339 protein-coding genes, 4 tRNA genes and 3 pseudogenes (1 of these 346 only partly in view) are annotated in these 342,975 nt (G+C 65.3%); 176 read left to right on the top strand and 170 right to left on the bottom strand.

Features of this window, described 5'->3' with window-relative positions; genetic code table 11:
* Positions 1–127 precede the first annotated feature (127 nt).
* The 3 genes from nudC to JI743_RS12935 are packed head-to-tail and all read right to left on the bottom strand — an operon-like array spanning position 128 to position 3,317.
* Positions 128–997, bottom strand: a complete 870-nt coding sequence (gene nudC / locus JI743_RS12945; RefSeq protein ID WP_201928698.1) for an NAD(+) diphosphatase — start codon at positions 995–997, stop codon at positions 128–130.
* Positions 997–2,280 (bottom strand): serine hydrolase domain-containing protein, encoded by a 1,284-nt coding sequence (locus JI743_RS12940; RefSeq protein WP_201928697.1) that lies wholly within the window; start codon positions 2,278–2,280, stop codon positions 997–999. Before JI743_RS12940 ends, nudC begins: the two co-directional genes overlap by 1 nt.
* Positions 2,277–3,317 carry an A/G-specific adenine glycosylase gene (locus JI743_RS12935; protein WP_201928696.1) on the bottom strand — a complete coding sequence of 347 codons (1,041 nt, stop codon included), beginning with the start codon at positions 3,315–3,317 and terminating at the stop codon, positions 2,277–2,279. The genes JI743_RS12940 and JI743_RS12935 overlap by 4 nt, the downstream gene beginning before the upstream one ends.
* Positions 3,318–3,331: 14 nt before the next feature.
* On the opposite strand from JI743_RS12935, the gene JI743_RS12930 reads away from it, so the two are divergent.
* From JI743_RS12930 to smc, 4 genes are all read left to right on the top strand, one after another.
* Positions 3,332–3,910 carry a DUF721 domain-containing protein gene (locus JI743_RS12930; protein ID WP_390881122.1) on the top strand — a complete coding sequence of 193 codons (579 nt, stop codon included), beginning with the start codon at positions 3,332–3,334 and terminating at the stop codon, positions 3,908–3,910.
* A 15-nt stretch (positions 3,911–3,925) separates the two neighbouring features.
* Positions 3,926–4,642 carry a DsbA family protein gene (locus tag JI743_RS12925; RefSeq protein WP_201928695.1) on the top strand — a complete coding sequence of 239 codons (717 nt, stop codon included), beginning with the start codon at positions 3,926–3,928 and terminating at the stop codon, positions 4,640–4,642.
* Positions 4,643–4,680: 38 nt separating this feature from the next.
* Positions 4,681–5,427 carry a thioredoxin domain-containing protein gene (locus tag JI743_RS12920; RefSeq protein WP_201928694.1) on the top strand — a complete coding sequence of 249 codons (747 nt, stop codon included), beginning with the start codon at positions 4,681–4,683 and terminating at the stop codon, positions 5,425–5,427.
* A 135-nt stretch (positions 5,428–5,562) separates the two neighbouring features.
* Positions 5,563–9,006, top strand: coding sequence for a chromosome segregation protein SMC (smc, locus tag JI743_RS12915; protein ID WP_201928693.1), 3,444 nt, complete (start codon positions 5,563–5,565; stop codon positions 9,004–9,006).
* A gap of 3 nt (positions 9,007–9,009) precedes the next feature.
* Here the strand turns inward: smc and ubiA are convergent, their stop codons facing one another.
* From ubiA to JI743_RS12895, 4 genes are all read right to left on the bottom strand, one after another.
* A complete protein-coding gene (gene ubiA, locus JI743_RS12910; protein WP_201928692.1) occupies positions 9,010–9,918 on the bottom strand; it encodes a 4-hydroxybenzoate octaprenyltransferase in 909 nt (302 codons plus the stop codon).
* A gap of 63 nt (positions 9,919–9,981) precedes the next feature.
* Positions 9,982–10,656 (bottom strand): TadE/TadG family type IV pilus assembly protein, encoded by a 675-nt coding sequence (locus JI743_RS12905; protein ID WP_236659894.1) that lies wholly within the window; start codon positions 10,654–10,656, stop codon positions 9,982–9,984.
* Positions 10,656–11,252, bottom strand: a complete 597-nt coding sequence (locus JI743_RS12900) for a TadE/TadG family type IV pilus assembly protein (protein ID WP_201928691.1) — start codon at positions 11,250–11,252, stop codon at positions 10,656–10,658. The genes JI743_RS12905 and JI743_RS12900 overlap by 1 nt, the downstream gene beginning before the upstream one ends.
* A complete protein-coding gene (locus JI743_RS12895; protein WP_236659893.1) occupies positions 11,249–13,114 on the bottom strand; it encodes a VWA domain-containing protein in 1,866 nt (621 codons plus the stop codon). Before JI743_RS12895 ends, JI743_RS12900 begins: the two co-directional genes overlap by 4 nt.
* 275 nt (positions 13,115–13,389) lie before the next feature.
* On the opposite strand from JI743_RS12895, the gene JI743_RS12890 reads away from it, so the two are divergent.
* From JI743_RS12890 to JI743_RS12880, 3 genes are all read left to right on the top strand, one after another.
* A complete protein-coding gene (locus tag JI743_RS12890) occupies positions 13,390–14,151 on the top strand; it encodes a 16S rRNA (uracil(1498)-N(3))-methyltransferase (RefSeq protein ID WP_201928689.1) in 762 nt (253 codons plus the stop codon).
* A 249-nt stretch (positions 14,152–14,400) separates the two neighbouring features.
* Positions 14,401–15,774, top strand: a complete 1,374-nt coding sequence (locus tag JI743_RS12885) for a glutamate--cysteine ligase (protein WP_201928688.1) — start codon at positions 14,401–14,403, stop codon at positions 15,772–15,774.
* A 158-nt stretch (positions 15,775–15,932) separates the two neighbouring features.
* Positions 15,933–18,263 carry a TonB-dependent receptor gene (locus JI743_RS12880; RefSeq protein ID WP_236659891.1) on the top strand — a complete coding sequence of 777 codons (2,331 nt, stop codon included), beginning with the start codon at positions 15,933–15,935 and terminating at the stop codon, positions 18,261–18,263.
* 42 nt (positions 18,264–18,305) lie between these two features.
* Here JI743_RS12880 and JI743_RS12875 read toward each other — a convergent pair whose 3' ends face one another.
* Positions 18,306–19,691, bottom strand: a complete 1,386-nt coding sequence (locus JI743_RS12875) for a methyltransferase family protein (protein WP_201928772.1) — start codon at positions 19,689–19,691, stop codon at positions 18,306–18,308.
* A 377-nt stretch (positions 19,692–20,068) separates the two neighbouring features.
* On the opposite strand from JI743_RS12875, the gene JI743_RS12870 reads away from it, so the two are divergent.
* Together JI743_RS12870 and JI743_RS12865 are read left to right on the top strand one after the other, a co-directional pair.
* Entirely contained in the window at positions 20,069–21,133 is a 1,065-nt protein-coding gene (locus JI743_RS12870) for a M23 family metallopeptidase (RefSeq protein WP_236659889.1), read from the top strand.
* Positions 21,063–21,539, top strand: a complete 477-nt coding sequence (locus JI743_RS12865) for a bactofilin family protein (protein ID WP_236659888.1) — start codon at positions 21,063–21,065, stop codon at positions 21,537–21,539. Before JI743_RS12870 ends, JI743_RS12865 begins: the two co-directional genes overlap by 71 nt.
* A 238-nt stretch (positions 21,540–21,777) precedes the next feature.
* On the opposite strand, the gene JI743_RS12860 is transcribed toward JI743_RS12865, so the two are convergent.
* Complete coding sequence (locus JI743_RS12860; protein ID WP_201928685.1) at positions 21,778–23,100, bottom strand: hemolysin family protein; 1,323 nt, start codon at positions 23,098–23,100, stop codon at positions 21,778–21,780.
* Positions 23,101–23,316: 216 nt separating this feature from the next.
* On the opposite strand from JI743_RS12860, the gene JI743_RS12855 reads away from it, so the two are divergent.
* Positions 23,317–24,006 (top strand): YiaD family glycine zipper/OmpA-like lipoprotein, encoded by a 690-nt coding sequence (locus tag JI743_RS12855; RefSeq protein ID WP_314817358.1) that lies wholly within the window; start codon positions 23,317–23,319, stop codon positions 24,004–24,006.
* A 147-nt stretch (positions 24,007–24,153) separates the two neighbouring features.
* Here JI743_RS12855 and JI743_RS12850 read toward each other — a convergent pair whose 3' ends face one another.
* Genes JI743_RS12850 through JI743_RS12820 form a run of 7 tightly spaced genes read right to left on the bottom strand, consistent with a single transcriptional unit; the run spans position 24,154 to position 30,255 of the window.
* Positions 24,154–24,783, bottom strand: a complete 630-nt coding sequence (locus tag JI743_RS12850) for a MarC family protein (protein ID WP_201928684.1) — start codon at positions 24,781–24,783, stop codon at positions 24,154–24,156.
* Complete coding sequence (locus tag JI743_RS12845) at positions 24,780–25,451, bottom strand: hypothetical protein (RefSeq protein WP_201928683.1); 672 nt, start codon at positions 25,449–25,451, stop codon at positions 24,780–24,782. The genes JI743_RS12850 and JI743_RS12845 overlap by 4 nt, the downstream gene beginning before the upstream one ends.
* Positions 25,451–26,362 carry a bifunctional methylenetetrahydrofolate dehydrogenase/methenyltetrahydrofolate cyclohydrolase FolD gene (folD, locus tag JI743_RS12840; RefSeq protein WP_201928682.1) on the bottom strand — a complete coding sequence of 304 codons (912 nt, stop codon included), beginning with the start codon at positions 26,360–26,362 and terminating at the stop codon, positions 25,451–25,453. Before folD ends, JI743_RS12845 begins: the two co-directional genes overlap by 1 nt.
* Before the next feature lie 2 nt (positions 26,363–26,364).
* The gene (locus tag JI743_RS12835; RefSeq protein WP_201928681.1) at positions 26,365–26,664 is read right to left on the bottom strand and encodes a YggT family protein; all 300 of its coding nucleotides are present in this window, start codon (positions 26,662–26,664) and stop codon (positions 26,365–26,367) included.
* A 45-nt stretch (positions 26,665–26,709) separates the two neighbouring features.
* The gene (argB, locus tag JI743_RS12830; RefSeq protein ID WP_201928680.1) at positions 26,710–27,618 is read right to left on the bottom strand and encodes an acetylglutamate kinase; all 909 of its coding nucleotides are present in this window, start codon (positions 27,616–27,618) and stop codon (positions 26,710–26,712) included.
* On the bottom strand, positions 27,615–28,292 hold the full coding sequence (locus JI743_RS12825; protein WP_201928679.1) for a queuosine precursor transporter: 678 nt from the start codon (positions 28,290–28,292) through the stop codon (positions 27,615–27,617). Before JI743_RS12825 ends, argB begins: the two co-directional genes overlap by 4 nt.
* Positions 28,293–28,335: 43 nt before the next feature.
* Positions 28,336–30,255 carry an alpha/beta hydrolase family protein gene (locus JI743_RS12820; RefSeq protein WP_201928678.1) on the bottom strand — a complete coding sequence of 640 codons (1,920 nt, stop codon included), beginning with the start codon at positions 30,253–30,255 and terminating at the stop codon, positions 28,336–28,338.
* Positions 30,256–30,419: 164 nt separating this feature from the next.
* On the opposite strand from JI743_RS12820, the gene JI743_RS12815 reads away from it, so the two are divergent.
* A complete protein-coding gene (locus JI743_RS12815; RefSeq protein WP_201928677.1) occupies positions 30,420–31,661 on the top strand; it encodes a NupC/NupG family nucleoside CNT transporter in 1,242 nt (413 codons plus the stop codon).
* A 23-nt stretch (positions 31,662–31,684) separates the two neighbouring features.
* Here the strand turns inward: JI743_RS12815 and JI743_RS12810 are convergent, their stop codons facing one another.
* From JI743_RS12810 to gluQRS, 7 genes are all read right to left on the bottom strand, one after another.
* The gene (locus JI743_RS12810; protein WP_201928676.1) at positions 31,685–32,173 is read right to left on the bottom strand and encodes a hypothetical protein; all 489 of its coding nucleotides are present in this window, start codon (positions 32,171–32,173) and stop codon (positions 31,685–31,687) included.
* A gap of 64 nt (positions 32,174–32,237) precedes the next feature.
* Entirely contained in the window at positions 32,238–33,104 is an 867-nt protein-coding gene (locus JI743_RS12805) for a 3-hydroxyacyl-CoA dehydrogenase NAD-binding domain-containing protein (protein ID WP_201928675.1), read from the bottom strand.
* A 93-nt stretch (positions 33,105–33,197) separates the two neighbouring features.
* Positions 33,198–34,184, bottom strand: a complete 987-nt coding sequence (gene egtD, locus JI743_RS12800; RefSeq protein WP_201928674.1) for an L-histidine N(alpha)-methyltransferase — start codon at positions 34,182–34,184, stop codon at positions 33,198–33,200.
* Position 34,185: 1 nt separating this feature from the next.
* The gene (gene egtB / locus JI743_RS12795) at positions 34,186–35,454 is read right to left on the bottom strand and encodes an ergothioneine biosynthesis protein EgtB (RefSeq protein ID WP_201928673.1); all 1,269 of its coding nucleotides are present in this window, start codon (positions 35,452–35,454) and stop codon (positions 34,186–34,188) included.
* 93 nt (positions 35,455–35,547) lie between these two features.
* Positions 35,548–36,129 (bottom strand): cob(I)yrinic acid a,c-diamide adenosyltransferase, encoded by a 582-nt coding sequence (locus JI743_RS12790; RefSeq protein WP_201928672.1) that lies wholly within the window; start codon positions 36,127–36,129, stop codon positions 35,548–35,550.
* Between the two features lie 13 nt (positions 36,130–36,142).
* A complete protein-coding gene (locus JI743_RS12785) occupies positions 36,143–36,367 on the bottom strand; it encodes an HIG1 domain-containing protein (protein WP_201928671.1) in 225 nt (74 codons plus the stop codon).
* A gap of 9 nt (positions 36,368–36,376) precedes the next feature.
* The gene (gene gluQRS, locus JI743_RS12780; RefSeq protein WP_201928670.1) at positions 36,377–37,228 is read right to left on the bottom strand and encodes a tRNA glutamyl-Q(34) synthetase GluQRS; all 852 of its coding nucleotides are present in this window, start codon (positions 37,226–37,228) and stop codon (positions 36,377–36,379) included.
* 170 nt (positions 37,229–37,398) lie between these two features.
* On the opposite strand from gluQRS, the gene JI743_RS12775 reads away from it, so the two are divergent.
* Together JI743_RS12775 and ppc are read left to right on the top strand one after the other, a co-directional pair.
* Positions 37,399–37,965, top strand: coding sequence for an HNH endonuclease (locus JI743_RS12775; protein ID WP_201928669.1), 567 nt, complete (start codon positions 37,399–37,401; stop codon positions 37,963–37,965).
* A gap of 143 nt (positions 37,966–38,108) precedes the next feature.
* Positions 38,109–40,787 (top strand): phosphoenolpyruvate carboxylase, encoded by a 2,679-nt coding sequence (gene ppc / locus JI743_RS12770; RefSeq protein WP_201928668.1) that lies wholly within the window; start codon positions 38,109–38,111, stop codon positions 40,785–40,787.
* A 46-nt stretch (positions 40,788–40,833) separates the two neighbouring features.
* On the opposite strand, the gene JI743_RS12765 is transcribed toward ppc, so the two are convergent.
* From JI743_RS12765 to JI743_RS12750, 4 genes are all read right to left on the bottom strand, one after another.
* Positions 40,834–41,358: a hypothetical protein gene (locus JI743_RS12765; protein WP_201928667.1), complete on the bottom strand. Its 525-nt coding sequence runs from the start codon at positions 41,356–41,358 to the stop codon at positions 40,834–40,836.
* Positions 41,359–41,531: 173 nt separating this feature from the next.
* Positions 41,532–42,335, bottom strand: coding sequence for an SDR family oxidoreductase (locus JI743_RS12760; RefSeq protein WP_201928666.1), 804 nt, complete (start codon positions 42,333–42,335; stop codon positions 41,532–41,534).
* 155 nt (positions 42,336–42,490) lie between these two features.
* Complete coding sequence (locus JI743_RS12755) at positions 42,491–43,609, bottom strand: acyl-CoA dehydrogenase family protein (RefSeq protein ID WP_201928665.1); 1,119 nt, start codon at positions 43,607–43,609, stop codon at positions 42,491–42,493.
* 47 nt (positions 43,610–43,656) lie between these two features.
* Positions 43,657–44,853 (bottom strand): acyl-CoA dehydrogenase family protein, encoded by a 1,197-nt coding sequence (locus tag JI743_RS12750; RefSeq protein ID WP_201928664.1) that lies wholly within the window; start codon positions 44,851–44,853, stop codon positions 43,657–43,659.
* 172 nt (positions 44,854–45,025) lie between these two features.
* Here JI743_RS12750 and JI743_RS12745 point away from each other — a divergent pair, with 172 nt between their 5' ends.
* From JI743_RS12745 to JI743_RS12705, 9 genes are all read left to right on the top strand, one after another.
* Positions 45,026–45,883 (top strand): SDR family NAD(P)-dependent oxidoreductase, encoded by an 858-nt coding sequence (locus JI743_RS12745; protein ID WP_201928663.1) that lies wholly within the window; start codon positions 45,026–45,028, stop codon positions 45,881–45,883.
* Positions 45,880–47,340, top strand: a complete 1,461-nt coding sequence (locus JI743_RS12740) for an MFS transporter (protein WP_201928662.1) — start codon at positions 45,880–45,882, stop codon at positions 47,338–47,340. The genes JI743_RS12745 and JI743_RS12740 overlap by 4 nt, the downstream gene beginning before the upstream one ends.
* Positions 47,341–47,453: 113 nt before the next feature.
* A complete protein-coding gene (locus JI743_RS12735; protein WP_201928770.1) occupies positions 47,454–48,743 on the top strand; it encodes an acyl-CoA dehydrogenase family protein in 1,290 nt (429 codons plus the stop codon).
* Between the two features lie 117 nt (positions 48,744–48,860).
* Positions 48,861–49,952 (top strand): Zn-dependent alcohol dehydrogenase, encoded by a 1,092-nt coding sequence (locus JI743_RS12730; protein WP_201928661.1) that lies wholly within the window; start codon positions 48,861–48,863, stop codon positions 49,950–49,952.
* A 148-nt stretch (positions 49,953–50,100) separates the two neighbouring features.
* Positions 50,101–51,168, top strand: coding sequence for a phosphotransferase family protein (locus tag JI743_RS12725; RefSeq protein ID WP_201928660.1), 1,068 nt, complete (start codon positions 50,101–50,103; stop codon positions 51,166–51,168).
* On the top strand, positions 51,165–51,941 hold the full coding sequence (locus JI743_RS12720) for an SDR family NAD(P)-dependent oxidoreductase (protein ID WP_201928659.1): 777 nt from the start codon (positions 51,165–51,167) through the stop codon (positions 51,939–51,941). The genes JI743_RS12725 and JI743_RS12720 overlap by 4 nt, the downstream gene beginning before the upstream one ends.
* Positions 51,941–52,744 carry an SDR family NAD(P)-dependent oxidoreductase gene (locus JI743_RS12715; RefSeq protein WP_201928769.1) on the top strand — a complete coding sequence of 268 codons (804 nt, stop codon included), beginning with the start codon at positions 51,941–51,943 and terminating at the stop codon, positions 52,742–52,744. The genes JI743_RS12720 and JI743_RS12715 overlap by 1 nt, the downstream gene beginning before the upstream one ends.
* 10 nt (positions 52,745–52,754) lie before the next feature.
* On the top strand, positions 52,755–53,957 hold the full coding sequence (locus tag JI743_RS12710; RefSeq protein WP_201928658.1) for a serine hydrolase domain-containing protein: 1,203 nt from the start codon (positions 52,755–52,757) through the stop codon (positions 53,955–53,957).
* Positions 53,958–54,076: 119 nt separating this feature from the next.
* On the top strand, positions 54,077–56,110 hold the full coding sequence (locus tag JI743_RS12705; protein WP_201928657.1) for a 3-hydroxyacyl-CoA dehydrogenase NAD-binding domain-containing protein: 2,034 nt from the start codon (positions 54,077–54,079) through the stop codon (positions 56,108–56,110).
* 168 nt (positions 56,111–56,278) lie between these two features.
* Here JI743_RS12705 and mmsB read toward each other — a convergent pair whose 3' ends face one another.
* The 9 genes from mmsB to JI743_RS12660 all read right to left on the bottom strand — a co-directional run bounded on the left by mmsB (position 56,279) and on the right by JI743_RS12660 (position 63,293).
* Positions 56,279–57,154: a 3-hydroxyisobutyrate dehydrogenase gene (mmsB, locus tag JI743_RS12700; RefSeq protein ID WP_201928656.1), complete on the bottom strand. Its 876-nt coding sequence runs from the start codon at positions 57,152–57,154 to the stop codon at positions 56,279–56,281.
* Positions 57,155–57,165: 11 nt separating this feature from the next.
* Positions 57,166–57,366, bottom strand: a complete 201-nt coding sequence (locus tag JI743_RS12695; protein WP_222136488.1) for a hypothetical protein — start codon at positions 57,364–57,366, stop codon at positions 57,166–57,168.
* Between the two features lie 41 nt (positions 57,367–57,407).
* The gene (locus JI743_RS12690) at positions 57,408–58,190 is read right to left on the bottom strand and encodes an enoyl-CoA hydratase-related protein (RefSeq protein WP_201928654.1); all 783 of its coding nucleotides are present in this window, start codon (positions 58,188–58,190) and stop codon (positions 57,408–57,410) included.
* A 93-nt stretch (positions 58,191–58,283) separates the two neighbouring features.
* Positions 58,284–59,330: an enoyl-CoA hydratase/isomerase family protein gene (locus JI743_RS12685; protein ID WP_201928653.1), complete on the bottom strand. Its 1,047-nt coding sequence runs from the start codon at positions 59,328–59,330 to the stop codon at positions 58,284–58,286.
* Positions 59,327–60,472, bottom strand: a complete 1,146-nt coding sequence (locus tag JI743_RS12680) for an acyl-CoA dehydrogenase family protein (protein WP_201928652.1) — start codon at positions 60,470–60,472, stop codon at positions 59,327–59,329. The genes JI743_RS12685 and JI743_RS12680 overlap by 4 nt, the downstream gene beginning before the upstream one ends.
* Entirely contained in the window at positions 60,469–60,885 is a 417-nt protein-coding gene (locus tag JI743_RS12675; RefSeq protein WP_438870687.1) for a RidA family protein, read from the bottom strand. Before JI743_RS12675 ends, JI743_RS12680 begins: the two co-directional genes overlap by 4 nt.
* Entirely contained in the window at positions 60,878–61,183 is a 306-nt protein-coding gene (locus JI743_RS12670; RefSeq protein WP_201928651.1) for an I78 family peptidase inhibitor, read from the bottom strand. The genes JI743_RS12675 and JI743_RS12670 overlap by 8 nt, the downstream gene beginning before the upstream one ends.
* Before the next feature lie 32 nt (positions 61,184–61,215).
* A complete protein-coding gene (locus JI743_RS12665) occupies positions 61,216–61,740 on the bottom strand; it encodes a hypothetical protein (protein WP_201928650.1) in 525 nt (174 codons plus the stop codon).
* A gap of 53 nt (positions 61,741–61,793) precedes the next feature.
* Positions 61,794–63,293 (bottom strand): CoA-acylating methylmalonate-semialdehyde dehydrogenase, encoded by a 1,500-nt coding sequence (locus JI743_RS12660; protein WP_201928649.1) that lies wholly within the window; start codon positions 63,291–63,293, stop codon positions 61,794–61,796.
* Between the two features lie 99 nt (positions 63,294–63,392).
* Between JI743_RS12660 and JI743_RS12655 the strand changes: the two genes are divergently transcribed.
* Positions 63,393–64,277, top strand: coding sequence for a LysR family transcriptional regulator (locus JI743_RS12655; RefSeq protein ID WP_201928767.1), 885 nt, complete (start codon positions 63,393–63,395; stop codon positions 64,275–64,277).
* A 79-nt stretch (positions 64,278–64,356) separates the two neighbouring features.
* Here the strand turns inward: JI743_RS12655 and JI743_RS12650 are convergent, their stop codons facing one another.
* The 4 genes from JI743_RS12650 to JI743_RS12635 are packed head-to-tail and all read right to left on the bottom strand — an operon-like array spanning position 64,357 to position 69,211.
* Entirely contained in the window at positions 64,357–65,685 is a 1,329-nt protein-coding gene (locus tag JI743_RS12650) for a mannitol dehydrogenase family protein (protein WP_330902753.1), read from the bottom strand.
* The gene (uxaC, locus tag JI743_RS12645; protein WP_201928648.1) at positions 65,682–67,094 is read right to left on the bottom strand and encodes a glucuronate isomerase; all 1,413 of its coding nucleotides are present in this window, start codon (positions 67,092–67,094) and stop codon (positions 65,682–65,684) included. The genes JI743_RS12650 and uxaC overlap by 4 nt, the downstream gene beginning before the upstream one ends.
* Before the next feature lie 7 nt (positions 67,095–67,101).
* Positions 67,102–68,403, bottom strand: a complete 1,302-nt coding sequence (locus JI743_RS12640; protein ID WP_201928647.1) for an MFS transporter — start codon at positions 68,401–68,403, stop codon at positions 67,102–67,104.
* A gap of 19 nt (positions 68,404–68,422) precedes the next feature.
* Complete coding sequence (locus JI743_RS12635; protein WP_201928646.1) at positions 68,423–69,211, bottom strand: 2-keto-4-pentenoate hydratase; 789 nt, start codon at positions 69,209–69,211, stop codon at positions 68,423–68,425.
* 172 nt (positions 69,212–69,383) lie between these two features.
* On the opposite strand from JI743_RS12635, the gene JI743_RS12630 reads away from it, so the two are divergent.
* A complete protein-coding gene (locus tag JI743_RS12630) occupies positions 69,384–70,874 on the top strand; it encodes a UxaA family hydrolase (protein WP_201928645.1) in 1,491 nt (496 codons plus the stop codon).
* On the opposite strand, the gene JI743_RS12625 is transcribed toward JI743_RS12630, so the two are convergent.
* Both JI743_RS12625 and JI743_RS12620 read right to left on the bottom strand, forming a co-directional pair.
* Positions 70,871–72,415 carry a family 43 glycosylhydrolase gene (locus JI743_RS12625; protein WP_201928765.1) on the bottom strand — a complete coding sequence of 515 codons (1,545 nt, stop codon included), beginning with the start codon at positions 72,413–72,415 and terminating at the stop codon, positions 70,871–70,873. The two genes, JI743_RS12630 and JI743_RS12625, sit on opposite strands and share 4 nt — an antisense overlap.
* 160 nt (positions 72,416–72,575) lie before the next feature.
* A complete protein-coding gene (locus JI743_RS12620) occupies positions 72,576–75,371 on the bottom strand; it encodes a TonB-dependent receptor (protein WP_201928644.1) in 2,796 nt (931 codons plus the stop codon).
* 258 nt (positions 75,372–75,629) lie between these two features.
* On the opposite strand from JI743_RS12620, the gene JI743_RS12615 reads away from it, so the two are divergent.
* The 3 genes from JI743_RS12615 to JI743_RS12605 are packed head-to-tail and all read left to right on the top strand — an operon-like array spanning position 75,630 to position 78,381.
* Positions 75,630–77,015, top strand: a complete 1,386-nt coding sequence (locus JI743_RS12615) for a pectate lyase family protein (RefSeq protein ID WP_201928643.1) — start codon at positions 75,630–75,632, stop codon at positions 77,013–77,015.
* Positions 77,012–77,413 carry a cupin domain-containing protein gene (locus JI743_RS12610; RefSeq protein WP_201928642.1) on the top strand — a complete coding sequence of 134 codons (402 nt, stop codon included), beginning with the start codon at positions 77,012–77,014 and terminating at the stop codon, positions 77,411–77,413. Before JI743_RS12615 ends, JI743_RS12610 begins: the two co-directional genes overlap by 4 nt.
* Entirely contained in the window at positions 77,410–78,381 is a 972-nt protein-coding gene (locus JI743_RS12605) for an alpha/beta hydrolase (RefSeq protein ID WP_201928641.1), read from the top strand. Before JI743_RS12610 ends, JI743_RS12605 begins: the two co-directional genes overlap by 4 nt.
* Positions 78,382–78,499: 118 nt before the next feature.
* On the opposite strand, the gene JI743_RS12600 is transcribed toward JI743_RS12605, so the two are convergent.
* From JI743_RS12600 to JI743_RS12585, 4 genes are all read right to left on the bottom strand, one after another.
* The gene (locus JI743_RS12600; protein ID WP_201928640.1) at positions 78,500–79,930 is read right to left on the bottom strand and encodes a carboxylesterase/lipase family protein; all 1,431 of its coding nucleotides are present in this window, start codon (positions 79,928–79,930) and stop codon (positions 78,500–78,502) included.
* Positions 79,917–80,924 (bottom strand): sugar kinase, encoded by a 1,008-nt coding sequence (locus JI743_RS12595; protein WP_201928639.1) that lies wholly within the window; start codon positions 80,922–80,924, stop codon positions 79,917–79,919. Before JI743_RS12595 ends, JI743_RS12600 begins: the two co-directional genes overlap by 14 nt.
* Before the next feature lie 66 nt (positions 80,925–80,990).
* On the bottom strand, positions 80,991–81,746 hold the full coding sequence (kduD, locus tag JI743_RS12590; RefSeq protein ID WP_201928638.1) for a 2-dehydro-3-deoxy-D-gluconate 5-dehydrogenase KduD: 756 nt from the start codon (positions 81,744–81,746) through the stop codon (positions 80,991–80,993).
* 1 nt (position 81,747) lies between these two features.
* Positions 81,748–82,401: an RpiB/LacA/LacB family sugar-phosphate isomerase gene (locus JI743_RS12585; protein ID WP_201928637.1), complete on the bottom strand. Its 654-nt coding sequence runs from the start codon at positions 82,399–82,401 to the stop codon at positions 81,748–81,750.
* 220 nt (positions 82,402–82,621) lie between these two features.
* Between JI743_RS12585 and JI743_RS12580 the strand changes: the two genes are divergently transcribed.
* The 4 genes from JI743_RS12580 (at position 82,622) to JI743_RS12565 (ending at position 89,311) form a co-directional block, all read left to right on the top strand.
* Positions 82,622–83,680, top strand: a complete 1,059-nt coding sequence (locus JI743_RS12580) for a LacI family DNA-binding transcriptional regulator (RefSeq protein ID WP_201928636.1) — start codon at positions 82,622–82,624, stop codon at positions 83,678–83,680.
* 102 nt (positions 83,681–83,782) lie between these two features.
* Positions 83,783–84,571 (top strand): ImuA family protein, encoded by a 789-nt coding sequence (locus JI743_RS12575; protein WP_201928635.1) that lies wholly within the window; start codon positions 83,783–83,785, stop codon positions 84,569–84,571.
* Positions 84,474–86,024, top strand: a complete 1,551-nt coding sequence (locus JI743_RS12570; RefSeq protein ID WP_201928634.1) for a Y-family DNA polymerase — start codon at positions 84,474–84,476, stop codon at positions 86,022–86,024. Before JI743_RS12575 ends, JI743_RS12570 begins: the two co-directional genes overlap by 98 nt.
* Complete coding sequence (locus JI743_RS12565; RefSeq protein WP_201928633.1) at positions 86,021–89,311, top strand: error-prone DNA polymerase; 3,291 nt, start codon at positions 86,021–86,023, stop codon at positions 89,309–89,311. Before JI743_RS12570 ends, JI743_RS12565 begins: the two co-directional genes overlap by 4 nt.
* A 144-nt stretch (positions 89,312–89,455) precedes the next feature.
* Here JI743_RS12565 and JI743_RS12560 read toward each other — a convergent pair whose 3' ends face one another.
* The gene (locus JI743_RS12560; protein ID WP_201928632.1) at positions 89,456–90,274 is read right to left on the bottom strand and encodes a flagellin N-terminal helical domain-containing protein; all 819 of its coding nucleotides are present in this window, start codon (positions 90,272–90,274) and stop codon (positions 89,456–89,458) included.
* A 245-nt stretch (positions 90,275–90,519) separates the two neighbouring features.
* Between JI743_RS12560 and fliE the strand changes: the two genes are divergently transcribed.
* From fliE to JI743_RS12475, 17 genes are read left to right on the top strand one after another with little or no spacing between them, the layout of a single operon-like run.
* Positions 90,520–90,861 carry a flagellar hook-basal body complex protein FliE gene (gene fliE / locus JI743_RS12555; RefSeq protein ID WP_201928631.1) on the top strand — a complete coding sequence of 114 codons (342 nt, stop codon included), beginning with the start codon at positions 90,520–90,522 and terminating at the stop codon, positions 90,859–90,861.
* Between the two features lie 3 nt (positions 90,862–90,864).
* The gene (gene fliF, locus JI743_RS12550; protein ID WP_201928630.1) at positions 90,865–92,520 is read left to right on the top strand and encodes a flagellar basal-body MS-ring/collar protein FliF; all 1,656 of its coding nucleotides are present in this window, start codon (positions 90,865–90,867) and stop codon (positions 92,518–92,520) included.
* Positions 92,513–93,550, top strand: a complete 1,038-nt coding sequence (locus JI743_RS15345) for a flagellar motor switch protein FliG (protein WP_227340071.1) — start codon at positions 92,513–92,515, stop codon at positions 93,548–93,550. The genes fliF and JI743_RS15345 overlap by 8 nt, the downstream gene beginning before the upstream one ends.
* On the top strand, positions 93,537–94,145 hold the full coding sequence (locus JI743_RS12540) for a FliH/SctL family protein (protein WP_236659887.1): 609 nt from the start codon (positions 93,537–93,539) through the stop codon (positions 94,143–94,145). The genes JI743_RS15345 and JI743_RS12540 overlap by 14 nt, the downstream gene beginning before the upstream one ends.
* The gene (locus JI743_RS12535; RefSeq protein ID WP_201928629.1) at positions 94,142–95,473 is read left to right on the top strand and encodes a FliI/YscN family ATPase; all 1,332 of its coding nucleotides are present in this window, start codon (positions 94,142–94,144) and stop codon (positions 95,471–95,473) included. The genes JI743_RS12540 and JI743_RS12535 overlap by 4 nt, the downstream gene beginning before the upstream one ends.
* Positions 95,470–95,913, top strand: coding sequence for a hypothetical protein (locus tag JI743_RS12530; protein WP_201928628.1), 444 nt, complete (start codon positions 95,470–95,472; stop codon positions 95,911–95,913). Before JI743_RS12535 ends, JI743_RS12530 begins: the two co-directional genes overlap by 4 nt.
* Entirely contained in the window at positions 95,910–97,280 is a 1,371-nt protein-coding gene (locus tag JI743_RS12525) for a flagellar hook-length control protein FliK (protein ID WP_201928627.1), read from the top strand. The genes JI743_RS12530 and JI743_RS12525 overlap by 4 nt, the downstream gene beginning before the upstream one ends.
* 17 nt (positions 97,281–97,297) lie before the next feature.
* A complete protein-coding gene (locus JI743_RS12520) occupies positions 97,298–97,903 on the top strand; it encodes a flagellar basal body-associated FliL family protein (protein ID WP_201928626.1) in 606 nt (201 codons plus the stop codon).
* A complete protein-coding gene (locus tag JI743_RS12515) occupies positions 97,900–98,841 on the top strand; it encodes a flagellar motor switch protein FliM (protein ID WP_201928625.1) in 942 nt (313 codons plus the stop codon). Before JI743_RS12520 ends, JI743_RS12515 begins: the two co-directional genes overlap by 4 nt.
* Positions 98,834–99,172, top strand: coding sequence for a flagellar motor switch protein FliN (gene fliN / locus JI743_RS12510; RefSeq protein WP_201928624.1), 339 nt, complete (start codon positions 98,834–98,836; stop codon positions 99,170–99,172). Before JI743_RS12515 ends, fliN begins: the two co-directional genes overlap by 8 nt.
* Positions 99,172–99,450: a flagellar biosynthetic protein FliO gene (locus JI743_RS12505; protein WP_201928623.1), complete on the top strand. Its 279-nt coding sequence runs from the start codon at positions 99,172–99,174 to the stop codon at positions 99,448–99,450. Before fliN ends, JI743_RS12505 begins: the two co-directional genes overlap by 1 nt.
* The gene (gene fliP, locus JI743_RS12500) at positions 99,440–100,210 is read left to right on the top strand and encodes a flagellar type III secretion system pore protein FliP (RefSeq protein ID WP_201928622.1); all 771 of its coding nucleotides are present in this window, start codon (positions 99,440–99,442) and stop codon (positions 100,208–100,210) included. The genes JI743_RS12505 and fliP overlap by 11 nt, the downstream gene beginning before the upstream one ends.
* Before the next feature lie 4 nt (positions 100,211–100,214).
* Positions 100,215–100,484, top strand: a complete 270-nt coding sequence (locus tag JI743_RS12495; protein WP_201928621.1) for a flagellar biosynthetic protein FliQ — start codon at positions 100,215–100,217, stop codon at positions 100,482–100,484.
* A 7-nt stretch (positions 100,485–100,491) separates the two neighbouring features.
* The gene (gene fliR / locus JI743_RS12490) at positions 100,492–101,271 is read left to right on the top strand and encodes a flagellar biosynthetic protein FliR (RefSeq protein ID WP_201928620.1); all 780 of its coding nucleotides are present in this window, start codon (positions 100,492–100,494) and stop codon (positions 101,269–101,271) included.
* A 3-nt stretch (positions 101,272–101,274) separates the two neighbouring features.
* The gene (gene flhB, locus JI743_RS12485) at positions 101,275–102,414 is read left to right on the top strand and encodes a flagellar type III secretion system protein FlhB (protein ID WP_201928619.1); all 1,140 of its coding nucleotides are present in this window, start codon (positions 101,275–101,277) and stop codon (positions 102,412–102,414) included.
* Between the two features lie 58 nt (positions 102,415–102,472).
* Entirely contained in the window at positions 102,473–103,849 is a 1,377-nt protein-coding gene (fliD, locus tag JI743_RS12480; protein ID WP_201928618.1) for a flagellar filament capping protein FliD, read from the top strand.
* An 11-nt stretch (positions 103,850–103,860) separates the two neighbouring features.
* Entirely contained in the window at positions 103,861–104,250 is a 390-nt protein-coding gene (locus JI743_RS12475) for a flagellar export chaperone FliS (protein ID WP_201928617.1), read from the top strand.
* Between the two features lie 134 nt (positions 104,251–104,384).
* Here the strand turns inward: JI743_RS12475 and JI743_RS12470 are convergent, their stop codons facing one another.
* From JI743_RS12470 to JI743_RS12405, 14 genes are all read right to left on the bottom strand, one after another.
* Positions 104,385–105,461 (bottom strand): sigma-54 interaction domain-containing protein, encoded by a 1,077-nt coding sequence (locus tag JI743_RS12470; RefSeq protein ID WP_201928616.1) that lies wholly within the window; start codon positions 105,459–105,461, stop codon positions 104,385–104,387.
* Positions 105,462–105,644: 183 nt separating this feature from the next.
* Complete coding sequence (locus JI743_RS12465) at positions 105,645–106,505, bottom strand: flagellar motor protein MotB (RefSeq protein ID WP_201928615.1); 861 nt, start codon at positions 106,503–106,505, stop codon at positions 105,645–105,647.
* Complete coding sequence (gene motA, locus JI743_RS12460) at positions 106,505–107,368, bottom strand: flagellar motor stator protein MotA (RefSeq protein ID WP_201928614.1); 864 nt, start codon at positions 107,366–107,368, stop codon at positions 106,505–106,507. The genes JI743_RS12465 and motA overlap by 1 nt, the downstream gene beginning before the upstream one ends.
* 90 nt (positions 107,369–107,458) lie before the next feature.
* Positions 107,459–108,289 carry a flagellin N-terminal helical domain-containing protein gene (locus JI743_RS12455; protein WP_201928613.1) on the bottom strand — a complete coding sequence of 277 codons (831 nt, stop codon included), beginning with the start codon at positions 108,287–108,289 and terminating at the stop codon, positions 107,459–107,461.
* Between the two features lie 12 nt (positions 108,290–108,301).
* A complete protein-coding gene (gene flgK, locus JI743_RS12450) occupies positions 108,302–109,627 on the bottom strand; it encodes a flagellar hook-associated protein FlgK (RefSeq protein ID WP_201928612.1) in 1,326 nt (441 codons plus the stop codon).
* Entirely contained in the window at positions 109,624–109,929 is a 306-nt protein-coding gene (locus tag JI743_RS12445; RefSeq protein ID WP_201928611.1) for a rod-binding protein, read from the bottom strand. The genes flgK and JI743_RS12445 overlap by 4 nt, the downstream gene beginning before the upstream one ends.
* Complete coding sequence (locus tag JI743_RS12440) at positions 109,926–111,041, bottom strand: flagellar basal body P-ring protein FlgI (protein ID WP_201928610.1); 1,116 nt, start codon at positions 111,039–111,041, stop codon at positions 109,926–109,928. The genes JI743_RS12445 and JI743_RS12440 overlap by 4 nt, the downstream gene beginning before the upstream one ends.
* A 7-nt stretch (positions 111,042–111,048) precedes the next feature.
* A complete protein-coding gene (locus tag JI743_RS12435; protein WP_201928609.1) occupies positions 111,049–111,708 on the bottom strand; it encodes a flagellar basal body L-ring protein FlgH in 660 nt (219 codons plus the stop codon).
* Positions 111,689–112,477: a flagellar basal-body rod protein FlgG gene (gene flgG, locus JI743_RS12430; RefSeq protein ID WP_201928608.1), complete on the bottom strand. Its 789-nt coding sequence runs from the start codon at positions 112,475–112,477 to the stop codon at positions 111,689–111,691. Before flgG ends, JI743_RS12435 begins: the two co-directional genes overlap by 20 nt.
* Positions 112,478–112,489: 12 nt before the next feature.
* Positions 112,490–113,233 (bottom strand): flagellar basal body rod protein FlgF, encoded by a 744-nt coding sequence (locus JI743_RS12425; protein WP_201928607.1) that lies wholly within the window; start codon positions 113,231–113,233, stop codon positions 112,490–112,492.
* 35 nt (positions 113,234–113,268) lie between these two features.
* Positions 113,269–114,096, bottom strand: coding sequence for a flagellar hook-basal body complex protein (locus JI743_RS12420; RefSeq protein WP_201928606.1), 828 nt, complete (start codon positions 114,094–114,096; stop codon positions 113,269–113,271).
* Between the two features lie 4 nt (positions 114,097–114,100).
* The gene (locus JI743_RS12415; RefSeq protein ID WP_201928605.1) at positions 114,101–114,412 is read right to left on the bottom strand and encodes a flagellar hook assembly protein FlgD; all 312 of its coding nucleotides are present in this window, start codon (positions 114,410–114,412) and stop codon (positions 114,101–114,103) included.
* A gap of 1 nt (position 114,413) precedes the next feature.
* A complete protein-coding gene (gene flgC / locus JI743_RS12410; RefSeq protein ID WP_201928604.1) occupies positions 114,414–114,818 on the bottom strand; it encodes a flagellar basal body rod protein FlgC in 405 nt (134 codons plus the stop codon).
* A 2-nt stretch (positions 114,819–114,820) separates the two neighbouring features.
* Complete coding sequence (locus JI743_RS12405; RefSeq protein WP_201928603.1) at positions 114,821–115,159, bottom strand: flagellar basal body rod protein FlgB; 339 nt, start codon at positions 115,157–115,159, stop codon at positions 114,821–114,823.
* Positions 115,160–115,430: 271 nt separating this feature from the next.
* Here JI743_RS12405 and JI743_RS12400 point away from each other — a divergent pair, with 271 nt between their 5' ends.
* The 6 genes from JI743_RS12400 (at position 115,431) to JI743_RS12375 (ending at position 120,477) form a co-directional block, all read left to right on the top strand.
* Positions 115,431–115,934 carry a flagella basal body P-ring formation protein FlgA gene (locus tag JI743_RS12400; protein ID WP_201928602.1) on the top strand — a complete coding sequence of 168 codons (504 nt, stop codon included), beginning with the start codon at positions 115,431–115,433 and terminating at the stop codon, positions 115,932–115,934.
* Positions 115,935–116,103: 169 nt separating this feature from the next.
* Positions 116,104–116,409, top strand: coding sequence for a flagellar biosynthesis anti-sigma factor FlgM (flgM, locus tag JI743_RS12395; protein ID WP_201928601.1), 306 nt, complete (start codon positions 116,104–116,106; stop codon positions 116,407–116,409).
* On the top strand, positions 116,409–116,714 hold the full coding sequence (locus JI743_RS12390) for a hypothetical protein (RefSeq protein WP_201928600.1): 306 nt from the start codon (positions 116,409–116,411) through the stop codon (positions 116,712–116,714). The genes flgM and JI743_RS12390 overlap by 1 nt, the downstream gene beginning before the upstream one ends.
* Positions 116,715–116,793: 79 nt before the next feature.
* Positions 116,794–117,621, top strand: a complete 828-nt coding sequence (locus JI743_RS12385) for a transglycosylase SLT domain-containing protein (RefSeq protein WP_201928599.1) — start codon at positions 116,794–116,796, stop codon at positions 117,619–117,621.
* A complete protein-coding gene (gene flhA, locus JI743_RS12380) occupies positions 117,618–119,741 on the top strand; it encodes a flagellar biosynthesis protein FlhA (RefSeq protein WP_201928598.1) in 2,124 nt (707 codons plus the stop codon). The genes JI743_RS12385 and flhA overlap by 4 nt, the downstream gene beginning before the upstream one ends.
* Positions 119,731–120,477: a sigma-70 family RNA polymerase sigma factor gene (locus tag JI743_RS12375; protein ID WP_201928597.1), complete on the top strand. Its 747-nt coding sequence runs from the start codon at positions 119,731–119,733 to the stop codon at positions 120,475–120,477. The genes flhA and JI743_RS12375 overlap by 11 nt, the downstream gene beginning before the upstream one ends.
* 50 nt (positions 120,478–120,527) lie before the next feature.
* Here the strand turns inward: JI743_RS12375 and JI743_RS12370 are convergent, their stop codons facing one another.
* From JI743_RS12370 to JI743_RS12275, 20 genes are all read right to left on the bottom strand, one after another.
* Positions 120,528–121,028, bottom strand: a complete 501-nt coding sequence (locus tag JI743_RS12370; RefSeq protein ID WP_201928596.1) for a winged helix DNA-binding protein — start codon at positions 121,026–121,028, stop codon at positions 120,528–120,530.
* Positions 121,029–121,054: 26 nt separating this feature from the next.
* The gene (locus JI743_RS12365) at positions 121,055–121,534 is read right to left on the bottom strand and encodes a hypothetical protein (RefSeq protein WP_236659886.1); all 480 of its coding nucleotides are present in this window, start codon (positions 121,532–121,534) and stop codon (positions 121,055–121,057) included.
* Positions 121,491–121,859, bottom strand: a complete 369-nt coding sequence (locus JI743_RS12360; RefSeq protein ID WP_201928594.1) for a hypothetical protein — start codon at positions 121,857–121,859, stop codon at positions 121,491–121,493. The genes JI743_RS12365 and JI743_RS12360 overlap by 44 nt, the downstream gene beginning before the upstream one ends.
* A 60-nt stretch (positions 121,860–121,919) precedes the next feature.
* Complete coding sequence (locus JI743_RS12355; protein ID WP_236659985.1) at positions 121,920–122,417, bottom strand: response regulator transcription factor; 498 nt, start codon at positions 122,415–122,417, stop codon at positions 121,920–121,922.
* Between the two features lie 176 nt (positions 122,418–122,593).
* Positions 122,594–123,805: a D-mannonate dehydratase ManD gene (manD, locus tag JI743_RS12350; protein ID WP_201928592.1), complete on the bottom strand. Its 1,212-nt coding sequence runs from the start codon at positions 123,803–123,805 to the stop codon at positions 122,594–122,596.
* 101 nt (positions 123,806–123,906) lie between these two features.
* Positions 123,907–124,281 carry a glycine zipper 2TM domain-containing protein gene (locus JI743_RS12345; RefSeq protein WP_201928591.1) on the bottom strand — a complete coding sequence of 125 codons (375 nt, stop codon included), beginning with the start codon at positions 124,279–124,281 and terminating at the stop codon, positions 123,907–123,909.
* 104 nt (positions 124,282–124,385) lie between these two features.
* Positions 124,386–124,868, bottom strand: coding sequence for an A24 family peptidase (locus JI743_RS12340; RefSeq protein ID WP_201928590.1), 483 nt, complete (start codon positions 124,866–124,868; stop codon positions 124,386–124,388).
* Positions 124,861–125,649 (bottom strand): tetratricopeptide repeat protein, encoded by a 789-nt coding sequence (locus tag JI743_RS12335; RefSeq protein WP_201928589.1) that lies wholly within the window; start codon positions 125,647–125,649, stop codon positions 124,861–124,863. The genes JI743_RS12340 and JI743_RS12335 overlap by 8 nt, the downstream gene beginning before the upstream one ends.
* 80 nt (positions 125,650–125,729) lie before the next feature.
* Positions 125,730–126,659, bottom strand: coding sequence for a tetratricopeptide repeat protein (locus JI743_RS12330; RefSeq protein ID WP_201928588.1), 930 nt, complete (start codon positions 126,657–126,659; stop codon positions 125,730–125,732).
* Between the two features lies 1 nt (position 126,660).
* Positions 126,661–127,641, bottom strand: a complete 981-nt coding sequence (locus tag JI743_RS12325) for a type II secretion system F family protein (RefSeq protein WP_201928587.1) — start codon at positions 127,639–127,641, stop codon at positions 126,661–126,663.
* Between the two features lies 1 nt (position 127,642).
* Positions 127,643–128,644 (bottom strand): type II secretion system F family protein, encoded by a 1,002-nt coding sequence (locus JI743_RS12320; protein WP_201928586.1) that lies wholly within the window; start codon positions 128,642–128,644, stop codon positions 127,643–127,645.
* 1 nt (position 128,645) lies between these two features.
* On the bottom strand, positions 128,646–130,022 hold the full coding sequence (locus tag JI743_RS12315; protein WP_201928585.1) for a TadA family conjugal transfer-associated ATPase: 1,377 nt from the start codon (positions 130,020–130,022) through the stop codon (positions 128,646–128,648).
* A 7-nt stretch (positions 130,023–130,029) separates the two neighbouring features.
* On the bottom strand, positions 130,030–131,175 hold the full coding sequence (locus JI743_RS12310; RefSeq protein ID WP_201928584.1) for a CpaE/TadZ family protein: 1,146 nt from the start codon (positions 131,173–131,175) through the stop codon (positions 130,030–130,032).
* A gap of 63 nt (positions 131,176–131,238) precedes the next feature.
* Complete coding sequence (locus tag JI743_RS12305) at positions 131,239–131,847, bottom strand: TadE/TadG family type IV pilus assembly protein (RefSeq protein ID WP_201928583.1); 609 nt, start codon at positions 131,845–131,847, stop codon at positions 131,239–131,241.
* Entirely contained in the window at positions 131,844–132,356 is a 513-nt protein-coding gene (locus tag JI743_RS12300; RefSeq protein ID WP_201928582.1) for a TadE/TadG family type IV pilus assembly protein, read from the bottom strand. Before JI743_RS12300 ends, JI743_RS12305 begins: the two co-directional genes overlap by 4 nt.
* Before the next feature lies 1 nt (position 132,357).
* Positions 132,358–133,902: a pilus assembly protein TadG-related protein gene (locus JI743_RS12295; protein WP_201928581.1), complete on the bottom strand. Its 1,545-nt coding sequence runs from the start codon at positions 133,900–133,902 to the stop codon at positions 132,358–132,360.
* Between the two features lie 40 nt (positions 133,903–133,942).
* On the bottom strand, positions 133,943–134,209 hold the full coding sequence (locus JI743_RS12290) for a hypothetical protein (RefSeq protein ID WP_236659885.1): 267 nt from the start codon (positions 134,207–134,209) through the stop codon (positions 133,943–133,945).
* Positions 134,199–135,686, bottom strand: a complete 1,488-nt coding sequence (locus JI743_RS12285) for a type II and III secretion system protein family protein (protein ID WP_201928580.1) — start codon at positions 135,684–135,686, stop codon at positions 134,199–134,201. The genes JI743_RS12290 and JI743_RS12285 overlap by 11 nt, the downstream gene beginning before the upstream one ends.
* Positions 135,676–136,620 carry a Flp pilus assembly protein CpaB gene (cpaB, locus tag JI743_RS12280; protein WP_201928579.1) on the bottom strand — a complete coding sequence of 315 codons (945 nt, stop codon included), beginning with the start codon at positions 136,618–136,620 and terminating at the stop codon, positions 135,676–135,678. Before cpaB ends, JI743_RS12285 begins: the two co-directional genes overlap by 11 nt.
* A 93-nt stretch (positions 136,621–136,713) precedes the next feature.
* Entirely contained in the window at positions 136,714–136,908 is a 195-nt protein-coding gene (locus JI743_RS12275; RefSeq protein ID WP_201928578.1) for a Flp family type IVb pilin, read from the bottom strand.
* A 613-nt stretch (positions 136,909–137,521) separates the two neighbouring features.
* On the opposite strand from JI743_RS12275, the gene JI743_RS12270 reads away from it, so the two are divergent.
* The 7 genes from JI743_RS12270 (at position 137,522) to JI743_RS12240 (ending at position 155,670) form a co-directional block, all read left to right on the top strand.
* On the top strand, positions 137,522–138,310 hold the full coding sequence (locus JI743_RS12270; RefSeq protein ID WP_201928577.1) for a DUF2569 domain-containing protein: 789 nt from the start codon (positions 137,522–137,524) through the stop codon (positions 138,308–138,310).
* A gap of 433 nt (positions 138,311–138,743) precedes the next feature.
* Positions 138,744–148,970: a beta strand repeat-containing protein gene (locus JI743_RS12265; protein WP_201928576.1), complete on the top strand. Its 10,227-nt coding sequence runs from the start codon at positions 138,744–138,746 to the stop codon at positions 148,968–148,970.
* Between the two features lie 48 nt (positions 148,971–149,018).
* A complete protein-coding gene (locus JI743_RS12260) occupies positions 149,019–149,735 on the top strand; it encodes an OmpA family protein (RefSeq protein ID WP_201928575.1) in 717 nt (238 codons plus the stop codon).
* Positions 149,735–151,129, top strand: a complete 1,395-nt coding sequence (locus tag JI743_RS12255) for a TolC family protein (protein WP_201928574.1) — start codon at positions 149,735–149,737, stop codon at positions 151,127–151,129. The genes JI743_RS12260 and JI743_RS12255 overlap by 1 nt, the downstream gene beginning before the upstream one ends.
* A gap of 57 nt (positions 151,130–151,186) precedes the next feature.
* Positions 151,187–153,316: a type I secretion system permease/ATPase gene (locus JI743_RS12250; protein ID WP_201928573.1), complete on the top strand. Its 2,130-nt coding sequence runs from the start codon at positions 151,187–151,189 to the stop codon at positions 153,314–153,316.
* Positions 153,313–154,407 carry a cell wall hydrolase gene (locus JI743_RS12245; RefSeq protein ID WP_236659884.1) on the top strand — a complete coding sequence of 365 codons (1,095 nt, stop codon included), beginning with the start codon at positions 153,313–153,315 and terminating at the stop codon, positions 154,405–154,407. The genes JI743_RS12250 and JI743_RS12245 overlap by 4 nt, the downstream gene beginning before the upstream one ends.
* A gap of 12 nt (positions 154,408–154,419) precedes the next feature.
* Positions 154,420–155,670 (top strand): HlyD family type I secretion periplasmic adaptor subunit, encoded by a 1,251-nt coding sequence (locus JI743_RS12240; protein WP_201928572.1) that lies wholly within the window; start codon positions 154,420–154,422, stop codon positions 155,668–155,670.
* Here the strand turns inward: JI743_RS12240 and JI743_RS12235 are convergent.
* Positions 155,616–156,689, bottom strand: coding sequence for a transglutaminase-like cysteine peptidase (locus JI743_RS12235; RefSeq protein WP_201928571.1), 1,074 nt, complete (start codon positions 156,687–156,689; stop codon positions 155,616–155,618). The two genes, JI743_RS12240 and JI743_RS12235, sit on opposite strands and share 55 nt — an antisense overlap.
* Before the next feature lie 322 nt (positions 156,690–157,011).
* On the opposite strand from JI743_RS12235, the gene JI743_RS12230 reads away from it, so the two are divergent.
* The 4 genes from JI743_RS12230 (at position 157,012) to JI743_RS12215 (ending at position 159,940) form a co-directional block, all read left to right on the top strand.
* On the top strand, positions 157,012–158,172 hold the full coding sequence (locus JI743_RS12230; RefSeq protein WP_201928570.1) for a tyrosine-type recombinase/integrase: 1,161 nt from the start codon (positions 157,012–157,014) through the stop codon (positions 158,170–158,172).
* Positions 158,173–158,256: 84 nt separating this feature from the next.
* A complete protein-coding gene (locus JI743_RS12225) occupies positions 158,257–158,934 on the top strand; it encodes a hypothetical protein (protein ID WP_201928569.1) in 678 nt (225 codons plus the stop codon).
* Positions 158,935–159,007: 73 nt separating this feature from the next.
* Complete coding sequence (locus tag JI743_RS15380) at positions 159,008–159,187, top strand: helix-turn-helix domain-containing protein (RefSeq protein WP_201928568.1); 180 nt, start codon at positions 159,008–159,010, stop codon at positions 159,185–159,187.
* A gap of 372 nt (positions 159,188–159,559) precedes the next feature.
* On the top strand, positions 159,560–159,940 hold the full coding sequence (locus JI743_RS12215; RefSeq protein WP_201928567.1) for a hypothetical protein: 381 nt from the start codon (positions 159,560–159,562) through the stop codon (positions 159,938–159,940).
* Positions 159,941–160,121: 181 nt separating this feature from the next.
* Here the strand turns inward: JI743_RS12215 and JI743_RS15210 are convergent, their stop codons facing one another.
* The gene (locus JI743_RS15210) at positions 160,122–160,328 is read right to left on the bottom strand and encodes a hypothetical protein (RefSeq protein ID WP_236659882.1); all 207 of its coding nucleotides are present in this window, start codon (positions 160,326–160,328) and stop codon (positions 160,122–160,124) included.
* Between JI743_RS15210 and JI743_RS12210 the strand changes: the two genes are divergently transcribed.
* Positions 160,327–161,499 (top strand): DNA-methyltransferase, encoded by a 1,173-nt coding sequence (locus tag JI743_RS12210; RefSeq protein WP_236659881.1) that lies wholly within the window; start codon positions 160,327–160,329, stop codon positions 161,497–161,499. The genes JI743_RS15210 and JI743_RS12210 overlap by 2 nt on opposite strands.
* Here JI743_RS12210 and JI743_RS12205 read toward each other — a convergent pair.
* Both JI743_RS12205 and JI743_RS12200 read right to left on the bottom strand, forming a co-directional pair.
* Positions 161,438–162,676, bottom strand: a complete 1,239-nt coding sequence (locus JI743_RS12205; protein ID WP_201928565.1) for a hypothetical protein — start codon at positions 162,674–162,676, stop codon at positions 161,438–161,440. The genes JI743_RS12210 and JI743_RS12205 overlap by 62 nt on opposite strands.
* On the bottom strand, positions 162,676–164,433 hold the full coding sequence (locus JI743_RS12200) for an AAA family ATPase (RefSeq protein ID WP_201928564.1): 1,758 nt from the start codon (positions 164,431–164,433) through the stop codon (positions 162,676–162,678). Before JI743_RS12200 ends, JI743_RS12205 begins: the two co-directional genes overlap by 1 nt.
* A gap of 271 nt (positions 164,434–164,704) precedes the next feature.
* On the opposite strand from JI743_RS12200, the gene JI743_RS12195 reads away from it, so the two are divergent.
* Positions 164,705–165,511, top strand: a complete 807-nt coding sequence (locus JI743_RS12195; RefSeq protein ID WP_201928563.1) for a DUF3800 domain-containing protein — start codon at positions 164,705–164,707, stop codon at positions 165,509–165,511.
* Positions 165,512–165,837: 326 nt separating this feature from the next.
* On the opposite strand, the gene JI743_RS12190 is transcribed toward JI743_RS12195, so the two are convergent.
* A tRNA-Arg gene (locus tag JI743_RS12190) sits at positions 165,838–165,914 on the bottom strand.
* Positions 165,915–166,036: 122 nt separating this feature from the next.
* Here JI743_RS12190 and JI743_RS12185 point away from each other — a divergent pair.
* A complete protein-coding gene (locus tag JI743_RS12185) occupies positions 166,037–167,071 on the top strand; it encodes a YeiH family protein (RefSeq protein WP_236659880.1) in 1,035 nt (344 codons plus the stop codon).
* Between the two features lie 31 nt (positions 167,072–167,102).
* Here JI743_RS12185 and JI743_RS12180 read toward each other — a convergent pair whose 3' ends face one another.
* Entirely contained in the window at positions 167,103–167,873 is a 771-nt protein-coding gene (locus JI743_RS12180) for a zinc-ribbon domain-containing protein (protein ID WP_201928561.1), read from the bottom strand.
* A gap of 103 nt (positions 167,874–167,976) precedes the next feature.
* On the opposite strand from JI743_RS12180, the gene ftsE reads away from it, so the two are divergent.
* From ftsE to JI743_RS12160, 4 genes are read left to right on the top strand one after another with little or no spacing between them, the layout of a single operon-like run.
* The gene (ftsE, locus tag JI743_RS12175) at positions 167,977–168,702 is read left to right on the top strand and encodes a cell division ATP-binding protein FtsE (RefSeq protein WP_201928560.1); all 726 of its coding nucleotides are present in this window, start codon (positions 167,977–167,979) and stop codon (positions 168,700–168,702) included.
* Between the two features lie 9 nt (positions 168,703–168,711).
* Positions 168,712–169,617 carry a cell division protein FtsX gene (locus JI743_RS12170; protein ID WP_201928559.1) on the top strand — a complete coding sequence of 302 codons (906 nt, stop codon included), beginning with the start codon at positions 168,712–168,714 and terminating at the stop codon, positions 169,615–169,617.
* Entirely contained in the window at positions 169,614–170,144 is a 531-nt protein-coding gene (locus tag JI743_RS12165; protein WP_201928558.1) for a YdcF family protein, read from the top strand. Before JI743_RS12170 ends, JI743_RS12165 begins: the two co-directional genes overlap by 4 nt.
* A gap of 10 nt (positions 170,145–170,154) precedes the next feature.
* A complete protein-coding gene (locus tag JI743_RS12160) occupies positions 170,155–170,874 on the top strand; it encodes a lysophospholipid acyltransferase family protein (RefSeq protein ID WP_201928557.1) in 720 nt (239 codons plus the stop codon).
* Position 170,875: 1 nt separating this feature from the next.
* Here the strand turns inward: JI743_RS12160 and JI743_RS12155 are convergent, their stop codons facing one another.
* Both JI743_RS12155 and hisC read right to left on the bottom strand, forming a co-directional pair.
* Positions 170,876–171,784 (bottom strand): prephenate/arogenate dehydrogenase family protein, encoded by a 909-nt coding sequence (locus JI743_RS12155; protein ID WP_201928556.1) that lies wholly within the window; start codon positions 171,782–171,784, stop codon positions 170,876–170,878.
* Positions 171,785–171,788: 4 nt separating this feature from the next.
* Positions 171,789–172,895, bottom strand: coding sequence for a histidinol-phosphate transaminase (hisC, locus tag JI743_RS12150; RefSeq protein WP_201928555.1), 1,107 nt, complete (start codon positions 172,893–172,895; stop codon positions 171,789–171,791).
* 79 nt (positions 172,896–172,974) lie between these two features.
* On the opposite strand from hisC, the gene metX reads away from it, so the two are divergent.
* From metX to metW, 3 genes are read left to right on the top strand one after another with little or no spacing between them, the layout of a single operon-like run.
* A complete protein-coding gene (metX, locus tag JI743_RS12145; protein ID WP_201928554.1) occupies positions 172,975–174,099 on the top strand; it encodes a homoserine O-acetyltransferase MetX in 1,125 nt (374 codons plus the stop codon).
* Complete coding sequence (locus JI743_RS12140; protein ID WP_201928553.1) at positions 174,096–174,533, top strand: GNAT family N-acetyltransferase; 438 nt, start codon at positions 174,096–174,098, stop codon at positions 174,531–174,533. Before metX ends, JI743_RS12140 begins: the two co-directional genes overlap by 4 nt.
* A complete protein-coding gene (gene metW / locus JI743_RS12135; protein WP_201928552.1) occupies positions 174,530–175,120 on the top strand; it encodes a methionine biosynthesis protein MetW in 591 nt (196 codons plus the stop codon). The genes JI743_RS12140 and metW overlap by 4 nt, the downstream gene beginning before the upstream one ends.
* Here the strand turns inward: metW and JI743_RS12130 are convergent.
* Positions 175,117–175,749, bottom strand: coding sequence for a TetR/AcrR family transcriptional regulator (locus tag JI743_RS12130; RefSeq protein WP_201928551.1), 633 nt, complete (start codon positions 175,747–175,749; stop codon positions 175,117–175,119). The two genes, metW and JI743_RS12130, sit on opposite strands and share 4 nt — an antisense overlap.
* A 199-nt stretch (positions 175,750–175,948) precedes the next feature.
* Here JI743_RS12130 and JI743_RS12125 point away from each other — a divergent pair, with 199 nt between their 5' ends.
* Complete coding sequence (locus tag JI743_RS12125) at positions 175,949–178,285, top strand: TonB-dependent receptor (protein ID WP_201928550.1); 2,337 nt, start codon at positions 175,949–175,951, stop codon at positions 178,283–178,285.
* Positions 178,286–178,344: 59 nt separating this feature from the next.
* On the opposite strand, the gene JI743_RS12120 is transcribed toward JI743_RS12125, so the two are convergent.
* Genes JI743_RS12120 through hemC form a run of 5 tightly spaced genes read right to left on the bottom strand, consistent with a single transcriptional unit; the run spans position 178,345 to position 183,284 of the window.
* On the bottom strand, positions 178,345–179,484 hold the full coding sequence (locus tag JI743_RS12120; RefSeq protein ID WP_201928549.1) for a CaiB/BaiF CoA transferase family protein: 1,140 nt from the start codon (positions 179,482–179,484) through the stop codon (positions 178,345–178,347).
* Positions 179,477–180,679: an acyl-CoA dehydrogenase gene (locus JI743_RS12115; RefSeq protein ID WP_201928548.1), complete on the bottom strand. Its 1,203-nt coding sequence runs from the start codon at positions 180,677–180,679 to the stop codon at positions 179,477–179,479. Before JI743_RS12115 ends, JI743_RS12120 begins: the two co-directional genes overlap by 8 nt.
* Positions 180,680–180,725: 46 nt before the next feature.
* Positions 180,726–181,631, bottom strand: coding sequence for a mitofilin family membrane protein (locus JI743_RS12110; protein WP_201928547.1), 906 nt, complete (start codon positions 181,629–181,631; stop codon positions 180,726–180,728).
* A gap of 22 nt (positions 181,632–181,653) precedes the next feature.
* Positions 181,654–182,340 carry a uroporphyrinogen-III synthase gene (locus JI743_RS12105; protein ID WP_201928546.1) on the bottom strand — a complete coding sequence of 229 codons (687 nt, stop codon included), beginning with the start codon at positions 182,338–182,340 and terminating at the stop codon, positions 181,654–181,656.
* Positions 182,337–183,284: a hydroxymethylbilane synthase gene (gene hemC, locus JI743_RS12100; protein ID WP_201928545.1), complete on the bottom strand. Its 948-nt coding sequence runs from the start codon at positions 183,282–183,284 to the stop codon at positions 182,337–182,339. Before hemC ends, JI743_RS12105 begins: the two co-directional genes overlap by 4 nt.
* A 63-nt stretch (positions 183,285–183,347) precedes the next feature.
* Between hemC and tsaD the strand changes: the two genes are divergently transcribed.
* From tsaD to JI743_RS12085, 3 genes are all read left to right on the top strand, one after another.
* Positions 183,348–184,382: a tRNA (adenosine(37)-N6)-threonylcarbamoyltransferase complex transferase subunit TsaD gene (gene tsaD / locus JI743_RS12095; protein ID WP_201928544.1), complete on the top strand. Its 1,035-nt coding sequence runs from the start codon at positions 183,348–183,350 to the stop codon at positions 184,380–184,382.
* Positions 184,379–185,389 (top strand): NAD(P)H-dependent glycerol-3-phosphate dehydrogenase, encoded by a 1,011-nt coding sequence (locus tag JI743_RS12090; protein WP_201928543.1) that lies wholly within the window; start codon positions 184,379–184,381, stop codon positions 185,387–185,389. Before tsaD ends, JI743_RS12090 begins: the two co-directional genes overlap by 4 nt.
* Before the next feature lie 76 nt (positions 185,390–185,465).
* Positions 185,466–187,013, top strand: a complete 1,548-nt coding sequence (locus JI743_RS12085) for a lipopolysaccharide biosynthesis protein (RefSeq protein WP_413541443.1) — start codon at positions 185,466–185,468, stop codon at positions 187,011–187,013.
* Here the strand turns inward: JI743_RS12085 and JI743_RS12080 are convergent.
* Positions 187,010–187,273 carry a hypothetical protein gene (locus tag JI743_RS12080; protein ID WP_201928542.1) on the bottom strand — a complete coding sequence of 88 codons (264 nt, stop codon included), beginning with the start codon at positions 187,271–187,273 and terminating at the stop codon, positions 187,010–187,012. The two genes, JI743_RS12085 and JI743_RS12080, sit on opposite strands and share 4 nt — an antisense overlap.
* Before the next feature lie 55 nt (positions 187,274–187,328).
* Complete coding sequence (locus JI743_RS12075; RefSeq protein WP_201928541.1) at positions 187,329–188,327, bottom strand: adenosine kinase; 999 nt, start codon at positions 188,325–188,327, stop codon at positions 187,329–187,331.
* A 109-nt stretch (positions 188,328–188,436) separates the two neighbouring features.
* On the opposite strand from JI743_RS12075, the gene JI743_RS12070 reads away from it, so the two are divergent.
* Positions 188,437–189,129: an EI24 domain-containing protein gene (locus JI743_RS12070; RefSeq protein ID WP_201928540.1), complete on the top strand. Its 693-nt coding sequence runs from the start codon at positions 188,437–188,439 to the stop codon at positions 189,127–189,129.
* The gene (locus JI743_RS12065) at positions 189,126–189,494 is read left to right on the top strand and encodes a hypothetical protein (protein ID WP_201928539.1); all 369 of its coding nucleotides are present in this window, start codon (positions 189,126–189,128) and stop codon (positions 189,492–189,494) included. Before JI743_RS12070 ends, JI743_RS12065 begins: the two co-directional genes overlap by 4 nt.
* A 7-nt stretch (positions 189,495–189,501) precedes the next feature.
* Here the strand turns inward: JI743_RS12065 and queG are convergent, their stop codons facing one another.
* On the bottom strand, positions 189,502–190,554 hold the full coding sequence (queG, locus tag JI743_RS12060) for a tRNA epoxyqueuosine(34) reductase QueG (protein ID WP_201928538.1): 1,053 nt from the start codon (positions 190,552–190,554) through the stop codon (positions 189,502–189,504).
* A gap of 67 nt (positions 190,555–190,621) precedes the next feature.
* Between queG and JI743_RS12055 the strand changes: the two genes are divergently transcribed.
* From JI743_RS12055 to JI743_RS12035, 5 genes are all read left to right on the top strand, one after another.
* Positions 190,622–191,578, top strand: coding sequence for an ABC transporter ATP-binding protein (locus JI743_RS12055; protein WP_201928537.1), 957 nt, complete (start codon positions 190,622–190,624; stop codon positions 191,576–191,578).
* Positions 191,575–192,849, top strand: coding sequence for an ABC transporter permease (locus JI743_RS12050; protein WP_201928536.1), 1,275 nt, complete (start codon positions 191,575–191,577; stop codon positions 192,847–192,849). The genes JI743_RS12055 and JI743_RS12050 overlap by 4 nt, the downstream gene beginning before the upstream one ends.
* Positions 192,850–192,918: 69 nt before the next feature.
* Positions 192,919–194,178: a cytochrome P450 gene (locus JI743_RS12045; protein WP_201928535.1), complete on the top strand. Its 1,260-nt coding sequence runs from the start codon at positions 192,919–192,921 to the stop codon at positions 194,176–194,178.
* A gap of 58 nt (positions 194,179–194,236) precedes the next feature.
* A complete protein-coding gene (gene msrB, locus JI743_RS12040; RefSeq protein WP_201928759.1) occupies positions 194,237–194,725 on the top strand; it encodes a peptide-methionine (R)-S-oxide reductase MsrB in 489 nt (162 codons plus the stop codon).
* 122 nt (positions 194,726–194,847) lie between these two features.
* On the top strand, positions 194,848–195,612 hold the full coding sequence (locus JI743_RS12035; protein ID WP_201928534.1) for a hypothetical protein: 765 nt from the start codon (positions 194,848–194,850) through the stop codon (positions 195,610–195,612).
* Positions 195,613–195,658: 46 nt separating this feature from the next.
* Here JI743_RS12035 and JI743_RS12030 read toward each other — a convergent pair whose 3' ends face one another.
* The 6 genes from JI743_RS12030 to JI743_RS12005 all read right to left on the bottom strand — a co-directional run bounded on the left by JI743_RS12030 (position 195,659) and on the right by JI743_RS12005 (position 201,840).
* A complete protein-coding gene (locus tag JI743_RS12030; protein ID WP_201928533.1) occupies positions 195,659–196,606 on the bottom strand; it encodes a ParB/RepB/Spo0J family partition protein in 948 nt (315 codons plus the stop codon).
* Positions 196,607–197,389, bottom strand: a complete 783-nt coding sequence (locus JI743_RS12025; protein WP_201928532.1) for a ParA family protein — start codon at positions 197,387–197,389, stop codon at positions 196,607–196,609. It abuts the gene before it with no gap.
* Complete coding sequence (gene rsmG, locus JI743_RS12020) at positions 197,386–198,027, bottom strand: 16S rRNA (guanine(527)-N(7))-methyltransferase RsmG (protein ID WP_236659878.1); 642 nt, start codon at positions 198,025–198,027, stop codon at positions 197,386–197,388. Before rsmG ends, JI743_RS12025 begins: the two co-directional genes overlap by 4 nt.
* A 255-nt stretch (positions 198,028–198,282) precedes the next feature.
* Positions 198,283–200,145, bottom strand: a complete 1,863-nt coding sequence (mnmG, locus tag JI743_RS12015; RefSeq protein ID WP_201928530.1) for a tRNA uridine-5-carboxymethylaminomethyl(34) synthesis enzyme MnmG — start codon at positions 200,143–200,145, stop codon at positions 198,283–198,285.
* A 76-nt stretch (positions 200,146–200,221) separates the two neighbouring features.
* A complete protein-coding gene (gene mnmE / locus JI743_RS12010; protein WP_330902797.1) occupies positions 200,222–201,526 on the bottom strand; it encodes a tRNA uridine-5-carboxymethylaminomethyl(34) synthesis GTPase MnmE in 1,305 nt (434 codons plus the stop codon).
* 23 nt (positions 201,527–201,549) lie between these two features.
* Positions 201,550–201,840, bottom strand: coding sequence for a DUF6489 family protein (locus JI743_RS12005; RefSeq protein ID WP_201928528.1), 291 nt, complete (start codon positions 201,838–201,840; stop codon positions 201,550–201,552).
* A 102-nt stretch (positions 201,841–201,942) separates the two neighbouring features.
* On the opposite strand from JI743_RS12005, the gene JI743_RS12000 reads away from it, so the two are divergent.
* Positions 201,943–202,641, top strand: coding sequence for a dienelactone hydrolase family protein (locus JI743_RS12000; RefSeq protein ID WP_201928527.1), 699 nt, complete (start codon positions 201,943–201,945; stop codon positions 202,639–202,641).
* A complete protein-coding gene (locus tag JI743_RS11995; protein WP_201928526.1) occupies positions 202,638–203,054 on the top strand; it encodes a nuclear transport factor 2 family protein in 417 nt (138 codons plus the stop codon). Before JI743_RS12000 ends, JI743_RS11995 begins: the two co-directional genes overlap by 4 nt.
* Here the strand turns inward: JI743_RS11995 and JI743_RS11990 are convergent.
* The 8 genes from JI743_RS11990 to hemE form a co-directional block, all read right to left on the bottom strand.
* Complete coding sequence (locus JI743_RS11990; RefSeq protein WP_201928525.1) at positions 203,041–203,442, bottom strand: DUF1489 domain-containing protein; 402 nt, start codon at positions 203,440–203,442, stop codon at positions 203,041–203,043. The two genes, JI743_RS11995 and JI743_RS11990, sit on opposite strands and share 14 nt — an antisense overlap.
* 31 nt (positions 203,443–203,473) lie before the next feature.
* The gene (locus tag JI743_RS11985; protein ID WP_201928524.1) at positions 203,474–203,908 is read right to left on the bottom strand and encodes a hypothetical protein; all 435 of its coding nucleotides are present in this window, start codon (positions 203,906–203,908) and stop codon (positions 203,474–203,476) included.
* 77 nt (positions 203,909–203,985) lie between these two features.
* Positions 203,986–204,324, bottom strand: a complete 339-nt coding sequence (locus JI743_RS11980; RefSeq protein ID WP_201928523.1) for a c-type cytochrome — start codon at positions 204,322–204,324, stop codon at positions 203,986–203,988.
* A 53-nt stretch (positions 204,325–204,377) separates the two neighbouring features.
* A complete protein-coding gene (locus tag JI743_RS11975; RefSeq protein WP_201928522.1) occupies positions 204,378–205,364 on the bottom strand; it encodes a Vgb family protein in 987 nt (328 codons plus the stop codon).
* A gap of 73 nt (positions 205,365–205,437) precedes the next feature.
* Positions 205,438–206,160, bottom strand: coding sequence for a TerC family protein (locus tag JI743_RS11970; protein ID WP_201928521.1), 723 nt, complete (start codon positions 206,158–206,160; stop codon positions 205,438–205,440).
* Between the two features lie 22 nt (positions 206,161–206,182).
* Positions 206,183–207,439 carry a transcription termination factor Rho gene (rho, locus tag JI743_RS11965; protein WP_201928520.1) on the bottom strand — a complete coding sequence of 419 codons (1,257 nt, stop codon included), beginning with the start codon at positions 207,437–207,439 and terminating at the stop codon, positions 206,183–206,185.
* 193 nt (positions 207,440–207,632) lie between these two features.
* Positions 207,633–208,073 (bottom strand): CopD family protein, encoded by a 441-nt coding sequence (locus JI743_RS11960; protein WP_201928519.1) that lies wholly within the window; start codon positions 208,071–208,073, stop codon positions 207,633–207,635.
* Between the two features lie 9 nt (positions 208,074–208,082).
* On the bottom strand, positions 208,083–209,108 hold the full coding sequence (gene hemE, locus JI743_RS11955) for a uroporphyrinogen decarboxylase (RefSeq protein WP_201928518.1): 1,026 nt from the start codon (positions 209,106–209,108) through the stop codon (positions 208,083–208,085).
* Between the two features lie 336 nt (positions 209,109–209,444).
* Between hemE and JI743_RS11950 the strand changes: the two genes are divergently transcribed.
* From JI743_RS11950 to JI743_RS11895, 12 genes are all read left to right on the top strand, one after another.
* Positions 209,445–210,263, top strand: coding sequence for a pyruvate, water dikinase regulatory protein (locus JI743_RS11950; protein WP_201928517.1), 819 nt, complete (start codon positions 209,445–209,447; stop codon positions 210,261–210,263).
* The gene (locus JI743_RS11945) at positions 210,260–210,859 is read left to right on the top strand and encodes a Maf family protein (RefSeq protein WP_201928516.1); all 600 of its coding nucleotides are present in this window, start codon (positions 210,260–210,262) and stop codon (positions 210,857–210,859) included. Before JI743_RS11950 ends, JI743_RS11945 begins: the two co-directional genes overlap by 4 nt.
* The gene (gene aroE / locus JI743_RS11940) at positions 210,856–211,674 is read left to right on the top strand and encodes a shikimate dehydrogenase (protein ID WP_201928515.1); all 819 of its coding nucleotides are present in this window, start codon (positions 210,856–210,858) and stop codon (positions 211,672–211,674) included. Before JI743_RS11945 ends, aroE begins: the two co-directional genes overlap by 4 nt.
* A complete protein-coding gene (coaE, locus tag JI743_RS11935; RefSeq protein WP_201928514.1) occupies positions 211,671–212,294 on the top strand; it encodes a dephospho-CoA kinase in 624 nt (207 codons plus the stop codon). The genes aroE and coaE overlap by 4 nt, the downstream gene beginning before the upstream one ends.
* 20 nt (positions 212,295–212,314) lie before the next feature.
* Complete coding sequence (gene dnaQ / locus JI743_RS11930; RefSeq protein ID WP_201928513.1) at positions 212,315–213,016, top strand: DNA polymerase III subunit epsilon; 702 nt, start codon at positions 212,315–212,317, stop codon at positions 213,014–213,016.
* Positions 213,017–213,063: 47 nt separating this feature from the next.
* Positions 213,064–213,636 (top strand): ribosome hibernation-promoting factor, HPF/YfiA family, encoded by a 573-nt coding sequence (hpf, locus tag JI743_RS11925; protein ID WP_201928512.1) that lies wholly within the window; start codon positions 213,064–213,066, stop codon positions 213,634–213,636.
* A 146-nt stretch (positions 213,637–213,782) separates the two neighbouring features.
* Positions 213,783–214,247 (top strand): PTS sugar transporter subunit IIA, encoded by a 465-nt coding sequence (locus JI743_RS11920; RefSeq protein WP_201928511.1) that lies wholly within the window; start codon positions 213,783–213,785, stop codon positions 214,245–214,247.
* A gap of 18 nt (positions 214,248–214,265) precedes the next feature.
* On the top strand, positions 214,266–214,604 hold the full coding sequence (locus JI743_RS11915) for a DUF1491 family protein (RefSeq protein WP_201928510.1): 339 nt from the start codon (positions 214,266–214,268) through the stop codon (positions 214,602–214,604).
* A 235-nt stretch (positions 214,605–214,839) separates the two neighbouring features.
* Positions 214,840–215,463: a cell wall hydrolase gene (locus tag JI743_RS11910; protein WP_236659876.1), complete on the top strand. Its 624-nt coding sequence runs from the start codon at positions 214,840–214,842 to the stop codon at positions 215,461–215,463.
* 73 nt (positions 215,464–215,536) lie between these two features.
* Positions 215,537–216,163, top strand: coding sequence for a DUF4136 domain-containing protein (locus tag JI743_RS11905; protein ID WP_201928508.1), 627 nt, complete (start codon positions 215,537–215,539; stop codon positions 216,161–216,163).
* The gene (locus JI743_RS11900; protein ID WP_201928507.1) at positions 216,160–217,275 is read left to right on the top strand and encodes a M14 family metallopeptidase; all 1,116 of its coding nucleotides are present in this window, start codon (positions 216,160–216,162) and stop codon (positions 217,273–217,275) included. Before JI743_RS11905 ends, JI743_RS11900 begins: the two co-directional genes overlap by 4 nt.
* The gene (locus JI743_RS11895; RefSeq protein WP_227340091.1) at positions 217,272–217,754 is read left to right on the top strand and encodes a GNAT family N-acetyltransferase; all 483 of its coding nucleotides are present in this window, start codon (positions 217,272–217,274) and stop codon (positions 217,752–217,754) included. Before JI743_RS11900 ends, JI743_RS11895 begins: the two co-directional genes overlap by 4 nt.
* 59 nt (positions 217,755–217,813) lie before the next feature.
* On the opposite strand, the gene JI743_RS11890 is transcribed toward JI743_RS11895, so the two are convergent.
* Positions 217,814–218,272: an Hsp20 family protein gene (locus JI743_RS11890; protein WP_201928506.1), complete on the bottom strand. Its 459-nt coding sequence runs from the start codon at positions 218,270–218,272 to the stop codon at positions 217,814–217,816.
* 201 nt (positions 218,273–218,473) lie between these two features.
* Here JI743_RS11890 and gpmA point away from each other — a divergent pair, with 201 nt between their 5' ends.
* Entirely contained in the window at positions 218,474–219,160 is a 687-nt protein-coding gene (gpmA, locus tag JI743_RS11885) for a 2,3-diphosphoglycerate-dependent phosphoglycerate mutase (RefSeq protein ID WP_201928505.1), read from the top strand.
* A gap of 6 nt (positions 219,161–219,166) precedes the next feature.
* On the opposite strand, the gene dapD is transcribed toward gpmA, so the two are convergent.
* A complete protein-coding gene (dapD, locus tag JI743_RS11880) occupies positions 219,167–220,009 on the bottom strand; it encodes a 2,3,4,5-tetrahydropyridine-2,6-dicarboxylate N-succinyltransferase (protein WP_201928504.1) in 843 nt (280 codons plus the stop codon).
* On the bottom strand, positions 220,006–220,683 hold the full coding sequence (locus JI743_RS11875) for a pyrimidine 5'-nucleotidase (protein WP_201928503.1): 678 nt from the start codon (positions 220,681–220,683) through the stop codon (positions 220,006–220,008). The genes dapD and JI743_RS11875 overlap by 4 nt, the downstream gene beginning before the upstream one ends.
* A gap of 133 nt (positions 220,684–220,816) precedes the next feature.
* Here JI743_RS11875 and JI743_RS11870 point away from each other — a divergent pair, with 133 nt between their 5' ends.
* Positions 220,817–223,216, top strand: coding sequence for a S8 family peptidase (locus tag JI743_RS11870; protein WP_201928502.1), 2,400 nt, complete (start codon positions 220,817–220,819; stop codon positions 223,214–223,216).
* 46 nt (positions 223,217–223,262) lie between these two features.
* Positions 223,263–224,564: an amidohydrolase family protein gene (locus tag JI743_RS11865; protein ID WP_201928501.1), complete on the top strand. Its 1,302-nt coding sequence runs from the start codon at positions 223,263–223,265 to the stop codon at positions 224,562–224,564.
* A 139-nt stretch (positions 224,565–224,703) separates the two neighbouring features.
* On the opposite strand, the gene JI743_RS11860 is transcribed toward JI743_RS11865, so the two are convergent.
* Complete coding sequence (locus JI743_RS11860; RefSeq protein ID WP_201928500.1) at positions 224,704–225,207, bottom strand: DNA-deoxyinosine glycosylase; 504 nt, start codon at positions 225,205–225,207, stop codon at positions 224,704–224,706.
* 291 nt (positions 225,208–225,498) lie between these two features.
* On the opposite strand from JI743_RS11860, the gene rpsL reads away from it, so the two are divergent.
* The 29 genes from rpsL to JI743_RS11715 all read left to right on the top strand — a co-directional run bounded on the left by rpsL (position 225,499) and on the right by JI743_RS11715 (position 243,435).
* The gene (gene rpsL / locus JI743_RS11855; RefSeq protein ID WP_067108793.1) at positions 225,499–225,870 is read left to right on the top strand and encodes a 30S ribosomal protein S12; all 372 of its coding nucleotides are present in this window, start codon (positions 225,499–225,501) and stop codon (positions 225,868–225,870) included.
* A 130-nt stretch (positions 225,871–226,000) separates the two neighbouring features.
* Positions 226,001–226,471, top strand: a complete 471-nt coding sequence (rpsG, locus tag JI743_RS11850) for a 30S ribosomal protein S7 (protein WP_033074359.1) — start codon at positions 226,001–226,003, stop codon at positions 226,469–226,471.
* Between the two features lie 122 nt (positions 226,472–226,593).
* Positions 226,594–228,687 (top strand): elongation factor G, encoded by a 2,094-nt coding sequence (gene fusA / locus JI743_RS11845; RefSeq protein WP_201928499.1) that lies wholly within the window; start codon positions 226,594–226,596, stop codon positions 228,685–228,687.
* A gap of 118 nt (positions 228,688–228,805) precedes the next feature.
* Complete coding sequence (gene tuf, locus JI743_RS11840) at positions 228,806–229,996, top strand: elongation factor Tu (protein WP_201928498.1); 1,191 nt, start codon at positions 228,806–228,808, stop codon at positions 229,994–229,996.
* A 147-nt stretch (positions 229,997–230,143) separates the two neighbouring features.
* Complete coding sequence (gene rpsJ / locus JI743_RS11835) at positions 230,144–230,455, top strand: 30S ribosomal protein S10 (RefSeq protein ID WP_011543089.1); 312 nt, start codon at positions 230,144–230,146, stop codon at positions 230,453–230,455.
* 308 nt (positions 230,456–230,763) lie between these two features.
* On the top strand, positions 230,764–231,537 hold the full coding sequence (gene rplC / locus JI743_RS11830) for a 50S ribosomal protein L3 (protein ID WP_201928497.1): 774 nt from the start codon (positions 230,764–230,766) through the stop codon (positions 231,535–231,537).
* Positions 231,538–231,539: 2 nt separating this feature from the next.
* Entirely contained in the window at positions 231,540–232,166 is a 627-nt protein-coding gene (gene rplD, locus JI743_RS11825; protein WP_201928496.1) for a 50S ribosomal protein L4, read from the top strand.
* On the top strand, positions 232,159–232,467 hold the full coding sequence (locus JI743_RS11820) for a 50S ribosomal protein L23 (RefSeq protein WP_201928495.1): 309 nt from the start codon (positions 232,159–232,161) through the stop codon (positions 232,465–232,467). Before rplD ends, JI743_RS11820 begins: the two co-directional genes overlap by 8 nt.
* A gap of 22 nt (positions 232,468–232,489) precedes the next feature.
* Positions 232,490–233,326 carry a 50S ribosomal protein L2 gene (gene rplB / locus JI743_RS11815; protein WP_201928494.1) on the top strand — a complete coding sequence of 279 codons (837 nt, stop codon included), beginning with the start codon at positions 232,490–232,492 and terminating at the stop codon, positions 233,324–233,326.
* Positions 233,327–233,329: 3 nt separating this feature from the next.
* Complete coding sequence (rpsS, locus tag JI743_RS11810; RefSeq protein ID WP_201928493.1) at positions 233,330–233,605, top strand: 30S ribosomal protein S19; 276 nt, start codon at positions 233,330–233,332, stop codon at positions 233,603–233,605.
* Positions 233,605–233,985 carry a 50S ribosomal protein L22 gene (gene rplV / locus JI743_RS11805; RefSeq protein ID WP_194953100.1) on the top strand — a complete coding sequence of 127 codons (381 nt, stop codon included), beginning with the start codon at positions 233,605–233,607 and terminating at the stop codon, positions 233,983–233,985. The genes rpsS and rplV overlap by 1 nt, the downstream gene beginning before the upstream one ends.
* Position 233,986: 1 nt before the next feature.
* Positions 233,987–234,694 carry a 30S ribosomal protein S3 gene (rpsC, locus tag JI743_RS11800; protein WP_201928492.1) on the top strand — a complete coding sequence of 236 codons (708 nt, stop codon included), beginning with the start codon at positions 233,987–233,989 and terminating at the stop codon, positions 234,692–234,694.
* Between the two features lie 11 nt (positions 234,695–234,705).
* Complete coding sequence (rplP, locus tag JI743_RS11795; protein WP_120221711.1) at positions 234,706–235,137, top strand: 50S ribosomal protein L16; 432 nt, start codon at positions 234,706–234,708, stop codon at positions 235,135–235,137.
* Positions 235,138–235,142: 5 nt separating this feature from the next.
* Positions 235,143–235,346 (top strand): 50S ribosomal protein L29, encoded by a 204-nt coding sequence (rpmC, locus tag JI743_RS11790; protein WP_201928491.1) that lies wholly within the window; start codon positions 235,143–235,145, stop codon positions 235,344–235,346.
* A gap of 10 nt (positions 235,347–235,356) precedes the next feature.
* A complete protein-coding gene (gene rpsQ, locus JI743_RS11785) occupies positions 235,357–235,638 on the top strand; it encodes a 30S ribosomal protein S17 (RefSeq protein ID WP_201928490.1) in 282 nt (93 codons plus the stop codon).
* Positions 235,639–235,696: 58 nt separating this feature from the next.
* Positions 235,697–236,065, top strand: coding sequence for a 50S ribosomal protein L14 (gene rplN, locus JI743_RS11780; RefSeq protein WP_201928489.1), 369 nt, complete (start codon positions 235,697–235,699; stop codon positions 236,063–236,065).
* 2 nt (positions 236,066–236,067) lie between these two features.
* Positions 236,068–236,388 carry a 50S ribosomal protein L24 gene (gene rplX, locus JI743_RS11775; protein WP_201928488.1) on the top strand — a complete coding sequence of 107 codons (321 nt, stop codon included), beginning with the start codon at positions 236,068–236,070 and terminating at the stop codon, positions 236,386–236,388.
* A complete protein-coding gene (gene rplE / locus JI743_RS11770) occupies positions 236,381–236,959 on the top strand; it encodes a 50S ribosomal protein L5 (RefSeq protein WP_201928487.1) in 579 nt (192 codons plus the stop codon). Before rplX ends, rplE begins: the two co-directional genes overlap by 8 nt.
* Before the next feature lie 53 nt (positions 236,960–237,012).
* A complete protein-coding gene (gene rpsN, locus JI743_RS11765) occupies positions 237,013–237,318 on the top strand; it encodes a 30S ribosomal protein S14 (RefSeq protein ID WP_201928486.1) in 306 nt (101 codons plus the stop codon).
* Between the two features lie 12 nt (positions 237,319–237,330).
* Complete coding sequence (gene rpsH, locus JI743_RS11760) at positions 237,331–237,735, top strand: 30S ribosomal protein S8 (RefSeq protein ID WP_201928485.1); 405 nt, start codon at positions 237,331–237,333, stop codon at positions 237,733–237,735.
* On the top strand, positions 237,735–238,268 hold the full coding sequence (gene rplF / locus JI743_RS11755; RefSeq protein ID WP_201928484.1) for a 50S ribosomal protein L6: 534 nt from the start codon (positions 237,735–237,737) through the stop codon (positions 238,266–238,268). Before rpsH ends, rplF begins: the two co-directional genes overlap by 1 nt.
* 3 nt (positions 238,269–238,271) lie before the next feature.
* The gene (gene rplR, locus JI743_RS11750; protein ID WP_201928483.1) at positions 238,272–238,625 is read left to right on the top strand and encodes a 50S ribosomal protein L18; all 354 of its coding nucleotides are present in this window, start codon (positions 238,272–238,274) and stop codon (positions 238,623–238,625) included.
* Between the two features lie 2 nt (positions 238,626–238,627).
* Positions 238,628–239,353 (top strand): 30S ribosomal protein S5, encoded by a 726-nt coding sequence (rpsE, locus tag JI743_RS11745; protein WP_227340097.1) that lies wholly within the window; start codon positions 238,628–238,630, stop codon positions 239,351–239,353.
* 4 nt (positions 239,354–239,357) lie between these two features.
* Positions 239,358–239,543, top strand: coding sequence for a 50S ribosomal protein L30 (gene rpmD, locus JI743_RS11740; protein ID WP_201928482.1), 186 nt, complete (start codon positions 239,358–239,360; stop codon positions 239,541–239,543).
* Positions 239,544–239,750, top strand: coding sequence for a DUF1737 domain-containing protein (locus JI743_RS11735; protein WP_037556386.1), 207 nt, complete (start codon positions 239,544–239,546; stop codon positions 239,748–239,750).
* Between the two features lie 51 nt (positions 239,751–239,801).
* A complete protein-coding gene (rplO, locus tag JI743_RS11730; RefSeq protein ID WP_201928481.1) occupies positions 239,802–240,326 on the top strand; it encodes a 50S ribosomal protein L15 in 525 nt (174 codons plus the stop codon).
* Positions 240,327–240,598: 272 nt separating this feature from the next.
* Positions 240,599–241,972 carry a preprotein translocase subunit SecY gene (gene secY / locus JI743_RS11725; protein WP_201928480.1) on the top strand — a complete coding sequence of 458 codons (1,374 nt, stop codon included), beginning with the start codon at positions 240,599–240,601 and terminating at the stop codon, positions 241,970–241,972.
* Between the two features lie 54 nt (positions 241,973–242,026).
* Positions 242,027–242,680, top strand: a complete 654-nt coding sequence (locus JI743_RS11720; protein ID WP_201928756.1) for an adenylate kinase — start codon at positions 242,027–242,029, stop codon at positions 242,678–242,680.
* Positions 242,681–242,736: 56 nt separating this feature from the next.
* A complete protein-coding gene (locus tag JI743_RS11715; protein ID WP_201928479.1) occupies positions 242,737–243,435 on the top strand; it encodes an SRPBCC family protein in 699 nt (232 codons plus the stop codon).
* 24 nt (positions 243,436–243,459) lie between these two features.
* Here JI743_RS11715 and JI743_RS11710 read toward each other — a convergent pair whose 3' ends face one another.
* Positions 243,460–243,987, bottom strand: coding sequence for a YceD family protein (locus JI743_RS11710; protein WP_201928478.1), 528 nt, complete (start codon positions 243,985–243,987; stop codon positions 243,460–243,462).
* On the bottom strand, positions 243,984–244,505 hold the full coding sequence (locus tag JI743_RS11705) for a ubiquinol-cytochrome C chaperone family protein (RefSeq protein ID WP_201928477.1): 522 nt from the start codon (positions 244,503–244,505) through the stop codon (positions 243,984–243,986). The genes JI743_RS11710 and JI743_RS11705 overlap by 4 nt, the downstream gene beginning before the upstream one ends.
* Before the next feature lie 181 nt (positions 244,506–244,686).
* On the opposite strand from JI743_RS11705, the gene JI743_RS11700 reads away from it, so the two are divergent.
* A complete protein-coding gene (locus tag JI743_RS11700) occupies positions 244,687–245,169 on the top strand; it encodes an outer membrane protein assembly factor BamE (protein WP_201928476.1) in 483 nt (160 codons plus the stop codon).
* Positions 245,170–245,227: 58 nt separating this feature from the next.
* Here the strand turns inward: JI743_RS11700 and JI743_RS11695 are convergent, their stop codons facing one another.
* Positions 245,228–247,492, bottom strand: coding sequence for an NADP-dependent malic enzyme (locus JI743_RS11695; protein ID WP_201928475.1), 2,265 nt, complete (start codon positions 247,490–247,492; stop codon positions 245,228–245,230).
* Positions 247,493–247,855: 363 nt separating this feature from the next.
* On the opposite strand from JI743_RS11695, the gene mutS reads away from it, so the two are divergent.
* From mutS to JI743_RS11680, 3 genes are all read left to right on the top strand, one after another.
* Complete coding sequence (mutS, locus tag JI743_RS11690) at positions 247,856–250,459, top strand: DNA mismatch repair protein MutS (RefSeq protein ID WP_201928755.1); 2,604 nt, start codon at positions 247,856–247,858, stop codon at positions 250,457–250,459.
* On the top strand, positions 250,456–253,212 hold the full coding sequence (locus JI743_RS11685) for a [protein-PII] uridylyltransferase (RefSeq protein ID WP_201928474.1): 2,757 nt from the start codon (positions 250,456–250,458) through the stop codon (positions 253,210–253,212). The genes mutS and JI743_RS11685 overlap by 4 nt, the downstream gene beginning before the upstream one ends.
* Positions 253,213–253,317: 105 nt before the next feature.
* On the top strand, positions 253,318–255,573 hold the full coding sequence (locus tag JI743_RS11680; RefSeq protein ID WP_201928473.1) for a PAS domain S-box protein: 2,256 nt from the start codon (positions 253,318–253,320) through the stop codon (positions 255,571–255,573).
* A gap of 21 nt (positions 255,574–255,594) precedes the next feature.
* Here the strand turns inward: JI743_RS11680 and JI743_RS11675 are convergent, their stop codons facing one another.
* The 7 genes from JI743_RS11675 to JI743_RS11645 form a co-directional block, all read right to left on the bottom strand.
* Positions 255,595–256,149: a manganese efflux pump MntP gene (locus JI743_RS11675; RefSeq protein WP_201928472.1), complete on the bottom strand. Its 555-nt coding sequence runs from the start codon at positions 256,147–256,149 to the stop codon at positions 255,595–255,597.
* Positions 256,150–256,268: 119 nt separating this feature from the next.
* A complete protein-coding gene (locus JI743_RS15340) occupies positions 256,269–256,580 on the bottom strand; it encodes a DUF1272 domain-containing protein (protein ID WP_201928471.1) in 312 nt (103 codons plus the stop codon).
* Between the two features lie 104 nt (positions 256,581–256,684).
* Positions 256,685–259,069 (bottom strand): phenylalanine--tRNA ligase subunit beta, encoded by a 2,385-nt coding sequence (pheT, locus tag JI743_RS11665; RefSeq protein WP_201928470.1) that lies wholly within the window; start codon positions 259,067–259,069, stop codon positions 256,685–256,687.
* Positions 259,066–260,163 (bottom strand): phenylalanine--tRNA ligase subunit alpha, encoded by a 1,098-nt coding sequence (pheS, locus tag JI743_RS11660; protein ID WP_201928469.1) that lies wholly within the window; start codon positions 260,161–260,163, stop codon positions 259,066–259,068. The genes pheT and pheS overlap by 4 nt, the downstream gene beginning before the upstream one ends.
* 208 nt (positions 260,164–260,371) lie before the next feature.
* Positions 260,372–260,737 carry a 50S ribosomal protein L20 gene (rplT, locus tag JI743_RS11655; RefSeq protein ID WP_201928468.1) on the bottom strand — a complete coding sequence of 122 codons (366 nt, stop codon included), beginning with the start codon at positions 260,735–260,737 and terminating at the stop codon, positions 260,372–260,374.
* A gap of 13 nt (positions 260,738–260,750) precedes the next feature.
* Positions 260,751–260,954 (bottom strand): 50S ribosomal protein L35, encoded by a 204-nt coding sequence (rpmI, locus tag JI743_RS11650; RefSeq protein WP_201928467.1) that lies wholly within the window; start codon positions 260,952–260,954, stop codon positions 260,751–260,753.
* A 118-nt stretch (positions 260,955–261,072) separates the two neighbouring features.
* Positions 261,073–261,855, bottom strand: a complete 783-nt coding sequence (locus JI743_RS11645; protein WP_201928466.1) for an inositol monophosphatase family protein — start codon at positions 261,853–261,855, stop codon at positions 261,073–261,075.
* A gap of 134 nt (positions 261,856–261,989) precedes the next feature.
* Here JI743_RS11645 and JI743_RS11640 point away from each other — a divergent pair, with 134 nt between their 5' ends.
* Positions 261,990–262,532 (top strand): TetR/AcrR family transcriptional regulator, encoded by a 543-nt coding sequence (locus JI743_RS11640; RefSeq protein ID WP_201928465.1) that lies wholly within the window; start codon positions 261,990–261,992, stop codon positions 262,530–262,532.
* Between the two features lie 5 nt (positions 262,533–262,537).
* Here the strand turns inward: JI743_RS11640 and JI743_RS11635 are convergent, their stop codons facing one another.
* The gene (locus tag JI743_RS11635) at positions 262,538–262,933 is read right to left on the bottom strand and encodes a cupin domain-containing protein (protein ID WP_201928464.1); all 396 of its coding nucleotides are present in this window, start codon (positions 262,931–262,933) and stop codon (positions 262,538–262,540) included.
* A gap of 11 nt (positions 262,934–262,944) precedes the next feature.
* Entirely contained in the window at positions 262,945–263,880 is a 936-nt protein-coding gene (locus JI743_RS11630; RefSeq protein WP_201928463.1) for a ribose-phosphate pyrophosphokinase, read from the bottom strand.
* 124 nt (positions 263,881–264,004) lie between these two features.
* Here JI743_RS11630 and JI743_RS11625 point away from each other — a divergent pair, with 124 nt between their 5' ends.
* The 5 genes from JI743_RS11625 (at position 264,005) to rpmG (ending at position 268,480) form a co-directional block, all read left to right on the top strand.
* Positions 264,005–265,678, top strand: a complete 1,674-nt coding sequence (locus tag JI743_RS11625; protein WP_201928462.1) for an NAD+ synthase — start codon at positions 264,005–264,007, stop codon at positions 265,676–265,678.
* Positions 265,679–265,685: 7 nt separating this feature from the next.
* Complete coding sequence (locus JI743_RS11620; protein ID WP_201928461.1) at positions 265,686–265,898, top strand: hypothetical protein; 213 nt, start codon at positions 265,686–265,688, stop codon at positions 265,896–265,898.
* Between the two features lie 33 nt (positions 265,899–265,931).
* Complete coding sequence (gene gltX / locus JI743_RS11615) at positions 265,932–267,242, top strand: glutamate--tRNA ligase (RefSeq protein WP_201928460.1); 1,311 nt, start codon at positions 265,932–265,934, stop codon at positions 267,240–267,242.
* A 133-nt stretch (positions 267,243–267,375) separates the two neighbouring features.
* Entirely contained in the window at positions 267,376–268,104 is a 729-nt protein-coding gene (locus tag JI743_RS11610; protein ID WP_201928459.1) for an energy transducer TonB, read from the top strand.
* A 208-nt stretch (positions 268,105–268,312) separates the two neighbouring features.
* A complete protein-coding gene (rpmG, locus tag JI743_RS11605; RefSeq protein WP_003042331.1) occupies positions 268,313–268,480 on the top strand; it encodes a 50S ribosomal protein L33 in 168 nt (55 codons plus the stop codon).
* Between the two features lie 279 nt (positions 268,481–268,759).
* Here rpmG and JI743_RS11600 read toward each other — a convergent pair whose 3' ends face one another.
* Positions 268,760–269,122, bottom strand: a complete 363-nt coding sequence (locus JI743_RS11600; protein WP_201928458.1) for a response regulator — start codon at positions 269,120–269,122, stop codon at positions 268,760–268,762.
* Positions 269,123–269,211: 89 nt separating this feature from the next.
* Here JI743_RS11600 and JI743_RS11595 point away from each other — a divergent pair, with 89 nt between their 5' ends.
* From JI743_RS11595 to JI743_RS11580, 4 genes are read left to right on the top strand one after another with little or no spacing between them, the layout of a single operon-like run.
* A complete protein-coding gene (locus JI743_RS11595; protein WP_201928457.1) occupies positions 269,212–269,484 on the top strand; it encodes a DUF3572 domain-containing protein in 273 nt (90 codons plus the stop codon).
* Positions 269,481–270,122 carry an HAD family hydrolase gene (locus JI743_RS11590; RefSeq protein ID WP_201928456.1) on the top strand — a complete coding sequence of 214 codons (642 nt, stop codon included), beginning with the start codon at positions 269,481–269,483 and terminating at the stop codon, positions 270,120–270,122. Before JI743_RS11595 ends, JI743_RS11590 begins: the two co-directional genes overlap by 4 nt.
* Positions 270,123–270,140: 18 nt before the next feature.
* Complete coding sequence (locus JI743_RS11585; protein ID WP_201928455.1) at positions 270,141–270,605, top strand: RidA family protein; 465 nt, start codon at positions 270,141–270,143, stop codon at positions 270,603–270,605.
* Positions 270,606–270,610: 5 nt separating this feature from the next.
* The gene (locus JI743_RS11580; RefSeq protein ID WP_201928454.1) at positions 270,611–271,759 is read left to right on the top strand and encodes a GNAT family N-acetyltransferase; all 1,149 of its coding nucleotides are present in this window, start codon (positions 270,611–270,613) and stop codon (positions 271,757–271,759) included.
* Here JI743_RS11580 and JI743_RS11575 read toward each other — a convergent pair.
* Both JI743_RS11575 and panC read right to left on the bottom strand, forming a co-directional pair.
* Positions 271,756–272,070, bottom strand: a complete 315-nt coding sequence (locus tag JI743_RS11575; protein WP_201928453.1) for an SEL1-like repeat protein — start codon at positions 272,068–272,070, stop codon at positions 271,756–271,758. The genes JI743_RS11580 and JI743_RS11575 overlap by 4 nt on opposite strands.
* Positions 272,071–272,209: 139 nt before the next feature.
* The gene (panC, locus tag JI743_RS11570; protein ID WP_201928754.1) at positions 272,210–273,049 is read right to left on the bottom strand and encodes a pantoate--beta-alanine ligase; all 840 of its coding nucleotides are present in this window, start codon (positions 273,047–273,049) and stop codon (positions 272,210–272,212) included.
* Positions 273,050–273,134: 85 nt separating this feature from the next.
* Here panC and JI743_RS11565 point away from each other — a divergent pair, with 85 nt between their 5' ends.
* The 7 genes from JI743_RS11565 (at position 273,135) to JI743_RS11535 (ending at position 279,768) form a co-directional block, all read left to right on the top strand.
* Positions 273,135–273,944 (top strand): division plane positioning ATPase MipZ, encoded by an 810-nt coding sequence (locus JI743_RS11565; protein WP_201928452.1) that lies wholly within the window; start codon positions 273,135–273,137, stop codon positions 273,942–273,944.
* 23 nt (positions 273,945–273,967) lie between these two features.
* Positions 273,968–275,350: a phosphoglucomutase/phosphomannomutase PgmG gene (gene pgmG, locus JI743_RS11560; protein WP_201928451.1), complete on the top strand. Its 1,383-nt coding sequence runs from the start codon at positions 273,968–273,970 to the stop codon at positions 275,348–275,350.
* Between the two features lie 95 nt (positions 275,351–275,445).
* Positions 275,446–276,258: an LPS export ABC transporter ATP-binding protein gene (lptB, locus tag JI743_RS11555; RefSeq protein ID WP_201928450.1), complete on the top strand. Its 813-nt coding sequence runs from the start codon at positions 275,446–275,448 to the stop codon at positions 276,256–276,258.
* Positions 276,259–276,282: 24 nt separating this feature from the next.
* Positions 276,283–277,740 (top strand): RNA polymerase factor sigma-54, encoded by a 1,458-nt coding sequence (gene rpoN, locus JI743_RS11550; RefSeq protein WP_201928449.1) that lies wholly within the window; start codon positions 276,283–276,285, stop codon positions 277,738–277,740.
* Positions 277,741–277,813: 73 nt separating this feature from the next.
* Positions 277,814–278,845 (top strand): UDP-glucose 4-epimerase GalE, encoded by a 1,032-nt coding sequence (gene galE / locus JI743_RS11545; RefSeq protein ID WP_201928448.1) that lies wholly within the window; start codon positions 277,814–277,816, stop codon positions 278,843–278,845.
* Positions 278,846–278,935: 90 nt separating this feature from the next.
* Positions 278,936–279,061, top strand: a complete 126-nt coding sequence (gene ykgO / locus JI743_RS11540; protein ID WP_003046794.1) for a type B 50S ribosomal protein L36 — start codon at positions 278,936–278,938, stop codon at positions 279,059–279,061.
* 95 nt (positions 279,062–279,156) lie between these two features.
* Entirely contained in the window at positions 279,157–279,768 is a 612-nt protein-coding gene (locus tag JI743_RS11535) for an HAD family hydrolase (protein ID WP_201928447.1), read from the top strand.
* Positions 279,769–279,807: 39 nt separating this feature from the next.
* Here the strand turns inward: JI743_RS11535 and JI743_RS11530 are convergent, their stop codons facing one another.
* Positions 279,808–281,970, bottom strand: coding sequence for a S9 family peptidase (locus JI743_RS11530; protein WP_227340106.1), 2,163 nt, complete (start codon positions 281,968–281,970; stop codon positions 279,808–279,810).
* Between the two features lie 67 nt (positions 281,971–282,037).
* Here JI743_RS11530 and JI743_RS11525 point away from each other — a divergent pair, with 67 nt between their 5' ends.
* The 5 genes from JI743_RS11525 (at position 282,038) to JI743_RS11505 (ending at position 286,658) form a co-directional block, all read left to right on the top strand.
* Complete coding sequence (locus JI743_RS11525) at positions 282,038–283,876, top strand: aminopeptidase P family protein (protein WP_201928446.1); 1,839 nt, start codon at positions 282,038–282,040, stop codon at positions 283,874–283,876.
* A gap of 7 nt (positions 283,877–283,883) precedes the next feature.
* The gene (locus tag JI743_RS11520; RefSeq protein ID WP_201928445.1) at positions 283,884–284,348 is read left to right on the top strand and encodes an acyl-CoA thioesterase; all 465 of its coding nucleotides are present in this window, start codon (positions 283,884–283,886) and stop codon (positions 284,346–284,348) included.
* A 246-nt stretch (positions 284,349–284,594) separates the two neighbouring features.
* The gene (locus JI743_RS11515) at positions 284,595–285,059 is read left to right on the top strand and encodes a hypothetical protein (protein ID WP_201928444.1); all 465 of its coding nucleotides are present in this window, start codon (positions 284,595–284,597) and stop codon (positions 285,057–285,059) included.
* A gap of 29 nt (positions 285,060–285,088) precedes the next feature.
* The gene (gene ribD / locus JI743_RS11510) at positions 285,089–286,033 is read left to right on the top strand and encodes a bifunctional diaminohydroxyphosphoribosylaminopyrimidine deaminase/5-amino-6-(5-phosphoribosylamino)uracil reductase RibD (protein WP_201928443.1); all 945 of its coding nucleotides are present in this window, start codon (positions 285,089–285,091) and stop codon (positions 286,031–286,033) included.
* A 7-nt stretch (positions 286,034–286,040) separates the two neighbouring features.
* Positions 286,041–286,658: a riboflavin synthase gene (locus tag JI743_RS11505; RefSeq protein ID WP_201928442.1), complete on the top strand. Its 618-nt coding sequence runs from the start codon at positions 286,041–286,043 to the stop codon at positions 286,656–286,658.
* A gap of 266 nt (positions 286,659–286,924) precedes the next feature.
* On the opposite strand, the gene JI743_RS11500 is transcribed toward JI743_RS11505, so the two are convergent.
* Genes JI743_RS11500 through JI743_RS11475 form a run of 6 tightly spaced genes read right to left on the bottom strand, consistent with a single transcriptional unit; the run spans position 286,925 to position 291,715 of the window.
* The gene (locus tag JI743_RS11500; protein WP_201928441.1) at positions 286,925–287,395 is read right to left on the bottom strand and encodes an MmcB family DNA repair protein; all 471 of its coding nucleotides are present in this window, start codon (positions 287,393–287,395) and stop codon (positions 286,925–286,927) included.
* Positions 287,396–287,406: 11 nt separating this feature from the next.
* Positions 287,407–287,928 (bottom strand): single-stranded DNA-binding protein, encoded by a 522-nt coding sequence (gene ssb, locus JI743_RS11495; RefSeq protein ID WP_201928440.1) that lies wholly within the window; start codon positions 287,926–287,928, stop codon positions 287,407–287,409.
* A 33-nt stretch (positions 287,929–287,961) separates the two neighbouring features.
* Complete coding sequence (gene feoB / locus JI743_RS11490) at positions 287,962–289,833, bottom strand: ferrous iron transporter B (RefSeq protein ID WP_201928439.1); 1,872 nt, start codon at positions 289,831–289,833, stop codon at positions 287,962–287,964.
* Positions 289,830–290,084, bottom strand: a complete 255-nt coding sequence (locus JI743_RS11485; RefSeq protein WP_201928438.1) for a FeoA family protein — start codon at positions 290,082–290,084, stop codon at positions 289,830–289,832. The genes feoB and JI743_RS11485 overlap by 4 nt, the downstream gene beginning before the upstream one ends.
* A 51-nt stretch (positions 290,085–290,135) precedes the next feature.
* On the bottom strand, positions 290,136–290,801 hold the full coding sequence (locus JI743_RS11480; RefSeq protein WP_201928437.1) for a COQ9 family protein: 666 nt from the start codon (positions 290,799–290,801) through the stop codon (positions 290,136–290,138).
* A complete protein-coding gene (locus JI743_RS11475; protein ID WP_201928436.1) occupies positions 290,801–291,715 on the bottom strand; it encodes a DMT family transporter in 915 nt (304 codons plus the stop codon). The genes JI743_RS11480 and JI743_RS11475 overlap by 1 nt, the downstream gene beginning before the upstream one ends.
* A gap of 113 nt (positions 291,716–291,828) precedes the next feature.
* Here JI743_RS11475 and JI743_RS11470 point away from each other — a divergent pair, with 113 nt between their 5' ends.
* On the top strand, positions 291,829–292,920 hold the full coding sequence (locus JI743_RS11470; protein ID WP_201928435.1) for an alkene reductase: 1,092 nt from the start codon (positions 291,829–291,831) through the stop codon (positions 292,918–292,920).
* 58 nt (positions 292,921–292,978) lie between these two features.
* On the opposite strand, the gene JI743_RS11465 is transcribed toward JI743_RS11470, so the two are convergent.
* From JI743_RS11465 to JI743_RS11450, 4 genes are read right to left on the bottom strand one after another with little or no spacing between them, the layout of a single operon-like run.
* Positions 292,979–293,647, bottom strand: a complete 669-nt coding sequence (locus JI743_RS11465; RefSeq protein WP_201928434.1) for a hypothetical protein — start codon at positions 293,645–293,647, stop codon at positions 292,979–292,981.
* The gene (gene ribH / locus JI743_RS11460) at positions 293,640–294,065 is read right to left on the bottom strand and encodes a 6,7-dimethyl-8-ribityllumazine synthase (RefSeq protein WP_201928433.1); all 426 of its coding nucleotides are present in this window, start codon (positions 294,063–294,065) and stop codon (positions 293,640–293,642) included. The genes JI743_RS11465 and ribH overlap by 8 nt, the downstream gene beginning before the upstream one ends.
* Entirely contained in the window at positions 294,065–295,339 is a 1,275-nt protein-coding gene (gene ribB / locus JI743_RS11455) for a 3,4-dihydroxy-2-butanone-4-phosphate synthase (RefSeq protein WP_201928432.1), read from the bottom strand. The genes ribH and ribB overlap by 1 nt, the downstream gene beginning before the upstream one ends.
* Before the next feature lie 57 nt (positions 295,340–295,396).
* On the bottom strand, positions 295,397–296,020 hold the full coding sequence (locus JI743_RS11450) for an ankyrin repeat domain-containing protein (RefSeq protein ID WP_201928431.1): 624 nt from the start codon (positions 296,018–296,020) through the stop codon (positions 295,397–295,399).
* A gap of 80 nt (positions 296,021–296,100) precedes the next feature.
* Between JI743_RS11450 and JI743_RS11445 the strand changes: the two genes are divergently transcribed.
* Genes JI743_RS11445 through JI743_RS11435 form a run of 3 tightly spaced genes read left to right on the top strand, consistent with a single transcriptional unit; the run spans position 296,101 to position 297,900 of the window.
* Complete coding sequence (locus tag JI743_RS11445; protein ID WP_201928430.1) at positions 296,101–296,745, top strand: SCO family protein; 645 nt, start codon at positions 296,101–296,103, stop codon at positions 296,743–296,745.
* A complete protein-coding gene (locus JI743_RS11440) occupies positions 296,733–297,188 on the top strand; it encodes a YcgN family cysteine cluster protein (RefSeq protein WP_201928429.1) in 456 nt (151 codons plus the stop codon). Before JI743_RS11445 ends, JI743_RS11440 begins: the two co-directional genes overlap by 13 nt.
* Positions 297,169–297,900, top strand: coding sequence for a M48 family metallopeptidase (locus JI743_RS11435; RefSeq protein ID WP_236659871.1), 732 nt, complete (start codon positions 297,169–297,171; stop codon positions 297,898–297,900). The genes JI743_RS11440 and JI743_RS11435 overlap by 20 nt, the downstream gene beginning before the upstream one ends.
* Here the strand turns inward: JI743_RS11435 and JI743_RS11430 are convergent.
* The 3 genes from JI743_RS11430 to JI743_RS11420 all read right to left on the bottom strand — a co-directional run bounded on the left by JI743_RS11430 (position 297,897) and on the right by JI743_RS11420 (position 301,513).
* On the bottom strand, positions 297,897–300,101 hold the full coding sequence (locus tag JI743_RS11430; protein WP_201928427.1) for a transglycosylase domain-containing protein: 2,205 nt from the start codon (positions 300,099–300,101) through the stop codon (positions 297,897–297,899). The two genes, JI743_RS11435 and JI743_RS11430, sit on opposite strands and share 4 nt — an antisense overlap.
* 54 nt (positions 300,102–300,155) lie before the next feature.
* Positions 300,156–300,563, bottom strand: coding sequence for a peptide-methionine (R)-S-oxide reductase MsrB (msrB, locus tag JI743_RS11425; protein ID WP_201928426.1), 408 nt, complete (start codon positions 300,561–300,563; stop codon positions 300,156–300,158).
* A 287-nt stretch (positions 300,564–300,850) separates the two neighbouring features.
* The gene (locus JI743_RS11420) at positions 300,851–301,513 is read right to left on the bottom strand and encodes a YggS family pyridoxal phosphate-dependent enzyme (RefSeq protein WP_201928425.1); all 663 of its coding nucleotides are present in this window, start codon (positions 301,511–301,513) and stop codon (positions 300,851–300,853) included.
* 59 nt (positions 301,514–301,572) lie between these two features.
* Between JI743_RS11420 and JI743_RS11415 the strand changes: the two genes are divergently transcribed.
* A complete protein-coding gene (locus JI743_RS11415) occupies positions 301,573–302,208 on the top strand; it encodes a thiamine phosphate synthase (RefSeq protein ID WP_201928424.1) in 636 nt (211 codons plus the stop codon).
* Here JI743_RS11415 and JI743_RS11410 read toward each other — a convergent pair.
* The gene (locus tag JI743_RS11410) at positions 302,181–302,897 is read right to left on the bottom strand and encodes a hypothetical protein (RefSeq protein ID WP_201928423.1); all 717 of its coding nucleotides are present in this window, start codon (positions 302,895–302,897) and stop codon (positions 302,181–302,183) included. The genes JI743_RS11415 and JI743_RS11410 overlap by 28 nt on opposite strands.
* 285 nt (positions 302,898–303,182) lie before the next feature.
* Here JI743_RS11410 and JI743_RS11405 point away from each other — a divergent pair, with 285 nt between their 5' ends.
* From JI743_RS11405 to holA, 4 genes are all read left to right on the top strand, one after another.
* Positions 303,183–303,644 carry a DUF3576 domain-containing protein gene (locus JI743_RS11405; RefSeq protein WP_201928422.1) on the top strand — a complete coding sequence of 154 codons (462 nt, stop codon included), beginning with the start codon at positions 303,183–303,185 and terminating at the stop codon, positions 303,642–303,644.
* A gap of 123 nt (positions 303,645–303,767) precedes the next feature.
* Positions 303,768–306,317 (top strand): leucine--tRNA ligase, encoded by a 2,550-nt coding sequence (leuS, locus tag JI743_RS11400; RefSeq protein WP_201928421.1) that lies wholly within the window; start codon positions 303,768–303,770, stop codon positions 306,315–306,317.
* A 129-nt stretch (positions 306,318–306,446) separates the two neighbouring features.
* The gene (lptE, locus tag JI743_RS11395) at positions 306,447–306,974 is read left to right on the top strand and encodes an LPS assembly lipoprotein LptE (RefSeq protein ID WP_201928420.1); all 528 of its coding nucleotides are present in this window, start codon (positions 306,447–306,449) and stop codon (positions 306,972–306,974) included.
* Between the two features lie 16 nt (positions 306,975–306,990).
* A complete protein-coding gene (gene holA, locus JI743_RS11390; RefSeq protein WP_201928419.1) occupies positions 306,991–308,022 on the top strand; it encodes a DNA polymerase III subunit delta in 1,032 nt (343 codons plus the stop codon).
* Positions 308,023–308,026: 4 nt separating this feature from the next.
* On the opposite strand, the gene JI743_RS11385 is transcribed toward holA, so the two are convergent.
* The 5 genes from JI743_RS11385 to JI743_RS11365 form a co-directional block, all read right to left on the bottom strand.
* A complete protein-coding gene (locus tag JI743_RS11385; RefSeq protein ID WP_201928418.1) occupies positions 308,027–309,841 on the bottom strand; it encodes a cation:proton antiporter in 1,815 nt (604 codons plus the stop codon).
* Positions 309,842–309,936: 95 nt separating this feature from the next.
* The gene (locus tag JI743_RS11380; RefSeq protein WP_201928417.1) at positions 309,937–312,690 is read right to left on the bottom strand and encodes a TonB-dependent receptor; all 2,754 of its coding nucleotides are present in this window, start codon (positions 312,688–312,690) and stop codon (positions 309,937–309,939) included.
* 154 nt (positions 312,691–312,844) lie between these two features.
* Positions 312,845–313,555: a ligase-associated DNA damage response endonuclease PdeM gene (pdeM, locus tag JI743_RS11375; protein ID WP_201928416.1), complete on the bottom strand. Its 711-nt coding sequence runs from the start codon at positions 313,553–313,555 to the stop codon at positions 312,845–312,847.
* A gap of 41 nt (positions 313,556–313,596) precedes the next feature.
* A complete protein-coding gene (locus JI743_RS11370) occupies positions 313,597–314,643 on the bottom strand; it encodes a retroviral-like aspartic protease family protein (protein WP_201928415.1) in 1,047 nt (348 codons plus the stop codon).
* A 58-nt stretch (positions 314,644–314,701) separates the two neighbouring features.
* The gene (locus JI743_RS11365; protein WP_201928414.1) at positions 314,702–317,116 is read right to left on the bottom strand and encodes a ligase-associated DNA damage response DEXH box helicase; all 2,415 of its coding nucleotides are present in this window, start codon (positions 317,114–317,116) and stop codon (positions 314,702–314,704) included.
* A gap of 73 nt (positions 317,117–317,189) precedes the next feature.
* Between JI743_RS11365 and JI743_RS11360 the strand changes: the two genes are divergently transcribed.
* Complete coding sequence (locus JI743_RS11360) at positions 317,190–318,116, top strand: glutaminase (protein WP_201928413.1); 927 nt, start codon at positions 317,190–317,192, stop codon at positions 318,114–318,116.
* A 46-nt stretch (positions 318,117–318,162) separates the two neighbouring features.
* On the opposite strand, the gene JI743_RS11355 is transcribed toward JI743_RS11360, so the two are convergent.
* A complete protein-coding gene (locus JI743_RS11355; protein WP_201928412.1) occupies positions 318,163–318,567 on the bottom strand; it encodes a septal ring lytic transglycosylase RlpA family protein in 405 nt (134 codons plus the stop codon).
* A gap of 101 nt (positions 318,568–318,668) precedes the next feature.
* The gene (gyrB, locus tag JI743_RS11350) at positions 318,669–321,209 is read right to left on the bottom strand and encodes a DNA topoisomerase (ATP-hydrolyzing) subunit B (protein ID WP_201928411.1); all 2,541 of its coding nucleotides are present in this window, start codon (positions 321,207–321,209) and stop codon (positions 318,669–318,671) included.
* A gap of 107 nt (positions 321,210–321,316) precedes the next feature.
* On the opposite strand from gyrB, the gene JI743_RS11345 reads away from it, so the two are divergent.
* Entirely contained in the window at positions 321,317–321,751 is a 435-nt protein-coding gene (locus JI743_RS11345; RefSeq protein WP_201928410.1) for a hypothetical protein, read from the top strand.
* Positions 321,752–322,202: 451 nt separating this feature from the next.
* Here the strand turns inward: JI743_RS11345 and JI743_RS11340 are convergent, their stop codons facing one another.
* Genes JI743_RS11340 through JI743_RS11305 form a run of 8 tightly spaced genes read right to left on the bottom strand, consistent with a single transcriptional unit; the run spans position 322,203 to position 329,522 of the window.
* Positions 322,203–322,733, bottom strand: a complete 531-nt coding sequence (locus JI743_RS11340; RefSeq protein ID WP_201928409.1) for a hypothetical protein — start codon at positions 322,731–322,733, stop codon at positions 322,203–322,205.
* A gap of 2 nt (positions 322,734–322,735) precedes the next feature.
* Positions 322,736–323,437, bottom strand: coding sequence for a nitroreductase (locus tag JI743_RS11335; protein WP_201928408.1), 702 nt, complete (start codon positions 323,435–323,437; stop codon positions 322,736–322,738).
* Positions 323,424–324,299: an RDD family protein gene (locus JI743_RS11330; protein ID WP_201928407.1), complete on the bottom strand. Its 876-nt coding sequence runs from the start codon at positions 324,297–324,299 to the stop codon at positions 323,424–323,426. Before JI743_RS11330 ends, JI743_RS11335 begins: the two co-directional genes overlap by 14 nt.
* Entirely contained in the window at positions 324,296–325,321 is a 1,026-nt protein-coding gene (locus tag JI743_RS11325) for a stage II sporulation protein M (protein ID WP_201928406.1), read from the bottom strand. Before JI743_RS11325 ends, JI743_RS11330 begins: the two co-directional genes overlap by 4 nt.
* Before the next feature lie 8 nt (positions 325,322–325,329).
* On the bottom strand, positions 325,330–326,646 hold the full coding sequence (locus JI743_RS11320) for a DUF58 domain-containing protein (RefSeq protein WP_201928405.1): 1,317 nt from the start codon (positions 326,644–326,646) through the stop codon (positions 325,330–325,332).
* Positions 326,643–327,632, bottom strand: a complete 990-nt coding sequence (locus JI743_RS11315) for an AAA family ATPase (protein WP_201928404.1) — start codon at positions 327,630–327,632, stop codon at positions 326,643–326,645. Before JI743_RS11315 ends, JI743_RS11320 begins: the two co-directional genes overlap by 4 nt.
* Complete coding sequence (locus tag JI743_RS11310; protein WP_201928403.1) at positions 327,598–328,833, bottom strand: DUF4350 domain-containing protein; 1,236 nt, start codon at positions 328,831–328,833, stop codon at positions 327,598–327,600. The genes JI743_RS11315 and JI743_RS11310 overlap by 35 nt, the downstream gene beginning before the upstream one ends.
* A complete protein-coding gene (locus JI743_RS11305) occupies positions 328,830–329,522 on the bottom strand; it encodes a DUF4129 domain-containing protein (protein ID WP_201928402.1) in 693 nt (230 codons plus the stop codon). Before JI743_RS11305 ends, JI743_RS11310 begins: the two co-directional genes overlap by 4 nt.
* Before the next feature lie 165 nt (positions 329,523–329,687).
* Between JI743_RS11305 and JI743_RS11300 the strand changes: the two genes are divergently transcribed.
* The 3 genes from JI743_RS11300 (at position 329,688) to JI743_RS11290 (ending at position 333,667) form a co-directional block, all read left to right on the top strand.
* On the top strand, positions 329,688–331,889 hold the full coding sequence (locus JI743_RS11300; RefSeq protein WP_201928401.1) for a dehydrogenase E1 component subunit alpha/beta: 2,202 nt from the start codon (positions 329,688–329,690) through the stop codon (positions 331,887–331,889).
* Positions 331,886–332,932: an ACP S-malonyltransferase gene (locus JI743_RS11295; RefSeq protein ID WP_201928400.1), complete on the top strand. Its 1,047-nt coding sequence runs from the start codon at positions 331,886–331,888 to the stop codon at positions 332,930–332,932. Before JI743_RS11300 ends, JI743_RS11295 begins: the two co-directional genes overlap by 4 nt.
* 189 nt (positions 332,933–333,121) lie before the next feature.
* Positions 333,122–333,667 carry a hypothetical protein gene (locus JI743_RS11290; RefSeq protein WP_201928399.1) on the top strand — a complete coding sequence of 182 codons (546 nt, stop codon included), beginning with the start codon at positions 333,122–333,124 and terminating at the stop codon, positions 333,665–333,667.
* 499 nt (positions 333,668–334,166) lie between these two features.
* Here the strand turns inward: JI743_RS11290 and JI743_RS11285 are convergent, their stop codons facing one another.
* On the bottom strand, positions 334,167–334,832 hold the full coding sequence (locus tag JI743_RS11285; RefSeq protein WP_201928398.1) for a transposase: 666 nt from the start codon (positions 334,830–334,832) through the stop codon (positions 334,167–334,169).
* A gap of 782 nt (positions 334,833–335,614) precedes the next feature.
* Between JI743_RS11285 and JI743_RS15195 the strand changes: the two genes are divergently transcribed.
* Entirely contained in the window at positions 335,615–336,826 is a 1,212-nt protein-coding gene (locus tag JI743_RS15195) for an RHS repeat-associated core domain-containing protein (RefSeq protein WP_498370473.1), read from the top strand.
* A 206-nt stretch (positions 336,827–337,032) separates the two neighbouring features.
* Here JI743_RS15195 and JI743_RS11275 read toward each other — a convergent pair.
* Positions 337,033–337,106, bottom strand: a tRNA-Cys gene (locus JI743_RS11275).
* Positions 337,107–337,368: 262 nt separating this feature from the next.
* Between JI743_RS11275 and JI743_RS11270 the strand changes: the two genes are divergently transcribed.
* The 3 genes from JI743_RS11270 (at position 337,369) to JI743_RS11260 (ending at position 340,050) form a co-directional block, all read left to right on the top strand.
* Positions 337,369–338,031, top strand: a complete 663-nt coding sequence (locus JI743_RS11270; RefSeq protein ID WP_201928397.1) for a protein-L-isoaspartate O-methyltransferase family protein — start codon at positions 337,369–337,371, stop codon at positions 338,029–338,031.
* Positions 338,032–338,116: 85 nt separating this feature from the next.
* Positions 338,117–339,550 (top strand): TolC family outer membrane protein, encoded by a 1,434-nt coding sequence (locus JI743_RS11265; RefSeq protein WP_201928396.1) that lies wholly within the window; start codon positions 338,117–338,119, stop codon positions 339,548–339,550.
* 74 nt (positions 339,551–339,624) lie between these two features.
* Positions 339,625–340,050: a DUF2497 domain-containing protein gene (locus JI743_RS11260; RefSeq protein ID WP_201928395.1), complete on the top strand. Its 426-nt coding sequence runs from the start codon at positions 339,625–339,627 to the stop codon at positions 340,048–340,050.
* Between the two features lie 27 nt (positions 340,051–340,077).
* On the opposite strand, the pseudogene JI743_RS11255 reads toward JI743_RS11260, so the two are convergent.
* From JI743_RS11255 to recJ, 7 genes and pseudogenes are all read right to left on the bottom strand, one after another.
* Positions 340,078–340,850, bottom strand: a pseudogene (locus JI743_RS11255) (IS5 family transposase).
* 102 nt (positions 340,851–340,952) lie between these two features.
* A pseudogene (locus tag JI743_RS15290) lies at positions 340,953–341,204 on the bottom strand (tyrosine-type recombinase/integrase); the annotation flags it as partial.
* 197 nt (positions 341,205–341,401) lie between these two features.
* Positions 341,402–341,476, bottom strand: a pseudogene (locus JI743_RS15400) (phage integrase central domain-containing protein); the annotation flags it as partial.
* A gap of 72 nt (positions 341,477–341,548) precedes the next feature.
* Positions 341,549–341,926: an Arm DNA-binding domain-containing protein gene (locus JI743_RS15185; RefSeq protein WP_227340111.1), complete on the bottom strand. Its 378-nt coding sequence runs from the start codon at positions 341,924–341,926 to the stop codon at positions 341,549–341,551.
* Between the two features lie 161 nt (positions 341,927–342,087).
* A tRNA-Glu gene (locus JI743_RS11245) sits at positions 342,088–342,162 on the bottom strand.
* A gap of 51 nt (positions 342,163–342,213) precedes the next feature.
* Positions 342,214–342,289 (bottom strand) — tRNA-Glu (locus JI743_RS11240).
* 92 nt (positions 342,290–342,381) lie between these two features.
* Positions 342,382–342,975, bottom strand: the 3' portion of a protein-coding gene (recJ, locus tag JI743_RS11235) for a single-stranded-DNA-specific exonuclease RecJ (protein ID WP_201928394.1). It continues 1,176 nt past the right edge of the window; 594 of the gene's 1,770 nt are visible here — the last part of the coding sequence; the start codon falls outside the window, past its right edge; the stop codon is at positions 342,382–342,384.

Raw genomic sequence — 342,975 nt, 5'->3', positions numbered from 1 at the left:
CGGCCAGCGGCCCCTGAAAGCGCCGCAATCTAGGCCTGACAGAAGACCGCACTCGATCACCAGTTCAAAAGGTCAGAAACCCTCTTGCATCACGGGCGGCAACCACAGAAGTCCTGACCCTAGCTGCTCACTCCGCCCAAAGTTCGAGCAGATGCCGCGCAATCGCCAATGGCGGCGGCACCATGAAAGGTGCACCCATATCGCCCGCGAGGGCCGCGCGCACCTCGGCGCGATCGACCCACATCGCCGCCTCAATCTCGGTCGTGTCGAGCGTCAGCGCGGCATCCTCTGCCGTCGCACGGCAGCCGATCATCAGCGACGAGGGGAAGGGCCAGGGCTGGCTGGCGACATAGGTCACGTCGCGCACGCGGATTCCCGCCTCTTCCCATAGCTCGCGCGCTACCGCCTCCTCGATCGATTCGCCCGGCTCGAGAAATCCGGCGAGCGCAGAAAAGAAACCGGGAGGAAAGCCGGGTTGCCGCCCGACGAGCACGCGCCCGTCATGCTCGGCGAGCATAATCACCACCGGATCGACGCGCGGGAAATGTTCGGCGCCGCACGCGTCGCACCGCCGCCCCCAGCCGCCGCGAAACAGTGTCGAGGGGGCGCCACAAACGGCGCAGAAACGGTGCCGCGCATGCCAGTCGACAAGGCTGCGCGCGCCGCCGTAAAGCGCCAGTTCTTCGCCCGAGAGCAGCGGGATGAGCCGCATCACGGTGCGCGACCGCGCATCGATCCGGGTACCGGAAGGCGCTTCGCGCACGAAACGCGGCGTGCCGTCTTCGTCGATCCCGAGCAGCATCAGGGCATGCCCGTCCGCGGAATCGAGCGGCTCCCAAACCAGCCCGCCGCCCTCGCCAGCCGCAAAGTCGATACCGTCGAGCCGCAGGCATAGCGCGCGCGGGTGCGCGACCGCTGCGGAAAACGCGTCGGGATCGACGCGCACCTGGTCGGCGCGGTCGAGCCGGTTCCCCGTAAAGCCGAGCGGCCGCAACATCAGGCCATCACATCCTTGAAAAAGGCCGGACCGAAGCCGCTCTGGAACGGCAGCGCCTCGGCAGGCATATATTGGGCATAGCCGCCCGCGCGATAACCGCGCTTGCGATCGACGAAGCCGATCGTTCCGGCAGCGCCGCCCCATCCGAAAATGCCTTCACCCGTCGGCGAGCTGGCGAGCGAAACACGCCCACCCGCGCCAAAGCCTTCGCCGGCGACAAAGCTGCCCCTTGTGTCGGCGCCTTCGGGGAGCAGGTTCGACATCGCGAGCCGGGCGGTTTCGGGTGACATGATGCGTACGCCGCCGGTCGCGCCTTCGCCAAGGAGCATCGCGAGGAATCGGTCGTAATCGCGCGCGCTCGACACCAGTCCGCCCCCGCCATAGGGCATCGGCGGCGGGTCGAGGTAGATCGAGCTTCGGGCCGGATCGATCGGCAGCAGCACACCGCCGAGCGGCGCATAGTTGGTCGTCAACCGGCCGACATCCGCTTCGGCGACGCGAAATCCCGTGCTTTTCATGCCGAGCGGATCGAATATCCGTTGCTTCAGAAAGGCATCGAACGGCTGACCCGATGCAACCTCGATGACCCGTCCCATCAGGTCGAGCCCGATCGAATAGCTCCAACGGGTTCCAGGCTCATAGACAAGCGGCAGGGTCGCGAGCCGGTCGGCAAAGGCCGTCAGGCTCGGCGCGGGCGTTATCGGCGGAAAGCCCGGAATCGGGAGCCGACTCACCTGCCCCCCGACTAGCCCCGCCTTGTTATAGGCGTCGCGCAGCGGTCCCTTCTGGATGATATTATAGCCCAGCCCCGCCGTGTGGGTGAGGAGGTGGCGCACCGTGATCAGCGTCTTCGCCGGCCGGAGATCGGCAAGCGATCCGTCGGGCGTATTCTGCACCTTCATGTTGGCGAACGCGGGCAAAAGATCGGCGATCGGCTGGTCGAGCCGCAACTTGCCTTCGTCGACCAGCAGCATTGCGGCGATTCCGGTGATGGGCTTGGTCATCGAATAGAGGCGCCACACCGTATCCGGGCCTACCGGCGTGGCCGAGTCCATCGCCTGCGTCCCCGCGCCAAAGAAGGTCGCGGCCTCCTGCCCCTTGCCGATAGCGGCGAGCGTCCCGGCAAGCTCGCGCCGGGCGACGAACCCATTGATGAAAGTGTGCGTCGCGGGATAGGCAGCCGCATCGGAACGCCAGGCAAGCGCAACGCCCGGAAGCATCGCCGCGCCGCCGCCGAACACCAATCCTCCCAACAGCGCGCGGCGCGAAACCATCATGTTCATCCATCACTCTCCCGCATTCGGTCGACCAGCTTGCGATAGAGCGTCGGCAGTCCTGCCGCGTCAAGCTCCGCAATCGGCCACCATTCGCCTTCCGCTGCGGCATCGGGGCTTTCGCGCGCGACAAGTTTCAGCGTCAGGTCGAAATGGGTGAAGCTGTGGCGCACTTCGGCAATAGCCGACTCGCGCGGCGGGGCGTCGGTCCATTCGCTCCCCGGCAAGGCGCGCATCCCGCCGAGCATTGCGCGCGGGGCACGACGCTCGAGCCAGACGTTATCGTCCGACCGTATCCAGTGAGCGACACCATGACGGTGCGGCTTGGCTTTTCTGGGAGGCTTGACCGGCAGGCGTACCGCATCGCTGGTTCCTCGCACCCGGCAATCGTCGGCAATCGGGCAATGCGCGCAATCGGGTGCCCGCGGCGTGCAAATGCGGGCACCGAGATCCATCAGCGCCTGAGCGAAATCGCCCGGCCGCGCCGCAGGAACAAACGGAGCGAGCGCCGCGCGGATTGCGCGCTTCGCTGCCGGAAGCGGCACCTCGATGCGCCGGTGGCGCGCGACTACCCGCTCAATGTTGGCATCGACGACCACGGCAGGGCGACCGAAGGCGATAGCAGCGACAGCGGCAGCGGTATAATCGCCAATTCCCGGCAGCGCGCGCAGCCCGGCCTCGTCATCGGGAAAGTGCCCGCCGTGATCGGCGACGACAGCGCGCGCGCAGGCGAGCAAGTTGCGCGCGCGGGCATAATAGCCGAGCCCCGCCCACGCTGCCATGACGTCGGCATCATCCGCCGCGGCAAGGTCGGCGAGCGTCGGCCAGAGCGCGGTGAAACCCGTAAAATATCCGGTGACGGCGGCAACGGTCGTCTGTTGCAGCATGATTTCGGCAAGCCACACGCGATAGGGGTCGGGCACGGCGCGGCTCCCCGGCGGGACGCGCCACGGCAGCGTGCGCGCCTCGCGGTCGTACCAGTCGAGCAGGCGGTTCGCGAAATCACCCGTAGCGGCGGTAGTTGTTGTGGATGGCTGGACGCTCACCCCCCGCCTATGGCATGGCGGCAGCCATGGCGAAAGACGCGGGCAAGGACAAAACGGTCGGAAAGGCCAAGGGAACGACGAAGGCCGGAAAGCCCGCCGCGCGTGCCTATGAGCGTCCGCGCGGCGGCGCCGCGCGCGCGATTTCGGACCTCGTCCCCGAAATCGGCCGCACTGCTTTTCGCAAATTCGGTTTCATCCAGAGCTCGGTCGTCAGCCGCTGGCGCGAAATCGTCGGCGACCGGCTGGCCGACGTCACCCAGCCCGCGATGATCCGCTTTCCCGCCGGGCAAAAGGCGGGCGGCACGCTGCACCTGACGATCAGCGGCGCGCACGCTCCGATGCTCCAGCATGTCGCGCCCGACATCATCGCCGTGGTCAACCGCTTCTTCGGCTATGCCGCGATTGCGCAGGTGCGGATGACGCATGGCGAGGTCGCCCCCGCGGCGCCTGTGCGCGAGCCTGCCATTCTCAAACCGGTCCCCGCCGAACTCGGCGACAGCCTGCGCGACATCGGCGATCCCGAACTGCGCACTGTGCTCGAGCGCATGGCCGCAGGTCTGGCGTCGACACCCAAACTGCCCAAAATTGGTTGAAAGGTTAGTGAATCGATGACCGCCAGAACGCACCGTATTGCGCGTCGCGCGGCACTCGCGCTTTTTTCCGGCGGCGCTCTCGCCCTCCTCACCGCCGTCACCCCTGCCAAGCCGCTAAACTGGTCGGCGACCGTATCGGTGAGCCCGATCGGCGCGCATATCGTCGGAAACCCCGCCGCGAAGGTACGGCTGGTCGAATATCTAAGCTATACATGCGGCACCTGCGGCGAATTCGAACGCGCCGGAGGCGCGCCGCTCAAGGCACAATATGTCGACCCCGGACTCGTTGCGGTCGAGTACCGCAACTTTGTGCGCGACCCGGTCGACATGACTGCCGCGCTGCTCGGGCGGTGCGGCGGCCCGAAGGCGTTTGCCGGCAATCACCGCGCCATCCTCGCCGCGCAACCCGATTGGCTCGCAAAAGTCCAGAAGGCGACTGATGCGCAGGTACAGAGCTGGTATCAAGGCAGCGTCAGCGCGCGAGCGCGCAAGATATCGGCCGACACCGGACTGCGCGCGCTGATCGCGGCGCGCGGATTGAGCCCCGCGCAAATCGACGCCTGCCTCGACAGTGAAGTGGCGCAGGCCGAACTCGCCGGAATGACCAATGTCGGCCGAAACGCCGACCATGTCCACGGAACGCCTACCTTTTTCATTAACGGGCGCGAAGCGGGGGTGGTCGACTGGCCAAGCCTCAAAACGCGGCTCGACGCCGCGCTCAATGGCTCCTAAAAGCTCAATCAAAGACAACTTCCGGAGAAATACCGACCATGACCCCTTCGCTGCGCATCGCCCTGCTGTCCTCGCTCGGTGCCCTCGCCCTCGCCGGTTGCGGCGACAGCAAGACCGATCCCGCCAAGGAGCAGGACGTCATCGCCAAGATCGCAGCGCCCGAGGGCAAGAGCTGGTCCGAGGTCGTGAGCTTCGACGCTGATGGCAGCGCTGTCATGGGCAACCCCGAAGCGCCGATCAAGATTCAGGAATATGGCGCCTTCACCTGCGGCCACTGCGCCAGTTTCGCCCAGGAATCGCACGAGGAATTGAAGCGCGATTTCATCGACACCGGCCGCGTGTCGTTCAAGCTGACGCCTTTCATGCTCCATCCGATCGACGCGGTCGCGGGCGCGATCGTCAAATGCGCGGGACCCGAGCGCTATTTCCCGCTCGCCGATGCGACCTTCCTCGAACATGAGAATTTCATCGCCGGCGCACAGGCCGCGCCGGCGCCGCAGATCGAGAGCGCGATGGGGTTGCCCCCCGCCGAGCGGTTCAACGCAATGGCGGCAGCATGGAAGATCGACCAATTCTATCAGGCGCGCGGCGTTCCCGCGGACACGGTGAAGCAGTGCCTCGCCAACGTCGAGAATGTGACCGCGATCGAAAAGGGCACGAACGACGGCCAGAAAAAATATAATATCACCGGGACGCCGACCTTCATCATCAACGGGCAGGTCGCCGAAGGCATCACGACGTGGGGCCCGATGCGCGACCGGCTGCGCACGATGGGCGCGCGCTGATCGGAATTTACCGCCAATCCGGCCGTTCAACCCCCCTTGCGACTCCCCAGCCCGCGCGGCATGACGGAGCCAAGGGGGATTTGTGACGCAAAGGTTGCACGGCCTGCGATTCGGTAATCGGCACGAGGTGGCTTCGTGCAGATAAAGCGGCTGCGCCTCACCGGTTTCAAAAGTTTCGTCGAACCCACCGAACTGCGCATCGAGCCCGGACTGACCGGCGTCGTCGGGCCGAACGGCTGCGGCAAGTCGAACCTGCTCGAAGCGATCCGCTGGGTGATGGGCGAATCGTCACCCAAATCGATGCGCGGCGGCGGGATGGAAGATGTCATCTTCGCGGGCACATCGACGCGGCCCGCGCGCGATTTTGCCGAAGTCGCGATTCATTGCGACACCGAAGGCGCGGTCGTCGCAGGGCTTGCCGACGCGAGCGACGGGCATGAGCTGGAAATCATCCGCCGCATCGAACGCGGCGCGGGCAGCGCCTATCGCGCCAATGGCCGCGACGTCCGCGCCAAGGATGTCGCGCTAATCTTTGCCGACGCCGCGACCGGCGCGCACAGCCCCGCACTCGTCAGCCAGGGCAAGATCGCAAACGTCATCGCCGCCAAACCCGCCGACCGCCGCGCGATGCTGGAGGAGGCGGCGGGGATCGCCGGACTTCACGTCCGCCGTAAGGACGCCGAGCAAAAGCTGCGCGCGACCGAAACCAATTTGAACCGCCTGTCCGAAATCGTCGCCGACATGGAGGTGCGCGCCAATGCGCTGCGCCGCCAGGCACGCGCCGCCGAACGCTATAAGCGGCTGTCGGACGAAATTCGCGTCGCCGAAGGGCGGTTGATCTATGCGCGCTGGCGCGATGCCGCCGCCGCGGCAGACCAGGCGCGGCGCGATGCCGATGCGGCGGAAGCGGCCGTCAAGGCTGCGCAGGCCGAGCTCGAAACCATTACCGCCGCGCAAACCGCTGTTGCCACACGCGTCGCCGAGGCACGCCGCGAGGCACAGGCGCAGCGCGATGCGCTTGCCGAAGCGAGCGCGGCGCAGGCACGACTTCAGGGCGAAGAGCGCGCCGCGCGGCAGCGGCTCGACGATCTCGCTGCGCAACAAGAGCGGCTTGCCGCCGACCGCGAGCGCGAGGGGGACCTTGCACGCGAAGCGCACGCCGCACTGACCGCGCTCGATGCCGAGGGGCGCACGCTCGCAAAGAAAGTTGCGGACCAAGCGACGGGCAAGGCGGCGCTGGTCGAAGCCGACCAAGCGGCGCAGGCGCGGCTACGCGATGCCGAGGTCGCGCTCGCGCAGGCGCGCGCCAAGGCGGCGAGCGAAGCCGCCGACCGCCGCATCGCCGTGTCGGCGCGCGACAGCGCAGCCACAGCGCTACGACGGCTCGAAGAGGACAAGCGCCGCGTCGACGCCGAGGTCGCGGCGCTTGGCGACGGCGACGCGCTCGCAGCGCGGCTCGACGAGAGCCGGACCGCCGCCGCCGCATCGGAACAGGCGATCGCAGACGCCGAGCGCGCGCTCGACGAGGCTGAGGCCGACCGCACGGCCTGTGCGACCGACGCCGGCGAAATCGAAGCCGCGCTCGCCGAAGCGCGCGCGGCGCTCGCCTCGCTCGACGGCGAAGCGGCGACGCTTGAGCGCGCACTCGCGGCGGCGCGCAGCGACGCGAACCGTATCCTCGACCAGATCCGCGTCGCGCCCGGTTACGAGACCGCGCTCGCGGCGGCGCTGGGCGACGATCTCGATGCGGGAACCAAACGCGATGCGGCGCGCAGTTGGCTCGGCACCGAGCGCGCCGATGGCGATCCTGCGCTCCCCGCCGGGACCGAGGCACTCGCCGCGCACGTCACCGCACCCCGCGCGCTTGCGCGCCGCCTCGCGCAGGTCGCGGTGGCCGATGATGACAGTGGCCAACCGCTTGCCGTGGGGCAGCGGCTTGTCACGGCCGACGGCATGATGCGGCGCTGGGACGGCTTCGTCTCGCGCGGCGACGGCGCGACCGCGAGCGAGCGGCTGATGCGCCAGAACCGCCTCGACGCGCTCGCCGCACAGCGCCCGCAGGTCGAGCTGGGAGTGCAGGAACTGCGCGACCGCCGCGACCGGACTGCGGCGCGCCTCGCCGAGCTGGTCGAGGCCGTGGCAACCGCGCGCAAGCGGCTCGCGCAGGCCGACGAGGAACGCCGCGCCGCGCTGCGCGCTGCCGATCAGGCGCAAGCCGCGCTCGACCGTCACCGCGATGCGGCGGCGCTGTTCGACCGGCGGATTGGCGAACTATCGGCGGCGCTGGACGAGGCGAAGGCAGCGCTCGCCACGCAAGAGGCAGCGCTTGCCGCGCTCCCCGACGACAGCCTCGCGCGCGCCGCGCTCGACGCAGAGGAGCGCGCCGCCGACCGCGCGCGCGCCGACGCGGCGAACGCACGCGATGCGCTCGCAGCGCATGAACGCACGGTCAGCGCACTGAGCGAGCGGCAAGCTGTCGTCGCCGCCGAGATCAAGAGCTGGAAGGCGCGGGCGGGCGAGGCGGCGCGGCGTGTCACCGACATGGACAAACGCGCCGACGCACTGGGCGCGGAGGCTGCTAAGCTTGCCGATATCCCCGGCCAGCTCGCACAGCAACGCGCCGAAGCCGAAGCCCGGCAGGCGACGCTGCGCGAGCAGCTTGCCGAGGTCGAGGCGCAGGAGCGCACCGCCGAAGCCGCGCTGCGCGAGGCCGAAGCAGCGCTGTCGGCGATCCGCGAGCGCGTCGCCACCGCGCGCGAGGCGCGCGCGGGCGCCGTCGCGCGCTCCGAAAATGCCGAGATGCGGCGGATCGAAATGGGGCGCCTGTCGGGCGAGCGCTTCGAATGCCCGCCGCCCCTGCTTCCGCAAAAAGCAGGGTTCGACAGCGCGTCCGTCGGCGATGCCGCCGCCGAATCGGCCGCGCACGATCGGCTGATTGCAGACCGCGAGCGGTTGGGTCCGGTCAATCTGGTTGCCGCCGACGAGCTTGCCGAGCTCGATACCGAGCGCGAAAAGAGCGCCGCCGAGATCGAGGAGCTGCAACAGGCGGTCAATCGGCTGCGCGGATCGATCGGCAACCTCAACCGCGAGGGCCGCGTCCGCCTGCTCGCCGCCTTCGAAGCAGTGAACGGACATTTCCAGCGCCTGTTCACAACCTTGTTCAACGGCGGCCAGGCACATCTCGAGCTTGTCGACTCGGACGACCCGCTCGAGGCGGGCCTCGAAATCATGGCGCAGCCGCCGGGCAAGCGGCTCGGCACGCTCACCTTGCTGTCAGGCGGCGAACAGGCGCTGACTGCGGTCGCGCTGATATTCGGCCTGTTCCTCACCAACCCCGCCCCGATCTGCGTCCTCGACGAGGTCGACGCGCCGCTCGACGACGCGAATATCGAGCGTTTCTGCGATCTGCTCGACCGGATGACGCGCGAAACGAAAACGCGCTATCTGATCGTGACGCACAATGCGGTGACGATGGCGCGGATGCACCGTCTGTTCGGGGTAACGATGATCGAGCGCGGCGTCAGCCGTCTCGTCTCGGTCGATCTGGGCAGCGCCGAGGAATTGCTCGCCGCCGAATAGGCCTCAGGGCGCGCTGCCAACCACGAGCATCGCCGCGAAGACGAGCAACCCCGCAAAGCGGTTACTGCGAAACTTGGCGAGCGCGTCCTCCCCGCTTTTCGGGTCGAGCGTCACCACCTGCCCCGCAAAATGGAGTGTCGCGGGGACGAGCGCGACGAAGACGAGCGGGTCGGGCCGGACCGACCACAGCGCCCCCGCCCAGCAACCTATCGCCGTCGCATAGCACAGCGCGACGCCGCCGCGGACCCGTCCGCCAAGCGCGCGCGCGCTCGATTTGACGCCGACGAGCATGTCGTCCTCGATATCCTGCAGCGCATAGATGGTGTCATATCCGATCACCCAGGCGATGCAGCCCGCATAGAGCAGCGGCAGCGCAAGCCCCTGCGCGCCGCCGACCGCGACCCAGCCAACGAGCGCGCCCCAGCTGAACACCAGCCCGAGCCACGCCTGCGGCCACCAGGTAATCCGCTTCATGAACGGATAGGCGGCGACGAGAATCAGGCTCGCGAGGGCGACGATCTGCGCCTTGAGCGGGAGCTGCAGAAGCACGACGAGTCCGACGAGTGCCAATATCGCCGTCCAGATGGCGGCAGCGCGCACCGACACGGCGCCGCTCGCGACCGGCCGCGACGCCGTTCGCGCGACTTTCGCATCAAGATTGCGATCGACGATATCATTATAGACGCACCCCGCGCCGCGCATTGCGATTGCGCCGACGAGCATCCACAGGAGTAGCGGCCAATACGGACGTGCACCGCCCGCAAGCGCGATCCCGAAGGCGCAGGGCCAGAAAAGCAGCCACCAGCCGATCGGACGGTCGAACCGCGCGAGCAGCGCATAGGGACGAAGCGCGGCGGGAAGGAGCGCGACAAGTCCCTTGAGCTGGCTGTCGGGAGGATGGGCTGCAGTCATCGGCCTGCGGGCGATAGCAGCAGCCGTGCCTGCAATAAATGGTCGATTCGCCGATCGGTTCGATCAGTCGCAGGTCGACGGCGTCACGCCGTTGGACGGATATATCTGCGACAAGTCGCGCCCTTCGCGAATATTGAACGCAGCGGTCGACCGGATTGTCCGCGGCCCCATCCAGCTTCCATAGGCAAGCGGCTTGTACTGATAGACGATTTCGACGAACATCACGGCCGATCCCAATGGCGCGGTCACTTCGCGGGAAGGCGGACCCATTCCGGGAAAATCGGTTCCGGTCTCTCCGTCGCCCTCCTTGCCAAATGAGGACTCGACGCCCAGATTGCCGTAGCAACGCTGCCAGTGGATCCACTGGCCACCGTCGCTGTTGCGTTCGAGGCTCGACAGGATGATGCGCCCGCGCGCACCAAGATCGAGACCGCTGCCTTGCTGTTCGGCACCCGTGAAAACTTCATTCACGTCGACTTCGCGGACGCGCGGCAACGACAGGTTGCTGCCGACGGCGATACGCGATGCGTTGTCGGCCGCGCTCAGGCCGATCTGGCTGATCCGCGTATGCGAAAGCGTGAGCCACGCCATTTCCATCCCACCGATCCCCAGAAGGACGAGCAGCGGGATGCAGAATGCCATTTCGATCATGACGGTCGCGCGCCGGTCGCGAAGCAGCCGCACGCGGCGCATGGCGCGAGCCGCCGCGATGCGGCAGCGGCGAGACGAAAGTTTCATCATTTGCATATGACCTCGCTTGTCGACGAGTCGGCGGCATAAGGCTGGTTGCGAAGGACGGTCGACGACGTCAGCGTCATCTCCTGCGGCTGGCCAAGCATGTTCCACACCGGCAATACCCGGTCGAAGGTCATCGACACGCGATAGAGCACGACGTCGTCGGCGCCACCGTTGCCGCTGGCGCCGCGGTCGGCTTCCCAGCTGCCGGAACCGTTCAGATCCTCGAAGCATTCGCCCGGATCCCAGACGCCATTGCCATTATTGTCGCTCAGCGGCTCAGGCTTGCCGACATCGCTGAAACTTTCATAGGCAAGGCGTTCAAATTCGACGTCGGCGTGACCGAAAACCTCGAGCACCCGCGCCTCGACGCGCGCGTCGAGCGCCGTCTGGTCGTCGGCATAGCTTTCGAGCGTCGACAGGCGTGCTGCCTGACTGACAGCCCCCTGGAGCACCTGCTTGGCATAGAGCTGCCAGCAATAGTCGAAGACGCCCATCAGGAGCAGCAGGAACACCGGTGCCGTCAGGGCGAACTCGATCAACGCGGTCCCGCGCTTGTTGCGGCGAAGGCGGCGGATGAAAGACAGGCGCCGGGTCATTGCGACAGCCTCAACTTGGAAATTTCGCGCGCAATTGCCTGGAAGTTATCGTTGAGCTGTTGGGCATTATTGGCCTGATATGCCTTGCCCGGGGTCGCGCAATTTTGGAGCCTTGTGGTCAACGAGGTCCCGAAGCTGACGACCCAGACAGTGATATTCTTTGCCTTTGCGCGCTCGCAAAGCTGGCTGAAGCGGTTGTTGTGGCGATTGACGGCATCGCTGTCGCTTGTGGCGCCGATGCGCGCGATGACCTGTTCGAGCCCCTGATGCGAATAGTTGGACCGCGGCGTATTCATGTCGCCGTCGGTCATATAGAGAATGTGGCGCGCGATAGGACGGTTGTTGGGCGCCGTGGCGTTTTCGCTGGCGAAAAGCCCTGTCGGCGAGATCATCCGCGCACCCCAGACCATCCCCGAATCATGATAGGTATAGCCGTGCGCCTTCAACTGCCCGATATAGTCGACGAACACTGACCGGTCGGCCGCTTTGAGCGGCGTTAGCTTCATAACCGGCACGGGGCAGGCCCCAAGGTCACCCTTGACCGCCTTGTCCTCGAAACTGTCGACATGGCTCGTGCTGCTCGATGTCGTAGTCGCCGATGAATTTCGGCTGTAGGCAAAATCGGGCAGAAACAGCTTCCATTTGGTCGCGTCGTCTGACGTCGGGACCATGTCGATGTCCATGTCATAGGCGCTGCTCGGCGCCGTTGTCGAAGAATTGAAGGCTGTCGTTTGCCGCTCCATCACGCAGCCGTCCCAATTGGCTGTAACATCAACGCCCTTGGTCCCCGTGTCGAGCGTCAGCGCTCCTCCGGACTTGACCGCAGAAACATCGACATCGACCCGGTTCTGGTAGGTGAAGTATGAGAACACCATCACGGGCGGCTCTTTGAGCGTTCCCGGCGTTGAGCGCACATACTCCATCGTCCGCGACTGCAACTGGCATTTGTTGCTTGCCCAATTGTACCGATATTGTTTGTACCGATAGGCTTGGTTTTCGTCGAAGTTCGTAATGCGATTCTGCTCGCCGTCGATATATTGTCCGGTCTGCGTCGACGTCGCGGACCCCGAAGGTGAGGCCGGATCGTCGGGTGGAGGCGTGAGCGCGGAACAGGCTGCGCTGTTGTTCGCATAGCTTTTCCCGCCCTCGTTCGACCATCCGGTAATCGCGCTTACGGGGCCATTTGCAGGGGAGCCATAGGTGGTCGTCCCGCCATTATAGCCGGGAGTGAATGTGGGGACGCGCGACGGAATCGTAACCTTGTCCGACAGCCAACTGGGGTCAGCCGAGTAAAGGACCGATCCGACGTTGACCGTAGCGCTGTAGGGAACAACGCCGAATCGCAGGCGGCCGTCACCGAGCTCAGCCGTGGTCAGCGTGTCAAAAAAGTCGATCGACGCTTCTTTCAGCGCCTCGAGCCGCGAAACCGAGTCGCCCGAATTGACCGTGTCCATCGACCCCGTCACGTCGAGCACGAGCATGACGTCGGCATTCGAGATTTCGAGCTTGGCGGCGCAATTGGCCGTCAGGTCGAAATTTTCGAAACCAAATACATGCATCATCGACGTCGGAAGACGGGCGGTCGCCGTTCCGACGACGTCGGAGGTTCCTTGCGGCTGCGATTCAAAGGTCACGCCCTCGCTGCCATAGACGCTCGCGGGATAGTTGAAGTCGAACATCTTGGCCGCTTCGGCCTTGGCGTCTTCGGTATAGGTCGATGCGCCCATGTAGCGGCGACCCGCGAGCACACCCGCGTCGCAGGCCTGTTGCAGGCGCAATTGCGCCATATAGGCGCGGCCGATGTCGATGCCCGATCCGACGATGCCGACCACAGGTACGATAGCCGCTGCAGTCAGCATCATGGCGTTGCCGCCCGAATCGCGAACCAGTTTCGCTGTCCCTTGCCGCAAGCGGCTGATCCAGGTCCCTCGCATGGTCTAACACCCCTCTTGGGCCAGACGCGCGCCCCACTAGATGCGTGACTGGTATCCGGCACGTAGGGAGAAACTGCTTACCAAAATGCTAATCGGCGAGCGCGAGAACCGCGCAAATCCGCGATTCTGCTTCGATTTGGGACAAGGCCGATCAGTCCATAGCGGTTGATGCACAAAATAGCGCAAGCTGCTATCGGACCTCCATGCCCGCCACTCCCGCATGGCCGCCCGCCAGCACACCCCGCCTGTTCATGGATTCGCCGTTGGCGCCTATGGCCACGCCGGTCGTCGAAGGGGCCGCGGCCCATTATCTGCTGAACGTCATGCGGATGAAGCCGGGCGATCCCATATTGCTGTTCGACAATCGCAGCGGCGAATGGCTCGGTACTGTCGCCGAAGCCGCAAAACGCGCGCTTACTATCCGGATCGAACGGCAGGTGCGCGCAATCGAAGCCGTCCCTGACCTGTGGCTCTGCTTCGCCCCGGTCAAGAAGGCGCGGCTCGACTGGATTATCGAAAAAGCGACCGAACTCGGCGTCGCACGCCTGCAACCCGTGGTTACCGAACGCACGATCGTCGAGCGGGTGAAGCGCGAACGGATCGCGGCGCAGATTGTCGAGGCCTGCGAACAATGCGGCCGCACAGCCCTTCCCGAACTTGCCGATCCGGTAAAGCTTCCCGCGCTCCTGAAGCACTGGCCTGCCGATCGCGCACTGCTTTTCGCCGACGAGGCAGGCGGGGTCGCGATCGCCGACCTCGACGCACCAGCCCCCGCCGCGATTCTGACCGGGCCGGAGGGTGGCTTCACCGACCGCGAGCGCGACGCCCTGCTGTCGACTGCCGCCACCCGCCGATTGTCGCTGGGCCCGCGGATCCTGCGCGCCGAAACCGCTGCGATTGCGGCGATAAGCCTGTGGATGGCACAGTACGGCGACTGGAACGGAGCCCCCGAGCCGCTTCGTTAGCATGGATCAGGCATGTTCGCGCCAAAGCGCACGCATGATAGGTCGGGGTTAGGGCGATGTCGCTTGCGCGGGGGCGAGCGGTGCCGGCAAAAGCCCCCCCTGGGGCGGGGTCTTTGCAGGCGGCACCCTTTTCTCACCCACCGCGCCGCTGGCCCCGACACCCACGATGGCGATCGCCTTTACCGTCACCGTCGACTGAACACCAACGGCCCCGATTGAATTTTATACCGAACCGTCTAAATGCGCGAAATGAGCACGCGCACCGTTTCGGACAGCAACGATCCTATCATCGAGAATCGCGACCAGCTCGCGGCCCCCATGGCAAAGGGCGAAAAGCCCCGCGAACAATGGCGCATCGGCACCGAGCATGAAAAATTCGTCTATCGGGTCAGCGATCACCGCGCGCCCGGCTATGACGAGCCCGGCGGCATCCACGATCTGTTGATGGCGCTCACGCGCTTCGGCTGGGAGCCGGTAGTCGAGGGCGGCAAGGTCATCGCACTGTCGGGCAGCGACGGCACGGTCAGCCTCGAACCGGCGGGCCAGCTCGAACTGTCGGGGGCACCGCTCGAAAATCTCCACCAGACCTGCGCCGAAACCGGTCGCCATCTGAAGCAGGTGAAAGAAGTTGGCGCCGAGCTTGGCCTCGGCTTCCTCGGGCTCGGCATGTGGCCCGACAAGGCGCGCGCCGACCTGCCGATCATGCCCAAGGGTCGCTACAAGATCATGCTCGCCCATATGCCGCGCGTCGGCAGTCTTGGACTCGACATGATGCTGCGCACCTGCACCATCCAGACCAACCTCGACTATGCAAGCGAGGCGGACATGGCGCAGAAATTTCGCGTCAGCCTGGCCTTGCAGCCGCTCGCGACCGCGCTCTTTGCCTCCTCGCCCTTCACCGAGGGCAGACCCAACGGATTCATGTCGTATCGCAGCCACATCTGGACCGACACCGACCCTGCCCGCACCGGGATGCTCCCCTTCGTGTTCGAGGAAGGCTTCGGCTATGACCGCTATGTCGACTATATGCTCGACGTGCCGATGTATTTCGTCTTCCGCGACGGCAAATATATCGATGCTGCGGGGCAAAGTTTTCGCGATTTCCTGAAGGGCGAGCTTCCCGCGCTGCCCGGCGAGCTGCCGCGACAATCCGACTGGACCGATCATCTGTCCACGGCGTTCCCCGAAGTGCGCCTCAAAAGCTTCCTCGAAATGCGCGGCGCCGATGGGGGACCGTGGAACCGCATTTGCGCGCTTCCCGCGCTGTGGGTGGGCTTGCTCTACGATCAGGGCGCACTCGATGCCGCGTGGGATCTGGTCAAGGGGTGGAGCATCGAGGAACAGCAGGCACTGCGCGACGCGGTCCCACGCGAGGGACTATGCGCCCCCGCGCCGGGTGGCGGAACGCTGGGCGACCTCGCCCACCGCGTACTCGACATCGCCGCCGCCGGCCTCGCCGCGCGCGGCGAGGTCAACTCGATGGGCGATAATGAGGTCGGCTTCCTCGAGCCGCTTCGCCGGATTGCCAAGACGGGCAATTCGCCCGCGCACGACCTGCTCGATCGCTTCGACGGCGAATGGGCGGGCGATCTATCGCGCATCTACGACGAGCTCAACTTCTGACGGACGTAACCATTCGCCAAAGTGCAGCAATTTCGCAACACTGTTGACATGAATGTCGGCCGGGAACGCGCGAGCGGTTGACGCTGCCCGTTTCGGCGGCCACGCATTGCGCGTTTTTTTACCTCTCCCACCGTCCCATCTTTGTCAGGAAGCTTGCCATGCGCCACTTTCCTTCCGCTATCGCTATATCCGTCGCCCTCGCCTCTGCCGGCTGGGTAGCCCCTGCCGTCGCGCAGGACGCACCTGCCGTTGATCAGGGCGGGCTTGGCGAGATCATCGTCACCGCACAGCGCCGTGAGGAAAATCTGCAGGACGTGCCGATTTCGATCACGACCGTGTCGGGCGACAAGCTTGACGCGATTGGCGCGGGCGGTCAGGACGTGCGCGCGCTTTCGGCTCGCGTCCCCAGCCTCGTCGTCGAATCCTCGTTTGGCCGCACTTTCCCGCGCTTTTACATCCGCGGGCTCGGCAACACCGATTTCGACTTCAACGCATCGCAGCCAGTCAGCCTCGTCTATGACGATGTTGTCCTCGAAAACCCGATCCTGAAAGGCTTTCCGGTGTTCGACGTCGACCGCGTCGAAGTGCTGCGCGGGCCGCAGGGCACCCTTTTCGGCCGCAACACGCCGGCAGGGATCGTGAAGTTCGACTCGGCCAAGCCGACAGACTATCTCAGCGGCTACGGCCGCGTCTCCTATGGTCGATTCAACGCGGTCAACGCGCAGGGCGCAGTCAGCGGCCCGCTCGGCGAAAAGGTCGATGTCCGCCTGTCGGCGCTTTATCAGCGTCAGGACGATTATGTCGACAATGTGCTCCCCGGTGGCACCCAGGAGAACGCGCTTGAGGGCTTCGACGAATTTGCGCTCCGTTTTCAGGGGCTCGTCAAGCCGACCGACAATCTCGACATCTTGCTGACGGGCCAGCTTCGCCGCCTCAACGGCACTGCGCGCGTGTTCCGCGCCAATGTCTTCACGCGGGGCGAAAAGGGACTCAACGAAAATTTCGATCGCTTCCGCGTATCAACCGACGGCCAGAACGAACAGCGCGTGCGCACCGGCAACGCTTCGGCACGCATCACATGGGATCTCGGCCCCGTCTCGCTGATCTCGGTCACCAGCCTGTGGAAGGGCCACGCCACCTCAGTCGGCGACGTCGACGGCGGCTTTGGCGCCAACTTCCTGCCGCCGAACCTCTATGGTCCCGGCGAAATCCCCTTCACTGCCGAAACGCGCGACAGCGTTCCGCACCTGTCGCAATTCACGCAGGAGGTCCGGATCGCGAGCAACGGCAACACGCCGGTGAGCTATCAGGCCGGCTTCTTCTATTTCGACGAAGACCTCGACATTGTCAGTGAAAATTATTCGACGCTCGGCGATCCGCTCAACGCGCCCGGCGGCGTCAACATTGTCGTCAGCCAGATGCAGCGCAGCAAGGCCTATGGCCTGTTCGGCTCGCTGACCTGGCAGGCGACCGATCAGCTCAGCATCACCGGCGGCATCCGTTACAATGACGACAAGCGGCGGTACGAGGTTGTGCGCAGCCACGACTCGCAATTCCCGGTCTTCCTGCAGAACCCCCTCGGCACGGTGACCCGCCGCGTCAGCGACAATAATGTCACTTGGGACGCGAACATCACCTATGCCGCGACCGACGACATCAACCTCTATGCCCGCGTCGCGCGCGGCTATCGCGCGCCGAGCATCCAGGGTCGCATCCTCTTCCCGCCCGCGACCGCTACGCCGCTCGAATCGGGCGTGACGATCGGCGATTCGGAAACGATCACCTCCTATGAAGCCGGGCTCAAGTCGACGTTGCTCGACGGCCGCGCGCGCTTCAACCTGTCGGGCTTTCTCTATGACCTCAACGATGCGCAGCTCACCGCGGTCGGCGGCGGGGTCAATGCGAACCGCCTGATCAACGCGAAGAATGTCCGCGGCTATGGCATCGAGGCCGACCTCGAACTTGCTCCCGTAGACGGCATGCTTCTGACGGCAGGGCTCAGCTACAACCATACCGAGATTCGCGATCCGAACCTGACTACCGCCGCATGTGGTGCGACGCGCGTCGACACCTTCCCCAATGTGTCGCTGTGCACGATCCTCGACCCGATCGTCACGCCCGCCGCGCCTTTCGCGCCTGCGATCGTCAACATCGACGGCAACAGCCTGCCGCAGGCGCCGCGCTGGATCGCGAACTGGACCGCCAAATATGGCGTGCCGATGGGCGACGGCGAGCTCTATGCCTTCACCGACTGGTCCTATCGTTCGAAGATCAACTTCTTCCTCTATGAATCGGTCGAGTTTCAGGACGGCCACCAGCTCGAGGGCGGCGTACGCGTCGGGTACAAGACCGACAGCTTCGACGTTGCGGCCTTTGTCCGCAACCTGACGAACGATAAGTCTGCGGTCGGGGCGATCGACTTCAACAACCTGACCGGCTTCGTCAACGAGCCCCGTATCTGGGGCGTCGAGGCGGGCTTCAAATTCTGATGATCTGATTGTCGGGCGGGCGCTCGCGGGCGCCCGCCTGCATCAGGCGACCGGTCCGACGCGAGGATCGGGTTTCAGCGTTACCAGCGGGCGTGAACGGCCCGACAGCCGCGCGACGAGGCGCGGCAGCGGCGCGTGCTTCTGCGCCCAGTTCCAATAGGCGACATAGGCGGGATCGGCGAGGAGATGCTTCTCCTCTGTCTTTGCGCGCCAATAATAGACGCCCGAGACGCAGCCGAGCAGGATCACGTTGCGCGCCGCCTCGACCCAGCCGCCCGCGGTGACGAGAAAGGGCAGCGACCCGATCCACCAGGTCAGATTCTTGGACACATAGGCAGGGTGGCGCGTGAGGGCATAAGGCCCGTGCGTGATGATCCCGCGATGCGTGAGGTTCGAAAAGCGGATGCCGAAGGCCATCGTCGCCCAGCTATAGACTGCGGTCAGCGCGGCGAGGACGACCGCCCACACCATGAGCAGCGTCTCGTGCCCCGCCAGCCAATGCCCCCAATCGGCACCGCTTACCTGATAGTCAAGCGGCCCACCGTTCATCAGGATGAAGGGCGGATAGCAGACGAGCGCCGCGACCCACGCCATGCCATAGGGATTGGCGGTGCGGATGTGCGAATCGAGCGGCTTCAGCGTCAAGATATAGCCGACCGTCGCGATGTGGACGTCGACGAGATAGAGGAGGTTGATCGTCCAGATCCCCGTCAGATAGGGGTTGGCGAGCACCTCGGTCATAGGCACCGTGACCAGCGCCGAAAAATTGCCGGGCACGATCGACAACATGAAGGCCGTGAAAAAGCCCTTCACCGCCCATGCACGCAGATGGTGGCCGATCGCGCGAGTATCGACCGGCTGTCCAGGCGCGATCAGCCAGCGCCCAAAGGCGTAGCAGCCGTCGCGCGGCTCGATCGCGCGGCGGTCGAGCCACAGCATATAGGGCACCGAAACGAGCAGCAGCCACGGAGCGGCGTACGTCAGAAGGTCCATCGCAAAGGCGTAATTGCCCGTCCAATAATAGCGCATCGTCGCATAGATGAGCGCGATGAGCCCCCAAGTCGCCCAGAGTCCGGCCAATTTCGTGAGACTGATGTCGAGCGTTTCGCGCCACGGTCGTCGCCGCGACCAGTCGATTCCGGTCGACGGGTTGCGGTGCACCTTGTCGACGAAAACCGACCACAGCACCATCGGGATACCGCAAGCCAGCACGCTCGCAAGCGCCGACGCGGGACCGCTGAGCGGGCCGCGGTCTGCCCAGTCGACGCCGAACACTGCGGCAACCTGAGGCGCATAGCGGGCAAGCAACAAATAGGTGAACAGACCGGCAAGCCCCGCAAAACCGACTCCGGCGCTCACCGCCGACTGCGGACGGCGCGCGGGCAGTTCGGCCGAATCGGCGTCGGCCGAAGGGGCAAGAGTGGTGATCTGGTTCACCGCGCCGACCTAGCCAAAAATGGTAAGCAAGCCGTCAATGATGTTCGGCGATTCGCGGCTATTGTCACTTCGAATGTCAGTATTTTTTCCGGTTTGACACCGTTCACCCCATCACGGTTTCGATTCGCCGCGAGTCGGGGGTCAAAGATTCGCCTGCCGCGATTTGGGCTGTTAGGTCGCTGTCCTGTCGGGGCGGAGGGCTCCATCAAAAAATAAGACGGGGTCGTAGCTTGTCTTCGAAATCGACGGGTCTGCGCCAGTGGCGCCAGCGCTTTTCCGCGCTATTTCAGGACCATGAAATATTTGTTCGTACGCGGGGGCACGTTCGTTTTCTGCGTGTCAGTGCGCTTTGGCAGAAACGCGTCGCGTTGATCGGCGGCCTTGTGCTGGTGGCATGGGCCGGCATTACCGCTGCCGTGTTCATCAACCAGCTGCTCACCGCGAACGAGCGTGCAGAGGTTGCGGCGCAGCAGGCCGCTGCCGCCGCCTCGGAAGCACGCATCGCCCAGTATCGCGACCGGGTGGGCGAAATTGCCGCCGACCTTGACGAGCGCCAGGCGCAGCTTGAGGATTGGCAACGCAGTTATTTCGGCGCCGACGCCGTGCCGGGCGGGGCTGGCGAGGCGGCTCCGCAAGCCGATGCCGCGCAACCCGCGGTCGAAACGAGCGCGATCGATCCGCGCCTGCCCCCCGAAGCCCAGATTCTCGCGCGCATCGCGGCGCGGCAGGAAGCGCTGTCGGCGCGTTTGCTTGCGGCGGTAAACGAGCGCGCGGCCAAGGCCGAAACCGCCGTCGCGGCGCTCGGCCTCGACCCCAAGACGCTTGTTCGCAACGCCGCGAGCGGTCGCGGTGGTCCGTTCATTCCGGTGCGCGACCGCGACGCGCGCGGCAAGGCGCTCGGCCCGGCATTTGCCGCGCTCGAAGGCGCGCTGTTTCGCATGGAAGTGCTTGAACGCACGCTCGTCGCCGCCCCGTCGGGCAATCCGGCAAATGTGCTGATGATGTCGTCGGGCTTCGGACATCGCCGTGACCCCTTCACCGGCGCGAGCGCGATGCACGCCGGACTCGATTTCCGCGGCCCCGTCGGCACGCCGATCCTCGCCGCCGCCCCCGGCCGCGTCAGCTTCGTCGGCCGCAAGGCCGGCTATGGCAATGTGATCGAGGTCGATCACGGCCAGGGCATGATGACCCGCTACGCCCACTTGTCGGGTTTCACGACCAAGGTCGGTACGCAGGTCACCGCGGGCCAGCAGATCGCCAAAATGGGCTCGACCGGCCGTTCGACCGGCAGCCACTTGCATTTCGAAGTCCGTCTTAACGGCGTCGCGGTCAATCCGCGCCGCTTTCTGGAGGCCAAAGCCGATGTTCTCGAAGTCAAAAACGACGCCCGACAGCGTGTCGGCGCCCTCGCAGCCCACCGCGGTGCCCGCTAAGATGGCGACCGGCGCGCGTCACACGACCTTTTCGATCCTGGGGTCGGACGTCGTCGTTACCGGCAATGTCGCCGCGAGCGTCGACCTGCACGTCGACGGCAAGATCGAAGGCGACCTTAAGTGCGCCAATCTGGTGCAGGGCGAATCGAGCGAGATCAAGGGCGCGGTCGTCGCCGACACCGCGAAGGTCGCAGGACTGATCGACGGGTCGATCGAAGCGAAGACGCTGATCGTCCATGCCACCGCGCGCATCACCGGCGATGTGACGTACGAGAATATCACCATCGAAAATGGCGGCAAGGTCGACGGCAAGCTCAGCCACCGCCGCGCCGGCGCCGCGGGCTTCGCCAAATCGCCGCCACCGCTTGAGGTTGTGGAGAACAAGTCGGCGACGCTCGGGGCTTGAGGGCGCTGTAAGCCGGCAATTCGCTCCATCGGTCATCCCCGCGAAAGCGGGGGGACCGGAGCGAGCTTGAGCTGACCCCGCCCCGGCTTCCCGCTTTGGCGGGAATGCAGGAGCGCTTTATCTGCGCGACGAGGCGATAGGCTCGGTGGGACAGGCGGTGCCGCCCGCGCGGCTCAAGGCGACAGCGAGCCAATCCGACGTCGCACGTCCGCATATTCTGTCGTTCTAGAGCAAGCGCCTATTCGGCTTCGTCGATGGCGGGCTTGCCGATCTCGGTGACGAGCAGCTTGTCGATCTTGCGCCCGTCCATATCGACGATCTCGAACTTCCAGCCGCGGTCGACGAAGCTTTCGCCTTCCTTGGGCAAATGCTTGAGGATCGCGAGCGCGTGGCCCGCGGCGGTCGCATAGTCGCGGTCATCGTCGAGTTCGATCCCCAGCCGGTCGGCCATCTGGTCGGCGGGCATCGACCCCGCGATGAGCAGGCTGCCGTCGTCGCGCTCGACCACAAATGGTTCGCTGCCGATATCCTGATCCGACGCAAACTCGCCCGCGATCGCCGACAACAGGTCGGCGGGGGTCACAATGCCTTCGAAATGGCCATATTCGTCGTGGACGAGCAGCATCGGCACATCGGCGGCGCGCAGATTTTCGAGCGCGTCCATCGCGTCGACCTGGTCGTGGATGATCTTTGCGGGGCGGGTCAGCCGGTCCAGGTCGATCGATTCGCTGCGGAACAGCGCGGTCGCAATGTCGCGCGCCTGTACGACGCCGACAATATCGTCGACCGAGCCGCGCGCGACCGGAAGCCGCGTGTGCGGGCTGGCGAGCAATTTGGCGCGCACCGCGTCGGCGTCGGCACCGACATCGATCCAGTCGACTTCGGTGCGCGGCGTCATCACCTCGCGCACCGGCCGGTCGGCGAGGCGCACGACGCCCGAAATGATCGCGCGCTCGCTTTCCTCGATCACCCCCGATTTCGACGCTTCGGCGACGATCAGGTGAAGCTCTTCGGCGGTTACGCGATCTTCCGATTCGCGGTTGAGGCGCAGCAGCCGAAAGACGAGCGCCGAACTGTTGTCGAGCAACCAGACGAGCGGCGCCGCGATGCGCGACAGCCATTGCATCGGGAGCGCCATGACAATCGCGATACGTTCGGGCGCGCGCAGCGCGAACTGCTTGGGCACAAGCTCGCCCGCGATCAGCGAGAAATAGGTGGTGATAACGATGACGGTGGCAAACCCTGCGGTCAGCGCAGTGTCGGGATCGAGCCCGAACCAGCGTTCCAGCCGCTCGCCAACCGGCCCGCCGAGGCTCGCGCCCGAATAGGCGCCCGCGAGAATGCCGATCAAGGAAATCCCGACCTGCACCGTCGAGAGGAAGCGTCCCGGGTCCGCCCCAAGCTCACGCGCGATCCGCGCACCGCTGCTGCCGCGTTTTTCCGCCGCCTGCAGCCGCGGCCCGCGCGCCGACACGATCGCGAGTTCGGACATGGCGAACAGGCCGTTGAGGAGGATCAGCACCGCGATGATCGCGACGTCGGACCAGGGAAAAGGGGTCATCGGGCGGCCCGTCGGCGTTTCGGCGCCCGGCCCCTGTCAGCTTCGGTCATCGCGCTCCTATAGGCGAAGTCGACCGCGATGCAAAACCACCAATCGACAGCGCCCGTCAGCCAAGGTTCAGCCTTGTTTTGGAACCAGTTGCCCGCGCAGTATGTTATCGGATTGTCATGACGCGGGTGCAGGACCGATCCCGCCGTCAGAAAAGGGAGCGACAAGATGAAAAGCAGTATGATCAAGCTCACGATGATTGCCGCAGCCAGCGGCCTGACGCTCGCCGGTTGCGTCACCGATCCCGAAACTGGGCAAAAGCGTATTTCCAACACCGCGATCGGCGGTATCGGCGGCGCACTGGGCGGCTATCTGCTCGGCGACCTGATCGGCGGGCGCAGCGACCGGACCGAAAAGATCGTCGGCGCGGGCATCGGCGCAGTCGCGGGTGCGGGCGTCGGCTATTATATGGACCAGCAGGAAAAGAAGCTGCGCGAACGCACGGCAGGCACCGGCATCGACGTCGATCGTCAGGGCGACGAACTTGTCCTGAACATGCCGGGCGACGTCACCTTCGATTACAACAGCGCGGTCGTGAAGGGCCAGTTCCGCGGCGCACTCGACAATGTTGCCTCGACCCTCGCCGAATTCCCCAGCACCTATATCGACGTCTATGGCCACACCGATTCGACCGGCAGCGACGCCTATAACCAGGGATTGTCCGAACGCCGCGCGGCATCGGTCGCCGACTATCTGGCGGGCCGCGGCATCCAGCGCGCGCGCATGGCGACGATCGGCTATGGCGAAACCCAGCTCAAATGCACGCCCGAGCGGACAGAGGCCGATTATCAGTGCAACCGTCGCGTCGAAATCCGCATCGCGCCGGTGACGCAGAACGACGTCAACGCCGCCCGATAATCAAAAAGCAAATCCCTCCCCTTCAGGGGGAGGGTAGTGAGACCTGGCAGCTGGCTGCCTCGTCGCAGCGGGTGGGGGCCATCGGCCTTGCGCAAGGCCGATGGCCCCGACCCCCAACCCCTCCCCTGAAGGGGAGGTGCTTAATGGTCACCCCAGACTCGGAAAACTTGCCTTCAACCCGTCGATCACGAATTGCGCGGCGAGCGCGGCGAGCAAGACGCCGAGCAGCCGCGTAATCACCGCCTCGCCCTTGTTGCCGATCAGCCGCATCAGCGGTCCGGCAGCGAGCAGCGCAGCGAGCGTCAGCAGGAGGACGAGCAGGAGCGCGCCGAAGATCACCATCGACGCTTCGATCCCGCTGTTCTGCGCGACGAGAAGCATCACCGATGCAATCGACCCCGGCCCCGCGAGCATCGGCATCGCCATCGGAAAGACCGAGACGTCCTCGATCTCTGGCGTCGCGATGACCTTCTCGGCACGTTGCTCGCGGCGTTCGGTCCGCTTTTCGAAGACCATGTCGATCGCGATGATGAACAGCATGATGCCGCCCGCGATGCGGAAACTGTCGAGGTCGATGTGAAGGAAGGCGAGCAGCGCCTCGCCGAACATCGCGAAAAAGATCAGGATGGCGCCCGCGATCAAGGTCGCGCGAATCGCCATCGACCGCCGCTGCGCCGCGCTCGCGCCGCTCGTCAGGCTGGCATAGATGGGCGCACAGCCCGGCGGGTCGATCACGACGAAGAGCGTGACGAAGGCCGAGATGAAAAGGTCGATCACGGCTGCTTCGGCGCCGCCACGCGGTCATCGATGACCGTTTCCATTGCGCTGCCGTTCCAAAGCTCGACGCTTACGCGCCGCGCCATGTCGGCGGAAACGGTCGAGGTCCAGCTGAGCGTCTGGTCGGGCGACAGGCCGACCGCCATGTCGGCGCCTTCGCCCGCGGTCGTAATCGCCGCGCCGGGGCGCGAACCGCACACCGCCTGCTTCGTCTCGATGAACTCGGGCGCCGGACGCGGACTTGCCAGCGTGTCGCCATGGTCGAGCACCCAGCGCGTCTCGCCACTCTTCGGGTCGCGCAGCCACACGGTCGTGAAATAGCCGTTCGCCGGACCCTTCTGCCACGCCCCCGTCGTCGCCGCGGCATTGCCGTCGCAGCTGACGTAAACGGCGTGCGGCTGCCATTTGACCGCCTCGGCGGGGTCCTTTTGCGTCTTGAGCCAGTCGCGCGCCCGGACGCGCTGCGGCACGAACATCACGGCATCGGGGTGCGAGGTTTCGCGGAACGCCGTCCATTGCCCCTTTTCCTGCGCGAGCCGCGCAAAGGCGAGTTCGGCGGCGACGAAGCCGCTCGGATTGGCGGCAAGCGGGCGGCGGTAGAGGTCGCCTTGCGGCGCGCATCCCGCAAGCAGAGCGAACGCCGTCGTCGCCAGAGCCCATCGACGCATCACAAACCCTCCGGATCGGCAAGCCCCGCGCGGCGATGCGCGGCGACGAGCGTGTTGCGGAGCAGGCAGGCGATGGTCATCGGCCCGACACCGCCGGGGACCGGCGTGATCGCGTCGGCCACGACCGACACCTCTGCATAATCGACATCGCCGACAAGCCGTCCCTTCGCTTCGCCCGCCGCGGGCGGCAGGCGGTTGATGCCGACGTCGATCACGACGGCGCCCGGCTTGATCCAGTCGCCCTTGACCATTTCGGCGCGCCCGACCGCCGCGACCACAATGTCGGCGCGGCGCACGCGTTCCGGAAGATCGCGCGTCCGGCTGTGCGCCATCGTCACCGTGCAATTGGCGCCGAGCAGAAGCTGCGCCATCGGCTTGCCGACGAGGATCGAGCGGCCAACGACGATCGCCTCCTTGCCCGACAGGTCGCCGAGCCGGTCCTCGAGCAGCAGCAGGCAGCCATAGGGGGTGCAGGGCACCATGCCGGGAATCCCCAGCGCGAGCCGCCCGGCGCTCACCGGCGTCAGGCCGTCGACATCCTTGTCGGGGTCGATTGTCGCGACCGCGCGCTGCTCGCCGAGATGAGCGGGGAGCGGCAGTTGCAGCAGGATACCGTCGACGGCATCGTCGGCGTTGAGCGTCGCGAGCAGCGCCTCGACCGCGTCCTGCGTCGCGCTGGCTGGCAGGCGATGCTCGAAGCTCGCCATACCGGCGGCCAGCGTCGCCTTGCCCTTCGACCCGACATAGACCGCGCTCGCCGGATCGTCGCCGACAAGCACGACCGCCAGCCCCGGGACGCGCCCGGTCGCGGCGCGAAAGGCGGGGACGGCCTCGGCGATCCGCGCGCGCAGCCCCGCGGCAAAGGCCTTGCCGTCGATCACGTGCGCGGCAGTCGCGACGTCACCCGCCATCGTCAGGCGAGCCCCGCCTGCATGCCAAGCTGGTAGAGGTAGTTCATCACCGGCCCCTGCAGGATGATGAGCAGGATCAGCACGACCATCGGCGTCAGGTCGATGCCGCCGAAATCGGGCATGATCCGCCGGAAGGGACGATAGAGCGGCTCGGTAATCCGGTCGAGCACGTGCCAGAGCTGGCCGACGAAATCATTGTGGGTGTTGATGACATTGAAGGCGATCAGCCACGACATCACCGCCTGGACGATGATGATCCACCAAAGGATGTTGAGCAGAATCGCCAGGATCTGGAGGAACATGAGATACAAGGATGGTCTCCGGCCGAATGGTCGATAGCCCGCTTCTTAGCGGTGAATGAGCGTGCCCGCACCCCTTGCGGTGAAAATTTCGAGCAGCATCGCGTGCGGGATGCGCCCGTCGAGGATGACCGCGGCGTCGACCCCGGCGTCGACGGCGGCGACGCAGGTGTCGACCTTGGGTATCATGCCGCCGGTGATCGTGCCGTCGCCCTTGAGCGCATCGACACCCGCGCGGTCGAGATCGGTGAGCAGCGCGCCGCCCTTGTCGAGCACGCCCGCGACATCGGTGAGCAGGAAGAATCGCCGCGCGCCCAAGGCGCCAGCTATCGCGCCCGCCATCGTGTCGGCGTTGATATTATAGGTCGCGCCATCGGCGCCGAGCGCGACGGGCGCGACGACGGGGATGAAATTGTCGTTCGCCAGATTCTTGAGGATCGTCGGGTCGACCGCGACAGGCTCGCCGACAAAACCCAGGTCGACGTGGCGCTCGATCCCCGAATTGGGGTCGGCCTCGGTGCGCTTGACCTTTTCAGCGAGGACGAGGTTGGCATCCTTGCCCGAAATGCCGACCGCACGGCCGCCGAGCCCCGCGATCCAGCCGACGATTTCCTTGTTGATCTTGCCGGCGAGCACCATTTCGGCGACCTCCGCGGTCGGGGCGTCGGTAACGCGCAGCCCGCCGACGAAGGTCGATTCGATCCCGAGCTGTTTGAGCATCGCGCCGATCTGCGGCCCGCCGCCATGGACGACGACGGGATTGATGCCGACGGCCTTCAAAAGCACGACATCCTCGGCAAAGTCGCGCTGCGCCTCGGGGTCGCCCATAGCGTGGCCGCCATATTTGATCACGAAAGTCTCGCCGGCGTAGCGCTGCAGATAGGGCAGCGCCTCGACGAGCGTTTCGGCCTTGGCGAGCAGGTCGGGCATTTTCGAAGGATCGGTCACGGTCATCATCCGGGGTTCCTGGTGTCAAGGCTGCGGCCGAGGGCGACAAGGCCGGTAATCACGAACGGAATCACCGTGATCGACAGCGCGACCTTTGCCAGCATCTGTCCGCCCATCAGGTTGGCGATCGGGAAGACGCCGTAAAAGGCGATCGTCACGAACAGCAGCGTGTCGACGATCTGGCTGAGCGCGCTCGCAATCGCACCGCGGATCGCGAGCCAGGTCGAGGTTCCGGCACTGTCGGTGCGGCCGCGAAGCTTGGAGAAGATCGTGACGTTGAGGAATTGCGACGTACCATAGGCGACGATCCCGGCGGCCATCAGACGCGGGCTTTGGCCGAGTATCATGTCGAACGAGGCCAGCCTTTCGGGCTGCATCTCTGGGGAAGCCGGAAGCGCGAGCACGAGCGCGGTCAGCAGGATCGACAGGATGAGCGGGACGAACCCCCAGAGCACGATGCGGTTCGCGGTCGGCTGGCCGTGGAGTTCGGACACGCTGCTCGACAGCGCAACGAGCATCAGGAAGGGAAAGATTCCTGCCTCGACCGCGAGCCAGTCGCCGAGCGCGACCTGCTTGTTGCCAAGCACGCCCGCAAGCACGACCATCCCGCCATAGACGATCGCAAACAGGAAGAGCGAAGGAGAAAGCGTGCGCGGCAGCGCCGCCGAAGTGGTGTCGGTCATGCCGCCCGATAGTCGCTTTTTCGAGCGCTGGAAAGATGCGGGGTCAATCGGGCGGGTTGTGCCGCGCCAGGAAGCTTTCGATCGCGGCAAGCAGCGTCGACCGGTCGGCCTCGCGCGAAAAATAATGGTCCGCGAGCGGGATGGACACGAACTCGACAGCTTTGCCTTGCCGGCGCATCGCAGCGTACATTTTTTCCGACTGGATATGGTCGACGGTGACGTCTTTCTTGCCGTGAACGAGCAGAAGCGGCGTCTTGATCCGGTCGATGGCGTTGATCGGCGACACCGCGGCAAAATCGGGCGTCATCTTCTGCCACTGGCTGCGATAGAGGCGTTCGCGCATATGTCCGCCGAAATCATTGACCTCGCGCCGCAGATTGGCGACCCCGGCGATCGAGATGGCGCAGCGATACTGGTCGGGATCCTTGGCGATTCCCCACATCGCCGCATAGCCGCCATAGGATGCGCCGACGATGCACACGCGCCTGGCGTCCGCGAGCCCTTCCTTGACGGCCCAGCGCACCCCGTCGCTGATGTCGTCCTGCATCGCAAAGCCCATCTGCCCCTGCCCCGCCAGCTCAAAAGCCTTACCGTAGCCGGTCGAACCACGAAAATTGGGCTGCAGGACGCCATAGCCACGCTCGGCAAGGAACTGCACCCAATAATCATAAGCGAGTTCGTCATGGGCCCACGGGCCACCGTGCGGCATGACGATGAACGGCAGGTCCGCTGCCTCGCGGCGGCGGGGAAGCGTCAATACCGCCTCGATTTCCAGCCCGTCGCGTGCCCGGTAACGTATCATTTTCGACCGCGACAGGCGCTTGGTCCCGATCGCTTCATTGACTTCGGCAAGCGGCGTCAATTGTCTTGCCGCGGCGTCGTACAGAAACAGCAGCCCCGGATTGTCGGCTGTTCCGAAATGCACGAGCATTTTCTTGAGGTCGAAGCTGTAGCTGATAATCCGCACCTTCGACGCGGGCGAAGCCGCCTCTAACCACACCTGATGGCTCGCCATCTCCTCGTCGATCCAGTGCGTCGGCCGGTCGCGGTCGCTGGTACGAACGCCAAGCAGCCTCATCCTGTCGGGCGACAAGACCACGCCTTCGACATTGGCGTCGGCCGCAGCATAGACAGTCCGGATATCGGCACCCGTCGCCAGATCGACCTCGATCAGCGCCGCGCGGCCATTTTCCGCCTCTCTGATGACATGGCCGCGATCGCTGCGCGGGCCAAAGAAATAAGGGATCGTCAACCCCTCGTCATCGCGAAGCCGGGCGCGCTCGATCGCCTTGAACCCGCCTTCGCCGCCCGCGCGGTAAAGCAGCGCCGTCTTGGTCGAATCGTCGTGATAATTGATCCCGTAACGGACATTGCCGAAATTGTCCGCGCCCCAGTCGACCACGCTCGAGCGCCCGCGCTCGACGACGCGCTTCTTGCCCGTCGCGACGTCGACGCGATAGACGGTCGGCCAGAAATCGGGTGTATTGCTATAAACCGAGTTCTGGCCGGCAGCCAGAATCTCCGTGCTGCCGTCCGACGGCACCCAAAGCACGTCGGCGCCATTCTGTCCGTTCAGCTCCCAAAGGAGCTTCGTCAGTTTCCCGGTCTTGCGGCCAAGGCCGACGAGCCGCGAAATATACCAATTCTCCCCCTCGACGGGACGCAACGCATAGGTCGACAGGATGATGTCGTCGTTGCCGACCCATTGCAGCCAGCCGATCTCGGTCTGGTCGGGGACCTGGACCGTCACATTCTTGCTGATGTCGTCGGAGAGCGGAACGATGACGATGCGCTGCTCGCCCCCGACAGCGAACAACCCCGCCAAATGCGTGCCGTCCGGCGAAAGCGTAGCCTTTTCGACAAAGGGCAGTCGCGCGAACGCAGCGACCGGTAATGGACCGGCATCGGACCGCGCCGCCGGTGTCGCGGTCGCAGTGGAATCATTTTCGGCATCATGAGCCAACGCCAAGGCCGGACCAGCCAATAACGACAGCGCAATCAACAAACGCAGCATGGCACCCCCAAAGCGCCGACTTTCCATAGAATACTTGTCTTGCCTAGCCCTCTTGCTCCGTCGCCAAACACGTTTAGACAGGCGCATTATCTTTGCGGGGGACGCACGAAAATATGGAACGCCTGATCGGTTTGCTCGGCATCGTCGCATTGCTCGCGATCGCCGTGGCTTTTTCGTCGAACCGGCGCTGGATCCGCCTGCGCGTCGTCGTTCCCGCCTTTCTGTTACAAGCCGGATTCGCGCTGCTTGTCCTCGGAACGCCATGGGGGCGCAATGTCATCCAGGCGATGTCGAACGGCGTAACCAACCTGCTCGGCTATGCCAAGGCGGGCACCGATTTCATCTTCGGGCCGCTCGCTTCGCCCGAAATGGGCGCGAACAGCTTTGCGATCGCGGCGCTCCCCGTGATCATCTTCTTCGCCTCGCTCATCTCTATCCTCTATTATCTCGGCATCATGCAGCTGGTGATCAAATGGGTCGGCGGCGCGATCCAGAAGATTACGGGGATCACCAAGGTCGAAAGCCTGGGCGCGGCGGCGAATATCTTTGTCGGCCAGTCCGAAAGCCCGCTCGTCATCCGCCCCTATCTCGCCGGCCTCACGCCCTCGCAGCTTTTCACGATCATGAGCGTCGGCATGGCGGGGGTCGCGGGGACGATCCTGGGCGCCTATGCCAGCATGATCGGCGCGCACCTGCTGCCCTATCTGCTCGCCGCGAGTTTCATGTCGGCGCCGGGCGGCATCCTGATGGCCAAGATCATGATGCCCGACGATCCCAAGGACCTCGGCGTCGAACCCGTGATCATGCCCGAGGCAAGCCATGACGAGGAAAAGCCCGCGAACATCATCATGGCCGCGGCGCAAGGCGCGCAGACCGGCGTCAAGCTGGCGGTGGCGGTCGGCGCGATGGTGCTCGCCTTCGTCGCGCTCGTCGCGCTCGCCAACGGTTTGCTCGCGGGGGTCGGCAGTTGGTTCGGCTATCCAGACCTGTCGTTCCAGGCCGTGATCGGCGCGATCTTCCGCCCCGTCATGTGGCTGATGGGCGTGCCGTGGGAAGAAAGCGCAATTGTCGGCGGGCTTTTCGGGACCAAGGTGGTGCTCAACGAATTTGTCGCCTTCATCGACCTGGGGCAGGTCCAGCAGGGACTTTCGCCCGCGGGAATTGCTATCGCGACCTTCGCGCTGTGCGGCTTCGCCAACTTCAGCTCGATCGCGATCCAGATGGCCGTGACCGGGGGCCTCGCACCGAACCAGCGGCCGATGATCGCGAAGCTGGGGCTGAAGGCGCTGCTGGCGGGCAGCATGTCGAACCTGATGTCGGCTGCGCTCGCGGGATTGATGCTGGGGCTTGTCTAGGGTCGGGCCCCAGGGTCAGGACACTAGGGGCGAGCGGGCGCCTTGCACCGGCGTTCGAGCCCCACCCCTTTCAGGAAACCGCGCCGAACCGTCCCGGCATAGACTGCGACGGCATAGCGCTTGCGCTCGGCATTGGCACCGGTGATCTCGCCAATCAGGCCGCCGAAGGGAATGAACGAACCCGCCACCGTGCCCGCGACACGGCCCGCCGTTTGCTCGCGCTTTTTCGCGCGGCTTTTTTCGACCTGGGCGTTGACGTCAGGACCGAGGACGGCGTCGAGTTCCTCGATCTCGCGAATGATCGCCGAACAACGCGCCAGCCCGTCGAGCGAATAGGGATCGTCCTGAATGGCGAGCAGCTTGGGCGGCACCTCCTTGCCGTCGAAGGGCTCGGTCACCGAATTGGCGGTGTCCTTGATAACCGGGTCTTCGGGTGCGCCCTGTTGCGCGGCGGCCGGAAGGGCCAGCGCAATCGCTGCGATGCAACCGCTGAAGGCAATCAAGATGCGCATGGCCGGTCTCCGTGGCTGGAGATATGATCTTACGCCTCACAGTCCGCGATACAAGGGTGGCGCGTTACCGCGTCGGAACGGGCGCCTCGCCGGTCCAGTCGTAAAAGCCGCGCCCGGCCTTTCGGCCGACCCAGCCCGCCTCGACATATTGGACGAGCAGCGGCGCGGGGCGGAATTTGGGGTCGCCGGTGCCGCTGTGCAGCACCCGGATGATTTCGAGGCAGGTGTCGAGCCCGATGAAATCGGCAAGCGTCAGCGGCCCCATCGGGTGATTGAGGCCGAGGCGGCAGCCGGTGTCGATATCCTGCATCGTTGCGACGCCTTCACCCAGCGCGAATACCGCTTCGTTGATCATCGGCATCAGCACGCGGTTGACGATGAAGCCCGGCGCGTCGTTCGCATGGACGATCTCCTTGCCGAGCCCCCGCCCGAACGCCTCGACCGCGGCGAGCGTTTCGTCGCTCGTCGCGAGGCCGCGGATCAGCTCGATGAGCCCCATCACCGGGACGGGGTTGAAGAAATGCACCCCGATGAAGCGCGCCGCATCGGGCGCTGCCTGCGCGAGGCGGGTGATGGGAATCGAGCTGGTGTTCGAGGCGAGGATCGCGCTGTCCGACAGATGCTGCCCGACACTCGCAAAGATCGCGCGCTTGACTTCCTCGCGCTCGGTCGCCGCCTCGATGACGAGGTCGGCAGGGGCAAAGGCGGCATGGTCGGCCACCGGCGTGATGCGCGCGAGCAGCGCCTCGGCGGCCGCCCCGGTCATTTTTTCCTTTGCGACGAGGCGGTCCAGCGCCTTGGCGATCCCCGCCTTGCCCGCTTCGGCGCGCGCAAGGTCGATGTCGGAGAGCAGCACATCATGTCCGGCGCCCGCCGATACCTGCGCAATCCCCGCGCCCATTTGCCCCGCACCGATGACGCCGACGATCATTTTGCCCTCCGGAAATATATGCCCATCCACGTCATCCCGGCGCAGGCCGCGATGACGAAACGAAAGGCTGCCCTAGGTGATCGCTCGCCCTCGTCAAGGGGCCGAACGGAACTCGGTCGCCTCGGCAAGGATCAGCGCGAAGGCGGGATCGACATCGTCCCAGCTCGCAAGCGGCGTCCAGCCGCCCGCGCGGAGCAGCAGGCTGGCGTCGCGCGGACCGTATTTGTGGCTGTTCTCACTGTGAATCGTTTCGTCCTTCACCATCGCATAGCGGCGCCCGTCGACGCCGAATTCGACGTCGCAATCGGCGACAAGGTGCATTTCGATCCGCGCATGGACGTCATTCCAAACCGCGCGGTGCGAGAAATTCTCGACCGGGATGTCGCCGCCCAGCTCGCGGTTGATGCGTTCGAGCAGATTGAGGTTGAACGCCGCGGTGACACCGGCCGGGTCGTCGTAGGCGCGTTCGAGCAATGCGACATCCTTGATGCGGTCGACCCCGATCAGCATCAGCGCGCCGTCGCCGAGCGTAGCGCGCCAGTTGCGCAGCAGGTCGACCGCGGTGCGCGCGACCATATTGCCGATCGTGCTGCCGGGAAAGAAGCCGAGCTTGGGCAGCGGACAAATCTCGCGCGGCAGTTCGACGCGCTGGGTGAAATCGGCCTCGACCGCATAGACGGGGAGACCGGGGAAGCGGGACGCAAGCCCGGCCGCGCTGTCGCGCAGGAAATCGCCCGAAATGTCGACGGGAACATAGGCCGAGGGCGCAATGGCTTCGAGCAGCAGCGGCGTCTTGGTCGAGCTGCCCGAGCCGAGTTCGACGACGGCGCGCCCCGCACCGATCGCCTCGGCAAGTTCGGCCGCGTGGCGGCGCAGCAATTCGGCCTCGCTGCGCGTCGGATAATATTCGGGAAGCGCGGTGATATCCTCGAACAGCGCCGAGCCGGTGGTGTCGTAGAACCAGCGCGCGGGGATCGCCTTTGGCCGTTGCGACAGGCCCGCATGCACGTCGGCGCGAAAGGCGACGTCGACCCCTGCATCGTCGGCCGATACCTGGCGGAGATTGCGCACGACGCCCATGTCACAGATCCTTTGCGAGCCGCAGGCCGGTGAACTGCCAGCGCTGGTGAGGGTAGAAGAAGTTGCGATAGGTCGCGCGCATATGGCCGCGCGGTGTCGCGCAGCTGCCGCCGCGGAGCACGAACTGGCCGCTCATGAACTTGCCATTATATTCGCCGACCGCGCCCGGCGCGGCGCGAAAGCCCGGAAAGGGGCGATAGGCGCTGCCCGTCCATTCCCACACGCTGCCGAACATTTGTTGCAGCCCGGTGTCGCCGACAGCAGCAGCCGGCTGCACTGGCGCGGCATCGTCGAGTTGGTCACCGCCCAGCGGGTCGAGTGCCGCCGCCGCGGCTTCCCATTCAAATTCGGTCGGCAGCCGCGCGCCCGCCCAGCTTGCGAAGGCATCGGCCTCGAAAAAGCTGATATGCGTCGCCGGCGCCGCGGGATCGATGTCGCGCCAGCCCGACAGCGTGAAATATTGGCCGTCGCGCCAATAGGCGGGGGCATCGACCGCTTCGGACTGCACCCACGCCCAGCCGTCGCTGAGCCAGAGCGACGGCGTTTCATAGCCGCCGTCGTCGATGAACTGCTGCCACTCGCCGTTGGTCACGGGGCGGCTCGCGAGCGCGTGCGGCGTCAGAAGCACCTCGTGGCGCGGGCCTTCGCAGTCGAAGGCAAAGCCGTCGCCGCCATGGCCGAGGGAGATGACGCCTGCCGCGCCCTCGATCCATTCCATGGCGGAAAACTGCGCAACTTCACACGCGATCGGCGTTTCCCACACCGCCGGACCGAGCGGATTTTGCGCGAAGAGATGCTTGATGTCGGTGAGCAGCAATTCCTGATGCTGCTGTTCGTGGTGGATACCGAGCTCGACGAGCGCGAGCGCCGCGGGTGACAGGCCCGGAAGCGCGCGGCCCAGCGCCGCATCGACATGCGCGCGCCATTCGCGCACCGCGTCGAGCGACGGGCGCGTCAAAAGCCCGCGGTGCGGGCGCGCGTGGCGCGGCCCCTCGGCCTCATAATAGCTGTTGAAGAGATAGGGAAAGCGCTCGTCGAAGAGGCGATAGCCCGCGACATGATCGCGAAGGACAAAGGTTTCGAAAAACCATGTCGTGTGCGCGAGGTGCCATTTGGCGGGCGAGGCGTCGTCCATCGACTGCGCGCTCGCATCGGCGTCGGACAAGGGCGCCACAAGATCGAGCGACAGCCGCCGCGTCGTGGCAAGCCGCCGCGCCAACGCCCCGTCTTCGAGCGCTGTTCGGGACTTTGCATCGGTCTTGCTGGCCATGGTCGAATAATCCCCCGAGGAGCGATTCGGTTTCGTTACGCGGCCCGACTATGGTTACACGGCATTCCGATGTCTAGAACAAACAAAGAACATTTAGCGCGTCGCGCCGGGCTTCCACAAAATGTCGCCGCTTCCTGCGGCGTTGACGTGCCGCGCCATCACGAAAAGATGGTCGGACAGGCGGTTGAGATAGGTGAGCGCAGCCGGGTTGAGCGTGCGACTTTCGGCAGCGGCGACCGCGGCGCGTTCGGCACGCCGGGCGGCCGCGCGCGCGACATGCAGCCGCGCCGCAGCCTCGCTTCCGCCTGGCAGGATAAAGCTTTTGAGCGGTTCGAGCGCGCCGTTCATCGCGTCGATCTCCTCTTCGAGCCGCGCGATCTGGCTGTCGACGATCCGCAGCGCCATGTCGTGCGCCCCGAAGCCCAGCGCGGGATCGGGCGGCGTCGCGAGGTCGGCGCCGAGGTCGAACATCTCGTTCTGGATACGCACCAGCATCGCGTGATGCCCGCCGTCGAACGCCAGCGCGGCGGCGGCAAGGCCGATCAGGCTGTTCGCTTCGTCGACGTCGCCGATTGCCGCCATCAACGCCGCCGATTTGGCGATGCGCGACCCGTCGGCGAGCCCGGTCGTCCCGTCGTCGCCGGTGCGCGTGTATATCTTGTTGAGCTTGACCACGCGGTCGCTTGGCTCAGCTGCTCGCGGCAGTAACGCCGATGATGACGAGCAGGATGATCGTGATCGCCTGCCATTTGACGCGCGCCATCATCATGCGATTTTGCGCGACCTGATTTTCGTGGACGGTGCCGTCCATCGCGGCGCGATGCCCCTGTGCGAAATGGAAGAGTCCGCGCGCGAGCGCGAAGAGGACGAGGCCGGCCGCGACAACGACCGCGAGGACGAGCAGGATTTGCATGCCCCCTATCTAGGGCATTTGCAGCGAATATCCAGTGGGAAGCCGTGCGGCGAGAATATCGGCGGCGAGCGCGATGCCGTCGGCGCCGCCGTCGCGCAGCGATGCGAGCGATGCCGCCGCGTCGCGCTTGGCGAGCCTTTTGCCGTCGGGACCGATGATCAAGCCATGGTGACGATAGACAGGCGTCGGAAGCCCGAACAGCGCCTGGAGCAGCCGGTGGACGTCGGTCGAGGCGACAAGGTCGGCACCGCGGACGACATGCGTGACGCCCATTGCGGCATCGTCGAGCGTGCTCGCGAGGTGATAGCTTGCGGGCGCGTCCTTGCGCGCGAGGACGATATCGCCGTGCGCGCACGGATCGGCGCGGCGCATCCCCTGCCCCTCCTCTTCCCAAGCAAGGTCGCCCGCGACCGCTGCGGCATGCGCCATGTCGAGCCGCCAGCAATGCGGCTCGTCGGCGAGGCGCAATTCGCGCGCGTGCGCGCCGAGCATCCGGCAGGTGCCGGGATAGACGGCCCCGGCGGGGCCGTGCGGCGCCGCGACGCTCGCGGCGATGTCGGCGCGCGTGCAGAAACAGGGGTAAACGAGCCCGCGCGCGCGCAAATCGTCGAGCGCCGCGGCATAATCGCCGAGCTGCGCCGATTGGCGCAGCGGCGCGCCGTCCCAGTCGATCCCGAGCCAGGCGAGGTCGCGCAGCCCCGCCTCGACATATTCCTCGCGCGAGCGCGCGCCGTCGATGTCGTCGATGCGGAGGCGGAAAATCCCGCCCGCACGGCGCGCCGCATCATGCGCGAGCAGCGCGCTATAGGCGTGGCCCAAATGCAGCTCACCGGTCGGGCTGGGCGCGAAACGCGTCAGCATGAGTCGCCGCCCGACTCCAGATACTGTGGCATCAACGCCACAATCATTCCATATGTTGAGGCAGATGCCCCCTTGACGCGCGAGTCAGATACGTCATGTAATGATGCTGTCACTCGGGAACGGCAGTGGCGCGCCATCCCGCGCAGCATAGGGGGCAGCGTCCAAAAGCCATGTTCCATCCCGATCTCGCCCGGCATCCCGATTCCTGTCCGGCCCTCGTTCTCAACGCCGACTATACGCCGCTCAGCTATTATCCCTTGAGCCTGTGGCCGTGGCAGACGGCGGTCAAGGCGGTTTTCCTCGACCGCGTCACCATCGTCGAAAATTACGAGCGCGAAATCCATTCGCCGACGCGCACGATGCCGATCCCCAGCGTGATCGCGCTGCGCCAGTATGTGAAGCCGTCGCAGCATCCGGCGTTCACGCGCTTCAACCTGTTCCTGCGCGACCGTTTCGCGTGCCAATATTGCGGGTCGGGCAGGGACCTGACCTTCGACCATGTCGTTCCGCGCCGGCTGGGCGGCCGTACGACGTGGGAAAATGTCACCACCGCCTGCGCGCCGTGCAACCTCAAGAAAGGCGGGCGCACCCCGGCGCAGGCGCATATGCCGATCTATCGCCAGCCGTGGCGCCCGACGAGCTGGCAGCTGCAGGACAATGGCCGCGCCTTTCCGCCGGGTTACCTCCACGAAAGCTGGATCGACTGGCTCTATTGGGATGTCGAACTGGAGGGGTAGCAGGCCGCGCGATATAATGGACCAAGGCGCGATGCCGGCGCATAATCGAGGCCGTGAGCAAGCCGCCAGGCGCGCACAAAAGCTGCGCGCATAGCTATGCGCCGCTTGACCCTGTGCCTTCGCAGGTGCAGCAAAGACGCATTATGGGCCCACCTATCCAGATTTCGCAGAATCCCGACATTCGTTATCTCGGGCGAATCCTCGGCGACGTCATTCGCGCCTATGGCGGCGACAAGCTGTTCCGTCAGACCGAATATATCCGTTCGTCGAGCGTCGACCGGCATCGCGGCATCGCGGGGGCCGAGGCGATCGACCCGGGGCTCGATGCACTCAGCCTCGACGACACCATCGCTTTCGTCCGCGGCTTCATGCTTTTTTCGATGCTCGCCAATCTTGCCGAGGACCGGCAGGGCGTCGCTGCCGAGCCCGAGGCGACCGTCGCCGCCGCGCTCGACAAGCTGAAGGCCGACGGGATCGACAGCGAAGCGGTCGCCGCGCTGCTCGGCGCCGGGTTGATCGCGCCGGTGCTCACCGCGCATCCGACCGAGGTGCGCCGCAAGTCGATGCTCGACCACAAGAACCGCATTGCCGAGCTGATGCGGATGCGCGACGCAGGCGCCGACGAGACGCCCGAAGGCGATGTGATCGAGGATGCGATCCGGCGGCAGGTCGTGCTGTTGTGGCAGACGCGCCCGCTGCGCACCGAAAAATTGTTCGTCGCCGACGAGATCGACAATGCGCTGACCTATTTGCGCGACGTCTTCCTGCCGGTCGTGCCGAAGCTTTACGCGCGCTGGGAAAAGGAGCTGGGGCAGCGCCCCGCGAGCTTCCTGCGCGTCGGAAGCTGGATCGGCGGCGACCGCGACGGCAATCCCTTTGTCACCGCCGAGACACTGAAGCTCGCGACGAGCCGCAATGCCGCGGCGGTGATCGGCCATTATATCGACGCGGTCCACGCGCTCGGCGCCGAGCTGTCGGTATCGGCGAGCCTCGCGCCCGTCCCCGACGCGGTGATCGCGCTCGCCGAAGCGAGCGGCGACACTGCGCCGAGCCGCAGCGACGAGCCCTATCGGCGTGCGATTTCGGGCATCTACGCGCGGCTGTGCGCGACCTATTCCGCGATCGTCGGCAAGGCGCCGCCGCGGCCGTCGGCGCTCGCGGGCGATGCCTATGCCGCGCCGGGCGATTTCCGCCGCGACCTCGTCACCATCGCGAACGGCCTGACGGCGAGCGGCGAAGGCCAGCTCGGCGGCATCGGCGCACTCGGGAGGCTTATCCGTGCGGTCGAGGTCTTCGGCTTCCACCTCGCGACGCTCGACATGCGGCAGAACAGCGCGGTCCACGAACGCGTGCTCGCCGAACTGCTCAAGGTCGCGGGGGTGTGCGACGATTATCTGGCGCTGGACGAAGCGGCGCGCGTCGCGCTGCTCACCGCCGAGCTGCAGAGCGACCGGCCGCTCGCCGCGCAATGGCACGAATGGAGCGAGGAGACCGCGGGCGAACTCGCGATCGTCCACGCCGCCGCCGAAGTGCGCGCGCGGCTGGGCCAGGATGCGATCTGCCAGTGGATCATCTCGATGGCGCAGGACCTGTCCGACCTGCTCGAGGTGCATGTCCTCGCACGCGAAGGCGGGCTGTGGCGGAGCGGCACCGACGCCGGCGCGGGCAACCTGATGGTCGTGCCCTTGTTCGAGACGATCGACGATTTGAGCCGCGCGCCCGACATCATGCGCCGCTATTTCGCGATGCCCGAGGTCGGCCCGCAGGTCGGGGTGCGCGGTCATCAGGAAGTGATGATCGGCTATTCCGATTCGAACAAGGACGGCGGCTATTTCACCTCGACCTGGGGGCTGCATCAGGCGTCGCAGGCGCTGACCCCGGTGTTCGAGGAAGCCGACACCGCGATGCAGCTGTTCCACGGCCGCGGCGGCGCGGTCGGGCGCGGCGGCGGCAGCGCCTTTGCCGCGATCCGCGCGCAGCCCGCGGGCACGGTGCAGGGACGCATCCGCATCACCGAACAGGGCGAGGTCATCGCCGCCAAATATGGCACCGTCGACAGCGCCGCGACGAACCTGGAGGCGATGGTGTCGGCGAGCCTGCTCGCGAGCCTCGAGCCCGAGAGTCTTGGCGGCGATGCGAGCGAGACCTTTACGGCCGCGATGGACGCTTTGTCGGACACAGCCTTCGCCGCCTATCGCGACCTTGTCTATGGCACCCCGGCGTTCAAGGATTTCTTCCGCGCGATGACGCCGATCGCCGAGATCGCGACGCTCAAGATCGGATCGCGCCCGTCGAGCCGCAAGAAGAGCACGGCAATCGAGGATCTGCGCGCTATCCCCTGGGTGTTCAGCTGGGCGCAGGCGCGCACGATGCTGCCCGGCTGGTACGGCACGGGCGAGGCGTTCGCGGCGTTCGACGATCAGGCGCTGCTTGCCGACATGGCGCAAAGCTCGCCCTTCTTTGCCGCGCTGCTCGGAAACATGGAGATGGTGCTCGCCAAGTCCGACATGGGTATCGCGGCGCGCTATGCCGAGCTCGCGGGCGAGGTCGACGGACATGATGCGATCTTCGCGCGCATCCGCGACGGCTGGCACCGCGCGCACGACGGGCTGCTCAAGATCACCGGCCAGTCGCGGCTGCTCGAAAAGAACCCGGCGCTCGAAGCGTCGATCCGGCTACGACTTCCCTATATCGAACCGCTCAACCTTTTGCAGATCGAGCTGATGAAGCGTCACCGCGCGGGCGAAACCGACCCGCGCATCGCCGAGGGCATCCAGCTGACGATCAACGCGATCGCGACGGCGCTGCGGAACAGCGGGTAGAGAATTCCTCTTCCGTCATCCCGGCGAAGGTGTGTGGGCGCTCCGGCTATTTCGAGATGATCCGCACCTCGCCCTTTGACGCCGCGCCGTCGGGGCGGAAGTCGATGGTGAAGGCGTCGCCATCCTCGTCGGTGCCCGACAGGCTGTTGCCGCTGCGCGTCACGGTCTTGCCCTTTTTGGCGAATTCGGCGGCCATCCAGTCGGCCGCGACCGCAGGCGTCGCCGGCGAGGTGAAGCCGAGCGTCACCGTCGCCTTTGCACCGTCCTTCCGGTCGCGGGCGTTGACGTCGACCTTGGTCACCTTGCTGTCGGGGTAGAGCGAAACGCCGTCGATATCGAAATCGCCCTCGACATCGAGGTCGACGAAATCGGGTATATCGATGTTGATCGCAACCTTGTCGCCGCCGATGCGAACCTTGCCGCCGTCCTTGCCCGAGGTGATCTCGACATTGCCGCCATCGCCACCCGCGTTGATAGAGACGTCGGGGATGTCGCCCTTTGCTTCGGATTTCTCCTCCTGCCCGCACGCGGCGAGGAGGAGCGTCGGGACAATCAGATAAGCGAAGCGCATGGCGGGTCTCCTTGGTGAGTTAGTTAAATAATACACCAAGGAGCGAGGGAGTCAATTGCGCCGCACACCGTCATTGCGAACCCGGCAACGCCGGGTGAAGCAATCTACAGCGGGCAGCGCAACAATCGGTTAGCTGGAGATTGCTTCGCTTCGCTCGCAATGACGTGATCGCCTCAGGCGTCTATGCTCGTCCGCACATCGCCATGCACGAGTCCGCCGTCGACGGTGATCGTGTCGCCAACGACGTAATCGCCCGCCTTTGACGCGAGGAAGATGGCCGCGCCGGCCATGTCCTCGGGCACACCGATGCGCTTCGTCGGGATCGCTTTCGCGACCGCATCGCCATGGTCGCGCGCGGCCTTGTTCATGTCCGACTGGAAGGCGCCGGGGGCGATGGCGGTGACGAGGATATGATCCTGCACGAGCCGCGCCGCCATGCGCTTGGTCAAATAGAGGATCGCCGCCTTCGACGCATGATAGCTGTACGTCTCCCACGGATTGAGGCGCATGCCGTCGATCGAGCCGATGTTGATGACCTTTGCCGGACGATCGTGGGTACCGCCCGCCTTGAGCAATCCGTGGAGCGCCTGCGTCAGGAAGAAGGGCGATTTGACATTGATGTCCATCACCTTGTCCCAGCCCGCCTCGGGAAAGCCCTCGAACGGCTCGCCCCATGCTGCGCCGGCATTGTTGACGAGGATGTCGAGCCTTTGCTCGCGCGCCTCCAGCTCCTTGGCGAGCGCGCGACAGCCTTCGACGGTCGAGAGGTCGACAGGGAGGCCGACGACCTTGCCCGGATAGCGCGTTTCGAAGTCGGCGACGGCTTCCTCGATCTGCGCGCTCTTGCGCGCCGAGATGTAAACGCGCGCGCAGCCTGCGGCGAGATAGCCCTCGACGATCATCTTGCCGATGCCGCGCGAGCCGCCGGTGACGAGAGCGATGCGGCCGTCGAGGCCGAACATGTCCTGGAGGTTCATAAGCTGGGCTCCTTTGAAGCCCCTCCCCTTGAGGGGAGGGGTTGGGGTGAGAGTCGCGGCGTGGTGCAAGGCCTCTGGCCCCCCACCCGCTGTGACTAGGCAGCAAGCTGCCAAGTCTCGCTGCCCTCCCCTGAAGGGGAGGGGCTTTCGATCGCTCAGTAGCCGTTCATCCGTGCGACCTGGTCGATGTGATAATGCACGTCGCCCATATATTCGGCGAGCGCGCGGTCGCGCTTCATATAGAGGCCGATGTCATATTCGTCGGTCATGCCGATGCCGCCGTGCATCTGGACGCCCTCGCGGACGGCAAGGTTCGCGGCGCGACCGGCCTTGGCCTTGGCGACCGAGACCATCAGCCTTGCGCCCTCGCTGCCCTCGTCGAGCAGTTGCTGCGCCTTCATGACGGTCGCGCGCGCGACTTCCATCTCGCCATAAAGATGCGCGGCGCGGTGCTGGAGGCCCTGGAACTCGCCGATCAGCTTGCCGAACTGCTTGCGCTCCTTGAGGTAGGTGACGGTCATGTCCATCGCGCCCTGCCCGACGCCCACCATTTCGGCGGCGGCGCCGGTGCGCGTCGCGGCGAGCAAGGCGTCGAGGATGTCGCCGCCCGCATCGACCTCGCCGATGACCGCGTCGGCATCAACTTCGACGCCGTCGAGGGTGACGTGGCTCGCGAGGCTGGAGTCGACGAGGCGGCGCGGATCGGCGGTCATGCCCTTGGCATCCTTGGGCACCGCGAACAGCGTGATGCCGCCGTCGGTCTTCGCCGCGACGATGCTCATGTCGGCAACATGGCCGTGGAGGACGAAGCTCTTCTTGCCGTTGAGGCGGAAGCCGTTGCCGCTGCGCGTCGCGGTCGTCGCGATGCGGTCGGGGCGGTGCTTGGCGCCCTCGTCGATCGCGAGCGCAACGATCGCCTCGCCGCCCGCAATCGCGGGAAGCCAGCGGCCCGCCTGCGTGCCGCCTGCCTTGGCGAGCGCGGCGACTGCGCCGACGCTGGTCGAAAGGAAGGGCGAGGGGGTGAGGTTGCGGCCGATTTCCTCGAGCACGATACCCGCCTCCAAATGCCCCATGCCGAGGCCGCCATGCTCCTCGGGAACGAGCATGCCCGGCAGGCCCATTTCGGTGAACTGCGCCCAGAGGTCGCGCGAGAAGCCGGTGGCGTCGGAACTGTCGCGGAGCTTGCGAAGGTGCGACACCGGTGCCTGTTCGGCCACGAAAGGCGCAACGCTGTCCTTGAGCATCGCCTGGTCGTCATTGTGATAGAGCGGCATGTCTTGTCTCCTAAGCCCCTCCCCTGAAGGAGAGGGCTTGATTCCTTCTACGCCCCCGGCAGGTCGAGGATACGCTTGGCGATGACGTTGAGCATGACCTCGCTCGTCCCGCCTTCGATCGAATTGGCCTTGGTGCGCAGCCAGGACCGCGCACGCGCGCCGCCCTTGCTTTCGTCGCTGTCCCATTCGAGCGCGTCGGCGCCGCCGCCTGCCATGACGAGTTCGTGACGGCGCTTGTTGAGCTCGGTCCCCACATATTTCATCATGTTCGAACTGGCGGGATGCGCGCGGCCGGTTTTCCACATGTCCATGAAGCGCTCGCCCATCGCGCGATAGGCAAAGACGTCGGTGTCGAACGCCGCCATTTCGGCGCGCAGGATCGGGTCGTCGAGTTCGCCATTGGCGTTAAGCCCGAGCGATTTGGCGAACAGCGCGCCGACGCTGATCATGTCGCCGCCCGCGCCGCCGCCCGAGATCATCTCGCGCTCGTGGCCGAGCAGATATTTGGCGACGTCCCAGCCGCGATTGACCTCGCCGACGAACTGGTCCTTTGGCACCTTCACATCGTCGAAGAAAGTTTCGCAGAACGGGCTGTTGCCCGAAATCAGCAGGATCGGCTTGGTCGACACGCCTTCGCTTTCCATGTCGAAAAGCATGAAGGTGATGCCCTGATATTTGTTCGTCTTGTCGGTGCGGACGAGGCAGAAGATCCAGTCGGCCTTGTCGGCATAGCTCGTCCAGATCTTCGAGCCGTTGACGACCCAATGGTCGCCCCCCACTGGATCGGTAACTTCTTCGCCAAAGGTCTGCAGGGAGACGAGGTCGCTCCCCGCGCCGGGCTCCGAATAGCCTTGGCACCAGCGGATTTCGCCGCGCGCAATCTGGCCCAGATAATGGACCTTCTGTTCCTCGGTGCCGAATTTGAGGAGCGCGGGGCCGAGCATCCAGATGCCGAAGCTTTGCAGCGGCGGACGCGCCTTGATCCGCGCCATTTCCTGTTTGAAGACCTTCGTCTGTTCGGGGGTGAGCCCCGCGCCGCCATAGGCCGTCGGCCAGTCGGGGACGGTATAGCCCTTTTCGACGCAGCGCTCGAGCCACTGCTTTTGCGCCGCGTTCTTGAACTCGAACTTGCGTCCGCCCCAGCAGATGTCATCCTCGTCGCGAACCGGTTCGCGCATTTCGGGGGGGCAATTGGCTTCCAGCCAGGCGCGCACTTCGGCGCGGAAAGCGTCAAGATTGCTCATCGCAAAGGCTCCTCTTCCTTTCGCCAGACTAAGGCGTCACCGCCACTTTACGCAAGCGTCAACTTGGCCCGAGTCGCGGCCGTTACGGCGCCGTAACGTCAATTCGCGGGGCGTTGACGCGCCCCGCTTCGCCCCTAAGCTAGGTGGCAAAAGAAAACGGGAGAGCAGGTCCATGCGATTCGCAGGCAAGGTCGCCGTCGTCACCGGCGCGGCATCGGGTATCGGCAAGGCCGCGGTGCTGAAGCTCGCGGGCGAAGGCGCGCATGTCTTCGCCGCCGACATCGACGAAGCGGGTGGCCGCGCGCTCGCCGAAACGTCGAACGGCAAGATCGAGTTCGTCCGCTGCGACGTCATGGTCCCCTCGGACATCGAGGCGCTGATGAACGCCGCCGCGGCGAAGGTGGGCGGGATCGACATCGTCTTCAACAATGCCGCCGCGGGCGGCGACCGCGCGCCGATCGACGAAATCACGCCCGAGGGCTGGGATGCGACGATGAACCTCGTGCTCAAGTCGGTTGCGATGGGCATCCGCTATGCGAGCCCGCACATGAAGGGGCGCAAGGGCGCAGCAATCATCAACACGGCGAGCGTTGCGGCGCTCGGCGCCGGCTATTCGCCGACCGCCTATGCAGTGGCAAAAGCGGGCGTACTCCACCTGACCAAGGTCGCCGCGACCGATCTTGCTCAATATGGTATCCGCGTGAACGCGATCTGCCCCGGCTTCATCAACACCAATATCTTTACTGCATCGCTCGACGTACCCGGCGCGATGAAGGACCAGGCCGATGCGGTGATCGCCGAGATGAGCGCGAACGCGCAGCCGGTCGCGCGCGGCGGCCAGCCCGACGATATCGCCAACGCCGTCGCCTATCTAGCGAGCGAGGAATCCTCCTTCATGACCGGTACGCACATGCTCGTCGACGGCGGGCTGACGATCGGCCAGCGCCATGCGTGGGACAAGGAAACGCCGGGCATGTTCGACGCGCTGATCGCGATGGAGGAAGCGGCGAAGGCCGGGGCGCCCGCGTGAACGCCGCCGCGCCGCGCGTCCCCGTTGCCGAGCGCCTGCCGGTGCGGCTGAAGGTGATGCACGGGCTCGGCAGCCTTGCCTATGGCGTCAAGGAGAATGGCTTTTCGACCTTCCTCCTGCTGTTCTACAATCAGGTGATCGGGCTCGACGCGAGCCTTGTCGGCGCGGCGATCATGGTCGCACTGATTTTCGACGCCTTTGTCGATCCCGTCATCGGCGAACTCACCGACCGGACGCGCAGCCGCTGGGGCCGGCGCCTGCCGTGGCTCTATGCCGCACCGCTGCCGCTCGCCATCGCGTGGATGCTGCTGTGGAGCCCGCCCGAAATGAGCGACGCGGCAACCGTCGCCTGGCTCATCGCGCTGGCGATCGTCGTGCGCACGCTCGTGTCGATGTGCGAGGTGCCGTCGGTCGCGATCGTCCCCGAACTCACCGCCGATTATGACGAGCGCACGCTGGTGATGCGCTATCGCTTCCTGTTCGGATGGGGCGGCGGGCTGGTCATCCTCATCCTTGCCTACGGCGTCTTTTTCGGCGGCGAGAAGGGGCTCGTCGATCCGGCGGGCTATTTCCCTTATGCGCTCACCGGCGCGCTGATCATGCTTGGTGCGGTGGTGCTGTCGGCGCTCGGCCAGCACAAGCGTATCGCGGTGTCGAACCGCGATCAGGTCGTGCCGAAGGCCAGCCTGTCGCACATTGTCCGCGACATGCGCGCGACCTTGTCGAACCGCGCCTTTCTGTGGCTGGTGTTCGCGGCGCTGTTCGGCTTCGTCAATCAGGGCGTGACCTTTTCGCTGACCAACTATCTGCTCGGCTTCTTCTGGCAGCTCGATCAGGGCGAACTCGTCGCTTATGTGCTGCTGCTGTTCGGGACGATGATCGCAGCCTTCCTGCTCGTCGCGCCTCTCGCGGCGCGGCTGGGCAAGCGCGACGCGGCGATCCTTGCGGGTGCGATAGCGCTGACGCTGAACAGCGGCCTTTACCTCTCCTATATCCAAGGCATCTTTCCCGGCCTGCCCGGCAAGCCGAGCATCGCCGCGATGTTCGCCTTTGTCTTTTTCGGGAACACATTTTCGATCATCCTGATGATCCTGTCGTCGTCGATGATGGCCGATGTCGTCGAGGCGTCGCAGAGCGAGACCGGGCGACGCTCCGAAGGGCTGTTCTTTGCCGGATATTTCTTCATGCAGAAATGCGCGACGGGGATCGGCATCGGGGTCGCGGGGTTGATCCTCTCGCTCGCCGGTTTTCCGGCGGCGGCGCGGCCGGGCGAAGTCGGCGACGCTGTGCTCGATAATCTGGCGCTCGGCTATATGCTCGCGACCCTGCTGATCGGTGTCACCGGGCTGCTCGTGATGCGGCGTTTCCCGATTTCGCGCGCCGACCACGAGGCGCGGATCGCGCTGCTCGACGATGCTGCTCGCGCCGAACCCGACGCGACCGCCGCGCATCCGTAGCGGAAAAATGTCGGCGCCAAATGGCCTGGCGCAATTTTCGGGCGGCAGGGGTTGGCAAAGGGGGGCGAATCGGTCCAAAAGCTTACGTGAACGTAAAGGGAAAGGAAGCGACGATGGATTTCGACCTCACCGAACGGCAGAAGCATTGGCAGGGCCGTGTGCGCGAATTCATCGAGCGCAAGGTTCGCCCCGCGGTGCCGACCTATTATGAACAGGATGCCCAGGGCGGCCGCTGGAAGGTGATCCAGGTCGTCGAGGATCTGAAGGCCGAAGCGAAGGCGGCGGGCATCTGGAATCTGTTCATGCCGCCGCGCAGCGCCGCGCACCACCATGTCGACGAGACGTTCGAGTTCGAGGGTCCCGGTCTCACCAACCTCGAATATGCGCTGTGCGCAGAGGAAATGGGGCGCATCGGCTTTGCGAGCGAAGTGTTCAACTGCTCGGCGCCCGACACCGGCAATATGGAAGTGTTCCACCGCTATGGCACGCGCGCGCAGAAGGACAAATATCTGAAGCCGCTGATGGAGGGCGAGATTCGTTCGGCCTTCCTGATGACCGAGCCGCAGGTCGCCTCGTCCGACGCGACCAATATCGAGACGCGGATAGAGCGCGACGGCGACGATTATGTCATCAACGGCACCAAATGGTGGTCGTCGGGCGCGGGCGATCCGCGCTGCAAGGTCGCGATCGTGATGGGCAAGACCGATTTCGGCGCCAAGCGCCACCAGCAGCAGTCGATGCTGGTCGTGCCGCTCGACGCGCCGGGGATTACCATCAAGCGCCACCTGCCCGTCTTTGGTTATGACGACGCGCCGCACGGCCATATGGAAATCGAACTCAAGGACGTGCGCGTCAATGCCGAGGAGGCGATGCTGCTCGGCGAAGGGCGCGGGTTCGAGATCGCCCAAGGCCGCCTCGGCCCCGGCCGCATCCACCATTGCATGCGCACGATCGGCGTCGCCGAAGAGGCGCTCGCGAAAATGTGCAAGCGGCTGCAATCGCGCGTCGCCTTTGGCAAGACGATCGCCGAACACAGCATCTGGGAACAGCGCATCGCGCGTGCGCGCATCGACATCGAGATGACGCGCCTGCTCTGCCTGAAGGCCGCCGACATGATGGACAGGATCGGCAACAAGGCCGCCGCCGCCGAAATCGCGGCGATCAAGGTGCAGGCGCCCAATATGGCGCTGCAAATCATCGACGATGCGATCCAGGCGCATGGCGCGGGCGGCGTCAGCGAGGATTTCGGCCTCGCCAAGGCCTATGCCCACCAGCGCACGCTGCGCATCGCCGACGGCCCCGACGAGGTCCACGCGCGCGCGATCGCCCGCATCGAATTTGCGAAGCATTCGCCCGCGGCCGACCCCGGTTTTTCGTCGGGCGACATCGGGGTTTCGCGGTAAGATCGCAGACTGAAGCAGAAATATCGTCATTGCGAGCCCGGCTTTCGCCGGGGTCGCAATGACGGGAATGGTTAAGCGGGCTTAGCTCCGCGCAAATGGGAAAGGTTGCAGTTCCACATGACCAAAGCCGCAATCCTGATCGAACCCGGCAAGCCGCTGTCGGTCGAAGACATTGTCGTCGACAAGCCCGGCCCGCACGAGGTCCGCATCCGCACCGCCGCCTGCGGCCTCTGTCATTCGGACCTGCATTTCATCGACGGCGCCTACCCCCACCCCCTGCCCGCGATCCCCGGCCATGAGGCGGCAGGGATAGTCGAGGCAGTGGGAAGCGAGGTACGGACGGTGAAGCCCGGCGACGCCGTCGTCACCTGCCTGTCCGCCTTTTGTGGGCACTGCGAATTTTGCGTCACCGGGCGCATGTCGCTGTGCATGGGCGGCGACACGCGGCGTCCCGCAGGCGCAAGCCCGCGCATCACGCGGCCCGACGGATCGCCGGTCAATCAGATGCTCAACCTGTCGGCCTTTGCCGAGGTGATGCTCGTCCACGAACATGCCTGCGTCGCGATCGACCCCGACATGCCGCTCGACCGCGCGGCGGTGATCGGCTGCGCGGTGACGACGGGCGCGGGAACGATCTTCAACGCGTGCAAGGTGACGCCGGGCGAGACCGTCGCGGTCGTCGGCTGCGGTGGTGTCGGCCTCGCGACGATCAACGCCGCAAAGATCGCGGGCGCGGGGCGCATCATCGCCGCCGACCCGGTTCCCGAAAAGCGCGAACTCGCCAGAAAGCTGGGGGCAACCGACGTGGTCGATGCCCTCGCCGACGATGCCGCGAAGCAGATCGTGGAACTCACCAAAGGCGGCGTTGACCACGCCATCGAAGCCGTTGGCCGCCCCGCCTCGGCCAGCCTCGCGGTTGCCTCGCTGCGCCGCGGCGGCACCGCGACGATCCTCGGCATGATGCCGCTCACCGAAAGGGTCGGCCTGAGCGCGATGGACCTGCTTTCCGGCAAGAAATTGCAGGGTGCGATCATGGGCGGCAACCGCTTCCCTGTCGACATCCCGCGGCTCGTCGATTTCTACCTGCGCGGGCTGCTCGACCTCGACAGCATCGTCGCCGAGACGATCCCGCTCGAGAAGATCAACGAGGGCTTCGACAAGATGAAGAAAGGCGACGCCGCACGGTCGGTGATCGTGTTCGACCAGTGATGCAGGCGACCATCATTCACGCCCTCTCCTTCAGGGGAGGGCGGCGAGACTTGGCAGCTTGCTGCCTAGTCGCAGCGGGTGGGGTCCATCGCCCTTGCGCAAGGCCGATGGACCCCACCCCAACCCCTCCCCTGAAGGGGAGGGGCTTATGACGCTCGACGCGCAAAAGGCGTTCAGCGGCACCGTCGCGCCCGAAGGGGCGGACGTGCTCGACGAGGCAAAGCTCACCGCGTGGATGGAAGCCAATGTCGAGGGCTTCAAAGGCCCGTTGACGCAGCGCAAGTTCGCGGGCGGCCAGTCGAATCCGACGTACAAGATTTCGGCTCCGTCGGGCGATTATGTGCTCCGCCGCAAGCCATTCGGCAAGTTGCTCCCCTCGGCGCATGCGGTCGATCGCGAATATAAGGTGCAGGCGGGGCTCCATAGGATGGGCTTTCCCGTCGCGCGCCAATATGGGCTGTGCACCGACGAGGATGTCGTCGGCAGCTGGTTCTATGTGATGGCCATGGTCGACGGGCACACCATCTGGGACGGTGCGATGCCGGGGTCGACCCCCGAAAACCGCCGCGCCACCTATGAGGCGATGATCGACACGCTCGCCGCGCTCCACAATGTCGACGTCGAGGCGGCGGGCCTTGCCGACTATGGCAAGCCCGGCAATTATTTCGGGCGCCAGGTCGAACGCTGGACCAAACAATATAAGCTCGCCGAGACCGAGACGATGGACGAGATGGAACAGCTCATCGCGTTCCTGCCCGCCAGCTTGCCCGAACAGACGCGCACCAGCGTCGTCCACGGCGACTATCGCATCGACAATATGATCTTTGCGCACGACCGGCCGGAGGTGGTCGCGGTGCTCGACTGGGAGCTGTCGACATTGGGCGATCCGCTCGCCGATTTCACCTATGTCGCAATGGCATGGGTGACCGAAAATGGCGGGCGGTCGGGGGTGATGGACGTCGACCGCGCGAGCCTCGGCATTCCTGAACTGGACGAAATGGTCGAGCGCTATTGCGCGGCGACGGGACGCGACGGCGTTCCCGACATGAACTGGTATTTCGCCTATAATTTCTTCCGCCTCGCGGGGATCATCCAGGGCATCAAGAAGCGGGTGATCGACGGCACCGCCTCGTCGCAGCATGCGAAGGACATGTCCGAACGCGTCCGCCCGCTCGCCGAGCGGGCTTGGGAATTTGCACGAAAGGCAGGAGCATGAGCCTGTTCGACATGCGCGGCGAAGTCGCGCTGATCACCGGATCGTCGCGCGGCATCGGCAAGGCAACCGCCGAGGCGATGGCCGAGCAGGGCGCGAAGGTCGTGATTTCGAGCCGCAAGCAGGATGCGTGCGATGCGACCGCGACAGAGATCAACGCGCGCTTTGGCGAAGGCACGGCGATTGCGGTCGCCGCGAACATCTCGTCGAAGGATGCCCTGCAGAATCTGGTGAACGAAACGCGCGCCGCCTTCGGCAAGATCACCGCGCTGGTCTGCAACGCCGCGTCCAATCCCTATTATGGCCCCGGCCTCGGCATCGCCGACGAGCAGTTTCGCAAGATCATGGACAATAATATCCTGTCCAACCACTGGCTTATTTCGATGGTCGCGCCCGAAATGCTCGAACGCGGCGCGGGGTCGATCACGATCGTCAGCTCGATCGGCGGGCTCAAGGGATCGCCGATCATCGGTGCCTATTGCATTTCCAAGGCCGCCGACATGCAGATGGCGCGCAATTATTCGGTCGAATTCGGCCCGCAGGGTGTGCGCGTCAATTGCGTCGCGCCGGGCTTGATCCGCACCGACATGGCGCGCGCGCTGTGGGAGAACCCGGAAAATCTGAAGCGGTCGACCGCCGCCTCGACGCTCAAGCGCATCGGCGAGCCGCACGAGATCGCGGGCGCCGCGGTCTTCCTTGCCAGCAAGGCGGGCGCATTCACCACCGGCCAGACCATCGTGTGCGATGGCGGGGCGACAATTTCGGGAGGCGCATGATGGGCGCATTGGACGGCAAGATCGCGATCATCACCGGCGCCGGTTCGGGAATTGGCCGCGCGAGCGCGCTGCGCTTCGCCGCCGAGGGTGCGAAGCTCGTGCTCGGCGACAAGACGACGGCGGTGCATGAAACGGCGCAGGCGGTGACGGAGGCTGGCGGGACGGTCGTGGCGCTCGAAATCGATGCGGGCGTCGAGGCCGATGTCGCCAAGCTCGTGGCGACCGCCAGGGACAGCTATGGCGGGCTCGACATCGCCTTCGCCAACGCCGGGATCATCGGCGACATGGGCGGGATTTTCGAATTCGATCCCGCCGCCTGGGCCGAGACTTTGCGCGTCAACCTGATCGGCCCCGCGCTGATGGTGAAGCATGCCGGGAAAGCGATGGTCGATCAGGGGCGTGGCGGCGCGATCGTGCTGACCGCGAGCGTTGCGGGGCTCAACTCGGGCGCCGGCCCCGCGGCCTATTCGGCGTCGAAGGCGGGCGTCGTCAATCTCGCCAAGACCGCCGCACAGCAGCTCACCACCAGCGGCGTGCGCGTCAACGCCATCTGTCCCGGACTGACCGAAACGGGGATGACCAAACCGACGTTCGATTATGCCAAGGACAAGGGCGTCACGCACAAGCTGGGCCAATTGAACCCGCTCAAGCGCGCGGCGCAGCCCGAGGAGCTCGCCAATGTCGCGCTTTTCCTCGCGAGCGACCAGGCAAGCTATGTCAACGGGCAGGCGATCGCAGTTGACGGCGGGCTGTCGAGCTCGCACCCCGTGACGCGGCAACTGCTTGGCCAGACGTCGCATTGACAGGAGTATCATGACCCAAGGTTTCGACCCCGCGCGGCTCGACCGCATCCCGGCTTTCCTCCAGGCCAAATATGTCGACTCCGGCCGCCTGCCGCACGCCGCGACCTTGGTATCGCGGCGCGGCGAGATCGCGCATCTGTCGTGCATCGGCGACGCGCGGCCGGGCGCGGCGCTGAAGGAGGATGCGATTTTCCGTATCGCCAGCATGACCAAGCCGATCACCAGCATCGCCTTCATGATGCTGCTCGAAGAAGGCAAGGTGGCGTTGTCGGACCCGCTGGTCAAATTTTGCCCCGAATTCAAGAACACCGGGGTTTTCGTCGCGGGGGGCGGCAATATCCCCTTTGTCACGCGCCCGCCAGCAGCGCCGATCCGCATGCTCGACCTGCTGCGCCACACGTCGGGGCTGACCTATGGCTTTCAGGAGCGTACCCCGGTCGACGCCGCCTATCGCAAGGCGCGGATCGACGATTTCGACGCCCATTATACGATGGACAGTTTCATCGCGGAGCTCGCGAAATTTCCGCTCCAGTTCGACCCGGGCGCGCACTGGAATTACTCGATGGCGACCGACGTGCTCGGCGCGGTGATCGAGCGGATCGAGGGCAAGCCCTTTGCCGACGTGCTCCACGAGCGCATCTTTGCGCCGCTCGGCATGGTCGACACGGGGTTTCAGGTTCCCGCCGAACAGCAGCATCGGCTGACCGATTGCTATGCTTTCGACCCCAAGGACAAGAAGCAGCTGTTCGATAGCAGCGACCGTAGTCGCTGGGCAAAGTCACGCAGCTTTCATTCGGGTGGCGGCGGGCTCGTCTCGACGCTCCACGACTATCACCGCTTCTGCCTGATGCTGCTTCGCGGGGGCAAGCTGGGAGACACCAGGATCATCGGCCGCAAGACGTTCGACCTGATGACCGCGAACCATCTGCCGGGCGGCGGCGACCTGACGCAGCACAGCGTCGGCGTCTTTTCCGAGGACGAAAATGCCGGCATCGGTTTCGGGCTCGGCTTTGCGACGACGATCGACCCCGCGCGCGCGGGCCTGCCCGCGTCGGTCGGCGATTTTTATTGGGGCGGCATGTTCTCGACCGGTTTCTTCGTCGATCCGGTCGAGGAGATCTGCATGGTCTTCATGACGCAGCTGATGCCCTCTTCCACCTATCCCGTGCGGCGCGAGGTCAAGACCCTCGTCCACGCCGCGCTCGATGACTGAAATGACAACCCCTCTCTCCGCTCGTGTCGAGCGAAGTCGAGACACCGCCAGGGTGTGTGCCAACGATAGGCATATCGACGTCGCTCGAGGCGAACGGGGTCAAGACCAAGGAGCCTGAAATGTCCGACGAAACCCCCGTGTCCGTCACGATGGAGAAGGACGGCGACATCGCCGTCATCATCGTCAACAATCCGCCCGTCAACGCGCTGAGCTGGCACGTCCGCCAAGGGCTGGAAGATAACATCAAGGCGGCGATCGCCGACGACGGCGTGAAAGCGATCGTCCTGCGCTGCGACGGCGGCACCTTTATCGCGGGCGCCGACATCAGCGAGTTTGGCAAACCGCCGCGCGGTCCCGATTTCAACGCGGTGCTCAACGGCATCGAAGCGGCGCCGAAACCGGTGGTCGCGGCGATCCACGGCACCGCGCTCGGCGGCGGGCTGGAGACGGCGCTCGTCTGCCACTATCGCGTCGCGGTGCCCTCGGCGAAGCTCGGCGTTCCCGAGGTCAAACTCGGCTTGCTCCCCGGTGCGGGCGGTACGCAGCGCCTGCCGCGCGTCGTCGGTGTTGAGGCGGCCGCCGAAATGACCTCGACCGGCAACCCTGTCCCCGCCCCCAAGGCGAAGGAGATGGGTCTCGTCGACAAACTCGCGGGCGAGGACAGTCTTGCCGCCGACGCGATCGCTTTTGCCCGCGCCAAGATCGCCGACGGCCCCCGCCCGACGCGCGAGCGTGCGGTGTTCGGCGATGTGGGCGCGATCGAGGAGCTCAAGAAAAAGAACGCCAGGCGCTGGCGCGGGTTCGAGGCGCCCTACGCCAACCTCGCCTGCGTCGAGGCGGCAACGCGCCTGCCTTTTGAAGAGGGCCTCGCCTATGAGCGCGAGCAGTTCATGAAGCTGATGTTCGGCAGCCAGTCGGCGGCGCAGCGCCACATCTTCTTCGCCGAACGCCAGGCAGCGAAGATCGACGGCCTGCCCAAGGACACCAAGCTGCGCGACGTCAAAAAGGTCGGCATCATCGGCGCCGGGACGATGGGCGGCGGCATCATGATGAACTTCCTGCAAAAGGGCATCCCCTGCACCATCGTCGAGATGCAGCAGGAAGCGCTCGACCGCGGGCTGGGCGTGGTGCGCAAAAATTATGACGCCAGCGCCGCCAAGGGCCGTTTCAAGCCCGAACAGGTTGATCAGATGATGGGGCTTATCACCCCGACGCTCAACCTTGAGGATCTCGCCGACTGCGATCTGATCATCGAGGCGGTCTATGAGAATATGGACGTCAAGAAGGAGATTTTCGCCAAGCTCGACAAGATTGCGAAGCCCGGCGCGATCCTCGCGTCGAACACATCCTATCTCGACATCGACGAAATCGCGACCGCGACGAGCCGCCCCGGCGACGTGCTCGGCATGCACTTTTTCTCGCCCGCCAATGTGATGAAGCTGCTCGAGGTCGTGCGCGGCGACAAGACTGCGCCCGACGCGCTCGCGACCGCGATGGCGATCGGCAAGAAGATCGGCAAGGTCGCGGTGGTCGCGGGCGTGTGCGACGGCTTTATCGGCAACCGCATGCTCAAACCCCGCCAGATGGAAGCGATGAAGCTGCTGATGGAAGGCGCCACCCCGGCGCAGGTCGACAAGGTGCATGTCGAATTCGGCATGCCGATGGGCCCGTTCCAGATGAGCGACCTTGCCGGCGTCGACATCGGCTGGCACCGCGACCCCAATCGCATCGAAAGCATCCGCGACGCGCTGTGCGCCGAGGGCCGTTGGGGCCAGAAGAAACAGGCGGGCTTTTACGATTATGACGAGAAGCGCCAGCCGTCGGAAAGCGCGCGCGTAGCCGAGATCATCGAGGAGTTCCGCAGCAAGGCAGGCGTCGAGAAGCGCGAGATTACCGATCAGGAAATCATCGAGCGCACGCTCTATCCGATGGTCAACGAAGGCGCGCTGATCCTGGCAGAAGGCAAGGCACAGCGCGCAAGCGACATCGATGTCGTGTGGATCTATGGCTATGGCTGGCCCGTCTATCGCGGCGGCCCGATGTTCTGGGCAGGGCTCGAAGGCACCGACAAGATCGTCGCGGCGCTGGAAAAGCACGGCTTCGAGGTCGCGCCGCTGCTGAAGGAAAAGGCGGAAGCGAAATCGGGCTTCTAAAAGCCCCGATGCGCTGACATGAAAGGCCGCCTGATCCCGGTGGGGCAGGCGGCCTTTTATTTGTCATCCGATGATCGTTATCCCGGACTTGATCCGGGGCCCCACTTCTTCGAGGCCGGGGCAATGGACCCCGGGTCAAGCCCGGAGTGACGAACGGAGGGGCGGGCCTTATCCCTGCAGGGTCTTGATGATCGCAGAAAAGTCGCGCCCTTCCTTGTCGGATTCGACAAAGGCTTCATAAAGGTCGCGCGCGCGGCTGCCCATCGGCACATCGGCGTCGACGCTCGCCGCGGCTTCCATCGCGAGGCGCAAATCCTTGAGCATAAGCGCGGCGGCGAAGCCGCCTTTATAATCGTTGTCGGCAGGCGTCGTCGGCCCGACACCCGGAAGCGGCGCATAGCTTGTAAGCGACCAGCATTGCCCCGACGACACGCTGGCGATGTCGAAGAATTTCTGCGGATTGAGCCCGAGCTTCTGCGCGAGCGCGAGCGTTTCGCAAGTCGCAATCATCGAGGCGCCAAGCAGCATATTGTTGCAGATTTTCGCCGCCTGCCCCGCGCCCGCATCGCCCGCATGGATCACCGCCTTGCCCATCTTCGCGAGGATCGGCTCGGCGCGTGCAAAGCCCTCTTCGGTGCCGCCGACCATGAAGGTCAGCGTCCCCGCGTTGGCGGCGGCGATTCCGCCCGACACCGGCGCGTCGACCGCGACGAGGCCCTTGGCGGTTGCGGCTTCGATGTTCGAGCGTGCGGTCGCTACGTCGATCGTCGAGCAGTCGAGGAGCAGCGTGCCCGGCCCGGCGTTGGGATAGACATCGCCTTCATAGACGCCTGCGACATGTTTGCCCGCAGGCAGCATTGTGACGACGGCTTCGGCGCCGGTCACCGCTTCGGCGGCGGAGGCGGCGCGGGTGCAGCCCGCCTCGACCGCGCGGGCCAGCGCCTCTTCGCTGAGGTCGAAAGCTCGGACCTCATGCCCCGCGTTCGCGAGATTTGCGGCCATGCCCCCGCCCATGTTGCCGAGTCCGATAAATGCGATTCTCATGTTCACTCCAATCAGACGAATAAGATCACAAGACCAAGAAAGATCATGACAAGTCCGAATATCAGCATCAGGACCGGTTGTGCGTAGGCCATGCCACGGTCCCAGCGGTTGCGCGGCAGTGGATCGGCATCGGCCAGCTTCAGAATCGCTGCTTCGACAATGTTTATGCGTTCTTCCCGGCGATGCCTCCAACCGGAAACGCCGAGCCACACGAATAGCAGCCCGACGAATAGCAACCCAACGCCTTTGAGGATTATCGACCCTTCCACACGCCCTCGCGTTTCTCGATAAACGCCGCCATGCCTTCGGCCTTGTCCTCGGTCGCGGCGAGGATCTGGAACAGGCGGCGTTCGTAGATCAGCCCCTGGTCGAGCGTCGTTTCGAAAGCGGCGTTGACCATGTCCTTGTTCACCATCGCGGCCATCGGCGGCATGCTTGCGATCATGGTCGCGGTCTTCACCGCTTCGTCGACCAGCGTCGCATGTTCGACGACGCGCGCGACGAGGCCCGAGCGCTCGGCCTCTTCGGCGTCCATCATCCGGCCGGTGAGGCACATTTCCATCGCCTTTGCCTTGCCCACCGCGCGCGTCAGCCGCTGCGAGCCGCCCATGCCCGGGGCGACGCCGAGCTTGATCTCGGGCTGGCCGAATTTGGCCTTGTCGCTGGCGATGATGAAGTCGGCCATCATCGCAAGCTCGCAGCCGCCGCCGAGCGCGAAACCGCCCACCGCCGCGATCCACGGCTTGCGTATCTTTTTCACAAAGTCGCTCGTCCATTTCGAGAAAAAATCCTCGAGATAGAAATCGGCCGCAGGCTTGTCGGCCATTTCCTTGATGTCGGCGCCTGCGGCGAAGGCCTTGTCGCCCGAGCCGGTGAGGACCGCGCAGCGCTGGCTGTCGTCGGCCTCGAACGCGGCGAAGGCGGCGATCAGCTCGTCGAGCACCTGGCTGTTGAGCGCGTTGAGCGCCTGCGGGCGGTTGAGCGTGACGAGCGTCACCGCGCCGCGCTGCTCGACGAGGAGGGTTTCATAGGTCATTCGTATATCTCCATGATCGTCATGCCGGACTTGATCCGGTATCCATTCCGACGCCGCGTGAATGGACCCCGGATCAAGTCCGGGGTGACGAAGTTAAATGAGCGGGGTCCATTTCTCGTTTTCGGGCAGCGGCGCAAAAATCGCGTCGATCCAGTCTTCGGTGACGGCCTCGGGCGTGGCCGGATCCCATTTCGGGCTGTTGTCCTTGTCGACGATCAGCGCGCGCACGCCTTCGAGGAAATCGTGCATCGTGACGACGCGCGCGCCGATCGCATATTCCTGCGCCATTTCGGCGGCGAAGTCGGGCATCGCCGCGCCTTCCTTGAGCTGCCGCAATGCAACCTTGCACGTCTGCGGCGATTTGGTGCCGAGCGTGTCGCGTTCCTTCTCTGCCCACTCCGAGCCGTCGGCTTCGAGCGCGGCGAGAATGTCCTCATATCGGTCGCTCGCGAACAGGCGGTTGATCTTGTCGAGATAATCCATCACCGCCGCGTGCGGCGCGGTCGCCGACAGTTCGCCCAAAATGCCGCCGATGCGGTCGGGATGCGCGGCGATGCGCGCCTTTGCCTCGGCGAGTTTTTCGGACGGCAGGTAGTGCGTCGCAAGGCCGAGCGCCAGACACTCGGCCCCGTCGAGCCGCGCACCGGTGAGCGCGAGATACTGACCAACGCGCCCTTCGAGCCGCGGCAGATACCAGCCGCCGCCGACATCGGGGAACAGGCCGATCCCCGTTTCGGGCATGGCGAAGCGTGTATGCTCTGTCGCGACGCGATATTTGGTCGGCTGCGAAATACCGACGCCGCCACCCATGGTGATGCCGTCCATGAAGGCGACGACGGGCTTGGCATAGGTGAAGAGCAGGTGGTTGAGCCGATATTCGGTGTGGAAGAAGGCGCGCGCCTCCGTGCCGTCCTTCGCGCCGCTTTCCGCGAGCATGCGAATGTCGCCGCCTGCGCAGAAGCCACGGCCTTCGCTATGTTCGATGATGACCGCTTCGATAGCCTCGTCGGTCCGCCATGCGACGAGCGCGTCGATCATCGCCTTGCACATCGCGAGGTTGAGCGCGTGGATCGCGCGCGGACGATTGAGCGCGATGCGGCCAATGCGGCCGTCGGTCGAGATCAGAACATCTTCGGTCATTGGCGCAGCAGGTCCCTTCCGACGATCATCCGCATCACCTGGTTCGTTCCTTCGAGGATCGAATGGACGCGCAGGTCGCGCCAGAAACGCTCGATCGGATAATCGCGCAGATAGCCGTAGCCGCCGAACAACTGGAGCGCGTCATTGACGATCTTGCTGCCGCTGTCGGTCGCGAGCCGCTTCGCCATCGCCGAAAAGCGCGTCTTGTCGGGCGCGTTCGCGCTGACCTTGGCCGCGGCGAGATAGAGCAGCGCGCGGGCGGCTTCGAGCTCGGTCGCCATGTCGGCGAGCATGAACTGGGTGTTCTGGAAATCGGCAATCGGCTGGCCGAACTGCTGGCGATCCTTCACATAGGCAAGCGCCTCGTCGAGGCAGCGCTGCGCCCCGCCCAGCGAGCAAGCGCCGATATTGAGACGGCCGCCGTCGAGCCCCGCCATCGCGAAACGGAAGCCGTCGCCTTCGGCGCCGACGCGGTTCTCGACGGGCACATGCACGTTGTCGAACATCACCTGCGCGGTCGGCGAGGCGTTCCAGCCGAGTTTCTTTTCCTTGGCGCCGAAGCTGACACCCGCCATGTCCTTTTCGATGACGAGGCACGAAATCCCCTTTGGTCCCGGCTGCCCTGTCCGCACCATCGTCACATAAAGGTCGTTGACTCCAGCGCCCGAGATGAACTGCTTGGTGCCATTGACGACATAATGGTCGCCTTCGAGCTTTGCGGTCGTCTTGAGCGCCGCGGCGTCGGAACCCGAGCCCGGCTCGGTGAGGCAATAGCTCGCCATCTGGTCCATCGTGACGAGCGAAGGCAGGAATTTCGCCTTCACCGCATCGCCGCCGAAGCGGTCGATCATCCAGCTCGCCATATTATGGATCGAGATGAAGGCGCTCGTCGCGGGGCAGCCATAGGACATTGCCTCCATTATCAGCGCGGCTTCGAGCCGGCCAAGCCCGATGCCGCCCGATTCCTCGCTGACATAGATGGAAGCAAAGCCGAGCTCGGCCGCCGCCTTGATCGTGTCGCGCGGGAAATGCGCCTTTTCGTCCCATTCAGCGGCATGCGGCGTGATCGCATCGGCGGTGAACTTGCGCGCCATATCCTGAATGGCGAGCTGGTCGTCGGTAAGCTGGAACTGATCGGTCATGCGGTCTTCTCTAAAATGGCCTCGGCCTCGATTTCGACTTTCCATTCGGAGCGCAGCAGTCCCGCGACGACGACCATCGTCGCTGCGGGCCGCAAGTTCCCGAACATCGCGCCATGCGCGCGGCCGACGAGGTCGGCGTCGGCCGCGTCGGTAATATACATGCGGGTACGCACGACGTCGGCGGGCGAGCCGCCGAGCGTTGCAAGCGCATTGGCGATGATCTCCAGACAGCGCGCCGCCTGCACCCCCGCGTCACCGACGGTCGACGAGCCGTCGGGCTCGATCGGCGCGGTGCCCGCGACCTCGATCCGGTCGCCGACACGAACCGCGCGGCTAAAGCCGTAGAGCGGTTCGAACGGCGAAGCCGACGCGAGACGATTGCGCTCCAATGTCGGTGCGGCGCCGTCAGCCACAGCTGACCTGCGTGACCTTTGACGCGTCGTCGTACATGATGTTCAGCCGGTCTTCGCGGTAATCCATCGTCATCGCCGAGCGCGGCGGACCCCAGCGCAGGGTGCGCGCGCCGCTGGCCCTGAGCGCCGCGGCACCGAGTTCGGCCGATACCGATTGCCCGACATAGCTTTGCACGGCATCGGCATTGCAGACCATGTCGGCGGGGGGCGGTGGCCCCATATCGCCGCCGCCGCCATAAGCCCCCGCGCAAGCGGTGAGCGGCAGCACTGCGGCAATTGCGATCCAGCGAATATCCATCCCTCTATCTCCCTTTCTTCCGAGTCTGCCGCTCAGGCGGCGCAGCGGGTATAGCGCAGCGCTTCGCCCGTCGCACCCTCGCCATGGTCGCGGCGCACAAGCGTCCGCCCGCCATCGCGAAGGTCGAGTTCGACGCGCTGCCGCCACGTCTCGCCCTCTCCGCTGAAACGGTAATCAGCGACAAGACGGTCCGCCGCGCTTTCGCGAATGCGCGCGAGTTCGCCGTGCGATTCATAGAAGCGCAGACTGGCGGCATCGATCGTGAGTGCGGTGAGGTCGGTGCCCTTGCGCGCCGTGCAGTGCGCGACATCGAGCGCCCAGCGTCCACGGATCGCGCGCGGGATCGCATTCGCGCCCCCGACATCGGCGCCGCTGCCTTCCGCCCGCTTTTCGGTCGGGGCAGGCACGGCCGGTTCCGGCGCCTCTACAGGCTCCGGACGCTCGGCCTTTTTCAGCGGGCCGAAATCTGCTGTCGCCTCGGGACCCGACTCCTCATCCTTGCCGCTGCTGCACGCCGCGAGCAGCAGCACAGCCAGAGGAGTTATCCATCGCTTCATCGTCCTTCTCCTTCGGCAGGAGAAATGGTCGAGCACCGCACAGGGTTGCCCCGTCAGCCCATCGTCGGGATGACGAAGGCGTTGCCGCCATCAGGCGAACCGTCGGGCCAGCGCGCGGTGATCGTCTTGACCTTGGTCCAGAATTTGACGCCTTCCATGCCGTGCTGGTTGGTGTCGCCGAACGCCGAGCGCTTCCAGCCGCCAAATGTGTGATAGGCGACGGGGACCGGGATCGGCACGTTGATGCCGACCATGCCGACATTGACCCGCGCGGCAAATTCGCGCGCGGCATGGCCGTTGCGGGTGAAGATGGCGACGCCATTGCCGTACTGATGCTTCGAGGGCAGTTCGAGCGCGGTTTCGAAATCGGGCGCGCGGACAATCTGCAGCACGGGCCCGAATATTTCTTCCCTGTAGCTTTCCATATCGGGGGTGACGTGGTCGAACAGCGTCGGGCCGACGAAGAAGCCGTCCTCATGCCCCTGAAGCGTGAAGCCGCGTCCATCGATGACCAGCTCGGCGCCCTCGTCGGCGCATTTCTGGATCCAGCCTTCGACCTTCTGCTTGTGCGCCGCCGTGACCACGGGGCCGTAATGCGCCTCGGCATCGGTCGACACGCCGACGCGCAGCGCCTCGATCGCGGGGACGAGCTTTTCGCGCAGGCGCGTCGCCGTATCCTCACCGACGGGAACGACGACAGGGAGCGCCATGCAGCGTTCGCCCGCCGAGCCGAAGGCGGCGCCGGTGAGGTCGTTCACCACCTGGTCGAGGTCGGCGTCGGGCATGACGATACCGTGATTCTTCGCGCCGCCCATCGCCTGCACACGCTTGCCGTTCGAAACGCCGCGGTTGTAGACATAATGGGCGATATCCGACGATCCGACGAAGCTGATCGCGCCGATGTCGGGATGGTCGAGGATCGCATCGACCATCTCCTTGTCGCCGTGCACGGTCTGGAAAATCCCCTCGGGCATTCCGGCTTCGAGGAAGAGTTCCGACAGGCGGACGGGCACCGACGGGTCGCGCTCGCTGGGTTTCAGGATGAAGGCGTTGCCGACCGCGGTCGCGACGCCGCCCATCCATAGCGGGATCATCGCGGGGAAGTTGAACGGGGTGATGCCCGCGCCGATGCCGACCGGCTGGCGCATCGAATAGACGTCGATGCCGGGGCCGGCGCCCTGCGTATATTCGCCCTTCAGCACATGCGGGATGCCGCAACAGAATTCGATGACCTCCAGCCCGCGTTGAATGTCGCCCTTCGAATCGGCAATCACCTTGCCATGTTCGGCCGAGAGCATTTCGGCGAGCTGGTTCATGTTCGCTTCGACGAGACGCTTGAATTCGAACATCACGCGCGCGCGGCGCTGCGGGTTGGTGGCGGCCCAGGCGGGCTGCGCCTTTTTTGCCGCCGCGACGGCGCGGTCGAGGAGCGCGCGGTCGCCGAGCGCGACCTCGGCCTGCACCGCGCCATTGTTGGGGTCGAAGATCGTGCCTTTGCGCGCGCCCCCGAGTCCCCCGGCGCCGCCGGCAATATGGTGGTCGATCTGTCGCATGGCCTCTGGTCTCCCTTATCTGATTGCAGTCGAATGAGACCAACAGAGAATGAATTGCAAGGGATAGACTTGCAGTCCGAACCTGCATAATTGCAGCTCATGGATTGGGACGGGCTGCAATATTTCCTGATGGTCGCGCGCCACGGCACGCTCGCGCGCGCGGCGCAGGCGCTGCACGTCGACCCGACGACGGTCAGCCGCCGCGTCGGCGCGCTCGAAAAGGCGCTCGACCAGACCTTGTTCGAGCGCGTGCCCGCGGGCTTCACCCTGACCGCTGCCGGGCGCGCGCTCGTCCCGCACGCCGAGGCGATGGCGGCGGCGGCGGCGCGTGTCCACGCCGGCGAAGGCCGCGCGGCGCTGTCGGGGCAGCTTCGCATCAGCGTTTCCGAAGGTTTTGGCAACAGCTTCATCGCACCGCGCCTCGGCGCCTTTGCGGCGGCGCATCCCGAACTCGAGATTGACCTTGTCGCCTCGTCGGGCTTCCTCAATCCTTCGCGGCGTGAGGCCGACATGGCGATCCTGCTCGCGCGGCCGCGCAAGGGACCGCTGATCACGCGCAAACTCGCCGACTACAGCCTTGGCCTTTACGCCCCTGCGGAACGGCAGGACTGGACGGAAGCCGTCGAAACCGCGCCGTTGTCGCGCGCCGCCATTCCGGTGATCGGCTATATCCCCGACATTCTCTATGCGCCCGAACTCGATTATCTGGGCGAGATCGAACCCGGACTGCGCGCGACCATCCGCTCCTCGTCGATCCTCGCGCAGCGGCGGATGATCGCGGGCGGCTCCGGCGTCGGCGTGCTGCCCTGCTTCCTCGCCGAAGGGGATCCAGCGCTGATGCGCGTACGGCGCACACAGACAATCGCGCGCAGCTTCTGGCTCGCGCTCCATCGCGATGTCGCGCAGCAGCCGCGGATCCGGGCCTTCATCGACTGGCTGGATAGCGAGGTGAAAGAAGCGCGGGGCTTGCTGGCGCCATCCTAGCCGTCATCCCGGCGAAGGACGGGATGACGCCGGAGCCTCATACCTCAACGATGCGATCCCGGCCTTCGCCTGGACGGGATTAGACGTTGGGTTCGGGCCGCCAGTCCGACGCGATCAGCCCGCCCTTGCCGAACAGCCGTTCCATTGCGTCTGGGGCCGCCGCCGCGTCGCGCAGCTTGTCCGCGAGCGGATCGTCGATCGGATGGTCGCTCCGCAGGAAGGCGATCCACGCCGCGACCGCAGCCCCCAGCGAAGCGCAGCGCTGCCCGCGCCTCTGGTGCCACGCCAGCGTGTCGAGCCAGCGCTGCGGGATCTTCTGGCTACCGTCCATCGCGATCTGGATCAACCGGTGGTCGAGTGCGGGATTGGCGAAGCGACCCATCAGCGCGTCGGCATAGGCGGAAAGGTCCTGCCCCGGCGCGGCGTCGATCGTGGGGGCCGCCTCTTCGCGCATCAGCCGTTCGATCAGGGGGTGGATGCCCGGGTCGGCGACCGCCTGATGGACATAGAGGTGACCACGACCGAGCCCGATATAGGCGAGCGCCGAATGCGCGCCGTTGAGCATCCTCAGCTTTGCCGTTTCATAGGGCGCAACGTCGGCGACGAGCTCGGCGCCGACATCCTCCCAGCGCGGGCGCGGGCCGGCAAAATCATCCTCGATCACCCACTGGCTGAAAGCTTCGGTGACCACCGCACCCTCGTCGCGCGCACCAAGCACCGCTTTGACCGCAGTGCGGTCGGCGTCGGTGGTCGCGGGGACGATGCGATCGATCATCGTCGCGGGGCAGCGGCATTCGCGGTCGAACCAGTCAAGAAGGTCCGGCTGCGCGGCGGCAAGATAGTCGCGCATCAGCGCGCGCAGCACCGCGCCATTATTCGCAAGATTGTCGCAGCTGAGCAGCGTCAGACCGGGGAGCCCCGCCGCGCGGCGCGCCGCGAGTCCCGCGCCGACAAAGCGATAAAGGCTCGATGCCCCGCGCGCCGCCGCGAGGTCGAGCGAACCGTCGGCTGCGCGCAAATAGCCCTTCTCGGTAACGGTGAAGCTGACAATATGCGTCGCGGGCGAAGCGATCGCGTCGATGACATCTTGCGCCGCTTCGCCCGCGACGAGCACCCGCTGCACGGCACCGATGAGACGCAGGTCGGTTCCGGCTGCGCTGCGGGTGCTGACGGTGTAGAGGCCGTCCTGCGGATTAAGCTGCGCCGCGACATCGCCCGAGCGTAACGACACGCCGGTGATCCCCCAGTCGCCGTCCCCTGCGCCCATCGCATCGTCGGTGTAGACCGCCTGATGCGCGCGGTGGAATGCGCCGATGCCGATATGGACGATACCCGCCGCCTGCGCGCTGCGGTCATAATCCGGCGTCCGCACCGACGCCGGGATCGGGGTCTTCGCCGACAGCCTCACAGCCTATATGCCGCCTTGGCGAGATTATAGCTGAGGTCGACCGCGAGTTCCGCCGCCTCCCATTCCTCCAGCCGATGTTCGGCGACGAGCTGCGCAAGGAAGCCGCAGTCGATACGCCGCGCAACGTCGTGCCGCGCCGGGATCGACAGGAAGGCGCGCGTGTCGTCGTTGAAGCCGACGGTGTTGTAGAAGCCCGCGGTCTCGGTCACCTGGCTGCGGAAGCGCCGCATCCCTTCGGGGCTGTCGTGGAACCACCAGGCGGGGCCGAGCTTCAGCGCCGGATAATGGCCCGCGAGCGGCGCAAGTTCGCGCGCATAGCTCGTCTCGTCGAGCGTGAATAGGATGATCGTCAGCCGCGCTTCATTGCCATAGCGAGCGAGCAGCGGGCGCAGCGCGTGGACATAGTCGGTCGCCGTGGGGATGTCGGCGCCCTTGTCACGGCCATAGCGGTCGAACAGCCATGGGTTATGGTTGCGGAAGCTGCCCGGATGAATCTGCATGACGAGCCCGTCGTCGAGGCTCATTCCGGCCATCACCGTGAGCATATGCGCGCGGAACAGCTCGGCATCGGCGGGCGACACATCCGCCCCGGTGACGCGCGCGAACAGCGCCTCGGCCTCTGCATCCGACAGGTCGGCGGTCGCGGCGGTCGGATGGCCGTGGTCGGTCGATGTCGCACCCATTTCTGCGAAAAAGGCGCGGCGGTTGCGGTGCGCGGCGAGGTAACCGGCATAAGAAAAGGCGTCTTCGCCCGACAGGTCCGAAAGCCTCCCGAGATTTTCGCGGAACGCTTCGAATTCGGGATCGACCACCGGATCGGGGCGATAGGCGGTGATGACGCGCCCACCCCATTCACCGCTGGCGTTCGCGTCTTTGACGACCTGATGATGCTCGAGCGTGTCGATGGGGCTTTCGGTCGTTGCGATCACTTCGATCCGAAAGCGGTCGAAGAGTGCGCGCGGGCGAAAGGCATCGGTCGCGAGCGCTTCGGTGATGCGGTCGTAGTAAAGGTCGGCGGTGGCAGCCTCGAACTGGACGTCGATACCAAAGGCTTCGGCGAAGACCCAGTCCATCCACATTCGTGTCGGGGTGCCGCGAAACAGATGATAATTTTGCGCGAACAGCCGCCAGCTTTCGCGGGGGTCGGCCGCACGGTTGCGAATCCCCAGCGCGTCGAGCGACACGCCCTGCGAATAGAGCATCCGAAAAACATAATGATCGGGGTGCAGCAGCAGTTCGGCGGCGTTGCCGAAATTGGCGTTGGTCGCGAACCATGCCGGATCGGTGTGCCCATGCGGGCTGACGATCGGCAGGTCCGCGACATCGGCGTATAGACGACGCGCAATGTCGCGCTGCCCCGCATCGGACGGAAAGAGGCGGTCGGGATGCAGGGTCAGCGGACGCGTCATTATTTGCTCAATTGCCTTCGACACTCACCGGCGCAAGGCGCGGGCTGAGAAGGTGGATCGCCAGCACGGCGAGGAAATAAACGGTCGTGCAGGCCGCAAAGATCAACGTGTAATTGCCGTCGGTCGCGTCGAGGACAAGCCCTGTCGACTTGGCCATGATCATGCCGCCGACGCCGCCCATGAAACCGCCGAGGCCGATGACCGACCCGACCGCTTTCTTGGGGAACATGTCCGGCGGGATCGAAAGGATGTTCGACGAAAAGGACTGATGCCCCGCAAGCGCAATGCCGATGAGCACGACCGCGATCCACATATTGTCGAGCCCGGTGACGAACAGCAGCGGAAGCACGCAGCAGCCCGAGAGCAGCATCGTGATCTTGCGCGCGAAATTGACGCTGTGTCCCTTCTGGATCAGCTTTGACGACATCCAGCCGCCCGCGATGCTGCCGACGTCGGAAAGCAAATACATGATGATCATCGGGAGCAGCACGATCTTGAGGTCGACGTCATAGGTCGTGCTGAAATATTTGGGCAACCAGAAGAGCATCAGAAACCAGACCGGGTCGGTCAGGAACTTGCCGATCGCAAAGGCCCAGGCTTCGCGCTTGCGGACGATGCGACTCCAGCCGATGCGCTCGATCTTTTCGGGCGGGTCATGCTCGATCCACGCGAGTTCGGCGTCGCTCACCTTCCCGCTTTCGCGCGGATTGCTGTAGAGCCAGAGCCAGAGCAGCAGCAGCGCGATGCCGAAAAGACCGGTGTAGATAAAGGTTTCGCGCCAGTCGAAACCGAGCACGACCATGAAGAGCGCGATCGTCGGCGCGGTCAGGATGACGCCGATCGTCGTCGCGCTGTTGACCCAGCCGATCGCATAGGCGCGTTCCTTTTGCGGAAACCATTCGCTCGATGCGCGGACGACCGACGGGAAATGCCCCGCTTCACCGACGCCGAGGATGACGCGCGCCGCCATGAAGGAGACGACCGACGAGGCAAAGCCATGCGCGACATGGCCTATCGTCCAGATCGAGATTGCAATGGCATAGCCGATTTTCGGGCCGAAACGGTCGATCAGCCAGCCCATGATGAGGAAGCCGAAGGCATAGGCAGCCTGAAAGGCGGTGACGATGTTGCCATAGTCATTCTCGCTCCAGCCCATCTCTTCGCCGAGGACGGGCGCGAGCAGGCCCAGCATCGTGCGGTCGATATAATTGACCGTCGTCGCGACGAAAAGCAGCGCGATGATCAGCCACCGGTATCGTCCCGCGCGGGGAACGGGCTGCGCCGCTCCGGCTGCGATTGCCTCTGCCATTTTCCTCTCCCGTTTGTTCTTAGATGCTCCTTATGGAGCAGTTGACGCGGATGTCATGATTGAACACCGCATGGGCCGTCTGGCCCGCCTTCACCTCGTGGATTCCAGTAATCGCGCCCGCCGAAACCCAGGTCCCCGGCGGAATCGCGATGCCGCGCGCACGCAGGGTACGGATCAGGAAAAGCGCCGAACCGAACGGTCCGTCGAGCATGGCTTCCATCGTCGCAGCGCCGACGCATTGGCCGTCGACGAACATTTCGACGGGCATCCGTATCAGTTCGGCGTCGCGCCAACCGGGAATGGCGGGGCCGAGAATCAGCCCCTTGTTGTTGCCATAATCCGACGCAGTCACCGCCGGACCGTGAAGATTGATTTCAGGAAAGGGCGAACTCGCGATTTCGATCCCCGTCCGCACCTGCGCGATGCAATCTTTGACCGAATCGATGTCGTAATCGCGCGCGCCCACCTCACCGAAGCACAGCAGCACTTCGGCTTCAGCCGCGGCGAAACCGGGCGAATAGACGGGCATAGAGGGCGCCGAGCCCGCGCTGCCGTCGAAAATTTCATCGTCGAAAATCGGGCCGGTCAGGCGATTCTCGCCAAAGCGCTCGACCAGCGCATCGGGAATCCGACCGACCTTCCAGCCGCCGATGCGGCGCCCGTCGAGGGCGATCGCCGCATCCTGGATCGCATAGGCCTCGGCCATCGTCTGCGGCATCGGCCCCGGATACAAGGTAAGCGGTGTCTTTAGCGCACGCGCGTCGATCAGCGCGCCCGCGATTTTGTCGATTTCCAAGGTCTCTGCCATGTTTGTCATTTCCCTCTACCGAAAAAGTCTTTAAGAGACACCGGTGTCAAACGCAAGTGAATAGCGGACGTCCGAAGCGATTGATCGCCCATTCAGGTGGACGGGCGTATATCCGGGCTTGCGGTGAACCAGCCAAAGCAAGTCCGCATCGGTCCGAGCTGCGAGCCATGATATGAAGAAAGCCGTCCACATCGTTTCGACCGATAATGTCGCCACCGCGGTTGGCGACCTCGGCGCGGACGAAGACATCATCGTTGATGGAGTCCCGGTGCGGCTCGCTACGCCGATTGGGCGCGGTCATAAATTTGCGGTCGCGCCGATTGCGCAGGGGGCAGCCGTCGTCAAATTCGGCTTTCCGATCGGAATAGCAAGCGCCGCCATCGCCGCGGGCGAGCATGTCCACAGCCACAATCTTGTGACTGCTCTCGACGGCAGCGACGCCTTTCGCTTTCAAGGTGCCGACGCGCCGTGTCGCGAGCATAGCCCGGCGATCGCCGCCCAGGGATTTCAGGGCTATCTGCGCGCCGACGGACGCGTCGGGACACGCAACGAGATATGGATCATTCCGACCGTCGGCTGCGTCGGCAACCTCGCCGCGCGCGTTGCGCGAATTGCCGGCGCACGCCATGCCGGACGCGTCGACGGCGTGCATGCCTTCAAGCACCCCTTCGGCTGCTCGCAACTCGGCGACGACCTCGGCCATACGCGCGCGCTGCTCGCGGCGCTCGCGCAGCATCCCAACGCAGGCGGCGTGCTGATCGTCGGGCTGGGGTGCGAGAGCAACCAGCTCGGCGCGCTGCTCGACCTGATCCCAATGGAGCGCCGCGAACATATCCACACGCTCTCGGCACAGGCGGTCGAGGATGACGAGGCGGCGTGCCTCGCGCTCGTTGACGAGCTGGTGGCGGCGTGCGCCGATACGCCGCGCAGCGAACGCCCGCTCTCCGACCTCGTGCTCGGGGTCAAATGCGGCGGGTCGGACGGCTTGTCGGGGCTGACCGCAAACCCCCTCGTCGGGCGCATGGCCGATGCCGTCGCCGCTGCAGGCGGCAAGGTGCTGCTGACCGAAATTCCGGAAATCTTTGGCGCCGAGCAGATTTTGATGGATCGCGCAGCGTCGCGAGCGGTGTTCGACGATGCAGTCGCACTGGTGCGCGATTTCAAGGACTATTTCATCCGTAACGGCGAGCCGGTGAGCGAAAATCCGTCGCCGGGAAATATCGCGGGCGGCATCACGACGCTCGAGGAAAAGTCCCTGGGCGCGGTGCAGAAAGGCGGCAGGGTGCCACTCGTCGATGTTCAGCGTTACGGCGGCGTGGCGACACGGCCAGGACTGACTTTGCTCGAAGCGCCGGGGAACGACGCCGTATCGTCGACCGCGCTCACCGCCGCGGGGGCGACGATCATCCTCTTCACCACCGGACGCGGCACCCCGCTCGGCTTTCCCGCCCCCACGCTCAAGATCGCGTCGAACAGCGCGCTTGCCGAGCGCAAGCAGGGCTGGATCGATTTCGATGCCGGCCAGGTGCTCGACGCCGGTTTCGATGCGGCGTCGAACACGCTGCTGAACCTGATAAGCGCCACGGCATCGGGCGCCCCCAGTTGCGCCGAGCGCAACGAGGAACGCGACATCGCGATCTGGAAATCGGGCGTTACGCTTTAGTCCAGCGCCTCGAAGCGGAAATTGCGAAAACGCGCCTCGCCCGCTCCCGCCGAATAGAGCCCCGGACGCAGCATCAGGAAACCGCCGCGGACATTATGGTGGTATCCCGACACCTCCATCCCGCGGTCGAAGCGTTGCCATGTCTTGCCGCCGTCGCCGCTCGTGTCATAGGTCACGATGTGCCGGTCGTTGGTGACGCGCATCCGCATCCGCCGGCCGTGCGGGTTGGCGGGACGCGCGCGCTCGATGCCATATTGATGCGTGACGAAACGCTCGCCATCAAAGCCGAGCCCGCAATAGAGCTTGTCGTCATAGAAGAGGATCAGCCCCGCGGTGCCGCCGGGCGCAATTTCGATGTCGCACTCGAAACGATAGGCCTGGTCGCCCGCGATGAGCAGCAGCGGCGACGAATCGACTGGCGCCTTGCCGCGCGCCTTCAGGACGAGCGCGCCTTCTTCGACCTGCGCGCGGGCGGCCTCGTCGGGCGCCGGGCGGAAAAAATTCCATTTCGCGCCAAGCGCAAGCGTCGAAAAATCGTCCGACAGCGCCATGCCGTGCGGCCCCGCGACCGTCCCGCCGCGCGGTTTCGCGATCGGCTGCGACAGGTCCCCGCCCTTCATCCGGAACCAGCCGTCGGGGGTCCATTCGATGGGGTCGAGCAGCGCCTGCCGCCCGAGCGTCCAATAGCCGTTTTCATAGCCGTGATAGACGCTCCACCAGTCGCCCGCGGGCCCCTCCACCAAAGTCGCATGGCCGCGCGACCACCATTTTTCGGATATGGAGGTCGTGCGAACGAGCGGATTATGCAGGCAATTTTCCCAAGGGCCGTGGATCGACTTCGACCGCGCGGCGATGACCATATGCCCCGTGGGCGGCCCGGCGGTCCCGCCGACCGCGGTGATCATGTAGAAATAGTCGCCGTGGCGGGTAATCTTTGGTCCCTCGGGCGCGAATCCCTCGACGACCCAATCGGACGGATAGCGCCACGGATCATAAACATGTTCGGGTTCACCGATGCGCGACAGGCCGTCGTCGGAGAGGCGCACGCGGTCGCCGCCCGACAGGAACAGCCAGCGCGACCCATCCTCGCCGACCGCATGGCCGGGATCGATATGGTTGGGAAGGTTGAGGTCGACGGGGTCGCTCCACGGCCCCTCGATCCGGTCGGCCCAGATCACCCAGCTGGTGTTCGGTCCTTTGGTCGGGATGTAGAGATAATAACGCCCCCGGTGCTTGCAAAGCTCGGGCGCCCAGACCGCACCGATATTGCGCGTGAGCGCCGGACCGACGGGGCGCCAATTCACCAGATCGCGCGAGTGCCAGATGACCAGTCCCGGATAGGAATCGAAGGTCGAGAAGGTCATATAATAGTCGTCGCCATCCTTGAGGATCGACGGATCGGGATGGTCGCCGGCCATGATCGGATTGAGGAAGCGCCCGTCGCCAAGGTCGGCCTTGCGCTGCCCATCGAAGCCGCGCGCCCAGGCAGGAGCGGGGCCAGCGGGGTCGCTTGCGGTCGACACCGAACCGCCCGGCGCCATTGCGAGCGCGGTGCCCGCCCCTCCAACGCCCGCGGCAAACAGGCCGCCGCCCGCCAGTTTCAGAACATCGCGTCGATCGGTCACCGTCGTTCCTTCTCGCAAAAGAAAGGCCCGGCCCTCGCGGACGAAGACCGGGCCTTTCCTGGGACTATCGTCAAACTCAGATCTTGAAGCGCGCTCCGAACAGGAAGGTGCGCCCATAATGGTTGTTCTCGTAGTTCCGGTTCGCTTCGAGGTCGGTGAAGCGATAGCGGTAGTCGTCGGTCAGGTTCGTGCCCTCGATCGACAGTTCGATATTGTCGGTCAGCTGGTAGCGGATCGACGCGTCGACGTTGAACGAGCTGCCATAGCCTTCGAAGACATTGTTGTTGCCGCTCGTGCTGTCGTTGAACGCGCTACGCCATGCGGCCGAGGTTCGGACGGAGAATTTGCCATCGTCATAATAGATGGTCGCATTCCACGCCCGCTTCGCGAGGCCGAGCAGCGGCTGCGTATAGGTGCCGTTGGGCTGCGCCTCGAGCCGGTTTGTGACCGGGTTATAGGCGAGCGGCCCAGCGATGCTGTAATCGACGTCGCTCTTCACGAACGTCGCGTTGCCGAGCACGCCGAAATGGCGCAGCGAGTCCGAGAAGACCGAGAAGGGCAGTTGCAGCGAGAATTCCACGCCCTTCAGATTCGCACCCGGACCGTTGCCCGTCGTGCGGAATTCGAACTGACGGTTGGGGTCGGCGCCAACGACGACGGCCGTGTGCGCGGGCGTTCCCGGCGTCAGCAAGGATGTCGGAAGGCCGCTCGACGCATAGGTACCCTGCAGCGAGGTCGAGATCGGGAAGCTCTCCACATCCTTTGCGAACAACGCCACCGAAGCCAGCGCGCCCGGCGCGAAATACCATTCGGCCGCGAGGTCGAATGTCGTTGCGCGATAGGGTTCGAGGAACGGGTTGCCCGACGTGATGCGGAAGTTGAACTGGTCGACCGCACCGCCCGGAGTCAGACTGCCGAGCGTCGGCCGCGTGATGACCTTTGCGATTGCGCCGCGCAGAATCACGTTCTCCGTCGGGTGCAGGTTGATATTGAACGACGGGAGCCAGTCGTCATAGGTCCGGTCGACCGTCACGAACGTCCCGCTGGTGAAGCCCGACGAGCTCTGATCGGTCTTCACATAGCGCACACCGGCATTGCCCGTCATCCGCATGCCGAGAATGTCGGTTTCGAATTCGGTCATGAACCAGCCGCCATAGGTCTTTTCGGTGACCTCGCGCTGTTCGCCCTGCTGAAGGACGGCCGGGCGGTTGTAGAGGTCGATGAGCGCCGTACCCGCGGCAAGATCGGGGACGATCCAAGCGTTGGTGTTGCCCGACGGCTGTCCCGCCTTGCCGAGCTGGAACAGCTCGGCGATGTCGGCCGTGACCGGCAGGCCGCTGGTGCCGGGAGCGCAGGGGAATGCTGCGCAATAGGTGCTGTCGCGGCGGAAGCCGACCGTTTCGAAATCGAACTGGCGATAAAAGCCGCCGCCGAGCAGCTGGAAGCTGTCGGAGACGTCGAGTTCGAAATCGCCGGCAAAAGTCTTGAACTTGTTGGTCAGAAAGGACGGACGATCGCGGAACTCAGCGAGCACGAACGAACCCGGATTTTCGATCCCCGCACCAAAGGTCAGCAGCGGGAACTTCATATCGCTATAGTCGTAGCGATAGCCGGTCGCATCGGTGTCGTCGAACGCGAGCGTCGTTTCGACGGGGATGTCGGCGTCCGAGCGCGAGAAGCCGCCGAGCAGCTTCACGCGGAACGTGTCGCTCAAGGCCTGCTCGATACGGCCCGACAACTGATAGAATTCGGTCTCGCTCTCGCGCGAATAACGCTCGGTGCGGACATAGACATTGTCGAGATCGGCCGAGATCAGATTATTGTTGGCGTCGATGACATAGTTGGAGACGTCGATGTTGCGCTCGTTGCTGCGCAGAAGCACTTCGCCCCAATATTCGTCGCGCGTTTCCTTGAACTTCGAATAAAGCCCGTCGATCGAGATTTTCGTGTTCTCCGACGGCTCGAACTGGATCGACGCGGTCGCACCAAGGCGTTCGCGGTCGTGCGCGACGAGGCCATAGCGCGGGATGCGCGGGTGGAAGGCTTCGGCGACGTCGATGCAGGCCTGCGACGGGTTGGCGACGAAATTCGAGCCCGACATGCAGGTCACGCCGTTGACGCTGCGGAACGGCGCCTGCGCCCAGCGGACGCTGTTGTTGCCGAGCTCGTGCGTCGTGTAGTCGGACCAGGCGACCGATGCCGAAACCCCGAAAGTGCGGTCGACATTCGTCCAGGCGATCAGCCCCGCGACACGCGGGTCAACGTCCTTCGTCAGATCGTTGTAACGCGCCTGCGCCGATGCAACGACGGTCAAGCCTTCCTTGCCGCCGAGCGGGTTGCCCGTGTTGAGATCGACGACTGCGCCGAGCGAGCCTTCGTCGAGCGATGCCGACGCCGTCTTGTGAACAACGAGCGAAGTGAAAAGCTCGGACGCAAAGACGTTGAAATCGAACGCGCGGTCACGGTTCGCCGAGGCGCCGTCGGTCGAGGTCGCGATTGTTTCCATGCCATTGAGGCGAACGCGCGTAAATTGCGCGCCAAGACCGCGAACGGTGATCGCGCGACCTTCGCCCGCGTCACGCTGGATCGAGATGCCGGGAATACGCTGCAGCGATTCGGCGAGGTTCTGGTCGGGGAATTTGGCGATGTCTTCGGCGACGATCACATCGATCGCTGCGGTCGAGTTGCGCTTCTGATCGAGCGCCTTGTCGAGCGATGCGCGGAAACCGGTGACGACAATCTCGTCCTCTCCCGCGGGTGCATCATCGATCGCATTCTGCGCCCATGCCGGCGACACCGCCATAGCGGCGAGCGACGCGCCGCATGCAAGCCGGGTCAATATACGCGTGCCTCGCGCCGTGTGATTAGACATTATCATCCTCCCTTATCGCCCCGCGCCCTTGCCCATGCAAGAAATGACACCGGTTACTTTGCCAATCGCAAACGAATCGAACGATTCGTCCTGTTCATATTTTCCGAAGAGTGACGTCGGCGGCCTGCATCGTGCGGCCAGCCGGGGCAATCGCTCTCCCACCGACAATTTTCTCGTTGACCGATTGGGGTAACCGGTGTCAGAAAGATTGCGGATTGTCACACACTTGTCAATACCCAAAGAAAAAGGATGGACAGGATGCTCAAAAAACCTTGGCTGGCCGCGCTTTTCCTCGCGTGCGTTGTGCCCTCTGGCGCAGCCCAGACAGCCGCAGCCGATGTCGCCGCGACAGCCTTCCCCGGTGCGGTCGGCCCCGCCGCCACCACTCCCGGCGGACGGGGCGGGCAGATCATCCGGGTGACGACGCTCGCGCCCGACGGCCCGGGATCGCTCAAGGCCGCGATCGATACGCCCGGACCGCGCATCGTGGTGTTCGAGGTTGGCGGCGTCATCGACATGGGCCGCGAATCGCTCGAGATCAAACATCCCTATCTGACGATCGCCGGACAGACTGCACCCGGACCCGGCATCACACTGATCCGCACCGGCATCGACGTCAGAACGCACGATGTCATCCTGCGCCACCTGCGCGTCTATACCGGGGTCGATGGTCAGCCGAAGCGCAGCGGGTGGGAGGCCGACGCCTTTTCGACGGTCGCCGCGCACAATGTCATCGTCGACCATTGCACCTTCCTGTGGGCGATCGACGAAAATATGTCGGCGTCGGGTCCGCGCTTCACCGGCAATACTGTCGATGAATGGCGCAAGGGCACGAGCCACAACATCACTTTTTCGAACAACCTTGCCGCCGAAGGCCTCGCCGATGCGAGCCATCCGAAGGGCGAGCACAGCAAGGGATCGCTGATTCACGACAATGCGACGGGTATCGTCTTTTACCGCAACGTCTGGGCGCATAATGTCGAGCGCAACCCGCTGATCAAGGGCGGCGGCCAGGCGCTGATGATCAACAACCTCATCTACAACCCGCAGCACCGAGCGGTGCAGTACAACCTGATGAATCTCGAATGGGTCGGGCACGACTATGTGACGGGGCAGATCACCGCGGTCGGCAATGTGATGCGCGGTGGCAACGACACCGACGAGGGGCTGCCCTTCCTGATGCTCGGCGGCGACGGCGACCTCGAATATTATGGCAAGGACAATCTCCACGTTGATCGCCACGGCAAGCCGCTGCCCGAATTCGGGCGCTACGGAGAAACCGAGGCAAAGCTGATCCGCGCCAAGGCGCCGCTCGCGCCAACCACGGGCTATCGTATCCTGCCGTCGCGCGCGGTCGAAACCTCGGTGCTCGCAACCGCCGGCGCGCGGCCTTGGGCACGCGACCCTGAAGAGATCCGCGTGTTGTTCTTCGTCGCCGAAGGGCGCGGCAAGGTGATCGACGACGAACGCGAAGTCAGCGCCTATCCTGAGGTCAAGGAGCCGGTCCGCGCGCCCTTCGTCGAGGCCGAATGGGATCTCGCGACGATGGAACCGAAATCGGGACGCTATCCGGCGCAGACCGCACCGCTGCCGCAGGAGCATCTGTCGGCGCGCGACCGCGCCTCGCGCGGGCAGGCGCAATGAGCGCGCTCGCCGCCTTGCTGCTCGGCGCTGTGGGCGCCCCGGCGATGGTGGTGATCGACGAAGGCGAAACGGTGCGGCAAGAGGCCCCGCCGCATGGCGCGATCGGCATGTCGACCGCATGGCGGATCAGCGACCATGTGCCGGCGCCGCGCAGCTTCGAATTTCGCAAGCGTGCGCTGCACGTCGGCGCTGCAATCGGCATCCACCCGATTTCGCACGACGAAATCTATTATGTCGTGTCGGGGACCGGCATCGTCCACTCCGACGGCGAGGAGGCCGAACTGAAAGGCGGGATGGCGGCGTGGCTCTACAAGGGCGCCAATGTCGGCATTCGCCAGACCGGAAGCGAGCCGCTGGTTCTGATCATTGCCTATCCGAACGAAAAGCCTGCGCCATGACGGTCGGGCGCCGCGCGCTGCTCGCGGGCAGCCTCGCCCTGCCTTTCGCCAGCGCCGCGGCGCGCGAGGCCTGGACCCGGCCTGCCGGGCTCACGCCCGATGCGAGCATCGCCCTATGGCCCGACGGGCATCTGACGCCGCCCGCGGGGCTTGTCGAACGGACCGTCCAGCGCAGCGACGACCCGCAAGCAAGCGACCGCATGCTCGAGCATATCACGCGCCCGCGGCTCGACATTTTCCGCCCGGCAAAGCCCAATGGCGCGGCGGTCATCCTCGCGCCCGGCGGCGGCTATCGCTATGTCGTTGTCGACAAGGAAGGGTATGAGCTTGCCCGCTGGCTGACCGCGCGCGGGGTCACGGTTTACGTTCTTTTCTATCGACTGCCCGGCGATGGCTGGGCGAACGGATCCGACGTCCCGCTCGCCGACGCACAGCGCGCGGTGCGGCTGGCGCGCAGCCGCGCACAAACCGACGGGATCGACCCGGCGCGCGTCGCCTTCGGCGGCTTTTCGGCGGGCGGCCATGTCGCGACGAGCCTGCTCACGCGGTTCGATGCGGCGGTTTATGAGGCGGTGGACGCCGCCGACGGTCTTTCCGCGCGCCCCGATACGCTCGCCGCCATCTATCCGGTCGTGTCGATGGATGCGGAGGTCGCGCACCCCGGAAGCCGCGAGAAGCTACTCGGCCCCGCGCCCGATGCCGCGCGCACGCGCCTTTATTCGCCCGACCGCAATGCGCGCGCCGACCAGCCGCCGCTGTGGTTGCTCCACGCCGAGGACGACAGCGTGGTGAAGATCGAGAACAGCCTGCGATTGCATCAGGCAACGCGCGCGGTCGGCGCATCGGTCGAGGCGCACTGGTTTGCGCGCGGCGAACATGGCTTTGGCCTGATGAAGACCGCGGGGCTACCGGTCGCCACCTGGCCCGAATTGCTGTGGAACTGGTTGGGGTCGCAGGGGGTCGTCTAGGCGTTGTCATTGCGATCCCGGCGAAAGCCGGGGGGAGTAATCTCCAGTTATCGATCTCGCACAAGGCCGATGGCTGGAGATTGCTTCGTCGCCTTCGGCTCCTCGCAATGACGGCCTTTTACGTTCCCGGCTGGATATAGGGCACGCGCGCGAACAATTCGCGCTCCCAGCGGCGCGGGTCGCTTTCGACGCGGCTGACCGTATCGAAGATCATCGTCGCGCGCCGGTCCAGCTCATAGGCGGGCCAGCCCGGATCGCCCGTACGCGCGAAACGGACAAAGGCGTCCATCATCCGGTCGCTCATCGCCCGCTGCGCGGGGCTCGCATCGGGGGTGGTCCCGAAAGCGAAACCGATATCGTCGGTGTGCTTCGCATCCTCGAAATCGAGCTGATAGACGAAAGCGGGCACGCCAGCCTGGGCCCGCGCCTCGGCCTCCTCGACCTGCCCGCGCCAGCTTCGCGCGGCGGTGACGATGCGGTGAAAGAGTTCGGGCGGCGGCGAATCGGGATAGCGCGCCCGAAATTGCTTCACCACCCACTCGGGATGAATGTCGATGCGCATCTCGGGCGCGATCCGCTCGGCGAGATTGGCAAAGTCCAGCCCCGCAAGCTGCTTTCCGTCGGGGGCATAGAAGGCGCGCGTTTCCAGCACCGTATTGCCGAGCAGCATCGGGATGGCGCGCGACTGCGGCGCGGCGTCGGGCCAGAAGGGGTGGCGCATGAGGTGCTTCATATCGAGTACCGGGCCCATATAGACGCCCCCGCCGAGCACCGGATCGGTGGCGTCGAGCGCGTCGACGAGCGCCTCGACGGGAGCCGTCGCGGGATCGACGCCCGCGCCCAGCCTTGCAAGGAAGGCCTCGGCGCGCTTCGCTGCGTTGAGCGGCCCCGACGCCGTCACCTGCTGCCCGCTCATCGTGATCGCCTTGTGGAACAGCCCTTCGGCGGCAGGCATCGCCATCAGGGTCGCGATTTTCGCGCCGCCGCCCGACTGGCCGAAGACGGTGACATTGGCCGGATCGCCGCCATAGGCCGCGATATTGCGCTGCACCCATTGGAGCGCGGCGATCAGGTCGAGCTGCCCGGCATTGCCGCTGTCGGGGTAGCGGCCGAGCAAATAGAGATAACCCAGCGCGTTCAGCCGGTGGTTGACCGTGACGACGACGACATCGCCGCGCGCCGCGAGCGCCGCACCGTCGTTGATCGGATCGGTCACGCTGCCGGCCGAATAGGCGCCGCCGTGGAAATAGACCATGACGGGACGCCTGGCGCGTGCCTCGGTCGACGGCGTCCAGATGTTGAGGAAAAGACAGTCTTCCGACTGCGGCTGATACTGGCCCCCGCGCTGCGGGCAGGCGGGACCGAAGGCGCCGAGCGCCTTGCGGTTGTCGAGCAGCGCGACCGGCGCCGCAAAGCGTTCGGCGGTTGCGTAGCGAATGCCCTTAAACGCCGCGACCCGCGGCGCCGTGCGAGCGAATAGCGGCGGGGCAAACGCGGCCACGGCCCCAGCCGCGAGCAGCGCGCGGCGCGTCGGCCTAGCGCCGGACATCGAGCCCGCCACCGTGAAAGGCGTCGATATCGCCCTGTCCGAAGCGGCTGGCATCGCCGGGAAGCGAATGTTTGAGGCAGGTGAGCGCAAGCCCGCTTTTCGCCATCGCCTCGGCGTCGCCGCCCGCAAGATGCGCGTGGAGCACGCCCGCGGCGAAGGCGTCGCCCGCGCCAATGCGGTCGACGATGCCGGTGACATCGATCTCGCCCGTCTGATGCGCGCTGTCCCTCAGGTCGACGCGTGCCGCGATGCGGTGATGGTCGGCGGTCACCGTATGACGCGCGGTCGAAGCGATGAGCCGCAGCGACGGGAAAGCGGCAAAGCCCGCCTCCGCCGCCTCGCGCCGCCGGTCCTCGCCGTCGCCGCTGAATTCCTGGCCCAGCACGAGCGACAGGTCGCGGTGGTTGCCGAACAATATGTCGGCGCTGCCGATGAGTTCGGACAGGATGGCGCGCGGGTCGCTGTCCCACGCCTCCCACAGCATCGCGCGGTAATTGCCGTCGAAGCTGACCGGCACGCCCAGACGCTTTGCCGCGCGTGCCGCCGCCAGTGCCGCATCGGCCGAGCGCGGCCCGAGCGCCGGGGTGATCCCCGACAGGTGCAGCAGCCCTGCGCCAGAGAGCAGTGTTTCCCAGTCATAATCCCCGGCCCCGCTCGCCGCGAAGCTCGACCCTGCGCGGTCATAGACGATTTCGGAGGAACGAAGGCCGGCGCCAACGCTGAGGAAATAGAGCCCCATGCGCCCGGGGCCAGTAGTGACGGCGGTGCAATCGACGCCTGCGCCGCGCACCGCCGCCGCTGCTCCGCGACCCAGAGCATTGGAAGGAACCTTGCCGACCATCGCGCAGTCATGGCCGAGATGCGCGAGGCCGATCGCGACATTCGCCTCGGCCCCGCCGACATGCAGGTCGAGCACGGGCGACTGCATCAGCAATTCATTGCCGGGCGCGGTCAAGCGGATCAGCAATTCGCCGAAAAAGACCAGCCTGCCCATCCCAACTCCCGTTTGCCGACGCGGTCGGCCCTTTATTGTTCTGCTGTAGCGCCGAGCCGGTCGATGCTAGCGCGCGAGCCAACCGCCGTCGACCGCGAGGATATGGCCCTGCACATAATCGGACGCCTTCGACGCGAGGAAGACCGCCGCGCCGCCGATGTCGGCAGGATCGCCCCAGCGCCCCGCCGGGATACGCTCCATGATCTGGCGGTTGCGTGTTTCGTCGGCCTGCAGCGCGGCAGTGTTGTTCGTCGCGATATAACCCGGCGCGATCGCGTTGACCTGAATGCCCTTCGCCGCCCATTCGTTGGCGAGCAGCTTGGTCAGTCCGCCGACGCCCGACTTCGACGCCGTATAGCTCGGCACGCGGATGCCGCCCTGAAAGGTGAGCATCGATGCGATGTTGATGATCTTGCCGCTTCCCCGCGAAATCATGTGGCGCCCGACCGACTGGCAAAGGAAGAAAAGCGTCTTGAGATTGGTGTCCATCACCGCATCCCAATCTTCCTCGGTGAAATCGACCGCGTCGGCGCGGCGGATGATGCCGGCATTGTTGACGAGGATGTCGATGCGCCCGAATTCGGCGATTACCGCGTCGACGAGCGGCTGCACCGCCGCGACGCCCGACAGGTCGGCCTTGAAATTCTCGGCCTTGCGGCCGAGTGCGCGGACCTTGTCCACCGTCTCGGTCGCGGGCGAACGGCCCGCGGCGGCGACATCGGCCCCCGCCGCTGCAAGCGCGAGCGCGATGCCCTGACCGATGCCGGTGTTGGCGCCGGTGACGAGCGCGACGCGGCCCGTAAGATCGAAGGGAATCGTCATATCAGGCGAGCGCCGCCTCCGCCGACACGCTCTTCAGATAGTCGCTGATCGCTTCGTCCTGCGAATTGGCGTAGAAATAGTCGGCGAAGCGCTCGCCCGCGATCGCGGCGCGAAGCAGGTCCTGATCGACATTCTTGAGCACGTTCAGCATGTCGTTGCACGATGCGGCCTTCAGATCCTTCAGGATGCCGCGGTTCTTGCGCATGATTTCAGCGCGCTCTTTCGGATAGCCAAGGCCCGATTCGCCGTCGAACAACTTGCGATAGCAATCCTGAAGGTTGAGCTCGGCGGCCCAGCCGAAACCCTTGGCATAGGGCATCGAAATCGCGTTGCCGTCGTTGATCTGGGCAAAGAGGAAGGCGTCGGTCGGATCGATCACGAGGCCGCAGAAGACGCCGGGCATCGAATTGCAGGCGAGCATCGATCCCATGCCGGTGCCGCAGCCGGTGACGACGAAGTCCGCCGCCTTCGAATTGAGCAGGATGCCGGTGAGCAGGCCGTTCATCACATAGGTCAGCGATGCGCTGTCCTCGGCCGAATACATGCCATAGTTGAACACTTCATGGCCCAGCGGTTCGGCGACCGCGGTCAGGGCTTCGTGGATGACGCTGTTCTTGGCGGCCTGGCTGTTCTCGGTGATCAGCGCAATTTTCATGATCCGGTTCCTTTGATGGGTTTTGCGGCAAATTAGTCATTTTGGTAACCGGTGTCAATAATCTTGGTCGCCTTGATGCGGCGCGCGGCCCCCGACACCGGTATCAAATATCGCCGGACAGGGAATGGTCGCGGTTGATTTCGCCGCGCCGAGCGCCCATCACAGGCGCAACAGGGGCTTGGGCACAATAATCCTGGCCTCAAAAAGGGAAGATGCGTTTATGGCGGCACAGGGCAAGGGGCCGGGGGGCAAACAGCCGACAATCAACGATGTGGCGGCGCTCGCGGGAGTGTCGAAAAAGACTGTCAGCCGCGTCATCAACCGGTCCGAGTTTCTGACCGAAAAGACGCGCCGCGCGGTCGAGCAGGCGATCGAGCAATTGGGCTTCGTTCCCAATCCGCAGGCGCGCGCGCTCGCCTTTCGCCGCAACTTCCTGATCGCACTGCTCCACGACAATCCGAATGCGCAGACCGTGCTCAATTTTCAGCAGGGCGTGCTCGACGCGATCAAGGACAGCGATCTTGCGCTGCTCGTTCGCCCGGTCGATCGCGGGTCGGACAAGATGCTCGACGATGTCCGCGTCTTCCTTGAAAAGCAGCGGCCGATCGGCGCGATGCTGTTGCCGCCGATCTCGGAAAATGACGATCTTGCCGCGCTCTGCGAAAATCTGGGCGTCCGCTATGTCCGCGTCGGTTCGGCGCTGCTCGACGATGCGCGCCATTGCGTGTCGTCGAACGACCGCGAGGTGGTTGCCGAAGCGGTGCGCGGGCTGATCGCGCGCGGGCATCGCCGTATCGGTTTCGTGCGCGGTCCTGCGGGCTTCCGCTCGGCCGCCGAGCGCGAAAAGGGGTTCATGGAGGCGCTGGCCGAGGCGGGGCTCGAACTTCCCGACGCCTATCATGCGCGCGGCAATTATCGTTATGCCTCGGGGGTCGAGGCGGGCGAAGCGCTGCTCGCACTCGCGTCGCCGCCGACCGCCATTTTCTGCTCGAACGACGAAATGGCCGCCGGGGTGATGGGCATCGCGCACGGCAAGGGCATCGCGGTGCCCGGCCAATTATCGATCATTGGTTTCGACGACAGCCCGACCGCGACGCATATCTGGCCCGCACTGACGACGGTGCGCTGGCCGATCCGCGAAATGGGATCGCGCGCGGCACGCACGCTGGTGCCCGATTTCCTCGGTTTCGGCGCGAAGGTCGCGAGTGACGAAAGCCCGGTGTTGCCGTCGATTCTCGTCGAACGCCAGTCGGTCGCCGCTGCTCCAGCCGACACCTGAGGCAGCGGCCGGCAAAGCTGCGCCGCAGCATCTTCGTTTCTCCTGACTCCGCTTGACAAGCGACGCCCTTGGCGCGCTTATAGAACATATCAGGAACAAATGATGCGCGAGTCGTCCCCTTCTCTCGCCGGGCTGCGGAAACGTGTCGCCCGGCTGGCCGCCAGCGGCGGTCCCGCGAGCCTCCCGGCCGAAGCCCGGCTGACGAGCGGCCATGCGGGATTCGACGCCGCGCTCGGGGGCGGGCTGGCAAAGGGCAAGACGCATGAATTTTTTGCCGCCGACGCGCTCGATGCGACGAGCGCCGCGGCCTTCGCCGCGCTGCTCGCGCTGCGAAGCGACGCGCACGCACCGCTCATCTGGCTGCGCACTGCCGACGCCGCGCGCCGCATCGGGCACATCTATGCGCCGGGGATCGCCGAGCTTGGCGGCAGCCCCGACCGGCTGCTGATCGTCGAGGTTCCCGATGCCAAGATGCTGCTCGCCTGCGCGAACGATGCCGCGCGCTGCACCGGATCGGCGGCGGTCATCGTCGAAAGCTGGGGGCGCTTCCCGCTGCTCGACCTGACCGCAGGACGGCGCCTCGCGCTCGGCGCACGCGATGCGGGTACCACTTTGTTGATGCTGCGCCTCAATGCCCTTCCCGCACCGAGCATCGCCGAAACGCGCTGGAGCGTCGCCGCCGCACCGTCGCGCGCGCTCGCGGCCGATGCCCCCGGCGCGCCCGCCTTCGACCTCGAACTCTTGCGCTGGCGCGCCGGCCCTGCGGGCGGACGCTGGCGACTGGACTGGAAACATGACGAACATGCCTTCGGGGAGCCGGCGCTATCTCGCGCTGTTCTTCCCCTACCTGCCCGCCGAGCGGCTCGTCCGCACGGCGCCGCAGCCGCCTGACGCTCCGCTCGTCTTTGTCGAGAAGATACGCGGCGCGCTGCGCATCGCGCACATCGACGCAGCCGCGCAGGCAGCCGGGCTGGCTGTCGGCATGCCGCTCGCCAACGCGCGCGCGCGCGTTCCCGAACTGCTCACCGTCGCCCACGACCCGATTGCCGATCATGCCTGGCTCGACCGGCTCGCATTAGGCTGCAACCGCTACACGCCGCTCGTCGCGCTCGATGCCCCCGACGGGCTGATCCTCGACATTGCAGGGGCTGAACATCTTTTCGGGGACGAAGCCGGTCTCGTCGCCGATGCCGAGATGCGACTGGCGCGGCTCGGCATGAGCGTGCGCCACGCCTTCGGCCCGACCGCCGACGCGGCGCGCGCGCTCGCACGCTACCAGACGCGCCCGGCGCCCGACGAAGCGGCGGCGGTTCGCCGCCTGCCCGTCGCCGCGCTCGAACTCGCCCCCGAAGCGACGACCGCGCTCGTCCGCGCGGGACTGAAAAGCATCGGCGACCTTGCCGGTCGCCCGATGGCGAATATCGCAGCGCGCTTCGGAGGCGATGCGACGACGGCGCTCCGGCGCATCCTCGGCGACGCGCCGAGCCCGCTCGATCCGCGCATCGCCTTACCCCCGATCGCGGTCGAGCGCCGCTTCGCCGAGCCGCTCGGCAGCACCGCGCATGCGACCAAGGTCCTCGCCGAGCTTGCCGCCGAAGCCATTGAAGAGCTCGGCGAGCGCGGCAAGGGCGGGCGGCATTTCCGCGCGACCTTCTTTCGCAGCGACGGCCTTGCGCGAAGCATCGATGTCGAGACGGGCCATCCGACGCGCGACGCGGGGCTGGTGATGCGCCTCTTTGCCGAGCGGATGGACAGCCTGACCGACCCGCTCGATCCCGGCTTCGGTTTCGACATGATCCGCTTTGCCGTCCCGCGCCTCGACCCGCTCGGCGCGACGCAATTGAAGCTCGAGGGGGGCGAAGTGCGCAAGTCGATCGAGGACGGGGCGATGAACGAGCTGGTCGACCGGATGACGACGCGGCTGGGGCGCAGGCGCGTGCAGCGACTACGCGCCGAGGATACGCATATCCCCGAGCAGGCGCAGCTCGCGCTCCCCGCGATCACCGCGCCGCCGCCGATGCCCTGGCCCGCGCCCGAGCCCGGCGAACCGCCGGCGCGCCCCTTCCACCTCTTTGACCCGCCGCAACCGATCGAGGTGATCGCCGAAGTCCCCGACGGCCCGCCGCACCGTTTCCGCTGGCGCCGTGCGATGCACGCGGTGCGCCGTTACGAAGGCCCCGAGCGCATCGCCGCCGAATGGTGGCGCCGCCGCGACAATGCGGGCCTGACGCGCGACTATTACCGCGTCGAGGACGCGCAGGGCCGCCGCTTCTGGCTCTTCCGTCACGGCCTTTATGACGAGAAGCCCGACCCGCGCTGGTATATCCACGGGCTGTTCGCATGAGCGGGGAAGACGCCCCCCTTTTTGCCGAGCTGGTCGCGGCGACCAACTACAGCTTTCTGCGCGGCGCCTCGCACCCTGCCGACATGGTGGCACAGGCGATGGCGCTCGGCATGGCAGGCATCGGCATCGCCGACCGCAACAGCGTCGCGGGGGTGGTGCGCGCCTTGATCGGGTTGCGTAAGTTGCGCAAGAAGGCCGCCGAAAGCGGGATCGAGCTACCGCCCTTCAAACTCGTCGTCGGCGCGCGGCTGGTGTTCGACGACGGCACCCCCGACATCATCGCCTATCCGGCGACGCGGCGCGGCTGGGGTCGGCTGACGCGCATGCTGACCCTCGGCAACCGCCGGACGACCAAGGGCAATTGCGTGATGAAGCTCAAGAATCTGCTCGTTCATTGCGAGGATTTGCTGCTCGTCGCGATGGCCGGCGCGGCGGACGAAGCGGTCCTGCACCGCCTCGCCGCCGCCGCGCCGGGGGCGCTTTGGCTTGGCGCAACGATGCCGCGAAGCGGAAGCGACCGCCGCCGCCTCGCCGGGCTGCAAGCGCTGGCGGACCGGGTCGGCATTCCGCTGCTCGCGACCAACGATGCGCTCTATGCGACGCGCGCGCAGCGCCCGCTGCACGATGTCGTCACCTGCATCCGCGAAGGCACCAATCTGGGCGATGCAGGGCGCCTGCTCCGCGCCAATGGCGAGCGTCATTTGAAATCGCCGCAGGAAATGCGGCGCCTGTTCCGCGACCGCCCCGAAGCGGTCGATGAAAGCCTGAAAATCCTCGACCGCATCTCCTTCGCGCTCACCGATCTTGCCTATGAATATCCGCACGAGCCGGTTCCCGCGGGCTGGGACCCGCAGGGCTGGCTCGAACATATGGTGATGGAGGCGGCAAAGAAGCTGCATCCGGACGGATTGCCGCGGCGCTGGCGCGAGGTGCTCGACGAGGAACTGACGCTCATCCGCAAATGCAATTTCGCCTGCTATTTCCTGACCGTCCACGACATCGTCAATTTCGCGCGAACACAGGACCCGCCCATCCTCTGTCAGGGGCGCGGCTCGGCCGCCAATTCGCTCGTCTGCTACCTGCTCGAAATCACCTCGATCGACCCGGTCGCGAACAATCTGCTGTTCACGCGCTTCCTGTCCGAACAGCGGCGCGAGCCGCCCGATATCGACGTCGATTTCGAGCATGAGCGGCGCGAGGAGGTGATGCAATATATCTATCGCCGCTACACGCGGCGGCGCGCGGGAATCGCCGCGACGGTGATCCATTACCGGCCGCGCAGCGCGGTGCGCGAGGTCGGCAAGGCGCTCGGCTTCAGCGAGGATGTGACCGCGCGGCTCGCCGACACGAGCTGGGGAAGCTGGGGCAGCGAGATGCCGATCGAGCGTTTCGTCGAAGCGGGGCTCGACCCCGCGCAGCATGACATTGCGCGGCTGCAATGGATCGTCAGCCAATTGCTGACCTTCCCCCGCCACCTGTCGCAGCATGTCGGCGGCTATGTTCTGACCGAAGACCGGCTCGACGAGACGGTACCGATCCACAATGCCGCGATGGAGAACCGGACCTTCATCGAATGGGACAAGGACGATATCGACGCGCTGAAACTGATGAAGGTCGATGTCCTCGCGCTCGGAATGCTGACCTGCATCCGCAAATGTTTCGACCTGATGCGCCTGCACAATCTGGGCGATCACGATCTGAAATCGATCCCGCCGGAAGATCCGGTCGTTTACGACATGCTGTGCGAAGGCGACAGCATCGGTGTGTTCCAGGTCGAAAGCCGCGCGCAGATCAACATGCTGCCGCGCCTCAGGCCGCGCGAATTTTATGATCTTGTGATTCAGGTCGCGATCGTCCGTCCCGGGCCGATCGAAGGGGACATGGTTCATCCCTATCTCCGCCGCCGCAACAAGGAGGAAGAGGCTGAACTCCCCTTACGTTCGGGAGGCGGAGCCAATGAGCTGGAAGATATTCTCGGCAAGACATTCGGGGTGCCGCTGTTTCAGGAACAGGCGATGAAACTTGCCATTACGGCAGCGGGCTTTTCTCCCGATGAAGCAAATGGGCTTCGACGAGCGATGGCGACTTTTCGGAACGTCGGGACAATCCCCGAATATCAAGACAAGATGATCGAAGGGATGGTCGGGCGGGGCTATGAGCGCGCTTTCGCCGAACGTTGCTACAATCAAATCAAGGGGTTCGGCAGCTATGGTTTTCCCGAAAGCCATGCCCAGTCCTTTGCCAAGCTCGTCTATGTTTCCTCGTGGCTGAAATGCCATCACTCCGCGGTCTTCACCTGCGGCTTGCTCAATTCGCAGCCGATGGGCTTCTATGCCCCCGCCCAGCTTGTCCGCGACGCGCGCGAGCATGGCGTCGAGGTGCGCGCGGTCGATGTCAACGCCAGCACATGGGACAACAGCCTCGAGCGGCGCGAGGACGGCCGCCTCGCGCTGCGGCTCGGCTTTCGGCAGATCGACGGCTTTCGCGAGGCTTGGGCCGACGCGATCGTACTTGCGCGCACGACAAACTTTGCCTCGGTCGAGGAACTTGCGCGGCGCGCCGACCTGCCGTCGCGTGCGCTGCGTCTGCTCGCCGATGCCGATGCGTGCCGGTCGATGGGGCTCGACCGCCGCCCCGCGCTCTGGGACGCGCGGCGCGTGCGGCAAGGCGTGCTGCCGCTGTTCGGTGCGGCGGGGGCGGACGAGCTGGGGGCCGAGGAGGATGCGGCGCTGCCGCCGACGCCAGCGGTCGAGCAGGTGCTCACCGACTATCAGACGACGCGGCTGTCGTTGAAGGGACATCCGATGACGTTTCTGCGGCGCGATTTCAAACGCGAAGGCGTGCTGAGCGCCGCCGAAGTCGCGGCAGCGAAAAACGGCTCGATCGTCCGCACCGCGGGCGTCGTGCTGATCCGCCAGCGGCCGGGCAAGGGCAATGCGATCTTCATCACGATCGAGGACGAGGGCGGGATCGTCAACATCCTCTTATGGGCGCGCCATTTCGAACGCTATCGCCGCGCCGTAATGGCGTCGCGGCTGATGCTCGCCGAGGGCGAGGTGCAGCGGAGCAAGGAGGGCGTCATCCACCTGATGGCGTCGCGGATCGTCGACCGCACCGCGATGCTCGACGCGCTCGGCAGCGACCGCCGCTTCGACCCCGACCTTTGCCGCGCCGACGAGGTCAAACACCCGCAACCGCCGCGCGGACGTTCGGAAGGCGAATATGCGCAGCGCCACGGCCACCCCCGCAACGTCCGCATCCTGCCCAAGTCGCGGGATTTTCATTGAGGGTTTGTTTTCCAGCTTACGCAGGAGGCTGCTCCAGCCAGCCCCCCCCCCGCAAAAAGAAGACGCCCCGGCTGCGGGGGCCGGGGCGTCGGATCAGGCTATTAAAGGGACCAACCAATATAGCCCCAATTTTATACCCTGCGCTTAGCGGAGCAGGTTCATCACGCCCTGCTGGCTCTGGTTCGCCTGGGCAAGCATCGCGGTCGAGGCCTGCGACAGGATGCCGGCCGCAGCAAGCTTCGTCGATTCAGCCGAGAAATCGGCGTCTTCGATGCGCGACTTCGATTCCGACAGATTGGTGACAGTCGACGTCAAATTGTCGACAGCCGCATCGAGACGGCTCTGCTGGGCACCGAGGTTGGCGCGCTGCGTCGCAACCGTCTGGATCGCCGTGTCGAGCGTGGCAAGCGCGCCCGAAGCGCCGCCGGCGGTCGAAATGTCGAGCGCGTTGACGCCGAGTGCCGTCGCCTGGAGGTCGGCGATGGCGATGTTCACGACCTGGCCCGAACCGGTTCCGGTCTGGATGTCGAAGCCCGCGGCAACGCTGCCGTTGAGCAGGACGTTGCCGTTGAACGTCGTGCGGGTCGCAATGTCGCCGATCTGGGCGATCAGCGCGGTAACTTCGGTCTGCATCGCAGCACGGTCGGTCGTGCCGTTCGTGCCGTTGGCCGACTGCACAGCCAGTTCACGCATACGGACGAGAATGTCCGAAATGCCGCTCATCGCGCCTTCGGCGGTCTGCGCAAGCGAGATGCCGTCGTTGGCGTTGCGGATGGCCTGGTTCAAGCCACGGACCGTTGCGTCCATGCGGGTGGCGATGGCGAGGCCGGCAGCGTCGTCCTTCGCGCTGTTGATGCGCTTGCCGCTCGACAGGCGTTCCATCGCCTGCGACTGCATTTGGCTCGCCACGCGCGAGCTGTTCTGGGCGCGGAGCGCGCTCACATTGGTGTTGATGACAGTCATGTTGTTCCTTTCCGGCCCAGAGGCCATTCCCGTGATGTGATGGGCTCGGCGAGCTTCACGCAGCCAGTAACGGCGGGCGGCGACGCGGTTTAAGCACCGGGCGTCAAAAAAACGCCGGAAGCGCTCCACGCGCGCCACGTTACCGATATAAGTATATGTTTTTCCGATGTTTATAATGTTGGCATGACCTTTGCATTCCTGTTTGGCGTGCGGCGCATGGCCGCGCAAAGGACGGATGAAAGCCAATGAGCACGATCGATACGAGCCGACTGATGCAGATGCGCAGTTCGATCCTCAATCAGAACCAGGCGCTGCAACGCGCCGCGGGTCGCGGCGGCGTGGGCGGCGCAGAAGGCGCAGAAGGCACGGCCGATTTCGGAGCGGCGATTTCCTCCGCGCTCCAGCAGGTCAACGCCCAGCAGACCAAGGCAAGCGAGCTTAGCGAAGCCTATGAGCGCGGCGACACGCACGACATCGTCAGCGTGATGATCGAGCGCCAGAAAGCATCGCTCGGTTTCGAAACGACGCTGCAAGTCCGCAACAAGCTTTTGTCCGCCTATCGCGACATCATGAACATGCCGGTGTAATCCATGGCCGAAACCCAAGCCCTCAGCCCGATCGATCCTTCGACCGCGAACCGCCTGCCCGCCCCCGCGCTGGGCGACCGCTTCGCGCCGTTCGCCCAGTTCGCCCGTCAGCCGGCGGTCCAGCGCGCGCTGCCCGCCATCGCCACCTCGACCGCAATCGGCATCGCGGCGCTCGCCTGGTTCATGACGCAGTCGGCGCCGCAGACCCAGCTGTTTGCAGGGCTCGAGGACAGCGACAAGGCCGCCGTCGCCGACGCGCTGCAGGGCGCCGGAATTGCGCACAGCATCGACCCCGCCACCGGCGCGCTGACCGTCGATGCCGACAAGCTCCACCAGGCACGCATCGCGCTGGCCGGTCAGGGCCTTCCCAAGGCGCAGCCGAGCGGCGACAGCCTGATCGCGGCGCTGCCGATGGGTTCGAGCCGCGCGATCGAGGGCGAAACGCTGCGCTCGGCGCGCGAGGCCGATCTCTCGCGCACGATCGAAACGATCGACGCCGTCAGAAATGCCCGCGTCCACATCGCCGCCGCCGAACCGAGCCTGTTCGTCCGCGAGGACAAGCCGGCGACCGCGTCGGTCATGCTCACGCTGATGAACGGCCGCAGCCTGTCCGACGGTCAGGTGCAGGCCATCCGCTTTCTTGTCGCCTCGTCGGTGCCGGGAATGAATGCCGATCAGGTGTCGGTGATCGATCAGCGCGGCGCCTTGCTCTCCGACACCGCGACGAGCAGCGACATGAAGGCGTTCCAGCTCCAGACGCAAGTCGAGGACCGCTTCCGCCGCGCGCTCGACACCTTGCTCGGCCCGATGCTCGGCGCCGGCAATTATACGGTCGAGGTCCACGCCGACGTCGACATGTCCGAAAGCCAGGCGACGCGCGAAAGCTTCCCCGAGAACGATCGCGCGCTGCGCAGCGAGGAAATTTCGCGCCAGATCAGCGGTCAGGGCACCCCGCCCGCGGTCGGAATTCCCGGCGCGCTCGCAAACCAGCCGCCGCAGGCAACCACGATCGCCGCCGCCGCGCCCGAACCGGCCGCGGCCGCGGTCGCGACCGAGACGCAAAGCAATGAGAATTCGGCGCGCGCCTATGAAGTCGGCCGCGAGATTTCGGTCACCCACCAGCCGCAGGGCCGGCTTCGCCGTGTTTCGGTCGCAGTCGCGCTCAATCAGGGCAAGAAGGCGCTGACGCAAGCCGACATGACCAAGATCGACGGGCTGGTGAAAGGCGCGATCGGTTTCGATGCCGCACGCGGCGACATGGTCGCGATCAGCCAACGCCCCTTTGTGAAGATCGAAGAGGAAGCCCCCGCCATCTATGACGAACCTTGGTTCATGCCGGTCGTCACGCAGGCGGGCGCGATCCTCGCCGCCCTGCTAGCCTTCCTGTTCATCGGTCGCCCGCTGATCCGCGCTGCCAAGAACCGCGCGGCCGAACGTGCCGAGCGCAACGCCGAACTTGAAGAATCGCTTCTCGCCGCGACCGAGGCGCGCCCCGCGCTCGGGTCCGATGCCGCAAACGGAGCGATCACGCTCGAGATGATCGAAGCCGCGCCAAGCTATGAGGACCGGGCCAATCTGGTGCGCGCCTTCGTCCGCCAGGATTCGGCGCGCGCCGCGCTTGTCGTCCGCCAGCTGATGCAGGAGGGTGCCCGTGGCTGACGCCGTCGACAACGCCCCGCCGCCCGTCCACATCAAGCCGCCGATCGACGGCTCTGCCGCCGCAGCCATCCTGCTGATGCTGCTCGACGAAAGCGAAGCGGCGACGATCCTGAAGCATCTTGATCCCGAAGAGGTGCGCAGCCTTGCCAAGTCGATGTTCGACACGGCCAATGCCAGCGAGCATCAGATCGGTCAGGCCCTCGACCAGTTCGTGCTCAGCAGCCGCAATGTCAGCGCGCTCGCCATTGGAGCCGACACGCGCATCCGCACGGTGATCAACCAGGCGGTCGGCAATGTCCGCGCCGACAATATCCTCGCCGCCGTCGCGCCGCAGTCGAGCGCTGCGTCGCTCGAAATGCTGCGCTGGATGGACGTCGATGCGATCAGCGCGCTGCTCGAAAGCGAGCATCCGCAGGTCGGCGCGCTGATCCTGTCGGTCCTCGTCCCCGATATCGCCGCGCGCGCCATCGAAACGCTCGACGAGGTGAAGCAGGCCGACCTGGTGCTGCGCGCCGCGCAGCTGACGTCGGTTCCGGCAGCCGCGATCGAAGATCTGGAGGCGGTGCTCAGCAGCGCCAATGCCGATGGCCAGCGCGTCGCCAAGCAGGCGATCGGCGGCCCGAGCGATGTCGCCAAGATCATGAAGATGATGCCGAAGCAATTGTCCGAACGCACGATCCGCGCGCTCAAAAAGCACGACAAGGCGCTCGCCCAGATCATCGAGGAAGAGATGTTCATCTTCGAAAATCTGCGCGATCTCGACAAGAAGAGCCTCGGCACCGTGCTGCGCGCCGTCGATGCGGCGCAGCTCGCGATCGCCCTCAAGGGCACCGAGGAAGATATGGTCGACCTCTGCCTGTCGACGATGTCGCAGCGCGCGTCCGAAACGATCCGCGACGAAATGGCCGAAATGACGATGGTCAAGCGCGTCGATGTCGATGAAGCGCAAAAGGCGATCATGCAGATCGTCCGCCAGATGGCCGCGTCGGGCGAGATCATGATCGCGGGGGCCGGCGATGATTATATCTGACCGCGCCTCCGAAGCCGGATATTCGACGGTGACGCTTGCCGACGCGATGGCGCGGACCGGCGGATTTCGTCCGCTCCATTTCGCACGCCCCGTCGGCGAAGCGCCGCCCATGCCGATCGAGCCGGACATCGACGAAGGCGACGATCCCTTCGCGCGTGGCCTGGCCGAAGGGCAACGCATCGCCGAAGCCGCCTTTTCGGTCGAACGCCACCAACTGCTCGCATTGCTCGCCAGCGCCGAAGCGCTGCAGGACGAGCCGAGCGAAGAGCTCGCGCAGCTGATCGCCGAAACGGTCGAACGGCTGGTCCGCCAGATCGTCGAAACGGCGCCGATCGATGCCGCGTGGCTCAAGGAACAGGCCGACGTCGCCGCCGCGCTGGTTGCAGATGCCGACAAGGCGCGCACCTTGTGGGTCCATCCCGAGGACGCCGCGCTGCTCGTCGATTGCGCCCTCTCGCTGCCGGTGCAGGTCGACCCCGCGATGATGCGCGGAACGGTACGGATCGAAACCTCCGCAGGCTGGATCGAACATGGCCGCGCCGTTTATCTCGGCGAATTGCGCGCGGCGCTCGGCAGCGAAGGAATGGGCGCATGACCCGCCGCCTTGCCATGACCGCCCAGCAACTGCTCGGCCCCATCGAGCTGACGCACGCCTCGCCGCGACGGATCGGTACGCTCGTCGCGCACGAGGGCATCATGCTCGAAGTGTCGGGCTTTCCGCAGCCGCTCGGCAGCAATGTCCGGATCAAGTCGGCCGACAATGACTATGTTTATGGCGAGGTCGTCGGCTTTCGCGGTCACCGGAGCCTTGTCCTGCCCTTCGACACCAACAAGCCGCTCGTCACCGGCGCGCCGGTCGAGCCGCACGGCGCGAGCAGCATGGTCGCGGTCGGCAAGGCGCTGCTCGGACGGATCATCGACGCGCAGGGAAATCCGCTCGACGGGCGCCCGCCGGTCAAGTCGCAGTTCCAATGGCCGCTCGCCGGCCGCAAGGTCAATCCGCTGCGCCGCGGCCGTGTGACAAAGCCGCTCAACATGGGCGTGCGCGCGATCAACGGCCTGCTCACCGTCGGGGAGGGCCAGCGCGTCGCGATCATCGCGGGCTCGGGCGTCGGCAAGTCGGTACTGATGGGCCAGATGATCGCCGGAACCGAATGCGATGTCATCGTCGTCGGGCTGATCGGCGAGCGCAGCCGCGAAGTAAGCGATTTCGTCGAAACCAAGCTGCCGCCCGCCGTCCGCAAGAAATCGGTCGTCGTCGCGGTGCCTGCCGACCACCCACCGCTGCTGCGGCTGCGCGCCGCAATGCGCGCGACCGCCATCGCCGAAGCCTTCCGGCAGGAAGGCAAGAAGGTGCTGCTGCTGATCGACAGCCTGACGCGCGTCGCGCATGCGCAGCGCGAAATCGGGCTGACGCTGGGCGAGCCGCCGACGATGAAGGGCTATCCGCCGTCGGTCTTCGCGCTCATTCCTTCGCTCGTCGAGCGCGCGGGCAACGACAATGCCACCGGCGGGTCGATCACCGCGCTATATACCGTGCTCGCCGATGGCGGCGACATCGACGACCCCGTCGTCGACAGCGCGCGCGCGATTGTCGACGGCCATATTATCCTCTCGCGCCAGCTTGCCGAACAGGGCGTCTATCCCGCGATCGACGTCGCGCGCTCGCTTTCGCGCACGATGGCCGATTCGGTCGATCCCGAGCATGCCGCCGCCGCCGCGAACTTTCGTCGACTCTGGTCGGCCTATGAAGAGAACCGCGACCTCATGCTGATGGGTGCCTATGTCGCAGGGGGCGATCCCGTCCTCGACACTGCCATCGGGCGCCACACCGACCAGCTCGCATTCGTGACCCAGCCCGCCGGGGCGCAGGTCGATTTCGCAACCTCCCGCCAATCGCTTATCGAAGGATATTCCGCATGAACGCCCGCACCGCACGCCGCAAACGCATCATCCGCGTGCGATCCGTCGAACATCAGATGGCGGAAGCCAATTTTGCGCGCGCCAACGGCGAGCTTGCGAACCTCGTCGAGCTGGGCAAGCGGCTCGAAGCGCTGCGCGTCGACCTGGCGGTTGCAAAAGGCGCCGTCGCCGGTCGCGCGCTCAACTCGGTCGGCGAGCTCGGGATGCGGCTCGACCTTGCGCAGGAGAATCTCAGCGCGCCGCTCCACAGCGCGAGCGAGCGCCGCGACCAGATGGGGGCGCTCGCCCAGTCGGCGATGATCAAGGAAGAATCGGCGGTTCGCCTTTACGAGCGCAGCCGCAAGTCGGCCGAAGCCGAGCATGAACGACGCAATGACGCCAACCGCCCGCACCGCCGCCGCGCGATGAGCCTGCGCCTGATCGACGGGGGCGCGGCATGATGGCGAATTCCAACCCGCTTTCGGGACAGCGGCCGGGTGCGCAGGGAATTGCCGCGCTCCTCGGCGGCGCCTTTCCTGTTGCGGCAGGCGGCGAAGCGCAGGGCGGCTTCGACCGCCTGCTCGCAGCGTTGCCCGTCGCGGGCCTTCCCGCCAATGGCGCATCCGCTCTGCCAGCGGCTCTGCCTACCGCGCTTGCGGCCGCGCCCGTTTCAGCTCCGGCTGGCGAACCCCAGTTCGAGGGCTCAGCCCCGGCAATCGTCGATATCGAAGTCGACTTCGATCGGGGTGCCGACGAGGTCGGCGTTCCCGCAGCCCCCTTACCGGATGGCACGCCTGCGCCCGCCATTGCACCCGGCGCTGCCGCGACAAAGGCGGTCGAAAACCTGCTGAAGGCCCATGCCGGCAAGGCGACGAAAAACGCGACCGGCATCGACGCCGACGGCACGGTCGCGAAGGGCCAGCAGCTTGCAGGCGACGCGGTGTCGCCGACGGACGGCGAGGCAATCGAAACGCCCCCCGTCGCTTCCGCTCCCGATGTCGATGCGGAAGTCGCGCCTGATAGGGCAGACGTTCCCCTCACGATTGCGGCAACGACCAACGGCGCGACCAAAGCGAACGAAGCAGCCCCCGCAAAAACGAAGGATGTCGCGACGAGCGGCACGCAGCTGCCGGCGCCCGCCGGTGCGCGCACGCCGGCGAAGGGTGCCACGGCCGACGAAGCGCGTGCGGCCAACCGCCAGAATGCCACGCCGGTGCTTCCGGCGAGCGCCAAGGCTGCCGATCATGCGTCGCCGATGTCCGCCGTGTTGGCGGCCGCCAGCGACCGCAGCCGCCCCGCGCCGCAAGTCAACGACGCCCCGTCGATGGCCGTGCTGCTGCACCGTCCCGAAGCGGCGCCGGTTCCAGGCGCGCCGAACAATGTCGCCGCCGGCCCCGTCGCCGACCGCATCCTCGACATGACGAGCGACGATGTCTGGATCGAGCAGCTCGCGCGCGACATCGTCGCGACCAAGTCGGACGAAGGCGACATCAGCTTTCGCCTGATGCCGCGCCACCTCGGCCGCCTTGACGTCGCGATGCGGATGGAGGGCGACGGGGTATCGCTCAAGCTCGAAACCCAGCATGAAGCCACCGCGACCATCGTAACCGCCGCGCAAGGCCGGCTGGTCGAAGACCTGCGCCAGCAGGGCGTTCGCGTGACCGGTGCCGATGTCACTTGCACCCATGGCGACGCCGGACGCCAGTCGCAGCAGGGACAGGGCCGCGCCGCGACCGCCGATCCCGCCCATCTAATCGAAACCGCCACCGATCGCGCCGAAGCGCGCGACGACAAGCGCGCCGCGGACCGCCGCGGACGCTTTGCCTGAACCGGAAGGACCCGATCATGAGCAAGGAAAAGACCGAAGTCGCACCCAAGAAGGGCGGGAAAATGAAAAAGCTGCTGGTCATCGGCCTCGGCGCCATCGTCCTGATCGGCGCGGGTGCGGGTGCGGGCGTCTATTTCGGCGCGCTATCGGCGCATGAAGCCAAGCCCGAGGATCATTTCCCGAAGCTCGTCCTGCGCAGCACCAAGGCCGAAGAACCCGCCGCCGCAAGCGACGACAAGGACGTGCCGCTGAAGGTCGGAACGGTGTCGGTGCCCAACGACCGCTTCAAGGTCGATCCGCGCAAATATGAAATCACCTATTACCCGATGGGCGACAGCTTCACGACGAATCTGGCCGACGGTTCGGGCTTTCTGCAGATCGGAATCAGCCTTTCGACATTTTATGACGGCAAGGTCATCAACAATATCAAACGACAGGCTGTGCCGATCCGTTCGGTTGTGCTTATGGTGCTCGCCGAACAGGACCCGGCGCTTCTCGCCACATCGCAAGGAAAGCAACGGCTGCAGCGTCAGCTGACCGCCGCGATCAACGATGTGCTGCGCGAGAAGGAGGGATTTGGGGGTATCGACAATGTTTATTTCACGAACCTGGTGATCCAGTGACGACCGACACAAAATCCCTGAAGGCGGTCAAAGCTGGCGCGCCGAAGGCAGCCGGTACGGCCGAAAGTGACGCCAAGGCGTCGCTGCTGCTGCGCCGTGCCGAGGGCAATTATGCCTTTCCGGCGCTCGACGCGGTGGCGACGCAATTCGCGCGCAGCCTGCGCGACCTTGTGCGTGCGCTCGGCGCGCCGAGCGTGCAGGTCGAGCGCGCGGGCACCGACCAGGTGGAATTTTCGGACTGGAGCAAGGATGCGGCGCCGGCAATCTTCTGGCGCTATCACGCGCCGCCGCTGAAAGGCCCTGTCCTGCTCGCCATGGCGCGCCCGACGATCCTGCAACTCGTCGACATATTCTATGGCGGCAAGGGCAAACTCGCGGCCGAACGCGAGGAATTGACCGATGCCGAGGAGCGCTTTGCGGCACGGCTCGGCCGCGACATGGGGTTGCAACTGGCCGCAGCGTGGCGCGACAAGCTGTTTCTCGAGCCCGAACTCGACTGCGTCACCGGCAACCCCGCCAAGCTGGCGGCGGTCCGCGGCGACGACGAAATGATCGTCCAGCGCTTCACGCTGCGCGGCGCCCCCTTCGACAATCGCACGATCACCTGCGCCTATCCGCTCGCGGCGCTGCGCGGTATCGCGGGCGCCGAGCCCGTCCCGACCGCGCCCGAAAGCGCGGTCGATCCTGTATGGAGCGCAACGCTGAACCGCGCATTGCGCGGCGTGCGCCTGCCGGTACGATCGGTGCTTGCCCGCCCGGAAATCAGCCTCGTCAAGCTGCTCGCACTCGAAGTCGGTGACATCATCCCGCTCTCGATGCCGCGCAACGTACCGGTGACCGTCGCCGGGCGCCGTTTCGCCACCGGCAGCATCGGCGAGGCCAACGGCAACGCCGCCATCATGATCGACCATATCGAAGAAGGACCGGACCATGACTGACATGAGTGAAGCCCCCGCGGCGGTCCGCCGCGATCGCCGCGACAACAAGGATATTGCCGCGTCGCCCAATTTCGACCTGCTCGCCGGCGTTTCGCTGCGCGTATCGGTCGAGGTCGGATCGACGTCGATGACGCTCGCGGAACTGCTCGCGCTCGGCGAGGGCAGCGTCGTCGAGCTCGATCGCGCGGCGACCGACCTGCTCGACATCTATGCCAATGGCACGCTGATCGCGAAGGGCGAGATCGTCAGCGTTGACGGCCGCTATGGCATTCAGGTTGCCGAAGTCGTCGCGCCCGATCGCGGCTTCGCCGGGCTCGAGCGGAGGGGTTGATGCTCGAATATTTCCTGCGCCTCCTGATCCTGCTGCCGCTCGTCGGCGCGCTCGCATGGGGCAGCCTGTGGCTGTGGAAGCGTGTCCAGATGGGCGTGCCGCTGGGCGGCGCCACCAAGCAGGGACGCCCGGTCGAGATGATCGGCGTGCTGCCGCTCGGTCCGGGATCCAAGCTCGCGGTCGTCGAATTTGCGGGGCAGCAGATTCTGCTCGCGGTGTCGCGCAACGGCATCACGCGCCTCGCCGACAATAGCGAGGGCGACTTCCATGTCGATTGACGTCAAGACGGCGATCCGCGGCACCGCGCTCGTCGGCGCCGCCGCACTGCTGCTCGCGGCGCCCGCCGCCTATGCACAGACGGCCGACGGCCTCAATCGCGCGGTCGCCGACATCGGCGGCGACGGTCGGCCGCTGAGCCTGTCGCTCCAGATCCTCGTCCTGATGAGCCTGTTGACGGTGCTGCCGTCGCTGCTCCTCATGATGACGAGCTTCACGCGTATCATCATCGTGCTCTCGATCCTGCGCCACGCGCTCGGGCTGCAACAGACGCCGCCGAACCAGGTTCTCGTCGGGCTCAGCCTGTTCCTGTCGCTGTTCATCATGCAGCCGGTGATCAGCGAGGTGAACCGCGTCGCGATCGAACCCTATGGTCAGGAACAGATCGACATCGGCGAAGCGGTGACGCGGTCGGGCGATGCGCTCCACGGCTTCATGATGAAACAGACGCGCAAGACCGACCTGATGATGTTCGCCAAGATCGCCAAGGCGCCAAGCTATGCCAATCCCGCCGACGTGCCCTTTTCGATCCTGCTTCCGGCGTTCGTGACGAGCGAACTCAAGACCGCATTCCAGATCGGCTTTCTGATATTCCTGCCTTTCCTCGTCATCGACCTGATCGTCGCGTCGGCGCTGATGTCGCTCGGCATGATGATGCTGTCGCCGACGATTATCTCGATGCCCTTCAAGCTGCTGCTCTTCGTCCTCGTCGACGGCTGGGCGCTGACGATGGGGTCGCTCGCCTCCTCCTTTATAGGATAGCGCGATGGAAGCGGATTATTTCATAGGCGTTGCGCAGCAATCGCTGTGGATCCTGGCTCTCGCAACCGCGCCAATCCTGCTCCCCGTACTGGCGATCGGCGTGCTGCTCGGCATGGTGCAGGCAGCGACTTCGATCAACGAACAGACGTTGACCTTCATTCCGAAGCTGATCGTCGCGGCGATTTGCCTCGCGATTTTCGGTGGCAGCATCCTCGTGCTGCTCACCGATTTCACGCGCGATCTTTACGCGCAAATCCCGGGGCTGGTGCGCTAGAAGCCTTATGGTTCCTGCCGATATCCCCAATGTCGAGGCAATGCTCCAGTTGTGGATGCTGGGGATGATCCGGCCGGGCGCTGCCTTTCTGGCCGCGCCCGTCTTCGGTGCGGCCAATGTGCCGATCCAGCTGCGGCTGGTGATCGCGCTCGCTGTAGGAGTGCCAGCGGTCGCCGCGGCGGGCCTGACCCTGCCGCCCGAGGGGATCGTGTCTTTCCCCGGCCTCGTGCTGATCCTGGGCGAAGTCGTGATCGGGCTTGGCATCGGCTTCGTCCTCCAGATGGGGCTCGCCGCGGCCTTGCTGGCGGGCGAGACGATCAGCAATGCGATGGGGCTCGGCTTCGCATCGATGGTCGATCCGCTGAGCGGGACCGCAAGTTCGGCTATCGGGCAATTTCTTTCGATGCTCGCGACGGCGCTTTTCCTCGCGGCCGACGGACATCTGCTGCTGATCGGCATCATCGTCGACAGCTATTCGGCGCTGCCCCCCGGCGCGGCTTTCCCGTCGTTCGGCGCGATCGAAGGCATTTTGCGCTTTGCGAGCCTGATGTTCGTCGCGGGGCTTTCGATTGCCCTCCCCGTCGGCTTCGTCCTGATCCTCGTCCAGATCATCATGGGCGTCATCGGCCGCTCGGCCCCCGCGCTCAACCTGTTCGCGGTCGGCATTCCCGCGACGCTGCTCGCGGGCGTTGTCCTGCTCGGCATCGCGACGCCGGTGATGGCCGAAGCGATCGCGCGCATCCTGTCCGACGCGGTCGACACTGCCCGCCTGCTCGCCGGAGGCTGAGGCATGGCGAGTCAGCCCGACAAGGACCAGAAAACCGAACAGCCAACGCCCAAGAAACGCGCCGATTCGGCGCGCGAGGGCGACGTGCTGATGTCGCGCGAACTCGCCACCGCGCTGATGATGCTGGCGGCAGCGGGGTGGATCGTTGCGGCGGGGGGCTGGTTCGTCGAATCGGCGAGCAATCTGGTCCGCCGCGGGCTCACGCTGTCGGCTGCCGACATCACCCATTTCGCGCCCGGAGAGGCGCTGTTCCGCAACGGCGTCGACATATTGCTGCCGCTCGCAAGCCTGTTCGCGCTAGCCGTCGGTGCCGCGTTTGCAGGCCCCGCGCTGCTCGGCTCGTTCGGCTGGCGAAGCAAGGCGCTCGCATTCAAAGGCAACCGCATCAACCCGCTCAACGGCCTCAAGCGCATGTTCGGGCTGCAGGGCGCGACCGAGCTGGGCAAGGCGCTCGCCAAGGTGCTGCTGCTCGGCACCATCGGCTATTGGCTCGTCGCGCAAAGCCTGCCCGCGATCATGACGATGGCGTCGACCGACCTTGGCGGGGCCGTCGGGCAAGCCGGGAAAGCGGTCGGCCACGCGATGCTCGCGATGGCGGGCGGGCTCGTCGTCATCGCACTCGTCGACGTGCCGGTGCAGATGTTCCAGCGCAACAAGCGGCTGATGATGAGCAAGCAGGAAATAAAGGAAGAGATGCGCCAGACCGACGGCGCGCCCGAACTCAAGCAGGCGCAGCGCCAGCGCCAGCACGAGATTTTGAGCGGGTCGGCGCGCAAGGCGGTGTCCGACGCGACGGTCATCCTCACCAACCCGACGCATTTCTCGGTCGCGCTGCGCTATCGCCCCGGAGTCGATGCGGCGCCCGTTGTCGTCGCGCGCGGGCGCGGCGATGTCGCCCTGTCGATCCGCGAGCTTGCGCGCGGCGCCAACGTTCCGATCCTCGAATATCCGCAGCTGACGCGCGCGATCTATTTCACTGCGCGTGCCGGACGCACGATTCCCGAGGAATTGTTCGTCGCGGTCGCCACCGTCCTCGCCTTTGTCTTCCAGCTCGAACGCGCCGCTGCCGAGGGCCAGATGCCGCCGCCGGTCGATATTCCGCCGACCCACCGGTTTGACCCTGAAGGCCGCCGACAAAACTGACAATTTCGGCTTAATCCGGCGTGTGCGCGGCCGTTAAAGGGTTCGAAGGACATTTGCCATGGTCACGTCTATCGCCAACAGCCTCGGCTTCGGGTCGGGGATCGACATCAAACAGCTCGTCACCGACCTGTCGAACGCGTCGCGCGAGCCAAAGGTCACGCGCATCGCCAGCCTCGCGCAGCAGAACCAGGCACGGATCAGCGCGGTGGCGCAAGCGCGCGCCGACCTTGACGGTTTTGCCAATTCGCTCGAGCAGATGGTGTCCGACGGCGTCCTGCGCAGCACGCCCAGCGTGTCCGACGAGAGCGTCCTGTCCGTAACCGCGCGTTCCGGGCTGCAGGCCGACAGCTTTGCGGCGTCGATCGTCGTCAACAGCCTCGCCCGCGCCCAGACGGCCTATTCGGCTGTCGTTGCCGACCGGAGCGCCGCGATCGGCACGGGCAGCATGACGTTGACGATCGGGGGTGCGAGCCACACCATCACGATCGATGCGTCCAACGACAGTCTCGATGGACTGGCCACCGCAATCAACGGCAGCGGCAGCGGCGTCACGGCCTCTATCGTCGCGGATGAAGGTGGGCATCGCTTGATCCTGAAGGGTCCGACGGGTGCTGCCAACAGCTTCACCCTGACGGCGGACGCCGGCGCCGATCCGGGTCTTTCGAACTTCGCCTATGGAACGGGCGGCGTGATGACGCTCGGGCAATCGGCGGCCAATGCCGAATTCACACTCGACGGCGTCGCATTCAGCCGCGCGTCCAACACCATCGACGATGTCATACCGGGAATGTCGCTGTCGCTCAAAAAGGCGTCCCCCGGCCAGACCGTCGACATCGGCGCGACGCGGCCGCTCGACATGATCCGCCAGACGGTCACCGATTTTGTGGCGGTGTTCAACCAGCTCAAGAAGAGCGTGAAGGCGGCCGCCTCCATGTCGGGGTCCACAAACTCGCTCCGGCAGCTCGAGCGCGATCTCAACGGGCTCGTCAATACCGTCCTGACCAGCGAAAGCGGCATTTCGAAACTGTCCGACATCGGCATTTCGACGACCAAGGAAGGGCTGCTCGCAGTCGATAGCGCCAAGCTCGACGCGGCGCTCGAAACCAATGCGGGTGCGGTCGAAGCCTTGTTCAATCCAAGACGCGATGCGACACACGATGCGACGACGGATCCCGGCATCGCCGGCATTCTCGATGCACTGCGCGATCAGGCAGTCGGAACCGACGGGGTCCTCGACCGTGTTTCCAAGTCGCTTGAAGCGCGCAAGGAAGAGCTGCTCGACAAGCTCGAAAAGGTCGAGGAGCGCGAGGATGCGTATCGTACGCGGCTCGAGAAGAAATATAGCTCGCTCGATGCGCGCCTCGCCGCCTTCAAGGCAACCCAATCCTATCTCGAACAACAGATCGAGATGTGGAACAACCAATATAGTCGCTGAGGAACGGGTTCGTGGCCGCTACCGCTTCGACCGTCCGCGCGACGGGGCTCTATCGTCGTATGCAGCAGGAAAGCCGCGTTGCCGCGGCCGACCCCGTCGAGCTTGTCACGATCCTGTACGACGAACTGGAGACTGCCGTCGGCGTCCTTGCCGCGATGGTCCGACAAGGACAGCGTGTATCGGCGACCGAGCCGGCACACCGTGCACGCGCCATCCTCATCGGACTCGACACCGGGCTCGACCGCGATGCGGGCGGCGACGTCGCGACCGCGCTGTCGCGCGTCTATCGCAGCATGCGGCGCAAGCTCGACGATGCGGTGGCCGCGAACAGCGAGGCCGATCTGTCCGAACTTCTCGACGGCATCAAGACCATCAGCGCCGCCTGGCGACAGCTCCGCTAATTGCGACCGGAACCCGCGCACCCGTCCGGAACTAAGGGAAAGCCCGGCCGCCCGGGTGGGGATGGGCGACCGGGCCGGGTAAGGAGGCGGACCAGAGCCTCCCCATTCAGCATTTTCTGAAACTTGTTGCGTCGTCAGGCGGCCTGTTGCTGGACCCCATATTTGCGCATTTTCTCGATGAGCGTCGTGCGCTTGAGCGTCAGCAGGCGCGCCGCTTCGGAAATGATGCCGTCGGCCATGTCGAGCGCGACGTGGATCTGTTCGAGTTCGATCGTTTCGATCTCGCGCTTCAGGTCGATCGGGCGGCCGGGCGCCGGCGTCTTGGGAAAGAGCGCCGCATTGCCGGGAACGTCGATTTCGATCGCAGTGTCCGGTGATGGGGCGGGGCTGCTGGAGATAGCGCGCCACGCAGCCGGTGCTGCGGTGGGGTTCAGGAGCATGGCGACATCGTCGGCACCGAGCGTCTCACCGCCGTGCAGCACGCTGGCGCGCTCGACGAAATTGCGCAGCTCGCGAATGTTGCCCGGCCAGCCATGATGCATGAGCGTCGCAAGCGCGGCGTTGTCATAGCGGCATTTGACATCTGCAGGCATCTTGCGCTGGAAATGCCGGATCAGCGCCGGAATGTCTTCGGCGCGGCTCGCGAGGCTCGGCACCTGCAGGACAACGACGCCGAGGCGGAAGAACAAGTCTTCGCGGAATCGGCCTTCGCCGATCGCTTCGTCGAGATTCTGGTGTGTCGCCGAAATGATGCGAACATCGACGGCGCGCGGTTCGCTGCTTCCGACGCGAACGATGGTGCGATCCTCTAGCACGCGGAGCAGCTTGACCTGCATGTCGAAGCGCATGTCGCCGATTTCGTCGAGGAAGAGCGTACCGCCTTCGCTCGCTTCGAAATGGCCGATGCGGCGGGCATGGGCGCCGGTAAAGCTGCCCTTTTCATGCCCGAAAAGTTCGGATTCGATGAGGTCGCCGGGGATGGCGCCGCAGTTGATCGCGGTGAACGCCTTGCCCGATCGCATGCCTTCGTCATGGATGGCGCGCGCGACGAGTTCCTTGCCCGACCCCGAAGGGCCGCACAGCATTACCGAAGCATTCGAGCGGGCCACACGGCGGATCATTTCGCGCAGATGCTGCGCCGCGGGGCTTGCCCCGATAATCAAAGTTTCAAGAGCAGCCTGGTCGCTGTCGAATTGCCCCACCACGGTCATTTTCACCTCCACCGCGCGCGCCGAAATCCGGCGCCTTTCCGATGGCCATGAAATTGACGAAAATGGTAAACAAATGATTATCCGGAATGGCATCTGCCTGCCAAAACAGGAAAATAATTCGATATTGGCACCGATAATGTCGATTGTTTGTCGTTGGCGGCCCTTTTTGCCGCCAGATTGAATTCAACCTCCTTCGCCGCTGCGCCAGCCGAGCGTGATCGCGATGCGGCGATTGCGGGGGTCGAGGACATCGGTGGGCACATAGGGTTCGCGATCGGCGACGCCTTCGATTCGGGCGAAACGACCCGCGGCGACGCCGCGGAAGGCGAAATATTGGCGCGTCACCTCGGCACGCTCGACCGACAGCCGCCAATTGTTGGTTCCCGCGCCGGCCGACCAGGGCGCTGCGTCGGTGTGACCGCGGATCAAAAGCTGGTTGGGCAGGTCGGTCAGCAATCCGGCGATCTCGCCGAAAAGCCGCGCGCCCTGCGGGGTGAGCTGGCTCGACCCCATGGCGAACATCGAGAAATCGGCATCGTCGATGACGTCGATGCGCAGCCCTTCGGCGGTTTCGGTGAAGCGGAGGTTGCGCGCCAGCATGCGCAGTTCGGCCTTTTGCTGGACGCGTTCACGGAGCGATTTGGCGACCTGCTGGAACTTCTGCCGTTCGCGTTCACGCCCCGATGCCTCTTTCGGTCCGCCGACCACGTCGCGCGGGATGGTGAGCGAGCGCGACCCCGTCTGCGCGGCGCGGTGCGGATATTGGTCGGCCGACACGATCGAATCGCCGCCGAACACACCATCGCCCCCGGCAGTCTCCTGCTTCGATGGAACCAGCGTCGGCGCGAAATAGTCGGCGAGCGCCTTGCGCTGCTTCTCGGTCGTCGCGCCGAGTAGCCACATCAAAAGGAAAAAGGCCATCATCGCGGTGACGAAGTCGGCATAGGCGACCTTCCACGCACCACCGTGGTGGCCCGCGTGACCGGCCTCGACCACCTTTTTGACGATGATCGGGCGCGGGGGCGTGTTGGGACGTGCAGCCATCAGCGGCCCCGCATCCCGTCGAACACTTCGGCGAAGCTCGGCTGGTTGGCGTGATCGACGCCCGAGCGCGCGGCCTCGATGACCAGCGGCTGCGGATGCCCGTGCAGCGACGCGATGATGAGCTGTTTCACCGTATGATAGATGGCGGCGTCGCTTTCGATCACCGTCCGTGCGCGCGTCGCGAACGGACCCACGAACCCATAAGCGAGCAACACGCCAAGGAACGTCCCGACGAGCGCCGAACCGATCATCCCGCCGAGCACCTCGGGCGGCTTGTCGATCGAGCCCATCGTCTTGACGACGCCGAGCACCGCCGCGACGATCCCGAGCGCGGGCAGTGCGTCCGCCAGGCTCTGCAAGCCGTCAGCCGGTTTGATCGCGTGGTGGTGGTGGCTCTTGACCGCATTGTCCATCACCTCTTCGACCGCGTGCGGGTCGAGCGTCCCCGACGACACGACGACAAGGCGCAACGTATCGCAGATCAAATGGATGAGCGTGTCGTCCTTGAGCAGCTTGGGATATTGCTGAAAGATCGGCGAGTTTCCCGGATCCTCGATATGCGGCTCGACCGCGACCGGACCCTCGGTCCGCATCATCTTCATCAATGTCGAGACGAGCAGGATGCAATCGAGATAGTCGGCCTTCTGATAGGTCGCACCCTTGAACACCTTGCCCATGCCGCCGGCGAGCGCCTTTAGATCCCGGCCCGAATTGCCGATGATGAGCGATCCGAGTGCTGCGCCGCCGATAATGAGCATTTCGTGCGGAAGCGCGGCCATCACCGGCGCCAGATTGCCCCCTGCAAGCGCGAATCCTCCGAATACCAGCAGGATCAGTACGAAAATGCCGATAGCGGGAAACATGCAGCACAAACTCCATCCGGACCGTCGCGGGTCCGGCAAAAAGGGACGTTATGGTGATTAACGGCAGCGGGCGCCGCAGATTGAGGGCGGTCAGTTCAAAATATCGAACAAGGTCTGCCGGTTGATCTTGGCAAAGGCCGCCTGCGCGGCTCCAAGCGTGAGATCCTGCGCGCTCAGCAGCGCGATCGCGAGCGACAGGTCGGTGCTTTCACTGTCCGAGCGTTCTTCGGTCAGCGTAATGTCGCGGCTCTTGAGCGCGTCGCCGAGGCGATCGAGCCGCCCGCCCGAAAGACCGATGGCGGCGTTGCGGTCGGCGACATGACCGATGGCGGTCGCCAGCGCGTCGAGCGATGCGCCCATTCCGGGCTTGTCGCCCGCGGCGACCGCGGTCGCGGCATCGCGCACCCAGGTTGCGATGCTGTTGCCGCCGACGACGAAAGTGTCGGCGGCCGAAGGGACGGGGGCAAAGCTGACGTCCGAATCGAAGCGCATGACGCGCGCGGCGCCCGTCGAAAAGAGCGGGTCGCCGTTCGAATCCCGCGTCGCTGCAAGGGCATCGAGTTCATCGGCAATCGCGACAAGTTCGGCCGCCATGACGGCGCGGTCGGCGGGATTGGTCGAATCGCTCGACGCGGCGAGCGCAAGCTCCTTGGCCCGGATCAGCAGGTCCGACGCCGACACGAGGACATTGTCGGCCTGCGACACCAGCGCCTGCGCCGAGGTGATATTGGCGTTCCAGCTTTCCAGGCTGGCCTGCGCCTTGCCGATCGTCGCGATACGCCGAGCGGCCACCGGATCGTCGGACATGCGCTGCAGGCGCTTGCCGCTCGAAATCTGGACCTGCGTGCGTTCGATCTGCTCGGCGAGCTTTTGGTGGCGCGCGATTTCGCGCGTCATGCGATTGCCAACGGCGTTAATCATCCTGAGACCCCTTTAGATCGAGCTGAGCAGCGTCTGCATCGTTTCGCGCGCGACCTGAATGGTCCGCGCGGCCGCCGAATAGGCCTGCTGAAAGCGCAGCAGGTCGGCCGCCTCGCGGTCGAGGTCGACCTCGCTGACGGAATCGCGCGCCGCGGCCGCGGCGTCGGCACGCGTCGCCGCCGCCGCATCCTGCGCGCGCGCCGAGGCAGTGGCCTGTGCCTGCGAAGCAAGATGGCCCGACCAGCGCGCTTCGGGATCGCCCGCGCCGCGCATCGCGCCGATCGCCAGCATATTGCCGTTGCTGCCCGACGCATTCGCCGCGGCGACCTGGCCGGTCGTCAGCGGTGCGGCGGTGAGGCCGGCCGCGCCCGTTCCGGTGAACAGCGGCGCGCCCGGATTGCCGTTCGCGTCGGTTCCGGCCTGATGCGCGGCATTGAGCTGCGCGGCAAAATCATTCGCGAAGGTGTCGAGCGCCGCGCGCTGGTCGGCGACATGGTTCGCGGCCTCCGACAGACCGGCAAGCGATCCGGTGGTCATCGCGAGCGGCGCGCCGCCGATGCTGAAGCCGAGCCGTCCGTCCGCCGCCGTCGTCACCGCAATCGGGGTGACGGTCCCGCCGCCGACGAGCAGTTCGCCCGAGCCGGTAACCCGCAAAGTCGCCGCGCCGCGGTCGTCGAAGGTCGCGGTGACACCGGCCTGTGCCGACAATTGATCGATCAACCGGTCGCGCTCGTCGAGCAGGCTCGCCTCGTTCGTCGAGCCCGGCCGCGCCTTGCGAAGCCCGATATTGATCTGTTCGAGCGCGTCCAAATTGGTGTTGAAGCGGTCGACCTCGGTCGTTGCCGCCCCGGAAATCCCGTCCGCCATGCCGGAAAGCTGGCCCGAGGCCGAACGGAACCCCGACGCGACATCGTCGACCGAATCGAGGAATTGCGCGCGCAGCGTCGCATTCGACGGGTCGGCGGTGAGCAGGTCGGCGGTCGTAAAGAGCTTGGTCAGCCCCGACGAAATTCCGTTATTGTCGTTGCTGAGCGCGCCTTCGACCTTTTCGAGCCAGCCGAGCCGCGTCGACGCGCGCTCCGCGTCGCTCGACGAAATGCGCGAATCGGCGATCAGCCATGCGTCGACCGACCGGTCGATTCCGCGAATATCGACGCCGCCGGGGCGCACGCTGCCGCGATAAAAGACCGAGTTTCCACCGCCGACCGCCTCCATCAGGTCAAGCCGGCGCCGCGCGTAGCCCGGCGTCTGGGCGTTGGCGATATTGTCGCCGACGGTCGCCATCGCGCGCGAATAGGCGCGCAGGCCGCTATAGCCGATGCCGAGCAGGTCGGTCACTGCACGCCTCCCCCGCCTGCGCCGAGCTGGCTGCGAAACTGGCGCTCGACCATGTCGGCGATGCCGAACTGGCGCATCGCGGCGATGCTGTCGGCGGTTTTCGCGTCGGCCATTTCGCGGAAATTGTCGGTCGCGCTCGATCCGAAAATATCCTCGCCGAGTTTTGCCTGGCGCATCGACGCCATCAACTGGCGCAGAATCACCGCCTCGAAGGCTTCGGCCGCCTTGCGAAGGCCGCCGTCGCCGCCCCCGGCCGCAGCCGGAGCGGGGGTCGAACCGATAGGGGAAATGGGCGTCGTCATATGATCACCAGTTCCGCTGTGAGCGCGCCGGCCTGGCTCAGCGCCTCGAGGATGGCGACAAGGTCGCCGGGGGGAACGCCCATGCGATTGATCGCATCGACGAGTTCGGAAAGCGATGCCGTCGGATTCACCATCATCACCGGGCGATATTCCTCTTCGACGCTGATCTCGCTCGACGGCTCGATCGCGGTCTGCCCGCGGCTGAAAGGTGCTGGCTGCACCACCGTCGGCGATTCCTTGATCGAGACGGTCAGCTTGCCCTGCGTCACCGCCGCGGTCCCGACGCGGACCGCGCCGTTGATGACAACCGTTCCGGTGCGCGCATTGACAATGACTTTTGCAGGCGGTTCGGCGCGGTTTACCGTCAGATTCTCGATCTGCGACATCAGCCGCATGCGTTCGTCGCCGTTTCCGGCGGTGCGAATGGCGATGCTCGCGCCGTCGATCATCGAAGCGCTACCCGGGATTGCGGCGTTGATCGCGTCGGTGACGCGCTTGGCGTTGGTTGCGTCGAACTGGTGAAGGTTGAAGGTCAGCCAGTCGCTCGTGGCAAAGCCGGTGTCGACCGCGCGCTCGACCGTCGCACCGCCGGCGATGCGCCCGCTCGATGGCACGTTGACCGTGAGTTTCGATCCGTCGGCAGCGCCGACGCCGAGGCCGCCGATGACGAGATTGCCCTGCACCATCGCATAGATCTGGCCGTCGGCGCCATAAAGCGGCGCAAGGACGAGCGTGCCGCCGCGCAGGCTTTTCGCCTTGCCGATCGCCGACACGGTGACGTCGAGCCGCTGGCCCGGCTTGGCGAAAGGCGGAAGCTCTGCCGTAATCATCACCGCCGCGGCATTCTTGAGCGCGGGATTGACTCCCGGCGGCAAGGTCAAGCCAAAGCGCGACACCGCACCCTTCATCCCCAACGTCGAATAGTCGAGGCTGTCGTCGCCCGTGCCCGCAAGCCCGACGACGATGCCATAGCCGGTAAGCTGGTTCGCGCGCAGGCCCTGGAACTGGCCCATATCCTTGATCCGCTCGGCGGATGCGGGTGCGGCAAAGCCAAGGCTGGCGAGCAGCAAGGCCAGGAGTGCGAAGAGGGCGGGACGTTTGGTCACGGTCATATCCTCGTCAGAAGGGACTGATGATCGAGAAGAAGCGCTGCAGCCAGCCCTGCTTGCTCGCGCGGGCGATCTCGCCCTTGCCGGTGTAGCGAATGTTGGCATTGGCGACGCGCGTCGACAGGACGCGATTGTCGGGGCCGATATCGATCGCGCGAACGATACCCGAAATCTGGACGCGCTCGTCGCCGCGGTTAAGCGTCAGCAGCTTCTCGCCTTTCACCAGCATCGTGCCGTTCGGATAGACTTCGGCGATCGTCACGCTGACCTCGCCCGAGAGGGCGTTCGATTGCGACGCGCTGCCCTTGCCGGCAAATTTTTGCCCACCGCCCATCGCGATGTCGCTCGGGTCGAACAGCGACAGCGGCCCGGTCGACGGCGGCGTCAGGCCGACGCTGCCGTCGCGCTGCGTGCCCGCCGCCGTGCTTTTGGTCGCGGTGGTGCGCTCGACAAGCTGGATCGTGATGATGTCGCCGACCTGCCCCGCGCGCCCGCCCGAAGTGAGCGGAACATAGCCGCTCTGGAATATCGAGCCATTGGCGGGCGGCGCCGGCGGCGGAGCCGGCAGCGAGACCGCAAAGGCGTCGGGCGGCAGCTTGTCCTTCGCGAGCGCCGAAAGCGGCGCGCACGCAAGGGCGAGCAGCAGCAGGTTACATGGTCTGTGCAGCATTTTTCATCATCTCGTCGGTGGCCGAGATCATCTTGGAATTGACCTCGTAAGCGCGCTGCGTCTCGATCATGTCGACGAGTTCCTCGACGACATTGACGTTCGATCCTTCGAGCATTCCGCCGCGAAGAAAGCCGCGGCCTTCCTCGCCCGCGGCGCCGACCTGCGGCGCACCCGAGGCGGCGGTTTCGACAAGCAGATTGTTGCCGACCGCCTGCAGCCCCGCGGGGTTGGCGAAGCGCGCCAGTTCGAGCCGCCCGAGCTCGACGACATCGGCCTGCCCCGGAACGCTCGCCGAAACGGTTCCGTCCGCGCCGATCGTGACGCCGGTGGCATCCTCGGGAACCTGGATCTGCGGCTGGACCGGCTTGCCGTCCGACGTCACGATCGTGCCGTCGGGCGCGCGACCGAAATTGCCCGCGCGGGTATAGCCGATGCGCCCGTCGGGCATTTCGACCTGAAAATAGCCGGGACCGTCGATCGCGACGTCGAGGCCGTTGCCCGTCGTCGAGAAATTGCCCTGCGTATCGATGCGCGCGGTCCCCGACAGCGCGACGCCGGTGCCGAGGTTGAGCCCGGTGGCGTATCGATTGTCGGCGGCCGACGGCGCGCCGGGCGCGGTCATCATCTGGTAGCTCAACGTCTCGAAGCTGGCGCGGTCGCGCTTGAAGCCCGTCGTGTTGACGTTGGCGAGGTTGTTCGCGATCACCTGCATCCGGAAGCCCTGGGCATCCAGACCGGTTCGTGCGACGTGCAAGGCACCGAAGCTCATCTCATATTCTCCTTATCGGGGCAGCTGCATCAAATTGGCGGTCGCGCTGTCCATGTCGCGCGCGTCGCCGATCATCTTGAGCTGGGTATCCCAGCTCCGGCTCGCCTCGATCATCTCGACGAGCGCGGTGGTGGCCGACACATTCGATCCCTCGATCGAGCGTGTTATCAACCGCGCCTCGGGGTCGTCGGGCAGAATGCCGCCGCCCTTCACGCGGAACAGGCCGTCGAGTCCCTTGACGATGTCCGACCCGGCGGGGGTTGCCAGCCGCAGCCGGTCGACCTCCTGCGGATTTTCGGGATCGCCGCCGGCGGGGACGACCCACACGCGGCCCTCGGCATCGATGCTGATCCGGTCGGCCGGCGGGATCGTGACCGGCCCCTGTCCGCCCTGAACGGGGCGGCCGTCGCCGGTCGTGAGGAGTCCGCTCGACGAGAGCTGCAGGTCGCCGCGCCGCGTATAGGCTTCCTCGCCATTCACGGCCTGCACGACGAGCATTGCATCGCCCGCCATCGCAACGTCGAGGTCGCGCCCCGTCGCCGTGACCGTTCCGGCGCGCATGTCGGCGCCGATCACCTCTTCGGATGCCATCGCGCGCGTTCCGTGACCGCCGCCGTCGAGCCACAGCGTCTGCGCCTCCGCCATGTCGGCGCGAAAGCCGGGCGTCTGCGCATTCGCCAGATTGTTGGCGATTGCCGTCTGCCGGGCCATGCTGCCCCGCATCGCGGTAAGGCTGGTATAGATGAGACGGTCCATGCTGGATCTCCCGGCAATCGGTCAGTCGCGTGGCATCAACGCATGTTGATGATGGTTTGCGAGATTTGCGACGCGCCTTCGATCGCCTTGGCGTTGGCCTGGAAGTTGCGCTGCGCACCGATCAGCATCACCAGTTCCTCGGTGATATCGACGTTCGAGCGTTCGAGCGCGCCCGAGCGGATGGCGCCCATCGGTCCGTTGGTAGCGGCATCGATGGTCGGCGGGCCGCTTTCGCCCGTCGACTGCCAATGCGCGTCGCCAACGGGGCGCAAACCTTCCATTGCGGGAAAGGTCGCCATCGCGATCTTGCCCAGAATCGTATCGCTGCCGTCGGTGAACGTCGCGGTGACAAGGCCATCGAGACCGATCGAGACATTGACGAGTTCGGCCGTCGGATCGCTCGGCGACGCCGCGGGAATGACGAAATCGAAAGCGCCGGCAAGCGTGTTGTCGGTGACATTGCCGTTGGCATCGACCGGAAGCAGCTGCAGCTTGGCGCCGGTCGAATCGACGACCTGGTTGTCCGGACGCTTTGTGAAAGATCCGTTGCGCGTATAGGCGACCTGCTCGCGCGGCGGCTCGCCGCGAACGACGAACATGCCTTCGCCGACGATCGCCATGTCGAGCGTTTTCTCGCTCGATTCATACGAACCCTGCGTGAACTGCTGGGTGATGCCGTTGAGGCGCGTGCCCTGGCCGGCGATCATCTTGGTCGACTGGGTCGGCGACGATGCGAAAATGTCGCCGAACTGCGCCTTGCTGCGCTTGAAGCCGATCGACCCGGCGTTCGAAATATTGTTCGAGATGACCGACATGTCGGTCTGGGCGGCCTTGAGGCCCGAAAGCGACGTATAGAATGACATGGATTTATCCTTCCTGCGGGTTGGTCTGGGGTGCCGGCTGCGGGTTCGCGGCCTTTAATTCCTTGAGAAGCTCGGTCTGGGCAGCAAGCTGCTCCGAAATCTGCTGGAGTGTGACGTTGGTCTCGCTGATCCCGGCAAGGCTCGAAAATTGCGCCATCTGCGCAACCATCTCCTGGTTATCGACCGGGTTGAACGGGTCCTGCTGCGAAAGCTGCGCCGTCATCAGGCGCAGAAAATCGCTCTGGCCCAGCATCTGCGGCTTGGTGGTCGTGGTGGTCGTGGTCGGGCTTTGCCCGGAAATGGCGCTCACGCTCATATTATTGTCCCATCCTGAGAGTTTCGTTGATCAAGCCCTTCGCGGTTTCGAGGACCTGGACATTGTTCTGATACTGGCGGGCGGTCTCGACCATCTCGACGAGCTCGGCGGCGCTATCGACCGCGGCCTCCCACACATTGCCGTCGGCGTCGGCGAGCGGATTTGCCGGATCGTGGCGTTTCGACGGCGCCATTTTCGACGTCGTCACCTGGTCGACCTGGACCGTCGCGCGGCCGTGCGCATCCATCACGCTGCGGAACACCGGTTTCAGCGAGCGATAGGCACCGCCCTCGCTGCCCGACACCGTGCCCGCATTGGCGAGGTTCGACGCGGTGGTGTTCAATCGGACGAGCTGCGCCGACATCGCGCGCCCGCTGATGTCAAAGACGGAGAAGTTGCCGTTCATCGTCACTCTCCCTTGATCGCGCGCGTCAAAGTGTTGACGCGGCCCGAGAGGAAGGCGAGGCTCGACCGATAGGCGAGCGCGTTTTCGGCAAAGGCGGTCTGCTCGGTCGCCATTTCGACGGTGTTGCCGTCGAGCGAAGGCTGGACTGGGACGCGATAGCGCATCGCGCCTTCGGTCGAGCCGCCCTGCTGCGCCAGATCGAGCGCCTTGGCGAAATCGAGGTCGCGCGCCTTGTAACCCGGCGTTGCGGCATTGGCGATGTTCGACGCGAGCATCATCATGCGCTGGCTGCGCAGCTGGAGCGCGGTCGCATGCATGCCAAACAGCTTTTCGGTTGCCATCCTCTTGTCCTTCTTTCACCGCCGATTGGCCCGAACGGCCACAGCGCGGAAAAACACGCAAGGATAGATGCAATCACCGTGCCAAACTGATTTATATGTTGTTTTTCAATAATTTGATCTAGTTTCCAATAGCCCTGCCCCGGCGCCCGCCATGCGCTCGTCAAAAATCCGACGCGCGCGCCTGGTTCCGCGGATCCGTCGGCGGAAAACAGGGCTTGGCACGCATCGTGCACAATTGGTTGCAATGGATTTTGGATCGAAGGAGAGAGTCATGATCCGCAGCATGATTGTCCTTGGCGCGACATTCGCTGCCATCGGCGCAACCGCGCAGGCCCAACAGGCGACGCAGGATTGGCAGACGGTGGATATGCTGACGCAGGCGGTCGCTGGCGCAATGGGCCGCACCGCAACGCCCGTCGACCGACGCATCAAGCTCGCGCGATGCCCCGAACAGGTTGCCGTGACGGCGAGCGACGCGCAGACGCTTGCCGTGCGTTGCGCGTCGCTCGGCTGGCGCCTGCGCGTCGCGATGACCGGACCCGCTGGCGCAGCGCCGGTGTCGGCCGCCTTCGCGCGGCCGGCGCAGAGCGCCCCCGTTATCCGCCGCGGCGACAATGTCCGCGTCACCATCGACGCCGCCAATTATTCGATCAGCTACGCCGCCGTCGCGACCGAGGACGGCCGGGTCGGCGAAACCATCGCGCTGCGCGGCAGCGACGCCAAGTCGATGCTCAGCGCCATCGTCGTCGGCCCCGGAATCGCGCGCATGCCCTGACGCACACGCCGACAGTCTGGTTGCACCCCGGCCCGGCGGCCGTCGAATTTCCGACGCCGCCGGGCTTTTTTATCTTTTTTCGCCCGCCGCCTTAATCGCGGACTGCGCCAACCGTTAAAGCTCTCTGAACAAGGCCGTCACTTTTCCGACGGCATGGATGGAGGCAAAGATGGCAGGTGACGACAAACTCAACCTGCAAGTCAGCAGCATCAGCCGGATCGCCCCGGCGCGCCGGGTTGCGAACGGCAGCGAGAGCCCGTCGGTCGCGACGGCACGCGCGGTCGGCAATGCGCCGGCATCGGTGCCCGTGACGCGGCTGACCAGCCTGGCGAAGGAGCTCGGCGAGCAGGGACCGCCGGTCGATCATGCGCGCATTGCGATGCTGCGCGACGCGATCGCGAGCGGTGCCTATACCGTCGATGCCACCCTGATTGCCAATGCCGCCGTCCGCTTTCACCAAGGCAGCTCTAACTGATGCACAGCGAACTCGACGATATGCAGGCAAAGCTCGACGCGCTCACCCATGCGCTCGACGGCCACGATGCTGGCGAAATCATCGCCGCGACCGAGGCGCTCGCCACCGCCGCCATCCTCGTGCGCAGCGCGGCGGTCGTCCCGGGACAGGAGGCGCGCGCGCGCAGCCTGATCGGCAAGACGCTTGCGCAGCTCGAAGCGGCGGCGATCCGGGTCAACGTCCTGAAAAACTGGACGCGTCAGAGGATTGACAGAAATCACGAGATCCGCGGGATGACGCCTCGAGGGCCCGCGCTGACCTACTGATATACGGACCTTTTCCGACACTTTTTACCGAATGGCACGATGATTGCTTTTGGTTCGCTGAACAGCGGAACCAGAGCTTATGAACGCCATAAACAATCCTGCCAGCGCGATGCGCGTCGCCGCCCCCGTCCTCGACGCGGTGCAGAGCGCGTCGGCGCGCACCGGGATCGACTTTGACTATCTGGTCGATGTCGCGCGCGTCGAAAGCCGTTTCGATCCGACCGCAAAGGCCCCGACTTCGTCGGCGCGCGGACTGTATCAGTTCACCAAGCAGACCTGGCTCGCGACATTGCGGCGCCACGGCGCCGACCACGGCCTCGGCTGGGCGGCAGCCGCAATCGCCCCCGACGCGGCGGGACGCATGCACGTTGCCGACCCGATGCTGCGCGAACAGATATTGGGACTTCGCGACGACCCCGCCGCCGCCGCCACGATGGCGGGCGCGCTGACCGCCGACAATCGCGATCATCTGGAAAGCCGCATCGGCCGTGCCGCCGAACCGGTCGACCTTTATCTCGCGCATTTTCTCGGCAGCGGCGGCGCGGCGAACTTCCTCGCCGCGATGAACGCCGATCCCGACCAGCCGGGCGCACCGCTGATGCCCGAGGCGGCCGCGGCAAACCGATCGGTTTTTTATGCCGAAGGCGGCCGCATGCGCAGCCTGTCCGAAATCCGCGAACGCTTCCGGGCCAAACTCGAAGAGGGCGGCAAGGACGTGAACTTCAAGTCGCTGCCGACATCGCAGTGGCACGCCGCGGCGAGCAGCCGGAACGGCATTGCCGGAAACGGCAGCGGCCGCCCGCCCCTCCAGATGATGGAATTTCAACCCATGCCCAGGAAATTGTCGATGGGATTCGCCGCCGACGCCTATCGCCGCCTCGCCGCCGCTTCGGGTGAACGCGCATGACCGCCGGTGTGAACCTGCGCAGCATCGCCGCGATCGCCGGCGCGGCCGCTTTGCCGGTCGCGATGCTCGTGGTCGTCGCGCTGATGGTGATCCCCGTATCGCCGCTCGTGCTCGACATCAGCTTCGTTCTGAACATCATGATCAGCCTCGCGATCCTGATGGTCGCGTTGCAGGCCTCGAAGCCGCTCGATTTTTCGGCCTTTCCGACGGTGCTCCTGCTCGCGACGCTCTTCCGCCTTGCGCTGAACGTCGCCTCGACGCGCGTCGTGCTCGTCCGGGGGCACGAGGGTACGCACGCCGCAGGCAACGTCATCGAGGCCTTTGGCCAGGTGCTGATCGGCGGCGATTATGTCGTCGGCCTGTTCGTTTTCGTCGTCCTGTTGATCATCAACCTCGTCGTCATCACAAAGGGCGCCGGCCGCGTGTCCGAAGTGTCGGCGCGATTCACGCTCGACGCGCTCCCCGGCAAGCAGATGGCGATCGACGCCGACCTCAACGCCGGCCTGCTGACCCCTGAAGAAGCCAAGGCCCGGCGCCAGGAAGTCGCGACCGAGGCCGACTTTTACGGCTCGATGGACGGTGCATCGAAATTCGTGAAAGGCGACGCGATCGCGGGCTTGCTGATCTTGTTCGTCAATATCATCGGCGGCCTCATCCTCGGTGTTTTCACCCACGGGCTCAGCTTCTCCGAAGCGGGCGGGACCTATGTCACGCTCGCGATCGGCGACGCGCTCGTCGCCCAGATCCCGGCGCTGCTGCTGTCGATCGCCGCGGCGGCCATCGTCACGCGCGTCGCGTCGCCATTCGACCTTTCGGGCCAGATCGGCAGCCAGTTTGCCTCGCCCGCAATCTGGATGGCGGTGGGCGGCATCCTCTTCATCCTCGGCCTCGTCCCCGCGATGCCGCAGATGCTGATCCTGCCGGCAGCGGCGCTGTCCTTTACCATCGGATGGCAGATGAAGCGCGCGGCAGCAGCCGCGGCGGCGGTCCCGCCGCCCGCCCCGCCGGCGCCCGACCCGCACCTGATCGAATGGTCCGACGTCAGCGACTCGAGCGCGTGTCAGCTCGAAATCGGCTACGCGCTCGTCGCGCTCGTCGACGACCGCAAGGGCGCGCCGCTGATGGGCCGCATCACCGGGATCCGCAAACAATTGTCGAAGGAACTCGGCTTCATCGTTCCGCCTGTGAAGGTGAGCGACGATCTGTCGCTCCCAGGCAACGCCTATCGCATCGCGATAGCCGGCGTGATCGTCGGCGAGGACGAGGTCTATCCCCACGAAATGCTTGCGCTCGATTCGGGCGATCTGGTCACCAAGGTCGCCGGTCGGCCGTGCAAGGATCCGACCTTCGGGCTCGATGCGCTGTGGATTCCGAAAGCGTCGCAGAACGACGCGATCGCCGCGGGCTATACCGTCGTCGACCCCGCCACGGTCGTCGCGACGCATCTCAACAACAGCGTCATCGCGTCGGCGCACGAATTGTTCGGCATCGACGACACACAGGCGTTGATCGACAATCTGAAGGCGCATTATCCGCAGCTCGCCCAGAATCTGTCGCCCGGCGGCTATACGCTGCCGCGCGTCGCGGCGCTGTGCAAGGCGCTGCTCGTCGAGCGCATCCCCTTGCGCGACTTCCGCAAGATTGCCGAGGCGATGGTCGCGCTGTCGGCGCAACAGCTCACCGATTCCGACCTTGTCGAAGCGGTGCGCCAGCGCATCGGCGCGCTGATCGTCCAGACGATCGTCCCCAGCCGGATGCCGCTGCCCGTCGTTACCTTCAGCCCCGAGATCGAGGTGCTGCTCAACCAGGCGGTGCGCGCGAACCCCGGCGCCGAATGGCCGTTCGAACATGGAATGGCGATGAAGATCGTCGAACAGATCGGCGAGGCCGTGGAGCCGTTGCTGCTCCAGACGCGCAGCTTTGCGCTCGTCGCCTCTCCCATCTGCCGGTCGGCGCTGTCGCGGCTCGTCCGCGCGACTTTCCCCGACGTCGCCGTCATCTCTTACCTCGAAATTCCCGCGAACAAGGCGACCGAGATCGTCGCGACGATCGGCGCCGAGCGTCCGCGTCTCGCGCTCGGACCGGACGCCCAAATGGAGGATCAGCCGCATGAATATTGAGCCCGCCGAGCATTTCTCCGGCGCGACCGGGACCGCCTTGCGTCCGCACGGCTATGCAGCCAATGTCGAGCGGTTGATCGAGGAATATGCGCCGCTAGTGCGCAAGATTGCGTGGCAGGTGTTTTCGCGCATTTCGCGCACGGGCGAGCTCGACGACCTCATTCAGGCAGGGTTGATCGCGCTGATCGAAGCCGACCGCCACTATGAGGAGCGCGGTTTCGCCTTCGCCACCTATGCGACGACGCGAATCCGCGGCGCGATGATCGACCAGCTTCGTCGCGAGGCCGATGTCGGACGTTCGGCGATGGTCGCGGCACGCCAGCTCAATGCGACGCGCGCGCAGCTCGAACAGCAATTGCGCCGCGCGCCCAGCCCCGCCGAAATGGCTGCGGCGCTCGACCTGTCGGCCGACGATTATTTCGCGCTCGAACGCAACGCGACGCACGGACGTTCGACCTCTCTGGACGAAATGATGGAGAGCGGCACCTTCCTGCTCGCCGACGAACGCCTCGGTGCCGCCGATGCGTGCGAGCAGAGCGACCTGCTCGACGCGCTGCGCCAATGCATCGAGCGGCTCGCGGAGCGCGAGCAGCTCGTGCTCCAGCTCTATTTCTTCGAGGAACTGAACCTGCAGGAAATCGGCCTCGCGCTTGACGTCAGCGCCGCGCGGGTATGCCAGATCAAGCGCGATGCAATGGCCAAAATTGACAGCATGATGCGCGAGATGACCGAATAGGAGTGGCCGGGACGGCGACCGACCAGCTGGCCGCCGCCCCTGCCATAGGATCAGGCCGCCAGATTGCTGCTGTTGCGCAGCGCGACGCCAATCTTTTCGAAATAGCTCGTCATGCGTTCGGTTCCGTGGTCGGTCAGCCGGACGATCGTCCGTCGCCGGTCGCGCTCGTCGGTCGAGCGGCGTACAAAGCCCATCGTCTCGAGCGAACCGATCATGCGGAGGCCCGACGAGAGCGGGACGCCTGCACCGGTTGCCAGGTCGCTGGCGCTGAGAATGCGGCCATTTGAGGCGGCGAGCATCAGGTCTAGCAGCATGTCCCAGACCGGACCCGAAACCTGCGGGCTGCCGAAATGATGTCGGCGCAAACGCCGAATCTGGATGTTGAAAGCCAACTGGTTCACCAGCACGGCGCGCGACGCGCCGGGGTCAGTTGCAACTCCGCCATCGCCGACCGTCGGCACGGCGGTGCCGCTCCGGCCCGCGAGTAATTCGTGGATCTCGTCGATCCGCGACCTGAGTTCGACAATTTCGTTGTTCGAGAATTGTTGCATTTTCTCATCCATCCGGGAGACGCCCGTCAGGTCGCAACATCGCCTTTCCGCCTGGTCGAACCCGCCGCGTAGAGGATCAGCAGCAGGATCGGATAGGAGATATAGATGGAAAGCAGCGAATAGGGCCGCGCCAATATCTCCGAAAACATCATCTTCTGGATATGGGCAAAAATGGAAATCAATTGCCAACCGGTAATCCAGTAAGGCCAGAATCGCTGCGTCTTCAAGGCAATGAACCAGAAGCTGAGCAGCACCAGCACGTCGATGATGAAGATATTGGTTTCTATATCCGTCCAGGTCGGAAAAGGAGCGAGGACCGAAGTGAGAATCGAAGCGATCAACGCCGTATAGGCTGCCCACCTTTCAAGGGGACCGCCGCGCTTCGCAGCGACGGCCACCGTGACGAGCAACACCGTATAATAGATCGCGATCGACCACATTGGACTTGATTGATCCAGCTTGTCAGGAAGCCTTGGCGAAGGGCACGACTGCACCATCTGCGCCATCGTCCGTCAGCGTCGCACTGGCCGGGGCCGGTTTCACGCCGGCACCGAACATCCGCGTGCCGAGGCCCACTTCCTTCTGGGTCACGGTCAGCGAGAGATGCGCATCGGTCAGAAGCTGGCGCACTTCGCCGGCAGCCGCGAGCGCATGAGCGACTTTGGCCATCGCTTCCTGGCCGACAATTGCCGACATGTTGGTTTCGCGGCGAACCGTCGGAAGCGTCGCGGCGAGTTGCGCGATGCAGATCATCGTTTCGTCGATCGCATCTTCGGCCTGGTGCAGTTCCGCAGCGATCTTTTTCGCCGCCGAAAGTCGTTCGTTGAGCATCATCTTATTCCTTGCAAGAGAATGCCACCGGTTCCCCCCCGCAGCATTCGGTTCGGACAGTCAGATCATTGCCCGGCCCAGACCGACAAGGATTGAATAGAGAGCGGAGAACGCCAAAATCGTCGCAAAGGCGATCAAGATTGGCCAGATTATCCTTTCCATCAACCCGTGCCGGTTGGCCGGCTGGGACGCGGTAGGAAATGGCGTTCCGATATCGAAAAGCCGCCGAAACGAACCGTGCCCTGCATCGGCATCGGCATCCGGGGGGTCGTCGCCTAGGTCGATCGATTGATATGTCAACGATTGATAGGGGGTAACTTGATCAAAGGCGCCGTTAAGCGCCAAGATCCGAGCTGCTTCTATTCTGTTGGAAACATTCAGTTTTTTCAATGCCTGTCGAACGCGTTCGTCGACAGTGTGCGGCGAGACCCCCATGACGCGGGCGATCTGTTTCGAATTTTTATGTTCGTAAACGTAGCGTAACGTTTCGATCTGCGCCGCCGAAAGCAGGCCGAGATAATTGTCAGGGTCGCCTTGCACGCCCCCGGCATAGAGCATCACGAATCGAAATCAAGTTGCGCAGCGCGGCGATTCGCGCTGTCGGGGACGCCGACAAGTGCGGCTTTGTCACAAAAACCCTTATGTGCAGAAAGCGGCGAATGCGGCGTGCCATAACGAGCCAATGGAAGAGACGGTCGACGATTATCGTGCGGGCGGCGTCAAAGCACGCGACGCTACCAGCTCCACATCGTCCCGTCTTCCAGCCGGTTCACGGGCAGATAGGCACGCCGGTATGGATGGGCAGCCGCGAGCCTTTCGTCAATGTCGACGCCGAGCCCTGGCGCGTCGCCGGGATGGAGCATGCCATCGGCAAAACGGTATCCATGCGGGAACACCGCGTCGGTGTCGTCACTGTGACGCATATATTCCTGGATACCGAAATTGGGAATCGCAAGCCCGAGGTGAAGCGCCGCCGCCATCGTCACCGGCGACAGGTCGGTCGCACCATGACAGCCGGTGCGGACGTGATAGAGGTCGGCAAGCGACGCGATCTGCCGCATATGCGTAATCCCGCCGGCGTGCAGCACGGTGGCGCGGATATAATCGATCAGTCGGTTTTCAATCAGCGCCTTGCAATCCCAGATCGACGAAAAAATCTCTCCGACCGCAAGCGGCGTCGTCGTATGCTGGCGGATCAGCCGAAAAGCCTCCTGATCCTCGGCCGGCGTCGCATCCTCGATCCAGAAGGGGCGATAAGGCTCCAGATCCTTTCCGAGCCGCGCCGCCTCGATCGGGGTCAACCGGTGGTGGACATCGTGAAGGAGGTGGACGTCCCAGCCCAGCGCCTCACGCGCCGCCGCAAAGAGTTCGGGGACGACGCGCAGATATTTGGCGGTCGACCAGAGATTTTCGGTCGGAAGCTCCGCATCCGCGGGCTCATAGAAATATTTGTCCTTCGACACGCCATAGGTCGAGGCCATTCCGGGAACGCCGCACTGGAGGCGGATCGCCTTATACCCCTGCCCCTGGTAATCGAGCGCCGCCGCAATCGTGTCGGCGATCGTCTCGCCATTGGCGTGACCATAGACCATGCAACCCGCGCGCGACGCGCCGCCGAGCAACTGATAGACGGGAAGGCCTGCAACCTTCCCCTTGATATCCCAAAGTGCCATATCGACAGCGGCGATCGCCGCCATCGTTACCGGCCCACGCCGCCAATAGGCGCCCTTGTAGAGATATTGCCAGATATCCTCGATCCGGTGCGCGTCGCGCCCGATAAGGCACGGCACGACATGGTCCGCCAGATAGCTCGCGACCGCAAGCTCGCGACCGTTGAGGGTCGCGTCGCCGACGCCGGTAGTCCCGTCGTCGCATACGACCTTGAGCGTCACGAAGTTGCGCCCCGGCGATGTGACGATCACCCGGGCCGATGCGATTTTCGGCATGTCATATCCTGCAAATGGCTCGATGCCGTCAGATAGTTTTTGCCGCGCGAATGCAACCGCCAATTGCGGCCCAGGCGCACGCCACCGTCCGCGTCAGATAATCATCGGCACTTCAAGTCGCCGCGGTCGATCGCGCGCCCCAGCAAGCCGCCACCCGCCGCGCCGATGATCGTGCCGACCGTCCTGTCGCGACCCGAATCGAGCTCGCGCCCGACCAGCGCGCCGACCGCAGCGCCGATAATCAGCCCCGTCGTGCCGTTGTCACGGCGGCAATAATAGCGGCCGTCGCTCCCCCGCCAGATGCGATCGCCGCGCGACAGCCTGCGCGGTTCGAGGTAGCGCCCTTGGCTATCATATCGAATTTGCTCGTTCGCGCGCTTTCCGTGCGCCGGCGCCCACGGCGGCGGGTCGGCGAGCGCGGCGGCAGGGGGCATCAAGAGCGCCGCGACAAAAGCCGGAATGAGAATTTTGCGCATCGTGGCTGCTCCTTTGACGCTCGCTCCGACCTGTATCCTCTGACGACAACGCTGAAAGCGACAGAAGGTTTCCGGCAGCAATTCCGAACCGCGCGCGCCAGCGATCAGGGATAAACCCGGAAAATCGCCGCTATCCCGCCCGCCGCAATTGCAAGACCATAGGCGATCTTTCGGTCGAACAGGCGGGTCCTGGATGCTTCGCCCGACCCGAACCATGTCCGCGCGATGTGCCACAGCATCCGCACGACGACAATCAAGGCGCCGACGAGCGTTGTGACCAGAAGCAGAAGCCAAGCCTGTCCAAGTGCGAACCACAGCGCGATCGCCGCATAGAGTTTCGCATCGCCGCCGCCGAACCAACCGAAGCGGAACAACATCATCCCCGCGACGAGCGCGATCGCAAAATGCGCGCCGTGCGACCAGAACGGTGCAGCGAAAGCAAAGCCCGAGAACCAAGCCGCGACGAACAAGGAGGCAATGATCGCCGGATAGACGTTCGGAATCCGGAACCGGCGCATATCGGACCAGGCAGCGAGGATCAGAACGACCGAAAACGCTGCCTTGAACGCCATATTCACGTCAATCATGTCGCTGAGAAACCTTTGCATATTGGCGCCACAGGTCGGTGTCGTAGCGCGGACGCGCAACGAGTGCCTGGGCGTACAGCGCCTCGGCGAGCGCGGCGCGTCCACTACGCTGCGCGCCACCTCCGGCGGCCTCCAGGCGGCGGCTCCACAACGCATCGTCGTCCGCGCGGCCACGGACCGGCATGACGCCCATCATGCCCTTCGCATGATCGAGGTTGAGCGCGACATCGACGCGACCTGGCGCGACCTTGAGGATATTCGCCAACAATTCGGCCGCGCCTGCCGCGTCGTCGCTTTCGATGAGAGCGACCGCCAAATCGTTGCGAATCTCGACATCGGCTGGCGCGATCGCAACCGCCGACTGCAGCGACTGACGCGCCCGATCGGCGCGACCGCTCGTCAGCTCGGCCTGTCCGCGGAGGCGCCAATACACGCTTTGGGCGCCGCATTCCCGCTCGAGCGGGTCGAGGATCCGACTGGCACGATCCGGCGCCTCCAACTGCAAATAGGTCGATGCCCGCGCAGTGGCCACGCGGCAGGCCAAAGGTGACTCAGCGGGAATAGCGGCCAGCAGGCGAAGCGCTTCGGCGCTATGGTCCCCCTGCAACAGCAAGAGTTCGGCGCGCAGAAGCGCTGCGATGGGTTCGTCCTCTATCGCGATGTCGGACGGCAAGCGATCGAGCAGCGCCTCGGCCTCGATCAGCCGACGGCCCTGAAGCGCACGATCGGCGGCCTGAAGGAGTTCGGACTGTGCGATTGTCGACGCTGGGTCGGCAGCCATTGCGCCGCCTGCCGTCGCCAAGATCGACAGCATCGCACCGACCGCCCCCCAGAGTTTCCCTCGCGTTCGCACATCGGCCCTCAGGCGATTCCGTCGGCCCCGAAGGCTGCACGCCACAGGGCGGCAACCTCGCTCGGCGCGACGCTCTTGTTGAGGTGATCGAGATAGGCCGCGACGAGTCCGAGATACTCCTTGTTGCTCACGGCCGGCGATGGTTCTTCGCCCGCCGCGGGTTCATCGACGCGGCAAAGCGAACCGGCGGGACGCGCTGCAATAAAGACTTCGCCGACACTGATGCGAAACATCGCCATCGGCGCCCCCGCAGGTACCGCCGTTTGCGTCCGCGGTTCGCCTGAGCAAACAATCGAGACCTCGTCACGCACGGCAGCCGGTGCAAGAACGGGGCGCGGCGACACATCGAGCCCGGCCTGCACGCGGAGCGGTCGCAGCGCTGCACCGAGCGGGCTGATCGCCGCAAACACCGGCTGCGGGCGAACAGGGTCGGACTCGGATACGTCCCCATCGCGCGCGGCGGGGGCCTCGTCGGCCTCGTCGGCCTCGACGAGCGCCCGCGTCGGCGCCGAAGCGACGGGCGGGGCCGTCGCCAGCAACACGCGCCGCTTTTCGGCCTGCCCCGACGATTGATAGAAGCTGGCAAGGTTGCGCTGCGTCCGCTCGTCGCCGGGACGCGCCGCAAGCGCTTCCTGAAAATACCGCTCGGCAAGGTCGCGGCGACCGATGCCGTCATAAGCGATGGCCAGTCCGTTCAGCGCGTCCGCCGCCAGTTCCGTATCCTGTTTGGCGGCTTTGAACAGCTCTATGGCGAGGCCATATTGGCGTGCTGACAGGAATGTGCGCGCACGCGCGAGCGAATCGTGCGCCGACAGATTGGCCAGAACGGGCGCGTCGCGGGTCTGCGCAACGCGCGGTTCGAACTTCGGGCCCGTGGCGCAAGCGGAAAGCGCAGCGCCAGAAATCGCAATGATGGCACCTGTCCTGAATTTGGTCATGTCAACCTCCCCCCGCAAGCGCCGGCGCGACTTCGCGAATGACGCGGATGACCGCCGGCAGCATGAGCACCCCGATCATCACCGGCAACATGCAGGCAACGAGCGGGATTGACAGCAGCACCGGCAGGCGATGCGCTTTTTCCTCGGCGCGCATCCGGCGCTTCTCGCGCATTTCGGACGCATAGATGCGCAATGTCGTCGCGATACTCGATCCGAGCTTGTCCGACTGGATCAACAAGGTCGCAAATGCGCGAATTTCGTCGACTGCGGTACGGTCGGCCATATGGCGAAGCGCTTCCTCGCGTCCGGCCCCTGCACGCAGCTCGAGCGTCGTCATCGAAATCTGTTCGGCGACGAGGGGATGCGACGTCACCATCTCGCGACCGACCCGGTCGAGCGCCGCCTCGAGCCCCATTCCGGCCTCGACGCAGACGAGCATGAGGTCGAGACAGTCGGGAAACCCGTTCAGGATTTCCTGCCGCCGCCGGTCGGCCTTGGCCGTCAGGAACAGGCTGGGGACGAACAGCCCCATCGCGGCGAAGAAGGCGCCCTGCAAATAGAGGCTGAACAAGGACTTCGGCTCATCGGACATCATCTGCGGCAGCACGACCAGCGACGGGATGACGAAAATGAGCAGGATGCGAACGAGCGTATAGACTTTGGGCGCATGTGGCGAGCGATAGCCGGCGGCGATCATCTTGCGCCGCAAGCCCGGCGCGTCCGAATCGACCAGCGACAAGCCGCTCCGCTCGATCCTTGCGGCGAGCCGCGCCCACGCGCTGTCGGTCACGTCGGATGTCCGCAGCCCGTCGCCTCCTCCGGCGGCTCCCGTCAGCACCGTGTCCGATTCCAGCCGGCCGAGCACCTGCTGCCGGTTGACGATCGAGCGCGCGACGATGAACACCAGCGACGAGACGACGGCAAACAGGATGACGAGGAAAGCGATCCGGAGATAAGGCGACGAGGCGAGAATTTCTGCCATTTTATACCTTCAGGTCGACCATGCGGCGGATCGAGATGAATCCGATGAGATAGAGCAGCACCAGCCCGACAAAGCCGATCGTGAAGATTGGGTCGGTCGCAACGTCGAGATAGAATCCGGGGTTCGTCAGGAAGAGCCCGACAAAGGCAAGGATCGGCAGCGCGGTCAGGATGATTGCCGTCATCCGGCCTTCGGAGCTCAATGCGCGCACCTTCATGAACATGCTCGCGCGGTCGCGAATGACCCGGCTGAGATTTTCGAGAATCTCCGCAAGATTGCCGCCGGTTTCCATCTGTACCGACACCGACACGACGAACATGTGCATGTCCGGCAGCCCCCAGCGTTCGGCCATGCGCGCCAGCGCCTCGCGAAGGTCGAGACCAAAGGCGATTTCGTCGCTGACGATACCGAACTCGGTCCCGATCGGGTCCTCCATTTCCTCGGTCAGCAGATGCAGCGCGGAGGGAATCGGGTGGCCCGAACGCAGACCCCGCACAAAGATATCGAGCGCGATCGGAAACTGACTTTCCATACGCCGCCGCCGCGCATCGGCCATGCGCGACAAGATCATCCAGGGAATCAGGAAAGCGACCGTGATGCCAAGCGCGGCGGCAAGCTGGGCAACCCCCGCGGTGATCGGAAAGCCCGACAGTCCTGCCCCGACCAGAATGAGGAAAGCGATCGTGACCGCGCCAACCGTCATATAGGCGATGACTTGCAGCTCCGACGCCTGGACATTGGCAGCGTTGAGCGTGCGGCGCACCGACTTCAACAGCTCGGACAACCAGGGCGGCGCCCCTGCCAGCCCGCGCGGGACTTCCTTGCGGAGCGCGGACGTCACCACCTCTCGGTCCACCCCGGCCTCGATCATCTGCAGGCGGCGATTGACCGCGCGGCTCTTGCTTTGGCGTTCGACGAAGGTGCCGACAGCAAATTGGGCCACCAGAACGACCAGCGCGAAAAGCGCCAGCATGGTCATGAAACGGAGGACGGTGTCGCTCATATCAATCGATCTTCCGGTCCGGACGGAACAGGTCGCTGGGCAGGTCGACACCATGCGTCGAAAGCGTTTCCAGGAATTTGGGACGGATGCCCGTCGCCTCGAAATGCCCGATGACCCGGTTGTCGGCATCGCGTCCCGACATGCGGAACTGGAAAATATCCTGCATGGTGACGACGTCGCCCTCCATGCCGGTGATCTCGGACAGGCTCAGCAGGCGGCGCCGGCCGTCGGACAGGCGGCCGATCTGGACGACGACGTTGATCGCGGACGCGATTTGCGCGCGCGCTGCACGCGCAGGCATGTCGATGCCGCTCATCCCGATCATCTGCTCGATACGCGATAGCGCATCGCGCGCCGTATTGGCGTGGACCGTCGTCATCGAACCGTCGTGCCCGGTGTTCATGGCCTGCAGCATGTCGAAGGCTTCGCCGGCACGCACTTCGCCAACGATGATGCGATCGGGACGCATGCGCAGCGCATTCTTCACGAGGTCGCGCTGCGAGATTTCGCCCTTGCCTTCGATGTTCGCCGGCCGCGTTTCGAGCCGCGCGACATGCTCCTGCTGCAACTGGAGTTCGGCCGAATCCTCGATGGTCACAATACGTTCGCGTTCGTCGATATAGGAGGAGACGGCGTTGAGCAGCGTCGTCTTGCCCGAACCGGTACCCCCCGAAATGAGTACATTCCGCCGCGCTTTTACGATGCCCGCAAGCACCTCTGCGACCGCCGACGGAACGCTTCCCAATTCGATGAGCCGTGTCATGTCGATCGGAATGCGCGCAAATTTGCGGATCGAGAGCAGCGAACCGTCGATCGCCAGCGGCGGCACGATCGCATTGACGCGCGACCCGTCGGCGAGGCGCGCGTCGACGAACGGCGACGATTCATCGATCCGCCGTCCGACCGCGCTCGCGATCTTCTGGATGATCCGAAACAGGTGCTTCTCGTCCTTGAAGCGCGTCTCGGCGCGCTCGAGCAACCCGCGGCGTTCGACGAAGACGATGTCGTGACCATTGACAAGAATGTCGGTTATCGTTTCGTCCTGAAGCAGCGGCTCGAGCGGCCCCAGCCCCAGCAATTCGTCGAGAACGTCGCTCACCATCGCGCGGCGTTCGGTCGCGTTGAGCGCCATCTGGTGGCGGTTGAGAATATCGGAAATCACCACGCCCGCTTCGGATTCGACCTGCGCGCGCGACATTTTTTCGAGCTGCGCCAGATTGATCTCGTCGAGCAGTTCGCGGTGGATCTGCACCTTCAGCGACAAAAGGTCCGCATGCCGGTCGTCGCGCCGATCGCCCGCGGCGGCGGCCGCGTCGGACAGCGTGATGCCCGACGCGGCGTCCGCCTTTTCATTCTTCTGTTTCTGAACCTGCCACATCGCGCGATCAATCCTTGTCGAGTTCGTCGCCGATCAGTTCGGCAAGCGCGGCCAAATCGGTCGCGACCCGATTTTTCCTTGCGATGCTGCCCACCAGCACCCCCTGGTCCTGCGCCGACTGCACGACGGCATAATCGCTGTTGACGGTCGCAAGGATCGGATAGCGCAGCGCCTCGGCCGCATCCTGAACGCCGATCGTCTTGAACAACCGCTTTTCGACGCGATTGGCGACGATGCGGATACGCGACCGGTCGATCCCCGTCTGTTCGAACAGGTTGAGCCGCCGCCGCGCCTGTCGCAGGCTGCCGACCGACAGGTCGATCACCAGCACGATCAGGTCGGCCTTGTCGATCGCCGACAGCGTCCAGTTCGCCCAATTCCCCGGCAGGTCGAGCACGACATGGTCATATTCCTCGCGCACCAGCTGAAGCACCCGGAGGAGTTGGTCGGCATCGACCGACTCGATCGGCGCGATATGCTCGGGTGCAGCAATCACCGCGACGCCTTCGCTGCCGTGCGCGGCGACCGACTGGATGAGTTGCCCGTCGACGCGCCGTCCGGCGGCGAGCAGGTCCTCCATCGTCAGCGTCGCATTGGCGCCCAGATAGGACGCCGCATTGCCGAACTGGAGGTCGAGATCGACGAGGCACACCCCGTGCGGCCCGCTGCGCGCGTGCAGATAATGGGCAAGGTGCGTGGCAACGGTGGTCGCGCCGATCCCGCCGACGCTCTGCGCCACCGCAACGACGGGGGCGAGGCGGGCATTGGCCGCAGCCTCCGAGCGGGTGACTTCGGCGAGCAGGTTGTTGACGACATCGCTGAATTCAGCGCGCTGCAGCGGCAGCGAGATGAGGTCGCCGACGCCCTGCCGGATCAGCGCGCGCGTCGTAGCAAGATCGGCGTCGCGCATCGCCACGACCAGCGGCAAGGTCGGCCGCCGCGCACGCAGCCCCGTCAGCCGCTGCATCGACCGCGGATCGTCGCCGCGCAGTTCGACGACAACGAGTTCGGCATCGCCGATCGCATCGAGCGGAATCGGGTCGCCGGGGTCGACATGGACAAGCGCAAAGGGAAGGTCGGGACTGTCGTTATGCGCGAGTGACGAACGCGCAAATTCCGCCTCCGAAATGAAAAGCTTGATCTTGCAGTTCAAGTTCAGGGATCCATCTGTGACTGGAGAGCCGATATATTCTTTCTTTCCCACATCCCGCTCCTGTCAGTTCGACCAGCTGCCCGCGCCGTCTTCCATCGTCAGCGAATAACTGAAGTCGGGAAGCGCGAAGCTGCCGTTGAAGATTGCCGTTGTGAGCGGCGTGAATTGCATGCCTTGAAGCCGCACGTTGATGATCGGCGCGACGTCGGGTCCATTGGGGTCGCCCGCAAAGCCGAGCCCCGAATTGCGATATTCGACGACGACATTCGCCCCCGTGATGTCGGGCTTTATGTCGTTCATCCGCTCGACCAGCGCGTCGAAGGCGGTGGTGTTGGCGGCAGTCGAGAAGTTGCACGTCCCCGCGCAGGTGCAATTTGCCGCATTGGTGCAGGTGACGCCCTGAAAGGCGCTCGTCGGCACCGGTGTTCCCGCCGGGATTTGCTCGGTGCCCGTCGCAAAGCTGTAGTTCGCGAGCCCGCTGGGGATGATCGCGGTCGCGGCGGCCCAGCGCGCGCCCGTTTGCGTCGCCTTTTCGGCGCGGTTGAATTCCCACGCAAAGCGGCCGACGTCGATGATGCCGAAAAGGAACAGGATGATCAGCGGCAGCACGAGCGCAAATTCGGCCGCCGGGCCGCCGCGCGTGTCGCGGACAAGATTGCGGAGCGCGCTCATGTCCCCATCACCGCGGCGTTCGAGCTCGCGCGCACGACCGCGCCCGTCGTGTCGAACCCCAACGTCCCGAACAACGAGGGGTAGTTGACCGTCGTCGACACGGTGACGTGCATCGCGCCCGTTGCCTCGGTGGCATAGACGCCGCCCGAGGTGTAGCTGTTGGGGGCCGACGCCTGGCACGCGACGGTGACGGCAACATCGGCGTCGGTCCACCCCGAAACCTTGGCGGTGCCGCCCGACAATTGCCCCGTGCGCGTCAGGTTGCGAATATTGTCGAGCGTGGTTCCGGTTGGCGCGTTGCAGCCGCTATAGGCGGTGAACGGCTGCCGCGCGGCAAAGCGCGCGCCGTCGCGCACTCCCTTCACCACCTTGTGCTCGGTCCAGAAATAGGCGCCCGCCTCGAACCCGCCGAACAGGATGACGAGGAGCAGCGGCGTGATGAGCGCCATCTCTGCCGCCGCCGCGCCGCGGGTGCATCCGAATATCGAGAAGGGCCGACGCATCGTCATGTCATTCGATCAGATATGGCGTATTGCGCTGAACGACCTGCCCTGCGGTCTGGCCCGCCGACGCGCTGCCCGTTTCGCCGATGATTTCGACATAGACGTCGGTCGCCTCGGTCACCACGGTGCTGCCGCGGCGGCGCTGGTACGACGGCTCGACAAGGAAAAGATCGACCCATTTGAGCACCGGGACGCCGCTTTCGTGCCCGTTGAGCCCCAGCCCGACGCAGTTGATGACCGCCGCCGAGATGCGGCGACGGTCGACGTTGGTACCCCCCGGCGTAATCCCCGCGCCGCGGCAGACGGGATAGGAGAAGCCGTCCTTGCTGCCCTGCGTCGTCTGTTGCATATCCGACGTGCCGGTATTGGCGAGTTCCCAATTATAGACGTCGTAGCGCGTCGCCGTCGGGCCGAGCCCGGTCTGCGACTGCCATGTCGCGCTGTTCCAGCCATAGTTCACAAGGAAATATGCGTCGCGGTCCCACGCCTTGTTGCCGATGCGCCCGCCCCCGAGCGTGCAGCCCGCCGCCGCGCTGTCGGACAGGCTGTTGGTGAAGGCGTGGCACAGGTCGCGCGGGTGTCCCATGATGTCGGGATAGCCCGAGGTCAGGTTGGCCGGCGTCGTCGGGCGATAGGGGTTGGCCGATTCCTGCCACCCCTGGTTGCCCGAGGTGCCGCAGCCATTGCCCTTGACCAGATCCTTGCGGACATTGCGCGACGGCGAGCAGGTGCCGCCCGACGGGCAGGTCGTCGACCCGTTGGTGTCGAGGTCGAAGCGCGTGTTGAGCGCGTCCATCACCGATGCGTTGAGTCCGGGCTTGGTTTCGACGCCGTCGATCGGCAGGCAGTCGCCCGGCGGCGAATTATAGCCGAGCGCGCGCGCCAGATTCTGCGCGCCGCTGCCGAATCCCGATTCGAGGAATCCGAAATTGCCCGGCGCGGTCGCATTGCCGGTGATCAGCTTCATCCCCGCACCCTTCAGCGCACTGGCGTCGAAATCCTGGTGCGTCGGCGTTTCAAAGGGGTTGCAGAACATCACCGGCGGGACGCGGCAGATCGCCGACCCCATTCCCGCAAGCGCCGCGGCGCCGAGGTTGCCGCTGATCGCGCCCGCAAGCGGGGTGAAGGCATAGTTGGCGGTCCGCGCCGCGATTTCGACCTCGATGAAATTGGCGTTGGCGTCGTTGGTCGCCGGCGTCTTCGCCAAGTCCTGATAAAACCGGATATTCCCCACCGCGTCGCAATCGGGTTCGGCGGCGATCGTCACCGCCGTCCCGCCGCCGTCGTTGGCGAGCAAGGTCATATTGGCAACCAGCGTCGTCGCGGCGGCGGAGGCGCGCATGCAGGTGCCCGTCCGGCCGTCGAGCTGCGACGCACCCGCGAGCGCGGCCTGGTCGGCGGCGTTCTGAAGCTCGCTGTCCATCCCGGCGAGGCGGGCATAGTCGAAACCCAGTCCGCCGATGGCGACGAGCGCAAAGAGCGAAAGGCCGAATACCGCGGCGGTCGCGCCGCTCTGGTCGGTCAGGAAGCGATGGGGCGGGTGCCGCACCATGATATTTGAACTCCTCTTTCCTTCGCGACCCGCCTGCCCCCTAGCGGGGCGTGCCGCCGCCCTCGCCCGATGTCGTTCGTATCGTGTCGGGCTTTTTGACGCGATCGGTGCGATAGCGGTCGACCGCGGCGGCGGCCTTGGCCGCGTCGGTGGTCGGTATCGCATCGTCATAGACGGGTTCGGGGTTGACGACCTGCGCCGCCATCGTCGTGCGCACGGCATTGCCGAGCGTCGCGTCGGTGGGGGTGCATCCCGCCGCCAGCGCGGCGGCGGCGGTCATGACGATGATGCGCGCATCAATATTCATAGCCGTCTCCTGCGGTCGAACTGGCCGGTGGCGCCGCCTTGGGCGGCATCTGTTGCTGCACCGGCGGGATTGCCGGGACGGCATTGTCGGTGCGGCCGAGTAGGAAGAGGTCGAGCTCGGTCGGGTCGCCGACGCGTTCGGTCGGCAGCGCGACCTGGTTCGGCTTGATCGGCTGGACGAGCCGCGGCGTGACGACGATCAGCAGCTCGGTCTCGCCGCGCTTGAAGCCCGACGAGCGGAACAGGGAGCCGATGATCGGGATCGAGCCGAGCAGCGGCACCTGCCGCACGGTGGTCGAGAAATCCTGCCGGATCAGCCCCGCGATGGCAAAGCTTTCGCCGTCGCGCAGCTCGAGCACGGTCGACGCGCGCCGCGTCTGCAGCCCCGGAATGGTGATGTCGTTCAAGACGATCGACGCGGTCGGGTCGATCGAGCTGACCTCGGGCTCGACGACCAGGTTGATCACCCCGTCGGCAAGGATCGTCGGGGTAAAGCCCAGGCTGACGCCGAAGGGTTTGAATTCGATCGTGATCCCCTGTCCGGTGCCGTCGGCGCCGCCGGTGCCGCCGCTGCTCTGGATGACGGGGATCGGGAATTCGCCGCCGGCAAGGAAGCTGGCCTTTTCGCCCGACAGCGCGACGAGCGTCGGTTCGGCGAGCGTTTTCGCCATCCCCTTGCTTTCGAGGCTGTCGAGCATCCCCAAAATGCTGACCCCGCCGATGTTGAAGCTGTGGCGGACGATGCCGATGCTGTCGGTGATCGCGGGCAGTTTCAAAATCCCCTCGCCCGTGTCGGGATCGGGAACGAGGCTGGCGCCGTCGCCCAGCGCGCCGTCCCAGCTTCCCGAACGGTTGCGGAAGAAACTGCGAACGCCGATGTCCTTGCCCGACTGGCGGTTGATTTCGGAAAAGCGCACCTCCAGCATCACCTGCTGGCTCGCGCCGATGCCCATCATGTTGACGACCTTGTCGCCCGCATAGGTTCCGGCGATCTGCACCGCATTCTGCGCGGCGGCGGCGCTGCTGACGACGCCCGACAGCACGACCGCCTCGTTCGAGATGCGCGCGCTGATATTCTCGCCGGGCATCAGCTCGCCGAGCTGGCGGCGCAGCGTGACGACGTCGGGGCCGACCGCGACGTCGACGATGGTGATGACGCGCCCGCCCTTGTCATAGACGGTCAGGCTGGTCGTCCCCATTTTCTTGCCGAGCACATAGATCGAGCGGTCGGAGATGGGGAGGATGTCCGCAATCTCTTCGGAGCCGATCATCGCGCGGCCGAACGGGCGGTCGAGCGTCACCGTCTGGCTTTTGTTGAGCGGGACGTCGAGCTGCCCGGCATGGACCCCGCCCGTGCCATATTGGGCAAGGGCGGCGGGCGCGGCGGACAATGCCAGCACAGGGGCCAGCACGGGGGCCAGCACGGCGGCGAGCGGCGCGGCGAGGGTGCGCGCGGCGCGGGTGATGTTACGAGCCATGGCGCTTGACCTCATAGGTTTGGGTTTCGGTGCCGCGGACGATTTCGACCGAGGGGCCGGACGGGCGGCGCGGCGGCGCGGGCGATTGGCCCGTCGGCGCGCGCTGCATCACCGCAGGGGTTTCGGAATAAAAGCCCGGCGGCATCCCCGCGAGGCCGGGCGACGCCGCGCGGCGCGCGGGCGCCGAACGCCAGCCGCCGCCGAGGTCGCTTTGCGTGATCGTCATGTTCGCGCCGTCCTCGATGCTCGTGACGTTGCGCAGCGCGAGCGAGAGCGCGCCGACGCGCTGTGCGAGCGCAAGTTTCTGCGCGCCGACGGGGTCGACCTCCAGCGTCGCGGTCTTGGCGACCGCGGGTTCGGTCTTGTTCTCGTCGGCGACCTGGTCGATCGCGATGACGCGGATTTTTTCGAGGATGATGTCGGTCATCTGGTCGTTGTTGCCCGCGCCGTCGCCCGAAAGCTGGCGCGTCAGCAGCACGTCGACGATATCGCCCGGGGCGATCATTCCGCCGACGCCCGCGACATCGTCGATGCGCACCGCGGCGGCGCGCATTCCTTCGGGAAGCAGCGCGGAGATCGAGGCGCGGCCGTCGTCGCCCGAAATCTTCGACGCGAGGATCGGTTCGCCGACCGCGATCGGGCGCAGCGCGACGCGCGGCCCGCGCGCATTGTCGGTGACGCCGATGCTCGTCTTGAACGCGCCCTCGGGAACCGAGTTGGCGGGCCAGCCGACAAGCTTGGTGTTCTGTGGGGTGAGGGTGGATCCGAAGGCCAGTGGCTGCGATGCCACGAGGACTTGCACCAGGCTGAGTTCATCGGCTCTGCGCTGCTCGCGTTCCTCAATTCCGCTGAAATATGCGTTAGCGAGAAAGACAACGATCAGGCCCAAGAAGACCGCCGCTATAAGAATGACATTTGTGCGTGATATCGCCATATCCGCCCCCCGCGGTAAAGGCTGACAAACCGAAGCCTGTATCCTGAAATCCCCGCTGGAACGTAACGTTCCAGCGGGGTGTATCACGGCAAGTTAGCAGTTGGGTGTAGTCGTCCCGCCCGCGCTGTCGATGCAGGTCTTGGCCGTGGTCATCGCGCCGCTGATCGACCCGCCGAGAGCGAATGCTGCGGCGGCAATGCCGGTACCAACGATCGCGAGGATCAGGGCATATTCGGCGGCCGAAGCGCCGCTGTCGTCACGGATAAAATCTTTCAGAAAGCTTTTCATGTCTGGACTCCTGTCAAGCCACCGCACGAGGAGCGGTGTATGTCTGCCCTCCCCCCCCATGGAGGCGGTCAGACATTCCTGCCGAAGGAGTGCAAATGGAACCGACGCGACCCGGTGATGAAACTCCGGCAGACGCCGGTTCAACCTGTCAATGCGGTCCCTCAGCAAGGAACCCCCTGATTCAACGCCTTTTGTGCCCTAGCGTCAACACAAAATTAACTTGTTTTAACAATGGCTTAACATTGAAAATATGTTAACCATTTTTGCGTTTCATGCCAGATTGGCGGCTTTCGGCGCAGCATATGGTCGCGATTCGCCCCCGATTCGCAGCATCATTTCCTAAGGCTTGATTCGCTTGGTTAATTTCCGTGCGCGGAAAGGCCGTGGCGGCGATTCATCCCCTGGGCCAGAAACGGGTGATCCCCGGCGAAAGCCGGGGCCCATTCCGGGGCAGCGCCGCGCCGCGTGGACCCCGGCGTTCGCCGGGGATCGCCTGCCGGCGGAACCGGACGATGGGCGATGGCCGGGGGCGCGGCCCCGTCCTTTGCAAATGAGGAAATATTAACCATATCGGCTTTACATCCGAACCCCGGTACGGAAGGATGATCGCACGATGACCAAGGCCCTGCACCGCCTGTCCACCCGGCTCCACGACCAGAGCGTCCGCTTTGTCGCGCCGCTGGAGGATCGCGTGCGGTCGCTGTTGCTGGGCTGGACGATCGTCGTCGCGCTGATCTGTCTGGCGCGCGTCCTGTTTCCCGTCACCCCCGCCGACAGCGTGGCGTCGACGCTGGTGCTGTTCGTGCCGCACGCGATGATCCTCGCCAGCCCCTTTTTTGCTTACTGGACCGCGAATGCGCTGTTCCCGCGCGGCGTCGCCTTTGCCCAGCCCGACATCCGCCTCGCCCTCTATGGCAAGTGGCGCGCGCTCGACGCGCTGTCGGTGCGCCGCCACCCCGCCTTCGGCCCCGTCGGGATCATGGCGTCGCTGCTGCTCGGCATGTTGCTCAACGTTCCCGTGCGCACCGCCGAATTCATGGCGGCGGTTCCCGCGATGACCGGATCGGCGCCCGTATGGGGCCAGATGATCTATCTCGCGATGGCGGCCGACCTCGTCGCGATGAATTTCCTCTACACGCTCTGTTTCTTCATGGCGCTGCGCGGCATGCCCTTTTTCCCGCGGCTGCTGCTCCTCACCTGGGGCGTCGACCTGGTGTCGCAGCTGATCCTCGCCGACTATCTGTCGGGCGCGCCGCACCTGCCGCAGGCGGTCGCCGCGGCGATCGCGCCGCTGCTCGACAGCAATATCAAGAAAGTGTGCATCAGCGCGCTCGTCTGGCTGCCCTATCTGATCCTGTCCGAACGGGTGAACGTCACCTATCGCTGGCGCCAGCCGGCGTAAGCTGCCGCCGGACCCGCGCCGCCGCGCGCCTTTGCGGCGGGCCGCGCGCGACGGCAAAGTCGCGGGTTGCATCGCCCGCGAGGCCGCTGGCCGCCTGACTCCCCACCCTCCATTTCGCCGGCTCACCCCCGACCTGCCCCGATCAGGGACAGACGCGCGCGCCGGGTCGGCCGCGTTACCGGCACGCCGCGACGCCAAGCCCCTGTAAAATTTAACTTAGGCGCCTTTCGGGGACAATCGGCGCAAATCCGCGCTCTGCGCCGGTCATCGATATTAAAAATATGTTAACGCGCTTGCAGAGTCGGTTAAGTCTGTGTTTCCTAGGGCTTCTGGGAGGTGCCCGAGTCGTCGGGCCGAGGGTCGCGCTGAAATTGACAGATATTTCGCCTGCGCCGTTTGCGGCGCGGGGCGCGATGGATCGAGGGAAACGAACATGGACGCATTCGACAACCCCGCTCGCGGTGCCAACGGCCTTTCGCGGGCGGACGGCGACGTCACCGGAACCGCCACGGCGAGCGGCGAAGCCCGCGCCATCGCGCCGACCGCGCTGGCCGACGCGGCCGCCGGGATCACCGCGGCGGCATCGGCAATCCCGCTGGCGATCCAGGCGGTGCTCGTTCCCGACGCGCAGGGCCGCATCACGCTGCCCGCCGGCGTGTCGATCGACGACATCAGCGTATCCGGCCCCGACCTCATCATCACCCTGCCCGACGGACAGGTGATCGTCGTTCCCAACGGGGCGGTCGCCATTCCCGCGATCGTCGTCGACGGCAACACCGTGCCCGCGAGCACGGTCGCGCAGCTTCTCGAGGGGCTCGACGAGTTCAACCCCGAGGCGGGGCTGCGCAGCTCGGGCGGCAATTTCGCCGACCCCGAAGGCGCGATCCAGGACGCCTATGACCTCGGCGACCTGCTCCCCTATACCGAACTTGCCTTTCCGGCGCCGCGCGACGAGGAGCTGATCCCCGACCGGCTGATCCCCGACGAGGATGCGACCGTCGTCATCCAGACGCCCGACCAGCCCGCCGGATCGACCGACGCGACGTCGAGCGTCGACGAAGCGGGGCTTCCCGCGCGCGGCAGCGAACCCGCGGGCAGCAACAGCGCCGCGACCAGCGAAACGACCAGCGGCACGATCGTCATCGACGCGCCCGACGGGCTGGCTTCGGTGACGATCAACGGCACCGCGGTCACCAGCGTCGGCCAGACGATCGCCACGCCGCTCGGCACGCTGACGATCACCAGCATCGCGCCCGGCGCCATCGGCTACAGCTATACGCTCGCCGACAATACCGACGCCAATGCGAACCCGACCGATGTCTTCACCGTCGTCGTCACCGACACCGACGGCGACACCGCGAGCGCGAACCTGACCATCTCGGTCATCGACGACGTGCCGACCGCGCGCGCCGATACCGACGCGGTCGCGCCCGCCACCTACACCGCCGAAACGGGCAATGTGATCAGCGGCGCGGGGACGACGAGCGGCGCCGCGGGCGCCGACACGCAGGGCGCCGACGGCGCGACGCTGACCGGCATCGTCGCGGGCACGGGCACCGCCTTTGTCGCGCCGGGCACCGCGATCGCGGGGCAATATGGCACGCTGACGATCAACGGCGACGGCAGCTATTCCTATGTCCGCGCGCCGGACACGCCCGGCGGGGTCAACGACGTCTTCACCTATCGCCTCGCCGACGGCGACGGCGACACCTCGACCGCGACGCTGACGATTTCGATCGGCGACAGCCCGGCGATCATCACCTTTGTCCCGACGCAGGGCGCGGGGACGCTGGTCGACGAATCGCAGCTTCCGCCGCGCCCCGACGAAACGCCCGGCTCCGAATTCGACGGCGACGATGAATCGACGACCGGCACCATCACCTTCACCTCGCCCGACGGGGTGCAGAGCGTGACGATCAACGGCGTCGCGGTGACGCCGGGCGCGCTGCCGCAGACGATCTTTACCGACGCGACGGGGACGCTGGTCGTCAACAGCTATGCCTATGACCCCGTAACGGGGCAGGGTTCGATCACCTATACCTATACGCTCGCCGACAATACCGCCGATCCCGACGGCACGACGGTCAGCTTCGACGTCGTCGTCACCGACCTCGACGGCGACAGCGCGCCCGCGGTGCTCAACATCGACATCGTCGACGACGTGCCGATCGCTAGAGACGATGCCGACAGCGTAACCGAAGACGGCCCGCTCGTCGCCGACGGCAATCTGCTGACCGGTACGGGCGGCAGCGACGCCAACGCAACCGACGGCGTCGCCGACACGCAGGGCGCCGACGGCGCGAGCGTCACCGCGATCGCGGGCGGCAGCGTCGGCACGCCCTTCGCCACCGCCTATGGCACGCTCACCGTCAACGCCGACGGCAGCTACACCTATGCGCTCAACAATGCGCTCCAGCCCGTCCAGGGCCTGTCGGCGGGCGAGACGCTGAGCGAAAGCTTCGTCTATACGATCACCGATGGCGACGGCGACACGTCGACCGCGACGCTGACGATCACGATCAACGGCGCCGACGACGGCGTCACCATCACCGGGCTCGACGCCGACGGCGGCGAGCTGACGGTCGACGAGGACGATCTTCCGAACGGTTCGTCGCCCGACGACGCCGCGCTGACGCAGGGCGGCAGCTTCTCGATCTCGACCCCCGACGGGCTCGGCAATGTGAGCGTCGGCGGGACGCAGGTCGTCACCAACGGCGTCTTCACCGCCGGCAGCGCGACGAGTCCGCTCGGCACGGTGAACATCACCGGCTTCACGCCCGTCATCGGCGCCGACGGATCGGTGATCGGCGGCAGCTTCACCTATGAATATGTCTTGTCGGCGAACACGCTGACGCACGGCAGCGCGGGCGAGGATTCGGTCACCGACAGCTTCGCCGTGACGGTGACCGACAGCGACGGTTCGGTCGGAACGGCCAGCCTCGACGTCAACATCGTCGACGACGTGCCGACCGCTAGAGACGATGCCGACAACGTAACCGAAGACGGCCCGCTCGTCGCCGACGGCAATCTGCTGACCGGTACGGGCGGCAGCGACGCCAACGCAACCGACGGCGTCGCCGACACGCAGGGTGCCGACGGCGCAAGCGTCACCGCGATCGCAGGCGGCAGCGTCGGCACGCCCTTCGCCACCGCCTATGGCACGCTCACCGTCAACGCCGACGGCAGCTACACCTATGCGCTCAACAATGCGCTCCAGCCCGTCCAGGGCCTGTCGGCGGGCGAGACGCTGAGCGAAAGCTTCGTCTATACGATCACCGATGGCGACGGCGACACATCGACTGCGACGCTGACGATCACGATCAACGGCGCCGACGACGGCGTCACCATCACCGGGCTCGACGGCGCGGGTGCCGAACTGGCCTTTGACGAGGACGACCTTCCGGCGCGTCCCAATGAAGCGGCGGGGTCGGACACGACGCCCGAACCGGTCACCGATGGCGGCAACTTCTCGGTATCGACGCCCGACGGCATGGGCAATGTTGTGCTCGACAGCTTCAACGGCTCGCCGATCGGGCCGCTGACGCTGGTTACCGCCGACGGCAGCTTTACGCCGCAAATGGTTGTAACGGCCTATGGCACGCTCAGCATCACGGGCTTCACACCGGTAATCGGAGCCGACGGATCGGTCATCGGCGGCAGCTTTACCTATAGCTACACGCTTTCGGACAATCGGACCGACCATGGCGCGGCCGGCGAGGACAATGTCGCCGACAGCATCGGCGTCACCGTGACCGACATCGACGGCAGCAACGCAAGCGCCACGATCGACATCCAGATCACCGACGACGTACCGACCGCGATCGACGATTTCCTGCTGCAGCCGGTCGAAAATGCGCCCGTCACCATCGACGTGCTCGCGAACGACGTCCAGGGCGCCGACAGCGTCCAGTCGGGCACTGTGGCGCTTGTCGACGGCACGCTCACGGGCAGCGGCACGCTGGTCAACAACGGCGACGGCAGCTTCACCTATACGCAGGCGCCCGGTGAAGTCGGCGAGATCAGCTTTCAATACCAGATCACCGACGGCGACGGCGACACGTCGACCGCGACGGCAACGATCATGCTTGTCGCCGATTCAACGCCGCAGATCCGCAGCGCCGACAATGTCACGGTCGACGAGGACGGGCTGCCGCTGGCGAACGCCGACGACGGCCTTCCCGGCGAGGTGACCTCGACGGGCAGCACGAGCGCCAATGGCACGATCGTCGTCGATTTCGGCGGCGACGTACCTGCGGTGCTCGCGGGATCGATTGTCCTCGACGACAGTGCCGCGCTCGACACGCAACTGACGGTGGGCGGCGTCCCGGTAACCTTTGCCAAGGACGGCGCCGACCTGGTCGGCTCGGTGGGTGCGACCGAAGTGATCCGCATCGCGCTGACGACGGCGACCTCGGGTCCCGGTGCCAATGAAGTGACCTATGGTTATACGGTCACCCTGTCGGCGGCGATCGACCAGTCGGCGCCGGGCAGCGAGGATAGCGACATGCTGTCGGGGATCGGCTTCACCGTGACCGACAATGACGGATCGACCGCGAGCGGGAGTTTCGTGGTCACGATTGTCGACGATATTCCCACGCTCGCCGTGTCCGACACGCCGACGAACGCAACCGAGGGCGGCCCTGCCGTCAACGGGACCTGGACCCTCGATGCGGGGGCCGACGGCGTGACGTCGGTGACCGTGACCTTCGGGGCCGGCAGCGACACGCTGTCGCTGGCGCCCGGAAACAGCGTCGTGATCGTGCAGCCCACGGGCACGCTGACGGTCAATTCGGACGGCACCTTCAGCTTCCTCGCCGCGGGTGACCAGAATAACAACCCCAACCCGTCGGCAACCTTCACCCTGTCGGCGGTCGATCGCGACGGCGACCCGACGTCGGACAGCCTGACGATCACGATCGACGACGGCGCCGACCCGACGGGCGGCGGGACGCTGACGCTGACCGTCGACGAAGCCGCGATCGACGGCATCGGACGCACGCCGGCGAGCGATGCCGAAACCGATAGCGGCATGCTGAGCTTCACGGCCGGATCGGATACGCTGTCGAACTTCATGTTTGACGGGACCGCAGGCCTTGTGGCCAACCTCGACGGGGCCGGTACCGACCTCTTCTGGTCGATCTCGCCCGACGGGCAGACGATCACCGGCTCGCTCACCGATGGCGGCCCGGCGGCGATCACGATCAGCCTCAGCGCGCCGGCAAGCCTTGCGCCGGGCATGACGGGCAATGCGACGGTGACCGTCACGATTGCCGACAATCTGCCGCATGCACTGGCGATGGCTGCGCAGACCCAGTCGCTCGGAACGGTGACCGTCAAAGCGACCGACACCGACGGCGACATGGCGACCGGCACGGTGACGATCAACGTCACCGACGATATTCCGACCGTTTCGGCGGTCGACGGGTCAGCCAACGCGCTGATCGTCGACGACAGCGACCTTGCGACCGACGCGTCGGCCGATTTCGGCTTCGGCCAGCCGGGCAGCCTGTTCAATGTCGCGTTCAATGCCGACGGGCCAGCCGCGACCGACTCGGTCACTTATGCGCTGGGCGTCAAGTCGCCCGGCGTGGCGTCGGGCCTTGTCGACACGGCGACCAACGAGGCCGTGGTGCTCACGCTCGAATCGGGGGCGGTCGTCGGCCGCACCAGCGGGACGAACGACATCGTGTTCGTTCTCTCGGTCGACGCCAATGGGACGGTGACGCTCGACCAGCAGCGCGCCGTCTTCCATTCGCCTGACAGCGGGCCCGACCAATCGGCTTTCCTGAGCGCAGCGGACCTTGTGACGCTGACGGCGACGGTGACCGACAGCGACGGCGACCAGGCCAGCGCCACCGCGAATATCGGCGGCGCGCTGACGTTCAAGGACGATGGCGTCAGCATCGACATCAACGTCACGGGCGAGGCGGCGGTCGTGCTGACGACGCAGGATGCCGCCACGATCGGCGCGGCCAGCGACAGCGATGTATCGACCGCCAATTTCGGCAGCGTCTTCTCCTTTGCCAATGCCGATTTCGGCGCCGACGGCCCCGGAGCGATCAGCTGGTCCTATGCGCTGACGCTGTTCGGCGCGAACGGTACCGATTCGGGGCTCGACAGCAATGGCGCGTCGATCAACCTGTTCAACGACGGCGGCACCATCGTGGGATCGACGGCGGCCAGCCTTGGCGACATCGATCCCGGCAACACGATCTTCACGATCAGCGTCAATGCCGGCGACGGCACCGTCACGCTGACGCAGTTCGCCCAGATCGATCATGAACTGCCGGGTGTCGGCAGCAATTTCGACAGCCAGATTGCGACGCTGGCCGACGAGCTGGTCCGCCTGACCGGCACGGTGACGATCACCGACAAGGATGGCGACAGCGACAGCGACAGCCAGTCGATCGACCTTGGCCACAACATCCGGTTTGCCGACGACGGGCCCGACATCGACGTCACGCTGAAGGCGGGCGCCGAACTGCGGATCGACGAAACCGACGGCGTGACCGCGGCGGGGACAGAAGTCGATCCGGTCGGCGGCAACCTCGGCAGCGCGACGATCGCGGCGACCGACCTGTTCACCGTCACGCTGGACGCCGGGGCGGATACGCCCGCAAGCTATAGCTATGCCTTCGTTCTCGGTGGCGTAAACCCCGACAGCGGTTATCGCATTTCGTCGGATGACGAGGTGATCCGTCTTTACCAGACCGCGCCGGGCACGGTCGAGGGCCGCGGCGAAACGTCAGGCGACGTCGCCTTCACCTTCACCGTTGCGGCCGACGGCACGGTCACGATGACGCAGTTTATCGCGATCGAGCACGGGGATACGGGCAGTCACGACGAAAGCTCGCCCGGAATGAACGCCGGCGCGCTTCTGCTCGAGGTCAAGGCGACCGATTTCGACGGGGATTTCGATACCGACACCGTCGACCTGGGCAGCATCACCCGCATCGAGGACGATGGTCCGTCGATCAGCAACGTAGGCGGCAGCGGCAGCGTGACGCTCGACGAAACCGGCGGACTCGACGTCAACGTGACGTCGCTGGCCGCGGTCATTACGGCAACGCTCGCGTTCGGCGCCGACGGCCCTGCGGCCGCAAACAGCACCGTCTATGGTCTCGCGCTCAGCGGGGGTGCCGCATCGGGCATTGCGACGGCGGTCGGCGATTTCCCGATCACCCTCGTCGCAACGTCGCCCACGACGATCACCGGGCGCTATACCGACGGCGGCGGCATCGTGCAGGACGCCTTCACGGTGACGATCAACACCGATGGCACGATCACCGTATCGCAGTTCGTTGCGCTCGAGCATCTGCAGGATGGCGACACGCCGCTGCACAATGATGCACTGACGCTCGACGGTCTGATCACGGCGTCGATCCGCATCACCGACAGCGACGGCGACAGCGTCGACGCGACGAAGGAAATCGGCGGCCAAATCAGCTTCCTCGACGACGGACCGTCGGTCAGCGCGACCGCGGCAGGCGCGGTGCTGGTTCAGAACGACGAAAGCGCGACGAACAGCATGGTCGCGCAACTTGACACGGGCAGCATCGCGACCGGCAACGATCCCGACGTGGCTGGCGCGGGCGCAATCAGCCGCGCGACGTCGAGCGGTGCGGTCGTCAATGCAACGCCGCTTTACGGAACCGACGGCGCCGCAGCGACGGGTGCGCTCAGCTATTCGCTGACCGTCATCAACGCCGTCTCGGGCCTGTCGGTCACCGACGGCTCGCCGATCAACCTTGTCGTCCAGGGCAATGTCATCGTCGGCCAGGTGAGCGGGGGCGCATTCGATGGCCTCGCGGCCTTCGCAATCGCGATCGATCCCGCGACGGGCGTCGTGACGGTCGAACAATATCTGTCGCTCGACCATCCCGATACCGCGAACCCCGACGACGCCGTGCAGCTGGTCGCCAATTCGCTGGGCGTGGTCGTCACCGCGACCGATAGCGACGGCGACTTCGCGCTTTCGGACACCGTCGACATCTCGGCGCAGATCCGTTTCGATGACGACGGGCCGCAGGCGATGGTGAGCGCCGCGGGCCTTTCGCTCGCGCACGACGAAACGCCGGGGATCGATGGCGACGCACAGGATGTCTCCGGGCCGCTGTCGATCTTTGACGGTGTCGCGAACAAGGGCGACGACCCGGACGTGGCCGGCACGGTTATCGGCTTTGCCCGCGACGCGGGCGCGCTGTCGAGCGCCGGATCGACCACGGGATCCGACGGCGGAACGATCAGCTTTGGTCTCTCCCTGTCATCGAGCGGGGTCGATTCGGGCCTCGACACCACCGACGGCCAGAACATCCTGCTCTACCTCGAAGCGGGGATTGTCGTCGGGCGCGTCGGCGGACCGGCGGGTGCCGCCGCTTTTGCGATCGCCGTCGAAGCGGACGGCAGCGTCAACCTGGTTCAATATCTGTCAATCAAGCATCCGACGCCGGGCGCTAGCCACGACGAATCGCTGTCGATCGTCAATGGCGCCGTGCTGGCGACCGTCACGGTCACCGACGGCGACGGCGACACGTCCAGCGCTTCGACGCCGATCGGCGGTCTGATCTCGTTCCAGGACGACGGACCGGAGCTCGGCGCCTTTGTCGGCGTCACGGTCGTCAACATGGCCAATGTCGTCGGCAGCGGAACCTTCGCTTATGATCCCGGCGCGGACGGGCACGGGTCATTCACCATCACGGGACCGACGCTGCCCGGCATTACCTATTCGACGACGCAGAACGCCAATGGCGCGCTGTTGACCGCAACCGCCGATCCTGACGGGCCCGGCGGATCGCCTCCGGTCACCGTTTTCACCCTGCAGGTGAACAAGGACGGCACCTATGACTTCACGCTGGTGACACCGCAGGCGGCGACGACCGAAACGGTGTCGTTGCTCGGCCTTTCGGCTGGCGGGCCTTCGCCCTTCGTTCAAACGGCAGACGGGCGCGTCGAATTCACGGGCAGCGGCAACGGTGTCAATTCGTCGACACAGGGTTTTGGTATCGACAATCAGTTCGTCGGGAACGGCGAGAGCTTTACGATCGAGTTCCATGACCCGGGGCAGCCGGGCAACCAGGATCCGTTGACCAACCCTGAAATGGTCAGCTCGATCGTCCTGCGCAATGACAACATCAACGGCTCGTTGCAGATCAAGGTCACGGTATTCAACGATGTGCTGGGAACGTCGGAGGTCGTCTATACGAACTTCAACGTGACGGGCACGACGACACTGATCGACCCCGTGATGTCCGAATTCAACCGCGTGCTCGTCGAGGGCGTCGGCGGAAGCGGTCAGGGCGTGCGCTTTGTCTCGCTCGACATCAGCAAGACGATCCTTCCGTCGGACTATGATCTCGAGTTTGCGATCACCGCGCTCGACGGCGATGGCGACGTCACCTCGACGTCGCAACTACTGGTCTCGGTCGACGCTTCGGCCCCGCCGATCGCGCTTGATCTCGACGGCGACGGCGTCGCCTTTCTGTCCAAAGATGCCGGTGTCGCTTTCGACTATTTCGGCAACGGCGCCCCGGTCAGCACGGCATGGGTCGGTCCCGACGACGGGCTGCTGGCGTTCGATGCGAACGGCAACGGCCGCGTCGATAACGGAAGCGAAATCGTCTTCGGTGGCAATGGCCTGACCGACCTTCAGGGTCTTGCAGCCAAATATGACAGCAACGGCGACGGGCTGCTCACCAGCGCCGATGCGGGCTGGGCTGGCTTCGGCGTATGGCGCGATGCGAACAGCAACGGCGTCTCCGACGACGGCGAGTTCCAGTCGCTGGACGATGCGGGGATCGTGTCGATCAACCTGCAGTCGGACGGACAGCCTTATTCGGCGGCGGACGGCGACGTCCACGTCTTCGGCGAAACGAGCTATCAGCTCGCCGACGGCACGGTACGGACCGCGGCCGACGCGGCCTTTGCCTATGGCAAGGCGGGCGGCACCAGCACGGTCCGGACGCAGGATCGTCCGGCGTCGGCCGTTCCGTTGTCTGACGCACTGGTCGCCGCGTCGCTGGTTGCGATGGTTCATGCCGTCCAGCCCGAACGTGCCGATGCGGCCAGCTTTGCAGACAGCGAGGTTGCCGGCGTGATCGGCGGATCCGGTGCCGCGCACAGCGTCGATACCGGAACGGCTCACGCGACCAAGATGATGGCCGATGACCCGCTGCTCGGTTCCGCCGAGCCGCGAGCGGACGAACCGGCAAGCCGCAACCTTGGCGGCGGCGACGACAGCAGCTCGGCGAGCAGCGTCACCGGTCACGGGGCCGATGCATCGTATCAGCATGCGGCCTCCGGTCCGGAATGGTCCGGTTCAGAAGCATTGTTCGACCACTTCGCTCCCGCGGCGAACGACGGGGCGATGTCAATGGACGGCCTGCTGTCGCTGGGCCTCGCGGCCATCGATGCGCGGATCGCAGCACGCGATGTTGCGGCCGACGACCCTGCCGCAGCGCGCGTCCTGGCCGAGGCGATCGATGGCGGCGAAAGCGTCGATCGCCTGATCGACGCGGTGACGGGCGCCGCCGCGGTTCCGGACGGACATGCAGCGCCGGTCGACCTTGCGCGGATGCTCGACGCCCATGTTGTCGGCGGCGAAATGGCGGGAATTTTCCACCCGCCTGCCGATTTCGACCTGCAACAGATCGCCGCAGCATAGCTGAGACCTCAAAAAGACCAGTGGATTGAAAAAGGGGGTACGAGGAACATGCGATATTCAACGGCAAAATGGATGGCGGGGGCGTGCGTCGCGCTCGCCCTGTCCCAACCGGGTAACCTGTTTGCCCAGTCGCTGACCGATATGTCGGTCGACCAACTGCGCGGCGAGGTGCGAACACGTTACGATGCCGCGCTCGCGACGAGCGCCGATCCGGCAGTGGTTTCGGCGAACAACAACATCCACACCTGGGCGTCGGAGGCCAAGGTGCAGTGCGGCATCGCGCTCGGTTTCCTGAAATCGAACACGCGCGACCAGGACAGCCTGCGCCGCTGCGACTTTGCCTATAACCAGATGACCCGGACGCCGCCGCCACCGCCACCGCTCGTGCCGCCGCCGCCACCGGTCAACAATTGCCCGCCCGAGGTCGCGTCGACCTTCTTCTTCGACTGGGATTCGACCGTCGCGCCGGCCGAAGCGCCGCAGTCGGTCGCGTTCATGGCCGAAAACCAGGCGCGGTGCGGCTGGTCGGCGTTCACCGTCGTCGGTCACACCGACCGGTCGGGATCGGACGCTTATAACGAAGGCCTCGCGATGCGGCGCGCGCGCGTGATTGCCGACATGATGATCGCGGCGGGAATCCCGACCGGTACCATTGCGGTGTCGGGCATGGGCGAACGCCAGCCGCGCGTCCAGACGATGGACGGTGAACGCACGCCAGAGAACCGGCGCGTCGAAGTCGAGGTCAATGGGACTGGGGAACGCTGATGACACCGAAGCACAAACTCGCCGGCCTTGCGTCGGCACTCGCCTTGGCCATCGTCGCCGCGCCGGCCTTTGCCGAACCGGTTTCGATGCAGAATGCGATGGCCGTCGCCATCGATTCGAACCCGCAGATCAACCAGGCCGAAATGAACAAGCAGGCCATCGAATTCGAGCTGGAGCAGGCCAAGGGTCTGTACCTGCCGCGCCTGACGCTCGAAATGTCGGCGGGGGTCCGGCGGCTCGAAAACGCAACGCGGCGCGCGCTCGGAATCGCGAACGAGGAGCTTTATCCGCTCGAGGCGCAGCTGCGCGCCGAACAGACGCTCATCGACTTCGGCCGGCGGCGCGGCGAAAAGCTGCGACAGGCGGCGCGCGTCGATGGCGCGGCGCTCCGCGTGCTTGAGCGGTCGGAATTTGTCGCGCTCCAGACAGCGCGCCAATATCTCGACATCCTGCTGCAACAGCGCGTCGTCGCGGCGGCCGAGGATAATCTGACCTTTCACAATAGCCTGGTATCCGACCTGTCGAGCGGCGTGACCGCGGGGTCGATCAGCGTCGCCGACCTGCAACAGGCGCAGGAACGCGCCAAGGCGGCGAGCGTCCGGGTGTCTGAAGCCAAAGAGGCGCTGACCAACGCCAAGATCGAACTGATGGCGCTGAGCGGGCTCGAGGTCGACGAGGTGCAAATGCCGCCCGCGATGCTCGAAAAGCTGCCGACCAGCCTCAGCGAAGCAGTCGGGATGACGCGCGTGCGCCATCCGAAGGTACTTGAGGCGATGGCCGACGTCGACGCCGCGAACGCCGATGCGAAAAAGGCCAAGGGCGATTTCTATCCGACGGTGGGGATCGAACTGTCCGGCCGGATCGGCGACGACATCGACGCGTTTCGCGGCGAAACCAACGACCTGTTGGCGCGCGCCGTGCTGCGCTGGGACATCTTCGACGGCGGGATCAATCGCGCCAAATATCAGGAGATGGTCCGCCGCGCGAGCGAGGCGCGCTTCCGCATGCACCAGGTGACGCGCGACGCCGAAGCCGATGTGCGACGGGCGTGGAACAGCAAGGAAACGCAGACCGCGGTGTTCCGCGATCTCAGCGACCAGAGCCGCGCCACCGATGAATTGCTGCTGTCGTACCGCGAGCAATTTTCGGTCGGACGGCGGTCGCTGCTCGACGTGCTCGACGCGCAGAACACGCGCTTCAACGTTCAGGTCCGCGCCGAAACCGCGCGCTTCTCCGAAATCTTTGCCGGCTATCAGGTGCTGGCATCGACGAACGAGTTGCTCGAGGCATTCGGACTCAGCGCCCCCGAATCGCGCCGCGTCTATGCGCGCGAGCAGGTGGGCTATGGACCGCCCGCACCCGCCGAGCTGCAACGCCGACGCTATCCGCAGTGACCGGCGGAGGGTCGATTCTGACGTGAAGACTGGATGATGACGCAGGATCGATCCTCGTTGACGGACAATGGCAAGGTGGAAACAGGCGACCCGCTGATCGCCTGCATCCACTTTGTCGCGACGCATTTCGGGCAGAATTTCCAGCGCGCGGCGCTGTCGGCGCTGGCGCGCGACGAACGCGGGCGCCTGCCCTTCCATCAGGCAGAAGCGGCGCTCGACCTCTGTTTCATCAACAATGAACGGCTTGCCGCGCGCAAGCTGCGCCAGGTGGCGCGGCAATTGCCCGCAATCATCCGGTGCGTCGACGGCGGCAGCGCGGTCCTTCTCGACAGCCGCGAGGACCAATATCTGCTGTGGGAGCCGTCGGCCGCGGAGCCGGTGTGGACCGATGCCGATGCCGTCGAGACGCGTTATGGCGGCGAGGCGATCGCGGTCGCCGCCGATCCGACCTCGATCCGCGCCGACGAGCGGCCATGGGACGAGACGGCGAAGCGCCATTGGTTCTGGGGCGAAGTCCGCCGCATGCGCCGCGAATTCCGTCCGGTGCTCGGCGCAGCGCTGATGATCAACCTGCTCGGCCTCGCGCTGCCGCTTTTCACGATGAACGTGTATGACCGCGTGATCCCGAACAAGGCGGTCGCGAGCCTTTGGGTGCTCGCGATCGGGGCGTTGCTCGCCTTTGCGGTTGAATTCACGCTGCGCCTTGCGCGCGCGACGCTGCTCGACGACCTCGGGCGCAACCTCGACGTCAAATTGTCGGAGAAGATTTTCTCGAAGGTGCTCAACATCCCGCTCGCCGACCGGCGCGGCAGCACGGGGATGCTCGCGCGGCGTGTGTCCGAATTCGAGCTCGTGCGCGAATTTTTTGCGTCGACGACGGTGGTGCTGATCGTCGACGTCGCCTTTCTTTTCCTCTTCATCCTGATGATCGCGCTGCTCGCCGGCTGGCTCGCGCTCGTGCCGCTCGCGATCATCGTCGCCATCGGCGTCGCGGGATTCTTCCTGCAACGGCGAATGGTCGACGCGACGCTAGACAACCAGGCCGACGCGAGCATCCAGCATTCGATGCTCGTCGAAGCGATCGGCGGCGCCGAAACGGTCAAGAGCTGTGCGGCCGAGGGACAGATACTCGGACGCTGGCGCCAGATGGTCGACGCCAATGCGCGGACGCAGGCGAGCATGCGGCGGACGGGGGCAACCGCGATCAACATCGCCTCGCTCGGCCAGCAATTCTCCAGCCTCGCGCTGATCGTCGGCGGCTTTTACCTCTTCGATGCGGGCACGATTTCGATGGGCGCGATCATCGCCATCGTCATGCTCGCGGGGCGGTCGATGGCGCCGGTCGGACAGCTCGCCTTCCTGATGACGCGCGGCCGCCAGGCGTGGACCACGATGGCGAGCATCCAGCAGATGATCGAGGCCGAGGACGAGCGGCGCATGGGGAGCAGCGCGCTCGACCTGACGATCGGCGAAGGCCAGATCCATGTCGAGGATCTGGGTTTCACCTATCCCGACGCTGCGGCCCCGTCGCTCAGCGACATCAACCTGACGATCAACCCGGGCGAGAAGATTGCGGTCATCGGCCGCGTGGCGTCGGGCAAATCGACCCTCGGCCGCCTGCTGTGCGGTCTCTATCAGCCGAGCACCGGCAATATCTTCATCGACGGGCTCGACAGCCGGCAATATTCGCCAATCTACCTGCGCTCGCAACTGCGCTTCGTCGGGCAGGATTCGGTGCTGTTCAGCGGCTCGATCAAGCAGAATCTCCAACTCTGCGCGCCCGCGGCATCGGATGCCGAGTTGCTGCGCGTGCTCCAGGCGATCGGCGCCGACCGCTTCATGGGGCGCGACGAGACGGGCCTCGACCGCGTGACCGGTGAACGCGGCAACCAGCTGTCGGGCGGTCAGCGCAGCTTCCTCGCCATCGCGCGCGCGCTTGCCTCGCCGTCGCGGCTGCTGTTCCTCGACGAGCCGACAGGCAATATGGACACGCAAAGCGAGCGCCATTTCGTCAACCTGCTCGAAGCCAATGTCGGCAAGGCACAGACGGTGGTGATCGCAACCCACCGCGAATCGGTGCTGAGGATTTGCGACCGGATCATCGTGATCGAGGGCGGGCGCATCGTCGCCAACGGCCCGCGCGACGAGATATTGGCGATGACGACGCAAAGGGAGGCGGCGCAATGATCCCGCAGCTCGACATCCAGCGCGGCAGCGCGGCACGCACCCGACTGGACGACGCCGACCTGACCGCGTTCGACGCGTCCGCGCCGCGCCGCATCGGCTGGTGGCTGGCAGCGATGGCGCTGGCGGCGGCCCTGATTGTCGCCGCCGCAACAAACGACCGCATTTCGCGGGCGCTGTCCGAACTCGCGGCAGGCTGGACCGACGACCCCGAAGTGACCGCCGCGGCCGAACGCAAAGAAGCGATCGCCCGGCTGATCGCCGAAACCGAAACCGAGATTGCGGAACCCGCGCTCGAGGGCGAAAGCGCGATCGCACGCAATGCCGAACTGCCCGTTTCGACGCTCCCGATCGAAGCGGCGCGGCCCTTTTTCCTTCCGACGCTATCGGCGGTGCAAACGGGCAATGCGCAGCGCTGCCTGACGCAGGCGATCTATTATGAAGCGGCGACCGAATCGGACGCGGGCAAGGCTGCCGTCGCGCAGGTCATCCTCAACCGGATGCGCCACCCCGCCTATCCGAACACGGTGTGCGGCGTCATCTATCAGGGCAGCAGCCGTCCGGGGTGCCAGTTCAGCTTTGCCTGCGACGGTTCGATGCGGCGCGCGCCTGTGCCTGCGCTCTGGCGCCGCGCGGGCGAGATCGCGCGCGCCGCGCTCGCGGGCCATGTCGAGCGCAGCGTCGGCATGGCGACCCATTATCACGCCAATTATGTCCTGCCTTACTGGGCGCCGCGGCTGACCAAGATCGAGCAGATCGACACGCATATCTTCTACCGCTGGCCCGGCGGCTGGGGCCGCCCGGCGGCCTTTGCCAACGGCTATTCGGGAAGCGAATCGATCCCGGCTTTCGAGCAGCTTTATCAGGGCTTCACGCGCGACGCGGCGGACGAAGAGAACGAAGCGCTGGCGGTGGCGGGCGCTCCGCCGCGCGATCCGACCGACCGGCGCGCCGACAATGACGTCGGCGGGCGGATCGACGTTACCAAGGGCTGGACGCCGAACATTCCCGACCCGACGCAAACCAAGTCGCGCTTCGACGCGCTTACCAGCAAGCAGGGTCCGGCGTCCGTCGCGGCGGCCGCGAGCGAATAGGGGCGGCAGGCGATGCTGAATTACTGGAACCGCCTTCGCGGCAGCGAACAGATCATCGTCGGGGTGGCGGCGGGCTTCGTCCTCTTCCTGCTCTGGGCGAGCATCGCGCGCGTCGACGAGATCACGCGCGGGCAAGGGCGCGTCATCCCGACCTCGCGCGTCCAGATCATCCAGTCCGCCGAACCGTCGACGATCAAGGAAATCCTCGTGCGATCGGGACAGACGGTGAACAAGGGGCAATTGCTCGTCCGCCTCGACAACACATCGTCGCAATCGGAGCTCGGCCAGCTCGAAACCGAAAACGAGCGGCTCGCGCAGCGCGCGGCACGGCTGGCCAGCGAGACCGGCGGGCCGGGCTGCACCGGCGAAACCTGCGGCGACGAGGCGCGGCTGCTCGAAGCGCGACGCTCGTCGCTCCAGAGCCAGCTCGCCGCGCTGTCGGCGGCGGTCGACCAGCGTTCGCGCGACCTTGGCGAAGCGCGGGCGACTGCCTCGTCGCTCGAATCGAGCCTGCGCCTCGCGCGCGAGCAGGTCGCGATGCTCGAACCGCTCGCCGCGAAATCGGTCGTCCCGCAAACCGAGTTGCTGACCGCGCAACGCGAGGTTGTCGACATCCAGGGCCGCCTCGCCGCGGCACGCCAGGCGATCTCGCGCTCCGAAGCCGCGGTGCGCGAGGCGCGCGCCGAAGTTGCGCGCGCGCGCTTTGACTTTCAGCAGGAGGCGCTCAACGAGCGCAGCCAGCTCACGACCAAGATGGCGGTCAACGAAGAGACGATCCGCGGCGCCGAAGGCCGCCTCGCACGGTCCGAAATCCGTTCGCCGGCGCGCGGCGTCGTCAACGACCTGCTCGTCAACACCGTCGGCGGCTTCGTCAATGCCGGCGAACAGATCATGCAGATCGTCCCCCTCGGTGAGAAACTACTCGTCGAAACGCGCGTCACGCCCCGCGACATCGCCTTCATCAAGGTCGGCGATCCCGCGAATGTGAAAGTCACCGCCTATGATTTTTCGGTCTATGGCGGGCTGAAGGGCAAGGTGGTGCGCGTGTCGGCCGACAGCATTTATGACGAGGTCGAACGCGAGGCCTATTTCACCGTCGTCGTCGAAACGAGCAACGCCTTCCTCGTGTCGAACGGAAAGCGGCTACCGATCACGCCGGGGATGATGTGCGATGTCGAAATCCTGACCGGCAAAAAGTCGGTGCTGACCTATTTGCTCAAGCCGGTCTTGAAGGTCAGCGGATCGGCGCTCACCGAACGCTGATTGTTGATCGCCACGGCAAAAGTCCGGCGCGCCGCCGGGCGCGCGATCAGATCCTGCGCGGGCTCGACGCCGCGATAGGCATGGACCCAGCGGCGATTCTCGCTGAACGACAGCACCGGGCGCACCGATTGCGCCCGATGGCCGTCGTAAAGACGGTCGGTGAGGTTATCGAGCACGAGCTTTCCCTCGGCCGTATCGACAAGCAGGAAGGCATGGTCGGCGTTCGCCGCTAGGTCGCGCAGCAGCACGAGCTTCATCCGCTTCGGATCGACCCCGGCGGCGCGCAGCATGTGCATCTTGAGGATCGCGAAATCCTCGCAATCGCCCTTGCCGCGCGCGATCGTCTGTCCGGCGGTCGCCCACAGGTCGCGCTGGCCATAGTTGCGGTCGTCGGCAACATAGGCGATCTGCGCGTTGACGAAATTGTTGACGCGTTGAAGCTTGTCGCGCTCGCCAAGCCCCGAATGCACCTGCGCCCGCGCGAGCTGCGTGTGCATCAGCGACGCCGGCGGCGCCTGACGCACGCGATTCCACCGATCGTCGAAGCGCGTACGCTGCACGGCGATCGGCTGCGTGCCGAGTTCGGCATCGGGGTCGAGTTCGGCGGCCAATGCTCCGAAGTCGGGTGCGGTGAAGCCGGCGGCAGCCTTGACCGATCGCGCGCCGGCAGGACAGGGGAGGATGCTGTCCCCGCTTGGGGTCCGGGCGTCGGCGACGTAACGGCTTGCAGGCTCGATCGGCCTTCGCGTCGCCGCGACGAACAGCGGCACGGCAGGTTGCGGCGCCGTTTTATCCATAACGCTGCCCGAACCGTCGCTCTGACTGGCGCGGATTGCATCGAGCGCACTGGGAGCGCCACCAAGGATCGACTGCGCCAGGCTCACAGACACGGCGGGGCGGCACGGCGCGCCGAGCGCCGGGACGATTCGGTCATTTTCGATCTTGGAGCTCGCATAGGCCTCGACAGGCGCCAGCGCGGCAAGCGCGACGAAGGCCGGAAGCCAGCGCGACTCGCGCATGAATGAACGGCTCGCATTCCCCATGCCGCTTCAATTGAAGGAACGGGATGAGGATAAGCTTCATGGCAATGGTTAAGGCGCCATTGGCCATGATTGACCTCGCGCGGCGCGGGGAGCGATGTCGCTATATCGAGAAATGGCGCACCCGAAGGGATTCGAACCCCTGGCCTCTGCCTTCGGAGGGCACAGAAACGGCACATCCGGGGACGGTCATTGAGATAAAAATGACGTCGGATCAGAGATTTGAGATGCCCCCTTGTTCCGATATGTCCCCCAATGTATTTCATACACATTCCATACGGAGACCGAGGGGCAAGCTGGCATGGCTTTAGATCTCAGCAAAGTTGGCGCCCGCGAGCGGCTTAAGGTGCAGCGCGAACCACATTGGCAGCGACTTCGAGCAGGATGCTTTTTGGGATTCCGACCATCGAAACAGGGCGGGAAGGGGACATGGATCGCCCGCATTTATGATGAAGACTCGGGCAAATATCAGGTCAAGTCCCTAGGTGACCTCGGCGGATTGGCGGGAAATCAGATGTTCGCCGTAGCGAAGAGGGAGGCCGAGAAGCTTGCCGATCTGGTCGAAGCCGGAGGCGAGGTCCGCACGAAGATCGAAACGGTGGAAGACGCCTGCCGCGATTATGCTCAGAACCGGCCCGAGGCTGAGCAAAGGTTCAAACGCTACGTGTATGACGATCCGATAGCTAAGGTGAAGTTGAGCAAACTGCGTCGTCGTCACGTATCCGAATGGCGCGAACGAATGGTGGCTCTCCCCGCGCTCGTTAGCCGTCGGAAGCAGGGAGAGCCAATCCATCGAAAGCGTGCACCTTCGACGGTCAATAGAGACATGGTGGTTTTGAGAGCGGCGCTAGGAAAGGTGCTGTCTCCTGGCGCGCCGAACACCGAGGCTGCTTGGCAGGAAGGCTTAAAGGCCATCCCAAACGCCAGCAAACGACGAACTCTCTATCTCGACCGGAGCCAGCGTCGCAAGCTGGTGGAGAAAACTAGCCCAGAAGCAAAGCCCTTCCTCCGCGCGCTATGTCTATTGCCGTTGCGGCCCGGAGCATTAGCAGCGTTGACCGCCGGCGACTTTGACAAGCGGACGGCAGAACTCACGATCGGCAAGGATAAGACCGGTAAGCCCCGTCGCATCCAGCTTCCCCCCGAGACGAGCAAACTGTTGGCGGCACAGCTAAAAAACAAGCTTCCGAGTGCACCCCTCTTTATGCGCGCAAATGGCAAGGCATGGGATCGAAATAGTTGGAAGGCGCCAATCGCGGAAGCTGTTGCCGCCTCTGGCTTACCAGCAGGTGCCACGGCATACACTTTGCGCCACAGCACGATCACCGATCTCGTGAGTGCTGGTTTGCCACTGCTTACGATCGCTCAAATTTCCGGCACCAGTGCGGAAATGATCGAGCGTCATTATGGGCACTTAACGAGTGATGCTGCCTTGAAGGCACTAGGCGAACTCGCTCTGTGAACAAGGCAACGAAAGTGGTGCTTGATCTCGGGAGCATCGCCCATGCGCCGATCTAGAACTCGTCCTCGATACGAAGCTTTCGGCATGGCGCGAAAGCAGGTGGAAAAGGACTATCCTGACTTCGTGAGCAGCGGTTGGGTGGGGTCGGCCGAAGACGAGGGGAAGGAGGTTCTGCACACGCTTGCTGAATTGGGATTCACTCTCGAGCCTCGGTCCGGCTGGGCCGAAATTGGGTATGAGGTTCGATTGATCGAACTCTCGATGACAGGGCTATGGCCGGAAGCTAAAGGCCACGCGCAATTGGCCCGCGAAAGCCGCAAGTTGGCCAGGACCATTCGCAAGTCCACTAAATCGGTAGCGGAACTAAGTCGCTGGCAGGCCGTCAGCGTGGCCTCGATGTTCACCAGATCGCCGATCACCGACCACATCTCCGAATTTCTAAACACTGCTAGGTGGTTGGAAACCGTCGCAGACTTCTTGGAGATCGACAAACAGCCAACGAAATGGGCGTCGTCTAGGAGGAGAGAGGCGCGGTTGGTATTGGCGTGCAAACTGGCGCCATTATTTGAATCAGAGTTTGGCAAGCCTGCCAGGCCCCGGGGTGGCTCCGAGATGCTTCCCGACATTCGCGATGAAGCAGATTGGACGAAGTTCTACCAAGGCGTCGCAAAATTGGTTCTCGGCGAGGCGGAAACGCCCGATAGGCAGGACATTCTTTGGGAAGCGGCCAAGCCGTCGGAAATTCCCCCTGACTTCGAGTAAGCATTCGCTGACAGTCGAGGGGTTTTACTCGCACTAAGCCCCTAGCACCCCCCACAGACATCAGGAGGTGCACATGGAAAAGCTTCTAACGATCAGAGAATTTTGCGAAGGTAATGGCGTCGGAAGATCGACCGTCTATCGTGAGAATGCGGCGGGTCGCCTGCCCTTTCGCAAGATCGGACGAGCCACGAGGATTGCGCAGAGCGATGCGCAAAAGTGGCAGCAGGAATTGTCCGTTTCCGGGCGTGCCTAACCGTCCCTTTGAAACTTGCAGCAGAATGCCCCTCGCTGTGCGCGCCGCACCAATCGAAGCCCTTTGGGTTCAGTGGTTTGCCTGGCGGGGGGTAGTGCCGCATATATATAGGACCGGACTTCGGTGCCCCCCGGAAAGCTCAAGCGCGGCGGCGCGCGCAATAGCGCCAACCGCCGTAGCTGGCATCTGCGAGAGTGCGATTGCTTGAAACTGGTCGATGCGAGCCTAGTCGCTTGGAGAGCCGGATTTCCCTTCAACAGATTCATCACAATCGCTTGGGGTCGTGGCGGCATTCCAGCAGATCAGGCTGTAAGGACGACTGGTCGGTTCATGGGTCAAGCTAGGAACTGGCTCCGACAGCGAGGATATTCGATGCCGTGGGCATGGGTGCAGGAAGGCAGCAGTCGGTTCGGTCAGCACGTCCACATCCTTCTTCACGTGCCACCCCTTCTTGATCCGCTGTTCCGGTCAATGCCGCTTCGCTGGACCAAGGCTAACTTGCCGGGACCTTATGTCGCTGGTGTTCTCCAAACCCAGCGCCTTAAGTTCTCGGGCGGGGTAAATAGCCACGCATACAAGGCCGAACTGCTCGGCAAGTTGCATTATATGCTTAAGACCGCCCCGGCCGAACTGGAGTCAATCGTCGGACTGGCTGGCCACGGCCATAAGCAATGGGGGCAGTCTTGCCTCGTGATCGGCAAACGCGTTGGCGTCTGGCAGCATCGGAAGAGCGTTGCCGCCAAGGCCACATGAGCCGCATAGCGCCGGTTTCCCTCCATGGAGGACAGTCTTGCGCGCGCGCGCGCGCGAGGGCAGCCATTTGACCTCCCTCGACCAGTGTCTCGGCAACGGGATTAAAGCGGCCCAGCGACAAGCGGGGAGCCTACCTGCCCAGCCGATAATCGCCTTGGCCATAGGCTTACAGCCGTAAGCGTCAAATCCGCGGCATCAGTTTTTGTAAGACACAAAAGCTCTCTTCGTTCTTGTCATACGAAAACACCTCATCTAGGCCGTGCACACAGTCGGAATGAAAGAGGAACATCATGGGTCGGCCGAAGTCTAATTCACCGCGTTCGGCAGTCACGAATGTCCGCTTAACTGAAGACGAGAGGGCCTCGGTCGAGGCGATGGCCGAAAGCATGGGCTTCGCCAACGTGAGCGAATATGTCCGCTTCCTTCACAACCAGGTGCTCTCGAACCAGCAAGTCGCCGACGCTGATGCTCCAGAGAATTTCAGCGCCCGCTTTCCCAAGAAGCTGATAAGGCCCTTTCACAAAACCGCCTTCGGCGAAATGTTGTGGGGCGACTCCCGCGCTTTCCTCTTCAACGGAACAAAAGCTGAGAGCGTTGACCTGATAATGACCAGTCCGCCTTTTGGACTGGTTCGAAAGAAGAGCTACGGCAACGAGGACGCCGACGAATATTGCAACTGGTTCCGACCCTTCGCCGAAGGCTTCAAGCGCGTCTTAAAGGACGAGGGCAGCCTTGTAATCGACATCGGAGGGGCTTGGGTGCCAGGGCAGCCAACCCGCAGCCTTTACCATTTCAAGCTGTTGGTGATGCTGGTCGAAGAATATGGCTTTCACCTGTGCCAAGAGCACTATTGGTGGAATCCGGCCAAGTTGCCCACGCCTGCTGAATGGGTGAACGTCCGGCGAGTGCGCGTGAAAGACGCGGTGAATACAGTTTGGTGGCTCTCCAAGACCCCGTTCCCCAAGGCAAACAACCGGCGAATTTTGGCGCCTTACAGCAAGTCTATGAAGGACCTCCTGCGAAATGGCTACGTCGCCAAGCTCCGCCCATCGGGGCACGACATTTCCAGCAAATTTCAGAAGGATAACGGCGGCTCCGTGCCACCTAACCTACTTGCCATTGCCAACACGGAGTCGACCAGCCGCTATCAGGAACACTGTCGCGACAACAATATCCCTATCCACCCGGCGCGCTTCCCTCCGCAGTTGCCTGAATATTTCATCCGCTTCCTGACAGACAAGGGTGACACCGTGCTGGATCCGTTTGGAGGCTCTTGCGTCACAGGCGCTGTAGCCGAGGCCTTGGAGCGGAATTGGGTGTGCTGTGAAATGTCGGAAGAATACCTGAATGGTGCACTGGCGCGATTCACGCCAAGGCCAGCGCCTCTGCTCAAAGATCGCCCTACCAACTACGAGATTGCGCCCCCCTGTGCCGTGCCAGTGGACGAGGACGCGGTGCCTTTGTTCGCCGATGGTGGCGCAAAGCGCCCGACGCTGACTAGGGAACCGGATGTCCAGCTACAGCCGCAGCCCAAGCGTCGAGTCCGTGCGGGCGGCTGATCGCTTCAAAATTAGCAAAAAAGGGTGCCGCTGCGGCGTGTCCTGTGCGCTCCTGCGCACCGCTCGATAATGCCACAAGCGAACGCTCCAGAAGGGGGGCAGTCCCGCCCGGAGGCGCGTAACTGCGGCCGTAGCGCACGACTTGGGCGACTGCCTCGCGGAAACGCGTTGTTGCCGTGTCGCCCGCTATGTATTTGACCTCGACTACGGCAGCGACCGCATCGGCCAGGCGATCCACAACGATCAAATCGGGTCGTTCCGTTCCGGCTGCGATCCCGTAATCGGCCAATGCGTCTCGAATAGCTATTTCCGAGGGTTCGAGCGGGGCGGGCGTGTGGTATTTCGTGATCTGCTGCCAGTAAACTGCGAAGCGCCCAGCCGTGAGCATCGGACCCGACGAATCTGAGCCAAGAAGGTGAAGTTGGAGCGGACCCCCATCTACGCGGGACAAGGCCTCTCCCACTCCAAGTCCCACCGCAAGTTCGAACCGCCGCCAATCTTCTAAAGGCGCAATCAACGCCGATCGTGCCACGCGCTCTATCGCGTCCGCATTGCCATGCTCTAGGCCCTGTAGGAGCCGATAGGCTTCGGCGGCTTTGCGGTAGAGGGGACGACGTGCTCGCGATGAATCCCGCACTGCACCCCCATTGGGACGTTGCCCTAGCGAGACGGCTTTGAGCGGTTCGCGTAGCGCCTCGATTTTTTGAACTTGGCGCATCTGGGTCTGGGCCAGTTCCAGCATTGGCAGGTAGGGAGAGTTGCTACCCTGCCATGACACCAGTCGAGCGGTATAGGTCGCGGCTTCGCGTAAGACCCATGCCAGCAGCATATTCGGCCCGGTATTGAAGCTGCGGACTGGCTCATGCGTGACGAGGGCCGAAGGTAGCCCTGTCTGCTGGCGATAAAGCCACGTCTTGCGAGCATCGATCCGGCCGCGCGCCACCGCGTCGTCGACCCGTTCCCGATAGGCCAGCAGCGCCTGCGTCTCGTGCGGACGTTCCAGCAAGTGATTGACCAAGGCGCGCACGGGTTTCGACACCGCCCAGTGGCCCTTGAGAACCTCGATGTCGCGGCGTTTATCTAAGCGTGGAACGTCGCCCTCTATCAGCGCGCCCCCCCTAAAATATCGCAAGAGCAACCCCGCCGAGTAATCGACGATGGCGGCATCTATGCTCATCAGATCGCCACCGTTTCCAGCCTGCTTTTGACGTGTGCTGACTGCTCGGGAGTCAACTCAAATGCAACCGACGTCGCATCTGCGATGTTCATTGCGTCTTGCAGCATAATGCCGTCGAGCATGGGTAGGAGCACCATGTCGATCGCGTCGAGAATGGCGCTCCGCATCTCATCGGTTGGAGCACCAAAGAAGCCCTCGTCAGGTGCAAGCTCCTTGATCGCTACCATTGCGTCGATGATCGGGGCTGAGCCGATGACGCGTGCTTTGTTGATCGCCGCCCATACATCGGCCAGCGGACAAACGTCGCCTGCAGAAGGAACGGGGAGATTGGGGAACTTCCTCGCCGCGAAAGCTGCGATAAATCCACGCAGATCGGATGGCGCATCGACGTAGACCCAGCCGAAGCGGCGCGCCAGGGCATAGGACATCTGGTAGAGCGATGCTTTGTCGATAGAATTGATCGTCGCGATCAAGCGCCACGCCTTGCCCGGTGCGAATTCATGTGCACCCGCGTCTGATTTCGGTTGCGGCAAAATCACATAAGGCTGGCTGTTCTTGTCCGCGAGGTCGGTGCGATAGGGTAGAGTGGTTTGCTGACCCGAAAGCACCGTGAATAGCGGACCGATCACCTTGTCGATGTCGCAGCGATTGAGTTCATCGATGATCAGCGGGTGGTCGAAATCGCGCAGTAGAATGCCCGGAACAAAGTCCACATCTCCGCCGCCGACCGGCTGGTAGCCCCCGATAATATCCTGCGAACTCCAATCCGACGAACCTGTTACAAGAGTCCAATCGTTGCCGGGCAAATTGTCGGCAATCCACCGCGCCAGCGTCGTCTTACCCGTCCCTGGCGGACCATAGAGCATGATATGCTGCTTGCCGGATCTGAGGAGCGCGTTGATCTGACGATAAACCGAAGGGTCGACGCCGAGGAGGTCGGGGTTTTCCGGCACATCGAGATCAGCGAGGTCAAACTCGAGCGCACTGCCGTCGTCGACCGCCTGCTGCACTGTCAAATTGGCTTGCGGCGGAGGGCCAGCGGAGTTCCACGCTGCTTCCAAATCAACTTTGAGCCTTTGCAGTTCGGCATCATCGCTTAGGTCATAAGCCTGAATTGACGTCGCACCCGCGCCTTGTGGGTGGACGGTGATTGCGGCGCGGAGGGCATCCACAACCTCACCATAGCTCACACTGCGCGGAGCGCCGCCGATCGTGACTTGCTTGGTGTCAGTGAGGGGGCGGGACCCTAGAAGGGCTGCAAATATGTATGGCGCCGCCACCCGCGTGCCTGACAGGACTCGCTTCAAAGCACCGCTGGCAAGATCGAGGCTGATGGAATCAGAGGAGGAACCTTCCTTCAGCCCACCATGGAAAACGAAGAGCGCCGTCACCTCGAAGTCGTCGGCCGGCTCAAAAGTGGTTGGAGCGGTTTTAAGTAGTGGCAGGATGCGAAGGGCCATGCTCGCTGTGGGCCGTGCGGCGGTGGTTGTTATGTGCCCGATGTTCTGCTCTTGAACGCCTCCAGGGTGTCGGGCCACGATAGGCGTTGCCAATAGATCAATTTGAAAAAGCCAGCGTGGTGGCTTGTTATTGGAGTGCGCAACATTTCCCCAATTGCCCGTCGCTACGTCAATCGAGTGCGTGCCCAGTCCGTTTGCGTTTCCGGTCCCAACTCTCGCAAGCTGTAAATTGTGATCGCGGAGAAAGGTGTTGAGCCAACTTAACGCTGTCTTCTTGTTGACTTCCCCGGTCGCCATTTGTGCCCCACTTTCCCTCGCTATGCCGGAGCCTTAGCAAAAAGATCGGAGATTGGTATTCCCCAATCGTTGGACAGCTTGCGCGGCCGACGCGGCCAAAAGTGCGAACAAGACCAAGAACAAACATATCCGGCGGTTCCGGCAGACGCGGACCCGGTTCGCGGTATTTGACGCGCAAGTCACAAATTCGGGGCGGAGCATTCAGAAAAGGTGAGCGGCGAGAACGGGTGGGGCGGTGGTTTTCAAAGTCACCCTAGCCTATGGCTGATCTATGGCTGAAATGACCTTTTACATGGACGAAACCGGAAACCGTCAGCCGGATAAGAACAAGGACAGGTCGCGGGAGGGGCGAGACTGGTTCGCGCTCGGGGGGTTCCTGATCAACCGCGAAGATGAGGAGGCGACGAAGTGGCGCCGTGACGAAGTCGCACGCGAACTCGGAGCGCGCCGCCCGTTCCACATCACGGATATGCTCGCTGAAACCAAGGGGTTTTCATGGCTGGGCCGGCTGACTGAACGAGATCGTCGAGCGTTCTGGATTGCCTATCAGGAGTTCCTTTGCGACATTCCGGTCGTAGGCTTTGCGTGTGTCATCGACCGTCCTGGATATGGCGCTCGCGGCTATATTGAAAAGCACGGTGATCAAAAATGGCTGCTCTGTCGCAGCGCATTTGACATCGCAGTTGAGCGAGCCGTCAAATATGCCCGGCTCGAAAGGAGGAAACTCCGGATTGTCTTCGAGAGCGATCCACCGTTCGACCCGATCATGAAGGGCTATTTCGCGAAGCTCAAAGAGGAGGGGCTGGAGTTCGATGCTGGCAGGTCAGGAAAATATCAGCCGCTGAGCGCCGCAGATTTTAGGGAGACGCTCACCACTGTGGAGGCTCGTCCGAAGTCCAACCGGCTGCTCCAACTTGCCGATAGTTACATCTACGCGATCGCGCGAGGTAGGTATGAGAGGAAATTCAGCATCTGGCGCGATCTCTGCGACCATCGGAAAATCGCCAATTTTGCCGTAGGCGGCGATGCCGACAAGATCAGAGCGATGGGGATCAAATACTATTGTTTCGATTCCTGAGGCCCAGACGCAGAAAAGCCGGGGAAATCCCCGGCTTAACGCGGCCCCCGATACGGTGAACCTAACAGGCAGTGCCTACAGCGCCATATACGGCCCGATTCGTTAAAAACAAACCCAATGCGACGAAGCGATTCGCACACGAGTCCGATCGGGCCCCTTCGGGACGCCTTCGCACTGGCTCGAAGGGTTTTGTAGGCGATCTCCCGAAAGCGTTTCTCATCCCGACATTGATCAGGAATGACAGCTTAGTTTGGGCAGGTCGACTTACTGTTTTTCATACGCATTCCATACTCGGAGTTCGGCGTATGACTAACCTATTGAAAAACTGGCGCACCCGACAGGATTCGAACCTGTGACCTCTGCCTTCGGAGGGCAGCGCTCTATCCAGCTGAGCTACGGGTGCCGGTAGAGCGCGGCCTCTAGCAAGCCCTGCGCGTGCCAGCAATGGCCTATCGACCGGCGCGCGCGCTTGTGCCAAGCGGGCGGGGCATGAGGACGAGGGACATATCCGAGCAGGCGTGGCCGATGGCCGCCGACCTCTATGGCGAAATGCAGCTCGAGGCGCAGCCGCCCGCGCGACGGCGGCTGCGCGATTATCTGCCGGGCGCGCTGGTCACGGCAATCGCCGCGCTCGCGGCGGCATGGCTTGCCGATCATTATGCCGTACCGCTGGTGTTGATGGGGCTGCTCATCGGACTTGCGCTGTCCTTTCTGTCGCAGGATGCGCGGACGCACGCGGGGCTCGACCTGATGTCGCAGACCGCGCTGCGCGTCGGCATCGTGCTGCTCGGCGCGCGAATTACCGCCGAACAGCTCGCCAATCTGGGGCCGCTGCCCTTTGCATTGCTCGTCGGCATCATGCTCGCGGTCATCCTGGTCACCGTCGCGAGTGCGCGGCTGTTCGCGCAGGACAGCCATGCCGCGCTGCTCGCCGGCGGCGCGACGGCGATCTGCGGCGCGTCGGCGGCGCTCGCGCTGTGGTCGCTCATCGGCGACCGGCGCGTCGACCAGGCGCGCTTCACGCTGACGCTGGTCGGGATCACCGTCGCGAGCGCACTCGCAATGACGCTCTATCCCGTTCTCGCCGCGCAGCTGGGACTGGATGATCGTCAGGCGGGTTTCCTGATCGGCGCGTCGATCCACGACGTTGCGCAGGCGATCGGCGGCGGTTTTTCCTATTCGGCCGAGGCGGGCGAGGTCGCGACGATCGTCAAGCTGGCGCGCGTCGCGCTGCTCGCACCGATGCTGATGCTGGTCGCGCTATGGATCGGGCAGCAGGGCGGTGCGGCGCCGGCGCGGCGCATCCCGCTGCGCCTGCCGTGGTTCATCCTCGGCTTTCTGGCGCTCGTCGCGGTCAATTCGCTCGTCGCCTTGCCGCAGCCCGTCCGCGCTGGCGCAACGACGGGCGCACAGGCGCTGCTGCTGCTCGCGATCGTCGCGACCGCGATGAAGGCGCGCCTCTATCTGCTGCTCGATCAGGGGTGGCGCAGCTTTGCGCCGATTGTCGTCGCAACGCTCACGAGCTTTCTGCTCGCGCTCGCCGCGGCGTTGACGCTCTGACGCCGTGACGTCACGTCAAACGATTGATTTATCAGCCTTTCGGTAGCGCCCAGCTGACCGTCAACTGCGTCGCACGGCGCGGAATGTCGAGCTTTGCCTCGCTGAAATTGACCTTCTCGTTCGGCGGGAGCATCCGCACCGGCGGCTTGATCGTCCAGCTGTAGACGATCGTGCCCTGGGCATCGCGCAGCTCGGCGAGGATCGGGGGCACCCGCTGTTCGCGGTCGGTCGGATTGATGATCACCCCCGATGCAGCGAAATAGATCGTGCCGTCGGCAAGTTCGCGGTGATCCTGATTGGGCGGCAGTTCGATCACGAGATCGGGCTCGTCGGTCATGCCGGGAATGCCGAGCCCCTGTGCCCAGCCCGGCAGCCCGAACCAATAAAGCGCGCCGGTCGCGCCGATCATCAAAATCGCCGCGGTCGCCGCGATCAATGTCCAGCGCTTCGCCGGATTGCGGCGCGGCCGCCGGAACGGCAGCGGCGCGTCCTCGGCCGCGGGCGGCGGCGCGGGCTGCGCGGTTTCGGCGAAGGCCGCCGGGGGCGGTGGCGGCGACGATGGCGGCGCGTCGTTCGGCGCGCCACTCGTCTCCGCGGCTTCGGCTGTTGGCGAAGCGGGTTCGGGAGATGGTGCGGCCTCGGACGCAGGCGCAGGCGCAGGCGGCGGCGCCGCGACCGGCGCTGCGGGTTCCTGGAACCAGCTGTGGCGGCAATTGGCGCAGCGTACGGTACGGCCCGCCGGGCCGATGGCCGTGTCGGGAACGACATAGCGGGTGTGGCAGGACGGGCAGGCAAGGATCATGGCCCTTCTAAACACGCTGATTCGCGGCGTTGCAAGCGCCGCGTGGCCCAAGCCGCCGCACTCGCCGCTTGTCCTGCCGTCATAGCCGTGCAAGAGGCAGCACATGAGCGGCAGCACTCCCCGGTCCGGTGGCGCGATGGTCGAGTTCGACGGGGTTGGTCTGCGCTATGGCCCCGATGCCGAGGTGTTGCGCGACATCAGCTTCAACCTCCAGCCGGGCAGCTTCTATTTCCTCACCGGCCCTTCGGGTGCGGGCAAGACGTCGTTGCTCAAGATGCTCTATCTGGCGCAGCGGCCGAGCCGCGGCATCGTCCGGCTGTTCGGCGAGGATCTTGGGCACATGCCGCGCCATCGCCTGCCCGGTTTTCGCCGCCGGATCGGCGTCGTGTTCCAGGATTTCCGGCTGATCCCGCACCTGACCGCGCGCGACAATATCGCGCTGCCGCTGCGGGTCGCCGGGGTGAGCGAAGAGGATCTGGCGGGTCCGGTGGGCGAGATGCTGAGCTGGATCGGGCTCAGCGAGCGCGCCGACGCGCGCCCCGCTACGCTGTCGGGCGGCGAGCAGCAGCGCGTCGCAATCGCGCGCGCGGTGATCGCCCGCCCCCAACTGCTCGTCGCCGACGAGCCGACGGGGAACGTCGATCCCGACATGGCGATGCGCCTTTTGGGACTGTTCGAGGCGCTCAACCGGCTCGGCACGACAGTCGTCGTCGCGACGCACGATATTCACCTGATCAGCCGGATCGAAAATGTGCAGATGATGCGCCTCGAAAAAGGGCGGCTCGCCGACCCGACGGGCGCGCTGCGCTATCCGCCGAACCGGAGTTGAGGGCGGACGATGATCATTCCGCGCGTTCCCGTCCAGCATCGCAGCCTGCTCCCCGACCGGCGCCTGTCGGGGCCGACGCCGTGGGTCATCGCGATTCTGATGCTCCTCACCCTGCTCGCCGCAGCGGCGGGCGTGGGGCTCGCGCGTTCGGCCAATGCGATCGGCGATGCGATCGCGGGCCGCGTCACCGTGCAGATCGTCACCGCCAATCCCGAAATGCGCGCGGAGCAGGCGGCGGCGCTGCTCGACCGCGCCGCCGCGCAACCCTATGTCCGCTCGGCGCGCGCGGTTGGAAGGGATGAGCTGCTCGCAACGCTCGGCCAATGGTTCGGGAGCGCCGAAGGCGACGATCCGGTGCTCGAATCGCTGCCGCTTCCCGCACTCGTCGACATCGACCTCGCCGGGCCCGACCGTGCGGACCAGATGCGTGCGCTGCGCGCGCTGGTTGCCGAGGAGGCGCCGGGCGCACGGATTATCCCGCACGCCGAATGGCTTGGCCCCGTCGCGCGGCTCATCCGCTCGCTCGCGTGGGTGGCGGGCGCGATGGTCGTACTGATGACGCTCGCGAGTGCCGCCATCGTCATCATGACCGCGCGCGCCGCGCTCGGCACCCATTATGCGACGATCGAGATGCTCCACCTGATCGGCGCGACCGACCGCCAGATTACGCGGCTGTTCCAGCGGCGGATCGCGATCGACACCGCCTATGGCATCGCGCTTGGCACGGCGGTCGCCGCGGCGATCCTGCTGCTCATCGGCTGGCAATGGTCGGGCGTCACGGCGGGCCTCGCCGCGACGGCGTCGCTCGGAACCGCGGGCTGGGCGCTCTTGCTGGCGCTGCCGCTATTGGCTATCGCGCTCGCGGCTTTGACGGCGCGGCAGACATTGCTCGCCGCGCTCAAGAAGATATTATGATCAAGCGCCTGATTTCCTTGTTGTTCCTTGCGTGGGTACTGGGCTTTGCCTGGTTCGCGCTGCTGCCGCCGATGCCCGCAGGGCCGGAAAAGACCGACGCGATCGTCGTGCTCACCGGCGGTCCGGGACGCATCGACCGCGCGCTCGAACGGCTCGAGGCGGGCGATGCCAAGCGGCTTTTGATCAGCGGCGTCGCGCGCGAGGTCAAACCGCGCGAGCTTGCCGCAACCTACAAGCGCCCTCCGCAACTTTTCGATTGCTGCGTCGCGCTGGGTTTCGAGGCAGAGGATACGCGATCGAACGCGACCGAAGTCGCGACCTGGGTTGCGCGGCGCAACTATCGGAGCGTGCGGCTCGTCACAACCGATTGGCACATGCGCCGCGCCGAATATGAAATCGGCCGCGCAGTCGGCGACAAGGTGACGATCCTCCCCGACGCGGTGCGCAGCGAACCGAGCTTCGCGACCCTGTTCCGCGAGTATCACAAATATCTCGCAGGGCTCGTCGGCGGCCTGCTCGGATTGTGAGGCTTTTGGCGTGAGATATGCGGTCGCCCTTGTCCGGTCGATCCTCTTCTGGATCGCCTTTGTGCTGATGAGCAGCATTTCCTCGATCGGCGCCGTCGTCAGCCTGCCGATCTCGCATCGCGCCACGATCTTCTTCGTGCGCATCTGGGCAATATTCCACCGGCTGATCTGCCGCGTTCTGCTCGGCCAGAAGATCATCGTCGAAGGCGAAATGCCCGACGCGCCCGTCCTTTATGTCTTCAAGCATGAATCGGCGTTCGAGACGATCGAACAGCCGATGCTGTTTCGCCACCCGGCGGTGTTCGCCAAGGAAGAGCTGTTCTCGATCCCCGTCTGGGGCCAGGCGGCGCGTTTCTACGGATTGATCCCGGTCGACCGCGACGGCGGCGGCAAGGCGATGCGCGCGATGCTCGGCGCCGCCAAGGCCGCGCTGGCGGCGGGACGGCCGCTCTGCCTCTTTGCCGAGGGAACGCGCGTCCCGCACGGCGAGGCGCCGCCGCTGCGCCCCGGTTTTGCCGGCATGTATCGCCTGCTCGGGACCGATGTGATTCCGGTAGCGGTGAACAGCGGCATCGCCTATCCGCCGCGCCGCTGGATCAAATGGCCGGGAACGATCACCTACAAGGTCGGCGAGCGCATCCCTGCCGGCCTTCCGCGCGACGAGGCCGAGGCGCGGGTACGCGCCGCGATCAATGCATTGAACCCGCCGGAGGCGTTGCTGGCGGACTGATCTAATGCTTGCGCCCGAAATCGGGCGCCGCATCGTCCTGCCCCTGCTCGATGATCGAGCGGCGAATCGCGCGCGTGCGCGTGAACCAGTCCTCGAGCCGCGCGCCGTCGCCGCGGCGGATCGCCTGCTGGAGCGCAGTCAGGTCCTCGTTGAACCGCTGCAGGGTCGCGAGCACGGCGTCCTTGTTGGCAAGGAAAACGTCGCGCCACATCACCGGGTCGCTCGCCGCGATGCGCGTGAAATCGCGAAAACCGCCAGCCGAATATTTGATGACCTCGCTCTCGGTCACTTCCTCGAGCTCGCTCGCGGTGCCGACGATCGTATAGGCGATGAGGTGCGGAAGGTGGCTTGTCACCGCGAGCACCATGTCGTGGTGCGCCGCGTCCATCGTTTCGACCCTGGCGCCGAGCGCTTTCCAGAAAGCGGCCAGCGCCTCGACCTCGGTCGCGGGCGCATCGGATGCGGGCGTCAGGATGCACCAGCGTCCCTCGAACAATGTCGCAAAGCCTGCAGCCGGGCCGCTGTTTTCGGTCCCTGCCACGGGATGCGCCGGGATCACCGTCCGGCCGGGCAGCGCGCGCGCCAGCGCCTCGGCAATTCCCGCCTTCGATGATCCGACGTCCGATACGATCGCATCGGGGTCAAGGCCGGGTGCAATCGCGCGCGCCGCCTCCTCCATCCGGCCGACGGGTACCGCAAGAATCACGAGATCGGCCTCGGCAACCGCCGCCACGGCATCGTCGGCGACGACATCGCACAGCTCGATCGCGCGCGCGGTGTCGCGCACGTCCGCATCGGCGTCGTGGCCCACGACGCGCACATCGGGAAGCTTCGCGCGGACCGCGCGCGCGATCGACGATCCGATCAGGCCAAGCCCGATGATCGCAAGGCTGCCGAAACGGCGCGTCACGACGTCAATCCGCCAGCGCGGCGCGAATCGCCGCCGCGAGGCCGCGCGTCTCTTCCTCGGTCCCGATCGTCATGCGCAGCGCATTGGGCAGCCCCTGCCCCGGCAGCCAGCGCACGATATAGCCGGCATCCATCAGTCGCTGGTTCATCGTCTCGGCGGTCACCGCGCCATCGAACAGCACGAGCAGGAAATTGGTCGCCGACGGCACGACACGCAGCCCATGATTGCCCAGGCTTTCGATCTCGTCGGCGAGCCATTGGCGCCATTTGGCATTGTGCGTCCGGCTGCGCTCGACGAAATCGTCGTCGCCGAGTGCCGCGATTGCCGCCGCCTGCCCGCAGCGCGTGACGTTGAACGGTGCGCGGATCTTGTGGAGCGCGGCGATCACCGCGCCCGACGCATAGCCCCAGCCGATGCGCTCGGCGGCGAGGCCGTGGATTTTCGAAAAGGTGCGCGTGACGAAAACATTGGACGCCGTTCTGGCAAGGTCGAGGCCGCCGTCATCCTCGTGGGGCTCGAGATATTCGGCATAGGCCTGGTCGAGCACGAACAGCACGTCGCCGGGCAGCCCGGCATGGAGCCGCGCCACCTCTTCGCGCGTCGCGAGCGTGCCCGTCGGATTGTTCGGGTTGGCAAGGAAGACGACGCGCGTCTTGTCGGTCACCGCGGCGAGCAGCGCGTCGACGTCGGTCGCATAGTCACGGTCGGGCGCCTCGACGGGCGTCGCGCCGACGCGGCGCGCGGCGATTTCATAGACCGCAAAACCATAGCGGACATAAAGCACCTCGTCGCCGGGGCCGGCAAAGGCGCTCGTCGCAAGGTGCAGCAGCTCGTCCGACCCGGTGCCATAAATGACGCGCGCGGGATCGAGGCCATATTTCGCCGCGATCGCCTCGCGCAGCGCGGCGGCGCCGGGGTCGGGATAGCGCGACAATTCGCCCGCGGCTTCGGCGAAGCCGGCGCGCGCCTTGTCGCCGGTTCCGAGCGGATTTTCGTTTGCCGAAAGCTTGACGAGCGGGCGTCCGTCGGCACCCGCCGACTTGCCTGGAACATAGGGAGCGATGCCGCTGATCCACGGCTTTGGCTGCAAGGTGCGCGTCGTGTCGGTCATGCGGGGCCGTTTAGCGGTTGTGGCGGTCGAGTCCAGTGCGTTGACAGCCCCCGCGCACGCGCTTAGCCCCGCGCGAACGATGGCGAGCCTGCTCCACCAGATCCAGCATCAAAGCGTGACGATCGACGCGCCGCTTCCGCTCGACAGCGGCCAGTCGCTGCCATCGGTGACGATCGCCTGGCAAAGCTATGGCGCGCTCAACGCCGACAGGTCGAACGCGCTGCTCGTCTGCCACGCGCTCACCGGCGACCAATATGTCGCGAGCGACCATCCTGCGACGGGCAAACCGGGCTGGTGGGCGCGGATGGTCGGGCCGGGCAAGCCGATCGACACCGACCGCTTTTACGTGATCTGCGCCAATGTGCTTGGCAGCTGCATGGGATCGAGCGGTCCCGCGACTCCCGACCCGGCGACCGGCGCGCCGCTCGGCATGGATTTCCCCGTCATCACCATCGGCGACATGGTGCGCGCGCAGGCGATGCTGCTCGACCATCTCGGCATCGCGCGACTTCATGCCGTCGTCGGCGGGTCGATGGGCGGGATGCAGGCGCTCGCCTGGGCGGCGCATTATCCCGAGCGGCTCGTCTCGGCGGTCGTCATCGCCAGCGCCGCGCGCCATTCGGCGCAGAATATCGCATTCCACGAGGTCGGGCGGCAGGCGATCATGGCCGACCCCGACTGGCAGGACGGCCAATATTACGGCAGCGCGCGCAGCCCGGCCAAGGGCCTCGCGGTCGCGCGCATGGCCGCGCATATCACCTATCTGTCCGAAGAAGGGCTGACCGAAAAGTTCGGCCGCCGCCTGCAGGCGCGCGACATCAAGAGCTTCGGCTTCGACGCCGATTTCCAGATCGAATCCTATCTGCGGCACCAGGGGCTCGCCTTCACCGACCGTTTCGACGCCAACGCCTATCTCTATATCACGCGCGCGATGGACTATTTCGACCTCGCCGAACCGCACGACGGCCAGCTCGCGGGCGCTTTCGCGCGGTCGAATGAGGTGCGTTTCACGCTCGTCAGCTTCGACACCGACTGGCTTTACCCCACCGCCGAATCGCGCCGCATCGTCCAGGCGCTGCAAAGCGTCGGCGCCGCGGCGAGCTTCGTCGAATTGTCGGCGCCCTTCGGCCACGACAGCTTCCTCCTCGACGTCCCCGCGCTCGACCGGCTCGTCGCCGGGGCGCTACAATCCGGTGCCGCATGACCGCAGCCTATCGCCTGTCCTTCGAACCGTCCGAGATGCAGGTGGCGTCGATCCACGCCTTTCTCGCGCAAAGCTATTGGTCGGCCGATATCCCGGTCACCGTCGTCGCACGCGCGATCGCGGGTTCGCTGTGCGTCGGCGCCTTTACCGACGATGGCGAACAGGTCGGGTTCGCGCGCGTCGTGACCGATCGCGCGACTTTCGCCTATCTGGCGGATGTCTATGTTCTCGATGCCCATCGCGGGCACGGACTTGCCTCGCAAATGGTCCAGGCACTGCACGATCATTCCGACCTGCAGGGACTGCGGCGGTGGATGCTGGCGACGCGCGACGCGCATCGGCTCTATGCCGCACTCGGCTGGACGGCGATCAAGGACAGCGCGCCGTTCATGCAGCGCCATTTCCCCGACGTCTATTGCGAGGCGCACCCATGACGCTGCGCCCCGACCTGGCGATTATCGCCGATGCCGTTCCCGCGGGCGCGCGCATCCTCGACATCGGTTGCGGCGACGGCACGCTGATGGCGGCGCTGCGCGACGACAAGCGCGTCGACGCGCGCGGGCTGGAGATTGACGCGGCGAACGTCACCACCGCGATCGCGCGCGGCCTGTCGGTCGTGCAGGGCGACGCGAACCGCGACCTTTCAGGCTATCCCGCCGATGGCTTCGACTATGCGATCCTGTCGCAGACGCTGCAGACGACCGAGCGACCCGACCGCGTCGTCGACGAGCTGCTCCGCATCGCGCCGCGCGCGTTCGTCAGCTTCCCCAATTTCGCGCACTGGCGCGTGCGGCTGTCGCTGCTGTGGAACGGGCGGATGCCCGTCACCCGGCTTTTGCCCGTCGCATGGTACGCGACGCCGAATATCCACCATGTCACGGTCCGCGACTTTCGCGAACTCGTGCGCGCAAAGGGCATAAAGGTCGATGCCGTCTGGTATCTGAACCGCGACCGCACGACCGGCGACGCCGCTGCCAGTTGGCGCGCAGAGCACGCCATCTTCCTGATTTCGCGCGGCTAATCCCGCCGCTTCAGTCCGTTTGCGAGCAGGTCGTTCGCGATGCGGGCGACGTCGCAGATGTCGGCGGTTTCGTCCCACAGGCCATAGCGCATGCCCAGAAAGACGTTCATTCCGGCGATCGCCCAGGCGTGAACCTCGCCCGCGTCGGCGCGGATTTCGCCGCGCGCCGCGCCCGCCTCGAGTCGCTGGCGCATGCGCGCGACCGTCGTTTCATAATGGCGGCGATAACTGGCGTAATCGACGAATTCGGCCTCGTCGATGATGCGATAGATTTCCTTGTGCTCGCGCACGAAGCCGAGAAAGGAGAGGAGGCCGGCGCGCTCTGCCGCAATCTCGTCGGGCGCTTCCTGAACGATCGGCGTGACATGGTCGCGCAGCTGCTCGCTCATATAGCGGACGAGCGCCTGGAAGATCTCCTCTTTCGAATCGAAATAGGTGTAGAAACTGCCGAGCGCAGTCCCGGCGCGCCGCGTGATCCCGCTGATCGACGCATCATGAAAGCCGCGTTCGCCGAACTCGACGGCCGCCGCGTCGAGCAGCTTGCGCAGCGTTCGGCGCCCGCGTTCGGTGCGCGGCGTCTTGTCGCGGTTCGCGGCTTCGGTGCCGTGCCCAGATTGCGGCTGATCCATAGCGGTCTTCCATCTCCCCCGCATCGCCCCTGACCTCCATCGTGGCATTTTCGCACCACTGGCAAGCAAAAAACGTGCTTTTCATTTTCCAAGTTGAAACTTGGTTCATGTTTCATTATTGGGTGCGGCACAGCTTGGCAAGTCCGGCTTAACAAAAACAACGGGTGGCGAGGGGTCACCCCGTCAAGGGAGAGAGATCATGCGTTCATCCGCCCGCAGCCTGCGCCGCGCCGTTCTGGCGACGAGCGCGCTTTCGATGCTCGGCTTTGCCCCCGCCGCCTTTGCGCAGGACGAAGGCGCGAGCGCCGCGTCCGACGACGACGCCATCGTCGTCACGGCCCGCCGCCGCGACGAGCGGCTGATCGACGTTCCAATTGCGGTTTCGTCAATATCCGGCGAGGCGCTGGCCAATGCAGGCGCCATCGACATCACCGATGTCGCAGCCAGCGCCCCGAACGTCACGCTCGAGGTTTCGCGCGGCACCAACAATACGCTTTCGGCCTTTATCCGCGGCGTCGGGCAGCAGGATCCGGTCGCCGGTTTCGAGGCGGGGGTTGGCCTCTATCTTGACGATGTCGTGCTCAACCGCCCGCAGGGGGCGGTGCTCGACATATATGACGTCGAACGCATCGAAGTGCTGCGCGGGCCACAGGGCACCCTCTATGGCCGCAACACCATCGGCGGGGCGGTGAAATATGTCACCAAGCGCATCGGCGATACCGCGGAGTTCAAACTGCGCGGCACCTATGGCAGCTATGACCAGGCTGACGGCGTGATCAGCGCTGCGGTGCCGTTGGGCGACGGCACCGTCCGCGTCGGCGGTGCCGTCGCGCGTCTCAGCCGCGGCGGCTTTGGCACCAATCTGACGACAGGGCGCGAGAATTATAACAAGGACGTCTGGGCGGGCCGGGGAACGGTCGAAATCGTGCCCGGCGACGACGCTTTTTTCCGCATCACCGGCGACTACACGCGCGACAAAAGCGAAACGCGCGGCGGCCATCGCCTGATCACCTCGCTGGCGACCGGCGCCCCCGTGCTCGACGATGTGTTCGACAGCCGCGGCGCCCTCGTCAGCCCGACGCAGGATGTCGAGGCCTGGGGATTCTCGGCGCTTGGCGAACTCAAACCGACCGACTGGCTGACCGTCCGCACGATCACCGGCTATCGCAAGGACGACAGCGCGACTCCGATCGACTTCGATGCCCTGCCCGCCGTCGATCTCGATGTGCCGGCCTTTTACAACAACAAGCAAATCAGTCAGGAAATTCAGCTGTTGTTCGACGTGGGGCGGTTCAACGGCTTGATCGGTGGCTATTATCTCGACGCGAGTGCGCGCACGACCTTCGACGTTCGTCTGCCGGGTACGGTCACGGCGCTCACCTTTGGCGATGTCGACACCAGGACCGGCGCAATTTTCGGCGATTTCACCTATGACATCACCGATCAGCTGAGCCTCTCGGCCGGCGGCCGCTACACGTGGGACCGTCGCACTTCGATCGTCCAGCGCAACGTCTATCTCGGATCGTCGCCCTTCTTCGGCGGCACCACGGCGCCGATCGTTCGCCAGACCGATTTCCGTGGCACGGCCGATTTCAAGAAATTTACACCGCGCGCCTCGATCGCTTTCAAGCCGACGCAGGATCACACTGTCTATGCCTCCTACTCCAAAGGGTTCAAGGGCGGCGGCTTCGATCCGCGCGGCGTCGGCACGGCCGCGCCCGATGCCAATGGCAACGGCATCGGCGGCGCCGGCGGCGACTATGAGGACATCTACAATTTCCTGTCATTCGATCCGGAAACGGTCGATAGCTACGAGCTTGGCTGGAAAGGACAATTGTTCGACCGCCGCCTGACATTCGCGCTCGCCGCCTTCTACGCCGACTATACCGACATTCAGATTCCGGGCTCGGTCGGCGCGGTCGTCGGCGGCGTCCAGACCTTTATCGGCATCACCACCAACGCGGGCAAGGCGACGTTCAAGGGCCTCGAGTTCGAAGGCAATCTTGTCGCCGCGCGCGATTTCGGCGTCGACGGCGATTCGCTCAACTTCAGCTGGGCGCTCGGATATCTCGATGCAAAGTTCGACCGGTTCATCGATTCGCGCGGTATCGACGTTGCGGATCGACGGTCCATTCAGAACACCCCCGACCTGACTGCTTCGGGCACCCTTTCGTACAGTACGCCGGTCGGCGAGGGTTCGATCAACGCGAGCACCACAATTTCCTATCGCAGTGCGAGCCAGCAGTTTGAAATCCCGACCCCCGGCCTCGATCAGCCCGGCTTTGCCTTGTGGGACGCCAATCTGGTGTGGAACATCGACGACATATTCTCGCTCGGGGTTCATGGCCGCAACCTGACGAACAAGCGGTACATCACGTCCGGATACAACTTCCTGCGTCAGAACCCCGACACCGGTCAGTTCATTCTTCTCAATGGCCAGCCGGGCATCAGCTCGACCCTGGGCGCCGAAGGTGTTCTGACCGCCTATTACGGCAATCCGCGCCAGGTCTTCGTGACCGGCACGGTCAAATTCTGACGCGTTGGACATAATGGGGGGAGGGGCGCCGCTTTGGCGCCCCTTTTCTTTGGGAGCGGTCAGCCCGCGAGCGGCGGCGCGCCCTTGTCCGCCACCATCCGTTCGCCGTCGATGACGATCGGGCTTGCGAGCCCGTCGACCGCTGCGCCCTCGGGCCGAAAGCGCATCCCGCGCGCGACCACCTGCGGGTCGGCGAAGACCGCGGCCATGTCGTTGATCGGCCCCGCGGGTATCCCCTGGGCCTCGAGCGCGAGCGCCAGCGGCTGCGCCTCCCACGTCGCGATGCGCGCGGCGAGCAGCGGGATCAACTCCCTGCGATGCTCAAGCCGCGCGGCATTGGTTGCAAAGCGCGGGTCGTCCGCGCAATCGGGCGCGCCCAACAGCACGCACAGCCGCCGGAACTGGCTGTCGTTGCCCACCGCAATCACCAGATCGCCGTCGGCGGTCGCGAACGCCTGATAGGGGACGACGTTCGCGTGGCCGTTGCCCATGCGTCGCGGCGACACGCCGCTCGTCAGATAGTTGGCAGCCTGATTGGCGAGTACCCCGACCTGGCAATCGAGCAGCGCCATGTCGATGTGCGCGCCGCCGCCCTGGGCCTCGCCCATGGCGTCACGACGCCGCAACGCCGCAAGGATCGCGACCGCCGAATACATGCCCGTGAAAATGTCGGCATAGGCGATTCCCGCCTTCTGCGGCGGGCCGTCGGGCTCGCCCGTCAGCGCCATCGCGCCGCCCATCGCCTGGATGATGAAGTCATATCCCGCGCGCCCGGCATAAGGACCGGTCTGCCCGAAACCGGTGATCGAACAGACGATCAGCCGGGGGAAATCGGCGCGCAGCCGCGCGGGGTCGAGCCCATATTTGGCGAGGCCGCCGACCTTGTAATTTTCGATGACGACGTCGGCGCCCGCAATCAGGTCGCGGATCTCGGCCTGCCCCGCCGCGGTCGCGATATCGATCGCGACGCCGCGCTTGCCGCGGTTGCAGCTGTGATAATAGGCCGCGCCCAGATTGTCACCGTCGGCGCCGGTGACGAAGGGCGGCCCCCAGTGGCGCGTATCGTCGCCCTGTCGCGGCCGTTCGACCTTGATCACCTCTGCGCCAAGGTCGGCGAGCAACTGCCCGCACCACGGCCCCGCAAGCACCCGCGCCAGTTCGACGACGCGGACGCCCTCGAGCGGCCTCGGATCAGGCAAAGGCGCTGATGCCGGTAATCGCGCGGCCGAGGATCAGCGCGTGGACGTCGTGCGTCCCTTCATAGGTGTTCACCGTTTCGAGGTTCACCGCATGACGGATGACATGATATTCGGCGGCGATCCCGTTGCCGCCGTGCATGTCGCGCGCAACGCGTGCGATGTCGAGCGCCTTGCCGCAATTGTTGCGCTTCAGGAAACTGATCATGTCGGGCGCGAGCCGCCCCTCGTCGATCAGCCGCCCGACGCGCAGCGCCGCTTGCGTTCCGAGCGCGATTTCGGTGAGCATGTTCGCGAGCTTCAGCTGAACGATCTGGTTCGCCGCGAGCGGACGCCCGAACTGCTTGCGCTCGAGCGTGTAATTGCGCGCGGCCTCGTAACAGAATTCGGCGGCGCCCATCGCGCCCCAGCCGATGCCGTAACGCGCACGGTTGAGGCAGCCGAACGGCCCTTTCAGCCCCGAGACGTGCGGCAGCAGTGCATCCTCGCCGACCTCGACGCCGTCCATCACGATTTCGCCGGTGATCGAGGCGCGCAAGCTGACCTTGCCCTCGATCTTGGGCGCCGACAGCCCCTTCATCCCCTTTTCGAGGATGAAGCCGCGGATCGCGCCGTCGTGCGCGTCCGACTTCGCCCACACGACGAAAACGTCGGCGATGGGCGAATTGGTGATCCACATCTTCGCGCCCTTGAGGCGATAGCCGCCCTCGATCTTTTCGGCGCGCGTGCGCATTCCGGCGGGGTCGCTGCCCGCATCGGGTTCGGTGAGCCCGAAACAACCGATCAGCTCGCCCGACGCGAGGCCGGGGAGAAAACGCTTCTTCTGCTCGTCGCTGCCATAGGCGTTGATCGGATGCATCACGAGCGAGCTTTGCACCGAACAGGCCGAACGATAGCCCGAATCGACGCGCTCGACTTCGCGCGCGATCAGCCCGTAGCTGACATAATTGAGCCCCGCGCCGCCATATTCGGGGTCGATCGTCGCGCCGAGCAACCCGAGCGCGCCCATTTCGGACATGATCTCGCGGTCGAATCGCTCGTCGAGAAAGGCCGAGGTCACGCGCGGCAGCAGCGCGTCGGTCGCATAGCTGCGCGCGGTATCGCGCACCATGCGCTCCTCTTCGGTCAGCTGATCGTCGAGCTGGAGGGGGTCGAGCGGGTCGAGCGCCTCGATGCGCTGCGGATCGGCGAGGGCCATGAAAGGGCTTTCTTCAAAGGCGACCGGCGCCGCGCGCGGGCCGGTGCTAGGGGGTCCGATCGCCCTGGCTGCGGGCGATTGCGGCAGCGGGGCTGTCGCGCGGTTCCAGTATCGCCGCAGTCTCGATCAGGTCAAGCGCGCGGCGCGCTTCATGATAGCGGCGCGCATCCATGATCCAGTCGGCGGCGTCATCGGCGCCGGGCATCGCCTCGACCTCCTCGATCGCCTTGTCGACCTGGCCCGCCGACAAATAGCGACGTGCACGGTCGAGGCGCTCCGACGCGCGCGGCGATTGGGTGCCCGCGGGACGCACGACGAACAGCTCGGACAATTCACGGCGCAGGCCGGTCCACAGGCTGCCGCCATCCTCGGCACCGCGACCGACAAGCTCGGGCGCAAGCCGGTCGAGCGCGGTGCGCAATTGTTCGAGCGTCACCGGGTCGCGCGAGGTGTCGATGATCGTTTTCACCGCATTGGGCTGGTCGTCGCCAAAGCGCAGCCGGAGCTGGGCGTCGAGATAGCCGAGCGACAGCCCGCGGTCGAGCGCGCGACGCACTGCAAAGGCGACGAGCAGCCCTTCGGCGCGCGAGGCATTGCCCGACGCCGATTCGGCCTGCAGCGTGATGCGCGACAGGCGCTGCTCGAGTTCGGCGACGCGCGCTGCGAGCGCGCTGGCGCCATCGACCGGTGCGACGACCATCGCCGGTTGCGCGGCGACCGCAGCCTCGGCCGTGGTGCCGATCAGCGTGTCGGCAGCCGCCGGTTCGGGAGCAGCCTTCGCCGCCGCCGGGCGATCTTCGACAGCTATCAGGCGGTTCATCGCCCAGCCGCCGCCGACGATGCCGATCAACAGCAGCAGCGCCGCTCCGATCGCCAATGTGCGGAACGATGGCCCCTTCGTCGATGCCGCGCCATTCGCAGGCGCAGCCGTGTCGAAGTTTTCGATTGGCATGTTTCTCTTTCGAACGACCCTGTTATCCCCTCTTGTGGCACAAAGCATGTGCCTCTGCCAACATTGCGGCGTCGTCGGGGCGAGGAGAAATTGCCAATCCGGCCCAACCAGCGCCCGCAGCGTCCGCCGCGGCGGCACTTATTGCAAGCAAGGTCAGATGCTTACGTTCCGGCCCCACCAGGTCGGACAGCCGGGCAGCCGCCCGTGACGAATGCACCATCATCACCGCCGGACCGGCAACCAGCGCGCTCCATTCGGCGGGGGGATCGACCGGGTCGACCGCATAGACCGGGCGCGCGGTGAGCGCGGCGCCGCGCGCATCGAACGACGACCGTTCGCGCCCGCAAAGCCATAGAATCCTTGTAAAATTCTGTGACGTCATAGCGTCAAGAAGCCCCTGCCCGTCGCCCGGGCCGATTGCGGTCACGGCCAGCCCCGCCGCACGCGCCGCGGCGGCGGTCGCATCGCCGACGGCAAATACGGGTAGGCCCGCAAGCGCAGCAATCCCCGGCCCCGCCAAGCGCGGCGCCTGTGCGCTGGTCAGCATCAGCGCGTCGAAATCGGCGGGATCGGGCGGCGTCCAGTCGAGCGGATGCGCGGCGAACAGGGGCATGTGCCGCACGTCGAGCCCCATGGCCGCAGCGCGCTCGACCGTCTGCGCGCCGCCGGGGTCGGGACGAACGACAACGAGCGGAATCGCGCCCCTCATACCGTGAAAAGGCGCTTTACCGACGCGGGCGCCTGCGCCAGCAGGCGGTGCCCCAAAGCCTCGGCGTCGGCGGAGTCAGACACGAAGGTCGCACCGCCAATATGATCGGCCCCGTCTTCCGAGAATATTTCGGCGAAAAGCCGCAGGCGCCCGTCGTCCTGCCACATCGCATGGGCCGCCACCGGCGAGCGGCAATCGCCGCCGAGCGCCGCGAGCAGCGCGCGTTCGGCGGCGACGGCGCGATGCGTCGGTTCATGGTCGACCGCAGCAACCAGCGCGCGCGTCGCGGCATCGTCGGCGCGGCACTCGATCCCGATCGCGCCCTGCGACGCCGCCGGGAGCAGGATCTCGGCCGATTGGGCAAAGCCGACGTCGTGCATCCCGAGCCGGTCGAGACCCGCCGCCGCAAGCAGGGTCGCATCGCAGTCGCCGCTGTTCAGCTTGGCGAGGCGCGTCGCCACATTGCCGCGCAGCAGCGGCGTTTCGAGGTCGGGCCGAAGCTTTTTGACCTGCGCGGCGCGGCGCGGGCTGCTCGTCCCCAGCCGCGCACCCTGCGGCAGGTCGGCGATCGTCTGCGCTTCCAGCCCGTCACGCATGACAAGCCGGTCGCGCGGATCGGCGCGCTCGAGCATCGCCGCGACGTGAAAGCGCGGATCGCGGATCGTCTCGACATCCTTGAGGCTGTGCACCGCGACATCGATCACGCCTGCGTCGAGCATCGCGTCCAGTTCGCGCGTCCACAGCGCCTTGCCGCCGACCTCGGCGAGCGCGCGGTCCTGGATCTTGTCGCCCGTCGCGGTGACCGGCACGATTTCGAGCGCCTGCGGATCGAGCCCGTGACTCGCAATCAGCGTGGCAACCGCCATATGCGCCTGCGCCATCGCGAGCGGCGAGGCGCGCGTGCCGATGCGAAGCGGGTGGTCGGGCGTCGGAAGCATGGTCATCGTGCCGCTGCTAGCGTGGCTTGCCCTGCCGATAAAGGGGCGGGTAAAGGGAAGCGTAATATTATGACTCTGATCCTCGGCCTCGAATCGAGCTGCGACGAAACCGCGGCCGCGCTCGTCACCAGTGACCGGGCCATTTTGGCGCATCGCGTCGCGGGGCAGGAGGCCGAGCATCGCCCCTATGGCGGCGTCGTTCCCGAAATCGCCGCGCGCGCGCACGTCGACCGCCTCGCGCCGCTCGTCGAGCAGGTGCTCGCCGACGCGGGCGTCGCGCTGTCCGATGTCGACGCGATCGCGGCGACCGCCGGCCCCGGGCTGATCGGCGGCGTCATGGTCGGCCTCGTCACCGGAAAGGCGCTCGCGCATGCGGCGGGCAAGCCGCTCGTCGCGGTCAATCATCTCGAAGGCCATGCGCTCAGCCCGCGACTCGTCGAACCCGACCTCCGCTTTCCCTACCTGCTGCTGCTCGTCTCGGGCGGTCACTGCCAGCTGCTGCTCGTCGAGGGGGTGGGCGCCTATCGCCGCCTCGCCACGACGATCGACGACGCGGCAGGCGAAGCCTTTGACAAGACAGCGAAACTTCTCGGGCTCGGCTATCCGGGCGGGCCCGCGGTCGAACATATTGCCGCCGAGGGCGATCCGCGCGCCGTCGCGCTGCCGCGCCCGCTCGTCGGCAGCGCCGAGCCGCATTTCTCCTTCGCGGGGCTCAAGAGCGCGGTCGCGCGCGCGGCGGCCAGCGGAGCGCACGCCACGCCCGATCTTGCCGCCTCCTTCCAGGCTGCGGTGGTCGATTGCCTCGTCGACCGAAGCCGCATCGCGCTCGCGGCCTGCCCGCAGGCAACCGCCTTTGTCGTCGCGGGGGGCGTTGCCGCCAATGGCGCGATCCGTACCGCGCTTACCGCGCTCGCGGGCGAGTTCGGCAAGCCCTTTGTCGCGCCGCCGCTGTGGCTGTGCACCGATAATGGCGCGATGATCGCATGGGCGGGCGCCGAGCGTTTCGCCGCAGGGTTCACCGATCCCCTCGACACGGCGGCGCGCCCGCGCTGGCCGCTCGATCCCGCGGCCGAAGCCGTGCGCGGTGCCGGAGTCAAAGCATGACCGATGACAGCATGACGTCGTCACCTGCGCATTTCGGCGTCGTCGGCGCGGGCGCGTGGGGCACGGCGCTCGCGCAGCTCCTCGCCGCCGACGGCGCCCCCGTGCGGCTCTGGGCGCGCGAGGCCGAGGTTGTCGCCGCGGTCAACGCCGATCACGCCAATCCGCTTTTCCTTCCGAATGCCAGGCTTTCGCCGTCGATTGCCGCGACCGATTCACTTGCCGATCTCGCATCGTGCGACGCGCTGCTCATTGTCGTGCCCGTTCCCTTCATGCGCGGCGTGCTTGCCGATCTCCCCGCAGGCGACGCCCCGCTCATCCTGTGCAGCAAGGGGATGGAGGCGGAGAGCTTCGCCTTCCCCATCGATATCGCGCGCGCGCTCTGCCCCGGCAGGCCGCTCGCCGTGCTCGCCGGGCCGACCTTTGCCAAGGAGGTTGCGGCGGGGCTACCCACGGCGATCACGCTCGCGGCCGAGGACGCCGGCGTTGCCGAGGCGCTCGCTCGCGCGATCGCGCGGCCGCATTTCCGCCCCTATGTTTCGCACGACATGATCGGTGCCGAAATCGGCGGCGCGATCAAGAATGTCCTCGCCATCGCCTGCGGCATCGTCGAGGGCGCGGGGCTCGGCCTCAATGCGCGCGCCGCGCTGATCAGCCGGGGTTTTGCCGAGATGACGCGCTTCGGCCTCGCGCGCGGCGCGCATGCCGAAACGCTCGCCGGACTCGCGGGGCTTGGCGACCTTGTCCTCACCTGCACCTCGTCCAATTCGCGCAATTTCGCGCTTGGCGAAGGGCTGGGGCGCGGCGAATCCGCCGCCTCGCTGATGTCCGACCGCCGTTCGGTCGCCGAAGGCGCCTTCAGCGCGCCGGTCATCGCCGCCGCCGCCCGCGCCGACGGTATCGACATGCCGATTACCGATGCGGTGGCGCGCCTCGTCGCGGGCGAGACCTGCATCGCCGACGCCATTCAGGCGCTGCTCAGCCGACCCCTGCGACCCGAGGGGCGATGAGCAACCGCTTGCAATTGCCTGCCTCCCCGCGCCGCGCTAAACCCGACGCAGGGGACGAACAGAAGGGGCGCGGGGCTTGAGCCAGACCGACAGCGGAACCGCGCGCACGCCCGATTCGGAGCATCGCCCCGACGCCGAGTTGCGCGATGCCGATGCCGCCGCGCTCGCCAAGGGCGGACGCACCAATTTCTTCGGATTCGTGCTGCGCCTCGTCGCGCGCCTGCCCTTTCTCTATGTGGCCGGGCGTTGGTACGGGCCCGAGGCGGTCGGGCGTTTCGCCTTTGCCGTCCTCGTCATCGAACTCGTCGCGCAGCTCGCCACTTTGGGCCTCAAGCGCGGCCTCGCCGAACAGTTGAGCGCGCCGGGCGCCGATCACCGCATGGTCGTGTGGGACGGCATGTTCGTCGCCTTTCTCGCCTCCGCCGCAGGCTCGACCTTCCTCTTTCTTCTTCCGCAAGTGATGTTCCCGGCGGGCGACGTGGCGGGAGCCGACCGCTGGATGGCGCTGCTCGTCTTTGCGATCGCAGGGACCGAGATTGCGCTCGCCGCCTGCGCCTATCGCTTTGACATCGGCGCGACGGTGCGCGCGCGCGCGGTCGTCGAGCCGTGGGTGATCAGCGCCGCGGCAGCCGGATTCTGGTACGTGTCGGTGCGCGACGGGCTGATGCTGTCCTACGCCACGGCGATGATCGCGGCCTTTCTGACCGCACTCGTCCCGATGATCGGCCATTATGGCGCCCCGCGCGGGTGGCAGCCGCACCCCGCAACGCTCATCAGGGTTGCGCGGCGCAACGCGCCGCTCGCCGCCGCCGATGCGATCGAATGGGGGACGCGCCGGCTCGACCTCTTCATCCTCGGCCAGTTCACCTCGCCGGCGATTTACGGCATCTATTACATGGCGCAGCAGGTCGCCTCGCTGCCGCAGAAGCTCAAGACAAGCTTCGAGCCGATCCTCGGCCCCGTGATCACGCGGAACCTAGCGGAAAACCGGCTTGGCGCCGTGGCGGCACAGGTCAGCCAGGTCGGCTTCTGGATCATCGCCGCGCAGGCGGGCGTCGCGCTCGCGCTCGGCATTCCGGGCGAGGCGGTGATGGGGCTCGTCGGCCCCGAATTCGTCAGCGGTACCGGCGCGCTCGCCTTCCTGCTCGCCGCCGAGGTCGTGGCGGCGACCGCGGTCGTCAGCGAAGCCGCGCTCGTCTATGTCGCGCGCCACCGCAACCTGCTCATCAGCCTCGCGACGCTCGCGCTGCAGGCGGTCCTCAGCGTCGGGCTGATCCTGCTCGCGCAGTCGATGGGGCTTCACCCGATCTATTATGCTGGCGCCGTCGCGCTCGCGCTGATGCTGGCACTCGGCTTTGCCTCGCTCGTCAAGGCGCGACTGCTGTCGCGGATCCTCGGCGCGCCGGTGAACAGCCTGCGCTGGGCGCTGTTCTGGGCGACCGGCGGCGCGGCGGTGCTCGGCTGGGGCGCGACGCAGCTTCCCGAATGGGCCGAGCTGCTGATCGGCGTCCCCGTCATCCTCGGTATCTATGCCTGGCTCATCTGGACGCGCGGCTTCGGCCCCGCCGACCGCGCGCTGTTCCGCAAGCATCCCGACGCCGCAGCACCGGCAACCCAGGCCTAGTCGTTATTCACGGCGTCCTGCGCCGCATTTCCGACATCCTGCGCGGCGTCGCCCACCTTTTGCGCGGCTTCGGTGATCGCGCCGGTTTCGGCCTGCTCGTTGCCAAGGAACTGGAACGCGACGAAGACGGCGACCGCAAGCGCGACCAGCGCGATGATCGCCATGCCCAGCCCGCCGCCGCGGCGCGGTTCGCGATCGACGACCGTCGTGGTGTGCGTCGTCCCGTCGGGATTGCGCGTCGTGTGAATTTCATCGGCCATGGTTATGCCTCCTATGCTGTTGGGCGATAGGACGCACGACGCGGGCCGAAGGTTCCTAACCGAGCCGCGCGGCGACCTTGGCGTTGAGGTCGCTTTGCGCGCGCGGGCCGATCTGCGCGATGATTTCGCGCGCGCACACCGCGCCCATTGTCAGGCATTCGGCAACCGGGCGCGCTTCGGCGAGGCCCGCCAGGAATCCGGCCGCGAACAGGTCGCCCGCGCCCGTCGTGTCGACGACCTCGTCGATCGGCTCGGCGCCGACTTCGGTGCGGACGCCGCCCTCGACCGCGATCGCGCCCTTTTCGCTGCGTGTCACGACAAGCAACGGCACTTTCGGCGCAATCTTCGCGACCGCCGCCTCGAAATCCTGCTCGTCCGCGAGCGCCATGATCTCGACCTCGTTCGCGAACAGGATGTCGAACAGCCCTTCGGCGATCAGCGCGCGGAAATCCTCGCCGTGGCGGTCGATGATGAAGGCGTCCGAAAGGGTGAACGCGACCTTGCGGCCCGCCGCGCGCGACACGTCGATCGCGCGGCGCATCGCCGCACGCGACAGCGGCGGATCCCACAGATACCCCTCGAGATAGAGGATATCCGACGCCGCGATCACGTCCTCGTCGATCATCGCCTGTTCGAGCAGATGGCTCGCGCCGAGAAAGGTGTTCATCGTGCGCTGGCCGTCGGGCGTGACGAGGATCAGGCAGCGCGCGGTCGGCGCGCCTTCCTTGAGCGCGGGCGTATCATAGGCGACGCCGAGCGCGCGCAGGTCGTGCGTGAAGACATGGCCGAGCTGGTCGTCGGCGACCTGCCCGATGAACGCGCAGCGCCGCCCGAGCGCCGCCATCCCGGCCAGCGTGTTCGCCGCCGACCCGCCCGACATTTCGACCGCCGGGCCCATTGCGGAATAAAGGCGCGTCGCCTCGTCGGCGTCGATCAGGCGCATCGACCCCTTGGTCAGCCCTTCGGCGGTGATCAGCGCATCGTCGGCGCGGGCGATGACGTCGACGATGGCATTGCCGATGGCGACAACGTCGAAACGGGCGGTGGAGGCCATGAAAATTCCTGTGTCCGGATGCGGGAGTTGCGCGCGCCTTTACGGGGCGGGGCGCCGCAAGGCAAGCGCAGCGCTTGACGCGGCGCCGCCCGGCGCGTCAACGAAGCGCATGACCCGCGCGCTCCACGCCCTGTCGCTCGCCCTCGGCGACCTCCCCAACCGGCGCGTGCTCGCGATCCTGGCGCAGAGCCTCGCGCTCACGTTGCTCGTCTTCGTCGCGGCGGGCGCGGCGATTGTCGCGGCGGCGCGCTGGGCGCTCGTCCATTGGCAATGGCTCGGCTCGCGCGAAGCCGACATGGCGGGGGTGCTGGTCGCGCTCCTGCTCGTCGCGGGCGCGTGGCTGCTCTTTCGCGCGGTCGCGATCCTCGTCATCGGCCTGTTCGCCGACGGCATCGTCGCCGCGGTCGAGCGGCGCCACTATCCCGCCGCCGCCGACCGCGCGGTTCCGGTCAGCCTTGCGGCGAGCGCGAGGCTCGGGCTCGCCTCGGCCGGGCGGGTCGTCGCGGTGAACCTCGTCGCGCTGCCATTCTATATCGCGCTCATCTTCACAGGCGTCGGTGCGCCGCTCCTCGCCTTTGCGATCAACGCGGTCCTGCTCGGCCGCGATCTCGAGGCGATGGTGCGCGCGCGCCATCCGGCGAGCATGCCCCTGTCGCGGCGGGCGCGCTGGTCGCTCGGCGCGCTGTCCGCCGCAGCCTTTCTGGTCCCCGTCGCCAATCTGTTGGCGCCCATCGTCGGCGCGGCTATGGCGGTCCACCTGTTCCATCTCGGCCGCACCGGCCCGATCGAGGATGTGCCATGACCCTGCGCCCGCTCGCCCTCCTGCCGCTTGCGGCACTGCTCGCCGGATGCGCCGGCAGCGCGATCCCGCAGGTTTATCGCCCCCCGGCAGCGACCGCTCCGCCCGTCGCCGCGCAACCGGTCCAGCACAACCGGCTGCTCGGCAACAGCGCCGATGCGGTGGGACGGATGTTCGGCAAGCCGCGGCTCGACGTCAGCGAGGGCGGCGGGCGCAAGCTGCAATTTGCGGGGTCGAGCTGCATTCTCGACGTCTATTTCTATGCGCCGCGCACCGGGGCACCGGCGGTCGCAACGCACGCCGACGCGCGCACCCCCGATGGCCGCAACACCGAAGTCGACAGCTGCGCCGAGACGCTGCGCCGCTAGCGCGGCGTCATGACGCCAGTTCGGCGAGCGCCCAGCGCGCCGCGTCGGCGACCATCGGCGATTCGTCGTTTGCCAACGCGCTGAGAATCTTCGTAAATCCTGCATCGCCGCTGTTCCCCGCCGCGATTGCGGCGTTGCGGACCATGCGGTTGCGCCCGATCCGCTTGATCGGCGATCCCGCAAAGACGCGGCGGAAATCGGCGTCGTCGAGCGCGAGCAGCCCCGCCAGCGACGGCGCCGCAAGCTCGGCGCGCGGCAGGAAGGCGCGGTGCGCCTGCGCCGTGCTTGCAAATTTGTTCCACGGACACACCGCAAGGCAATCGTCGCAGCCATAGATGCGATTGCCGATCGCGCGGCGATGCTCGACCGGGATCGGCCCGTCATGCTCGATCGTGAGATAGGAGATGCAGCGCCGCGCATCGAGGCGATAGGGCGCGGGAAAGGCGTTCGTCGGGCACGCGTCCTGGCACGCGGCGCAACTGCCGCAGCGGTCGCGCCCCGGCGTACTCGCGGCGAGATCGAGCGTGGTATAGATCGCGCCGAGGAACAGCCAGCTGCCATGTTCGCGGCTGACCATGTTCGTATGCTTGCCCTGCCAGCCGAGCCCCGCGGCGGCGGCGAGCGGCTTTTCCATCACCGGCGCGGTGTCGACGAAGACCTTGACCTCGGCATCGGGAACCTCGCCGACGAGCCAGCGTGCGGTCGCCTTGAGCGCCTTTTTGACGACGTCATGATAGTCCGCGCCCTGCGCATAGACCGAAATGCGCCCGCGGTCGCGATGACCGGCGAGCGCGAGCGGGTCGGTCGCGGGCGCATAGCTCATCCCGAGCGCAATCACCGATTTGACCTCGGGCCACAGCCCCTTGGGCGATCCGCGCTGCGCGGCGCGGCTCTCCATCCAGATCATGTCGCCGTGGCATCCATCGGCAAGCCATTCGCGCAGCCGCGTCGCCGTTTGCGGCGCGGAATCGGCCCCCGCGATCCCGAAGGCGACGAACCCGTGCGCGCGCGCGGCGGCTTCGAGGCGCTGTTCGAGGGGAGGCAAGGCTTCGGAAACCATCGGCGCTCTATACGGCAAGCACCCGTCCATGCCATAGGTCGGGATATGTCAGCACGGGGACCAGCTTTTGACCGACTATAGCGTCGAGGCGACCGGCCTCTCGAAAGATTTCGGCGGATTCAAGGCGGTCGACGGCGTCTCGCTGCAGGTTCCATCGGGCAGCATCTATGGCGTGCTCGGCCCCAATGGCGCGGGCAAGACGACGAGCCTGCGCATGACGCTCGGCATCATCGACCCCGACGCGGGCCAAAGCCGCCTGCTTGGCGGCCACGCGCCGCGCGCCGTGCGCCACCGCATCGGCTATCTGCCTGAAGAACGAGGCCTTTATCCCGGGATGAAGGCGCGCGAGGCGATCGCCTTCATGGGCGCGCTGCGCGGGCTCGACTGGCGCGAGGGGCGCCGCCGCGCCGCCGCCTTCATGGGCGAACTCGGGCTCGAACGCGTCGTCGACGAAAAGATCCGCAAGATGTCGAAAGGCATGGCGCAGATGATCCAGCTCATCGGGTCGATCGTCCACGCGCCCGACCTTATCGTCCTCGACGAGCCTTTTTCGGGGCTCGACCCCGTCAACCAGGAACGGCTCGAAATGCTCGTCCGGCGCGAGCGCGACCGCGGCGCGACGATCCTCTTTTCGACGCATGTCATGGCGCATGCCGAGCGGCTGTGCGACCGGATCGCGATCATCGCACGGTCGCAGCGCCGCTTCGAGGGCAGTGTCGACGATGCGCGCGCGCTGCTGCCGATGCAGGTGCGCTATACGCCGCGCGGCGACGCCGACGCCCCCGCCATCGCCGCTCTGCTCCCCGCGGGCGCCGAGCGGCGCGGCGACGCCTGGTATTTTCCCGTCGACGACACGGCGATCGAGCCGCTGCTCACGCGCATCACCGCGAGCGGGTTCGGCGTCGCCGGGCTGTCGATCGCGCGCCCCGGATTGCACGATGCCTTCGTCCATATCGTGCGGCAGGTCGACGCCGCCTTCGACGCCGACGCAACGAGCGACGCGGTCGAGGAGGCAGCGGCATGAATCATTTCGTCCGCAACATGCTCGTTATCGCGCGGCGCGACTTTCTTTCGATCGTCGCAACGCCGACCTTCCTCCTTTTCCTCCTCGCGCCGCTGTTCATGATCGGCCTCGGCGCGATCGGCGGGCTCGGCGCGTCGCAGCTCGCCGACAGCGCGCGCGGCGCGGGACGCATCGTCGCGCTGGCCGACGCCGCCGATATCGAGGCGCTGCGCAGCGCCGACCAGCGGCTGCGCGCCGCGCTCGCGGGACGCGGCGCCCCGCCGACGCTGCTCATCCGTGTCGCCGCCCCCGGCGACGACCCGCGCGCGGTGATGCGCGAAAAGGGAAGCGACACCTATGCGGTGATGCACGGCCCGCTTGCCGCACCCGCGATCGTCGAGCAGGAAGCGGGCAGCCGCTCGGGACGCTATCTCGCGCTGCTCGCCGACGCCGTGATGCGCGACCGCGCCGCGGGGACGGTCACCCCGGTCGAAGCGCGCTTCGAAAGCGTCGCGACCGGCGGCACCAGCGTCGCGGCGCAGCAATCGATGGGCTTTGGCGCGGTCTTCACCATCTTCCTCCTCACCCTGCTCCTCGCGGGACAGGCGGTGGGGATGCTCGCCGAAGAAAAAGGCAACAAGGTCATCGAGATACTGGCGGCGGCCGTGCCGCTCGAAAGCGTCTTTCTCGGCAAGCTGCTCGGCCTGCTCGGCGTCGCGATCCTTTTCATCGCTTTCTGGTCGGCGATGGCGGTCGGCGGCGGTTTCATCGCCGCGACGCAGATGGACCCCGCGGCAGTCGCGGCTGCCAATGCGGCGAGTCCGGCCGCAGCCGCGCTCGGCGCCGCCCCTGCAACCGGCTGGGCTTTCTTCATCGCCATCTGCTTTGCCTATTTCGTCATGGAGTTCCTGCTGCTCGGCGCGGTGTTCCTCGGCGTCGGCGCGCAGGCGGGGACGGTGCGCGAAATCCAGATGCTCAGCCTGCCGATCACCATTTTCCAGGTCGGCATGTTCAGCCTGTCGGCGGCCGCGGCGAGCGCGCCCGGCACGACGCTCGCGACCGTCGCGCAGATATTCCCCTTCTCGTCGCCGCTCGCGATGGCGGCGCGCGCCGCGACCGACGGCGACCACGCGGTCCACCTGCTCGCGCTCGGCTGGCAGGCGCTGTGGGTCGGACTCGTCATCCTTCTCTCGGTCCGCCTCTTCCGCTCGGGCGTGCTCAGCGGCGGCGGCGGGTGGAAATTCTGGCGCGGCACGGCGCGCGCGCAGGGCGATTCGCCAGCGCTTCGTTGACAAAGCTGTTAATAGTGGCATTCTGCAACTGATCGGGCCGCATCAGACGGCCAAGAGAGGAGCTGCCCCATGGCCACCGTCGTTCGCGAATCCCCCGCTGCCGCCGCCAATCCGCTCGACGTCAGCCGCGCCGAGCTGTGGAGCGAGGATCGCTGGCAGGAGCCGATGCGCCAGCTGCGCACCGAATCGCCGATCTATTATTGCGAGGATTCGAAGTTCGGCCCCTATTGGTCGGTCACGACCTACAAGCCGATCCAGCATGTCGAGGCGCTGCCCAAGATCTTCTCCTCGTCGTGGCAATATGGCGGCATCACCGTCGCCGGCGACGGGGTCGACCATCTGAAAGAGGGCGAGGTCCCGATGCCGATGTTCATCGCGATGGACCCGCCGCAGCACACCGCGCAGCGGCGCACCGTCGCGCCCGCCTTCGGCCCCTCCGAAATCGAGCGGATGCGCGCCGACACGCAGCAGCGCACGAGCGACCTTCTCGACACGCTGCCCGTCGGCGAGACGTTCGACTGGGTCGAAAAAGTGTCGATCGAACTCACGACCGACATGCTCGCGATCCTCTTCGACTTTCCCTGGGCCGACCGGCACAAGCTCACCGGCTGGTCCGACCGCCTCGGCGATATCGAAAGCTTCGGCACGGTCGAGGAGCGCCAGGCGCGGCTCGCGACCGCCTATGAAATGGGCGCTGCTTTCAAGGAGTTATGGGATCACAAGGCCAAGAATCCCGGCAAGCACGACCTGATCTCGATCATGCTCCAGTCGGACGCGATGAGCCACATGAGCCATGAGGAATTCATGGGCAACCTCATCCTGCTCATCGTCGGCGGCAACGACACGACGCGCAATTCGATGTCGGCCTATGCCTATGGCCTCCATCGCTTCCCCGACGAGCGCGCGAAGCTCGAATCGAACCACGATCCCGAACTCGCGGTCAATGCGATGCACGAGATTATCCGCTGGCAGACCCCGCTCGCGCACATGCGCCGCACCGCGATGGAGGATACCGAGCTGTTCGGCCAGCAGATCAGGGCGCGCGACAAGATCGCGCTCTGGTATGCTTCGGCGAACCGCGACGAGAGCGTCTTTCCCGACGGCGACCGCATCATCGTCGACCGCGAAAATGCGCGCCGCCACCTCGCCTTCGGTTACGGCATCCACCGCTGCGTCGGCGCGCGCGTCGCCGAGCTTCAGCTGACGACGCTGATTTCCGAAATGCAGCGGCGCCGCCTCCGCGTGAATGTCGAGGCCGAGCCCGAGCGCGTCCACGCCAGCTTCGTCCACGGCTATCGCCACATGAACGTCACGCTCGAAAAATACTGACGCGCGCTGAAACCGGGCGGGCGTCGCCACCGAACAAGGGGCAATGAGAAAGCCCGACATGATCGAACGCCGCTATATATTGTCCGGACTCGCCCTCGGCGGCGCGCTGATCGGCGCGCCGATGCTGTTCGCCAAGTCGGGTTCGCGCCCGCAGGCGGCGCCCGGCTGGCGGCTGAGCGAGGCCGAATGGCGCAAGCGGCTGACCCCGATGGAGTTTCGCGTGCTGCGCGAGGCGGCCACCGAACGCCCCTATTCGAGCCCGCTCGACGGCGAAAAACGCGCCGGAACCTTTGTCTGCGCTGGGTGCGCGCTGCCGCTCTATTCGAGCAAGACCAAATATGACAGCCGCACCGGCTGGCCCAGCTTCTGGGCGCCATTGAAGGGCGCGATCGGTACCGGCACCGACTATGACCTCGGCTATCCGCGCACCGAGGTGCATTGCAAGCGCTGCGGCGGGCATTTGGGCCATGTTTTCAACGACGGACCGAAGCCGACGGGCAAGCGCTATTGCATGAACGGCGTCGCGCTCGATTTCCGTCCCGCCTGAGGCGGCGCGTTCGCGGGGCCGTTCGGCGCGCGCTTGCGGGCAGATACTTGTAAAACTTCGGGCGCGCCCGTATTCCGCGACCTGTCGCATCTGGCATCCGGGCCAGCGGACATCATCAAAGATTGCCCCAGCTGAGCCGCGCTTCCGCCACCCCCTATGTCGAACTTCTCAGCATCGGGGCGGGGCGCCGCACCTTTGCGATAAGCCTCGCCGTCCTGATCACGGCGCTGCTGCTTCTGATGCTGCTCGCCTTTGGCCCGCAACTGCCAACCGACGAAAAGCTGCAACCGATCAGCGTCGTGACGATCAGCGCGCCGCAGGAGTCCGTGGACGAGGCGCAATCGAGCCGCTCGGAAAGCGTGGCTGCCGCCGAACAGCCCGTCCCGACCGAACCCGACATGGTCGAACCGCAGCCGGTGCGGATGCCCGAGCCGCAGCCCGCCCCACCCCCGCCGATCCCAGTCGAACCGCTGCCTTCGCCGACAGCTCCCCCAATCGGCGTCCGTCCGCCCGGCGGCGCGGTTTACGGCCCCCCCGACCGCGGCGGCTCCCCCGCCGCGCGCGATTCGGAGCGGGTCGGAACGGCGCCCAATGGCGAACCGCTCTACGCCGCCTCCTGGTATCGCGAGCCTACCGACGCGGAACTGCGCGGTTTTCTGTCGACCGCGAGCGGCCCCGGCTGGGGGCTGATCGCCTGCCGCACCGCGCCCGATTACCGCGTCGAGGATTGCGTCGGGCTCGACGAATATCCCAACGGATCGCAGATCACCCGCGCCGTCCTCGCGGCGGCATGGCAGTTCAGGGTGCGGCCGGCGCGCATTCGCGGGCGGCCTCAGGTGGGCAGCTGGGTCCGAATCCGGATCGATTACGGCATTCGGGCGCGTTAGGGCGCCGCGCGCCCCGGCATTTGCAGCCGCGCCCAGGGTCAGGACCCTAGATTCCCTCGCCCGACAACCTCTGGCAGATCATGTCGAGCTGGTCGAGCGATGCGAATTTCAGCGTCAGCGTGCCCTTGCCGCCGCCGGCATATTGGATCGCCGTGCCGATTCCGAGCAACTCGGACAGGTGCCGCTCGACCGCGACAATGTCGGGATCGCGCCCCGACGAAGGCGCCGCATCGCCGGCTGACTTGCGCGGCGCGCGGCTGTCGCGCACGAGCGATTCGACCGCGCGCACCGACAATCCCTCCTTGACGACGCGCCGCGCGAGCGTTTCGGCCTCGTCGGCGCCGATCAGCGCGCGCGCATGCCCCATTGCGAGCGATCCGTCGGCGACCATCGCGCGCACCGTCGGCGGCAGGTCGAGCAGGCGCATCAAATTGGCGACGTGGCTGCGCGATTTTCCGACGAGTTTCGCCAGCGCTTCCTGGCTATGCCCATAATCCTCGATCAGGCGGCGATAGGCGACCGCCTCTTCGATCGCATTCAGGTCCTCGCGCTGGATATTCTCGACGAGCGCAATCTCGTAGGTCGCGGCATCGTCGAGTTCGCGCACGAGCGTCGGGATCTGGTGCAGCCCGGCGCGCTGCGCGGCGCGCCAGCGGCGCTCGCCCGCGACCAGCTGATACCCCTGCCCGTCGGGGGCGCGGCGGACGATGATCGGCTGAAGCAGCCCGCGCGCGGCGATCGATTCGGACAGTTCGGCAATCGCGGCCTCGTCGAAATGGCGGCGCGGCTGCCCGGGAAGCGGACGAATTGCGCCGAGCGCGATATGCTGGACAGCGTCGCCATCGACCGGCGCCGGCCGTGCCGCGCCGCCGGCGCTCGCAAGCACCGGCGATTCGACCGCGGCGTCGCCGAACAGCGCGTTCAGCCCGCGGCCGAGGCCCGACGGGCGCTTGCGCGGCGTTGGAGCGGCATTTTCATCACTTGAATCAGACATTTAAGCGGCCTTGCGGACGTTCGGGAGGCGGCCGATAAGCTCGCGCGCGAGCGCGATATAGGCCATCGACCCGGGACAGCGGTGATCGTAAATCAGCGCCGGAAGCCCGTGGCTCGGCGCCTCCGACAGCCGCACATTGCGCGGAATCACCGTATCGAAGACCACGGGCCCCAGGCATTCGCGGACATCGTCGGACACCTGATCGGTCAACCGGTTGCGGCGGTCGAACATCGTCAGCGCGACGCCGAGGATCATCAGTTGCGGATTGAAGCGGCCGCGCACGCGCTCGACCGTGGTGAGCAGCTGGCTCAGCCCTTCGAGCGCAAAAAATTCGCACTGCAACGGCACGATCAGCGATTCGGCCGCAATCAGCGCGTTGAGCGTGAGCATGCCGAGCGACGGCGGGCAATCGATCAGGCAGATGTCCCACTGACCCGCTTCGGCGCTCGCGAGCGCGGATTGCAGCCGGTGCAGCCGGTCGGAAAATTCGACAAGCTCGATCTCGGCGCCCGACAGGTCGACCGTAGCGGGAACGATATCGAGGCGCGGTACCGCGGTCGGCACGGTGCATTCGCCGAGCGTCGCGTCGCCGCGCAGCAGTTCGTAGCTCGAACAATCGCGCTGCGCCTTGCTGATTCCCAGCCCGGTCGAGGCATTGCCCTGCGGATCGAGGTCGATAATCAGCGTCCGCCACCCCGTCGCCGCGAGCGCGGTCGCCAGATTGATCGCGGTCGTCGTCTTGCCGACTCCCCCCTTCTGGTTCGCCACGGCGATACGGATCATCGCTTCCCTCTTTTTTTGCTGCCGATCCGGCCTGTGCCGACCAATATCTGGCTGTCGACGTCGGTGCGGCTCTGTTCCACGTGAAACAGAGTCTGCCATGCCGGCGGCAGCAATGCCAGTTCCTTTACCGCATTTCGGCCCTTGGGAAGCAGCCAGCGCGTCGATTCGGTGGAAAAACGCGCGGATAAGTCGAGCAGGCGGTCGAGCGGAGCAAAAGCGCGCGCGCTGATCGTCGCCGCCGCGCGCGTATCGAGCGTCTCGAGCCGCGCTTCGGCGACCTCGACATGCGCGAGTCCCAGTTCGGCCGTCACCGCGCGCAGAAAGTCGCAGCGGCGCCGCCGTGATTCGACGAGCAGCATCGGCCGCTCCGACAGGATCGCAACGACCAGCCCCGGCAACCCCGGCCCGCTCCCCAGGTCGATCCAGAGCCCTTCGCCGTCCTTGTCGAACGCCAGCAACTGCGCGCTGTCGGCAATATGCCGCGCCCAGATCGTCGGAATCGTCGACGCCGCAACCAAATTCTGCTGCGCATTCTCTTCGACGAGCATCGCAGCGAAGCGCTCGAGCCTGCCCCATTGCTCGGGCGTCGGCGCAAGCGCCTCCCCGATCCACGCCCGGGCTTCGACCTCATTCGTCAATATATTCAAGCCGTTCAAACCTGCTGGCCCCCGAAATAATCTTTGCGCCTTTGCGCCTTTGCGAGAGATTTTTCATCGCTCATGCAAAGGCGCAAGGGCGCGAAGCGGGCCCGGCCAGGCCCATCGGGAAAGTTTCTCATAGCAGGACCCAAAGAGCGTCGCGGACCACAAATCCGTCTTTGCCGAGGACAGTCCGGTCATGCGCCGCCCCCTTCGTGGCCTTGCGTGAGGTAAATCGAAGCGCCGATACCGCCATCACGCCGCCCGCCGGCGGCTATGGACGAGGATCGCGGTGAGAGCAGCGGGCGTCACACCATCGACGCGCGACGCCTGCCCCAGCGTTTCGGGGCGCGCCTTCGACAGCCGCTCGACCATCTCGCGCGACAATCCGCCGATCGCCGCATAATCGAGCGCGGGGTCGAGAATGATCGCCTCATTCGCCGCCAGCGCTTTCAGCTCGGCGTCGTGCCGCGCGACATAGGGCGCATAATGCGCATCTTCGGCGATTTCGGCGCGAATCGCGCCGTCGATGTCGACCAGCTCGGGCGCAATCGCCGACAGCCGGTCGATCGTCATGCCCGGAAAACGCAGCAAGTCGATGCGCTTGCGCGGCGCGCCGTCGCCCGGAAGCGCCAGGCCCAGCGCGGCATAATCGGCGGTGGCCGCCGCAACGTCGAGCAGCGCGGCCGCACGCTCGCGCATCGCCTGCCGCGCCGCGAACTGCGCGGCGGTGGCGCCGCGCACCAGCCCCAGCTCGACCCCCGATGGCGTAAGCCGCGTCGCGGCATTGTCGGCGCGCAGCCGCAGCCGATATTCGGCGCGCGCTGTGAGCATGCGATAGGGTTCGGTGACGCCCTGCAGGACAAGATCGTCGACCATCACCCCGATATAGGATTGCGCGCGGTCGAGGATCAGCGGCCCCTGCCCCGCCACGCTCAGCGCAGCATTCGCGCCTGCGATCAGGCCCTGCGCCGCCGCCTCTTCATAACCGGTCGTGCCATTGATCTGCCCGGCGCAATAAAGGCCTGCGATTGCGCGGACCTGCAACGTCCGGTCGAGCGCGCGCGGATCGATATGGTCATACTCGACCGCGTAACCCGGAACGATCATTGCGACCTTTTCGAGGCCATCCATCGTGCGGAGCATCGCGAGCTGAACATCGGCAGGGAGCGAGGTCGAAATGCCGTTCGGATAGACCAGATGCGTATCGAGCCCCTCGGGCTCGAGGAAGACCTGGTGGCCGTCGCGGTCGGCAAAGCGGTGGATCTTGTCCTCGATCGAGGGGCAGTAACGCGGTCCCGCAGCGCCGATGGCGCCGGTAAAGAGCGGTGACCGGTGAAGATTCTCGGCAATGATCCGGTGCGATTCGGCGTTCGTGCGCGTAATCGCGCAGAAAATCTGCGGCACTGTGCGGTGATTGTTCCACGTGGAACAGGTCCAGTCGCCGCCGTCCGAAGGCTGTTCCTCGAGCCGCGCCCAGTCGATCGTACGTCCGTCGAGGCGCGGAGGCGTCCCGGTCTTGAGCCGTGCCATGGGCAAACTTGCGCCGCGCAACTGTTCGGCAAGGCGGTGCGCGCCCGCCTCGCCGATGCGTCCGCCCTCCATCCGTTCCTCGCCGCGGAACAGCCGCCCGCCGAGGAAGGTGCCCGTGGCGAGCACAAGCGCCGCGGCGGTCAGCGCGCGGCCGTCGGCAAGATCGAGCGCTTCGACGCGTGCGCCGTCGGGCGACAGGCGCAGCCCTGCCGCCTCACCCGCGATCACCTCGATCCCCGGCTCCGACGCGAGCATCGCCTGGATCGCCTCGCGATAGAGGCGGCGGTCGGCCTGCACGCGCGGCCCCTGGACGGCGGCGCCCTTCGATGCGTTGAGCATGCGATAATGGATCGCCGCCGCGTCGGCGGCGCGCGCCATCCAGCCGTCGAGCGCGTCGACCTCGCGCATCAGATGCCCCTTGCCGAGGCCGCCGATCGCGGGGTTGCACGACATTGTCCCGATCAGCGCGGGGTCGAAACTGACGAGCGCGACGCGCGCGCCGAGCCGCGCGGCGGCGGCTGCCGCCTCGGTCCCGGCGTGGCCGCCGCCGACGACGATGACATCATAAAGTGCGCGATTGGGCATGATTGCGGCGCGCTTTAGCCGATGACGCGCGCCAAAGCTACCGCAGCGCGGCGCTCGCGCTGTTTCACGTGGAACATCATTTCCCGATGCAGAAACGACCGAACAAGGTATCGAGCATGTCCTCGACGCCGGCGCGTCCGGTGATCCGGTCGAGCGCGCCACCCGCGAGGCGCAGCCGTTCGGCCAGCAGGATCAGGTCGCTCGCCTCGCGCGATCCGATTTCGACGGTCAGCCAGTCGCGCGCTTCGGCGAGTGCGTCGCGTTGGCGTTTGCGGAGCGCCGCCTCGCCCTCGCGCGGCAACAGCGTGCGCGCCATTTCGACGATATGGCGGTGCAGCGCCGCCATCCCCTCGCCCGTTGTTGCCGACACGGCGAGGTCGCAGCGCGCGGCGCGCGCTTCGGCGGCGGCGTCGCCGCGCCAGCGGTCGGCCTGCGCCGCGACCAAAATGGTGCGCGGGTGTGCGGGTGCCTCGTCCGGGGCGCCGAGCCACAGGACGATGTCGGCCGCCTCGATCGCGGCGCGCGCGCGGTCGATTCCGATCGCCTCGACAACATCGGCACCTTCGCCGCGCAGGCCCGCGGTGTCCGAAAAGCGCATCGCGATCCCGTCGAGCGCGAGCGGCGTCTCGATCACGTCGCGCGTCGTCCCGGCAAGCGGCGACACGATCGCCAGCTCGCGCTGTGCCAAGGCATTGATCAGCGTCGATTTTCCGGCATTGGGCGGCCCCGCGATCACCACCGACAACCCGTCGGCAATCACCTCGGCCGCCGGCCGCGCCAGCCATTCCCCCAACTCCGCCGCCAGCCCCCCCATCCCGCCAACCAGACGCTCCGCGGCACTTTCATAAACTTCGACATCATCCTCGTCGGAAAAATTCAACTCGGCCTCCGCCCCCGCCATCAGCGCGAGCAGTTGATCCTGCCAGCCCGCAATCGCGCGCGATACATGCCCGCTCGCCATGTCGAGCGCCTGCACGCGCTGGCTTTCGGTTTCAGCTGCGAGCAGGTCGGCGAGTCCTTCGGCCTCTGCGAGATCGATCCGCCCATTCGCAAAAGCGCGCCGCGTGAACTCGCCCGGCGCCGCCGCACGCAATCCCGGCAGCGCCGCAAGTGCGCGTTCTACAGCCGCCACTACCGCGCGGCCGCCGTGCAGATGCAGTTCCGCCAGATCCTCGCCAGTCGCGGTCGCAGGTCCGGGAAACCAAAGCATCAGTGCCTGATCGAGCGCCCTTCCCTCGGGATCGCAAAGCCGCGCGAGCGAAGCGCGGCGCGGTGACGGCAGCCGCCCGCTCAGTGACGTCAGTGCGCTCGCCGCCGCCGGCCCGCTGATGCGCACGACCGCAATCGCCGCCGGCGGCATCCCGCTCGACAGCGCAAAGATCGTGTCCGTCGCGGCCGTGTCGCTCAGCTCTTGCGTCCCCGCGCCGGCTTATCGTCGCTATCCGCCTTCGCCGCCGACGCCCCCATCATCGGGCCGCCGAACTGGCCGAGCAGCGACTGGATCAACCCCAGCCCCGATTCGCCCATCGGAACCCAGCTTTTCACCATCGATTGAACCATGTCGGGCGTAATTCCCTTGGCCATCAACTCCTTGACTCGGCTGAGATAAATGTCGTGAAGTGGCTCCAGGTCGGGGAGGCCAACCAGCCGTCGTGCCTCTTCGGGGGTGCAATCGATCTCGATATTGAATTTCATCGCGCCTTCTCCGCCCCGATTTGCCATGCCGCTTGAGCACCGCCCGCAGCATCGCTAGCTTTGCGCCTTCCCGCCCAATTGGCAAGAGTGAGGAGTGACATCATGTCCGCGACGAACACCATCATCCCCGCGCTCGACGGCGAGGGCGACATCCCAGCCTATGTCGCGCGCCCAGATGCCGATTCGTCGCGCGGCATCGTCGTCATCCCGGAGATTTTCGGGGTGAACGCCGGAATCCGGGAAAAATGCGATGCCTGGGCGGCCGAGGGCTATCTGGCGATCGCACCCGACATTTTCTGGCGCTTCGCGCCCGGAATCGAACTCGACCCCGATGTCGAGGAGCAGTTGCAGGAGGCGTTCGGTTATTTTGGCCGGTACGACCCGGACGGCGGAGTCAAGGATATCGAGGCGGCGATCCGCTGGCTGCGCACACAGGGTACCGCAAAGACCGGATGCGTCGGCTTCTGCCTGGGCGGTCGGCTTGCCTATATGGCTGCCGCACGGACCGACATCGACGCGTCGGTCGGCTATTATGGCGTGATGATCGATCAGATGGTCGGCGAAAGCCACGCGATCGCCAACCCCCTGATGCTCCATATCCCGACCGACGACCAGTTTGTGAGCGCGGAGGCGCAGGCGAAGATGCACGAGGCGCTCGACCCGCATCCGAAGGTCACTCTCCATGATTATCAAGGACTTGGTCATGGGTTCGCGGTGACCGAGGGCAACCGGCGCGACAACGACACCGCCGAACTCGCCGATCGCCGCACGCGCGAATTTTTCGCAAAGCATCTCGCATGAGTGCGACCGCGGGCCACGCCGGTCTCGCCGCATGGCATGCCTATATGGAGGGCAGAGGCGATCCGCAGGCGCTGCGCGACCTGCTCGCACCCGACGCTGTATTTCATTCGCCGGTGGTCCACACGCCGCAGGAGGGACGCGACACCGTCTTCGCCTATCTTCACGCTGCAAGCCATGTGCTCGGCGGAGACAATTTTCGTTACTTGCGCGAAATCGTCGATGGCGACCAGGCGATGCTCGAATTCGAGACCGAAATCGACGGCATCCGGATCAATGGAGTCGACATCATCCGTTGGGACAACAGCGGAAAAATCGCTGATTTCAAAGTGATGGTTCGACCGCTCAAAGCGATCAACAAGGTCTGGGAGACGATGGCAAAAATGCTTGCGGCGCAGGCGGCTAAATCAGGCTGAGTTCCGCAAGCTCGCGATAGAGTTCGGGCGGCAGGTCGGCGATTCCGCTGTCATCGCCCGCTGGCCGCGGTGCGTCGCCCTCGGCCATATATCGCCAGCCCTGATGCGCGCGTTTCGGCTGCGGATGGACGCGTTCGAGCCGCGCCGCACAAACGATATCGACGCGACCGTCGGACCGATCGTCGAAGCGCAGTATCCGGACGCGGCCGACGATCAGGTGCCTAACGATGAAATGAAGGTAGCCGCCGATCAATTCATCGGCTCGTTTCGGCCGAAACCGCGTCGTGAGCCTGACTTCGCCGCGCTCGGCACGATCCGAAATCCGTGCTGCGAGCGCGGCATAGTCGGGACATCCCACCGCGACGCGCGTCATATGTAGCATGCTCATGCGGCCTAGATCGGGTCACAACCTTTATGATTCAAGCGCGGTCGGAGGCGAGAAAATATTCCCCTCGCACGCGTGGATCGACGGGAATTTGCAGCATGATCAACGGCGAAAGCAGGATGGCCAGCAAAATTTTGACCCCGTGGATGGCGACAAATGGCGCCATCGTTACGCTGGATGCAATCAAGATGCCTTTGAGCAGCCTGCGCAATGCTCGATGCCGATCGGGGGAAGGCTCTGGTTCGGGCATAGCCACCAACTCGGTGAGAACGGCGACCGCTTCGGCATGCTGCCAGACAGGGACCGTCAAACGAAACCCTCCCACAGCGATGATATGGGCTGTGACGCTCGTATAATGTTCGCCGCCCACATGGACAATGATTCCGGCAGCATCGAGCATTGCCGCGACGCTCAGGGCTTCGCCACGACCAAATATCAAGGCGACTGGAACCATGGCATCGTCCGACATATGCCAAGATTGAAACCGGTCGGTTGATTTGTCCAGCAAATCGAATCCGCTGGCCGTGACGCGTGGCGTCTAAACCCTCAACGGTCCGCCGCAATATAGGCGACGAGCGCGCGCCTTTGCTCGGCGTCCTTCATTCCGAAATAGCTCATACTGTTATGCGGGACGAGTTTTTCGGGGTCGGCTATAAACTGATCGAGCAAGGGGCGCGTCCAGACCTTCTCGCGCCGGGCAAAGCCGCGGAATGCCGGCGAGTAGGCAAAATTGCGATCGGCCGCGATCGGCTTTCCGATCAATCGGTCGAGATTGGGACCGCTAAGCCCCGTCTCGGTCGCGTCGAGCGAATGGCAGCTGTAGCAGCGCTGAAACGCCCGCTCGCCCGTTGCGGGGCGGGGAGTGGGGGTCTGAGCGATGGCCATAGCGGCGAAGCAGGCACCACCCGCCAACAGCGTGAAAAATGTTGCGGTCGTCCTCATTCGGCGGTCGTCACCACCATGATGCGGTCGGTGCCCGATTCGGGAAGGAATATCTGCCCCGGGCGTCCGAGTATCTGGCGAACATTGGCTCCCGGTGCGCTCCCCGCATAGCTGGTCCAACTCTCGTCTGCAGCATCGAACACCAGCGTGGCGTTGGCGGCAAAATCGCTCACCCACACAAGGTCGCGCTCATCGACATAGACGGCATAGGCCTTGGGTGCCTCACCCGGCAGCTTCCATGTCTTCCAGCTCTTGGCAGCGGGGCGATAGCGATAGAGTTCGCCGCTATTCCAGCCGGTTATCCACAGATCACCCTTGCTGTCGGCCCATACACGGCGCAGCCCAGCACCCGGCGTCGGCGGTTCGATCGTTTCGATGCTGCCATCCTCGCTGTCGATCCGCGCGAGGTGGCTGCCCGCAAGCGAGACATACCAGACGGTGCCGTCGGGGGCGGTCGCGATGCCATAGGGGCCGCGCCCTTTCGGGTCCTTCCAGATAGTCACCTTGCCGTCCAAGGCCGACACCCGGCCATAGATGCCATTCTGTCCGGTAAACCAATGCACGCCCTTGCCGTCGAACGCGCCGGTGTTGAGATTGGTGTAGCCGCTGTCCGCGGGAAGCTTCCAGACGTCGATCTTGCGCGTGGCGGGGTCGAAGCGGACGATCGCATTCTGCCCGCCGTCGGTGATCCAGGCCATGCCGTCGGGCCCCTGAATCACGCCGTGCGGCGCCGAATCGGGACCGAGCGGAATCTGTTCGACCGCACCGGTCGCAGGATCGAGGATACCAAGCGCGCCCTGACGCTGCGCCGTGTACCAGATCTTTCCGTCCGGAGCGGGCGCCACGTCGTGGGGGCGCGATCCGCTCGTTACATCGAAGACCTGGACGTTTGCTGTCGGCTTCGTCGAAGCCGGTTCCTCGGCGCATGCGGTCGCACTCGAAAACATCGAAACGGCCACGACGATCAGTCCAAGCTTCTTCATATGCGCCTCGCTAGTCAGCACGCCCCTATAGAATCATGCTATCGCAAAGCGCGGCATATACAAAGCCTTGGGTTCAGCCGAACAGCGTCCCGACGCCGACACTCGGGTCGACCCAACCGTCGACGATCATCTTCACCGCGACATAGAGAATGACCACGAGTCCGACATAGGCGATCCAGCGATAGCGCTCGATATATTTGGCGATAATGTTCGCCGCGAGACCCATCAGCGCCACCGCGAAGATCAGGCCAACGATCAGGATTCCGGGGTGATCGCGCGCTGCACCGGCGACAGCCAGCACATTGTCGAGGCTCATGCTGACGTCGGCGACCGCGACCGCCCAGGCGGCCCCGGCAAAGCTTTTCGCCGGCTTCAGTCCCGAATGTTCATCGCCCTCGATTTCGGGCGAGCCCGCCGAATGGGCGCCCTCGCGCAGCTCGCGCCACATCTTCCAGGCAACCCACACGAGCAGCAGGCCGCCGACGAAAATCAGGCCGACGATCTGCATCAGCTGGGTCACGACGAGGGCGAAGGCGATGCGCAGGACAAGCGCGGCCAGCACGCCGATCATGATAACCTTGCGGCGCTGATCGGCGGGAAGCCCTGCGGCGAGCGCACCGACAACGATCGCATTGTCGCCCGCGAGCACGATGTCGATCATCAGCACCTGCAGGAAAGCCGCAAAGGCGGCAGGCTCAGTGATGTTCGAAAAATCGGAGACGATGGCGTCCCACATCCCTGCGGGTCCGCCAAATCCGCCGGCATGGGCGCCAGCCTGCATCAGAAAGTCCAGCATATCGCCCTAACCCGCGCCGCGATTATTGGTTCATCGAATCGAAGAAATCTTCGTTCGTTTTCGAATCCTTGATCTTGTCGAGCAGGAACTCCATCGCGTCGACGGTGCCCATCTGCATGAGGATACGGCGCAGCACCCACATTTTCGACAGCTTGTCCTTTTCGACGAGCAGTTCTTCCTTGCGCGTGCCTGACTTGCCGACATCGAGCGACGGGAAGATGCGCTTGTCGGAAACCTTGCGGTCGAGCACGATTTCGCTGTTACCGGTGCCCTTGAACTCTTCAAAAATAACCTCGTCCATGCGGCTTCCGGTATCGATGAGCGCGGTGGCGATGATCGAAAGCGATCCACCCTCCTCGATATTGCGTGCGGCGCCGAAGAAGCGCTTCGGACGCTGGAGCGCATTGGCGTCGACGCCGCCCGTGAGCACCTTGCCCGACGAGGGAACGACGGTGTTGTAAGCCCGTCCGAGGCGGGTAATCGAGTCGAGCAGGATCACGACATCCTTCTTGTGTTCGACGAGGCGCTTCGCCTTTTCGATCACCATTTCAGCAACCTGGACGTGGCGCGTTGCGGGTTCGTCAAAGGTCGAGGAGACAACCTCGCCCTTCACGCTTCGCTGCATGTCGGTGACTTCCTCAGGCCGTTCGTCGACGAGGAGGACGATCAGATAGACTTCGGGATGATTGTCGGTGATCGCCTTCGCGATATTCTGGAGCAGCACCGTCTTACCGGTACGCGGCGGCGCAACGATCAGTGCGCGCTGCCCCTTGCCCTGCGGGCTGACGAGATCGATGACGCGCGCCGACTTGTCCTTGACCGTCGGATCGACCGTGTCGAGCGACAATTTCTGGTTCGGATAGAGCGGCGTGAGGTTGTCGAAATTGACGCGGTGCCGCACGACGTCGGGATCGTCGAAATTGACGCTGATCAGCTTGGTGAGCGCAAAATAGCGTTCGCCGTCGCGGGGGGCGCGGATCTCGCCTTCGACCGTATCGCCAGTGCGCAGCCCGAATTTGCGAACCTGGTTCGGCGAGACATAGATGTCGTCAGGCCCGGCAAGATAATTGGCTTCCGACGAGCGCAGAAAGCCGAAGCTGTCGGGCAACACTTCGATGGTTCCCGATCCGATAATCTCCTCGCCTTCTTCGGCGAGCTCCTTGAGGATCGAGAACATCAAATCTTGCTTGCGCAAGGTCGACGCACCTTCGACGCCGAGTTCTTCCGCCATTTCAACGAGTTGGGCGGGCGATTTGGTTTTGAGTTCTTTGAGGTGCATCGATGGATTCCAGGGTAAAATTCGATGGAGGATATCAGTTTCTGTCGCACCGGGTGGTGCCTATCCGGCTGGGGGACAGCCGTTGTCGATAGATTCGGCGCGATCGGGTGCGCCGCCTGCGTGGAACAGGTTCGATCGGCCCCTATAACCCGCTTTGGTCCAAGTCAATCGGCGTAACGCGAACCGGACGCGGTCAGGGACGAATGACCGCGAGTATGACAATGATAGCCGCGGCGGCGCCGGGAACTTCGTTGAGCAATCGAAGCTGCTTTTCGGTCAGCGGGCGTTCGCCCTTCTGCAGCTTCTTGAAATAGCCGATCGTCCAGCCATGATAGCCCGACAGCGCGATCACCAGCACAAGTTTGGCGATGAACCAGCCTTGGCCCCAATAATTGCCGTTAAACGCCAACATCAGCCCAAAGACCCACACGATCGCCAGCGACGGGTTGAGGATGATCCGCCGCAACCGATCCTCGCGCTCGATCCACTTTCTGTCTTCGTCCGAACCGACCGCGCATTGCTGATGATAAACGAAGAAGCGCGGCATCATGAAAAGACCCGCCATCAGAAAGATGACGAAAATGACGTGCCCCGCCTTGATCCACAGCATCGTCGCTCCCAAAAATCCGGTCATATCCATAATTTAGTCCCGAACGCGCCTGATGAGATGTTCGACATGCGCGATGGGCGTGTCGGGCAGGATGCCGTGGCCGAGATTGAATATATGGGGCCTGTCCGGAAAGGCTGCAAGGATGCGGTCGATCGCTGTATCGAGCGCTTCACCGCCCGCGATCAGCGCGAGCGGGTCGAGATTGCCCTGGACCGGCAGTTGTGACGGCAAGACGGCATTGGCCCATGCCGGGTCGATCGTCTCGTCAAGCCCGACCGCATCGACGCCGGTTTCGTTAGTATAGGCGACGAGCTTGGCGCCCGCGCCCTTGGGGAAACCGATGACGGGCGTGTCTGGGTGCATCTGTTTGATTCGGCGTACGATTTCGGCGTTCGGCGCGATGACCCACTGCTCGAACTGCGCGGGACTGAGGCTTCCTGCCCAGCTGTCGAAGAGCTGGACCGCTTCGACCCCCTGTTCGATCTGTCCCGACAGGTAAGTTACGGTAACGTCGACGATCGCATCAATAATAGCGCCGAATGCGGATGCGTCGCCAAACGCCATGCGCCGCGCCGCCGCCTGATCCTTCGACCCTTGCCCCGCGACCATATAGGTCGCGACCGTCCAAGGGCTCCCGGCAAAGCCAAGAAAGGTTGTCTCGGGCGCGAGCGCCGCGGCGACACGCGCGACCGTTGCATAGACCGGATCGAGCCGCGCGGGCGCAGCGGTCAGGCTTTCGAGCGCGTGATCGACGAGCGCCGGCGCGAGCCGAGGCCCCTCGCCCGCTTCGAACCACAGATCCTGCCCCAAGGCATGCGGTATGACGAGAATGTCTGAAAAGAGAATCGCGCCGTCGAAACCGAAGCGCCGGATCGGCTGCATCGTGACCTCGGCCGCCGCCTCGGGATCGTAGCAAAGCTCGAGGAAGCCCCCCTTCGTTTCGCGGAGCGCGCGATATTCGGGGAGATAACGTCCCGCCTGACGCATCAGCCACATCGCAGGCCTGTCCTGCCGCACCCCGCGCAGCGTTGCCAGCAAGCTCTTCGGTGACGCCTTCACGCGGCCCCTCTTTCTTTCATCATATAGATATATAGAAATATTGTGGTGGTTTGTTGTCGGGCGAATAGCGCGGCTTTAGGGATTGGCGCCGCCTTTGCCAACAGCTTGACTCGGTCGCGCGATCGGCCTGCACAGGAGTCGCGGGTCATATTCCCGCTGCCCACAGCCTGTGGATAAGATTCGTCCCATGTGGACAAGATGCGGATCGAATCGACGCGTCGCGGGATGGAAATTTACCCCCGAAATGCTCCCTGCACTTATGCCGAAAATTATCCACAGGCACCGTTTGCGGTTCGCTACTTGCCTTTTTCAACGCCTGAGCGCCATGGTGCGGCGATGAGCCGCCTTCATCTGCACCTCATATCCGATTCCACGGGCGAGACGCTCGAAAATATCGCAAAGGCGGCCATCGCGCAGTTCGACGATGTCGAGGTCGTGCGCCATTTCTGGCCGATGGTGCGATCGGAATCGCATCTCGACCGGATCATGGCCGAAGTGCAGGCTAGCCCCGGGATGATCCTCTTCACCCTCGTCAACGGCGAGCTGCGCGCGAGCCTCGAACGCCGCGCAACGGCGCTTGATCTGCCGACCGTAGCCGCGCTCGACGCCGTCACCGATGCGTTGTCGCGCATGCTGGGTCAGGAGGCCAAGGCGCGGCCCGGGCGCCAGCACGCGCTCGATGCCGCCTATTTCGCCCGCGTCGAGGCGATCCAGTTCACCGTCGCGCACGACGACGGTATCGGTTGGGAGAATTGGGAACAGGCCGATATTGTCCTCGCTGGCGTGTCGCGCACGTCGAAAACGCCGACGAGCATCTATCTCGCCAATCGCGGGTACAAGACGGCAAACATCCCGATCGTCCCCGAATCGCCGCCGCCCGACTGTCTGTACCACCTCCGGCGCCCGCTCGTCGTCGGGTTGACGACGAGCCTGGACCGGCTTGTCCAGGTGCGTCGCAATCGCCTCCTGTCGCTCAATCAGGCGCCTGAAACCGCCTATGTCGACGACGAACGCGTCAAGGCGGAGATCGCCTTTGCGCGCCGTATCTTTGCCGACAATGACTGGCCGGTTATCGATGTGACACGGCGCTCGATCGAGGAAACCGCCGCCGCGGTCATCAAGCTTGTCGACGACCGCGCGGCCGGCGCGGCATGACCCAGCTGCTTCTCGCCTCGCAAAGCAGCGGACGCGCGGCGATGCTGCGCGCGGCCGGTCTGGTTTTCGAAACGACCGCGGCGCACATCGACGAGGACGCGCTCACCGCGTCGCTCGCGGCGACGGGGCAAAGTGCGCGCAACATCGCTGACGCGCTCGCCGAAGCAAAGGCGATCAAGATTTCCTCGCGCGTCCCCGGCGTTACGGTGCTCGGCGCCGATTCGACGCTGGCGCTCGACGACGGTACGATGCTCACCAAGCCCGCTGATCGCGACGAGGCGATGGCGCAGCTTGGGCGCATGGCGGGGCGGCGCCACCGTCTGTTCAGCGCGGTCGTCGCCGCGCGCGATGGGGGTCCAGTCTGGCGCGCGATCGGCGAGGCCAAACTTTGGATGCGCCCCTTGTCGGACGCCTTCATCGCCGACTATGTCGCGCGCCATTGGGACAGCATCCGCAGGACCGTCGGATGTTATGAAATCGAGGGGGCGGGCGTGCAATTGTTCGACCGGGTCGAAGGCGACCCCTGGACTATCGTCGGAATGCCGATGCTGCCGTTGCTGGCGTGGTTGCGCGCGACCGGAATGGCACCGGCATGACGCAAAACCTGCCCTATGCCGAGGTGATCGGCGACCCGATCGCGCAATCGAAATCGCCGCTGATTCACGGCTTCTGGCTGGAGAAGCTGGGACTTTCTGGCGACTATCGCCGCGCACACGTCCTTGCGGAGGGACTTGCGGCCTATGTTGACGAGCGCCGCAACGACCCCGACTGGCGCGGTTGCAATGTGACGATGCCGCACAAGGGCGCCGTGATGGATCTTGTCGACGATCCCGGCGATGTGCGGGCGACGATCGGCGCGATGAACACGGTGGTGCGCCAGCCCGACGGGCGCCTTGTCGGCACCAACACCGATGCCGCGGGCTTTTTTGCGCCGCTTTCGGAAGTCGAACTTGCTGGCGCGCCCGTCGTCGTCGTTGGCGCGGGCGGCGCCGCGCGGGCGGTGCTGTTCGCGCTTGCGCGCGCCGACGTTGGTCACGTTACCATCCTCAACCGCTCGCCGCTCAAGGCGATGGGTTTGCTTGCGACCTTCGGCCTCAGGGGCGAAGTCTGTGCGCTCGACACGGTGCTTCCCCCCGCCGCGCTGCTTGTCAACGCAAGCAGCCTCGGCATGAACGGACAGCCGCCGCTCGATCTCGACCTTTCGCCGCTCCCGGAGGACGCGATCGTTTATGATCTTGTCTATTCGCCGCTCCAGACGGGCTTGCTCCGGGCGGCCGAGGCACACGGACTCGATACCGTCGACGGACTCGACATGTTGATCGGTCAGGCTGCGCTGGCTTTCGAACTGTTTTTCGGGTCTGCGCCGCCCGAAGGGCACGACGACGAACTGCGGGCACTGCTCGTCGGGTGAAGTTTTCGAAGCGCCCGCACCGGCCGCTGCGCCGTCCTTTTGTCATCGGGCTTACGGGTTCGATCGGGATGGGCAAATCGACCGCGGCGCAGATGTTCGAGCGCGAGGGCGTTCCGGTGTTCGACGCCGATGCCGAGGTGCACCGCCTCCAGGCGCGTGGCGGGGCGCTGGTTCCGGCGATCGAGGCACGCTTTCCGGGCACCACCGGGCCCGACGGGGTCGACCGTCAAAAGCTCGGTGCGCTGGTGCTCGGAAACACGCACGAACTGGCGGCGCTCGAGGCGATTGTGCATCCTGCCGTGGCCAGGGCGCAGCGCGAATTTCTGATGCGTAACCGCGCACGCGACGTGGTCATTCTCGACATCCCCTTGCTTTTCGAACGCGGCGGTTGGCGCAAGGTCGGGGCGATTGCCGTCGTCTCGGCGCCGGCCTGGGTCCAGACGAAACGGGTGATGCGGCGGCCCGGAATGACCTATGCCAAGCTGAAGGCAATCCGCCATCTGCAAGTGCCCGACCGCGTCAAACGCGCGCGCGCCGATTTCATTATCGAGACGGCCCGTCCGAAAAGAGAAACGCATCGCGAAATCCGGCGTATCGCCTCTTGTTTCCGGTCCCGTTAAGGTCAATATTGGCATTTCCGATGCGTGAGATCATCTTCGATACCGAAACGACAGGACTCGACCCAAGGGCCGGGCACCGGCTTGTAGAAATCGGTTGTATCGAACTGATCGACCGGCGCGAATCGGGGCGCACATTCCACGCCTATTTCCATCCCGAACGCGACATGCCCGCCGAGGCAGAGGCAGTGCACGGCCTGTCGATCCAGTTCCTGTCGGACAAGCCGCTGTTCGCAGCAAAGGTCGACGATCTTCTCGAATTTCTGGGTGACGCGCCGATGGTCGCGCACAATGCGGCGTTCGACTTTGGCTTCGTCAACGCCGAACTCGCCCGCGCGGGCCGACCTGCCCTCGACATGACGCGCATGTGCTGCACCGTCCAGATGGCGCGAAAGCTTCACCCGGGTGCGAAACACAGCCTCGATGCGCTGTGCACCCGCTATGGCATCGACCGCAGCCACCGTGTCAAACATGGCGCCTTGCTCGACGCCGAGCTGCTCGCGCATCTCTATATCGAGATGACCGGCGGGCGGCAGATCGGGCTCGGGCTTGCAGCACAGGCGGGCGGGCCGCAGCGAGCCGCGGTTGCGGCGGCGCCGCGTCCGGCCGAACCGGCGCGCCCGTTCCGCGAACCGCGCCCGCATGCCGCGAGCGCCGCCGAACTTGCCCGCCATTCAGAATTCGTCGCCGCGCTGAATCAGCCGCTTTGGCACGATAGCCCGTGACGACGGCCCCGCGCCGCCGCCGCTGAGACCCTGGAAGGAGAAGAAAAATGGAAATCCGCGTCTCTGGACACCAGATCGAAACCGGCGAAGCGCTTCAGGCGCATGTGTCGGACCGGATGAACGCGATTGCCGACAAATATTTCTCCCGCGCGATCGGCGCGCACGCGACCTTCGGAAAGGGGCCGCACGACAGTTTCCAGTGCGACATCGTCGCGCATGTGATGCAGGGTCTCGTCCTCAAGGGGCACGGACAGGCACAGGACGCGCATGTCGCCTTCGAAGGGGCGGCCGATCGCATCGAAAAGCAGCTTCGACGTTACATGCGCCGACTCAAGGATCGAAACAGCAGTGGCGGAACGCCAAGCCCGTCGGTCGAAGAGATCGAAGATAATGCGAGCTATATCGTCTTTGACGGCGGCGGCGACGAAGATGCGGGCGATGCCCCCGCGATCATCGCTGAAACGCGCGTCGATATTCCGACGAGCAGCGTGTCCGACGCGGTGATGATGCTCGACCTGCGCAACACCAATGCGCTGCTGTTCGTCAACAGCAAGACCGGGTCGCACAATATGGTCTATCGCCGCGACGACGGCACCATCGGCTGGGTCGAACCGCGATAGGGGGTGGATTTTCTCTGCCAACCGGACTAAGGGCCGCGCCCAACAATGCCCTGTGCCGGTTGGTGGGCCCGGTACGATCCTGCGACCATTAGCGATCGTGACAAGCCTGGCAGCATGCCCGGCGTGAAACAGATTTGACCAGAACAATGAACCTTTCTTCCCTACTTTATCCCGCGACCGTGCGCGCACATGTGCAGCTCGATTCGAAAAAGGCGCTCTTTCCTTTCGTCGGCGATCTGGTTGCGCGATCGCTCGGCCTCGACGCCGGCGAAGTCAGCGAAGCGCTGCTCGAGCGCGAGCGTCTGGGTTCGACCGGATTCGGACGCGGCATCGCGCTTCCGCATGCCAAAATGGCAGACCTGACGGGGGTGCGCGGACTTTTCCTGCAGCTGGCGCGTCCGATCGATTTCAATTCGGTCGACGGCCTTCCGGTCGATCTGCTCTTCGTGCTGCTCTCGCCGCTCGATGCCGGTGCCGATCATCTGAAGGCGCTCGCAGGCGTGTCGCGCATGCTCCGCGACGATGCGATGGCCGACCGTTTGCGCGGTGCGAAGAATGACGAAGCGCTCTATGCGCTGCTCGCCGATACCGAAACGCGTGACGCGGCCTGACGCCGCCGTGGTCGGCAGATGGCGCGGCTGACCAGCCGCTTCCTCGTCGACCTGCTGCTGCGCGAGACGCAGGCGGCGGGCGGATTTGCTGCCATCCTTGCTCGCGGCGACGAGCGCGCTGGGTCGATATTGGTCCAGTGCAGCGAGCGCGGCGAAGCCGGACCGCTCCTCGAAAGGCGCTTTTCGCTTGCCGGAGGCCATGTCTGGGAAGCGGTCGGACCGGATGCGTCCGAAGATGCTGAATCGCGGGAAAACTATTGCCGGCGGCGGCTAAAGGCCGATCCCGACCTCTGGATCGTCGAACTGGATATCGCAGATGCGCCACGGCTCGTCGCGCAATGGGGTGCGTTAACTTGACTTTGCTGCGCCGCACAATAGGTGGCCCGCACGATGTAACGCGTAGGTCGTTCCGCGGGTTCCCGGCTTGTCCGGACAATTCGGTAAAACGGTTCGGACACGCAGTCGGATGATGACCGCAGGTGCCATAGGGCCATAGCCCCCCGCCTGTTATTGAAGTTTCGGTCCATCAGCCGCCCTTTTGACGGACAAGATGAGTCGTATTTTGAACGTGGCCAGCGTGGCTGCTGTCGGCATGACTGCTGCAACCATGTTGGTGCTGGCCGAACCCGGCTTCGCCAGCGACCTTGGCGCCGACGCCAATCTTCCCGCCTTCAGCCTGCCCGGCGCCGACGCGCCGGTTGCGGCCGAAACGGCGGATCTGCCGACCGAGCCCGCTGCGCCGGTCGATGCCATCGAACAAATCGTCGAAGACAGCATCGTCGAGCCCGAAGTCGAGGAATTAACCGCGGCTTCGCTTGCCGAGCTCGTTGCCGCGACGCCGCGGCCGGCCAAGCTCGACGCCGAACTGCGCTGTCTTGCCGGCGCCGTCTATTTCGAATCGCGCGGCGAATCGCTCGCCGGCCAGCTGGCGGTCGCGCATGTCGTGATCAACCGCGCCAATTCGGGCCGTTTCCCGAAGAGCCTGTGCGGCGTCGTCCACCAGAAGCACCAGTTCAGCTTTGTTCGCGGCGGCAAGATGCCGAAGGTCCGCGAGGGCCGCCAGTGGGACAATGCCATCGCGATTGCGCAGATTGCCCGCGACGACCGTTGGAAGAACCGTGCGCCCGGCGCGCTCTATTTCCACGCACGCTACGTCTCGCCGAACTGGGGCAAGACGCGAATCGCGCAGATCGACAATCATATTTTTTATCGGTGATGCGCCGGCGTGCGGGGCGCGACCCCGCACGCCGTTCATTGCCAAGCCATTTGTTGTGGCGCATGATGCGGGAATGATGCGTCATTCCTCCGCTGCGCTGCTTCTCGCAGCGTCGCTCGCGCTCGGCGGCTGCGCCACGGCTGTGCCGCCCGTCGAAGTCACCCGCTTTCACGACAATGCGCCGACCGGCTGGGCGCCGGGGACGCGCTATGTCGTCGATCCGGCGCCGCTTGGCGCAGCGCTGGCACCCGAAGCGGACACTCCACCGTCGCTCGAATGGACCAGTTACCGCGCCGCTGTCGAACAGCAATTGCAGCTGCAGGGGCTGGTCGCTGCGGGTGCCGGTGCGTCCGCGCCGCTCAAGGTGCGCATCGGGTTCGATCGCGCCGAACCGGCACCGCAGGGACGGCGCTCGCCGGTGTCGGTCGGGGTCGGCGGATCGACCGGCAGCTATGGCTCGGGGGTCGGTGTCGGGGTCGGAATCAATCTGGGCGGCGGTCCGCGCAAGATGCTCGACCTGCAGCTTTCGGTCCGCATCGACGATGCGGCGAGCGGGCAGGCGTTGTGGGAAGGCCGCGCGCTGACTGCGGTCCCGGTCAAGGCACCCGCGGCACAGCCGTCGCTCGCGGCCGCAAAATTGGCCGAAGCCTTATTCAAGGACTTCCCCGGCGAATCGGGACGCACTATCAGCGTCCCATGACCATCAGCATCAACGCCGCCTTCGACAGCGGCAACATCGTCGTGGACGGAATCGACGGCACCAGTGCGCGACTTTCCATCCGCAAGGATCGCGAATCCGATTTCTTCCAATGGTTTCATTTCCGCGTGAATTGCGCGGTGGGCGACCCGCTCGAGTTCGTCATTTCGGGCCTGGGCGATTCGGCCTATCCCGACGGGTGGCCGGGCTATGCCGCGTGCGCGAGCAGCGATCGCGAACATTGGTTCCGCCTCGACACCGACTATGATGCCGCGACGGGCACACTCACCATCCGCCATGCCGCAGAAAGCCAGATCCTCTACATCGCCTATTTCGCGCCCTATTCGATGGAGCGCCACCACGACCTTGTCGCCTCGGTCGCCGAATGCGAGGGCGTCACATACCGGTGCCTCGGAACCAGCCTCGAAGGCCAGCCGATCGACTGCCTTGAAATGGGGACGGGCGATACGCAGGTATGGCTCTATGCGCGCCAGCATCCGGGCGAGAGCATGGCCGAATGGTGGATGGAAGGCGCGCTCGAAAAGCTCACCGATCCTGCCGACCCGCACGCGCGTTCGCTGTTGCGCAAGTGCCGCTTCCACATCGTCCCCAACATGAATCCCGACGGCTCGCGCCGCGGCCATCTGCGCACCAACTTTGCGGGCGTGAACCTCAACCGCGAATGGGACACGCCGAGCGCCGAGAAGAGTCCCGAAGTGCTGTGCGTACGCAATGCGATGGACGAAACGGGCGTCGACTGGGCGATGGACGTCCATGGCGACGAAGCGATTCCTGCCGTCTTTCTTGCGGGGTTCGAGGGCATTCCCTCGCTTCAGCCGGACCAGCTCGACAAATATAAGGCGTTCGAAAAGGCGCTCGCCGCGAACAGCCCTGATTTCCAGACCGAACTTGGGTATGGCGAATCGAAACCGGGCGAGGCCAATCTGTCGATGTCGACGACCCAGCTCGCCGAACGTTTCGGCGCGGTGTCGATGACGATCGAGATGCCGTTCAAGGACAACCGCGACCTCCCCGACCCCGTACAGGGCTGGTCGCCCGAACGGTCGAAGCTGCTCGCGCACGCGTGCCTCGCGACCCTGGATCAGATGCTGTGACGCCGGGTGCGGACGCGGCGTTGTGGCAGATTGTCGAGGACGATCTGTCGGGCACCGCGATCCGCGCGCTGCTCGAAGTGCATTTTTCCGGCATGCTGGCCAATTCGCCGCCGGGAAGCTGCCACTTCCTCGACTTCGACGGGCTGAACGCGCCCGACGTGACTTTCTGGTCGATTCATTGCGGCGGCGAACTGGCGGGGTGCGGAGCGCTCAAGATGCTCGATGCGCGTCACGGCGAGATCAAGTCGATGCGGACCGCCGAATCCTACCTTCGAAGGGGGGTCGCCGCGCGCATGCTCGAGCATATCCTGACACAGGCGCGCCGGCGCGGGCTCGAGCGGTTGAGCCTCGAAACCGGATCGGGCGAGGCGTTCGCCCCTGCGATCGCGCTCTATCGCCGGTTCGGCTTTGTCGATTGCCCGCCGTTCGGCGACTATCGGCCCGATCCGTTCAGCCGTTTCATGACTCGTAGGCTGTAGGGTCCTGACCCTAAGGAAAAGGCCCGGGCGTCGCCGCCCGGACCTGTCAAGGCGCCTATTCAGGCGGCCTTCTTGTCGCCCTCGATGAGCGTGGCGCTGCCGCCGCCGATCGCGATCTTGTGCGGCTTCATCGCTTCGGGCACTTCGCGGACGAGGTCGATGGTCAGCAACCCGTCGGCAAGGTCGGCCTTGTCGACGCGGACGAAGTCGGCAAGCTGGAAGCGGCGCTCAAAGGCACGGGTGGCGATGCCGCTGTAAAGCAGCTGGCGTTCTTCGCCCTCCTTCGGCGCAGCCTTCCGGCCGCTGACGGTCAGCATATTCTGCTGCGCGGTCAGGTCGATCTCGTCGGACTTGAAACCCGCGACCGCCACGGTGATGCGGAAATGGTCGTCGGCGATCTTTTCAATGTCGAAGGGCGGGTAATTTTCCGCCGAGCCGCTGTTTTCGAGGAAATCGAACAGCCGGTCGAAACCGACGGTCGAGCGGCGATAGGGGGTCCAGTCAAAGCTGTTACGCATGGGTCATTCCTTCCTTTCAAAGCGAAGTCATGGAGCTGCCGCACGAGCTGTGCGACAGCCTCCGCCCGGCCCCGTTGCGGCGACCGGACAGTGCAGATTTGGTAACCCGGGATACCATTTCAAGGGGGCGGTGGCCCTTACGGAAAAGGCGCGCTATGGCGCAGCGAATCATCGCCTCGGATCATTCTGGAAGGACCGAAAATGCCGCAGCTCATCCTCATCCGTCACGGCCAGTCGCAATGGAATCTCGAGAACCGTTTCACCGGCTGGTGGGACGTCGATGTGACCGAAAAGGGCGCGGCCGAAGCCTGGGCGGCGGGCGAGTTGATGAAGGAAAAGGGGATCGCGCCCGATAACTGCTTCACCTCGGTCCAGACGCGCGCGATCAAGACGCTGAACCTCGCGCTCGAGGCGATGGGGCGGCTGTGGCTTCCCGTGACCAAGGATTGGCGGCTCAACGAGCGTCACTATGGCGGGCTGACCGGGCTCGACAAGGCTGAAACCGCGGCGAAACATGGCGATGAACAGGTCCATGTCTGGCGCCGCAGCTTCGACGTTCCGCCGCCGCCGCTCGAGGCGGGGTCGCCCTATGATCTGTCTTCCGACGCGCGCTATGCGGGCATCGCGATTCCGGCGACCGAAAGCCTGAAAGACACGATCGCGCGCGTCCTGCCCTATTATGACGAAGCCATCGCGCCGCAGCTCAAGGCCGGAAAGACCGTGCTCATCTCGGCGCATGGCAACAGCCTGCGCGCGCTCGTCAAGCATCTCTCGGGCATTTCGGACGAGGAAATCACCGGCCTCGAAATCCCGACGGGGCAGCCGATCGTCTATGAACTCGACGACGCCCTTGCAGCGCGCGAGCGCTATTATCTCAGCGAACGCTGACGCGCATCAATCGCGCAGCAGTTCGTTGATCCCGGTTTTGGCGCGCGTCTTGGCATCGACGCGTTTGACGATCACCGCGCAATAGAGCGAGGGGCCGGGCGAGCCGTCGGGAAGCGGCTTGCCGGGCATCGCGCCGGGAACGACGACCGCAAAGGGCGGGACTTCGCCGATGAAAACCTCGCCGGTCGCGCGGTCGACGATCTTGGTCGAAGCGCCAAGATAGACGCCCATCGACAGCACCGCGCCCTCGCGCACGATCACGCCCTCGGCAACTTCGGCGCGCGCGCCGATAAAGGCGCCATCCTCGATAACGACCGGGCCAGCCTGCAACGGCTCGAGCACGCCGCCGATTCCTGCGCCGCCCGACAGATGGACGTTGGCGCCGATCTGCGCGCAGCTGCCGACCGTCGCCCAGGTATCGACCATCGTTCCCTCGCCGACGCGCGCGCCGATATTGACGAAGCTCGGCATCAGCACCGCGCCCTTGCCGATATGCGCGCCGCGGCGGACGATCGCGCCCGGAACCGCGCGAAAGCCCGCATCGCGAAAGCGGTTCTCGCCCCAGCCGGCGAATTTCGACGGCACCTTGTCCCACCAGGTCGCGCCGCCGGGGCCGCCCTCGATGATCTCCATGTCGTTGAGGCGGAACGACAGCAGCACCGCCTTCTTGAGCCATTGGTTGACGTGCCATGCGCCGTCGTCGCCGCGCTCGGCGACGCGAAAGCTGCCGTCGTCAAGTCCCGCCAGCGCTGTTTCGACCGCGTCGCGCACCGGCCCCTGCGTCGAAAGGCCGAGCGTTTCGCGCGCGTCCCACGCGGCGTCGATCGTCGTCTGAAGGTCGGTGCTCATCGATTTCCCCAATGTTGCGGCAGCGTTTCGAGCCAGTCGGTGATGTCGTTCACGTGGAAATCCACATGCTCGGGCAGGTGGTCGCGATGGCCGCTTTCGCTGCCATTGTCCAGCCACACGGTCGTCATTCCCAGCGCTTTGGCGGGGGTCAGATTGCGCGCCATGTCCTCGACGAACAGGCTGCGCGCCGGGTCGATTCCCAGATGATCGACCATCGCGGCATAGGCGGCCGGATCGGGCTTGGGCGTGTAGCGCGTCACGCGAATGTCGCAGATGCCGTCGAACAAATCGGCGATCCCGCGCGCCTCGAGTACGCGCGCGGCATAGTCGGCATCGGCATTGGTAAAGACGAGCCGTCGGCCGGGCAGGCGCGCAAGTCCCGTGTGCAACCGTGCGTCGGGTGCAATGCGGTCGAGCGCGATTGCGTGGACGTCGACCAGAAAATCTTCGGGATCGACGCCATGATGGCGCATGAGTCCTGCCATCGTCGTGCCATGGTCGTGAAAATATTGTTTCTGGACCGCGCGCGCCGCAGCGGCATCGACGTCGAGGAGGCGCATGATGAAAGCGCCCATCCGCTCGTCGATCAGGTCGAAAAGCCGCGCCGACGGCGAATAGAGCGTATTGTCGAGATCGAAGATCCAGCAATCGATATGGGCGAGCGAAGCGGTCATGGCGTCGCGCGCCATAAGGGCGAAGGCGTGATGCGGCAAGGCGCGGGCCTTTACCGGCGGGCAATATTTGCGGGGGTAGCATGGCGTCCGTCCGCTGCGCTAAGAAGAGCTGCTGCGGCAAAAGGGGATGGCCATGACCGAAACTGCCGGACGCCGGACCGTCGGAAACTATGGCGCGCTACCGATCATTCCCCTCGTCGCCGCTTCGCTGGCGCTGTCGGGGTGCGGTGGCGGGGGTGGCGGACCCTCGCCTACACCGCCACCGCCGGTTTCACCTGCTCCGACCCCAACGCCTGTCGCAACTCCGACGCCTACGCCGCCGCCCACGGGCAATTTCAACACCGCCGAAGTCCGCCGCTCGGACGGTGTCAACTTCCACGGCGCGATCACCGCCTACCAGTCCGGCGCTACCGGAAGCGGCATATTGGCCGGCGTGATCGACGACGGCATCGACGAGGACAGCCCCGAATTTGCGGGCCGCATTTCGCCGCAATCGGCAGATCTGGCCGGATCGCGCGGTATCGATGGCGAGGGCAGCCACGGAACCAATGTTGCCCAGATCCTGCTCGGCGCGAAGGACGAGGTCGGGACCATGGGCATCGCCTTCAATGCGAGCCTTCTGGTGCTGCGCGCCGATCGACCGGGAAGCTGTGCGACCGAGGACCCATCGAACGACGAAAGCGGTTGCCGCTTTTCCGAAACCGCGATCGCCGCCGGGCTCGACCGAGCGGTCAGCGCCGGCGCGCGCGTGGTCAATATCTCGCTCGGCGGGGCCGATGCGCCGGGGGCGACGTTGCGCGCGGCGATTTCCCGCGCGACCGCTGCCGGGATCATCGTGGTCGCATCGGCAGGGAATGAGGGCGACAACACCGCCGGCGGAAACAATCCGAACAACCCCGAACCCTTTGCGCAGGGCTTGCGCGATGCGGGGGGCGGCCTCGTGATCATCGCCGGATCGGTCGACGAGGATGGCGCGATTTCTCCCTTCAGCAACCGCGCGGGAACCTATGCCGGTTCCTATCTCGCGGCACTGGGAGAGGGCGTTTGCTGCGCCTATGAGAATGGCGTGCTGAAGACCGAAACCGGGCCCGGCGGTACCTTTGTCTTCCTGCTCAACGGGACAAGCTTTGCAGCGCCGCAGGTGGCGGGTGCCGTCGCGCTTCTCGCCGAGGCTTTTCCCTCGCTCACCGGCCAGCAGATCGTCCAGCTTCTGTACCAGTCGGCTCGCGACGTCGGCGCTGCGGGCGATGACGCGGTTTTCGGTCAGGGCATCCTCGATATTGCGCGCGCCTTCCAACCGATGGGGGCGACGACGCTGGCCGGCACCGAAACGGCGGTGGCGCTCGACGAGCCGCTCGGTGCGCTCGGCGGACCGATGGGCGATGCGGGCACCGCCGGACCCCGGACCGCTGTCGGGCTGGTCACCGACGGATTCGGCCGCGCGTTCAACGTCGATTTCGGCCAATCGCTCATCCAGCGCCGCCCCGATTTCAGATTGACGGGGGCGATCGCCGGGCATGTTCGACAGCAAAGCGCGGCATCGCGTGCGCTCGCGCTGTCGTTTGTCACGTCGCCAGGATCGGCGGCGCACGATCCGCTCGCGGGGCTTTCCTATCACGACGCCTCGCGCGCCCGCGCGCTCGCCGCATCGGTCGTCACGCGCGTCGATGCGCGCACGCGTTTCGGTTTTGCGGCGGGTCGCGGAACGAGTGGGCTGCTCGCCGGCGAGCGCGGAGAGAGCGGGCTTGCGATGTTGATCGGCGATGCAGCGCAGGAAGGGTTGGGCTTTGCATCCTCGCCTGACGTCGGCGTGATTTTTCGCCGCCGGATCGGCGCGCGCCAGCATCTCAGCCTGACCGCCGAAAACGGGTCGGTGTCGCGAGGAGGGCGCTGGGCGGACGATCCGCTGGGCCGGTTGCAGCACCATCACGAGGCACGATACCAGCGACTGGGCGCAGCGTGGGATGGCCGCATCGGCGCGGTTTCGGTCGCGGCGGGCGGCGCGTGGCTGCGCGAAGCGGACAGCCTGCTCGGCGCGCGGCTCGGGCCGGTCTTTGGAAGCGGCGGCGCGACGAGCCTTGTCGGCGACGCCCGCCTGGCGGTCGATCTCGACAGCGGATGGAGCCTCGCCGCCGCGTGGCGCCAGATGTGGACGCGTCCCGATCGCGGGGGGTTGGTCGCGGGCGGAGCGCTGCAGTCGAACGCCTTTTCGTTCGACGTCGCGCGCGCGAACCTGTTCCGTGGCGGCGATCGTGCGGCGCTGCGTTTGGCGCAGCCGCTCCGCGTTGAGCGGGGCGGGCTGCAGCTCGATCTGCCCGTCGCCTATGATTATGACAGCGGCACTGCCGAACTGGGCCGCCGTACGTTCAACCTCGCCCCGACTGGACGCGAGTTGGTGGCCGAAGCGAGCTACATGGTGTCGCTGCTCGGTGGCGAACTGATCGTCAACACATGGTGGCGCAAGGACGCCGGACACATCGCCGCGATCGACGACGACAAGGGTGCAGCGCTCCGCTTTACGCGCGGCTTCTGATCGGCTCTAAGGTCCGCTGTTCGAAATACAGGGGACAGGTTTCCGGATGAGAAAAATCGCAATCATGTCGTTCGCAATGTTGGGCGCGGCGCTGGCCGGTTCGGCGGCTGCCCAGGCTCCGACGCGGACTTTTATCCATGCCGGCCAACTTCTTGCCGAACCGGGCAAGCAAGTACGCGGCCCGTCGACTATCGTCGTCGAGGGCGGACGGATCGTTGCAATCAGCGATGGTTTCCAGCCTGCTGACCCCGGCGCGACGCTGGTCGACCTCAAGGACAAATATGTCCTCCCCGGCCTGATCGACAGCCACGTCCATCTGACGAGCGATGCGGGTGGGCTGGCCGGACAGCTCGAAGATGTGACGCTTTCACCTGCGGCACAGGCCTTCAATGCCGAGGTCAACGGCATGAAGACGCTGCGCGCAGGCTTCACCACGGTGCGTAACCTCGGCGACGGCGACGGGGCGACGCTCGCGCTGCGCGATGCGGTGGCGGCCGGCAAGGTGCGCGGTCCGCGTATCGTCGACGCGGGCGTATCGATCTCGGGCACCAGCGGGCACATGGATGGCGCGCTCGGCTATCGCGACGAGCTGCGGCCATTTTTTGAAGGCGCGGCGAACACCTGCAACGGCGCCGACGATTGCCGCCGCGTCGTGCGCATCCAGATCGGGCGCGGCGCTGACGTCATCAAATTCGCCTCGACCGGCGGGGTCAACAGCCGCATCGGCGCGGGGCTCGGCAAGCAGATGTTCGACGACGAGGCAAAGGCGATCGTCGATACGGCGCGCCTCTTCGGTCGCAAGGTTGCGGTGCACGCGCATGGCGCCGACGGCATCCGTCTTGCGATTGCCGCGGGCGCCGATTCGATCGAGCATGGCACGATTCTCGACGAGGAAACGATCGCTTTGTGGGCGAAGTCGAAAACCTATTATGTCCCGACGCTGTCGACGGTGAACGGCTACAAGGAACGGCTCGCGGCCAATGCCAATGCCTATGAACCCGACGTGCTCGAAAAGATCAAATGGCGTATTTCGATCACGGGCAAGAGCCTCGAACAGCTTGTCCCGCGCGGTGTGCGCATCGCCTTCGGCACCGACGCCGGCGTCTCGAAGCACGGCCGCAACGCCGACGAATTCGAACTGATGGTCCAGCACGGCATGACGCCGGTCGAAGCGCTGAAGGCCGCGACGGTCAACGCCGCCGACCTGCTCGGCCTCGCCGACGAGATCGGCACGATCGCGCCGGGCAAGAGCGCCGACATCATCGCCGTTTCGGGCGACCCGATCGCCGATGTGCGCGTGCTCAAGGCGGTCGATTTCGTGATGGCGCGCGGCGAGGTCGTCGACTGACGGAAACGATCCGCCCCGCCGCGAAACGGTGGGGCGGAGGCGGCCCGCAGGGCTGACGGGAGGGGGCGTGGCGCGGCGTCGCCGCCCGTCCATCATCCTTCGGACGGGCCGCTTCCCTAAATTTTGGCCGCAGCGAGAATTATCGCTCCGCCACCGCGGTGCGCAGCGCCCGCCACCGCTCCAGCTTCGCGGCATAGCCGCTCGTGTTCGCGGCGCTGCTCGACGGCAGGTCGACGACCTCGATTCCGTTCAGCACCGGCAGTTGCCGCCGCCAGATCGCAGCGGCCTTGCCGCCGTTGAACGCAATCATGCGGAGGTCGGGCAGGCCGGCAATGAGGTCGGCGAGATCATGCGCCTCGGCCGCGCGAATGTCCGAATCGCTGCTTGTGCGCCGAGCGGCGCTGCGGATCACGTCCCACAGGCCGACCTTTGCGGCGCGTAGTTCCGCCAGCCTTTCCTCATAGTCCAGCGATGCGACCGGCCGGTCGATCACCTCGCCGACCAGCCGCCAGAACTGGTTCGTCGGATGCGCATAATAGCGCCGCTCGGCCAGCGACCGCGCACCGGGAAGGCTGCCGAGGATCAGCAGGCGGGCATCGCGGCCGACAAGCGGGGCAAAGCTGGTATGTCGGGCGGCGCGCATCCCTGTCTGCTATCGGGCGCAACCGCCCCTCGCAAGCCGCTTCGCCCTTGACCGCGGGGTGAATCGGGTCTAGGGGCGCGCTCGTTCGGAAAAGGACGCTTTGCGGCCCGTTTCGATCACAACAGCGCTTGAACATTGCTGGCGCGGATGGAGCCTCCGGGGGATGAAATGATTCCGCCGGGGTCTTTTGCTGTTATCAGGTCGGTGCATTTTGCAATGCGCCGGAGCTTCATCCACCGCGGTAGAGTAACCGTTCGCTCTGATGGGCGGACACAAAAAGGTGAAGCATTCATGCCCACGATCAACCAGCTGGTCCGCAAGGGCCGGACGCCGCAGAAGGCGAAGTCCAAGGTCCCGGCGATGGAGGCGAACCCGCAGAAGCGCGGCGTTTGCACCCGTGTCTATACGACGACCCCGAAAAAGCCGAACTCGGCGCTCCGCAAGGTTGCCAAGGTCCGCCTGACCAACCAGCGCGAGGTCATCTCCTACATCCCCGGCGAAGGCCACAACCTGCAGGAGCACAGCGTTGTGCTCATCCGCGGCGGCCGTGTGCGCGACCTTCCCGGCGTGCGCTACCACGTCCTGCGCGGCGTGCTCGACACCCAGGGTGTGAAGGACCGCAAGCAGAGCCGTTCGAAGTACGGCGCGAAGCGTCCGAAGTGACGTTCACGGAGTGAACGTCGTCCCGGAAAATCGCTTCAGGCGATTTCGTCCGGGATCCATTCACTCCTCGGCTATTTGATCATCCCGAGGTCGCTCTTGCGCCGGGATGCTGTTGTAAAAGGAATTACCTATGGCTCGTCGTCGTCGTCCCGAACGCCGCGAAATCCTGCCCGATCCCCGTTTCGGGGATGTCGTGCTGTCGAAATTCATGAACAGCGTCATGCTCGACGGGAAAAAGTCCGTCGCCGAAAGCATCGTTTACGGTGCGCTCGAATCGGTCGAAGCTCGCGCCAAGAAGGAACCGCTCGGCGTGTTCCACGAAGCGCTGGCGAACATCCGCCCGAACATCGAAGTGCGCAGCCGCCGCGTCGGCGGTGCGACCTATCAGGTTCCCGTCGAAGTCCGTCCGGACCGCGCGCAGGCGCTCGCGATCCGCTGGCTGATCACGGCCGCGCGTAACCGCAGCGAAACGACGATGGCCGCGCGCCTCTCGGGCGAGCTGCTTGATGCGTCGAACAACCGCGGCAACGCGGTGAAGAAGCGCGAAGACACGCACCGCATGGCGGAAGCCAACCGCGCTTTCAGCCACTACCGCTGGTAACAGCGGGCAGGTTAGACTCCGCTGGTAATTTGCGCGGGCGCTTCGGCGTCTCGCAAATGTAATCATTCTTCCTATATCGGGGGCGGCCTCCAAAGCCTCCCCCCAAGTCCAAGGAAAAGACCATGGCACGCAGCCATCCGCTCGAACGCTATCGCAATTTCGGTATCATGGCGCACATCGACGCCGGCAAGACCACGACGACCGAGCGTATCCTTTACTACACCGGCAAGTCCTACAAGATCGGCGAAGTCCATGACGGCGCCGCGACGATGGACTGGATGGAACAGGAGCAGGAGCGCGGCATCACCATCACGTCCGCGGCCACCACTTGCTTGTGGAAAGCCGAAGAGGGCAATGGCCCCGAGCATCGCCTGAACATCATCGACACCCCCGGACACGTCGACTTCACGATTGAAGTCGAGCGCAGCTTGCGCGTCCTCGACGGCGCGGTCGCGGCGTTTGACGGCGTGGCTGGCGTCGAGCCGCAGTCGGAAACCGTGTGGCGTCAGGCGGACAAGTACAAGGTTCCGCGGATGTGCTTCATCAACAAGCTCGACCGCACCGGCGCCGATTTCTATTATTGCGTCCAGACGATCATCGATCGCCTCGGCGCGACGCCGGCTGTTCTGTACCTTCCCATCGGCGCCGAAGGCGATTTCAAGGGCCTCGTCGATCTCGTCAACAACCGCGGCATCATCTGGAAGGATGAAAGCCTCGGGGCCGAGTTCGAATATGTCGACGTCCCCGCGGACCTCGCCGACAAGGCGGCCGAATATCGCCAGAAGCTGATCGAGCTCGCCGTCGAACAGGACGACGATGCGATGATGGCCTATCTCGAAGGCGAAGAGCCCGACGTCGCGACGCTGAAGGCGCTGATCCGCAAGGGCACGCTGAACCAGTCGTTCGTGCCCGTGCTCTGCGGCTCGGCATTCAAGAACAAGGGCGTTCAGCCGCTGCTCGACGCCGTTGTCGACTATCTGCCTTCGCCGCTCGACATCCCCGACGTTCAGGGCATCAACCCCGATTCGGAAGAAGCCGATTCGCGCGCGACGTCGGACTCGGCGCCGCTCTCGATGCTCGCGTTCAAGATCATGAACGACCCGTTCGTCGGCTCGCTCACCTTCGCGCGCATCTATTCGGGTACGCTGTCGAAAGGCACCTATCTGAACTCGGTGAAGGACAAGAAGGAAAAGATCGGCCGTATGCTTCTGATGCATGCGAACAGCCGTGAGGACATCGAAGAAGCCTATGCGGGCGACATCGTTGCGCTCGCCGGCCTCAAGGAAACCACGACGGGCGATACGATCTGCGCCACGAGCGCGCCGATCATCCTCGAGCGTATGGAATTCCCCGAGCCGGTCATCGAGCTGTCGGTCGAGCCCAAGACCAAGGCCGACCAGGAAAAGATGGGCGTCGCGCTCAATCGTCTGGCCGCCGAGGACCCCAGCTTCCGCGTTTCGACCGACCATGAATCGGGTCAGACGATCATCAAGGGCATGGGCGAGCTTCACCTCGACATCCTCGTCGATCGCATGAAGCGCGAGTTCAAGGTCGAGGCGAATGTCGGCGCGCCGCAGGTGGCGTATCGCGAAAGCCTCGCGAAGCCGGTGGCCGTCGATTACACCCACAAGAAGCAGTCGGGTGGTTCGGGTCAGTTCGGCCGCGTGAAGATCGAGGTTGCGCCCGGCGAACGCGGCAGCGGCATCACCTTCATCGACGAGATCAAGGGCGGCAACATTCCGCGCGAATATATCCCGTCGGTCGAGAAGGGCATGCGCGAATCGGCCGAGAACGGGCACATGATCGGCTTCCCGATCATCGACTTCGAGATCAAGCTCGTCGACGGTGCCTACCACGACGTCGACTCGTCGGCGCTGGCGTTCGAAATCGCGGGCCGCGCAGCCATGCGCGAAGTCGCGGCAAAGGCAGGCATCAAGCTGCTCGAGCCGGTGATGAAGGTCGAAGTTGTCACGCCCGAGGAATTCATGGGCGACGTGATCGGCGACCTCAACAGCCGTCGCGGCCAGATCCAGGGCACCGACAGCCGCGGTAACGCGCAGGTTGTCGAGGCCATGGTGCCGCTGGCGAACATGTTCGGCTATGTGAACCAGCTGCGCTCTTTCACGCAGGGCCGTGCGCAATATTCGATGCAATTCTCGCATTACGAAGAAGTGCCGACCAACGTCGCCGAAGAAGTGAAGGCCAAGATGGCCTGATGGTCGAGGCCGCGCGGGCTTGCACCGCGCGGCAAGACCTACTAAGGGCGGCGCCTGATTCAGCGGGCGTCGGCCAGGACTGATCAACCCAACCCAATGAACAAGAAGGTTCAACAACATGGCCAAGGCTAAATTTGAGCGGAACAAGCCGCACTGCAACATCGGCACCATCGGTCACGTCGACCATGGCAAGACCTCGCTGACCGCCGCGATCACCAAGGTGCTCGCCGAAACGACCGGCGGCACCGCCGTCGACTTCGCGAACATCGACAAGGCTCCCGAAGAGCGCGAGCGCGGCATCACCATCTCGACCGCGCACGTCGAATATGAAACCGGCGCGCGCCACTATGCGCACGTCGACTGCCCGGGCCACGCCGACTATGTGAAGAACATGATCACCGGCGCCGCGCAGATGGACGGCGCGATCCTCGTCGTGTCGGCCGCTGACGGCCCGATGCCGCAGACGAAGGAGCACATCCTGCTCGCGAAGCAGGTCGGCGTTCCGACCATGGTCGTGTTCCTCAACAAGGTCGACCAGCTCGACGATCCCGAACTGCTCGAACTCGTCGAACTCGAAATCCGCGAAGAACTTTCGAAGCGCGACTTCGACGGCGACAATATTCCGATCATCCCGGGTTCGGCGCTTGCCGCGCTCGAGGGCCGCGACGACAACATCGGCAAGGAAGCCATTCTGAAGCTGATGGAAGCCGTCGACAGCTGGATTCCGCAGCCGGAACGTCCGCTCGACAAGCCCTTCCTGATGCCGATCGAAGACGTGTTCTCGATCTCGGGTCGCGGCACCGTCGTCACCGGCCGTGTCGAAACCGGCGTGGTCAAGGTTGGTGAAGAAGTCGAAATCGTCGGCATCAAGGACACCAAGAAGACCGTCGTCACCGGCGTTGAAATGTTCCGCAAGCTGCTCGATCAGGGCGAAGCCGGCGACAACATCGGTGCGCTGATCCGCGGCGTCGGCCGTGAGGAAGTCGAGCGTGGCCAGGTTCTGGCGAAGCCCGGCTCGATCACGCCGCACACCGAATTCACCTCGGAAGTCTATGTCCTGTCGAAGGACGAGGGTGGCCGTCACACGCCGTTCTTTGCGAACTATCGTCCGCAGTTCTACTTCCGCACCACAGACGTCACCGGCGAGGTCATCCTCCCCGAGGGCACCGAGATGGTGATGCCGGGCGACAACGTCCAGCTGTCGGTCAAGCTGATCGCCCCGATCGCGATGGACCAGGGTCTGCGCTTCGCTATTCGCGAAGGTGGCCGCACGGTCGGCGCAGGGGTTGTGGCTTCGATCACAAAGTAATATAGGGCCGCGAGCCGCGCGATTCGGATCGATTCGCGCGGCTCGTAGCTTAAAGGTTTTTGATGGCCGCGCCGGCCTCCCTGCGGGGGCGGGCAGTGGCCATTTCGGCTCTTTCGCATCGTCAGACGGGATTCGACTGGAACAGTCATGGAAACGCAGAATATTCGCATTCGCCTGAAGGCCTTTGATCACCGCGTGCTCGATCAGGCCACCACCGACATCGCCGACACGGCGCGTCGTACCGGAGCGCTTATTCGCGGCCCGATCCCGCTGCCGACGCGCATTGAAAAATTCACCGTGAACCGCGGCCCGCACATCGACAAGAAGTCGCGCGAGCAGTTCGAGGTGCGCACCCACAAGCGGCTGCTCGACATCGTGCAGCCCACCCCGCAGACGGTCGACGCGCTGATGAAGCTCGACCTCGCCGCGGGCGTGAATGTCGAGATTAAATTGGCCTAAGCCAATTTACCTTTAGCCCCGGACTTGATCCGGGGTCTCTATCGGCCAGCCGCTTCGGCGATGGCACAAGTCCGGAGCGATCCGGACCGACGATAGGGTGGATACCGCCGGACCGCTTCGCTGAAGCATCATGGTCCGGGCCGCGTCCCCCGTCTCGCCGCAACGGTCCTTCGGGACATGCGGCACCTCAGCCCGGACGGGGCGATGCACAAAATTCGGGCTGGGAGGGTTCCGTGAAGGCAATGCCTTCGTGGGTCCCGCAAGCCGTGCGGAATGGTCCGCCCGGCCTCTGTTGAGGAGTGAAGATCATGCGCACTGGCGTGATCGCGAAGAAAATGGGGATGACCCGCCTGTTTCAGGACGACGGCCGCCACGTGCCCGTCACCATCCTGAGCCTCGAAGGCTGTCAGGTCGTTTCCGTCCGCGATAAGGAACGCGACGGCTATGTGGCCGTTCAACTGGGTGCCGGCTCGGCCAAGGCGAAGAATGTCGCCAAGCCGCAGCGTGGCGCCTATGGCAAGGCCGAAGTCGAGCCGAAGGCGAAGCTCGTCGAATTCCGCGTCGCCGACGACGCGACGCTCGACGTCGGCGCCGAACTGTCGGCCGACCATTTCGTCGCCGGCCAGATCGTCGACATCCAGGGCGTGACGCAGGGCAAGGGCTTTGCCGGTGCGATGAAGCGCTGGGGTTTCGGCGGTATGCGCGCGACCCACGGCGTTTCGATCAGCCACCGTGCGCATGGTTCGACGGGTAACCGCCAGGATCCGGGCCGCGTCTTCAAGAACAAGAAGATGGCCGGCCACATGGGCGCGCGCAATCGCACTCAGCAGAATCTCGAAATCGTCCGCACCGACGTCGAGCGCGGTCTTCTCTTCGTCAAGGGTTCGGTCCCTGGCTCGAAGGGCGGCTGGCTGCTCGTTCGCGATGCGGTGAAGCTGCCGCGCCACCCCGAGGCCCCCTATCCGGCGGGCATCAAGAGCGCGGCCAACAGCAACGAAGCCCCGGCTGACGCGCCGGTCGAAACGCCGGTGGAAGACACCGTCGTCGACACCGCGGCGACCGACGGCGCACAGGAGTCCTGATCATGAAGGTCAAGGTTCAGACCCTCGATGGCAAGGCTGGCGCCGACATCGACCTTAACGATGACGTCTTCGGCGTCGATGCGCGTGCCGACATCCTGCACCGCGTTGTCGCGTGGCAGCTCGAAAAGCGCCGCGCGCCGGCGCGTGCCGCGCGCGAACGCAGCGACGTGTCGCGCACCGGCAAGAAGTTCGGTCGCCAGAAGGGCGGCGGTACGGCGCGTCACGGCGACCGCAAGGCGCCGATCTTCATCGGCGGCGGCAAGGCGCATGGCCCTCGTGCCCGCACCTTCGGCCACTCGCTGAACAAGAAGATCCGCACGCTCGGCCTCAAGATGGCGCTCAGCGACAAGGCGAAGGGCGGCAAGCTCGTCGTCCTCGACACGCTCGAGCTCAAGGACGCGAAGACCAAGGCGCTCGCCGGCAAGCTCGGCAAGCTCGAACTCGGCAATCGCGCGCTCTTCATCGACGGCGATGCGGTCCACGAAAGCTTCGCGATGGCATCGGCCAACCTGATCGGCATCGACGCGATGCCGGCGATCGGTGCCAATGTCTATGACATCATGCGCGCCGACACGCTGGTCCTGACCCGCGCGGCCGTCGAAAAGCTGGAGGCACGCTTCAATGGCTAAGGCAAAAACAGTCGATGCGCGTCATTATGACGTGATCCTCGCTCCGGTGATCACCGAAAAGTCGACGCTGCTCAGCGAAAACAACGCCGTGGTCTTCCGCGTCGCCAACGATGCGACCAAGCCCGCAATCAAGGCGGCCGTCGAGGCGCTGTTCGATGTCAAGGTGCTCGGCGTGAACACGCTCGTCACCAAGGGCAAGACCAAGCGCTGGAAGGGCAAGCCCTACACCCGCAGCGACGTGAAGAAGGCGATCGTTCGTCTGGCCGAAGGCCAGTCGATCGACGTCACCACGGGCGTCTGACGGATAGGGGAAGGCAGAGAAAATGGCACTCAAATCCTATAATCCGACCAGCCCCGCGCAGCGCGGCCTGATCCTCGTCGACAAGTCGGCGCTGTGGAAGGGCAAGCCCGTCAAGGCGCTGACCGAAGGCAAGCGCAAGACCGGTGGCCGCAACAACAAGGGTCATGTGACCTCGCGCGGCATCGCTGGCGGCCACAAGCAGAAGTACCGCTTCATCGACTTCAAGCGTCGCAAGTGGGACATGCCGGCCACCGTCGAGCGGCTCGAATATGACCCGAACCGCACGGCGTTCATCGCGCTGGTGAAATATGAGGACGGCGAACTCGCCTATATCCTCGCGCCGCAGCGCCTCGGCGTCGGCGACACGGTGATCGCGGGCAAGAAGACCGACGTGAAGCCGGGCAATGCGATGCAACTGTCGCAGATGCCCGTCGGCACGATCGTCCACAATATCGAGATGAAGCCGGGCAAGGGCGGCCAGATCGCCCGTTCGGCAGGCACCTATGCCCAGGTCGTCGGTCGTGACCGCGGCCTCGTCATCGTGCGTCTCGGTTCGGGCGAGCAGCGGTATATCCGCGGCGAGTGCATGGGCACGGTCGGTGCGGTGTCGAACCCCGACAACCAGAACACCAACCTCGGCAAGGCCGGCCGCAATCGCTGGCTCGGCAAGCGTCCGCTGACTCGCGGCGTCGCCAAGAACCCGGTCGATCACCCGCACGGCGGTGGTGAAGGCCGGACCTCGGGCGGCCGTCACCCGGTCACTCCGTGGGGCAAGCCGACCAAGGGCGCACGCACGCGTCACAACAAGTCGACCGACAAGATGATCATCCGGTCGCGTCACGCGAAGAAGAAGAGGTAAGTCATGGCTCGCTCGGTCTGGAAGGGTCCGTTCGTCGACCTTCATCTCCTCAAGAAAGCCGAATCGGCCCAGGACGGCGGCAGCTCTGCCCCGATCAAGACCTGGTCGCGTCGGTCCACCATCCTGCCGCAGTTCGTCGGGCTGACCTTCAACGTCTACAACGGTCGCAAGTTCGTGCCGGTGTCGGTCAATGAAGACATGGTCGGCATGAAGCTGGGTGAATTTGCGCCGACGCGCTTCTTCCCCGGTCACGCGGCCGACAAGAAGGGCAAACGCTAATGGGCAAGGCAAAATCCCCCCGCCGCGTTGCGGACAATGAGGCGCTGTCGGTCGGCACGCAGATTCGCGGTTCGGCGCAGAAGCTGAACCTCGTCGCCGCGCTGATCCGCGGCCGCAAGGTCGAAGACGCGATGAACGTCCTCGCTTTCTCGAAGAAGGCGATGGCGGTCGACGTGCGCAAGGTTCTCGCCAGCGCCGTCGCCAACGCGGAAAACAACCACAACCTCGATGTCGATGCGTTGGTCATCAAGGAAGCGAGCGTCGGCAAGTCGATCTCGATGAAGCGCTGGCACGCACGCGGCCGCGGCAAGTCGACCCGGATCGTCAAGCCGTTCAGCCGTATCCGCATCGTCGTGCGCGAACAGGAAGAAGAGGCGTAAGATGGGCCAGAAGAGCAATCCGATCGGCCTGCGCCTGCAGGTCAACCGCACCTGGGACAGCCGCTGGTTCGCGGAAGGCCAGGACTATGGACGCATGTTGATCGAGGATCTGAAGATCCGCAAATATGTGTTCAAGGCCCTGCCGCAGGCGGCGATCTCGAAGGTCGTGATCGAACGTCCCGCAAAGCTGTGCCGCGTGTCGATCTATGCCGCCCGTCCGGGCGTCATCATCGGCAAGAAGGGCGCCGACATCGAAAAGCTGCGCAAGGCGCTCGGCGAGATGACGGGCAGCGACGTGTCGCTGAACATCGTCGAAATCCGCAAGCCCGAAGTCGATGCGAAGCTCGTCGCGCAGGGCATTGCCGACCAGCTCGAACGCCGCGTCGCGTTCCGCCGCGCGATGAAGCGCGCGGTCCAGTCGGCGATGCGTCTGGGCGCCGAAGGCATCCGGATCAACTGCGCCGGCCGTCTGGGCGGCGCGGAAATCGCGCGCACCGAATGGTACCGCGAGGGCCGCGTGCCGCTGCACACGCTGCGCGCCAATGTCGACTATGCCGAAGCCGAAGCGCACACCGCCTATGGCGTGTGCGGCATCAAGGTGTGGATCTTCAAGGGCGAAATCCTTGGCCACGACCCGATGGCGACCGACCGGCTGATGCTCGACGCGCAAACGTCGGGCGTGCGCCCGGCGCGCGATGATCGCCGTTAAGGACTGCTGACATGCTGCAACCGAAAAAAACCAAGTTCCGCAAGGCATTCAAGGGCCGCATCCACGGCAATGCCAAGGGCGGCACCAGCCTGAACTTCGGCTCCTATGGCCTGAAGGCGATGGAACCCGAGCGCATCACCGCGCGCCAGATCGAAGCGGCCCGCCGCGCGATCAGCCGTGCGATCAAGCGTCAGGGCCGCCTGTGGATCCGCGTGTTCCCCGACGTCCCCGTGTCGTCGAAGCCCGCCGAAGTCCGCATGGGTAAGGGCAAGGGTTCGCCCGAATATTGGGCCGCCCGCGTCAAGCCCGGCCGCATCCTGTTCGAACTCGACGGCGTCCCCGGCCCGGTGGCCGCGCTGGCGTTCGAACGCGCGGCGATGAAGCTGCCGATCAAGACGAAGGTCGTCGCCCGCCTCGGCGACACCTCGCACCTGGAGGGTTGAGGGCCATGGCCAAGACCGACGATGTGACCAAGAAGACCGACGACCAGCTGTCCGAATCGCTGGGCGAGCTGAAGCGCGAGGCGTTCAACCTGCGTTTCCAGGCCGCCACCGGCCAGCTCGAAAAGGCTTCGCGGGTCAAGGAAGTGCGCCGTTCGATCGCGCGCATCAAGACCGAACAGACCGCGCGCGTTCGCGCCGCGGCCAAGTAAGGAGACTGTCATGCCGAAGCGCATTCTGACCGGCACGGTGGTGTCCGACAAGGGCGACAAGACCGTCGTGGTGAAGGTGGAGCGGAAGGTGAAGCACCCGCTCTACGGGAAGATCATCCGGCGTTCGAAAAAGTATCACGCCCACGATGAGGACAACAGCGTCAAGGCTGGCGAAACCGTCCGCATCGAGGAAACGAAGCCGATTTCGAAGCTCAAGACGTGGAAGGTGCTCGACAAGGTCGACACTCACAGCAAGCCGGCAACGGCTGCCCCCGCCGCGGCCGAAGGCTAAGGATTTTCACGGAACCGCCGGGACGGCCCGGTAGGCCAAGGAAGAAGGAAATGCATCGATGATTCAGATGCAGTCACAATTGGAAGTCGCCGACAACAGCGGCGCGAAGCGCGTCCAGTGCATCAAGGTGCTGGGCGGGTCGAAGCGTCGCGTGGCCGGCGTCGGCGATGTCATCGTCGTGTCGATCAAGGAAGCGCAGCCGCGCGGCAAGGTGAAGAAGGGCGATGTCCATCGCGCCGTCATCGTCCGCACCGCGAAGGATGTGCGCCGCGCCGATGGCTCGGTCATTCGTTTCGACACCAACGCCGCCGTGCTCGTCAACAAGAATGAAGAGCCGATCGGCACGCGTATCTTCGGCCCCGTCGTCCGCGAACTGCGCGGCAAGGGCTATATGAAGATCATCAGCCTGGCGCCGGAGGTGCTCTGACCATGGGTATGGCCAAGATCAAGAAGGGCGACACGGTCGTCGTCCTGTCCGGCAAGGACAAGGGCAAGACCGGCGAAGTGACGCAGAGCCTGCCGAAGGACGGCAAGGTCGTCGTCGCGGGCGTCAACATCATCACGCGTCACAAGAAGCCGAGCCAGCAGGACCCGCAGGGCGGCCTCGAACGCAAGGAAGCGCCGCTGCACGCCAGCAAGGTCGCGATTGCCGATCCCAAGACCGGCAAACCGACGCGCGTCCGCTTTGAAACCAAGGACGGCAAGAAGGTCCGCGTGGCCGTGAAGTCCGGGGAGACTCTCAATGGCTGACAACTACACCCCGCGCATGCGCAAGCTCTATGACGACAAGATCGTCAAGGCGATGACCGAGAAATTCGGTTACAAGAATGCGATGGAAGTGCCGAAGATCGAAAAGATCGTGCTCAACATGGGCGTCGGCGAAGCCACGCAGGACAAGAAGAAGGTCGAAGCCGCGGCAGCCGAAATGGAGCTGATCGCCGGGCAGAAGCCCGTCGTGACCAAGGCCAAGAAGTCGATCGCCCAGTTCAAGCTGCGCGAAGGCATGCCGATCGGTTGCAAGGTCACCCTGCGCCGCGAACGCATGTACGAGTTCCTCGATCGTCTGATCACGATCGCGATGCCGCGCATCCGCGACTTTCGCGGCGTGTCGGCGAAGAGCTTCGACGGCCGTGGCAACTATGCCATGGGCCTCAAGGAACAGATCATCTTCCCCGAAATCAACTATGACCGCATCGATCAGGTGCGCGGCATGGACGTGATCGTGACCACCACCGCTCGCACGGACGATGAAGCCCGCGAACTGCTCAAGCTGTTCGGCTTCCCCTTCCCGATCGAAGCGCAGGAAAAGGAAGCCGCCTGAGCCCCGCGAGGGGACCAGGCCGGCTCTTTCAAGAAGGAAAGAGAACTTAAGTCATGGCGAAACTGAGTTCGATGAACAAGAATGAGCGTCGCAAGAAGCTGGTGAAGAAATATGCCGGCCGTTATGCGAAGCTGAAGGCGATTGCGGCGGACACGTCGCTCGACGATGGCGAGCGTCTGATCGCGCGCCTCAAGATGGCGGAAATCCCGCGCAACGGAAACCCGACCCGCATCCGCAACCGGTGCGAGCTCACGGGGCGTCCGCGCGCCTATTATCGCAAGTTCCGGCTTTGCCGCGTGCAGCTCCGCGATCTGGCCAACAAGGGCCTGATCCCCGGTGTTGTGAAGTCGAGCTGGTAAGGAAGACGCAAGATGGCAATGACCGATCCTCTGGGTGATATGCTCACCCGCATCCGCAACGGCCAGCAGGCGAAGAAGGACAGCGTCCTGACGCCGGCTTCGACGCTGCGCGTCCGCGTTCTCGATGTTCTCCAGCGCGAAGGCTATATCCGCGGCTACAGCGAAGAAGCGCTGGGCGTGCGGGGCCAGCACAAGGGCATCCGCATCGAGCTCAAATATTTCGAAGGCCAGCCGGCGATCCGCCACGTGGCCCGCGTCTCGAAGCCGGGTCGCCGCGTCTATTCGGGTTCGAAAGAGCTGCCGATCGTGCGCAACGGCCTGGGCATCACCATCGTGTCGACCCCGCGGGGCGTCCTCTCGGACGCCGAAGCCCGCGAGCATAATGTCGGCGGCGAAGTGCTGGCGGAGGTGTTCTGATGTCGCGCATTGGTAAAAAGGCAGTGGAGATCCCCAGCGGCGTCACCGCCGCGATCGACGGCGGCGAGCTGTCGGTCAAGGGTCCCAAGGGCACGCTCGCGATGCCGCTTTCCGACAACATCAAATATGAAGTCGGCGAAGGCAGCATCTCGGTCCAGCCCGCGAACGACACGCGCGAAGCACGCGCCTTCTGGGGCATGCAGCGCACGCTGGTGCAGAACCTCGTCACGGGCGTGACCGAGGGCTTCACCAAGACGCTCGAAATCTCGGGCGTCGGCTATCGTGCCAACTCGCAGGGCAAGACGCTCAAGCTGCAGCTCGGCTACAGCCACGATGTCGACTTTGCGGTACCCGAGGGTATCGAGATCAAGACGCCGGACAATACGACGATCGAGATCAGCGGCATCGACAAGCAGATGGTCGGCCAGGTCGCGGCGGAAATCCGCCGTTGGCGCAAGCCCGAACCCTATAAGGGCAAGGGCATCAAATATCGCGGCGAGTACATCTTCCGCAAAGAAGGCAAGAAGAAGTAAGCCATGGCACATCTTACCCCTTTCCAAAAACGCCGCCAGCGCGTCCGCACTGCGCTCCGTCAGCGCGCCGCCGGGCGTCCGCGCCTTTCGGTGCACCGTTCGGGCCGTCACATCTATGCGCAGCTCATCGATGACGCCGCTGGCCGCACGCTCGCTGCTGCCTCGACGCTCGACAAGGATGTCCGCGGCAAGGCCGGCGCGACGGCTGCTGCGGCTGCCGATGTCGGCAAGCGCCTCGCCGCTGCCGCCAAGAAGGCGGGCGTGACGCAGGTCGTGTTCGACCGTGGCGGCTTCCTGTTCCACGGGCGCATCAAGGCGCTGGCCGACGCGGCACGCGAAGGCGGATTGGAGTTTTAATGATGGCAGACGAAAACACCACGGGTCAGGGCAACCAGCCCGAGGCGATCCTGGCGCCCGAAACCACCAACGCCGAAGTCACGAACCAGGCCCCGCGCCGCGGTCGTGGTGGCGGTCGCGACGGTGGTCGCGGCGGACGTGACGGTGGCCGTGGCCGCCGCGACGATCGCCGTCCGCGCGACGACGATGGTGGCGAAGAGCTGATCGAAAAGCTCGTCCACATCAACCGCGTGTCGAAGACGGTGAAGGGTGGTAAGCGCTTCGGCTTCGCCGCGCTCGTCGTCGTCGGCGACGGCAAGGGCCGCGCCGGGTTCGGTCACGGCAAGGCGCGCGAAGTGCCCGAAGCCATTTCGAAGGCGACCGCCGCGGCAAAGAAGGCGATGATCCGCGTTCCGCTGCGCGATGGCCGCACGCTGCATCATGACGGCCGCGGCCATTTCGGCGCCGGCAATGTCACGCTGCGCTCGGCGCCCGCGGGGACCGGCATCATCGCCGGCGGCCCGATGCGCGCGGTGTTCGAATCGCTCGGCGTTGCCGATGTGGTGACCAAGTCGGTCGGCACCTCGAACCCCTATAACATGATCCGCGCAACCTTTGAGGCGCTCGGCGAACAGACGAGCCCCAAGTCGGTCGCGCAGCGTCGCGGCAAGAAGGTGTCGGACCTCATCAAGCGCGGCGGCTCGTCCGATCGCGCCGCCGAGGCCGAAGCCGCCGCGGTGACGGAGTAAGAACATGGCCGACAAGACAATCAAGATCCGCCAGATCGGTTCGCCGATCCGTCGTCCGAAGGAACAGCGCGCTATCCTGACCGGCCTCGGCCTGGGCAAGATGCACCGCGAGGTCGAGCTGGTCGACACGCCCGAAGTGCGCGGCATGATCCGCAAGCTTCCGCACATGGTGGAAGTCGTCGAGGGCTGAATGAAGCTCTATCGCCTGTTGACCGGTCCCGATGACAGCGCCTTTTGTGCGCGGGTCGAGGGGCTGCTCAACCGGGGATGGCAACTTCACGGAAGCCCGTCGATTACCAGCGTCGATGGCCGCGGCTATGTCGCCCAGGCCATCGTGATGGAAAAGGCCGGACCCTATCCCGGCTTTCAGCCATCGAGCGAAATCGAACCGGACTGATCCGCCGCGGCGGTCAGCCCATAGCGCGAACACAGCGAAAGCGAGTGCAACATGACTATCAAACTCAACGACCTTCGTGACAACAACGGTGCCCGCAAGGGCCGCATGCGCGTCGGGCGCGGGATCGGCTCGGGCAAGGGCAAGACCGGCGGTCGCGGCCAAAAGGGTCAGAAGAGCCGCAGCGGCGTTTCGATCAACGGCTTCGAGGGCGGCCAGATGCCGCTCCACATGCGTCTGCCGAAGCGCGGCTTCAACAACATCTTCGGCAAGGATTTCGCGATCGTGAACCTTGGCCAGGTGCAGAAGCTCGTCGACGCGAAAAAGCTCGACGCGAAGAAGCCCGTCGATCACGCGGCGCTCAAGGCCGCGGGCGTGGCGCGCGGCGGCAAGGACGGCGTCCGCCTCCTCGCCAAGGGCGAATTCACTGCCAAGCTGACCTTTGCGGTCGCCGGCGCGTCGAAGGGCGCGATCGAGGCGGTCGAAAAGGCCGGCGGCAAGGTCGAACTGCCCGAAGTCAAGGAAGCAGCGCCCGAGGGCAAGAAGGCCCAGCGCCGCGCCGACGCCAAGGCAAAATAATCAGGCGAAGGGGCGGCGCGCAATGCGTGTCGCCCCTTCGTCATTCGATTGACCCGCATTCCCGTTCGGGTCGATCGAAGGTTGATGCCCCTCGGGACAACCCAGGATTCAGGGGCATCGCGACGTCGCTCGATGCGAACGGACAATGACAGCGGTCCACGCCCTCGGCCCGCCGCGTAAAATAGGGCCTTTCCCCTTGCGCTTCGTTCCATGCGAACGCACATAGGCGCCGGGTCGCGGGGGGCGCGGTCCGCACTCGAGGAAAGAAGATCATGGCCTCTCGCGCCGACCAATTTGCTTCCAACCTGAATTTCTCGAAATTCGGCCAGGCGACCGAGCTCAAGAACCGCATCTGGTTCACCATCGGCGCGCTCATCGTTTTCCGCTTCCTGTCGTTCGTGCCGCTGCCGGGGGTCGACCCGGTCGCGCTGTCGCGCCTTTACGACCAGGCGGCGTCGGGCGGCGTCCTCGACATCTTCAACACCTTCTCGGGCGGCAGCCTCGAGCGCATGAGCATCATCGCGCTCGGCGTCATGCCCTATATTACGGCGTCGATCGTCGTCCAGCTCGCCTCGGCGCTGTCGCCGAGCCTCGCCGCGCTCAAGAAAGAGGGCGAGAGCGGGCGCAAGAAGCTCAACCAATATACGCGCTACGGCACCGTCGCGCTGACCGCGATCCAGGGCTATTTCGTCGCCGTCGGGCTCGAAACGCTCGGCGCGAGCCAGGGCATCGGCGCGGTCGTCGATCCGGGGATGATGTTCCGCATCGGCGCGGTCATCAGCATCGTCGGCGGCACGCTCTTCCTGATGTGGCTCGGCGAACAGATTACCAGCCGCGGCATCGGCAACGGCGTCTCGCTCATCATCATGGCGGGCATCCTCGCGCAGCTGCCGCGCAGCTTTGCGCAGATGTTCCAGCAGGTGCGCGAAGGATCGATGGGCGGCGGCACCGTGATCGCGGTGATCGCGGGCGGTATCGCCATCATCGCTTTCATCAGCTTCATGGAACGCTCGCAGCGCCGCGTCCTCGTCCAATATCCGAAGCGCGCGACACAGCGCGGCGGGATGCAGGCCGACCGCAGCCACCTGCCGCTCAAGGTCAACACCGCCGGCGTGATCCCGCCGATCTTCGCCTCGTCGCTGCTGCTGATGCCGCTGACCGTCACGCAGATGATGGGCAATAATGTCCAGGGCGACACCGCGACCGGCGACTTCCTGATCACGCTCAACCAGTATCTCGCGCACGGCCAGCCGCTCTATATGCTGCTCTATGCTGCGGGGATCATCTTCTTCTGCTTCTTCTACGTCGCCGTCGTCTTCAATCCCGAGGAAACCGCCGACAATCTGAAGCGCCAGAATGGCTTCATCCCCGGCATCCGTCCGGGCAAGAACACCGCCGCCTATCTCGATCATGTGCTGACGCGCATCACGGTGATCGGCGCGGCCTATCTGGCGCTCATCTGTCTCGTTCCCGAATATTTCATCGCGCAGTCGGGGCTGCCCTTCTATCTCGGCGGCACCAGCCTGCTCATCATCGTGAACGTGACGATCGACACGATCAGCCAGATCCAGAGCCACATGCTCGCGCACCAATATGGCGACCTGATCAAAAAGGCGAAATTGAAGGGCGGCGTTGCACGGCGCTGACCGCCTCGCTACGGCAAAGCGACCAGGACAAAGGCAACAGGGGCTCCGATGACGCTGAACATCATTTTGCTTGGACCGCCGGGGGCGGGCAAGGGGACACAGGCGTCGCGCCTCGAGGACGAGCATGGCATGGTCCAGCTGTCGACCGGCGACATGCTGCGCGCGGCGGTCAAGGCCGGCACCCCGATCGGCATGCAGGCGAAAGCCGTGATGGACGCAGGCGAGCTCGTCTCCGACGAGATCGTGTCGGGGCTGATCGGCGAACGGCTCGACGAACTCGGCGGCGAAACATCGGTCATCTTCGACGGCTATCCGCGTACCGCCGCCCAGGCCGAGGCGCTCGACGCGATCCTCGCCGAACGCGGCCGCAAGCTCGACCATGTGATCGAGCTGCTCGTCGACGAGGATGCCCTGGTCGACCGGATCACCGGACGCTTTTCCTGCGCCAACTGCGGCGAAGGCTATCACGACCGCTACAAGCTGCCCAAGGTCGCCGGCACGTGCGACGTCTGCGGCAATCAGGAATTCAAGCGCCGCCCCGACGATAATGAGGAAACGGTACGAACGCGCATGGCCGAATATCGCGCCAAGACCGCGCCGATCCTCCCGATCTACGAAGCGCGCGGCATCGTCGCGCGCGTCGACGGCATGGCGGCGATCGCGAGCGTCAACGACGCGATCGAAGCGATTTTCGCGCCCGCCGGATAGGCTGCTAGCCAGCCCCCCAGCGGCCCGTTATGGTCGGGCCATTGGGGGATTTGGCTATGCGCACTTACATCTGTCCGACAATTCTCGCCGCCACGGCGCTGCTCGCGGCGCCCGCGTCGGCAAAGGTCATCGACGAAAGCGAGGCGGGCTTCACCGTCGCGCATACGGCGCAGGTCGCCGCGACCCCCGCCGATGTGTGGAAAATGCTCCGCATGCCGCAAAAATGGTGGTCGAAAGAGCATAGCTGGACCGGCGACGCCGCCAACTTCTGGCTCGATTCGCAGGCCGGCGGCTGTTTCTGCGAGAAAATCCCCGGCAGCGGCGACGGCCTCGGCAGCGTCCAGCACGCGCGCATCATCCATGCGCGGCCGAACGAGCTGCTGCGCCTCTCGGGCGCGCTCGGTCCGCTGCAAAGCGAGGCGGTGACCGGCACGCTGACGATCCAGATCAAGGAAACCCCGACGGGCAGCGCGCTGCGCTTCGATTATGTCGTCGGCGGCTATATGCGCTTCAAGGTCGCGCAGATCGCGCCGGCGGTCGATACGGTGATTGGCGAACAGCTCGCGGGACTGGCCGCTGCGCTCGGCGGGGCGCTGCCCCCGACGCGCGCCGAAAAGGCGGCGGAAGAGGCCGGCGCGCCTGACGCCGAAACGCCGCCGGCCAAAGAGGAGGCCGCGGCGGAATCGGGCCTCGACGCCGCGGTCGCCGATCTGATCGAGCAAGACGCGAAGCCGAAGCCCGACGAGCGCCTCTAGGGTCCTGACCCTACGGTCCCGACCCTAGCCGTCCGCCTGGCCGCGCAGCTTGGCCAGCGCGGCGAACGGCCCCGCCTGTTCTTCGCTCAGCACGCCCTTTTCGGCGAGGATGCGGTCGGCGTCCGCATGCCGCGGAAAGGGGTCGAGCGCGAGCGACAGCGTCTGCACCGCCGCTTCGCCCAAATCGATGCGTTCGGCTTCGAGCGGGAGGATATCGCAGTCGTCGCTGCTGATCTCGACCTCGTCATCTTCGCCGGCCCCCGCCGCCACATCGCGCAAATAGCGCAGGTCAAAGGGCTCGCGGATCGTCGCGGGAAGGGGCAGGTCGGTCGCGGCGCAGCGTTGGACGAGTTTGGCAACGACCTCGCCGCGGGCGGCGATCCCGCCCGCCACCGCGCGCACCTCGGCCGACAGCGCGAAATGGCCAAGCTCGACGAGCCCCAGCCGCCGCGCGATGGCGGCGCGCGCGTCGGCGTCGGCCTCGATCGCGACGCTGCGCCCCGGCCCCGCCTCGGCGACGGTGACGATGTGCGAGAATTCGGTCGCGGTCATTCGGGGAGCCTGTCGGCGACGACCAGCGCCTCGACCGGCATCGCCTGCAACGCCGCCCGCAGCTTCGCGGTCGCGGCCATCACATGCGCCAGCGCTTCGGCGTCCGGCTCGACGCCGCGCCACAGGTTGCGCACCAGCGCGGCCTTGAGCGCGTCGGACCCGTCGGGCGCGCGGTAGGCGCCGAGCCGCCCGCCGAGCGCGCCGACCATCCGTCCGACCTGCTTGCCGACGACCATGTCACCAAAGCCGACCTGGCGCATCTGGCCGTCCATGTCGTTGACGAACAATTCGGTGAGCTCGACCCCGGCGAGCGCCTGGTCGGGGGCGTCGTCGATCCGGTGCAGCACCAGCGCGAGGATCAGGCTGATCATGTCGAAACGTCCGTCGAGCGTGTCGGGAACCCCGCCCTCGACGTACCAGTGCGGTGCGCGCGCCGCCGCGACGACGGCGTTCCACAACGGACGGCGCGCCTCGCGCGGGTCGGCGCGCGACCCGAAAATGCGTGAAATCGAAAACATGGCGCATCGCTTAGGCGCATTCGGCTCGCCCGAAAAGGGGCGTCGGTCAGCTTGGCGCAAGCTTTGCCGCGGCATAAGCCGCTTGTGCCCCTCGGCTGCTTGCGGTTAAGAGGCGCGAAACAGGCGTCGTCGCTTCACCGGCAACCGGTTGCGGAGTGCGCGGACGCAATGGAGATTTTTGATGCCCAAGATTGCCGCTTCGCTTTCCGGTCCGCGTGCGCGCCTGGTGTTGGCCGGGTTGATCGTGGCGATGACCGTCGGCGGCTGTTCGCAGGTGCGCGGACGGCAGGGCTATGTCGTGGACACGGTGCTCACCGACGCGATCACGCCCGGCGTCGACAATCGCGAATCGGTCGAACGCACGCTCGGCCGCCCGACCTTCGTCGGGCAGTTCAGCGACAATGAATATTTCTATCTTGCGCGCGAAACGCGCCAGCTCGCCTTTGCCAATCCGCGCCCCGTCGCGCAGATGGCGCTGCGCATCCGTTTCGACCCCGCGGGCAATGTCGTGGCGGTCGACCGCACCGGGCTCGATCAGGTGAGCAAGATCAGCCCCGAAGGCGACAAGACGCCGACGCTGGGCCGCGAGCGCAGCTTCTTCGAGGATATCTTCGGCAATATCGGCGCGGTGGGCGCGCCGGGCACGGGGGGACCGCCGCAATAAGCCGGTCCCGCTGCAAAGGATGATCGCGCGGCGGCGCCCGATGGGCGGCCGCCGCTTTTTATTGCGCGATCCCGCCCGCGGCGAGCACGGCGAGCGTGACGAGGTCCGACGCCGGCGACGCCATCGTCGCGACCTGCACCGGCTTTTCCATCCCGATCAGCATCGGCCCGATCACCGCGCCGCCGCCGAGTTCGCGGAGCAGCTTTGCCGACAGGTTCGCCGACTGCAGCCCCGGCATGACAAGGACATTCGCCGGGCCTGAAAGGCGGCAGAAGGGATAATTGGCCATCGCGCGCGGATTGAGCGCGACGTCGGGCGCCATTTCGCCCTCATATTCGAACGACGGCTGGCGCGCGTCGAGGATGCTCACCGCGTCGCGGATGTTGTCGAGCCACGATCCCGGCGGGTTGCCGAAGGTCGAATAGGAGAGAAAGGCGACGCGCGGTTCGTGCCCCATGCGCCGCGCGACCTGCGCGGTGCGCTCGGCGATGTCGGCGAGCATCTCGGACGAGGGGCGCTCGTTGACCGTCGTGTCGGCCATGAAGATCGTGTGATGCTGACCGACGAGCAGATGGATGCCGAACGGCGTCTTGCCCTCGGCATGGTCGATCACGCGCCGCACTTCGCGCATTGTCTGCGAATAGGGACGCGTCGTCCCGGTGATCATTGCATCGCCGAGGCCGAGCTTGAGCATCAGCGAGCCGAAGATGTTGCGGTCGCGGTTGACCATGCGCTCGCAGTCGCGGCGCAGATAGCCGCGGCGCTGGAGCCTTTTATACAGCAGGTCGACCATTTCGGGGACGTGCGGCGAGTTGACGCTGTTGTGGACCTCATAGCTGTCGGGGTCGGCCACCCCCATCGCGCGCAGCTTGTCGTGCAGGCCTTCGCGTCCGACGAGCACGGGGATGCCATAGCCGCCGTCGCGGAACTGGATCGCGGCGCGCAGCACCACCTCCTCTTCGCCTTCGGCAAAGACGACGCGCTTCGGATTGGCGCGCGCCGCTTCATAGGCGAGCGTGAGCACCGAGGTCGTCGGGTTGAGCCGCCCGCGCAGCTGCGTGCGATAGGCGTCGAGATCGTCGATCGGCGCCTGCGCGACGCCGCTCTCCATCGCCGCCTTCGCGACCGCCGCGGGGACGATTTCCATGAGGCGCGGGTCAAAGGGCGAGGGGATGATATATTCGGGGCCAAAGCTCGACGCGCGCCCGCCATAGGCCGCGGCAACCTCTTCGGGCACCTGCTGGCGCGCGAGGTCGGCGATCGCATAGGCGGCGGCGATCTTCATCTCCTCGTTGATCGCGGTCGCATGGACGTCGAGCGCGCCGCGGAAGATGAAGGGGAAGCACAGGACATTGTTGACCTGGTTCGGATAGTCCGACCGCCCCGTCGCGATGATCGCGTCGGGCCGCGCCGCGCGCGCATCGGGGGGCGAGATTTCGGGGTCGGGGTTCGCCATCGCAAAGATGATCGGCGCGGGCGCCATGTCCTTGACCATCTCGGGCTTGAGCGCGCCAGCGGCCGACAGGCCGAGGAAGACGTCGGCGCCCTTCAGCGCCGCGGTCAGGTCGCGCGCCTCGGTCGGCACCGCATGCGCCGACTTCCACTGGTCCATCCCCTCGGTGCGGCCCTGATAGATGGTGCCCTTGCGGTCGCACATGATGACATTTTCGTGCCGCACGCCCATCGCCTTGATCAGCGCGGTGCAGGCGATCGCCGCGGCGCCGGCGCCGTTGACGACGACCTTGACGGTGGCCAGGTCGCGCCCGGTCAGGTGGCACGCGTTGATCAGCCCCGCGGCGGTGATGATCGCGGTGCCATGCTGGTCGTCATGGAACACCGGGATGTTCATCTTTTCCTTGAGCGCGGCTTCGATGATGAAGCAGTTCGGCGCGGCAATATCTTCAAGGTTGATGCCGCCAAAGCTCGGCTCGAGCAGCTCGACCGCGTCGATGAACGCCTGCGGGTCTTCGGTCTTGACCTCGAGGTCGATCGAATCGACGTCGGCAAAGCGCTTGAACAGCACCGCCTTGCCTTCCATCACCGGCTTCGACGCGAGCGCGCCGAGGTTGCCGAGCCCGAGGATCGCGGTGCCGTTCGAAATGACGGCGACGAGGTTGCCCTTGGCGGTATATTGATAGGCGGCGGCGGGATCGTCGGCGATCGCCTTCACCGGCACCGCGACGCCGGGCGAATAGGCGAGGGAAAGGTCGCGCTGCGTCGCCATCGGCTTCGACGCGACGATCTCGATTTTCCCGGGGCGCCCATAGCTGTGATAGAGCAGCGCCTCGCGGTCGGAAAATTGCACCTTGTTGCCGCTATCCATTCGTCGTCCTCTCAATAAAGTCACAAGATGCGCGTCCGTCCTTTCCCCTAGCGCCGCCATGCGAAAATGTAACCGGCAATGTTGCGCGCTGGTCGAGGAGGGGGATTGGACGGCGAGGCGGCTTGCGGCCTAGGGTCCTGACCCTAAGGCCACCTTCCTTTCATCGGTCATCCCGGACTCGAGTCCGGGATGACGGAACAGGAAAGGTCCGCTCCCCGCTCCATACCGGCCATTCCGCCCGCATTTCCCCTCCGACCTTGCCATGCCGCGCCCAGTCACTAAGCAGGGCGCATGCCCGCCACCGCCCGCAAAGCCGCCGACAGCAACGCCGCCCCTGCCGCTCCCCCCGCCGCAGCGACGCCGATGATGGCGCAATATTGGGCGCTCAAGGCGCGCGCGGGCGATTGCCTGCTCTTTTATCGGATGGGCGATTTTTTCGAGCTGTTCTTCGACGATGCCAAGGCGGCCGCGGCGACGCTCGACATCGCGCTGACGTCGCGCGGCGAACATGACGGACAGCCGGTGCCGATGTGCGGCGTTCCCGTGCATTCGGCCGAATCCTATCTCGCGCGGCTGATCAAGGCGGGGCACCGCGTCGCGATTGCCGAACAGGTCGAAACCCCGGCAGAGGCGAAGGCGCGCGGCGGGTCGAAGGCGCTCGTCGCGCGCGACATCGTGCGCTTCGTCACCGCGGGCACGCTGACCGAAGAGGCGCTGCTCGAAGGGCGCAGCGCGAACCGCCTTGCCGCGATTGCCGCCGTCGGGAGCGAGGAGGAGGTGGCGATCGCCGCCGCCGATATTTCGACCGGGCGGTTCGAGGTTGTCGCGGTGGCGCGCGCGCAGGTCGACGCCGAACTCGCGCGCCTCGCGCCGTCCGAACTGTTGCTCAGCGAGGCGGCCGACGAAGCGCCCGCAGCGGGCGTGCGCCAGATCGTGCGCCGTCCGGCCGCCGATTTTTCGAGCGGCGCGGGGCAGAAACGGCTCGAAGCGCTGTTCGGCGTCCAGACGCTCGACGGGTTCGGCCAGTTCGGCCGCAGCGAACTCGCCGCGATGGGCGCGATCGCCGCCTATCTCGACCATGTCGGGACCGGCGGCGCGACCTTCCTCCAGCCGCCGCTGCGCGTCGCGGCGTCGGACCGGATGGCGATCGACGCGGCGACGCGCGAAAGCCTCGAAATCGTCCGCACGATGGCGGGAACGCGCGAGGGCAGCCTGCTCGGGACGATCGACCGCACCGTCACCGCGGCGGGCGCGCGGCTGCTCGCCGACGATCTCGCGAGCCCGCTCACCAACCGCGCGGCGATCCTCGACCGGCTCGACCTCGTCGACGCGCTCGCGCGCGATGCGCTGTGGCGCGGCGAGCTGCGCGCCGCGCTGCGCGCGCTTCCCGATGCCGGGCGCGCGCTCGGGCGGCTCGTCGCGGGACGCGGCGGCCCGCGCGATCTTGCGCAGCTGCGCGATGCGCTGGGCGGCGCGCGGCTGCTGCGCGAGCGGCTGGCGCAGCGCGCCGACCTGCCGCCGTTGCTCGCGCGGCTGCTGCCGGGGCTCGACGGCCATGGCGCGCTCGTCGACGAACTCGGCCGCGCGCTCGTTGAAACGCCGCCCGTCGATGCCGCGCAGGGCGGCTATATCGCCGAGGGCTATGACGCCGCGCTCGACGCGCTGCGCGAAACCGCGCGCGACGGGCGCAAGGCGATCGCCGCGCTCGAGGCGCAGTATCGCGAGCGCACGGGCATCGCCGCGCTCAAGATCCGCCACAATGGCGTGCTCGGCTATCATGTCGAGGTGCCCGCGAAGCACGCCGACGCGCTGATGGCGCCCGAATCGGGCTTCACCCATCGCCAGACGCTCGCGGGCGCGGTGCGCTTCAACTCGGCCGACCTGCACGAAGCCGCGAGCCGCGTGACGCAGGCGGGCGTCCACGCGCTCGCCGCCGAGGCCGCGCATCTCGAGGCGCTCACCGAAGCCGCCACCCGCCGCCGCGAAGCGATCGCCGCCAGCTGCGACGTGCTCGCGCGTATCGACGTCGCCGCGGCGCTCGCCGACCATGCGATGAGCCACAATTGGTGCCGCCCCGACCTCGCCGACGAGCCGTGCCTCGATGTGACCGGCGGGCGTCACCCGGTGGTCGAGGCGGCGTTGGCGAAGGCGGGCGAACGGTTCGTCCCCAACGATGTGTCGCTGTCGGAGGGCGACCGGCTGTGGCTCGTCACCGGGCCGAACATGGGCGGCAAATCGACCTTCCTGCGCCAGAATGCGCTGATCGTCCTGCTCGCGCAGGCGGGCGCCTTCGTGCCTGCGGCTTCGGCCAGGCTCGGACTCGTCGACCGGCTGTTCAGCCGCGTCGGCGCGAGCGACAATCTCGCGCGCGGGCGTTCGACCTTCATGGTCGAAATGGTCGAAACCGCGGCGATCCTCGCGCAGGCGACGCCGCAAAGCTTTGTCATCCTCGACGAGGTCGGGCGCGGCACCTCGACCTACGACGGGCTCGCGCTCGCCTGGTCGGTGGTCGAGGCGGTGCACGAGGTCAACCGCTGCCGCTGCCTCTTCGCGACCCATTATCACGAGCTGACGCGGCTCGCCGAGAGTCTCGGCGCGCTGTCGCTCCACCATGTCCGCGCGCGCGAGTGGAAGGGCGATCTCGTGCTGCTCCACGAACTTGCCGAGGGGCCGGCCGACCGCAGCTATGGCCTTGCCGTCGCGCGGCTTGCGGGGGTGCCCCCCACGGTGGTCAGGCGCGCCGAGACGGTGCTCGCCAAGCTCGAGGCGGGGCGCGAAAGGACCGGCGGGCTCGCCGCGGGACTCGACGATTTGCCGCTGTTCGCCGCGACGCTCGCCGAGGCGCCAGAGGCCGTGCGCGATGCGCTGCGCGACGCGCTCGCCGGAATCGACCCCGACGCGCTCGCGCCGCGCGAGGCATTGGAGGCGCTCTACCGGCTCAAGCAGATTGCGGCGGACGAGATATGAGCGACCTGTTCGACAAGCTGCCGCAGCGGCGCGCGATAATCGACCGGCGCAAGCTGGGCGAACAGCTCGCTGCGATTGCGGCCGAGACGAACGACACGGGCCAGCGCCGCCGCGCGATGGTCGCGCTGCTCAAGGAAGCGCTCGACGCCGGGCACAGCGAAATCGCGCATCGCCTGCTCGAGGCGCCGTCGCACGGGCGGCTGGCTGCGCAGGCCACGGCCTTCCTGATCGACCAGATCGTGCGCCTCAGCCATGATTTCACCGTCGACCATCTTTATCCCTCGGGCAACCGTTCGGCGGGCGAGCGGATCACGGTGATCGCGGTCGGCGGCTATGGCCGCGGCGAAATGGCGCCGCACAGCGACGTCGACATCGGCTTCCTCACGCCGTTCAAGCAGACGAGCTGGACCGAACAGGTGATCGAGGCGCAGCTTTATACGCTGTGGGACCTCGGGCTGAAGGTCGGCCATTCGTCGCGCTCGCTCGAGGAGATGATTCGCGCGGCGAAGGAGGATCTGACGGTCCGCACCGCACTGCTCGAAGGGCGTTTCGTCTGGGGCGACCGCGACCTTTACGATCAGGCTGCGGCGCGCTTCGATGCCGAGGTCGTCGCCGGCAATGCGCGCGCCTTCGTTGCCGACAAGCTCGCCGAGCGCGACGAGCGGCACAAGAAAATGGGCGATTCGCGCTATGTCGTCGAACCCAATGTGAAGGAAGGGAAGGGGGGGCTGCGCGACCTTCACACGCTCTTCTGGATCGGCAAGTTCATCCACCGCGTCCGCACCGTTCCCGAGCTTGTCGACGCGGGGCTGCTCACCGCGCGCGAGCTGCGCCAGTTCGCGCGCGCCGAAAATTTCCTGCTCGCGGTGCGCTGCCATCTCCACACCCTCGCCGGGCGCGCCGAGGACCGGCTGACCTTCGACTTCCAGCGCGAGATTGCCGCGCGGATGCAGTTTGCCGAGCGGCCGGGGAAAAGCGCGGTCGAGCGCTTCATGCAGCTCTATTTCCTCCACGCCAAAAGCGTCGGCGACCTGACGGGCACCTTTCTCGCGCACCTCGACGACCAGCTCGCGGCGCGCGGGCGGCGGTTCCTGCCGTCGATCCGCCGCCGCCCCGGCAAGCTCAACGGCTTCGTGCTCGACCGCGGGCGGCTCGCGCTCCCGTCCGACGATTTTTTCGAGGCCGACCCGGTGCGGCTGATCGAGATTTTCGCGCTCGCCGACAAATATGGGCTCGAAATCCACCCGCAGGCGATGCGCCAGGCGCGCCACGATGCAAAGCTCATCGAGACGCAGGGGGTGCGCCGCGACGCGCGCGCCAATGCGCTCTTCCTCGACGTGCTCACCAGCCCGCGCGACCCCGAAACGGTGCTGCGCTGGATGAACGAGGCGGGAATCTTCGGCCGCTTCGTGCCCGACTTCGGCCGCGTCGTCGCGCAGATGCAGTTCGACATGTATCATCATTATACGGTCGACGAACATACGATCCGCGCGATCGGCCTGCTCGCCGATATCGAGCAGAACCGGCTCAAGGGCGATCACCCGCTGTCGACCGCGATCATGCAGCAGATTCATTCGCGGCGCGTCATCTATATGGCGGTGCTGCTCCACGACATTGCGAAGGGGCGCGGCGGCGATCACAGCATCTTGGGGGCCGAGCTTGCGCTGCGCGTCTGCCCGCGCCTCGGACTGACCGCGGCCGAGACCGAGACGGTGTCGTGGCTCGTGCGCTACCACCTGCTGATGTCGGCGACCGCGTTCAAGCGCGACCTTGCCGATTTCAAGACGATCCTCGACTTCGCGCAGGTCGTGCAAAGCCCCGAGCGCCTCCGCCTGCTCCTCGTCCTCACCGTCGTCGACATCCGCGCGGTCGGGCCCGGCGTTTGGAACAGCTGGAAGCGCCAGCTGCTCACCGAGCTTTACGACGCCGCCGAAGAGGTGCTGCGCCTCGGCCACAAGCAGCGCGGGCGCGAGGCGCGCATCGCGAACAAGAAGGAGGATGCGCAGGCGCTGCTCGGCATGGGCGACAAGGATTTCGCGAAGCTCGCGAAACGCCTTCCCGAAAGCTATTGGATCGCCGAGCCGGTCGAGGTCATCGCCGCGAACCTCGTCCACATCCAGAAGGCGGGCAGCGCGCCGCTCCATATCGCGGCGGTGCCCGACGACGACCGCGGCGCGACGCTCGTGATGGTGCTCGCCGCCGACCATCCGGGGCTTTTCTATCGCATCGCGGGGGGCATCCATCTCGCCGGCGGCAACATCATCGATGCGCGCATCCACACGACGCGCGACGGGCTCGCGCTCGACAATTTCCTTGTCCAGGACCCGCTCGGCCGCCCCTTTGACGAGGCCGACCAGATCGCCCGGCTCACCCGCGCGATCGAGGATGCGCTCGCCAACCGCCAGAAACTGCTGCCGAAACTCGAAGCGCGCGCATTGCCCCGCGCCCGCGCCGAAGCCTTTCGCGTCGCGCCGAACGTGTTCGTCGACAACAAGGCGTCGAACCGGTTCACGGTGATCGAGGTCAACGCGCAGGACCGCCCCGCGCTGCTCAACCAGCTCGCGCATGCGCTCTTCCAGTCGAAGGTCACCGTCCACAGCGCGCATGTCGCGACCTATGGCGAGCGCGCGGTCGACACCTTCTATGTCACCGACCTGCTCGGCGGGAAAATCGACAGCGCGGCGCGCGTGAAGTCCCTGGAGAAGCGCCTGCTCGATGCCGCGGGGGCCGACGAAGAAGTCGAGGTGGCCTGAAACCTTTTCGTCCGCTCGTCGTTCCCTTTGTTTCCGCCCTTTGAAGGCGGGGAGGGCTCGTCGGACCGCACGGACTGACGCGCTGCGTTCGGGAGGGCGCGAACTATGGGGCAGATGTCGCTGACGCCGCAGGGCAAGGAATCGCACTTCGGGCTGGTGTACCAAATGCTCGCCGGCTGCTCCAAGGTCGTCGGCGAAGCCTTTTTCCCCATGATGGTCGAGGCGCTTGCCCATTCGCTGTCGGTTCGCTGGGTCTTTATGTGCGTCCTGACGCCGGGCGACCCCGACCGCGCCGCAACGCTTGCGGCGTGGGACAATGGGCCGATCGACAATTTCGAATATGATCTCCGGCATTCGCCGTGCGCCGATATTGTGACCCAGGGCGCCTGTTGCTTCCCGGACAATATCACCAGCCTGTTCCCCCGCGACGATCTGCTCAAGGAAATGGGGGCGACAAGTTATGTCGGCACCCCGCTTCGCTCGTCGTCGGGGCAGATTCTGGGGTTGCTGGCGGCGCTCGACGAAAAGCCGATCCTCCATGGCGATCGGGCTGCGGAGATATTGGAGCTTTTCTCGGGGCGCGCCGCCGCCGAGCTGGAGCGGCTGATGACGTCATCGATCAACGAACGATTGGGGCGGATCGTTGAAGATTCGGTCAGCGAAGTTTTTATTTTCAATGGCGATACCTGTCGCTTCGAACTGGTCAACCGCGGCGCGCGCGAAAATCTCGGCTATTCGATGGACGAGCTGCGATTGCTGACGCCATGGGATATCAAGCCCGATTTCACCCGCGACGAATTCCTGGCTTTCGTTGCCCCCCTGCGCCGGGGAGAGGTGCCGAACCTGCTGTTCGAGACCGCCCATCGTCGCAAGGACGGGTCGCTCTATGACGTGGCCGTGCAGCTCCAATATTTTGCCGGCGTCGAAAATCTCTTCTACGCATCGATCACCGACATCACCGACCGGCGTCGCGCCGAACAGGCGCGCGCGCATCTTGCGGCCATCGTCGCGTCGTCGAACGAAGCCATTATTTCGACCGCGCTGGACGGCACCGTGCGCAGCTGGAACAAGGGCGCCGAAAAAATCTACGGCTATGCCGCCGACGAAATGATGGGTCGCTCGGTGACATGCCTGATCCCGGCCGACCGGAAAGACGAAGAGGACAGGATTCTTGCCCGCATCAGCAAGGGTGAGATGGTCAGCAATTACGAAACGGTTCGCGTCTGCCGGGACGGACGGCACGTCGACGTTTCCGTCAATGTGTCCCCCATATACAACACGTCGGGCGAAATTGTCGGCGCATCGAAAATAGCGCACGACGTTGGCGAGCGGAAACGCGCCGAAGCGCGCGAGCGCCTGTTGATGGGCGAGGTCAATCATCGCGCCAAGAATATGCTGGCGCTCGTTCAGGTCATTGCACGGCAGACCGTCGCGAGCGATCCGACGACATTCCTGGAGCGGTTTGACGAGCGTATCCAGGCGCTGGCGGCCAGTCACGACGTGTTGTTGCAGAGCGGGTGGCAGGATGTTCCGATTCACGAACTGGTCCGGTCGCAGCTCGCATATTTCGGCGCGGATTTCGGCCAGCGCATTCGCCTTTCGGGTCCGGATCTGCGCCTTCGCGCGGCTGCGGCGCAGGCATTCGGAATGGCGCTTCACGAACTGGCGACCAATGCGGCGAAATATGGCGCGCTGTCGAACGACGATGGGGCCGTCGACATCAGCTGGCAGATCGTCGGCGACGATACCGCGGACCCTGTTTTCGAACTGGCGTGGACCGAATGCGGCGGCCCGCCGGTCGCCGCGCCCGACCGACGGGGTTTTGGATCGACGGTGATCGAGCGGATCCTGAAACTCAGTATCGACGGTGAAGTCGACCTCGACTACGCGCCGACCGGCCTCGTGTGCCGTGCACGATGTCCCGCGCGCAAAGTGCTCGAAAAGCATGAATCGGGCACCGGTCTCCAGAAGGGGAAAGCGGCGAATGACGCGGCGCCGGGCCTGCGCGGACGACGCGTTCTTGTCGTCGAAGACGAGGTGCTTATCGCTGTCGAGGTCGCCGAATTTCTGAAGGATGCGGGGTTCGAGATTTTGGGTCCGGTCGGTTCGGTCAAGCAGGCCATCGAACTGCTCGACACCGAGGCCTGCGATGTCGGTGTGCTCGATATCAATCTGGGCGGAGAGACGTCGGAACCGATTGCCGAATGGCTCGGGCGCAACGGGACCCCGTTTCTGACGCTATCGAGTTACGGGGTGAACGATCGCTCGCCGGTATTTGCCAATTCGCCGCATCTCGACAAGCCGTTGCGACCGGCAATGCTGGTGAAGGAACTCGAAGCGATGCTCGCCCCTGCGGAGTGACGGGGCAGCCGGACCTTCCCGCTATCGTGCCAGATGCTCGATCAGAATCTTTGTGCCCAGCCCGATCAGAATGACGCCCCCCGCCAGCTCGGCCCATTTCCCCAGCCGTTCCGATGCCCGCATGCCGCCGACATAGGCAAAGGCACAGAGCAGCGCGGTTACGCCGCCGATCATCAGGCACGACAGCGCAACCGGCGCATCGAGCAGGGGCAGCGCGATGCCGGCGGCCGCCGCATCGATGCTTGTCGCCACGGCCGCGATAGCGAGGCCCGCATAATGCGACCGCGCCTTCGATCCGGCGGCATCGTCGTGCGCCCCCAGGGCCTCATGGATCATCCGCCCGCCGAGGAGGGCGAGCAGCAAAAAGGCAACCCAATGGCCGATTGCGGCGATCTGGTCGGCAAAGGCGGTGCCGAGCGCCCATCCGGCGAGCGGCATGACACCCTGCGCGATGCCAAAGAAAAGGCCGACCTCGATCGCGCGCCACGGGCGATGCTCGCCGACCGAGCCGCGCACCAGCGCGACCGCGACCGCGTCCATCGCGAGCCCGACGGCGAGGATCAGGATCTCGGTCAAGGTCGGATTGTCGGCCTAGCCGCGCAGCACGGCGCCGACCTTGCCAGCCGCGCCGACGACCTTGTCGGCAATCGCCGCCTTGTCGGCGCCGCGCACCGCGCGCATCAGGTCGGCGGCGCTCATCGCTGCTCGGGCGGAATGTCGCGCAAGCGGAGCGAATGCGCCCGTATATTCTCGGCGTCATAACTCACCTTGCGACGCTGCGTCGACGGAGGCTGGTGGACGCGCGACACGCCGGGGCGCCATTCGTTCGCGGGGCGAATCGGCCGCGGCACGAATCCGCCCCCGCAATTCGGGCAGACATTGAGCAAGATATTATCGACGCAATCGGCGCAGAATGTGCACTCATAGGTGCAAATACGCGCGTCCAAAGCATCGATCGGCAAGTCGCGATCACAAAACTCGCAATTCGGGCGAAGCTCGAGCGCCATTTTTCCTCCCTGACAAAGCGCATTCGGGAAACCTCGCGTTGCCTGTCACGCCGCCTTTGTCCAGTCGCCTTCGACAAACAACGGGGCTTCCAGCGGCCCTGACCCTAACCGCGCAAAATCGCCCCAACCTTTGCCGCCCCCGCGACGACCTTGTCGGCAATCGCCTTCAGCTCGGCGTCGGTAAAGCTCTTGTCCAGCGGTTGCAGTTCGACCTCGACCGCCAGGCTCACCTGCCCCTCGGGCACGCCCTGTCCGGCGAAGCGATCGAACAGCCGCGCGTCGGTGATTGCCGCCTTGTCGGCGCCGCGCACCGCGCGCACCAGGTCGGCGGCGCTCAGCGTCGCGGGCGCAAGGAAGGCGAAGTCGCGGCGCACCGATTGCAGCGCGGGCGGGGTAAAGGCCGCGCGCGCGGGGCCGCTCGCGCGCTTCGCCGGGATCGCATCGAGGAAGATCTGCAGCGCGATCACCGGCCCGTCGACGTCGAAATGGCGCGTCAGCGCGGGGTGGAGCGCGCCGAACTCGGCGAGCACCGCCTTGGGGCCGAGGCGCAGCGTCGCCGACTGGCCGGGGTGCCAGATGCCCGCTTCGGCGACGGCCTCCATCACCTGCAATCGGTCGGCGGGCGCGCCCGCCGCGTCGAGCAATGCGAGCGCCGCGGCCTTGGCGTCGAAGGCGTCGAAGGGCGCCGCCTTGCCCGCCTGCCATCCGCGTGCGCGCTTGTCGCCCGCCATCAGCAGCGCGAGCGTCGGATGCTCGGCATCGGCCAGATAGCGCCGCCCGATTTCGAACAGGCGGATGCTCTCCGCGCCGCGATTCTGGTTGCGCGCCGCCGCCGACAACAGTCCGGGCAGCAGCGAGGGGCGCATGACCTTCAGCTCTTCGCTGATCGGGTTGGCAAGGCTCCACGCGCCGCCGCCGAAGGGCGCGGCTTCGCGTTCGGACACGAAGCTCCACGTCACCGCCTCGTGAAAGCCCGCCGCCGCCGCGGCGCGGCGCAGGCGGCGTTCGAGCAGCTGGTCGGGGGTCGCGGTCGGCTTTGCGACGCCCTCGTCGCGCGGGAGTGCGACCGATTCGACCGCGTCGAAGCCGGTGATGCGCGTGACCTCTTCGACGATGTCGGGCGCACCGTCGACGTCGCGGCGCCAGCTCGGCACCGCAATCTTCCAAGGGTTCCCTTCGGTGACGCCGAAGCCGAGCGCCTCGAGAATCGCCTTCTGCCGTTCGGGATCTATCGCGATACCGCCGAGCGTCGCCGACAGCGCGGGGTCATAGGCGACCGTCTTGGCTTCGACCGGCGGCGCGCCGGAGCGGGTCATCGCCGACGGCGTGCCGCCGCAGATGTCGAGGACATATTGGGTGACGATCGCGGTGCCGTCGTCGAGGAAGGCGGGATCGACGCCGCGCTCGAAGCGCGTCCGCGCGTCGCTCGTCAGGCCGAGCGCCTGCCCCGTCAGCGCGATGCGCTCGGGAGTGAAATAGGCGATTTCAACAAGGACGTCGGTCGTGTCCTCGCTGCACCCCGAATGTTCGCCGCCCATGATTCCGGCGATGTCGTGGACCTCGCGCTCGTCGGCGATCACCGTCATCGTATCGGTCAGCGCATATTGCTTGCCGTTGAGCGCCGTGGCGGTCTCGCCGTCGCGCGCGCGGCGCGCGACGAGCGCGCCGTGAAGCTTGGCACGGTCATAGATGTGGCTCGGGCGGCCGAGGTCGAACATCACATAATTGCTGATGTCGACGAGCGCCGAGATCGACCGCTGGCCGATCGCTTCGAGGCGGCGGCGCATCCATTCGGGCGTCGCGACCTTGTTGTCGACGCCCGCGATGGTCCGGCCATAGAAGGCCGGGCAGGCATCGGGCTCATCGGTACCGAATTCGGTCGCCGGGGCGCCCTGGCCCTCGATCACCGGAACGGTCAGCGGCTTCAGCGTGCCGAGCCCTGCGGCGGCCAGGTCGCGCGCGATGCCGCGCACGCCCATGCAATCCTGCCGGTTCGGGGTGATCGCTATGTCGATCACCGGGTCGTTGGCCTGCTGATAGTCGGCGAAGGGCGTGCCCACCGGCGCATCCTCGGGCAGCTCGATGATCCCGTCATGGTCGTCGCCGAGTTCGAGTTCGCGCGACGAGCACATCATGCCGTTCGATTCGACGCCGCGCACCGCCGCGACCTTCAGCTCCATGCCGTTCGCGGGCACCACCGCGCCGGGCAGCCCGAGCACGCCGACAAGGCCCGCGCGCGCGTTGGGCGCGCCGCACACGACGGTCAGCGGCACGCCGTCGCCGCTGTCGACGGTGAGCAGTTGCAGCTTGTCGGCCTGCGGATGCCTTTCGGCGGTCAGCACCTTGGCGACGCGAAAACCGGCGAGCTTTTCGGCCGGATTCTCGACGCCTTCGACCTCATGGCCGATGCGGTTGAGCGTGGCGACGACGTCCGCGACGGTGAAATCGCCGTCCAGATGGTCGCGAAGCCAGTCGAGGGTGATCTTCATGCCGAAATCCCCCCGCTCAGCGTCGGGACATTCAGCGCGCCGAACCCGTAATGCGCCAGCCAGCGCAGGTCGCCGTCGAAGAAGGCGCGCAGATCGTCCATCCCATATTTCAGCATCGCGAGCCGGTCGACCCCCACCCCGAAGGCAAAGCCCTGCCATTCGTCGGGGTCGAGTCCGCAATTGGCGATCACGCGGCGATTGACCATCCCGCTGCCGAGCAATTCCATCCACGCATGGCCCTCGTCGTCGCCGTTGCCGCCGACGATGCGGCGGCCCTTTTCCTGGGCGTAGCCGACATCGACCTCGGCCGAGGGTTCGGTGAAGGGGAAATAGCTCGGGCGCAGCCGCAGCACGATGTCGTCGGTCTCGAAATAGGCCTTGAGGAAGGTCTCGAGCGTGTATTTGAGGTGGCCCATGTGGATGCCGCGGTCGATGACGAGACCTTCGACCTGGTGAAACATCGGCGTATGCGTCGCGTCGCTATCGCTGCGATAGACGCGCCCCGGCGCTATGATCCTGATCGGAGGCGCTTTTTCCATCATCGTCCGGATCTGCACCGGCGACGTATGCGTCCGCAGCAACATCCGCTGCGCGGCACCTTCGCCAACTTCCGGAAAATAAAAAGTATCATGCATCGCCCGCGCCGGATGCGTCTCGGGAATGTTGAGCGCGGTGAAATTATGCCAGTCGTCCTCGATCTCCGGCCCTGTTGCGACCGCAAACCCCATGTCGGCAAAGATTTCGGCAAGCTCGTCCATCACCTGGCTTACCGGATGGACACTCCCCTTCGGTGCCGCGTCGGCGGGCAGCGTCATGTCGAGCGTTTCGCCCGCCAGCTTGGCGTCGAGCGCCGCGCTTTCGAGCGCTGCCTTGCGCGCGGCGATCGCGGCGGTGACCTCCTCGCGAAGCCCGTGGATCAGCGGCCCCTGCGCCTGGCGTTCGTCGGGGGTCATGCCGCCGAGCGATTTGAGGAGCGCGGTCACGCTGCCCGCCTTGCCGAGTGCCGCGACGCGCAGCGCCTCGATCGCCTCGAGATTTTCCGCCGCCGCAATCTCTTCCACCAGCCCGGCCTGCATCGCCGCGATATCGCTCATCGTCGTTCGTCCTGCGGCGGTGACGGGCGCATTGCGCGCCACCGCATTGTTCCAATCCGCTAGTCGGGCTGTCCGCGGCGGGAAGTCCGCCTCGCCCGCCGCCGCTTGCACCGGATGGGGCGAGCGGGTCAACCCCGGAGCAGCGCCATGAAAAAGGGGCGGTCCCTTGCGGAACCGCCCCCTTGTCACTGGCTTGTCCGCCGGTGCGTTACGCCGCCTTGGGCAGCGCCGCCTTCGCCTGTGCGATGATGGCGGTAAAGACGCCGCCTTCATTCATCGCGAGGTCGGCCATGACCTTGCGGTCGAGTTCGATCCCGGCGAGCTTCACACCGTGCATGAACTGCGAATAGGTGAGGCCTTCGGCGCGAACCGCAGCGTTGATTCGCTGGATCCACAGCGCGCGGAAGCTCCGCTTTTTTACCTTGCGGTCGCGATAGGCGTATTGGCCGGCCTTTTCGACGGCCTGGCGCGCGATGCGGATCGTGTTCTTGCGACGGCCATAATAGCCCTTCGCCTGATCCAGAATCCGCTTGTGCTTGGCGCGCGTCGTCGTGCCGCGTTTGATGCGTGACATGGTCTAGCGCTCCTTACTTCAGGCCGTAGGGCGCCCAGAGGCGCACATGGGCGGTATCCGCGTCGCTGAGCACGGTCGTGCCGCGGTTCGATCGGATATATTTCGAATTGTGCGAAATCAGGCGGTGGCGCTTGCCGGCGACGCCGTGCTTCACCTTGCCCGACGCGGTGAATTTGAAGCGCTTCTTCACACCGCTCTTGGTCTTCAGCTTGGGCATTTTGGTCTCCTTTGGAAGTCCGTTTGCGTATCGGCCTGGCAGCCCTTTCAGCCAGCCGACACAATCGGAAGGCGCGCGCCTAGACGGATTCGCGTCGAAATGCAAGCGCCGCGCGGCGTCAATGGCCGCAGGCGAGCCCCTCGATCACATCCTCGAGCCGCGCGGGGTCGCCGAGCGCGATGACATGGCCGCCGCTTTCGGCGTGGAGCGGATCGCCGTTCCAGTCGCACATTGTCCCGCCCGCGCCCTCGACCACGGGTACAAGTGCGGCGAAATCGTGCAGCTTGAGCCCCGCCTCGACGACCAGATCGATATGACCCGACGCGAGCAGGCCGTAATTGTAACAGTCGCCGCCAAAGACGATACGCTTGTGCGACGTCTTCGCCGCGAGCGCCATGAAATGCTCACCGTCATGGTCGGTGAAATATTGCGGCCCCGTTGTCGCAAGCGTCGCGTCGGCGAGTTCGCGGCAGCGGCGCGTGCGCGCCTCGACCCCGTTGAACAGCGTCGGCCGCCCGGTCGCACCGACCCAGCGCTCGCCGCTGACCGACTGGTCGATAATCCCCAGCACCGGCCAGCCGTCCTGCAGCAACGCGATCAGCGTGCCGAAGATCGGGCGGCCCGCCATGAAGCTCACGGTGCCGTCGATCGGGTCGAGCACCCATTGGCGCGCCGCGTCCGGACGCTCGGCGCCATATTCCTCGCCGATGATCCCGTCGCTCGCGGCCTCGGCGTCGAGCAGTTTGCGCATCGCGGCTTCGGCGGCGCGGTCGGCTTCGGTGACGGGCGACGCATCGCCCTTCGCCTCGTGGGTGAAAGCGTTACGAAACAGCGGACGGATGACGGCGGCGGCAGCATCGGCGAGGCGATTGGCGAGCGCGAGATCGGATTCGAGCGACATGGCTCCGCGCTAGCGCACTCGCGCTACGCCCGCCAGCCCCGGTTTCCGACGATTTGCTGACCCCGGCAAACATGTTCCAGAATCGCGGCAAATATCGATTTTACAATTAATGTAATATCTGTAAAATCAAACTGATGCCTTCCAAGCTTCCGTTCGAGCCGGTCGTGGCGACGTTCGCACGGCACGGCTATCGCAAGACCGCGATGGGCGATGTTGCTACGGCGCTCGGCGTCTCGCGCCAGCTGCTTTATAATCGGTTCGGGTCCAAACAGGCGCTCGCCGATTGGGCGCAGGCGTCGCTTATCGACGCGTCATTGTCCGCGGCGCTCGCCGCAGTCGAGCAGCCCAGCAAGACGCTCGCTGATCGCCTGGCCGACGCACTCGACCAGTGGGTTGGGCGGCATATGGATGCGCTGAACCTTTCGCCGTCTGGTGCCGATGCGGTGCCGATGTTGCGGCGCGAGTCCGACGCAATGACGCGCGCCGCCGAGCGCAGACTGATCGCGGCGATGACCGACGCGATTCGATTGAGCGGTCCTGGTGCGGCCGTCGCGCGGGCAGGCAGCATGGCGCAGGCATTGTGCTGGACCGCGCGTGGGCTCGTCCACGCGGTGCCCGATCATGCAACCTTTCGCCGCCAGATCGATCACATCCTGGGCGCGCTCGTCGCGCGCTGAGCCTGTCAGCGCGAACGGTGTTCGGTGCCGAGGCCGGCGGTGATGAACAGCGCCGTAGCCGCTCCGTCGATATCGGCGGTGTGCCAGCAGCCCGGGGGGTTGATTGCATAGTCACCCGCCGCCAGCGTAACCGCCGCTTCGCTTCCATCGGCGAATTGCTGATGCAGCGTCATTGACCCGTCGAGGCAGATCACGACTTCGTCGCCCGCAGGGTGCATTTCCCAGGCGTCCCAATTTTCGGTGAAGCGATAGGCGCTCACCAGTCGGCCTTCCTTGCCGTCGGCAGCTACGCGTTCGCCATAGGCTGCGTACCATTCCATTCCGGTCATCGGCGGCTGGACGATCGCCGTCGCGCCCAGCCCGAGGTGAAGCGGCTGGGTGAAGATGTTCGTCGGGTCCATGGGACTATTCCTTAGTCGAACAGGCTCGACACGCTCGATTCGTCGGCGATGCGCTTGATCGCCTCGCCGAGCAGCGGCGCGACGGTCAGCGCACGCACCTTCGCGCTGTCGTTGACCGCGTCGGTCGGCTGGATCGAATCGGTGATGACAAGCTCGGTCAGTTCGCTCGCATCGACGCGCGCCACCGCACCGCCCGACAGCACGCCGTGGGTGCAATAAGCGACGACGCCCTCGGCGCCGGCGTTTTTCAGCGCGGCGGCGGCGTTGCACAGGGTGCCCGCCGAATCGACGATATCGTCGATGAGCACACAGAAGCGGCCTTCGACGTCGCCGATGATGTTCATGACTTCGGATTCGCCTGCGCGCTCGCGGCGCTTGTCGACGATCGCGAGTGGCGCGTTATCGAGCCGTTTGGCGAGTGCGCGTGCGCGCACGACGCCGCCGACGTCGGGTGAAACGACCATCAGATTCTTGTCGCCGAAGCGCGCCTGGATGTCGGCGCTCATCACCGGCGCGGCGTAAAGATTGTCGGTCGGGATGTCGAAGAAGCCCTGGATCTGCCCCGCGTGCAGATCGATCGCCAGCACGCGGTCGGCGCCCGATGTAGTGATGAGGTTCGCGACGAGCTTCGCCGAAATCGGCGTGCGCGGGCCGGGTTTCCGGTCCTGCCGCGCATAGCCGAAATAGGGGATGACCGCGGTGATGCGCTTTGCCGAGGCGCGCCGCAGCGCGTCGGTGATGATCAGCAGCTCCATCAAATTGTCGTTCGCCGGGAAATTGGTGGGCTGGACGACGAACACATCCTGTCCGCGGACATTTTCGTGGATCTCGACGAATACCTCTTCGTCGGCGAAGCGGCGAACGCTGGTGTCGGTGAGCGGCAGTTCGAGATAGTCGGCGATCGCGCGCGCCAGCGGCAGATTGCTATTGCCGGAGATGAGTTTCATGGCGTGCAAGGCCCTTTCGCGGCGGATGGGATTGCGCGCCCCCTTAGCCAGCGAAGGCGCGAAGGGGAAGGGCGAAGTTGCGAGCCATTGCCCCGGCGCGGCGGGCGGAATAGAGGCTAGGGTCATGACCGACGCTCCCGCTGATACGCTCACCATCGTCCTGTCGCAGATGACGCAGGCGGTCGGCGACCTCGCTGCCAACGCCGAAGCGATGCGCAGCGTTCGCGCGCGCCACGGCGACGCCGACCTGATCGTCTATCCCGAGCTTCAGCTCATCGGTTATCCGCCCGAAGATCTGGTGCTCAAGCCCGCGCTTGCCGCTCGCGCCGCAACGCTGCTTGCCGAGCTTGCGGCGGAAACCGCCGATGGTGGACCGGCGATGCTTGTCGGTTCGGTCGAGCGCGACGGACCGCATCTCTACAATGTCGTCGCGCTCCTCGACGGCGGGCGCATCGTCGCGGTGCGGCGCAAGCATGAACTCCCCAATTACGGTACCTTCGACGAAAAGCGCGTCTTTGCACCCGGACCGCTGCCTGACGTCGTCGAATGGCGCGGGGTGAAGCTCGGCCTTCCGATCTGCGAGGACGGCTGGCTGCCGACGGTGTGCCGCCACCTCGCCGCGCAGGGCGCCGAGCTCCTCATCTCGGTCAACGGCAGCCCCTATGAGATCGACAAGGACGATCGGCGCCTCAGCCATGTCTTCGGAATTAGAGTGGCCGAAACGCGCCTGCCGCTGGCTTTCCTCAACCGGATCGGCGGGCAGGACGAACTGGTGTTCGACGGCTGCTCCTTCGTGCTCAATGCCGATGGCAGTACCGCGCACCGCCTCGCCGATTGGGAAGCCGAAGAGCGGGTGACGCATTGGGCCAAGGACGCCGACGGCCGCTGGATATGCGCGCCGGGCGTGGTCGCGGCGTGGGACGATCATCCCGCCGACATCTATCATGCGATGACGATTGCGCTGCGCGACTATGTGACGCGCAATCGATTCCCCGGCGTGGTGCTCGGCCTGTCGGGCGGCATCGATTCGGCGATCTGCGCTGCCATCGCCGCCGACGCGCTCGGTCCCGACAAGGTCTGGTGCGTGATGCTGCCGAGCCGCTTCACAAGCAAGGAAAGCCTCGACGATGCCGCCCGGTGCGCTGACATGATCGGTTGCCGCCTCGACACTATCCCGATCGTCCCCGCGGTCGAGGCGTTCGACACGATGCTGGAAGGCAGTTTCGCCGACAGGGACGTCGACATCACCGAGGAAAATGTCCAGTCGCGCATCCGCGGCGTGACGCTGATGGCGCTCAGCAACAAATTCGGGCCGATGCTGCTGACGACCGGCAACAAGAGCGAGATGAGCGTCGGCTATGCGACCATTTATGGCGATATGGCGGGCGGCTATAATCCGCTGAAGGATGCGTACAAGACGACGGTGTTTGCACTCGCCAAATGGCGCAATGCGCACGCGCCGCGCCTGTCGCGCAATCCGGTCGCCCCCGTGATGCCCGAGAGGATCATCACCAAGCCACCGAGTGCCGAGCTGCGCCCCGATCAGAAGGACGAGGACAGCCTGCCGCCCTATGAGGACCTTGACCGCATGCTCCACATGCTCGTCGAGGAAGAGGCGAGCGTCGACGATGTTGTCGCGCGATACGGCTTCGACCGCGATGCGGTTGCGCGGATCGAGCGGCTGCTCGCGATCGCCGAATATAAACGGCGCCAGGCACCGCCGGGGGTCAAGCTGTCGACGCGCAATTTCGGCCGCGACCGGCGCTATCCGATCACCCACGGATTTCGGACAGCCTGACGGCGTCATGACGAACTGGCTCACCGGACTGGGTTATGCCTTGTCGATCGTCAGCGTTGTACTGCTTGCTTGGGTCGCCTGGCCCGCGCCGGGCGAGTCGCAAACGATTGCGCTGGTCATCATCGGCGGCGGGCTATTGTCTGTCGTCGGGATGGCGATGCGCTGGGCCGCGCATGTCATCACGCAGCGCAAGATCGACGAAGTCGAGGAAGCCGACTGACGCACGGGAAAAAGCTCGCTATAGGCGCGCGCTATGACCGTCACGACCCGCTTCGCCCCTTCGCCGACCGGCAACCTGCATGTCGGCAATGTTCGCACCGCGCTTCATAACTGGATGTGGGCGCGCCGGCATGGCGGACGTTTTCTGCTGCGCATCGATGACACCGACCTCGAACGCTCGAAAGAGGAATATGTCGAGGGCATCCGCGCCGACCTTGCGTGGCTCGGGCTCGATATCGACGGCGAGGAGCGGCAGTCGGCGCGCTTCGATCTCTACGAAGCCGAATTTCAAAAGCTGAAGGCGGCGGGGCGCGTCTATGCTTGCTACGAAACGCCCGACGAGCTCGATATCCGGCGCAAGGTGCTGCTTTCGCGTGGGCTGCCGCCGGTCTATGAGCGCAAGCCCGATGGTGCGCCGGTCCCCGAAGGCGTGGCGCCGCACTGGCGCTTTCGCCTCGACCACGACGCCGCGATCGAATGGACCGACCTTGTTCGCGGACCGCAGCACTTCGAACCGAAAACCATGTCCGATCCCGTGGTGCGCCGCGCCGACGGCAGCTGGCTCTACCTGCTCCCCAGCGTGATCGACGACATTGCGATGGGCATCACCCATGTTGTCCGCGGCGAGGATCATGTGTCGAACACCGCGGCGCAGATCCAGATGTTCGAAGCGCTCGGCGCCGCGCCGCCCGCCTTCGCGCACGAAGCGCTGCTGGTGGGTACCGAGGGCAAATTGTCGAAGCGGCTCGGCTCGCTCGGGATGGACAATTTGCGCGAACAGGGGATCGAGCCGATCGCGCTCGTCGCGCTGCTCGCGCGGCTCGGGACGAGCGATCCGGTCGAGCCGGTGACACATGCCGCGCCGCTGGTCGAGAGCATCGACTTTGCGCGCTTCGGCCGAGCCCCGGCGCGTTTCAACGAGGCCGAACTTGCGCTGCTCAACCAGAAGATCCTGCACCATCTGGACTATGAGACGGTTGCCAACCGGCTGCCCGCAGGAATCGATGCAGTGCGCTGGCATGCGATTCGCCCCAATCTGATGACACTCGCCGAGGCTGCCGAATGGGTTCCGGTATTCGACGGCCCCTTCACGCCCCCGGTTCCCGACGCGGGCGACCGGCCGGTGCTCGCTGCTGCCGCCGCTGCGGCGACCGAACTCGACTGGAGCGCCGACCCGTGGCACGCACTAGGCGCGGCGGTGAAAGAGGCGACTGGCGCCAAGGGCCGCGCGTTGTTCCTGCCGTTGCGGCGTGCGCTCACCGGGCGCGATCACGGCCCCGACATGGCGGAACTGCTCCCGCTGATCGCCAAGGATGCGGCGGTCGCGCGGCTCTCTGCTCAATAGCGCCGTCGCCAAAGTTGGAGCCAGCGCCGAGAAACTTGACCAGTTTAGTTATGTTATAGTATAACTTCTCCATCTCGCCGGATGATTGCGGTCGACGCGGCGGCGGCGGGTTCTTTTGGCAAGGAGAGGTGCCATGACCCTGATTCCCCTTATCTCGGCAATTGTCGCGACGCCCGAGGCGATGACCGCGCCGGTCGGCCCTGCGGCGCCGCGCAAGCGAAGCGGTTATGATCCCGGCGCGCGCCACCGCCCGCTGGCGGCGGCGATAGCGATCGGCTTGCCTGCGGGGTTGGTGGTCGCGGTGGCGCTGTCGCCCATGGTCGTCGAGCCGGCACCCCGGACGAAGCCGATTACTGGCACGCTCATCGAATTGCCCAAACCTCCCCCGGAGCCGGAACCCCAGCCGGCGACGACGCCCCGGCAGGTCACCCCGGCGGTGACGACGGTGCCCACCCCATTGCCACCGGTCGCGCAGGTCCCGCCGGTCGTCATGGCTCCCGAGCCCTATGTTCTGCCGTCGGGGACGGGCAGCGGGCCGGTGATTGTGGACCCGCCCGCGCCGCCGCAACCGCGGCTCGTGATCGCCGAAATCGATGGGCGCTATGCAGGGGCGTTCCAGCCCGAATATCCGCCCAGCGAGCAGCGGCGCGGAATCGAGGGCGTCGCCAAAGTGCGCGTGCTGATCGGGACCGACGGGCGCGTCAAGGCGGTCGAACTTGTCAGCACCGACAGCCCAGGCTTTTTCGAGGAGACACGGCGACGCGCGCTCGCCAAATGGCGCTTCAAGCCTGCGACGCGAGGCGGCGTGGCCGAGGAAAGCTGGAAAGTGATGACCGTGCGCTTCCAGATCCGGAGCGGTTGAGGTCTTCGATAGCGCGGGCGGTTTCGTGCCGCCCGCGCGTCCTTTCGCTTGACACAAGCGCCGAATCCGGCCAATGGCGCGCGGATAAATGGGGGCGGCGCGGTAGTCGCGCGGCCCTCTTGCTTTTCAAACCAACCGCCGGGGCCCACAGTCCCGCCGCATGCGCCAGGCAACCGGCGGATGTGCAGATTTTTCGAGGAACAGGGCCATGGCCAAGCCGACGACCGTCAAGATCAAGCTGGTGAGCACCGCCGACACGGGCTTTTTCTATGTCACCAAGAAGAACCCGCGCACGATGACCGAGAAGATGTCGGTGCGCAAATATGATCCGCGTGCACGCAAGCATGTCGAGTTCAAGGAAGCCAAGATCAAGTGACGCATTGGTCCGTTCAGCATCGCTGAACGGCTAGCGATGCATCCTCCCCGCGAAGGCGGGGTCCAGAAGGGCGGCCTTGCGCCGCCCTTTTTCGTATGTGGCGGATGGCGGCTTTGGGGTAGGAAGCGGCCGTAAATCCTCCCTGTGGCGAAGCCATGGGGAGGGGTGGAGGGGCCGCGACGTTGCGCCATTAGCCCCTCCGTCAGCCCTTCGGGCTGCCCCACCCCATGCCTGCGGCACAGGGAGGATCTGATGGCCGCGATTGGTCGGAAGCCCGACTTACGCGAACGCCCCCACGCTTTCGATGAATTTGATCACCGAAATGGGCTTGGACACGTAGGCTTCGGCACCCGCGGCGCGGATCTGTTCCTCGTCGCCTTTCCCCGCATAGGCGGTCACCGCCATGATCGGCACGGCCTTAAGCGCATCATCGGCCTTCATCTGCTTGATGAGGTCGAGCCCGCTGACGTGCGGCAGCTGGATGTCCATGATGATGAGGTCGGGCGCAACTTCGCGGGCGCGGGCGACGGCATCGCGGCCATCGCGGACCGGGTGCGCGCGATAGCCATGGGCGTCGAGCAGGTCGCAGAAGAGCCGAAGGTTCAGCTCATTATCCTCGACGACCAATATGGTCTTGCCCATGCCGCTTCCGTTTCCCACCTTGCGTAAGCGGCCGGTCTAGGCGAATCGGCCGCGCGACTCAATTGCCTCGCGGCGAAGGGAAATTTCGGGTGCGCGACGAAGATGCGGCGATAGCGCTGGGCGCGCTCGGGTGGATATTGGCCGACGAGCCGCGCGCTGAGCGATTGCTCGGCATGACGGGATTGACCCCAGACGGGCTGCGCGCAACGCTGGGCGAGCGCGCAACACTCGCCGCGATACTGGGGTTTCTGGTCGCGCACGAACCCGATCTGGTCGCCTGCGCCGACGCACTCGGCCTCGAACCGCAGATAATTGCCGCCGCCGCGCAGCGGCTCGAAGGAAACCAAAGGATGGATGCATGACCCGCCCGCTCGTCATTACCGATTGCGACGAGGTGCTGATGCACATGGTCGTCCCCTTTGCCGAATGGGTCGACGCCGAACATGGCGTAATCTTTCGTATCGAAGATGCGAGCTTCGCGGGGGCGCTCAAGCGCAAGGAATGCGGAACGCCGCTCGAGGCGGCCGAGGTCTGGCCATTGCTCGACGGTTTTTTCCGCACCGAAATGGGGCGCCAATATCCGATTGCCGGCGCGCTCGAAGCGATGGCGGCGATCGGCGCGCAGGCCGATATCGTCGTGCTCACCAATGTCGGCCCCGATCATCAGCAGCGCCGCGCCGACCAGCTCGCCGCGCTCGGTCTTGACGCGCCGGTGATCGGCAGCCGCGGCGGCAAGGGCGAACCCGTTGCGCGGCTGATTGCCGAACGCGAGCCGCCGGTCGCGATCTTCATCGACGACATTGCCAATCATCACCGCTCGGTTGCGGACGAAGCGCCGGGCGTGTGGCGCCTGCACATGGTCGGCGAACCGGCGATTGCGGACAAGATTGTCGCTGCATCGCACGCGCATGCGCGTATCGACGACTGGACAGCGGCGCGCGACTGGATATTGGCGCGGATCGCCGAGGGCGTTCGCGCGCCCGAACCCGCACTGGCTTGAACAAGAAGGATCGACCCCATGGATATTGCCGCCAAGCTCGCCGAACTCGGCCTCGAACTCCCCAAGCCTGCGGCCCCGGTCGCGGCCTATGTCCCCACCGTCGAGGCGGGTGGGCTCCTGCACATCAGCGGACAACTGCCGTTCCGTGACGGGCAGGTCGTTACCGGCCGGCTCGGCACCGACATGGACGAGGCGACCGGTTATGACGCCGCACGCCGCTGCGCTCTGATGCTTGTCGCGCAGATCGGCCAGGCGCTCGGCGGCGACTGGTCGCGCGTCGATAAGATCGTCAAGCTCGGAGTCTTCGTGAACAGCGACCCTGCCTTCACCCAGCAGCCCAAGGTTGCGAACGGCGCTTCGGAACTGATGGAACAATTATTCGGTGATACCGGGCGCCATGCGCGCAGCGCGGTCGGCGTCGCGGCGCTCCCGCTCGGCGCAGCGGTCGAAGTCGATGCCATCGTTGCGGTGAAAGCCGCCTAGCGCCGGTGGCCGAAGCCGACCCGCCAGCCCGGACGATCTCGCTCGGCACGGGCATCGGAACCGTCGAAGGCGCGGCGTGGGACGCGTTGCACGACGGCGGCAATCCCTTCGTCGGCCATGATTTTCTGACGCTGCTCGAGGAATCGGGCAGCGTCGGGGCAGGCACCGGCTGGCAACCTGCGCCGCTGCTTGTCGAGGATGACCGAGGCACGCTCGTTGCCGCTGCGCCCGCCTACTTCAAGTCGCACAGCCAGGGCGAATATGTGTTCGATCATGGCTGGGCCGACGCCTGGGCGCGCGCGGGCGGGGATTATTATCCGAAGCTTCAGCTCGCTGTGCCCTTCACCCCTGTACCGGGGCCGCGACTGCTCGCATGCGACCGCGGCGACGCGATGCTGTTGATCCGCGCAGCAGAGGCGGTGGTGCGGCAGAACGGGCTGTCGTCGGCGCACGCGACCTTTGTCGCTCCCGAGCAGATGGAGTTGTTCGAGGAGGCGGGTTGGCTCGTTCGGCGCGACATCCAATTTCATTTCGCCAACCGCGGTTACACATCGTTCGACGACTTTCTCGGCACGCTGACATCGGCGAAGCGCAAGCAACTCCGCAAGGAACGCGCGCGCGCCGTCGAAGGACTACGCATCGAGGAACTGACCGGCGATGCGATCCGCGCCGAGCATTGGGACGCGATGTGGCTTTTCTATCAGGACACGGGCGCGCGCAAATGGGGGCATCCCTATCTGACGCGCGCGGCGTTCGACCTGATGGGAGCGCGCATGGCCGACCGCGTCATCCTGCTGATCGCTTATGACGATGACCGGCCGGTCGCGGGTGCGATGCATCTTGTGGGCAGCGATACGCTGTACGGGCGCTATTGGGGATGCATTGCCGACGTCCCCTATTTGCACTTCGAGCTTTGCTATTATCGCGCGATCGATATTGCGATCGAGCGCGGGCTATCGCGGGTCGAGGCGGGTGCGCAAGGCGGGCACAAGCTGGCGCGCGGCTATGGCCCCGTTGCGACCTGGTCAGCGCATTTCATCGCCGATCCGGGCTTTCGCCGCGCCGTCGCGGATTTTCTGGAGCGCGAGCAGCAGGTCGAAGAGCAGGAATTGGACTGGCTCGAAGGCCAGATGCCGTTCAGGCGGAAGGATTAGGCCGCGAAACGCCGGCTATCCGGACGCCGCGCGGTTTCGTCGAGCCATGCGCGCGCCTGTCGCTGCGCCTCGGCGATCTCGTCGCGGCTCATCTCGTCAGACAGGTCGGCGCGGCAGCGCTGGCCTTCCTTGTTGCCGCCGAGCGCGGCGAGGTTGAACCATTTATGCGCCTGGATTAGGTCGACGTCGACGCCGCCGGTGCCTGTCGAAAAGGCGATGCCGAGATCGAAATAAGCGTTGGCATCGCCGCGTGCCGCATCGAGCAGTCGGCTTTCGATCAGATATTGAGCGGACTTCAGACTGTTGGCCATGAATACCCCCTGTCATTTCCCCCCACAGGAAACTTCGAGGTCGAACCTTGCGGTTTATGGTCAACAAAGCGTTAACAGCGACCACAGTTTTTCGTGGATAAACGGCAATTCTATTGAAAAACCGTGATTTTATTGCGTATCAGCCGACGGGATAATTGTCGATCAGGCGTGTCTTTCCGATTCGCGCGGCGGCGAGCAGACGGGCGGGCGGGCGCCATTCGAACAGCCGTTCAAGGCTGCCGGCATCGGCGAGCGCCACATAATCGACGCGGTCGAACCCGCCCGCAACGATGGCCGCTTCGGCCTCGGTGAGGGCTTCCCTGACGCTCGCGCCGCCGGCGATCGCGTCCGCCGTCGCGGCGAGCGTTTTGGGAAAGACCGCCGCAAGCTTGCGCTCTTCCGCTGTCAGATAGGCGTTGCGCGACGACAGCGCGAGTCCGTCGGTGTCGCGCGCAATCGGCGCACCCAGGATCTCGACACCAAGGTCGAGGTCGCGCGCCATCCGGCGGATGATGGCAAGCTGTTGCCAATCCTTCTCGCCGAAAATCGCGATGTCGGGACGTACCTGGTTGAACAGTTTGGCGACAACCGTTGCGACCCCGTCGAAATGGCCGGGACGCGCAGTACCGCAATAGTCACTGCCGAGTTCGGCGACCTCGATATGGGTGCTGTGCCCTTCGGGGTACATGGTGCCGACATCGGGTGCCCACAGCAGGCTGACCCCCGCTTCGACCAGCATCGCGGCATCGCGCGCTTCGTCGCGTGGATAGGCGGCATAATCCTCGTTGGGACCGAATTGCGTTGGATTGACGAAGATCGAGGCGACGACATGGTCGGCGACGCGTTTGCCCATGCGCACGAGCGACAGATGTCCCTCGTGGAGCGCGCCCATCGTGGGCACGAGCGCGACGCTCTTGCCGCCCTGCCCCAGCGCGGCGACCGCGCGATGAAGCGTGGCGATGTCACGGATGATTTGCACGCTTGCCCGCCCTCCGATATTGGCGGCGTTGAAACGCCAACCCGTGCGGCCGCCATGCCGCGCCAGCAGGAAATTCGCAACGGTCATGACGACGCCCGCCCCCCACCGGATCATCTTTGCGAATGAAAAGGGCGGGACGGGCAAGTCGACCTGCGCCGTGCATTTCGCGGTTGCGCTCGCAAGTCAGGGCTGGCGTGTCGCGGGCATCGACCTCGACCCGCGCCAGCGCACGTTTCACCGCTATCTCGAGAATCGCGAAAACACGGCGAAGCGGCGCGACATCATGCTGCCGACGCCGCGCTTCGAGGTGTTCGAGGGGACGACGATCGAGGAACTCGACGCCCAGGTCGCGCGCCTCAGCGACGGCGCCGACTATTTCATCGCCGACACGCCCGGACGCGACGACGTCTTCGCGCGTCACCTTGCGACGAGCGCCGATACGCTGATCACCCCGATCAACGACAGCTTCATCGACTTCGATCTCATCGGGCAGGTCGATCCGGAAAATTTCCAGGTCACGAGACCCAGCTTCTATTCGGAACTCATCTGGGACACGCGCAAGGCGCGCGCGAAAACCGACGGGCGGACGATCGACTGGATCATATTGCGCAACCGCCTCCAGCACGTCGACGCGCACAATATGCGGCGCGTCGGCGAAGCGCTGACGCAGCTGTCGCGCCGCGTCGGCTTTCGCGTCATTCCGGGACTCGGCGAGCGCGTCATCTATCGCGAGCTGTTCCCGGCGGGGCTGACCCTGCTCGACAAGGCGCATCTTGGCGGGATGGGCATCGGCCATGTCGTCGCGCGGCAGGAATTGCGCGAGGCGATGGGGGGATTGAACCTTCCCGCGCGCGAACGGTTCCATCCCGACGGCGATCTATTCGCCGCGGCCTGACCAGAATTTGCCGGGGAGTGACAATGACCCATGTTTTCGATCCGACGATGCTGCGCGAATATGACATTCGCGGTGTCGTCGGCGATACTTTGTCGGATGCCGACGCCTATGCAATCGGGCGCAGCTTCGCGACGTTGGTCATGCGCGCGGGCGGTCGGCGCATCGCGGTGGGCTATGATGGGCGGCTGTCGTCGCCGATGCTCGCCGAGGCGCTGGTGCGCGGGATCAACGATGCGGGCGTCGACGCGCTGAATGTCGGGCTCGGACCGACGCCGATGCTCTATTATGCCGCGTCAACGCAGGATGTTGACGGCGGCATACAGATAACCGGCAGCCACAACCCCCCCGACTATAATGGTTTCAAGATGGTGCTGCAGGGGCGGCCCTTTTTCGGCGCCGACATCCAGCGGATCGGGACGATTGCTGCGGCGGGCGACTGGGAGAGCGGCGAAGGCGCGGCGGAGCGCATCGACATCGTCGACGCCTATGTCGACCGGCTTGTCGAAGGCTTCGCCGGCGGCGCCTTCCGTATCGGTTGGGACGCAGGGAATGGCGCTGCGGGCACAGTCATCGAAAAGCTCACCGCGCGTCTTCCGGGCGAGCATCATCTGCTCTTTACCGACATTGACGGGCATTTTCCGAACCACCATCCCGATCCCACCGAAGAGAAGAATCTGGCGGATCTTCGGAAACTGGTCGCGGAGAAGAGCCTCGATTTCGGCGTCGCATTCGATGGAGACGGCGACCGCATCGGCGCAATCGACGGGCAGGGCCGCGTGATCTGGGGCGACCAGCTGCTGCAAGTCTATGCCGCCGCGCTGCTGCATGAGCATCCCGGCGCGACGGTGATTGCCGATGTGAAGGCCAGCCAGGCGCTGTTCGACCGCGTCGCCGAACTGGGCGGCGTCCCCTTGATGTGGAAGACGGGGCACAGCCTGATCAAGGCGAAGATGAAGGAGACCGGCAGCCCGCTGGCGGGCGAGATGAGCGGTCATATCTTCTTCGCCGACCGCTATTTCGGTTTCGACGATGCGCCCTATGCCGCGGTACGGCTGATCGAGGCCGCGACGAAACTGGGGCAGAGCGTGACCGAGTTGCGCGGTGCGATGCCGCCGATGGTCAACACACCCGAAATGCGCTTTCAGGTCGACGAGTCGCGCAAATTTGCCATTGTGGACGAAGTTCTCGACCGCCTTGCGGCTTCGGGCGCGCAAGTCGACCGCACCGACGGCGCGCGTGTGAAGACCGACGACGGCTGGTGGTTGCTCCGCGCGTCGAACACGCAGGACGTACTCGTCGCGCGCGCCGAGGCTCAGGACGAAGCCGCGCTCGAGCGGCTGATTGCGGCAATCGACGAGCAACTCGCACAGTCGGGGGTGGTGCGCGGGCCGCAGGCGGCACACTGACACCCGCATCCATCGCCAACCGGGGCGACCAAAAGCCCGCCTGCAAAAATCCTGCCAGATTGACGCTGACGGCCCGCGTCGGGTAACGCGGCGTCATGACTGACGAAACTGCCCCCGCGACGCTCGTCGCCGACGATCATGGCGTTGCCGAACATACGGCGCACGCGCAGCAGGATGCCGCGTCGGGCAACGGCCTTGCCGTTATTTCGATTGCCAAAAGCTATGACAAGCGCGTCGTCCTGTCCGACGTGTCGCTTTCGGTTGCGAAGGGCGAGGTCGTCGGCCTGCTCGGCCCCAACGGTGCGGGCAAGACGACCTGTTTTTATTCGATCATGGGGCTGGTGAAGCCCGACGCCGGACGCATCATGCTCGATGGTTCCGACATTACCGCGCTTCCGATGTATCGCCGGGCGATCCTCGGCCTGGGCTATCTTCCCCAGGAAACCTCAATCTTTCGCGGTATGACGGTGGCGCAGAATATCGAGGCGGTGCTCGAACTCGCCGAGCCCGACAAGGTCGCGCGCGAACGGCGGCTCGAGGAGCTGCTCAACGAATTCGGGCTGACGCGGCTGCGCGATGCTGCGGCGATGGCGCTGTCGGGCGGTGAACGGCGCCGCGCAGAAATTGCGCGCGCGCTCGCCGCAAACCCGTCGATCATCCTGCTCGACGAACCATTTGCCGGTATCGACCCACTTTCGATCAGCGACATCCGCGACCTTGTCGCCGATTTGAAGACGCGCGGCATTGGTGTCCTCATCACCGACCATAATGTCCGCGAAACGCTCGATCTCGTCGACCGTGCATGCATCATCTATGACGGCAAGGTGCTGCTCGCCGGGTCGCCCGCCGAGCTCGTCGCCGACCCCGAGGTGCGCCGCCTCTATCTCGGCGAGGGCTTTTCGCTTTGAGCATGCTGTGAGGTCATAATTCTCATGGCGTTGGGTCCGCGCCTCGATCTCCGCCAGTCGCAATCGCTGGTGATGACGCCGCAGCTGCAGCAGGCGATCAAGCTGCTCGCGCTGTCGAACCTCGAACTCGAAGCCTATCTCGCCGAAGCGCTCGAAGGCAATCCGCTGCTTGATGCGGCATCAGGTGACAACGATGCCTCCCCCGACGAAGCGGTTGAAGAGGCCCTGCCTCCCGTAATCGAAGCCCCCGAAACCGACGCGGCGCTCGAATCCGCCGCCGGGACTGCCGACGATCTTGATGTCGATTTCGGTGCCGAACAATTCCATCACGACAGCGTCAGCGACAGCGTCGGCCTTTCGGGCGGCGACGGTGAGGGGATCGACTTCGACAGTTTCGCGGGCGCCGACGAAACGCTCCACGAACATCTTCTCGTGCAAGTCGGCGAACATTTTTCCGGCATCGAGGCGATGGTCGCCGAACAGATCGTCGCGCTGATAGACGAGGCTGGCTATTTGCGTGCCGACCTGACCGAGCTCGCGCAGCGGCTCGGCGTTCCGCTTGCACTCATCGAGGGGGTGCTCGCCGGCGTGCAGACCTTTGACCCGTCGGGAGTCGGCGCGCGCGACCTCTCTGAATGTATCGCGATCCAGGCGCGCGAGGCCGACCGCTACGACCCGGCGATGGCGTGCATGATCGCGCACCTCGACCTGGTCGCCAAGGGCGCCTTCCCGCAGCTCAAGCGCATCTGCGGCGTCGATGACGAGGATATTGTCGACATGATCCGCGAACTTCGCGGCTATGATCCCAAGCCGGGACTGCGTTTCGGCGGCACCCCGGCGCAGGCGGTCGTCCCCGACCTGTTCGTGCGCCAGACGGCAAAGGGCTGGGCGGTCGAGGTGAACAGCGGGACGCTGCCGCGTCTGCTCGTAAACCGCCGCTATTATACCGAACTTGCGAAGGGCGCGGCGGCGAAGAGCAAGGCATGGCTGTCCGAACAGCTTGCGGGTGCCAACTGGCTCGTGCGCGCGCTCGATCAGCGCCAGCGCACGATCGTCAAGGTCGCGAGCGCGATCGTCAAGCAGCAGGAGGGATTCTTCCTCCACGGCGTCGCGCACATGCGCCCGCTCACGCTGAGGCAGGTCGCCGAGGAAATCGGGATGCACGAATCGACCGTCAGCCGCGTCACGAGCAATAAATATCTGTCGTGCGCGCGCGGGCTGTTCGAGCTCAAATATTTCTTCTCCTCGGGCATATCGGCGACCGACGGCGACGGCGCGGTGTCGGCCGAGGCGGTCAAGAGCCGGATCAAGGCGCTGATCGACGCCGAGGACCCGAAGGCGATCCTCTCCGACGAGGCGATCGCGCAGAAACTGTCGGCAGAGGGGCACGACATCGCACGGCGCACCGTGGTCAAATATCGCGAATCGATGGGCTATGGTTCGTCGGTCCAGCGACGGCGGCAGAAAGCGCTGGCGGGATAGGCGCACTCGCCTCCCGCTAACCTTATTCTAACCACTTGCGGGCTAGCTTTTCGGCCAAAGGAGCCGACAAGCCGTGCCCTCTGCGCCCCATCGCCATTCGCCGCGTCCCTTTGCCGTGCTCGTCACCGGCGGTGCGGGCTATATCGGCAGCCACGCCGTTCTGGCTCTGCTCGATGCCGGCTGGCGCGTCGTCGTGCTCGACAATCTGGTCACGGGCTTCCGCTGGGCGGTGCCCACCGGTGCCGTCTTCGTCGAGGGGGATGTCGGCGACGAACGGCTTGTCGCGCGGGTGCTTGCCGAGCATCGGATCGGCGCGATCATGCATTTCGCGGGATCGGTCGTGGTGCCCGAATCGGTCGCCGACCCGCTCAAATATTATGACAACAACAGCGCGCGCAGCCGGTCGTTGATCGCGGCTGCAGTGCTCGCCGGGGTGCGCCACTTCATCTTTTCCTCGACCGCGGCGACCTACGGTATTCCCGACGCGATCCCGGTGCGCGAGGACGCGCCGCAACGTCCGATCAACCCCTATGGCATGTCGAAACTGATGACCGAGGGGATGCTCATCGACGTTGCTGCGGCGCACGACTTCAACTATTGCGCGCTGCGCTATTTCAACGTCGCGGGTGCCGATCCGCACGCGCGCAGCGGCCAGTCGACCGTCGGTGCCACGCATCTGATCAAGGTAGCGGTCGAAGCGGCGCTCGGCCGCCGCCGCCATGTCGACATTTTCGGGACCGATTTCGCAACGCCCGACGGAACGGGGGTGCGCGACTATATCCACGTCAGCGACCTCGCCGCCGCGCATCTGCTCGCGCTCGACGCGCTGATCGCCGATCCGGCGACGAGCCACCGGCTCAACGCGGGATATGGGCGCGGCTTTTCGGTGCGCGAAGTGCTTGACGCGGTCGATCGCGCGACGGGCCGCCCAGTCGAGCGCCGCATCGTCGGGCGCCGCCCGGGCGACCCCGATGCGCTCGTCGCCGACAACAGCGCGATTCGCGCGGCGCTCGGCTGGGCACCGCTCTATGCCGACCTCGACACGATCGTTGCGCATGCGCTGGCGTGGGAACGCGCGCTCGCCGAAAGGCGGCTCGCTGCCTGAAATTGCGTGCGTTCCCGGTTGACTTTCGACCCGCTTCGCCATAGGTGCGCCGCTTCGCGTGCAACGCCAGAGTTTTTACGGACAAGAGCAATGAAGATTCGCAACAGCCTGAAGTCGCTGAAGGACCGCCACCGGGACAACCGCGTGATCCGCCGCCGCGGCCGGACCTATGTGATCAACAAGACCAACCGCCGTTTCAAGGCGCGCCAGGGCTGACCAGCCCTGCCGGGGCCTATGTCCCGCGCGCTATTGCAAGCCAGCGTGACGCCGTCGGATGATTCCGGCGGCGCTTTCGCGCGTGTGGAGTGCCCATGATTCGCCGATGCGTGATCTTTGACGTTGGCCGCGTTCTTTTCGACTGGGACCTGCGCCATTTGTTCGCGAAGCTGATCAACGACCGCGACGAGCTCGAATGGTTCGTGACCAACGTCGTCACGCCCGAATGGCATTTCCAGCACGATGCCGGCCGCCCGCTCGCCGAGATGCTGCCCGAGCGCAAGGCGGAGTTCCCCGAACATGCCGCGCTCATCGATGCCTATGCGGCGCGCTTCAACGAGACGATTCCGGGCCCGGTGCCCGGCAGTCTCGAACTGGTCGAGCGCCTCGACGCCGCGGGCGTGCCACTCTTCGCCATCACCAACTTCGGCCATGAATTCTGGGAGGGTTTCCGGCCGACCCAGCCGGTGTTCGATCGCTTTCGGGACATCATCGTGTCGGGCACCGAAAGGCTGATGAAGCCCGAACCCGCCATCTTTCGCCTCGCGATCGACCGATTCGGCATCGACCCCGCAGGCGCGTTGTTCGTCGACGATGTGGCGAAGAACGTCGCGGGCGCCGAGTCGGTGGGCATCGCAGGACATGTTTTCGTCGATGCGACGACGTTGGAGCGCGAACTGGTGGCGCGCGGCTGTCTCTCTCGATAGCGATGTCGTCCCAGCTTTCGCCGGGATCACCAGAGCAGATTACTTCTCCACCTCCAGCTGCGTCAGCACGAAGGCGTATTCTTCGGCATCCTCGTGGAGCGCGCCCCAGCGGCCCGATTTGCCAGCGTGGCCCGCGCCCATGTTGGTGCGCAGGAGAAGGAGTGCGTCATTAGTGCGCGTCGCGCGGAGCTTGGCGACCCATTTGGCGGGCTCCCAATAGGTGACGCGCGGGTCGTTGAGCCCCGCCGACACCAACATCGGCGGATAGGCCTTTGCCGTCACATTGTCATAGGGGCTGTACCCCAGCATATAATCGAACGCCGCCTTGTCGGTGATCGGATTGCCCCATTCAGGCCATTCGCCGGGGGTGAGCGGCAAATCCTCGTCGATCATCGTGTTGATGACGTCGACGAAGGGCACGCCTGCGAGCACCGCGCCCCACAATTCGGGTGCCTCGTTATAGACGACGCCCATTACCTGTCCGCCCGCCGAGCGGCCCTCGATCGAAATCTTGCCCGCGCTCGTATATTTCTTGGCGATCAGGCCCTTTGCGACGTCGATGAAATCGTTGAACGTGTTCGTGCGCTCGGTTGTCTTGCCCGCAAGATACCAGGCGCGCCCCATGTCGTCGCCGCCGCGGACATGCGCGATGGCATAGATCATACCGCGATCGACGAGGCTGAGTCGCGTCGTCGAAAAGCCCGGCGGGACGCGATAGCCGTAGGAGCCATAGGCATAGAGGTGCATCGGCGCGCTGCCGTCGAGCTTCGTACCCTTCTTGTAGACGAGCGAGGCGGGAATCATCGTCTTGCCGTCACGGCTCGGAAGATTCACCCATTCGGTAATATATTGTGACGAATCGTAACCGGAAGGGATTTCCTGCACCTTCAGCGTTTCGAGCGTCCCGCTGGCCAGATCATAGTCATAGACGGTGTCGGGGGTGACCATCGATTCATAGTCGAGGCGCAGCTTGTCCTGATGATATTCGGGATTGTCGCCGAGGCCGGCGACATAGGTCGCCTCGGGAAACTTGATCCGGCCGGGAGTCAACGGCGCGTCATATTTGCGGACATCGACCTGATCGAGCCCGTCCTCGCGCGCCTCCAGCACGAAATAGTCGCGGAAGATCGACAGGCCGGTGATGTAGCTGTGGTCCGATCCGGGGATCAGCGTTTTCCATTCGCCAGGCTTGTCGATGCTCGCGGTCGCGACGCGGAAATTGGGATGTTCGTCGTTGGTGTGGATATAAAGAATGTCCTCGCGCTCATCGACGCTGTATTCGCGGCCCTTCTGGCGCGGCGCGACGAGCAGCGGCTTGGCCTCCGGATTGTCGGCGGGGAGCAGATAGACCTCGCTCGTCTCGTTATCGCCCGTCGCGATCACGATATAATTGTCGGCGGCGGTCTTGCCGATGCCGACGCCGAAACCGATGTCGGCCTCCTTGTAGAGCAGCCTGTCCTCGGCAACCGGCGTGCCGAGCTTGTGAAGCCGGACATTGTCGGTGCGCCAATTCTCGTTCGCGAGGCCATAGAGGATCGCGTCGTTGTTCGCCGTCCAGACGAGCGACGAGAGCGTGCCGGGGATGGTATCGGGCAGGAGTTCGCCCGTCTCGAGGTCGCGGATGCGCGCCTCGAATCGTTCGGAGCCATTGTCGTCGAACGAATAGGCCATCAGCTTGCCGTTCGGGCTGACCGACAGTTCGGCGAGGCGGAAATATTCCTTGCCTTCGGCCATCGCGACTTCGTCGAGGATCAGCTGCGCCTCGCCGCCCCCCGCTGCCGGCTTGCGATACCATTTCTTATATTCGGCGCCTTCCTCATATTCGACCCAATAGAGCCAGTCGCCGTCCTTTTGCGGCACGCTGGCATCGGCTTCCTTGATGCGGCCCTTCATTTCCTGGAACAAGGTTTCGACAAGGTCCGCATGCGGCTTCATTGCAGCATCGAAATAGGCATTCTCGGCCTTCACATAGGCAAGGATGTCCTCGTCATCGATCGTGGGATAGCTTTGGTCGCGCAGCCAGTGCCATGGGTCCGACAGCGTCCTCCCGTGCAATGTCACCTCGCGCGGGCGTTGTTCGGCAATCGGGGCAGGCGGCAGGTCGTTGTGGGTCAATGCGGCGTCTTTCTGTTCTGCAAAAGCATCGGCGGGCGCGACGAGCGGGGTGGCAATTGCTGCCAGAAACATCCAAATAGCGCGCATCGACAAAACTCCCGCGGCGCCGCCCGGTTGGGCGGGAAGGCTGCGATGTAGGAACAAGGAAGCACCGATGTCCAGCCCTGTCACCGGCCCCGATTATGCCGACCGTCTCGCCCGCCTGCGCGCCGAACTCGCGGCGCGCGGTCTCTCCGGTTTCGTCGTGCCGATCAGCGACGAACATATGAGCGAATATGTTGGCGCATACGCCCAGCGCATGGCGTGGCTGACCGGCTTCGGCGGCTCGGCGGGAACCGCAGCGGTGCTGCCCGAAAAGGCCGCAGTGTTCGTCGACGGGCGCTACACGGTGCAGGTGCGCGATCAGGTCGACGGCGCGCTTTACGACTATGTCGGCGTGCCGCAATCGAGCGTCGCGGAATGGCTCGGCACGAACGTCAAGGCGGGGCAGAAGGTCGGCTATGACCCGTGGCTCCATGCGATCGACTGGGCTCGCTCGCTCGAGCGTGCGCTCGCGGCGAAGGGAGCCGAACTGGTCGCCGTCGACACCAATCCGGTCGATGCCGCATGGACCGATCAGCCCGCGCCGAGCGCCGCGCCGGTATCGGTGTACGACGCCGAGCGCGCGGGCCAGTCGGCGGCCGACAAGCGCACGATCATCGCCGACTGGCTGAAGGCGAACAACCTCGACACGACGGTGATGACCGCGCTCGATTCGGTTGCATGGACCTTCAACATCCGGGGCGAGGACGTCAGCCATACGCCGGTCGGTCTTGCCTTCGCATTGCTCCACGCCGATGCGACCGCCGACCTGTTCATCGCGCCCGAAAAGGTCAGCGACGCGGTGCGCGCGCATCTGGGGAACAGCGTGCGCATCCACGATCGCGATGCGTTCGAGGGAGCGCTTGCGGACCTCGCCGGCCAGAAGGTCGCGGTCGACCCCGACCGCGCCGTCGCCGCAATCTTCACCGCGCTCGAACGTGCGGGCGCGAAAATCGAGCGGCACCGCGATCCAGCCGTGCTACCGAAGGCGATCAAGAACGACACCGAACTCGCGGGCACCCGCGCCGCGCACGTTCGCGACGGCGCCGCGGTCGCGCGCTTTCTCAAATGGATGCAGGAAATCGCGCCGCAGGGCGGGCTCGACGAACTCGGCGCCGCGGCAAAGCTCCGCGCCTTTCGCGAAGAGAGCGGCGTTCTGCGCGACCTGTCGTTCGACACCATCTCGGCTGTCGGCCCCAACGGCGCTCTGCCGCACTACAAGGTCGACGAAACGACCAATCGCGCGATCGAGACAGGCACGCTCTATCTTGTCGATTCGGGCGGCCAGTATGACGACGGCACCACCGACATCACGCGCACGATCGCAATCGGGACTCCGACCGCCGAGATGCGCCGCCGCTTCACCCAGGTGCTGAAGGGCCACATCGCGCTTGCGACCGCGCGCTTCCCGAAGGGAACGCGCGGCAGCCAGCTCGACATCCTTGCGCGCCAATATCTGTGGGCCGACGGGGTCGATTATGCGCACGGCACCGGCCATGGGGTCGGAACCTATCTTGCCGTTCACGAAGGGCCACAGCGCATCGCCAAGCCCGCCGGCGGGCAGGCGGGGACCGAGGAGCCACTACACGCGGGGATGATCCTGTCTAACGAGCCAGGCTATTACAAGGCGGGGCATTTCGGCATTCGCATCGAGAATCTGGTCGTCGTCGTGCCGCAGGCGATCGACGGCGCCGAAGAGGAGATGCTGGGGTTCGAAACGATCACCTTTGCGCCGATCGCGCGCGACCTGATCGACCCTGCGCTGTTGTCACCCGCCGAAGCCGACTGGCTCGACGACTATCATGCATCGGTGCTTGCGAAACTCGGACCGGCGATGGACGGCGCCGATCGCGCCTGGCTCGAAGCCGCGTGCGCACCGATTGCGCGCGCGCCGTCGGCGCTCGCGGCCTGAGGCGGCGATGGGCAGCAGCGACCGGTCGGCCGTCCCGCTCGAGGATTTTCGCGTGCGCGAGACGGTGCGCGTACGCTTTAACGAGATCGACGGGCAGAATATCGTCTTCAACGGAAATTATTTGATTTACGCCGATGTCGGTGTGACCGAATATTTCCGTGCGCTCGGCGAGGGGCAGCCGGGACCCTATTTTCACCAATATGGTACAGATATCCGCGAGACGCACTGCGAAATTGATTATCACGCCCCGGCACGGCTCGACGAGCTCATCACCATTGCGGCGCGCATAAGCCATTTCGGCCGGACCAGCTTCACGCTTCACTGCGCCATATTTCGCGGCGAGGAACGGCTGACCGACATCGAGATCGTCTATGCCCATGTCGATCTCGACACCGGGAAAGCGACAGCTTTGCCGGGAAGCTTCATCGCTGAAGTGCGCCGTTTCGAAAGGCGCATGCCGCTTCAAGCCTGATTCGCCGGGCGAATCGTCACTCAACCAAAAAAAGTCGAAAAAAAGGGCCGCCCGAAGGCGGCCCGTAAAAGTTTTGGGAGAGGATGCCTAAAAGGCAAGTGTGATATTGCAGTGCACAATGAATTTCGCAACTGCGAAAAAAGCATCCGCGATTGCAGTTTTTGCAATCGTGAAAACGGTTGCTGTTGCCCGATGCAATCGCCGCTTCCGCTCGCAATATGCCGCGCGATGCCTTAAATCGGACCCATGAGCATGTTCAGCAAGGTCGACATCGGCGGCGGCCTGTCCGATTTCTGGGATTATATCCGCGAACCGCGGCCGCACCGCTGGACTGCGTGGGGTGTCGCACTCGTCCTTCCGGTCGTCGTCTTCTATGGCTTTTCGGAGCATTTGATCCCCTATGACCCGCCGCAACGGCAAATCATCTATTTCGAGAATTGGACCACGAACCGCAGCGCCGCCGAAGTGCGCGCTGACTGGATTGACCGCGCGAAGGAAACGACAGCGCGCAACGCGAAAAAGCGCGCCGAATATCAGCGCTTCGCCGATAGCCTGGGGATCGAATATGATTCGGCCGAAGCCGACGAGGTAACGCGCGACACTATCGGCGAGGAGGCCGCCGAGGCCGCCAAACGCCGCCCCGAGCCGCCGAAGCGTTCAACGCTCGCCGAGCGCGCGGCGCGCGGCGCGGCACCATCGCAGGACCGCTGACGCGAATGGCGCATAGCCGGGCTGACTGGATGGCCACCGCCACCGCGCTGTCGCAGCGCGCCTATGGGCTATCAGCCCCCAATCCCAACGTGGGCTGCATCCTTGTCGCGGAAGGCAAAACTGTCGGCCGCGGCTGGACGCAGCCCGCCGGCCGTCCGCACGCCGAAGCGATGGCGCTCGCCGCGGCCGGTGCGCGCGCGCGCGGTGCGACCGCCTATGTCACGCTCGAACCTTGTGCGCACGCGAGTCCGCGTGGTCCCTGTTGCGCCGACGCGTTGATCGACGCGGGCGTCGCGCGCGTCGTTGTCGCACTGCAGGATCCCGACCCGCGCACCGACGGACGCGGCATTGCAAGGCTGCGCGAGGCTGGCGTCGAGGTCGATACCGGCGTCGGTGCCGACGCTGCGCGCGCCGCGATGGCCCCGTGGTGGTCACGCGCTACGCGCGGCCGGCCGTTCGTCACGCTCAAGCTCGCGACATCGCTTGACGGTTGCATCGCGCGCGCCGACGGGACGAGCCGCTGGATCACCGGCGCCCGCGCGCGCGCGCACGCGCATCTCGAACGCGCGCGGCACGAGGGAATCGTCGCCGGACGCGGCACCCTCGACGCCGATGCGCCGCGGCTCGACGTCCGCCTTGCGGGACTCGAAGCGCGCGCGCCGCGCCGCTACCTTCTTACACGGGGAATGGCGCCCGACGGGTGGACCGCACTATCGGCGCCCGACGCCGACCCCGGCGTCGACTCGCTGCTCGTCGAGGGCGGCGCAGGCGCGGCATCGGCATTCCTTGCCGCCGACCGTGTCGACCGGCTTCTCCTCTATCGTGCGCCAATCCTGATTGGCGATGGCAAGTCAGCGCTCGGCGATATAGGACTCGCCGATCTGGCAGCGGCGCACGGCCGCTGGCGCCTTGTCGACAGCCGCATGCTTGGCAGCGACCGTCTCGACGTTTACGAGCGCGTCAGGAAGGAATGACCGCTTCATGTTCACCGGCATCATCACCGACATCGGCACCATCCGCGCACGCGAGGATCGCGGCGACACGCGTCTCGTCATCGGCACGACCTACGACACCGCCACGATCGACCTCGGCGCATCGATCGCCTGTTCGGGCGCGTGCCTGACCGTTGTTGACAAGGGGCGCGATGGCCAGGGCGACTGGTTCGCGATCGACGCGAGCGCCGAAACGCTCGCGCGCACCGCACCCGGCATGTGGGACGCCGGGCGCCGCCTCAACCTCGAACGCGCACTCAAGGTCGGCGACGAACTGGGCGGGCATATCGTCACCGGCCATGTCGACGCGGTCGGCCGGATCGTCGCGGTCGAACCGGTCGGCGACAGCGTGAAACTGACCGTCGAGGCGCCCCCAAGCCTCGCGCCGCATATCGCGCCCAAGGGATCGATCACGCTCGACGGCGTCTCGCTGACCGTTAACGAGGTCGCCGATCAGCCCGGCGGCAGCGCGCATTTCACGCTCAACATCATCCCGCACACGCAGGAGATGACGACGCTCGACGAGGTGAAGGCGGGGCGGCCAGTGAATCTCGAAATCGACATTCTTGCGCGCTATCTGGCGCGGATGCAGCAGGTGCGGGGTTAACTGGCCTTCGAGGCAGGTTACCGGATTGGCTCGCGCAAAGAAAACGAATCTCACACAAAGACACAACGAGCGAGCGGTGCTGCGCGTCGGTCTCTGGTCGCCGCAGCCGAGCATGACAATGGCGCTTCGCACCAGTCTCTCGGCTGCGTCGTTTGGGCCAGCCGCCCTCTTTGTGCCTTTGTGTTAGATAATCGAATGGCGACTGTTCTGGCTTTCCTCTTCGCGCCTTCGCGTGAGATAATCTTCCCGCGCCGCCGCCAGTCGAATCAGCCCTCGGCCCACCCTGCCGCCAGTTCCGGGTCCGCCGCGATCATCGATCGCCGCATCGCGATGCGGCCGATGCGGAGCAGTTCGGCCTTGCGCCGTGCAGGCGCCAGGTTGCAACTCGCCGCTTCACGCACCACGGCGGCGCCATAGCGATCAGCGACGATCAGCCCCGATGTCTCGGGGCGATAGTCGGGCGTGTCGAGGATCGCAGGGTCGAGCCCCGCCGCGAGCGCCCAATAGAAATGGTCGCACCAGTCGCAATAGTCGGGCCATTTGCCGTCGCCGTGCAGGTCGGCGCGGCTGACCTTGATCTCGACGATGGTGATCCGGCCCTTGGCATCGATGGCGGTCAGGTCGGTGCGGCGTCCGTTCGGCAATGTCACTTCGGGGATGGCGACGAGCCCGGCTTGCGCGAACAGCCGGCACACGCCGCGCGCAACATCGGCGGCGGTCAGCTGTTCGCTCGTCACCTATGCTGCGCTCAGAATGGGACGTCGTCGTCGAGGTCGTCGTCGAACGGCGGACGTCCGCCGCCCGAGCTGCTGGCGCCCGGCGATCCGCCGCCGCCCTGGTTCCAGCCGCCGCCCGATCCGCCGCCCGACGAACCCCAGTCGTCGCCGCCACCGCCCCCGCGCGATCCGCCGCCGCCGGGCGCTCCGTCGAGCATCGTCAGCGTGCCGCCCATGCCCGCGATCACGACCTCGGTCGTATAACGGTCATTGCCGTCGCGGTCCTGCCACTTGCGCGTGCGCAGGCTGCCTTCGATATAGACCTTGCTGCCCTTTTTCAGATAGCGTTCGACGACCCCTACCAGACCCTCGCCGTTGATCACGACATTGTGCCATTCGGTGCGCTCCTTGCGCTCGCCGGTCATCCGGTCCTTCCACTGTTCGGAGGTCGCGATGCGGATGTTGGCGATCTTGCCGCCATTCTGGAACGACTTGATTTCGGGATCGGCGCCCAGATTGCCGATCAAAATTACCTTGTTGACGCTGCCAGCCATCCGCCGCTCCGCTCCGCTTGAAAGTTGGAAGGATCAGCCTAGCCCGAAAGCGACGGCCGTCCAGTAAGTGATACCAGCAGCGGCATAGGCGAGCGCGAACAAATAGCCAACCATGAACAACGGCCAGCGCCACCCATTGGTCTCGCGCCGCGTGATCGCGATCGTCGAAATGCACTGCGGCGCAAAGACGAACCAGGCGAGGAAGGCGAGCGCGGTTGCAAGGCTCCAGCGTCCCTGAAGCCGTTCAGCAAGCGACTCGGCCATCGCCTCCTCGTCATCGCCAGCATCGATCGCATTGGCGGTCGCCATCGCGGACACCGCGACCTCGCGCGCCGCCATGGCCGGGATCAGCGCCACCGCGATGTCGTGGTTGAAACCGATCGGCGCAACGACGACTTCCAGCCCGCTCGCGATGCGGCCGGCGACGCTGTAATCGACCTGGCTTTCGCTAGTCCCCTCCGGCACCTGGGGGTAGGTCAGCAGCAGCCACAATGCGATCGTCGTGACGAAGATAATCGTCCCCGCACGGCGCAGGAAGATCCACGCGCGCTGCCAGAGCGCGATCGCGACGTCGCGCATCCGCGGCCATTGATAGCGCGGCATTTCCATCATGAAGCCCGCTGCGTTTCCTTTGGCGACCGTTCGCCGCAGCACAAGCGCGACGACCAGCGCGCCGACGATGCCCGAGACGTAGAGGCCAAAGAGCACCAGACCCTGCAGCCCGATCGGCGTGTTGCCGACGCTCTGCGCCGGGATGAAGGCGCCGATGATCAGCGTATAAACGGGCAGCCGTGCCGAACAGGTCATCAGCGGCGCAATCAATATCGTCGTCAGCCTGTCCTTGGCGTCGGGTATCGCGCGCGTCGCCATGATGCCGGGCACCGCGCAGGCAAAGCTCGACAACAGCGGAATGAAACCGCGCCCCGACAGGCCGACCTTCGCCATGATGCCGTCCATCAGGAAAGCGGCGCGGGTCATGTAACCCGACGCCTCGACGAGCAGGATAAAGAAGAAGAGGATGAGGATCTGCGGCAGGAAGACGACGACCGATCCGACGCCTCCCAATATCCCTTCGACGATCAGCCCGCGCAAAAAGCCGTCGGGCATGGTCGCGATGGCCGCTTCCTGCAGCGCGGCGATGCCGCCCTCAATCCAGCCGATCGGCGCCTCCGACCAGGCGTAGACGCCCTGGAACATGACGAACATCAACGCGAGCAGAATCAGGAAGCCGCCCACGGGGTGAAGGAAGACTGCGTCGGCGCGCTGCGTCCAGCGCCGCACGGGCGTTTCGGCAATCGTAGCGGCGCGGGCGATCGCGCGCGCGCGCTGGTGGAGCGATTGGTCGCTGCGCGGCGCGTCGGCGGGGGCGACGGCCTGCGTCTGATACGACAGGATTGCGCCATCGACCGCCGCGAGCAGTTCGCTCAGCCCGCGCCGCCGCACCGCGACGGTCGAGATTACGGGAACGCCAAGCTCGTGCGCGAGCCGGTCGGGGTCGAGCGTCAACCCGTCGCGCGTCGCAAGGTCGACCATGTTGAGCGCGACGATCGTCGGCAGCCCCAGCGCGATCAGTTCGAGCGCGAAGCAGAGATGATTGTCGAGGTTCGCCGCGTCGACGACGACGACGAGCGCGTCGGGTCGCCGCTCGCCCGCCTGCTTGCCAAGGATGACGTCGCGCGTCACCGCCTCGTCGGGGCTCGACGGGTCGAGACTATAGCTTCCCGGCAGATCGATCAGCGCGAGCGGTCGTCCGTCGGCGAAGGCCGCATGCCCTGCTTTGCGCTCGACTGTGACGCCCGGATAATTGGCGATCTTCTGCCGCGCGCCAGTCAGCGCGTTGAACAGGCTCGATTTGCCGGCATTGGGATTGCCGACGAGCGCGATGCTGGGGATGGCGCCTGTCATGCCGCGGCCGCCGGCTCCACGCGGATCGCCGCCGCCTGCCGCGCGCGGATGATGACGCGCATCCGCCCGACCGCGAGCGCAAGCGGGTCGCGCGAGAAGAGGCTGCCGCGATGCAGTGGCGTCACCTCAACCCCCTCCATCAGCCCGAATTCGCGCAGCCGCCGGCCTTCGTCGTGCGACAGCCCGGACCAGTCGATATGCGCGATGCGCACGCGCGTGCCGAGCGGGGAGGAATCGAGGTTCGCGTTCATTTGCGAGCGATTATCAATATCGGGAAGCGAAGGCCAGCCCTTATGCGAAGGTCAGCGTCCCGGGTAGCGCAGCCGTCCGATGAAGCGCGCGAGGCTCGGCCGGTCGGTCTTGCGTGCGGCGCGCCGATGCTTCCACGCCTCGAAGCGCATCACGCCGTCGATCCGCCGCGACAGAAAGGCGCGCGTGTCGGCGAAATCCTCGCTCTCGTCATTCAGGAAGACCGCGATCGTGGCACCATAGACGCTGCCGAGGATCGCGCGCTTGCTGTAATGATTATAGTCGGTCGCGGTGTCGCCTGCGAGGCGCCACATCATATCGGCGCTCCGCCAGCCAAGCCGCGCGGCGTGCGGTGCGTTGGTCGGGAGCGCGAGTAGCGCGAGCGCGCGGCGCAGCGATTCGCGATAGGGGGCGATCAGTTCCAGCCGAGTTTCAACGAGCGTTACGATGCGCGCACGAATTTTCATTTCGGCGAGCTTCCCGGCGGGGCATTTCGCCGCCATGCTTGCATCGATGTCGGCGAACCAGGCGTCGACCATGTCGCGCCCACCGCCTGGAAAGGCGAGCCGCGCGACGTCGGGGTCGATCCCCAGCCGTTCAGCCGCCGCAGCAAGCGCAGCGTCGCCAAAGCCGTCGAACGCGGCATTCTGCGCGATGAGCGGCGCGAGCGCGGCGCGAATCTCGTCGAGCGTCGGGTCGGCGGGCAGGATCGAGGCCATCAGGCTTCGATAGGCTTCGCGCGGCGGTTCGGCAACCGTATCAGCACGAGCGCCGCCGCCACCATCAGCCCGCCCGCGACATCGCCTGCACTCAGCCCCTCACCGAACGCGATCCATCCCGCGAGCGCCGCGACCACCGGCTGGACAAGCAATGTCAGCCCGACGACGAGTGGCGAGAAGCGCGGGAGCGCCCAGATGAGCAGGCCCTGCCCGACGATCTGGCTCATCGCGGCGAGCAGGATGAGCGGGGTCCAGTTGTGCGGCAGGATCGCCTCGCCCAGCAGCAGCGCCGTGCCGAGCAGGATGGGAATGCCCGCGCCCGACGACCAGGCGAGCGCCGACCACGGTCCGATCTCGCCGCGCACGCGCTGCATGAGCAGGACATAGCCCGTATAGAGTGCGCCCGCGAGCAGGCTGAAGAGGTCGCCGACCAGATATTGCGCCGACGCCTCATAGCTTTGCCCCATCAGCAGCGCCGACCCGGCAAAGGCGAGCAGCACGGCAAGCGCCTGCCACCCGCGCGGCAGCATGCGCGAGATCAATATGGCCCACAGGACGAGGAACAGGCTCGCGCTGTTGCCGAACAAGGTCGCGTTGGCGACCTTGGTCTGGAGGATTCCGATATGCCATGCGGCAAGGTCGAAAGCGAAGAAGATGCCTGCGCCGCCCGCGATCCACAGCGCGCGGTTCGACGGAGCCCGCCCGCCCGTTTCGCGCCACGCGAGGAGGGCCAGGAAGGGAAGCGCGAGAAGCAGCCGCCACATCGCCGACGCCACCGGCCCGGTATCGGCATAGCGCACGACCATTGCGGTGAGCGAGAGCGCAAGGTTGCCGCCGACGAGCGCCGCAAAGGCCCAGCGGCTCACGGTCGCCGCGACCGGGGCGGTGTCGGGGGCGGGGGCCTTCTCGTTCATTTAGATTTTCTTTTGCTACTTGCTGTTGTCATCGCCGCGCCGCGTCCATAGCTTTCGAGCCCAATAGCGGCGGCCCGCAGCGCCGTCGCGAAGAAAGTGAAAGGTAAGCAATAATGGCCTCAGCCCCCTCGCTCTTCGATCCGATCAAGCTTGGCGCGATCGACGCGCCCAACCGCATCATCATGGCGCCGCTGACGCGCGGCCGCGCCGGCCCGGGCTTCGTGCCCAACGAGCTGGCGCGCGAATATTACCGACAGCGCGCGTCGGCGGGGCTGATCATTTCGGAAGCGACGGGGATCTCGCAGGAGGGACTCGGCTGGCCCAATGCGCCGGGGCTTTGGACCGACGCGCAGGTCGAAGGCTGGAAGCCAGTGACCGATGCGGTGCACGAAGCGGGCGGGCGCATCGTCGCGCAGCTCTGGCACATGGGGCGCGTCGTCCATTCGGTGTTCAACGACGGCAAGCCGCCGGTGTCGGCGTCGGCGACGAAGGCGCCCGGGCAGGCGCACACGCCCGTCGGGCGGCTCGACTATGAGGTCGCGCGCCCGCTGCGCCTCGACGAGATTCCGCGCGTGATCGCCGACTATGTCCATGCGGCGGAGAACGCCAAAAAGGCGGGATTCGATGGCGTCCAGCTCCATGGCGCGAACGGTTATCTGATAGACCAGTTCCTGCGCAACAACAGCAATTTGCGCGACGACGATTATGGCGGTTCAGTCGAGAACCGGATCCGCCTGCTCGGTGAAGTGACCGAGGCGCTGATCGGCGTCTGGGGCGCCGACCGCGTCGCAGTGCGCCTGTCGCCCAACGGCGACACGCAGGGCGTCGACGACAGCGCGCCCGACAAGCTCTTCCCGGTCGCCGCCGCGGCGCTCGACAAGCTCGGCATTGCCTTCCTTGAACTGCGCGAGCCCGGTCCTGACGGTACATTCGGGCGGACCGACGTGCCCAAACAGTCGCCCTCGATTCGCGCGGCGTTCAAGGGGCCGCTGATCCTCAACAGCGACTATGACACAGCGAACGCCGAAGCCGCGCTTGCCGACGGCATTGCCGATGCCATCGCCTTCGGGCGGCCGTTCATCGGCAACCCCGATCTTGTCGAACGCATCCGGACGGGCGCGCCATGGGCCGCCGACAATCCGAAAACCTGGTATTCGCCGGGTCCGGAGGGCTATATCGACTATCCGGCGCTCGAGGCGGCGTAACGCATCTTGTGCCCCCGCGAAGGCGGGGGCGCATTGCCTGTCGGTGTAAAATCAAAGGCTAATGTCGCTCGGCGAGCGCCTTGTCGACGATCGACGCGCCGAGCGGCGCCAGCGCCTTGCCGCCGAACTGGAAAGCGAGAAAGGCGACGATGAAGAGCAGGACAGGCTGGATCAGCAGCAAGGTAATCGCAAAGACCGCGGCGACGATTGCCAGCGTGACGAACCCGCCGCTCAGCGCCTGTTGACCCTTGGGGCCAAGCTCGATCGTCCGCGGCCCCTTTTCGTCCCACCATTTCCCCGTGACGATGGTCTTGCGGCCGGGCGCCGATGTGGCAGCGCGCGCGGCGATTCGCGCGCGCGCCGCGGCAGGAGCGGGAGCCGGTTCGGGCCGATTGCGCTGCTTTTGCTCGCCCCACGGATTGCGCTTTGGCTCGCCGCGCATGTCGGCCGTGCGTCCGCGCGCGGCCGCGTCGGCCTCGTGCTTCGCGGCGCGGACCGAAGCGGCGGGCGCGGCTATTTTCCTGGGTGGCGGCGCAGGTTCGACGAAGGCTTCGGAAACCGGCTCGGGGAGCGGTGGACGTTCGGCCTCGTATCCGCGGCGGCGGTCATGTTCGGCCATGCGCTCGGCCGCGCTCGGCGGGGTCTTGCCCGTCTTGCGATCGACGACCACCAGCCGCCCGTCGCGTTCGACAACGGAAAGGCGGCTGGGGGGTGGTCGATCAACCAATTCCGAACTGTTCCTTCAGCGCGAGCATCGCGAGCGCGGCCTTCGCCGCTTCACCGCCCTTATCCTTGCGCGTCTTGTCGGCGCGTGCAAGCGCCTGTTCTTCATTTTCGACGGTCAAGATGCCGTTGCCGATGGCGAGCCCGTCGAGCGTCAATGCCATGATGCCGCGCGCGCTTTCGTTCGACACCACCTCGAAATGATAGGTTTCGCCGCGGATGACGACGCCGAGCGCGACATAGGCGTCATAGCGCCCGCTGTCTGCGGCAAGCGAAATCGCGGCGGGCAGTTCGAGTGCGCCGGGAACGGTCACCGTCTCGTGGCTATGCCCTTCGGCTTCGAGCGCGCTGCGCACGCCGTCGAGCAGCATATCGTTGAGATGGCTGTAAAAACGTGCTTCGGCGATCAGGACATGCGCCATTATTCGCTCTCCCCCGGAATTGCGCGTTCGCCGACGACCGACAGGCCATAGCCCTCGAGCCCGACGATATTGCTGTGCGTCGGCGTCAGCAGTTCCATCGCATGGACGCCAAGGTCGGCAAGGATCTGCGCGCCGATGCCATAGGTGCGAAGCTCCTTGCCGTCGGCCGGGGCAGCCGCTTCGGGATCTTCAGCTCCGGGAAGCGGGCGCAGCAATAGCACGATGACCCCCGACCCGGCTTCGCCGATCGCCTGCATCGAACGCTGAAGCCGGCGCTTGCGCGGTCCGGGGCGCCCCATGATGTCGTCGAGCAGCGACACTTTGTGCATGCGGACCAAGGTCACGCCTTCAGGATCGACCGCGCCCTTCTGGAGTACCAGATTGACGCTGCCGTCGACTTTGTTGCGATAGGATTTGAGCCGCCAGTCGCCGCCATAGTCGGACTCGAACGGTTCGTCCGCCACGCATTCGACAAGCCGGTCGGTGCGGCTGCGATAGGCGATCAGGTCGGCGATCGTGCCGATTTTCATGCCGTGACGCCGCGCAAATGGGATAAGGTCGTCGAGCCGCGCCATCGTGCCGTCGTCGTTCATCACTTCGCAGATGACCGCCGACGGGTTGAGCCCTGCCAACCGGCTGATGTCGACCGCTGCCTCGGTATGCCCGGCGCGGACCAGGACGCCGCCATCGCGCGCGATCAAGGGAAAGACGTGACCGGGCGTGACGATGTCGTCGCGGCCCTTGGCGGCATCGATCGCCACCGACACGGTTCGCGCGCGGTCGGCCGCCGATATCCCCGTGTCGATTCCCTCGCGTGCCTCAATCGACGTCGTGAAGGCGGTGCCGTGGCGTGAGCGATTGTTGCGGCTCATCAATTCGAGCCCCAAAGCTTCGACCCGCTCGCGCGTCAGGGTCAGGCAGATGAGCCCGCGACCGTGCATTGCCATGAAATTGATCGAATCGGGCGTCGCCATCTGCGCGGGGATGATCAGGTCGCCTTCATTCTCGCGATCCTCGTCGTCGACAAGGATGAACATGCGGCCGTTGCGCGCCTCGGCAATGATCTCCTCCGGCGTCGCCATCGGCGACAGGTCGCTGCCGTGGGCGAGCCAGTTTTCCAGCTTGCGGAGCGTTTCGGCGGTGGGATTCCAACCGTCCGAATCGAGGTCGCGAAGGCTGTTGGCGTGGAGGCCAGCGGCGCGCGCGAGGCCCGAGCGGGTCACCGACCCGTCTTCGACGATGGAGCGGATTCGCTCGATGAGTTGCGTGGACATGCTGGCGAATTTTCACATTTCAATGTGAAAGTCAATATCCACATCACATTGTACTGGTCATTCGGGGCCGAAGGTCGGTCCGAAGTCGCGCTCGGCGGTGTCCGCCTTGGCATCGAGCAGCGCGATGATCTGTCCGGTGCGGTCGTCGCGCTTGGCATAATCGCGTGCCGACAGCCCCGCGATATGATCGGCCTTGTCGGGATTGGCGCCGCGCTGCACAAGAAAACGGACCATCGCGACGTTGCGCGACTGAACCGCCAGGATCAGCGCGGTTTCGCCGCGGCGGTTCGTTTGATCGATCGGCGCGCCGCCGTCGGCCAGATATTCGGCGCCTTCGGTATAGTTGAGGAGGGCGGCGTGCATCAGCGGCGTCATCCCTTGCCGGTCGGCAATCCCGGGATCGGCGCTCTTGCCGAGGAGGAAGCGCAGCCAGGTCGTGTCGCGGCGCTTGGTCACGATCGCCAGCGCCGTCTCGCCATTGTCGGGATGGCGCGTGTTGATGAGCGCCGGATCGTCATTGATCGCTTCGGTTGCCTTGGTCCCGTCGCGGTTGTCGACTGCTTGCAAAAAGGCGTAGCCGCCGCGGAACTGTGCGCTGGCGGGCGACGCTGCAAGGGCGCTGCCAACGGCGGCGGCGAACAGCAGATAAGCGGCGAGGCGGAATTCCGCGCGACGAAACATGAAAGGGCCCCCACAGGCAAGCGCCGCACGCGCGACGACAAAGGTTGATTTTCGCTACCTAGCCGACCAAGGCTGGCTGCATGATGAACTTCGCAAATATGGGACAAAGGCTGGTCCGTGCAAGCCTGATGCTGGTTTTGGGTTCCGCTCTCGCGTCATGCGGCGGCCCCGCCGAAGCGCCGTCCGCGCGCCCGCCGCTCGAGGGTGCGCGTATCGGCGGCCCGTTCACACTCGTCGATCAGGATGGCAACAGCGTCAGCGACACCGACTTTGCGGGCAAATATCGGTTGCTCTATTTCGGCTACAGCTTCTGCCCCGATATCTGCCCGGTCGACTTGCAAAAGCTGATGCGCGGCCTCGCGCAGTTCGAGAAAGCGGCGCCCGAGCACGGCGCGAAGATCCAACCGCTCTTCGTCACCGTCGACCCTGCCCGCGACACCCCCGAGGCGCTCAAGCCCTTCGTGGCGCGCTATCACCCCCGGCTGCTCGGCCTCACGGGGACGCCCGAACAGATTGCCGCTGCGGCAAAGGCCTTTGTCGTTACCTATAACAAGGTCGAAGGGTCGGCGCCCGACCGCTATCTGATGGCGCATAGCCAGCTGGCCTTCCTGATGGATCCCGAAGGCAAGCCACTGGCGCTGCTTCCGCTCGACGATCCATCGACCGATGCCGATGAAGGCACCCCCGATGCGGTCGCCGCCGAGCTGGAAAAATGGGTGAAGTAACGCCGACCTTGGCAGCGCCGCCCTTTTGGGAGGCGCCGCTCGCCAGCCTCGACGCGGGGCAGTGGGAAGCTTTGTGCGACGGGTGCGGGAAATGCTGCCTCCACAAGCTGGAGGATGCCGATACGGGGCGCATCTATCCGACCAATGTCGCGTGCCGCCTGCTTGACCTCAAGACCGCACGCTGCGGCGACTATAAACATCGCCGGCGTCACGTTCCCGACTGTCTGACGCTGACCAAGGCAAAGGTCGGCGACATCGAATGGCTGCCGCAAAGTTGCGCCTATCGCCTGCGTGCCGAGGGGCTTTCGCTTCCCGACTGGCATTATCTCGTCTGCGGCGACCGCGATGCGGTTCACCGGGCCGGTGAATCGATCGTCGGCTGGACGGTCGGCGAAGACGTCGCCGGACCGCTCGAGAATCATCTTGTCGAACGCGTCGTCTGACTTCGCGCCCGATGGCCCCCACATCTGGATCGGCGATACGCCGTGGCCGGTCCGCATCGTCGCCCATGCGCGTGCGCGCCGTTACCGGCTCATTCTCGACGCGGCGCGTGGCGAATTGCGCCTGACCCTCCCGCGCCGGTCGAGTACGGCGCGCGCGATCAAATGGGCGAGCGAACAGCAGGAGTGGCTGCACGAACAGGCGGGAAAGGCCGCCGCGCCCGTGCTGGTCGGCCCCGGCGCGGCGGTGCCGGTCTTCGGGATTGCGCGCCGCGTCGACTGGGAAGCAAAGGCGCCGCGGATTGTGCGCCTCGACGCCGACCGGCTCGGTGTCGGCGGCCCCGCCGAAACCGTCGGCCGCCGCATCGAACGCTGGCTGAAGGCCGAGGCGCGCGCGCTGCTCGATCGCGAAAGCCGGGCGATCGCCGCGTCGGCCGGGCTCAGGGTGGGGCGCGTCGGCGTGGGCGATCCGCGCAGCCGCTGGGGCAGCTGCACCGCGAACGGCGATCTGCGCTACAGCTGGCGGCTCGTGATGGCGCCCGATCATGTCCGCCGCGCGACCGTGGCGCACGAGGTCGCCCATTTGCGCCATATGGACCATGGTGCCGATTTCCACGCGCTCGTCGACAGGCTTCACGACGGCGATGTCGGCGCGGCGCGGCAATGGCTGCGCCGCGAAGGGCGCGCGCTCCATCGCTACCGCTTTACCGCCTAATAGATTCCGTCGGTTCCAGGTTCGCGTGCGCGCTGTTGTGGCGCTTGTTGCGCCTTGGGCGGCGGGGTCGTTTTGGGAGCAGGGGGCGTTACTGTTTTCGGTGTCGGCCCTTTGGGCTCGGGCTGCGGCGCGCGGCGTCCTGTCTGCTCCTCGATCCATTGCTGGTCGAGCACCGGCCCCTCGGGCTGCGGTGGCGGCGGCGCGCCGAACTCGGGCTGCGACCCGCCATAGGGCAGTTCGATCGGCATGCCGTTCTCGTCGACATAGCCTTCCTCTCCGGGCTCGCCGAAATAGGCGTCGCCTTCTTCCTCGAGCTGCCATTCGGGAAGCACGACTTCGGTATCGAACTGCTCGACCGGGCGCCGCGCAACCGCGATGCGCATATAGTCGGCAAAGGCCTTTGCGGGTGCCCGTCCGCCCTGCAGCCCGCCGACGGGGCGAGCGTCGTCGCGTCCCATCCACACGCCGGTCGTGAGCCCGCTCGAAAAGCCGAGGAACCAGCCGTCCTTGTTGCTCGACGTCGTTCCGGTCTTGCCCGCGACGGGACGGCCGATCTGCGCGGCGCGGCCCGTACCCGTGTTGACCGCGGTCTGGAGCAGGTCGGTGATTCCCGCCGCGACCCATTTGTCGACGAGAAGCTGCCCGCGCTCGGGCGGGCGTTGATAGAGAAGCTCGCCGCCCGCGGTCGTGACCTTGGTGATGCCATAGGGCTGAACCGAAATGCCGCCGCGCGATACGGCGGCAAAGGCGGCGGTCATGTCGATGACGCGCACTTCGGCGCTGCCAAGCACCATCGACGGATGGGTGTTGACCGGCGTCGTGATGCCGAACCGTCGCGCCATATTGGCGACGGTCGAAAAGCCGATCTCGTCGCCCAGCTTCGCGGCAATCGTGTTGATCGAATAGGCAAAGGCCGTGCGCAGGCTGATCGCGCCGGAAAAGCGGCCCGACGAGTTGCGTGGACTCCAGCCGTTGATCGTCACGGGCTCGTCGACGACCTCGTCCTCGACCTTATACCCCGCCTCGAGCGCCGCCATATAGACGAACAGCTTCCACGCCGACCCCGGCTGGCGCAGCGCCTGCGTCGCGCGGTTGTAGTTGGAGGTGACATAGTCGGTGCCGCCGACCATGGCGCGCACAGCCCCGTCGCGATCGAGCGACACGAGCGCGCCTTGCACGCTGCCAGGGGTATTCGCCTGGATCGAAGCCGTCGCGGCGCGCTGCATGCCGAGGTCGATCGTCGTATAGACGTCGAGCGCCTCGCTGCCCTCGTCGATCAGCATGTCGAGCTGCGGCAGCGCCCAATCGGTAAAATAGCGCGCGCTATTCTGTCCGGTCTCCTTGGCCAGCCGCACATCGGCGGGTTTCGCCGCATCGGCCTGCGCCTGCGTGATGGCCCCTGCATCGACCATCACCGACAGCACGACGCCCGCGCGTCCCAGCGCCGCCTGCGCGTCGGCGGTTGGCGAATAGCGCGACGGTGCCTTGACCAGCCCCGCGATCACCGCGGCCTCGGACAGCGACATTTCGGTCGCGCTATGGCCGAAAAAGCTGTTCGACGCGGCGTCGATGCCATAGCTGCCGCCACCGAAATAGACCTTGTTGAGGTAGAGCTCGAGAATCTCGTCCTTCGAGAATTTCCATTCGAGCGCCAGCGCGAGCACCGCTTCGCGCATCTTGCGCGTCCAGGTGTAGCTGTTCGACAGAAAGATGTTGCGCGCAAGCTGCTGCGTGATCGTCGATGCGCCCTGCATCCGGCGGCCGGTGCCGTAGTTCTCCACCGCAACGATCGCAGCGCGCGCCATGCCGACGGGATCGATGCCGGGGTGATAGCGAAAGCGGCGGTCCTCGACCGCGACCATCGCATCCTGCATCACCTCGGGCGTTTCGCGGAGCGTCAGCCAGCGACCGTAGTTGGGACCGAGCGACAGGAAAACGGTGCCGTCGGCGGCGCGGACGCGGATCGTCTGTCCGGCTGGCGATTTCTTGAGCTCCTCGAAACTCGGCATTCGCTGCACCGCGATCGCGACGGCAACGCCCAGCGCGACCGCGCCGACCAGCGCCAGCCCAAGCGCCCAGCGGACGATCCGCTTGATCCAGATGCGCAGCCGCGACGGCCCGCCGCCGCCCGACGAAGCGGTCCGTTTCGCGTTCGATTGTGACGATTTACCCGACGATGCCTGCTGTCGTTCGCGGCGCAACCTGCCTGTTCCTTTTTCCGCTGCGCCCGTGACGCAAGTGCCTTGGCCCGAAAATCAGTCCTTGTCGGCTCCTGCGTCATCCTTCCCGCGTTCGGCGAAGTCAAGCGCCGCGCTGTTGATGCAATAGCGCAAGCCGTTCGGACCGGGGCCGTCGGGGAAGACATGGCCCAGATGCCCCTCGCACGCCGCGCAGCGCACTTCGGTGCGGACCATGCCATGGCTCGTGTCGGTCAACTCGGTCAGCGCGGCGTCGTCGGCAGGGGCGGTGTAGCTCGGCCAGCCCGAGCCGCTGTCATATTTGGTCCGGCTGTCGAACAGCGGCGCGCCGCAGCCCGCGCAGCGATAGACGCCGTCATCCTTGTGATCGCTATATTTGCCCGTAAAAGCGCGCTCGGTGCCGCCTTCGCGCAGCACATAATGCGCCATCGGGTCGAGCGTGCGGTCGGTCTTGGGGTCGGTCATGGGAAAACTCCTGTTGGCGGGAGCGCTGCGCGCGCCGCCTGTACCGCGCCAATATTGGTCTGCGGCCACCGCCCCGCAAGGGCCTCGGCGCCTCGTCGCCCCCTTCTCGCGCCGGGCGGCTTTACCGCGCCTTAACCATGATGGACCTCGGACGCAGGCGAGAATATCCGCGCCGCTGCGCGTCGAGGTCGAAACGCAGCTCGACATGGGGCGCGTCGCGGTTGGCGCGCTCGACGACTGCGACTATTGCGCGCGAATTTTGGTGACTGTGGACTATCAATAGCGCGTCAGCCGCGCGCACCGAACAGCGCGGTTCCGACGCGCACATGCGTCGCGCCCAGCATCACCGCCGTCGCATAATCGCCGCTCATCCCCATCGATCGCAGCGGCAGGCTGTGGCGCTCGGCAAGTTCGTCGAGCAGCGCGAAATAGGGAGCGGGTTCGACATCGGCGGGGGGGATCGCCATCAGCCCGTCGATCTCCAGCCCCGCTGCGCGCGCTTCGGCGAGCAGCGCGGGAAGGTCGGCGACTGCACAGCCGCCCTTTTGTCCTTCGTCGCCGACATTGACCTGTACGAACAATTGCGGGCGTTTGCCCAGCTTGTCGCACGCCTTGGCCAGTGCGGCGACGAGTGACGGGCGGTCGACCGAATGGATGGCGTCGAACAATTGCACCGCATCCTCGGCCTTGTTCGACTGGAGCTGGCCGATCAGGTGAAGCGTGAGTCCGGCGGCTTCTGCGCGCAGCTCGGGCCATTTGGCCGCCGCTTCCTGCACGCGATTCTCGCCGAAATGTCGCTGCCCCGCCGCGATCAACGGCCGGATTGCCGCCGCGGCATGCGTTTTCGATACGGCAATCAGGCAGATATCATCGGCGCGTCGCTTGGCGCGCGCTGCCGCGGTGGCGATTGTCGCACGCACATCCGCCAATCTTTCGGTCGCTTCGTCCATGTCTCGTCCCGTCAGTAGCGCGCGTTGCGCCCGCCCGCGACGCGCCTATAGGAAGGGTGATGGTTCGACGCCACCCCCTGTCCGCCGCACTTCCGGTCGCGTGGTTTTTTACCGACGAGCGGCTGTTGCTTCCGGTCGAGCGCGTCGCGGCTGCATTGCCACCGGGGAGCGGCATCGTTGTGCGGCACGACAGGCTGGTGCCAGGGGCACGCTGGCGCCTTGTGCGGCGGCTCGCTGCTATCGCGCGGGCGCGCGGACATATATTGCTGCTCGCCGGAATCCCCGAAACCGCACGGCGCTGGGGAGCCGACGGCGTCCATTTGCGCCAGCGCGATGCACGGCACGCGGCGCAGGCCAGGCGCAACGGCCTGATCGTCTCGATGCCGGTCCATGATGGGAAGGAGGCGCGCCGGACGCAGCGAGCGGGGGCGATGCTCGCTTTCGTTTCGCCGCTTTATCCGACCCGCTCGCACCCCAGCGCGCCCGCGCTCGGTACCGCCAAATGGGCACGCCTCGCGCGGGCGAGCGGTGCCGGCCCTGCTGCGCTCGGCGGAATGACGCGTGGGCGTGCGCGGCGGCTGCAGCGGCAGGTCGCTGCGCAAGGCATGCGCGTGGCGTGGGCAGCGATCGGGGCGTGGGAGGACAAGGCGCTCGCGCGCCAAAAGCGTCAGAAGCGGAACGCGGTTCCGACATAGACCGCCTGACTGTCGCGGCGCGAATCGGTCAGCGGCTCCACGCGGTCGCCCGGGCGATAGCGCACGCCGGCGGTGACATCGATATTCTTGGTCAGGCGATAGCTGCTCACGACATCGACGGTCTGGTCTTCGCCGGGCGCGGTCACGCGGTCGGTCGCACCCGCCGGGTCGCTTGACCGGCTGACCATGCGCGTTGCAAAGCGCGATTTCTTTTCGGCCTGCTCGGGCGCGCGCGCGACGGGCAGGTTGGCGATATCGACGCCGCGCGGCAGCGAAGGCGTTGCGAACTTCTCATAGCCGACCGATGCGCCCAGATCATATGTCACCGGCGTGATTGCGACCGGCGCCTTGGTGCGGCCCGTCGCCAGCGCGGCAGTACGCGCGGCACTCGATGCGTCGTCGCGTGCGCGGATCACGACGGTGATTGCGCGATTCTTGCGACTGTCGTCGGTGATCGCGGGCGTGAAGCGGAAGCCGCTGCGCGCCTCGGCCGACATCTTGGTATATTGGGCGATCAGCCGCGGGTCGCCCGACGCAGGCGTAAACTGGCCGAGCAGCGTTTCGGAAAGCTGGGTGTCGAGAATCCGCTCGGCGCGCGACATTGCCGCAAGCGCCGGGGGCAGGGCGAGCGAAAGCGCCGCCAGAACGGCAAGGCTCCCTCTCCAATAATGTCGCGAACTACGCGCCATCTTTCTGCGACTCCTCTACGACTCACCAGATAGGCCGCTTGCACCCAAAATTCCAGTGATTCGCACCCCATAAACCGTACCGCATTCCTATTTTGCCGAAATTGTTGCGCAATGACCACAGTTTGGTTGCAGGCGAAAGCATTCGATGACTGGAAACTGAACGGTGGCGCGTGCCGAATTGCCGTGCTTGCCCGATGCGGGCAAGGGCGATAGAGACGCTGACAAATCCAGCATGCGCGGCCGCGTTTTCGATGCCCGGCGGTGCCCAGAATAAGGTGTTTCGGCATGTTCCAGCTTTCCGTCCTTGCTTCGCGCAGTCGCCGACCGGCCGCGCTCGCGCTGCTCGGGCTCGTCGCGCTCGGCCTTTCGGCGTGCGGCGGCAGGGAACGTCCGCGCGCCGACCTTGCTGCATCGCAGGTCACGACGATCGGCGTGAACAGCTATTTGTGGCGCGCCTCGCTCGATGCGCTGTCGTTCATGCCGCTGCTCCAGGCCGACAGTTCGGGCGGGGTGATCATTACCGACTGGTATGCGAACCCCTCGAACCCGAACGAGCGGATGAAGGTCACGGTGTCGATCCTCGATCAGGATCTGCGCGCCGACGCGCTCCGCGTCGCCGCATCGCGCCAGGTTGCGCAGGGCGGCGCCTGGGTCGATGCGCCGGTTCAGGCGGCAACGGTGCAAAAGCTCGAGGAAATCATCCTCACCCGCGCCCGCGACCTGCGCCGCAGCGCGATCGAGGGGTAATTTCCATTCCTGTCATCCCGGCGAAGGCCGGGATCTCGACCTCGGCGTCATGATCCACGGGCGAGATCCCGGCCTTCGCCGGGATGACGATCATGTAAGTCAGACCAACGGGGTAACCGACACATGACCCGCGAAACGCGCTTTAGCGCCCTCGCCGCCGATGCTCGCTGGCAGGCGGCATGGGATGCCGCGAACAGCTTTGCCACGCCCGATACGGGCGGCAAGCCCAAGGCCTATATCCTCGAAATGTTCCCCTATCCGTCGGGGCGCATCCATATGGGGCATGTCCGCAACTATGCGATGGGCGACGTGCTCGCGCGCTTCAAGCGGATGACCGGACACGACGTGCTTCACCCGATGGGCTGGGACGCCTTCGGCATGCCCGCCGAAAATGCCGCGATGGAAAAGGGCGTCCACCCCGGCGGCTGGACGCGCGCCAATATCGACGCGATGCGCGCGCAGCTGAGGCGCCTCGGCCTCGCGATCGACTGGAGCCGCGAGCTCGCGACCTGCGATGCCGACTATTATGGACAGGAACAGGCGCTGTTCCTCGACCTTCACGCCGCTGGCCTCGTCTATCGCAAGGAAAGCTACGTCAACTGGGACCCTGTCGACATGACCGTTCTCGCGAACGAGCAGGTGATCGACGGTCGCGGCTGGCGCTCGGGCGCGCTCGTCGAGAAGAAAAAACTGTCGCAGTGGTTTCTCAAGATCACCGACTTTGCCGACGAGTTGCTCGAAGGGCTGAAGGAACTCGACCAGTGGCCCGACAAGGTGCGGCTGATGCAGGAAAACTGGATCGGCAAGTCGCAGGGGCTCGAATTTTCGTTCAAGCTCGTCGGCGGAAAGCCGGGGTTCGACGTCTTTACGACGCGTCCTGACACGCTGTACGGCGCGAGCTTCACGGCGATTTCGCCCGACCATCCGCTCGCCGAAAAGCTGGCGAAGGATTCGCCGCGCCTTGCCGAATTCATCGCCGAATGTCGCCGTCAGGGCACCTCGGCCGAACAGCTCGAAACCGCCGATAAGATGGGCTTCGACACCGGGCTGTCGGTCGAACATCCGCTTGACCCCGACTGGCATCTGCCCGTCTGGGTGGTGAACTATGTGCTGATGGATTATGGCACCGGCGCGATTTTCGGATGCCCGGCGCACGACCAGCGCGACCTCGACTTCGCGCGCAAATATGAACTGCCCGTCCACCGCGTCATCGCCGATGGCGACGAGACCGAACAGCGCTTCGCGGGCGACGAGGCCTATGTCGGTCCCGGCCGCCTTGTGAACAGCCATTTCCTGAACGGCATGAACATCGACGAGGCGAAAGCCGCGGTCATCGCGCGCGCCGAACATGAAGGCTGGGGCAAGGGCACGACCGTATGGCGGCTGCGCGACTGGGGCGTGTCGCGCCAGCGCTATTGGGGTACGCCGATCCCCTTCATCCATTGCCCCGCATGCGGTCTTGTTCCGGTCCCCAAGGACCAGCTTCCCGTCGAGCTTCCCGAGGACGCCGATTTCTCGGTCCCCGGCAATCCGCTGGGTCGCCATCCGACGTGGAAGCATGTCGCCTGCCCGTCGTGCGGCGGCGATGCGGTGCGCGAGACCGATACGCTCGACACCTTCGTCGATTCGAGCTGGTATTTCCTGCGCTTTGCCAGCGCGCCTTCGGACAAGCCCTTCGATCCCGAGGTCATCCGCCGCTGGTTGCCCGTCGACCAATATATCGGCGGGATCGAGCATGCGATCCTGCACCTGCTCTACGCGCGCTTCTGGACGCGTGCGCTCAACAAGCTCGGGATGGTCGACGTCAAGGAGCCGTTCGCGAGCCTGTTTACGCAGGGCATGGTGACGCACGAAACCTACAGCCGTCCGCAGGGCGAGGGCCTCCCGCCGCTCTTTTTCACCCCCGAAGAGGTGGTGCGCGGCGCCGACGGGGCGACGCTCGAGGCCGATGGTGCGCCGGTCGAAATCGGCCGCGTCATCAAGATGTCGAAGTCGAAGAAGAATGTCGTCGATCCCGACGCGATCCTCGACCAATATGGCGCCGACGCGGCGCGCTGGTTCATGCTCTCCGACAGTCCGCCCGAGCGCGACCTGCCTTGGAGCGAGGCGGGAATCGAGGGCGCGTGGCGTTTCGTCCAGCGGCTGTGGCGCCTGTTCGGCGAGACCGGGAATGTCGGCGACGGTGGCGAGGACAAACCGCTTGCACGCAAGCTCCACCAGGCGATCGCCGGGGTCGCCGCCGATATCGAGGCGCTCGGGTTCAACAAGGCGGTGGCAAAGATCCACGCGCTGGCGAACGAGATCGAAAAGGCGAAACCCTCGACCACCCGCGCCGAGGCGTGCCGGACGCTGATCCTGCTCGTCGCGCCGATGATGCCGCACTTGGCCGAAGAGGCATGGGCCGCGCTCCCTGCGGCGCAGCGCACGAGCGCACTCGTCGCCGACGCCGTCTGGCCCGTTGCCGATCCCGCGCTGCTCGTCGACGACGAGGTGACGATCGCGATTCAGGTCGCGGGTAAGCTGCGCGACACGATGACGCTCGCCAAGGGCATCGACAAGCAGGCCGCCGAAGCCGCCGCTCTGGCGCGCCCGCGCATCGCGGAACTGCTCGGCGGGGCCGCGCCGAAGAAGGTGATCGTGGTTCCCGACCGACTGGTGAATATCGTTCCCTGAGCGGATGACCGGGAACAAACCCTTCCCAATTCCGTTCGTGTCGAGCGAAGTCGAGATGCGTCTGGCGCAGCGCCAGCGTGTCTCGACTTCGCTCGACACGAACGGGGTTAGGGGGCATGAGGGTATTTGATGCATAAGCTTGTCACCGCCTCGATTGTTGCCGCCGCGCTGGCCCTTGGCGGGTGCGGCCTTCGCCCGCTTTACGCCAGCGGGAGCAAGGGGGCGGTCGCGCAGATGCTCGCCGATGTCGATGTCGCGCCGATCGAGGGGCATTCGGGATGGCTCGTCCGCAACGCGCTGCGCGACCGGCTCCAGCCGACGCAGGCAGGGCAGGGTGCGGGCGGCCGCTTGCGTCTCGACGTGCGGCTCGAGGATTCGATCACCGGTTTCGGCGTGCGCGCCGACGATGCCGTGACGCGCGAGCGGCGCACCTTGCGCGCACGCTACCAGCTTGTCGACGCCGGAACCGGCGAAGTGCTGCTCGACGCGACGGCGGCGCAGGATGCCGGCATCGACGTGGTCGGCAGCGAATATGCGACGATCGCTGCCGAATCGTCGGCGCTCGAACGGCTCGCCTCGGGAATCGCCGACCAGATCGTTGCGCGGCTCGCGGTCTATGCGCAGCGCGGAGGCCCGGCCGCAGCGCCCGCCTCGTGATCCGGTCGTCGCGACGATGAAGTCCGTCAAGCCCGTCGACCTCGAACGCCAGTCGCGGCTCGATCCGAATATCCGCCTGACCTTGCTTACCGGTCCCGATGACGCGACGATGGCGGCGGTCGCGGCGCACCTTGTCGGACTCGCGGGCAAGGAGGCCGAGCGGCTCGACCTTAGCGGAACGCAGCTTGCGCAGGACCCGTCGCTCCTCGCCGCCGAAGCCGCGTCGATGTCGCTCTTTTCGCCGAGCCGTGTGATCCGTCTCGAGATCGCCGGTAATGGCGATGATTGCCTTGCCGCAGTCGAAGCACTGTTTGCGGCAGAGACCGCAATCAATCCCGTCATCGCATCGGGCGCGGCGATCACCGCCAAGTCGAAACTGGTGAAGCTGGTCGAAGCCGCACCACATGCGGTCGCTGCCATCTGCTACCAACCCGACCGCCGCGCGCTCGTCGGCATAGCGATGGCGGCGGCTTCCGAGCAGGGATTGCGGCTTGCCAATGCAGAGGCGCAGCTGCTCGTCGACCTTGTGTCGGGCGATCAGGCGCTGATGCGCCGCGAGATCGAGAAGATCGCGCTCTACCTCGATGCCGCACCCGACCGGCAACGGCAGGTGACCGCCGCCGATATTGCCGCGCTTGGCGCCGCGACGCACGAGGAGGACGTCAGCGCGTGCATCAATGTCGCGCTTGGCGGCAAGCTGCGCGAGCTGCACGAGATGCTGGCGACCGCGGCGGCGGTCGGCGTTGCCGAAATCCGGATCATTCGCGCGCTCGCGATCCGCGCGATGCAGCTTGCGCGCCTGCGGGCCGAGGTCGATGCCGGGGCGCATCCTGCAACCGTCGTGTCAGCGCGCAGCAGCGGCGTGTTCTGGAAGGAACGCGACGCGGTGACGGCGCAGCTCCACATCTGGGACTCGGTCCGCGTCGCGCGGTTGATGACCCGCCTGATCGAATGCGAGCGTGCCCTGAAGTCGTCGGGAACCGCAGGCGCGGTCCTGTTCCGCAAACTCATGACGGACATTGCCCATCAGGCGGCGCGCGCGCGCTGACGGATTATGCGCCGTCGTCCGACGATTTGCGCGCTTTGGGAACGTCGGGCGGAACGAAGGTCCAGACGGTATCGCCTGCTTCGACTGTCGGGCGATACTGCGTCGAAAAGATCCGCAACTCGCCCGACGCGCGCTCCACGGCAAGGCTGTCGCCGCCCGTCGCCTTCATCCGCTCGACGAAATCGGAATAGCTGTATTTCTCGGTGATCTTTGTCCGCCCGAACGTCCAGCCTGCCTGCAAACGATCAAGCTGTTCCTCGATCGGCGTGCCTGCCAGGGTGAAGATGCGCCCGCGCCGCTGGCTTGCAGCGCGCGATTCCCCGACCATCCGGCTGACCCGGTCGTGCCCGATCTCGGCCGCGAGCTCGCTGCATACAAGCGCATTGTAACTGTCATTGTCGGTCGCGGCGATCAGCTGCTGATAGTCACCCATGTCGAGGCTGTCGTCATGGGCTTCGTCCAATATGTCGCCATGATAGACCGGAAGGTCCGCCCGTCGAGCGCGGCGCAGCGCAAGAATGCTGGGGTCGGCGACAAGCACCTTGCGATCCTGCGCCTTGACGAATTCGGCAAAGGCGATCGTCCAGCTGTTCGCGCCGACGAGCAACACGCCATCACCCTTGCCGCGGTCGAGCCCGAGCCACTGGGCAAAGCGCGCGGCGGTAAAGCCATGCGCAAAAATCGTGGCGATGACGACCGCAAAGCTCAGCGGAACCAGCGCCTCGGCCCCCGCGATCCCATAGTCGGAGAGACGCAGGGCAAAGAGGCCGGTCACTGCCACCGCGACAATGCCGCGCGGTGCAATCCAGGCGACGAACAGCCGCTCCTTGAACGGGATACGCGTGAACAGCAGTGCGACCATGATGGTCAGCGGACGGACGACAAAGAGCAGCAGGAGGAGGAAGACGACGAAGCGCAACTCGAAATTGCGCACCACTTCCCAGTCGAGCGTGGCGGACAAGATGATGAACACGCCCGAGACGAGGATGACGGTGAGGTCCTCCTTGAAGCGCTGGAGCACATGCGTTGAATATGTCTCTCGGTTCGCCATGACGACGCCCATCACGGTGACAGTAATCAGCCCCGTTTCATGCAGGATCAGGTCGGACAGGACAAAGGTTGCGACCACCGTGGTGAGGAGCACCGGGGCCTTCAGGAACTCGGGCACCCAGCCGCGCGGAAACGCCCAGGTGAGCGCAAAGCCCGCCGCGCCGCCGATGATGATCGCGAGCACGCTCGCCGCGACGACGTCGATCACGATGCCGACGCTGTTCGCCTCTGCGCCGCCGTGGATGATATAAGCGTAGATGCCGACCGCGAGCAGAGCCCCGATCGGGTCGTTCACGATCGCTTCCCATTTCAGCATATTCTTGACGCGCGGCGCGATATTGAGCGACCGCAGCATTGGAATGATGACCGTCGGCCCCGTCACGATCATCACGCCGCCGAGCAGCGCAGCGAGCTCGAAAGGAAGCCCGGCGCCATAATAGGCGGCAGCGGTGCCGAGCGCCCAGCCGACCGGAACCCCGACGAAGACGAGCATCGCGACCGCCAGCCCGGCCTGCCGAAGCTCGCGGAACTTGAGGCTGAGCCCGCCCTCGAACAGGATGATCGCGACGGCCAGCTTGATGATCGGCTCGCGCAGCTCGCCAAAATCGCGCTCGGGGTCGAGCAGGCCGAGGATGGGACCGGCGACGATGCCGGCGATCAGCATCAGCGCGATCGCCGGGCGGCCGGTACGCCACGCGATCCACTGCGCGCCGATACCGATGACGCCGATCAGGGCGATTTTCACGAGCAGGGATTCGATTGCGAACATGGACCATTCCTAGTCGGCGCGGCACGCCCGCGGCTACAAAAAAGGGCCGCTCTTCCCCCTGGAAAGAGCGGCCCCCGATATGCTGTGCCCTTGGATCAGAAGCGGAAGCGCCCCGTCACGCCATAGGTCCGCGGTTCGGCAAGGAACTGCGAGAAAATCTGGCGGCCGCCCGGATATTGCGGGTCGGTGAAGGGCGCCGACGTCGTCCCCGCCTGGAAGGGCGAGTTGAACGCGACCTGCGAATATTGCTTGTTGAAGATATTCTGCGCCCACAGTTCGATGCCCCATTTCTCGTCGGGGCCGCGAACGCCGATGCGTGCGTTGAACAGCGCATAGCCGTCCTGCTCCTTCTGCGGGAAGAGGTCGGAGCCGGTGTTGTAATCGCTGGTCATGCGACCATCGATATAGACGAGGCCCGTAAGTCCGCCGCTGCCGAGTTCGGGCGTCCAGGTGACGCTGCCGGTCGCGACCAGTTCGGGCGCGTTCGACAGATTGTCGCCGGGCAGCTTGCGCAGCGCCGGGTCGAGCGGCGCGCCGAAGCGGTTGCCGACCAGATTGTTGCGATAGCTGGTGTCCGCATAGGTAAGGCCTGCCGCGACGCGGAAGTTACGCGCCGGAACGAGCGAAGCCTCGATCTCGACGCCCTCGGCCCGCACGCCCCAGCTCACATCGTCCTGCGCACAGGCGCCGGTCGCCGCGCTCGTATCGCGGTCGGCACCGCCCAGATCGGTGGTGCAGCCGTTGATATTCTGGACGAGGAAGACCGTGCCGTTGAACGTATTCAGCTGGAAGTTCTTGAAGTCCGAGCGGAACAGCGAGACGCCGAGGCTGAACGGGCCGGTCGAATATTTCGCGCCGAGTTCATAGCTGTTGACCAATTCGGGGTCGAACTGCAGCGCCCCGACAAGGCTCTGCGCCCCGCCCGGCGTCGCCGCGAACGGAAAGATCGGCGATTTGAGCGCCGAGCGGTCGAGGTTGAAACCGCCTGCCTTGTAGCCGCGTGAATAGCTGGCATAGAGCAACAGATCGTCGACCGGCTTGTACGACAGGATCGCGGTGCCGGTGAATTCATCCTCGCTGCGGCTGTCGCTGATCGATACGCCGTTGAGCTCGGCGGTCGAATTGCCCTGGCAGCTCAGACCGATGAGCGCGCCGGCAAGCGCGCGGGCCGTGGCGTTGGGGCTCGCCAGATCGTCGAGCACCAGACCCTGCACGGTGGTGCAGACGGTGTTGTCGTTCGAGAATGTCGCCCCGAAGTCCTTCTTGTCGTTCGTGTACCGCAGGCCGAAGGTGAAATCGAGTTTATCGGTGATGTGGAAGATATTGTGCGTGAAGAGCGCCCAATTCTCTCCATTCTGGCTGTAGCGATCGTTGATGCTTCCCAGGTCGTTGAGCCCGTCGAGCGCGGTAAAGGCCGCGACGATGTCGGGACCCGAGGCGCCGGATGCGCCAGCGATTGTTGCGGGACCAACGCCGGGCGCCACGCAAAGCGGGCTATTCGGCGAATACAGCCCTGCGAGCCCGCCGCCGGTGATGATGCGGCAGTTCGCGAACCGGCCATATTGGGTGCCGAAGCGCAGATTGTCGCGCACGCGCAGCTTTTCATTGGCGTAGAATCCGCCGACGAGCCAGTCGAGCTTGCCGTCGAACGCCTCGCCCTGCAGGCGCAATTCCTGCGTGAAGGTGTGGAACTGGCGATAGGCATCGTCACTTGGGGCACGATAGAGAATATCGACCGCGCCATAGTCGGTGTCCGACGCCTGGCTCGACCGATATTCGCGATAGGCGGTGATCGACGTCAACGTCGCGCCGCCGAGATCATAGTCGATCTGGCCCGAGAAGCCATAATCCTTGGTCTCGCCAGCGTAGCTCCGGCCGGGGCTGACCGACAATGTCCGATCATAGCCCTGGTTGAACGCGCTGAGCGGCTGGCCGAGGTCACGCAGCACGTTGATGATGTTGTTGCCGTCCGGCTGAAGCGGCGCGAGCGGCGTCGACGGATTGTTGAGGTTGCCGATATAGGGGTTGACGCTGTTGTCGACATAGATGGCGCCGCAGCATTTCTCGTCGCGGAACGTATAGTCGGCGATCAACCGGATCGACAGCGCGTCGGTCGGTTCGAACAGCAGCTGCCCACGCAGGAAATAGCGGTCACGGTCGTTGACGTCGGTGTTGTTCGTCGTGTCGCGATAAAAGCCGTCGCGCTTGACCCAGATGCCGTCGAGGCGCGCGGCGAGCGTGTCGCTGATCGGGCCGGTGACGCTGCCGCCGAGGCGCCAATAGTCGTAATTGCCATAAGTGATCTCGCCCGTCGCGCCGAACTGGAAATCGGGCTTTTTCGAATAGATGCTGATGAGACCCGCCGACGAGTTACGCCCGCCGAGCGTTCCCTGCGGGCCGCGTTGCACTTCGACGCGGTCGATTTCGCCAAGTTCGTTGAGGCCGATGCCCGAACGCGAGCGATAGACGCCGTCAATGAAAACCGGGACCGAGCTTTCAAGTCCGGGGTTGTCGCCGACCGTGCCGATACCGCGGATACGCGCCGAACCATTTGCTTCCGAGCCGGTCGACGACACGAGCAGCGACGGCGCCACCTGGTTGAGCTGGCGAATATCGTTCGCGCCGCTGTTCTGCAGCGTTTCGGCGTTCACGGCCGAGATGGCAACGGGAACGTCCGACAGCAGCTGCGAACGGCCTTGCGCCGTGACGACGATCGGCGCGTCGTCGAAATCGTTCTGCGGCGCGCTGTCCTGCGCCTGCGCTGGCATGGCGACAGTCACGACAGCCAGCGATACGCCGAGCGCACTCGAGCGCAGGAGACGGGCAGCACAAAGGGTCGATGATTTCATTTTGGGCACTCCTCTCAACATTTCGTTGTTTTTATTGGCCCTGAAACATACCGGAAATGCCGCCCTGTTCCAGACGATGCGCCCGATTCACGTCATGTTTTCGGCGAGTGATGCTTTTGTGTCACAGGCGCCAAAGCCGCACTTTCGCGTGCATTCAGGCCCCGTGCCCGCTTGACGTAGCGTCATCGAAAATGGCTCTACCATAAGCAACTGACAGCAATTTTTCGCCCGCTACGACCATTGCGTGGTAGGTGCCGTCGAAATTGGCGGCGATAGCATCGTCGCCGACATCGAGGCCGCCGGTCAGACTACCGAAAGCGGGCAGAATCATTGTGCGCTCGTCGCGGGCGAAGCAGGGGCGAACCACGGGGCGACCGCGAAGGTTGACACGCAACTTCGGATGGAAATGGCCCGAGACTTGGGGGCGACGATCGGCGGGCTTGCATTGGTGACGAAAGACGATGCCATCGACCTCGATCTCGGCGGCGACCGCACCGCCCCACGCGCCCGCCGACAATCCATCGTGGTTGCCGGCTATCCAGAGGAGTTCGACCCTGCTCGAAAGGCTCGCCAACCGCTCGGCCGCGGCGGGCGCCATCCGGTCCGCCGACAGCCGGTCATGAAAACTGTCGCCCAGGCACCAGATCGCGCGCGCGCCGGTCGCGTCGACAAGCCGGTCGAGTCGGTCGAGCGTATCATGGCTGTCATAGGGGGGGAGCGGTTGCCCTTGGGCTGCGAACCAGCTCGCCTTTTCGAGGTGCAGGTCGGCGACGATCAGCGCGCCGTGGCGCGGCCAGAATAGCGCGCGATCGGCCAAGGGCCGGACACACTGGTTCGCAAAATCCAGGCTGGGCTGAAACTCCATCGCCCCGCTATGGCAATGGCGCAAAAGTCCGGCAAGCCTGCCTAGCTGCCGGGACGAAGGTCGCTTGCCGCGAAACGATATCCGGCCGGACGTTGGGCCGCATCGGGCATGTCAAATACGACGCGTTTGTTCGGATAGTCGATTTCGATGCGGTCGAACAGCGACAGGCTGTCCATACCGAGAAGCAGCGCCGGCCGCTCGTGTAATCCAAGAACGCGAAAGGCCTGCCCATCGGCAAAGGAAATCGGAAGATCGTTGATGTCGATGCCGCCGATCGTGATGCGCCGGATGGCCGTCCGGGTGGCAGGAACATCTTCACCGGTCACGGCGCCCAATGTGGCGGAAAAGAAGGGCACGCGATTTTCGCGGCGCGACGCGACGAGCTTCATCAGCGCCATATTGCCCACGCTCGTCTGCGCACCCGTGTCGACGATGACATCGATCCTGCGGTCGCCGATACGCGCGTCGGACAGGATCAGACGACCCGCCGAGTTGCGCGCTGTCACGACAATGGCGTCGCGGTCGCGGATGACGGGGCGCGCGCGACGGTGCGTTTCGAGAATTTTCATGCTTTCGTTGCGAAAATCGATGAGCAGGCGCCGATCCTCGAGCATGTCGACGCCGATCAGGCCGGCGGCGCCGATATGCCGCCCGAAAAAGGCCGGGGCGTCGAATTCCTCGAGCCGGAGATTGGTCATCTGCAGCGCGGCAACGCGGAAGCTGGGAACGGTCGCGCCGCTGCCGATCGTCGCCATCCGAAGTTTTTGGCCCTCGACAAGGTCGAGGCGGGCGGCGAGTTCGCGCGCGATGACCGTCCGCTCCGCGCCGGTATCGACCAGAAAGGAGAAGGGCCCCTCGTCGCCGATCATTACCTTGACCGACATGCGCCGCGTCGCGTCGAGATCGAACGGCTGGACAAAGGGGACGACCTCTCCGGTCGTGCTGGCCTCGTCCGGTGCTTGCTGGGCCGGTGGCGCCGCGGTCGGCGTCGGGGTCGAGGTCTGGGGCGTAGGCGTGGCGCCGACCAGTGCCGGGGCCGCGAACAACATCCACAGGCTGAAACGCCTCGTCGGGGTAGTCGCTGGCATCGTTTCTCTCCGCCCTACAGTCTACGCCTCCTCTGCCGGCTCAGCAAGGGGCGGCCGATCAGGACGATTCGGCGCCCATTGCCTGCTGCGCCAGCGCATCGGCCAGTTCGCCGAGCAATATGTCGTCGAGGTCGGCGGCGGCGACATTTTCGCGCCCGATCAGCACCAGCACCGGGATCGCCAGCGGGCTGATGCGCGGCAGCGCCTTGTGCAGCATGGTCCCCGCCGCCCGGTCGAGCAGGTCGCCGAGCCGCGCGACATCGGTGAGCCGCTCGCGCGCGTCGGCCCATGCCGCCTCCAGCAGCAGATGGTCGGGCTCATATTTTCGCAGCACGTCGAAGATGAGGTCGGTCGAAAAAGTGACCTGCTTTCCGGTCTTGCGCTTGCCGGGGTGCTGGCGTTCGATCAGCCCGCCGATCACCGCCACCTCGCGGAAGGCGCGCTTCAAAAGATGCGACCCTTCGACCCATTCGACGAACTCCTGTTCAAGAATCGTCGAATCGAACAGGGCTTCCGGATCGGCCACGGGGCGCAGCGACCAGAGGGCAAGCGCATAGTCCGACGCGACGAAGCCGAGCGGCTGCAACCCCGCGCGCTCCATCCGCTTGCTGATCAGCATGCCGAGCGACTGGTGCGTATTCCATCCTTCGAAGGGATAGGCGACCAGATAATGATTCCCTTCGTGGGGGAAGGTCTCGACCTGTAATTCGCCCGGACGCGGCAGCGCCGACCTCAGTGCCTGCATCTCGAGCCAGAAACGGACATCGTCCGGAAAACGCTGCCAGCTTTCGGGTTCGCCGAGAAAGGCGCGTACCCGGTCGGCGAGCCGCGTCGTCAGCGCCATGCGCGCTCCGACATAAGAGGGGATACGCGCGGGGCGCGTGGTCGCGCGGACGATCAGATCGGTGTCGCGGATCGCCTCAACCTCCAGGCTGAGCCCTGCAAATGCGAAAGTGTCGCCTGCCGTCAGCGTGCTTGCGAAATACTCCTCGACAGTGCCGAGACGGCGACCGCTTTTGAAGCGCACATCGAGCGTCGGCGCATCGACAATAATCCCTGCGTTGAGCCGGTGCTGCGCCGCCAGTCGCGGATGCGCGATGCGCCACCGCCCCTCGCCATCGGGCGCAAGCCGACGGAAGCGGTCATAGCTTTTGAGCGCATAGCCCCCGTCGCGCACGAAGCCGAGCAATCGCGCAAAGACGTCCGCACCCAACCAGCGATAGGGCGCGGCGCTCCGCACCTCCGCCAGCAGGGCGGCCTCGTCGAACGGCGCGGCGCAGGCGAGCGCCATGACATGCTGGGCAAGCACGTCGAGCGCGCCGGGACGAAAGCGGTCGGCATCGCGCTCGCCCGCCTCGACCGCATCGAGTGCGGCGCGCGCTTCCAGATATTCGAAGCGGTTGCCGGGAACGATCAGCGCCTTGCTCGGCTCGTCGAGCCGGTGGTTGGCGCGGCCGATGCGCTGGAGCAGCCGTGAGCTGCCCTTGGGCGCCCCCATCTGGATCACGCAATCGACGTCGCCCCAGTCGAGCCCCAGATCGAGGCTCGACGTCGCGACGAGCGCGCGCAGCCGCCCCTCGGCCATCGCGGCTTCGGCGCGCTGGCGCGCCTCGCGGTCGAGGCTGCCGTGGTGGATCGCGATCGGCAGCGAGGCGTCGTTGACCTTCCAAAGCTCCTGAAAGATCAGTTCGGCGAGCCCGCGCGTGTTGCAGAAGATGATCGTCGTGCGATTCTTCGCGACCTCGGCCATCACCTGATGCACCGCATATCGTCCCGAATGGCCCGCCCACGGCACCGCGCCTTCGGGGAGGAGGATTTCGATGTCGGGATCTGCCCCGGCCTCGCCCTCGACCAGCGTCACCGCGCCCGCATCGGCATCGGGGGCGAGCCAGGCGGCATATTGGAGGGGATCGGCGATCGTCGCCGAAAGCCCGACCCGGCGCGTCTCGGGCGCGATCTGCTGGAGCCGGGCCAGCGCCAGGCTCAATAGGTCGCCGCGCTTGCCAGGTGCAAAGGCGTGAATCTCGTCGATCACGACGGTCTTGAGGTCGGCGAACATCGTGAAGCTGTCGGGATAGGAGAGCAAAAGCGACAGCGATTCGGGCGTCGTCAGCAGGATATTGGGCGGCCGGCTGCGCTGGCGTGTCTTCTTGTCCGAACTCGTGTCGCCGCTGCGGCTCTCGACGCTGATGCCGAGTCCCATCTCGGCGATAGGGCCGAGCAGGTTGCGCTCGACGTCGGCGGCGAGCGCCTTCAGTGGCGATACGTAAAGCGTGTGCAGCCGGTCGGTCGGGCTTTCGGCCAGCTCGACGAGGCTTGGCAGAAAGCCCGCTAGCGTCTTCCCCGCACCCGTCGCGGCGACGAGCAGCGCATGGTCGCCGCGCGCACCTGCCGCGAGCATCTCGGCCTGATGACGCCGCAATCTCCACCCGCGCGCGGCGAACCAGTTGTTGAAGGGGGCGGGGAGCGACATGGGTCCGATGTGGCGCGTCGAGGGAAGGGCGGCAAGCCTTCAATCCGCCGCTATCCTGCGCTAGTTGTCGTCGATGACCGATCTCGCCCGCTGCGTCGCCGAAGCCTATGACATCGCGCTGCCGCACCGCGGCGAGGGCAAGGTCGCCGACTATATCCCGGCGCTCGCGGGGGTCGATCCGCAGCATTTCGGTTTCGCGCTCGCGCTCCCCGACGGGACGGTTCACACCGCCGGCGACGCCGACATCTCCTTTTCGATCCAGTCGATGTCAAAGGTCTTCACGCTTGCGCTCGCGCTCCGCCGCGTCGGAAGCGCGCTTTGGGACAGCGTCGGGCGCGAGCCGTCGGGCAGCGCGTTCAACTCGATCGTTCAGCTCGAAAGCGAGGCGGGCATCCCGCGCAATCCGCTGATCAATGCGGGCGCCATCGCGACGACCGACCGGCTTATCGACGGACGCAGCGGTGATGCGACTATCGCCGAAATCCTCGATTTCATCCGCGCCCGCGCGTGCGACCATGCGGTCGACGTCGATCTTAACGTCGCTGCGTCCGAATCCGAAACGGGCGCGCGCAACCGCAGCCTCACGCATTTCATGGATGCGTTCGGCACTTTGCGGCATCCGGTCGAAACGGTGCTCGGCGTCTATTTCCGCCAATGCGCGATCGCGATGAGCTGCCGCCAGCTTGCGCGCGCGGGACTCTTTCTTGCGATGGAGGGACGCGATCCGCTTGGCGGCGAACAGTTGATCGACGCGCATCGCGCGCGCCGCATCAACGCGATCATGATGCTGTGCGGTCATTACGACAATTCTGGCGAGTTCGCCTTTCGCGTCGGCTTGCCGGGGAAGAGCGGGGTCGGCGGCGGCATTTTGTGCATCGCGCCGGGGCATGGGTCGATCGCGGTCTGGTCGCCGGGGCTGAACGATGCGGGAACGTCGCTCGTCGGCGCGATCGCGCTCGAACATTTTGCCTATGCGGCGGGCTGGTCGGTGTTCGATTAGCGACAGGAGGTAGTGAGGGGATGGGACGTGGGTGCTGGCTTTCCCGTCAGTCTTCGTCGATCAGCGCCAGCGCGACGCGCGCGGTGCCGCTGCGGTGCATGCCGATTTCGCGCGCCGCGGCGTGGCTGATGTCGATCACGCGGCCGTGGGCAAAGGGGCCGCGATCGTTGATGCGGACGACCACGCTGTCGCCGGTCGACATGTTGGTCACGCGTACCATGCTGCCGAATGGCAGGGTGCGATGCGCGGCGGTGAGCTGCGAGGGATCGAATCGCTCGCCATTGGCGGTGCGGTTTCCGGCGAGCTCATTGCCGTAATAGCTCGCCATCCCGCCGTCGATTTCGGTTTCCTGGACGATCTCGGCAATCGGATTGTCGGCGATTTCGACTTCCTGCGCGCCCGCTGAAGCGGCGAGCAGAAGCGGAAGCAGCATGGCAGAAACGGCCCGCATGACGTCATCCCCTTGTCAGAGGAGGCGCCAAAAGCAGGCCCGGCACACAAAATCAATCGGATGCGCGTCGAATCGAAGCCGAATCGCGGCCAGATGCGGCTTCAGACGTCCAGATTGGCGACCGACAGCGCGTTGGTCTGGATGAAATCGCGCCGCGGTTCGACCTCGTCGCCCATCAGCCGTTCGAAAATCTCGTGCGCGACGTCGGCCTGTTCGGCCTCGACGCGCAGCAGCGAACGGTTGGCAGGGTCGAGCGTCGTTTCCCAAAGCTGTTCGGCATTCATCTCGCCCAGCCCCTTGTAGCGGCTGATCGACAGTCCCTTGCGGCTATGCGCGAAAATCGCTTCGAGCAGTTCGGAGGGGCGCGTCACCGGCGTGACCTTGGCGCTCGTCGTCGGCAGATCGCCGTCTTCGGCCTCGCTTTCGGCCTCGGCCTCGATCTGCGCCGCGGTCGCCTTCACGAGCCGCGCGGGGCGCGCATAGGTGTCGGACTGTTCGGCGGCGAGGCTGTGCAGCCGCCGCGCCTCCTGGCTCGCGAGGAAGGCATTGTCGACCGCATGATGGTCGCTCACGCCGCGCCAGCGCCGCTCGAGCGTATAGCCGCCGCCCTCGACCGCGGTGACGGTCCACAATGCCTCGGCGCCGCCAGTCAGCGCGCGCTCGGCGGCGTTGAGCCACGAGGCCGCGGTCTCGGCTGCGCTGTGACGCCCTGCGGCATCGAGCGACGGGTCGAGCGCGCCGGTAAGCGCGAGTGCCTCGACCAGTCCATGATCGATCGAGCGCGGAACATAGCGCATCAGCGCGCGCAGCCGTCGCCCGTGTTCGATCAGGCCACGCAAATCGTTGCCCGATCGCGCACCGCCCGCGCTTTCGAGCAGCAGCGCGTCGATCCCAGCATCGACGAGATAGTTTTCGAGTGCGGCGTCGTCCTTGAGGTACACTTCGCTGCGCCCCTTCGACACTTTGTAGAGCGGCGGCTGCGCGATGTAGAGATGACCGTTCTCGATGATTTCGGGCATCTGGCGATAGAAGAAGGTGAGCAGCAGCGTGCGGATATGCGCGCCGTCGACGTCGGCGTCGGTCATGATCACAATTTTGTGATAGCGCAGCTTCTCGATGTTGAACTCGTCGCGGATGCCCGTGCCGAGCGCTTGGATCAGCGTGCCGACCTCCTTCGACGAAATGATGCGGTCGAAGCGCGCGCGCTCGACGTTCAAAATCTTGCCCTTGAGCGGCAGAATCGCCTGAACCTTGCGATCGCGGCCCTGCTTGGCGCTGCCGCCTGCCGAGTCACCTTCGACGAGGAAAAGCTCGCATTTCGACGGATCGCGTTCCTGGCAATCGGCGAGTTTGCCGGGCAGCGAGGCGATGTCCATCGCGCCCTTGCGACGCGTCAGTTCGCGCGCCTTCTTCGCGGCCTCACGCGCCGCGGCGGCGTCGATCACCTTCTGGATCACTGCCTTGGCATAGGCGGGATTTTCCTCGAGCCATTCGCTCATCCGGTCGGCCATCAGGCTTTCGAGCGGCTGGCGGACCTCGCTGCTGACGAGCTTGTCCTTGGTCTGCGAGGAAAATTTGGGATCGGGCAGCTTGACCGACACGATCGCGGTCAGCCCCTCGCGCATATCCTCGCCGGTCAGGCTGACTTTCTCTTTTTTGAGGATGCCCGACTTTTCGCCATAGCTGTTGATCGTACGCGTCAGCGCGGCACGAAAGGCGGCGAGATGCGTTCCGCCGTCGCGCTGCGGGATGTTGTTCGTGAAACAGAGCACATTTTCATAATAGCTGTCGTTCCACTCGAGCGCGACGTCGATGCCGATGCCGTCGCGCTCGCTGCTGATTGCGATCGGATCGGGCAGCAGCGCATTCTTGTTGCGGTCGAGATATTTGACGAACGCCGCGATCCCACCCTCGTAAAAGAGGTCGTGCGTGACATGTTCGGCATGGCGGGCGTCGACGAGCTTGATGCGGACGCCGGAGTTCAGGAAGGCGAGTTCGCGGTAACGATGCTCGAGCTTGTCGAAGTCGAACTCGGTCACATTCTTGAACGTCTCGGTCGACGCGAAAAAGGTGACGCGCGTCCCCTTCTTTCCCGCCGGGGCAGGGCCGTTGACCTTGAGCGGCGCGACGGCGTCGCCGTGCTCGAAGCGCATCCAATGTTCCTGGCCGTCGCGCCAGACGGTGAGCTCGAGCCATTCGGAAAGCGCGTTGACGACGCTGACGCCGACGCCGTGGAGGCCGCCCGACACCTTGTACGCATTGTCGTCGCTCGTATTCTCGAACTTTCCGCCCGCATGGAGCTGCGTCATGATGACCTCGGCGGCCGACACGCCCTCTTCGCGGTGGATGTCGGTCGGAATCCCGCGCCCATTGTCCTCGACGCTGACCGAACCGTCGCTGTTCAGCGTGATGAGCACAAGATCGCAATGCCCCGCGAGCGCCTCGTCGATCGCATTGTCGCTGACCTCGAACACCATATGGTGGAGGCCCGAGCCGTCGTCGGTGTCGCCGATATACATGCCGGGGCGTTTGCGGACCGCGTCGAGGCCCTTCAGGACCTTGATCGATTCGGCGCCATAGGCGTTTGCATTGGGCTGTTTTGCGGCGCCTTCGCTTGCGCCATTTTCCTGCGGGTCTGTCATGCCGATTATATAGGGTCGGCGGGCGCAAAACCCAAGCTAAAATGCGGCCCTTGGCGCTGTGGCAAGGGGCGTTGCGCGGGCACGCTGCGGCGGCTAGATTCGGTGCCATGAAACAAGCCTTTGCCATCTTGCTCGCCAGCCTTTCTGTCCTCGCACTTGCTGCGTGCAGCGAACCCGCGCCGCCCGCCGACAATGCACCTGTCGTTTCCGGCGAGCCGCTCGCGACGCGCGCGGTGGTGATCGGAACCGAGGGGCCGAGCCTCCCCGCCTGTTCGAGCATCTCGCGCGTCGTCGATGGCGGCACCGACGTCTATTGGGCGCCGGACGAAACGCGCGCGGTCAAGGCAAAGCTTGCGGGCGGCGTGCGGGTATCGGTGTGCGAGGCGACCGACGACGACCGATGGTTCGGGATCGTCTTTGCCGCCCCCGGCACCGATCCCGATATGTGCGGCGTCGGCAAGACGGTGCCCAATGCGCGAGAATATCAGGGGCCGTGCCGCTGGGGCTGGATCAAGGGCGGCTCGGTACGGCTGGGAGGTTAAGCGCCGACTCCTGCGGGCCTCCGATATGGCGGGTTTCGAACGTAACTGGCCGTCGCGGGGACGACGAGGCAGGAATCCACCCCGTAACCGCCGCCACATTCAAATAGGGCTTTCCTACAATATTCGGCGGTGCCAGCCTTCCTTCCGGCCCTTTCTTTTGATGGAGGATTCAGCCCGTTTCAGGACTGCGCGTTCGGGCACGGGCGGGCGCGTCCAATCGGTCATCGGGCCCGGTTCGGGATGACGAATGTCTGGAAACGACCGAAAGCGGACATCAGATCCTCCCTGTGCCGCAGGCATGGGGAGGTGGCAGCCCGAAGGGCTGACGGAGGGGCTAATGGCGCAACGTCGCGGCCCCTCCACCCCTCGCTTCGCGAGCGGTCCTCCTCCCCATGGCTTCGCCACAGGGAGGATTTAGCGGCAAATTTCCACCCCAAAGCCGACGCGCGCTCTATCCCCTACAATCCTCGATCACGCGGCCGATTTCGGACTGGACGGGCAGCGTCAGCGCGCGGCCGTTGTCGGCCTCGATTGCAAACCGCCCGCGGCTGAAGGCGATGCGGTCGAGGCGCGGATCGCGCGCTGACAGGCTCACCGCGCCGCTGTCGAGACGCAGGCGGTCCGTTCCCGCGCTGGTCTGGAGGTGGACGTCGGACGCCTGACCGGGCTCGCCGACGTCGGCCGCCAAACGGATCGAGCCACCGGCGCAGGCGAGGCTGACGAGCGGCGATGCGCTTCCCGTCGGGACAAAGGCGGCCGTCCGGCTTCCGGCATCATAGCGCCACGCGCCGACATCGACGGCGCGCTCGTCCCACGGCTTTGCCGGGGTGAGCGGCGCGGGCGTCGGGGCGAGCGGCGCGGCGACGGGCTGCGGCGCCGGGGGCGGCGGCGCTTCGGGCGTCGGGATCGCCGAACAGCCTGCCATCGCCAACATCGCGGCGGCGCTTAATCCAATGTGCGCATTGCGCGGTGCCAGCTTCATCTTCAAAATCCCTGCCATTCGATCGCTTCGTCGATCCCGACGCGCGGGACCGGCCATTGGTTCACCGGCTGCGTCGCGTCGGCATAGCCGATCGCGAGGCCCGAAAAGAGTATCTGCCCGTCGTCCAGTCCGAGCGTCTTTCGCACCGTTTCGCCATACATCGCCCAGCATTCCTGGGGACAACTGGCGAGTCCGGCTTCGACGAGCAGCAGCATCACCGACTGCATCCACATGCCCATGTCGGCCCATTGCGGCGGACCCATGATGCGCGAGCAATGGAGGAAAAGCATCACCGGTGCGCCGAAGCCACGGTAATTGTCCATGAATTGAGCGAGCCGCGCCTTTTTGTCCTCGCGCGGGATCTCGAGCGCGCCGTAGAGCGCTTCGCCGACGCCGAAACGCCGCGATTCCCACGGGTCGACCAGACCCTTGGGATAGATGTCATATTCGGGCTGATAGCCCTCGCGACCCATCGCAATGCGTCCGGCGACCGCATCCTTCACCGCTTGCCAGGGTGGGCCGGTGAGCACCACCGCCTGCCACGGCTGGAGGTTGCCGCCCGAGGGAGCGCGCTGGGCGGCGTTGAAAATATCGCGGAGCAGCGCGGGGTCGACCGCCCTGTCGGTAAAGGCGCGGACCGACCGGCGCCGATGCAGCGCCTGCGTCACGCCGATATCCGCCCCCTGATTGTCAGTCGCTGGCATATTTATCCTCCCGCCTTTTCCCGAACAGCAGCCCGCGTTCGAGCCGTTCCTTGAGCTGGCGGTAATAGGAAAGCAGAAAGACGTCATCCTCTTCGGCGACCGGCCGGCCGATCTTGCTGCGGATTGCATCGGCGACCTCGCGCATCGCGCGCGCGTCGCGGGTGCGCAACACACGTTCGAGTTCCTGCAGTTCATAGATGCCATAAACCGACAGTTCGGCGTCGCTGAAGCGCATCGCGCCGCCTTCCGCCTCGCTCGTCGCAATCTCGCTGTCGAGTTTGGCGCGCTGCGCCATCACCACCCATGTTCCGGCGATCAGGTCACCCATCCGCATGCGGTCGCGATTGAACAGCAGGAACAGGCTGAGCGTCAGTGACCAGATAACCCCGGCCAGGATTGTCCAGCCCGCGACATTGTCTTCGGCCGCGCCGTTTCCGATCATCATCATTGGCAGGAACAGTTCGAGCTCGCGGATCAGGTTGCGCGCCACGACCGCATCGGCGGTGAGCCGCCCGCCGTCGCGCGCAACGACGCGAATACCCATCAGCCTTTTGCCCGGCGTCGCTGCGCGCGCGCCGAGCTCGAAGCCGAGAAACCAGAAGGTCCGGAGGACAAAGGCTCCGAGCATCCAGATGCTCAGCACAATGTCGGAACCCGAAGCAAAACCGGCATAAGCCGCGCCGAACGAAAAGAGGATCAATACCAATGCGATCAGCGTCAGGTCGACGATCAGCGCGCCGAAACGCAGGCTCGCACTCGCAATCCGCAGTTCGAGATCGACCCCCTCGGGGGTCACGAACTGGCGGACCTTGCCCGCCTGCGCTGCGCGGCGCTTGGCGAGGGCGGTTGCGGCGTCGGTCATGCGGCGTCCTCGCGCCGCGGGATGTAATAATAGCCGAACCAGAAGGCGATCATCAGCGTCCCGATGCCGTAGCGCATCGCCGTATCGGTGATGAGCTGGCGGCCGAAGCCCTCGAGCAGCCCCGCGACAAGCAGCATCGCGATCACCCCCACCATCACCTTGCCCGCCGTGCGCCCGGCATGGGCCGCAGCCTGCAACCGCCCGCACGCGCCTGGAAACAGCACCGCAGTTCCGATCCGAAGTCCCGCGGCGCCCGAAAGCGCGGCGGCGAACAGCTCGGTCGTGCCGTGGATGAACAGCCAGCCGCCGAAGTCGACGCCGAGGCCCTTCGACGTGAAGACCGCGAGCATCGCGCCGAGCCAGATCCCCTGATAATATTCGAGCATCAAGGTCGGCACGCCAAAGGCAAAGCCAAGCGCAAAGGACATGATCGACACGCCGCTGTTGTGCGTGAAGAGGAAGGTCGCAAAGACGTGGAGGCCGCTCCGCTCACTTTCCGCATCGGGACCGTGCCCCAGCGTCGATCGCAGATACTCGACCGAGGCGCGCGGGTCGCGCCCGCCCGCCATCTCGTCGGGGACGAAATTATAATACCATTCGGGATTGCTCGCGACGAGCGACCAGCTGGTGATCGCGCCGAGAAGGATCACCAGCGCGATGACGATCGTTTCCTTCCATACCGCGCGCACTGCGGCGGGCCAGTCGTAAAGGATGAAGCGACGAAGGCGCGCGGCGCGCGATTCGCGCACGCCATAGACGAGGAAATAGCCGCGCATCGATAGGGCTTCGAGATGGTCGAGCAGCGCCTTGTCGAGACTCGTCGCGCGCGCGATCGACAGCGACGAGAGCGTCGCGCGGTACAATATGGGGAGTTGGAGCAGTTCGTCGCTCGTCAGCGCGGTCGCGCCTTTCTTTTCCAATTTGGCGAGCAACGCGTCGAACGCGACCCAATCGGCCTCGCGCTCCTCGCGAAAGCGGCGCGTCGAAAAACCCGGTGCATCGACGCTGCGCTGGGCGGGCATGGCGGGAATCACAGGCTGCCCTTTCGCTTGATGCCAAGATAGGCCTCGACGACGCCCGCGCCCATCGCATCGGCGGGAACCTCGATGACATCGGCGCCGAGCCGCTGGAGCCGCGCGATCACCAGCTGCCGGTCGCGCAGCATCGCCGCCGCGACATTCGCGCGGGTGATGTCGGCGGCGCTTTCGGGGCGCCGTCTCTCCTCGGCCTCGACCTCTTCGTCCTTGACGACGACGAACAGCAGGCGGTGCTTGCTGACCATGCGCCGCGCCGCGCGGATCATCAGGTCGGCGCTCGTCGCGTCGGTGAATTCGGTGAAGATGATGACGAGCGAGCGGCGGTTGAGTTGCGCCGACAGGCTCGCCAGCGCGAGCGTGAAATTGCTTTCGACATGTGCATAGTCGATCAGGCTCGCCGCACGCTGGAGTGCCGGGAAATCCTGCGTGTGCATATAGGCGGGGGTCAAGGCCAGCGGCTTGGCGGCAAAGGAATAAAGGCTGATGCGATCGCCGAGCTTGAGCCCCGCATAGGCAAGAAGCAGCGCCGCCGATACCGCGCGGTCGACGCGCGGCATGCCGTCGACCGGTTCGGCCATCGTGCGCCCCGCGTCGATCGCCAGCACGACGCGATTGTCGCGCTCGACACGATATTCCTTGGCAAGCAGCCGCACATGGCGCGCCGACGCGGTCCAGTCGATCGAGCGCCGGTCCATTCCGGGCTGATAATCGGCGAGAGCCTCGAATTCGGTTCCCTCGCCGCGAAGGCGCTGCTGGCGCAGCCCGAACCAGCTGTCGCGCTGGAACAGCCGACTTCCTTCCTCGGCGACCGCGCGCAGGCTGGGCAGTACGCTGATTGCACGACCGATCGCGAATTTGCGTTGCTTCCAAACCAGCCCGAGCGGCCCCGCCCAGCGCAGCCAGAGCGCCTCGACAAGCGCCTGCCCGCGCCGCGCCGCGCTCAACCGCAGCGACGTCGCGAGCGCGGTCCCGTCGGCGCTTCGGTACAGATTTTCCGCGAACCGCCCGCCCGCCGCGAGTCGCTCGTCGAGTGCGAGCGCCAGTTCGGCACGCGGCGGCAGGCGGCTTCCGCGCGCGGCGAGCGTCAGGTCGAACGGATCGCCGACGCCGACCTGATGGGGAAATTGCGCGTCGAGCGCGACGTGGCGCGGATTGGCGCCGGCTATTGCATCGACGAGGATGCAGGCGAGGATCACCGCGATCCAGCCGGGCGCCACCAGCCAATATTCGGGCCGCACCAGCCCGAGCGCAAGCGCCATCGGAGCGCCTAACAGCAGCAGGTAGATGGCGCGCCGGGTGGGGTAAATCACCGCGGCACTTCCTCATGCTCGAGCAGCGCGGCGACGATCTGCTCGACACTGCGTCCTTCGATCTCGGCGGCGGCCGACAGGATGACTCGGTGGCGCAGCACGCCTGCGGCGAGGCGCTGGACGTCGTCGGGGATGGCATAGTCGCGCCCGTCGAGCGCCGCGGCGGCGCAGGCGGCGCGCGCAAGCAAGGTCGCGGCGCGTGGACTTGCGCCGCATTCAAGATCGGCGCTCTCGCGCGTCGCGCGGACCAGGCGGACAATATAGTCGACGATCTCCTCGGCCAGCCGCACGCTCGCAATCGCGTCGATGGCGTCCGCAATCACTTTTGCATCGGCGATCCGTTCGACGCCGAAATCGGCGACTGCGGGACTCTTGAAGCGCCCGCCATGATCGGCGACGATGCGCCGTTCCTCGTCGGCGTCGGGATAGTCGACGACGAGCTTGAACAGGAAACGGTCGAGCTGCGCTTCGGGGAGCGGATAGACGCCCTGCTGTTCGATCGGATTCTGCGTTGCGAGCACGGTGAAGCGCGGGCTCATCGCGTGTGGCTCGCCATTGATCGTCACGCGGCGCTCCTGCATCGCCTCGAGGAGCGCGGCCTGCGTCTTGGGCGGGGTGCGGTTGATCTCGTCGGCGAGCAGCAATTCGGTGAAGATCGGCCCTTTGGTCAGGGTGAAGTTTGACGTCTGGAAGTTGAACAGGTTCGACCCCAAAATATCGCCTGGCATCAGGTCGGGGGTGAACTGGATGCGCCCGAAATCGAGCCCGACCGCGCGGGCAAAGGCCTGCGCGAGCAAGGTCTTGGCAGTTCCCGGCGGGCCTTCGAGAAGCACATGCCCGCCCGCGAGCAACGCGATCGTGACCATGCGCGTCAGGTCATGCTGGCCGAACACCGCCTTTGCGACCTCGGCGTCGATCGCGGCGCCGAGCGCCTGCACGCGCTCGATAGGATTAGCTGTCACGGAGAAGGTCCTTTCTGATGGCATGCAGCGCCTGCGCGTCTGCAAGGAATTCGTGGCGGTTGCGCGCGAGCGGCAGGCGCCGGGCGAGCGCCGAAAACAGCTCGCCGCCGGGACGCATATGCTTGTCGATCCATGCGTCGGTTTCTTGGGCGTCGAGACCGGCGGGAGCGTGCAACCGCCGTGCAATTGCGCTGCGCTGGCTCGTCACATAGGCGTCGGCGCCGTCGAGTTCGCGCCTCGCCTGCTTGATGAGGTCGGCGCTGTTCGCGATCAGCGCCGCCTTCGATATCGGGATGGCACGCTGCGGCCTCAGTGCGGGGCCGAAACGCATCCATGCCTGCCAAAGTGCGAGCAGCCCCGCCGCGATCAGACACAAGGTGATTCCGATGAAGGGCGGGACGAAGGCAAAGCGCAGCAGCGAGCGCTGGCCGCCGAAGCCGTTCAATGTGACATCGAAGGCGAGCGCGTCGATGGCCGCATCTTCGGCCACCGCGTCGACCAGCATGGCCGCTCCCGCAGCTTTCTCACGCGAGGCAAAGGCGAGATTGTTGATAAGGTCGGGGTCGGCGAGGATGTAAAGATCGCGATCCTCGAGCCGCGCAAGCACGGCGCCACCCTTGGGACCGGCAATCAGCGTTTCGAGCTGCGGGCCTTCGACCGTCTGGACATCGGCCGGAAGGTCGAGCGCGAAGCGCTGCCCGGCAACCTCGGCGGCAATCCGCTGTGGCTTGGTGGCCGCGGCTTCGACCGTCACTTCGCCGAAATGGCCGGTCGGTAGCAGGTCGCCGTCGGGGGTGACCGGAAAGCCCGTGCCGACCCATCCCGGCTTCACGTCCTGTCCGGGCAGACGACCCGTCGCCCATTTGGGAAGGACGACCAATGCCTTGTCGCCGCCCCGCGCATCGAGGATTTCGGCGATTTCGCTGGCCTTTGTCCGGTGCGTCGGGGTGAGGACGAGCAGCCACTCATAGTCCTCATAGCCCTGTCCGGTCACGCTCCGCCACAGCGACACATCGGCGCCCGCGCGCTCGCTCAGATCGACAATTCCCGCGTAACCGGGGGCTGATTTCGACAGGGCGTGGCCACCGCCATCATTGCCGTTCGACAATTGCGGTCCGAGCGCGATCAGCGCCCACAGTGCGACAAAGGCGACGACGCCGATCGCGACCACCGCGGCGATCAGCCGGGGGTTGAAGCCATGATCGCTGGCGCCCGCCTTGCTCATGCGCGTGCCCAGTTCCGGGCGACCGTCAACTCCGAATAGGCGCCGCGGCACGCCTCCCACGCTCCCGCGTCGATCGAACGGCCGCCGAACAGGCTAATTTCGACCGCGCGCGCGATGCGGCTGAAGGCTTCGCGCGCCACCGCGGGGAGATCGCGCGCTTCGGCGAGGTCGCGCGACGTCATCGCCGGGCGCACCAGCCCCGGACGACGGTCCTCGATGTCCTCGACGCTGCGATAGAGGAGCAGGTGAACCGCCTCGGCAAAGCGCCCTTCGGCGGCGAGCGCGTCGGCTTCGGCCAGCAGTGCGCGCGCGGCGCCCGCCTCGGCTTCGCCGACGCCGTCCTCGGCTTCGATGGCAGCGCGGCGGCGCAGCGGCAGATTGTCGACCCAGCGCGCAAAGGCGGGGACGAAATGATAAAGGATGACAAGCAGCAACACCGCCGCCGCAAGCCATAGCAACGGTTTGCCTGCGGGTGCGGCCCATTCGAAAAAGCTGCCGATGGCGTCGAAAATCGCTTTCAGCCAATCGGGGGTCTGCGGCGGCGGTTCGGGTGGCGGAAAGCTCGTTTGTATCTGTCCGCCGGCGACCGTCTGGGCATAGCCGGGGTCGATAAGCTCGGGGTCGATAAGCCAACCCTCGTCCGCGGTTGGCGCAGCGACGGACGCCTGGGCAGCCCAAAGCGTCATCATATTGAATTTATGGCCCCGCCCGGCTTGCTCATCGTCAAGCGTGGTAGCGCGGGCGAGCCGCGCAACGCAAGAGAGGGTTGCACCCAAACCTGTCGCGTTCTAGCGCCCGCGAGGTTCGTCAATGGTTGCGGGTGCAACCAGACGGCGGGAGTGGGAGAATGGTGGGTGGACGCAGCGCAGGCGGTGCACGAGAAATTCATGGCGGCGTTGGCGCGCGGCGCGTCGGGACGCCGCGAAGGCGCCCCCGATCCGGCGGCAGCGGGGCTGTCGCGCACCGAAGCAGTCGATATTTTCCTGTCGCAGCTCACCAGCCGCCAGATGGACCGGCTGTCGCGTGACCTTCAGGCGCGCGGCGAGGGTTTCTATACGATCGGTTCGTCGGGGCACGAGGGCAATGCCGCGGTCGCGGCGGCGCTGCGCGTTACCGACATGGCGTTTCTCCACTATCGCTCGAATGCCTTCCAGCTCCACCGCGCGCGCCAGTTGCCGGGGCAGACGCCGAACTGGGACATGCTGCTGAGCTTCGCCGCGTCGGCCGAAGACCCGATTTCGGGCGGGCGGCACAAGGTGATCGGGTCAAAGCCGCTCAATATCCCGCCGCAAACCTCGACCATCGCCTCGCACCTTCCGAAAGCGGTCGGCGCGGCCTTTTCGATCGGAATCGCCCGAAAACTGGAGATGTGCGACTTGCCGCTCCCCCCCGACGCGGTCGTGCTCGCGAGCTTCGGCGACGCGTCGGCGAACCATTCGACCGCGCAGGGCGCCTTCAACACCGCGGGCTGGGCAGCGCATCAAGGCACGCCGATGCCGATGATCTTCCTGTGCGAAGACAATGGCATCGGCATTTCGACGCGCACCCCGACGGGGTGGATCGAGGCGCAGTTCCGCAACCGCGCCGGGCTCCATTATATCCAGTGCGACGGCACCGATCTGGTGTCGGCCTATGCCGGGGCGAAGGAAGCGGCCGATTTTGCGCGGCGCACGCGCCGGCCGGTATTTCTCCACATGGCGACGGTGCGGCTTTACGGCCATGCCGGCTCCGACGTGCAGGGTGCCTATCTGCCCAAGGCGCTGATCGAGGCCGACGAGGCGCGCGATCCCTTGCTCGCCGGCGTGGCGCTGATGGTCGAACAGGGCTGGATGAGCGCGTCCGAAATCGGCGACGCCTATGAGGATATCGGCGCGACGCTCGCGCGCCAGGCCGAAGCGGCGATAAAGCGTCCCAGGCTCACCACCGCCTCGGCCGTCATGGAGAGCATCGTCCCGCCGAAGCGCGATCTGCCGCGCGTCAACACCCCGTCGGCCGAAGACCGCAAGGCGATGTTCGGCAGCGACGCGGGCCAGATGGACAAGCCGATGCATATGGCGCGGCTCCTGTCGTGGGCGCTCGCCGACCTGATGCTCGCGCACAAGGAAATCATCGTCGCGGGCGAGGATGTCGGGCCGAAGGGCGGCGTCTATAATGTTACGGCAAAGCTCCACCAGCGCTTCGGATCGGCGCGCGTCGTCAACACGCTGCTCGACGAGCAGGCGATATTGGGCCTTGCGATCGGTATGGCGCATAACGGCTTCCTCCCGATGCCCGAAATCCAGTTCCTCGCCTATGTCCACAATGCCGAGGACCAGATCCGCGGCGAGGCGGCGACGCTCAGCTTTTTCTCGAACGGCCAATTTACGAACCCAATGGTCATCCGCATCGCGGGGCTCGGCTACCAAAAAGGCTTCGGCGGGCACTTTCACAATGACAACAGCCTCGCGGTGTTTCGCGACATTCCGGGCGTCATCCTGGCGGTGCCGTCGAACGGACGCGATGCCGTCGCGATGCTCCGCGAATGTGTCCGCCTTGCGCGCGAAGAGCAGCGCGTCGTCGTCTTTGTCGAACCGATCGCGCTCTATATGACGCGCGATCTGCACGAGGAGGGCGATGGCCTGTGGACCAGCGTTTATGAGGCGCCGGGCGCGGGACAGCCGATCCGCCTCGGCGAGGTCGGCGTGCATGGCGACGGCACCGACCTTGCCATCGTCAGCTATGGCAATGGCTATTATCTATCGCGGCAGGCCGAAAAGCTGCTTGCAGAGGATGGCGTGAAGGCGCGGGTGATCGACCTGCGCTGGCTCGGCCCGGTCGATGAAGACGCGCTGCTCGCGGCGGTCGGCGACGCCCAGCGCATATTGATCGTCGACGAATGCCGCATCACGGGGTCGCAGAGCGAAGCGCTGATGGCGCTCTTCACCGAGCGCGCGTCGGATCGGAAGCTCGCGCGCCTCGCCGCCGACGACAGCTTCATCCCGCTCGGCAAGGCGGCGACGCTGACGCTGCCGAGCCGCGATTCGATCGTCGCCGCCGCGAAGGAGCTTTTGGCATGACCGCGCGCAAGTCCGCCCTCGTCATCGCCCCCGGACGCGGCACCTATGGCAAGGCCGAGCTCGGCAGCATTGCGCGCCTGCATGGACTCCGCTTTTCTGAGCAAATCGCCGATTTCGACGCGCAGCGCACAGCGCGCGGCGAACCGACGGTGAGTGAACTCGACGGCGCCGACCGTTTCAGCGTCGCGCTCCACATGCGCGGCGACGTCGCGGCACCGCTGATCTACTCCGCCTCGATCCTCGATTTCCTCAGCATCGACCGCGAGGCCTATAATGTCGTCGCCGTCGCGGGCAATTCGATGGGCTGGTACAGCGCGCTCGCGATGGGCGGCGCCGTGTCGGTCGCCGACGGCTTTCGCATTGCCAATGCGATGGGGACGAACAGCCAGGCGCACGGGCCGGGCGGGCAGCTCTTGTTCCAGATCGTCGACGAGGATTGGCGCGCCGTCCCGGGGCTGCGCGATGCGATGTTCGCGCTCGTCGCCGACATCGCGGCGCGGCCGGGGCATGCACTGTCGCTGTCGATCGACCTCGGCGGGATGCTGCTGTTCGCGGGTGACGAGGCGGGGCTCGCCGCGTTGCTTGCCGAAGCGCCGCCGACGCCGGGGCGCGACCCGCTGCGGCTCGCGGGCCACGGGCCATTCCACACGCCGTTGATGCAGGGGAGCGCCGACCGCGCGCGCGCTGAGCTTTCGTCATCGCTTGTCGGCGTGCCGTCCCTCCCGCTCGTTGACGGGCGCGGCCATATCTGGCGCTGCCATTCGAGCGATCCGGCGGCGATGTGGGACTACACCTTCGGCCACCAGATCCTTGCCCCCTATGATTTCACCCTGTCGGTGCAGGTCGCGGTCAAGGAATATGCGCCCGACGTCATCATCCTGCCGGGGCCGGGCGACACGCTCGGCGGTGCGATCGCGCAGGCGCTGATCGGCATCGAATGGCAGGGGATCGGCAGCAAGGCCGATTTCATGGCGCGGCAAGCGCGCGACCCGATCCTTTTGTCGATGGGCCGCGCCGAACAGCGCGCGCTGGTTACCAAATGAATGGGCCGGCGGAGGCGCGGGTGCTTCCGCCGGCCCACTTGGGATCCGCCGCCAGGTGGGGACGGCGACGGGGGCGATCCGGTGAATGGTGTGGATCCGACCGGAACGGTGTTTAGCCAGCTAGGCAATGGTTGCCCTGCGGGCAGTCGCTGTTATACCACGGCGAGTACTGCGCCAACAACTTGGTCAATGGCTCAATCTGCTGCAAAGGCAGCAGTAGACAGCAACATGCCTCAAGTGTCAGGAATTGCGCGGCGCGAGGCAATAAGGGCAGTCACAAGCTACTTGCTTGGAAGGGCATCATTTGATGGTACGGTTTCCGCACTAGTTGGGGTCCAGCTGGCAAGCGCCGATGGCGTACTGCTCGGCGATCACGACTACATTGCAGGACCAAATCTCATCTGCGCAGCATCGGCTGGTTGTACCGCCGCGGAGGTTGGTGCAGTGTACTCGCAAGTCCAATATGGCATTCCAGGTGGGGACGGTGACCAAAAAATTGTCAGTGGCAACACCTATCCGGTACGAATTTTTGGCGTCTATATTGGCGATGTTAAGTCCTATGTTGGATCTGGGGGTCTAACAATATCAAACGTTACCCTTCCGAATCACGCTCTACACAGCGGATGGATTAACAGAAATGCCATTCAACTTTCAAGTGGAGCTTGGTATTCAATTACCCACGGGAAGGGGACCAACTATTACGGAGGAGCCTTTAATGCAGCCGCGAACCAATGAGGTGGACCTCGCCAGTTTAATGCAATGGATAAAGCTATAAGGAACGAGCTTGAAAACTGATTCACTTGGGATCTTCAATTCTATGTATCGAGATATCGTAGCGTTCTTTCTGATTTCCGTTTTCGTGTTCTTTTTGAGCGCATTAACGGGATTCTTCGCATCCACCCCCTCGGTATCAAAGCACGGATTGGACATGATGAAGTTTCTTGCAATGATATATTATTCAATTATGATTGCCCCGATACTGCTATTATTAATATTATCTATAATAATTAAGAATGAATTTCATAGATACGTTATTCTCTTGGTCATATTTACATCTATAATGATATTGTCGATTTATATAAATCACTCTACCATTTATGAGATAAGTATTTTCACTATTTCAATCATGACTCCGACTATTTACGTGTTGTATAAGTTGGCGGTATGCTATAGGGCGTTACGGTGACAGTTTGCTTAACTCCAAATGGAATTACGGTGACAGGTGCAATAACCCCTAAATATTTTGCGGCTTGGGCCCGCGCTTCTGTGGCTTGAGCGCGCGGCCTGTCTTCGCCTCCATATCCTCCAGCCATTGCAGGGAACCGACCGGCCTGCCGATACGCTCCGCTTTGCGAAGAGCGGCATAAGTGAAGGCTTCATCGAAGGCCTCGTCCAGAAAGGCAGTAAAATCTCCTACCCGTTCCAGCGCCGGTGCGACGATGACGATGCCGTCGTCCTCAGCGCTGCAAAGCGCCCGGCTGCTCGACCATTGCCAATCGCTCGCCTGCTTCACAAGCTTCGCGCGGACGGGATTCAGCGCGACATAGCGCAGGGCCGCGACCAGATGCGCCTCGTCCATCGCCACCGAACTGAACCGGCCCTGCCACAAATGCCCCGTCGTGCGCAGCCGCGCATTGACATATCCGGTGTAGTGGCGGTGGACGTGACGGAAGACCCGCCGCAGCCCGTCCTCGTCGGACGGCACCGCAATGATATGCACATGATTTGGCATCAGGCAGTAGGACCATATCGCGACGCCCGCGTTTCGCGACGCGTCGGCAAGCAGATCAAGGTAGAGGGCATAATCCCCATCCTCGAAGAAGGTGCGCTCGCGCCGGTTGCCGCGCTGCGTGATATGGTGCGCGATGCCGGGAAGGACGATGCGACGTAATCTGGCCATGCCCCCGTCTCGGTCAAGCCGGCCGAAGGATCAATCCAGCGAAAAGCCAGTTGGCGCCGGAATGGATCAGTTTAGGGGTTTATGCACCTGTCACCGTAATCCCACCGTAATCCAAGTATTCCCTTAGGATATGGAACGGCAGGATTTGCTGACGTTTCGAGTGGGTCAAACGCGGTTGCTGCGTCTCCGAAGGATTATTGTGGATCAGAAGGATCTGGGTGGGTTCCGGATGGTAACTGGGGTGAGGCATGTGCTTGGCATGATGCGTGTTATGCCGCGCAATCCGGAAAAGAATATTGCGACGGTGTTTTAGGACTTTTTATAGCCGGAGCCATTGCGATAAAGGAGTTTGGGCGTCCTGATGCTAATGTAAAAGCTGTTGCAGCTGGCATGGTCTATTCTCTTGGCTTGATTGTAACGGGTCTCTGGAAAGGTGGCCCATCTCGAACTGCATACAATAAAGCTGAAGGAAACTAGACAATGAAAATTATTGATATGATATTGTTGTCATATTTTGTGCTATACATAGCCATAATCATATTTTCTGTGCTTATTGCTCTTGACCAAGGCTGCTTGTTCAGGTATCAAGAAGGCTCATTTGGTAATGAAAACCCTTATAATAATCCAATTACATGGGCTGTAATCTTATTTCTTATCTGGCCAGTTCCTCTAATGGTCGGTAGGGCAATATCGTACTTCCGCCGATAGGTGGAAATGGAATCATGGTAACAGGTACGATAGCCCCGACTTAATTCCCGGCCGTTCCGGCGACGACGCACGATCTGACGCAGACGTTCAGCTATAGTCCGGCGAGCCAGATCGCGAGCGTGACGCGCACGAATGACGCCTACGCCTGGCAGGCGCATTACAATGTCGACCGGACCTACATCGCCGACGGTCTGAACCGGATCATGAGCGCGGGCGGGATCGGGTTCAGCTATGATGCGCGGGGGAACCTCGTCAACGACGGGACGAACGGTTTTACCTACACCGCGGAGAATCTGCTCAAGACGGGGCCTGCGGGTGCGACGCTGGGCTATGATCCGCTCGGGCGGCTCTATCAGACCGTTGGTGGCGGTGTCACGACGCGCTTCCAATATGACGGCATCGACCTGATCGCTGAATATAATGCGAGCAATGCGGTGCAGCGCCGCTATGTGCACGGCCCCGGCATCGACAATGCGATCGTCTGGTACGAAGGCAGCGGGACGGGCGACCGCCGCTTCCTGATGGCCGACGAGCGCGGCAGCATCGTCAGCATCACCGACAGCGCGGGGGCGACGATCGCGATCAACGCCTATGACGAGTACGGCATCCCCGCGCCCGGCAATATCGGGCGGTTCGGCTACACGGGCCAGACATGGCTCCCCGAGGTGGGCATGTGGTATTACAAGGCGCGCATCTACTCACCCACGCTCGGGCGGTTCCTGCAGACCGATCCCATCGGCTATGCCGACGGGATGAACTGGTACGCCTATGTCGGGGGCGATCCGGTGAATGGTGTGGATCCGAGCGGCGCTACAGGTCTCGCAAAATGGCAGTGGAGTTGCTACGGTAATTGTGCGGACGGTGCCGGTTATTGGAACACGGGTATCGGTGGTCTCGGCACACCGGCGCAGAAGGAGGCAGGGGGATGGACGCGGGGCAGCGACGGAGGTTGGATTCCGCCGCCGCAAAACAACGGAGTAGAGTTCCTCCCGAGTTGTAGCGGTGCGGCTGAAAATGAATTACTAGGGTCAGGACCCATTAATTGCGCGTTCGAGGCGTCGAAATGGCGAAGATATCGGGTCCGGGCGGGTGCAGCGGGTAGCATCGCTACCCGCAAGGCCGCGCGGGCGCGAGATCGAAGCCATTTCGGCGTCCCTCCGGGATCTGACCGATTTTGTCCATTGCTTCGTCGGCAAGCCTCGAAATATCGACATATTCCGTCGTCTTGCCTCCTCGCACTGAACAAAATCGCTTCAAACCTCGTACGCGTAATTAATGGGTCCTGACCCTAGGCTTGGCGTTTCGGATCGCAGCATCTGTCAGCGCCATGGGGGGGGCTCGCGCAAATGGGGGCCTCTCCTGCCCCGAAAAGGCCCCCAACGGCCGCAATTACGGACAAGCAGAGACCATCACCGACAATCAGTAAATGCCTCATAACTAGCAGAAAATCGAGAGTTTTTCAACCATCAGCAACCATCTGCCGACCGGTTATTGGAGGCCCGAGCCGGAATCGAACCGGCGTATACGGATTTGCAGTCCGCTGCGTCACCACTCCGCCATCGGGCCTCGACGCAGACAAGCGTGGTTGAGCGCCCCTAGCCATTTCGCCCCGCACTGGCAATCGGTCAATTCGGAAAATACCGATCGGCGCCGGGTCGGCGCCTCTCCCTATCTGGAGCACGAAACGAAGCGGGGTTGGCGGCGCAGCCACGGAACGCTATGCGCCGCGAACATACGGGCGCCTTCGCTGTATTACTATTGCAATACAGCATGGCTTAGGCTAGAGCCGTCCGGCGAATGTAGAGATTCCTGACAACGGATTGCATCAATGGCGACCAAATTTAGCGAATTTTCCGCAACAGACATGCGAGCTGCAATGATCGACAGCCAGCTGCGGACCAACGACGTCATCGACCCCGCCGTTGTCGGCGCGATGGCGGCTGTGCCACGCGAAGCGCATGTCCCCAGCGCGTTGGCAGCGGTGGCCTATAACGACCGTCCAATTGCTCTTGGCCACGGACGCATGCTCAATCCACCGCTCGTTACCGGACGGATGCTTGTCGCGGCGGCGATCCGTCCCGGTATGCGCGTGCTGCTTGTCGGCAGTGCGACCGGCTATGTTGCGGCGTTGCTTGCCACTCTCGGCGCCGAAGTCCATGCGCTCGAGGAACAAGTCGAACTGATGGCAGCGGCGCGCACCGCCGCGACCAACCCAGCGATTCGATGGATCGAAGGCCCGCTCGTCGAGGGCGTGCGCAAGGCCGCGCCCTTCGACTGCATCCTGATCGATGGCGCGATAGAGCAATTGCCCGATGCCATCACATCCCAGCTTGCCGACGGCGGGAAGCTCGTTGCAGCAAAGCGCGAGGGAGCCGTGACCAGGCTCGTCCACGGCATCAAGGCAGGCGGCGCAATCACGCTGCGCAGCTTTGCCGACATGGACGTCGCACTGCTGCCCGGCTTTGCGGCGCCGCGCGGGTTTTCATTCTAACCTTCGGCCCTCCCCTCCAGCGGAAACGACGATGCACGATATGAAGATTGCCCAGCATTCCAAACGCGCCCGTTGGCTTTCCGGCATGGCGCTCGGCGCCCTGCTCCTCTCGTCGCAGGCGCAGGCCGAGACGCTGCAAGGCGCGCTCGCCAAGGCTTATGAGAATAATCCAACGCTCACCGCGGCGCGCGCCGGTCAGCGCGCGAATGATGAAAACGTCCCGATCCAGAAAGCATCGGGTCTGCCCTCCGTTGGCGTCAGCGCCGACTTTCAGGAAAATCTGGTGCTGCCCGGCAACAGCTTTTTCACGCCGGGCCGGACCTTTGCGACCGGGGCGCAGCTTTCGGTGCCCATCTATCAGGGCGGCGCGGTGCGCAACGCAGTGCGGGCAGCAAAATATCGCGTCGAGGCCGGACAGGCCGATTTGCGCGCGACCGAAGCAAGCGTGTTCGCGCAGGTCGTCGGCGCCTATATGGACGTGATCCGCGATCAGGCGATCGTTCAGCTCAACCAGAAAAATGTGTCGGTGCTGCGCACCAATCTGCAAGCCACGAGCGACCGGTTCGAGATCGGCGACCTGACGCGTACCGACGTCGCGCAATCGGAAGCGCGGCTCGCGCTCGCCGAGGGCGACCTGCGCACGGCCGAATCGAACCTGATCCGCAGCCGCGAATCCTATATCCGCCTTGTTGGCGACGCACCCACCGACCTCCAGCCGCCTCCGCCGCTGCCTAATCTGCCCACCACCGCCGAAGAGGCTGTCGCGATCGCGCTTACCACCAATCCCGATATCGAAGCGGCGAACCAGCGACTCAACGCATCGCGCGCCGACATCGGCGCGGCACAAGCGACGCGCGCGCCGCGTGTATCAGCGACGGTCACCGGCGGATATAACAACAATCTCAATTCGATACCCGCGGGCAACACGACGTCGGAAAATACGACGACGAGCACGATCGCCGGCGTGTCGATGACGCTCCCGATCTTTCAGGGAGGCCGCGCTTCCGCGCGCGTTCGCCAGGCACAGGCGCAGACGAGCCAGGCGATTGAAAATTATGTAGCGGTCGAGCGCGACGTGATCGCGCAAACGCGTGGCACCTATGCCGCATGGCAAGCCAATGAGCGCGTGATCGCCGCGACCGAACAGGCGGTGAGTGCCAACGCCCTGTCGCTGGAAGGCGTGCGCGCCGAGAACAGCGTCGGCACCCGCTCGATCCTCGACATCTTGAACGCCGAGCAGGAATATCTGAATACTCAGGTCCAGCTCGTTTCGGCGCAGCGCAACAGCTATGTCGCCGCCTTTTCGCTGCTTGCGGCAATGGGCAAAGCCGAAGCCCGCGACCTTGGTATCGAGGGCGGCGCGTTCTACGACCCCGAAGTCAACTATCGCCGCGTCAAGGGCCAGATCTGGGATTGGGCCGACGACCCGAAACCCCAGCAACAGGCAACCGACACGCGCGCGGTGCCCGCCGCCGACGCAAACGCGCCCGAAGGCCCGCCGACGCCGTCGGCACAATAAGGCTTGGCAATTCGCGCCCCGAAACGGTAAGGTTGCGGTTAACCGCCCGAAGTTCGTGGGGTAAAGGGGGTCTTATGGGCGATCTGTCGCGCGAGCCGTCAATGGAAGATATTTTGTCGTCGATCCGCCGCGTGATCGCGCGCGACGAGGCGCCTGCGCCCGCGCGCGAGGCTCCCGCCGCCAATGAGGACGACATTCTCGACCTCGGCACGACCGAAGCCGATGCGTCCACCGCCGACGACACAGCCAAAGAGGAATTGGTCTCCGCGGCGAGCGCCGATGCCGCGCGCCAGTCGATCGAGGCGCTCACCGCCGCGGTGACGCCGGTTGCGACCGCCGCCGTGGCCACCACCCCGCCGAGCAACGGGCGTTCGATGGAAGATGTGGTGATCGAGGCGCTGCGCCCGATGCTCAAGGAATGGCTCGACACCAACCTGCCGTCACTCGTCGAAACGCTCGTCGCGCGCGAGATCAGCCGCATCACCGGCAAGCGCGGCTAGGATCCTGACCCTAGGCGGTGTTTACATTCACATGCAACATATGAGAGCAGCGACGAGATTGAGGAAGCCGGCGTAGTTCCGGGCGAGTTTATCGTATCGGGTAGCGGTCCTTCTGAAGTGTTTGATCTTGTTGAAGAAGCGTTCGATCAGATTGCGGTCTTTATAGAGGGATGCGTCGAAGGCTCGCCAAGCTGCGGTAATCTTTCGTCGCGGGACGACCGGCCTTGCGCCCGCTGCGGCGATCGCATCCATGGCGCGTCTGCCATCATAGCCTTTGTCGGCGAGGACATGGTTTGTGCGCAGCCCAGCGAGAAGCCCCTCGATCTGGGTGATGTCGTTGCGTTCGCCGCCGGTCAGAATGAAGCGAACCGGGTTGCCCAAAGCGTCGGTCGCTACATGGACCTTTGTGCTCAGCCCGCCCTTGGAGCGTCCCAGCGCGTGAGCTTCAAACCGATCTTCGGATCGATCACTTTTTTTGGGGCACCGGCACTGTGCTGATGCGCCCGCACGATGGTGCTGTCGACGAGGATGTACTCGAAGTCGGCATTGTCGCTCAAAGCCTTGAAAAGATTCTCCCAAACGCCGCTGCGGCACCAGCGGTTGAAGCGCTGGTAGACAGTGTGCCAGCGCCCGAACTCCTTCGGCAATACTCGCCAGTGCGCGCCGGAACGCGCCAGCCACAAAACAGCCTCGACAAACAATCGATTGTCCCGCCCCGTCCGGCCAGGATCGCTCGCCTTCCCCGGAAGATAAGGTTCAATCCGCTCCCAAAGCGCGTCGCTCAGTTCCTGTCGATCCATCCATGCTGACCTCCATATGGCATCGGGGTGCCACAGTTTCATTTCGTTGAGGAGGGATGATGCCATTGCCCGAAAGCCATGGCCGGTCATTTCGTCCTGAGCATAGCCGAGGTGCCGCAGTGCGGCACTGATCGTATTTTCGGACATCGGGCGGTCGACCGACCGGAGGGAAGGAAATAGATAGCGGCTGAACGACCCATCATGCTCGATCGTACCAATGATCTCGAGCGCCTGCCTCGACAAAGGGACGAAATGCGCGCGGCGCATCTTCGTCTTGTGAGGCGGGATCCTCCATTCCGCGTTGGCGAGGTCCAACTCCTCCCATTCGGCGTGGCGAAGCTCCCCAAGGCGCACGAACACATGCGGGAGAAGGCGAAGCGCCACCTTGGTGGTCGGGGATGCCCGTCGAACCCTTCTATGACCCTGAGAAGCGGTCCTGCCGCTTTCTCGGTGGTGATCGCCGGTCGATGGACCGGCCGCGGCGCGATCAGCGCACCGCCAAGGTCCGCAGCGACGTCACGGTCGGCACGCGCAGTGGCGATCGCAAAGCGGAAGATTTTGGAGCAGGTACTTCGCAGTCGTTTCGCGGTCTCATACTTCCCTTGGCTTTCCATCTTTCGCAGCATGACCAACAGCTCGTGTGCTGAAATCGACGCAATGGGCCGGGTTCCGATGCTGGCATTGATGAAGCCGGTGAGTCACCGCAGCTTCTTCATCGTGACAGGCGCGCGACCCTCACTCTCCATTTTGACGAGCCATTCGTCCGCGACCGCCTTGAAGCTGTTCGCGGCGGCAACGGTCGCGGCGATACGGTCGAGCTTCACGCGTTCGGCTGGATCCTCGCCTTGCGCGATGAGACGCCGTGCATGGTCGCGCCGCGCGCGGGCTTCCGCGAGGCCGGTGTCCGGCCACACGCCGAAGGCCAGTGTCTTTTGCTTCCCGAGGAACCGGTAATTCATCCGCCAGTAGCGCGCGCCGCTGGGCATCACCATGAGATAGAGGCCGTCTCCGTCGGTGAGCTTATAGGCCTTGTCGCGTGCTTTTGCGTTTCGGATGGCGACAGCCGAAAACGCCATGATGGCATCTCCCGAATCGGGAGCGGCGACATTCCATCAAATCTACCATCAGATTGCTGGTATGAAGTGGTACACGGCCGCTCGCCATGAGACCTCATATCACAAAAGTCGCGGAAAACAGCCATTTATGAGACTGTTTGGCACCCTCTGAGAGAGGATGTTGGTGACCCCTACGGGAATCGAACCCGTGTTTCAGCCGTGAGAGGGCCGCGTCCTGACCGCTAGACGAAGGGGCCGTATTGGTCGGGATTTTGTTGGGCGGACGCGCCGACCGCGCGCCGGAGAGATGGTGACCCCTACGGGACTCGAACCCGTGTTTTCGCCGTGAAAGGGCGACGTCCTAGACCGCTAGACGAAGGGGCCGTCACTCGGTGAAGCGGCGCCTTAGACGCGCGTGCCGGTGCGGTCAAGCCGACTGGCGGCGCGGCGCGCAAAAATATTGCGCGGGGCCGCGATCATTCGGCCCAGGCGGCATCTTCCAGATGCAGTTCGGCGGCGGGGCGGCTGCCCCAATCGTCGCGTTTCGCGCGGCCAGCGAGCCACAGCTTGCGCCCGCCGCGCGCGTGGAGCAGCGTTTGGCCGAGGTCGGTCTCGGCCGCGCGAAAGGCGATCGCCTTGAACCGCGCGCCGTCGTCGCCCGATACGATCAGGCGCAGATGGTCGGTGCCGACGATCCCCGATTCGACGATGCGCACCGGCCCGGTCGCGACGCGCGGCGCGGGCCAGCCGGCGCCATAGGGACCCGCGCTCTCGATCGCCTCGCACCACAGGGGATTGATCCCGCGCGGCGCGAGCACTGCGTCGATCAGCAGCGCCTTGTCGCCGCTCGCGCGCTCGACGTCGGCGGCGAGACGGTCGTTCAGGAACGCGCCGAGCGCGTCGATCTTGTCGGCGGCAACGGTAAGCCCCGCCGCCATCGCATGCCCGCCGCCCGCGACGAGCAGCCCCGATTCCTTGGCCGCGAGGATTGCGGCGCCCAGATCGACCCCGCCGATCGAGCGTCCCGACCCCTTGCCGACGCCGTCATCGTCGATCGCGACGACGATCGC

Source organism: Sphingopyxis jiangsuensis, assembly GCF_016734905.1.
Classification (GTDB): Bacteria; Pseudomonadota; Alphaproteobacteria; order Sphingomonadales; family Sphingomonadaceae; genus Sphingopyxis; species Sphingopyxis jiangsuensis.
Note: the sequence above shows the minus strand (reverse complement) of the source record. Positions and strands in the feature narration are given on the sequence as shown.

Bases quoted from the DNA above. Each gene is read 5' to 3' on its own strand.
- nudC (WP_201928698.1), bottom strand. From the start codon at position 997: ATGTTGCGGCCGCTCGGCTTTACGGGGAACCGGCTCGACCGCGCCGAC.
- JI743_RS12940 (WP_201928697.1), bottom strand. From the start codon at position 2,280: ATGAACATGATGGTTTCGCGCCGCGCGCTGTTGGGAGGATTGGTGTTC.
- JI743_RS12930 (WP_390881122.1), top strand. From the start codon at position 3,332: ATGGCGGCAGCCATGGCGAAAGACGCGGGCAAGGACAAAACGGTCGGA.
- JI743_RS12925 (WP_201928695.1), top strand. From the start codon at position 3,926: ATGACCGCCAGAACGCACCGTATTGCGCGTCGCGCGGCACTCGCGCTT.
- JI743_RS12920 (WP_201928694.1), top strand. From the start codon at position 4,681: ATGACCCCTTCGCTGCGCATCGCCCTGCTGTCCTCGCTCGGTGCCCTC.
- ubiA (WP_201928692.1), bottom strand. From the start codon at position 9,918: ATGACTGCAGCCCATCCTCCCGACAGCCAGCTCAAGGGACTTGTCGCG.
- JI743_RS12905 (WP_236659894.1), bottom strand. From the start codon at position 10,656: ATGAAACTTTCGTCTCGCCGCTGCCGCATCGCGGCGGCTCGCGCCATG.
- JI743_RS12900 (WP_201928691.1), bottom strand. From the start codon at position 11,252: ATGACCCGGCGCCTGTCTTTCATCCGCCGCCTTCGCCGCAACAAGCGC.
- JI743_RS12895 (WP_236659893.1), bottom strand. From the start codon at position 13,114: ATGATGCTGACTGCAGCGGCTATCGTACCTGTGGTCGGCATCGTCGGA.
- JI743_RS12890 (WP_201928689.1), top strand. From the start codon at position 13,390: ATGCCCGCCACTCCCGCATGGCCGCCCGCCAGCACACCCCGCCTGTTC.
- JI743_RS12885 (WP_201928688.1), top strand. From the start codon at position 14,401: ATGAGCACGCGCACCGTTTCGGACAGCAACGATCCTATCATCGAGAAT.
- JI743_RS12880 (WP_236659891.1), top strand. From the start codon at position 15,933: ATGCGCCACTTTCCTTCCGCTATCGCTATATCCGTCGCCCTCGCCTCT.
- JI743_RS12865 (WP_236659888.1), top strand. From the start codon at position 21,063: ATGTTCTCGAAGTCAAAAACGACGCCCGACAGCGTGTCGGCGCCCTCG.
- JI743_RS12860 (WP_201928685.1), bottom strand. From the start codon at position 23,100: ATGACCCCTTTTCCCTGGTCCGACGTCGCGATCATCGCGGTGCTGATC.
- JI743_RS12855 (WP_314817358.1), top strand. From the start codon at position 23,317: ATGAAAAGCAGTATGATCAAGCTCACGATGATTGCCGCAGCCAGCGGC.
- JI743_RS12845 (WP_201928683.1), bottom strand. From the start codon at position 25,451: ATGCGTCGATGGGCTCTGGCGACGACGGCGTTCGCTCTGCTTGCGGGA.
- folD (WP_201928682.1), bottom strand. From the start codon at position 26,362: ATGGCGGGTGACGTCGCGACTGCCGCGCACGTGATCGACGGCAAGGCC.
- JI743_RS12835 (WP_201928681.1), bottom strand. From the start codon at position 26,664: ATGTTCCTCCAGATCCTGGCGATTCTGCTCAACATCCTTTGGTGGATC.
- argB (WP_201928680.1), bottom strand. From the start codon at position 27,618: ATGATGACCGTGACCGATCCTTCGAAAATGCCCGACCTGCTCGCCAAG.
- JI743_RS12825 (WP_201928679.1), bottom strand. From the start codon at position 28,292: ATGACCGACACCACTTCGGCGGCGCTGCCGCGCACGCTTTCTCCTTCG.
- JI743_RS12815 (WP_201928677.1), top strand. From the start codon at position 30,420: ATGGAACGCCTGATCGGTTTGCTCGGCATCGTCGCATTGCTCGCGATC.
- JI743_RS12810 (WP_201928676.1), bottom strand. From the start codon at position 32,173: ATGCGCATCTTGATTGCCTTCAGCGGTTGCATCGCAGCGATTGCGCTG.
- JI743_RS12805 (WP_201928675.1), bottom strand. From the start codon at position 33,104: ATGATCGTCGGCGTCATCGGTGCGGGGCAAATGGGCGCGGGGATTGCG.
- egtD (WP_201928674.1), bottom strand. From the start codon at position 34,184: ATGGGCGTCGTGCGCAATCTCCGCCAGGTATCGGCCGACGATGCAGGG.
- egtB (WP_201928673.1), bottom strand. From the start codon at position 35,454: ATGGCCAGCAAGACCGATGCAAAGTCCCGAACAGCGCTCGAAGACGGG.
- JI743_RS12785 (WP_201928671.1), bottom strand. From the start codon at position 36,367: ATGCAAATCCTGCTCGTCCTCGCGGTCGTTGTCGCGGCCGGCCTCGTC.
- gluQRS (WP_201928670.1), bottom strand. From the start codon at position 37,228: ATGCTGACGCGTTTCGCGCCCAGCCCGACCGGTGAGCTGCATTTGGGC.
- JI743_RS12775 (WP_201928669.1), top strand. From the start codon at position 37,399: ATGTTCCATCCCGATCTCGCCCGGCATCCCGATTCCTGTCCGGCCCTC.
- ppc (WP_201928668.1), top strand. From the start codon at position 38,109: ATGGGCCCACCTATCCAGATTTCGCAGAATCCCGACATTCGTTATCTC.
- JI743_RS12765 (WP_201928667.1), bottom strand. From the start codon at position 41,358: ATGCGCTTCGCTTATCTGATTGTCCCGACGCTCCTCCTCGCCGCGTGC.
- JI743_RS12760 (WP_201928666.1), bottom strand. From the start codon at position 42,335: ATGAACCTCCAGGACATGTTCGGCCTCGACGGCCGCATCGCTCTCGTC.
- JI743_RS12755 (WP_201928665.1), bottom strand. From the start codon at position 43,609: ATGCCGCTCTATCACAATGACGACCAGGCGATGCTCAAGGACAGCGTT.
- JI743_RS12750 (WP_201928664.1), bottom strand. From the start codon at position 44,853: ATGAGCAATCTTGACGCTTTCCGCGCCGAAGTGCGCGCCTGGCTGGAA.
- JI743_RS12745 (WP_201928663.1), top strand. From the start codon at position 45,026: ATGCGATTCGCAGGCAAGGTCGCCGTCGTCACCGGCGCGGCATCGGGT.
- JI743_RS12735 (WP_201928770.1), top strand. From the start codon at position 47,454: ATGGATTTCGACCTCACCGAACGGCAGAAGCATTGGCAGGGCCGTGTG.
- JI743_RS12730 (WP_201928661.1), top strand. From the start codon at position 48,861: ATGACCAAAGCCGCAATCCTGATCGAACCCGGCAAGCCGCTGTCGGTC.
- JI743_RS12725 (WP_201928660.1), top strand. From the start codon at position 50,101: ATGACGCTCGACGCGCAAAAGGCGTTCAGCGGCACCGTCGCGCCCGAA.
- JI743_RS12720 (WP_201928659.1), top strand. From the start codon at position 51,165: ATGAGCCTGTTCGACATGCGCGGCGAAGTCGCGCTGATCACCGGATCG.
- JI743_RS12715 (WP_201928769.1), top strand. From the start codon at position 51,941: ATGGGCGCATTGGACGGCAAGATCGCGATCATCACCGGCGCCGGTTCG.
- JI743_RS12710 (WP_201928658.1), top strand. From the start codon at position 52,755: ATGACCCAAGGTTTCGACCCCGCGCGGCTCGACCGCATCCCGGCTTTC.
- JI743_RS12705 (WP_201928657.1), top strand. From the start codon at position 54,077: ATGTCCGACGAAACCCCCGTGTCCGTCACGATGGAGAAGGACGGCGAC.
- mmsB (WP_201928656.1), bottom strand. From the start codon at position 57,154: ATGAGAATCGCATTTATCGGACTCGGCAACATGGGCGGGGGCATGGCC.
- JI743_RS12690 (WP_201928654.1), bottom strand. From the start codon at position 58,190: ATGACCTATGAAACCCTCCTCGTCGAGCAGCGCGGCGCGGTGACGCTC.
- JI743_RS12685 (WP_201928653.1), bottom strand. From the start codon at position 59,330: ATGACCGAAGATGTTCTGATCTCGACCGACGGCCGCATTGGCCGCATC.
- JI743_RS12680 (WP_201928652.1), bottom strand. From the start codon at position 60,472: ATGACCGATCAGTTCCAGCTTACCGACGACCAGCTCGCCATTCAGGAT.
- JI743_RS12670 (WP_201928651.1), bottom strand. From the start codon at position 61,183: ATGGATATTCGCTGGATCGCAATTGCCGCAGTGCTGCCGCTCACCGCT.
- JI743_RS12665 (WP_201928650.1), bottom strand. From the start codon at position 61,740: ATGAAGCGATGGATAACTCCTCTGGCTGTGCTGCTGCTCGCGGCGTGC.
- JI743_RS12660 (WP_201928649.1), bottom strand. From the start codon at position 63,293: ATGCGACAGATCGACCACCATATTGCCGGCGGCGCCGGGGGACTCGGG.
- JI743_RS12655 (WP_201928767.1), top strand. From the start codon at position 63,393: ATGGATTGGGACGGGCTGCAATATTTCCTGATGGTCGCGCGCCACGGC.
- uxaC (WP_201928648.1), bottom strand. From the start codon at position 67,094: ATGACGCGTCCGCTGACCCTGCATCCCGACCGCCTCTTTCCGTCCGAT.
- JI743_RS12640 (WP_201928647.1), bottom strand. From the start codon at position 68,403: ATGGCAGAGGCAATCGCAGCCGGAGCGGCGCAGCCCGTTCCCCGCGCG.
- JI743_RS12635 (WP_201928646.1), bottom strand. From the start codon at position 69,211: ATGGCAGAGACCTTGGAAATCGACAAAATCGCGGGCGCGCTGATCGAC.
- JI743_RS12630 (WP_201928645.1), top strand. From the start codon at position 69,384: ATGAAGAAAGCCGTCCACATCGTTTCGACCGATAATGTCGCCACCGCG.
- JI743_RS12625 (WP_201928765.1), bottom strand. From the start codon at position 72,415: ATGGCGCCGGGCGGTTCGGTGTCGACCGCAAGCGACCCCGCTGGCCCC.
- JI743_RS12620 (WP_201928644.1), bottom strand. From the start codon at position 75,371: ATGTCTAATCACACGGCGCGAGGCACGCGTATATTGACCCGGCTTGCA.
- JI743_RS12615 (WP_201928643.1), top strand. From the start codon at position 75,630: ATGCTCAAAAAACCTTGGCTGGCCGCGCTTTTCCTCGCGTGCGTTGTG.
- JI743_RS12610 (WP_201928642.1), top strand. From the start codon at position 77,012: ATGAGCGCGCTCGCCGCCTTGCTGCTCGGCGCTGTGGGCGCCCCGGCG.
- JI743_RS12605 (WP_201928641.1), top strand. From the start codon at position 77,410: ATGACGGTCGGGCGCCGCGCGCTGCTCGCGGGCAGCCTCGCCCTGCCT.
- JI743_RS12600 (WP_201928640.1), bottom strand. From the start codon at position 79,930: ATGTCCGGCGCTAGGCCGACGCGCCGCGCGCTGCTCGCGGCTGGGGCC.
- JI743_RS12595 (WP_201928639.1), bottom strand. From the start codon at position 80,924: ATGGGCAGGCTGGTCTTTTTCGGCGAATTGCTGATCCGCTTGACCGCG.
- kduD (WP_201928638.1), bottom strand. From the start codon at position 81,746: ATGACGATTCCCTTCGATCTTACGGGCCGCGTCGCGCTCGTCACCGGC.
- JI743_RS12585 (WP_201928637.1), bottom strand. From the start codon at position 82,401: ATGAAAATTGCGCTGATCACCGAGAACAGCCAGGCCGCCAAGAACAGC.
- JI743_RS12580 (WP_201928636.1), top strand. From the start codon at position 82,622: ATGGCGGCACAGGGCAAGGGGCCGGGGGGCAAACAGCCGACAATCAAC.
- JI743_RS12575 (WP_201928635.1), top strand. From the start codon at position 83,783: ATGCGCGAGTCGTCCCCTTCTCTCGCCGGGCTGCGGAAACGTGTCGCC.
- JI743_RS12570 (WP_201928634.1), top strand. From the start codon at position 84,474: ATGACGAACATGCCTTCGGGGAGCCGGCGCTATCTCGCGCTGTTCTTC.
- JI743_RS12565 (WP_201928633.1), top strand. From the start codon at position 86,021: ATGAGCGGGGAAGACGCCCCCCTTTTTGCCGAGCTGGTCGCGGCGACC.
- JI743_RS12560 (WP_201928632.1), bottom strand. From the start codon at position 90,274: ATGACTGTCATCAACACCAATGTGAGCGCGCTCCGCGCCCAGAACAGC.
- fliE (WP_201928631.1), top strand. From the start codon at position 90,520: ATGAGCACGATCGATACGAGCCGACTGATGCAGATGCGCAGTTCGATC.
- fliF (WP_201928630.1), top strand. From the start codon at position 90,865: ATGGCCGAAACCCAAGCCCTCAGCCCGATCGATCCTTCGACCGCGAAC.
- JI743_RS12540 (WP_236659887.1), top strand. From the start codon at position 93,537: ATGATTATATCTGACCGCGCCTCCGAAGCCGGATATTCGACGGTGACG.
- JI743_RS12535 (WP_201928629.1), top strand. From the start codon at position 94,142: ATGACCCGCCGCCTTGCCATGACCGCCCAGCAACTGCTCGGCCCCATC.
- JI743_RS12530 (WP_201928628.1), top strand. From the start codon at position 95,470: ATGAACGCCCGCACCGCACGCCGCAAACGCATCATCCGCGTGCGATCC.
- JI743_RS12525 (WP_201928627.1), top strand. From the start codon at position 95,910: ATGATGGCGAATTCCAACCCGCTTTCGGGACAGCGGCCGGGTGCGCAG.
- JI743_RS12520 (WP_201928626.1), top strand. From the start codon at position 97,298: ATGAGCAAGGAAAAGACCGAAGTCGCACCCAAGAAGGGCGGGAAAATG.
- fliN (WP_201928624.1), top strand. From the start codon at position 98,834: ATGACTGACATGAGTGAAGCCCCCGCGGCGGTCCGCCGCGATCGCCGC.
- JI743_RS12505 (WP_201928623.1), top strand. From the start codon at position 99,172: ATGCTCGAATATTTCCTGCGCCTCCTGATCCTGCTGCCGCTCGTCGGC.
- fliP (WP_201928622.1), top strand. From the start codon at position 99,440: ATGTCGATTGACGTCAAGACGGCGATCCGCGGCACCGCGCTCGTCGGC.
- JI743_RS12495 (WP_201928621.1), top strand. From the start codon at position 100,215: ATGGAAGCGGATTATTTCATAGGCGTTGCGCAGCAATCGCTGTGGATC.
- fliR (WP_201928620.1), top strand. From the start codon at position 100,492: ATGGTTCCTGCCGATATCCCCAATGTCGAGGCAATGCTCCAGTTGTGG.
- flhB (WP_201928619.1), top strand. From the start codon at position 101,275: ATGGCGAGTCAGCCCGACAAGGACCAGAAAACCGAACAGCCAACGCCC.
- fliD (WP_201928618.1), top strand. From the start codon at position 102,473: ATGGTCACGTCTATCGCCAACAGCCTCGGCTTCGGGTCGGGGATCGAC.
- JI743_RS12470 (WP_201928616.1), bottom strand. From the start codon at position 105,461: ATGACCGTGGTGGGGCAATTCGACAGCGACCAGGCTGCTCTTGAAACT.
- JI743_RS12465 (WP_201928615.1), bottom strand. From the start codon at position 106,505: ATGGCTGCACGTCCCAACACGCCCCCGCGCCCGATCATCGTCAAAAAG.
- motA (WP_201928614.1), bottom strand. From the start codon at position 107,368: ATGTTTCCCGCTATCGGCATTTTCGTACTGATCCTGCTGGTATTCGGA.
- JI743_RS12455 (WP_201928613.1), bottom strand. From the start codon at position 108,289: ATGATTAACGCCGTTGGCAATCGCATGACGCGCGAAATCGCGCGCCAC.
- JI743_RS12445 (WP_201928611.1), bottom strand. From the start codon at position 109,929: ATGACGACGCCCATTTCCCCTATCGGTTCGACCCCCGCTCCGGCTGCG.
- JI743_RS12440 (WP_201928610.1), bottom strand. From the start codon at position 111,041: ATGACCGTGACCAAACGTCCCGCCCTCTTCGCACTCCTGGCCTTGCTG.
- JI743_RS12435 (WP_201928609.1), bottom strand. From the start codon at position 111,708: ATGCTGCACAGACCATGTAACCTGCTGCTGCTCGCCCTTGCGTGCGCG.
- flgG (WP_201928608.1), bottom strand. From the start codon at position 112,477: ATGAGCTTCGGTGCCTTGCACGTCGCACGAACCGGTCTGGATGCCCAG.
- JI743_RS12425 (WP_201928607.1), bottom strand. From the start codon at position 113,233: ATGGACCGTCTCATCTATACCAGCCTTACCGCGATGCGGGGCAGCATG.
- JI743_RS12420 (WP_201928606.1), bottom strand. From the start codon at position 114,096: ATGTCATTCTATACGTCGCTTTCGGGCCTCAAGGCCGCCCAGACCGAC.
- JI743_RS12415 (WP_201928605.1), bottom strand. From the start codon at position 114,412: ATGAGCGTGAGCGCCATTTCCGGGCAAAGCCCGACCACGACCACCACG.
- flgC (WP_201928604.1), bottom strand. From the start codon at position 114,818: ATGAACGGCAACTTCTCCGTCTTTGACATCAGCGGGCGCGCGATGTCG.
- JI743_RS12405 (WP_201928603.1), bottom strand. From the start codon at position 115,159: ATGGCAACCGAAAAGCTGTTTGGCATGCATGCGACCGCGCTCCAGCTG.
- JI743_RS12400 (WP_201928602.1), top strand. From the start codon at position 115,431: ATGATCCGCAGCATGATTGTCCTTGGCGCGACATTCGCTGCCATCGGC.
- flgM (WP_201928601.1), top strand. From the start codon at position 116,104: ATGGCAGGTGACGACAAACTCAACCTGCAAGTCAGCAGCATCAGCCGG.
- JI743_RS12390 (WP_201928600.1), top strand. From the start codon at position 116,409: ATGCACAGCGAACTCGACGATATGCAGGCAAAGCTCGACGCGCTCACC.
- JI743_RS12385 (WP_201928599.1), top strand. From the start codon at position 116,794: ATGAACGCCATAAACAATCCTGCCAGCGCGATGCGCGTCGCCGCCCCC.
- flhA (WP_201928598.1), top strand. From the start codon at position 117,618: ATGACCGCCGGTGTGAACCTGCGCAGCATCGCCGCGATCGCCGGCGCG.
- JI743_RS12375 (WP_201928597.1), top strand. From the start codon at position 119,731: ATGAATATTGAGCCCGCCGAGCATTTCTCCGGCGCGACCGGGACCGCC.
- JI743_RS12370 (WP_201928596.1), bottom strand. From the start codon at position 121,028: ATGCAACAATTCTCGAACAACGAAATTGTCGAACTCAGGTCGCGGATC.
- JI743_RS12365 (WP_236659886.1), bottom strand. From the start codon at position 121,534: ATGGCGCAGATGGTGCAGTCGTGCCCTTCGCCAAGGCTTCCTGACAAG.
- JI743_RS12360 (WP_201928594.1), bottom strand. From the start codon at position 121,859: ATGCTCAACGAACGACTTTCGGCGGCGAAAAAGATCGCTGCGGAACTG.
- JI743_RS12355 (WP_236659985.1), bottom strand. From the start codon at position 122,417: ATGCTCTATGCCGGGGGCGTGCAAGGCGACCCTGACAATTATCTCGGC.
- manD (WP_201928592.1), bottom strand. From the start codon at position 123,805: ATGCCGAAAATCGCATCGGCCCGGGTGATCGTCACATCGCCGGGGCGC.
- JI743_RS12345 (WP_201928591.1), bottom strand. From the start codon at position 124,281: ATGCGCAAAATTCTCATTCCGGCTTTTGTCGCGGCGCTCTTGATGCCC.
- JI743_RS12340 (WP_201928590.1), bottom strand. From the start codon at position 124,868: ATGATTGACGTGAATATGGCGTTCAAGGCAGCGTTTTCGGTCGTTCTG.
- JI743_RS12335 (WP_201928589.1), bottom strand. From the start codon at position 125,649: ATGGCTGCCGACCCAGCGTCGACAATCGCACAGTCCGAACTCCTTCAG.
- JI743_RS12330 (WP_201928588.1), bottom strand. From the start codon at position 126,659: ATGACCAAATTCAGGACAGGTGCCATCATTGCGATTTCTGGCGCTGCG.
- JI743_RS12325 (WP_201928587.1), bottom strand. From the start codon at position 127,641: ATGGCAGAAATTCTCGCCTCGTCGCCTTATCTCCGGATCGCTTTCCTC.
- JI743_RS12320 (WP_201928586.1), bottom strand. From the start codon at position 128,644: ATGAGCGACACCGTCCTCCGTTTCATGACCATGCTGGCGCTTTTCGCG.
- JI743_RS12315 (WP_201928585.1), bottom strand. From the start codon at position 130,022: ATGTGGCAGGTTCAGAAACAGAAGAATGAAAAGGCGGACGCCGCGTCG.
- JI743_RS12305 (WP_201928583.1), bottom strand. From the start codon at position 131,847: ATGAGCGCGCTCCGCAATCTTGTCCGCGACACGCGCGGCGGCCCGGCG.
- JI743_RS12300 (WP_201928582.1), bottom strand. From the start codon at position 132,356: ATGACGATGCGTCGGCCCTTCTCGATATTCGGATGCACCCGCGGCGCG.
- JI743_RS12295 (WP_201928581.1), bottom strand. From the start codon at position 133,902: ATGGTGCGGCACCCGCCCCATCGCTTCCTGACCGACCAGAGCGGCGCG.
- JI743_RS12290 (WP_236659885.1), bottom strand. From the start codon at position 134,209: ATGAATATTGATGCGCGCATCATCGTCATGACCGCCGCCGCCGCGCTG.
- JI743_RS12285 (WP_201928580.1), bottom strand. From the start codon at position 135,686: ATGGCTCGTAACATCACCCGCGCCGCGCGCACCCTCGCCGCGCCGCTC.
- cpaB (WP_201928579.1), bottom strand. From the start codon at position 136,620: ATGGCGATATCACGCACAAATGTCATTCTTATAGCGGCGGTCTTCTTG.
- JI743_RS12275 (WP_201928578.1), bottom strand. From the start codon at position 136,908: ATGAAAAGCTTTCTGAAAGATTTTATCCGTGACGACAGCGGCGCTTCG.
- JI743_RS12270 (WP_201928577.1), top strand. From the start codon at position 137,522: ATGACCAAGGCCCTGCACCGCCTGTCCACCCGGCTCCACGACCAGAGC.
- JI743_RS12265 (WP_201928576.1), top strand. From the start codon at position 138,744: ATGGACGCATTCGACAACCCCGCTCGCGGTGCCAACGGCCTTTCGCGG.
- JI743_RS12260 (WP_201928575.1), top strand. From the start codon at position 149,019: ATGCGATATTCAACGGCAAAATGGATGGCGGGGGCGTGCGTCGCGCTC.
- JI743_RS12255 (WP_201928574.1), top strand. From the start codon at position 149,735: ATGACACCGAAGCACAAACTCGCCGGCCTTGCGTCGGCACTCGCCTTG.
- JI743_RS12245 (WP_236659884.1), top strand. From the start codon at position 153,313: ATGATCCCGCAGCTCGACATCCAGCGCGGCAGCGCGGCACGCACCCGA.
- JI743_RS12240 (WP_201928572.1), top strand. From the start codon at position 154,420: ATGCTGAATTACTGGAACCGCCTTCGCGGCAGCGAACAGATCATCGTC.
- JI743_RS12235 (WP_201928571.1), bottom strand. From the start codon at position 156,689: ATGCGCGAGTCGCGCTGGCTTCCGGCCTTCGTCGCGCTTGCCGCGCTG.
- JI743_RS12230 (WP_201928570.1), top strand. From the start codon at position 157,012: ATGGCTTTAGATCTCAGCAAAGTTGGCGCCCGCGAGCGGCTTAAGGTG.
- JI743_RS12225 (WP_201928569.1), top strand. From the start codon at position 158,257: ATGGCGCGAAAGCAGGTGGAAAAGGACTATCCTGACTTCGTGAGCAGC.
- JI743_RS15380 (WP_201928568.1), top strand. From the start codon at position 159,008: ATGGAAAAGCTTCTAACGATCAGAGAATTTTGCGAAGGTAATGGCGTC.
- JI743_RS12215 (WP_201928567.1), top strand. From the start codon at position 159,560: ATGCCGTGGGCATGGGTGCAGGAAGGCAGCAGTCGGTTCGGTCAGCAC.
- JI743_RS12210 (WP_236659881.1), top strand. From the start codon at position 160,327: ATGGGCTTCGCCAACGTGAGCGAATATGTCCGCTTCCTTCACAACCAG.
- JI743_RS15210 (WP_236659882.1), bottom strand. From the start codon at position 160,328: ATGCTTTCGGCCATCGCCTCGACCGAGGCCCTCTCGTCTTCAGTTAAG.
- JI743_RS12205 (WP_201928565.1), bottom strand. From the start codon at position 162,676: ATGAGCATAGATGCCGCCATCGTCGATTACTCGGCGGGGTTGCTCTTG.
- JI743_RS12200 (WP_201928564.1), bottom strand. From the start codon at position 164,433: ATGGCGACCGGGGAAGTCAACAAGAAGACAGCGTTAAGTTGGCTCAAC.
- JI743_RS12195 (WP_201928563.1), top strand. From the start codon at position 164,705: ATGGCTGAAATGACCTTTTACATGGACGAAACCGGAAACCGTCAGCCG.
- JI743_RS12185 (WP_236659880.1), top strand. From the start codon at position 166,037: ATGGCCGCCGACCTCTATGGCGAAATGCAGCTCGAGGCGCAGCCGCCC.
- JI743_RS12180 (WP_201928561.1), bottom strand. From the start codon at position 167,873: ATGATCCTTGCCTGCCCGTCCTGCCACACCCGCTATGTCGTTCCCGAC.
- ftsE (WP_201928560.1), top strand. From the start codon at position 167,977: ATGAGCGGCAGCACTCCCCGGTCCGGTGGCGCGATGGTCGAGTTCGAC.
- JI743_RS12170 (WP_201928559.1), top strand. From the start codon at position 168,712: ATGATCATTCCGCGCGTTCCCGTCCAGCATCGCAGCCTGCTCCCCGAC.
- JI743_RS12165 (WP_201928558.1), top strand. From the start codon at position 169,614: ATGATCAAGCGCCTGATTTCCTTGTTGTTCCTTGCGTGGGTACTGGGC.
- hisC (WP_201928555.1), bottom strand. From the start codon at position 172,895: ATGACCGACACGACGCGCACCTTGCAGCCAAAGCCGTGGATCAGCGGC.
- metX (WP_201928554.1), top strand. From the start codon at position 172,975: ATGGCGAGCCTGCTCCACCAGATCCAGCATCAAAGCGTGACGATCGAC.
- JI743_RS12140 (WP_201928553.1), top strand. From the start codon at position 174,096: ATGACCGCAGCCTATCGCCTGTCCTTCGAACCGTCCGAGATGCAGGTG.
- metW (WP_201928552.1), top strand. From the start codon at position 174,530: ATGACGCTGCGCCCCGACCTGGCGATTATCGCCGATGCCGTTCCCGCG.
- JI743_RS12130 (WP_201928551.1), bottom strand. From the start codon at position 175,749: ATGGATCAGCCGCAATCTGGGCACGGCACCGAAGCCGCGAACCGCGAC.
- JI743_RS12125 (WP_201928550.1), top strand. From the start codon at position 175,949: ATGCGTTCATCCGCCCGCAGCCTGCGCCGCGCCGTTCTGGCGACGAGC.
- JI743_RS12115 (WP_201928548.1), bottom strand. From the start codon at position 180,679: ATGGCCCTCGCCGATCCGCAGCGCATCGAGGCGCTCGACCCGCTCGAC.
- JI743_RS12110 (WP_201928547.1), bottom strand. From the start codon at position 181,631: ATGCCAATCGAAAACTTCGACACGGCTGCGCCTGCGAATGGCGCGGCA.
- JI743_RS12105 (WP_201928546.1), bottom strand. From the start codon at position 182,340: ATGAGGGGCGCGATTCCGCTCGTTGTCGTTCGTCCCGACCCCGGCGGC.
- hemC (WP_201928545.1), bottom strand. From the start codon at position 183,284: ATGACCATGCTTCCGACGCCCGACCACCCGCTTCGCATCGGCACGCGC.
- tsaD (WP_201928544.1), top strand. From the start codon at position 183,348: ATGACTCTGATCCTCGGCCTCGAATCGAGCTGCGACGAAACCGCGGCC.
- JI743_RS12090 (WP_201928543.1), top strand. From the start codon at position 184,379: ATGACCGATGACAGCATGACGTCGTCACCTGCGCATTTCGGCGTCGTC.
- JI743_RS12080 (WP_201928542.1), bottom strand. From the start codon at position 187,273: ATGGCCGATGAAATTCACACGACGCGCAATCCCGACGGGACGACGCAC.
- JI743_RS12075 (WP_201928541.1), bottom strand. From the start codon at position 188,327: ATGGCCTCCACCGCCCGTTTCGACGTTGTCGCCATCGGCAATGCCATC.
- JI743_RS12070 (WP_201928540.1), top strand. From the start codon at position 188,437: ATGACCCGCGCGCTCCACGCCCTGTCGCTCGCCCTCGGCGACCTCCCC.
- JI743_RS12065 (WP_201928539.1), top strand. From the start codon at position 189,126: ATGACCCTGCGCCCGCTCGCCCTCCTGCCGCTTGCGGCACTGCTCGCC.
- queG (WP_201928538.1), bottom strand. From the start codon at position 190,554: ATGGTTTCCGAAGCCTTGCCTCCCCTCGAACAGCGCCTCGAAGCCGCC.
- JI743_RS12050 (WP_201928536.1), top strand. From the start codon at position 191,575: ATGAATCATTTCGTCCGCAACATGCTCGTTATCGCGCGGCGCGACTTT.
- JI743_RS12045 (WP_201928535.1), top strand. From the start codon at position 192,919: ATGGCCACCGTCGTTCGCGAATCCCCCGCTGCCGCCGCCAATCCGCTC.
- msrB (WP_201928759.1), top strand. From the start codon at position 194,237: ATGATCGAACGCCGCTATATATTGTCCGGACTCGCCCTCGGCGGCGCG.
- JI743_RS12030 (WP_201928533.1), bottom strand. From the start codon at position 196,606: ATGTCTGATTCAAGTGATGAAAATGCCGCTCCAACGCCGCGCAAGCGC.
- JI743_RS12025 (WP_201928532.1), bottom strand. From the start codon at position 197,389: ATGATCCGTATCGCCGTGGCGAACCAGAAGGGGGGAGTCGGCAAGACG.
- mnmG (WP_201928530.1), bottom strand. From the start codon at position 200,145: ATGCCCAATCGCGCACTTTATGATGTCATCGTCGTCGGCGGCGGCCAC.
- JI743_RS12005 (WP_201928528.1), bottom strand. From the start codon at position 201,840: ATGAAATTCAATATCGAGATCGATTGCACCCCCGAAGAGGCACGACGG.
- JI743_RS12000 (WP_201928527.1), top strand. From the start codon at position 201,943: ATGTCCGCGACGAACACCATCATCCCCGCGCTCGACGGCGAGGGCGAC.
- JI743_RS11995 (WP_201928526.1), top strand. From the start codon at position 202,638: ATGAGTGCGACCGCGGGCCACGCCGGTCTCGCCGCATGGCATGCCTAT.
- JI743_RS11990 (WP_201928525.1), bottom strand. From the start codon at position 203,442: ATGAGCATGCTACATATGACGCGCGTCGCGGTGGGATGTCCCGACTAT.
- JI743_RS11985 (WP_201928524.1), bottom strand. From the start codon at position 203,908: ATGTCGGACGATGCCATGGTTCCAGTCGCCTTGATATTTGGTCGTGGC.
- JI743_RS11980 (WP_201928523.1), bottom strand. From the start codon at position 204,324: ATGGCCATCGCTCAGACCCCCACTCCCCGCCCCGCAACGGGCGAGCGG.
- JI743_RS11975 (WP_201928522.1), bottom strand. From the start codon at position 205,364: ATGAAGAAGCTTGGACTGATCGTCGTGGCCGTTTCGATGTTTTCGAGT.
- JI743_RS11970 (WP_201928521.1), bottom strand. From the start codon at position 206,160: ATGCTGGACTTTCTGATGCAGGCTGGCGCCCATGCCGGCGGATTTGGC.
- rho (WP_201928520.1), bottom strand. From the start codon at position 207,439: ATGCACCTCAAAGAACTCAAAACCAAATCGCCCGCCCAACTCGTTGAA.
- JI743_RS11960 (WP_201928519.1), bottom strand. From the start codon at position 208,073: ATGACCGGATTTTTGGGAGCGACGATGCTGTGGATCAAGGCGGGGCAC.
- JI743_RS11950 (WP_201928517.1), top strand. From the start codon at position 209,445: ATGAGCCGCCTTCATCTGCACCTCATATCCGATTCCACGGGCGAGACG.
- JI743_RS11945 (WP_201928516.1), top strand. From the start codon at position 210,260: ATGACCCAGCTGCTTCTCGCCTCGCAAAGCAGCGGACGCGCGGCGATG.
- aroE (WP_201928515.1), top strand. From the start codon at position 210,856: ATGACGCAAAACCTGCCCTATGCCGAGGTGATCGGCGACCCGATCGCG.
- dnaQ (WP_201928513.1), top strand. From the start codon at position 212,315: ATGCGTGAGATCATCTTCGATACCGAAACGACAGGACTCGACCCAAGG.
- hpf (WP_201928512.1), top strand. From the start codon at position 213,064: ATGGAAATCCGCGTCTCTGGACACCAGATCGAAACCGGCGAAGCGCTT.
- JI743_RS11920 (WP_201928511.1), top strand. From the start codon at position 213,783: ATGAACCTTTCTTCCCTACTTTATCCCGCGACCGTGCGCGCACATGTG.
- JI743_RS11915 (WP_201928510.1), top strand. From the start codon at position 214,266: ATGGCGCGGCTGACCAGCCGCTTCCTCGTCGACCTGCTGCTGCGCGAG.
- JI743_RS11910 (WP_236659876.1), top strand. From the start codon at position 214,840: ATGACTGCTGCAACCATGTTGGTGCTGGCCGAACCCGGCTTCGCCAGC.
- JI743_RS11905 (WP_201928508.1), top strand. From the start codon at position 215,537: ATGATGCGTCATTCCTCCGCTGCGCTGCTTCTCGCAGCGTCGCTCGCG.
- JI743_RS11900 (WP_201928507.1), top strand. From the start codon at position 216,160: ATGACCATCAGCATCAACGCCGCCTTCGACAGCGGCAACATCGTCGTG.
- JI743_RS11890 (WP_201928506.1), bottom strand. From the start codon at position 218,272: ATGCGTAACAGCTTTGACTGGACCCCCTATCGCCGCTCGACCGTCGGT.
- gpmA (WP_201928505.1), top strand. From the start codon at position 218,474: ATGCCGCAGCTCATCCTCATCCGTCACGGCCAGTCGCAATGGAATCTC.
- dapD (WP_201928504.1), bottom strand. From the start codon at position 220,009: ATGAGCACCGACCTTCAGACGACGATCGACGCCGCGTGGGACGCGCGC.
- JI743_RS11875 (WP_201928503.1), bottom strand. From the start codon at position 220,683: ATGACCGCTTCGCTCGCCCATATCGATTGCTGGATCTTCGATCTCGAC.
- JI743_RS11870 (WP_201928502.1), top strand. From the start codon at position 220,817: ATGACCGAAACTGCCGGACGCCGGACCGTCGGAAACTATGGCGCGCTA.
- JI743_RS11865 (WP_201928501.1), top strand. From the start codon at position 223,263: ATGAGAAAAATCGCAATCATGTCGTTCGCAATGTTGGGCGCGGCGCTG.
- JI743_RS11860 (WP_201928500.1), bottom strand. From the start codon at position 225,207: ATGCGCGCCGCCCGACATACCAGCTTTGCCCCGCTTGTCGGCCGCGAT.
- rpsL (WP_067108793.1), top strand. From the start codon at position 225,499: ATGCCCACGATCAACCAGCTGGTCCGCAAGGGCCGGACGCCGCAGAAG.
- rpsG (WP_033074359.1), top strand. From the start codon at position 226,001: ATGGCTCGTCGTCGTCGTCCCGAACGCCGCGAAATCCTGCCCGATCCC.
- fusA (WP_201928499.1), top strand. From the start codon at position 226,594: ATGGCACGCAGCCATCCGCTCGAACGCTATCGCAATTTCGGTATCATG.
- tuf (WP_201928498.1), top strand. From the start codon at position 228,806: ATGGCCAAGGCTAAATTTGAGCGGAACAAGCCGCACTGCAACATCGGC.
- rpsJ (WP_011543089.1), top strand. From the start codon at position 230,144: ATGGAAACGCAGAATATTCGCATTCGCCTGAAGGCCTTTGATCACCGC.
- rplC (WP_201928497.1), top strand. From the start codon at position 230,764: ATGCGCACTGGCGTGATCGCGAAGAAAATGGGGATGACCCGCCTGTTT.
- rplD (WP_201928496.1), top strand. From the start codon at position 231,540: ATGAAGGTCAAGGTTCAGACCCTCGATGGCAAGGCTGGCGCCGACATC.
- JI743_RS11820 (WP_201928495.1), top strand. From the start codon at position 232,159: ATGGCTAAGGCAAAAACAGTCGATGCGCGTCATTATGACGTGATCCTC.
- rplB (WP_201928494.1), top strand. From the start codon at position 232,490: ATGGCACTCAAATCCTATAATCCGACCAGCCCCGCGCAGCGCGGCCTG.
- rpsS (WP_201928493.1), top strand. From the start codon at position 233,330: ATGGCTCGCTCGGTCTGGAAGGGTCCGTTCGTCGACCTTCATCTCCTC.
- rplV (WP_194953100.1), top strand. From the start codon at position 233,605: ATGGGCAAGGCAAAATCCCCCCGCCGCGTTGCGGACAATGAGGCGCTG.
- rpsC (WP_201928492.1), top strand. From the start codon at position 233,987: ATGGGCCAGAAGAGCAATCCGATCGGCCTGCGCCTGCAGGTCAACCGC.
- rplP (WP_120221711.1), top strand. From the start codon at position 234,706: ATGCTGCAACCGAAAAAAACCAAGTTCCGCAAGGCATTCAAGGGCCGC.
- rpmC (WP_201928491.1), top strand. From the start codon at position 235,143: ATGGCCAAGACCGACGATGTGACCAAGAAGACCGACGACCAGCTGTCC.
- rpsQ (WP_201928490.1), top strand. From the start codon at position 235,357: ATGCCGAAGCGCATTCTGACCGGCACGGTGGTGTCCGACAAGGGCGAC.
- rplN (WP_201928489.1), top strand. From the start codon at position 235,697: ATGATTCAGATGCAGTCACAATTGGAAGTCGCCGACAACAGCGGCGCG.
- rplX (WP_201928488.1), top strand. From the start codon at position 236,068: ATGGGTATGGCCAAGATCAAGAAGGGCGACACGGTCGTCGTCCTGTCC.
- rplE (WP_201928487.1), top strand. From the start codon at position 236,381: ATGGCTGACAACTACACCCCGCGCATGCGCAAGCTCTATGACGACAAG.
- rpsN (WP_201928486.1), top strand. From the start codon at position 237,013: ATGGCGAAACTGAGTTCGATGAACAAGAATGAGCGTCGCAAGAAGCTG.
- rpsH (WP_201928485.1), top strand. From the start codon at position 237,331: ATGGCAATGACCGATCCTCTGGGTGATATGCTCACCCGCATCCGCAAC.
- rplF (WP_201928484.1), top strand. From the start codon at position 237,735: ATGTCGCGCATTGGTAAAAAGGCAGTGGAGATCCCCAGCGGCGTCACC.
- rplR (WP_201928483.1), top strand. From the start codon at position 238,272: ATGGCACATCTTACCCCTTTCCAAAAACGCCGCCAGCGCGTCCGCACT.
- rpsE (WP_227340097.1), top strand. From the start codon at position 238,628: ATGGCAGACGAAAACACCACGGGTCAGGGCAACCAGCCCGAGGCGATC.
- rpmD (WP_201928482.1), top strand. From the start codon at position 239,358: ATGGCCGACAAGACAATCAAGATCCGCCAGATCGGTTCGCCGATCCGT.
- JI743_RS11735 (WP_037556386.1), top strand. From the start codon at position 239,544: ATGAAGCTCTATCGCCTGTTGACCGGTCCCGATGACAGCGCCTTTTGT.
- rplO (WP_201928481.1), top strand. From the start codon at position 239,802: ATGACTATCAAACTCAACGACCTTCGTGACAACAACGGTGCCCGCAAG.
- secY (WP_201928480.1), top strand. From the start codon at position 240,599: ATGGCCTCTCGCGCCGACCAATTTGCTTCCAACCTGAATTTCTCGAAA.
- JI743_RS11715 (WP_201928479.1), top strand. From the start codon at position 242,737: ATGCGCACTTACATCTGTCCGACAATTCTCGCCGCCACGGCGCTGCTC.
- JI743_RS11710 (WP_201928478.1), bottom strand. From the start codon at position 243,987: ATGACCGCGACCGAATTCTCGCACATCGTCACCGTCGCCGAGGCGGGG.
- JI743_RS11705 (WP_201928477.1), bottom strand. From the start codon at position 244,505: ATGTTTTCGATTTCACGCATTTTCGGGTCGCGCGCCGACCCGCGCGAG.
- JI743_RS11700 (WP_201928476.1), top strand. From the start codon at position 244,687: ATGCCCAAGATTGCCGCTTCGCTTTCCGGTCCGCGTGCGCGCCTGGTG.
- JI743_RS11695 (WP_201928475.1), bottom strand. From the start codon at position 247,492: ATGGATAGCGGCAACAAGGTGCAATTTTCCGACCGCGAGGCGCTGCTC.
- mutS (WP_201928755.1), top strand. From the start codon at position 247,856: ATGATGGCGCAATATTGGGCGCTCAAGGCGCGCGCGGGCGATTGCCTG.
- JI743_RS11685 (WP_201928474.1), top strand. From the start codon at position 250,456: ATGAGCGACCTGTTCGACAAGCTGCCGCAGCGGCGCGCGATAATCGAC.
- JI743_RS11680 (WP_201928473.1), top strand. From the start codon at position 253,318: ATGGGGCAGATGTCGCTGACGCCGCAGGGCAAGGAATCGCACTTCGGG.
- JI743_RS15340 (WP_201928471.1), bottom strand. From the start codon at position 256,580: ATGGCGCTCGAGCTTCGCCCGAATTGCGAGTTTTGTGATCGCGACTTG.
- pheT (WP_201928470.1), bottom strand. From the start codon at position 259,069: ATGAAGATCACCCTCGACTGGCTTCGCGACCATCTGGACGGCGATTTC.
- pheS (WP_201928469.1), bottom strand. From the start codon at position 260,163: ATGAGCGATATCGCGGCGATGCAGGCCGGGCTGGTGGAAGAGATTGCG.
- rplT (WP_201928468.1), bottom strand. From the start codon at position 260,737: ATGTCACGCATCAAACGCGGCACGACGACGCGCGCCAAGCACAAGCGG.
- rpmI (WP_201928467.1), bottom strand. From the start codon at position 260,954: ATGCCCAAGCTGAAGACCAAGAGCGGTGTGAAGAAGCGCTTCAAATTC.
- JI743_RS11645 (WP_201928466.1), bottom strand. From the start codon at position 261,855: ATGTCGCTCGAATCCGATCTCGCGCTCGCCAATCGCCTCGCCGATGCT.
- JI743_RS11640 (WP_201928465.1), top strand. From the start codon at position 261,990: ATGCCTTCCAAGCTTCCGTTCGAGCCGGTCGTGGCGACGTTCGCACGG.
- JI743_RS11635 (WP_201928464.1), bottom strand. From the start codon at position 262,933: ATGGACCCGACGAACATCTTCACCCAGCCGCTTCACCTCGGGCTGGGC.
- JI743_RS11630 (WP_201928463.1), bottom strand. From the start codon at position 263,880: ATGAAACTCATCTCCGGCAATAGCAATCTGCCGCTGGCGCGCGCGATC.
- JI743_RS11625 (WP_201928462.1), top strand. From the start codon at position 264,005: ATGACCGACGCTCCCGCTGATACGCTCACCATCGTCCTGTCGCAGATG.
- JI743_RS11620 (WP_201928461.1), top strand. From the start codon at position 265,686: ATGACGAACTGGCTCACCGGACTGGGTTATGCCTTGTCGATCGTCAGC.
- gltX (WP_201928460.1), top strand. From the start codon at position 265,932: ATGACCGTCACGACCCGCTTCGCCCCTTCGCCGACCGGCAACCTGCAT.
- JI743_RS11610 (WP_201928459.1), top strand. From the start codon at position 267,376: ATGACCCTGATTCCCCTTATCTCGGCAATTGTCGCGACGCCCGAGGCG.
- rpmG (WP_003042331.1), top strand. From the start codon at position 268,313: ATGGCCAAGCCGACGACCGTCAAGATCAAGCTGGTGAGCACCGCCGAC.
- JI743_RS11600 (WP_201928458.1), bottom strand. From the start codon at position 269,122: ATGGGCAAGACCATATTGGTCGTCGAGGATAATGAGCTGAACCTTCGG.
- JI743_RS11590 (WP_201928456.1), top strand. From the start codon at position 269,481: ATGACCCGCCCGCTCGTCATTACCGATTGCGACGAGGTGCTGATGCAC.
- JI743_RS11585 (WP_201928455.1), top strand. From the start codon at position 270,141: ATGGATATTGCCGCCAAGCTCGCCGAACTCGGCCTCGAACTCCCCAAG.
- JI743_RS11575 (WP_201928453.1), bottom strand. From the start codon at position 272,070: ATGGCCAACAGTCTGAAGTCCGCTCAATATCTGATCGAAAGCCGACTG.
- JI743_RS11565 (WP_201928452.1), top strand. From the start codon at position 273,135: ATGACGACGCCCGCCCCCCACCGGATCATCTTTGCGAATGAAAAGGGC.
- pgmG (WP_201928451.1), top strand. From the start codon at position 273,968: ATGACCCATGTTTTCGATCCGACGATGCTGCGCGAATATGACATTCGC.
- lptB (WP_201928450.1), top strand. From the start codon at position 275,446: ATGACTGACGAAACTGCCCCCGCGACGCTCGTCGCCGACGATCATGGC.
- rpoN (WP_201928449.1), top strand. From the start codon at position 276,283: ATGGCGTTGGGTCCGCGCCTCGATCTCCGCCAGTCGCAATCGCTGGTG.
- ykgO (WP_003046794.1), top strand. From the start codon at position 278,936: ATGAAGATTCGCAACAGCCTGAAGTCGCTGAAGGACCGCCACCGGGAC.
- JI743_RS11535 (WP_201928447.1), top strand. From the start codon at position 279,157: ATGATTCGCCGATGCGTGATCTTTGACGTTGGCCGCGTTCTTTTCGAC.
- JI743_RS11530 (WP_227340106.1), bottom strand. From the start codon at position 281,970: ATGCGCGCTATTTGGATGTTTCTGGCAGCAATTGCCACCCCGCTCGTC.
- JI743_RS11525 (WP_201928446.1), top strand. From the start codon at position 282,038: ATGTCCAGCCCTGTCACCGGCCCCGATTATGCCGACCGTCTCGCCCGC.
- JI743_RS11520 (WP_201928445.1), top strand. From the start codon at position 283,884: ATGGGCAGCAGCGACCGGTCGGCCGTCCCGCTCGAGGATTTTCGCGTG.
- JI743_RS11515 (WP_201928444.1), top strand. From the start codon at position 284,595: ATGAGCATGTTCAGCAAGGTCGACATCGGCGGCGGCCTGTCCGATTTC.
- ribD (WP_201928443.1), top strand. From the start codon at position 285,089: ATGGCCACCGCCACCGCGCTGTCGCAGCGCGCCTATGGGCTATCAGCC.
- JI743_RS11505 (WP_201928442.1), top strand. From the start codon at position 286,041: ATGTTCACCGGCATCATCACCGACATCGGCACCATCCGCGCACGCGAG.
- ssb (WP_201928440.1), bottom strand. From the start codon at position 287,928: ATGGCTGGCAGCGTCAACAAGGTAATTTTGATCGGCAATCTGGGCGCC.
- feoB (WP_201928439.1), bottom strand. From the start codon at position 289,833: ATGACAGGCGCCATCCCCAGCATCGCGCTCGTCGGCAATCCCAATGCC.
- JI743_RS11485 (WP_201928438.1), bottom strand. From the start codon at position 290,084: ATGAACGCGAACCTCGATTCCTCCCCGCTCGGCACGCGCGTGCGCATC.
- JI743_RS11480 (WP_201928437.1), bottom strand. From the start codon at position 290,801: ATGGCCTCGATCCTGCCCGCCGACCCGACGCTCGACGAGATTCGCGCC.
- JI743_RS11475 (WP_201928436.1), bottom strand. From the start codon at position 291,715: ATGAACGAGAAGGCCCCCGCCCCCGACACCGCCCCGGTCGCGGCGACC.
- JI743_RS11470 (WP_201928435.1), top strand. From the start codon at position 291,829: ATGGCCTCAGCCCCCTCGCTCTTCGATCCGATCAAGCTTGGCGCGATC.
- ribH (WP_201928433.1), bottom strand. From the start codon at position 294,065: ATGGCGCATGTCCTGATCGCCGAAGCACGTTTTTACAGCCATCTCAAC.
- ribB (WP_201928432.1), bottom strand. From the start codon at position 295,339: ATGTCCACGCAACTCATCGAGCGAATCCGCTCCATCGTCGAAGACGGG.
- JI743_RS11450 (WP_201928431.1), bottom strand. From the start codon at position 296,020: ATGTTTCGTCGCGCGGAATTCCGCCTCGCCGCTTATCTGCTGTTCGCC.
- JI743_RS11445 (WP_201928430.1), top strand. From the start codon at position 296,101: ATGATGAACTTCGCAAATATGGGACAAAGGCTGGTCCGTGCAAGCCTG.
- JI743_RS11440 (WP_201928429.1), top strand. From the start codon at position 296,733: ATGGGTGAAGTAACGCCGACCTTGGCAGCGCCGCCCTTTTGGGAGGCG.
- msrB (WP_201928426.1), bottom strand. From the start codon at position 300,563: ATGACCGACCCCAAGACCGACCGCACGCTCGACCCGATGGCGCATTAT.
- JI743_RS11420 (WP_201928425.1), bottom strand. From the start codon at position 301,513: ATGGACGAAGCGACCGAAAGATTGGCGGATGTGCGTGCGACAATCGCC.
- JI743_RS11415 (WP_201928424.1), top strand. From the start codon at position 301,573: ATGGTTCGACGCCACCCCCTGTCCGCCGCACTTCCGGTCGCGTGGTTT.
- JI743_RS11410 (WP_201928423.1), bottom strand. From the start codon at position 302,897: ATGGCGCGTAGTTCGCGACATTATTGGAGAGGGAGCCTTGCCGTTCTG.
- JI743_RS11405 (WP_201928422.1), top strand. From the start codon at position 303,183: ATGTTCCAGCTTTCCGTCCTTGCTTCGCGCAGTCGCCGACCGGCCGCG.
- leuS (WP_201928421.1), top strand. From the start codon at position 303,768: ATGACCCGCGAAACGCGCTTTAGCGCCCTCGCCGCCGATGCTCGCTGG.
- lptE (WP_201928420.1), top strand. From the start codon at position 306,447: ATGCATAAGCTTGTCACCGCCTCGATTGTTGCCGCCGCGCTGGCCCTT.
- holA (WP_201928419.1), top strand. From the start codon at position 306,991: ATGAAGTCCGTCAAGCCCGTCGACCTCGAACGCCAGTCGCGGCTCGAT.
- JI743_RS11385 (WP_201928418.1), bottom strand. From the start codon at position 309,841: ATGTTCGCAATCGAATCCCTGCTCGTGAAAATCGCCCTGATCGGCGTC.
- JI743_RS11380 (WP_201928417.1), bottom strand. From the start codon at position 312,690: ATGAAATCATCGACCCTTTGTGCTGCCCGTCTCCTGCGCTCGAGTGCG.
- pdeM (WP_201928416.1), bottom strand. From the start codon at position 313,555: ATGGAGTTTCAGCCCAGCCTGGATTTTGCGAACCAGTGTGTCCGGCCC.
- JI743_RS11370 (WP_201928415.1), bottom strand. From the start codon at position 314,643: ATGCCAGCGACTACCCCGACGAGGCGTTTCAGCCTGTGGATGTTGTTC.
- JI743_RS11365 (WP_201928414.1), bottom strand. From the start codon at position 317,116: ATGTCGCTCCCCGCCCCCTTCAACAACTGGTTCGCCGCGCGCGGGTGG.
- JI743_RS11360 (WP_201928413.1), top strand. From the start codon at position 317,190: ATGACCGATCTCGCCCGCTGCGTCGCCGAAGCCTATGACATCGCGCTG.
- JI743_RS11355 (WP_201928412.1), bottom strand. From the start codon at position 318,567: ATGCGGGCCGTTTCTGCCATGCTGCTTCCGCTTCTGCTCGCCGCTTCA.
- gyrB (WP_201928411.1), bottom strand. From the start codon at position 321,209: ATGACAGACCCGCAGGAAAATGGCGCAAGCGAAGGCGCCGCAAAACAG.
- JI743_RS11345 (WP_201928410.1), top strand. From the start codon at position 321,317: ATGAAACAAGCCTTTGCCATCTTGCTCGCCAGCCTTTCTGTCCTCGCA.
- JI743_RS11340 (WP_201928409.1), bottom strand. From the start codon at position 322,733: ATGAAGCTGGCACCGCGCAATGCGCACATTGGATTAAGCGCCGCCGCG.
- JI743_RS11335 (WP_201928408.1), bottom strand. From the start codon at position 323,437: ATGCCAGCGACTGACAATCAGGGGGCGGATATCGGCGTGACGCAGGCG.
- JI743_RS11330 (WP_201928407.1), bottom strand. From the start codon at position 324,299: ATGACCGACGCCGCAACCGCCCTCGCCAAGCGCCGCGCAGCGCAGGCG.
- JI743_RS11325 (WP_201928406.1), bottom strand. From the start codon at position 325,321: ATGCCCGCCCAGCGCAGCGTCGATGCACCGGGTTTTTCGACGCGCCGC.
- JI743_RS11315 (WP_201928404.1), bottom strand. From the start codon at position 327,632: ATGCCATCAGAAAGGACCTTCTCCGTGACAGCTAATCCTATCGAGCGC.
- JI743_RS11310 (WP_201928403.1), bottom strand. From the start codon at position 328,833: ATGAGCAAGGCGGGCGCCAGCGATCATGGCTTCAACCCCCGGCTGATC.
- JI743_RS11305 (WP_201928402.1), bottom strand. From the start codon at position 329,522: ATGATGACGCTTTGGGCTGCCCAGGCGTCCGTCGCTGCGCCAACCGCG.
- JI743_RS11295 (WP_201928400.1), top strand. From the start codon at position 331,886: ATGACCGCGCGCAAGTCCGCCCTCGTCATCGCCCCCGGACGCGGCACC.
- JI743_RS11290 (WP_201928399.1), top strand. From the start codon at position 333,122: ATGGCTCAATCTGCTGCAAAGGCAGCAGTAGACAGCAACATGCCTCAA.
- JI743_RS11285 (WP_201928398.1), bottom strand. From the start codon at position 334,832: ATGGCCAGATTACGTCGCATCGTCCTTCCCGGCATCGCGCACCATATC.
- JI743_RS11270 (WP_201928397.1), top strand. From the start codon at position 337,369: ATGGCGACCAAATTTAGCGAATTTTCCGCAACAGACATGCGAGCTGCA.
- JI743_RS11265 (WP_201928396.1), top strand. From the start codon at position 338,117: ATGGCGCTCGGCGCCCTGCTCCTCTCGTCGCAGGCGCAGGCCGAGACG.
- JI743_RS11260 (WP_201928395.1), top strand. From the start codon at position 339,625: ATGGGCGATCTGTCGCGCGAGCCGTCAATGGAAGATATTTTGTCGTCG.
- JI743_RS15185 (WP_227340111.1), bottom strand. From the start codon at position 341,926: ATGGCGTTTTCGGCTGTCGCCATCCGAAACGCAAAAGCACGCGACAAG.